General features: G+C 49.3%; 419 protein-coding genes, 1 tRNA gene, 2 pseudogenes and 3 riboswitches (1 of these 425 cut by a window edge). Of the genes and pseudogenes, 332 read left to right on the top strand and 90 right to left on the bottom strand.

Going from position 1 to position 461373, the window contains the following annotated elements; genetic code table 11:
- Positions 1-45: 45 nt before the first annotated feature.
- On the bottom strand, positions 46-1461 hold the full coding sequence (locus tag MKX74_RS21130) for a zinc-ribbon domain-containing protein (RefSeq protein WP_341179750.1): 1416 nt from the start codon (positions 1459-1461) through the stop codon (positions 46-48).
- A gap of 452 nt (positions 1462-1913) precedes the next feature.
- On the opposite strand from MKX74_RS21130, the gene MKX74_RS21125 reads away from it, so the two are divergent.
- The 24 genes from MKX74_RS21125 to crcB (MKX74_RS21010) all read left to right on the top strand — a co-directional run bounded on the left by MKX74_RS21125 (position 1914) and on the right by crcB (MKX74_RS21010) (position 34171).
- Positions 1914-2141: a DUF1858 domain-containing protein gene (locus MKX74_RS21125; protein WP_341179749.1), complete on the top strand. Its 228-nt coding sequence runs from the start codon at positions 1914-1916 to the stop codon at positions 2139-2141.
- Positions 2142-2155: 14 nt separating this feature from the next.
- Positions 2156-3460, top strand: coding sequence for a DUF438 domain-containing protein (locus tag MKX74_RS21120; protein ID WP_341179748.1), 1305 nt, complete (start codon positions 2156-2158; stop codon positions 3458-3460).
- A 355-nt stretch (positions 3461-3815) separates the two neighbouring features.
- Entirely contained in the window at positions 3816-5114 is a 1299-nt protein-coding gene (locus MKX74_RS21115; protein WP_341179747.1) for an NCS2 family permease, read from the top strand.
- Between the two features lie 239 nt (positions 5115-5353).
- Positions 5354-6007, top strand: a complete 654-nt coding sequence (locus MKX74_RS21110) for a TetR/AcrR family transcriptional regulator (protein ID WP_341179746.1) — start codon at positions 5354-5356, stop codon at positions 6005-6007.
- On the top strand, positions 6007-6936 hold the full coding sequence (locus MKX74_RS21105) for an alpha/beta fold hydrolase (protein WP_341179745.1): 930 nt from the start codon (positions 6007-6009) through the stop codon (positions 6934-6936). Before MKX74_RS21110 ends, MKX74_RS21105 begins: the two co-directional genes overlap by 1 nt.
- Before the next feature lie 222 nt (positions 6937-7158).
- Entirely contained in the window at positions 7159-9336 is a 2178-nt protein-coding gene (locus tag MKX74_RS21100; protein WP_341179744.1) for a HelD family protein, read from the top strand.
- Positions 9337-9647: 311 nt separating this feature from the next.
- Positions 9648-10661, top strand: coding sequence for a LacI family DNA-binding transcriptional regulator (locus MKX74_RS21095; protein WP_341179743.1), 1014 nt, complete (start codon positions 9648-9650; stop codon positions 10659-10661).
- A gap of 360 nt (positions 10662-11021) precedes the next feature.
- Positions 11022-12077 carry a 5-dehydro-2-deoxygluconokinase gene (iolC, locus tag MKX74_RS21090; protein WP_341179742.1) on the top strand — a complete coding sequence of 352 codons (1056 nt, stop codon included), beginning with the start codon at positions 11022-11024 and terminating at the stop codon, positions 12075-12077.
- 38 nt (positions 12078-12115) lie between these two features.
- Positions 12116-13576 (top strand): CoA-acylating methylmalonate-semialdehyde dehydrogenase, encoded by a 1461-nt coding sequence (locus MKX74_RS21085; protein WP_341179741.1) that lies wholly within the window; start codon positions 12116-12118, stop codon positions 13574-13576.
- A gap of 98 nt (positions 13577-13674) precedes the next feature.
- Positions 13675-15657 carry a 3D-(3,5/4)-trihydroxycyclohexane-1,2-dione acylhydrolase (decyclizing) gene (iolD, locus tag MKX74_RS21080; RefSeq protein ID WP_341180631.1) on the top strand — a complete coding sequence of 661 codons (1983 nt, stop codon included), beginning with the start codon at positions 13675-13677 and terminating at the stop codon, positions 15655-15657.
- Between the two features lie 285 nt (positions 15658-15942).
- On the top strand, positions 15943-16839 hold the full coding sequence (gene iolE, locus MKX74_RS21075) for a myo-inosose-2 dehydratase (RefSeq protein WP_133569289.1): 897 nt from the start codon (positions 15943-15945) through the stop codon (positions 16837-16839).
- A gap of 39 nt (positions 16840-16878) precedes the next feature.
- Positions 16879-18015, top strand: coding sequence for a glycoside hydrolase family 88/105 protein (locus MKX74_RS21070; RefSeq protein WP_341180630.1), 1137 nt, complete (start codon positions 16879-16881; stop codon positions 18013-18015).
- Positions 18016-18091: 76 nt separating this feature from the next.
- Positions 18092-19132, top strand: coding sequence for an inositol 2-dehydrogenase (gene iolG, locus MKX74_RS21065; RefSeq protein ID WP_018887784.1), 1041 nt, complete (start codon positions 18092-18094; stop codon positions 19130-19132).
- Positions 19133-19190: 58 nt separating this feature from the next.
- Complete coding sequence (iolB, locus tag MKX74_RS21060) at positions 19191-20015, top strand: 5-deoxy-glucuronate isomerase (RefSeq protein ID WP_341179740.1); 825 nt, start codon at positions 19191-19193, stop codon at positions 20013-20015.
- A 356-nt stretch (positions 20016-20371) separates the two neighbouring features.
- Entirely contained in the window at positions 20372-22654 is a 2283-nt protein-coding gene (locus tag MKX74_RS21055; RefSeq protein ID WP_341179739.1) for a helix-turn-helix domain-containing protein, read from the top strand.
- Positions 22655-23040: 386 nt separating this feature from the next.
- Positions 23041-24642: an extracellular solute-binding protein gene (locus MKX74_RS21050; protein WP_018887787.1), complete on the top strand. Its 1602-nt coding sequence runs from the start codon at positions 23041-23043 to the stop codon at positions 24640-24642.
- 89 nt (positions 24643-24731) lie between these two features.
- The gene (locus MKX74_RS21045) at positions 24732-25625 is read left to right on the top strand and encodes an ABC transporter permease (RefSeq protein ID WP_018887788.1); all 894 of its coding nucleotides are present in this window, start codon (positions 24732-24734) and stop codon (positions 25623-25625) included.
- A 73-nt stretch (positions 25626-25698) separates the two neighbouring features.
- Complete coding sequence (locus tag MKX74_RS21040; RefSeq protein ID WP_018887789.1) at positions 25699-26571, top strand: carbohydrate ABC transporter permease; 873 nt, start codon at positions 25699-25701, stop codon at positions 26569-26571.
- A 282-nt stretch (positions 26572-26853) separates the two neighbouring features.
- Positions 26854-27819, top strand: a complete 966-nt coding sequence (locus MKX74_RS21035; protein ID WP_341180629.1) for a sugar phosphate isomerase/epimerase family protein — start codon at positions 26854-26856, stop codon at positions 27817-27819.
- Positions 27820-27860: 41 nt separating this feature from the next.
- Positions 27861-29723, top strand: coding sequence for a hypothetical protein (locus MKX74_RS21030; RefSeq protein WP_341179738.1), 1863 nt, complete (start codon positions 27861-27863; stop codon positions 29721-29723).
- A 561-nt stretch (positions 29724-30284) separates the two neighbouring features.
- The gene (ggt, locus tag MKX74_RS21025) at positions 30285-31868 is read left to right on the top strand and encodes a gamma-glutamyltransferase (RefSeq protein ID WP_341179737.1); all 1584 of its coding nucleotides are present in this window, start codon (positions 30285-30287) and stop codon (positions 31866-31868) included.
- Between the two features lie 180 nt (positions 31869-32048).
- The gene (locus tag MKX74_RS21020; RefSeq protein ID WP_341180628.1) at positions 32049-33365 is read left to right on the top strand and encodes a replication-associated recombination protein A; all 1317 of its coding nucleotides are present in this window, start codon (positions 32049-32051) and stop codon (positions 33363-33365) included.
- Between the two features lie 15 nt (positions 33366-33380).
- Complete coding sequence (gene crcB, locus MKX74_RS21015) at positions 33381-33803, top strand: fluoride efflux transporter CrcB (RefSeq protein ID WP_341179736.1); 423 nt, start codon at positions 33381-33383, stop codon at positions 33801-33803.
- Positions 33803-34171: a fluoride efflux transporter CrcB gene (gene crcB, locus MKX74_RS21010; RefSeq protein WP_341180627.1), complete on the top strand. Its 369-nt coding sequence runs from the start codon at positions 33803-33805 to the stop codon at positions 34169-34171. Before crcB (MKX74_RS21015) ends, crcB (MKX74_RS21010) begins: the two co-directional genes overlap by 1 nt.
- Positions 34172-34363: 192 nt before the next feature.
- On the opposite strand, the gene MKX74_RS21005 is transcribed toward crcB (MKX74_RS21010), so the two are convergent.
- The 5 genes from MKX74_RS21005 to mnmA form a co-directional block, all read right to left on the bottom strand.
- Positions 34364-35110: a GntR family transcriptional regulator gene (locus MKX74_RS21005; protein ID WP_341179735.1), complete on the bottom strand. Its 747-nt coding sequence runs from the start codon at positions 35108-35110 to the stop codon at positions 34364-34366.
- A 125-nt stretch (positions 35111-35235) separates the two neighbouring features.
- On the bottom strand, positions 35236-36108 hold the full coding sequence (locus MKX74_RS21000; protein ID WP_341179734.1) for a carbohydrate ABC transporter permease: 873 nt from the start codon (positions 36106-36108) through the stop codon (positions 35236-35238).
- Positions 36109-36137: 29 nt separating this feature from the next.
- Complete coding sequence (locus MKX74_RS20995; protein WP_341179733.1) at positions 36138-37385, bottom strand: extracellular solute-binding protein; 1248 nt, start codon at positions 37383-37385, stop codon at positions 36138-36140.
- A gap of 14 nt (positions 37386-37399) precedes the next feature.
- Complete coding sequence (locus MKX74_RS20990; RefSeq protein ID WP_154659328.1) at positions 37400-38161, bottom strand: carbohydrate ABC transporter permease; 762 nt, start codon at positions 38159-38161, stop codon at positions 37400-37402.
- Positions 38162-38572: 411 nt separating this feature from the next.
- Positions 38573-39694, bottom strand: a complete 1122-nt coding sequence (mnmA, locus tag MKX74_RS20985) for a tRNA 2-thiouridine(34) synthase MnmA (RefSeq protein ID WP_341179732.1) — start codon at positions 39692-39694, stop codon at positions 38573-38575.
- Positions 39695-40025: 331 nt separating this feature from the next.
- Between mnmA and MKX74_RS20980 the strand changes: the two genes are divergently transcribed.
- Complete coding sequence (locus MKX74_RS20980) at positions 40026-41150, top strand: NADH-dependent flavin oxidoreductase (protein ID WP_341179731.1); 1125 nt, start codon at positions 40026-40028, stop codon at positions 41148-41150.
- Between the two features lie 534 nt (positions 41151-41684).
- On the opposite strand, the gene fabF is transcribed toward MKX74_RS20980, so the two are convergent.
- The gene (gene fabF, locus MKX74_RS20975; protein ID WP_341179730.1) at positions 41685-42935 is read right to left on the bottom strand and encodes a beta-ketoacyl-ACP synthase II; all 1251 of its coding nucleotides are present in this window, start codon (positions 42933-42935) and stop codon (positions 41685-41687) included.
- Between the two features lie 132 nt (positions 42936-43067).
- On the opposite strand from fabF, the gene MKX74_RS20970 reads away from it, so the two are divergent.
- A complete protein-coding gene (locus MKX74_RS20970) occupies positions 43068-43907 on the top strand; it encodes a helix-turn-helix transcriptional regulator (protein ID WP_341179729.1) in 840 nt (279 codons plus the stop codon).
- Positions 43908-44052: 145 nt separating this feature from the next.
- Positions 44053-44472, top strand: a complete 420-nt coding sequence (gene cymR, locus MKX74_RS20965; protein WP_018884755.1) for a cysteine metabolism transcriptional regulator CymR — start codon at positions 44053-44055, stop codon at positions 44470-44472.
- A gap of 94 nt (positions 44473-44566) precedes the next feature.
- Here the strand turns inward: cymR and MKX74_RS20960 are convergent, their stop codons facing one another.
- The 3 genes from MKX74_RS20960 to MKX74_RS20950 all read right to left on the bottom strand — a co-directional run bounded on the left by MKX74_RS20960 (position 44567) and on the right by MKX74_RS20950 (position 46932).
- Positions 44567-45790, bottom strand: coding sequence for a tyrosine-type recombinase/integrase (locus MKX74_RS20960; RefSeq protein WP_341179728.1), 1224 nt, complete (start codon positions 45788-45790; stop codon positions 44567-44569).
- A gap of 88 nt (positions 45791-45878) precedes the next feature.
- Positions 45879-46364 (bottom strand): ImmA/IrrE family metallo-endopeptidase, encoded by a 486-nt coding sequence (locus MKX74_RS20955; RefSeq protein WP_341179727.1) that lies wholly within the window; start codon positions 46362-46364, stop codon positions 45879-45881.
- 1 nt (position 46365) lies between these two features.
- On the bottom strand, positions 46366-46932 hold the full coding sequence (locus MKX74_RS20950) for a helix-turn-helix domain-containing protein (protein WP_341179726.1): 567 nt from the start codon (positions 46930-46932) through the stop codon (positions 46366-46368).
- A gap of 262 nt (positions 46933-47194) precedes the next feature.
- Between MKX74_RS20950 and MKX74_RS20945 the strand changes: the two genes are divergently transcribed.
- The 3 genes from MKX74_RS20945 (at position 47195) to MKX74_RS20935 (ending at position 47926) form a co-directional block, all read left to right on the top strand.
- Positions 47195-47392 (top strand): helix-turn-helix domain-containing protein, encoded by a 198-nt coding sequence (locus tag MKX74_RS20945; protein ID WP_341179725.1) that lies wholly within the window; start codon positions 47195-47197, stop codon positions 47390-47392.
- 100 nt (positions 47393-47492) lie between these two features.
- The gene (locus MKX74_RS20940; protein WP_341179724.1) at positions 47493-47693 is read left to right on the top strand and encodes a helix-turn-helix domain-containing protein; all 201 of its coding nucleotides are present in this window, start codon (positions 47493-47495) and stop codon (positions 47691-47693) included.
- A gap of 35 nt (positions 47694-47728) precedes the next feature.
- Positions 47729-47926 (top strand): hypothetical protein, encoded by a 198-nt coding sequence (locus MKX74_RS20935; RefSeq protein ID WP_341179723.1) that lies wholly within the window; start codon positions 47729-47731, stop codon positions 47924-47926.
- Here the strand turns inward: MKX74_RS20935 and MKX74_RS20930 are convergent.
- On the bottom strand, positions 47904-48149 hold the full coding sequence (locus tag MKX74_RS20930) for a hypothetical protein (RefSeq protein WP_341179722.1): 246 nt from the start codon (positions 48147-48149) through the stop codon (positions 47904-47906). The two genes, MKX74_RS20935 and MKX74_RS20930, sit on opposite strands and share 23 nt — an antisense overlap.
- A gap of 83 nt (positions 48150-48232) precedes the next feature.
- Here MKX74_RS20930 and MKX74_RS20925 point away from each other — a divergent pair, with 83 nt between their 5' ends.
- The 11 genes from MKX74_RS20925 to MKX74_RS20875 all read left to right on the top strand — a co-directional run bounded on the left by MKX74_RS20925 (position 48233) and on the right by MKX74_RS20875 (position 54545).
- Positions 48233-48976, top strand: a complete 744-nt coding sequence (locus tag MKX74_RS20925) for a phage antirepressor KilAC domain-containing protein (protein WP_341179721.1) — start codon at positions 48233-48235, stop codon at positions 48974-48976.
- Positions 48977-49126: 150 nt separating this feature from the next.
- A complete protein-coding gene (locus MKX74_RS20920) occupies positions 49127-49537 on the top strand; it encodes a hypothetical protein (RefSeq protein ID WP_341179720.1) in 411 nt (136 codons plus the stop codon).
- Complete coding sequence (locus MKX74_RS20915) at positions 49482-49838, top strand: hypothetical protein (RefSeq protein ID WP_341179719.1); 357 nt, start codon at positions 49482-49484, stop codon at positions 49836-49838. Before MKX74_RS20920 ends, MKX74_RS20915 begins: the two co-directional genes overlap by 56 nt.
- An 84-nt stretch (positions 49839-49922) precedes the next feature.
- Entirely contained in the window at positions 49923-50324 is a 402-nt protein-coding gene (locus MKX74_RS20910; RefSeq protein WP_341179718.1) for a hypothetical protein, read from the top strand.
- Entirely contained in the window at positions 50321-50734 is a 414-nt protein-coding gene (locus tag MKX74_RS20905; RefSeq protein WP_341179717.1) for a hypothetical protein, read from the top strand. Before MKX74_RS20910 ends, MKX74_RS20905 begins: the two co-directional genes overlap by 4 nt.
- Before the next feature lie 32 nt (positions 50735-50766).
- Positions 50767-51768, top strand: coding sequence for a hypothetical protein (locus tag MKX74_RS20900; protein ID WP_341179716.1), 1002 nt, complete (start codon positions 50767-50769; stop codon positions 51766-51768).
- A 116-nt stretch (positions 51769-51884) separates the two neighbouring features.
- On the top strand, positions 51885-52154 hold the full coding sequence (locus MKX74_RS20895) for a hypothetical protein (RefSeq protein ID WP_133570040.1): 270 nt from the start codon (positions 51885-51887) through the stop codon (positions 52152-52154).
- Positions 52155-52170: 16 nt separating this feature from the next.
- Complete coding sequence (locus MKX74_RS20890; RefSeq protein WP_341179715.1) at positions 52171-52341, top strand: hypothetical protein; 171 nt, start codon at positions 52171-52173, stop codon at positions 52339-52341.
- A 43-nt stretch (positions 52342-52384) separates the two neighbouring features.
- Positions 52385-53605, top strand: a complete 1221-nt coding sequence (locus MKX74_RS20885; protein ID WP_341179714.1) for a DNA-methyltransferase — start codon at positions 52385-52387, stop codon at positions 53603-53605.
- Between the two features lie 44 nt (positions 53606-53649).
- Positions 53650-53805, top strand: coding sequence for a hypothetical protein (locus tag MKX74_RS20880; protein ID WP_341179713.1), 156 nt, complete (start codon positions 53650-53652; stop codon positions 53803-53805).
- 359 nt (positions 53806-54164) lie between these two features.
- The gene (locus tag MKX74_RS20875) at positions 54165-54545 is read left to right on the top strand and encodes a hypothetical protein (RefSeq protein ID WP_341179712.1); all 381 of its coding nucleotides are present in this window, start codon (positions 54165-54167) and stop codon (positions 54543-54545) included.
- A gap of 107 nt (positions 54546-54652) precedes the next feature.
- Here the strand turns inward: MKX74_RS20875 and MKX74_RS20870 are convergent, their stop codons facing one another.
- Positions 54653-55750 (bottom strand): DUF4062 domain-containing protein, encoded by a 1098-nt coding sequence (locus MKX74_RS20870; protein ID WP_341179711.1) that lies wholly within the window; start codon positions 55748-55750, stop codon positions 54653-54655.
- 551 nt (positions 55751-56301) lie between these two features.
- On the opposite strand from MKX74_RS20870, the gene MKX74_RS20865 reads away from it, so the two are divergent.
- From MKX74_RS20865 to MKX74_RS20680, 38 genes are all read left to right on the top strand, one after another.
- Positions 56302-56667 (top strand): hypothetical protein, encoded by a 366-nt coding sequence (locus MKX74_RS20865; RefSeq protein WP_341179710.1) that lies wholly within the window; start codon positions 56302-56304, stop codon positions 56665-56667.
- 39 nt (positions 56668-56706) lie between these two features.
- Positions 56707-56782 (top strand) — tRNA-Pro (locus MKX74_RS20860).
- Between the two features lie 113 nt (positions 56783-56895).
- Entirely contained in the window at positions 56896-57528 is a 633-nt protein-coding gene (locus MKX74_RS20855) for a copper amine oxidase N-terminal domain-containing protein (RefSeq protein ID WP_341179709.1), read from the top strand.
- A gap of 101 nt (positions 57529-57629) precedes the next feature.
- Complete coding sequence (locus MKX74_RS20850; RefSeq protein WP_341180626.1) at positions 57630-58133, top strand: terminase small subunit; 504 nt, start codon at positions 57630-57632, stop codon at positions 58131-58133.
- A complete protein-coding gene (locus tag MKX74_RS20845; RefSeq protein WP_341179708.1) occupies positions 58130-59371 on the top strand; it encodes a PBSX family phage terminase large subunit in 1242 nt (413 codons plus the stop codon). The genes MKX74_RS20850 and MKX74_RS20845 overlap by 4 nt, the downstream gene beginning before the upstream one ends.
- A gap of 15 nt (positions 59372-59386) precedes the next feature.
- A complete protein-coding gene (locus MKX74_RS20840) occupies positions 59387-60823 on the top strand; it encodes a phage portal protein (protein WP_341179707.1) in 1437 nt (478 codons plus the stop codon).
- Positions 60820-62556: a minor capsid protein gene (locus tag MKX74_RS20835; protein WP_341179706.1), complete on the top strand. Its 1737-nt coding sequence runs from the start codon at positions 60820-60822 to the stop codon at positions 62554-62556. The genes MKX74_RS20840 and MKX74_RS20835 overlap by 4 nt, the downstream gene beginning before the upstream one ends.
- Positions 62553-62714: a hypothetical protein gene (locus MKX74_RS20830; protein WP_341179705.1), complete on the top strand. Its 162-nt coding sequence runs from the start codon at positions 62553-62555 to the stop codon at positions 62712-62714. Before MKX74_RS20835 ends, MKX74_RS20830 begins: the two co-directional genes overlap by 4 nt.
- Positions 62715-62765: 51 nt before the next feature.
- Positions 62766-63044, top strand: a complete 279-nt coding sequence (locus tag MKX74_RS20825) for a hypothetical protein (protein WP_341179704.1) — start codon at positions 62766-62768, stop codon at positions 63042-63044.
- Positions 63041-63244 (top strand): hypothetical protein, encoded by a 204-nt coding sequence (locus tag MKX74_RS20820; protein WP_341179703.1) that lies wholly within the window; start codon positions 63041-63043, stop codon positions 63242-63244. Before MKX74_RS20825 ends, MKX74_RS20820 begins: the two co-directional genes overlap by 4 nt.
- Before the next feature lie 111 nt (positions 63245-63355).
- The gene (locus MKX74_RS20815) at positions 63356-63979 is read left to right on the top strand and encodes a phage scaffolding protein (RefSeq protein WP_341179702.1); all 624 of its coding nucleotides are present in this window, start codon (positions 63356-63358) and stop codon (positions 63977-63979) included.
- 15 nt (positions 63980-63994) lie between these two features.
- Entirely contained in the window at positions 63995-64315 is a 321-nt protein-coding gene (locus tag MKX74_RS20810) for a hypothetical protein (protein ID WP_341179701.1), read from the top strand.
- 26 nt (positions 64316-64341) lie between these two features.
- Complete coding sequence (locus MKX74_RS20805) at positions 64342-65361, top strand: major capsid protein (protein ID WP_341179700.1); 1020 nt, start codon at positions 64342-64344, stop codon at positions 65359-65361.
- A gap of 14 nt (positions 65362-65375) precedes the next feature.
- Positions 65376-65657 (top strand): hypothetical protein, encoded by a 282-nt coding sequence (locus tag MKX74_RS20800; protein ID WP_133569330.1) that lies wholly within the window; start codon positions 65376-65378, stop codon positions 65655-65657.
- 10 nt (positions 65658-65667) lie between these two features.
- Positions 65668-66039, top strand: coding sequence for a hypothetical protein (locus MKX74_RS20795; RefSeq protein WP_133569331.1), 372 nt, complete (start codon positions 65668-65670; stop codon positions 66037-66039).
- Entirely contained in the window at positions 66036-66410 is a 375-nt protein-coding gene (locus MKX74_RS20790) for an ABC transporter ATP-binding protein (protein WP_133569332.1), read from the top strand. Before MKX74_RS20795 ends, MKX74_RS20790 begins: the two co-directional genes overlap by 4 nt.
- Entirely contained in the window at positions 66410-66847 is a 438-nt protein-coding gene (locus MKX74_RS20785; protein WP_341179699.1) for an HK97 gp10 family phage protein, read from the top strand. The genes MKX74_RS20790 and MKX74_RS20785 overlap by 1 nt, the downstream gene beginning before the upstream one ends.
- 4 nt (positions 66848-66851) lie before the next feature.
- On the top strand, positions 66852-67277 hold the full coding sequence (locus MKX74_RS20780) for a phage tail terminator family protein (RefSeq protein WP_341179698.1): 426 nt from the start codon (positions 66852-66854) through the stop codon (positions 67275-67277).
- Positions 67274-67471, top strand: a complete 198-nt coding sequence (locus MKX74_RS20775) for a hypothetical protein (RefSeq protein WP_341179697.1) — start codon at positions 67274-67276, stop codon at positions 67469-67471. The genes MKX74_RS20780 and MKX74_RS20775 overlap by 4 nt, the downstream gene beginning before the upstream one ends.
- A complete protein-coding gene (locus MKX74_RS20770) occupies positions 67471-68790 on the top strand; it encodes a phage tail sheath family protein (protein WP_341179696.1) in 1320 nt (439 codons plus the stop codon). Before MKX74_RS20775 ends, MKX74_RS20770 begins: the two co-directional genes overlap by 1 nt.
- A gap of 17 nt (positions 68791-68807) precedes the next feature.
- The gene (locus MKX74_RS20765; protein WP_341179695.1) at positions 68808-69272 is read left to right on the top strand and encodes a phage tail tube protein; all 465 of its coding nucleotides are present in this window, start codon (positions 68808-68810) and stop codon (positions 69270-69272) included.
- A gap of 28 nt (positions 69273-69300) precedes the next feature.
- Positions 69301-69711: a phage tail assembly chaperone gene (locus tag MKX74_RS20760; protein WP_341179694.1), complete on the top strand. Its 411-nt coding sequence runs from the start codon at positions 69301-69303 to the stop codon at positions 69709-69711.
- A gap of 240 nt (positions 69712-69951) precedes the next feature.
- Positions 69952-70476, top strand: a complete 525-nt coding sequence (locus tag MKX74_RS20755; RefSeq protein WP_341179693.1) for a hypothetical protein — start codon at positions 69952-69954, stop codon at positions 70474-70476.
- A 65-nt stretch (positions 70477-70541) separates the two neighbouring features.
- Positions 70542-73154, top strand: coding sequence for a phage tail tape measure protein (locus MKX74_RS20750; protein ID WP_341179692.1), 2613 nt, complete (start codon positions 70542-70544; stop codon positions 73152-73154).
- The gene (locus MKX74_RS20745; protein WP_341179691.1) at positions 73147-73821 is read left to right on the top strand and encodes a LysM peptidoglycan-binding domain-containing protein; all 675 of its coding nucleotides are present in this window, start codon (positions 73147-73149) and stop codon (positions 73819-73821) included. The genes MKX74_RS20750 and MKX74_RS20745 overlap by 8 nt, the downstream gene beginning before the upstream one ends.
- A 16-nt stretch (positions 73822-73837) precedes the next feature.
- Positions 73838-74803 carry an XkdQ/YqbQ family protein gene (locus MKX74_RS20740; RefSeq protein ID WP_341179690.1) on the top strand — a complete coding sequence of 322 codons (966 nt, stop codon included), beginning with the start codon at positions 73838-73840 and terminating at the stop codon, positions 74801-74803.
- Complete coding sequence (locus MKX74_RS20735) at positions 74804-75055, top strand: DUF2577 family protein (RefSeq protein ID WP_341179689.1); 252 nt, start codon at positions 74804-74806, stop codon at positions 75053-75055.
- Positions 75052-75468: a DUF2634 domain-containing protein gene (locus tag MKX74_RS20730; RefSeq protein WP_341179688.1), complete on the top strand. Its 417-nt coding sequence runs from the start codon at positions 75052-75054 to the stop codon at positions 75466-75468. Before MKX74_RS20735 ends, MKX74_RS20730 begins: the two co-directional genes overlap by 4 nt.
- Positions 75446-76537 (top strand): baseplate J/gp47 family protein, encoded by a 1092-nt coding sequence (locus MKX74_RS20725; protein WP_341179687.1) that lies wholly within the window; start codon positions 75446-75448, stop codon positions 76535-76537. Before MKX74_RS20730 ends, MKX74_RS20725 begins: the two co-directional genes overlap by 23 nt.
- On the top strand, positions 76530-77111 hold the full coding sequence (locus MKX74_RS20720) for a putative phage tail protein (RefSeq protein WP_341179686.1): 582 nt from the start codon (positions 76530-76532) through the stop codon (positions 77109-77111). Before MKX74_RS20725 ends, MKX74_RS20720 begins: the two co-directional genes overlap by 8 nt.
- Positions 77108-77389 (top strand): ketopantoate hydroxymethyltransferase, encoded by a 282-nt coding sequence (locus tag MKX74_RS20715; RefSeq protein ID WP_133569347.1) that lies wholly within the window; start codon positions 77108-77110, stop codon positions 77387-77389. The genes MKX74_RS20720 and MKX74_RS20715 overlap by 4 nt, the downstream gene beginning before the upstream one ends.
- 1 nt (position 77390) lies before the next feature.
- Positions 77391-78905 (top strand): pyocin knob domain-containing protein, encoded by a 1515-nt coding sequence (locus tag MKX74_RS20710; RefSeq protein ID WP_341179685.1) that lies wholly within the window; start codon positions 77391-77393, stop codon positions 78903-78905.
- An 80-nt stretch (positions 78906-78985) separates the two neighbouring features.
- On the top strand, positions 78986-79369 hold the full coding sequence (locus tag MKX74_RS20705) for a hypothetical protein (RefSeq protein ID WP_341179684.1): 384 nt from the start codon (positions 78986-78988) through the stop codon (positions 79367-79369).
- Between the two features lie 3 nt (positions 79370-79372).
- The gene (locus MKX74_RS20700) at positions 79373-79600 is read left to right on the top strand and encodes a hypothetical protein (RefSeq protein ID WP_341179683.1); all 228 of its coding nucleotides are present in this window, start codon (positions 79373-79375) and stop codon (positions 79598-79600) included.
- Positions 79597-80304, top strand: coding sequence for a M23 family metallopeptidase (locus tag MKX74_RS20695; RefSeq protein WP_341179682.1), 708 nt, complete (start codon positions 79597-79599; stop codon positions 80302-80304). The genes MKX74_RS20700 and MKX74_RS20695 overlap by 4 nt, the downstream gene beginning before the upstream one ends.
- Before the next feature lie 897 nt (positions 80305-81201).
- Positions 81202-81825 (top strand): hypothetical protein, encoded by a 624-nt coding sequence (locus MKX74_RS20690; protein WP_341179681.1) that lies wholly within the window; start codon positions 81202-81204, stop codon positions 81823-81825.
- A gap of 17 nt (positions 81826-81842) precedes the next feature.
- Complete coding sequence (locus MKX74_RS20685) at positions 81843-82061, top strand: hypothetical protein (protein ID WP_341179680.1); 219 nt, start codon at positions 81843-81845, stop codon at positions 82059-82061.
- A 124-nt stretch (positions 82062-82185) separates the two neighbouring features.
- Complete coding sequence (locus MKX74_RS20680) at positions 82186-82599, top strand: hypothetical protein (RefSeq protein ID WP_341179679.1); 414 nt, start codon at positions 82186-82188, stop codon at positions 82597-82599.
- Between the two features lie 111 nt (positions 82600-82710).
- Here the strand turns inward: MKX74_RS20680 and MKX74_RS20675 are convergent, their stop codons facing one another.
- Positions 82711-83133, bottom strand: a complete 423-nt coding sequence (locus tag MKX74_RS20675) for a type II toxin-antitoxin system HicB family antitoxin (protein ID WP_341179678.1) — start codon at positions 83131-83133, stop codon at positions 82711-82713.
- Between the two features lie 39 nt (positions 83134-83172).
- Positions 83173-83361: a type II toxin-antitoxin system HicA family toxin gene (locus MKX74_RS20670; protein WP_341179677.1), complete on the bottom strand. Its 189-nt coding sequence runs from the start codon at positions 83359-83361 to the stop codon at positions 83173-83175.
- Positions 83362-83553: 192 nt separating this feature from the next.
- Between MKX74_RS20670 and MKX74_RS20665 the strand changes: the two genes are divergently transcribed.
- From MKX74_RS20665 to MKX74_RS20530, 28 genes and pseudogenes are all read left to right on the top strand, one after another.
- The gene (locus MKX74_RS20665; protein WP_341179676.1) at positions 83554-83889 is read left to right on the top strand and encodes a YolD-like family protein; all 336 of its coding nucleotides are present in this window, start codon (positions 83554-83556) and stop codon (positions 83887-83889) included.
- A 451-nt stretch (positions 83890-84340) separates the two neighbouring features.
- The gene (locus MKX74_RS20660) at positions 84341-84691 is read left to right on the top strand and encodes a hypothetical protein (RefSeq protein ID WP_133569361.1); all 351 of its coding nucleotides are present in this window, start codon (positions 84341-84343) and stop codon (positions 84689-84691) included.
- A 365-nt stretch (positions 84692-85056) separates the two neighbouring features.
- Positions 85057-86013 (top strand): IS30 family transposase, encoded by a 957-nt coding sequence (locus MKX74_RS20655; protein WP_028591466.1) that lies wholly within the window; start codon positions 85057-85059, stop codon positions 86011-86013.
- 243 nt (positions 86014-86256) lie between these two features.
- Entirely contained in the window at positions 86257-86568 is a 312-nt protein-coding gene (locus tag MKX74_RS20650) for a hypothetical protein (RefSeq protein WP_341179675.1), read from the top strand.
- A 185-nt stretch (positions 86569-86753) separates the two neighbouring features.
- Positions 86754-87809, top strand: coding sequence for a fibronectin type III domain-containing protein (locus MKX74_RS20645; RefSeq protein WP_341179674.1), 1056 nt, complete (start codon positions 86754-86756; stop codon positions 87807-87809).
- Between the two features lie 465 nt (positions 87810-88274).
- A complete protein-coding gene (locus MKX74_RS20640; protein ID WP_341179673.1) occupies positions 88275-89945 on the top strand; it encodes a response regulator in 1671 nt (556 codons plus the stop codon).
- Positions 89942-91771 (top strand): cache domain-containing sensor histidine kinase, encoded by a 1830-nt coding sequence (locus MKX74_RS20635; protein ID WP_341179672.1) that lies wholly within the window; start codon positions 89942-89944, stop codon positions 91769-91771. Before MKX74_RS20640 ends, MKX74_RS20635 begins: the two co-directional genes overlap by 4 nt.
- Positions 91768-93243 (top strand): substrate-binding domain-containing protein, encoded by a 1476-nt coding sequence (locus tag MKX74_RS20630; RefSeq protein ID WP_341179671.1) that lies wholly within the window; start codon positions 91768-91770, stop codon positions 93241-93243. The genes MKX74_RS20635 and MKX74_RS20630 overlap by 4 nt, the downstream gene beginning before the upstream one ends.
- 123 nt (positions 93244-93366) lie before the next feature.
- A complete protein-coding gene (locus tag MKX74_RS20625) occupies positions 93367-94437 on the top strand; it encodes a galactose ABC transporter substrate-binding protein (RefSeq protein ID WP_341179670.1) in 1071 nt (356 codons plus the stop codon).
- 73 nt (positions 94438-94510) lie between these two features.
- The gene (locus MKX74_RS20620) at positions 94511-96028 is read left to right on the top strand and encodes a sugar ABC transporter ATP-binding protein (RefSeq protein ID WP_018884738.1); all 1518 of its coding nucleotides are present in this window, start codon (positions 94511-94513) and stop codon (positions 96026-96028) included.
- Positions 96029-96048: 20 nt separating this feature from the next.
- A complete protein-coding gene (gene mglC, locus MKX74_RS20615) occupies positions 96049-97068 on the top strand; it encodes a galactose/methyl galactoside ABC transporter permease MglC (protein ID WP_018884737.1) in 1020 nt (339 codons plus the stop codon).
- 211 nt (positions 97069-97279) lie between these two features.
- Positions 97280-97762: a hypothetical protein gene (locus tag MKX74_RS20610; RefSeq protein ID WP_341179669.1), complete on the top strand. Its 483-nt coding sequence runs from the start codon at positions 97280-97282 to the stop codon at positions 97760-97762.
- A gap of 61 nt (positions 97763-97823) precedes the next feature.
- Positions 97824-98195 (top strand): annotated as a pseudogene (locus tag MKX74_RS20605) (DUF2262 domain-containing protein); the annotation flags it as partial.
- 197 nt (positions 98196-98392) lie between these two features.
- A complete protein-coding gene (locus MKX74_RS20600) occupies positions 98393-99544 on the top strand; it encodes a cysteine desulfurase family protein (RefSeq protein WP_341179668.1) in 1152 nt (383 codons plus the stop codon).
- A 22-nt stretch (positions 99545-99566) separates the two neighbouring features.
- A pseudogene (locus MKX74_RS20595) lies at positions 99567-100090 on the top strand (PRC-barrel domain-containing protein).
- An 11-nt stretch (positions 100091-100101) separates the two neighbouring features.
- The gene (locus tag MKX74_RS20590; protein ID WP_018884733.1) at positions 100102-100311 is read left to right on the top strand and encodes a hypothetical protein; all 210 of its coding nucleotides are present in this window, start codon (positions 100102-100104) and stop codon (positions 100309-100311) included.
- 254 nt (positions 100312-100565) lie between these two features.
- Positions 100566-101108 carry a flavoprotein gene (locus tag MKX74_RS20585; protein ID WP_018884732.1) on the top strand — a complete coding sequence of 181 codons (543 nt, stop codon included), beginning with the start codon at positions 100566-100568 and terminating at the stop codon, positions 101106-101108.
- 128 nt (positions 101109-101236) lie between these two features.
- Positions 101237-102265, top strand: coding sequence for an AI-2E family transporter (locus MKX74_RS20580; RefSeq protein ID WP_404821475.1), 1029 nt, complete (start codon positions 101237-101239; stop codon positions 102263-102265).
- 504 nt (positions 102266-102769) lie between these two features.
- Complete coding sequence (gene alaS / locus MKX74_RS20575) at positions 102770-105394, top strand: alanine--tRNA ligase (RefSeq protein WP_341179667.1); 2625 nt, start codon at positions 102770-102772, stop codon at positions 105392-105394.
- A gap of 131 nt (positions 105395-105525) precedes the next feature.
- Positions 105526-105786 carry an IreB family regulatory phosphoprotein gene (locus tag MKX74_RS20570; RefSeq protein ID WP_018884729.1) on the top strand — a complete coding sequence of 87 codons (261 nt, stop codon included), beginning with the start codon at positions 105526-105528 and terminating at the stop codon, positions 105784-105786.
- Positions 105787-105796: 10 nt separating this feature from the next.
- On the top strand, positions 105797-106213 hold the full coding sequence (gene ruvX, locus MKX74_RS20565; protein ID WP_018884728.1) for a Holliday junction resolvase RuvX: 417 nt from the start codon (positions 105797-105799) through the stop codon (positions 106211-106213).
- A gap of 13 nt (positions 106214-106226) precedes the next feature.
- The gene (locus MKX74_RS20560; protein ID WP_018884727.1) at positions 106227-106529 is read left to right on the top strand and encodes a DUF1292 domain-containing protein; all 303 of its coding nucleotides are present in this window, start codon (positions 106227-106229) and stop codon (positions 106527-106529) included.
- Positions 106526-106825: a DUF1292 domain-containing protein gene (locus MKX74_RS20555; protein ID WP_025681088.1), complete on the top strand. Its 300-nt coding sequence runs from the start codon at positions 106526-106528 to the stop codon at positions 106823-106825. The genes MKX74_RS20560 and MKX74_RS20555 overlap by 4 nt, the downstream gene beginning before the upstream one ends.
- Positions 106826-106927: 102 nt before the next feature.
- Positions 106928-107977: an endolytic transglycosylase MltG gene (gene mltG / locus MKX74_RS20550; protein ID WP_341180625.1), complete on the top strand. Its 1050-nt coding sequence runs from the start codon at positions 106928-106930 to the stop codon at positions 107975-107977.
- A 12-nt stretch (positions 107978-107989) separates the two neighbouring features.
- Positions 107990-108922, top strand: a complete 933-nt coding sequence (locus MKX74_RS20545; protein ID WP_341179666.1) for a peptidase U32 family protein — start codon at positions 107990-107992, stop codon at positions 108920-108922.
- Between the two features lie 28 nt (positions 108923-108950).
- Positions 108951-110279, top strand: a complete 1329-nt coding sequence (locus tag MKX74_RS20540; protein WP_018884723.1) for a peptidase U32 family protein — start codon at positions 108951-108953, stop codon at positions 110277-110279.
- A gap of 386 nt (positions 110280-110665) precedes the next feature.
- Positions 110666-112975 (top strand): methyl-accepting chemotaxis protein, encoded by a 2310-nt coding sequence (locus MKX74_RS20535; RefSeq protein WP_028590006.1) that lies wholly within the window; start codon positions 110666-110668, stop codon positions 112973-112975.
- A gap of 332 nt (positions 112976-113307) precedes the next feature.
- Positions 113308-115206, top strand: coding sequence for a peptidoglycan D,D-transpeptidase FtsI family protein (locus MKX74_RS20530; protein WP_341179665.1), 1899 nt, complete (start codon positions 113308-113310; stop codon positions 115204-115206).
- Here the strand turns inward: MKX74_RS20530 and MKX74_RS20525 are convergent.
- A complete protein-coding gene (locus MKX74_RS20525) occupies positions 115183-116316 on the bottom strand; it encodes an AI-2E family transporter (protein WP_341179664.1) in 1134 nt (377 codons plus the stop codon). The genes MKX74_RS20530 and MKX74_RS20525 overlap by 24 nt on opposite strands.
- 358 nt (positions 116317-116674) lie before the next feature.
- On the opposite strand from MKX74_RS20525, the gene MKX74_RS20520 reads away from it, so the two are divergent.
- Positions 116675-118135 carry a polysaccharide deacetylase family protein gene (locus tag MKX74_RS20520; RefSeq protein WP_341179663.1) on the top strand — a complete coding sequence of 487 codons (1461 nt, stop codon included), beginning with the start codon at positions 116675-116677 and terminating at the stop codon, positions 118133-118135.
- Between the two features lie 134 nt (positions 118136-118269).
- Here MKX74_RS20520 and ilvD read toward each other — a convergent pair whose 3' ends face one another.
- The 3 genes from ilvD to MKX74_RS20505 all read right to left on the bottom strand — a co-directional run bounded on the left by ilvD (position 118270) and on the right by MKX74_RS20505 (position 121645).
- Positions 118270-119958, bottom strand: coding sequence for a dihydroxy-acid dehydratase (ilvD, locus tag MKX74_RS20515; RefSeq protein WP_018884718.1), 1689 nt, complete (start codon positions 119956-119958; stop codon positions 118270-118272).
- 232 nt (positions 119959-120190) lie between these two features.
- Positions 120191-120439, bottom strand: a complete 249-nt coding sequence (locus tag MKX74_RS20510) for a KGG domain-containing protein (protein ID WP_028590008.1) — start codon at positions 120437-120439, stop codon at positions 120191-120193.
- Positions 120440-120604: 165 nt separating this feature from the next.
- Complete coding sequence (locus MKX74_RS20505) at positions 120605-121645, bottom strand: acyltransferase family protein (RefSeq protein ID WP_341179662.1); 1041 nt, start codon at positions 121643-121645, stop codon at positions 120605-120607.
- Between the two features lie 392 nt (positions 121646-122037).
- On the opposite strand from MKX74_RS20505, the gene MKX74_RS20500 reads away from it, so the two are divergent.
- The 5 genes from MKX74_RS20500 to mgrA all read left to right on the top strand — a co-directional run bounded on the left by MKX74_RS20500 (position 122038) and on the right by mgrA (position 126369).
- Complete coding sequence (locus tag MKX74_RS20500; RefSeq protein ID WP_018884715.1) at positions 122038-122706, top strand: bifunctional 2-keto-4-hydroxyglutarate aldolase/2-keto-3-deoxy-6-phosphogluconate aldolase; 669 nt, start codon at positions 122038-122040, stop codon at positions 122704-122706.
- 148 nt (positions 122707-122854) lie between these two features.
- Entirely contained in the window at positions 122855-123649 is a 795-nt protein-coding gene (locus tag MKX74_RS20495; protein ID WP_341179661.1) for an alpha/beta fold hydrolase, read from the top strand.
- A gap of 42 nt (positions 123650-123691) precedes the next feature.
- On the top strand, positions 123692-124468 hold the full coding sequence (locus MKX74_RS20490; protein ID WP_341179660.1) for an HAD family hydrolase: 777 nt from the start codon (positions 123692-123694) through the stop codon (positions 124466-124468).
- A gap of 55 nt (positions 124469-124523) precedes the next feature.
- Positions 124524-125264 carry an NAD-dependent protein deacylase gene (locus tag MKX74_RS20485; protein ID WP_341179659.1) on the top strand — a complete coding sequence of 247 codons (741 nt, stop codon included), beginning with the start codon at positions 124524-124526 and terminating at the stop codon, positions 125262-125264.
- A gap of 88 nt (positions 125265-125352) precedes the next feature.
- Entirely contained in the window at positions 125353-126369 is a 1017-nt protein-coding gene (gene mgrA, locus MKX74_RS20480) for an L-glyceraldehyde 3-phosphate reductase (protein WP_341179658.1), read from the top strand.
- 243 nt (positions 126370-126612) lie between these two features.
- Here mgrA and MKX74_RS20475 read toward each other — a convergent pair whose 3' ends face one another.
- The gene (locus MKX74_RS20475; protein WP_341179657.1) at positions 126613-127473 is read right to left on the bottom strand and encodes an AraC family transcriptional regulator; all 861 of its coding nucleotides are present in this window, start codon (positions 127471-127473) and stop codon (positions 126613-126615) included.
- A gap of 389 nt (positions 127474-127862) precedes the next feature.
- Here MKX74_RS20475 and galE point away from each other — a divergent pair, with 389 nt between their 5' ends.
- The 9 genes from galE (at position 127863) to ptsP (ending at position 138804) form a co-directional block, all read left to right on the top strand.
- Complete coding sequence (gene galE, locus MKX74_RS20470) at positions 127863-128849, top strand: UDP-glucose 4-epimerase GalE (protein WP_028590016.1); 987 nt, start codon at positions 127863-127865, stop codon at positions 128847-128849.
- A gap of 29 nt (positions 128850-128878) precedes the next feature.
- Positions 128879-130486, top strand: coding sequence for a UDP-glucose--hexose-1-phosphate uridylyltransferase (locus MKX74_RS20465; protein ID WP_341179656.1), 1608 nt, complete (start codon positions 128879-128881; stop codon positions 130484-130486).
- A 341-nt stretch (positions 130487-130827) separates the two neighbouring features.
- Positions 130828-131991 carry an iron-containing alcohol dehydrogenase gene (locus tag MKX74_RS20460; protein ID WP_341179655.1) on the top strand — a complete coding sequence of 388 codons (1164 nt, stop codon included), beginning with the start codon at positions 130828-130830 and terminating at the stop codon, positions 131989-131991.
- Between the two features lie 364 nt (positions 131992-132355).
- Positions 132356-132874 (top strand): protease, encoded by a 519-nt coding sequence (locus MKX74_RS20455; protein WP_341180624.1) that lies wholly within the window; start codon positions 132356-132358, stop codon positions 132872-132874.
- Between the two features lie 48 nt (positions 132875-132922).
- On the top strand, positions 132923-134485 hold the full coding sequence (locus MKX74_RS20450; RefSeq protein ID WP_051091127.1) for a flotillin family protein: 1563 nt from the start codon (positions 132923-132925) through the stop codon (positions 134483-134485).
- 212 nt (positions 134486-134697) lie between these two features.
- Entirely contained in the window at positions 134698-135555 is an 858-nt protein-coding gene (gene glcT, locus MKX74_RS20445) for a glucose PTS transporter transcription antiterminator GlcT (protein ID WP_025681320.1), read from the top strand.
- A 277-nt stretch (positions 135556-135832) separates the two neighbouring features.
- Positions 135833-136657 (top strand): glucose PTS transporter subunit IIA, encoded by an 825-nt coding sequence (locus MKX74_RS20440; RefSeq protein ID WP_341179654.1) that lies wholly within the window; start codon positions 135833-135835, stop codon positions 136655-136657.
- 166 nt (positions 136658-136823) lie between these two features.
- The gene (locus MKX74_RS20435) at positions 136824-137099 is read left to right on the top strand and encodes an HPr family phosphocarrier protein (RefSeq protein WP_025681322.1); all 276 of its coding nucleotides are present in this window, start codon (positions 136824-136826) and stop codon (positions 137097-137099) included.
- Positions 137092-138804, top strand: coding sequence for a phosphoenolpyruvate--protein phosphotransferase (gene ptsP, locus MKX74_RS20430; RefSeq protein WP_341179653.1), 1713 nt, complete (start codon positions 137092-137094; stop codon positions 138802-138804). The genes MKX74_RS20435 and ptsP overlap by 8 nt, the downstream gene beginning before the upstream one ends.
- 296 nt (positions 138805-139100) lie before the next feature.
- On the opposite strand, the gene gcvPB is transcribed toward ptsP, so the two are convergent.
- Genes gcvPB through gcvT form a run of 3 tightly spaced genes read right to left on the bottom strand, consistent with a single transcriptional unit; the run spans position 139101 to position 143059 of the window.
- On the bottom strand, positions 139101-140567 hold the full coding sequence (gcvPB, locus tag MKX74_RS20425; RefSeq protein WP_341179652.1) for an aminomethyl-transferring glycine dehydrogenase subunit GcvPB: 1467 nt from the start codon (positions 140565-140567) through the stop codon (positions 139101-139103).
- Entirely contained in the window at positions 140564-141919 is a 1356-nt protein-coding gene (gene gcvPA, locus MKX74_RS20420; RefSeq protein WP_341179651.1) for an aminomethyl-transferring glycine dehydrogenase subunit GcvPA, read from the bottom strand. The genes gcvPB and gcvPA overlap by 4 nt, the downstream gene beginning before the upstream one ends.
- 39 nt (positions 141920-141958) lie before the next feature.
- On the bottom strand, positions 141959-143059 hold the full coding sequence (gcvT, locus tag MKX74_RS20415) for a glycine cleavage system aminomethyltransferase GcvT (protein WP_341179650.1): 1101 nt from the start codon (positions 143057-143059) through the stop codon (positions 141959-141961).
- Between the two features lie 133 nt (positions 143060-143192).
- Positions 143193-143277, bottom strand: a riboswitch (glycine riboswitch).
- Between the two features lie 3 nt (positions 143278-143280).
- Positions 143281-143441, bottom strand: a riboswitch (glycine riboswitch).
- Positions 143442-143806: 365 nt separating this feature from the next.
- Between gcvT and gcvH the strand changes: the two genes are divergently transcribed.
- The 5 genes from gcvH (at position 143807) to MKX74_RS20390 (ending at position 150100) form a co-directional block, all read left to right on the top strand.
- Positions 143807-144199: a glycine cleavage system protein GcvH gene (gene gcvH / locus MKX74_RS20410; RefSeq protein WP_025681325.1), complete on the top strand. Its 393-nt coding sequence runs from the start codon at positions 143807-143809 to the stop codon at positions 144197-144199.
- 770 nt (positions 144200-144969) lie between these two features.
- A complete protein-coding gene (locus MKX74_RS20405) occupies positions 144970-146433 on the top strand; it encodes a PTS mannitol transporter subunit IICB (protein ID WP_341179649.1) in 1464 nt (487 codons plus the stop codon).
- Positions 146434-146442: 9 nt separating this feature from the next.
- Entirely contained in the window at positions 146443-148521 is a 2079-nt protein-coding gene (locus MKX74_RS20400) for a BglG family transcription antiterminator (protein WP_341179648.1), read from the top strand.
- A complete protein-coding gene (locus MKX74_RS20395; protein ID WP_341179647.1) occupies positions 148518-148952 on the top strand; it encodes a PTS sugar transporter subunit IIA in 435 nt (144 codons plus the stop codon). The genes MKX74_RS20400 and MKX74_RS20395 overlap by 4 nt, the downstream gene beginning before the upstream one ends.
- Positions 148949-150100 carry a mannitol-1-phosphate 5-dehydrogenase gene (locus MKX74_RS20390; protein WP_341179646.1) on the top strand — a complete coding sequence of 384 codons (1152 nt, stop codon included), beginning with the start codon at positions 148949-148951 and terminating at the stop codon, positions 150098-150100. The genes MKX74_RS20395 and MKX74_RS20390 overlap by 4 nt, the downstream gene beginning before the upstream one ends.
- A 468-nt stretch (positions 150101-150568) precedes the next feature.
- Here the strand turns inward: MKX74_RS20390 and MKX74_RS20385 are convergent, their stop codons facing one another.
- A complete protein-coding gene (locus MKX74_RS20385) occupies positions 150569-151297 on the bottom strand; it encodes a hypothetical protein (RefSeq protein WP_341179645.1) in 729 nt (242 codons plus the stop codon).
- An 819-nt stretch (positions 151298-152116) separates the two neighbouring features.
- On the opposite strand from MKX74_RS20385, the gene MKX74_RS20380 reads away from it, so the two are divergent.
- The 6 genes from MKX74_RS20380 to MKX74_RS20355 all read left to right on the top strand — a co-directional run bounded on the left by MKX74_RS20380 (position 152117) and on the right by MKX74_RS20355 (position 159281).
- Complete coding sequence (locus tag MKX74_RS20380; protein WP_341179644.1) at positions 152117-152758, top strand: hypothetical protein; 642 nt, start codon at positions 152117-152119, stop codon at positions 152756-152758.
- A gap of 158 nt (positions 152759-152916) precedes the next feature.
- Positions 152917-155427: a type I pullulanase gene (gene pulA, locus MKX74_RS20375; RefSeq protein WP_341179643.1), complete on the top strand. Its 2511-nt coding sequence runs from the start codon at positions 152917-152919 to the stop codon at positions 155425-155427.
- A gap of 73 nt (positions 155428-155500) precedes the next feature.
- Positions 155501-155974, top strand: a complete 474-nt coding sequence (locus tag MKX74_RS20370) for a GNAT family N-acetyltransferase (RefSeq protein WP_341179642.1) — start codon at positions 155501-155503, stop codon at positions 155972-155974.
- A gap of 221 nt (positions 155975-156195) precedes the next feature.
- Positions 156196-156828 (top strand): 50S ribosomal protein L25, encoded by a 633-nt coding sequence (locus MKX74_RS20365; protein WP_028590033.1) that lies wholly within the window; start codon positions 156196-156198, stop codon positions 156826-156828.
- Positions 156829-157058: 230 nt separating this feature from the next.
- Positions 157059-157571: a peptide-methionine (S)-S-oxide reductase MsrA gene (msrA, locus tag MKX74_RS20360; RefSeq protein WP_341180623.1), complete on the top strand. Its 513-nt coding sequence runs from the start codon at positions 157059-157061 to the stop codon at positions 157569-157571.
- Between the two features lie 222 nt (positions 157572-157793).
- Positions 157794-159281 carry a CAP domain-containing protein gene (locus MKX74_RS20355; protein WP_341179641.1) on the top strand — a complete coding sequence of 496 codons (1488 nt, stop codon included), beginning with the start codon at positions 157794-157796 and terminating at the stop codon, positions 159279-159281.
- Between the two features lie 501 nt (positions 159282-159782).
- On the opposite strand, the gene MKX74_RS20350 is transcribed toward MKX74_RS20355, so the two are convergent.
- The gene (locus MKX74_RS20350; RefSeq protein ID WP_341179640.1) at positions 159783-160139 is read right to left on the bottom strand and encodes a DUF1304 domain-containing protein; all 357 of its coding nucleotides are present in this window, start codon (positions 160137-160139) and stop codon (positions 159783-159785) included.
- 299 nt (positions 160140-160438) lie between these two features.
- On the opposite strand from MKX74_RS20350, the gene MKX74_RS20345 reads away from it, so the two are divergent.
- From MKX74_RS20345 to MKX74_RS20285, 13 genes are all read left to right on the top strand, one after another.
- On the top strand, positions 160439-161362 hold the full coding sequence (locus MKX74_RS20345) for a proline dehydrogenase family protein (RefSeq protein WP_341180622.1): 924 nt from the start codon (positions 160439-160441) through the stop codon (positions 161360-161362).
- Positions 161363-161376: 14 nt separating this feature from the next.
- Positions 161377-162567, top strand: a complete 1191-nt coding sequence (locus MKX74_RS20340; protein WP_341179639.1) for an ornithine--oxo-acid transaminase — start codon at positions 161377-161379, stop codon at positions 162565-162567.
- A 147-nt stretch (positions 162568-162714) separates the two neighbouring features.
- Positions 162715-164262, top strand: a complete 1548-nt coding sequence (gene pruA, locus MKX74_RS20335; protein WP_341179638.1) for an L-glutamate gamma-semialdehyde dehydrogenase — start codon at positions 162715-162717, stop codon at positions 164260-164262.
- A gap of 219 nt (positions 164263-164481) precedes the next feature.
- Entirely contained in the window at positions 164482-165456 is a 975-nt protein-coding gene (locus tag MKX74_RS20330) for an ABC transporter permease (RefSeq protein WP_341179637.1), read from the top strand.
- Between the two features lie 88 nt (positions 165457-165544).
- Positions 165545-166378 (top strand): ABC transporter permease, encoded by an 834-nt coding sequence (locus tag MKX74_RS20325; protein WP_341179636.1) that lies wholly within the window; start codon positions 165545-165547, stop codon positions 166376-166378.
- A gap of 25 nt (positions 166379-166403) precedes the next feature.
- Positions 166404-167375 (top strand): ABC transporter ATP-binding protein, encoded by a 972-nt coding sequence (locus tag MKX74_RS20320; protein WP_341179635.1) that lies wholly within the window; start codon positions 166404-166406, stop codon positions 167373-167375.
- A complete protein-coding gene (locus MKX74_RS20315) occupies positions 167365-168231 on the top strand; it encodes an ABC transporter ATP-binding protein (protein ID WP_341179634.1) in 867 nt (288 codons plus the stop codon). Before MKX74_RS20320 ends, MKX74_RS20315 begins: the two co-directional genes overlap by 11 nt.
- 129 nt (positions 168232-168360) lie before the next feature.
- Positions 168361-169962 (top strand): ABC transporter substrate-binding protein, encoded by a 1602-nt coding sequence (locus MKX74_RS20310; RefSeq protein ID WP_341179633.1) that lies wholly within the window; start codon positions 168361-168363, stop codon positions 169960-169962.
- 14 nt (positions 169963-169976) lie between these two features.
- Positions 169977-171401: a M14 family zinc carboxypeptidase gene (locus MKX74_RS20305; protein ID WP_341179632.1), complete on the top strand. Its 1425-nt coding sequence runs from the start codon at positions 169977-169979 to the stop codon at positions 171399-171401.
- 251 nt (positions 171402-171652) lie between these two features.
- Positions 171653-173311 (top strand): sensor histidine kinase, encoded by a 1659-nt coding sequence (locus MKX74_RS20300; RefSeq protein ID WP_341179631.1) that lies wholly within the window; start codon positions 171653-171655, stop codon positions 173309-173311.
- Positions 173308-174078: a LytR/AlgR family response regulator transcription factor gene (locus MKX74_RS20295; protein WP_341179630.1), complete on the top strand. Its 771-nt coding sequence runs from the start codon at positions 173308-173310 to the stop codon at positions 174076-174078. Before MKX74_RS20300 ends, MKX74_RS20295 begins: the two co-directional genes overlap by 4 nt.
- Positions 174079-174309: 231 nt before the next feature.
- Positions 174310-175557, top strand: a complete 1248-nt coding sequence (locus MKX74_RS20290) for an L-lactate MFS transporter (protein ID WP_341179629.1) — start codon at positions 174310-174312, stop codon at positions 175555-175557.
- A 511-nt stretch (positions 175558-176068) separates the two neighbouring features.
- Complete coding sequence (locus MKX74_RS20285) at positions 176069-176974, top strand: serine/threonine protein kinase (protein ID WP_341179628.1); 906 nt, start codon at positions 176069-176071, stop codon at positions 176972-176974.
- Positions 176975-177183: 209 nt separating this feature from the next.
- Here the strand turns inward: MKX74_RS20285 and MKX74_RS20280 are convergent, their stop codons facing one another.
- Positions 177184-179262, bottom strand: coding sequence for a vWA domain-containing protein (locus tag MKX74_RS20280; RefSeq protein WP_341179627.1), 2079 nt, complete (start codon positions 179260-179262; stop codon positions 177184-177186).
- Between the two features lie 504 nt (positions 179263-179766).
- Here MKX74_RS20280 and MKX74_RS20275 point away from each other — a divergent pair.
- From MKX74_RS20275 to MKX74_RS20185, 19 genes are all read left to right on the top strand, one after another.
- Positions 179767-181935 (top strand): transcriptional regulator, encoded by a 2169-nt coding sequence (locus MKX74_RS20275; RefSeq protein ID WP_341179626.1) that lies wholly within the window; start codon positions 179767-179769, stop codon positions 181933-181935.
- A 116-nt stretch (positions 181936-182051) separates the two neighbouring features.
- Entirely contained in the window at positions 182052-182477 is a 426-nt protein-coding gene (locus MKX74_RS20270; protein WP_018884669.1) for a hypothetical protein, read from the top strand.
- Positions 182478-182585: 108 nt separating this feature from the next.
- Positions 182586-183014, top strand: a complete 429-nt coding sequence (locus MKX74_RS20265; RefSeq protein WP_028590052.1) for a J domain-containing protein — start codon at positions 182586-182588, stop codon at positions 183012-183014.
- 149 nt (positions 183015-183163) lie between these two features.
- Positions 183164-183706 carry an FHA domain-containing protein gene (locus MKX74_RS20260; RefSeq protein ID WP_341179625.1) on the top strand — a complete coding sequence of 181 codons (543 nt, stop codon included), beginning with the start codon at positions 183164-183166 and terminating at the stop codon, positions 183704-183706.
- A gap of 36 nt (positions 183707-183742) precedes the next feature.
- Entirely contained in the window at positions 183743-184267 is a 525-nt protein-coding gene (locus MKX74_RS20255) for an FHA domain-containing protein (protein WP_025680709.1), read from the top strand.
- A 12-nt stretch (positions 184268-184279) separates the two neighbouring features.
- Positions 184280-185143 carry a PP2C family protein-serine/threonine phosphatase gene (locus MKX74_RS20250; RefSeq protein WP_051289737.1) on the top strand — a complete coding sequence of 288 codons (864 nt, stop codon included), beginning with the start codon at positions 184280-184282 and terminating at the stop codon, positions 185141-185143.
- 109 nt (positions 185144-185252) lie between these two features.
- Positions 185253-187028: a PP2C family protein-serine/threonine phosphatase gene (locus tag MKX74_RS20245; RefSeq protein ID WP_341179624.1), complete on the top strand. Its 1776-nt coding sequence runs from the start codon at positions 185253-185255 to the stop codon at positions 187026-187028.
- Positions 187029-187085: 57 nt separating this feature from the next.
- Positions 187086-188537 (top strand): normocyte-binding protein, encoded by a 1452-nt coding sequence (locus MKX74_RS20240; RefSeq protein WP_341179623.1) that lies wholly within the window; start codon positions 187086-187088, stop codon positions 188535-188537.
- Complete coding sequence (locus tag MKX74_RS20235) at positions 188534-189223, top strand: iron-dependent peroxidase (protein ID WP_341179622.1); 690 nt, start codon at positions 188534-188536, stop codon at positions 189221-189223. The genes MKX74_RS20240 and MKX74_RS20235 overlap by 4 nt, the downstream gene beginning before the upstream one ends.
- Positions 189224-189269: 46 nt before the next feature.
- Positions 189270-191909 (top strand): molecular chaperone, encoded by a 2640-nt coding sequence (locus MKX74_RS20230; RefSeq protein ID WP_341180621.1) that lies wholly within the window; start codon positions 189270-189272, stop codon positions 191907-191909.
- A gap of 157 nt (positions 191910-192066) precedes the next feature.
- The gene (locus MKX74_RS20225; protein WP_133569413.1) at positions 192067-192639 is read left to right on the top strand and encodes a hypothetical protein; all 573 of its coding nucleotides are present in this window, start codon (positions 192067-192069) and stop codon (positions 192637-192639) included.
- A gap of 42 nt (positions 192640-192681) precedes the next feature.
- Complete coding sequence (locus MKX74_RS20220) at positions 192682-193560, top strand: DNA and RNA helicase (protein ID WP_341179621.1); 879 nt, start codon at positions 192682-192684, stop codon at positions 193558-193560.
- 243 nt (positions 193561-193803) lie between these two features.
- Complete coding sequence (locus tag MKX74_RS20215) at positions 193804-194523, top strand: hypothetical protein (protein ID WP_028590060.1); 720 nt, start codon at positions 193804-193806, stop codon at positions 194521-194523.
- Entirely contained in the window at positions 194516-195934 is a 1419-nt protein-coding gene (locus tag MKX74_RS20210) for a hypothetical protein (protein WP_028590061.1), read from the top strand. The genes MKX74_RS20215 and MKX74_RS20210 overlap by 8 nt, the downstream gene beginning before the upstream one ends.
- A complete protein-coding gene (locus MKX74_RS20205) occupies positions 195931-196665 on the top strand; it encodes a hypothetical protein (RefSeq protein ID WP_341179620.1) in 735 nt (244 codons plus the stop codon). The genes MKX74_RS20210 and MKX74_RS20205 overlap by 4 nt, the downstream gene beginning before the upstream one ends.
- Entirely contained in the window at positions 196647-197186 is a 540-nt protein-coding gene (locus MKX74_RS20200; protein ID WP_028590062.1) for a hypothetical protein, read from the top strand. Before MKX74_RS20205 ends, MKX74_RS20200 begins: the two co-directional genes overlap by 19 nt.
- A 378-nt stretch (positions 197187-197564) precedes the next feature.
- Positions 197565-197966, top strand: a complete 402-nt coding sequence (locus MKX74_RS20195) for a DUF4280 domain-containing protein (RefSeq protein WP_341179619.1) — start codon at positions 197565-197567, stop codon at positions 197964-197966.
- Positions 197967-197986: 20 nt separating this feature from the next.
- Complete coding sequence (locus tag MKX74_RS20190; RefSeq protein WP_341179618.1) at positions 197987-200905, top strand: hypothetical protein; 2919 nt, start codon at positions 197987-197989, stop codon at positions 200903-200905.
- 49 nt (positions 200906-200954) lie between these two features.
- A complete protein-coding gene (locus MKX74_RS20185) occupies positions 200955-201407 on the top strand; it encodes a hypothetical protein (protein WP_341179617.1) in 453 nt (150 codons plus the stop codon).
- A 133-nt stretch (positions 201408-201540) separates the two neighbouring features.
- On the opposite strand, the gene nfi is transcribed toward MKX74_RS20185, so the two are convergent.
- The gene (gene nfi, locus MKX74_RS20180) at positions 201541-202176 is read right to left on the bottom strand and encodes a deoxyribonuclease V (RefSeq protein ID WP_051091134.1); all 636 of its coding nucleotides are present in this window, start codon (positions 202174-202176) and stop codon (positions 201541-201543) included.
- Positions 202177-202656: 480 nt separating this feature from the next.
- On the opposite strand from nfi, the gene MKX74_RS20175 reads away from it, so the two are divergent.
- The 5 genes from MKX74_RS20175 to MKX74_RS20155 all read left to right on the top strand — a co-directional run bounded on the left by MKX74_RS20175 (position 202657) and on the right by MKX74_RS20155 (position 208233).
- Positions 202657-203133: an SUKH-3 domain-containing protein gene (locus MKX74_RS20175; protein WP_018885058.1), complete on the top strand. Its 477-nt coding sequence runs from the start codon at positions 202657-202659 to the stop codon at positions 203131-203133.
- Between the two features lie 629 nt (positions 203134-203762).
- Entirely contained in the window at positions 203763-204884 is a 1122-nt protein-coding gene (locus tag MKX74_RS20170) for a glycosyltransferase (RefSeq protein WP_018885057.1), read from the top strand.
- A gap of 29 nt (positions 204885-204913) precedes the next feature.
- Positions 204914-206152 carry a transporter gene (locus tag MKX74_RS20165; RefSeq protein ID WP_341179616.1) on the top strand — a complete coding sequence of 413 codons (1239 nt, stop codon included), beginning with the start codon at positions 204914-204916 and terminating at the stop codon, positions 206150-206152.
- On the top strand, positions 206136-207362 hold the full coding sequence (locus MKX74_RS20160; protein WP_341179615.1) for a glycosyltransferase family 4 protein: 1227 nt from the start codon (positions 206136-206138) through the stop codon (positions 207360-207362). The genes MKX74_RS20165 and MKX74_RS20160 overlap by 17 nt, the downstream gene beginning before the upstream one ends.
- Complete coding sequence (locus MKX74_RS20155) at positions 207322-208233, top strand: glycosyltransferase family A protein (protein WP_341179614.1); 912 nt, start codon at positions 207322-207324, stop codon at positions 208231-208233. Before MKX74_RS20160 ends, MKX74_RS20155 begins: the two co-directional genes overlap by 41 nt.
- Here MKX74_RS20155 and MKX74_RS20150 read toward each other — a convergent pair.
- Positions 208201-208905, bottom strand: a complete 705-nt coding sequence (locus MKX74_RS20150) for a response regulator (protein ID WP_341179613.1) — start codon at positions 208903-208905, stop codon at positions 208201-208203. The genes MKX74_RS20155 and MKX74_RS20150 overlap by 33 nt on opposite strands.
- Positions 208906-208950: 45 nt before the next feature.
- Between MKX74_RS20150 and MKX74_RS20145 the strand changes: the two genes are divergently transcribed.
- The 3 genes from MKX74_RS20145 to MKX74_RS20135 are packed head-to-tail and all read left to right on the top strand — an operon-like array spanning position 208951 to position 215611.
- The gene (locus MKX74_RS20145) at positions 208951-209400 is read left to right on the top strand and encodes a hypothetical protein (RefSeq protein WP_341179612.1); all 450 of its coding nucleotides are present in this window, start codon (positions 208951-208953) and stop codon (positions 209398-209400) included.
- Positions 209397-211130 carry a sensor histidine kinase gene (locus tag MKX74_RS20140; protein WP_341179611.1) on the top strand — a complete coding sequence of 578 codons (1734 nt, stop codon included), beginning with the start codon at positions 209397-209399 and terminating at the stop codon, positions 211128-211130. Before MKX74_RS20145 ends, MKX74_RS20140 begins: the two co-directional genes overlap by 4 nt.
- Positions 211131-211186: 56 nt before the next feature.
- A complete protein-coding gene (locus MKX74_RS20135; protein WP_341179610.1) occupies positions 211187-215611 on the top strand; it encodes a hypothetical protein in 4425 nt (1474 codons plus the stop codon).
- 10 nt (positions 215612-215621) lie between these two features.
- Here MKX74_RS20135 and MKX74_RS20130 read toward each other — a convergent pair whose 3' ends face one another.
- The gene (locus MKX74_RS20130; RefSeq protein WP_018885049.1) at positions 215622-216314 is read right to left on the bottom strand and encodes a response regulator transcription factor; all 693 of its coding nucleotides are present in this window, start codon (positions 216312-216314) and stop codon (positions 215622-215624) included.
- Positions 216315-216472: 158 nt separating this feature from the next.
- On the opposite strand from MKX74_RS20130, the gene MKX74_RS20125 reads away from it, so the two are divergent.
- From MKX74_RS20125 to MKX74_RS20105, 5 genes are all read left to right on the top strand, one after another.
- Positions 216473-217816: a sugar phosphate nucleotidyltransferase gene (locus MKX74_RS20125; RefSeq protein WP_341180620.1), complete on the top strand. Its 1344-nt coding sequence runs from the start codon at positions 216473-216475 to the stop codon at positions 217814-217816.
- A gap of 203 nt (positions 217817-218019) precedes the next feature.
- Positions 218020-218727 carry a hypothetical protein gene (locus MKX74_RS20120; RefSeq protein WP_341179609.1) on the top strand — a complete coding sequence of 236 codons (708 nt, stop codon included), beginning with the start codon at positions 218020-218022 and terminating at the stop codon, positions 218725-218727.
- A 267-nt stretch (positions 218728-218994) separates the two neighbouring features.
- Positions 218995-221967, top strand: a complete 2973-nt coding sequence (locus tag MKX74_RS20115; protein ID WP_341179608.1) for an S-layer homology domain-containing protein — start codon at positions 218995-218997, stop codon at positions 221965-221967.
- Positions 221968-222159: 192 nt separating this feature from the next.
- The gene (locus MKX74_RS20110; protein ID WP_341179607.1) at positions 222160-222741 is read left to right on the top strand and encodes a LysE family translocator; all 582 of its coding nucleotides are present in this window, start codon (positions 222160-222162) and stop codon (positions 222739-222741) included.
- Between the two features lie 20 nt (positions 222742-222761).
- Positions 222762-223538, top strand: a complete 777-nt coding sequence (locus tag MKX74_RS20105; RefSeq protein ID WP_341179606.1) for an AraC family transcriptional regulator — start codon at positions 222762-222764, stop codon at positions 223536-223538.
- Positions 223539-223631: 93 nt separating this feature from the next.
- On the opposite strand, the gene MKX74_RS20100 is transcribed toward MKX74_RS20105, so the two are convergent.
- The 5 genes from MKX74_RS20100 to MKX74_RS20080 all read right to left on the bottom strand — a co-directional run bounded on the left by MKX74_RS20100 (position 223632) and on the right by MKX74_RS20080 (position 228303).
- Positions 223632-224408 (bottom strand): hypothetical protein, encoded by a 777-nt coding sequence (locus MKX74_RS20100; RefSeq protein ID WP_341179605.1) that lies wholly within the window; start codon positions 224406-224408, stop codon positions 223632-223634.
- Between the two features lie 7 nt (positions 224409-224415).
- Positions 224416-225564 (bottom strand): NAD(P)/FAD-dependent oxidoreductase, encoded by a 1149-nt coding sequence (locus MKX74_RS20095; RefSeq protein ID WP_341179604.1) that lies wholly within the window; start codon positions 225562-225564, stop codon positions 224416-224418.
- 93 nt (positions 225565-225657) lie between these two features.
- The gene (locus MKX74_RS20090; RefSeq protein WP_341179603.1) at positions 225658-226380 is read right to left on the bottom strand and encodes a methyltransferase domain-containing protein; all 723 of its coding nucleotides are present in this window, start codon (positions 226378-226380) and stop codon (positions 225658-225660) included.
- Positions 226367-227527, bottom strand: a complete 1161-nt coding sequence (locus MKX74_RS20085) for a type III polyketide synthase (RefSeq protein ID WP_341179602.1) — start codon at positions 227525-227527, stop codon at positions 226367-226369. The genes MKX74_RS20090 and MKX74_RS20085 overlap by 14 nt, the downstream gene beginning before the upstream one ends.
- Before the next feature lie 329 nt (positions 227528-227856).
- Entirely contained in the window at positions 227857-228303 is a 447-nt protein-coding gene (locus MKX74_RS20080) for an Lrp/AsnC family transcriptional regulator (protein WP_018885039.1), read from the bottom strand.
- 231 nt (positions 228304-228534) lie between these two features.
- On the opposite strand from MKX74_RS20080, the gene MKX74_RS20075 reads away from it, so the two are divergent.
- The 20 genes from MKX74_RS20075 to MKX74_RS19980 all read left to right on the top strand — a co-directional run bounded on the left by MKX74_RS20075 (position 228535) and on the right by MKX74_RS19980 (position 254213).
- Entirely contained in the window at positions 228535-229194 is a 660-nt protein-coding gene (locus tag MKX74_RS20075; RefSeq protein WP_154659017.1) for a YitT family protein, read from the top strand.
- Positions 229195-229591: 397 nt separating this feature from the next.
- Positions 229592-230383 (top strand): sulfite exporter TauE/SafE family protein, encoded by a 792-nt coding sequence (locus MKX74_RS20070; RefSeq protein WP_341179601.1) that lies wholly within the window; start codon positions 229592-229594, stop codon positions 230381-230383.
- Between the two features lie 59 nt (positions 230384-230442).
- A riboswitch (SAM riboswitch) is annotated at positions 230443-230546 on the top strand.
- 206 nt (positions 230547-230752) lie between these two features.
- Complete coding sequence (mmuP, locus tag MKX74_RS20065; protein WP_341179600.1) at positions 230753-232150, top strand: S-methylmethionine permease; 1398 nt, start codon at positions 230753-230755, stop codon at positions 232148-232150.
- A 67-nt stretch (positions 232151-232217) separates the two neighbouring features.
- Complete coding sequence (gene mmuM / locus MKX74_RS20060) at positions 232218-233156, top strand: homocysteine S-methyltransferase (RefSeq protein WP_341180619.1); 939 nt, start codon at positions 232218-232220, stop codon at positions 233154-233156.
- A 399-nt stretch (positions 233157-233555) separates the two neighbouring features.
- A complete protein-coding gene (locus MKX74_RS20055; protein WP_341179599.1) occupies positions 233556-234785 on the top strand; it encodes a trans-sulfuration enzyme family protein in 1230 nt (409 codons plus the stop codon).
- Positions 234786-234938: 153 nt separating this feature from the next.
- A complete protein-coding gene (locus MKX74_RS20050; RefSeq protein WP_341179598.1) occupies positions 234939-235685 on the top strand; it encodes a FadR/GntR family transcriptional regulator in 747 nt (248 codons plus the stop codon).
- The gene (locus MKX74_RS20045) at positions 235686-236897 is read left to right on the top strand and encodes a M20 metallopeptidase family protein (protein WP_341179597.1); all 1212 of its coding nucleotides are present in this window, start codon (positions 235686-235688) and stop codon (positions 236895-236897) included.
- Complete coding sequence (locus MKX74_RS20040) at positions 236894-238456, top strand: ABC transporter substrate-binding protein (RefSeq protein WP_018885031.1); 1563 nt, start codon at positions 236894-236896, stop codon at positions 238454-238456. Before MKX74_RS20045 ends, MKX74_RS20040 begins: the two co-directional genes overlap by 4 nt.
- Positions 238457-238551: 95 nt before the next feature.
- Positions 238552-239469, top strand: coding sequence for an ABC transporter permease (locus MKX74_RS20035; protein WP_018885030.1), 918 nt, complete (start codon positions 238552-238554; stop codon positions 239467-239469).
- Between the two features lie 16 nt (positions 239470-239485).
- Entirely contained in the window at positions 239486-240406 is a 921-nt protein-coding gene (locus MKX74_RS20030) for an ABC transporter permease (protein ID WP_341179596.1), read from the top strand.
- Between the two features lie 30 nt (positions 240407-240436).
- Entirely contained in the window at positions 240437-243199 is a 2763-nt protein-coding gene (locus MKX74_RS20025; RefSeq protein ID WP_341179595.1) for a S9 family peptidase, read from the top strand.
- A 546-nt stretch (positions 243200-243745) separates the two neighbouring features.
- On the top strand, positions 243746-244291 hold the full coding sequence (locus tag MKX74_RS20020; protein ID WP_341179594.1) for a GNAT family N-acetyltransferase: 546 nt from the start codon (positions 243746-243748) through the stop codon (positions 244289-244291).
- A gap of 276 nt (positions 244292-244567) precedes the next feature.
- Positions 244568-244693: a hypothetical protein gene (locus tag MKX74_RS20015; RefSeq protein ID WP_341179593.1), complete on the top strand. Its 126-nt coding sequence runs from the start codon at positions 244568-244570 to the stop codon at positions 244691-244693.
- A 262-nt stretch (positions 244694-244955) separates the two neighbouring features.
- Entirely contained in the window at positions 244956-245516 is a 561-nt protein-coding gene (locus tag MKX74_RS20010; RefSeq protein ID WP_341179592.1) for an RDD family protein, read from the top strand.
- Positions 245517-245589: 73 nt separating this feature from the next.
- A complete protein-coding gene (locus MKX74_RS20005; RefSeq protein ID WP_341179591.1) occupies positions 245590-246180 on the top strand; it encodes an RDD family protein in 591 nt (196 codons plus the stop codon).
- Between the two features lie 260 nt (positions 246181-246440).
- Positions 246441-248141 carry a molecular chaperone HscC gene (locus MKX74_RS20000; protein ID WP_025680757.1) on the top strand — a complete coding sequence of 567 codons (1701 nt, stop codon included), beginning with the start codon at positions 246441-246443 and terminating at the stop codon, positions 248139-248141.
- Positions 248142-248152: 11 nt separating this feature from the next.
- Positions 248153-250363, top strand: coding sequence for a tetratricopeptide repeat protein (locus MKX74_RS19995; RefSeq protein ID WP_341179590.1), 2211 nt, complete (start codon positions 248153-248155; stop codon positions 250361-250363).
- An 80-nt stretch (positions 250364-250443) separates the two neighbouring features.
- On the top strand, positions 250444-251025 hold the full coding sequence (locus tag MKX74_RS19990; RefSeq protein ID WP_018885022.1) for a DUF1266 domain-containing protein: 582 nt from the start codon (positions 250444-250446) through the stop codon (positions 251023-251025).
- 37 nt (positions 251026-251062) lie between these two features.
- Positions 251063-253528, top strand: coding sequence for a tetratricopeptide repeat protein (locus MKX74_RS19985; RefSeq protein ID WP_341179589.1), 2466 nt, complete (start codon positions 251063-251065; stop codon positions 253526-253528).
- A 31-nt stretch (positions 253529-253559) separates the two neighbouring features.
- Positions 253560-254213: a DUF1266 domain-containing protein gene (locus tag MKX74_RS19980; RefSeq protein WP_341179588.1), complete on the top strand. Its 654-nt coding sequence runs from the start codon at positions 253560-253562 to the stop codon at positions 254211-254213.
- 158 nt (positions 254214-254371) lie between these two features.
- Here the strand turns inward: MKX74_RS19980 and tlp are convergent, their stop codons facing one another.
- Positions 254372-254593 carry a small acid-soluble spore protein Tlp gene (tlp, locus tag MKX74_RS19975; RefSeq protein WP_341179587.1) on the bottom strand — a complete coding sequence of 74 codons (222 nt, stop codon included), beginning with the start codon at positions 254591-254593 and terminating at the stop codon, positions 254372-254374.
- A 194-nt stretch (positions 254594-254787) separates the two neighbouring features.
- Here tlp and MKX74_RS19970 point away from each other — a divergent pair, with 194 nt between their 5' ends.
- Complete coding sequence (locus MKX74_RS19970; protein WP_036632975.1) at positions 254788-255618, top strand: aldo/keto reductase; 831 nt, start codon at positions 254788-254790, stop codon at positions 255616-255618.
- A 277-nt stretch (positions 255619-255895) separates the two neighbouring features.
- Here MKX74_RS19970 and MKX74_RS19965 read toward each other — a convergent pair whose 3' ends face one another.
- On the bottom strand, positions 255896-256153 hold the full coding sequence (locus MKX74_RS19965) for a hypothetical protein (RefSeq protein WP_018885017.1): 258 nt from the start codon (positions 256151-256153) through the stop codon (positions 255896-255898).
- Positions 256154-256335: 182 nt separating this feature from the next.
- Here MKX74_RS19965 and MKX74_RS19960 point away from each other — a divergent pair, with 182 nt between their 5' ends.
- The 3 genes from MKX74_RS19960 (at position 256336) to MKX74_RS19950 (ending at position 258093) form a co-directional block, all read left to right on the top strand.
- Entirely contained in the window at positions 256336-257106 is a 771-nt protein-coding gene (locus tag MKX74_RS19960) for an RNA polymerase sigma factor (RefSeq protein ID WP_341179586.1), read from the top strand.
- A 14-nt stretch (positions 257107-257120) separates the two neighbouring features.
- The gene (gene clpP, locus MKX74_RS19955) at positions 257121-257702 is read left to right on the top strand and encodes an ATP-dependent Clp endopeptidase proteolytic subunit ClpP (RefSeq protein ID WP_018885015.1); all 582 of its coding nucleotides are present in this window, start codon (positions 257121-257123) and stop codon (positions 257700-257702) included.
- Positions 257703-257895: 193 nt separating this feature from the next.
- Positions 257896-258093: a hypothetical protein gene (locus MKX74_RS19950; protein WP_018885014.1), complete on the top strand. Its 198-nt coding sequence runs from the start codon at positions 257896-257898 to the stop codon at positions 258091-258093.
- Between the two features lie 202 nt (positions 258094-258295).
- Here MKX74_RS19950 and MKX74_RS19945 read toward each other — a convergent pair whose 3' ends face one another.
- Entirely contained in the window at positions 258296-259315 is a 1020-nt protein-coding gene (locus MKX74_RS19945) for an LLM class flavin-dependent oxidoreductase (protein ID WP_341179585.1), read from the bottom strand.
- Positions 259316-259362: 47 nt separating this feature from the next.
- Positions 259363-260322 carry an acetylxylan esterase gene (locus MKX74_RS19940; protein WP_341179584.1) on the bottom strand — a complete coding sequence of 320 codons (960 nt, stop codon included), beginning with the start codon at positions 260320-260322 and terminating at the stop codon, positions 259363-259365.
- Between the two features lie 231 nt (positions 260323-260553).
- Between MKX74_RS19940 and MKX74_RS19935 the strand changes: the two genes are divergently transcribed.
- On the top strand, positions 260554-261312 hold the full coding sequence (locus MKX74_RS19935) for an S-layer homology domain-containing protein (protein WP_341179583.1): 759 nt from the start codon (positions 260554-260556) through the stop codon (positions 261310-261312).
- 233 nt (positions 261313-261545) lie between these two features.
- On the opposite strand, the gene MKX74_RS19930 is transcribed toward MKX74_RS19935, so the two are convergent.
- Positions 261546-263159: an alkaline phosphatase gene (locus tag MKX74_RS19930; protein ID WP_341180618.1), complete on the bottom strand. Its 1614-nt coding sequence runs from the start codon at positions 263157-263159 to the stop codon at positions 261546-261548.
- A 385-nt stretch (positions 263160-263544) separates the two neighbouring features.
- Between MKX74_RS19930 and MKX74_RS19925 the strand changes: the two genes are divergently transcribed.
- On the top strand, positions 263545-263802 hold the full coding sequence (locus tag MKX74_RS19925; protein ID WP_018885009.1) for a GlsB/YeaQ/YmgE family stress response membrane protein: 258 nt from the start codon (positions 263545-263547) through the stop codon (positions 263800-263802).
- Between the two features lie 140 nt (positions 263803-263942).
- On the opposite strand, the gene MKX74_RS19920 is transcribed toward MKX74_RS19925, so the two are convergent.
- A complete protein-coding gene (locus MKX74_RS19920) occupies positions 263943-265253 on the bottom strand; it encodes an MFS transporter (RefSeq protein WP_445667286.1) in 1311 nt (436 codons plus the stop codon).
- Between the two features lie 215 nt (positions 265254-265468).
- Between MKX74_RS19920 and deoB the strand changes: the two genes are divergently transcribed.
- From deoB to MKX74_RS19885, 7 genes are all read left to right on the top strand, one after another.
- Positions 265469-266650 carry a phosphopentomutase gene (deoB, locus tag MKX74_RS19915; RefSeq protein ID WP_341179582.1) on the top strand — a complete coding sequence of 394 codons (1182 nt, stop codon included), beginning with the start codon at positions 265469-265471 and terminating at the stop codon, positions 266648-266650.
- Between the two features lie 177 nt (positions 266651-266827).
- The gene (gene deoD / locus MKX74_RS19910; RefSeq protein ID WP_018885006.1) at positions 266828-267535 is read left to right on the top strand and encodes a purine-nucleoside phosphorylase; all 708 of its coding nucleotides are present in this window, start codon (positions 266828-266830) and stop codon (positions 267533-267535) included.
- 57 nt (positions 267536-267592) lie between these two features.
- Complete coding sequence (locus MKX74_RS19905; RefSeq protein ID WP_341179581.1) at positions 267593-268894, top strand: pyrimidine-nucleoside phosphorylase; 1302 nt, start codon at positions 267593-267595, stop codon at positions 268892-268894.
- Positions 268895-269309: 415 nt separating this feature from the next.
- A complete protein-coding gene (locus tag MKX74_RS19900; protein ID WP_018885004.1) occupies positions 269310-270149 on the top strand; it encodes an amino acid ABC transporter substrate-binding protein in 840 nt (279 codons plus the stop codon).
- 113 nt (positions 270150-270262) lie between these two features.
- On the top strand, positions 270263-270946 hold the full coding sequence (locus tag MKX74_RS19895; protein ID WP_341179580.1) for an amino acid ABC transporter permease: 684 nt from the start codon (positions 270263-270265) through the stop codon (positions 270944-270946).
- Positions 270943-271722, top strand: coding sequence for an amino acid ABC transporter ATP-binding protein (locus tag MKX74_RS19890; protein WP_341179579.1), 780 nt, complete (start codon positions 270943-270945; stop codon positions 271720-271722). Before MKX74_RS19895 ends, MKX74_RS19890 begins: the two co-directional genes overlap by 4 nt.
- 477 nt (positions 271723-272199) lie before the next feature.
- Positions 272200-273087, top strand: a complete 888-nt coding sequence (locus tag MKX74_RS19885; protein ID WP_341179578.1) for an AraC family transcriptional regulator — start codon at positions 272200-272202, stop codon at positions 273085-273087.
- Positions 273088-273138: 51 nt separating this feature from the next.
- Here MKX74_RS19885 and lpdD read toward each other — a convergent pair whose 3' ends face one another.
- The 3 genes from lpdD to MKX74_RS19870 all read right to left on the bottom strand — a co-directional run bounded on the left by lpdD (position 273139) and on the right by MKX74_RS19870 (position 276708).
- The gene (gene lpdD, locus MKX74_RS19880) at positions 273139-273486 is read right to left on the bottom strand and encodes a prenylated flavin chaperone LpdD (protein WP_018885000.1); all 348 of its coding nucleotides are present in this window, start codon (positions 273484-273486) and stop codon (positions 273139-273141) included.
- A gap of 294 nt (positions 273487-273780) precedes the next feature.
- Positions 273781-275097, bottom strand: coding sequence for an AAA family ATPase (locus tag MKX74_RS19875; protein ID WP_341179577.1), 1317 nt, complete (start codon positions 275095-275097; stop codon positions 273781-273783).
- 99 nt (positions 275098-275196) lie between these two features.
- Positions 275197-276708: an RtcB family protein gene (locus MKX74_RS19870; protein ID WP_341179576.1), complete on the bottom strand. Its 1512-nt coding sequence runs from the start codon at positions 276706-276708 to the stop codon at positions 275197-275199.
- 523 nt (positions 276709-277231) lie between these two features.
- On the opposite strand from MKX74_RS19870, the gene MKX74_RS19865 reads away from it, so the two are divergent.
- Together MKX74_RS19865 and MKX74_RS19860 are read left to right on the top strand one after the other, a co-directional pair.
- Positions 277232-278170, top strand: a complete 939-nt coding sequence (locus tag MKX74_RS19865) for an aldo/keto reductase (protein WP_341179575.1) — start codon at positions 277232-277234, stop codon at positions 278168-278170.
- Positions 278171-279167: 997 nt separating this feature from the next.
- The gene (locus tag MKX74_RS19860; protein ID WP_341180616.1) at positions 279168-284459 is read left to right on the top strand and encodes a S8 family serine peptidase; all 5292 of its coding nucleotides are present in this window, start codon (positions 279168-279170) and stop codon (positions 284457-284459) included.
- A gap of 134 nt (positions 284460-284593) precedes the next feature.
- On the opposite strand, the gene MKX74_RS19855 is transcribed toward MKX74_RS19860, so the two are convergent.
- The 7 genes from MKX74_RS19855 to MKX74_RS19825 form a co-directional block, all read right to left on the bottom strand.
- On the bottom strand, positions 284594-285430 hold the full coding sequence (locus MKX74_RS19855; protein ID WP_018884995.1) for an RnfABCDGE type electron transport complex subunit D: 837 nt from the start codon (positions 285428-285430) through the stop codon (positions 284594-284596).
- A complete protein-coding gene (locus MKX74_RS19850) occupies positions 285411-286334 on the bottom strand; it encodes a YqaJ viral recombinase family nuclease (RefSeq protein WP_341179574.1) in 924 nt (307 codons plus the stop codon). Before MKX74_RS19850 ends, MKX74_RS19855 begins: the two co-directional genes overlap by 20 nt.
- 28 nt (positions 286335-286362) lie before the next feature.
- Positions 286363-287304, bottom strand: a complete 942-nt coding sequence (locus MKX74_RS19845; RefSeq protein ID WP_341179573.1) for a hypothetical protein — start codon at positions 287302-287304, stop codon at positions 286363-286365.
- Between the two features lie 46 nt (positions 287305-287350).
- Positions 287351-287539: a hypothetical protein gene (locus MKX74_RS19840; RefSeq protein ID WP_025680302.1), complete on the bottom strand. Its 189-nt coding sequence runs from the start codon at positions 287537-287539 to the stop codon at positions 287351-287353.
- Positions 287540-287587: 48 nt separating this feature from the next.
- Positions 287588-289159 (bottom strand): M2 family metallopeptidase, encoded by a 1572-nt coding sequence (locus MKX74_RS19835; protein WP_341179572.1) that lies wholly within the window; start codon positions 289157-289159, stop codon positions 287588-287590.
- 73 nt (positions 289160-289232) lie between these two features.
- Positions 289233-290573 (bottom strand): aminotransferase family protein, encoded by a 1341-nt coding sequence (locus MKX74_RS19830; protein ID WP_341179571.1) that lies wholly within the window; start codon positions 290571-290573, stop codon positions 289233-289235.
- Between the two features lie 52 nt (positions 290574-290625).
- Positions 290626-291534 carry a glycosyltransferase family 2 protein gene (locus MKX74_RS19825; RefSeq protein ID WP_341179570.1) on the bottom strand — a complete coding sequence of 303 codons (909 nt, stop codon included), beginning with the start codon at positions 291532-291534 and terminating at the stop codon, positions 290626-290628.
- Between the two features lie 230 nt (positions 291535-291764).
- Between MKX74_RS19825 and MKX74_RS19820 the strand changes: the two genes are divergently transcribed.
- The 3 genes from MKX74_RS19820 (at position 291765) to MKX74_RS19810 (ending at position 294296) form a co-directional block, all read left to right on the top strand.
- Positions 291765-292112, top strand: coding sequence for a VOC family protein (locus MKX74_RS19820; RefSeq protein ID WP_018884988.1), 348 nt, complete (start codon positions 291765-291767; stop codon positions 292110-292112).
- Between the two features lie 18 nt (positions 292113-292130).
- On the top strand, positions 292131-292997 hold the full coding sequence (locus MKX74_RS19815) for a phytanoyl-CoA dioxygenase family protein (protein WP_341179569.1): 867 nt from the start codon (positions 292131-292133) through the stop codon (positions 292995-292997).
- A 123-nt stretch (positions 292998-293120) separates the two neighbouring features.
- A complete protein-coding gene (locus MKX74_RS19810; RefSeq protein WP_341179568.1) occupies positions 293121-294296 on the top strand; it encodes an aminoacyl--tRNA ligase-related protein in 1176 nt (391 codons plus the stop codon).
- Between the two features lie 99 nt (positions 294297-294395).
- Here MKX74_RS19810 and MKX74_RS19805 read toward each other — a convergent pair whose 3' ends face one another.
- Positions 294396-294746, bottom strand: coding sequence for a VOC family protein (locus tag MKX74_RS19805; RefSeq protein ID WP_341179567.1), 351 nt, complete (start codon positions 294744-294746; stop codon positions 294396-294398).
- Positions 294747-295013: 267 nt separating this feature from the next.
- On the opposite strand from MKX74_RS19805, the gene MKX74_RS19800 reads away from it, so the two are divergent.
- The 13 genes from MKX74_RS19800 (at position 295014) to MKX74_RS19740 (ending at position 305625) form a co-directional block, all read left to right on the top strand.
- The gene (locus MKX74_RS19800; RefSeq protein ID WP_341179566.1) at positions 295014-296009 is read left to right on the top strand and encodes an ABC transporter ATP-binding protein; all 996 of its coding nucleotides are present in this window, start codon (positions 295014-295016) and stop codon (positions 296007-296009) included.
- Positions 295993-296802 (top strand): ABC transporter permease, encoded by an 810-nt coding sequence (locus MKX74_RS19795; protein WP_341179565.1) that lies wholly within the window; start codon positions 295993-295995, stop codon positions 296800-296802. Before MKX74_RS19800 ends, MKX74_RS19795 begins: the two co-directional genes overlap by 17 nt.
- A gap of 3 nt (positions 296803-296805) precedes the next feature.
- Positions 296806-297591 (top strand): ABC transporter permease, encoded by a 786-nt coding sequence (locus MKX74_RS19790; RefSeq protein WP_341179564.1) that lies wholly within the window; start codon positions 296806-296808, stop codon positions 297589-297591.
- Positions 297592-297864: 273 nt separating this feature from the next.
- On the top strand, positions 297865-298527 hold the full coding sequence (locus MKX74_RS19785) for a helix-turn-helix transcriptional regulator (RefSeq protein WP_018884981.1): 663 nt from the start codon (positions 297865-297867) through the stop codon (positions 298525-298527).
- A gap of 53 nt (positions 298528-298580) precedes the next feature.
- Positions 298581-299456 carry an RnfABCDGE type electron transport complex subunit D gene (locus MKX74_RS19780; RefSeq protein ID WP_018884980.1) on the top strand — a complete coding sequence of 292 codons (876 nt, stop codon included), beginning with the start codon at positions 298581-298583 and terminating at the stop codon, positions 299454-299456.
- Positions 299453-300043, top strand: a complete 591-nt coding sequence (locus tag MKX74_RS19775) for a hypothetical protein (protein WP_341179563.1) — start codon at positions 299453-299455, stop codon at positions 300041-300043. The genes MKX74_RS19780 and MKX74_RS19775 overlap by 4 nt, the downstream gene beginning before the upstream one ends.
- Positions 300021-301013 (top strand): hypothetical protein, encoded by a 993-nt coding sequence (locus tag MKX74_RS19770; RefSeq protein WP_341179562.1) that lies wholly within the window; start codon positions 300021-300023, stop codon positions 301011-301013. Before MKX74_RS19775 ends, MKX74_RS19770 begins: the two co-directional genes overlap by 23 nt.
- Before the next feature lie 158 nt (positions 301014-301171).
- A complete protein-coding gene (locus tag MKX74_RS19765; RefSeq protein ID WP_341179561.1) occupies positions 301172-302017 on the top strand; it encodes a sugar phosphate isomerase/epimerase family protein in 846 nt (281 codons plus the stop codon).
- Positions 302001-302378 carry an HAD hydrolase family protein gene (locus tag MKX74_RS19760; RefSeq protein WP_341179560.1) on the top strand — a complete coding sequence of 126 codons (378 nt, stop codon included), beginning with the start codon at positions 302001-302003 and terminating at the stop codon, positions 302376-302378. The genes MKX74_RS19765 and MKX74_RS19760 overlap by 17 nt, the downstream gene beginning before the upstream one ends.
- Positions 302375-303115, top strand: coding sequence for a glycosyltransferase family 2 protein (locus MKX74_RS19755; RefSeq protein ID WP_341179559.1), 741 nt, complete (start codon positions 302375-302377; stop codon positions 303113-303115). The genes MKX74_RS19760 and MKX74_RS19755 overlap by 4 nt, the downstream gene beginning before the upstream one ends.
- Positions 303112-304314, top strand: coding sequence for a glycosyltransferase (locus MKX74_RS19750; protein WP_341179558.1), 1203 nt, complete (start codon positions 303112-303114; stop codon positions 304312-304314). The genes MKX74_RS19755 and MKX74_RS19750 overlap by 4 nt, the downstream gene beginning before the upstream one ends.
- 33 nt (positions 304315-304347) lie before the next feature.
- A complete protein-coding gene (locus MKX74_RS19745; RefSeq protein WP_018884973.1) occupies positions 304348-304596 on the top strand; it encodes an acyl carrier protein in 249 nt (82 codons plus the stop codon).
- A 15-nt stretch (positions 304597-304611) separates the two neighbouring features.
- Positions 304612-305625, top strand: a complete 1014-nt coding sequence (locus tag MKX74_RS19740) for an NAD-dependent epimerase/dehydratase family protein (RefSeq protein WP_341179557.1) — start codon at positions 304612-304614, stop codon at positions 305623-305625.
- Between the two features lie 134 nt (positions 305626-305759).
- Here MKX74_RS19740 and MKX74_RS19735 read toward each other — a convergent pair whose 3' ends face one another.
- From MKX74_RS19735 to MKX74_RS19725, 3 genes are read right to left on the bottom strand one after another with little or no spacing between them, the layout of a single operon-like run.
- Positions 305760-306293 carry a chorismate--pyruvate lyase family protein gene (locus MKX74_RS19735; protein WP_341179556.1) on the bottom strand — a complete coding sequence of 178 codons (534 nt, stop codon included), beginning with the start codon at positions 306291-306293 and terminating at the stop codon, positions 305760-305762.
- Positions 306290-307351 carry a hypothetical protein gene (locus MKX74_RS19730; protein ID WP_341179555.1) on the bottom strand — a complete coding sequence of 354 codons (1062 nt, stop codon included), beginning with the start codon at positions 307349-307351 and terminating at the stop codon, positions 306290-306292. Before MKX74_RS19730 ends, MKX74_RS19735 begins: the two co-directional genes overlap by 4 nt.
- Positions 307352-307391: 40 nt before the next feature.
- A complete protein-coding gene (locus MKX74_RS19725; protein ID WP_341179554.1) occupies positions 307392-308318 on the bottom strand; it encodes a 3-oxoacyl-[acyl-carrier-protein] synthase III C-terminal domain-containing protein in 927 nt (308 codons plus the stop codon).
- A 294-nt stretch (positions 308319-308612) separates the two neighbouring features.
- On the opposite strand from MKX74_RS19725, the gene MKX74_RS19720 reads away from it, so the two are divergent.
- The 12 genes from MKX74_RS19720 to MKX74_RS19665 all read left to right on the top strand — a co-directional run bounded on the left by MKX74_RS19720 (position 308613) and on the right by MKX74_RS19665 (position 318937).
- Entirely contained in the window at positions 308613-310253 is a 1641-nt protein-coding gene (locus MKX74_RS19720) for a class I adenylate-forming enzyme family protein (RefSeq protein WP_341179553.1), read from the top strand.
- The gene (locus tag MKX74_RS19715) at positions 310213-310581 is read left to right on the top strand and encodes a hypothetical protein (protein WP_341179552.1); all 369 of its coding nucleotides are present in this window, start codon (positions 310213-310215) and stop codon (positions 310579-310581) included. Before MKX74_RS19720 ends, MKX74_RS19715 begins: the two co-directional genes overlap by 41 nt.
- Positions 310582-310583: 2 nt before the next feature.
- Positions 310584-311552 carry a 3-oxoacyl-[acyl-carrier-protein] synthase III C-terminal domain-containing protein gene (locus MKX74_RS19710; RefSeq protein ID WP_341179551.1) on the top strand — a complete coding sequence of 323 codons (969 nt, stop codon included), beginning with the start codon at positions 310584-310586 and terminating at the stop codon, positions 311550-311552.
- 114 nt (positions 311553-311666) lie between these two features.
- Positions 311667-312740, top strand: coding sequence for a hypothetical protein (locus tag MKX74_RS19705; protein ID WP_341179550.1), 1074 nt, complete (start codon positions 311667-311669; stop codon positions 312738-312740).
- A gap of 20 nt (positions 312741-312760) precedes the next feature.
- Positions 312761-313549: a helix-turn-helix domain-containing protein gene (locus tag MKX74_RS19700; protein WP_341179549.1), complete on the top strand. Its 789-nt coding sequence runs from the start codon at positions 312761-312763 to the stop codon at positions 313547-313549.
- 1 nt (position 313550) lies between these two features.
- Positions 313551-314372 (top strand): phytanoyl-CoA dioxygenase family protein, encoded by an 822-nt coding sequence (locus MKX74_RS19695; RefSeq protein ID WP_341179548.1) that lies wholly within the window; start codon positions 313551-313553, stop codon positions 314370-314372.
- Positions 314363-314770, top strand: a complete 408-nt coding sequence (acpS, locus tag MKX74_RS19690) for a holo-ACP synthase (protein ID WP_341179547.1) — start codon at positions 314363-314365, stop codon at positions 314768-314770. Before MKX74_RS19695 ends, acpS begins: the two co-directional genes overlap by 10 nt.
- Positions 314767-315870: a hypothetical protein gene (locus MKX74_RS19685; RefSeq protein ID WP_341179546.1), complete on the top strand. Its 1104-nt coding sequence runs from the start codon at positions 314767-314769 to the stop codon at positions 315868-315870. The genes acpS and MKX74_RS19685 overlap by 4 nt, the downstream gene beginning before the upstream one ends.
- Entirely contained in the window at positions 315863-316111 is a 249-nt protein-coding gene (locus MKX74_RS19680; RefSeq protein WP_133569502.1) for a phosphopantetheine-binding protein, read from the top strand. Before MKX74_RS19685 ends, MKX74_RS19680 begins: the two co-directional genes overlap by 8 nt.
- Before the next feature lie 124 nt (positions 316112-316235).
- On the top strand, positions 316236-316757 hold the full coding sequence (locus tag MKX74_RS19675; RefSeq protein ID WP_018884959.1) for a hypothetical protein: 522 nt from the start codon (positions 316236-316238) through the stop codon (positions 316755-316757).
- 99 nt (positions 316758-316856) lie between these two features.
- On the top strand, positions 316857-318035 hold the full coding sequence (locus MKX74_RS19670) for an NAD(P)/FAD-dependent oxidoreductase (protein WP_341179545.1): 1179 nt from the start codon (positions 316857-316859) through the stop codon (positions 318033-318035).
- Positions 318032-318937 (top strand): SRPBCC domain-containing protein, encoded by a 906-nt coding sequence (locus MKX74_RS19665; RefSeq protein ID WP_341179544.1) that lies wholly within the window; start codon positions 318032-318034, stop codon positions 318935-318937. The genes MKX74_RS19670 and MKX74_RS19665 overlap by 4 nt, the downstream gene beginning before the upstream one ends.
- 47 nt (positions 318938-318984) lie before the next feature.
- On the opposite strand, the gene MKX74_RS19660 is transcribed toward MKX74_RS19665, so the two are convergent.
- A complete protein-coding gene (locus MKX74_RS19660) occupies positions 318985-319872 on the bottom strand; it encodes a PDZ domain-containing protein (RefSeq protein WP_341179543.1) in 888 nt (295 codons plus the stop codon).
- Positions 319873-320082: 210 nt separating this feature from the next.
- Between MKX74_RS19660 and MKX74_RS19655 the strand changes: the two genes are divergently transcribed.
- From MKX74_RS19655 to MKX74_RS19500, 32 genes are all read left to right on the top strand, one after another.
- Positions 320083-320322 (top strand): acyl carrier protein, encoded by a 240-nt coding sequence (locus MKX74_RS19655; RefSeq protein WP_018884955.1) that lies wholly within the window; start codon positions 320083-320085, stop codon positions 320320-320322.
- Positions 320294-320779: a FabA-like domain protein gene (locus tag MKX74_RS19650; protein ID WP_341179542.1), complete on the top strand. Its 486-nt coding sequence runs from the start codon at positions 320294-320296 to the stop codon at positions 320777-320779. The genes MKX74_RS19655 and MKX74_RS19650 overlap by 29 nt, the downstream gene beginning before the upstream one ends.
- Complete coding sequence (locus MKX74_RS19645) at positions 320776-321222, top strand: hypothetical protein (RefSeq protein ID WP_018884953.1); 447 nt, start codon at positions 320776-320778, stop codon at positions 321220-321222. The genes MKX74_RS19650 and MKX74_RS19645 overlap by 4 nt, the downstream gene beginning before the upstream one ends.
- Complete coding sequence (locus MKX74_RS19640; RefSeq protein WP_341179541.1) at positions 321191-322000, top strand: alpha/beta hydrolase; 810 nt, start codon at positions 321191-321193, stop codon at positions 321998-322000. Before MKX74_RS19645 ends, MKX74_RS19640 begins: the two co-directional genes overlap by 32 nt.
- A 55-nt stretch (positions 322001-322055) precedes the next feature.
- Positions 322056-322997, top strand: a complete 942-nt coding sequence (locus tag MKX74_RS19635) for an alpha/beta fold hydrolase (protein WP_341179540.1) — start codon at positions 322056-322058, stop codon at positions 322995-322997.
- 10 nt (positions 322998-323007) lie between these two features.
- Positions 323008-323988 carry a hypothetical protein gene (locus tag MKX74_RS19630; RefSeq protein ID WP_341179539.1) on the top strand — a complete coding sequence of 327 codons (981 nt, stop codon included), beginning with the start codon at positions 323008-323010 and terminating at the stop codon, positions 323986-323988.
- Positions 323985-325106: an aminopeptidase gene (locus MKX74_RS19625; protein ID WP_341179538.1), complete on the top strand. Its 1122-nt coding sequence runs from the start codon at positions 323985-323987 to the stop codon at positions 325104-325106. The genes MKX74_RS19630 and MKX74_RS19625 overlap by 4 nt, the downstream gene beginning before the upstream one ends.
- A 2-nt stretch (positions 325107-325108) precedes the next feature.
- The gene (locus MKX74_RS19620; protein ID WP_341179537.1) at positions 325109-326341 is read left to right on the top strand and encodes a glycosyltransferase; all 1233 of its coding nucleotides are present in this window, start codon (positions 325109-325111) and stop codon (positions 326339-326341) included.
- A 5-nt stretch (positions 326342-326346) separates the two neighbouring features.
- Positions 326347-326598, top strand: a complete 252-nt coding sequence (locus tag MKX74_RS19615) for a phosphopantetheine-binding protein (RefSeq protein ID WP_018884947.1) — start codon at positions 326347-326349, stop codon at positions 326596-326598.
- A gap of 17 nt (positions 326599-326615) precedes the next feature.
- Positions 326616-327566, top strand: a complete 951-nt coding sequence (locus MKX74_RS19610) for a 3-oxoacyl-[acyl-carrier-protein] synthase III C-terminal domain-containing protein (RefSeq protein ID WP_341179536.1) — start codon at positions 326616-326618, stop codon at positions 327564-327566.
- Positions 327514-328608 carry a hypothetical protein gene (locus tag MKX74_RS19605; protein ID WP_341179535.1) on the top strand — a complete coding sequence of 365 codons (1095 nt, stop codon included), beginning with the start codon at positions 327514-327516 and terminating at the stop codon, positions 328606-328608. The genes MKX74_RS19610 and MKX74_RS19605 overlap by 53 nt, the downstream gene beginning before the upstream one ends.
- Positions 328609-328636: 28 nt before the next feature.
- Entirely contained in the window at positions 328637-330106 is a 1470-nt protein-coding gene (locus MKX74_RS19600; protein WP_341179534.1) for a preATP grasp domain-containing protein, read from the top strand.
- A gap of 53 nt (positions 330107-330159) precedes the next feature.
- Positions 330160-331473, top strand: coding sequence for a diaminopimelate decarboxylase (locus MKX74_RS19595; RefSeq protein WP_341179533.1), 1314 nt, complete (start codon positions 330160-330162; stop codon positions 331471-331473).
- A gap of 120 nt (positions 331474-331593) precedes the next feature.
- Complete coding sequence (locus MKX74_RS19590; protein WP_025680064.1) at positions 331594-332160, top strand: FAD-dependent oxidoreductase; 567 nt, start codon at positions 331594-331596, stop codon at positions 332158-332160.
- A gap of 14 nt (positions 332161-332174) precedes the next feature.
- Entirely contained in the window at positions 332175-333011 is an 837-nt protein-coding gene (locus MKX74_RS19585; protein WP_341179532.1) for a phytanoyl-CoA dioxygenase family protein, read from the top strand.
- 2 nt (positions 333012-333013) lie between these two features.
- Complete coding sequence (locus tag MKX74_RS19580) at positions 333014-334516, top strand: class I adenylate-forming enzyme family protein (protein ID WP_341179531.1); 1503 nt, start codon at positions 333014-333016, stop codon at positions 334514-334516.
- Positions 334513-335274 (top strand): SAM-dependent methyltransferase, encoded by a 762-nt coding sequence (locus MKX74_RS19575; protein WP_341179530.1) that lies wholly within the window; start codon positions 334513-334515, stop codon positions 335272-335274. Before MKX74_RS19580 ends, MKX74_RS19575 begins: the two co-directional genes overlap by 4 nt.
- Entirely contained in the window at positions 335267-335617 is a 351-nt protein-coding gene (locus tag MKX74_RS19570; RefSeq protein WP_341179529.1) for a cupin domain-containing protein, read from the top strand. Before MKX74_RS19575 ends, MKX74_RS19570 begins: the two co-directional genes overlap by 8 nt.
- Positions 335618-335622: 5 nt before the next feature.
- Positions 335623-336711 (top strand): class I SAM-dependent methyltransferase, encoded by a 1089-nt coding sequence (locus tag MKX74_RS19565; RefSeq protein ID WP_341179528.1) that lies wholly within the window; start codon positions 335623-335625, stop codon positions 336709-336711.
- Positions 336712-336937: 226 nt separating this feature from the next.
- Positions 336938-337612, top strand: coding sequence for a helix-turn-helix domain-containing protein (locus MKX74_RS19560; RefSeq protein WP_133569524.1), 675 nt, complete (start codon positions 336938-336940; stop codon positions 337610-337612).
- Between the two features lie 141 nt (positions 337613-337753).
- Entirely contained in the window at positions 337754-338704 is a 951-nt protein-coding gene (locus MKX74_RS19555; RefSeq protein WP_341179527.1) for a hypothetical protein, read from the top strand.
- Between the two features lie 26 nt (positions 338705-338730).
- Positions 338731-339936, top strand: a complete 1206-nt coding sequence (locus MKX74_RS19550) for a beta-ketoacyl-[acyl-carrier-protein] synthase family protein (RefSeq protein WP_341179526.1) — start codon at positions 338731-338733, stop codon at positions 339934-339936.
- Complete coding sequence (locus tag MKX74_RS19545) at positions 339933-340802, top strand: beta-ketoacyl synthase N-terminal-like domain-containing protein (RefSeq protein WP_341179525.1); 870 nt, start codon at positions 339933-339935, stop codon at positions 340800-340802. The genes MKX74_RS19550 and MKX74_RS19545 overlap by 4 nt, the downstream gene beginning before the upstream one ends.
- Complete coding sequence (locus MKX74_RS19540; RefSeq protein WP_025676722.1) at positions 340762-342051, top strand: beta-ketoacyl synthase N-terminal-like domain-containing protein; 1290 nt, start codon at positions 340762-340764, stop codon at positions 342049-342051. The genes MKX74_RS19545 and MKX74_RS19540 overlap by 41 nt, the downstream gene beginning before the upstream one ends.
- Positions 342052-342060: 9 nt before the next feature.
- The gene (gene fabG / locus MKX74_RS19535; RefSeq protein WP_341179524.1) at positions 342061-342816 is read left to right on the top strand and encodes a 3-oxoacyl-ACP reductase FabG; all 756 of its coding nucleotides are present in this window, start codon (positions 342061-342063) and stop codon (positions 342814-342816) included.
- 17 nt (positions 342817-342833) lie between these two features.
- Positions 342834-343091 carry an acyl carrier protein gene (locus MKX74_RS19530; protein WP_018884930.1) on the top strand — a complete coding sequence of 86 codons (258 nt, stop codon included), beginning with the start codon at positions 342834-342836 and terminating at the stop codon, positions 343089-343091.
- Between the two features lies 1 nt (position 343092).
- Complete coding sequence (locus tag MKX74_RS19525; RefSeq protein ID WP_341179523.1) at positions 343093-344079, top strand: DUF1702 family protein; 987 nt, start codon at positions 343093-343095, stop codon at positions 344077-344079.
- A gap of 130 nt (positions 344080-344209) precedes the next feature.
- A complete protein-coding gene (locus tag MKX74_RS19520) occupies positions 344210-346021 on the top strand; it encodes a CRTAC1 family protein (protein ID WP_341179522.1) in 1812 nt (603 codons plus the stop codon).
- On the top strand, positions 346018-347013 hold the full coding sequence (locus tag MKX74_RS19515; protein ID WP_341179521.1) for a Gfo/Idh/MocA family protein: 996 nt from the start codon (positions 346018-346020) through the stop codon (positions 347011-347013). The genes MKX74_RS19520 and MKX74_RS19515 overlap by 4 nt, the downstream gene beginning before the upstream one ends.
- 176 nt (positions 347014-347189) lie before the next feature.
- Positions 347190-347900, top strand: coding sequence for an RNA polymerase sigma factor (locus MKX74_RS19510; protein WP_341179520.1), 711 nt, complete (start codon positions 347190-347192; stop codon positions 347898-347900).
- Positions 347901-348022: 122 nt separating this feature from the next.
- A complete protein-coding gene (locus MKX74_RS19505; protein WP_341179519.1) occupies positions 348023-348403 on the top strand; it encodes a VOC family protein in 381 nt (126 codons plus the stop codon).
- A 32-nt stretch (positions 348404-348435) separates the two neighbouring features.
- The gene (locus tag MKX74_RS19500; protein ID WP_341179518.1) at positions 348436-348954 is read left to right on the top strand and encodes a GyrI-like domain-containing protein; all 519 of its coding nucleotides are present in this window, start codon (positions 348436-348438) and stop codon (positions 348952-348954) included.
- Between the two features lie 151 nt (positions 348955-349105).
- On the opposite strand, the gene fabV is transcribed toward MKX74_RS19500, so the two are convergent.
- Complete coding sequence (fabV, locus tag MKX74_RS19495; RefSeq protein WP_341179517.1) at positions 349106-350302, bottom strand: enoyl-ACP reductase FabV; 1197 nt, start codon at positions 350300-350302, stop codon at positions 349106-349108.
- 958 nt (positions 350303-351260) lie between these two features.
- Between fabV and MKX74_RS19490 the strand changes: the two genes are divergently transcribed.
- Positions 351261-352328: an ABC transporter ATP-binding protein gene (locus tag MKX74_RS19490; protein ID WP_026281112.1), complete on the top strand. Its 1068-nt coding sequence runs from the start codon at positions 351261-351263 to the stop codon at positions 352326-352328.
- Between the two features lie 378 nt (positions 352329-352706).
- Positions 352707-353576 carry a sugar phosphate isomerase/epimerase family protein gene (locus MKX74_RS19485; protein WP_341179516.1) on the top strand — a complete coding sequence of 290 codons (870 nt, stop codon included), beginning with the start codon at positions 352707-352709 and terminating at the stop codon, positions 353574-353576.
- A 17-nt stretch (positions 353577-353593) separates the two neighbouring features.
- Here MKX74_RS19485 and MKX74_RS19480 read toward each other — a convergent pair whose 3' ends face one another.
- Positions 353594-354463 carry a sugar phosphate isomerase/epimerase family protein gene (locus MKX74_RS19480; protein ID WP_341179515.1) on the bottom strand — a complete coding sequence of 290 codons (870 nt, stop codon included), beginning with the start codon at positions 354461-354463 and terminating at the stop codon, positions 353594-353596.
- On the bottom strand, positions 354460-355518 hold the full coding sequence (locus MKX74_RS19475; protein ID WP_341179514.1) for a Gfo/Idh/MocA family protein: 1059 nt from the start codon (positions 355516-355518) through the stop codon (positions 354460-354462). The genes MKX74_RS19480 and MKX74_RS19475 overlap by 4 nt, the downstream gene beginning before the upstream one ends.
- A gap of 168 nt (positions 355519-355686) precedes the next feature.
- Between MKX74_RS19475 and MKX74_RS19470 the strand changes: the two genes are divergently transcribed.
- Positions 355687-356547, top strand: a complete 861-nt coding sequence (locus tag MKX74_RS19470; protein WP_341180615.1) for a helix-turn-helix transcriptional regulator — start codon at positions 355687-355689, stop codon at positions 356545-356547.
- A gap of 501 nt (positions 356548-357048) precedes the next feature.
- On the opposite strand, the gene MKX74_RS19465 is transcribed toward MKX74_RS19470, so the two are convergent.
- Complete coding sequence (locus tag MKX74_RS19465; RefSeq protein ID WP_341179513.1) at positions 357049-357960, bottom strand: SDR family oxidoreductase; 912 nt, start codon at positions 357958-357960, stop codon at positions 357049-357051.
- A 95-nt stretch (positions 357961-358055) separates the two neighbouring features.
- On the opposite strand from MKX74_RS19465, the gene MKX74_RS19460 reads away from it, so the two are divergent.
- The 5 genes from MKX74_RS19460 (at position 358056) to MKX74_RS19440 (ending at position 363944) form a co-directional block, all read left to right on the top strand.
- Entirely contained in the window at positions 358056-359090 is a 1035-nt protein-coding gene (locus tag MKX74_RS19460; RefSeq protein WP_341179512.1) for a helix-turn-helix transcriptional regulator, read from the top strand.
- A gap of 125 nt (positions 359091-359215) precedes the next feature.
- Positions 359216-359986 carry a type I 3-dehydroquinate dehydratase gene (gene aroD, locus MKX74_RS19455; protein WP_341179511.1) on the top strand — a complete coding sequence of 257 codons (771 nt, stop codon included), beginning with the start codon at positions 359216-359218 and terminating at the stop codon, positions 359984-359986.
- 328 nt (positions 359987-360314) lie between these two features.
- The gene (thrC, locus tag MKX74_RS19450; RefSeq protein WP_341179510.1) at positions 360315-361715 is read left to right on the top strand and encodes a threonine synthase; all 1401 of its coding nucleotides are present in this window, start codon (positions 360315-360317) and stop codon (positions 361713-361715) included.
- A gap of 244 nt (positions 361716-361959) precedes the next feature.
- Positions 361960-363261, top strand: coding sequence for a helix-turn-helix domain-containing protein (locus MKX74_RS19445; protein WP_341179509.1), 1302 nt, complete (start codon positions 361960-361962; stop codon positions 363259-363261).
- Between the two features lie 263 nt (positions 363262-363524).
- A complete protein-coding gene (locus MKX74_RS19440; protein WP_018884912.1) occupies positions 363525-363944 on the top strand; it encodes a hypothetical protein in 420 nt (139 codons plus the stop codon).
- A gap of 253 nt (positions 363945-364197) precedes the next feature.
- Here the strand turns inward: MKX74_RS19440 and MKX74_RS19435 are convergent, their stop codons facing one another.
- From MKX74_RS19435 to MKX74_RS19425, 3 genes are all read right to left on the bottom strand, one after another.
- Positions 364198-364647, bottom strand: a complete 450-nt coding sequence (locus MKX74_RS19435; RefSeq protein ID WP_341179508.1) for an AraC family transcriptional regulator — start codon at positions 364645-364647, stop codon at positions 364198-364200.
- A 300-nt stretch (positions 364648-364947) separates the two neighbouring features.
- A complete protein-coding gene (locus MKX74_RS19430; protein ID WP_018884910.1) occupies positions 364948-365271 on the bottom strand; it encodes a DUF3817 domain-containing protein in 324 nt (107 codons plus the stop codon).
- Positions 365272-365612: 341 nt separating this feature from the next.
- Entirely contained in the window at positions 365613-367343 is a 1731-nt protein-coding gene (locus MKX74_RS19425) for an ABC transporter ATP-binding protein (RefSeq protein ID WP_341179507.1), read from the bottom strand.
- A gap of 165 nt (positions 367344-367508) precedes the next feature.
- On the opposite strand from MKX74_RS19425, the gene MKX74_RS19420 reads away from it, so the two are divergent.
- The 3 genes from MKX74_RS19420 (at position 367509) to MKX74_RS19410 (ending at position 372598) form a co-directional block, all read left to right on the top strand.
- Positions 367509-368951: an ABC transporter permease gene (locus MKX74_RS19420; protein ID WP_341179506.1), complete on the top strand. Its 1443-nt coding sequence runs from the start codon at positions 367509-367511 to the stop codon at positions 368949-368951.
- A 26-nt stretch (positions 368952-368977) separates the two neighbouring features.
- On the top strand, positions 368978-370489 hold the full coding sequence (locus tag MKX74_RS19415) for an ABC transporter permease (RefSeq protein WP_341180614.1): 1512 nt from the start codon (positions 368978-368980) through the stop codon (positions 370487-370489).
- 288 nt (positions 370490-370777) lie between these two features.
- Entirely contained in the window at positions 370778-372598 is a 1821-nt protein-coding gene (locus tag MKX74_RS19410) for an ABC transporter substrate-binding protein (protein WP_341179505.1), read from the top strand.
- Between the two features lie 280 nt (positions 372599-372878).
- On the opposite strand, the gene MKX74_RS19405 is transcribed toward MKX74_RS19410, so the two are convergent.
- The 3 genes from MKX74_RS19405 to MKX74_RS19395 form a co-directional block, all read right to left on the bottom strand.
- Positions 372879-374105, bottom strand: a complete 1227-nt coding sequence (locus MKX74_RS19405) for a mannitol-1-phosphate 5-dehydrogenase (RefSeq protein WP_341179504.1) — start codon at positions 374103-374105, stop codon at positions 372879-372881.
- Positions 374106-374256: 151 nt separating this feature from the next.
- Entirely contained in the window at positions 374257-374937 is a 681-nt protein-coding gene (locus MKX74_RS19400) for an HAD family hydrolase (protein WP_341179503.1), read from the bottom strand.
- 743 nt (positions 374938-375680) lie between these two features.
- The gene (locus MKX74_RS19395; RefSeq protein ID WP_028590146.1) at positions 375681-376658 is read right to left on the bottom strand and encodes an iron-hydroxamate ABC transporter substrate-binding protein; all 978 of its coding nucleotides are present in this window, start codon (positions 376656-376658) and stop codon (positions 375681-375683) included.
- Between the two features lie 472 nt (positions 376659-377130).
- Here MKX74_RS19395 and MKX74_RS19390 point away from each other — a divergent pair, with 472 nt between their 5' ends.
- From MKX74_RS19390 to MKX74_RS19370, 5 genes are all read left to right on the top strand, one after another.
- Complete coding sequence (locus tag MKX74_RS19390) at positions 377131-378933, top strand: cache domain-containing sensor histidine kinase (protein ID WP_341179502.1); 1803 nt, start codon at positions 377131-377133, stop codon at positions 378931-378933.
- A gap of 114 nt (positions 378934-379047) precedes the next feature.
- Entirely contained in the window at positions 379048-380133 is a 1086-nt protein-coding gene (locus MKX74_RS19385; protein ID WP_341179501.1) for a response regulator, read from the top strand.
- A gap of 144 nt (positions 380134-380277) precedes the next feature.
- Positions 380278-381570 (top strand): ABC transporter substrate-binding protein, encoded by a 1293-nt coding sequence (locus tag MKX74_RS19380; RefSeq protein WP_341179500.1) that lies wholly within the window; start codon positions 380278-380280, stop codon positions 381568-381570.
- 21 nt (positions 381571-381591) lie between these two features.
- The gene (locus MKX74_RS19375; protein ID WP_341179499.1) at positions 381592-382476 is read left to right on the top strand and encodes a carbohydrate ABC transporter permease; all 885 of its coding nucleotides are present in this window, start codon (positions 381592-381594) and stop codon (positions 382474-382476) included.
- Complete coding sequence (locus MKX74_RS19370) at positions 382473-383300, top strand: carbohydrate ABC transporter permease (RefSeq protein ID WP_018884898.1); 828 nt, start codon at positions 382473-382475, stop codon at positions 383298-383300. The genes MKX74_RS19375 and MKX74_RS19370 overlap by 4 nt, the downstream gene beginning before the upstream one ends.
- Positions 383301-383601: 301 nt before the next feature.
- Here the strand turns inward: MKX74_RS19370 and bluB are convergent, their stop codons facing one another.
- Together bluB and MKX74_RS19360 are read right to left on the bottom strand one after the other, a co-directional pair.
- Positions 383602-384261 (bottom strand): 5,6-dimethylbenzimidazole synthase, encoded by a 660-nt coding sequence (gene bluB / locus MKX74_RS19365; protein ID WP_341179498.1) that lies wholly within the window; start codon positions 384259-384261, stop codon positions 383602-383604.
- Between the two features lie 151 nt (positions 384262-384412).
- The gene (locus MKX74_RS19360; RefSeq protein ID WP_018884896.1) at positions 384413-384592 is read right to left on the bottom strand and encodes a hypothetical protein; all 180 of its coding nucleotides are present in this window, start codon (positions 384590-384592) and stop codon (positions 384413-384415) included.
- A 395-nt stretch (positions 384593-384987) separates the two neighbouring features.
- On the opposite strand from MKX74_RS19360, the gene MKX74_RS19355 reads away from it, so the two are divergent.
- The 4 genes from MKX74_RS19355 to MKX74_RS19340 all read left to right on the top strand — a co-directional run bounded on the left by MKX74_RS19355 (position 384988) and on the right by MKX74_RS19340 (position 388164).
- Positions 384988-385569, top strand: coding sequence for a bifunctional transcriptional activator/DNA repair enzyme AdaA (locus MKX74_RS19355; protein ID WP_018884895.1), 582 nt, complete (start codon positions 384988-384990; stop codon positions 385567-385569).
- Positions 385541-386497: a DNA-3-methyladenine glycosylase family protein gene (locus MKX74_RS19350; protein ID WP_341179497.1), complete on the top strand. Its 957-nt coding sequence runs from the start codon at positions 385541-385543 to the stop codon at positions 386495-386497. Before MKX74_RS19355 ends, MKX74_RS19350 begins: the two co-directional genes overlap by 29 nt.
- Positions 386481-386990, top strand: coding sequence for a methylated-DNA--[protein]-cysteine S-methyltransferase (locus tag MKX74_RS19345; protein WP_341179496.1), 510 nt, complete (start codon positions 386481-386483; stop codon positions 386988-386990). Before MKX74_RS19350 ends, MKX74_RS19345 begins: the two co-directional genes overlap by 17 nt.
- Positions 386991-387123: 133 nt before the next feature.
- Positions 387124-388164: an NAD(P)/FAD-dependent oxidoreductase gene (locus MKX74_RS19340; protein WP_341179495.1), complete on the top strand. Its 1041-nt coding sequence runs from the start codon at positions 387124-387126 to the stop codon at positions 388162-388164.
- 198 nt (positions 388165-388362) lie between these two features.
- On the opposite strand, the gene MKX74_RS19335 is transcribed toward MKX74_RS19340, so the two are convergent.
- The 7 genes from MKX74_RS19335 to MKX74_RS19305 all read right to left on the bottom strand — a co-directional run bounded on the left by MKX74_RS19335 (position 388363) and on the right by MKX74_RS19305 (position 397078).
- Positions 388363-388842 (bottom strand): hypothetical protein, encoded by a 480-nt coding sequence (locus MKX74_RS19335; protein WP_018884891.1) that lies wholly within the window; start codon positions 388840-388842, stop codon positions 388363-388365.
- Complete coding sequence (locus MKX74_RS19330) at positions 388835-389668, bottom strand: hypothetical protein (RefSeq protein ID WP_018884890.1); 834 nt, start codon at positions 389666-389668, stop codon at positions 388835-388837. Before MKX74_RS19330 ends, MKX74_RS19335 begins: the two co-directional genes overlap by 8 nt.
- 89 nt (positions 389669-389757) lie before the next feature.
- Positions 389758-390837: a WXG100 family type VII secretion target gene (locus tag MKX74_RS19325; RefSeq protein ID WP_018884889.1), complete on the bottom strand. Its 1080-nt coding sequence runs from the start codon at positions 390835-390837 to the stop codon at positions 389758-389760.
- Positions 390838-391110: 273 nt separating this feature from the next.
- On the bottom strand, positions 391111-391482 hold the full coding sequence (locus MKX74_RS19320) for a hypothetical protein (RefSeq protein ID WP_018884888.1): 372 nt from the start codon (positions 391480-391482) through the stop codon (positions 391111-391113).
- Between the two features lie 393 nt (positions 391483-391875).
- Entirely contained in the window at positions 391876-393681 is a 1806-nt protein-coding gene (locus MKX74_RS19315; protein WP_341179494.1) for a hypothetical protein, read from the bottom strand.
- Positions 393682-394025: 344 nt separating this feature from the next.
- Positions 394026-395561 (bottom strand): pectate lyase family protein, encoded by a 1536-nt coding sequence (locus tag MKX74_RS19310; protein ID WP_341179493.1) that lies wholly within the window; start codon positions 395559-395561, stop codon positions 394026-394028.
- Between the two features lie 410 nt (positions 395562-395971).
- A complete protein-coding gene (locus tag MKX74_RS19305; RefSeq protein WP_341179492.1) occupies positions 395972-397078 on the bottom strand; it encodes a metallophosphoesterase in 1107 nt (368 codons plus the stop codon).
- Between the two features lie 310 nt (positions 397079-397388).
- Between MKX74_RS19305 and MKX74_RS19300 the strand changes: the two genes are divergently transcribed.
- A complete protein-coding gene (locus MKX74_RS19300) occupies positions 397389-398447 on the top strand; it encodes a leucine-rich repeat domain-containing protein (protein ID WP_341179491.1) in 1059 nt (352 codons plus the stop codon).
- A gap of 89 nt (positions 398448-398536) precedes the next feature.
- On the opposite strand, the gene MKX74_RS19295 is transcribed toward MKX74_RS19300, so the two are convergent.
- Genes MKX74_RS19295 through MKX74_RS19285 form a run of 3 tightly spaced genes read right to left on the bottom strand, consistent with a single transcriptional unit; the run spans position 398537 to position 400952 of the window.
- Positions 398537-399265 (bottom strand): ABC transporter permease, encoded by a 729-nt coding sequence (locus tag MKX74_RS19295; RefSeq protein ID WP_341179490.1) that lies wholly within the window; start codon positions 399263-399265, stop codon positions 398537-398539.
- Positions 399266-399279: 14 nt separating this feature from the next.
- Positions 399280-400038 (bottom strand): ABC transporter permease, encoded by a 759-nt coding sequence (locus tag MKX74_RS19290; protein ID WP_341179489.1) that lies wholly within the window; start codon positions 400036-400038, stop codon positions 399280-399282.
- Positions 400032-400952 carry an ABC transporter ATP-binding protein gene (locus MKX74_RS19285; RefSeq protein ID WP_341179488.1) on the bottom strand — a complete coding sequence of 307 codons (921 nt, stop codon included), beginning with the start codon at positions 400950-400952 and terminating at the stop codon, positions 400032-400034. Before MKX74_RS19285 ends, MKX74_RS19290 begins: the two co-directional genes overlap by 7 nt.
- Positions 400953-401124: 172 nt before the next feature.
- Here MKX74_RS19285 and MKX74_RS19280 point away from each other — a divergent pair, with 172 nt between their 5' ends.
- A complete protein-coding gene (locus tag MKX74_RS19280; RefSeq protein ID WP_341179487.1) occupies positions 401125-401853 on the top strand; it encodes a response regulator transcription factor in 729 nt (242 codons plus the stop codon).
- Between the two features lie 78 nt (positions 401854-401931).
- A complete protein-coding gene (locus MKX74_RS19275; RefSeq protein ID WP_341179486.1) occupies positions 401932-403353 on the top strand; it encodes a sensor histidine kinase in 1422 nt (473 codons plus the stop codon).
- A 100-nt stretch (positions 403354-403453) separates the two neighbouring features.
- Here the strand turns inward: MKX74_RS19275 and MKX74_RS19270 are convergent, their stop codons facing one another.
- Positions 403454-404014 carry a GNAT family N-acetyltransferase gene (locus MKX74_RS19270; RefSeq protein WP_025676650.1) on the bottom strand — a complete coding sequence of 187 codons (561 nt, stop codon included), beginning with the start codon at positions 404012-404014 and terminating at the stop codon, positions 403454-403456.
- 200 nt (positions 404015-404214) lie between these two features.
- Here MKX74_RS19270 and MKX74_RS19265 point away from each other — a divergent pair, with 200 nt between their 5' ends.
- Positions 404215-404385 (top strand): hypothetical protein, encoded by a 171-nt coding sequence (locus MKX74_RS19265; RefSeq protein ID WP_018884878.1) that lies wholly within the window; start codon positions 404215-404217, stop codon positions 404383-404385.
- A 112-nt stretch (positions 404386-404497) separates the two neighbouring features.
- On the opposite strand, the gene MKX74_RS19260 is transcribed toward MKX74_RS19265, so the two are convergent.
- Complete coding sequence (locus MKX74_RS19260) at positions 404498-406246, bottom strand: methyl-accepting chemotaxis protein (protein ID WP_341179485.1); 1749 nt, start codon at positions 406244-406246, stop codon at positions 404498-404500.
- A 298-nt stretch (positions 406247-406544) separates the two neighbouring features.
- On the opposite strand from MKX74_RS19260, the gene MKX74_RS19255 reads away from it, so the two are divergent.
- From MKX74_RS19255 to MKX74_RS19245, 3 genes are all read left to right on the top strand, one after another.
- Positions 406545-406889 carry a GNAT family N-acetyltransferase gene (locus tag MKX74_RS19255; protein ID WP_341179484.1) on the top strand — a complete coding sequence of 115 codons (345 nt, stop codon included), beginning with the start codon at positions 406545-406547 and terminating at the stop codon, positions 406887-406889.
- A gap of 241 nt (positions 406890-407130) precedes the next feature.
- Positions 407131-407949 carry an endonuclease/exonuclease/phosphatase family protein gene (locus tag MKX74_RS19250; protein ID WP_341179483.1) on the top strand — a complete coding sequence of 273 codons (819 nt, stop codon included), beginning with the start codon at positions 407131-407133 and terminating at the stop codon, positions 407947-407949.
- Between the two features lie 297 nt (positions 407950-408246).
- Positions 408247-409758 carry an MDR family MFS transporter gene (locus tag MKX74_RS19245; protein WP_341179482.1) on the top strand — a complete coding sequence of 504 codons (1512 nt, stop codon included), beginning with the start codon at positions 408247-408249 and terminating at the stop codon, positions 409756-409758.
- Positions 409759-409858: 100 nt separating this feature from the next.
- Here MKX74_RS19245 and MKX74_RS19240 read toward each other — a convergent pair whose 3' ends face one another.
- Positions 409859-410494, bottom strand: coding sequence for a YfbR-like 5'-deoxynucleotidase (locus MKX74_RS19240; protein WP_028591261.1), 636 nt, complete (start codon positions 410492-410494; stop codon positions 409859-409861).
- Positions 410495-410653: 159 nt separating this feature from the next.
- On the opposite strand from MKX74_RS19240, the gene MKX74_RS19235 reads away from it, so the two are divergent.
- From MKX74_RS19235 to MKX74_RS19160, 16 genes are all read left to right on the top strand, one after another.
- Positions 410654-410914, top strand: coding sequence for a hypothetical protein (locus MKX74_RS19235; protein WP_156897678.1), 261 nt, complete (start codon positions 410654-410656; stop codon positions 410912-410914).
- Positions 410915-411033: 119 nt separating this feature from the next.
- Positions 411034-412617, top strand: coding sequence for a protein adenylyltransferase SelO (locus MKX74_RS19230; protein ID WP_341179481.1), 1584 nt, complete (start codon positions 411034-411036; stop codon positions 412615-412617).
- A gap of 44 nt (positions 412618-412661) precedes the next feature.
- Positions 412662-413060: a hypothetical protein gene (locus MKX74_RS19225; protein ID WP_341179480.1), complete on the top strand. Its 399-nt coding sequence runs from the start codon at positions 412662-412664 to the stop codon at positions 413058-413060.
- Positions 413061-413311: 251 nt separating this feature from the next.
- Entirely contained in the window at positions 413312-414919 is a 1608-nt protein-coding gene (locus tag MKX74_RS19220; protein WP_341179479.1) for a DUF1593 domain-containing protein, read from the top strand.
- Between the two features lie 140 nt (positions 414920-415059).
- Positions 415060-415761, top strand: a complete 702-nt coding sequence (locus MKX74_RS19215; RefSeq protein ID WP_341179478.1) for a YceI family protein — start codon at positions 415060-415062, stop codon at positions 415759-415761.
- 554 nt (positions 415762-416315) lie between these two features.
- Positions 416316-418085 carry a carboxylesterase/lipase family protein gene (locus MKX74_RS19210; protein ID WP_341179477.1) on the top strand — a complete coding sequence of 590 codons (1770 nt, stop codon included), beginning with the start codon at positions 416316-416318 and terminating at the stop codon, positions 418083-418085.
- Positions 418086-418286: 201 nt separating this feature from the next.
- Positions 418287-418913: a hypothetical protein gene (locus MKX74_RS19205; RefSeq protein WP_341179476.1), complete on the top strand. Its 627-nt coding sequence runs from the start codon at positions 418287-418289 to the stop codon at positions 418911-418913.
- On the top strand, positions 418904-419488 hold the full coding sequence (locus MKX74_RS19200) for a hypothetical protein (protein WP_341179475.1): 585 nt from the start codon (positions 418904-418906) through the stop codon (positions 419486-419488). The genes MKX74_RS19205 and MKX74_RS19200 overlap by 10 nt, the downstream gene beginning before the upstream one ends.
- A gap of 23 nt (positions 419489-419511) precedes the next feature.
- Entirely contained in the window at positions 419512-419889 is a 378-nt protein-coding gene (locus MKX74_RS19195; RefSeq protein WP_341179474.1) for a DUF4280 domain-containing protein, read from the top strand.
- Between the two features lie 28 nt (positions 419890-419917).
- Positions 419918-422659, top strand: coding sequence for an NlpC/P60 family protein (locus MKX74_RS19190; RefSeq protein WP_341179473.1), 2742 nt, complete (start codon positions 419918-419920; stop codon positions 422657-422659).
- A 28-nt stretch (positions 422660-422687) separates the two neighbouring features.
- Positions 422688-423731 carry a hypothetical protein gene (locus tag MKX74_RS19185; RefSeq protein WP_341179472.1) on the top strand — a complete coding sequence of 348 codons (1044 nt, stop codon included), beginning with the start codon at positions 422688-422690 and terminating at the stop codon, positions 423729-423731.
- 31 nt (positions 423732-423762) lie between these two features.
- A complete protein-coding gene (locus tag MKX74_RS19180) occupies positions 423763-425262 on the top strand; it encodes an NADase-type glycan-binding domain-containing protein (protein WP_341179471.1) in 1500 nt (499 codons plus the stop codon).
- Positions 425263-425295: 33 nt separating this feature from the next.
- Positions 425296-426591 carry an N-acetylmuramidase domain-containing protein gene (locus tag MKX74_RS19175; protein ID WP_341179470.1) on the top strand — a complete coding sequence of 432 codons (1296 nt, stop codon included), beginning with the start codon at positions 425296-425298 and terminating at the stop codon, positions 426589-426591.
- Positions 426592-426622: 31 nt separating this feature from the next.
- Positions 426623-427198 (top strand): hypothetical protein, encoded by a 576-nt coding sequence (locus MKX74_RS19170; RefSeq protein ID WP_341179469.1) that lies wholly within the window; start codon positions 426623-426625, stop codon positions 427196-427198.
- Positions 427199-427266: 68 nt separating this feature from the next.
- Entirely contained in the window at positions 427267-428652 is a 1386-nt protein-coding gene (locus tag MKX74_RS19165) for a contractile injection system protein, VgrG/Pvc8 family (RefSeq protein WP_341179468.1), read from the top strand.
- A 23-nt stretch (positions 428653-428675) separates the two neighbouring features.
- Positions 428676-428825 carry a hypothetical protein gene (locus MKX74_RS19160; RefSeq protein ID WP_341179467.1) on the top strand — a complete coding sequence of 50 codons (150 nt, stop codon included), beginning with the start codon at positions 428676-428678 and terminating at the stop codon, positions 428823-428825.
- 130 nt (positions 428826-428955) lie between these two features.
- Here the strand turns inward: MKX74_RS19160 and MKX74_RS19155 are convergent, their stop codons facing one another.
- Positions 428956-430887 carry an AraC family transcriptional regulator gene (locus tag MKX74_RS19155; RefSeq protein ID WP_341179466.1) on the bottom strand — a complete coding sequence of 644 codons (1932 nt, stop codon included), beginning with the start codon at positions 430885-430887 and terminating at the stop codon, positions 428956-428958.
- A 170-nt stretch (positions 430888-431057) separates the two neighbouring features.
- Between MKX74_RS19155 and MKX74_RS19150 the strand changes: the two genes are divergently transcribed.
- Positions 431058-431999, top strand: coding sequence for an ADP-ribosylglycohydrolase family protein (locus MKX74_RS19150; protein ID WP_341179465.1), 942 nt, complete (start codon positions 431058-431060; stop codon positions 431997-431999).
- A 320-nt stretch (positions 432000-432319) separates the two neighbouring features.
- Here the strand turns inward: MKX74_RS19150 and MKX74_RS19145 are convergent, their stop codons facing one another.
- Positions 432320-433639, bottom strand: a complete 1320-nt coding sequence (locus MKX74_RS19145; protein WP_341180613.1) for an MFS transporter — start codon at positions 433637-433639, stop codon at positions 432320-432322.
- 248 nt (positions 433640-433887) lie between these two features.
- Between MKX74_RS19145 and MKX74_RS19140 the strand changes: the two genes are divergently transcribed.
- The 3 genes from MKX74_RS19140 to yaaA are packed head-to-tail and all read left to right on the top strand — an operon-like array spanning position 433888 to position 437285.
- Positions 433888-435660 carry a methyl-accepting chemotaxis protein gene (locus tag MKX74_RS19140; protein ID WP_341179464.1) on the top strand — a complete coding sequence of 591 codons (1773 nt, stop codon included), beginning with the start codon at positions 433888-433890 and terminating at the stop codon, positions 435658-435660.
- 39 nt (positions 435661-435699) lie between these two features.
- Entirely contained in the window at positions 435700-436476 is a 777-nt protein-coding gene (locus MKX74_RS19135; protein WP_341179463.1) for a hypothetical protein, read from the top strand.
- A 56-nt stretch (positions 436477-436532) separates the two neighbouring features.
- Positions 436533-437285 carry a peroxide stress protein YaaA gene (yaaA, locus tag MKX74_RS19130; RefSeq protein WP_341179462.1) on the top strand — a complete coding sequence of 251 codons (753 nt, stop codon included), beginning with the start codon at positions 436533-436535 and terminating at the stop codon, positions 437283-437285.
- A gap of 279 nt (positions 437286-437564) precedes the next feature.
- Here the strand turns inward: yaaA and MKX74_RS19125 are convergent, their stop codons facing one another.
- Complete coding sequence (locus MKX74_RS19125) at positions 437565-438974, bottom strand: prolyl oligopeptidase family serine peptidase (RefSeq protein ID WP_341179461.1); 1410 nt, start codon at positions 438972-438974, stop codon at positions 437565-437567.
- Positions 438975-439213: 239 nt separating this feature from the next.
- The gene (locus tag MKX74_RS19120; RefSeq protein WP_341179460.1) at positions 439214-440266 is read right to left on the bottom strand and encodes a 2,3-butanediol dehydrogenase; all 1053 of its coding nucleotides are present in this window, start codon (positions 440264-440266) and stop codon (positions 439214-439216) included.
- A gap of 318 nt (positions 440267-440584) precedes the next feature.
- Between MKX74_RS19120 and MKX74_RS19115 the strand changes: the two genes are divergently transcribed.
- The 8 genes from MKX74_RS19115 to MKX74_RS19080 all read left to right on the top strand — a co-directional run bounded on the left by MKX74_RS19115 (position 440585) and on the right by MKX74_RS19080 (position 449103).
- Positions 440585-441616, top strand: a complete 1032-nt coding sequence (locus MKX74_RS19115; RefSeq protein WP_025676611.1) for a LacI family DNA-binding transcriptional regulator — start codon at positions 440585-440587, stop codon at positions 441614-441616.
- A gap of 351 nt (positions 441617-441967) precedes the next feature.
- Entirely contained in the window at positions 441968-442465 is a 498-nt protein-coding gene (locus tag MKX74_RS19110) for a hypothetical protein (RefSeq protein ID WP_341179459.1), read from the top strand.
- 575 nt (positions 442466-443040) lie between these two features.
- Positions 443041-444801 (top strand): sensor histidine kinase, encoded by a 1761-nt coding sequence (locus MKX74_RS19105; protein ID WP_341179458.1) that lies wholly within the window; start codon positions 443041-443043, stop codon positions 444799-444801.
- Positions 444750-445172 carry a sensor histidine kinase gene (locus MKX74_RS19100; protein WP_341179457.1) on the top strand — a complete coding sequence of 141 codons (423 nt, stop codon included), beginning with the start codon at positions 444750-444752 and terminating at the stop codon, positions 445170-445172. The genes MKX74_RS19105 and MKX74_RS19100 overlap by 52 nt, the downstream gene beginning before the upstream one ends.
- Positions 445159-445884, top strand: coding sequence for a response regulator transcription factor (locus MKX74_RS19095; protein ID WP_341179456.1), 726 nt, complete (start codon positions 445159-445161; stop codon positions 445882-445884). The genes MKX74_RS19100 and MKX74_RS19095 overlap by 14 nt, the downstream gene beginning before the upstream one ends.
- Before the next feature lie 151 nt (positions 445885-446035).
- Entirely contained in the window at positions 446036-446875 is an 840-nt protein-coding gene (locus MKX74_RS19090; RefSeq protein WP_341179455.1) for a (2Fe-2S)-binding protein, read from the top strand.
- A gap of 416 nt (positions 446876-447291) precedes the next feature.
- Entirely contained in the window at positions 447292-447912 is a 621-nt protein-coding gene (locus MKX74_RS19085) for an SMI1/KNR4 family protein (protein WP_341179454.1), read from the top strand.
- A 39-nt stretch (positions 447913-447951) separates the two neighbouring features.
- Positions 447952-449103 (top strand): immunity 26/phosphotriesterase HocA family protein, encoded by a 1152-nt coding sequence (locus tag MKX74_RS19080; protein ID WP_341179453.1) that lies wholly within the window; start codon positions 447952-447954, stop codon positions 449101-449103.
- Positions 449104-449371: 268 nt separating this feature from the next.
- Here the strand turns inward: MKX74_RS19080 and MKX74_RS19075 are convergent, their stop codons facing one another.
- Both MKX74_RS19075 and MKX74_RS19070 read right to left on the bottom strand, forming a co-directional pair.
- On the bottom strand, positions 449372-451462 hold the full coding sequence (locus MKX74_RS19075; protein WP_341179452.1) for a TerD family protein: 2091 nt from the start codon (positions 451460-451462) through the stop codon (positions 449372-449374).
- 361 nt (positions 451463-451823) lie between these two features.
- The gene (locus tag MKX74_RS19070) at positions 451824-452318 is read right to left on the bottom strand and encodes a MarR family winged helix-turn-helix transcriptional regulator (RefSeq protein WP_341179451.1); all 495 of its coding nucleotides are present in this window, start codon (positions 452316-452318) and stop codon (positions 451824-451826) included.
- A 106-nt stretch (positions 452319-452424) separates the two neighbouring features.
- Here MKX74_RS19070 and MKX74_RS19065 point away from each other — a divergent pair, with 106 nt between their 5' ends.
- Positions 452425-453006: an NAD(P)H-dependent oxidoreductase gene (locus MKX74_RS19065; protein WP_025680925.1), complete on the top strand. Its 582-nt coding sequence runs from the start codon at positions 452425-452427 to the stop codon at positions 453004-453006.
- A 258-nt stretch (positions 453007-453264) separates the two neighbouring features.
- Here the strand turns inward: MKX74_RS19065 and MKX74_RS19060 are convergent, their stop codons facing one another.
- The 4 genes from MKX74_RS19060 to MKX74_RS19045 all read right to left on the bottom strand — a co-directional run bounded on the left by MKX74_RS19060 (position 453265) and on the right by MKX74_RS19045 (position 456315).
- On the bottom strand, positions 453265-454044 hold the full coding sequence (locus MKX74_RS19060; RefSeq protein ID WP_341179450.1) for a sporulation protein: 780 nt from the start codon (positions 454042-454044) through the stop codon (positions 453265-453267).
- 149 nt (positions 454045-454193) lie between these two features.
- Complete coding sequence (locus MKX74_RS19055) at positions 454194-454763, bottom strand: DUF1697 domain-containing protein (protein WP_341180612.1); 570 nt, start codon at positions 454761-454763, stop codon at positions 454194-454196.
- 58 nt (positions 454764-454821) lie between these two features.
- The gene (locus MKX74_RS19050) at positions 454822-455496 is read right to left on the bottom strand and encodes a hypothetical protein (RefSeq protein WP_341179449.1); all 675 of its coding nucleotides are present in this window, start codon (positions 455494-455496) and stop codon (positions 454822-454824) included.
- Positions 455497-455577: 81 nt separating this feature from the next.
- The gene (locus tag MKX74_RS19045) at positions 455578-456315 is read right to left on the bottom strand and encodes a cyclase family protein (protein WP_341179448.1); all 738 of its coding nucleotides are present in this window, start codon (positions 456313-456315) and stop codon (positions 455578-455580) included.
- A gap of 208 nt (positions 456316-456523) precedes the next feature.
- On the opposite strand from MKX74_RS19045, the gene MKX74_RS19040 reads away from it, so the two are divergent.
- A complete protein-coding gene (locus MKX74_RS19040) occupies positions 456524-457909 on the top strand; it encodes an SMI1/KNR4 family protein (protein ID WP_341179447.1) in 1386 nt (461 codons plus the stop codon).
- An 83-nt stretch (positions 457910-457992) separates the two neighbouring features.
- A complete protein-coding gene (locus MKX74_RS19035) occupies positions 457993-460305 on the top strand; it encodes a hypothetical protein (RefSeq protein WP_341179446.1) in 2313 nt (770 codons plus the stop codon).
- A 241-nt stretch (positions 460306-460546) separates the two neighbouring features.
- Here the strand turns inward: MKX74_RS19035 and MKX74_RS19030 are convergent, their stop codons facing one another.
- Positions 460547-460957, bottom strand: a complete 411-nt coding sequence (locus MKX74_RS19030; RefSeq protein ID WP_341179445.1) for a DUF3592 domain-containing protein — start codon at positions 460955-460957, stop codon at positions 460547-460549.
- 400 nt (positions 460958-461357) lie between these two features.
- On the opposite strand from MKX74_RS19030, the gene MKX74_RS19025 reads away from it, so the two are divergent.
- On the top strand, positions 461358-461373 hold the 5' portion of the coding sequence (locus tag MKX74_RS19025) for a CueP family metal-binding protein (protein WP_341179444.1). It continues 530 nt past the right edge of the window; the window shows 16 of its 546 coding nt (coding positions 1-16); its start codon is at positions 461358-461360; its stop codon lies off the right edge, out of view.

The following is a 461373-nucleotide window of genomic DNA, read 5'->3' as shown; positions in this document are numbered from 1 at the left end:
TTGTGTCTGCTGGGAAAGAATATTCGCTTTATTGGGGTAAACATGTTATTCCTGAATAGAGGTGACGATGCCATCATCCAAGTAAATGAAACGGTAGCCAGAGTAATTCGAATAAACCCATTGCTCGCTCACACCGAAGCTAGTCGTCGTCCTATTGATGTCTGAAGGCTCTCCCCAACTGGATTCTCGTACTTCCGGAGCGGTCATGCCGATGGCAGGAGCCAGCAATTTTTTGGCGGTGGGAAGCGTGGTTGAGGAGCTTAATTTATTAAAAACGGTTAAGTCTGTCTCTCCGTCAACCGTTCTGTATTGATGTAAACTCCCATTTTTAATGACAAATGTTGAGGCAGCATTATTTTTTACAGTATTCCCCTCAATGATAACCTTCCAATCATACACATGTTGCTTGTATGTGCCTGGCCAGGTGACAGTATATATAGTTAATCCTGAGAATATCACTTGTTGGCCTGAGCCATATTGCCATGTACCTTGGAAAGGCTCTAATAGTCCGATCTCCTTTAAATATTTCTTCGTATCCTTGTAATTGTCATCTCCGATGCTAGTCAACCTAGCTTTGGCTTCGGTCAGGTCCCCTTCTTTGAAAAGTCGGATACCTTCTAAATATTGTGCTTCATGAAGGAGTGTACCAGTGTCCCTATGCTCTTTAATTTCTTGAAGTAAGGGTAGGGCTTTTGCAGAATTATTACCCGAAATCAGATATTTTCCATACTGATATTTAGCTTCGATGAGCTGCTGCTTACTATCTTCATAATCTCCACTTCTTTCAAATGCCTCGATTGCCTTTGCATACTCCGAGTTGTTCAGGGATACAAGCCCCTCTAGATAGTCCATTTGAAGCCTAGCTTCCGGAATATGCTTATAAAGCTCCAAATCAGTGATAATCTCCTTAACCTGCGAATAGTCTTTGTTCTTGATGAGCTGCGTTGCGTACAGATAATTGCTTTTTGCTAATAACACTGCCGAATCCTTATAGTCTCCTAAATCCTTGAACTCCTCTATGGCTTGCTCATAATTACCGCTGCTCATCAGAGATGCGGCATGCGTGTATTTTTGCTGTGAGAGGTATGACGTTACAATACCAGAGATTACGATTAGAGCAGCAGTAGCGACCAAGATCATAGCTATCAGTTTCTTTTTTGATCGAGGGGTCTTACTTGGCACAGCGTGACGATTTGTCCCCTCATTAGACTTTGCTGATTCTTTAGAAGCATTTACGGGCTTGGTATGTGTATCTGAAGGGTGGATCAAATCCTCAGGTGTAGACTCCACCGGTATAACAGATTCAACCTTCACTACATCAGTAATACTCTCCTTTGAACCCACAGGCTCGGGAGGTGCTTTGAGCTCGGGGATTGATATTTCTGCCCCACAATGATGGCAAAAACGACTACTTTTAATGATGGTTTTTCCACAGCTATTACAGAACCTAATCTTCTCCATCCTGACTGTATGTATTAGAAAATTGTGTAATACAAAATAACAGTTCATATATCGGTCTTTTTCTTTATTATTTGAATACTACTTGGATTCGAGCGCAAATCATCCTTCTTTAGTAAATGATTGCTAAAAAAGATAGCATTACATTGCAAGCTTGTCAGCATAGAAAATACACAGAGAAGCTACTAGAGGATATTCGAACAGGCCTCCTTATGTCTAACCTCCGCATGTCCAAGCCTTATATTCTTGTGAAACCGACAGTTTAGTGCAAATTGTGATTTCTAAAAACTTGTGATTGTAATCACAATCGACCTTATCACCGTATGTTAAGTTGTTAGTGAGAAATGTTCTCAACGAATGCAAGCCATCAAGCAATTAATTCAAGTCACAAAAGACAGTCAAAGTTAAACCCTATATCGACTGCCGTAATACGGTAGCTAGCCAGGAGTGATGAGATGGGTCGTACGTTAAGCATGAATGAGCCAATATTGCACCTTGTGGAGCGTTATCCTGAAGTGAAGGACATCATGATGGAACTGGGCTTTCGTGATATCGCCATTCCAGGCATGCTGCAGACGGCAGGTCGTTACATGACCTTGAACAAAGGTATGAGGCTGAAAAAGATGGATGTAGATACGGTTCGGCAAGCCTTTGCCATGCAAGGCTTTGCACTTGAAGAATAGAGGGGCGAGCGAAGATGAGTGAACTGATTAATAATCGTGAAATGATGGGAAAAGAACGGTCGGAGCGTCAGGAGCTGCTGAAGGAGATTATCAAGGAACTGCATGCTGGTAAAAGTGTCGAGGAGGTCAAGGCTCGCTTCGAGGAGGCGGTCGGTGATGTGACGGTGGCGGAGATTTCCGAGCTGGAACACGCCTTGATGACGGAGGAGGGCATTCCTGTATCCGAGGTGCAACGCCTTTGCTCTGTGCATACAGCGATCTTCAAGGGATCGATCCAGGACATTCACCGGTCTGAGAAGCCTGAAGAGCAGCCAGGTCACCCGGTACACACCTTCAAGCTGGAAAATCGCGAAATTGAGAAGCTGGTTAATTTCCAGATTGAGCTGCACAAGGACAAGTTCGCCAGACAGGATAGTGACGAGATCAGATACAAGCTGCTGGAGGATCTCAATCTGCTGCTGGACATCGACAAGCACTATAGCCGCAAGGAGAATCTGCTCTTCCCTTACCTGGAGCGCTACGGAATTTTTGGGCCAACAAAGGTGATGTGGGGAATTGATGACGGCATTCGGGCGATGATCAAGGGTGCCAAAGCGATGCTGACGAACTATACGGGCAATCAACAAGAGGTAGTGGACACGCTGGAGCAAGCGATCCGTGAGGTCAACGAGATGATTTTCAAGGAAGAGAACATCTTGCTCCCGATGGCTCTCGGCAAGCTGACTGAGGATGAATGGGTCAAGATTGCCCATGAAAGCCCGGAAATTGGCTTTTGCCTGACAGCCCCAGAGCAGGAATGGGTTCCTCACAGAGCGGCGGAGCCGGAAGGGTCCCAAGCAGACTCTGACGGTACACACGCACAGACAGCTACGGAGCAAGCTGGCACAGCACAGACTGAAGGTGCGACTCCACAGGGCTTCATCCGCTTTGAGACAGGAATTTTATCCATGCAGCAGCTGGAGCTGATCATGAATCATCTGCCAGTGGATCTAACCTTTATTGATGAGAATGATGTTGTTCGCTACTTCTCTCATGGTAAGGAACGGATCTTCGCCCGTACAAAAGCCGTAATTGGCCGTACAGTGCAAAATTGTCATCCACCACAAAGCGTACATGTCGTGGAGAAACTACTGGAGGACTTCAAAGCCGGGAAGAAGGATGCCGAGGATTTCTGGATTACAATGAAGGACAAATTCATCCTGATTCGCTACTTCGCTGTCCGTGATGCAGATGGTCGTTATCTGGGGACATTGGAATTTACGCAGAACGTTGCGCCAATTCGTGCCTTGGAAGGACAGAAACGAATTTTGTCCGAATAGTATTGTTTAAATAATATTGTCTACATCGTATTGTCTGAATAGTGTGGTAATGGACAGGACATAACTGGACTAATAACAGGATACCATCCAAGCTAGCCGCATCAGAAACGAACTAAATAAGAATTCAATCCAGAATAACGGAACTCTGCTCAAATGGTAGAGGTCCGTTGTTTTGTGATTTTGGAATGATTGGATTCAGTCGGAGGTCGGGCGTGGAGTGGTCTTTGGAGGGGGCTTGAAAAGGGATCTGAAACTATTGTGAAAGCCTTGTGAAAGGTGCGAAAGGAGTGTATGATGGGTAATGTTTGCTTTTTATCATGACATCTTATGTTAACGATTTGGAGGCTGCACGTTTATGAACCGAGGGATGTTTTCCCGTACGCTTGGCTTCACACCCGAGCACCAATGGAAGAAGGAAATTACGGCGGGGCTGCTGTCTTACTTCTCCGTAGTCTATATTATTCTGGTCAATGCAACGATTCTGTCCGATGCGGGCATGCCCTTGCAGGGTGCTATGCTGGCGACATTGCTTACTTCGGTGGCAGGCTGTCTGCTGATGGCCTTTGGTGGTAAATCTCCGATTATTGTGGTGCCCGGGATGGGGATCAATGCGTTCTTCACCTATACACTTGTTCACTCCATGAAGCTGAGCTGGCAGGAAGCGCTGACGGTCGTATCCATCACGGGTGTGCTGTTCGCGATCGTGGCGTTCACTTCCCTATATCGCAAGATTAGCGAGGCGATTCCTCATAATCTCCAGCACGGCATTACTGTTGGGATCGGGCTGTTCCTGACCTTCATTGGTCTGCAAAAGAGCGGGATCGTGATTGCTCATCAGACGACCTTTGTTGCTATTGGACATTTTAGTGATCCTGGGGTTATTACCGCTTGTGTGACGTTGATTCTGGCCTTGATTTTGTTTATTCGAAATGTGCAAGGCGGGCTACTGATCAGCATGCTGGTAGGTACGGGGCTGGCGTATTTGCTGGGCGCGGTGCACCCACAGGCTGCTGTGAAGAGTGAGGAGACTGTGCGGCAATATGGTGAGCTCTTCGCGAACTTTACAGCTTCAGGCTTCGTTACGATCGCGTTCTGGATCGCCGTCTTCCTGCTACTGCTCATCGTGGTCTTTGAGAACATTGGCCTTGTTGCGGGTCAGACCGCGATGATTGGCAAGCCGGAGGCATTCAAAGGCAGTCTGCGTGCGCTGGCCATCAGTAATATTTTTGCTGGACTGTTCGGTACAAGCCCTACCGTGGCCGCGGCGGAATCCACTGCCGGGATTGCGGCAGGAGGTCGAACAGGTGTTACGCCACTCGTGACAGCGATCATGTTTGGTCTGACCTTCTTCTTCATTCCGCTGCTGACATACATTCCAGATAGTGCGATTGCTCCTGTGCTGATTATTATCGGTGGCTTGATGGTGCAGAATGTGAAGGAAATGAACTTTGCGGATTTTGCAGACGCATTTCCAGCTTTCCTGATCATGGTCATGATTCCGTTCACCTACAGCATTGTGGATGGAATGGCATTTGGCTTCATCGCATACCCCTTGGCGAAGCTTGCAGCGGGAAAAGGTAAAGAAGTGCCACTCGTGCTGTATGTCATTGCTATCCTGTTCCTTGCCAATTTCGTGCTGCATGCAGTAGTCTGAACGCAACCGGATCATTTGAGAAGTCTCTGAACCTTAGTCGTATGGGTTCGGAGGCTTTTTTGTATTATCAGGTAGTCAGTGGTTTTTGTTTATCACAACTCATTAATAATATATTTAGACACAATTTGATATAAGCTGTGCTAGTAATCAAGAAAGATTAAAAAAGAATTGATATTTATATGCTTTTGCTTTAAATTGAATAAAAACATACCGATTGAATGTTTTTGGGGAGGGATAATTTGAGGAAGAAGTATACAGCAAAGGAAGTCAGAAACTTAATACTAGACACTGCTTCTGTTTTATTTATTGAGAAAGGGTATGAGCAGACTTCGATCAGTGAAATTGTTGCCGGATTGGATGGACTTACTCGCGGTGCGATTTACCATCATTTTGATTCCAAATATCAGATTATTGTAGGAATCGCAAAAAGGTTTATACCGGATCAGGATTTATTAGATTCTATTGATGAACGAGAGGATTTAAGTGGCCTAGAAAAAATTCAAAATATTTTACTTGAAGCGATGTTTAATGAGGATATTACCCAATCGACAGCAGCTTCATTAGCCTTACTAAACGATCCCACTTTTAGCTCGATTTATAACACACAAATATGCGAAATTCTGGCTCCTAAAATAGTAAAGTACATTCATGCAGGTAATGAGGATGGATCTATTAAGGTAGCATATCCAGAACAAATGGCTGAAATCATTATTTTATTAACAAGTACCTGGTTCATCCAAGCATTATTCCCAAATACAATGGAGACGTTTTTTGAAAAATTAAAAGCTGCTCAGTATGTGTTAAAGGAAAGTGGAGTAAACGTTATAAGTGATGAAGTCTTCTCAACGATTGTCAAAGAACTAACAGGTGCTACTACAAAAAGGAGCAAGTAATGAAAAAAACATTGAAAATTACGGGGATTATTTTACTATCCATACTAATCATTATTGTCTTGTTTTTTGCAGGAGTGTTTATTAACAATAAAATTCAACTAAGTCGTGAAGAAAAGAAGATAGCTTCTTACGGCGAAACTGTTGCTATAGATGGAGAAAACATGAACTTCCAGATCTCCGGGACAGGTGAAAAGACAATCGTTTTATTACCGGGCTATATGACAGCTGCACCGATCATTGATTTCAAGCAACTGATTAGTGAGTTAGAACAAAACTATCGAGTTATTGCGATAGAACCCTTTGGATATGGTCTAAGTGATGATACGGATAAGGAAAGATCTGTTGAAAATATAACCGACGAAATACATGAGGTGTTGGTTAAGCAGGGAATCAAAAAGTATACGATGATGGGCCATTCAATTACGGGGGTCTACTCTCTTGAGTATATTAAAAAATATCCTAATGAGGTTGAAGCCTTTATAGGAATTGATAGCAGCCTTCCTTCACAAGGGGGAGCCGATGATAATATAGCGGGGGCCATTGAGCTTTTAAGTAAATCGGGACTGTATCGTGTACTCTCAAATATGAACACCGACATGCTGAAGATTCCAGATGTGGGAGATAAATTAGCCGAGCAATATAAATATTTGTCTCTAAAAAATATAGGATCAAAAGCAACAATGAATGAAGGCAAATCCATGCTGGAGAATTTTAATAAAACGGCTGAGATACAGTACCCTAAAAGTCTGCCCGTTATGTATTTCTTGGCAACAGAAAGCATGGATTCTAATGATAACTGGTTGAGGATTCATCAAGATATGGTTAAAAATAGTGACAAATCAGCTATTCAAATCATAGAGGGAGGACACTATTTACATCATACTAAATCAAAGGAATTAGCTGAGCTTACGGCATCTTTTTTAGAATGATAATGTATTAAAACCACTGGACAGTCAAAAGCTCTTGCCGAAAAAATGATGTAGCACCAAAAGGAATTGATTGGTTGTTCTTATGGGGAACTGCGGGGTTCTGGAAAGCGGGTTCATGTTGGGCTTCTTATAGCTTTCGTTGGAGGAATGTGGTATATTGGTAATCCTTTTGTGTTGTCAGCGATTGACCATAAGAGAATATTCTTAGGAGGTAACTGAAACATGTCACAAAGCTTTCAAAGTGCCTATCAAGAAGAAGTTGATCGACTGAAGCGGACCATGGAGACAGTGGACCAGCAGCTGGAACGACTGCGAGGGATACCGATCTATACAGGTCATGACTTCACGGAGCAGGTTCTTGAGGCCCAGCGTGAAGAACGACGAGTTGCCCTGACGAAGAGCTCTAAGGAGCCTTATTTTGGGCGGCTGGATTTTGAAGAATCGGGAACGGATAGCCGAAAGCCGCTCTACATCGGTAAGGTCGGTGTGGATCGGGAAGAGGTAGGGGATCATCCGTTGGTCATTGACTGGCGTGCGCCAGTAGCCAGCTTGTTCTACTCCTTTACTGGGGGGGAGGGCCCGGCCACTTATGAAGCTCCGGAGGGTCTGATTGAAGGGTTGGTATACCTGAAGCGGAACGTGGTTATTCGCCAGCGAATGCTGGAGAGAATTGCGGATACCTTCAACCGGGATAGTGACCAACCAGCGGTGTCCGATGAATTTCTCGTATACCGACTTGGGGAGAACAAGGACAACAAGCTTCGTGATATCGTCTCCACAATCCAGGCGGAGCAGGACCAGATTATTCGGGCGCAGCGGGATACAGCCTTGATTATTCAAGGTGTAGCGGGCTCGGGTAAGACGACCGTGGCCTTGCATCGGCTTGCTTTCTTGCTGTATCAGTACAAGGAGCAGGTTGCGGCTGAGCGTATGATCATTTTTGCCCCCAACCATATGTTTTTGGACTATATTTCGGATGTGCTGCCTGAACTGGGTGTTGGAGATATTCAGCAGAGCACGTTCACGGATTGGGCGGTCCAGCTACTTGAGATTGAGCTTCCGATTGCAAATGCAAGTGAGACGTTGAATCTCTGGTTCGAGGAGCCGAATAACCGTCCGAAGCTTAGTGATGAGGTGCCAGGACGCTACAAGGGATCGATCCGATTCATGACTTTGCTGAAGGAATGGCTATCCGGGCTGGAGAGTGACGCTGTACCAGAGGCAGACTTCATACCGTGGGATGGGGCCGTGCTGACCAGATCCGAGATTGAGCGCTGGTTCAGCGAGGAATATAGACATTATCCTCTTGCGAAGCGCAAGGAGCGCGTCATGGCACGGATTCATCGCTGGATTGAGATGGAGCTGAAGCAGCTGAAATCGGAAGCCCTGCGCAAGGAATGTAAGAAGAAGGCAGCCACGCGCGAGAAGGCCTATGCCAAAAAATGGCCACAATATGAGCCGCTAACGATGTACAAGCAGCTATTTAAGACTGTCAAGGGAGGGAGTGTCCCTGACGAGATCCATGCTCAGCTTCCACGCTCGATCGTGAAGCAGACGGCTACGGATTTGAAGCAGAATATCATCCGTGAGGAGGATCTGCCTGCGTTGGTGTACATCCATGCGTTAATTCATGATATTGATGGCGGACAGCGGTTCGACCATATCGTCATTGATGAAGCACAGGATTTCTCTCCATTTCATGTTGCCTTGTTGGATTTGTTCGTCAAAGGACACTCCTTCACGATCTTGGGAGACCTGTCCCAAGGCATTCATGAGTATCGCGGCGTCCACGCCTGGGATGAGATGAGCAGTCTCTTTCCTGCTGAGCATCATGCTTATTATGCACTGACACGCAGTTATCGTTCGACTATGGAGATCATAGATTATGCGAACATTATTCTGGAGCGTGGTGTGAAGAGCGGTATTACTGCGATCCCGGTGTTTCGTAGTGGTGATCCGGTCCGTGTCATTGCTCACCCGACGCAGAAGCGCAGTACGGATCTGGAACGTGCGTTGCGACATTTGACCGGGAAGGATTACCGCACCGTTGCCATTCTGACACGTACATTAAGCGAGGCTGTTGAATTGCATGCGGAGCTTGCCAAGCAGGGCTGGGAGCTGAATCTTATTGACGGCAGCAAAAAGCAGTACACAGGCGGTCACTCGGTCCTTCCGGTCTATCTCTCGAAGGGGCTGGAATTCGACGCGGTCGTTGTTGCCGATGCGGATACAGAGCATTATCTGAGCAATGCCGGAGATGCAAAGCTACTGTATGTAGGCTGTACGCGGGCATTGCATGAGCTCTGGCTGCTCCATAGCGGGGCTCTGCCGGATTATGCCCAAGCTGCTGATCTGACAGATAGCGAGAACATGGTTCTGGAGGGCTGGCCTGAAGACTAGTTGAGCACGTGGGAATGACCAGGCTCGGTTGATATCCGTAAGATAGAACACTATATTGGTGACTGGAGCCGACTCCGTTGTCACTATGGCAAAGACAGGCTGCAATCTCCGTAGTGAGCGCCTGTCTTTGCCATATCCAGATATATTACTTATAATAGCGTCAAATCACTAATTCAGAAAAAGATTAGAAGAAATATAGAAAAGCACGGAAGAAGTAAGGAAGAGGCTCGGTAGAAGCACGGTAGAGGCACGGAAGAAGCAAAGAAGGAGTAATACAAAGCTGTTATTTTAAGCAAAGGTGAACATAAATAATGAACAAACCAACCATTTACGATGTAGCTAGAGAAGCAGGTGTCTCGATTGCTACCGTCTCCAAGGTGCTGAATCATAACGGTCGTATCAGTGACAAGACACGGCAGAAGGTGACGCGCATCATGGAGCAATTGAACTATCAGCCGAGTATGGTGGCTTCCGCGCTTACGAGTCAGCGAACAGGCACAATTGGCCTGATGATTCCGGACATTGCCAATCCCTTCTTCGCAGAAGCAGCCCGTCATTTCGAGGATCATGCCCAGCAAGCGGGCAATGATCTGGTGATCTGTAGTACCGATCGTGATGATACGAAGGCGGAGCGATATATCTCGTCTTTGCTGCGCAAGCGTGTAGACGGGCTGATCATCGCCTCGCACACAGGTCCGCCGGAGCGGGTAGCCCGTCTGCTGACCGACCGAATTCCGACGGTACTGTTCTCTGCGGATATTCGTTCGCTAGCCTGTAACAGCGTCACCATTGATGATTATCAGGGGGGCTATGAGGCCACGAAATATCTGTTGTCACTTGGGCACCGCCGGCTAGGGATTATTTCGGACAGCCTGTCTGGTAGCCGTTTGCGGGAGCAAGGCTTCATAGAGGCATTAACCGAAGCGGGACTGCAGCCAGATGAGTCTGAATGCATGATCCAGACCTCTGCCACGCTGGAGAATGGTCGGACTGCGGCACGCACGATGTTATCCATTCCTACAGATAGACGGCCAACTGCCATATTTGCCTGCAACGATCTGTTGGCCATCGGCGTACTGCAGGAGGCCAGCTACGTCGGGCTGGATGTTCCCCGGGATTTGTCTGTCGTTGGCTTCGATAATACATTGCTGGCAGATATTTGCCATCCCTCTCTCACCAGTATCGCTCAACCCCTGCGTGATATGACCAGACAATCCATGCAGCAGCTAATGGACTGCATCGCTGATCCCGATGCTGCTAAGGATAAGGTGCTGATTCAGCCAGAGCTCGTTATTCGTCAATCCACAGGTCCCGCTCCCGATTAATTTGACTGTTCTCCGGGAGAAAGGGACCTTTTTCCTCATGCGCTACTACGCACTATTTTTCACTTGCAGGATTCTAAAAAATGTAATTGATAAGCGCTTACATCTCTACTATAATAGTTTTTACAGTTAGGTTAAGCGCTTAACCTAAGGTGTTAACCAAAATCTTTAGCAAGAGCATGGCTCTGACCCTGACCTTGATCCTGACCCTGGCTACCAAATTCAAGCTATTAGCAAGGTAGTTAACCAAGATATTGTGCAAGAAATTTACTTGGGAGAAATATATTATGAGTCTGGTCTACTTCCACATGTCACGTGATTCTTTAAGTAGCTAGTTGATTCTACCTTCAAGGAGGAAGCGCTATGAATGGAGAGGTATTACTTCACAATGGGCAGCCTGCATTTGATCCGGTACGACCGCTTGCTTTTGATGCTGCACGCCCGATAGACCTGGTATCCGTAGGCCGTCTCTGCATTGATCTGAATGCCAATGAGACAGGATGTCCCATGGAGGATACGATGACTTTTACGAAATATGTAGGAGGCTCCCCGGCGAACATTGCGATCGGCGCGGCAAGGCTAGGCTTGAAGAGTGGATTTATCGGCAAAATTGCTTCCGACCCGATGGGCCGCTTCATCCGGAGCTATCTGCAAGCGAACCACGTGGATGACAGTCAGGTTGTAGATGATCATACGGGAGCCGTAACTGGATTAGCCTTCACCGAAATCAAGAGCCCGCAGGAGTGTAGCATTTTGATGTATCGTGACAATGTTGCTGATCTGCTGCTGACTACGGCGGATATCTCCGAGGACTACATTCGCCAGACCAAAGCTTTGCTCATATCCGGAACCGCGCTCGCGAAGAGCCCATCCAGGGAAGCGGTATTTCTGGCACTTGAGCTGGCAGTCAAGCATGAAGTTACAGTGTTCTTTGATCTTGACTATCGCCCCTACACCTGGAAGTCGGATGCGGAGACTGCCATGTACTACAATCTAGCTGCCGAGAAATGCGACTGCATCATTGGTACACGGGAGGAATTCGATAGGATGGAGCAGTTGTTCAATGAAGCGGCATCGGATGATAAGGTGACAGCCGAACGCTGGTTCGGGCATCGGGCGAGGCTGGTCGTCATCAAGCATGGTGGCAGTGGCTCCATCGCTTACACGTCAGATGGACAGTCACACCGTAGCGGGATCTTCCGCACGAAGGTACTGAAGACATTCGGAGCTGGTGACTCCTATGCGTCAGCCTTCATTTACGGACTCATGACAGGCGAGACAGTTGGAGAGGCCATGAAGCGTGGCAGTGCATCAGCCTCAATCGTCATTTCACGGCATAGCTGCTCGGATGCCATGCCTACGCTGGAAGAGCTGAACACTTTTCTGCAGGAGAATGAGGAGATAACAGAGCTGGTGTGATCCTATATAACCAATACACGAACCGGAGGAGAGAGGACATGGAGAAGCAGGGAGTAGAGGTGCTCAGGAATTATATCAATGGACAATGGGTGCAAGCAGAGGCATCGCAGACCGAAACCATATTCAACCCCGCTACCGGAGAAGTACTGGGAGAAGTGCCCTTATCTACGCGGGAGGAGCTGGATCGCGCCGTAGCAGCAGCGAAGGAAGCATTCACAGGCTGGTCCAGCACACCGGTGCCACGTCGCGCTCGCATCATGTTCAAGTACCAGCAGCTACTGGTAGAGCATTGGGAGGAGCTGGCCCGGCTGATTACGCTGGAGAATGGTAAAAGCTACAACGAAGCCTATGGTGAGGTACAGCGCGGGATTGAATGTGTGGAATTCGCTGCCGGAGCCCCGACATTAATGATGGGCAGACAGCTGCCGGACATTGCTACAGGTATTGAATCCGGAATGTACCGGTATCCAGTAGGCGTCGTGGGGGGAATTACCCCGTTTAATTTCCCGATGATGGTACCCTGCTGGATGTTCCCGCTTGCGATCGCTTGTGGCAATACCTTCGTGCTGAAGCCCTCTGAGCGTACTCCGCTGCTGGCAGCAAGACTTGTAGAGCTGCTGGAGGAAGCGGGCTTGCCTGCAGGGGTATTCAATCTCATCAACGGGGCAAAGGATGTCGTGAATGGCCTGCTGGAGCACCCGGATGTGAAGGCGATTTCCTTCGTCGGCTCGCAGCCTGTAGCTGAGTATGTGTATCAAAAAGGCACATCTCATGCGAAGCGTGTACAGGCGCTTGGCGGAGCCAAAAATCACTCCATCGTCCTGCAGGATGCAGATCTGGAAGCGACGGCTACCCAGATCGTCAACGCAGCCTTCGGTTCGGCTGGTGAGCGTTGTATGGCGTGCTCCGTCGTGACGGTGCAGGAGGAAGTGGCCGACAAGCTGCTGGAGTTACTGCTGCAGGCCTGTGACAATATGACGATTGGCAACGGTCTGCATGAGGACACCTTCCTCGGCCCGGTAATTCGCCAAAGCCATAAAGACAGAACCCTCTCCTATATTGAGCAAGGTGTAGCAGAAGGAGCGAGATTGCTGCGCGATGGGCGCAAGGATCAGGCCGTGGCAGGGGACGGATATTTTGTCGGCCCAACGATTTTTGACGAGGTTACGCAACAGATGAAGATTTGGCAGGAAGAGGTGTTTGCTCCTGTACTGTCGATCATCCGGGTCAAAGGCTTAGAGGAGGCCGTGGATATTTCCAATGCCTCACGCTTTGCGAACGGGGCGTGTATCTTCACGAATGACGGCGGCAAGGTTCGTTATTTTCGTGAGAATATAGAGGCTGGTATGCTGGGTGTGAACGTGGGTGTTCCCGCACCGATGGCCTTCTTCCCGTTCTCTGGCTGGAAGGACTCCTTCTACGGCGACCTCCATGCAAATGGCACGGATGGCGTGGAATTCTATACTCGCAAGAAGATGGTTACGGCTCGCTGGCAGTAAGATGAAGCAGTGTTAGATGGCCATTGATAGCTTGATAGCCTGATGGATTGCTGGCTAGGAATCACTTAATGCAAATTCGGATGAAAGGCGGTAGTTCCTTGGATACGATTCGATTGACAACAGCGCAGGCATTGGTCAGATTTTTGAACAACCAATATGTTGAGACGGATCAGGGACATACACAGACGAATGAAGCTGCTCAGCAGCATGCTGCGCATGAGGACGGGGCCGAACGCTTTGTAAAAGGAGTGTTCACTGTGTTTGGCCACGGCAATGTGCTGGGACTCGGTCAGGCACTGGAGAGCGCCCCGGGAGACCTGACGGTCTACCAGGGAAGGAATGAGCAGGGAATGGTGCATGCCGCCGTGGCCTTTGCCAAGCAGAGTCGACGCCGTCAGATTATGGCCTGTACAGCCTCGGTCGGTCCGGGCTCCGCGAACATGGTGACGGCGGCGGCTACAGCTACCGCGAATCAGATTCCCGTGCTGTTGCTACCTGGGGACACCTTCGCGACTAGACAGCCCGATCCGGTGCTTCAGCAGATGGAGCATACCCATAGTCTGGCTATATCCGTTAATGATGCGTTCAAGGCGGTCAGTAAATATTGGGACCGTGTCTCGCGTCCGGAGCAGCTTATGTCAGCCATGCTGAATGCGATGCGAGTGCTGACAGACCCGGCTGATACCGGTGCAGTGACCATTGCACTACCGCAGGATGTACAGGGTGAAGCCTGGGATTTCCCGGTGGAGTTCTTCCGTAAACGAGTACACCGAATTGAGCGACGACAGCCGCATCCGCGTGACATCCTCGCTGCTGCCGAATTGATATCGACGAAGCACAAGCCCCTGATTATCTGCGGTGGAGGGGTACGGTACTCCAATGCAGGTCAGGAGCTGAAAGACTTTGCTGAGGCCTTCGACATTCCGTTCGGTGAGACGCAAGCCGGAAAAAGTGCGGTAGAGAGCAGTCATGCGTATAACCTTGGTGGTATAGGCGTGACAGGGAATGCTGCTGCTAATACGTTGGCAGCCGAAGCGGATCTGATTATCGGAGTGGGCACACGCTTCACGGATTTCACTACGGGCTCGAAGAGTCTGTTCCGTCATCCAGAAGTAGAATTCCTTACGATCAATGCCTCGGCATTCCATGCCTCGAAGCTGGATGCGCTGCCTGTTGTTAGTGATGCAGCAGAAGGGCTTCGTGCCCTGAAGACGGTACTGGAGGTGCAGAGCTATCGCTCGGGTTACGGAGAAGAAATTGCCAAGGCGAAGGCTGAATGGCAGCAAGAACGGCAGCGACTTGCCAGCACAGATTATTCGTCGGGCAGCTTCGTACCTGAAGTGGCTGGTCATCTGGATCACGAGCTTGTGGAATATGCAGAGGCACTAGGTACGACATTGACACAGACCTGCGTGCTGGCTGTAGTGAATGAACAAATCCCGCAGGATGCGATCGTTATTGGCGCGGCAGGAAGTCTGCCTGGGGATATGCAGCGCATGTGGGAGGCGACCATAGCGGATACGTATCACATGGAATATGGCTTCTCCTGTATGGGCTATGAGATTGCCGGGGCATTGGGAATCAAGCTGGCACAGCCGGATCGAGAGGTCTATGCGCTGGTGGGCGACGGCAGCTATCAGATGCTGCATTCGGAGCTGGTGACGAGTCTGCAGGAACGCCGCAAAATCAATATTGTGCTCTTGGATAATGCAGGCTTTGGCTGCATCAACAATTTGCAAATGGAGAACGGGATGGGGAGCATAGGCACCGAGTTCCGTTACCGCAGTGACAGTGGCAAGCTGAATGGTAGCGTCATGGCAATTGATTATGCGACTAGTGCTGCGGGCTACGGTGCAGTAACCTATCGGGTTACCAGCATAAGTGAACTGGAGGCAGCTCTTGCAGATGCGCGTAAGCAGACCGTATCCACGCTCCTTGATATCAAGGTGCTGCCGAAGACCATGACACACGGCTATGGAGCATGGTGGCATGTCGGTACAGCTGCTGAATCCGATAGCAAGGCAATCCAGGATGCCCATTCTCGACGAGAGGAAGGTCTGAAGCAGGCACGCCGTTACTAAAGCCTCGTTCGAATTTAATGTCGGTAGAATGACCTCGTGAGCATCATCATTAGTGGAAAGCGGGGAAGTCTTAGAGAAACGAGGTGCTCGTCTTTAAACTTGCGGTTCTACTAATCATCTTAGATCAAAGAACAGCAAGCTTAACAACGGTCGGCAGGGCTCTCCGCTTGCAGCGGCTTATACGCAAATTTAATTTGACCTCGCTAATGCAATAACGGATCTGATTTTAGGTGGAATAGTCTGCTCAGGCAAGCTCACCCTATAATATAGAAGGGACAGAAGACGATGTTCAAAGCACATGCAGTCAAGCTGGCGATTGCTCCAATCGCCTGGACGAATGATGATATGCCGGAGCTTGGTGGAGAACATACCTTTGAGCAATGTATCAGCGAGATGGCGCTTGCTGGGTATCAGGGCAGTGAGGTCGGCAACAAGTATCCACGTGATCCGGCCATCCTGCGCCGTGCTCTGGAGCTCCGCAAGCTGGAGATTGCCAGTGCCTGGTTCAGCAGCTATCTGACAACTCACCCCTTTGAGGAGACAGCCGAGGCGTTCAAGGCACATCGTGATTTCTTACATGCTATGGGGGCCAAGGTCATCGTCGTATCTGAACAAGGTGGCAGTATACAGGGGCAGATAGAGACACCCTTGTTCGCGAATAAGCCTGTTTTTACAGATGCGGAATGGGTGTTGCTGACAGAAGGACTGGGACGTCTTGGTAGACTGGCACGTGAAAAGGACATGACAATTGTGTATCATCATCATATGGGCACCGGCGTTCAGACAGGGACGGAAATCTCACGGCTGATGGAGATGACTGATCCCCAGGAGGTATCGCTGTTGTTCGATACAGGCCATCTGGCTTTCTCGGGAGAAGATCCGTTGGACATTTTGCGGCGCCATCTGGGGCGCATTCGGCATGTACATTTGAAGGATATACGACCGAATGTGGTGGAGCGTGTGAAGCAGGACGGACTAAGCTTCCTGCAGGCAGTCAAGGCAGGGGCTTTCACGGTACCTGGCGATGGTTGCATTACCTTTCCACCGATCTTCGCGGCACTCGCCGCTTCGGAGTATGCAGGCTGGTTCGTCGTAGAAGCAGAGCAGGACCCGGCACTCGCCGATCCGCTCGAATATGCACAGAAGGCACGGGCATTCATCCGGGAGCACAGTGGTTTGTAAGCGGTAACAATATTGTGCAGGAAGAATACTAGCAAAGTGATGGTGAGACGGATGATGGCGAAGGAGAAGAACACGTTGGAACGAAGTGAACTGATCGACAAGCTGAATCGGGTCATGCAAAAGTTAATGAATCTGGAGCGGCCTAACAATGAGGATGAGCTACAGCAGCTGGGATCGGACGCAGCACGGCGCGGCTATTTTGCCCGCGATTTCGGGATGGAGGAATGGGACTGGCCACAAGGCGTAGGTCTATATGGCCTGAACAAGATTGGGCAGTATTTTGAGGATGACCGATTTGCTGCCTATGCGCTGCCTTGGATGGAGAAGCATTTCGCCCAAGGCTTGCCAGGTCGCAATATTAATACGACTGCCCCTCTGCTCTCTCTGATGGATCTGGATCAGGCGGAGCAGCTAAGCAAGGAATGGATAGCCTGGCTAATACAGGAGCTCCCGCGAACCGAGGAGGATGGCTATCAGCATGTGACCTCTGGTGCAACAGCTCACGATGTGACACTCCATGAGAACGAACTCTGGATCGACACACTCTTCATGGCTGTTCTGTTCACGGCGAAGATGGGGGTGAAGTATGACAATGCAGCCTGGAGACAAGAGTCACTTCATCAATTGCTTCTTCACATTAAATATTTGTACGACAAGAACACAGGCTTGTTCTATCATGGATGGCACTTCACCGGGCGACATAATTTCAGTGAAGCCTTCTGGTGCCGTGGTAACAGCTGGTTCGCACTCGGATTGCCAGAGTATATAGAACTCATGCAGCCATATTTGGATGAAGGGGTGCTGAAATACCTGCAACAGACGCTGCGTTCCCAGATGGATGCTCTGCTTGCTCTACAGCATGAGGATGGGTTATGGCATACGCTACTCGATGATCCAGACAGCTATACCGAGACCTCGGGCTCGGCTGCAATTGCTGCGGGACTGCTGTACAGTGTGCGCAAGGGACTATTGCCTGCCTCCTATGCAGATCAAGCTGTGAAGGCCGTTAGAGCCGTATTGGCACGGATTCGCGAGGATGGTACCGTGGAAGGAGTATCTGGAGGTACCGGGATCGGGAAGAAGAAGGAGGATTACAAGGATATTATCCTTGGGCCGATGGCATATGGTCAGGCTTTGACGATTGTGCTGCTGGGTGAAGCGTTATATTGCTGTTGAAGCACCGTGCGAACTGCTGATGTCATGATATTGTGCCTATAGTGGTTGGCGATACATCGGGGAGGTTAATGGAGCGATGACGAGTAGAATCGGAGTAGGTATCATTGGTGCTGGGCGAATTGGCAGGCTGCATGCAGATCATTTGTTACGTTTGCCAGCATTTTCTTTGAAAGCGATTGCGGAGGCGTGGATCACAGAGGAATTGCAGACATGGGCAGAGGCCAGAGGGATTCAGGAGTTGCATCGCGATGGTGATGTATTGTTGAATGATCCCGACATTGCGGCCATCTTTATTTGTACGCCCACCGATACACATGCAGAATGGATCAAGAAGGCAGCCAGAGCAGGCAAGCATATCTTTTGTGAAAAGCCGATCAGTCTCTCCCATACAGAGAGTGCGGAGGCATTACGGATTGCAGCGGAGGCTGGAGTGAAGCTACAGGTAGGCTTCAATCGCCGCATGGACCCGAGCTTTCGTCGATTGAAGCAGCTGGTGGATGCCGGAGAGCTGGGCCAGCCGCATGTACTCAAGATTACGTCACGTGATCCCCAGCCACCAAGCGAGGCCTATGTCAGCTCATCAGGGGGGATGTTCATGGATATGACGATCCATGATTTTGATATGGCACGTTATATCATGGGTGAGGAAGTGACTGAGGTGTATGTGCGCGGTGCGAACCTCATTGATCCTATGTTCGCGCGCCACGGTGATGTGGACACTGCGATCATTACACTTACTTTTGCCAATGGAAGCATCGGTGTGATTGATAACAGTCGTCAGGCTGTATATGGCTATGATCAGCGTGTGGAGGTGTTCGGCTCTCAGGGAGCCGCAGCAGCAGACAATTGTCGCCCGACTACGGTGGAGCTGTCAACGGCTGCCTCCGTCATACGTGATCAGCCGCTGCATTTCTTCCTGGAGCGCTATCAGCAGGCCTATATTGATGAGGTTATGGCTTTTGCCGATGCCATCCTGCATGACCAGTCCATCATATGCTCAGGTCTGGATGGCATTCAGGCGGAGCGGATCGCAGCGGCGGCCAAGGAATCACATCGTCTGGGCCTTCCTGTGAAGCTGCCTGTGCTTGATCTTGCAGCAGCGCCTCCGATGTCTTGACGGAGAAGGATATCTACACCAACCAACCTACACCAACCAACCGAGGAGGATCATGCACATGTCACGATTGATGGTTAAGGCTACGGAGCCGAATCAGGATGGACGTATTCTGGCTGTAAGCCCAGAGAGCGCTGGTTGGCAATATGTCGGCTTTGAAGTATACCAGTTGCAGATTGGTGCGAGCCTGTCGCGGATGACAGAGGGACATGAAGCCTGTCTTGTATTGTTATCTGGCATAGCTGATATACAGGCGGCAGGTAGAACATTTGAGGCTATCGGCAAGCGTATGTCCGTATTCGAAGGTATCCCTCCATACTCCGTCTATGTACCAGCAGGAGCCAGCTATGAGATCATAGCGCATACCCCTGTAGAGCTAGCCGTATGTCTTGCTCCTGCCAAAGGCAAATACGAAGCGAGACTGATTACTCCCGCCGACACAGGGGTGGAGGAACGCGGTAGCGGAAGCATGTCACGGCAGGTCGTAAATATCCTTCCAGAGCAGAAAGAGGCTGAGAGCCTGCTGGTCGTTGAGGTGTATACACGAGGCGGGAACTGGTCCAGCTACCCGCCGCACAAGCATGATCGTGACAACCTGCCACAGGAGTCCTATCTGGAGGAGACCTACTATCACCGGATAAATCCAGCCCAGGGCTTCATCGTGCAGCGGGTATATAACGATGACAGGACACTGGATGAGACGATGGCTGTGACGGATGGTAGTGTTGTTCTGGTGCCAGAGGGATATCACCCGGTGTCTGCTCCGCCAGGCTATGATTCCTATTATCTCAATGTCATGGCTGGTCCGACACGGACATGGGTGTTCCATAATGATCCGGCTCATGAATGGTTATTCGCGGCTCCGGTGAAGAAGGACCAAAGCTAGCTTAGCGGAGATATCTAGCCGGATTGATGTTCGTTACCGATATCACCGTATCGCAACTCCAAGTCAAACAACAAGAGGCCACATTAGGCTAAATTAGGCTGCATGGGGTTGCATTACGCAGAAGCACTTGAAGCAATGATCTGAAGACGCCCTGGTCATCCTGTAGGGGCGTCTTTTGCTGGTCTTGCACGAGTAAAAGCAGTGATCCGAGTTGTTACGCGACTGCCTGTGTCCTGTGGGCTTATGGTATACTATAGCCATACTAATTGAACCTACAAGACGGAACAGCGTTACACACGAGTCCAGCCCCAAAGGCATGTCGAACAGAGGAAAAGCAGACCCGCAACCGACTTGCAATGACGGCGAGGAGTGAGGAGTGGTATCTATTGTCTCGTACCTGGTACAACCGATTATTGGTATCATATTTCCCTATTTTTTTGCTTACGGTGACTATACTCATTTTTATCGCTTTTGTGTTCGTTAATGATATTTCTAGATCCGAGACCAAGAAGGCAGATCGAATTTCCTCCAGTTATTTAGTGGATAGCGTGGATCGCACGATTCGGGATATTGAATTGTCGGTGCTGGAGGCAGTAGAGGGAAACCAAGCCTACAAGCGGTATTTCAACCGTAATGTACGCTCAGGCCGAGAGGCTGAATATGCCATTGCGCAGAGCTTGCGTGAAATGACGAACTCCTCCTCCTACATCCAATCCATTTATTTATATGACAAGAAAAATGAAAGCGTTTTAACATCGAGCGGTTTGAGAGATGTTGAGACCTTCTCCGATAAGGTATGGATTGACCGTATTCTATCCGGATCACTCGCCCCAGGCTGGCAGCCTGTTCGCGAATTTAATCCGGGCTTTGTGCAGCGCACGCCTGTGCGGGTATTGACGGTGAACAAAGAGATGCCGCTGCCCTTCGGTACCGATGGTGTGCTGGTGATTAATGTGAAGATGAGCAGTATTGAGCAGAGTATCGACAGCATGGTCAATGGCCAACTGTCATTTATGACCATTCTCGATCGTGAAGGCCAGCTCGTGTATCACGCACATGCAGATCAGGCGGGAGCAGCAAGTGGACAAAAGCTGAATACCTTGAAGCTGGATCGACTGGGCTGGACTCTTGTAAGCGGTATAAAGGCGGGGAATCTATTTGGCTGGGTGTCAGTGATCTCCTACCTATGGGTGGTTATTGCGATTGCGACGGTAGTGATCGCCATTATCTACATCGTCTACATCACACGTCGCAATTACAAGCCGATCCAGATTATTATGAACCGGATCGAGGCGCATCAGATTCGAACCATGGAGCAATCCGGCTCCCGTATGGATGAGATGAAGCTGATTGATGGTGTACTGGAGAATCTGATCAACCATATGATGGACTATGACAAAAAGAGCAGGGAGAATCTGCTGTTACAGCGGAGCAAGCTATTCCATGATCTGCTACGTGGCGAACGGTTGGAGCAGGCCGCTGAGCGGCTGCGAGAGATATCGCCACTCACGGATATGGATGAGCAACCCAGTTTTGCTGTCGTGGTCAGTGAAATCAATCGTTATGAGCAGGTATTCCAGGATAAGTACAGCCGAGGGGATCAGAATACGCTGAAGTTCGCACTGATGAACGTTCTGCAGGAGCTCTCTCGCAATGCGAGGCTGCAATGCTGGGCGGAGTGGGTCAGCGCGGACCAGATTGCGATTATCTTCATGTCCTCCGACAGCAGTATTGACATGACAAAGCAGCTTCGCACGGTTGCGGAGGAATGCCGTACCTGGGTGGAGCAGAATCTTCGCATCTCGCTCAGCTTCGGGGTGGGTCCGCTTGCCGAAGGCATTGGTTTCATTAGGGAATCCTATATGGCAGCGGAAGCCGTGCTTCACCGCAAGCTGTTGATGAACGGTGATGTCATTCTGGCTGAAAGCAGCGATACACATCAGCAGTTGCTAGAGACGTATACGTATTTACAAATGATTGCGGAGTTCGTCAAGCGCTTCCGTATGTCTAGCGGTCAGTGGCGAGAGCAGCTGGAGGAGATTTTCGCGGCGTTCGAGCGTAATCTGCTGTCAGATGAGGATATTCGCTCCTTCATGCAAGCATTGCTGCAAATGCTGAGCCGGGAAGTAGCCGTGATGTCCGAGCAACTCCAGGAGGAGCTGTCTGAAGAGAACAACAGTGAACGGCTGAAGCGTGTGGAGGCAGCAGAGACTTTGGCCGATGTCAAAAGTCTGCTGTTCGATGAACTGACAGACCTGTTCCGCATCTATGTATCCGTCAGTGAGACGAAGAGCTACAAAGCGATGGTTAACGAGATGAAGAGCTACATTGAGGAGCAGTTCGCTAATCCAGACCTGTCTCTGAAGCATCTGAGCGACCGATTCCAAGTCTCTGGCAAGCATGCGAGCTATTTGTTCAAGACCGAATTCAATATGAAATTTGTGGACTTCGTGACCACACTGCGGATGAAGGAGGCCGAGAAGCTTCTCCTGAATACAGACCAAGCCCTGCAGGATATTGCCATACAGGTAGGGTATGCGAATGCGATCAGCTTTGGGCGCGTGTTCAAACGAATTATAGGTATGACGCCAGGGGATTACCGGCGTTCGAAACGGGATGCTCCGATGGCCGATTCGTGAAATGTCGGTATAAAGACGTTTATTTTTGATGCATATTGGGTCAATATTGAGGCGCATGTTATGCAGGCACACTCCATTAGGAGGGAGAGCCAGCAGGCATGCGTCTTGTTGCGTAATTGTCCGAAATAACTGGATATGAAAGCGGTTTATTGACATCCGATTTCAGTTTGTTATCACCGAGAATGGTTGGTGTAACGAAGTCACTGCAAGCCGTGTCTAATCCTATAGCAGAGCAAGCTGAACCTTAATTACCTTGTCATAAACCATAGATCGGATGAATGCCTCAGTCCTTGTTCCGAAACAGGTTTATTGTCAATGAAAGTGTCTATGTGGAATACTCAGAGCAAGCTTCGATCATTCACGCAAAGGCAAAGGAGATGACACGAATGACACTGAAAGCAACCAAAGGGAGTCTGAAGAAATGGGTAGGATTGGCACTTACCATGGTCATGGGAGTGTCCTTGCTGGCAGGCTGCTCATCCGCTTCCAATGAAGGTGCGGGCGATGGCAACGCTTCGAATGGAGAACGCGTCACCTTGAAAGTAGAAATATTTGATCGCGGTAACAGTCCTTCGCCCCACACGATTACCAATAACTATTTATCGAAGCTGGTGCAGGAACGATTCGGTGATCCGAACAACATTGATGTACAGTTTGTACCGATTCAGCGCTCCGAGGAAGTTACGAAGCTGAACGTTCTGATGGCCAGTAATACCGATGTTCCCGACATTGTTTTTGTATACGATTCCAGTGTCTTCTACCGTTATGCCCAGCAGGGGGGGCTGACAGATGTCGGAGAGCTGCTGGATCAACATGGACCTAATCTCAAGAAATTCCTTGGCGAAGATACGCTGAAGTTCGGACAGGTTGAGGGTCAGCAATTCGCTATTCCGGGCAAACGTGCCATTACAGGCCGTTATAGCTCTTATATTCGTCAGGACTGGCTGGATAAGGTGGGATTGCCGGCTCCAACGACGACAGAAGAGCTATACACAACTTTGAAAGCGTTTAAAGACAAAGACCCAGGTCAGCTTGGCAGCCGAAATATACCTATGGGCATGACATTGGCACCAGCTCAGTTCGAGCCTCTGATTTTCTCATTCATCAAGCCAATAAACGGTGATTATGCTTACCCTCAGCGCTATGAGCTGCCATTGCATGACGGCTTCAAGGATTCCTTGAAGTTCATGAACAAGCTCTACAATGAAGGGCTGATGAGCAAGGACTTCAGTCTGGATGAAGACAAGACACAACTGGCTAAGGACATTCAGAATGGCAATACAGGCTTCTGGTCAGAGGATGTGGATGCCATGTTCTACGCGGAAGGAACGATTGATAACTTGACCAAAAATGTGGCGGATAGCAAGGTGCTCCCTATCGATGCTTACACAAATCCGAATGTAGACAACAAGCATATCAAGTCCCGCTATGCCTCCAATGGCTTGTATATCATGATTCCAAAGAGCAGCAAACGTGCTGTGGAAGCTATCAAGTACCTGGACTGGATGGCGTCAGACAACAATCTCATCGACATCTACAGTGGTGTTGAGGGCGAAAATTATGACATGGTGGACGGGATCCCAGTTGTAAAAGCGGATGCATCCCAGGAGGCCATTGACCGTCTGTTCAATGCAGGTGATCTCGCAATCATCTCCAACGGCAAAAATATCGGAGATCAGGCCACGAATGAAAAAGCATGGATTATGGGCTTCCCTGAACGTAATCAGGAGCTGTTGAGACAATCTATTGATATTGCAAACACGGATACAGTAGGTCCTCTTGTCTTCGACAAGCCGATTCAGGCGGAGCTGAAGTACAGTACTGCGCTTAAGGATAAGGTCAACGTCATTATTGTCAAAGCAACGATGGCTAAGCCTGAGCAATTTGAAGAGGTATATGAGCGTGAAATGAGTGATTATATGGCTCTGGGCGGTGCAGATCTGAAGAAGGAGCTTGATGAGGCCGTTCAGGGGCTATCCACAAAATAAAAGAGAGTGCTGTATCCATACAGAGGAGCGTGTGCCGTCAGCCATCGTGGGGCGGCACCACGTGTCTTCGCAGATAGGAGGAGAACGGTGTGACATACTTTAGACGGTATTGGCAATTGTACGCGCTGCTGTCGCTGCCCTTGATTTACTTTCTGATTTTCCGTTATGGACCGATGTATGGTGTGCAGATTGCCTTCAAGGATTTTAATCTGTTTCAGGGGATTAATGGCAGTGAGTGGATCGGTTTGGATGCCTTCCGTGAGGTCTTCGCCATGCGGGACTTCTATACGACTTTGCGTAATACATTTATGCTGAATTTTCTTGATCTGCTGGTGTCGTTCCCGGCTCCTATTATCTTGGCGATCATGCTATATGAAATCCGTTTTAAATGGTTCAAGAGCGTGTCGCAGACGATTCTGTACATTCCCCACTTCATTTCCTGGGTGATCATCGGCGGGATTGTGTATCAATTGTTCGGTAATCAGTCCGGTATGGTGAACGGTGTGCTGGAGAGCATAGGACTCCATTCGATTCCTTTCTTGACGGAGAAGAATCCATGGCTTGTGACCTATCTGTTCACAGGTGTCTGGCAAAGTGCGGGATGGGGAACCATTCTGTATCTGGCAGCACTGACCGGTGTCAACAAGGAGCTGTTCGAAGCGGCTGAGGTCGATGGAGCAACACGGATGAAGAAAATCTGGCATATTACGTTGCCAAGCATCAAGCCTACCATTGTAACTCTCTTGATATTAAATCTGGGTAAAATGGTCAGCATCGGCTTTGATCGTCCTTATATTATCGGTAATACGGCTGTACGAGAATACTCAGATGTACTTAGTACCTTCGTGTACCGGGTCGGTCTGGAATCAGGGCAATACACGCTGGCTACGGTTGTAGGCCTGTTCCAGGCTGTGGTAGGGCTAATATTTGTACTTGGCTCTAACTATATTTCGAAAAAGGCGACCGGAGAGGGGATCTTGTAAAACACAGTAGGCAAGTGAGGTCAACAGGTCTATCGACAAATATGCAAAGCATGAGTAAAGGAGTTGTGCGCGTATGAGTGAACGTACCTCTAACCGGATTTTTGATATCGTCAACATTACCTTTGTAGCCTTGTTCGTCTTGTTCTGTCTGGCTCCCTTCCTGCACACCATTGCCATCTCATTCAGCTCCAACCGGGCGATTACCTCGGGTGAGGTGAGGCTGCTTCCCAGGGATTTTAATTGGGATGCCTACGTAAAGGTGTTCTCTGATCAATCCATGATCTATTCGCTGGGATACACGGTAGTTCTGACAATCGTTACCACGGTGCTATGTATGGTGTTCACGATTGCTGCCGGGTATCCGTTAACTAAGAAAAAGCTGAAGGGCCGCAAGCTCTTCATGTACGTCATCATTATAACGATGTTCTTCAGCGGCGGTATCATTCCTGAATATCTACTGATTCGTGACCTGCATATGCTCAATACAGTGTGGTCTTTGATTTTGCCGGGGCTCGTCAGTCCCTTTAATCTAATCATTCTGATCTCCTTCTTCAATAGCATTCCCGAAAGTCTGGAGGAGTCTGCGGAGATTGATGGCAGCTCGCATTTCTACACACTGTTGAAAATTATCCTGCCGCTGTCCATGCCGGTAATGGCTACACTTGCGCTGTTCTATGCTGTTGGCCGCTGGAACGGCTTCCAGGATTCACTTATGTACATTAACGAGCCTCAGTTGTACCCGCTCCAGCTTAAGCTGTTCCAGATGGTACAGAACAACATGGTCAGCGAGCTGACGCAAATGGAGGGTGCGAACAGAACGAGGTTACCAGCAGAAAGCCTTAAGGCGGCTACCGTGGTATTCGCAACCGTGCCCATTCTGCTCGTCTATCCATGGCTGCAAAGATATTTTGTCAGCGGGGCCATGCTGGGTGCGGTCAAAGGCTGAGTTACAGGAACATACCGTAGTCAAAACAGACTCAAAGACATAGTAATGGGCATATCTCCTTAGGCAAAGCCTTGTATGCTGGGTCAATGACTCCTACAATGAGACATAAACAATTGGCTGAAACTGAGTCTAAGCTAGTGACAAGGCGTTCAAGCATAGTCAGAAGAAAGTAGCTGAGCGCCTCTAGAAAGCAATGTATATAGAACGAAAAAGGAAGCGAAGCGCATGCAGGATAAGCTAAGTACCACAAATGCAATCACTGAGCAAGGTACTAATGCAGGTATGAGTCCTGCTAAGGACCAAGGCTGGCTAGACAAAGGGGAATTCTCATTCTCCACCTGCTGGAATATCAAGCGTCATCCTGTTGGCTCAGACATGATTCGTGAGATAGCCGAACTTGGTTTTCGCCGAATCGAGCTTAATTACAATGTTACCAGAGACATGCTGACGACCATTGAACCAATGATTGAGCGTGGGGAGATCGGCATTTCCAGTGTGCATAATACCTTTCCACATGTAGCTGACCCGGACTATGGGACCGATTCTGAATTGCTTGGCTTTCAGGATGAGGACCGACGTAAGCGGGCCATCGATCTGCTCATAGGCTCAGCTGAGTATGCTCACCGTTATGGTGGCGAAGCCGTCGTCGTGCATCCAGGTGAGGTACCCATTCCGGTGAATGTCAGCCAGGAGCTGGCGCAGCTGTATAACGAGAAGGGCAAGGATTCCACGGCTTATCGGCTCAAATGGGAGGAGTTCCTGGAGCAGCGAGAAGCTCTTAGCTCTGGTTATGTACAGACGATCATTCACAGTCTCGATGAGGTATGTAGTCGAGTTGCGGCCAAAGGATGGAACGTGCGCTTTGGTATTGAGACCCGCTCCAGACCACAGCAGATTCCAACGTTGGCTGAGGCCAAGACGATCATTCAAGCTCTGAAGGGGGCTCAGGTAGGCATCTGGTACGATACTGGGCATGCCATTATGATGGACCGCCTTGGTCTGTACGATAGCGTAAGTGAGATGGAGGGACTGATGGACGACATCGTGGGTGTCCACATCCACGAGACGCTCGGTCTGTCCGACCATTGGTGTCCATACATCCACAGTCAGGATATGAACTTCTATGACGCTTATTTACCGATGATACAGCGGTCTCAAGTGAAGGTGTATGAGCTGAAGGCTGCTTGTACACCGGAAGATATTCATGAAAGTCATCGCTTGCTGGTCGCCAAGCTGGAGAGGCTATAAGCATACTTGCGCAGCAAATGTAGCTTGGGAGGGAAGCGTATATGTACAAGCAACTGGTGATCAGCAATGACAAAGCGGTTGAGAGAGGAATAACCCGGCAGGTGTTGGATCCTGAGAGCCGTTACTATGGTGGAACGATTGATCCGGCGACGGGAGTGGCCTGGGTTAATCACACCACTGGAACACCAACCGAGATGTGCTACTGGGGAGCAGCGCTGGTTAACCCGGATTCAGCATATTACCGGGATGCAGAGCTGCTGAAGCGGCTGTGCCTGGCCAGCGAGTATGTACTGCGTGCCCAGCATGAGGATGGCTCCATCTCTCCTGGTTGGACCAATTATCATTCCCCGCCGGATACAGCCTTTGTCGTCGTGGGATATGCCCAGCTATATCAGCTCCTGCTGCAAGAGGAATGGGAGGATATGCAGCCTGTAACGAATAATATGAGACTCTTCCTGGAGCGGACCATACCTGTCCTCCTGACTGGAGGCTGCCATACTCCGAATCATCGCTGGGTGCTCTGTGCAGCGCTTGGATTCCTGTATCAGCTGTTCGGGTGGAAGGAGGCAGCTCAGCGTGCGGAGCAGTGGTTGGCTGAAGGAATGGATATTACACCTGACGGGGAATGGACGGAACGAAGCAATGGCATTTACAGTGCCGTCAGTGATATCATGCTTATTCATGCTGCACGTTTGCTGGATCGTCCTGACCTGATGGAGCCCGTAAGGCTCAACCTTCGGATGATGGTGTACTTGGTTCATCCGAGTGGTGAGATCGTTACGGATTACTCAGGCCGTCAGGATCTGGGGCATATGCATAATCTGGCGCCTTACTATTTGCCGTATGCGATCTTGGCGAGGCTCGACAGTGATCCACTATTCGCCGGGATGGCTGAATGGGCAGGGCAATCACTGAGAGATCCTGGCGTAAGCTCCGTCAATGCGCTCGTACGTCTACTGCTGGAACCGGAACTACAGGAAGCTGGCGGTACAAGGGAGGAGTTAAATGTAGCTGACGCAAAGATTGACGGCCAAGGCATGGAGGATAAGGCAGAGATAGAAGGTACGGAGGATAAGGCAGGGGCAGAAGGCACGGCTGCAACTGTTCAAAATGGAAGGGCGCTACTGCCTACTCAATATGATATTGTGCTGAATGAATGGTTCAAGCGAGCTGACTATCTGGAACAGATGGATGCAGTTGGGCATCACGGACATATCTATCATAGCCGGCTTCACACGGATTTTGGCGCACCTGTAGCGCGGTTCCGGGATGGTGTAACGAGCGTAACCGTAATGACGGAGGTTCCCTCATTCTTTGCGCTTCGGCATGGAGAAGTGCGCTTGCTGGCTGTACAGCTAGCATCCTATTTCAATCCTGGCTATGTCCCTATGCAGCAGTTGGACCGTATAGCTGAAGGCTATCGTCTGGTTGGGCAGCAGAAGAAGGGATATTATGGTCCAGTTTCTGCCGAGCTATTGCCAGATACATCACATACATCTATCAGTCCATGGTATTTGCTGCCGCATCAGAGCCGCCAGCTTACGCATGAACAGACATTCAAGGTCGAGGCCAAGACGCAGCGAACGGAGACAGGCTGGATATTGCACGTGGCGGCATGTGAGCCTCAGGAGGTCATGGTGCAGCTGTCGTTCGTATTTGGTGATGAGGGTCATCTGTCTGGGGGAGAACTGCACCAGACCGCGGAGGGGCATTACTTGTGGAAGGGCGGCACACTTCGCTATTCATGTGGGGATGACTGGATCGAGCTCTGCGGCGGCGAGCTTGGTCATCTGGCTACGACAGTGCGTGAGGCCAAGCTGCCTGAGCAATGCAAGGTGGTGCTGGTCAACCTTATGACACCATTCGAGAAGACAGTTGAAATCAAGCTCTCTCCATCGCTGTAGGCTGGCTTGGATAAGGCGCCCTAACTAGTCACCAAGGGCTAAGTTATGGAGCTTAAGAATATGACTCTTTACTCACATTAGTTATGATCAAATTCCTAGGCATATATAATTTCGGTGCTAGATAGATCAGTTCATGGTGGCATGACGTATATGGTGGATGGACAACTATTGGCAGACCTCAGAAATACCCGCTAGCCTAGTGGCTGAGCGGGTATCTTTTTGCTTATTTATCTATAAGCTTATTTATTTATTTATTTATTTTCAATGCACCAATGTATCTGTACATCTATATATACCTATGTATAACGCATCTACACATCAATGCACAAATGATCAATGCAATAATGTATCAATGCAATAATGTATCTTTGGGTATCTGTCGCAGACAATACACTTTCTATTCCGCATAGAAGTGGATGAATAGTAGTTGTCGCTCACAAATGTTCGGCGAATGGTTAGTCACGGATCCCAAAGTTCTCAGAATATATTTACACCAGATGTATTTGTGCTTACAACAGTAAGAAGAATGTAGACGGAGTAGTGAGGGAGGATGTGGGACTTATGAAAACAGCACCTATAATAGGCACGCAGACAATGGTGGTCAGTCCACATTACCTGGCAAGCGCAGCTGGTGCACGCATATTGGAGCAAGGGGGCAACGCTTTTGATGCCGCAGTGGCGGTAAGTGCTTGTCTTGCGGTAGTGTATCCGCACATGACGAGTGTCGGTGGGGACGCCTTTTGGCTCACTTATAGCACCCACGAGGGCCGTGTTCGGGCGTACAATGCCAGTGGCCGCTCAGGCGGGCAGGTCTCTGCTGCCTGCTTCAGTGGTGAAGCGGCTATTCCTCAGCGGGGCGCACGCAGTGCCCTAACGGTTCCCGGGATGGTTGATGGCTGGGATGCCGTGTTGCGCGAATATGGCTCCATGACATTATTAGAGGTGCTGCAGCCTGCGATCCAGTATGCTACGGAGGGGTTTCCGTTATCGCCAGACCAGCATAACCATACGAGAGAGCGAATGGAGGTGCTGCAGTCACAGCCACAGACGGCTGCGATCTATCTTCCAGGGGGCAAGGTACCTTCGATCGGTAGTCGCTTTGTGCAGTCAGCGTTGGGAAGCAGTCTACAGCAGATTGCAGAGCAGGGACGGGATGCCTTCTATACAGGTTCCATTGGACAGGACATTGTGCGCTCGCTGGCAGAGCAGGGTGGAATGTTGACATTAGAAGATTTTACGGCACATGCAGGAGAATGGGTGGAGCCCTTGCGTGGAAGCTATCGTGGGCTGGATATTTATCAGGCTCCTCCTAACTCACAGGGCTTTGCGGGAATTATGGCACTTCAAATTCTGGAGAATGTTGAGCTTGGGCACATTCCACATGGCTCCTATGAGTACTATCATCTGCTGGTAGAAGCGCTCAAGCTGAGCTTTCAGGATCGCAACCGCTATTTGACTGATCCCGACTTTGCTGCAATTCCACTGGAGCGATTACTCTCTAAGATGTATGCGATGGAGCTGGCGTCCTCGATTGATATGGAGCGTGCCTTGTCTATGGATAGTCAACCTGTAGGCAGTGATACAGCCTATGCGGCAGTCGTCGATGCAGAAGGAAATGCTGTCTCCTTCATTCAAAGTCTGTATTTCGAATTTGGATCGGCGGTAGTTGGCGGAAATACCGGAATTCTGCTCCAAAACCGCGGCTCCTTCTTCTCGCTGGATAACACGCATGTGAACAGATTGGAGCCGAATAAACGAACGTTTCATACACTCATGCCTGCTATGGCCTGTCGTCAGGGACGGCCTTATATTCTGTACGGTACACAAGGCGGAGAAGGCCAGCCGCAGACGCAGACAGCGCTCCTGACCCGTATCGTGGATTATGGTCTGGACCCGCAGACAGCGATAGATGCACCACGCTGGGTATGGGGCAGAACATGGGGGGAAGCAACGCAGGAGCTGAGGCTGGAAGGTCGCATATCTGCGGATGTGGCGCATCGTCTGCAACAGGCTGGGCATAGCGTCCGAATGATGGAGGATTACGCTGGAGCAGCTGGGCATGCGCATGCGATTGTCATTGATGAGCATGGCTTCCGGCTTGGAGGAACAGATCCTCGTTGTGACGGCGCAGCTATAGGGTGGTAAGGAAGACTTTCGCGAATACAGTTTTTCTTCTGGGATCGTCATCAATAGCTTTTTTCATAAGATAATAGAATTTATATATCGTACAGCTAGGACAGCTTCTTCCTATGGAATGAGGCAGGACGTTTCAACGGGAGCGGGGTGTGGTATGATGAAGGGAATCAGGTAAGGAAGTGATGAATGATGGATTTATTCTCTTATCAACAGGATGCTCAGCCACAGGGGCGCTTGCTCGCTGATCGGATGCGGCCAGAGCAGCTTGATGAATATATCGGGCAAGAGCATATTATTGGGCCAGGCAAGCTGCTGCGCAGGGCGATTGAGGCCGATCAGGTGTCGTCGATTCTGCTGTACGGTCCTCCAGGCTGCGGGAAGACAACGCTGGCTCACATCATATCGCGGCATACACAAGGACAATTCGTGCGGCTCAATGCTGTCGATGCCTCTGTGAAGGATGTACGTGAGGTAATTGAGCAGGCGCACAGCAACAAAGCGTTGTACGGAACCAAGACAATCCTGTTCCTGGACGAGGTTCATCGCTTCAACAGCTCCCGTCAGGATGCACTGCTACCAGCTGTGGAGAAAGGAACGATCACCTTCATAGGCGCAACTACCGAGAACCCGTTTCATTATGTAAACGGGGCCTTGATGAGCCGTTCTACACTGTTCCAGCTGGAGTCGCTGAACAAGGAGCATTCCTTGCTGGCGATGAGACGAGCCTTGCTGGATCAGGACAAGGGGCTGGGCTTCATGCAGCTTAGCACGGACGAGGAGGCCCTTGTGCACATTGCTACCATGGCGAATGGGGATATCAGGCGAGCACTGAATGCGCTAGAGCTGGCAGCGATGACCACTCCACCAGAGCAGGATGGTACGGTTCATATTACACTTGCAGTGGCGGAGGAATCCATTCGTCGCCCGATTGTGAGGGCAGATGAGTCGACGCAGTACGATGTACTGTCTGCTTTTCACAAAAGTATTCGCGGCTCCAGTGACGCAGCTCTATTCTGGTTCTTGTACGCCGTCGAAAAGCTGGGCATGGACCCAATGACGTTCATACGGCGTCTGATTGCGGCCAGCAGTGAGGATATCGGGCTCGCGAACCCGCAGGCGATGGTACAGGCGGTCAGTGCACTGGATGCCTATCGAAACAACGGGTGGCCCGAGGCCAAGCTGAACATTGCACAAGCCATCCTGTTCGCCGTCGAAAGTCCAAAGTCGAATGCCGTCTATACGGCTATTTCCAATGCCATGAGTGCCATGGACGAGGTCAGATCAGCCGAGGTACCGCTTCACCTACGTGATACGCACTATAAAGGTGCTGAGAAGCTGGGGCATCAGGGGTATCAATACCCGCATAATTATCCAAATCATTATGTGAAGCAGCAATATCTGCCCGACTCGCTTGCTGGTAGGAGCTTCTACGCCGCGACAGAACAGGGAAATGAGAATAAAATCAAGCAAAACCAGCAGTGGCGCCGTGGCCAGGACCAATCCTAGAGGAGTGTCGAACGAATGAAGGATATAGTGTATCTGGGGATGGGTGGCTGGTTAGGAGCCTGGGCGCGTTATGGACTACAGTTGGCTATTCCACAGCCAGAGAACGGGTTCCCGGCAGCGGTACTGACGATTAATCTTGTGGGCTGCCTGTTCCTCGGCTGGTTCTTCACGGTAGCCCTGCGTTCCTCCAGAATCACTCCCCGAGTAAGATTGATGATTGGAACTGGGTTCACCGGAGCCTTTACGACCTTTTCTACCTTCGCGGTGGATATCCTTCATCTCTTCATGCTTGGACAAATTATAGAGCCACTAGTATATATGCTAACCAGTCTGGTCGGAGGGATAGTGCTGGCCTGGTTTGGTATTCGCCTAGGTATGTACATGAATAAACGGCTGATGCTGCGTGATGGCTCCTCCAGAAAAGGAGAGGGCGTATGATGCTGCTGTGGATCGGCCTGGGAGGCGTTGTGGGGGCAATTTGCCGTTACCGCCTTGGATTATGGGCGGGTAGCCGCTGGGGAACGTCATTTCCCTGGGGAACCTTCCTCATTAATATCAGTGGCTCTGCTCTGCTGGGAATGCTATTCATGCTGCATGAGACTGCTGCGTTGTCGTCGGTTCTGTGGGGGCTACTCGGTATTGGCTTTTGCGGAGCATATACGACATTTTCTACGTTCGGCTATGAGACTATACAGCTGCTAGATAAAGGACAGTACGCGCGTGCAGTCCTCTATGTGATCGGTTCGACAGTGCTGGCTGTAGCTACCGCCGGATTGGGCATGCTATGCATGTGGAGCCTGAGCTGAATCGAAAGAAAAGCTGTAGCGGAGAAGTAGTTTGAATGACGCTACGAAACAGTATTTTCAGCTGGCTGCGCTCCAAGGAATACTGCCAAAACTACGCCCCTTATCCCATTCATATGCAGGATAAAGGGCGTAAGCATGTGCTAGATAACGATGTTGCCCAGGATATTGATACCCGGATACAGATTTTCCTATTCATTTACGTTCCCTGCGGACCCAGAACTGGAAGACGTCACTTCTTAGATAATCAAAGGAATATAGCACTTCCCGATTCTGCTGGTCATAGTGCAATTGTTTCATGAGAAGAACCGGTGTTTCCTCCTGATGATTCTGCAATCGCACCGCATGTTTGTCCTTTTTGGAAGGAACCACGAGTTCTGTATCAGCTCTCGCAATATAAATTTTGCACTGTTCCTCCAAAAAGTTAAACAAGGAACCAGAGAAGTCTATTTGTTCAAAAGCACCTACTACCAGATCCTTAGGCATGATGTTAATCGAATAGGCAACAGCTTCTCCGTCTGCATACCGAACTCTCTCCATCTTCACAACCCGTGAGCCCTCTTCAATGTTCAGCGCATCAGCCCATTCCTTGGTGCATTCCACTTCTCCGATCATTTCCTTACGATCCGTTTCAGTTAATCCCTCTAGCTTGATCATCGTTCCAATGCTCTGAAGAAACTCGAGACGACTAGGGATACTTGGCAGTGGTTTGATTACAAAGGTACCTACCCCATGTCTTACGAGTAGCTTTCCATCTTGCTCCAATAGCTTGATTGCTGCGCGAAGCGTCTCTCTGCTGACACCGAAATGCTTGGCCAGTTCATACTCGGAAGGAATTTTTTGTCCTACATTCCATATATTACTTTCAATCATCGTTTCCAGCTCATGCTTGATATGTTGATAGCCTCCCAATGAATCAACCTCATCTCCTGTAGTTTTCACTTAGAATTGGAGCGGACTGATCATTTAATCCGCTCCGTTGAACGTGTTCTGACACCGTAACATGCAGCATGACCTCTTTCAATAGGTACATGACACAGAATGGGCAGTACAGCGCCAGATCTACTTTATGAAGCTCCTCCCATCGAACGCTTGATGTAGAACAAGGAGAACACCAGCACCAGCATGACCATGATTACCGATGCTGCTGCTCCGTACCCAATCTGCAGATTGTACACGCCTTGCTTGTAAATGTACTGTGTAATTGTTGTCGTAGAATTGGCTGGCCCGCCACCGGTTAAGATATTGACTTTATCAAATAACCGGAACGTATCTATCGTCCGTAGCAGTATGACCATGAACAAGGTAGGCATAATATTCGGTAGTGTAATATGAATGAAAATCCGCAGCTTGCCTGCACCGTCTACTTTTGCAGCCTCAAATTGTGAACGTGGAACCGACTGTAGACCTGCATATAACAATAGGAAGGCAAACGGTGTCCATTGCCAAATATCAATGAATAAAATGGCATTGAAGGCAATGTTAATGTCCATCAGGAAGTTAAACGGCCCGGCACCGAACCAGTGGAGCAGATGGTTAACAATACCGTTATGATTGCTGAGCATCATTTGCCAGATTAATGCCACTGTAACCGGTGGTAGCAAAGATGGGATTAGCATTGTAATCCGCAGCACCTTTTGTCCGCGTCTCATGCTCTCAATAAGTACAGCGATTCCAAGGCCCAAAGCCGTTTCAATAGAAACGGCCAGGATCATGAATTTAATAGTATTCCAGACGGCTTGGAGGAACTGTTCATCCTGAAGGATCTTGATGTAATTGCTGAATCCAATGAACTGCTTGTCATCGGTTGCCAGGTAATAATAATCGGTGAAGCTGTTGGTAACGGTAAAGATAAACGGAAACACGGTCACGCCAATCAATAACAATGTTACGGGTGCCAGCATCGCCCATTGAAAGCCTTGTTTACTAGCCAAGTTCATTCCACTCCTTTAATTTTGAATGAACCCACTTATTGCATGATGTCATTCATCGCCTTGTTGGCATCCGCCAGTGCTTTATCCACTGTTTTTGTGCCGGCAATAGCTGCGGACAATTCAGCGCCGAGTGCCTCTTCGACTTGAGACCATTTTGCTGTTCTTGGTCTGGCTACCGAGTTTTGCAACGCCTCTAGCATGACAGGGAAGTGCTTATACTTTGCGGCAAGCTCAGCATCCTGATAGACACTCTTCCGAGTAGGTACGCCACCATGCTCAACCATTTGTTTTTGCGTGTCGCTACTCGTGATAAAGGTCAAGAATTCAGCAGCAAGCTCCGGGTTGTGGGAGTTCGCAGTTACACCCATCATCCAGTTACCAATCATACCTGTGGATACGGATTGAGCATCAGATGATGCTTTGGCCGGGATCGCAGCATAGTTTGCGCTTGCTGTCTCGCCTTTGATGAACCATGATGGCCAGCCTAGTGCCATGGCAGCACGACCTTCCGAGACGGAGCCAACGATGTCAGTATTTTCAAAGTTCTCACCCACAGCAAGCAGCCCAATGTACGTTTCTAATGCTTGTCTACCAGCCTCGGAGTCGATTTGTGCCTTCCAGTTATCATCGAAGATCTGACCGCCATACGCCCAGAACAGAGGCAAGAAATCAGACACAATCGGATTTCCTTGTTGACCACGGATCACGTAGCCTGTAGTCCCATCCTTAGCATGGATGGCTTTGGCCATCTCAAGCACATCCGCCCAGTTCGTCGGAACGTCGTAATTATGGCTAGCGAGCAGCTCTTGGTTGTAGAAGAATAGTTGTACGTTACCCGAGAAAGGTAAGGCATACAGATCACCAGTAGCATAGGGAGACTTGCCGAGCGCAAGAGAGGACTCCTCAAAGTCAGCATCTTCCTGGATTCCGAGGTCAGACAGCTTGGCAAAGATACCTGCTTCACTGAATTGAGGCATCCATGGATCGTCTGCCATGATCAGGTCATATGCTCCATTGCTATTTTTGGCATCGAGTGATATTTTCTGCTTCAAATCTGCCGATTCCAGTCCGATAATATCAACCTTCACATTGTGCGTGGCCTCGAACGATTCTTTTACTGCATTCATCGCATCGACATGGGAGCCACCTCTGGCAGCGACAACTAGTTTTTCTGCTCCCTGGCTCGGACTTTGCCCCATAGCCGGCTCTTGAGATTGACATCCGGTGAATATCACCGCCGTTGTTAACAACGTACTCAGCATATACGACATTTTTTTTCTCATTTTTATCTCATCTCCTATTCTTTAACTGCACCAGCAGTTAAGCCGCTAATTAAATGTTTTTGTAAGAAGATCGCAGTCAGCAGGACAGGCAGCACAGACACTAGGCCGCCACCTGCAACCTTACCCCATTCTGTTAGTTCCTGTTCACTGTTCAGCGTGGCGAGCTTGAGCGGAATCGTGAAGCTGTCAGGACTCTGGATGAAGATGACGCTGTATAGGTATTCATTCCATGAAGCCATGAAGGATAAAATCGTCACGGCAGCAATGCCTGGTAACACAAGCGGTAGCATCACTTTGTAAAAAATCTCAAATTCAGATGCACCATCAATCCGCGCACTTTCCTCAATTTCCCCCGGCACGCCGTAGAAGAATGCCATCATAAACCAAATGACGAGTGGCATGTTCATCAGGACATGTGCGATAATAATCGGAATTTTCGTATTCAATAATCCTGCATCGTTCATCATGATGTATAGAGGAAGTGCAAAAGTAATCGGCGGCAGGACTCGAACCAGTAAGATCCATACCATGAGGGAACTTTTGAAAAGTTTATAACTGCTTCTGAAGGTTCTCCGTCCAAGCACATACGCACAGGACAATCCAAAAGCGAGCACAATTAGCAAAGAGCTGACAGTGATCACAAAGCTATTGAGCAATGGTTGTATATAGTGGTCTTCCTTAAAAATGCTAAAAATGTGTTCTAAGGTTACTGATCTTGGAAATAGAGATACTTCTGTGAATAAATCTGAAGATTGTTGAGTAGCAATGACGAGCATCCAATAGATCGGAAACAGCGTCCATAGAAGTAGAATTATGAAAATTCCATATTTTAGACTTGCGCTTAATCTATTCAATCGGTTCTCCTTCCCCTCATTTGTCTAGACGTCTATACGACTACTATAAATTTGAATTATTTGCTGAATATCATCGAAATATTAAGCAGTGTTAATTCAAGGGAGGAATGCTCGGAGAAATATTGAGATTTCTCACCAACCTGTCTGATTGCACGGAAATAAGAGCTTGGATAATGAAGTGAGGGAAGAGCAGGAAGCAAAAAAAAGACCATCCCTGTGAAGGGATAGGTCTACTTTTTGTTTTGCAAGTGGTTGTTGCGGCATTTCTGCACAGTATTGGCTACAGACTATCTTGTGGAAAATAATCCTAATATGTGCAGGAGCTTATCGGCGTTAGACAGTCTGCTCTTGCAGCTTCTCGACTTTATCGATCGTGCCGCCGCCAAGACATACTTCGCCATCGTAGAACACAACGGCTTGTCCAGGTGTAATGGCTTTTTGCTGTACATCAAATGCGACATGCACCGTGCCATCCTCACGCCAGGTCAGGGTTACACCTTGATCCGGCTGACGATATCTGAATTTGGCGGTACAGCGGAGCGGCTGTTCTGGAATAGCGGCTTCACCAGCAATCCAGTTCACGCCAGTAGCAGTCAGTCCTGTGGAGTATAGACTCGGGTGCTTATCGCCTTGTACAACATAGAGAATGTTCTTCGTCAGATCCTTGTCAGCCACGAACCACGGTTCGCCGTTGCCAGATCCGCCAATGCCAAGCCCCTGACGTTGCCCGAGCGTATAGTACATTAAGCCATCATGACGGCCTTTAACCTCGCCTGTAACAATATCCACCATATCTCCGCTTTGTGCCGGTAGATAATGACTCAGGAATTGCTTGAAATCACGTTCTCCAATGAAGCAGACGCCTGTGCTGTCTTTCTTCTTGGCTGTATACAGTCCCGCTTCCTCCGCGATTCTGCGAACCTCCGGCTTAGGCAGGTGCCCGATGGGGAACATGGCCTTCGACAGCTGCTGCTGACTCAGTGCATTCAGGAAGTAGGTCTGATCCTTGTTATTGTCCACACCGCGCATCAGCGTATAGGTGCCGTTCTCTTCAATAACACGTGCGTAATGACCTGTAGCTACATAATCTGCGCCAAGATCCAGTGCCTTGTTGAGAAACTCTCCGAACTTGATCTCACGGTTGCACATGACATCCGGGTTCGGCGTGCGGCCTGCCTTGTATTCATCGAGAAAATAAGAGAATACTTTATCGTAATACTCCTTCTCGAAATTGACCGTATAGTAAGGGATATCAATCTGCTCGCAGACTCGGCGTACATCCTCCGCGTCCTCTTCGGCCGTGCAGTGACCGAATTCATCCGTGTCATCCCAGTTCTTCATGAAGATGCCGATTACGTCATATCCCTGCTGCTTCAGCAGTAGCGCGGTGACCGAAGAGTCAACGCCTCCAGACATGCCGACGACGACACGGGTATCCTGATTGGCTTTTGCCATCGTTATCACCCAGACTTTCTATATTTAGTATAACTTGATACAAGCAACTCACCGCATTTTCAGTAGAAAAAAGGGAGTCCGAGACAGCCATAAGACACGTTGTCCTGCAGTTGCAGGATATATTGTAACATACAGAGCATCATATTACGATGCTTAGCGTAACGCTCTTTTTGCCTGCTGGTTGGTATTGGCGGACTCTTTGAGTGCCTATGAATGAACAGTCGATTTGCACGATTAGGAATTTAGATATATACTCATTATAACGCCTAAAATTATATTGTCCAAAATATAATTATGAAATCTATCTATCATTGATCCAGGAGGAATACCCATGAATTCAAAATACGCTTCATTCTTCGAATCTGTCTCACTCCCTAATGGTACTAAACTGAACAACCGCCTTGTGCTCGCTCCGATGACGACGATGTCGGCCAATCCCGATGGAACTGTATCTGATGCAGAGCTTGCATACTATGAACGTCGAACAGGCGGCGTGGGAATGGCTATTACAGCAACCACTTATGTCACACCGAACGGAATTGGCTTCCCTGGTCAGTTCGCTGCCTATGATGACAGCTTCGTTCCTGGCCTGACACGTCTGGCTGAGACCATCAAGAAGCAAGGCTCGCATGGTATTCTGCAAATATTCCATGCAGGTAGACAGACACCAGAGCAGCTAAGTCCTACTGGAGAAATTGTTGCTCCAAGCGCTGTGGCAAGCGAACGTCCTGACTCGGCTGTGCCAAGAGAGCTGACAGATGAGGAGATTCTAAGCATTATTCATGACTTTGGTGAGACGACTCGTCGTGCCATTGAAGCTGGATTTGATGGTGTCGAGATTCATGGTGCGAATGGATATCTACTGCAGCAGTTCTTCTCACCGCACTCCAATCGTCGTGAGGATCGTTGGGGAGGAAGTCTTGAGAAGCGCCTGAGATTCCCGCTCGCGGTTATTGATGAGGTGCAGAAGGTTGTTGCGAAGTATGCGAAGCAGCCATTTACCATCGGATATCGCTTCTCCCCGGAGGAGCCAGAAACTCCAGGAATAACTATGACCGAGACGTATGCATTGATTGATGCGCTCAAGGACAAAAATCTGGATTACTTGCATGTATCGTTGAACGAATTCTGGTCGAAGCCACGACGCGGTGAGGCAGACACACGTGCTCGCATCGAGTACATTCTGGACCGTGTGGATGGCAAGCTTCCGGTTATTGGTGTGGGCTCTATCTATACAGCGGATGATGCAGCAGCAGCGCTCAACACAGGCGTTCCATTGCTAGCGATCGGACGTGAGCTGATTATCGAGCCGGATTGGGTCGAGAAAATCGAAAGCGGGCGCGAAGAGGATATTGAGACGGTTATTACGAAATCAAGCCAAGAGCGTCTGGTTGTTCCTGATGGGTTGTGGAATGCTATTATCCATACGCCAGGCTGGTTCCCGGTAGAAGATTAATCCTACTGCCGTGCCGATGCTTACAGATGCCACTTGTTCAGTAGAACGGGGGGATTTGGATCTGAAAGGCAGGATAAGCGGAAAGAATAAGGTAATAATTCGATAAGAACACGGTAAGTAAATATTATGAAGAATAGTTTGAAAGTGAAAACGATAGAGGAAGGCAAGCGCATGATGCGCTTGCCTTTTCTTGTTGCCCGAGGTGTGGCCTAGGGCAAGCAGCTATCGTAATTGTTACTCATTATGTTCAGTGTACAGAAGTGTCTAATTTGTCTTGGTTATCAGTGGCGTCTCTAGCGTCCCACCGAGTCAAAGGTCCCCAAGGTCTTCAACATCCCCACCAGTTCGTGTGATTCCTGCAGCTTAAATGTCACCAGAGTCTAATGCTCTACGCGTGACTGGTATTACTTGGAATAAATTTCATGGACAGTGAGTTGAACAGCGACGTGAACAGGATGTGAATAGTGAGATGAAAGAGATTCAAGAAATTCTTTTGGGTTCATCTGATTTTCTGGATTTACTGAATTTCTGGATTTATAGGATCTCATCTTCCTCGTATCTCTGGATCACAATAACAGCGTTATGTCCACCGAAGCCGAAGGAATTGGACATACCGATCCGAAGCTTAGCCTGTCTTGCTTTATGGGGAACGTAGTCCAGATCACAGGCGGGGTCAGGCGAATGCAAATTGATGGTCGGCGGAATGATTCCCTCTTGCAGCGATTTGAGTAGGGCAATGGCTTCCACGCCACCCGAAGCACCCAGCATGTGCCCTGTCATGGATTTGTTGGCTGTCACAGGCACGTGGTAAGCGTGATCTCCGAATACATGCTTAATGGCCGCTGTCTCGGAGCGGTCCCCAATGACTGTACTGGTTGCATGTGCGCTGATGACATCGATCTCGTTAGGGGACAGTCCTGCCACATTGAGTGCCAGCTGCATGGCACGGGCCGCGCCATTACCATCCTCCGGGGTAGCTACCATGTGATAGGCATCTGAGCTCGCTCCGTATCCGATAATTTCACCCAGAATCCGCGCCCCACGGGCTAACGCATGCGTCAGGGACTCCATAATGACAATCCCTGCACCCTCAGCCATGACGAATCCATCACGTTCATTATCAAATGGCCGACTTGCCTGTTCAGGAGCATGGTTACAAGTGGACAAAGCTGTGGCATTCGCGAAGCTGGACAATGAAATTTCGGCAATAGCCGCTTCAGAGCCTCCAGCTATTATGAGGTCGGAACGACCAGCCTGAATGTTGAAAAATGCCTCACCAATCGCCGTATTCCCGATGGAGCAAGCCGTGACAGGAGCCAGCGTTGGGCCGAGTGCTCCATATTTCATGCTGATCAGAGCTGCAGCCATATTGGGGATCATCATGGGGACGAGCATCGGGCTTACCCGTTCCGGTCCACGGGAGGCCAGCTTCTCGCTCTGCCCCATCAAGGTCTGGATTCCCCCAATACCGGAGCCAACATACACGCCCATCCGCTCCCGATCCAGCTTGTCGAGATCAAGTTCGGCCTGTTGTATGGCCTGGTCTGCGGCAGCCAATGCAAAATGGCAGAAACGATCCATACGACGAGCCTCCTTGGCTCCCAACAGGGTCTCTGGATCAAAATTCGGAACAAGTCCCGCAATCTGCACCTTATGCCTAGCGGTGTCGAATGTATCAATATGCCGGATTCCCGACTGTCCTTGAGTTAGATGCGACCAAAAGGTCTCTATATCATTTCCGAGAGGGGAAATTACACCCATCCCTGTAATTACGACTCTTTCCATATCTAAATACCTCCTTCGATCTTTTAAACAGTGAGCTTAAGGACTATAATGACAGTTAAGATATCCTATTACCAGAGAGTGATTATCCTAGTATAAATACTGCTATTATGAACACAGGAAGGAGCGCAGAGCATGAATTCTCAGGTAAGACTACAGGCATTATCAACATTTCTTAAAGGAAAAAGAGCCAGCATTTCTCCAGAATCGGCCGGATTTCCTTCGGGTATACGTAGACGAACCCCAGGCTTGCGGCGGGAGGAGGTAGCTCAGTTGGCAGGGGTCAGCACCACCTGGTATACCTGGTTGGAGCAGGGACGGGACATTCAGGTCTCTCACTCTGTGCTGGAATGTGTGGCTAACGCACTGCAGCTCAATGGGGATGAACGCAGATACTTATACTCGTTAGCATTTGAAGGAGGTGGGGAGGGCTATTCTGCCGCGCAGGAAATGGCTCAGCTCAGCCCATCGTTGCAGAAAATCATTACTGAGCTCCAATATTGCCCGGTAATTGTCTCGGATCGCAAATGTAACATTGTAGGCTGGAACCGAGCCGCCGAATATGTGTTTTTGGACTTCAACCGCATCCCTATTGAGGAACGCAACATGATCCGTCTGCTTTTCACACGCCGGGAGTTTCGCCGCTTGGCAGTGAACTGGGAGCAATTCTCCAGTGGCTTTCTGGCAATGTTCCGGACCTACTATGGTCAATACGTGGAGGATGCGTGGTATGATCAGTTCCTGGAGGAGATGAGACAGACCCATCCGGAATTCAATCGTATGTGGGAGCAGAGTCAGGTAAGCTATGCCCCGGAGGTGCATCTGGAATTTCGCCACGCCAAGGCTGGGAAAATGGTGTATGAGCTTACGTCGTTGAAGGTGTATGGACCGGATGATCTGCGTTGCAGTATTTATACACCGGCTGCCGAGACTACGACAGAGACAAAATTGCGACAACTCATGATTGAGGAGTAGCGTAGTTGTGAAGAATGGTTACCATATTAGCATCAAATATGTTACGATGGATGGAGTGTTATGTTCGGATCATGGCAATCAGGACCTGTTGTGTCCTATATACCATGCATCTCTATAAGAATACATTGACAAATGAGGTGGCACCTTGAAGATATCAACTAAAGGTAGGTATGGTCTAACCATTATGATGGAGCTTGCCATCAAATTCGGCGAAGGTCCTACATCATTGAAAAGTATAGCTGAGAAAAACCAGCTGTCCGAGCACTATCTGGAGCAACTGATCGCTCCATTGCGCAATGCAGGGCTGGTTAAGAGTATTCGTGGCGCTTATGGCGGCTACATTCTGTCTGGAGACCCTGGCGATATTACGGCAGGAGATATCATCCGCGTACTGGAGGGACCGATCTCTCCCGTGGACTTCACGGAAGAGGATGATCCTGCAAAACGTGATCTGTGGCTGCGTATCCGCGATAGCATTGCAGAAGTGCTGGACTCCACGACGCTGAAGGATCTGATATCCTTCCAGGAGCAGGAGAAGGCTGATAATTACATGTTTTACATCTAACAAAGAGCTAGTTATGTAGCTGGATTGCCTTATGTGGCAAGGGTTTTCGAGTTTAGAGGTTAGTGTGAGTTACCCGCAAATTACCCGCAACCGCCTAATTGTTGATGGCCCATTCAAAGTCATCAGCAATTTTCATTTGGCGGTTCTTTGTTACGTGCAGATAAATCAGCTCAGTAACTTTTGAATTACTCTTATGTCCTATTCGTGCCTGAATCTCTGGCAAACCAACCCGCGGATTCGAGGCTAGTAGTGACACATGAGTATGACGTAAGCTGTGAGGCGTAAGATTTTCAGGTAATTCGCCATCTTTGAGTACCTTACGCATAATTTTACCTAAACTCGTTACTGGAAAGGGGTATCCTGGCAATGTGGGACACCAGAAAACAAAGTTGTCCTTTGGATTGAACGCTTTAGCTGATAGACGTTCATTCTTTTGCCATTTCTTGAGTGTTTTAAGAGCCTTTTCGACTGTCTCCCCGAAACTCACTACACGCTCACTTTGTTCATTTTTCGGGGGGATGAAGGAGTATTGGATAACACTTGAGCCGTAAATTTGCTTGTTAATATCAATTGTTCTGTTTTCAAAATCAATGTCTTCCCATTGAAGCCCGGCTGCTTCACTGACTCGCAGGCCAGTATATGTGAGTACAACGAATACAGCCCACATGTTGGTAGTCAGCATAAACCTAGCAACTTGAAGAAACTTTTTTAACTCGTCCTTCTCAAGAAATTTGGGGAGGACTTGTCTTTTTTCACCGATTTTACGCGCTGTTCTTTTCTCCCTAGGTATTACGGCATCTGCAGTCGGATCAGATTCGATAAGGTCTTTACGTTTAGCATGTTCAAACATAAGGGATGCCGCAGTATGAACACTGGTAATGGTGCTTCGACTCATTCCATCCTCTTTTAGCTTGTAAAGGAAATCCTGATACAGACTTGCTGTCACCTCTTTGAGCGCAAACCCACCAAACTCCTTCAGTAAGACACTTAGTCCATACTCGCGATTTTTTATAGTGTTTTTCGCAGGCTCTCTCTCAGTAATATAGGCTTTAAGCCACGTCTTACTCCAAACACTCACTGTTAAGGCCTCAGTGTACTTTAATTTCTTTTGTATTCTCTTTGCTTCGATGAGGATGCCAAAATCAACCGCTTCTTGTACTGTGTCAAACCTGGGGGATTCTGTTTCCTTACTGCTTTTTTTCTCAACACCATCTACTATTTTTGTGGTAGGGATGTAGTAACGATAAGAAAATTTGCCGTTACGTTCTCTAATATTTGGTGGTAAATCTCCTTTAGAATTGTTCCTTTTCTTTTTCACAGTGCATCTCCTTTCTTATGGAATATAAAGAACATATGTTCTGTTTATGGGTATATTTAAACAGCCTCGCGACTGGAAAGCGCAAAGTTTAATTCGCTTCTTCAATCCCTGAAAATAATTCAAAAACACCTAAAGGGTCAAAAAGTATAATATGTCGTTCATCAGCTCTTACAGATTGGCCGTACTTCTCTGTATATCGGTTAATGGCGGCCTGTAAAAACTCTTCAGTTACTCCTAAATATTCGGCCAGATCGTAACGACCGGAGATGCGTGCATAGTGGGCTTGTACAATGCGATCCAAGGGAATCATGCACTGATAAGCCCATTGCCTGGCGCGAAGCTCCTGCTTGCGGTTACGTACATCTCTTTGGTCAAGGATATCGCCTGAACTGGTGTGATGGTGACCAAGCTCTTCAGCAAGTATGCATGCCTTACAAACAGTGTCGGAAGTGTACTTGTTGACCCATATAATACCGTCTGAGTATAATCCTTTATTTCTGTGCAGCATTGGCATCTCGTAAACTTCTATGCTTTGTTTATGAGCTTCGTCAAGAAGATTCTCGTATGTCGACATATCAATTGCCCTTTCGTTTAGACCTCACGAATTCTTTGAATCGTTCTATTTCAGCGAGTTCATCTTCGTTCCATTCCTCTCCTTCATGGTGAGCTGCAACAGTTTGGATTCCTTGGATAGAGGGGGACAGTTTAGTATTTGAGTTTTTTTTGTCCGTTTCGTAGCCTGCGGCCTCAATTAGATCCGAACGGGTTACTATAGCTTCGTAAGGGTTATACATGGCTAGCCTATCCACAAACTCAAAATTTGGTTGATTAGTACAAGCCCCTATTAAAAAACCATCAAGTATATCGGCATCAACCCCACTAGCTTTTGCAACCTCTTCAACTTCCTTCGAACCTACTATAATTCTTACGAATCCTTCGAATCTCGAAAGTTCAAATCCGTAAAGCACTCGTTCAATTGATACATTGAAGTAATCAGCTACCTTTTGCATCTTATCAATAGAAGGTGAATTTTTGTCCCAGTTATAGATGGCGCCGTTCCCAAAACCTAACCCTTTCTCGAGCTTTGGTATGGAGGTATTAGCTTCTTTGCATAAAACCCTAATATTTTCGACTATGCTCATATCAATTCTCCCTTTAGAAATTTAAACTAAAATATTCGGGAAAACTGTTGACTACCCTAAAATATTCGGGTATATTTATCTCAACAGCTTAATGTATAGCTAAAAAGGCAATAAAAACCAGAGGTCACTTGACCACATTTAAAAATCGTTCCCCAACGAAGTTTATTTGGTTATGCCTTCTTCATTGATATTAGAATATTTTCTGTCTGGTGTCAAGAATTAAGCTGATTTTTTACAAACTCTTACAAAGGAGGGGTATCGAATGCCACATTACACAAAGTTCGGGGCTGAGGCACGGAAGATTATGCTTCAACGCAATATCAAACTGAAGGACCTGGCAGAAGAGCTAGGTGTGTCTGTCACGTACGTGTCTGAAATCCTCAAAGGAACTCGTTCTGGTGAAAAGCAAAAACCGCTTATCGCTAAGATGTTGGGAATGGAAAGCGAGGTAGCGAAATGAATCAACTAACTGTGATCAATCACAATGGCGGGCTCACTGAAATCTACTTCGCAATTGTTAAGGAAATGGCTGTCTCTAATCGCATTGAGGTAGATGCCTCATGACAACATCAGCCGATTTAAGGCCAACGCTGGATGTAATAGACGCTGCGGAATACCTTAATGTCAGTAAGTACACAGTAATCAACCGAATCAAGGAAGGGAAATTGAAAGCCTATAAGCAAGGACGAGGCTGGAGAATTAAAAGCGAATGGTTGCTTGAATATGAACAGCAGTTGATAGAAAAAGAGGTCGCTATATGAACTTAGTATACATCGACAAAGGAAGGAGGGATCGTATGAGCTCACAAGAGGAAAAAACCACCGCTGCAACGGTGGTATCGAAAGAGTCTTTGCAAGGAAAGGGTAACTCAGAAACAGCTATTGAGCTGTTTCAGTTAATTGATGATCGTGATTTTGTTTCAGTGCGAGAAATTTGCAACATCGTATTTTCAATTGCGCTGCACAAAGACGCTAAGAGGATTCGGGAAGAGTAAGTCCGATAATCAAATCTTCAAATCCAGAATTTTTCATCCGAACCAATGTAACTAGCTTTTCTTTCTCAAGCATTTCCATCCATGCGACGACCAAATTCGTGTTATCGACACCACGAACTAAACAAACGTCGAAAACATCTGTCATTGGCACGATATAACCGTAATTTTTGGTGTTTTTCAATGGCAATCCAGCAAGCAAGGCAAGCAGTTTATCTTTATTCAAACAATCACCTCCCATCTGTTACATGAAGTATGGACAACCTTCATCATAGCAGGGAGAGGAAATTATTAGAAGGGAATGATTATATGACTCAATTGGTCACGATCCACGGAGTGCGTGGTTACATCGACGATAAAGGAACAGCCCAATTAAACCTTGAGGATGTGGCGCGTGGTCTTGGCTTCACTGAAACCAAAGGTAATTACATCAGATGGCAAAGGGTAGAAACATATCTTTCTGAATTCGGATTCTCCACTAGTGGAGAAAAGCCAGACTACATTCCTGAAAATATCTTCTATCGCCTAGCAATGAAAGCCAAGAACGCTGCCGCAGAAGAATTCCAAGCTAAGGTAGCAGACGATATTCTACCATCCATACGCCGTACAGGGATGTATGCAACAACTGAACTACTGGACAACCCTGATCTACTGATCGAAGCTGCTACACGCCTAAAGCAAGAGCGTGAAGAAAAGCGTCTGCTGCAAGCACAGATTGAACAGGACAAGCCCAAGGTGCTATTCGCGGATGCAGTGTCCGCCAGTAAGACGAGCATACTTGTTGGGGAGCTAGCAAAGATCCTAAAGCAAAACGGGGTCCAGATGGGCCAGAAGCGGTTGTTTTCCTGGTTGCGAGACAACGGGTTCTTGATCCGGAGGAACGGAACTGACTACAACATGCCGACTCAACGCTCAATGGAAATGGGGCTGTTCGAGATCAAAGAGACCAGCATTACTCATTCAGACGGTCACATCACAATCAATAAGACACCAAAGATCACAGGCAAGGGGCAAGTGTACTTTATCAATAAATTCAAAGTGGAGGCGGTATAGGCATGACTCCTGAAAGATCAGAACAGCGGAGAGCGGCTTGGAAGAGACTGAATGATCTATGCCGGATGCGGCAGCAACTTCAAACGGATTACTTCGATGACGCGATTCAGGAGCTGGAAACAGAGCTCCGCAAGAAAGGAGGGACAAGCCTTGTACATGAGAGTAGTACCGATCATAGACCGCCTGGGACAGAGAAGTTACGTAAAGGCACCGGGGGCCACATATTTCGAGGCCGCATACACCGCCATAGACCAGCTTAGTACAGGTGAGAGAATTGCAACGGATTTGCTGGAGCTGAGTGAGCAAGAGATTCAGGTATTGGACAAGCAGGCACAATGTCACAAACTCCGCGAAGACATGCGGCCACTAATTGAGAAAAAGTATAAGCTGCTTAACCTGCATCGAAGCACACACACGGTGACGGACCAGCTAAACAGGATATCAACCAAGATATTTAGGCTGGAGCGGGAGATCCGCAAAACAGGACTGATAGGAGGGATAGGAGATGGACAAGCAGGCAGAGAGCCGGAGACTTCGGCGGGAGCTGCTACAGATGTATAACATGAAACTGGAGCTCATTAAGGCGAAAAAGTCCGTGAAGGAATTACAGGAGAAAATAGATAACCTTGCTGTCAGAGTGGCGAGATTCGAGGATTACATGTCCAAGAACCTCATGTACCGTGCAATAGACATGCAGATAGAACTTGAAGCAAATCCAGTGATTGGCTGCTGCACAAGATGTGGGAAGCAGATCACTAAGGAGAACAAGTATCAGATTAGAAACGAAGAAGGCCTTTTCGATAACCGATACTGCCGCGATCAATGGCGGAAAGCAAAGGCAACGAAAAAGGCCGTAGGCTAATCGTGTTGGTCGCACGATTTGGTTTAAACAATTCAACGGAATTATAGCATAAGTTAAAAATTTTGCAAACAGGGGTCCGTGATTATGGACATTGGCGAGATCAAGCAATACATCATTGATATTCAGCGATACAGGGACACAGCGGCGTCATTTACTGATGATTCGCCGGGTGCTCTTATCCGAAAAATAGAGCTTTTCACCAAAGCACTAATGCTTATAGGCCGCGTGTCTTCTTGGATGGATGGAGAATACAAGCGTAAATACGCAGCGCGTAAACAAGCCTATGCAATGGCAAAAGTAGCGGCTCCAAAGGGCGAAAAGGAGACGAAACCCGAGCTGGACATCATTAAACATCGTGAGGAAGAGACAACGGCATTTGAGCGGAAGCAGCTTTGGAGGAATGAATTCGAATCACTAAAGGAGCACATCCATGAACTCAGGCTCCGTCTGAGAGTGGACATGCATATAGGGGATGGTGGCGAATGATCTACGGTTTTAACCCTGCTCCCAAGCCAGCTCATAAGCGCAATCGGAAGAAGAAGGGAAATCACACGGCCATAACCGCTGCTGTGAGGGAGGAAGTGGATCGGCGCGCATCCGAACATTTGGGATATCTGACATGTGAGCGGTGCGGCCGGAGCCGTCCTGCTATGTGGTTTGAAAAAGCCCACCTAATCAACGCTAGCCAATATGGAAGCGGATCAGAGCCTTGGAACATAGCGAATCTTTGCGGCCCAAGGAGTGAAACAGGAACATGTCATCAATGGGTGGATGACACAGCAGCCGGGCGAGATTGGAAGCTGCAGAAAAGGAATGAACTTATTCAGTATTATTTCCACGGACGCAAACTGGACATGTGGGGTACGTCCAGCGGACATCCAGCGGACGTCCATTAAAAAAACGCGTTGCCGGGAGGGAGGTCACAGATTTGGCATGGATTGAAAGTCACCAAGGCACTGATAGGCATCCTAAAACACGTAAGCTTTGCCGCAAACTGGGGATCTCTACCCCGGCAGCTGTCGGTCACTTGCACATGTTTTGGTGGTGGGCAATGGACTTTGCTCAGGATGGTGACATAAGCAAATACGGGCCCGATGACATTGCAGATGCAGTGGAATGGCCTGGAGAGTCAGAACAACTTTTTGATGCTCTTATAGACGTAGGATTCATAGACAAAACCGAGACGGGGCACGCGATTCACGACTGGTATGCATATGCTGGACGGTTGATAGACACCCGAAAAAAGGATGCTGCTAGAAAGAAGAAGTCACGTGATGAAATGAGGGCGGCTGCTCAAAAGTCCGAAGGAAGTCCAGCGGACATCCAAAGGACAGGTGAAGGACGGCGGTCGGAGTCCACCCGTGACCTTAACCCTAACCTAAACCATAACCAATATAAAGATAAAGAGTTATGTCCCGAATCGCCTCCGGCAGTTCAGGACGTTCCCCCTCCATCAAGTGATGATGATAAAGGGAAAAAGGAACTCAAATACGGACCAGACAACACGTACTACAAGATGGCACTTTACTTCAAGGGGAAAATTGATGAAATGGCGGCAAGGGAAGGCTTGGAGCATCTAACCAAGCGAACCAACCTCCAGAAATGGTCGGATGACTTCCGTAAGCTGGTGGAGCTTGACAAGCAGTCTGACAAAGACCTTTTACGTGAGGTAATGGATTGGGTTGTGACGAATGACTTCTGGCGCATCAATGTAATGAGTGCAGATAAGTTCAGGGACAAGTTCCCTAAGCTTGTCATGGAGATGCGGAAGGCCAAGCGTCCAGGTAAGGGCAAGGGGAACACGGGCAGCAGCGGCAAGCAGCCAATAGAGATTGTGCAGGTTCAGCCTGCAGACCAGCATGAGGCATCAGAAGAAGAACTACAGAAGCTGCTGGAGCTGGCAGAGCAAATGAAAGCAGGCACGCCATGATAGTAGTTTGCTTGGAGTGTGCTGCAGACATGATCGAGACAGATCAAGACAAGTATAAATGTCCCCTGTGCGGATTTGGGGCAGAGCAACTAGTGATAGATGGGAGGCAAGAGAGTATGCCAGATGTTCGCGGATGGCTGACGGCAGCGGAGGCCAAGGCAACAGGAAAACCCGTATACGTGCCTGATGAGTCGGGGAATAGCGGGACATGGAACAATGGTCCAATGCCGACCGGAGGGCTGCTACTTGGTCATACAAGATGCTTACAGCTCCTTTGCCCGGTAAAGCCCGGAGAGCAGCCAGCCGCATACATGTATGTAGCCAGGGCAGCGGCTCCGTATCGGTACGCACCTTTCTACTTCCGGACGAAAGATGAAATCAAATGAATTGGAGGTCATAGTGGTGGGAACATCCATACCAAGACGCGAGAACGAACTAAGTGGACCGGGGCAGGGCGAAGTGATTTCATACCGGATGAAATCGGAGGAAGCAGCCAGGATCATCGGCAAGCCTATACCGAGAGACCATAGCAAGCCTATTGAGTTAGTGAGAAAGGGCAAATCCAAGAGATAAAGGAGGGAGACAGCATAACCCCCTCCAGAAAGGACGGATACAGATGATACTACACGGCAACTGCATCGAGGTTATGCCAACGTTGGCGGCAGGATCATTTAATACCTGCGTGACCTTGCCGCCGTATTGGGGCCTACGTGATTACGGACTAGAGCCCTCCTATTGGCCGGAGGTAACATACACGCCTATGCCGGGACTGCTGCCCATAACGGTGCCAGAGTGGACCGGGTGTCTAGGGCTGGAGCCTACGCCGGAAATGTTTGTAGCTCATATGGTCCTGGTATTCAGGGGAGTGTGGCGGCTGCTGCGGAATGACGGTACGGCGTGGGTCAACTTCGGGGATAGTTACGCCAGCTCCGGTACAAAACGTGACGAAGGGCTTAATGAGCGCTGGCATGGCAAGCATTACCTATCAGACAAGCAGGCCGAATCTGATAGACAGCGACCGAAACGCAGCCAGCCTGCAGCATTGAAGCCAAAGGACCTCATAGGGATACCGTGGCGAGTAGCGTTTGCGCTCCAAGGAGACGGCTGGTATCTCCGCATGGATAACATATGGGCCAAGCCTAACCCCATGCCTGAGAGCGTAGGAGACAGGACGACAAAGGCCCATGAGTATGTGTTTTTGCTCAGTAAGTCCGAGCGGTACTACTACGACAAGGATGCAATCAAAGAGCATATGGCGGAATCAAGCATTGCTCGGCTGTCTCAGGATATCGAGGGACAGCGTGGCAGTGATCGGGCGAACGGCGGAGCTAAGACAAACGGACGCATGAAGGCGGTAGGCAAGTCATACAGTTTTGCCCGGAAAGTCAACGAGGGAGATGTTCCTGGACAGCCCAAGCAGCACAGGGAGGACAGGAAGGACAGGAAGTATTACGGGTCCCGGAATAAGCGGTCAGTGTGGCAGATTGATGACCCCCTTTCTGTTTGGAGATGGTTGTATCACCGATTGGGTGACGAAGCGTATGTTCTTTTCGCGGATTACATGTCAGAGCGGAATGAAAAGAGCTCAGTCTGGACAGTGGCCACAGCACAATTCAGCGAAGCTCACTTTGCTGTAATGCCTAAAAAAATAGCCGAGATTGGAATATTGGCAGGAGCTCCGGTGGGTGGATATGTATTTGACCCATTCGGGGGATCCGGAACGACACTTGAGGTTGCTTTAGAAAATAACCGAGAATGCACAATTATCGAGATGGGCAGTCAGTACGTAGATATAGCGCAGTGCAGGACAGCTATTGTGCAACCAACGCTGCTTTAGAGGGGATATAACACATCCACTACCACACAAAGGAGCGATGAAGCGTGAGCAAAGATATCAAGTTCTGGCGTTACTATTTCCCATCAATTGACGGCGTGGAGGGATGGGGCATCATCACAATTGATTCAACGGGGGTTTTCTCGGCGGTGACGGGCGGCAAGCCGTTTTTGATGACGATGACGATAACTACTCAGGATTGAGGCTTAATAGCTCTTACCTTATAACTAGGAGATATTTTATGGAGTATAAAAGAGAAGGGATTGAAAGGGCGGACAAGTTAGTTTCCAACATATCGTTCTGTATCATCACTCGCTCCACTATATTGACTACTATAGTGACTATCCTAGTGATTTGCGGGGTGATCTTGTTTGAAGGTTTCAGCAATTAAGGTTGGGAAGGAATATGTGCTCGGCAGAGGTAGAGTTAGGAGAGTTGAAGATATCCGGGACGGGAAAGTATACTGGACAACCGCTAAGGGATCAAGTGGGGAATGCAAAATCCTTACATTTGCTAATAATGCTTTGGCCCAAGCGGTCCAGAAGTGAAAAAGGGGGCTACAATGCAAATGGAACTGTTCCCGAGAGCAAACAAATCAGATATGCATGCTACCCGTATTCTCTTGAACCGATACGCACGCATGAGGAAAGCGGCGGATATCCTCGGCAATCGGGCTGATCTAACCGAGAAAGAAAAGCTGGTCCTTGACGAATACCGACAGAAGGCGGATGCCGTTGAAATGGCTGTTAAGATGATAATGGATGATAACGTCCGGCGGGTAATTGAATTTCGGTTTATCCGTGGAAATGCCCGTTGGGGAACAGTTAGCCGCTTCAGTGAGATAACAGACCGATCGGTCGATAGACGAATCACGCGCGGTGTTGAGTCGATAGCCGAGACTCTTAAGTTAATAGGTATATTAAATAAAAATAATTATTTGTAGCTGAGTTCGTAGATGCAGAGAAAAATAAAAAAACAAGAAACCACTTAATGAAGTGGTTTCTGTAAGATGTAACTTTTTTAATTGTTAAGCATTGTGGTTAAATTCATCTATTCTATGGAAGATGCTTTACTTGGTTTCCTTCTTCTTTTTTGTGGTGCAGTTGCCTTAGCGACCTTGATTATGTCTGAAGAATCTGTTTCTTCTTTACCCGAGGAGGCTTCTGATTCTGTTTTTTCCTTATTTATTTTATATAGTTCAATTTCCTTTAGAAAATCAAAACCAAGTTTCGACGTCTGGATTTTTTCATATTTAGCACCTGCAACTTTGACTTTCTCTATGAGATTGAATGTCATCAGCTGAGGGGCAAGGTGGTAGTATAGGTACCTATCAATATCTCTCATGCCTATCTGATTAGTGATTCCCGTGGCATAGTTATCTTTATATGAATAAAAGAGAACAAGAATATTATAGTTTTTTCCACCTTGGCTTCCCTCAGTTGAAAATTCTTTTGGGTAAAGTATTTCTATTTTTCTAAGTGTGTCTCGTAACTGTAAAAAAGTTAATCCATCGTAAGTTTTAATTTTTTGTTTTTGTGTTAACTGCTTTTGGAGTTCACTTATTTCTTGTTTTAATTTGGAGTTTTCAGTAGTCAGTGCAACTGTTTCTTTGGCGACCTCTAATACGTCAGGAAGTTCACTCCCTCGTACCCATCCCATCAAGTCATCACGCAAAAGATATTCACTCATTTTCTGAAAAATCGCTAGCTCAATATCTCTCTCATCACTGAAAATTTTACAAATTCTTCCCATGACTTCTTTTCTAAATTCTCGATATAACTGGGGATTATCTTTTTCCATCATATTAGTGCCTTCATTCCGAACTTTATCCTCTAATGCCTGTTCCGATATAACCACTGCAAATCTTGGTTTCTCTACTTCTCCCGCGTATTGATACTCCCAATGAGTATAACTTTTCCCCGATGAGGGATCTATTGAACCATATCTTCCACCAAGAATAAGTAAATAAACATCTGACTCATCAATCCATTTTTTGATGATTTCTTTTTGAGTTTCATCACCCGCAGAAAACAACTCCATTCCAGCTGGTATATGACCAGATGTCAATATGGATTGGACTGCTGATTGCCTCTCTTTCTTCAAATCTTCAAAAGTAGAAGAGACAAAAACTTGCAGTTTCCTTCTCATAACAAAGCCTCCTGAATATATTATGTACTAGCAGCTTATCATAAACTCCAACAATTTCCTCTATAATTCTTCAAAATTTGCGTCTGTGCTATGTCTGTATAGCGTCTGCATGACGTCTGTAGTTCACCCTTACAGTAGGAACATAGGGAATAAAACTTCCCGGGTGTTCCTACTGCCCCTTATCGCTGTAGGACTCGTCTACGTCGAATCAGTGTTGAAGCTTGTCACGGAACAGAGCGTGAGAGCGGAGCTGTAGCACATGTTGCATCAGTTGCGGCGGCGTGGAAGCGGGGTACAGAGGTAAGATAACTCTGGGGTCGCTCCTCCCGGGCGGCACACAAATACGGGAACTCAATTGCTAGGAAATTTCATGATGTATAGGTGAGTCCTCCATTTGCGGAGGGCTCTTTTTGCTGTATGCAGTGTAATGATATTAAACTCTACACATCTACAAATTAAAAAAATGTAACTATTTTTCAAGGTAAATATTGTATTATTAGCATAACATTTGATGATTACTTAAAAATAAACTATTTTGGAGGCGCCTATTTATGAAGAAGGCAATCGTAGTATGCAGTATATCCGCCGCACTACTGTCAAGTGTATCCCTACCTACAACTTCATCCGCGAATCCTGCTGATCCTATTAACCAGAAAGCAACCGGGGCTATCTCAACAAATGATATTTCGTGGACAGTTAAGTTAAGAGTAGGAGAGACATACCAGTTGCCGTACTATAGCGGAACCAAGTATTATCCGTTCCCAAATGGAGGAAAACCATATTTCAGTGTAAGTAGCACAGGACTTGTGACAATATTAGAAAGACCATCCCCAGCGGAATGGAAACCTATTGGCGCTGTTGGGATTGTGGTAAATGGGAGAGATTTAGGTGAGATCAGCATTATAATTATAGATTAGCAATCAACAAAGCATCCTTCGGGGTGCTTTTTATATTGCACAGGTGTAGGGAAGTTTGGCCGTTCCCACTGCCCTTGGAAGGCAGAGACCGCAGGTTCAAATCCTGATGCCGGTATTATTCATAACCTTAAGTCTTAGCCGCTTCCTAGTGAGGCGGTTATTTTATTTGCAGGAAGATTATCCCTCATATAGAATATAATCAATACTTGTGTAAGGGGGAGATCTGAGATGAAGAAAATATCATTTGTAACGCTTATTGTAATAATGGTGTTTGCCATAATGCCTGTGTCGGCATCTGCATTTATGGGGAAAAGAGATGTTGTGGTAGACGGTTTCGCTTTATCTGGAGGGGCAATTAATAAGAATAGTACTACTTTTGTCCCGTTTCGAGAATTATTTACTGAATTAGGGCTAACAGTAGGGTATGATTCGAAGAGCAAAAAAGTAACAGGCACTAAGGGGGGACTTCATGTAACTTTCACTATAGGGAGCAAAAAAACAAACATAAACGGAGTAGATAAAATACTTCAAGTTGCACCATTCAGTTCAAACGGAAAGGTTTATGTACCCTTACGTGTCGTATCGGAAGCGACAGACAGTACAGTTGTATATCTAAAGGACATAGACGTTGTGCTGGTAAACAGCCCATCTTTTGAGGGGACGAACTTTAGCTCTCAAAGAGGATCGTTAGTGATCACCAAAGAAGGGGAATTAGCTAAAACTAATTATTTAGTACTGATAGATTTTCTCAGTTTCTCAAAGGAAGAAGAGATAGTTTTTGAAAAAGATATCTCAAATGGGAATGCCAGTGACTATAAAGTAACATTGACACCAGACGCGGTATTTGAATTAGCGGATTAAAGAGGTGCTATGAGAGTCAAAGATAAAGACAGAAAATGATCTAAATTCAAGCCACTCAATTGAGTGGCTCTTTATATTCTCTAGAAAGGAGCTGATCTGTGATGGCATTGACGGCCAAACAGCAGAAATTTGCAGATGAATACCTGATAGACCTCAATGCCACACAGGCGGCTATCAGGGCAGGCTATAGCCCTAAGACAGCGGCTGAGATAGGTTGCGAGAATCTAACAAAACCTAATATTCGCGCATATATAGACGAACGTATGGCCGTATTATCCCGAAGAACAGGCGTCAACCAAGAAAGGATTATCCGCGAACTGGCCCGTGTTGCTTTTCTGGATCCTACGAAGTTGGTCGATATGGACAGTGCGGCGCTGAAGGAAGACACCAGCGATGATGACCGTGCAGCTATAGCTTCAGTCAAAGTGAAGACGATGAAGGGCGACGTTGACATGGTCGAGCGCGAGGTGAAGTTTGCCGATAAGCTGAAGGCGCTGGAGCTGCTTGGCAAGCGCTTCGGTATGTGGATTGATAAGCAGCAGATAGACGTTCAGGGGGCCGTCCAGATCGTGGATGATATTCCGAAGGGGCCTAACAGCTCATGACTGCGCTCAGTTCGCTGATAGCACCAAGCTTCTACGGCGTGCACCATGCGCTGAAGGAGGACCAGTACACTCACTATTGGCTTAAGGGTGGCCGGGGTAGCACAAAATCGTCCTTTATCAGCCTGGAAATCATCCTGGGAATCATGAGGGATCCGAACGCGAATGGCGTAGCCTTACGCAAGGTCAAAGAGAACCTACGTGAGAGTGTCTATGAGCAGCTGCTATGGGCCATTGAAGCACTAGGGGTATCCCATCTTTGGCATGACAGTGTCAGCCCTATGAGTCTGACGTATACACCCACAGGGCAAAAGATCATATTCCGGGGTGCCGATAAGCCTAAAAAGGTGAAGTCAAGTAAGCTGCGTCACGGATACATCAAGTATGTTTGGTATGAAGAGGTAGACGAGTTTGACGGCATGGAAGCTGTTCGGACTATCAATCAGACGTTTCTACGCGGCGGCGAGACATTCACCGTATTCTACAGTTATAATCCACCGCAAAGTCAGCGAAACTGGGTGAATGCTGAGGTAACAGAACAGCGTTCGGATCGACTGGTACACCATAGCACCTATGAGACTGTTCCTCGGCAATGGCTGGGTGAACAGTTTTTTGTTGAGGCTGAGCATCTGAAGAGTACCAAGTTCGCCAAATATGAGCATGAATATCTGGGCAAAGTGACGGGGACCGGCGGGGAGATATTCACGAATCTCACATTCAGGGAGATCACTGACGAAGAGATCCGTATCTTTGACCAGATTCGTCGCGGTGTTGACTTTGGCTTTGCGAAGGACCCCGCACATTACGGGACTATGCATTATGACAAGACCCGCCAGCGGCTGTATATCTTCCACGAACTGCATAAGATGCAGCTAAGCAATCGGACTCTAGCTGATCACATCAAGTCAGAGAACCCGAATAATGGGATGGTGACTGCTGATTCTGCTGAGCCAAAGTCCATTTCTGAAATCAAAGGGTATGGCGTTCGGATTAAAGGGGCCAAGAAGGGTCCCGATTCCGTGGAGTACGGCATTAAGTTCCTGCAGGATCTGATTGAGATTATCATTGACCCGGTACGCTGCCCGAACACCAAGCGGGAATTCTACGGGTACGAGTTGGAGCCTGACGGCAATGGTGGCTTCAAGGCAGGCTACCCAGACAAGGACAATCACAGTATTGATATGACGCGTTATGCACTGGAGGACGACATGTCAAGAGGCGGCGTGTCCTTCAGAAAATAGGAGAGGAGGAAGCACATGAGCACACTACAGGAGATTCTGGATAACCTGGATGCCAATGCACCGATGTCATTGCAGGAGATCATCCGGGAGGAAGTAAGTACCTGGATGGCGTCCGATGAACGCAATCGGATGCTGGAAGGCAAGCGGTACTACCGTGTTAAGAATGACATCCTGGATCGCCGACGTCAGACAATTGGCGATGATGGCCGTCTGATGGATGTGCATAATCTGGCCGATAATCGGATTCCACACGGATTCGTCCGTAAGCTGGTTGATCAGAAGACCGGCTATCTGTTGGCTAGGCCGTTCGTAGTTAAGACGGAGGACAAGGCATACCAGAATGAGCTGGATAGCTATTTTGGCAAGAGCTTCAGACGTATGTTGAAGAATATCGGCAAGGACGCTATTAACTGTGGGATAGGCTGGCTGCAGGTCTACTACGATGAGGCAGGAGAACTGTCGTTTATGAGGCTGCCGCCAGAGGAGTGTATACCGATCTGGCGGGACGCAGCTCATACGGAGCTAGCAGCGTTCATTCGTGTATATGAGGTCGAGACCTATGTAGTCAAGACGAAGCGAGTGATACGCCGCATACAGTGGTGGGACATGGACGGCATGAAGCTATTCGAAGAAGACGGGCAGCTGAAGCTGATCGAAGAGACGGCCCACTTTTCCTATGTAGAGGGTGAAGAGGTCAAGCCGATGACCTGGGATCGCCTTCCGTTCATTTGTTGGAAATACAATGACGAAGAGCAACCGCTGCTGGATTTGATTAAGCAGCAGGTGAATGACTATGACCGTAGGAAGTCGGATAACTCGAATAACTTGGAGGATCTTCCGAACAGCACCTATGTGGTCAGTAACTTTAGTGGTACTGGTGCCGGTGAATTCCGGAAGAATATCGCGCTGTATCGTGTAGCATTTGTGGACGGTGAGGGTGATGTCAAGACCATCTCGCTGCAGATTGACACTGAAGCCTACAAGAACCATATGGACGAGCTCCGGCAGAATATCTATGAATTCGGCAGAGGTGTGGATACCCAGCGCCAGGAGATCGGCAACGCGTCCGGCATAGCGTTGAAATTCCTGTATGCCGACTTGGACATGGACATGAATGACATGGAAGCCGAATTCCAGGCTGCACTGGAGCAGCTTTTGTGGTTTATTGATACGCATATTGCAAACAGCGACGGTGCTGACTATTCCGACAAAGAGGTCGGGTTCATTTTTAATCGCGACATCGTCATTAACGAAACCGAGGCAGTCACGAACGCTAAGAATAGCGTTGGTGTCATCAGTAATCGAACCATAGTGGCCAACCATCCATGGACGACGAATACGGATGATGAGCTCAAGCAGATCGAGGCTGAGAAGGTAACTGCTGCAGAGGCATTTGCTTCATATGGGGGCATGCCACCCAGCGAACCTGTAAAGAGCGGTGACGATGAATGAAGTCGGAGGAATACTGGTCCAAGCGGATGGAATCGCTCAACGAGGCTGAGCTGAAGAAGGGCGAGGAGTACATTAAGGCACAGAATGCTGAGTATGACAAGGCTATGGCTCGGATCAAACGGGAAACAGAAGCCTGGTATGGGCGCCTTGCTAAGAATAATGATATCAGCATGGCCGAAGCTCGTAAACTTCTAACCGCGAATGAGCTGAAGGAATTCCACTGGAGCGTTGACGACTATATAAAAGCTGGTCGAGAAAATGCCATAGATCAGCGCTGGCTGAAGGAATTGGAGAATGCCAGTGCCAAGGTGCACATTTCCCGTCTGGAGGAGTTGCAGACCAAGATCAAGCAAGAGGTTGAGCTGCTGACAGCTCGTCAAGTAAAGGGTACGACTGCCGTCCTCAGTGATATATACGAGGATGGGTATTACAGAGGTATTTATGAGGTACAGCGTGGAACAGGAAAGGGTATTCCCTTCGCACAGTTGGACGTCAAGCAGCTAGACAAGGTGTTGTCCAAGCCGTGGACCCCAGACGGACGTAACTTTTCGGCTCGAATATGGGGTGATAGGGATAAGCTACTAGCAGAGCTAGAGACAACGCTGACGCAGAACCTGATCCGAGGTGAGCAGTCTGATAGTGCAATCTCAGCATTTGCTGATCGCATGGGCGTAAGTAAGCGTAATGCAGAGCGGCTGATACTGACGGAGGCTGCTTATTTCAGCGGTCAATCCCGTATGGATGGTTATAAGACCCAAGGAGTCAAAAGTTATAGATTCGTGGCAACGCTGGACAGTCGAACATCTGATAAATGCCAAAGTATGGACGGTCAAGTTATACCGATCAGCGAGGCCAAGCCAGGCACTAACTATCCCCCGCTGCATGCGTATTGCCGATCTACGACAATACCTGAATTCGATGATGACGAGGAAGAGGCTGAGGAACAGCTCCAGGAGCGTGCAGCACGGGGGACTGATGGTAAGACCTATAGAGTGCCTGCTAACATCTCCTATAAGGAGTGGGCCGCTAGGCGTGTGCCTAAGACTGAAGCTCCTGAACGGCGTGTTCCGGTGAAGGATCCTGAATTCGCGGAAATTGTTATTCCTGGTACACCAGGCACTCCTATACCGCAGCGTCGAACTGATCAGCTGCCAGTGACTGTGCCAGAACCAATTTCACCGCCTGCAGTCAGAACGGTGACTCCACCAGAGCCCGATTTTGAAGAAATTGATATGCCTGCTTCACCGCAACAGGGAGTGCCAGTACCGCCGAAGCTCACACAGACTGAAGAGGCGGCAGTGAACCGCTATATTGGCGGTGAATCGTATACACTAAACGAGAAGCTGCGGGAAGGCAAAGCACTCAACAGTGATGAAATGCAGTGGGTTCAGCAGTTAGACAATGCGCTCAGCAAGGTTCCGCGATTCGTTGGTGATCTTACACGCTCTGTGTATTTGGCTTCATCAGCTGATATAGAGGAATTCATGCGGGACATTGCCCCTGGAGCCGTGATACAATATCCTCAGTATTTATCGACAACAGCAGGGGCCATGTATAACCCGCAAGCTCAGATCAACTACTACATTTTAGATGCAGCTATGGGTGCTGATCTGAGAACCTATAATCCTGGTGAGCTCGAGGTATTGTATGGTAGGGATTACCCCTTTGAGGTCGTCAGCATTGAGGTAATCGAAGGCACGTACCATATCCTACTAAGGGAGCTGAGGAAATGAGCAAGGATAAAACTTACACGGATCCACGTTGGAACGACCCAGCGAAGCCGAAGGTAATCGGTCATCGGGAAGTGTCTGATAAAGAGCAGAAGGAAGGCAGCGAACAATTACGAGAGCATCTGAAGAAAATCGGTGTTCTAAAAAATAACAGGGAATGAAGCACTCACGCAAATAGCGAGGGTGCTTTTTTATATCCAAAAGGAGGCATCATGTCACAACGATATGTGAAAAAGGTATACGTTGACGTAATCGAATTTACGAATACGCCTGATAATCACAAGGCAATCATTGACTTTGCTGGTCTGCCGATCAGTGTAGAGTACACCAGCGAGGGCATACAATTACGGGTCATCCGGGGTGCTTACAGTGTCTTGGTAGCAAAGCTTGGTGAATGCATCGTCAAAGAGAGTGACGGCACGCTGAAGATATGTACCCGCGAGGTATTAGAGGCCGAGTATGAACTGGTGGAGGAGGGTCAAACCAATTGATTAAAACAGTAACTACGACAGAGCGTTATGAGGATGGAAATCTGGTTGAGCGTGTTGTGGAAGAAACGATAGAGGACAAACCTGCTAATAGCACATCCTTTTATGTTAGCTTTTCGCTTCCTGATAATATTGATGTGACTCGGATATCCGAGCAGATCGTCCGCGCACTGGATGAAGTGGTTAAACCCAAAGGCAATTAGGAGTTCTGCCCTGTCGAACGGCATAAAACTAGGCGTACTCACAGCCGGAGTATAGCGGCTGGCTCCCGTAGCTGGAGAGCAGCTATAAAAATCTATGGAGGCTGATGATAAATGGATTGGTTACGTGAATTGTTGAAGAAACAAGGGTTGGATGATGCGAAGATCGACGCTATTGTTGGTGAAGCAGGCAAGGAGCTTCCGAAACACTTTGTTCCGAAGTCACAGTACAACGATGCGTCAGAGGCGAAGAAGCAGGCTGAGCAGGATCGTGATAAAGTATCCAGTCAGCTTGAGGAGCTGAAGAAATCTGCAGGCGACAATCAGGCGCTGAAGGATCAAATTACAAAGCTGCAAGGCGAGAACAAAACAGCAAAAGATGAGTACGACGCTAAGGTCAAGGACCTGCAACTGACTACAGCCATTAAACTGGCATTGACTGGCCAGGCTCACGACTTGGATATCGTTGCAGGGCTGCTGGATAAAACGAAGATCGAACTGGACGACACCGGAACCGTAAAAGGTGGGTTGGATGACCAGGTAAAAGCCCTGCGCGAAAGCAGAGGCTTTTTGTTTGTTCCAGAAGACGGTAATAAGCCAAGATTCAAGGGAGCCAAACCGCCAGAAGGTGGAGACCCAGGCGGCAACGGTGGAGAAGCAAGTACTGGTGCTGGTTTTGCACAAGCGGCAAATGAGAGCGGAAAAGCCCCCGCAGCCGCGCTAAATCCTTGGGGCTAAGGAAGGAGTATCTATATGCCATATGTGAAAAGAGAAATAGTAACGCAGGTTAATTTCTTGGCCAGCGCTGATTATACGGCGTTTACGTACCAGGTTGACGACACGGACGTAACGCCGGATACCAAGGGCCGGAAAATCGTGAAAGCAGGTACCGTATACCCAGCTAATGACGCTACGGCTATTGGCCTGCTGATGAACGATGTGGATGTTACGACAGGACCACAGCCGGGCTCTGTGCTTGTGGATGCATGGGTATTGGAGCAACGCTTGCCAGCAACGCCAGCTGCGGATGCCAAGACAGCCATGAAGGGCATCAAATTTAAAAAGGTCGTGTAATCGACTAAGAGGGAGGATATTCAACTATGAACGTATTGGAATTGTTTACACTGAAGGAGATTCTGAACTACCTGAAAAACAGACAGTACCCTGCACTCCTGGGAGAGACACTGTTCCCGGAGATCAAACGCCAATCCTTGGAGTTTGACGCTATTGTCGGTGCTAATCGCATCCCGGTAATTGCCAGCATTCACGCCTTTGATACTGAATCGGAAATTGGTAGCCGAGAAGCTGGCAAGATGGCTTTGGAGCTGGCGCTGATCAAGCGTAAGCTGCGTATGGGTGAGAAAGAAATTATCGCTCTGGAGAGCCCACGTAATGCGGCTGAACAGGAATATCTGATGAGTCAGGTATACAACGATATTGATGTGCTGATTGCTGGAGTGAGAGCACGTGTTGAAGCAATGCGTATGGAGGTGCTGGCAAACGGTACTGTGACGCTGGATGAGAATAACCTGTCTGCGACGATTGATTACGGCGTTCCTTCTGCCCACAAGCTGGTTCTGAGTGGCACGGACCTCTGGTCTGATCCGGCATCTGATCCTATTGAAATTCTTGCAGAGATGGCGGCAGCTCTGGACGAGAAGCCGACGCGTGCGCTCACCTCTACTAAGGTACTTAGTGCTGTGGTGAAGCATCCAAAGGTAGTGGGAGCCTTGTATGGGGTCAACGGCAGCAGCCGTATGGCCAGTCGTGCAGAACTGAACAGTTACCTACAACAGCTTGAACTGCCGCAGATCGCAGTCTACGATGGCAAGTACAAGAAGCAGGAAGCGAACGGCACGTACACCACTAAACGATACTTCCCTGAAAATAAGATTGCGCTGTTTGGTCCTGAGATGCTGGGTAATACGATCTACGGTCCAACGGCTGAAGAAGTTCGCCTGACTCGTGATCCTTCCATCCGGACGGAGACGATCGGTAATGTATTGGCGATGGTTTATGAGGAAGGCACCGACCCAGTGAGCACATACACCAAGGCCGTAGCAACTGCGTTACCAAGCTTCCCAGAGGCAGACAACGTCTTCCAGGCTCAAGTATTGTAAAGGGGTGATTGACTGTGAAGGTTGAGGTAAAGGGAATTCAGATACGTCACAACGGGACGCTCTACGAAAAGGGAGCGTCTTTTTCATTGCCATCAAACCAGTATGAGCGCATTAAAGCGCACGTTATTGTGCTGGATGAAGAAGACGAGCCCGCAGCAGATCCAGATAAGGACATTGACGAAATGACGGTGCCTGAGTTGAAGACGTATGCTGTAAGGCTGAACATTGATCTGGGCGACGCGTCTAAAAAGGACGATATCCTGGAGAAAATCAAGGAGGCCATTGCGGCCAAGTAAGGAGGCCGTTATGAAGCTTGATGAAGAGGTATTTGAGTTGATTCGACGCAGGCTGCAGCTCCTTCCAGACAATACGGGATTGGATAGCACCATAGAGATGTACATGGATGAGATTAAGCAGCGCATCACCAATTACACACGACAGCGGACGATTCCGGCAGGGCTCAAATATACCTGGGTGAACATGGTCATTGATCTGCTGAAGGTTCGTGATTTTGCTTTGCCAGAGGTGGCCGCTTTGCTGGGTGAAGGAGCTATCGAAACCAAGATAGGCGACACATCAGTGAAGCTGGGCAGCACGGGGAGCGTAGCAGTTGACGCAATAGTGACTGCCTATGCTCCTGAGTTACGCCGTTATCGGAGAATGGGGTGGCAGGGATGATTAACTATTCCCGATATCGCGCTGCACTGGAGCTCACATATGAGGATTCCTGCACAGTATACCATTACCAGAGTGCAAAGGATCCTATCAGCAAGGAAACCAAGCAGACGGCGGTCATGAAGTATGAGGCATTGCCTTGTCGGTTGTCTCAGACTGGACTGGGCAAAGACGGGCAGACGTTGGCCCAGAATGATATCCAGTATGACGGCAAGCTGTTCCTGAGTCCTGACGTATCCATACAGCAGGGTGACATGTTCTTAGTGACGCGGAAGGCGCGTCCCGATGAGCCTGTACGCTTCGTAGCTGGTGAGCCATTCCCTCCGTATCCAACGCATCAGGAAATTAACCTGACGCGCAAGGAGTGGGCTTAATGGCTGGCCTGGGTAGCTTTGACTTTTCCGAATTCAAGCAATTTGGTGCTGACCTCAAAGCTATGGAACGTGCTTGGCCACAGTTTCTGAGAGAGTGCACAGAGGAATTGGCTAATCGGTTACTAGCAAAGGCCGTACTGCGGACACCTGTCCGAGATGGTGAATTACGGCGAGGCTGGACCATTAGCCAGATCAATATGACGTCTGCAGGCGCCGAAATTGAGGTGTTTAATTCGGTGCTATACGCAGCCTATGTGGAGTATGGCCACAGGCAGACTATAGGCAGGTTCGTTCCCACAATCGGCAAGCGGCTAACGGTTGGGTGGGTTGAAGGTCAATTCATGCTGACTCTATCCACGGAGGATCTGGAGCGCGAGTTGCCAGTCATCGTAGAGCGTCGCCTGGAACGATTTATTACGAAACACCTGGGGAGGTGATGCGGTGGAAATCACATTTAATGCAGCGAGGTACGCTGTGCATGCTGCTCTGGATGCCGTATTCCCCGACATCCCTATATCGGGCGAGGAGATCAAGCAGGACCTTGATCCACCTCGCTTTTTTGTACGTCTGCTGGAGCCTGCACATACAAGGGAGTTGGGGCGGCGGCATCGTCGAGATCATCCGTTTGTGATCCGATATTTTGCTCCTGAGCGGAGCAATGAGGATATGTACGACATGGGCGAGCAGTTGACGAGTGCGCTGGCGTGGATCGACATCAACGGCAGGAAGTACCCAGGGAAGAATATTAATTTTCAGATTATTGATGAAGTGCTGCACTTCATGGTGACATATAGCCTGCTTGTAATGGAGCAGGTAACGATTGATCCGAAAATGCAGCATCTTGAACAGGAGGGAAGTCTGAAATGAGTGAGGTTAAGGCAGATAAGGCCGTTAGCGCCAAGAAGGAGACGGCATATAGCAAAACACAGCTGCTAGCATCTAAACGCTTTGAGCGGGTGGATAAAGACGTATTAGCAGCCATCCTGAATGATGATTCGAAATATACGGTCGCTGAAGCACGTAAGCTGCTGCAGGCGTTCCGAGCGAAGGAGGTTAGATAATGGCTGGAGGAACATGGGTTACACAGAATAAAAAGCTGCCAGGCGTGTATATCAACATCGAGACGGCACCGGCTCCGCTTGGTGCGCTTGGGGATCGGGGGATTGTGAGTTTACCGCTTGCTCTGAGCTGGGGACCATCCAAGCAACTGATTGCCATTGATGCCGGGGCTGATGTATCTGACGTGCTTGGATACGATATCACCGACCCTAAGCTGATCTTGATTAAAGAAGCCCTCAAGAACGCTCGGCGGGTGCTGCTGTACCGATTAAACACTGGAAGCAAGGCGACGGTAACCATCGGTGATCTGATCGTCACAGCCCTTTATGGTGGCGAGAGAGGGAACGACATCACTATCGTGATTGAAGCCAATGTGGATGATGACACGAAGTTTGATGTTGTTACGCTACTGGCTGGGTCTGAGGTAGACCGACAGACCGTTGCTGCAATCGGTGAGCTGGCCGCTAGCAATTGGGTAACCTTCAGCGGCACTGGAACTCTGACGGAAACTGCAGGGGCCCCGCTTGCAGGTGGTATTGATGGGACGATAGCCAATGGTGACCACACTGATTACCTGACAGCAATTGAGGTCCAAAACTTCAATACGATTGGGTTTACTCACACTGACCTTACGCTGAAATCGGTGTACGTAGCCTTTGCTGATCGCCTGAGGGATGCTGAAGGCAAGTACATTCAGGTCGTGCTGTCCGAGTACCCGAACGCTGACACAGAAGGCGTGATCAGTGTTAAAAACGGGGTCGTCCTTGCAGACGGCACAACACTGACAGCAGCACAGACTGTGGCATGGGTAGCAGGAGCTACAGCTGGGGCAAATGTCAATGAGTCACTGACATATAAGGCATATCAGGATGCTGCGGACGTCACAGTTCGATATACCCGGTCGCAGCTTGAAGCTGCTGTAGATGCGGGTGAGTTTGTATTTACGACTCGGCCAGACGGGACTGTTATTGTGCTATATGACATCAATACATTGACCAGCTTTACGCCGAAACGAGGCAAAATCTTGAGGAAAAATCGTGTTATTCGTGTTCTGGATGCAATCGGAAACGACTACCAGAGTATATTCGCTAAATATTACATTGGGAAAGTTACCAATAACGCGAATGGTAGAAATATCTACAAAAACGAGTGTGTCAATTACATGAATAATTTGCAAAATATCGAGGCTGTTCAAAACTTTGATCCGCAGACAGACATTACTGTTAGCCAAGGAGCTGACTCAGACGCTGTTTTAGTAGAGCAAGCCGTACAGCCAACAGACAGCGGTGAAAAATTCTACTTTAAAATCACCGTCAGATAAGGAAGGGGGAATCTTAAATGTTCATGAGTGTTGAAGACGCGATCAGCGGAAAGATGGCAACAGCCCACGCAACAATCGAAGGTGAGGTACATGAGCTTTTCTATGCAAAAACTGGAGAAGCTACAGTTGAGAAAAACAAAGTAGACGTCCCGATCCTTGGCAAGACTAACACCCCTCAACGGGGGGCAGGATGGTCGGGTAGCGGAACATTAACCGTGTATTATGTATCTTCGGTTTTCCGCAAATTGATGATTCGGTACATTAAGACAGGCCAGGATTTTTGGTTCGATCTGATGATCGTGAATGAGCAACCAGGGTCAGCAACAGGTAAGCAGACCGTAATTGTCAAGGAGTGCAACTTAGATTCCTTGCTGATTGCGAAGTTTGACGCCACGACTGACGATATGCTTGATGAAGAACTACCCTTTACGTTCGGCGATGTTGATATGCCAGATGAATTTAATACTATTACAGGAGCCTAATCGGCCCTTACTCTAGGAGGATAAAATCATGAGTTTGCAGGAATTTCTGAATGCTAACCCAGTGGACGGTGGTATCACTGATGAGGTAGTTGTTTCGCATCGTTTCGTAGGGAAGGATAAGAAGCCACTTCCATTTACAATTAAGGCCATGACAGATGCGGATTTTAACGATTTACGCAAAGCATGCATGACGATCAAAAAGGGCCGCAAGGTGGAATTCGATGCACAGAAGTTCAACTTGCAGATGGTTATTCGGAATACCGTGAATCCTAATTTTCGGGATGCGGAGAGCTTGAAAAAGCTCGGCTGTAATAGCGCTGAAGAATACGTGCAGAAAGTCTTGCTTGCTGGTGAGGTAGCCACCTTGTCTGCCAAGATTAATGCCCTCAGCGGATTTGATATTGAAATGGAAGATCTAGTTGAAGAGGCAAAAAACTAATAAAGGAGGACTCGGACGCAGGTTATGCGTACTATGTCCTCCACCAACTAAAAAAATGGCCGAGTGAATTCTTAGCGTTGCCGATCCGGGAGAAAGCTTTTGTGATTGCCGCTATCAATGAAAAAGTGGAGAAGGAAAAACGGGAACAGAACAAGCCCAAGCCTAAAGGGAGGGAAAAATAACCCTGATAGATATTTCCTGTGGTAGAATGTAGGAAAATCGGGTCGGGAGGTGCGGCAGTTGGGTTTGTTCTCTGGGAATAATATTCGAAAAGAGTTTTCGAAAATGGTGAATGGCTACAATTCGATTTTTTCGGTTCATGGATACTTTCAACAGACTGGTTTGCCTGTAGAGAAGCAGGGTCTTTTAGGTTTGGTGCTACAAGATGATAGAGTAATAATTCTTAATGCAGAACATGAATTCATCCTGAAAATTGATCAAATCAAAGTAGTTGAATTCAGGTCTGAAAGAGAAACTGAAAGAGAGCTTCGGACAAGTGCAGCAAGTAGTATCATCGGAGGGGTTGTTTTAGGTCCCGTTGGGCTTCTCGTTGGATCACAGCCCAAAAATAAAAAAATAAAAGACATAATAATCAGCAGCCTGACTTTTTCATACGTTAACTCCAAGGATGAAACCTCTACTATTGAGATTTTATACAAGACAACAGGAGATAGCATTCCAGGAGACATGAATAAATTATCCAACATGATTAATGAGGTAATCCTGAAAGACAGGAAACCTTCGACCAGAATTGTTGAATTATAGTATTTTTATAATGTAGAAGTCATCCTTGTGATGGCTTCTATTTTTGTTGGGAAGGAGGTAGTCTTATGCCTACTATTGCAACCCATTTAAGGATGATGGACAGATTCAGTGCTCCACTGAGGCGAACCAACAATCAAGTACAGACCGCAATCACAAGCATGGAGCGCTTTCGCCGATTAGTAGAGCGGCCAGGGAGAAACATTGATGTAAAAGTACATGTAGATGATTCGCAAGCAATAAGCGCCGCATCTCGTATACGTAACCAGATATCTTCTCATCTTAGTGGGATCGAGGCAACTGTCCAACTAAGGGTAAATGGTCAACTCTCAGGGGCGATGGGGAGCCTTGACACTTCAATGGACCGTTTGCGTGTTGAGGTAAACCGCTTAACACAAGCGTTACAGAATGGAGGGGGTCCTGGTCCTGGCACAGGTGGTGATGATTCTGGAGGTTTCATTTTTGGAGGAGCCGGAAAACTGATGGGCCTTGCTTTGGGTGCAATTGGTGGAGCTGCGCTAATCAACGGTACTGTGGGAGGAGCTGCACGGCAGGAGCAGATGCAAGGTAGCCTACAGGCTCAGACTGAAGCGGATCCCGCACAGGCTACAGCGATGCTTCAGGGAGTCAACAGCATATACGCCGCTGGTTGGGGTGAATCCCTTGCTGGCATCAGCAGTGACGTAGCAACGGTCAGGCAGAACCTTAACGGCTTATCTCAAAGTGCAACCACAGCATTTACACAATCTGCTTATGCTGTACAACAAGTATCCAGGGGACAGACGGAAATAGGTGAGCTGTCAAAAGTCACGCGTACACTCATGGGCAATTTTAAGGACCTGGGCGAAACGCAGGCACTTGATCTCATTACGACGGGATTCCAGCGCGGAGGGAACTACGCAAACGACATGTTGGATACGGTAAATGAGTATGCAGTACATTTTGCAGGACTTGGCATGACTGCTGAACAAATGGTTGCTACGCTGTTAGCTGGGGGTCAGAGCTCGTGGAATTTGGACAAGGTAGGGGATGCGGTAAAAGAAAGTTTCATCCGTATGCAAGACCTATCTGAGGGCAGCTCAGGAGCGTTCAAGGCATTAGGTTTAGATGCTAATCAAATGGCTGCTAATATCGCTGCAGGTGGCGATAAGGCAAACCAAGCATTCCAGGCAACTCTCCTTGCCCTTGGAAACTTGGGCAGCGATTTGGATCGCAACACGATTGGCGTACAGCTCTTCGGGACCCAGTGGGAAGACTTGGAGGACAAAGTAATACTTGCGATGCAAGCAGGCCAGGCGGGACTTGAGGGATTTGAAGGAGCTACAGCCCGAGCAGCTGAAGCGTTACAAAAAAATCTCGTGTTTCAGGCTGAACAGTTGAAACGGAATTTTGTTTTAGCCCTAGCTGGAACTGGAGGAGCTGCGGCTGAGGCGATAGCGCCGCTAATCGCTAGATTAAATGAAGCATTTGAGACAGGTAAATTCCAGTCATTCTTCAATTCTCTTGCAACAGGACTGGATATCATATCCCAGCTCACTGGAGCGGCTATGACTCTTGGAGGAGTTATCATAGAGAATTGGCCAATCATCGGACCTATTGTATGGGGGATTGTTGGTGCTCTAGCAGCGTGGAAAGCAGAAATGGTGGTTGTTAATACACTATCATCTATTAGTGCCACTAGAGAAGCAGTAAGAGGTGCTGCAACAATGTTAGCCACTGGAGCCACAATTGCAGCAACAGCTGCACAGTGGGGGCTCAATGCTGCCTTAATGGCTAGTCCTATAACATGGATCATACTTGCTATCGTGGCCCTGATCGCGCTGTTTTATCTTGTGATCGGAGCCATCAACAAGTGGTCAGGCACATCACTATCCGCGACGGGTATGATCGTTGGAGCACTGGCCGTTGCTGGAGCTTTCATAGCCAATTTGTTCATTGGTCTATTGCAGATCGTATTCGGCGTCATCGAATACTGGTATGGCTGGTTTCAGGCTATCGCCAACTTCCTGGGGAATGTGTTCGACGATCCAATAGGGGCTGTAATCAAATTGTTTGGCGATTTGGCTGATAATGTCCTGGGCGTGCTGGAGCGTATCGCACAAGCAATGGATACGATTTTCGGCAGCAATATGGCGGCTACTGTGGCTGGCTGGCGAGGTGATCTATCCTCCATGACGACTATGGCCGTGAATAAGTACGGTAACGGCAAGTACGAAGAAAAGTTCAATGACTTGGATATCGACAGCATCATTGGGGACCTGGGCAGATTTGACTACGGAAAGTCATGGGATACTGGGTACAATTGGGGCGATGGTGTAGGTGCAGACAGCGAAGGATCTGCCGCTAACACTGCAGCAAAGGCAGCGGCTAAAGAGGCATCTGGCGGGTCAGGGGCTGCATTTGGTACAGGCAACAGTAAGCTGAACAGTATTGACAAGGTCGGCGAGGTCGGAAAGATCAAAGATACTGTGGATGTCTCCAGCGAGGATCTGAAGACGCTGAGAGAGCTGGCTGAAATGAAGAATATTCAAAACTTCGTAACTCTTCAGCCATCCATTCAGTTTACTGGTGCCAATAACTACAACAGCGGTTACGACATGGATACGATCATTGGCCGCATTGACGACTACCTGCAAACAGAACTGGCTTCTAATGCATCGGGGGTGTATGGTGTTGGCTGAGTATGCGATATACCTAAGCTACAATAACCAGGAGGAAGGGTTTCAACTTCCTATCGTTCCGGGGAAAATCGAGATTAACGCCGGAGGGAAAGGTGAGACTTTCGACGTTTCCAAGCTGGGTGAAATTAATGTAATCAAGGACCCAGCACTGAAGGAATATAGCTTCGAAAGCTTCTTCCCTGCGAGTCCGATGCCGTTTACGAGTGGCACTGTGTTTGAACCATCGTTTTACAGAGATTTATTAGAGAAGTGGATGGGGACCAAACGCCCTATCCGCTTTATTTTTGTTGGATCGACTTTTGAGATTAACACGCCAGCCAGTATCGAGCAATTCGATTGGTCCGAACAAAATGGCACGGTGGGTGACATATTTTTCTCACTGAAGCTGAAGGAGTACAAATTTTACTCGGCGCAGAAAGTCGTCGTGCAGCAGACCACCGCAACACCTACAGGTAGCACTACCGCAGTCGCTAAGAAAAAGGCGCGGCCCGACAACAGGAATAAGCCGAAGACATACACCATCAAGACCGGAGATACGTTGATCGGCGTTTCCCGCAAGGTACTGGGGGACGACTCAAAGTGGAGATCCATCCAGACAGCCAACGGCCTTACGGATGTGCAGCTAAAAGCATTGCCTGTTGGGAAGGTGCTCAAAATTCCAGTATAGAAAGGAGGAAGCGCCTATGGAGCTCCTGCTGGATAACAAAAATGGCCGTGTATGGGATGTGTCCCAGATCGTTGCAGATGCGACTTGGACAACCAAGCGTATTGGAGCTGCCTCATCGTTAGAATTTACGATGATCAAAGGCGGGATCTACCAAGACCCGTCTTTTGCTATAAACAATGGGGATGTTGTCCAGGTGACAGACGGAGATTGGAACATCTTCTACGGCTACGTATTCGAAATATCGGAGTCCAGGGACGAGAGTGTGTCAGTGAAATGTTACGATCAGATCCGCTACCTAATGGGCAATGACACTTATGTATTTGCAGGTGCCAAGGCCAACGAGGTCGTGAAGCGGATTGCTGCCGATTACGGGCTGAAGACTGGAACACTCCAGGACACAGGATACGTCATCCCTTCGTTGATACAAGACAATAAAAAGCTGCTCGATACGATCTGGATGGCTCTTGACCTGACGCTAATCCATTCCGGACGGAATTTCATTTTCTTTGACGACTTCGGGAAGCTCATGGTGCAGAATCTATCTGACCTGAAGGTAGATGTAGGCATTGGTGACGATAGCCTGATGTCAGATTATCAGTACACAAGGTCTATTGATTCCGATACCTACACGAAAATAAAGATTGTCCAAAGCAACAAGAAGACAGGTAAACGGGATGTCTACATCGCTCAGGACAGTGCCAATACAGCCCGATGGGGCCAGCTACAGTTGTACCAGGTGGCTGACGAGAAGCAGAACGCTGCTCAGATTAACCAATTGTTAAGTCAGCTGGCCCAGCTCAAAAACCGTGAGACACGCAGCCTGTCCCTTGATGCTATAGGCGCTCCTGGTATTCGAGCCGGTTCTTATGTCCCGGTTGTAATTGAGGAGCTCGGCTTGAGTCAGTATTTTTCTGTAGATGAGTGTTCCCACTCATTCGAGGGGGCGCTACACACAATGAAGTTGAAACTGGTGGTGACCTAAATGTCTCTTTCCGACACACTTAAGATGTTAAGCAAGACTACGAATGATGCAGGGAGCCCGGCAGGCGTGTATTACGGTACGGTAACCGCTTCGGATCCACTGGCCATTATGGTCGATCAGAAGTTACCTTTGCCCAAGGAAGCCTTGGTGCTTCTCAAGGGATCGAGCTACAAAGTAGGAGATTATGTCGTATTGCTACGCTTCCAAGGAGGTAATCAGTACCTTGTGCTGGGGGAGGTCGAGACCGAATGATTCCTGTAGGTGCACTTCTTAATGAGGAACAGATTACGGAGCAGCAGCAGCCAAGCTACACCTATCATGTCGATTTTGCAAATAAACGAATAGGCACTTACGTTGACGGTCTGGAGGCAGTGAAGCAGGCCGTCATTTTGATATTGTCTACGGATCGCTTTCAGTACTTCGTTTACAGCACGGATTACGGTATGGAGCGGATCCCATTTGTAGGAGCTTCCCAGGCTGTTGTCAGGTCCGAGCTGCGCAGATGCGTGACAGAAGCGTTACTTCAGGACGACCGCATATCTGATGTGCGAGACTTTCAGATATCGTTCAGCGGTGACGAGGTGCTGGCCACTTTTACCGTGGTTACGGAATTCGGTAATTTCGAGCAGGAGGTGAAAATGAATGTACGAGGATCGCACCTTTGATAACATCATGACCGAGATGCTTGCCACTGTTGATGATAAATACGATAAGCGCGAGGGGAGTATTATCTATAACGCTTTGGCTCCAGCCGCGAAGAAGCTGGCTGAAGTGTTTTATGAGCTCAGCATTGACGTGAATCTTTATTATGCAGATACAGCCACGGGCAGCTTTCTATCACGCCGCACAGGTGAGTATGGCGTTAATCGTCAGCAAGCAACTAAGGCAGTTCGCAAGGGCACGTTTTACGGTTCAGGTGACGCGCTTATTGATATTCCGCTACAGACCAGGTACGCATTGAGCAATTCTAGCAACGAGGCTACCTATGTTGCAGTGCAGCAGATATCTACGGGGGTATATCGCTTGGAGTGTGAAACGCCTGGGATCATCGGCAATCAGGAGTTTGGGCAGCTCATCCCGGTCACCTATGTATCTGGTTTGGTTCGTGCTGAGCTGTCTGATGTGCTTGTACCTGGCGAGGAAGCTGAAGCTGATGAAGTGCTGCGCACCCGATACTATGCGGAGATGAACGAACCGGCTTTCGGTGGAAACGTAGCGGACTATGAACAGAAGATCAACAAGATACCGGGAGTCGGTGCAACGAAAGTCTACCCGGTATGGCAAGGAGGCGGCACTGTCAAGTGTACAATCATCGCATCTGACTTCAATGCGCCCTCAGCGGCGCTTGTGGATGATGTACAGACCATCATTGATCCGATAGTAAATAGCGGTGAAGGAATGGGGCTTGCTCCGATTGATCACACGGTCACCATTGTGGGAGTATCGGAAGTCACGATAAACATATCGTCGACTATTACACTGGAAGGCGGATCCTCTATCGGTTCCGTGCAATCTGACGTGGAGGCTACCCTATCAGACTATTTGCTGTCGCTTCGAGAGACATGGGCAGACTCCACTACAATCGTTGTGAGAACAGCACAGATCGACGCTAGGATACTAGACATCAAAGGCATTGCAGATATAGCAAATACTCAGATCAATGGCATGGCGGGTAATTTGACGCTTACGAGTGACCAGATTCCGGTCATGGGGACGGTGGTACTCAATGAATGAGTTAATCAGGGCATTGCCACCTGAGCTTCAGGAGATTGAAGAGTTTCAGGTTATAACGGAAGCGGAGCTGCCGCAGATGCAGAAGCTCACAGACATGGTAGACCAAATACGGAATAACCAATTCATCCTGACGTCAGATGTACAGGCCACTAAACGCCGTGAGCAAAAACTTGGAATACAAGCAGATCCCACGACTGAATCACTAGATTTTCGGAAGATACGTCTGATCAACCGTATGAGCACTAAACCGCCTTTTACTGTTCGGTACCTGCAGCAGCAACTGGATAACCTAGTGGGCGAAGGCTTGACCATTGTCTCAGTGGATTATGCGAATCGGGTGCTTACGATTACTGCGAATATTGACAACGCACCTATTTTTAACGAGGTCGAACGCACTGTGTCAGTGGTCAAGCCCGCCAATATGGTTTACCAGCAGCAGACATCCATTGAAGACGCCATTGGGATAAATGAGAGGATGTCCTACCGAGCATTGACTCGACGCACCAAATTAGGATCATGGGGTATTGGTACAATTCCATTCGCAGATCAGGGGCCGGAGGTGATCGTTAAATGATTTCATCAACATTATTAGCTGATCTTGCAGAAGTCGTGAATGGCAAGATTGCTAAAGTTGTGCTTAATGATGCCGTGGAGCTGCCTGATTTTGCAATCAAGCGTGTGGACGGATCCACTGTTGCCATGCAATACATTATCCCGGTATCAAGCGTATCGTTGGTTACTAATATCAAGTTGAAGACCAGCACGGACGAGATGCTTACAGATAACAATGTCCACGTCCCTATCGCTTCGGATACCCTGCTGCTGCACACATTGTCCATAAAGGAGGTATAACATGCCCTACAACGGCAAAACAGACTGGCAATACGATGATACGGTCACCGAAACTGATCTAAACCGTATCGAGCAGGGCATTGAAGATGCCTATACCGCAATTGATAACATCCACATTGAAGATGGATCGTTAACCCAGAAAGGGATCGTGCAGCTTACGAACGATACGGAAAGCACTTCGCAGACACTTGTGCCTACGGCAGCTGCCCTATCGGACGCGTTGCAGCAGGCCAAAGATTATGCCGATAATGAGATCGGGGCAATTCCCGGCGCGTCTACTGTTGCAGCTGGTATAGTACAGCTTTATAACGGCGTAAATAGCACGTCTCAGACGATGGCTGCAACCGCGAATTCCGTTAAATTTGCTTATGACTTGGCGAATAGTGGTTTTGTTCCTCGTGGTGCGGCTCCTAACGATTTTAATAGCGCTGCAACTGTAAACGGATCATACACTTATGCCAACGGAGGTTCTCTTAATGCACCCGGAGGTATCACAGGTGCTCAATTGTACGGTGTTTTACAGGTTGCGGTTGCTGGGTCATATGTCACCCAAAGGTATACAGCCGTGGTTACCGGAGAGATTTGGGAACGTAGTCGCACTGAATCTACATGGGCCCCTTGGAGACAAGTTATGACATCCTTTGGCGGTAGAATGACAGGTTCTTTGTCCGTAGATGCGGGAACTCTTGGTACGACAGCAGGTAGTCAGTCAGACACGGCTTATTTTGGGACTAACACAGGTAATGCGACAGGGCTTTTTGTCCGACAGACCCGTGTAACGAACGGCAATAACTGGACATCATCTGCTACTGACTTGCAACGCCGGACCGACTCGACGGACCAAGCGGTTCTAAGGTTTGAAGGCGACGACGTGAAATTCCAGAATGCTGACGGAAGTTGGACATCGTTACGCAGTTTAAAGCAACTCTCCAGTGATCAAAAGACCAAATGGGCTAGCGCGATCACTGGAAAAGGCGGTACAGCTAGCTCAAGCATGACCTCAGATCAGCTCTATGCTGCGACAATGGCATTAGTTCCGCGTGAAATTTATGCGGATCAGTCGTACGATGTCAACTTTTACGATGGTTCCCAAGAGATGCGGCGCACTTTAGTAACTCTTCCAGCGGGACTATCGAAGATCATCTTCACAGCACCGGACACGGCTAGCTGCCGGTCAGGGGTGAGTCCAAATTCCACGAGCAACCAAAACGCGAATATTGCGTCTCAACTCCTGCTCGTGGATGCTGCCGGCAATTATGTTGATGTATGCACCTACGCGCTCAACGGCACGCTGACTCCAGGATTTAAATACAGATCGAACCTAAGTTTTATTTATGACGCAATAGCCAGGACTGTTCGAGTGGTCGAGGACACAGGGGGACGGACTGTAAATCTACCTGTCGCATTCAATACAGCAGGCGCGCTATCCATACAATCAAGATTTTATTGGGCTAATTCCTCAATGGGGCAAATCGGTATGTCAGCGAGGATAGTGGGTACATTCAACTGTATGTAATTCGTAAGCGCAGCCTAATAGGTTAGCGGTATTTTTGTGCCCTCTCGTTGGGGGCTTCTTATATTGAAGGGGGAAGCAGAATGACAACTACACCAGAAGGGGTGAGAGAAGTGCCTGAAACGGATTACAGCTTTGTAACGGAGATCCGCGTGCAGCTGGCCCGGATTGAAGAGACTTTAAAACCTTTATCGGCCTTGGCGGCATCGCTAGATAATGTAAGGGATACAGCGCGGGAAGCCTTGCGACTCGCTCAGCAGGCTAATCAGAAGATTGAGCAGTTAGAACCAGCCAAGGACACAGCAGATGAGGCCCTGCGTAACGCCAATGCTGCGTTGAAGACTTTAAGCAGCCAGGCTGATGATCAGAAGTGGTTCAGACGGACGTTTTATGGATCGGTAATTACAGCGGTGGCGGGGGCCGTGGCAACTGCTGTATGGGCGGCGATTAAGTTAGGGGGTGTCTAGACCGTGGAGAATGATATCTTGACGCTGGCGGCTCTGGTAGCGGCCTATGTGGGAGTCGCAAAGGGATTCGGTCTAAAAAAACAGTGGACTAACGTAGCGGCTGTGCTGATTGCAGCCGTTTTTGTTTTGGTCCCGGATTGGATACAGACCTATTTAATACAGGTATCTGTTATCGGCCTCAGTGCGACCGGCGCATATCAATTTGCTAAGAAGGGCGATGAAAAACAATGAGCAATCCATTTAAAGAGTATCGGCTAACATCACCATTTGGCCCGAGGATGCACCCGGTTGACCATGTCCCACGTTTCCATCGTGGCGTGGATCTGGTGCTTGAGCCTAAGGACAGCTACGGCCCGATTAAAGCATTCACTTCAGGTGAGGTCCTGCATGCCAAGATGGGGGCCACGGGTTCAGGATTCGGGAATATGGGGAACGTGGTTGCTGTGCAGGATGACAAGGGTTACCTGCATGTGTACGCGCATTTGTCTAGTATAGCGGTCAAGGTTGGGCAGCAGGTAGACCAAGGACAGGTCATTGGACGCCAGGGCAGCACAGGCAAGTCCACGGGGCCGCACCTGCACTACGAGATCCGTAAGGCTGCTTCGCCGTCTTATGGATATACAGCCACTGAGGCGGGTGTAGTGGAACCTACGAAGTATTTACAAGACTACTACGGGCAACAGCCCAACAAGGAGGATATACCAATGACAGCAGAAGAACGGAAGTTATTTGATACGTTACAGGCGACAGTGAAGCAGCAGGCCACAGCGATTGCCAAGCTGGAGCAGCAAAATTCCATGTCTGGGATCCCTGCATGGGCAAAAGATGCATGTGTAGCTGCCAAAAAGGCAGGTATTGTCGATACGACATCAGGTCGTAGCTATGATTTTTATAGTTTGCTGACTGTGATTCATAGGTCGAAAATCATTCAATAAACTTTCTGATTCTGTGGAAGTCCAAAACACTTTGTTAGGTGTAAGCCTAGCAGGTGTTTTGGATATATCTATATGTCGGAAAATTTCATAGTGTTTGAAAATGCTACCAACCTCTTATAATCAATTGCGCCAAAAAAAATATTATACTCTCTCTTTTCGCTGTAATTAGTTGTCTTTTTAGAGTTTTTCCACCCTGCATTATGATTAACATCACATTACTAAAACACCATGTATAGATACAATGAAACAACTAAATAACAATGTGTTGTGAATCAACGGAACTCCTATTTTGAAGTTATGAGCTTCTTCGGGATTTCTGTACGAAGGCGTCAAATTAATAGATATACAAATCACAAGGAGGAGACCAGATGAAGAGCAAAAAAAATAACTCTCGAAGTTGTCGAGAGCCAACAAAATAAAAAAAAGCATAATTGTGCGGGTCACTACAATACCGACACACAGAAAACTATTCAGCGGTATTGTAGCACAAGCAACCATCTCTCGGCAACAACAACAAATATAGAGGAGATGGTTTTGAATGGAAAGCAAACCGAATCATAAATTAGTATGGAATGAAAGAACGGGTAGTTATGGTATCTGGAGAACTTGGAGGAAGCACCCCAAGTCTCAAAAGATAATGTGGGCAAGGAATTACGGTAAGAGAGCATGGTTCATTCCAGTTGATGAATTGGAAAACCGTGCATGATCAATAGTATGGAATTACAATCCCTCCAGTGATCCGAGAGATTGTAACCCCACCAACTGCTAGATGGTGGGGTTTTCTTTTATTTCTAAGCAACTAAATTGGTAAGAAAGTAATGGTTCTTATTGACTACTTGTTATAGGGAGGGGTACTATCATATTTAGAAAAAAATAGAATTGCAGGTGATATCTTTTTTGAGCCATATTTCACGCGACGGTCTAACGCTCAAAGTTATTGAGATAAGGACCAATTTAGAATCAAAGGAAGAGAACATAAATAAATACTTGAGAAAATGCTCAAAAATAGAGAGCAAACTTATGCAGGAAGACATTTCTCCTCAAGAGCTTTTAAAACTACAGTACAAGATCATTCATTTAGAAAGAAGAATAAATGATACCGATGGAAGCTATGGTCGAAGGTTAATAAAAACATTTATACTGCTAGTCTTTTTATATGGTATTACGGTGCTTGGTCTGAAAAATGTTAACAGTGATCTGATAAACTCTGAATTTATTAATCTCCTATTATTTATGACAATTGGAGCAATCGGTGCTATAACATATATTCTTGTGGGTATGTATAATAAAACAGGCAACGAAGGATACAGGATGGTCCTAGCAATTCTGTTTCCCGTGGTATTTATTTGTATTTTTAATTATAACACTGATGGAATCTTAGGTTTTCAAGGTATAAATTTTATCTTTTTCGTATGTGGATTCAGTACTAATGTTTTCTTATTATTTCTTAATAAAGTTGTTGATACTGCTAAAGATGCTCTTGGTATCGATAAAACTGAAAATCAAGACAAGTCGGATTAATTATATAGGGGGATTCAATGTTTAAAGTGTTAAAAGCCGATAATGATTTCCTTGCAGCAGCCCTATCCCAATCGCGGGTATACGTAGTCAACATCCTTAGCGATCAAATGATGGAGATCGTTGACTACGGTGGTCAGGTGGAGAAGTATACACCTGAGTCGATCAAGATTAACGGCTCGTATTTTTTTAGGGATCAATATGAGTTTAGAACCGACATTAAGAGCTCCGCTGGCTAGGGCGGTTAGATTAGTTCTGATAACCTAAGAGAAACGAAATGTGTTGCTTGCTCAGACAATACATCCATTCGCTTCTCTTTTTTATTTCATAAGATACGCCATAACTATTAAAGGAGTTGTTTAGATGGCTTCAATAATTGATTATGGATCTACCTATATTAGCACAAATACTTTTCCTGGCATCTTAGTTAGAGGTAGTAGAGAAATTGCAACAACAAACGTGTATATTAATCCACAAAACCCGGCTTCTTATTCTGCAAGGGTTGAGTTGAAGGCTAGTATTGGATTTTATGCAAGCCATTTTTTAAATAAGCAACCTGCCAATATCTATATTCTAAGATTTGGTATACCGATATATAGTGCAGCAATTAGCTTACAACCAAAACCCGAAAGTCAGATCGCAACTGTAATAGCAATAGAAGGTGCAGTTCCTGGTTTGCAGCATTACCAACTTGTTGTGGAGACATTTGCGAGTTCAGATACGGAGGTTTTTGTGAGAGGACCAATTGCTTTTTCAGCTACAGTAATAGGCATATAAAGATTGAAAAACTAATTTGACCCACTAACCTATACTGGTCGGTGGGTCAAATTGGTTTTACTTTATTATTTTTATCTTGATGCGAGTCAATATTAGGTCATTGAATTGCCATCAATAGCGTTGCTTATCAATACCCAAACTTCGCTTCAGTCCCTCATGCAATACCTGACTAAAATTGAGGTGTTGTTCTTCAGCTGCATCATTCAGCCACTTAGGCACTGTGAGCGTCTTTTTCACGGCTTTGGATTCCATTGCATCACGAACAGTCGGCATATACACCATTACTTCAAAAGCAGCTTCTCCAACTTCAGCTTGAGACAGGATAACGTCTAAACTTGATGGTGAAGGAATAGTGTCCCCGTCCTGCTCCATTACATAGATGAAGCCTTCTAGAGCTTCACGCGCTGCGGCATTTGCTTCTTCTGCTGTATCGCCGGAAGTAAAGCATCCAGGCAGATCAGGGAAGCGAACGGATACGCCTTCTTTGTCCTTATCGAGTAGTGCCCAAAAGCGATACACATCTTTATTACTCATTTATATATTTAACCTCCTTGAGGGGAGGGGCTGGAGCCCCTACAACCCTGCTGTTTTTAGGATACTTGCCTGCGTCTTAGGAGGAAAGCTTTTTCTAGGATGTGGTACGGTTATTTTGCCGGGCTTCTTCGGATGTTTGAAGTAATGATGACTGCCATGTACTCCTATTATGTACCATCCGTCCTCTTCGAGCATCTTGATAATTTCTCTCGAATTGTATGCCTTCATCTCAACCCTCCTTACACTTCTTATTATACACGTATTAATTATACGTGTCAACGTGTGAATAACACGTATTGTTCGAATCCGCATAGTTATGTAGCGGGGCTGGTGAAGTAAGGATTTTCTTTTATTTTTCATTGATACCGGAATATATGTTCGCATACAATAAGATCAACTATCAACCACAGGAGGCGTACCATGTCTAAGAAGCTTCAGGGGAACGGACTGTTCGACAGTTCACGATTCATGCTGCCAGAACATAGCGAACGTATCAGAAGACACTACATAGAAGAGCAGCGGAAGGAAAAGCCGATCCTAGATGACCAGGAAGTACAGTTGATCGAGCAGGCGCTGGTTGATTCCTATAATCATCGGCAGCCGGTTACGCTGAAGCTGTTTGGTCCTTTTGAAGATGTTGAGATAACGGGTGTTGTGACTGCATTAAACAGCAGCCGGAGAGAGGTAAAGCTGCTAGATGAGGTTGGAGAGTATCAGTGGGTAGAGCTAGGTGAAATTCTTGCAGCATATGAATAGAGCAGTAAGGGTAAACTCCCTTACTGCTCTATTTAGATAATTATGTTCATTTAGTGCCTAAAAAGTTACCCGTAAATTACCCGCAAAATGCTTTGTAGATCGTTATTTTTTCTTGTAGATGTAACTAGAAGTAAATCCTCGAAAACCCTGTAACCATGCGGCTTTAGCTGGCTTTAACTAGCTTCTTGTAGATGACCCCATTTACATGTTTTATATTTAGTTTTTCGTAAAATAGAAGCAGGGATAAATCCTTTATTTCAAGGGCTTATCCCTGCTTTTTTATTGCTATGTATAAATAAATCAAAAGAAGAATCACTAAAAACCACGTTTAATTTAATACAAAGTTCACCAAAAATACATAAAAATAAATAAAAAATGAATATATTATTTAATTTAGTAATTATAAGGTATATAATAGAAAAGTATTCCAAATATGAAAGGGTGATAGAAGTTGAAGAAAAAAATATTGGTTGGACTTTTGTCTGCGGCTGCATGCTTCTCTTTGGGATCAACCCCATTTGCCGATACTGCTGCAGCTGCAAGTGCAGGTCCTCAAATTACTTCATCAGTGGACTCGCGTGTAATTACTCCAAGTTCTACTTATCACAGCTATCTTACTCTTAGTGTAGGCGAATCCAGAAATCTATCAGGCTCTGGTTTTTGGATCGCTAGTGCTCCACCCTATGATCAAATCTACTTAAATAGTCAGGGGCTAGTGATTGGACTTAAGCCTGGTGTAGTTACAGTAATGGCTGATCTTCCTGGAGGGGATAAGATTGCCTACTATATTACTGTTAAATAAATTGTATTAAATCAACAAATTTTGACTTCGTTAAGCCTGCAGGCTGACTCCGATAGGAGTAGTCTGCGGGCTTTTTTTATGTAACTCGATCGACTGAGCACCACTTTCCTTGGTATGACACGAAGTCATTTAGTTTACACGACAAATGACCTATATAATGAAGGATGATTGGCATGCTAATCCAAAAATTGAGAATAATTTCAATTGTCACAGAATAAAGAGAGAAATAAGAAATTAAAAAATCAAAAAGACGGATTGTAATATGAAGTGCGACACCTACTGGAAATAAATATACCAAAGAGCCCATGGCCGGATTCGTGTAGAATGAAGGTTCCTACACCACATTCACACAAGGAGAATCCACCATGAGCTACACACATCTTAGCATAATCGAGCGAAGCAAGCTAGAAATCCTCCACCAGCAGGGGAAAAGTACCAGAGCGATTGCCAAGGAACTTGGCAGACATCATGCCACCATTGGCCGTGAACTCCGCCGAAATGCAGCAGAACACCCGTACTGCGCGGAGAACTCGCAAGAGGGCTATGTCCAGCGCCGTAAGGCGTCAGTTTCCGGAGGTAAGTGGAATCTAGAACTGGCGAGTCGCATCGAAGAAAAGCTTCAGGCGACCTGGTCTCCGGAGCAAACCGTAGAGCGATTGCGTCAGGAGGGTCAAGCGATGGTATGTTTTAAAACGATCTATCGCTGGCTGTATACAGGCCGTTTGGTAAAAGGCGTGCTTACGGTTTTACGGCACAAAGGTAAACGGCAGAGACCTGCAGAGACACGCGGCAAGTTCGCTGTGGGTAAGGCCATCTCTCAGCGTCCGAAAGTGGTTCGTTCCCGGGAGACCTTCGGCCATTGGGAGCTCGATACAGTCGTCTCAGGCCGTGGGAAAAGCAAGGGCTGCTTGGCCACGTTTATCGAACGCAAAACCCGCTTGTACACCGCCATTCGGATGCCAGACCGTACCGCGTTGTCCATGGAGATTGCCTTTGGTGTAGCGGCCTCACAGTATCCTACCCATGCATTTCAAACCGCTACCGCAGACCGTGGCAAGGAGTTTGCCTGTTACGCCAGCTTGGAAGCTACTCATGGCGTACAGGTGTATTTCGCAGATCCGTATTCCTCCTGGCAACGCGGCTCGAATGAGAATGCCAACGGCCTCTTGCGAGAGTTTTTCCCCAAGGGGACCGATTTCGCGCAAATCACGGATGAAGCTCTGGAAAACGCTCTGCACTTGATCAACCAAAGACCACGTAAATGTCTGGACTGGAGGACCGCTCACGAATCCTTTTCAGAGGAACTGTCGCACTTGGCTTGACAATCCGTCAAAAAAATAAAAATTAATATAAGGGGTTTGTAATATAAAAATGAAAATTGTTTTAGTTTAAAGGTTGCCACTTATGAAGAAGAGTCTATTAATGAGGTTTTAGTGTCGGTTTTTCTGATGGCGCCTGGGCAACAGAAGGGAATCGGCTCTTTGCCTTGTGAATAATTTTCCTGTGACTGTATAGGCTATCTGTTATCAATGGAAGAATGCCCAATTGGAGGGAGGAATTGTACGATGAGCAGATCCACGAGCAAATCCACGGAAAAGCGAAATCAGCAATCGTTAACAGGCCATCTGATGGCTGACGTGAAGTGCCCCCCTCAGAATAGACATTGGAAAAAACCACTGGGTTTAACCGATGAAATTCTAGGGGGTGTATTTTTTATGAGACAACAGTTTAAAACGTACTCCATGGCATTAAAAATGGAAGCTATTCGTCTTCATATCGAAGAGAAATGGACGTATCGCGGAATTATGGAAGAAATACACTCTAGAGTCGATAAAGATCAACGGCTCGTACTTTTTTTGGATCAATATGAGTTTTGAACAGACATTAAGAGCTGTCATGTAAGAAAGTGGAATATATATTTTAGGTTTGTATAAAATGCAATAAAAAAATAAATATGCAAAATTATAGTATTTATTTATAGATCAGCAAGTATATGTTTAGACACTCGAAATGGGATGTTGTACTTTGTTATTGATAAATACATAACGAGGGGGAACATTTAATGGAGTACGTTGGGAAAAAGAATTTTTCTATGGTAATAGCCATAATTTTATTTTTTGGATTTGCAGTCACAAGTACACATGCAGCATCAGTAGGGGAGCAGTTAACTGCTCCTGAAGATGGTTGGAAGAGATTTGATGACACAGACAGTCAAATAGCTTATGTAGGTAAATGGTCAACTTATAAAAACACTAATTATTACCTACGCTCAGGTAAACTAACAAATACAAAAAATTCATATGCAAAATTTAAATTTTATGGTACAAAAATGAGAATTTTGGGTTCTGCCTACTACGATGAAAGCCCATCCATTAACATTAATGTAGATGGGGTTGATTATTCCTACAGTTTGTACCTAGCACGTGGCGCTACTTACCAGATGATAGCATTTGAGCTTTTGGATTTGCCTCTTGGGACGCATACTGTAACTATAACTAATACAGATGGTAAGTATACAAATATTGATGCTATTGACGTGGACAATACTGGCTATCTAGTAGACTTAAATACCCCAAGTGAGTTGAATGTGTCAACTAATAATGGACAAGTGACTTTAAACTGGGATCAGGTTGAAAATGCTGAGAGCTACACAGTGTACTATGGAACTGAGTCAGGTAAGTATACAGAAACTGTATCTGTTACAAAGGACGTATATAGAAACTACGTTGTTCCAGGTTTGACCGATGGGACTACATATTACTTTGTTGTAACTGCCACAGTGAGTGGTGTGGAATCTAAGCGATCAAATGAAGTCTCAGCAACTCCGAATGGAGGCGAACAGCCTAATCCAGAACCCGAGGAACCAACAGAACCAGAGCAACCATCCGGCAACAGAGCCATCATGGTAGTCACCATGACAACCGGATTGCAGAAGGAATTCGACCTGAGTATGAAGGAAGTTAATGCATTCATCTCCTGGTACGAAGCTAAACAAGCAGGATCCGGAAAAGCTTCATTTGCCATTGATAAGCATGATAATAACAAAGGCCCATTCAGCAGCCGTAAGGATTACATTCTGTATGATCGTGTGCTGACCTTTGAGGTAAGTGGGTACTAAAAGATAACCTTACCTAGCTTCATTGGTCATAGTCGCGTCAAGTAGACAATGAAAAAAGAGATTCTATCAAGCAGCGACTATTTCCCAGAATTCAATCGAGGAGAGGTCGCCGAGAATTTACGGTTTAAGACATTACGGAAGCAAACGGATGTTTTTTGATCAGCAAACGGACGTTTCTAGCGAATCATGGAATGATGGAAGCCACGGCTTCCAGAATCCTGATTTCAAAGGCTCCAAATGACTCCAAGATTCCTTTCAAAGATCCCTTCCAGAGGCTCCCTCCTAAGACTCCTATACAGAGGGGTCTTTTTTGTTGTTGAATCCGTATCCATGTTTTTTACACAGGAAAAAGTAAGCGGTTACAATAATTCGAATCTATTGTATAGTAATGTCCGGGCACTTCACACATATGATTTTGGAGCAGGCGCTGCTCATTCATTTTAGAGGTAAGGGAGGCATATCCCCATGTATCGGGTATTGCTGGTAGATGACGAAGAGGATGTAAGAGAAGGACTTGTGCTGGAGATTGATTGGGAGGCATTGGGCCTTCGAATTGTGGGACTTGCCGAGAATGGAAGGGAAGCCTTGGAGCTAGCAGAGCGGGTGGAACCCGATATTGTAATTACGGATATCAGCATGCCCTTCATGAACGGTCTGGAGTTGGCCCACGAGCTGCGTAGGCACAATCCACTCATTAAGCTAGTCATATTGACGGGATACGATGAATTTGATTATGCCCGGCAAGCAGTATCCCTTAGCGTAGACGAATATCTGCTGAAGCCTTTCTCAGCAGGACATCTGACGGAACTATTGACTCGTCTACGTTCACAGATGGCTGCGGATGTAGCAGAAAGGGAGAATTTACGAAAGCTGAAAGAGTACTATCACAATAGCCTTCCACTGCTACAATCAAATTTTCTGGCCTCCTTGTTATATAGACAGCGATCAGAGGACTACGTACACGATAAAGCAAGGCAACTGGACCTTGACCTCACAGGCTTCAGATACAGCATTTCTGTATTGACATTACATAAGAACGAGACGGATAGGAGGTCTGGACAAACGGGAGAGGAAGCCGACGATACAGCTATCGTGCTATGGAAGGATGCAGAGCTTAAGCAATTCGCTGCCCTGAATATTGCGAGTGAGGTGTGGAATGAATTCGGTGCAGGCTATGTATTCTGGCATCAGGATATGATCGTATTGCTGTTCATTGATCGGGACGGCCTTAATGAGCGTGAGCTGGAGCGTCAGGAAGCGCTTGATCGTGTGCTGCGCAGCATGAATCATTATTTACGGCTGGCAGTTACGATTGGTGCAGGCTCGCTCGTCGATTCCCTGGGTCTGCTGACGCATTCTTATACGGATGCGATGCTGGCCCTGGATTATCGTCTGGTACCTGGTACCGATCGACTGATCTACATTGATGAGGTCGAGCGACGAGCAGGCGGGCAGCTGCGGTTTGATGAATTGAAGCAGCAAATGCTGACCCGCTGCCTGAAGGCAGGCACCGAGGACGAGCTGGAAGAGGCTCTGGATACGATCTTCGCCGAAGTAACCCGCCAGCATGGTAGCCATGATATACAGCTTTATCTCATTGAAGTTGTTACGACCGTATGGAAAGCCACCCTGTCCTCGGGTGAGGAGCTGGAGGAATTGTTCGGGGCAGGTTTCCAGGTCTACGCAGAGCTGCTCAAGCTGGCTGGATTGGAGGAGGCCAAGCGCAGACTGCGCGATATCTGTCAGTTGGTGCAGAGGCGGATCGCCTCCGGTCGCCAGCATGCTTACCGGGATATGATCGACCAGGCTTTGCAGTACACCAAGGCGCATTACAGAGACCCGGAATTGTCCATTCAAAAGGTATGCAGCCATCTCCATATCAGTCAGGGGTACTTTTGCAGCATTTTCAAGAAAGAAGTTCAGCTGACCTTCCTGCAATATTTGATGCAGCTACGGATGGAGGAGGCGAAGCGCCTGCTCCGCTCGACGGGGCTGAAGTCCTTCGAGATTGCTTCGGAGGTGGGCTTTGCGGAGCCGAATTATTTTAGCTTTTGCTTCAAAAAGCAAGTTGGCGTCTCCCCCAAGGAATACCGCAAGCAGGCAGAACGGGCGGAAGGCGAGGAGCGTCATATATGAAGCGCTGGTTAGGAGACAGAGGGGCATTGCTACTGCGATCTATCAACCGCCGATTCTCCGATCCGGTACAATTCATAGGTGCGAAAAGCATCGGTACGATTATTACGAGATCATTCTCCGCATTCATGGTCATCGTGCTAACTGTAACGTCGATGCTGCTGTATAACCAGTTCACACGGGCTGCCGAGCGCAGCGCAGAGCTTGCAACCCGGCAGATAGTAGATCAGGTCAGCTACAATCTGGAGGACTACGTCCGGGGCATGTCCCACGTGTATCGTGCGATTGAGGAGCATATGCTGGCGGACGGTGACTGGCAGGGGCAACAGGTAGATAAGCAACTGGACACCCTCTTAAGTAGTCGTGAGGATATCATATCCATCACCTTGCTGGATCAGGAGGGGAAATTGCTCAAAAATCGACCAGCTGGCGAATTGAGAAGCAGTGCGCATATTACCCAACAGGGCTGGTTCCAGTCCGCGCTGCGTGTGCCTGATCACCTGAGCTTCTCGCTGCCGCATATTCAGAATATGTATGCAGGCTCATATCCGTGGGTAGTCTCGATGAGCAAAGGCATAACCGTCCGGCGAAATGGTCAGGATGAGCAGGTGATTTTACTGGTAGATATCAACTTCAAGCAGATCGACGAGCTCAGTCGTCGTGTAAGCCTAGGTCAGCGTGGCTACGTGTACATTATTGATGAGAGTGCAGGCAATATCGTCTATCATCCGCAGCAGCAGCTCATGTACATGGGGCTGAAGCGGGAAAATATCGAGCAAGCGCTGGTTGCTACGGGCACTTATGAGGATACAGCGGAAGGGCAGCAGCGCTTGAATGCTGTCAAATCCGTCGCCAATATCGGCTGGAAAATTGTTGGGGTCGCCTACAAGGAGGAGATCATGACGACCCGTCACGAGGTAACAGCTTATTTGTTGCGCATGTTGGTCGTGGTTCTGGTGCTGGTCATTATCATTTCGATATTGCTATCCACGACGTTAACGAGGCCGATCCGTCGAATGGAACGCCGGATGAAGACCGTAGAGCAGGGAGACTTCAATGTAGAGCTGCCGATGACGGGACCGCTGGAGGTGCAGCAGCTGTCCAGACGTTTCAATCTTATGGTCAGTCAGATTCGGACGCTGATGGATGAGATTATTCGGGAGCAGGAGCAGAAGCGCCAATTGGAGCTGGCAGCATTACAGGCACAGATTAACCCCCATTTTTTGTACAATACGCTGAATTCGGTTGTACGGATGGTTGGCATGAGTCGTAACGAGGAAGTAATCACGATGATTACCTCGCTTTCCAAGCTCTTCCGCCTAAGCTTAAGCCAAGGACGTACTATCATTACCGTTCGCGAAGAGCTGGAGCATGTCTATCATTATTTGACGATTCAGCAGATGCGCTTCAAGCAGAAGTTCCAATTCCACATAGATGCCGAGGAGCAGACATTGGATTGCACCACACTGAAGCTGATTCTACAACCATTGGTAGAGAACGCGATTGTACACGGTATTGAGGGATTGGGCGATGAGGGCTTCATCCAAATACGTACGTACACCAATGAGCAATTGCTATATATCGAGGTTAGTGATAATGGCATGGGTATGTCTGAGGAGCAGATGAAGCGGTTATTCACCGGTAAGCCTGTGGTTAAGAGCGGAGCCGGTTCAGGTGTGGCGGTTCGGAATGTTCATGATCGGATTCGCCTGGTGTATGGCGAAGGTTACGGCTTGACATTTGACAGCGAATTGGAGGAAGGGACAGTCGTGACCATCCGACTCCCCGTCAGACCCGTCCACGACGTAGGAGAGGAGCATTCTCAATGAAAGGGATCATCCGTCGCGAAAACGATTGTACAACGAGAGGGAATGTAGATAGTAGGCTCAGGTTCAATTGGGTACGGGTGCCATTATTCATTATGTTGGGTCTGCTGCTGACTAGCTGTAGCTATTCATCTAGCGATGCTGAGCCACATGTCTATCGTATTGCACTCATTACCCCGGCAGGGAGTAAAAGTGTATCCGATGCGGTACAGTTCGGAGCCGAATCTGCTGCCAGGGAGCTGGGGGCAGAGCTGATTACGGTGGAAATGACCACGGCCGCAAGGGACTCTTCACAAGAACATGGTGCGATGGTAGAGGCCAGCAATACGAAGGAAACTGCTAATTCCGATAGTGCCACGACAACACTCTATACGAAGCCCATCATTGCATTCGATGCTGCCCACTCACAAGCCAAAGTTGATGAGCAATCGGCTCAAGCTGCAGCAGTGGCCCATGCTCTGGAGTTGGGTGCCACGGCAATCATTTTGAATCCGGAAAGCGATCGTGGATTGGAGCAAGCCATTCGCGAGGTAGCTGCCATTACAGGACAGAAGGGCAAGACGATTCCGGTTATATCACTGAATGCTCAACATGTGCAAGGAGTTACCAGCAGTATTTCGATGGATCATCATGCAGCTGGTCGTCAGGCTGGGCAAGCCATGGGGGAGCTGCTAGAGGGTAGGGGAAGGGTGCTGTTACTTGGCATTACTCAGGATACGGCTCGGGTCGCGGATCAAACCAATCCTAAGCAAATGACTCAACAAACGAATCAGAATACAGGCCGGAATACAGATCGAGACGCAAATCAAATTACAGATCAGAAAACAGATCATGACGCAGGTCAAAATGCAGGTCAAAATGCAGGTCAAAATGCAGGTCAAAATGCAGGTCAAAATGCAGGTCAAAATGCAGGTCAAAATGCAGGTCAAAACACTTATCCGGGCTTGAGTATAGATAGCTATGCTCTCGCTGAGCGTGAGCAAGGAGTACGGGAGATCCTCCAGCAGCAGTATCCACAGCTGCAAGTCGAGTCTCAGTTGGCTTGTCAGGATGAGGCGTCGTGCCAGCTGCATATTGAGCAATGGCTTCATGCTCAATGCGCCAAGCCGGATCAACAGACGAATGCCAATTCACCAGCAGAGCCTGCTAGGTCCATTGGGATGATCGCTCTGGATGAGTCGGCGAGCATTATTGCTGCACGGAGTGTTGCCGAGCAATGCAGTTCCCACAACGGCATTCCGATCGTAGGGTTCGGGAGTGAACGTGAGCAACTGGAGCAGCTACAGGAGGGAATTATACGCCGTCTGGTCGTTCACAATGGCTTCAGTGCAGGCTATCTTGGCGTTCAACAAGCGACAGCGTATCTGAATGGTGAGCAGGTACAGCCACAGATTACGCTGGAGACGAGAGTGGTCAGCACCGAGAATATGTTCTGGATGGATAACCAGAAGCTGTTATTTCCCTTTGTTCAATGACAGGTCCACCAATAAATGAAGATTTTTATATAACAGATGAAGATATTGTATTCGAAAATACTGAAAACCCTTTCATAATAAAGACATCGGCATTGCCGAATGAATCAGGGGAGGTCATTATACATGAAGAAAACATGGACCATGCTTGCGATGACAGGATTGATGCTGGTTACTGCAGCTTGCGGCGGAGGTGCTGGCAGTACGACTACCGGGAACAGCGGCGGTACAGATACAGCAGCGCAAAACACATCCTCGGGCACAGAACTGCCCAAAGTCGGGGTAGCCATCTATAAATTCGACGATACGTTCATGACTGGAGTCCGAAATGCGATGAAGGCTGCTGCTGAGGGCAAGGCTGAGCTGGATATTGTCGATAGCCAGAATGCCCAGCCGACCCAGAACGAGAAGGTCGATTTGTTTATTTCTAAAAAGTACAATGCCATGGCCGTGAATCCTGTGGATCGCACAGCAGCCGGGGTTATTATTGACAAGGCCAAGGCAGCTAACGTGCCTGTCGTGTTCCTGAACCGGGAGCCGGTAGCTGAGGATATGAACAAATGGGATAAGGTCTATTATGTTGGAGCAAAAGCTGAGGAATCCGGTACCATTTCCGGCCAACTAATCGTCGACTACTGGAAGGCACATCCTGAGGCTGACAAGAATGGGGACGGCAAGCTTCAATATGTCATGCTGAAGGGCGAGCCAGGTCATCAGGATGCGGAGCTACGCACCAAATATTCCGTGCAGGCGATCGAGGATGCAGGAATTGAAGTCGAAGCATTGGCTGTAGATACCGCGATGTGGGACCGCGTCAAAGGGCAGGAGAAAATGCAGGCATTCCTGGCCTCACACGGTGACAAGATTGAAGCCGTACTCGCGAACAATGACGACATGGCTCTGGGGGCTATTGAGGCGCTGAAGGCAGCTGGATATTTCCAGGGTGACAAGAGCATTCCTGTCGTAGGTGTGGATGCCACTGCACCAGCTATTCAGGCTTTGCAGGACGGTACGATGCTCGGTACGGTGCTTAACGATGCCAAGAATCAAGGGGCAGCTACGGTAGCTATTGCTGAGGCTCTGGCTAAGGGCGAGACGCCTACGAAGGACAACACTGGCTTCGATATTACGGATGGGAAGTACGTATGGATCGCCTATAAGAAAATAACCAAGGACAATATCGCAGACGCCCAATAACCGCGAAGAGAGGGGGAGCCGTGAAGTCACGGCACCCTTCTCCGCAAGGGAAGCGGAAGGGGAGATACACAATATGGAATCACCGTATTTGCTGGAGATGAACGGCATCTCCAAGGCTTTTCCCGGTGTGCAGGCGCTGAGTCAGGTTACGCTGAAGGTCCGACCAGGAACCGTACATGCTCTTATGGGTGAGAACGGTGCGGGAAAGTCCACGTTGATGAAATGCCTGTTCGGGATCTATCGACCGGATGAAGGCGAGATCAAGCTAAATGGGCAAGTGGTGGACATTCCGAATTCTAGTACAGCGCTGGCGCAGGGCATATCCATGATTCATCAGGAGCTGCATCCCGTACCCCATCGTCCAGTGATGGAGAATATATGGCTCGGGCGCTTTCCTATGATGGGTATAGGTCCGTTCAAGCTGGTGGATGAGAAGCGGATGGCTGAGGATACAAAGGGGCTGTTCGCAGATTTGGGCTTGGACATCGACCCCAAGGCGCTTACGAGAACGCTCTCCGTGTCCAAAATCCAGTCGATTGAGATCGCGAAGGCCGTATCCTTCCGCTCCAAGGTCATCGTCATGGACGAACCGACCTCTTCATTAACAGGTAAAGAAGTGGAGCAGCTGTTCACCATCATCCGGGAGCTTCGCAGTCGCGGGGTATCCATTATCTACATCTCCCACAAAATGGAGGAGATACTGACGATCTCCGATGAGGTGACGATCATGCGGGATGGCGCATTGGTTGGAACCTGGGCTGCAGCCGAGCTTACGACGGACCTGATCATTACACGTATGGTGGGCCGTGATCTGAATGAGCGTTTTCCAGAAAAGACGCATGTGCCTGGTGAAGTCATAATGAAAGCGGAAGGGCTGACGGCTATGCAGCCGAACTCTTTTCGGGATGTGTCCTTTGAGCTCCGTAAGGGAGAGATTCTAGGCGTCGGAGGGCTGGTAGGCGCACAGCGAACAGAACTGATCGAAGCCTTGTTCGGATTGCGGGCGCTGGCTGCTGGCAAGATCCACATCAATGGTCGTGTAGCGAGGATCTCTTCACCTGCTGCCGCCAAGCGGCATAATATGGCGCTTCTGACGGAGGAACGTCGGGTAACAGGGATTTTTCCAGTGCTATCGGTCTATGAGAATACGATTATTGCGAATCTTGGACGCTACAGGAATCGCCTGGGCCTGTTGAACGAGAGGAGAGGACGAGAGGAGGCAGCCGAGCAGACGCAGAAGCTTCGCACGAAGACACCATCGGTGAATACATTAATTCGCAACCTGTCTGGTGGCAATCAGCAAAAGGTGCTGCTGGCCCGTTGGCTGCTTACCGATCCAGATATATTGCTGCTGGATGAACCCACTCGTGGCATTGATGTCGGGGCGAAGTTCGAGATTTATACCATCATTACAGAGCTGGCCCGTCAGGGCAAAAGTATCATCATGATCAGCTCCGAAATGCCTGAGCTGCTGGGGATGTCGGATCGCATCATGGTTATGAGTGAGGGCAGGCTCACAGGAATTGTGGAAGGCGCCGAGGCTACGGAGCAGCATATCATGCGGCTGGCAGCGCAGCAGCGCATGGCTTAAGCTTAGCGGGAGGAATAGAAATGAATACACGTGTGATGACACAGGTACGGCAATATATGATGCAGCGCGCCATCTTTATGGTGTTGATCCTGTTGGTAATCGGGATTGCCATTGCAGACCCCAATTTTTTGGCCTTTTCTACATTACGAGATATTCTACAGCAGTCTTCTACTAGAGCCATTATTGCACTTGGTGCCGCTTTTATTCTGGTCACAGGTGGGGTAGACCTGTCTGCCGGTCGGGTCGTAGGGCTGACCGCAGTTATCTCGGCCTCCATGCTCCAGATAGATACCTATGCCAATCGTTTCTTCCCTGATCTTCCCCAGCTATGGGTAGGGTTACCGATTGTGATCGGGATTATTGCAGGACTGCTCGTAGGCCTGGTCAACGGAATTATTGTTGCAAAATTAAATGTTCCACCTTTCATAGCCACTCTGGGAACTATGGTAGCCGTATATGGTCTGAACTCCATCTATTTTGACATGGAGCCCAACCAGTCCCAGCCGATTGGTGGGTTAAGACCTGACTTTACAACGATAGGCTCAGGCTATATTGATCTGGGTGGGGGCTACTCCATTCCATACATTGTGCTCATTGCGATTGCTGTAGCCGTGATATGCTGGGTAATTTTTAACAAGACAAGACTTGGCAAGAATATGTATGCCATCGGCGGCAATATTCAGGCTGCCCATGTATCCGGTATTCACGTTGCCCGCAATCTGATCGCACTCTATGCCATTGCTGGTGCATTGTATGGACTGGGTGGAGTGCTGGAGGCTGCTCGTACGGGAGGGGCTACCAACAACTATGGTAACATGTATGAGCTTGATGCGATCGCGGCCTGTGTGGTGGGCGGCGTATCGACTGCGGGCGGTATCGGTACTGTACCTGGTGTAATGGCCGGGGTGCTGATCTTTGGCGTCATTAACTACGGCTTGACCTTTATCGGCGTCAGTCCATACTGGCAGTTGATTATCAAAGGACTCATTATTGTAGCCGCGGTTGCTTTCGATATTCGCAAATATATGGCGAAGAAGTAATTGAGTCTGCACAACTATTAGGTCTGGACGACTTTAATGTTTTAACTATCATGCTCTGATTCAACAAAGCTGGTCAAACTTGATCAGCTTTTTTCTGCTTGAATTTGAGAGTGAATTTGAGATTACGGTTCAGATTGCGGTTCTAATGTAAACGGAAATCATCTTGAAACCGATGATAGAACAGTATGTTAAAATTAAGAGGTGAAGAAAAATGAAAAATTGTTATGTTGTTATCATTTGTGTAATAGGGTTATTGCTATCAGGATGTAATAGTAGAGTTGAATTACAGGAAGCAGCAGCTTCAACAGCTTCAGATAAGTTAGAACTGTCAAAACAGACAGAGGGTGCTTCTGATCATTCTGAGTCAATTAAAGAAGTGACTTCTCCCGAGGAAGCTGAAAGCGAAGTAGGAAAAGATGAGAAAGATTCATCCTCGACCTTAACTCTAGAAACTGAAAAAAAGCGTTCATTTCGAAATGTAGATTGGGGAATGAGCCAGCAGGAAGTAAGAGAGGCAGAAGGAGCAATACTCTTATTTGAAGATGAGAAGGAATTGGTGTATCAGGATAAGATTAACGGTCTTCTCACAAAGCTTACATATAAATTTAATCCTGATGGGTTGTTAATTAGTAGCAGATATTCTTTTGATATGAAAAGTAATGGACATATTTTAACAATGACGTATCTCAACTGACTGATAAACTTTAACTTCAGAACTAACTCGATCTTGCAGTGCCGAAGAGTCATCTTATACTGGTGATACTGAGTGGCAGGGCAATCGTATACATATCTTGCTCCATGCAGAAGATAAGGGAGAAGCGGAGTCTATGCTTCCAGCTGTGGAGCAGCTGCTGGACAATCTGAACACGTTGGATGAGCAAGCGCGTCAATCATTAGCTGTTGAGCTACTGGACATCTGGAATGAGCATTGGCTTGATGAATATCTCGAAGAAGAGCCTTACACAACTGCTCAATTTGCCTCTCACCTGAAGCTGCGCGAGCTTGAATGGGAGCAGGAGCAGCAAGTATGTATTATTCCAATGCTGCTGGTCTCTCCTTCAGCGTCAAGTACCATATCGAGCAGGGATTTCAATCTCATCAGATTGGATGATCTAACAGGGCTGTAATAGCATACATTAAGCCGGGCAGGATTCATTATGAATTCCTGCCCGGTTATTGTAATTATTACAGGATATTTTCTTGCTTTTTTTCATAGTTGCTTATATAGTGAAGGCACAGAATGGATTACAATTCCAGTCGGAGTGCATGCATATCATTGCAGCTTCCTTCAAATAACTGAATTTATAACGGGGTGGCATATATAATGAAGCGTATTTATTTGGACCATGCCGCATCGACCCCGATGCATCCAGAGGTAGCGCAGACCATGATGGGAATCATGACCGGCCAATTTGGCAATCCCTCCAGCATTCATGCTTTTGGGCGGTCAGCCAAGCGTACAGTAGGTGATGCACGGGATGTCGTTGCGGCTTCTTTGGGGTGCATGCCAGAGGAATTGGTATTTACTGGCGGAGGCACTGAGAGTGATAACCTGGCTATATTTGGGGCAGCTGAGGCCCAGAATCAAAAGTCTGGCCATATCATTACAACATCCATCGAGCATCACGCTGTGCTACATAGCTGCGAGGAATTGGAGCGGAAGGGCTACGAGGTGACTTATCTGCCTGTGGATCACACGGGACGTATACGTATCTCAGATCTAGAAGCAGCAATTCGCCCAGATACCTTCTTGATTACCATGATGTATGGGAACAACGAGACAGGAACACTTCAGCCGATTGTGGAGGCAGGAGAGCTGGCCCGCTCCAGAGGGATTCTACTGCACGTAGATGCTGTACAAGCCTTCGGAGCAGTACAGATTCGTTGTCACGAGCTGCCTGTTGACCTACTCAGTGTATCTGCACACAAGATCAATGGCCCGCAGGGAATGGGAGCTCTGTACATCCGGCGTGGTGTCTCACTTCAACCGCAGTCCTATGGGGGGCTGCAGGAGAAGAAGAGACGAGCAGGTACTGAGAATATGGCAGGAATCGCAGGCTTTGCAGCTGCAGCCCGACTGGCATCCGAGGGCCTCACTCTACGTAGGGAGCATGATCTGTATTTGCGCCAGATGTTCTTGAATCGATTGGAGGAACGTTTGGGCCAGGGAGCTTTCGTTGTGAATGGTAATCAGGAATATTGCTTACCTCATATCGTAAATATCAGCTTCCCGGGGTATAGCACGGAGACACTACTAATGAATTTGGACATGGAGGGGATTGCCGCAGCAAGTGGGTCGGCTTGTACCTCAGGATCACTTGAGGTATCCCATGTGCTGGAGGCGATGCAGCTTCCTGAAGAAGTATTGAAATCAGCGATTCGTTTTAGCTTTGGGTTGGGTAATACTATGGAGGAAATCGAGTACACAGCCGAAAAAATTGCAACCATTCTGACTCGGCTGCGTAATAGGCATTAGGGATGAGGAGGCCCTGTATATTATGAAGCTTCAAGAAATGATTGGACTAGCCGTATTCGATCTAGAGAGCGGCAGTCGCATAGGTACGATCCACGACTTCCTGCTGACAGCAGACTGGAAGATCGAGGGGATCGAGCTTGAAGACAAGGGCCTATTCACCACACATCTAAAGGTCGTTCATTGGGACGATATTGTTGCCTGCGGTGAGGATGCCGTAATGATCCGTAATCAACAGGCCATCCGCAAGCTGGAAGCCGACCATATACAGCATACATTCCTGAATGGCAGCAGCAAGCTGAGATCCCTGTCGGTGCTGACAGAGCAAGGCTCCTTGCTGGGCCAAATTACAGATGTTTATTTTGACCAGAAAATGGGCAATACAATAAGAAGGCTGGAAATCAGCGACGGCTTTGTAACTGATGTAATTGAAGGAAGAAAATGGTTGCCTGTCACTGAAGAGATGTCCATCGGTAAGCATGCCGTTATGGTCCCTCCCCTCAGTGAAGAGCGCCTGGATTAAAAGCGACACATTCTGTTAATGGATAGGGTGAGTATACATGAGATGTCCAAATTGTAATTCGAGGGATATCGGTAAAATCGGATCTCATCAGTTTTACTGCTGGGGGTGCTACATTGAGCTGACTGTCAACGGCGAGAAGATGTCCGTGTATCAGGTAGAGGAAGACGGAACGCTCAGTTCGCTGGACGATCTGTTCTTTGGCGAAGAGATCGCACAGCAATTCCCGGAAGCACATGCATCGTCTTAAACGGATGCTGAATTGTTATTCGTGACTGCAAATTAAATATGATGTCTGTATGTGACCGCTCTCGATTTTTTCGTCGAGAGCGGTCTTTTACATGAATTTGTGATTACGTTCACAAAAGTGTCGAACTATTCGACTTCAAAAGCCAATTTTCTCCGATATTCTCGCTGGTTAGAGGCGATCATCAGGTTTATACTGTGAGCTATATTACCAACACCATTTTCTTATATATCTCTCAATGAAATAAGGTGAATGATATGCTTAAGGGAAAGGTTATTTTATGTGGGGTGTGTGGAGGAATTGCTGCATATAAGACTGTAGAGCTGGTTAGTAGATTGAAATATTGTGGAGCAGAGGTCCATGTGATAATGACTGCTAATGCTACCAGGTTTGTTACACCTTTAACTTTCCAGAGCATCTCACGAAATCCAGTCTCAATAGACATGTTTGAAGCTAAGCAGGAGAGTAGCTTTCAGCATTTGGACCTTGCGGCACGAAGTGATCTTCTGATTATTGCGCCAGCAACTGCCAATATGATTAGCAAGGCAGCTAATGGCATCGCAGATGATCTGCTCAGTACGTCAATTTTAGCGTTTCACAATAAGATATTGATCATTCCTTCCATGAACTCCTCTATGTATGGCACCGAAATCGTACAAGAGAACATTCACAGACTTCAAAAGCGGGGGTATCTGCTCCTGGAGCCTGAACGTGGTTCGATGGCAAATGGCACAACGGGGATTGGAAGATTTCCGCACACGGAAAAGCTAATTGAAAGAATACAGCTTGAACTAATTTAGATGCGAGCTCCCTTAATCAGGGTTAAAGCCTCCTCTTCCCGCATATACTGTCATCGACAGAGCAAGTCCGAAAGAGGTGGACAAGGGGATTGGAATCTTACCTGAAAAATAAATGGTTTCGGTATGGCATGATGGTGCTGCTGGGGCTTGTTATTTTATATTTCTTGTGGCTACTGCTTCCGTTGTTTCGTACAACCTATGGCTTTCTGAAGAAAATAATAGCCCCCTTCGCCCTCGCCATGATCATATCCTACGTTCTCAATCCCGTGGTCAGTATGCTCAGCGGTCGCAAGGTTCCGCGAAGCGTGGCAGTTCTGCTCATTTATGCTGTCTTCCTCACCTCGATTGGTGTGGTGCTGATGAATGTGATTCCGATGTTCATTGAGCAGCTTGATGAGCTGAATGAGCATTTGCCAGAGATTACGATGCATGCACAGGGATTCATGACCAATCTGGATGGCAGTATGCTGCCACTTGGGGTTCGCGACGGGATGAATCAGTGGTTCTTCCAAATGGAGGATCGGCTCACGACGGGCATCTCGGCGTTCATGGACAATATCGGGGGGATGATTAATGCGTTACTGAATGTGTTCATTCTTCCGTTTCTCATATTTTATATCCTGAAGGACTTCGATGTGTTCGAGCGCACGATTGTCTCGTTCCTGCCTGGAGCCCATCGTAAAGAGATTGTCCATGTGCTGAAGGAGATCGATACAGCGCTTGGCAACTACATTCGTGGCCAATTCGCCGTCTGCATTATCGTTGGAATGCTAGCTTACATCGGCTATATGGTCGTAGGTATGCCCTATGCACTGCTCTTGGCGAGTGTGGTGGCGGTATTCAACATTGTTCCTTATCTGGGTCCCTTTCTGGGAGCGGCTCCCGCCATCATTATGGCCTCTACTGTGTCGATGAAGATGGTCATCTATGTGGTCATCGTCAATGTGCTGTGCCAGATGCTGGAGAGCAATGTGGTATCTCCTCAGGTCGTAGGTCGATCCTTGCACCTACATCCGCTGGCGATTATTTTTGCGTTGCTTGTCGGTGGAGAACTCGCGGGGATTGTTGGCTTGATCCTTGCTGTTCCTGTGCTGGCTATTCTGAAGGTCATCGTGCAGCATGTATTCGCTTACTACATCCGTCGGAAGACGGTGTAGCATCCTTTGTGAAAAGTGGTTGTAACGCGCATTGACACTGCGATTTCGGATGGATATACTAGACAATGTATCATTTTGTGTAATTACTCCTTCTGTAATTGCACCAACTTGTATTTACATTAATGTTTTCCCAAAGCTTGCGCTGGGAGCAGTAAGCGTTCCAGCTTGACTGGGCTGTCTAATAAATAACACGTTGATGAAATCAAGTACGTCGTTTTACCCTCCACAGCGAGCAGGCTCCTTCGGGAATTCCCGATGGGTGGAAGAGCCTGTGCGGCGTGACGACGGAAAGCTCATTTCGGAGTGCGGCTCATCCCCGCCGGGAGGCTCCCGTTATCAGCTGATCAAAGGCGATCGTTCATGCTTACCGGCATGGTCGATAACCAGGGTGGTACCGCGATGAATTCGTCCCTGAAGTATGGAGGGGCGTTTTTTTGTATTTTCACATCTATTTTTGATTCAGCACGAACCAATCATCTTAATTCTGATAGTGGAGGCATGAACATGAAAGCCAGTGAAATCCGTTCCAAATGGCTCGAGTTTTTTGCAGAAAAAGGACACCATATTGAACCAAGCGCATCGCTAGTTCCTCACAATGATCCATCGCTGCTGTGGATTAATGCGGGCATGGCACCATTGAAGCCATACTTCGACGGTCGTGTGAAGCCGGATAATCCGCGTATTGCGAACTCGCAGAAATGTATTCGTACCAATGATATTGAGAATGTCGGCAAGACACGCAGACACCATACATTCTTTGAAATGCTGGGCAACTTCTCCATTGGTGACTATTTCAAGGAAGAGGTTGTGACCTGGGCATGGGAGTTCCTGACCTCACCGCAATGGATCGGCTTTGATCCAGAGCGTCTGTCGGTTACGGTATATCCTGAGGATGAAGAGGCGTACAAGCTGTGGAACGAGAAGGTTGGTCTCCCAGCCGAGCGTATCATCAAGCTGGAGGACAATTTCTGGGATATCGGTGAGGGTCCTTGTGGTCCATGTACCGAAATCTTCTATGATCGTGGTGAAGCCTACGGTAGCGATATGTCCGATCCCGAGATGTATCCTGGCGGCGAGAACGAACGCTACCTGGAGGTATGGAACCTCGTATTTTCACAGTTCAATCATAACAAGGATGGCAGCTATACGCCGCTTCCGAATAAGAATATTGATACAGGTGCCGGGCTGGAGCGTTTTGCATCCATCCTGCAGGACGTGAACTCTAACTTTGATACGGACCTGTTCCAGCCTATTATTCAGAAAGCAGCGTCTATTGCCAATGTGACATACAACGAGCATGTGGATACGGATGTAGCCCTGAAGGTGATTGCGGATCATATCCGTACCGTAGCATTTGCTGTGGGAGATGGCGTGCTTCCTTCTAATGAAGGTCGAGGCTATGTCATCCGCAGACTGCTCCGCCGGGCTGTCCGTTACGGAAAAATGCTGGGCATGGAGCGTCCATTCATGTATGAGCTGGTCGAGACAGTAGGCGACATCATGGGCGTATACTACCCGGAAGTAGTAGAGAAGCGCGAATTCATCGTCAAGGTTATCAAGACGGAGGAGGAGCGTTTCCATGAGACGCTTAGCGACGGTCTGGCCATCCTGGCAGAGATCAGTGCTGCAGCGACCAGCAACGGTCTGAAGACCATCAGTGGTGCTGATGCATTTAAGCTGTATGACACGTATGGCTTCCCGTTCGATCTGACAGAGGACTATGCGAGCGAGCATGGACTTGGCGTGGACCGTGAGGGCTTCGATCAGGCCATGCAGGAACAGCGTGAACGGGCGCGTGTTGCCCGTAAGGACAGCGGAAGCATGAAGGTACAGGGCGGAGCATTGTCCGAATTGACGGTTAAAAGTGAATTTGTTGGGTATCATGATTTGGTGACCGAATCCAAGGTTGTTGCGATTATCCATGAGGATGCTCTCGTCGATCAGCTGCATGAAGGACAGACTGCACAGATTGTACTGGATGTAACGCCATTCTATGCTGAGAGCGGCGGTCAGGTAAGTGACCGTGGTGTCCTGCGTGGTGGCACGGTTACGGCGCGAGTGGAAGGATTGAGCAAGGCACCTCAAGGACAGCATGTCCATCAGATCGTGGTGGAGGCTGGCGAGCTTCGTGTGGGTGACTCCGTTCGGGCTGAGGTGAATAGTCAGGCGCGTCAGGATATCGAGAAAAACCATACGGCCACGCATTTGCTGCACAAAGCGCTCAAGGAAGTATTAGGCGAGCATGTCAATCAGGCAGGCTCTCTGGTAGAGGCCTCCCGTCTGCGCTTTGACTTCTCTCACTTCGGTAGCATTACTGCGGAAGAGCTAGCAGATATTGAACGTCGGGTGAATAACCACATCTGGGCTCAGGAATCCGTGAGTATTGACCTGAAGCCGATTGACGAAGCTAAAGCCATGGGAGCTATGGCACTGTTCGGCGAGAAGTATGGGGACATCGTAAGGGTAGTCAAGGTTGGCGAATACAGCATTGAGCTATGTGGTGGATGTCATGTGAGCAATACATCGCAGATCGGCCTGTTCAAGCTGCTTGGCGAGAGCGGTATTGGATCAGGTGTGAGAAGAATTGAAGCCGTAACGGGTCGTAATGCGTATGCATATATGGAAGAACAGCTGGAACTGCTCAAAGCCTCAGCCAGCCTGCTCAAATCCAACATTGCAGATGTGCCTAAGCGAATCGAAGGTCTTCATCAGCAAATGAAAGAGCTGAGCCGTGAGAACGAGTCCCTGCAAGGCAAGCTGAGTGCGATTGAGGCTGGTCAATTGACGGATAAAGTCGTGCAGGCAGGCAATACAACACTGCTAGCTGTACGAGTGGAAGCCACGAATATGGACGCATTGCGTGCTATTGCAGATGAGCTGAAAGGCAAGCTGCCGGAGGCAGTGCTCGTACTCGGTGCAGTAATGGAAGACAAGGTGAACTTTGTCGTATCCGTGCCGAAGGAGCAGGTCCAGGCAGGACTTCATGCAGGCAAGCTGGTCAAGGAGATTGCTTCAGTCTGCGGCGGCGGCGGCGGCGGCCGACCAGACATGGCTCAAGCGGGCGGCAAGGATGTATCCAAGCTGGATGAAGCTTTGAAGCGTGCCGTAGAGCTGGTGTCCCAAGGCTAAGTGAAGAATTTTTGCCCTAAATAATGGATTTCCAATTCCTTTATTTCCTTACGGGGCGCTGATTATGGTATGATAGAGAAGAAAAGCTGGACATAACATGTACACATGTTTTGTGGAAGCGAGGTGTCAACATGGACTCTATGGATAAGACGGTCAAGTTTAATGTCAAAGGGGACGAGGAAGAAGCGTCTTCCCAGGAAATTTTGTTGACAGTATACGACGCACTGGTGGAGAAGGAGTACAATCCAATCAACCAGATCGTCGGCTACCTGTTATCCGGGGACCCCGCTTACATTCCCCGTCATAACAATGCAAGAAGTCTGGTTCGCAAGAAAGAACGCGATGAGTTGATTGAAGAATTAGTCCGTTCCTATCTGGCCAACCATCGTTAAGGGAGACTGGATGAGATTACTGGGACTGGATTACGGTGACCGCAGAATCGGTGTCGCACTAAGCGATGCGTTCGGCTGGACCGCTCAAGGTTTGGAAGTTATTGAAAGGCGCAAGGATGCAGGTGAGTTTGCCAGAATCGAAGCCCTCGTCAAGGAGCATGAGGTGGAGCAGATTGTATTGGGTCTTCCCAAGAACATGAATGGAACCATCGGTCCCAGAGGAGAGCTGGCAATGGCGTTCGCTGAGCATTTGCGCGAAGTATTGAACATCCCCGTTCACCTTTGGGATGAGAGGCTCACTACCGTTTCTGCCGAGCGTGCATTGATTGATGCTGATGTAAGCCGGAAGAAGCGCAAGCAGGTTGTGGACAAAATGGCGGCATGCTTGATCTTGCAAAATTATTTGGATGCTAACAGTACAAGGTGAGGGGGATTTCGCAATGGCTGATAACCGAGTGGAATTGGAAGAAGAGCAACCGGAAATTATCTACATCGCTGATGAAGATGGCAACGAAGAGGAATTCGAGGTCATTATGAAATTCGAGGTAGATGGCTCCGACGCCAAGTATATGATGGTTGCACCAGTCGAGCCTGAAGAGGATGAGACCGATGTATATGCGTTCCGCTATGAAGAAGAGGGAGACGATATCAAGCTATTTGTCATCCAGGATGACGCCGAATGGGAGATCGTCGAAGAAACTTTTAATACATTTGTAGAAGAGGAAGAGGATGCTGACGCATGACATCCTACTCTCGTGAAGATATTCAGTGGCTGTCTCGACTTCAGGAATCCTTCGGCTCTGACATCGAGCTGGAGGATGAACAGGGGAAGAGTGTCATGTATCAGCTAGTAGCGGAATTCCAGGTACAGGGTCAAGGCTATGTCGTGATCCAGGCACCGAATGCATCTGCAGAGGATTATGAGTTATTGCGTGTTCAATATAACGGTGATGGGGAGCCTGAACTCACAACCATTGAGGATGATGAGGAATGGGAAGACATTGCCGAGCTATACGACGAAGTAACCTTGCCGGAGTAAGCTTGACGGCCAGAAGAAGCTTGACCAATTGTAAAGCCTGTTGAGATGAACCTGAAAGGGCGGACCAGTCCGCTCTTTTTGGCTGTGAAGGGGTTGGGATTGTTGAAGCGTAAATCTAGACCGGCATTGCTCTTCCTGCTCTTGCTTGTTCTATTAGCGGGAGGAGCTGCGTGGTATCTGTGGCAAATGATGCAGCCTGTGCAAGCAAAGTCCGAGCCTGTTGCTTTTACCATAGAACAAGGGATGAGCTCCTCTAGGATTGCTGACCTGCTGGAGGAGAAAGGTCTTATTCGGAATGCTCTCGTTTTTAAAGGATATGTGAGATGGAATAATGTCGGGAGCGGCTTCCAGGCGGGGAATTACGCGGTTACACCTGGGGCCGATTTTGATGCAATTATAACGAAGTTATCCTCAGGAGACGTTGAGAAGGAAGAAATGCTGCGTTTTACCATTCCTGAGGGCTATACAGTAATCCAGATCGCTGATCGACTTCAGGAAGCAGGAATTGCGGACAAGGAAGAGTTCCTCAAGCTGGCCAATGATGCAGCTGCCTTCGAGCTCCCACTGGCCGATTCGATTCCGCGGAATGATAAGCTGAGATATCAACTGGAGGGCTACCTGTTCCCTGAGACTTATGAGGTGAAGAAGGACAGTACAGTAAAGGATATTGTTACAGTAATGCTGCAGCAGACCCAGAAGGAGCTGGACTCCATCACCGATCTGGAGGCACAACTGCAGGAACGCGGCGAATCCTTACATGAGCTGATGACGGTCGCTTCCCTGATTGAGCGTGAGGTTGTGGTGGATGAAGAGCGTCCGATGGTAGCCAGCGTTATCTATAATCGGCTGAAGAAAGGGCAAAGGCTTGAGATTGATGCCACGGTGCAATATATGCTGGACAAGCAGAAGGAGCGGCTTCTGTTCAAGGATCTGGAGGTAGATACCCCGTACAATACGTATATGTATGACGGACTACCGCCAGGACCGATCTCGAGCCCGAGTCTAAGCGCCGTAGAAGCTGCGCTGGAGCCAGCCAATACGGATTATTTCTACTATGTGACAAAGAAGGATGGTACGCAGGGGCATTTGTTCGGGCGTACGTATCAGGAACATTTACGCAATATCGAAGCTAGCAAAAATGTGACACAATAGGAGTTGTACAATATGCAAAAAAAACCGGAACTGCTTGTTACGGCAGCTACACCGCAGGAGGCACGGCAGCTTCTGGAGGCAGGAGCAGATGCCCTGCTGATCGGGGATGACCGCTTTGGTATGCGCCTGCCGGGTAGCTTTACGCTGGAGCAAATCAAGGAGACCGTTGATGAGGCGCACAAGCGTAACGGGAAAGTCTACGTATCTATGAGCAACTTGATGACCAACGATCTGCTGCAGTCGATCCCGACATATATCGAGAAGCTTGCGGAGTACGGCGTGGATGCGATCGAATTCAATGACCCCTCTGTGCTGGCAGCTGCGAGAGAGCATGCTCCGAATATTCGTTTGTTCTGGAATGCCGAGATGACCTCGACGAACTATGCCACAGCTAACTACTGGGGCGAGAAGGGAGCTTCTCGCGTCGTACTGGCACGTGAGCTAAATATGGATGAGATTACAGGGATGATTCCTCATCTACAGATCGAGGCCCAGGTGCAGGTGCATGGGATGACGAACATTTATCATTCCAAGCGTAGTCTGGTGGCTAGCTACATGAAGCATCAGAATCGTCCAGTGGATGGTAATCTGGGAATGGATCGCGGGTTGTTCCTGATCGAGACGGATGAGCGCCCTGATCAGAAGTTCCCTATCTATGAGGATGTCAACGGAACGCATATCATGAGCTCGGATGACATCTGTATTATCGAGGATCTGCATATTATGATGGAAGCCGGCGTGCACAGCTTCAAGATCGAAGGCCTTATGAAGTCGCTCGCTTATAACTGTGCTGCAGTCAAGGCTTATCGTCAGGCCATAGATGCCTATGCTGCTGATGCTGACAGCTACACGTTCGATGAGAGCTGGCTGGATGAAGTAAGGCGATTGCAGGACCCGGAGCGGGAGCTGTCCTTCGGATTTTTCTATAAAGAGCAGGTTTATTAATTGAAAATAAAAAGGGGTGGACAACACGATGGCAACCTTAACGAAGCCTAAATACGCAGGAAAGAGAAACCGTCTTGATAAACCGGAGCTTCTGGCACCGGCAGGGAATCTGGAGAAGCTAAAATTTGCGATTCATTATGGAGCAGACGCTGTCTATATCGGAGGTCAGCATTATGGCCTGCGCTCGAATGCGGATAATTTCAGCTTTGAAGAAATGCGTGAGGGTGTGGAATTTGCACGAAAGTATGGGGCCAAGGTGTTTGTGGCCACCAACATTTATGCACATAATGAAGATATCGAAGGAATTAAGGAATATTTGCAGAACCTGCATGACGCGGGAATCTCTGCGATTATTGCGGCTGATCCGGCGATCATTGATGTAGCTCGCAAGTTCGTACCTGGACTGGAAGTCCATCTTAGCACTCAGCAATCCACGTTGAACTGGCAAGCTGTGAAGTTCTGGAAGGATCAGGGGCTACCACGGGTTGTGCTCGGACGTGAGACTAGTATGGAAGAGATTCAGGAGATCAAGAAGCATGTCGACATCGAAATAGAATCCTTTATTCACGGTGCCATGTGTTCCTCGTTCTCCGGACGTTGTGTCCTGTCCAATCATTTTACGGATCGTGATTCCAATCGTGGGGGCTGCTGTCAGTCTTGCCGCTGGAAGTATGATCTGTTCGAGGACGCTCGTCCAGAGGGTACGTGGATCTCTGAGGAGGAAGCACGGGATAGCCGAGTCCTTCAGAACTTCCGTCTTGGCGAGACGCAGCTGCCGCTGTTCGAGGAGAAGGATAATGCCTTCACTATGGGCTCCAAGGATTTGTGCATGATTGATCATATTCCGGATCTGATTGATGTGGGTGTGGACAGCTTTAAGATCGAAGGACGTATGAAGTCCATACACTATGTAGCAACTGTGGTGAATGTCTACCGTCAAGCGATTGATTCGTATATGGCGGACCCTGATAACTACGTACTCAAGCCAGAATGGGTTGAAGAGATTAACAAAGCAGCTAATCGTCCGCTGAATACTGGATTTTTCTATGACACACCTGATCATGAGGATCATATCTATGAGCCTGAGGAGAAGGCGGTACCTTACGATTTTGCTGGACTCGTATTGGACTATGATGCAGCAACTGGTATGGCTACTGTTCAGCAACGGAATCACTTCAAGCCTGGACATGAGATCGAGTTCTTTGGGCCTAACGGTACCTTCTTCAAGCAAAAGGTTGGACAAATCTGGGACGAAGAAGGCAATGAGCTTGACGCTGCCCGTCATCCACTTCAGCCGATTCGAATGAAGGTGGACCAGCCTGTATCTTATTTTGATATGATGCGTAAGAAAAAATAGTATAAATCGCCAGTTATAAGACAATTATCCTATAACAGTGCTGCTTAAGACCCTCTTTGAATAAGAGGGTCTTATTCATGAATAGGAAAAAAGTTTTAAGAAATTTATTAGTGGGACGTAAAAAGTGTTAACATCCGACCATAATATTACGATATATATTAAGAGTAGCTTTTTACATAATGCCCCAAAACTATGTTTGAATGCATGTTGCAGCTGGCAATTGACTATGGTCAAGCCTCTCAAGCAAGACCTTTGTGCATAATCCGGCATGTGCTTATTTAGCGTGCGGCCAAAAATAGGAAGGGGGACGTGTATTATTCAGGCAAGCTGTGAAAGAGGAAAATGTTGTAAGGAGAGAAATATAACACATTCGGCAGGTGAGAGAAATGGGTTTTAAACGTCAGAACAAGCAGGGCAACAAAAACCAAAAGTTTCAAGACACCAATGCACCACAGAACATCCAAAAAGCTGTAGAGGGCTCATCTAAGCCATGGGAATCTACAAAAGCAAAGCTTGGACAAGCTGCAGGCAAGCTGTCTCCTCTATTCAAGAAACAGTTGGCCAAGCTACCGAGCAAGAAAGGTAACAGTCAGGGTACGCAAGGGAGTGCGAACGGTGGGGGCAATGGTCGTCAACCGCGCGGGATGAAAACGTTTACTGTCAAAGGTATGGGAGCAATGATACGCAAGGCAAATCCAGTCAAGTCGGTCGGGATGAAGCTGTTTGCTATCTTTTTCGTTGCTATTATGTTCTTCGTAATCTGTCTGGGCGTAATGTCGTATATGACAGCTCGCGGTGTCATTGAGAAAAATGCAGCGGATGCATATCAACAAACGATCTCGCAGACAGCAGACAAGCTGGATATTATTCTTGAGCGACTGCTGGATACCTCGACACAGGTATTTTTCGACTCGGAGATGTCTGATTTGCTCAAGAAAATATCGGACCCGAACCAAACTTCATTTGATGTCTTCGTAAATACAGACACGATCAACAAGAAACTCGCTAATATCGCTTTTACGAACAAAGCGATTGAGAGCCTATATCTGTACCCTGAGGACAAGAGTAAGAATCCGATGGGAACCGGAAATCGAGTTGAGGTTCGTGAAGAAGCGTGGTTCGATGAGGTGCTGCAAAACAAGGGAGCACGCTGGATTCCTACGGATAGTGAGGGCAAAACCTTCAGACTGGTCAGAACTATGAACGACGTAAGTGGTGTTGGTGGTACTTACGTGCTCGTCATGGACTTGAAGACAAGTATTCTGGAGGAGCAATTGAGTGGTCTCTCCCTGGGTGCAGGAGGCCGAGTCGATCTCGTAGCCTCAGACGGGGCAGTCGTAGCGTCTACGTTGGACAATATGGCTGGGGGAGAAGTGAAGCTCGACTACGTAAAGGATTATACAGAGCCGCAAGGAACAAAGAATCTCAATCTGAATATCGGCGATCAGCAAGTAAACACACTGACGGTCTATACGACTTTAGGGAGCTCACAGTGGATACTGAATGGACAAGTACCTGTGAAGGAACTGGTAGTTGACGCCAGAAGTATTCTGATTACGACCTGGATATTTGCTATTGTCGCTGCTGCGCTAGCTGTAGTGATCGGTCTGGTCATGATTCGGATGATTGCTCGTCCATTGTCCAATCTGACAGAGCTGATGCTTCAGGGAGCGAAGGGTGACTTGCGTGTACGCACGAAGCATCATTCACAGGATGAGATCGGTCAGCTGTCAGCCAGCTTCAACGAAATGATGGAGCAAATAACGCTCCTGGCGCAGCTTACCAACAATTCTGCACAGGATGTTCTGGGAACAGCCTCTGAGCTTAGTGATGCATCCAGAAAGACCGCTGTCTCGGCCCGTGAGATCGCTGTAGCGACAGAAGAGATTGCGAATGGGGCTACCAGCCTGGCAACTGAAGCGGAGAAAGGAAATGCGTTAACGGAGAATATTTCCCGTCAGATGGAGCTCGTCATCGACTCAAACAAAGAGATGGGAGATGCTGCCCGTCACGTAGAGCGTTCAAGCGAAGAGGGTACCAAGCAGCTAGAGCAGCTGATGAGCAAGACACGTGTGACCGAGGAAACAACCAAGGCATTGGTAGCGAAGGTAGATCGTCTGAAGGAGACGACAGCTTCGGTATTCAAGGTATTTGATGTGCTACAGAATATTACGAAGCAGACGAATATTCTATCCTTGAATGCTACGATTGAAGCAGCGCGTGCCGGGGTAGCCGGAAGAGGCTTTATGGTCGTAGCAGACGAGATTCGGCAATTGGCTGACCAATCTCGCCAGTCCATTATTATGGCAGGGGACATTGTCGATAACATTGTGTCTGAAATGAACGAAACGGTAGCTGCATTGTCTGAAGTCTATCCATTGTTCCGGGAACAAATGGGCGCCGTTAAGGAGACAACAGAAATCTTCAATTCTGTACAGCAGCAAATGGGTGATTTCGTAGAACGTCTTAATTCTGTAACGGGCTCGATTCAGGAGTTGAATCAGTCACAGAGCGTATTGTCTGATGCCATGAGCAATGTAAGTGCTGTTGCCGAGCAATCCTCCGCAACCTCAGAGGAAGTAGCTTCCCTGAGCAGTGAGCAGGAGAACGTGGGCAATCAGCTCGTAACCTTGTCTGGTAAGCTGGAGAATGTATCCAACAACCTCAAGGAGACGCTTTCGAAGTTCATCGTTTAGCCTGAGCAAGTACAGATTAGTGTATATATTTTACAGCGATGCCCCCTTGTCGATCTGGCAAGGGGGCATTTTTGCGTTCAGAAGATCGGATGCTTGCCGAAGGCCATCTTCAGAGCTTTGACGTTCAATCTACGGCGTATCCTCGTTCGAAAGAACAATAAGCTTAACATGGCCACCAGGGCACCTCATAGCAGCTGATTTATACTTACACTTGATTGGGCAAGGTGATATTTGGCGAGCGGTCTTAGCTTTACAGGAATAAGCTGGATGGTGTCTGCTTTCCAAGGGCATACTATCTTCCACATCCAGGGGATCGGCAAGGAGGACCCACCATGGCGGGACAGAGAGCACCGGCGCAGCGGGAAAATAGAGCTTGCTGCATCCAAGGAACACCGGATTCACATTGTACACAGCACTCACATCACTCACAGCATTCACAGCATACAGGGCACAAACAAAGCAAACAGTATCTACAAAATACACAGCGTAGACAGCGAATCCGAGCGCTCATGATCTTCTTTGGTAGCCTTCTCATGCTGATCATAGCCAGATTGGGCTGGCTGCAGGCGGGCTTTTACATCGGGCAGAATGTTCTGTCATCTAAGACTATAGGCGAGTTGTCAGTTTTACAACGTCAGGAAGGGGTTGTGGTGGATGATGGCCGAGGGCATATAGAGGATCGCAATGGTCATCCCTTGACGGGAGAACGCATCTGGGTACCGGTGTTATTTCCGAGAGGCTATGAGCGGCTGAGCGAAGGAGAACTAGAGACACTCGCTTCGATATTGAAGATCAGGGTCACTAAACTGCGACAGCAATGGGAGACGCTGGAGTCCCCGTTTATCTGGAGAGATGCAGTGAACCAACCGTTAGCTCTGCAATCTGCGCAGCTCCATAAGCTTCGTGGAATTCACAGCGATGCTGTAGAGGTGCTTCCGTATGTGAGAAGATATGCCAATTCAGCTACAGGACGCCAGTGGCTGGGATACGTCTATGATCCTGGCAAGAAGACATCCCTTGCAATAGGGGCATCGGGTCTGGAGAAAGCATTCGAGCCGCTGCTCAAGAGCCGTGGGAAGACGGTCATGCTGCACTTGGTTGATCCGGTGCGTGCAACACTTCCGGGCTCCGCGCTTCGTATGATTAAGCCAGATAATCCCTATTATCCTTTGCGGCTACAGACCACGATTGATCTGCCCATACAGGAGAAGATTGAGGGGCTGCTGGAGCAGTCGAGGATGGGGGAAGGAGCGGTAGTCGTACTGGACGTAGAGAATGCGGATATTGTAGCTATGGTATCCAGTCCCTTTTATAATCCAAATGATATCCACCCGAAGCAGGGACAGTGGGTTAATCATGCGACACAAGCAACAGCTCCGGGCTCAGTATTCAAGATTGTGACGGCTGCTGCTGCCCTGGAGGCGAATCAGACTTCTGAGGATGAGGTCTTCGAGTGTAAGGGGGACTTTGGTAAATATGGGCTTTCCTGTCCTGTCCCCGGAGGTCACGGAAGACTGAGCCTGCGTGAGGGCTTTGCCCGTTCCTGCAATACAGTGTTTGCACACCTCGCTGAGCGGGTAAGTTCAGAAGATATCCTAACTATGGCCAGACATCTAGGACTTGGTCAAGCGGTCGGATGGCAGGCAAACGGAATACCTGGGATATCGACCGTGCAGCCACTGGCGCATGAGCATGGGGGACGCATTTATGCATCTGGCGCAGACCTGGAGGATGAAGGGATACGGGTCCAGACAGCTATTGGTCAAAGGGACGTCATAATCACCCCGTTACAGGCGGCGAATGTGGTAGTAACCTTGCTGCATGAAGGCCAGGTCCTCTCCCCACGTCTGGTCAGTCGGGTCAAGTATCGTGACGGAAGTGTGCTCAAGGAGCTTGGGCCACATGCGATGCCAGCTACGCCGGGCAGGTTGCGACCAGAGACAGCTCGCCAGCTGTTGGCGTGGATGCGGGATACCGTGAATGAAGGGACAGGCCGCTCTCTACGATCAGCTAGTTGGCATCTGGCAGGTAAGTCAGGCACTGCGCAGACAGGACAAGGCCGCAACCATCAATGGTTTGTTGGTTACGGCCCAGTAGAGCATCCTAAGTATGCAGTTGCAGTCTTAGTAAAGAATAGACCGGAGAATGTCGGCAATCACGCAACACGACTGTTCGGTCAGGTGATGGACTTGCTGGCCCGATCTTCATCAGCTGCTAGTCGGACCTCCTGAAGGCGGACCAGAAAAGGGAGATTCCTCGAATTCATCCTTAGGTAGATGAATCCAGCGTTGAAGGTAGCCCTGCTGCATGAGCTCCTTGATCAGGATTAACAGAATTGGTGACATGATCAGTCCTGAGACACCGAAGATTGACAAGGAAATAATCATGAATGACAGCATGAGATAGGCGGATGTCACACCGATGGAGTTGCCCGCAATTTTAGGCTCGGCCAGTTGACGCACCAGCATCGTAATAACCAGCAGTACGATCAATCCAATACCGAGTCCAGTCTGCCCTACAATCAGCAGGTAGATAGCCCAAGGCAACAGAATTACAGGTACACCAAGCAGTGGCAAAAGATCAAATAGAGCACATAAGATAGCTATATAGAAGGCATTTCCTGTCCCCAGAATGAGCAATCCGGTAAAAATGAGCGCAAATGTAATGGAGACAAGTAGAAATTGGGCACGCAGATACGAGAAAATGGCCTTGATGACGTGATTTTTGAAGAAATCAAAGGCTGTTTTCAAGGTTTGCGGTGTCTTTTTCCGGGCAATAACCTTCCATAAATCAATCTCGACACTCAAAAAGAATGCTAAAATAACAGCAACGGCAAAATTGGCTATAAAGGTAGAGGATGAGCCTACAAATCCAATCAGCCAGCGAAGAAAGCTCGCCCCCCATGTGCCAAGCATGCTGGTGATCGTCTCGAAGTATTCATTCAGACGCTCTGTCAAGCTTGGAGGCAATGACGTGATCTGACTCTGTACAAATACGCTGGATTGACGGAATGCATCCTGAATCAGCGTTGTATAGCGCGGAATGTCATCAGCCAGCTTCATGGATTGTACCGCCAGAATGACACCTAACCCGAGAAAGACCCCGATGAGCACAGCAGCGAACAGCAGCACGGAAATTGCTGAAGCGAAAGCTTTGCGCATTCCCCGGCGATGCAGGAATTGAGCCAGCGGTTCAATGCAAGCGAAGACGATGAAGGATAGAAATACGGGAGCAGCCAAATGGTATAACTTACTGAACAGTAACATGATAAGATAGACAGTGAGGACAATTAATGCGATGTCAAATATGGTGCGCCAGTATTTTTTGTATAACGGTAGCATGATTCCGTCTCCTTTTCTCAATCAATTGATGAGCCTATAGTAGCACCCTGCTCATAGTTAATCATGTGTGCATTTGTATCATACATCTAAATCATTTTTCAAAATACACTATATGGGGCAACATAAATCCTCTATAGGTTATCATGATTCTTCTAAACTATGTAGTATATCTAGTGATTTATCCAGTACCACGGGACATCTGAAAGGGTTCAAAATACTGAACTGTGTACATATACGATGATATTTGGAGAATGGTTCCCAAATTTGAGCATGATCCAGCATCACCGACCTGTGTTATGTATGTTCATGTTCATATGCTTAGAGAAAGCCAAGACAAAACGGAAAAGTGGGGATATTCATGCTGCAGAACTTACTGTTGTTGATATTGTACATTTCTTCTTTGTATGCATTTATTCCACTGGTCATTAGCCGATTGTTCGGGTTCAGGGTACTACGTAGAGGGAAAATACAGGATTCGTTCGCATTAACCTTCGATGATGGGCCGCATCCAGTCTACACCCCACAGCTATTGGACCTGCTTCGACGCTATAAGGTGAAGGCGACCTTCTTTGTCGTCGGTATGCATGCCAAGGAGCATCCGGAGATATTGCGAAGAATGCACCAGGAAGGGCATTTGATTGGTATTCATAATTATGAGCACAGGGCGAATTGGTTAATGCGACCCAAGACGGTGCGTAGACAGATTGAGTGGACGGAGCAGATTATTAATCAGGTTACTGGACAGCCGGTCATGTATTATAGACCTCCATGGGGAGTGGTTAACCTGTTTGATTTCTCCCCTTCAGCTGGAAAAAGAATCGTGCTCTGGTCTTCAATGTTCTATGATTGGAGATTCCGACTCGGTGCTGATCGGCTTGCCGAACGTATGCTGAGGAAGCTGCGAGGAGGAGAGATTATGCTGCTGCATGATCGAGGGACCACCTTTGGGGCTGACCCGCAGGCACCAGAGAATATGCTGCTAGCTGTCGAGACGCTGCTGGAGGAAGCCGCGCACCGGGGGATGAAGGGAATTAGAATTGATGAGATGGAGGAGGCTGAAGCAGTCATGGGTAAGGAGAAGAAGCGACAGAGCGATGCAGGTTGGCTAAAAAGAAGCATACTTCGCCTATGGTTCCAATATGAGAAGCTGTTCCACAGTCTCTTCCATCTCCAGCCAGCTTCGAAGGACACTCCTTTACTGCATTACAGACAGCGCTCCTATCAGGGAGAAGAGATCAAGCTAGGCGATGGTTCTATGTTAAGCAAGGGGGACAGTGTGTTGGAGCTGCATTTTGACAATCGTAGATTGTATGAGATCGGCGCTAGCGCAAAATCCACACTCCACATTGCTATTCAGATGATTCGCGGTGTAGAGCAGCAGCTTCCCGCTCTGGCAACCCGGATTGCCGAGGAGCCGGGTCTTACAAATGTAAAGGCACTGTATGGTGTAAGCATGATTAATAGGGGAGCCGAGAAGCTGGGCTTCATCGTGGAGGAATTACCAAAAGGGCTATTTGCTACAGCTTCGCGCTGGTACCTGGCTTTGCTGCTGTTGGTCATTCACCCTGCTGGACAGAGACGCTTCAGGAAGGGAGAGCTTCGTGGAGAGCAACAGAGATCAGGCGGTGAAATTGCGGCAAGAGCGACCTTGGTCCCCAAGAGAATCGTTATGCCGGTCAGTATCCTGAAGAGTCGATATGGTGGCACAACCAACCGCCTATCCAAGTCAGCAGAAGCGGGGGCAGACTATGACAATGAGATCTTGGACATGGAATCGGCAACTGCTGCCCAAGTGAACAGCACAGGCACCACGGCCTAACACGACTTCACGGGGCTAATTTAGTAGAATACAAGTAACCAAGTAAGACAAAAAAGCTGTTTCGAGGCTAGATAAGCCCGAAACAGCTTTTGTTGTATGCTATAGTGCTTTTTGTTCATGCTAAGGTGCTATGATTAGATTTTCATGATTCCGCCATTGCTCGCATTTGTAACAAGCTTGGAGTATCGGGCGAGATAACCAGTCTTCACCTTTGGCTCGAAGCCTTTCCAGTTGGCACGACGACGATCGAATTCCTCATCACTGATCTCCAACTGGATGGTGCGGTTGTTCAGATCCAGCTCAATGAAATCTCCGTCCTCGACGAAGGCAATCGGTCCACCCTCAGCGGCCTCTGGTGAGATATGACCGATCGAGATACCGCGGGATGCCCCTGAGAAGCGGCCATCCGTAATCAGTCCTACCTTGGCCCCCAGACCCATACCTACGATTTGGGAGGTTGGTGCCAGCATTTCCGGCATACCTGGTCCACCCTTAGGTCCTTCATAACGGATAACCACGACGTGGCCTTCCTTCACATGACCGTTAGCGATTCCGTACAGCGCATCGTCTTGGGAATCGAAGCAGATCGCAGGTCCACGGTGATAGCCGCCAACGGATGGATCAACTGCTCCCACCTTGATAATGGAGCCCTGTGGAGCCAGATTGCCGAAGAGCACAGCCAGTCCACCACGCTCAGAATGAGGGTTGTCCAGCCTATGAATAACGTTCGTATCCAGAATCTCTTGGCCTTCCACATTCTCACGTAACGTCTTGCCAGTCACGGTAATACAGTCCGCGTGCAGCGCTCCTGGCTTCTTGAGTAGTTCGTTCAGAACCGCGCTTACGCCGCCTGCATTGTGTACATCCTCGATGTGATAGTCAGAGGCAGGAGCCAGCTTGGACAGATGTGGTACTCGGTTAGCCACTTCGTTGATGCGCTCAATTGGATAATCTACTTCAGCTTCATGTGCCAAAGCCAGTGTATGCAGTACAGTGTTCGTGGAACCGCCCATCGCCATATCCAATGCGAAGGCATTGTCAATCGCTTCCTTCGTTACGATGTCACGCGGCTTGAGATCAATCTTGATCAGTTCCATCAGTTGCTTCGCAGACTGACGAACGAACTCTTTACGTTCCTCAGCGACTGCCAGGATAGTACCGTTGCCCGGCAGAGCCAGTCCCAGTGCTTCAGCAAGACAGTTCATGGAATTCGCTGTGAACATCCCTGAACAGGAACCGCAGGTTGGACAGCCAAATTGCTCAAGCTCCAGCAAGCTTTGATCATCAATCTTACCTGCCTGATAAGCACCTACACCCTCGAATACGGAGGTCAGGGAGATCGAGCGACCGTTCTTGTCCTTACCGGCCTTCATTGGTCCACCGCTGACGAATACCGTCGGAATGTTGACGCGAAGCGCACCCATCATCATGCCTGGCGTGATCTTGTCACAGTTAGGGATACATACCATTCCGTCGAACCAGTGAGCCGAGACGACAGTCTCCAGGGAATCGGCAATAATCTCACGGCTTGGGAGAGAGTAACGCATGCCGATATGGCCCATAGCAATTCCGTCATCAACACCGATGGTATTGAACTCGAACGGGACTCCGCCTGCTTCGCGAATCGCTTCTTTAACGATCTTACCGAATTCCTGAAGGTGTACGTGTCCAGGAACGATATCGATATAGGAGTTGCACACGGCAATAAATGGTTTGCCAAAATCCTCTTCCTTAACTCCTGCTGCGCGCAGCAAGCTCCGGTGTGGTGCACGATCAAAGCCTTTTTTGATCATGTCAGAGCGCATTTTTTTGTTTGCTGTCATGCTGACTTATCCTCCCAATCGGTGTATATTTTAGCGCTGTTGAGCGCTAATGAACGTTTATGTTTTCTAAAGAGTCTATCACATCTAGTCAGCTTTTGCTATATGGGCCTTGCTGGAGGATACACAAAAAAACCGGCTCACACAGAAGCCGGCTACTGCCAGAAATAATGGGGACTTCAACGGACATGTCAACTGGATATGCCCCAGTGACGTGCATAAATGGAGATGAGGATTACTTTTTGCCGCCCTTGCGACCGATTTCCTGATAAAATTCCCGATCCCGGGACTCAGCAGTGGCTTCTCCACCCTTGCGGCCAATCTCTTGATAGAACTCCGTGGTATGCGTCTCTGCTGTCGTCACGCCGCCTTTACGGCCGATTCCCTGGTAGAAAGCCCGACTGTGCTTTTTGGAGGTGGCTTGCCCGCCAAGCCTTCCGGCCTCGGCCCTAGTCATCTTGCCTTTGTCTGAGGGGGGTGCCATAACAAATCACTCCTTGGGACAAGTTTGTTGTACGCACCCTGTACTTACCACTTCCCTTGCGACATGAAACAAGGAGAAAAGATGCCTGGGGCAAGTCACGATAGTTCCCAGATGATATGTGAGACATGAATATTCAGGCTTGTTCATTCTTTATCTAATTTGTTTTCACGCCTTTCTTGGCTGGCGCAGGCTTGGCTTCATGTAGCGCAATAACCAATCTGTCCGAGGCTCTACAATGGCGTGCGATAGTGTTCTCACCGTCGGAAGCGTCAGCAGGGCAGTCGCTCCGCAAGCCGTAACGATGAGCAGTAATGCCTCATAGGGAAGTGTAATGTAGCTATAGATCCCTGAGATCACAGCCGCCCGGATCACAAAGCCATGCAGCAGGAAGACATAGAGAGTCCGTCTGCCCATATCCGTCCAGAAGCCAGCAGCTAGTGGAACGAATCCGAGGAAAACGACAGAGGCAGCAATCTGTAGCAGGTAGATACCGATACGGAACAGACCAGCATACCAATCGGTGTGACCCAGCTGTAGGTAGGTCATGCTTCCGTATAACCAGCCCGCGGGGAGTACTTGAGCGATCAAGCCTGATACCGATAGTAGCATGCAGGATAGCACAATAGCCGTCACTCTTGCCTTGCGGTTCCACCATGCGGCTAGCTTCTCGTAAGAGAAGTGATAGCCAATGACGAAGAATGGCATGAATACGAAAGTCCGGCTCAGGCTCAGCCAAATTCCGTCCACCGGAAGGTATCCGATCATAATACCAAGTCCGAAGGCAACAGCGAGCTGTGAAGTCACAGACAGCCGAATAAGGAGCATCATCAGTAGCCGCCAACAAATATGACTAGCCAGGAACCACAGCAGCAAGTAAGGTGCAAAGAATGAATGGTGAATGCCAGGTACATGGAAGAACAGGGCATCAAGAGAGGAATAGAGCGTCTGAAATATCAAATACTGCAGTCCAATTTGTAATAGTACCTTGCGACCGCCCGAACCGAGCAGATTAAATTTGGAAAAATATCCTGTGACAAATACAAACAGTGGAATGTGGAACATAAATATCCACGTGTACACCTCTTGGGCTATTGGCATGTCAGCAAGCAGCGGCTCAAGAGCATTTCCAATAAATACACAAAAAATCAGCAGCAACCGCAGGTCGATCAGCACGGTGTCACCGCGCGAGGTGTCATGTACAGTCATTCGGTATTCCCCCATCAATACATAATGAAAAGTAATTATGAAATCATCTTTTTATACTTTCAAAATACGCTAGCCAAAGGAATTGGATAGTGATTTTTTTCACAATAGAAAACGTTCTCAGATCCCATATTTGTGTCAAAACGTTGACACGTTTGATGGCTCCAGATTTGACCTGCCCCTATACCAATGGTACCCTAACGAAAGCTGGACATCTTCCTTTGGAGGTATGAAACACCTTTGCAATGAAGGCTTTCTGGCAAGTTAGCGTTCCTGATCCAAGCTATCTTCCTATATAATTGAACCCAAGAGTCTAACCTAGCGTGAATAGGATCAGCTGTATAGGCTGTGGGATGTCCTGAATACAATCAAACAAGTGCTAAGGAGAATAAGTAATGAAAAAAATTCAACTTGTGCAAAAAATAGTCGACTGCGGTGTAGTTGCTGTGCTGCGGGGTGATTCCAGCGATCAGGTCGTGCAAATGGCTGAGCAGGCTATCGCGGGTGGAATCAAGGCGATTGAAATTACTTTGACAGTTCCGGGAGCTTTGCGTGCGATCGAATCCCTTAGCAGAATCTATAGCTGGAACGCAGAGCATGAGGATCGGTTCGCTATCATTGGGGCGGGTACGGTACTGGAGCCACACTCTGCTAGAGCTGCCATTATGGCAGGGGCTGAATTCGTGGTGTCTCCATCGCTGAATCCGGAGACGATCCGATTGTGCAATCTCTATCGTGTGCCTATCTTGCCAGGGGTTATGACCTTGGCAGAGGTTCAGCAAGCGCTGGAGTGGGGCGTGGATATTGTAAAGCTCTTCCCGGGCAGTGTGTATGAACCATCCATTATCAAGACAATGAAGGGACCCATGCCACAGGCGAATTTCATGCCAACGGGTGGTGTCTCCGTCGCTAATCTTGGGGACTGGATTCGAGGTGGAGCTGTGGCTGTAGGTATCGGTTCAGATCTGACGGCCGAGGCTACCCAATCAGGAGATATGAAGCGGGTACGTTCCAAGGCAGAGCAGTACATGAAGGCTTACCGGGAGGCTAAGGCTAGACGGTAGTAGAATGGGCTGGACTGTGAGCATGAGGTGGTCCGGCCTTTGCAAGACGACATTAGACTCCGAAGCTGCGATTATGGTGGCGTTGGAGTTTTGTATTTCGCTAGACAATTTCGAAAAGGTGGTTCGCATGAGAAGACGAAGTAGAGGTATGAGTGTATACAGTGCGAGACAACCTCGCCGAATGGTATGGAAGGTGCTTCTGATCGTACTGCTCCTGTTGGTAGCTATCGTTGGCTGGGGCGCTTGGAAGGTGTTGACACCCTACAAGGCAGACGAGGTGGCTCTGACAGCTATCAGCAGTGCAGCAGAGGCTCAAGTAAAGGTGACCGAGACGGAGCAGTGGATTGATTTCATGCCAGAAGAGGGAGCGGGCAAGGGTACAGGGGTTATTTTCTACCCAGGCGGACTGGTAGACCCGAAGAGCTATGCACCGTTAGCGAAGTCTCTCGCGGAGCAAGGGCATCATACGGTCATTGTGAAAATGCAGTTCAACCTTGCTTTTACGGAGCCTGACGCGGCGAATGCTGTCCTGGCTGCCTATCCTGACGAATCCTTCGTGATCGGGGGCCACTCATTAGGCGGAGCCATGGCGGCCCGGTATGCAGCGACTCATTCCGGTCAGATTCAAGGGTTGTTCCTTCTGGCGTCTTATGCGGACAGCAAGGCAGATCTGCATACGACCTCCCTTCCAGTGCTATCCATTCTGGGTACACAGGATCAGGTGATCAATAGGGAGAAATATCAGAGTGGACGAGCTAATCTGCCTGATAGTACGTTGTACTACACCGTAGAAGGCGGGAATCACGCTCAATATGGAAGCTATGGCCCGCAAAAGGGGGATGGCGTGGCTACGATTACCGCAGAAGAGCAGGAAAGCCGCACAGCACAGGTTATGATGGACTGGTTAACTGCGACTGTCGATGTTGATGCATCCTCAAAATAAGACTTGTCTAATACCTATGTCCACTCTAAGGAGAAGATTGGAATGGCTGAGTTGCTTGTAAAAGGAAGACGACATCCCTGCAGAGCCGTCCTGTTCGATAAGGATGGCACGCTGCTGGACTTCTGGCAAATGTGGGGACCTTGGACTCGTACGCTGCTGGAGATGCTTGAGCAAGAGCTTCAAGGGCTGAAGGGCAGCTTTACAGGCTCGAAGCACCGGGTACTTGGTACAACTCATAATGCGGATGGTGAGCCGATGGGCTATGACCGCAGTGGTCCACTGGCCATGGGATCGATTGAGGAGACAACCGCTGTTCTGGCTTGGCAGCTGTATGCAGCTGGTAAGCCTTGGAATGAGGCGGTGCTGCGTGTACATGAGTTGGCCTCAGTGGCGACCCAGGAAATCCGGCAACAGAGGCCAGCAAGTCTGCCGGCAGGCTTGTTGAGTTTGCTGCAACAGTGTCACCAAGCCGGGGTTGTCATGGGAGTGGTTACGGCGGATGGAACGAAGGAAGCGGAGGAGCATCTCCATTGGCTGGGAATCCATTCTTATTTTGCGACAGTGGTAGGCTATGACCAGGTCGTACATAGTAAGCCTGATCCTGCCATGATGCTTCATGCCTGCGCCCAACTCCGGGTCAGTCCGTCTGAGACCGTACTGATCGGGGATACGAATGGAGACATGCAGATGGGCAGACTTGCTGGAGCGGCGTTGAAGATTGGCTATGCTGCAGAGTCGGAGACAGCCACATATCTGCTGGATGCAGATGAAATCATTCACAGCTATGATGAGATTATAGTACGGCAGGGTTTTGTGTAATGAATTATAGGGTTGCATGTTATTCTATGGAGACAATTAATGAGGTGATGCTGGTATGGACAAAAAACAGACACTAGCTTCATGGATTACAGACAGCAGCAAAATCGTATTTTTTGGTGGGGCAGGAACGTCCACGGAGAGTGGAATTCCGGATTTTCGGTCAGCCGCAGGACTGTATCGAAATGAAGAGAAGCTGCCTTACCCACCGGAGGTTATGCTAAGCAAGACCTTTTTCCTCGAACACCCGAACGTCTTCTTTGACTTTTATCGTCGCAAGATGCTGCATCCGAATGCTAAGCCTAATGGTTGTCATGAACTGCTGGCCAGGCTAGAAGCTGAAGGCAGGCTGTCCGCGGTTATCACGCAGAATATTGATGGTCTGCATCAAAAGGCTGGCAGCCAGCGTGTGCTGGAGCTTCATGGGTCTGTGCATCGCAATTACTGTATGAACTGCTCACGCTTTTATTCCCTTGCGGAGATTATGGACAGTGAGAGCACCGTGCCTGTCTGTCCGCATGACGGAGCCATGATCAAGCCTGATGTGGTGTTATATGAAGAGGAATTGAACCACAAGACTTTATCAGATGCAGTGGAGGCTATAGCAGAGGCTGATTTACTGTTAATTGGCGGCACGTCGCTGACCGTTCATCCGGCTGCTTCCTTAATTACTTATTTTCAAGGAGAACGCACGGTATTGTTGAATGCGGACCCGACTCCGTATGACCATCGGGCGGACCTGTTGTTAACCGAACCGATCGGACAGATTATGCATGAGGTTGGAAGGTTGGTAGTGTAATCGTTTTCTTGTAAAAAAGTTGTCAAGGGCGTATGATGTTCCCTAGGAAAGAAAACACAATCATGAGTGGAGAGAGGCGGGGATAGCAATGGTTTATTTAGCTGGTGAAGATCGTTATGAACATATGAAATATAATCGTACAGGCAAATCCGGCCTGAAGCTCCCGGCTATTTCTCTGGGACTATGGCATAACTTTGGTGGCATCAACAACGCCGAGAATGGTCGGAATATGTTGACAAGAGCGTTTGATCTGGGGATTACCCATTTTGATTTGGCAAATAATTATGGTCCTCCTGCAGGATCTGCTGAGCAATTGTTCGGACAGGTTCTGGCAAGTGACCTTAAGGCATATCGCGATGAGATGGTCATCTCTACCAAAGCAGGGTACTATATGTGGCCTGGACCGTATGGTGAATGGGGTTCTCGCAAATATCTGGTCTCAAGTCTGGATCAGAGTCTGAAGCGTATGGGACTTGATTATGTGGATATTTTCTACTCCCATCGCTTTGATCCGGATACTCCGCTTGAGGAGACGATGATGGCGCTGGATCATATTGTCCGTTCCGGGAAGGCCCTATACGTAGGTATTTCCAGCTATAGTGCCGAGCAGACTGCCGAGGCGGCTCGCATCTTGAAAGAGCTCGGAACACCACTCCTCATCCATCAACCGAAGTATTCCTTACTGGACCGTTGGATTGAAGAAGGTTTGCAGGACGTGCTTGATGAGAACGGAGTGGGCAGTATCGCATTTTGTCCGTTGGCGCAAGGACTGCTTACCAATAAATATCTGAATGGCATCCCGGATGATTCTCGCGCTGCAGGCGCTTCACAGTTCCTGAGCTCCAATAATATAACACCAGAGATGCTGCGCAAGGTGAGAGCCTTGAACCAGATGGCGGGTGCAAGAGGTCAGAGTCTGGCTCAATTCGCTCTTGCCTGGGTACTTCGTGAGGGACGTGTAACCTCTGCGCTCATAGGTGCCAGTCGTCCTGAACAGATTGAAGAGAACGTGGCAGCACTCTCTAATCTGGATTTCTCGACAGAAGAGCTGGAACGGATCGATTCCATTCTGCACTCCTCCGGCCAAGAGGGCTCCAAGTCTTAATTAGAAGTGGTAAGCTCTAAGCGTACCTGTTACAACGTAGTCACGAGTTCGTGATCGACACTACAATCGTTATGGCTACTAGAGTTCGAGTTACTCTAGACCTAATCACTTAATCACTTTCATTAGAGCCACTATAGATGAATAGCAGAGTCATTATAGATGAATAGCTCAATTAGCCCGCTTGGATGTCCAAGCGGGCCAGCTTTATGTATTCGTAGCGTGGCCCCAGCTCAGCTCGCACACTCAGGAGGAGCCTGCAAGAATCGAGCGCCGATATTCGCTCGGCGATTGCCCATACAGTCTGCTGAATTGTCTGGAGAAATATAGGGCATCCTGCATTCCAACGGAGGCCGCTACTTGTTCGATGGAGAGTCCGGGCCGTTCCCGGAGCAGCTGCCGGGATTTGTCTATACGAAGCTTCAGCAGATAAGTCACTGGCGATACGCCCGTTTCCTGCTTGAATATGCGGGATAGATAAGCACGGTTGTATCCCAGGCCTGTAGCCATATCCTCAATCGACACGGGATGGGCATATTGGGTACCCATGTATTGAATCATCTGCCGGACTGTAGAGCGAAGGTGTGATTCAGGTCCTGCTAACGGCAGCTCCTCGGCCAAGTGGTCCATGGCTTCCGCCATGATTAAATGAAGATACCCGATCGCTGCGGGATGCGAGCTGCTCTTGCGCGTGTTGAAGCCCTGCTGCATGCTCTTAATCCATTCAGGAATACAGCTATGTTCGGCAGCCCGGAATACAGTCGCTCCAGTGGTAAAGCCTGCTTGATGAACCAAGGCGTGAGAGGCGCTGCCCGTGAAGGCTGCCCATCTGTATTTCCAAGGCTCCTCCTGATTGGAAGCGTAGCTGACGAGCTGCTCAGGATGGATCAGGAAGCAGTCGTGAGTCTGCAAGGAATAGCTTTGCTGCTCTGTGCGAAATACCCCTTGACCGGATTCAACGAAATGAAGCAGATAATAATCGTAGAGCTTGGGACCGAGCGAGTGCCCAGGATGGGTCTGGCTCTCCCCGGCAAATAGCACATGGAGTCTGCTCTGATCATAATAGACCGGGTTAGAGGCTATAGCGTACGAGTAATCTGCGGACATGGGCGGGTACCACTCCTTGCTTTTACATGTTCATAAAATGGAGTTGAAGCTGTGGGTCGCAATTCTCTTGAATTGTGTGTGTACGCTTCATGTTGTAGTATAAACTGTGAAGTCACATTTATCCATATGGATAACACATCAATACATTACATATCGTCTGTGTGTTCTATATACTGATCAGTGTAAGGGGCATGCCCGAAGTAACATTCTGAATGATAGCCGAGGCTTGGATTCATCAATGAAATGATCTTTTTAGCATGGCATTCATCACATGTCATGTATGGTACACTGGAGCGCAAGTGCTCATCCTTTGTTGCCGTTGTTGTTTTGAAACAAACTCTTATACATGTGATATTCATGCAGTAACTAATAGAAAGGGGATTTGTAAAATGGCTATTTTGGTAACTGGTGGAGCGGGTTATATTGGTTCTCATACGGTGGCAGCATTGCTTGAGAAGGGTGAAGAGGTTGTAGTCGTTGATAATCTGCAGACAGGACACAAGGAATCGCTTCTTGGTGGTAAGCTGTATGAAGGCGATCTGCGTGACAAGGAGCTCCTGACGACTGTGTTTGCGGAGAATCAGATTGATGCGGTTATTCACTTTGCAGCAAATTCCCTGGTAGGCGAAAGTATGAAGGACCCAGCTAAATACTATGATAATAACGTATTTGGCACATTGTGCCTGCTGGAAGCAATGAGTGCAGCCAAGGTATCCAGAATTGTCTTCTCCTCTACAGCAGCTACCTATGGTGAGCCGGAAAAGGTACCTATTGAAGAGACTGACCGTACGGAGCCTACCAACGTTTATGGCGAGACCAAGCTGATGATGGAGCGCATGATGTCCTGGTTCGACAAAGTGCTGGGCATTAAATATGTATCCCTGCGCTACTTCAATGCGGCAGGCGCTCATGTGAGCGGCAAGATCGGCGAGGACCACCGTCCTGAGAGTCATCTGATTCCATTGGTACTGCAGACAGCCTTGAAGCAGCGTCCACATATCTCTGTCTTCGGTGATGACTACCCCACACCGGATGGAACATGTATTCGTGACTACATCCACGTGAGTGATCTGGCTGATGCACATTTGCGCGCAGTCGGTTATCTGCGCGAGGGCAACGACAGCAATGTATTTAACCTCGGTAACGGTCAAGGCTTCTCCGTCAAGGAAGTGATTGAGACTGCGAAGCAGGTGACTGGCCTTGATATTCCAGTAGTCATGGAGGCGCGTCGTGCAGGTGATCCTGCGATTCTGGTTGCTTCCTCGAATAAAGCACGGACCGTGCTCGGCTGGAATCCTAGCCGCACCGAGCTTGCTGATATTATCAGCGGAGCCTGGAGCTGGCATCAGTCCCATCCTGACGGCTACGGCGAGTAATATACCGCAAGAATCAAAGGAGGCCCATCATGGCGAAGGGAACACAAGCATCACCAGACACGGAGCTTACTGCCGGAGCGCAAAGCGCGCTTCAGGCTATTGATAGACTGACAGGCTTTGCTCTGAAGCAAGGACTGATTGAAGAGACGGATTACGATTATAGCCGTAATCTGCTGCTGGAGCAGTTTGGCTTCTCCGAGCCTTATGCTGGTCATGAGGAACTAGATATCCCGGACAGTCCGCAGTCGATGCTGGATGTATTGATTGATTATGGTTACGAGCTGGGGTTAATTCCTGAGAATACAGATACGTATCGTGATTTGCTGGATGCGAAGATTATGGGCCAATTGATGGCTCGTCCATCGGATGTCATTCGTGCCTTTAGACAGACACAGACAGAGCAGGGGATTGAGGCGGCAACGAATCAATTTTACAAGCTATCCATTGACTCCAACTATATCCGCATGGACCGGGTCAATAAGAATGTATATTGGAAGCAGCCTACGGATTACGGAGACATGGAGATTACCATCAATCTCTCGAAGCCGGAGAAGAGCCCGAAGGAGATTGCCATGGCGAAGCTGCTTCCGCCTCCTGTCTATCCTAAATGTCAGCTCTGCCGGGAGAATGTGGGTTATGCAGGTCGCGTGAATCACCCTGCCCGTCAGAATCTGCGCGTCATTCCACTTAAGCTGATCGAGGAGCCGTGGTTGTTCCAGTACTCTCCATATGTGTACTACAACGAGCACTGTATCATTTTCCATCATGATCATGTGCCAATGAAGCTTACAAAGGATACGCTGCGCCGTCTGCTGGCGTTCACGACGGACTTCCCGCATTACTTTATCGGCTCGAATGCAGACCTGCCGATTGTAGGTGGCTCGATCTTGACGCATGACCATTTCCAGGGGGGCAAGCATACCTTCCCGATTCAGCTGGCTCAGCGTGAAGCCGTATATCGCAGTGACGCATTCCCTGAGGTGCAGGCCGCAACGGTTAAATGGCCAATGTCGGTCGTTCGTCTAAGCTCTAACAATCCTGAGCAGCTGTTAGAGGCAGGTAATGCGCTCTATGAAGCGTGGAAGCAATACAGCGATGCTGAAGTAGATATTCTGTCCTTCTCCGATGAGAATGGTGAGCAAGTGCCGCACAATACGGTCACACCAATTGTACGCCGTGGTGAGAATGGTGAATATGAAATGGATCTGGTGCTGCGTAACAACCGTACCAATGAGCAGTATCCGGAAGGGATCTTCCACCCTCATCGTGAGATGCACCATCTGAAGAAAGAAAACATTGGACTGATCGAGGTCATGGGTCTTGCGATCCTGCCGGGCCGTCTTAAGGAAGAACTGGATGGCATTGCAGACTTGTTGGGCAGCAGTGCTCCGCTGGAGCCGGCAATTCAGGAGGATGAGACCCATCCGCTCAACAAGCATGCCGAGTGGATCGGGTCACTGATTGAACGTCATGGTAGCAGCCTTGATAAGGATCAGGCTGTTGAGATCATCCAGAATGAGGTTGGGCTGAAGTTCAGCGAAATTCTGGAGCATGCGGGCGTATTCAAACGGGATGCTCAGGGTCAGAAGGCCTTTGCAGCCTTCCTGAATAGCCTTGGATACCGCGAGCAAGTGTGATTGTCTGATGTGATAATTGGTAATCCATATATCAAGTTATACACGAAGGGCAAGCTTTGCTGCAGAAGCAGTGAGCTTGCTCTTTGTGTTGTTCATTTATACAGTGCAATCTATTGAATATTCCTGATTGCTGTACTTCTAAAAAAGCATACCAATACTTCGTCATTAAATCGTGCGCAATATACTGAGATTTGTTATTTTGTGTCTAAAAGCGTTATAATGTAGGAGTGCGTGGCATGAACGCTGGTTAAGAACAAACCAAGAAGTAGAACCAAGAAGTAGAACCAAGAAGTAGAACCAAGAAGTGAAATTAAGAAATGAATCGGAGGCGAACATCCACGATGAGAGCATTTGAATTCCATAATCCTACTCGTCTTATTTTTGGTCAAGGCAAGCTTGAAGTATTAACTCGGGAAATTCCAAAGTACGGTAAGCGCGTACTGCTGGTCTACGGTGGTGGTAGCATCAAGCGCAGCGGTCTCTATGAAGAAGTCATTGGCTTCCTCAAGCAAGCTGAGGTGGAAATTACAGAGCTCGCAGGTGTCGAGCCCAATCCGCGTCTGGCTACGGTACATAAGGGTGTCGAGCTGTGCAAGCAGCATGACGTTGACTTCATCCTTGCTGTAGGTGGAGGCAGTGTGCTGGATTGTACGAAGGCAATCGCGGTTGGTGCGAAGTATGATGGCGATATGTGGGATTTCGTTGAGCGTAAGGCTGTACCGACGGCAGCACTTCCATACGGAACTGTGCTGACGATGGCCGCAACGGGTTCTGAGATGAACTCAGGTTCAGTGATCACTAACGAAGTTACTCAGGAGAAGCTAGGTTGGGGTAGCCCACTGGTATACCCTGCGTTCTCTATTTTGGATCCGACGTACACCTTCTCTTTGCCTAGAGATCAGACAGTATACGGTATGGTGGACATGATGTCACACGTCCTTGAGCACTACTTCCACTTGGATACGAACACCCCGGTACAATTGGGTTGGTGTGAGACCATTCTGCGTGCTGTTATTGAGGCAGCGCCGAAGCTGGTAGATGATCTCGACAATTACGAGCTGCGTGAGACGGTTATGTTCTGTGGTACCATGGCACTGAACGGATTCCTGAATATGGGGCTGGCTGGTGACTGGGCAACGCACAATATTGAGCATGCTGTATCTGCTGTGTACGACATTCCGCATGGTGGTGGTCTGGCCATTCTGTTCCCGAACTGGATGAAGCACAATATCGACGTGAAGCCTGAGCGTTTCGCACGTATGGCTGTTCAAGTGTTCAATGTGAATGCTGAGGGCAAATCTGAGCGTCAGGTAGCTGAAGAAGGCATTGAAGCGCTGCGCAGCTTCTGGAGCTCGATTGGTGCGCCAAGTCGTCTGGCAGACTACGATATTACGGACAAGGACATTGAACTGATGGCAGACAAAGCGATGCGCTTTGGACCATTCGGCAACTTCAAGAAACTGCAGCGTGAGGATGTAGTCAGCATCTATCAAGCTTCGTTGTAGTATACTTACACTTCATATTTACAATGCGTACTGTGTTCTACTACTCGCCCAATGGCAGCTGGAACGAGTAGCAGCTTAACAAAGTAGCCTTGTAGGAACTGGCGGTCTTGGATAAGACTGCCGGTTTTTTTGTCGTTCATTGAGAAGGTAGAGTGGATATGAGTCGTAAAGTCATAGACGTAATATTACATTTTAGGTAAGATATATAGATGATGAAGCGACAGAATGAGTATTTCATATTCAGGGATTCAGAGGATTAGCTGGGTAATAATTCGAACTTTAGGAAAATATCTGAAACTTAGCATTGGCAACATACGTATGTATTGATATAAGATCAGCGACGGACAAAGGAGGTCTGGTTATGCTGGAAACGGTCTTCTGGGGATTCTTGATCGGCGGAGCGCTCTTTACAATTGTAAGTGTATTGATTGGCGATGTGCTAGGTAGCTGGCTTGATGGCGTATTCGATCTGGCTGGTATTGATTGGCTCAATCCTGTAGTACTGGCAGGAGCGGCTACGACATTTGGCGGAGCCGGTATTTTACTAAGCAAATACACGAACCTGGGGAGTACAGCCGTCTTGGTTGCAGCCCTGTTGATTGCTTTCCTGGTTGCTGTGGTGGTGTTCCTTGCATTTGTGAAGCCCATGATGAACAGTGAAGTATCTACTGGCTTTTCCATGAAGGAGCTGGGCGGGAAGATTGGAGAGATTACGATTCCTGTGCCCGCCAAGGGCTTCGGAGAGGTCATGGTGAAGCTGGGGGCGGCAAATACGATTCATACAGCATCAAGCTTCGAGCATAAGCCGCTTGCTGCAGGTACCCGCGTAGTGGTCATAGAAGTCACTGATGGTGTGTTGGTAGTCTCTGATCTTAATGTGTAAGACGAATACATAGGGGAGAGGATGAAGAACATGCAGGATTTGATTAACATGGATGTAATACTTATTCCCGGTATTGTAGTAGCTGTGATTGTGGTTATGGGTATTGCGTTCTGGGCCCGTTATAAGACGGTTGGCCCGGATGAGGCGATGATCGTAACGGGGTCCTTTCTGGGAAACAAGAATATCTCTGAGGACGATTCGGGTCGGAAAATCAAGATTGTGCGTGGTGGCGGTGCGTTCATTTGGCCAATCTTTCAGCAATCCGAATTCATTTCCTTGCTGTCACACAAGCTCGATGTGACGACTCCTGAAGTATATACGGAGCAAGGGGTTCCTGTTATTGCAGACGGAGTTGCTATTATCAAGGTGGGCAGTTCCATAGAGGATGTGGCTACTGCTGCTGAACAGTTCATCGGCAAGCCGCTTGAGGCGCTGAGAAGCGAAGCTCAGGAAGTGCTTGAAGGTCATCTGCGTGCGATATTGGGTACGATGACTGTAGAAGAGGTATATCGTAATCGTGATCGGTTTGCCCAAGAGGTACAGGGCGTCGCTGCACGTGATTTGAAGAAAATGGGACTGCAAATTGTCTCGTTCACAATCAAGGATGTACGTGATAAGCATGGCTACCTGGATGCGCTCGGTAAACCGCGGATTGCAGCAGTCAAACGTGATGCAGAGATTGCAGAAGCTGAGGCTGTTCGGGATGCGCGTATTCAGAAGGCGCGGGCTGAGCAAGAGGGTCAAAAGGCTGAGCTGTTGCGGGATACCAACATTGCTGAGGCTGAGAAGGATAAGGAACTGAAGGTCGCTGCGTTTAAGAAGGATCAGGATACGGCGAAGGCCGAAGCGGATCAGGCCTATCATATTCAAGAGGCGCGTGCCAAGCAGACCGTGGTCGAGGAGCAAATGAAGGTCGAGCTCGTGCGCAAGGAGCGGGAGATCGACATTCAGGGCAAGGAAATTCAAGTGCGCGAGAAGCAGTATGATGCTGAGGTGAAGAAGAAGGCTGAAGCAGACCGTTACGCGGTCGAGCAAGCTGCCGAAGCGGATAAGGCGCGTAAAATGCGGGAAGCTGATGCGGTACAGTACTCCATTGAGACACAAGCCAAGGCTACAGCCGAGCAAAAACGGCTCGAAGGTCAGGCGGTCGCGGATGCTGAGCTTGCCAAAGGTACTGCTGATGCGGAAGTTATCCGACTGCGTGGTCTGGCTGAAGCCGAAGCGAAGGAAAAGCTTGCCGAGGCCTTCCAGAAGTTCGGAGAGGCTGCCGTGCTCGATATCATTGTCAAAATGCTGCCTGAACTGGCTGGCAAAATTGCAGAGCCAATCGCCTCTATTGAGAAGCTGACCGTCGTTGATACAGGCAAGGGAGATGGCGCTGGAGCTGCCAGAGTGAGCAATTATGTTACGGAACTGATGTCCACGGCCCCAGAGATGCTGAAGAGCGTATCCGGAATTGATGTGGAGAGTCTGATCCATGGACTTACCAAAGGTAAAACGGGTACACCTGCATTCACGGTGCCGACTGATGGAGCAGCATCGACGGTAACAGCAGTGCCTGCTACCGAGCAAGCTCCGTCAGAGTCAGGGAAGCGTCGAATTGAAGAGTAGTCTTAGTCGGTCTAAGGACTAATTCATAATTTGATATGAATTTGGCGACAGCCCCCTGCAAAGGACTTTCCTTCTGCCAGGCGGGCTGTCCGTTGTTCCTGACGTAATCAGGGGCCTGCGAGATGTACCTCTATTGACCTCTACTGAAAATTTTGTTACCTTAAGCGAGACACCCTGTAAGTGCGAGAGTTGGAGCAAAAGAGGTGCGGATGGTGAGCAGCCTACAAGTGGTCAAGGTATTAAACAACAATGTTATTATTGGCGTGCGTCCTGATAATCAGGAGGTCGTCGTTATCGGGAAGGGAATTGGCTTCAATCGAAAGTCCAATGACCATATATCGTTGGAATCGGTGGAGAAGATGTTCATTCTCACCAACCAAGAGGAACAGGAGCAGTACAAGCAGCTTATTCCTCAGGTCGACGAGCGACTGATTGAGATCATCGGTGAGGTTATTCACCATATCGAAGGTCAGGTTCGCGTGCCTTTGAATGAACATATTCATATTGCCATTACGGATCATATTGCATTCGCCTTGAAGCGCAAGGAGCAGGGTATCATTATTCATAATCCCTTTCTATACGAGACCAGAGAGATCTATCCCGAGGAGTATCGAATGGCGGAATATGCAATTCATTTGATACGTGATCGTCTTGGAATCGATTTGGGACAGGATGAAATTGGCTTTGTAGCTTTGCATATATACAGTGCGATGACGAATCAACATATTTCTCAGGTGCGTGAGCATTCAGCGTTGATTACGGATCTAGTGACGATTGTAGAGGATGCATTGGAATATAATATTCCTGTTGATTCCTTGGATTACTCACGCCTGTTAACCCATCTGCGCTTCGTGATCGAGCGTGTCCGGCGTGGGGAAGCGGTGGAGCAAATGCACAAGCTGGATAAGCTGATGAGCTCGGAGTATCCTGAAATGTACACGCTTGCCTGGAAGCTGACGAAGATTATGGAGAAGCGGCTGGGATTGCCTGTATATGCTGCGGAAGTGAGCTATTTAACTATGCATTTACAGCGTTTACAACAGCGCAAGGAGCAAGAGTACTCTGGTTAAAGATCTCACCAAGCACAAGAGAGACATCGGGTTGCAAACTCTGAAGGCTTCGTGCTATAATTAGCCTTGTTCTTAGATTTATTGAATGTGCATGAATAATTGCATAACGATACGTGTTACTGATTCGATCAGGCATGAGTTGATTAAAGTATGATTGGATATAGCTATAATGGGAAAGATACATTCCAAAGGCTATAACTGTCACTTTGTTAACTGATGCCTTTTTTGCGCCGTTGTGCAACTGTTCTCGCAACACGACTAGGAGGAAAGCTCGTTGATGTTCCACAAGCGTTTCGGAAATTCACGGCCTCATATCCCGGAGAACTTATCCGAAGAAGCTATGGAAGCACTTCCGGGAGCATTGCTGGAAGCCTTTGGGGGACCGGCTAACATTGAGCATCTGGATTGCTGTATCACACGGCTGCGAGTTGAAGTCAAGGACGCATCTGTCGTACACTATGTTAAGCTGGAGGGACTGGGTGCTGCTGGCATCCAGATTATAGGGAACCATTTTCAGGTGGTGTACGGTCTTGTATCGGAGCTCCTGAAATCCCGTATGCAGGACATCATGGCTGGACGTCAGCCTGAGCCACTACAAGGACATTTGCATTCTATGCAGCAGGATCGGCAGCTTCTACATGAGATTGTCGTGATGCCCATGCAGGGTGAACTGCTGAACCTTGATCAAGTACCTGATCCTGTATTTTCCAACCGAATGACAGGGGATGGATTTGGGGTGATACCTCATAGTGGACTTGTCGTATCTCCGGTATATGGACGGATTGCTAACGTCTTTCCGACGCAGCATGCTGTTACCATCTTATCAGATGGTGGAAAAGAGGTACTCGTTCATATAGGTGTTGGTACCGTCAAGCTACGTGGTCAGGGCTTTGAGCTTCTCGTTGAGGAGGATGAGCTGGTGGCGGCAGGACAGCCGATTATCCAGTTCGATCTGGACGTTATTCGTGAGCAAGCAAGATCCAGCGTATCCTCTGTAATCTTCATGAATCTGCCGGAAGAGGTAGCCGTGATGCTGAACAAATCCGGTGAGCTTGTCGCTGGTGAGGAAGATATTGTTACGTTCACTTGGAAAACGCGTTAAGCGCGTTAAGTAGGTATTAAGTAGGTTAATAACATTGTGAAAACATGCCCGTTCGAGCAGAGCTCTTATAGAGCTGCTACTTTCGGCGGTGCAGTTTCTATATAAGGCCATTCATAGCCTAATGATTAACTCCATAATATATTTTAAAAAAGGCGGGAAGATGATTATGCAAAAAACATTCAAAATTACGGACGAAGACGGTATCCATGCACGCCCAGCAACAGCTCTGGTGAACACAGCTAACAAATTCAGTGGTGCTGAATCCTTTGCTGAAGCTAACGGCAAAAAAGTAACTCTGAAATCCATTCTGGGTGTATTGTCCCTTGGTCTTGAGCAAGGCGACACCATCAACATCATCTGTGAGGGCGCTGAAGCTGCAGCAGCTCTGCAAGCTTTGGAAGATGTAATGGTTAAGGAAGGGCTGGGCGAAGTTCATGCATAAGATTTCAGGGATTGCGGCCTCTGCAGGCATCGCAATTGCCAAGGCGTTTATCTTGGAGCACCCTGATTACTCTGTAGAGAAGCGCACAGTAACCGATGCACCGGCGGAGATCGCCAAGCTGGATGCTGCGCTGGCAGCATCCCGTACCGAACTGGAAGCGATCAAGGAGAAGACGCTGCAGGAGCTGGGCGAGAAGAAGGCTGAGATTTTCGCGTCTCACCTGCTTATTCTCGAAGATCCTGAGCTGATTGATCCGGTCAAAGCAAAAATTAGCGATGAGATGGTCAATGCAGAGCATGCACTCAATGAGACAGCTAACCAGTTCATCTCAATGTTTGAGAACATGAAGAGTGCATATCTGCAAGAGCGTGCCGCTGACATGCGTGACGTGACGAAGCGTGTGCTGAATCACCTGCTGGGCGTGAAGTTCATGAGCCCTGCCGAGATTCGTGAAGAGACAATTGTACTTGCTGAGGATCTGACTCCTTCGGATACAGCACAATTGAACCGCGAATTCGTCAAAGGCTTTGCTACCAATATCGGTGGCAGAACCTCTCACTCCGCAATCATGGCTCGCTCGCTGGAGATTCCAGCGGTTGTAGGGACGAAGAGCATCATGTCCGAAGCCAAGCATGGTGATGTGATCATCGTTGACGGCCTGGACGGAGATGTGTTCATTAATCCTTCGGATGAAGTGATTGCTGAATATCGTGCGAAGCAACAGGCTTATGATGTACAGCGTGATGAATGGCGTAAGCTGCGTGATCAACCAACCGTTACAACAGATGGTGTCCATGTGGAGCTTGCTGCGAACATTGGTACACCGAACGATGTAGCGGGGGTTATCGACAACGGTGGTGAGGCTGTTGGTCTGTATCGTACAGAATTCCTGTACATGGGCCGCGACAAGCTACCATCCGAGGATGTACAGTTCAATGCTTACAAGGCTGTACTTGAAAGAATGGAAGGCAAACCTGTAGTTGTGCGTACACTTGATATCGGTGGAGACAAGGAGCTTCCTTACCTGGATCTGCCGAAGGAAATGAACCCGTTCCTGGGCTTCCGTGCGGTACGTCTCTGCTTGGATCGTCAAGACATCTTCAGAACACAGCTGCGTGCATTGCTGCGTGCGAGCGTATACGGCAATCTGCGTGTCATGTTCCCGATGATTGCTACACTGGATGAATTCCGTGAAGCGAAGGCTCTGCTTCTTGAAGAGAAGGCTAAGCTGGTGGCTGAAGGAACTGAAGTATCTGAGGATATCCAGATCGGAATCATGGTCGAAATTCCTTCGACGGCTGTACTGGCAGACCAGTTCGCCAAAGAAGTGGACTTCTTCAGTATCGGTACCAACGATCTGATCCAATATACAATGGCTGCAGACCGTATGAACGAACGTGTCTCTTACCTGTATCAGCCATACAACCCGGCGATCCTTCGTCTGGTGAAAATGGTCATTGACGCAGCACATCGCGAAGGCAAATGGGCTGGTATGTGTGGCGAGATGGCAGGCGATGCTACAGCAATTCCATTGCTGGTGGGCCTCGGCCTTGACGAGTTCAGCATGAGTGCTACTTCCATTCTGCCTGCTCGCAGTCAGATCTCCAAGCTGTCTCGTGCAGAGATGGAGAAGCTGGCGGCAGAAGCGCTGAATATGCAGACAGCTGAGCAAGTCGTGAAGCTGGTACAAGGTATTCAAGCATAAGCTCGCTACTTGGCAAGCTTTAGCATCCGTTTTTTTTGAAAGGTCTGTAATTTTGTCTTTTTCCAACATCTAACCTTTCGCCGATAAGGCAGCCGGTATCCTAGGATACCGGCTTTTTTACGTTCACACCCAAAACATGAAAATAAAACATCCATCAACAGGCCCTTGATAGGCCTGCTGATGGATGAGGGAGAAGAACTCTGCAATGCTTGGGCATTGCAATGATAATAATTAGGGTTGTCGACAGACCTTTACGCTTGCAGCGCCTCTATGGTGGGATTTAAGCTGCCGAAGACCTAACTACACGCACAATTCAGTACAGGCTTCCGCGCAGCAGTAGTCTCGTCCAGACGGGTGACAGTCGTTGTATATGGAGCATTCAGCACGAGCTCAGGATTCTCCTCTGCTTCCTTGGCGATGTGAATCATCGTGTCAATGAACGCGTCTAGTGTCTCCTTGCTCTCTGTCTCGGTGGGTTCAATCATGATGCATTCCTCGACATTCAGCGGGAAGTATACGGTTGGCGGGTGATACCCAAAATCAAGCAATCGCTTCGCAACATCCAGAGTGCGGACGCCATATTGCTTGAGGCCTTTGCCAGACATGACGAACTCATGCTTGCAGATGCCTGGATAAGGAAGCTCGAAATAAGGAGCTAACCGATGCATCATATAATTGGCGTTCAGCACGGCGCATTCGGATACGTTGCGCAGACCAGATGGACCATAGGTACGAATGTAGGCATAGGCCCGTACTAGGATGCCAAAATTACCATAGTAGGCTTTGACACGTCCAATGGAGGAGTCTGCTTGTGTATCCCAACGATAGCTGCCCTGCTCATCCTTCACAACCAGTGGCTTGGGAAGGAAAGGGACGAGGAGTTGCTTTACACCTACCGGACCTGCACCGGGTCCACCTCCGCCGTGTGGTGTGCTCATCGTCTTGTGCAGGTTGAGGTGGACTACATCAAATCCCATGTCTCCAGGTCTAGTAATACCCATAATGGCATTGGAGTTGGCACCGTCGTAATAAAGCAGTCCACCTGCTTCATGTACAATGTCAGCAATGTCTGTTATCTGCGTCTCGAACAAGCCGAGTGTATTCGGATTGGTCAGCATCAGCGCCGCCGTATCTGTACCTACTGCCGTGCGGAGTGCATCAAGATCTACCAGTCCTTCGGCAGTAGACGGGATCGTCACCGTCTCGAAGCCCGCAACCGTAGCGCTGGCTGGATTGGTACCGTGCGACGAGTCCGGTACGATCACTTTGGTACGCTGCTCTCCCCGGCTCTCATGGTAGGCGCGAATCATCATCAGTCCCGTCCATTCTCCATGTGCTCCCGCAGCTGGCTGCAACGTCACCGCATCCATCCCAGTCAGACCAGCCAGATCCTGCTGGAGAGTGTAGAGGAGTTCCATAGCTCCCTGAATGCTCTCTTCAGGCTGGTACGGGTGAATCTTGGCTAGTCCTGCATAACGGGCGACATCCTCATTCACCTTCGGATTGTATTTCATCGTACAGGAGCCAAGCGGATAGAATCCGTTATCCACTCCGAAATTGCGGTGGGATAGCTCGGTATAATGCCGAATGACATCCACCTCAAATACCTCAGGCAACGCTGCGGGCTCGCTACGCAAGGCAAAATCAGGCAAAAGCTCAGCAACCGATTGCTGGGGGACATCACATTCCGGTAGGGAGTATGCGACACGGCCCGAACGGCTTCGTTCGAAAATAAGCGGCATATCTTGTTCAGGTCGGTTCATAACAATCCCTCCAACGTGCTAGCAAATTGGTCAATCTCTTCTTTGGTCCGCTGCTCTGTCACTGCAATCAGCATACAGTCTTTGTATTCCGCATAGGCTTTTCCGAGATCATACCCGCCGATGAAGCCAGCGGATAACAGACTGGACTGCAGCTTGGTCATGTCGGTGCCTTCTGGAAGTCGGATGCTAAATTCATTAAAGGTAGAAGAAGTAAAGGCAGGCTCAATGCCCGGGATTGAGGTCAAGCGTTCCAGTGCATATCTGCTCTTATGAAGATTCAGAGTTGCGACGTCCGCCATACCCTGTCTGCCCATTACGGACATATAGACGGAGGCAGAAAGAGCAAGCAGCGCCTGATTTGAGCAAATATTGGAGGTTGCCTTCTCCCGCCGAATATGCTGCTCTCTCGCCTGAAGGGTTAATACGAAGCCACGTTTGCCGTTGCGATCCGTAGTCTGGCCTACGATCCGCCCGGGAATTCGGCGCATATGCGCCTGGGAGACAGCGAAGTAACCGCATGTCGGTCCGCCGAGGGAGGTCGAGATACCCAGTGGCTGCGCATCTCCAACGACAATATCGGCACCAAGCTTGCCTGGAGCCTCCAGCAGTCCGAGTGATATCGGATTGGAGCTGACCACGAGCAGTCCCTTATACGTATGAATCAGATCAGCTATAGCACGTACATTCTCAACAGCTCCGAAGAAATTCGGATTTTGCACGAGTACAGCTGCGGTCTCCTCATTCACTGCTGCTGCAAGGGCCTCAGCATCCGTCACGCCATTCTTGCAGCCGACCTCCACGATGTCGAGATTCAGACCATGTGCATAGGTAGCCAGCACCTCACGTGCCTCGGGATGAATGGCACGCGAGACGACAAGACGCTTGCGCCGTGTGGCCCCGGCAGCCAGCGAGCCAGCTTCGGCCAACGCTGTGGCACCGTCGTACATACTGGCATTGGCCACAGCCATGCCTGTGAGCTCGCAGATGTAGGACTGGAACTCGAAAATCGCCTGTAGCTCACCTTGGCTGATTTCCGGTTGATAGGGGGTGTATGCTGTATAGAACTCAGAGCGGGAAATGATGTGATTGATAACAGATGGAATGTGATGCTCATAGATGCCTGCTCCAAGAAAGCTGATATGGGAATCTGTATGGGCATTTCGATCTGCCAGACCAGCCATGTGGCGAGTCAGTGCGCGTTCGTCCAGACGGGAGGAGACAGGTAGTTCTCCTCTGAACCGGATGTTTTCCGGAATATCTTTGAACAGATCCTCGATGTTCTCCGCCCCAACGGTGCGCAGCATCTCGGCCTGATCTTGCTCGGTCATCGGTAAATAACGGTGCGGTTTCATGCAGCAACAGGCTCCTTCCAGATTCACTTTGTAGTGGGATTAGTGGCTTCGCTTGTAGAATGGTGCAGGAACAACCTCGGCCTTGAGGAGCTTGCCGCGAATCTCAATCTCCAGCGGAGTGCCTACAGCTGTGTATCGACTATCAATGAGGGCCAATCCAAGGTTACGCTTCAACGTCGGGGATTGGGTTCCTGTAGTAATCTCGCCGATCTGTACTCCCTCAGCGAATACAGGATAGTGCGGACGAGGGATGCCGCGGTCAATCATCTCTACACCCACAAGCTTGCGTGGAACGCCGTTTTCCTTTTGTGCGAGCAGAGCGTCTCGCCCGACAAAGTCGCCTTTATCCCATTTCACAAAGTATCCTAGACCCGCCTCCAGTGGTGAAATGCTGGAAGACAGCTCCTGACCGTAGAGTGCCAGCTTGGCTTCAAAGCGCAGTGTATCCCGCGCCCCGAGACCTGCCGGTAACAGACCGTGAGACTCACCTGCTGTTAGCAATGCCTTCCAGACTCCCGGAGCCTCCTGAATGGGAAGATACAGCTCGAATCCGTCTTCACCTGTGTAGCCTGTTCGGGATACCAAGGCTTTATGTCCAGCTACCTCAACGTCCTCGGTGAAACGAAAGGACTGAAGACTGGCAGGCTCCAGTGTGCTGATGGAAGCAAGAATATCTGCAGCAGCTGGTCCCTGAAGCGCCAAGAGCGCGGTGTCATCGGAGACATTATGCATACTGACCTTTCCGGTAAGATGCTTTTGTAGCCATTCCCAGTCTTTGTCGATGTTGGAGGCATTCACAACCAGCATATAGCGTCCCTCTCCACGCTTGTAAATCAGCAGATCATCTACAACTCCGCCATCGGGATAGCAGAGCAGCGTATATTGGGCCTGACCGTTCTCTAGTCGGCTTACATCGTTGGTCGTCATCTGCTGAAGAAATTGCTCGGCATCTGCTCCCTCCACGGTGAACTCACCCATATGCGAGACATCGAACAGTCCAGCCTGTTGCCTTACCGCCTCATGTTCCTTCACAATTCCGCTGAATTGGACTGGTAGCTCCCAGCCTCCAAAATCAATACATCGTACACCTGGTAGCTCGCCATACAATGGGAACAGCGAGGTTTGCTTTAATTTGCCCATGGTCTGTCACCTCATCATCATGATTCGTACTACATTTCCTAAGCGTCTCATGTTGTTCCAGGTCATGCAAAAAAGGACAGCCCAAAAAATGCGCCACGGAGCCATACTGCTACCGTGATCCATCATTCTTTGGCTCTGTCCTTGATACCTGAGAGTTACCCCATGCGAGCACAGGTTTCCCCTTGGGTGACCCACCGTGTGGTGGATTCTCTCCAGAGTTGCGTCCGGTAAAGGTCCTTTTGCCTGAGAGATTCACAGACGGTGCTGCTTACTCCTTCGGCGCTACCTGTGGTCCTGCGACAATGGCTCAGCCTGACCTGATCGAAATACACTAGCTAATGCCAGATATTCGATCATTGATAATCTCTCCCTATACCTTCATCCGCATCGTTCGTCACGTTGTTATGATTTTGTGTATTGCTACAGGTTCGTGTATGCTGTACCTATATAACCATTAATACGCGATTCATAGATGTATGTCAACAAAATTATCATATTCTATGAAATTAATCACATTCATGGCTGATCCTTCCTGATCTTCGCGCCGAATCACTAGCGGGAGGACAAAGTTCTTTATAACTTCAGACATTTTTGTGAGCTATATTGACACCATATTCAACCTTGGCGTAATCTTATCGTGTAATAGCTGATACTGGATAATGAATGATAAATCGATGCTGCATGGATGAATTAAACGCTGCATAGACCTTGAAATGACCAACGATCATTAGGAAATGAGGATGAAGCATGAGCGAGGTAAGAGATAACTATCTGTACAGTGAAGAGCATGAATGGGTGCGCAAGACGGATGCAGGCACATTGCTCGTTGGCATCTCCGATTTTGCACAGCATCAATTGGGTGATATCGTGTTCGTTGAGCTACCTGAAGAAGGAAGCGTAGTTACTGCTGGGGAAGGCATTGGTACGATCGAATCTGTCAAGACGGTATCTGACTTGTTCGCACCTGTGAGTGGAACGATTGTGAAAGTGAATGGTGCCTTGGAGGCATCTCCTGAGCTGGTTAATTCCTCACCTTATGAGGAGGGCTGGATGATAGAGATTGAGTTGGATGATAGCGCGGAGGAGGCTTTAGCCAAGCTTCTGAGCCCTGAGGCCTATACAAGCCATGTAGCAGATTGAGGTTAACCACTATTCGCTTTCATGTAGTTTCATGAGAGTTGCTTGAGAAATATGCGACTTTGGAGAGCATGGATTAGCTTAAGTGACTATGTCCGATTTTGTTGGCTAGTGTCATATTAGGGTTACTTATATGTTATATTTAAGTCGTGTTTGAGTTGCCTAAGTATGATTATTGAGTCCTTATATCTATCCCTATAACAATAAGTCGCAATTTACAACTGCTTGAACCTTGCGCGTGTGAACCTTGCGGAAATCGTGTGATTGAGCTAGAACAAGCACTAATATTTTGACCAGATTAAATGTGAGTAAAGACCCGCTGCAAGCGGGACCCTGTCGACCACTAAACGCCATACCAAGCGTGCTGATTACCCTTCGAAGGAAGGTTGTCAGCACGCTTTTTTGCGATGTGCAAAATTTGTCGTTTGTCTCAAATGAGCTGCTTGTGAAAAGGGCATACTTTCAGTCAGATAGGTACTGCTCCCTACAGGCTGATATCCGGAAGTTATGCTCTTTGATTTTGAAAATGAAATCGGCTCAAGCTTAATCGATCCTTATGTATCAAGCTTTGTGCTCCAAATTTAAATGATGTCATCAAGGTTCATGACGACAGTTGGTTTTCATTTGATTGTAGAAGATACCGTTTTCATCTACCATGAATTTAAGAAGTTAAGCATTTAGCTTTTTATTTCATTCATCTGGCACGACGTAATACCTAGTTCAAAGGTCATGATGTTGGAGCACAGATTTTACTTTTTGAGGAGGGTATCAATATGAGTTCAGTGGACGCAAAGTCCCAAAAAAGCGGAGGCATCCGAGTAGGGGTACAGAAGTTCGGCCGTTTCTTGAGCGGTATGGTAATGCCGAATATGGGAGCCTTTATTGCCTGGGGTCTGATTACGGCCTTGTTCATCCCGACAGGATGGATTCCGAATGAGGAGCTTGGCAAGCTTGTAGGTCCAATGATTACTTACTTGCTCCCATTATTGATCGGTTACACCGGTGGTACCATGGTGCATGGTCAGCGTGGTGGTGTAGTCGGTGCAATCATGACCATGGGTGTCATTGTAGGGGCAGACATTCCAATGTTCCTCGGCGCAATGGCAGCTGGTCCATTTGGTGCTTGGGTCATCAAGCAATTTGATAAGGCTGTAGATGGGAAGATCAAGTCTGGTTTTGAGATGTTGGTTAACAACTTCTCGGCAGGTATTATTGGTGGTCTGCTGGCATTGGCAGCGCACGTAGCGATTGGGCCTGTCATTCAGGCCATCAGTCAGTTCTTGTCTGCGGGTGTAGCAATCCTGATGAATGCAGGGCTTCTGCCACTGGTCAATCTGTTGATCGAGCCAGGTAAGGTTCTGTTCCTTAACAACGCAATCAACCACGGTATTCTCACGCCACTGGCTACAGAGCAAGCAAGTCAGTTGGGTAAATCCGTGCTGTTTATGCTCGAATCCAATCCAGGTCCTGGTCTGGGAATTCTGCTGGCTTACTGCTTGTTTGGCCGCGGAACTGCGAAATCCTCAGCACCCGGTGCGGTTATCATCCACTTCTTCGGCGGGATTCATGAGATCTACTTCCCTTACATTCTGATGAAGCCGATCCTGATCATCGCTGCAATGGCTGGTGGTATCGCAGGTACAGCTACATTCATGATGACAGGTGCTGGTCTTGTAGCGGCCCCGTCTCCAGGTAGTATCTTCGCTTACTTCCTGATGACGCCAAAAGGCGGATATCTGCCAATGCTGGCTGGTGTAGCTGTAGCTGCAATCGTGTCCTTCCTAGTTGCAGCGGTTCTGCTGAAGACAGGTAAGCAAAAGGAAGAGGATCTGGAAGCAGCTTCTGCAAAAATGAAGGAAATGAAGAACCAAGGCAAATCCGACAATAAGATTGTTGCAAATGACAACAAAGAAGCAGATCGTGCAGCAGGCATCGCTGCTGACAACATGAAGGCCGAAGTGAACAAGATTGTGTTCTCCTGTGATGCAGGTATGGGCTCTAGTGCGATGGGTGCATCGATTTTGCGGAAAAAAATGAAAGAAGCTGGCGTCGATGTAGTCGTGACGAATACAGCGATCAGTGAGATTCCACAGGATGCGGATATCGTCATTACGCAGCAGACGCTGACAGATCGTGCGAAGACGGTTGCACCGAATGCTGAGCATATCTCGATTGATAACTTCTTGAAGAGCCCCGAGTATGAGGCACTGGTGGAGCGCCTCAAATCCGGTTCCTGATGAGAAGCGATGAATATAACCAAGAGACAACGTGAAATTCTGGAGTTCCTGCTGCAACAGACAAAAGAAGTAACGGCTGGAGATATTGCAGCCCGTATCAATGTCAGCACAAGAACAATTCTTCGAGAACTTAGCGCAGTCGAGAAAAAGCTCGTATCCCACGGGATCGAGCTCAAAAAGAAATCCGGGGTCGGTATCTATCTAGATGCCGATCCCTCGCGGCTTTCTCAGCTCAGGCAACAATTGTTCCAGGTGGAGTCTGTGGAGTGGACGCCGGAGGAGCGAAAGATCTATGCATTATGCGTGCTGCTGGACGATCCGGAGCCGATTAAGCTACTGTCAATCGCTTCGGACCTCAAGGTAACCGTGGTCACGGTCAGTCATGACCTGGATGAATTGCAGTCCTGGATCGAGAAGCGAGGGCTTACGCTTGTGCGCAGACGCGGATACGGAGTCGAGATTACAGGCAAAGAATCCGATATCCGGCGGGCCATGGCGGAGCTAGCTCTCGAGCATCTGGATGAATCGGATCTGTTCAGTCCAGACCAGATGGGGCAGGAATCTCCGGCGATGGAGAAGCTCATGGAGATCATCGGGCGCGAGCACCTTCTTACGGTAGAGAATGCACTATGGCAGCCGCATAGCCCGTGGCTCGACAGTATGGTCGAGAGCAAATATATGGAGCTGTTGATCCAGCTATCCGTCTCCATTGCCCGCATTCGAAAGGGCTGCCGGGTAGAGACACTGGAACTGAAGATCAAGCAGGAGCATGAGGCTGAAGAGGAACGAGTTCGTTCTGCAATGGTCGAACGCATGAGTACAGAGCTATCGGAGGCGCTGGGAGTGGAGCTGTCCGAGACGGAGCGAAAGTATTTCAAGCAGCTGTTCCGATTTGCAGAGAATGACTCGACGCGCTTGCTGCCGCTGGACGATCTGGAGGTGCTGGAGATCGTTGGAGAGCTGATCCGGCGCGTGGAGATATTGACGGATACGCATTACAGCGAAGACCGGCTACTGCGTGAGGGATTAATTGCCCATGCTGAACCAGTGATTAAACGCCTGAAGGAAGGGAATGCCATCCGCAATCCTCTCCTTCAACAGATCAGGCGGGATTATGAGGAGCTATTCGAGGCCGTGAAGGAAGCGGCTGTTGGAATGACAGATGTGCTGCTACCGGATGAGGAGATCGGATTTCTGGTCATGCATTTCGGTGCTTCGGCGGAGCGGCTGCGTCAGCTGCAAAGGGATGTAAGAGCAATTGTGGTATGCACAAGCGGTATTGGCTCATCGCGGCTGCTTGCGACTCGGCTGGGCAAGGAGCTGCCACAAATTCGCATTATTGACCGCGCTTCATGGTACGAGGCGGCCCGGATTCCTAAGGAGGACTACGATCTGATCATCTCAACCGTGGATCTTCCTCTGGAGCCAGACCGATATCTCAAGATCAGCCCGCTCCTCACGCAGGAGGAGAGCGATCGACTGCGACATTTTATACAGCATATTACGCTCAGTAAGGAAAATGGCAAGCCTAAGGCAGCAGCGGAGCCTACTCAAGGATTGGGATGGTTAATGGGGCTACGTGACAGTCTACAGGAAATCGTAAGAATCATTGAGGACTTTCAGATCTATCCGGTGGATAACCGGAACTTGGCGTTGAGGGAACTCATGCAACAGCTGTGTACCTCCGAGGTGGGGAGGGGAACCGTTCGTAATCCAGACGCTGTCGCAGAGCTTCTGCTGGAGCGTGAACGGCACGGAAGTCAGGTAATTCCTGATACGCCGTTAGCCCTCTTCCACACTCGAAGTCCGGATGTACAGCGGCCTACTCTTGCACTGTATCATCTGGAGGAGCCATTGCTGCTGGATGAGGCGCGTGATCCGGTTACGCAGATCTTGCTGATGCTGGGTCCGCGCGAGCTACCCAAGGAGAGCCTGGAGGTACTGAGCGAGATCAGCGCATTATTACTACAAGAAGAATTAATCATGCTGCTGGAGAAGGGAAGCCGGGAAGAGATCTCATCGTATTTATCTGATCGCCTGGCCGAATTCTTCCGCAGCAAACTAGAGACAGGGAGGACCATACTATGAGCATTATGACAACAGATAAGGTGAAAATGAACGCTACGGCGCCTGACAAATACGAGGCGATCCGCATGGCAGGACAGATCCTGCTTGATGCGGGACATATTTCGGCAGAGTACATCGACAAAATGCTGGAGCGTGAGGAGATTGTCTCCACTTATGTAGGCAACGGGCTTGCCATCCCTCACGGCACGAAGGAATCCAAGTCCTTCATTCATTCAACAGGTATTTCCATTATTCAATTTCCACAAGGCGTTGATTTTGGTGAAGAGAAAGCTTATATGGTGATCGGGATTGCCGCCCAAGGTGGAGAGCATATGGAGATTCTGACCGGAATTGCCGTTGTCTGCTCCGACGATGAGAATATGAACAAGCTGCGCTCTGCAAGTACACCGGAAGAGATCATTGCGCTCTTCGAGAGTGAGATGGAGCTATGAAGGCCGTCCATTTTGGTGCCGGTAATATCGGCCGTGGCTTCATTGGCCTGTTGCTGTCCCGAGCGGGCTATGAGGTCATCTTCTCAGACGTCAATGATACGCTTGTCTCTGCGCTTAGCAGTCGTCATGAATATACAGTGGAACTGGCTAATGATGCGAAGGATACAGAGCAAGTCACTAACGTAACAGCCATCAGTGGAAAGAATGCTCAGGATGTAGCTGCAGCGGTAGCTGGAGCAGACATCGTGACGACGGCGGTGGGCGTTAATATCCTCAAAGCGATTGCGCCTGGCATTGCCCAAGGCATCTCACAGCGCTTGAATGCTGGAGCGCAGCCACTGCACATTATCGCTTGCGAGAATGCGATTGGTGGCAGTCAGCAGCTGAAGGAGCATGTGTACGCCTTGCTGGATGAGGAGACACGCACCAAGGCTGAGGGTGTCATCTTCTTCCCGAATGCAGCGGTGGATCGGATTGTTCCGATTCAGCATCATGAGGACCCGCTATACGTGCAGGTTGAGCCTTTTTATGAGTGGGTGGTTGATCGTTCGCAAATGTCGCCAGACCATGCAGAGATTGGTGGCGTACATTATGTAGACAATCTGGAGCCTTACATTGAACGCAAGCTGTTCACCGTGAATACCGGGCATTGCGTAGCAGCCTATCTGGGCTATGCGGCAGGCTTCTCAACCATTCAGGAAGCCATCGCGGATGAACAGGTACTCGCGTCTGTGAAGGGTGCGCTGGAGGAGACTGGTGCGGTACTGGTGAAGCGATTTGGCTTGGATCAGGCAGAGCACGACAAGTATATCCTTAAAAATCTGGAGCGATTCCGTAACCCGAACTTGACCGATGAAGTATCGCGTGTCGGCCGTTCGCCACTACGCAAGCTGTCACCGAATGATCGTCTGGTGCGCCCTGCGCTTCAAGCTTATGAATACGGTATTCATCCGAAGCATCTCTTGCAAGGAATGGCAGCGGCCTGCATCTTCCAGAATGACGAGGACCCGGAAGTAGCAGAGCTGCAAGCAGTTATTCAGAACGAGGGTATTGCAGCCGCCATTACGCGCTACACAGGCATTGGTGCGGATCATCCTCTGCATCAGCAGATCGTGGCGGAATATGAGCAATTGAAGCGCACCAATTAATTTCAAATCGTTCAACGTCTGGTTAGGTTGTCAATACAGTGTATTCCTTTCCGTAAAATGAAAGGGCGAGATGACTTGACCAAATTATTCATCATAGCCGATCATGTCCAGTGATCGGTTTTTCTTTGCTTTTTCCTGGTAGTACCTTATTGAGTAGCTTCATCCAGAATCATGGATTGCATCAAAACTTTGAGATTATGAATCCACCGTCTTCTGGCTTTTGCCATTTCGGTTGTTTGGCGATATTTTTATCTTTTAGTGGCCATATCAAAATACACCCCCTAGGATTTCATCGGATAAACCAGAAGTTTATTCCAATTTCCATTCTAAGGGGTGCATTTTACATATGAATATCGGATTCAGGTTGCTTAAAATTGCTTTTTAATAACTGACTACTTGAGACAGATTCACAATATGTTACTTCTTGAAACTTTCCACACCCACCCTCTTACCATTGTCTGAATTTTTTTAGATATCACTACGCTTAATAGTGGTTCCGTCATCAAAAATGATTTGATCCATTTCAAATTCAACCTTAATTTTATCTATTGGTGTATCTCTCAACTCAATATCTTCGTCCATAAACTGATTCACTTCAAAAGAGCCATCATATGTAGTTGAGGAATCGGCTAAGAGTTGTTCATCGTACTTAAGGTTAAGTGATTTAATTTTATTGCCAAACATGTCTTTGAAGGTGATAACACCCTGAAAACCTTTAACAGATCTTTTAGAGGTATTCTCAAAATTCAGGGTCATTTTAACGATATCACTAAAAATCCATTTATCAATATCTTCATAAGTTACACTTTTCTTGATTAAGTCTACTTTCACTGATTCGTCTAAAAGTTTTGTTTTTTCTTGTTTTTCCCTCTCTGCTTCTTCCTGTTTTCTTCTGAGTTCTTCCTCTTTCTTTTTTTCTTCTTCCTGAATCTTTCGCTGTCTCTCTTTTTCGTCAGTAATGATTTGACCCACTGTTTTAGATGATAGGTCTGTATTTTGACTATTGGCATACTCAACGGCTGTACTATATAGTTTTTTCTCTTCTTGTGTTAGTTCGTTGGTGCTGCTTATATCCTCAGAGAGAGACTCCGAATATAGTTCTTCTTTTACTGGTACCCCGCAGGCTGTTAACAACAGAAGCATCAGTACAATCGGTAGAGTGAATTTCACAAGGGCAAACTTGTAACCCTCTTTCATAACTACACAACCTTTCGAATAGATGTACAATCAACGATCACAATAAAGTTAAGTCATTATTATCTCATGCCTCTACCCAATCAAATCTGTCGGTACAAGAGACGTGACTAAGCTGGATGTACCATTGTTCCCCCTAATGTAGCTTTAAATATTTCCCTGTCTCCGTTTAAAGGTTACTCTACATACTCACAAGCAGTTGAGTCAGTAGGCATTGAATAAGCAGTCATAAGCAGGTATTTTTAATTAAATTATCTAATATTATCAGTTACTTTTTTACTGCTGTTATATTTTCATCTGCCGTCACCCAAATATCTTCTTATAGTAAATTTTACCCAATATATAAAACTATAATATATGATACGAATTGACTATGTACAGGGAAAAATTGCCTATAGTCGTCAAACAAACTGTGTTTGACGCTAAGCGAGTGAGAGCACGCTCTCTGACCATCATGACATATGTGCACCGATTACAGCATGTCTATGAACAAAGACACGTTGGTTCTCACGGAGATCTTTCCCTCGGTGAGTTTTTTATCCGTCCCCGATTCACATACACTTCGAAAGGCACTTTTAGACTATGATTTTCATCAATATTGTCACCTATGCTAATTCGAATAAGACGGTACTGACAGACTGAAGGAAATTGGACTCTTGCCGTGACTAATTCTAGGGGTGTTCCTGATTTGATATAGTTTGCTCAGATAATTGAGGGCATGGAACGGTGAAATGTGCTGAAAATAACAATATAGACACTTCATATTTTGGAATTATGCCATAATGAACGGTATAATATGGAGAATTATAGGAGGGGTCCTTATTGTTACAGCAATGGTATGATAAAATAATACGAAATCTGGCAGCGCCCTACATAGTATTGTATGCACTCTTTCGATTCCTGAATGTATCCTGGATGTGGCCGGTGCTCGATACGGTATCTACTGTGCTGTACATAGCTTTGTGTACGGCCTGGATGTGGCGGGTAAGAAAGAATACAGTGCGGCGTGTGCCACAGCTATGGCTTGCTCTGATCTACTTGATGCTGCTGCTTGGGGTCATATCCTACCCATGGATGGTGCTGCCTTGGATTCTACTGTATCCACTATTGAGAAAGACCACTGAGCATCGCTTGAAGAAGCTGGGTGCAGGGCTGGTGTATGGGGTATTTGTACTTATGATGGTTCTGGTACTGCTCGTCCATCTCCTGGCCTCGGTCATGGTATCTATTCAGGATGTTGCTGAAGCAGCATCCCCCGACGGCATTCACCTGGTTACGGTGACGCAGGTGGATCAAGGGGCACTTGGGGTCGACTTCAAGACAACATTGGGTACGAGAATACTGTATGTGTTCCGCCAATCGAGAGTGATCTCCAACGAGGATTACTATGGGGGCAAGGTGTGGTGGGAGGATCATGACAGCTTCCATGTGGAGGAACGAACCTACCGTCTGTCCGAGCTGTGATGGGCTGGTGCTGAGGAGTTCGGTATAGTCCATGCATAAGTTGATGATAGGGTAATGTGTAAATACGGACTTACAGCTCGGTAGACGAGTAGCCGCTTGAAGGATTATACACGGAATTTGTTCTTTTTAATGTAGACAATTTTCTTGGTGGTGATACGATGACAAGCAATTTCTCTCTGGCTACGGCCTATACAGACCGTATGCTGGGTCTATCCTATACAAGACAGATGAGCCATTTTAGCCTGTGGGCACCGACGGCAGATCAGGTCAAGCTCGTCATCTATGCGAATGCAGGAAGCTATGATGAAGAGGGGCAGGTAAGACAGGATGAGGGTGGCCTGGAATGGTCCATGCATCGACATGATGATGGTGTGTGGGAGGCTTGCGTTGCTGGGGATTGGGCTGGCCATTACTACATGTATAAGCTAACCTTCGGCAAGCATGATATTCGTTATGCCGCTGACCCTTATGGGCGGGCGGTCACGGCGAATGGACAGCGATCTGCTGTACTGGACCTGCGCTCTACCGACCCTGCTGGCTGGTCTGAGGATCGACGTCCTGACTGTGCACATCCTACAGATGCTGTTATTTATGAGCTGCATGTCCGGGATTTCTCGGCTGATCCGGATGCGGACTTTGAAGGGGATCGTGGTCGGTTTTCCGCTTTTACAAGGACAGGTCTATGCAATAAGGATGGAGAGGCCATTGGCCTGGATCACTTGAAGGATTTGGGTATTACTCATGTACATCTGCTTCCGATAGCCGATTGCCATACCATTGATGAACTGGCGGACCCTGCCCATTCTCCGCAATATAACTGGGGGTATGATCCCCAGCATTACAATGTGCCAGAGGGCTCTTATGCTAGCGACCCGCGTAATCCAGCTGTACGAATCAGAGAGTTCAAGGAGCTCGTGCTGGCTCTGCACAGGGCAGGGATCGGTGTCATATTGGATGTGGTCTACAACCATACGTATGCTTTGGAGGAAGGTCCCTTCGAGCCGATCGTACCGGGTTATTATTATCGTCAAAACCAGCATGGTGAATGGTCTAACGGCTCTGGTGTCGGTAACGAAGTGGCCAGTGAGCGTCCAATGGTACGCCGATATATCAAGGATTCGCTTCGCTACTGGGCAGAAGAGTATCATGTTGACGGCTTCCGCTTCGATCTGCTGGGGCTGATAGACACTCCGACCGTGGCAGAGCTGACCAAAGAGCTGAGGGAAGAAGTCTACGCGGGGATGCTGATCTATGGAGAGCCATGGACAGGCGGGGAATCACCACTTCAGGAAAAGACCTTGAAGGGGAGCCAGCGAGGCAAGGGTTTTGCGGTATTCAACGATCATTTTCGGGGAGCGATCAAGGGAGATAGTGATGGAGAAGGGTCCGGCTTTGCTACAGGTGCATGGGATAGAGAAGGCGAGATTATGCAAGGAGTTCGGGGAGCGATCTATGACTTTACGAAGGCTCCTTCCGAATCCATCAATTATGTCACAGCTCATGATAATTTGAATCTGTGGGACAAGATTATTACGGTGCGGCAGCTGCGCGGGCACTGTGCCTTCCCGGATTGGGATCAGGGTGAGCCGAGAGATGGCCGCTCTGCTGAGGAAGCCGTTCGGGATGCGGACCCTTATGCACTACTGGATCAGAACCAACTGATGGAGGATGAGACAGTGCGTCGCTCTTTACTCTCGAATGGCATTGTCTTGACCTCACAGGGCATCCCCTTCATACATGCAGGGGATGAAATACTGCGCTCCAAGTACGGTGATCATAACAGCTATCGCAGCGGGGATGCCGTTAATTGTATTCGCTGGACCCATAAGACGCGTTTTCGTGCTGTCTTTGACTACTATGCAGGTCTGATCCTGCTTCGGCGCAGTCATCCGGCATTTCGATTGCAGTCAGCGGAGCTGGTGGAGCAGCATCTGGAGACGCTGCGTGAGAGCGATCATACCGTGGCCTACCGGTTGCACAGCTACGCTGGTGGGGATACGTGGCGAAATATTGTGGTCATCTATAACGGGTCGGATCGTGAGCAGACCATGTTCCTGCCGGAAGATTCGGAATGCTGGCATATTGTTGTGAATGAGCGGCAGGCGGGCACAGACACTTTGGGCATCGTATGTGGTGATCGTGTTACGGTGCCGCGTTGGTCGATCATGGTGCTTCATGATGCGATGCCTTCTACGGATCCTGTCACCGTCGAGGAACAGGAAGGCCAAGTGCAAGTTGCCTTGTCGGCAGAAGTCCGTGTTGCTGACCCCGTTACGATAGAAGATAGAGGGCAGGATTGTCATTCCATGCTGCACCCATCTGAGAATCCACACCTCGATCTAGACCCATGCTCGCACTCGTCACCCCACCCCTATCGAACAATAACTTTGTACTACGAGCGTCCTGATCAGTCTTATGAAGGCTGGAATGTCTGGGTGTGGGGAACCGGGCTGCAGGATGGGCAGATCTCGCTGGAGAGGATCGAAGACGGGCGGGCAGTGGCCCATATCCGAGTAGCTCCTCATGTGCGCAGAGTCGGTTACATTCTCAGACTGAAGCAGTGGGAGGCCAAGGATATCGAGATGGATCGTTACATTGATATCCGGCCCGATGAGCAGCATATGCAGGTGCTTGTTCGTAGTGGTATCGTACGAGAGACCGCAGTGTAATATGGGTCATAAACGGATTGTAGAATGCTAAGAACAGTCTTCGAAAGCTGTTGTAGAGGAGCGAGGTTACAGGATGAACGTGTCTTACTTGGCAGTGCAGGCAACCATTCATGATCTGGATGACCTGGTGCCATTATTCGATCATTATCGTAGTTTCTATCACCAGCCTTCGGACGTGAAGGCAGCACGAGAATTTTTGCTGGCGAGGCTGGAGCATGCGCAATCGGTGATCTACATTGCCAGAGATTCGGCTACTAGTCAAGCAGTAGGCTTCGTGCAGCTCTATCCCAGCTTTTCTTCTATTTCTATGAAGAGAGTATGGGTGCTAAATGATCTGTATGTACGGGAGGACCGTCGCCGCCAAGGTGTCGCAGAGCTGCTACTGGAGCAGGCTAGAGGCTTCGCGGTGAAGACAGGCGCCAAAGGAATTGAGCTATCCACTGCTCCAGACAATGCAACAGCCCAAGCGCTGTATCATAAGCAAGGGTATATAAAGGACGATGAATTCATACACTATTTTCTAGACCTGACCCAAAAGTCGCACTAGTGCGGCTTTTTTTCGTTAAGTAGGGACTGACAAAAGCGTTCTTTCACCTCGTAAAACAATATTTTTAGGCGAATAAGGGGTCAATTTTTGAAAAAAGGGTAAGTATACTTATGGCTTGTCATGCTTATAATGCTAGCAGGCTTGCTTATAATAGCTACTATGCTGTCTTGTTACAGGATGGCGATGATCCATGTAAGGGATACCTAAGGAGGTTCAATACCATGGCTAATCAAGGAAAGAGCAATCAACTGACGGCAGAGAACAGAACGGAGACTAAAGGAGCAGCATTACGCCAGTTAAGATTGAGCGGTCGCGTTCCGGCAGTGGTGTATGGTTCAGAGATGGACGGAACACCGGTTAGTGTCGATGCCAAGGATTTCAGCAAGATCATGCGTACAGGTCGTACGGAGATGTTCGATCTGGAGCTAGGTGGCAAGAAAATTCCCGTATTGATTAAGGATTATCAGGAGCAGGATGGAAGATTCCTTCATGCTGATTTCTTGAAAATATCTAAAAATAAACCAATTCGCGTAAAGGTAGCGATCGACTTCCAAGGTACTGCAGCAGGCACCAAGACCGGTGGAATATTGCAGGTACAGGAGACAGAGATCGAGATCGAGGCACTGCCAGCGGATCTTCCGTCCGCAATTGAAGTGGACATCTCGGGTCTCGATATTGGTGACAAGCTGAGCGTGGGCGATATCAAGCTGCCTGACAAGGTTACCTTGATGGCAGATGAAGCCGGGGTAATCGCTTCAGTAATCGTACCGCGCATTGCCGAGACGGAGGAAGAGTCTGAGCCTGAAGCTTCGGCAGAAGGCACTGAAGCTGAAGCGAAGCAGTCAGAAGAATAATGACTTTCCATCGCTTAAGCTCTATTGTGTAAAGGCAGGCCGGCCAGGGAGATGCTCCTTGACTGGCCTGTCTTTGTGCTATGAATGAGAACGGTCATGCTTGGAATTATGGATGGAATCCGCTTATAATGATGAAGCCGAACGGTACAATGATGAAGCCAAATGGTACAATGGTGTCCAAGCAGAATAAATACCATATCAAGTTGGAAGTGAAGGAGATCGATCGTATGATACAAAAGGCAACCTTTGCCGGCGGATGCTTCTGGTGCATGGTAACTCCATTTGATGAGCTGCCGGGCATTCATGGGATCTTGTCTGGATATATGGGAGGCACTACCGATAACCCTACATATGAGGAAGTAAAGACAGGAACGACAGGCCATCTTGAGGTCGTAGAGATTACTTATGATGATGAAGTTTTTCCATATTCGAAGCTGTTGGAGCTGTATTGGGTACAGATTGATCCGACGGACGCAGAGGGGCAATTTCATGATCGGGGAAGTCAGTATCGTACAGCCATATTTGTGCACAATGAAGAGCAGCGCGTGCTTGCCGAGCAATCCAAACAGGAGCTTGCGGCTAGCGGTCGCTTCGATCAGCCGATTGTGACAGAGATCCGGTCAGCGGAGATCTTCTACCCTGCAGAGGATTACCATCAGGATTATCATAAGAAAAATCCGAAGCATTACAAAGAAGACCGAGAGAAGTCAGGCCGTGATTCGTTCATTCAGAATCATTGGTAATCTGTAGTCAACCTATTAAAACACAGTGCTATCTACTCAGGATGCAGCTGTGTTTTTTTGCATGTCAGAGCTTGCTCAGAGCTTTGAGCGTGATGTGAAGCAGTATGTAGGATCATGTGAAGCAGCACCCAAGCAAATAAAATTTAAAGATAATATAACAAATTTTCCCTTAAATGTCGATATACACTGAGTATTGACATAATGAAGGGAGATTTGAATTACATGGTTCGACTCAAAACAACATTTCGTCTATTGCTAGGGCTGCCGCTGGTCGGTATGCTGCTTCTGCTCTGGAACTCTTCAGTGGCACAAGCCAGCTCAGTAGACAGCCTGCTGCCCGAGCGCAGCAAGCAAGAGATTATCCAGCAGTGGAATTTATGGATGGATGATAATGTGTCTGGTCCTTTGTATACAGAGGAGCCTTCCACACGTTATCCTTTCGTTGCAGGTGCTGTTAACGAGCGTTACTTGGAGCAAGCGTTGAATGCATCCAATTTCTATCGTTTTCTTACAGGGCTACCAAGTGATCTTGTGCTTGATTCAGCTCTGAACCGTCAAGCCCAGCATGGAGCTGTTCTTGTCTCTACTGCTGATTTCCTGACCCATTTTCCTCCGCAGCCAGAAGGCATGACTAAGGAATTTTTCGATCTGGGTGCCAAATCAGCTTCGACTTCCAATCTGTATGCTTCTTACAGCTCTAGCAGAAATCTTGCAGTGGAAAGCGTGCATGCCTACATGGATGATTCCGACTCCAGCAATATCGCTAATCTTGGCCATCGTCGGTGGGTGTTAAATCCGCAACTGAAACGGGTTGGATTCGGCATTGCGTCGCTGATTAGACCAAACAACTCGTACGCAAGCCATTACAGTAGCATGCAGGTATTGGATACCAGCCGTTCCGAAAGGGTTAATTACAATTACAGCTTGTATCCGAATAAAGGGGCTTTTCCTATTGAAGCCTTCAATGGTAATCAAGCCTGGTCTGTACAATTGAACCCGGATGTCTTTGCGAAGCCGTCCAATAACAGTGTACAAGTAGAGATCGTTCGTTCCTCGGATCAACGCACCTGGGTCTTGGGAGCACAGCATCAGAATGGAACGGGTCAAGGGAAGGCTTTCTTTAACGTGAGCCCCGATGGGTACGGCTCTGGTTATGGAGTTATTTTCCGTCCGGATGGAATCAAGTCCCTGAAGGATGGAGATAAGTTCAATATTCGTATTACTGGCTTGAAGAAGAAGAACGGTTCGTCCGCAGAAATCGCGTATCAGACTCGTTTCTTCTCAGTTGAGAATGGTAGTCCGGACCCTGGAGAGGAACAGCCTCCGGGAGAAGAGCAGCCACCAGGAGAAGAGCAGCCTCCGGGTGAAGAACCTCCAGGTGAAGAACAACCACCGGGCGAGGAGCAGCCAGGAGATCATCTGCCGAATCCACTGGTTCAGGTGGAGTATACAGGAGACCATACCTTGAAGATCAGAGGTACAATCACTAAGTATGCCAATGAGACATTCACCCTGCGCATTCACGGTGCTGCCCCTGAGGAGCCGTTCATTCAGACGACACGTGTTAAGCTGGATCAACAGGGCCGCTTCAGTCTGACGGTTCCTAATCTGGGTGCTCCTGAGCTCAATGTGTACCTGTCTGTTAGCGATCAATTGACATATCTGCTTAATATGACGAGCAATTCTGACGTTACGTATTCGTTCGAATAAGTATTGCTTGAATAAGTATTTGCTTAATACGGATCAGACGTTATATCGTATCTACGAATAAATATAATTTACAACAATAGCCATGGAAGCTCTAAGCGCTTGCCATGGCTATTGTTGTTCATGTGAAGTCTGTTAATTCAACGGATATCAGGATTCAATCTGAAAAGGACGAGATATCTGTTGACAGATATCCCAAGACAAGATAAAATCCTTCTAAACAGGTTGGAATTATAGGTATAACAAGTCTAAGGTATTTAAGGTAAAGGAGAGGGATTGGATGAACTGGCTTGTTCATTTTTTTGAATGGTGGGGCTCCACAGTATGGTCTAAGCAACATGAGGAGCTGGATCATAATGCATATCTTTGCTATGATCTGCTAGGTCACTCGTTTCATTAATCTCTTTCACGTCATTAAATTTCATACTAGTCTTGTATCAATTACACAGGCGTCAGACCAGCTACCAGGCTGTAGATCTGACGCCTGTTTTATTGTCTAGGGCTTTAGGTGAGCCAGACCAACAGCAATGTAATCAGTGCAGGAATTGCCTGTACGAACAGAATGGACCGCTTGGAGGTCAAGCCTCCGAACAAGCCGGCCACAAGCACACAAAGCAAGAAGAAGACCTGAATCTGCTGTCCAGTACTAGCTACCGGATGAGCCAGCCCCCATATCAGACCTGCCGCGAGAAAAGCATTATATACCCCTTGATTGGCAGCAAGCGTCTTGGTCTGCGCTGCGAACTCTGGAGTCGTTGCGAAGGCCTTGCGTGCCCGTGGTGTCGTCCAGAAGAAGGTCTCTAACAGAAATATGTACACATGAAGCGCTGCAACAAGGCCTACGAATATAGCTCCCAACATACAATGATTCCTCCTATTCTTATTAAGCTTACAACATGAATCTAATAATCCTTAAGGATTGCTAACAAATGGATTGCTACCAACTCATCTTGTATATATTACTCTCAACTTATATTGAATACAAGCATTAAGCTCCACAATAAATCCATGCAGCAATGACAAATAACAGAAGGCTGACAAGCCTGGTCTGCAATAAATCGGCATGAAGCCTCATATGCTGTAAGGCATAGGATATCGCAATCCGGTGATGGGCTGACACCAGTTGACAGATGGATGAACAGATGAGGAGAAGAGGTGATCTGGAGAGCATGCTGCGCAATACGCTGCTATATTTGTCCAGAAGTGAAAGAGCCAACCGTTTAGCCAGAAGTCATGGACTGCGGCTAGGGGCAGATCGTTTTGTCGCAGGAGAGACATTGGAGGATGCTTTACAGAAGGTGTGGGAATTGAATGAACAGGGGATACTGGCGACCCTGGACCATCTGGGAGAGTTCGTGGCGAGTGAGGAAGAAGCAACAGCAGCCGCTGCGGAGGCAATCCGGAGCATCCAGGCTATTGCCGGGACGGGAGTGCAGGCCAATCTATCCGTCAAATTAACACAGCTGGGGCTTGAGCTGCCGGGAGAGGTCTGCATCGCGCACATGAGGAGGATTGTCGGAGAGGCGAAGCGCTGCGGGGGCTTTGTACGCATTGATATGGAGGACTATGCACATAACGAAGCTACTCTCGCCATATTCGAGCAGCTATACGAAGCGTACGGAGGAGCTCATGTCGGACTGGTGCTACAGGCATATCTTCGCAAAACGGCTGAAGATATGGAACGATTGTCCCGGCTTGCCCCGAATTACAGGCTGGTCAAGGGAGCCTATAAGGAGGCTGCAGAAGTCGCTTACCCTGATAAGCAGGAGGTGGATGATCAATTTAAGCGGATTATTCGCCTGCAACTGGATCAAGGGCATTATGCCGCAGTGGCTACTCATGATGAAAGAATTCTGGAGTATGTTCGCACCTATGTCCACGAGCAAGGGATCTCTAACCAAGCTTTTGAATTTCAAATGTTATATGGTATTCGTCCGCAATTACAGCAGCAGTTGGCTGCAGAAGGATACAAGGTTCGAGTATATGTACCTTATGGAACCGAATGGTATGGGTATTTTATGCGCCGAATGGCCGAGCGGCCGGAAAATCTGACGTTTGTGCTCAAGTCGATATTCAGGCGTTGAAAGGAGTGGGTGGCATGGGGCGGGCAAGACAGATTATGGAGCAGACAGAGCAGCTTGGAGCACATAATTATCACCCTCTGCCCATCGTCATAGCGAAGGCCGAAGGGGTATGGGTCGAGGACCCGGATGGTCGGCGCTACATGGATATGCTAAGCGGCTATTCAGCACTGAACCAGGGTCATCGGCATCCACGGATCATTGAGGCACTGAAGCAGCAGGCGGAGCGTGTGACACTCACCTCACGTGCTTTCTACAACGAGCCGCTTGCAGAGCTGCTTGCTAAGCTGACAGCCTACACGGGCAAGGAAATGATTTTACCCATGAACACGGGTGTGGAGGCTGTTGAGACAGCGATCAAGGCAGCTAGACGTTGGGGGTATCGGACGAAGGGCATAGCGGATCAACAAGCAGAGATTATTGTATGTCATGGGAATTTTCATGGCAGGACATTGACGGCAACCTCTCTATCCTCGGAAGCAGCTTATCGTCAGGATTTCGGCCCGTTCATACCGGGCTTCAAACTCATCCCTTATGGAGATGCACGGGCTCTGGAGCAGGCAATCACGCCTAATACAGCTGCTTTTTTGATGGAGCCCATTCAGGGAGAGGCAGGGATCATCATTCCACCGCAGGGCTACTTGCAGCAAGTTCGCAAGCTCTGTACCGAGCATGGGGTTCTGTGGCTGGCAGATGAGATTCAGACGGGCTTCGGACGTACTGGCAAGCGTTTTGCCTGTGATTGGGAGCAGGTCGAGCCTGATGTGTACATGTTAGGAAAAGCGCTGGGAGGCGGCGTGCTCCCTGTCTCGGCGGTAGCAGCGAATCGGGACATTCTGGAGGTATTCGAGCCAGGCTCCCATGGTTCTACGTTCGGTGGGAATCCACTGGCGAGTGCCGTAGCTGTGGCTGCACTGCAGGTCATTGAAGATGAACAGCTCGCTGATCGCTCGTTGCGGTTGGGAGAGCTGCTGCTGAAGCGGTTAAGACAGATCCAGCATCCTGAGCTGGTTGAGGTACGTGGTCGTGGGCTATTCATCGCAGTGGAGACCAAGGGGCCTGCAAGACCTTATTGTGAGCGACTTCAGCAGACAGGTCTGCTGTGTAAGGAAACGCATGAACGGGTCATTCGTCTGGCTCCTCCGCTAGTGATTACGGAGGCGGAGCTGGACTTCGCAGCCAATCGTGTGGAGCAATTATTTAGGTAGGAAGAAGCCCGGAAGTCAAGGGCTGTATAAGCAGAAATCCTGCTGGCAAAAAGCCGATTGTTCGAGCAGGAATGCAGGTATGCTCGTAGGTAACGGGGGCCTGCTATCATTTTGTAATCCATATTCATGGAAAGGTGGTTATAAGCAATGATCCCCTATCGCCCAGAACCCTTCACGGATTTCACGCTATCCGCACAACACATGGCCCTCGAAGAAGCCGTCAGGCTGGCACGAACAGACATAGGTCAGGTCTATCCGCTGATCGTGGGGGGCAGGCGCATTGAGACAGAGACCTTCGATTCGCTTAATCCTTCCCGTTCGGCAGAAATCGTAGGCCGTGTCTCCAAGGCTGATGCAGGACTAGCGGAGGAGGCGCTTCAGCATGCAGCTGTAGTATTCGAATCCTGGTCCCGTGTGTCTGTGGAGCAACGGGCTCGACTGCTGCTGAAAGCCGCGGCAGCTCTGCGTCGTCGCAAGCATGAGTTCACAGCCTGGTTAATGCTGGAGGCGGGCAAGACCCGTGCCGAAGCCGATGCGGATACTGCGGAAGCCATTGATTTCATGGAGTACTATGCACGGCAGGCATTGGACATGAATGCGTGGGCTACGGCGAGATTGATCCCGTATTCTGGTGAGGATAACGAGCTACAGTATATTCCGCTTGGTGTAGGCGTAGTAATCTCACCATGGAATTTCCCGCTGGCAATTATGGCTGGCATGACGATGGCTGCCGTCGTGACGGGTAATACGGTCGTGTTGAAGCCTGCCAGCGCGACGCCAGTAGTCGCCTATAAGTTCGTGGAGCTGCTTGAGGAGGTGGGCATGCCGTCAGGGGTCGTGCAGTATCTCCCCGGAAGTGGCGCGGAGATTGGTGATCTGCTGGTATCTCATCCTTTGACTCGCTTCATCTCTTTTACAGGCTCCAGAGAGGTGGGGCTACGGATATTCGAGCAATCCGCCCGGATAGGGTCAGGGCAAAAATGGCTGAAGCGGTTCGTGGGCGAGTTGGGTGGCAAGGATGCGATTATCGTGGATGACTCAGCTGACCTGGAGGCTGCCGCACGTGCAATTGTGGCCTCGGCCTTTGGCTTCTCGGGTCAGAAGTGCTCCGCTTGCTCACGGGCCATCGTACATGCTGACGTGTATGATGTGGTGCTAGCACGCTGTACGGAGCTTACACTGGCCCTTCAGGTAGGAGATGCTCTGGACGCTAGCAGCTCGCTGGGGCCTGTTATTGATGCTGCGGCCTATAACAGCATACTAAAGTATATTGAGCAGGGACATATGGAGGGAAGGCTCGTTGCAGGTGGGGGCAAGGCCGGGGAGGGTGGTTATTTTGTAGAGCCTACGATCTTTGCCGACGTACCTCCGACTGCTGCGCTGATGCAGGAGGAAATCTTCGGACCGGTATTAGCCTTTAGCAAGGTAGATAGCTTCATACAAGCCCTTGAGGTTGCTAATGGGACAGATTATGGACTGACTGGGGCCGTATTCTCCCGTGATCGCGACCATCTGGAGCTGGCACGCAGGCAGTTCCATGTGGGGAATCTATACTTTAATCGCAAATGTACAGGGGCGCTGGTCGGCGTACACCCTTTCGGCGGCTTCAACATGTCAGGTACAGATTCCAAAGCGGGTGGACCCGATTATTTACTGCAGTTCACCCAGCTTAAGCTGGTATCCGAACTATTATAGGGATGTAAAAAAGTATTGCGTCTACTCGGGTGTGTAGAGTAACCGAGAATGGACGCTTGCCTTTCTGCAAGTGCATATCTTCATACAATGAAATCTCCGGCAGCCCACAATGTCGGGGATTTCGCTATGCACAGAAAAGGCTGCTGCAGACGACCCTCGCAAGGGCTGCGCACTGAACCTTGTCGTTATATCCATTTCGGATCGTAAGGAGGAGAACACTTGGTTACCTATGTATCAAGAAGGCTGGCGACTGGAGCGCTGGTTGTGGTCGCTGCCATCGTATTGAATTTTATGCTGACCTACTTGGCTCCTGGAGACCCCATCCGTATCTTGTCCGGAAAGGATAACCCATCACCGCAAGCCGAAGCAGCTCTTCGCGACAAATATGGATTGGATCAGCCCATGACGACACAACTGGCATATTATGCCGGCAATCTGCTACAAGGTGACCTTGGGGAATCTATGCTTAGCGGGAGGCCTGTAGCTGAGATGATTCGTGAACGTGTGGGACCAACGCTGCTGCTGACACTTACTACAGTGATATGCTCGCTCATAATCGGTACTGTCCTCGGCATGTATTGTGCGCGTAGGTCAGGCTCAAGACAGGATTCTGTCATTCTTGCCTTAACGTATGTATTCGATGCTATCCCCACATTTTGGTTAGGCATGATGAGTATTCTATTGTTCGCATCCACACTGCAATGGCTACCAACGGCTGGAATGGTGGATATGCGGAGCGAGCATGAGGGATTCACATATGTCTTGGATGTATTACGTCATTTATGCTTACCTGCCTTGACCCTGATTTTAGGTAATGTGCCGTATTTCTTTAGGATTGCCCGTGCTTCCGCTCTTCAGGTCATGACCGAAGATTATGTCCTCATGCTGCGTGCAACAGGGATGAAGGAGAGTCGGATTTTTCGCAAATATGTATTGCGGAATGCTCTTCTTCCTACTATTCATCTCTTTGGGATGAGTCTGGCCTTCATTGTTACAGGAGTAGCTATGGTGGAAATCGTTTTTTCTTGGCCAGGTATGGGAAGCTTCATGATGAACGCCATTTCACGCAGGGATTATCCGTTGCTGATGGGCTTATATTTGATATTGTCCATATCGGTCGCCGTCTCCATGCTGCTGATGGATATCGTAAGCGCGTGGATTGATCCCAGAATACGTTACAGTCAATCCATATGAAGAATGAAGGAGGGAAGCATGACATGCGGGCTGTATGAACTGCATTGCTGCCTCTCAGCGAAGTGGACAAGCTGGATCTCCACAGGGTTTGCATCGCAGAGTACTGTTGCAATTTCGTCGTATACTGCAGCTTCGACTGGGGCTGATGGGTCTGAGCATCATTCTGTGCATGGCAGCAGGTGCGCCATGGCTGGCCACACATGATCCATTTGCTCTAGCTGATGAACTGATCGCTCCCCCGGGACGTGAGCATTGGATGGGTACAGACGGACTAGGACGGGATATCTTCAGTATGCTTTTGTATGGCGCACGAACCTCATTACTGATTGGGCTAGTGGCGGCATCCGTCTCTGCTGTAATCGGGACCGTCGTTGGAGGGCTAGCAGGCTATTACGGAGGAAGGATCGACATCGTGCTGTCGGAGCTGAACAATCTGGTTCTGATGCTTCCAACCTTCTTCCTCGTGTTGATCGTGGTTGCGATGTTTGGTGGAAGTATGGTCCATCTGATGCTCGTTATCGGTCTCACTAGCTGGGCCAGCAATGCACGGATCATGAGGGCGCAGACCCTGTCGCTAAGAGAGCGAACCTTCGTGTTGAGCCTGATAGCCATTGGGAAGAGCCGTGCTGCCATTCTCTTCAGACATATTCTACCCAACGCTATAGCTCCTGTCCTGGTCAATACCACCACAAATATTTCTGTAGCCATCGTTATGGAATCGAGCCTGAGCTTTCTGGGGCTAGGGGATGCTGGCGCCATAAGCTGGGGACGGATGGTGTATAGCGGACAGGCCTATTTGACTACAGGCTGGTGGATTTCAATAGCTCCAGGTCTGATGATCATGCTGACAGTCTTATCCTTCTATCTGATCGGAGATGGTCTTCAGCGGCTGCTAAATCCGAGACAGGAGAGCAGGCAGTGAGGTGCAAGATGGGGGAGGGGATGAGGTGACATTGCTGCAGCTAAAGGATGTGTACGTGTCCTATCACATGGGTACCAGGGCAAGTACTGCTGTGGAGCAGGTCTCGCTCAAGCTGGACGAACAGGATTCCATCGGAATCGTGGGAGAATCAGGTTCAGGCAAAACAACATTAGCCATGGCCGTGCTGCGTTTACTACCACAAAAATCCACGGAAGTAGAAGGAGATATACGGTTCCAAGGAATGGATCTTCTTAGAATGTCTGAGGAGCAGCTGGCTCGTATCCGTTGGAAGGAGATCGCTGTTGTGCCCCAGCAATCCATGAATGTGCTTAGCCCGGTGCATCGCATTGGATGGCAAATGTCAGATATTCTACGGCAGCATGAACCCGGGTTGAGCCAAAAACAGCTCAATGCCAACATCATGGATTTACTGAGTCTGGTACGGCTGTCCAGCTCAGTCTATTACCAATATCCCTACGAGCTATCTGGAGGGATGCTACAGCGTGTCTCCATTGCACTTGGTCTTATGCACAGACCGAAGCTGCTCATTATGGATGAAGCCACTACGGCGCTGGATGCAATCACGCAGGAGTATATTCTGCAGATGCTATTGCAAATGGAGCGGGCGCACGGAATATCCCGAATGATGATAACTCATGACATGTCGGTCGTGGCGACATCCTGCAACAACGTAGCTGTGATGTATGCTGGACGGCTTGTGGAATACGGATCTGTGACCGAGGTGCTTCAGAGACCCCTTCATCCGTATACACAGGATTTGATAAATTCACTGGCTTTCGCTCACGGCATAGACGAAGAGTGTACTCCACGTCCAATGCAAGGGGCTATGCCTGAAATACTGACTGACATGGATTCATCACCTCGTGGCTGCGTATATGCTGGACGCTGTTCGTATGTAACTTCCACATGTCTAGAATATCAGCCGAAGGACCGGTGGTATTCCAGCACAAGGCGGGTGGCTTGTCATGGAATATAACGAGGCGACATTACAAGAATCAGATCGACGAGTCATTTTACAGGCATTTCACATCACGAAGGTTTTCCGATTACGCAATAAGAATAGTCTGCTATCGTGGGTGGGTGGAGGAAGCAGGGAGAGCATGAAGAAGCTGCTATGGAAGAAGGCTTTGGAAGGGGTTAGCTTCTCGCTGTACGAGGGAGAGATTCTTGCCTTGATCGGGGAGAGTGGGAGTGGCAAGTCTACACTTGCCAAGCTACTGGCTAGACTTGATCATCCCAGCGCGGGCTGGACTGAGCTGGGAGGTGAACCCGTACCGGTCGTCTATCGCAGAGATCGACTGTCGTTCCGACGCCGGGTACAGCTGATTTTCCAAAATCCATTTGATACCTTCGATCCGCGGCTTAACATAGCTGCTATTCTGCTAGATGCTCTAAGGCTTCACCAAATCGGTGCCAGTGATGACGAAAGGCTTCATCAATGTATTGACCATATGAAACGATATGGATTTAACCCTGCTCATGAGTATATATACCGTTATCCCCATGAGTTATCTGGCGGTCAGCTACAGCGTATCTCCATTTTACGCTCTATGCTGCTTCAGCCGCAGGTGCTGCTTGCAGATGAGCCATTCTCCATGCTCGATGTATCCATCCGGGCGGATATGATGCGAATGCTTGTGAACCTTGTCCGCAGTCAGCAGATGAGTATGATCTTCATTAGTCATGATATCCGAGCTGCCCGCTGGCTGGCTGATCGCGTGGGAGTCATGAGCCAAGGCCGGATCGTGGAGATCGGCTCTACCAAAGAGGTGTTTGAGACGCCGAAGCATCCCTATACGCAAGCGCTGCTGTCTGCCGCTGGAATTGGATGAGCTTGAGCCGACAGATGGAGCAGGAGCATACGATCATGTGACGATGCGACCGCTGTACTGCAACTTTTTCAGGATTGATAGCCTTGAATGGCTCTATGTAAAGCTAATAAAAGGAGTGAGGTCTTGAGGATGGGAGCATTGACGATTCGCAATTGGCTGGTAATTGGCATGCTTGTGCTTGTGACAGGCTGCAGTAGTGGGGGCCAAAATGATGAAGCTGGTGAAGTTAGACAAGATGAAAAGTTAGCTGGACCAGGCCGTAGTAACACCGTGGTTGTTGGGATGCCGGGAGAGCCACAGACGTTCAATCCAGATGCGCGTCCAGATGACTATTTCTATGCTCCTGCTCAAAATATCTACAGCCGTCTTATTAAATTAAATAATAATCAAGAAATCATTCCTGATCTGGCCAGGTCATGGACGGTATCTAAGGATGGCAAAGAGATCACTTTCGAGCTGCAGGAGGGAGTCGTCTGGCATGATGGACAGCCGTTCACCTCGCAGGATGTGAAATTTACGCTGGACTCGATTATGGAGCAAAAAGGTGCAGCGGTTGACAATCTGAGCAGCCTTCAATCGGTCCGTACACCAGACCCACACACAGCTATACTCACCCTGAAGCATCCAGATGCAACCTTCCTCGGCTATCTGGCGTGGTATGCTACATTCATTATGCCTGAGCATATCTATCAGGGCGAGCAATGGGATTCAGGCACCCGTATTTCTCCTATCGGTACAGGGCCGTTCAAATTCAAGGAATATACGCCAGGAGTCAAGCTGATTCTGGAGCGCAATGAGCAATATTTTGGTCAAATTCCGTCCGTTGACCGTCTGGTATTCTCCATTATGCCTGATCCTAATACTATGGTACAGGCGTTCTACAACGGTGAGCTAGATATATTCGGTACAGATCCGCCCATCACGGAAGTCACACGCATGGAGGAACGCGGGGATATTAACATTACCAAGAAAGTCTTCCCTTCCAGGTATTATCTCGTCTTCAATACGGCAAAGCCTCCGTTTGACCAGCCAGAGGTCCGTCGAGCTATAGCTTACGCCCTGAATAACGAGGAGATTGTTAACAAAGCAATGAAAGGACAAGGGCAGGCATCGAGTTCCTTCCTGTCACCTGTGTATGCATGGGCGCTGAGTGAGCAGTATAAGCTCCCAGAGTACGATCCGGCAAAAGCACGTCAAATGCTGGAGCAGGCAGGTCTGAAGCCGGATGCGGAAGGCAATTACTTAACAATTAGCTTTAAGCTGTTTCAGGACGGGACATTTTCGGATATGGCGACGGTTATTAAGGATCAGCTTCAGCAGGCAGGCATTCATGTTCAGATCGAGGTGAAGGAGTATGCTGCCTGGCAGGAGGAAGTGGTTCAAGGCCGCAATTATGATATGAGTATGCTGGGAGGCTATCAAGGTCCGGATGTAGGGGCCATTGCCAATCGTGTCAGCACCAGTGGCTCGAACAATATTATGGGATATAGCAATGCAAAATTGGATGAGGCACTCCAACAGGCGGCATTGCTCACTGCTCCAACGGCACGCAAAGTTCATTACGAAGAGGTACAGAGGATATTGTCTGACGATATGCCGATCTATCCAGTCTCGGAGTGGATAAGCATGAATCCGGTACATGAATACGTCAAGGGAGATCCAGCTTCTGCAGAGGCAGTAGGATATACAGGGTTCAGTGAATACAACTATGTGCGCATGATACAAGATTAAAGGAGACGGACCGTATGGTGGATATGAAGCGGATTCTGGAAGGTGTACCTGATTATCAGGCCTTTATGACGGTGGATGAGCTGGACGCGAGTACCCGTAGGTTAGCTGAGGAATACCCAGATGTGGTCAAGGTTTTCGAGGCGGGCGTGTCAAGACAAGGTCATCCCATTCTCGGTTTGTGCATTGGGAACGGCGGACTGAATGCATTATGCTTCGCATGCCCTCATCCTAATGAACCCATTGGGGCCATGAGCATAGAATATTTTTCACGTCTGCTGGCAGAGGATCAAGAGCTGCGGGAGGAACTGGGGTATACGTGGTACATGATCAAATGCATTGATCCTGATGGGACAAGATTGAATGAAGGCTGGTTCAAGGGGCCCTTCAATCTGTACAATTACATGCGCCATTATTTCCGCCCAGTCGGCACCGAGCAGGTGGAATGGACCTTTCCGGTGAAGCATAAGGCTCTGGAGTTTGACAGCCCGTTGCCTGAGACAGAGGTGCTCATGAGACTTATAGAGGAAACAAAGCCCAAATTCATGTATTCCTTGCACAATACAGGCTTTGGGGGCGCTTATTGGTATTTGTCTGAGCCTATGCCGTCTATATACGAAGCTTTGTACGGGGCTACTCGCAGACAGCAGGTACCCATTAGTATGGGGGAGCCCGAATCGCCCTCGGTTATCGAGTATGCCCCTGCGATTTATCATCATTTAAGTGCCGGACAGGCCTACGATTATCTGGAGCAATATGGCGGCAATCCTGCGGCGTTTGATTGTGGAACGAGCAGCGCAGATTACGTTCTGATGCGAACAGGAGATTGTGTGACGCTCCTAACAGAGCTGCCTTATTTTTTTGATCCACGGATAGAAAATGTGAAAGATAGCGAGGTCACAAGGGTTGAGGCCATCCGACAGCATGTTGAACAGAGTCAGAGGGAGCAGCAGAACCTGGAGGATATTCTAAAGAATGTACGTCGATTGCTTCAGAGACACAATCCATTCGCGAAGCTGGTGGAGCAAATATTGCTGCAGGGTGGGCAAGACGGTGCGGCCAAGCTGAAATGGGCTGAGAATCTCCCGGATGCCTATCGTCCCGCGACGGTATCACAGCTGTTCACTAACCTTGAGGTGGCCTCCTTTTATTACGGGCTTGCTCTCGGTCTGGTTATTCGTGCCTGTGAATTCGAGCTAGAGCACCTATCTCGTGGCCCCTTAGAATCTTGTGCAGATGAGGCAGCTCTTCGGGCACTAACGACAGCGAGGCAGAAGGGGCTGGAGAAGCTATGTGAGCTGAGCGAGCAGCTGGAGCAAGCTATGGATTACACAGTCATTCCGATTCAAAAGCTGGTTCGCATTCAGATTGAATGCGGTCTGATTGTATCAGCAGAGGTACGGCATAAGCATGAAGGTTGGAGTACCCAAGAGGATAAGTAATTAATAACATATCGTCAGAAGCTCTTCACAGTGAGCAAATACCGAATATACTCTAAGGATAATACTAGAATATGTAGAAGGATCTCACTTTTAAACAAAAGTCATCATATTAGCATAGCTATAAAGCATAACTAAAATAGGCTGGTCCCTAGCGTTCAGTTCATGCTATGCTTGAGTACAGAAGAAGCCCGTTCCCGACACTACTGGTCAGGGACGGGTTATTAATTGTTGATCCGGGAGGCATCCTTGTAGTGAATGATACATTGGAAATGCTGCTGAAATTGTTCGAGCGGGCCGCACTGCTGCTCATTTGCTTGTTCTTCCTGACCCGTATTCCGCGATTCAAGGAGACCCTGCAACGGGACAAGCATTCGCCTGGGGAGCTTGCGATTCTGACGGCTATCTTTTGCGCGTTCGCCTTGTTCGGTACCTATTCAGGCATTGAAGTAGAAGGCTCGCTCGTGAATGTCAGAATTATTGCAATCATGTCGGGTGGTATTTTGTTCGGTCCTTGGGTGGGAATCATGACTGGACTTGTCTCTGGAGTGCATCGTTACTTGATTGATATTGGAGGAGTGACCTCGATCCCCTGTCTGATTACGAGTATCATGGCCGGGCTGGTATCTGGTGTCATTAATCGACGTGTCCCCAAAGAACGACGCTGGATTGCAGGGATCGCAGTAGGGATGGTCTGTGAGGGGCTCACTATGCTGCTGATCCTGATGATGGCAGAGCCTTATTCATTAGGTATGGACATTGTGTCCAGAATTAGTCTGCCGATGATTATCGGTCAGGTCAGTGTGGGCTTCATCGTGCTCCTCGTGCAGAGTGTGGAGGGGGAGAAGGAGATGATCGCGGCGAGACAAGCCAAGCTTGCTCTGGATATCGCGAATAAGACACTTCCGTATTTCCGGTCCATCAACAGTGAGTCACTGCGAACCATCTGCAGTATCATTAAGCGGGACATCATGGCTGATGCAGTGGCCATCACCGATGCCCATAATGTATTGGCTTATGTAGGCTTCGGAGAGGAGCGCTACCAGAATGGTCATCAGATCGGCAGCGACGTGACCAAAGCAGTCATTCGCAGTGGTCAGATCGCTATCCATAATCATATTGCCGACGATCAGACTCCGCAAATCCAATCGTTGCTGGTCATTCCGCTGCAGGAACGAGGAGAAGTGACGGGCACACTCAAAATTTACTACAAGAAGGCTTACCGTATCACTTATCCGCTGCAGACGATGGCTGTGGGTCTGTCCCAGATCATCTCGACCTTGATGGAGGTATCTCGTGTGGAGCAGATCAAGGCGGAGGCGAACAGAGCGGAGCTGAAGGCACTGCAGACAAAGATCAATCCTCATTTCCTGTTCAATGCGCTCAATGCCATCGCTGCGACGACTCGTACGAGGCCAGACAAGGCCCGTGAGCTCATTATTAATTTGTCTGGATTCTTGCGCTATAATCTGGAGCTGACGGATGAGCGCATTGACATTCAGGTTGCGTTGCAGCAGGTCAAGGATTATGTAGAGATTGAGAAGGCTCGCTTCAGCAGGCTGGAGGTTGAGTACGACCTGGATGAGGTGCATGTCCAGATCCCGAGTCTGCTTATTCAGCCGCTCGTGGAGAATGCCATCAATCACGGGATTCTGAAGAACAGAGGACCAGGATCTGTGAAAATATCCGTCAAGGAGCATGAGAATCATGTGCGCATCAGTGTTCAAGATACAGGAATCGGCATCCCAGAGGAGGTCATCACCAACCTCTATCAGGAGCAGGTGCCTACACAGCAGATTGGACTGTACAATGTGCATCAGCGGGTGAAGCTCATGTATGGGGAAGGACTTGCCATTCGACGTCTATCGCCTGGTACCGAGATTTATTTTGACATTCCAAAGGAGAATTCATGAGAGCGATTATTGTAGAGGACGAGAGACCAGCCCGCGAGGAGCTGGAATACCTGATCAAGACGCACAGCAGTCTGGAGATAACTGCCTGTCTAGAGGATGGGCTTGATGTATTGAAATACCTGCAGGATCATGACATCGACGCCATATTTCTTGACATCAACATCCCCTTCCTCGATGGAATGCTGCTGGCAAGCCATATCAGCAAATTCGCGAAGAAGCCCTATATCATTTTTACTACTGCATATAAAGAGCATGCGGCTCAAGCCTTCGAGCTGGAGGCCTTCGACTATATTCTGAAGCCTTATGATGAGAAGCGAATCGCAGCGATGCTGGCTCGACTGGAGAGTACCTATGCACGTGACCATGCCCTCTTGCCTGAATCCACAGCCGAGGCGGCTCCGAAAGGAACGGCTCAACCTGAGAAGGGCGGAATGGCATCTGCCCGCATGAATCTGTGGAAGAATGAGAACATCATTGTGACGGACATTGATGATATCTATTATGCAGTCGCTAGCGAGAAGGTCACGCTTGTCTACACCCGGAACGAGGAATTTACAATGCCGATGAGCATTTCCGAGTTTCATGGACGATTGCCACAGGGAGTCTTTTTTCGCTGCCATCGCTCCTATACCGTGAATCTATCCAAAATCCGCGAGATCGTACCCTGGTTCAATCATACCTATCTGCTACGACTGACAGATCTGAAGGCAGAAATTCCGGTGAGTCGTAGCAAGGCGAAGGAGTTCCGGCAGTTGATGCAGCTCTGAGTGCATTTCATTCCTGATTTGTGGCATTTCATGCATCAGACAGTCGTAGCTCTTGCTTCAGCGTTATACTGCGGAGGTAAGAGGAATTCGGATACGTGATGATGTATCATCCAGGATAAGCGATGATTGACGAGATTTTCACGGGAAATGATACCGCATTCAGCAGTCATGCAATCAGGGATGGAAGCATTCCTCTTACGAACCGAATTTTGTCGGAAAGAGGAGATGGCTATGACATCCAAGCAAGACAAACGCTGGTTGATAATACTTGGGACGATTATTGTGCAGATGGGTCTGGGCACTATTTATACGTGGAGCCTGTTCAATCAACCGCTCGCTGACCAATTCGGCTGGGAGCTCAGCTCCGTGGCCATTACATTTTCCATTACGAGCTTTGCCTTGGCGTTCGCAACGCTGTTCGCTGGCAAGCTTCAGGAGCGTTGGGGACTGTCACGTCTGATTCTCACGGCAGGACTGGTGCTTGGTGCCGGACTTATGCTTAGCTCGCAGGTGTCCTCACTGCTCGGCTTGTACCTGCTGGCAGGAGTAGTCGTAGGCTATGCCGATGGAACCGCGTATATCACGACCTTATCGAATCTCATCAAATGGTTCCCGGATCGCAAGGGACTCATCTCAGGAGTATCGGTGGGGGCCTATGGCACAGGAAGTCTGTTATTCAAATATATTAACGGAGCCCTGCTACAGCAGGTGGGACCTTCGCAGGCCTTCTTGTTCTGGGGGCTGATCGTGACGGTGATGATTGCAGGCGGTTCATTCCTTATTCGCGAAGCTGCTGTGGCGCCCGCAGCTGCTCCGGGTCAAGCCGCGGTCGGTCGGAATTATACGGTTAAGGAAATGCTGCAGACGAAGCAGGCTTATCTACTGTTCATCATCTTCTTCACAGCCTGCATGAGCGGCCTGTATCTCATTGGTGTCGTGAAGGACATCGGTGTCAGTCTGGCGGGTCTGGATGTGGCGACTGCCGCAAATGCTGTAGCTATGGTAGCTATTTTTAATACCTCAGGTCGCATTATTCTGGGGGCATTATCTGATAAGGTTGGTCGTATGAAGGTAATCGCAGGTACGTTACTCGTTACCGCCATTAGTGTAGGGGTTCTGAGTACCGTACAACTGAATTTCGGACTGTTCTTCGGCTGCGTGGCGGCTATCGCCTTCTGCTTTGGTGGTAATATTACCGTCTTTCCAGCTATCGTGGCAGATTTCTTCGGTCTGAAGCACCAGAGCAAGAATTATGGCATCGTGTATCAGGGCTTCGGACTTGGCGCACTAACGGGATCTTTTCTGGCAGCCTGGCTGGGTGGCTTCGTGCCTACCTTCACAGTAATTGCAGTACTATGCGTGATATCCTTCGTCATTGCCCTATTTTTACAGCCCCCAGGTCAGCGAATACAGCCTAAGGAGAGCCGGGGAAAATCTGGAGCCCTGCGCCGGATGAGACCCGATACGAAGCTGGGATAAGACAACTAGAGATAGAACAAGCGACAAGAGTAATATGTAGATATATAGATAGAGAACATAACAAGTATGTCGAATGAGCGGAAGTGTGGAAATTCAGGTGCTGCTCCCGGAGGCTTTAAGCCCGAGGGTGTAGCTTTTTTGTATACTAGTGGAGGTTGAGGCACAAGCTGTCATCATGCTGCAGACTTCACCCCCACTAAAAAATTCAGCTTAAACTGCCGAAAAAGAATAAGGATAAATGGTTCCATTTTGCACCCAATTGTACCAACTGTAAATTATTGATATGGCATTGCGTTTATTGATGAAGCGGAGTTAGCTGTACCGCTCGGGTTGTAGACCCTCTACACAGTCTTGCACTTGATGTAACTCTGATTACGGATAGCTGCGCGATTGTCAGATAATATTGCTTAGCGCTGTTATTTTTCCTCTTGACTTCCCGGAAGCTGGATGAAAGAATTTGAGGTAACATCAACGGAGGTCAACATCAAATCGCCAAGCGGGAGGACGTGGAATGAATCTGGAGTTGGAAGGGAATGCACTTCCCCGAAATACAAAGCTTCGTCATACATATCAAATTCGCTCGGTGCTGTCAGTCAGTGAGTTGTCGATCATTTATACAGCTAGAAGGCTGAAGGATCGGGAGAAGGTCATTGTCAAAGAATTCTATCCGAACGCTCTGGCTGTTCGAAGTCAGGACAAGCGTACGGTCAGCTGTCCCTCACTGCTGCTGAAGCCGAAATATGCTGAGTTTCTGCAGCACTTCCTGCAGGAGCCTGAAATTCTGCATAGCCTGGAGCATCCGGGAGTTGTCCAATACATCGACCATTTTGAGGAGAACGGTACGGCCTATTGTGTCATGGAATACTGCCCGGGTCATACACTGGATGAATTGATTCGTCTGCAAGGCAAGCAAGCTGATGGAGCCTTCCTGTACAACACCTTGCTGCCGTTAATTGATGCGCTGGACTACGTTCATTCCCAAGGCATCATTCACCGTGACATCAAGCCAGGGAATATTATGGTTCGTGAAGATGGTCAGGTGAAGCTGCTGGACTTCGGCTCGGCTGCTCGCTATGAGCGCAAGGAGCATCCGATCTTCACCTCAGCAGGCTTCTCGCCATTGGAGTTCTATTCGAATCGTTCCCGTCAAGGGCCAGTATCGGACATATACAGTCTGGCTGCCACGATGTATTACTGCTGCAATGGCTCGCCGCCGCCAGATGTCCCTGGTCGGCTGTTCAAGGACAAGCTGGAGCCTATGCGAATGGGCGTGTCCCCACTGCCCTTCGTCATCCGGCGTGGCCTACGTCTGCAAGCAGATAAGCGCTTTCGTTCCCTTCGATGGTTCAAGGCGGCGCTGCGTGCTGAATATCTGCTGCATAGAGGTAGTCCGCGACGTCTGATTTTTCGGGGCTGACCCAAAAAGTATGAAATGGCTGCTGGGGTCAGCCTTATTTTTACATAGGATATACTTAGACTTTCTGCCGCTTTTCCACAATCAGTCCGTCCTCTCCACTGTGCTACAAATGACTAAAAACGCAGAGCAGCGATTCTCCAATAACGGGGAATCGCTGCTCTGTTGACATTTTACGCTTTGTCCCTTGCAATTCGCCCTGCTAGAGCAGGTTATCCTGTCTGAATCAGGATTCCATCAGTATATACATTGGTATTGGGCTTGATAGCCTTATAACGCAACTCAATCTCGGTGGCGCCATCCTCGAAGGTAATATAAAGCTTGTCATTGTATAACAGGACGAGCTTCTTGTTGCGCGCGATTAAGGCCTTGCCATGCTGGACAGCACAGCGAGTATCGTGCTTAAAGATCAGCGAGCCGTCCTTGCCTGCTGTGAAGGTAATACGGGCCGCTTCAGGCAGCGGTTCATGTACATCCAGCAATCGGAACAGCTCCTGCAGCGTCACGGTACGTCCAGGGAAGGAGGTAAGCGGCCAAGATTTGACCGGAATTTCAATTCCACTGGCCGTTGTCAAAAAGTAACCTTCGAGCCTACCGGCGAACTGCGGCTTGGGCCGCAAAAATATATACAGGGCCACTGCAGCAGCAGCTGCAAGGGCTGCAATGATGCTAATCAGCTGTATCGTTGCATACTCGGACTTAACGTGCAATTGAAGAACCGCTGTCGTCGCAGCCCCCTCCGTGTCTGTTGCCGTAATCTCAATGCGGTCTCGACCCGTAGCTGCGAGCAGCAGCGCTGTGCCCGAGATAGACGGCTTTAGCGACGAGCTCTCGCCGGAAGCTGCCAGCGTATACGTTAAGCTATCCTGATTCGCATCCTGAAAATACTCCGATAGCTCAACACGCGCCAAGCCGTCCTGCGTCGTCACAGAAGCATTCAGTTGATCCGCCGCGACTGGAGCTGTATTAACGGCAGTGACTTGATGAATCGTGCTATGTCTGTACAATTGCGGGCTATCCAGTTGAATCTGCCACGTATATTCGCCTGAACGAGGAAATGTATAATCCACTGAGAAGCCCTTGTTCGCAAGTGTCATAGGAATTCGCTCGCTTGTTGGGGCAGCATCCGATGCAGTCGTATTTGTAATGATTAACTCTGCTTGGGCTGCTTTGTAGAGCGCTTCATCCTCCAGCCTTTGCCCCTCCTGATTCAATATATCCAGAGAAAAGGTCGTGGGAGCTCCTTTCAACAGCTCGTTATCGCTATTGCCGCTAGTCCCAGTAACATTAGTGCCCGTACTCTTCACATAGGCATTGGCCTCGAGGAGATAGTTCCCCAGCAGGTTGATTTTGATCAGATCACCACGCTGACCGCGAACCTTGAGACTGAGCTGACCTGGCTTGGGGCGTTCAATCTTCAGAATGGTATAGCGATCAGACAGGTAGCGCCGGATGTTATCCGAACTGGCATACAACTGTGCTTCTCCCACCGGATGCTCAGAGAGCAGGATGAGATTGGCCTCCTCCATACTGGAATCCGGGATATTGACCGTAATTTCCTGTAATGCTCCTGTGGCTGTAATTCCCGCTATAGGAACAAGCTTGGAGCGAATTTGGTCGGCGAAGATGTGATTAAATATCTCAGGCAGATCATCCGCGCTGCTTGTAATAAATGACTTGCCGCCTGTCTCAGTAGCGATGCGTTCCAACTCCTCACGGTTAACGGTTCCCGTATGGTTAAGTCCAATCGTGTAGATGGGATATTGGTTACGCTGCGCTGAATCAATAACGGAGCTGACATCCTTGGCCGAGGCCGCCTTGGTTCGTGGTCCTGAGCTCGGCCCGAAGTCTGTCTCTCCGTCAGAGAGGAGAATCAGAAACGGCTGTCGGCCGTTTTGCGTGCCAGACACAAGTAGCTCGGCCCCCTTTTTCAAGCCAAGTCCAATATCGGTGTAACCTGAGCGATTGAGAGTTGCGATCTCCTGCTGCAATTGATTTTTACGTGAGGTCACGGCAATGGAGGTGAGAGGTCTAGAAGCTACAATCCGGTGATTGTAGGCAACAAAGCCCACTCGGGTGCGATCCGCATCACTCATGTCCATGAACATATTGATCACCTCAGAGGCGATCTCGTCATGATCCGTTTCACGCATGGAATAGCTGGTATCCAGTACGAATACAGCATCATAACCGGAGGAGACAGTATCTGCGTGAGTCTCTTGTGGCCATAAAATCATGCTGCCTGAGAAAAAATAAAAAAACAGTAAAATAGTCACAAACCTCTTTTTCATATTTGTAAACTCTCCTTCCTGTAGAATAAAACCCCATGTACTCCTAAATTACTCAAAAACCCTTATGGACAAAGGAATCTAAAAATAGTAAGTAATTAATTGCTGTGAGAATTACTATATTCTATTCCAAAATAATCCTTTAGTAAGAACAATAGATAACTATCGGCAAATTGTTCCATAAAATGTAGGTGCATCAATAGATTCAGTTCTAATTAACTAGTGGATGTTCGTAATTAGGTAGTGAAATGAGTATTTCTACCCTGTTTCAAGAAGAAAACGCTGAAATTGACAAAAAAATAGGTCTTCCGTTATATTACATTTCACACGAGGAAGAAACTGGAATAGAAGGAATAGTAGGTTTTACTTACTAGTTTTAAGGACCTTCGGCCAGCTTTTCTATGAAATCACAGAGAGGGGAGGAGGCATGAAGGCGCAAGACAGGCCGCAAGTCAGGTCCTGCCTATTAGGACCTGTGGGTAGGTCCAGCCAGATTGCCGACTGCTTATGGAGATTATCTATCAAACGAACCGAACGATGCTATTCGAGGAGATTAATCCAGAGAAGCTGGATTTGATTACGATCGTCGGGGATGTAAAGGGCATTGACAGCTTAAGTGATGACAAGATTAAAGAAATTAACGAGCACCTCCTGGTCCGTAGCTTTGATGAATTTTTGGACAAGTTCTCGCCGACGGTATACTCATTTTTTAATGCTGCCAATCAGAAGGTTGTGTATACGCTTAAAAAGCCGGAGGGTATTGACGAGGATAGCATCTCGGAGATTCGGGTCAATCAGAGTAATGATTTCCTGAAAATGCTGTTCACGCTGATTGATACGAAACGTAGTCAGGGCATTACGAACGTAGATTTCAAGTTCGAGAATCTGCTCGATATGATCTCCCCGAAAAAGGTCATGGATGATATCCGCCAGGTACGCAAGGAGATCCATTATCTGTACGGACAATATGAGCAGTTGGACGATGGCGACCCGAAGAAGCTGGATATGGGCGATAAGCTGAACGGCATGTTCGAGGAAGCCAGTCAGAATTACAACAATGTCATGGCTATGCTTCCGCTGGCCATTGAGGATATCAAGACCCGGCTGCTCCTTGGGGGAGCGCAGGAGGACAATAGCGGTGAAGCCATTCAGATTGGTGTCCTGACCATTGGTGAGGGCGGCGAGCTGAAGATCGTGGAAGCGCCGAAGGCAGACAGCACGGAGCTGATGCTGCTGGATGAGAACGGAACTAACGGATTGACTGAGGTATTCGCAGATGACTACAGCTCGATTACCGAGACGCCATCCGACTATGTGAAGGATCTGGTCGTGCGCACTTTTGTACCGTTACCAGCGGTGCAGAACAAGGTCGATACGGCTATCGAGGTACAGAATTACAATACGTACCTGGAGTTCTACAAGAACGCCAAGGATGATTTTGTCAAAGCCGTTAAGCCATTGGTAGAGAAGATTCTCGGTGTGAAAATGTTCTTCGACCAATATGCAACCAAGAACAAAGGGATGCTCCCTACCATGCTTATCGCGAATAACAAGCCAGATATGCTGGTCAAGAGCAGCAATATTCCGCGTCTGGAGACCTATCTGAATACCGTTAACTCCAAGAATGATTTCTCCGACACGATCTGGTTCGGTATTGTACCTTCGATCGAGATGGAATCGATCGGCAAGGTGAAGGTATCTCGTGAGCGCTTCAAGGGTAATGAGAAGGTCGTCAAGACCGGAGGCTACTCGATGGAGACGCTGTCGATGCTGATGCAGGTCGTTCAGGAATACAAAATTCAGATGTTCTTCAACTTCGAGTCGGGTGAAGACACTACGTTCAACAGCATGGCCACCTCGGGCATCGAACGCTACATTGATAAGTGCGCCCCGCTGGTCCGTCGGGAATACAGTGAGTTCGCCATTCCGTGTGTACCGAACTTCACGATTATTCCGAAGGATAAATCGGGGGTCATCATTGATAGCAAAATGATGCAGACGGATACAGGCGTCACCCTGTCCAAGGAGAAAGAGGACATTCTGAAGCTGTGGATTGAAGGCGTCTATGTCGGTGCTGCCTATGTGGCTGCAGGTCTTGTCGCTGCTTATCAGTGTCCGGAGTATCTGCGAGAATCCTTCAGAACCGTGAACAAGAACTTCCCTGGCGTTCGCTTCGATATTGAAGCAGGAGACAACAGTCTGCGTACCGTAACGACCATGGCGAAGGAGATCACAGGCTTCACGAACAGCATTAAGGATGCGATCAACCGCAAGAACTTTGGCTTCGTATTCTCCTCGGAGAATGCTCAACTGCAGGATAAGGATATCCGTCGTATTACGGTCTATAAGGCCAGAAGCATGGCGCTGTCCGAGGACGGCTTCGATTCTCTCTACAAAACACTGGTCAGCACGTATATAGAGCGGATTCTGCGCTATCAGACCGGTGATTTCAAGCATGAGAATATCGTCCGCTTCTTCAGCAACAATCCAAGTAGTCAGAAGAGCAAGTGGCTGTCGAACCGCGGTTCGGTGAACTCGATCATTCAGGACGGAGACGATATGAGCTTCGTGATTGATGAGAAGAGCAATCTATGCCACATCGACCTGGTCTTCAACGGTAACGTGAAGAACCTGGAGGTCATGATTACGAAGGGGACCAGCGCTGTTAGAGCATGATCCGTACCTTAACCAAGGTGTTAAAGGCAATGCTATCACGGCTTGCCTTTATACATAAATCGAGCGGTCCTTCCGCTCACATCCATTTAACGAAGAGAATCAAGGAGGCCAAACACATGGGATTCAGATTGAAGGTTGAAGGTCAAGAAACAATTGAGCTGGGCTTGGACAACATCAAGACCGTTGTCTATGACACAGACACACCAGATGATTCCAATGCCCGTTCCACAGATGTCGGCTCTACGCTGCGCATCAGCGGCAAGATCATCACAGCTACAGACGGTGACAGTGCAGACGATACGATGAAGCTGGCCTTGTGGTCGCTCGTTCCTGCCGAGAAGGCGGATTGCTACCGTAAAGCTACGCTGGAAGTCATCGCTGCGGACCAAGTGGTTCGTAAAATCTACTTCCCGAATGCATTCGTTGTAGATTACAACGAAAGCTTCGGAGATGAAGAGGGTGTAGGTACCTTCTCGTTGTACATCAAACAGAAGAAGGACAAAACCGAGCTGGCAACCATTGACGGCGGTTATCCGGTATAAGCAAGCTCAGCCGGAAGGCGATAACATGAGAGGCCGCAAGGCCTCTCATGTTGTATTGCCGAGTATACAGCATGATGACCAATGACAGAGAGGGAGTAGACAATTCATATGGACAATTACTATGAGCTGCTCGGTGTCAGCCGGGGTGCTTCGGCGGCGGAGATCAAGAAGGCCTACCGTCAGTTGGCCAAGCGCTATCATCCGGATACCAATCAGGGAAGCCCGGAAGCGGCACGCAGGTTCAAGCAGATACACGAAGCCTATGAGGCCCTGCGTGACGAAGCATCGCGGCAGGCATACGATGCCAAGCTCAAGGGTAGCCCACACCAGGAGCGTGAGGAGAAGGCGGGCGTGAAGTCGGATAGTCGTGCGAAGGCGCCGGATTTCAACCCTGGAAATACGCAGGTGGATTTTGAACGCTTCTTCGGCTTTAATCCGAAGACGGGCGAGGGTACTCCAGGTAAGAAGGCTCCCAAGAAGGAAGCGAACCCGATGGATGTGTCCGACCTGTTCAACCGCTATTTTGGCAAACGATAGCAGGCGGTGTCTGATCCTGATGCAAGGTTAATATCCATAGCATCGGGCAGATGGTATAGCAATAGTGTAGCAACTGAAGCGACGTTGAAGCAGCAGAGGGACTTACGGGAAGCTGCCGACGAGCACAGTAGAGATGGAGGAAGCAATCAGTGCAAGCAAGCAGGAGCAGATGGATTATAGGACTGGATATCGCTGTGTTCGTACTGCTGGCAGCTGTAACGTTTTATACCTTTTTCAGATCAGGCTATGTTGGTCTTAAGATCGGGGTGGCTACCGGTGCCATACTCTGCACGCTGGTCTATCTCGTAGGTAGTATGGTTACAGTAGTACCTGCCCCCAAGCCCGAGAAGCGGGTAGTCTCCAAGCTCGTACAGTTGGACGATGAGGGGGAGCCCGTCAAGGAGTGGTATATCCAGGGCGAGACCGCATTATTGATCGGAAAGATACACGCCAGCAGCGAAGTGGATATTGATCTGTCAGACAGTGAGTATGCCTCGCTGATCAGCAGTGAGCATGCCGTATTAAACCGGGTGGGTGAGAAATGGTTCGTTGAGGATACCGATTCGGCAAACGGTACAGGACTACGCGAGGCAAACAGCAGTCTGACAGATAAGCTGGAGAGTGGAGAGCCACGGCCAATCCACCCTGGAGATCTGCTGTTCATCGCGAATACCCGCTTGTTGATCAAGTAAACACATATCTGAGATAGACAGGAGCAGGATACGAAGATGAGTTTGACAAGATGCCCCAATGGACACATGTTCAGCACACGAAAGCATGGAACCACGTGCCCTTACTGCAATTCGGTGGTGAATCAGGCACCCCCAGCCGAGCCATTGCGCCAAAATCAGGGTGCCCCTGGTGGAGAAGACAAGACGATGCCGTATCTTGGCGAGACGGTGGGCATTCACCCGGTCACAGGCTGGCTGGTATGCATAGAAGGTGCTCAGATCGGTCAGGATTACCGGATTATGGCTGAGAAGAATTTCATTGGCCGGGCTGAGGAAATGCACATCCGCGTCATTGGTGACAATACCATTTCCCGCAAAAATCATGCCGTGATCGTCTACGATCCCAAGAAACGCAATTTCTACCTGCTGCCGGGAGATTCCTCGGGGCTGGCTTATCACAACAACGAAGCGGTCTACTCTCCGGCCGAGCTAGCCGCCTATGATGTCATTCAGCTTGGGCGAAGCAAATTCATATTCATTCCGCTCTGCGGCCCTCATTTTGAATGGGAGAACAACAATTAGGACGGAAGTGAGATCGTGCAGGAATTGCAGGGATTAAGTCCATATACCGTGGTTCTGATTGCAGGCGTGCTGATTCTGGTACTGCTGCTGCTGCGCTGGAGCATAGCGCGAAGCAGGCCGAAGCAGACGCCTCCAGTCGAGGAGAGTGGCGTACAGATCGGGAATGGTCAGACAATCGGCAGTCGGAGTGAGCAGGACGATTACTTTGCCAGCATGACCACCCCGGTAGGCACGCTGGCGCTTGTCGCTGATGGAATCAGCGGCATGGCGAATGGCCGAATGTCGAGCACGCTCGCGGTGACCACATTCATGAAAGAATACGCCAAGGTGACAAGACCGGAGGAGATCATAACCTATCTTGATCGGACTGCAGGGGTCGTGAATCGCAATATCTTGCAGCAGCTGAATGGTCAAGGGGGGGGCACAACGCTTGCCGTCGTGGTACTGGTCGAGAACAAGCTGTATTACGGTGCAGTGGGTGACAGCATGATTACCATTTACCGGAACGGGGAGTTCGTACCTGTCAATTCCAAGCATACAGCTGAGGTGCTGCTGGAAGAGAAGGTGCTGGCTGGACAGATGACGGCTGAGGAAGCAAAGGACAGCCCGGTCCGTTACCATCTCATCAACTATTTGGGGTATGAGGGATTCAGCAGTATGGAGATTGCGGATACACCGCTTGAGCTCCTTCCAGGTGATCATGTGCTGGTATGCAGCGATGGCATTCATGAAGCGTTAACGGAAATTGAGCTAGAGACAATTATGCGTAAGGGACTGCCACCGCAGGACAGCGCGGAGCAGATCATTGAGGCTGTACACCGCAAGGGGCTGAAGCATCAAGATAATGCTACGGTCATTCTGCTAAGTGGTGGGTGAAGAGACAGCTAGGTGAGCATTTTGCATCGATTCGACTGGGGGCTCCAATCCATTCTCATGGATGCTCGCTTCAGATGATGCAATGCTGAGCTGAAAGACGGAGGTATACATGCGCAAGGAGAACAGTGATTTTCAGACCGCCTTCGTATCCGAGGCTGGCTCATATCTGGATAACCGAGATTATTTTGCCTATATCGAGCTGGATGATATGGCCTGCTACGTGCTGGCTGATGGACTTGACTCGGATCAGGAGCTGCGAAGCGCCGAGATGGCAGTCAAGACGATGCTGGAGAACTTCATGGAGAAGCCCTCCATGTCAAGGCGGCGTATGGCTCGTGCTCTGCAGGAGGCTCAGGAATGGCTGCAATTCGAGAGCAGGAGAGTTCGATTGAAGACGAGTCTGCTGATGATTGTTACCAATTACAACAAAATGGTCTACGTCTCCTGCGGTCATGTGCGATTGTACCATTTTCGTGCAGGACGCTTGAATTTTCGCAGTAAGGATCATAGTCTGGCCCAGTCGATGGCTGATGATGGACGCATCCCGGAGGAAGCGACCAGCACGCATGAGGAGCGTGGCAATCTGCTGGAATATGTGGGTAAGCCGGGGCGGATTCACGGCACCTTCTCCAAGAAGTCACAGCTAGCTGACGGGGATGTGCTTCTGTTAGCTACACCAGGGATGTGGGAGGGCGTAGAACTGGCAGAAATGCTGGGAGCGCTTGAGCAATCAAAGGATGCGACAGAAATGACCGACACGCTGGAGGAGGTACTGCTGAGCAAACAGCAGCGGGTGGTCAACAACTATACAGCGGCAGCGATCTACGTTAATAAAATATTTCAGGAAAAGAAACGGGATGTGCGTAAGCTGATCAAACGAATTGCCATTGCGCTCGTCGTCCTCTTGCTCCTGGGTGGTGGTGCTACATATATGGCGATCAGACAGGCTGCGCAGAAAGCCCAGGCACTGGAGGATATGGTTGAGTCTGCTCTTCAGGGTGATGAATACGCTCGCAACGGCGATTATTTGAAGGCAGTCAAATCCTATAGTGAAGCCCGAAATGCGGCGATCAAGATTAATGACAAGGTACACAGAAATCTGTATGGCAAAGAGCAGAAGGTCTCGCAGACGCTGGTGGACGGAGATGAATATGCAGCAGATGGGGATTTCGAGAAGGCCAAGTCGAGCTATGAAAAAGCCTTGAAGGATTCGGCCCTGTATCCACCATTTCAAGGCGAGGACATTCAAAAGAAGATTGACCAGTTGGATGGCTTCGCCAAGGTAGCAGCGCTGCAGAAGGAAGCCGACCTGAAATTCCAGGGCGGCAGCTATCAGGAGGCACTTGAGCTATACCAGCAAGCGAATCTTGCAGCTACGGAGACGGAGTATACGGCGGCGCAGAAGGAGTTGCAGACGAAGCTCGCCGATACGGAGGGTAAGCTGAAGGCAATCAATCAGGAGGTCAAGGAGATCCAGGCGGGCAAGCTGGAGGCCAGGGCCGAGCGGCTGTTGAAGTCCGAGGACTATGCAGGAGCGGTGGATGCCTACGCGAAGGCGCAGGAAATCTATCAGGAGATTGGCAAGCTGGAAAGTGTGCTGGCGATGGAGCGCAGTATTGCCAAGGCCGAGGACAAGGCCAGTGCTGCAAGTCAGGCCATGTCTATGGATGCAGGAGTTGGACTCGATGTAGCGGCAAGTCCGGGTGCCGGGTCACAGGACTTGGGAGCACAGGCTGCATCTGCTGCCAGTAACGGACCTGCTCAAACGGGAACGGGTCAGACGTCCGGGGCTCAGAATGAGTCGGGCGATTCTGGAACCACGGGTACCGGGGAAACAGGTGGCAAGCAGGCAGCTTCGGACAATCAAGCTGCTGTGGATAATTAGTCATCTGCAGAGGCGAAGCGCCTGTACAATCTTTAATTACGAAAGGAGGCCTATCGGGTGAAGGAGCTGGTACAGGAGCGACTTGGCAAGATGGAGGATTTGGAGCAGCGTCGTCTGCTCAAGGATATGATGAGTGGCGTATTCCTGCATCTCGTGGAGTATCAGGAGGAGATGATTCGCAAGCTGGAGGAGCGAGTCTTCGAGGAATTGGAGAATACGGAGGAGAAATTCGATGTCCATGTATCACTTAGCTCCCGCGAAGACTACGATCCGATTCACGAATTCCTCTATCCGGTGCTTCCTGCAGATGCAGAGCCGCGGCAGCTAGACATTAGCGGTGTGGCCTCCGTCGTGCGGGAAGGCGGCGAGCTACGTCTATTCAGTGTATTTCTGGAGTTGGAGACCGAACGGATTCAGGAGCTGCTGGACAGTAATGTGACGTTTGAAGGAACGCTGATCACGGATGAGGGGCGTTACCCCCTCGCCATCAAGCTGAAGCGCAATGTGGATTATGTGACAGAGATCGAGAACCTGTACCATATCTTCCTGCAAAACGGGATCCCCTGGAAGACCATTCATCACCCTTATGCCTACAAATTTGTGGATTGCATACTGATTGGCGGAGAAGGAGAGCCCTCTCCCCATGAGGAGATTCGGGAGATTCTCGTCTCGCTGGGAGACTACGAACCGTATAAACGGCTTGACCTCATTCCATTGTGGAATATTGAGCGCCTGGAGCTGAAGAATACGGGGTTTCCGGTTCCAGCCATGGATCGGGTGAACTTTGAGCATGTGCTGTCCTTGCGTAAGACGGGTACAGAGCATGGCTATCTGATTCATGCGGCGGCGGAGGATATCCGTTATGTGAAAAGATCAGCAGAGGAGCTGACGATTGTCACACCTCTCGAAAAATCCGGCCTGTGGAAGGTGTTGAAGGTCACCAAGCCGATGACTGCGCGCCTCAGCAGGTACACCTACCCGATGGTCTCGAACAAGCGGCAGGACAGCTTCATCGGACGCTATGCCAGCAAGCAGGCCGTATCGGTGCGAGCGAAGGCCGAGATTGCACGCATCGTGAACTCGTTCGAGGCTGCCCAAGGCTTGAGTCTGACAGGGGTGCGAATCCTTCCACCAGAGCGGATAGCTACGGGAAGATTCGTGTCAGAGTCCAGCAATAATAGCACGGGCTACAGGTCTGTGAATGCTTCAGCAGACCATGGAGGCTCTATGGACGACAGTATAGTCAGCCAAGGCATTCGGAGTGTTGATATGGGCAACGCCCAACATGAGGAAGGGCATCGTGGCTTGACACGTACCTACGCGTTGAACCCGTTCATGAGTGATAATGTGCGTTCCGAGCAAGGCAAGCAGGTGATGATGCTCAGCTTCCAGCGGAGCGAGGCAGCGCTCAGTGTGCCTTATTATCTACTGTCAGATCTGATGAGCTTCCTCGTATCTGAGGTTCAGATGCATTTTCCCGAATACAAGTGCGAAGGGGAATGGACGTGAATTACATCTGGGATGTGCTGCTCAAGGCAAGGAAGGAGCAGATGGACGACAGTCGGCTGCGCTTTGTGCCAGCGGTCAGCTTTTCTCCTTATATGGAGCTGAGTCTAGAGGATCTGAATGCGACCGTACCGGAGCAGGTCGTAGAGATTAATCCGTATTATCGATTCTACGCGATATTTCGTGATTTATTCCCTGCTGACGATGCAGGCTATGCGGAGCTTCGGGAGACGCTGTTCGATGTCGTAATTCATTTTCTGGCTGAGGCAGATCTGATGCAGGGTATGAATCGGCGTGAGTATCATATCCGGTTCGTGCGCCGTGATCTGTTGAACGGTATTTTCGGCGAGCGGATTCAGCAGCATTATGCGCAATTGGATGACCATGAGCAGGATGCAATAGCCGAAGGCTTGCTGCGACTGTACGAGACAGGAGAGGCTGTCCACTTACTGAAGCAGACCCTGCGCCGGATCTTTCCACGCTCCATTATCTATGCTCATTGCCACGACCGGGATGAGCTACTGATCTATATCGGTCAGGAGGAGAATATTTCGAATCGCACCAAGGTGGAGCTGCTGCTGGATTTATTTCTGCCTGCGCGATTTGACCTGCGCATCTATTGGAGCCATCATTTCGGCATTGTCGGTGAGGATGACACGATGAAGCAGGATGCGATTTCTTTGTACTGATTAGCTGGAGAGTAAGGCAAGCAGGAGAGAAAGGACTTGTGACATGATGAACGGACCATATACATATCGCCTCCACCATACAAAGGAACCTGAACAGGTCCGCCCTGCCGTCAAATATACAAGTGCGGAATTGGAGCAAATGACAAGCTTCCAGCTACGGAGCATTTGTGAGAAGGAGCGTCTGGTGGAGGGCCTTGCAAAACGTCTGTCTAGAGACGAGCTAATCCGGATGATTCTCAGATTCCGCAATGCGGAGGAGCGTCTCTATATCACTCGTCACCAACCCGGTGGGTTCGAGCGACTGGAGACGGTCCTGCGCAAATACGGCAATGCCAGTCAACAGCCTAGCGAGGGAATCAGAGTACCGGCGAAGATCACTTTATATGAAGGGGTCACACTGGGACGACTGGATCAGGTTCGGATCGAATCCGAGCTGCCTTGGCTTGGTGAATCCAATGTGCTGCTGACCAATGCGACAGGCGAGCTCTGCGGTATTCTTAATCTGGTAAAGGATCAGCAGCGCAACGGTGTGTACTATCTGGAGCGGGATAGCGACGCGGAGCTGCGGCGTACAGCGAACCAGAACTATAGCCTCTGGTTCCTGCGCAGGCAGGATTCAGAGTATATGTACAGGGCCTATTACGATAACAGGCCACTACTGCCTCTTAATCTGCACGGTGTACGCGTCCCTGTTGCAGAGCTATCCATTCGTGGCACGGAGGCAACGGATGCGATTCTCGCTATTGACTTCGGAACCAGTAATACGACGGCAGGCGCTTACCTGGATCATTCGTATGTATCCAATCCCTCTGCTGCCCGTGTCAAGCTGAATGCCATTAATTATGTAGTCTTTCCCGGACGTGGTGGGAAGGATGGTGCATGGATTGAGGTGCTACCAACAGCAGTCAGAGTCGCCGATTGCTCGAATCCAGAGCATATTGTATATGAATTCGGCGAAGAAGCGTTGCGCTCCGGCGGTGTGTCAGGCAGCAAAGCAACCGTAATACGGGGCATCAAGCGCTGGGTGAATGATTACGAGAAGATCGAGGAACTGATGGATGCTGAAGGCAATACGGCAACGGCCCCCCGCAGCGAGATTCTGGCATCATTCGTCCGCTATGTGGTTGCCGCCGCTGAGCAGCAATTCAAATGCCGATTCAGGCATCTTCATTTCACGACACCCGTGAAGCTTAAGCCCCAATTCATCACGATGTTTACAGACATCCTGCCGGATTATCATATTGAAGCCGAGGATGCGTTGGATGAAGGGCTGGCGGTGCTATATAACACGCTTGCCGAGCAGATGGATAAGGGAACCTTTGCCGATGGTGCAGAATATCAGGCGCTTGTGCTGGATTGCGGGGGTGGAACGACGGATATGTCCTCCTGTCGCTTCCGTATCGAAGACGGCAGAATCGCCTACAAGCTTGATATTCACACGACCTATGAGAATGGGGATACGAATTTTGGCGGTAACAATCTGACCTATCGGATTATGCAGTTCATCAAGATTGTGATCGCAGGCTATTACGCGACAGAGACGAGGCTGCCGGATACGGATATTGATCAGCTCATCGGAATACCGTCGGGTGATCTGTATCGCTATGTAGACGAGTATGGTGTGGAGGCAGTGTATGCGAATCTGGAGGCACGCTACCAGGAGGCAGAAGCGATTGTGCCTACGGCCTTCAAGCATTACGAGCATGCGACGCGGGAGGAGTACCAGCGTGTGCTTGGGAATTTCCACTTGCTATGGAGTGCGGCCGAGAATATGAAACGGGAGTTCTTCCTGCGGACCGGGGTGCTGCGTAGCCGCTTCGAATCAGAGCACATTGCGTCACGAGAGACCGATCTGAACATCTCGGTGATGGAGGGCTGGCTGGTCTCGGTGCTGGAAAATGGGCGCTTCCGGGATGAGTATGGTCTGCCAGATGTCGTGTTCAACATTCGGGAGATCCAGCAGCTGGTGAAGGCAGATATTTATAATATCGTACGCAAGTTCCTGGACGAATTCTATATGACGGGACGGTTGCAGCATTACTCGATTATCAAGCTGACAGGCCAATCCTGCCGGATTGATGTCTTTCGTGAAGCGCTGAAGGAGTTCGTGCCTGGACGCAGCATCGAATTCAGGCAGCGTGCCGAGGATTCCAGTCAGGTACCTGAGCTGAAGATGGCCTGCCTTCGCGGAGCTATTCGATATCTGAATGCGAAGAAGATGGGGATGATCGAGCCTCGCATTACGAATCATGTACCAGTCATTCCCTACACGGTGTCCGCTTGGGCTCATACTGGTCAGGAGAAGCCGCTTATTACGGGTCTTGAGGGCCATCGTGTCCGTGGCTCCATTTCCAGACCATCCCATGTCGGAGAGGTAGAGTTCTTCCTGACCTCCAGCGGTGGAGCGCTGCGACAGCGCCACGTGTACCGGGAACGTAAGCAGGAATATCGTCCTCTTCCTTATGAGGAGATCGCCCGTCAATACGGAGAGGATATTCCACAGGATGAGACGGATACGATCCGCAACGGGGAGACGAAGTATTTTGTATTCGCAGGCGGCAGCAGTTGGGGCTTCTACGTGGTGCCTGTGGCTCGCATTCAGGATCAGCTGCATCTTGGAGTGCAGCAGTTCTGTCCGTTTGAGAATGATCTGTCGGAGCTGGACTTTTTTGACGGTACGAAGTAGCAGCTTCCGTCAACATATATAGGCCCAAGATGGAAAAGGAGCTAGCGGATAGATCATGTGGGTCTGTATTTAACGAATCAATATTAAGTGGATCAGCACTAAGTGGATCGGTGTAAGCGGAACAGAACATGTGAACTAAGAAGGAGGGATTATGTTGTTGGCATTACAACGCATCTTTTTACGCTCTTTTATGAGATATATGCATAAGAGCTTTCATCAGCCTGCCCCACGAGGGCAGAACGGGGAGCTGATTTTGCGTAGGAACTGGCTATGGCGCGCATTTTTGTTGATCGGCTTGATCGCATTTTTGTTCCTGGAGTTTGCAGGATTACCTTGGTTGACGGCAGAGATGACCAGCACTGAGGATCAACAAATCATGAAATATCTCAACTATTTGATCTATTACGGCCTTGCGTTGATATGTGTACAGCTGCTGCTCAATCTGACCAGCAAGACGATTATCAATGAATCCAGTGTGACCGTGCAGCGCCTGTTCCAGAGTAGAACGGTAATGTTCGAGGACATAACAGAAGTGGCGTATGCTCGGATGTTCGGCGGACAGCTAGTATTGAGTGAAGGTACTAGCAGCTTGAAAATCCCGATTGAAATGACAGGCATTATGGAGGCAGTGGACATGCTCCGTCGCAAGCTTCCTCAGGAGCAGACGCAGAAGCTTGGTGACATCGTGGATCAGAAAATGAAGATCTATGAGCAGGTATTGGCTGCATAAAGCGACATTGTTAAGCTAGGCCACTGGAAAGGAGGGAACAGCATGCTGGTGAATAAGTCGCCACGCTTTGAGAAGGGGCGAATTCTCAAGACCGAGATGCTGGAGAATCTGCGGGATTACCCGCGCCGCTTCCTCGACATTCGCTATGAGGAATATTCGGATGGCATCATCGCAGGTATGAAGGTATCTGTTGAGCACGATCATTTGATAATCGGTCGGGGGATTGTTAAGCATGATGGACATTTATATCTGCTGGAGCAGGCCTATGAGCTGCCATATGCTGCAGCGAATGGCTTGTCAATCCTCAAGATACGCTTTCACGCGCAGCAAGCACAGCATGATTTCGTGACTCGTGAGGCCGAGATTATACTGACGAAAGGTGCGGAGGAAGCAGACGGAGAGAGTGGCAGAAGTCAGAGCCGGGACCCGGTCAGGGAGCTGGAAAATGTGAATTTCCCGCGTAATCTAACGTCAGAGCCTGGTACCACATCAATTGCCAATGAGATAGAGCTAGGACGGTTCAAGCTAAAGGAAGGGGCCGCACTACGCTCGGATTACCAGGACTTCGCAGACATGGCGACTGAATTCAACACCTGGAGTGCAATCCGCGCTCCTTATGCTGCCTGGGAGCAGCCCACCTTACGACCGGAGATAACGAGTTGCTTCGCCACGGAACTGCTGCGTTGTCGATCGGCTGAAGCGCTGGATACCTCCTTCGCGCTGCTCTGCCTGAATAGTGAGCGGGTACAGCGAGAGGCATTGCTCCAATATCTCTGCAGTCGTGGCGGGGAATACCGGGATTATACGAACGGGGAGATGCATCGGCAGCTGGTATTGATTTTACAGGAGGTATCCCGAGGTGGGCGAGGTCAGGTGCGTTGGTCCGGGCAAAGTGGGGGCAATCGGATGATTGTGGATTAATCTAGGACCTGTACGCAAACGCCTCAGTCGACTACATGGGCTAGCAAACCTGTACAAATAGCGAAAGCGGAGAGCAAAAGAAGTCCTAGAGAAGCGAAGCGTTCGCCTTTAAGCCTGATTTCCAACCTTTACATCTCTTCCAATACGGAAATCGGACTTAACAGCGATCGTAAGGACTCTTTTGCTCGGAGCGGACCTAGCACACTCTAGTTCAAGCAGATGAAGTTAGAGGAGGAGACGACCGTGAAATTCAAGGATGAAGAGATTTTGGCCATGATGCAGGAGCTGGAGAAGCAGACAGAACCGAGAAGCATTGAGCAAGGGACCATACGAATCGGAAATGAGGAATACAAGTTCGCGGAACGGGCATTCTTCGACGAGGCCTTGTGGGTGCTGGTTCCCGACAGCTTTCAGCCGATGCCGCTATCCATGCAAAAGCTGAAATATCCATACGAGCAACGTCCCGAGATCGTTCTGACGAATCCGACGGGCACTGTCAATCTTACCTTCAATCGTGTGGATCAGCAGCTGCAAAATGAGTGGGTCGAGAAGCTGACGAGTGGAATGAAGAATATGCTGCGGAAAATGAGTCCGGCCAATGTCTTCTACGAGCAGAAAGTGGAGGATGTGCGTGGCAAAAAAATCGGTTATTTCGATTTCAAAAGCCCCGGTATGGACGAGGCACTTTATCAGTTAATGTTCTATCTGGAGCTATCCGGGGAGACGCTGATGGGCAGCTTCAATTGTTCATATCGTCAGCATAAGGATTGGCGAGAGATTGCTGTGCAGATCGTACGCTCCATACGGACATCGGATTCGGAAGAAGCCGGGGATGAGACCGAGGACGGAGCCGGGAACGGGAGAAATCGCGACAGCAAGGACATACATAAGGCCAACAACGTAACGAAGGATGGGATGGATAGCAGGAACAATAGCCAGGCAAAGGAGGGGAATTATGAGTAAAACGCAGACCATTTATACGAGCGCCGATCTGCTGGTACAGCCCTATGCGTTCGAGCATGTGCTGGATCTGGAGCTGAACAAGCAACCAGGGGAGCATGCGACCTTGCGCATTCGTGGCGTCATATCCGAGAAGAATCTGGATCAGTATGTGGAACGAGCAGATGAAGATGAACGGATCGAGGTGCGCCTGAAGGATGAAGATACCAACGTTCCTTTATTTCAGGGGATGGTTACGGACATTTCCGTGCGAGTGGTGAACGGGGTACGGGAACTGAGCATCGAAGCCGTCAGCGCCACCTTCCGTATGGACATCGAGAAGCGTCGTCGTTCATTTCAGAACACGGGGCAGTCGTATAGCCAACTCTTCACGCATATCACATCGGCCTACGACGGAGCCGAGGTCGTAGATACGGCTTCGGGCGGAGCGGCGGTCGGTGAACTGGTCGTGCAATATCTGGAGACAGACTGGGCATTTATCAAACGAGTAGCCTCTCGTCTGCATGCGCCTCTGCTTCCCATCTCCATGCAGCCAGGCCTGAAATATGTTATCGGGATTCCTGATCTCGGAGCGCCAGTTCAGCTAGACGAACACAATTACCGGATTCAGAAAAATCTGGAGCAATATAAAATACTGTCGAGCAACGGTGTGAACGGGTATCAGGAGAACAATGCCCTGAGCTATGAAGTGATGAGCCATGCTGTACTGGAGCTGGGGAGCGCGGTCGTATTTCGTCAGCGTCAGCTCTATGTGGCCGAGGTTCGCACTCATTTGGAGGGCCAACTGGTGGTCAGCCGTTATGTGCTGCGGGATGCAGAGGGGCTGAAGTGTCGCACAAGCTATGCCTTTGGGCTGTCCGGGGTATCCCTGTTCGGTAAGGTCAAGCAAGTGGCCAAGGATCAGGTGCAAATTAGCCTGGATATTGATCAGGGTTCCTCGGCAGCAGGAGCGATGTGGTTCCCTTATTCAACGGTCTATTCCTCCCCGGACGGAAGTGGCTGGTACGTCATGCCCGAGATTGGCGACCAGGTGCGGCTGTACTTCCCGGATGAGGTAGAGCAGCACGCCTTCGTGGCCAGCTCGGTGGACCTCTCTTCCTCCGATCCGGTCAAACGGGGCGATCCTTCCGTGAAGAGTATCAGTACAAAATACGGAAAACAACTCGTTTTCACGCCTGGTGCCGTGGAGGTCATTAGTAATGACAAGCTGCTGATGCGTCTGACGGACGAGGGCGGGATAGAGATTATTAGTGATAAGAAGATCGTTCTCAAGGCTGAGGAAGACATCGAGCTGACGAGTGGCACCAAGATCTACATGGAAGGGATGAGTGGCATCCAGTTCAAGCAGGGCGGCGCAGAGCTGAACATTATGGATGACGTGAAGTTGAGCGGAGGTAAGGTGTATATCGAATGAAGACGATGGATCGGGAGACAGTACTGGAGGCATTCCTGCAGGAGCATGTGCTGGAGCGCTGGGTGGATGACATACCCCAAATTGAAGAGAACTTTTTTGCACAGCAAGAGGAGATTGAGGCATCATTGCTGGCTGCTGTGGCAGCGGTCTGTGAGCAAGCCACTGCTTTGCAGCAGGAAGGGCGTAAGGGGAGAATTCGCTATCTCTATATTTCTTGGCTGCGCACCCGTCTAATGGGCGGAGAAGGAGTATATCGTCTGGATGCCTATGATGGGCACTGGCTGCTGGATCGAGTAGAGTGTTCGACCTCGTGGTCCGCAGACTTTGTGTTCCAGCCACTGCTGCACCGAATGGAGCGCTGGGAGCAGACGATCAAGGGCTATGCCCGCCGGATGACTGTCATGGACCTGGAGCAGATCGGTCAGATTGAGGCGGTGAAATATCACCATCTAGCCGTGTCCTTCCTGCAGAGCATGGCTCCGCTTCTGGTTCACAGTGAGGCTTTGCAGAAGTTGGACAAGGAGCCAGGCTTCACGATCTTTGCGGGTGAATACCGGGATGAAAGCGAGCCGCTATGCCGCTGGGTGCTGGAAGACGAGCTTGATCCAGAAGGAACGGAGCAAGGTGAGAAGCAATCAGTGAAGACAGTGGACGGCAAGAGGAGCATCAATCAAGCGGAGAGGGCAGATGCTGACAAGGAGGAGCGAGGCACATGGATTATTTCCTCCTGAAGCAGGACCCACGCTATACCGATGTTCCAGTACTGGAGAACATCACGGACAAGGTAGATCTGTGGAATCTGTCGCAGCTTGAGCCTGCTCACTTGGGATCAAGACCGCTCATGCTGAAGATGAAGTCAGGCAAGAACAGTACTTTTCTTGATCTGCTGGAAAGTGCCTTGCCGCTGATGTCTGAGCGTCTGATGCGCATGCTGCAGGCCTATGGTCGAGACACGGTGTTCAAGCCTGTTGCGCTGATCGATATGGAGCAGCAGGTGATGAAGAATTACGTCGTGCCTTTCCTGCCCTACGTGGATGCTCTGCACTCATCCAGTGAGTGGAACATGGACCAAACGGTATTGCGGCAAATTGTGTTGCAAGAGGAAGCGGTTCGAGACTATCCTATCTTTCGCATCCAGGAAGGACGCCAGCAGCGGCTTATCGTGCGTCTGGATGTGGCGGAGAGTATGTTGCGGCGGGATTTTACCGGGCTTACTCTTACGCCCTTACAAGTGGAGTCACTTGAGGCATAGCAGGATGTATGCGGTGAGGATACTGGCTTAAGGCGTGCATAGGAAGCAAAAGACGGATTGGGGACTGCTTTTGCTGAACGTAGATGGCGCTAGTACTTGACCAGACCAAATGTGAGTATAAAGCCGCTGCAAGCGGGGAGCCCTGTCGACTGCTGTTAAGCTTGCTGTTCTTTGAATGGGATAACAAGCGGATGAACAGCAAGCTTAAAGGCAGACACTTCGTTTCTCTAGGTCTTCCCCGCTCTCCGCTACGACTACGCTCTTGAGAGCATTAGACATCAAATCAGATTCGATCAAAGAACTATTAATCGGGATATTCAAGATGACAGCATGTGAAACGCTCTAGCTAAAGCTGGCCGAGAGGTCTTAGAAAGGAGCATGAATCGGATGGGGGAAAGCCAATATTACATTGTTCGCGGAGCCTGTATGGCGTGTGAGTATGGAAGTCACAAGCGCAAGCTGAATCTGCCTGTAAGTCACGGAGCCTTTGTGAAGGATCGGCCCATGATGAATGAGGATGACTACGGTCCTGAGCATATTTCCTACTTCGGGATCTGTGGTAATCCGGACAATCCAAGCACGGAGACGATCTATCTCGTGTCGGAAGAGGGGCAGCAAATATCGGGCAAGCCGTGCAAGCCGATCTTTCCGGAGAAATGGAACAATACCAAGGAAACAACGCGGGTGGAGGGGAAGCCAGCGCTGACCAGTGAATCCTACCAGCAGTGCATGTATATGGGCTACGTCGGATTCATGACGACTGGACAAGAAGATGAGTAGGGGAACGGAGGTGGAGCACCATGATAGGATATGAGCACATCCGGGTACAGTCGCCATATCCCCTACAGCACCTAGAGCATGTACATATCCAGTGGAAGACCGGGGAGCATGGGCGCATACGCCTGACAGGGACAAGCCCAGACAGCGAGCAGGTATCCGCAGCACTGCAGGCGGCTGCCGACGATACGTTATATGTGTATGCGCAGCAAGGGGAACAGGAGCTGAGCCTGTTCAAAGGCTTGGTGCAACGGGTTGAGGTCACGCACCGTCAGGGGATCTATACACTCACCATCGAGGGCGTGAGTGCTTCGTATGCGCTGGATGTCGAGAAGCGCAAACGGACTTTTCCAGAGGAGCAGCAGACGTATAGCGCCTTGATCGGGAAAGTGCTGCAGGCTTATCCGGGCAGTGATATGATCTATCACACCGGAGGCGGCGAGGCAGTCGGGGAGCCGATATTGCAATATGAAGAGACGGATTGGGAGCTGTTGCAACGTCTGGCGAGCCGCTTACAGGCTGTCGTCGTCTGTGATATATTGGAAGCAGTGAGTCCCAAGCTGCACTTCGGCATGCCAGAGGGAGCATCACGGGAGCTACCACAGGACGTGTCCTACACGGCACGCAAGAATCTTAAAGCCTATCATCTGGCAGGTGGCTTGTCCTCCGGGCTGCATGATACGGATTTCTTTGAATACGAGCTTACCACCTCGGAGCGGTATGCGCTGGGAGAGCAGGTAGAATTCCGGCAGCAGCCGTTCGTCATTCGTGAGCTGCGAGCGGAACTGGAGCAGGGTGATTTACATTTTCATTATGTGCTGGCCCGACCGGATGGAATTCGCCAAGCGACGTTGAGGAATCCACTTCTGCGGGGCATTTCGCTGGAGGGCGAGGTGCTGGCAGTTCGCGGCGAAGAGGTCCAGCTGCGCCTGGAGATTGATAAGGATGATGGCTTGGCGGAGCCGCATTGGTATCCGTTCGCTCCGCCGACGGGGAGTGCGATGTACTGTCTGCCACAGGTCGGAACGAAGGCAAGTCTGTATTACCCGGATGCAACGGGCTCCGGTGCGCTGATTGTGGGGACGGTACGCAAGAATGGCGGTGAATCTGCCAAGACAAGCGACACCAATACGCGATACTTCGGGACCGAGCATGGTAGTGAGCTGAAGCTGGCGCCGAGCCATGTGAACCTGCAAAAGGACCCGGAGGGTGCGATGCTCGTCAGTCTGAACGACGAGACGGGGATTGAGATTACCAGTCCTGGCAAGCTGACGATGACCGCCGAGTTGGAGCTGGAGCTCTATACGCCGCAGCAGATCATTCTGGGCAGTGAAAGCCAGATCTTGGTCTACCGCGGAGAGAGCGAAGCAGGGCTGGTGGTGGAGAGCGAGTACCACCTGCTGGGCGAGAAGGTGTGGGCTGACGGCAGCGACCGGACGAGCTATCCGCCGTTCGACGATGAGCCTGAGCTTGGCGAAGAGCCGGAGCCGGACCCGCCGTTCAACTGGGGCAAGCTGGTGAAGAATGTGCTGGTTGGCTTAGCAGTCGTCGTGGCTGTCGCAGCTGTGGCGGCACTGACCGTCGCAACACTGGGAGCGGGCCCCATCCTGATCGGAGCAGTAGCCAGTGGTGCATTGATTGGGGGCGCTATGGGCGTCGGGATGATGGCCGTATCGGATATAGCCCGGGGCGAGGTTAGCGACATGAAAGACTATGCGTTGACCGGGCTAAAGGACAGCTTCATCGGAGCGGTAAGTGGTGCGATCTTCGGACCGGGTGCTGCCGTCGGAACGGCATTTGCCCGTAAGATGGGTATGGCTGGAGCAGAAGGCGCCTTCACGAGCATTATGGACCAACTGCTGCGCGGGGAGAAGATTAACTGGAAGACCGTAGCGATGGATGCCGGGATTGGCATGTTCACCTTAGGAGCACTGGACAACAAGTATGCCAAGCAGTTAGGCGGCTTTATTGGGAAGATTGGCAATAAGATCAGCCCAGCTTCCATTAAGTCCGGGATCTCGAAAGGTATGGATAAAGCGGCAGCAGGATACCAGAAGGCGCTGGAGAAGCTCAGCGAGGCAGGCAGTGTGCTTGGGAAGAAGATGAAGGATCTGGGCAAGCATGTTGTTGATTTTGGTGAAGCCTTAAACAAAGACCTGAACATTTTGGCTAAAAATGCAAAGGATTTTGCTCAAGGAGTACAGAACGGTTTCCAAGGATTTTCAGATACGCTTTTAAATCGTCGATATGCAACTGAAAATGGGCTTGAGATCCCGCACGTAAATGTTTCTAATTCATCTAGAACGCCAGACTTGGAGATTACACCTGAGAGACAGCGCCAGATCGATGCGCTTAAGAATGGTGAATATTCGGGGACATCAGGAAATAAAGGGACTGAAGGGACAGGGGGAATTAGTTCATACGATAAAAAGCGTAGTGTGGAGGATATTAAAAAGGAACTTACTGAAGATACCTCTAATCGTGCTAGAGAAATATTGGAAAGTGGCACTTCTAAAAAAGAAATGGGGCCATGCTTATCTGGTATACACGATCCATTAACGAATACAACTTTTTTTGGACAGAACTTCAAAAATAATGCAACTATGAGACAAGAATATCAAAAATGGATAGATAATGATGCGGACCCCATTATAAAGAATCTAGTTAAAGAGTATGAGTTAAAGATCGCTAGTGGGGAGATTAAACTTTCTGAGGTTGCTGATACTCGATTAGCCGCTCATTCAGAAATAAGAGCATTAGATCAAGTATTAAAAGCAAGAAGAGAAGCGAACCTTCCTGTTAATGACTCAACTATTTCGGAACTTTTTTTGCATAATATTGATTTATATAAATCAGATGGAGTGGGTAACATTGTAACAAAAATCCGTTGTGAAAACTGTCGCTATTTAACAGATGGAATTAATACCGTGGGCCATAACTAGTTCATCTTGATATATTTCTTAATAAAGACAAATATTGGGAGGTGGTTGTATGAAAAAAGTGAATTTTAGTGATCTTTTTACCGAAGATGATATTCATACGGGGGAATATATTTTTTTTCATGATGAGAACAAAACAGTACCGTTTAATGGAACAGTAGTAGACTATCACAATGGAGTTCTTGTTTGGGAATTTGAGGTGGAAGATGGGTTTAAGACTGGTATTGAGAGGGTTTACTATCCCACAGGTGAGTTACAGGAATTTAATGAGACTGATCATAATACGATTAATGGTATAGCTAAAGAGTTTTATAAGAATGGTCAGTTAAGATCACAAAGTGTTGTCATTAGGAATGTCTATATAAGCACAGTAAATTATAATGAAGCTGGAGATATTGCAGAAACATGGGAAATTAGTGAGGAAAATACGGGTTATAATGTTGTTCGTGATAGAATACCGGAATATAGAAGCCGATATAAGTTAGAGCCTCATCAGACAACATAGTTCATAGAACTAGCTAATAACTAAGATTTACTTTGATGTGGAATAAGGACAATAATCATTATTGTGCGTAATATAAGTAACGGGAGAAGATGGGCGAAGTTTGACCATCTTCTCTTTATTATCTAAGAAAACTTCAACTAAGTAACATACTTTTTTTCACTAACTGGTCAGCAAGCCGAGTCGTTTCGGGCAACCGATATTTTGGCGATAGCTTGAGTATCCAATGACATGCAGTGATTAGGGATATCCGATGGCCGATAGAAACATAGATAGGATTAATATTATTCTGTGTTCTTAATACATTACCAATGATCTCATGATTATCGATTAATGGCGACTGGGCTCCCCTATGTAGTTCGGGTTCTTCATAACTGCCTAACAGCTTAGTTTTCCCACATCCAATTGTAGGTATATCATAAAGAATCCCTAAATGACAGGCTAAACCAAACCGTCTAGGGTGGGCAAGACCTTGTCCATCACAAACAACTAGCTGAGGGGTGGTCTTTATCTTTTCAAATGCTTTAATAATTGGAGGAAGTTCTCTGAATGAAAACAATCCAGGGATATATGGAAATTGAACTGTATCTTCAATAACAACTGACTCTACCAATTTTAATGTCTCTGTTTCTAAAATGACAATCGCTGCTATTAACTTATCATTGGTCTTGCTGTAAGCGACGTCTACTCCCGCAACATAGTGTATTTGATTGAAAGAATCTTCTTTAATAACTTTCTTGGCCAATTCCTGCTGTATATTAATGGCTTCCATTTCACATATATTCCAACGATGGTGTTCAAATGCCTTCACTTTTAATTCCTCCAAATGCTAATTAGTAACATAATTATTATAACAAGTATTTCGCTGTGATTCATTCCAGCGCTTTTTTAAGGTTATGGGAAATCTTAAGATAGCTTGATAGCTTCTAATAAGGAATTACTTAATTCTGTTACTGGGTGTGAGTGGTCAAACAAAGCGAGTACCACCTGCTGGGCGAGGTTAGCGATATGAGTTACACGCCAAACCGTCTTATGCTAAAGAGCTATAATTTAGAGTATCTGCATAAGTCAACTTATACAAAAGTGCTTCTGAAAAAAATGCACAGGAAATTTATCGTTTTAAGGAATCATGTGATAATTGCGAATTATTGTATGCGCCAACAGCTAGAATAGTAGAATTTGATGGAACAGTAGATGACCTATATAACTATAATGCAAATGAGAATTAGTAAAAAAAAGGAGATTTGGTTTTATGTTTAAAAGTGAGTCGATTAGAAACTTATTTATGCAGAACGGCTGGTTTGAAGGAAGAAAAGTTGACGTAACTCCTTTCTTGAGTTTTTATAAAGAACTTGATATTCATCCATGTAGTATAGCTTTGAATATCTTAAAGGAATTTGGGGGCTTGGTTGTGAAGACCCCGTCAAAAGTAGTCAAATCTGGTTGCTTGACCACCTTGGTTATTAATCCCTCTTATGGGGGAATTGAACTTGAGGAATTATTCGAGTTTGAAAACTTGATCAATCAGAAGCTAACCACTCTAGGGGCATTTCCTAGAAGTGAGATTGAAATTCTAGTTTCCGAGTCAGGTGAATTTTATTTTGCTGGTAATAGCGAGTTTTTATATTTTACACTTATCAGTAATGACTTTTATGAAATGTTAGAAATGTACTTTAGTAAAAAGTTTCTTGATGGTATTGAATTTCCTAATCTATACACAGAAGAATAGATTATGGGACTATCTAAAAAGAGAGAATCATTAAATCTAATTTAAAATGAACGTATTCCGTTTAAATTCTCCAAGGGCCCCCCAAGCTGATTCGGAGCTTTTTTAATGCCTCTCCCACATCATAATTCCTCTCCATGCTACAAAATCCAACATGAAAATATTCCGCGTACATAACCAAGAAAAATCCTCACTCCTCTATATTTTAGTTCTTTGGAACTATATTAATAGCCAAAAAAACTCCAATTATATAGTTCTGTTGAACTGATTTCGAATACTCTCCCTTTCTAAAATGTGAAATACTTTATATTTTTCTACTCCCCACATAGTACAAGCCATGTCAGCTATTTTGTTAAGAAAATATGAAGTTATGCCAAGGAAGCTTCACGACTTCACACAAACATTCTTAAAAGTCGAATTGTAAAATGAAGCTAGGCACCTGCTTAATATGCACTAAGGGCCTAGTTCAAGAGAAGGGTAGTCATAGCTATGGAGTAGGTATGAGCTACTAGAGGGAGTGGTAGAATTCTGTCTTATCGTGGCAATTCATTTGCCAACGGTATAAGCATGAACACTACCTTTGACGAACAATCAACACTATAGTAATTCGGAGGAAAAAGGAGAGGTTATGTGTGCAGGGACCTATAGCCATTTTCAGCGATAACAACAGGGCTATTGATTATCCCAACGTAGTTTATTTCTATGAATATGTTAAATGCGAGAGCCCAGATGAAGCTACGGCGTATGAGAATGCATCCTGTTGTCTGATCGACTACAGAGAGCCAGAGGAAGCTGTGCGGGTCTCGAATGAGATTCGCAGTAGATTTCCAGAAATGCCACTGTTAATCGTAACCGATGTAACGGCTACCTTCAGTGACCAGCACATGGTTCAGATTACCGGATTCGGTCGTTTGCGCTTGTTATTCTGGCAACCTAACGACAACGAGAAGATGCTGTCCGAGATCCAAAGCCTGCTCTACCCGGAGTATTCGGGAAAGGGACAGCATATTGCCTTCATTCTGTCGGTGTATAACGAGGAGCAACGTTTTGTGCATGTTAAGACCTTTGCCGAGCGGTTGCAGGCTTTTATACGCAGTCAGATTGTGGAAGGCTCCATTTATCTCATTGATGATGGCAGCCACGATGAGACCAATACGTTGATCCGGGCGCTAAAGTCATCTACGGACTTGTCCGTCAACCGGATCAATCCGAACTTCAGTCCACTGCTTCAGACCCGGGAGTTGGATCGCAATACGCGCAAGGCAGGTACTTATCTGGAAGGAATGCGCTCGATCGGCGCGGATTACTACGTCTTCGTGGATGCAGATGACTCTTTCTTTATTGAGGACATCGCCAGAATCATCAACGTGGTTAGGCAGGGCTACTACGATGTTGTAATTGGAACCAAGGATATGACAGCCGAGAATCGCTCTCTATTACGCTCCGTGGTCAGCTTTGGCAAACGTACGATCTCCCGGCCGTTTCTGCCAGCAGGTGTGATTGATTCCCAGACAGGACTCAAAGTCATGAGCTCCGTGGCTGTGAAGCGGATGTTCCCGTATCTGAAAGAGCATCTAGGGCTCGCGCTGGATCTGCAAATGATGTATATTGCCAAGCGCCTGCAGCTGCGTGTATTGCAATTACCTGTGAAATGTATTGACCGGGACGGATCGCACATCGACGTGCTGAAGGATTCGCTTCGTTTCCTGCGCTCGATGATTGATATCTGGCGTCTCGATCGGCGGGTGAGATGACCACGTTACACAAGCGATTGCGTCCATTAATGTTTCCTATTTTCAACGTATTGCTGAACGGCTTCAACTTCTTCTTCCACATTGCTGCGAGCTGGTACCTTACCGGACAAGCCTATGGCCAGGCAAATGCACTGTTAGCGCTGTTTGCTCTGCTGTCTGTTCTGGGATTATCGCTACAACTGATGATCGCCAAGCTGGTATCCAAAGGAGGCCCGGACGAGTCGCCGCGTCATCTGCTGCTAGGGACACTGTTACTAAAGGCTCCTTTGCTGCTCACGGTGCTGTCCATGGCTCTGCTAGTGCTGGTTCATCCAGTGCTGCGTTCGGTATTAGGCGTCGAATCCCTTCCAATGTTCATGCTGTATAGCTTGGTTGGGCTTCATATTCTGGTCAGCTCCTGTCGGGGAAGCCTGCAGGGCAGGGAACGTATGCTGTCTCTTAATGTGAATTACTATATTGAGGTATTCGGCAAGCTTAGCCTGTTTTTTGTGCTGGTTGCATGGGGTCTGAAGCTGGAAGCACTGCTGCTAGCCAGCTGTGGGGGGATGCTATTGTCACTGCTTCACGGATGGTTCGTCTCGTCTAGAAGCGTATCCTTCAGCGGTAACAACAGGGGCCGTATCTCTACCGGGCTGTGGAGAGCACTAGGTCAGGATTTCACGGATAGCCTCATGACCAATCTGTTTATCTTGTTTTGCATTTCCATCGATATGCTGTACGTGCAGCATTTCTTTCCTGAGCAGGCCAGCAATTATGCGATTGCGCTCAAGTATAGCCAATTGGTGTATTACGTCTCATACAGTCTGATCGCAGCATTTATTCCGAAGCTTGGCGCGCAGGGTCATGACCGTCAAGCTGTTGCCAAGCTATTAGCCATTTATGCAGGTTTAATGGTTGCAGCAGCTATTTGTGTATTTGTAGGCACAACCTATGTCTTCCCGTGGTCCATACCGTTGTTATTCGGACCTTCGTATCAAGCGGCGGAGGTATTTATGCCATGGGGCGGATGGGTATACTGGCTGTTCTCCATCATATTGTTCTTCGTCCACATGCATGTATTGCTGGGTAGACGCAAATTTATGATTGGCTTATTAGCAGGAGTTGCCGTGCTACTGAGTGCTTTTCATATGGTTCACAGAGAGCCTTTGGATTTCTTGCTGTCGCAATTGGTGGTCTATGGCGCCATGGCCCTCTACTTCGTGGTGGATGCCTATTTCTATTTATCCAAAATCAAGATCAGGGGGTCGCTTCATGAGTACAATATGTGAGCAGGACGACATCACCGTCGTTCTACTATTATCCTGGCGTGATATTCGTTCACCTAAAAGCGGGGGAGCGGAAATATTTACGCATGAAATGCTCAAACGTTCACGGCAAGCTCGTGTTCGCTTTATCCATTTTTCGCCCCAATACGAGGGGTTGCCTGAGGAAGAAACCATCGACGGCGTAACCTATATTCGCAAAGGAAATATAGCGAGCGTCATTGTTCATGCCATGCGCTATTATCGTCGTCATCGCACAGCGATTGATTATGTCGTGAATCAGGCGAATACTCACCAATTCTTTACCCGATTCTGGGTGGAGTCCTCCAAGCGTATCTTCTTTATCCATCAGCTAACGAGAGAAATCTGGTTCGAGAATGCCAAATTCCCGTTACATGTGGTTGGTTATCTCTTGGAGCCCTTGATGCTTAAGCTGGCCCGGAAGGATCGTACACTTACAGTCTCTCCCTCTACGCGGTATGACCTGCTGAAGCTGGGGTTCCACCCGGATCAGGTGCACCTGTTGCCGGAGGGGATTGAATTTGAGCACTGGGGACGTGACCAATTTCTGACCAAGGAGCCGAATCCCACCTTTATGTATGCTGGACGATTTGTGAAGTATAAAGGGATTGACCTGGCCGTTGAAGCCTTTGGCAGACTTAAGAAGAACTATCCGAATGCTGTACTCTGGATTGTTGGCAAAACAAACAAAGCCTATGTAGAGGAACAGTTAGTGCCGATTATGAAGCAATATGGATTGACTTATGGAGAGCCAGATGAGCAGGGGCAGCCGCAAGCCGATGTTACCTTCTTCGGATTCGTATCTGCCGAGCTTAAGCTGGAGCTGATGAGTCGTGCCCATGCGCTGGTATTTCCATCCTTGCGTGAGGGCTGGGGGCTGACCATTACCGAGGCGGCAGCTGTCGGGACTCCAAGCATTGTGAGCAATTCGCCTGGACTAGTAGATGCTACGGATTTCGGAAAGAGCGGATATCTATGCTTCCATGGTGATGTGCGCGGACTATCTGAGCAAATGGAACGAGCGGCGAAGGGTGGCGAAGAATACTTGGCCATTCGTGAGCGGGCGTACCAGTATGCTTTGAAGTTTCATTTTGATCATACGGCAGTCGCATTGGACAAGCTGCTGGAACAATGGATAGAGGAGGCGGAACAGAGTGGACAAAGCGGTCATTCTCTTCTCCACGTACAACAATGAACGGAACATAGAACCATGCCTGCGAAGCTGTATGGGGCAAAATTACAAGGATCTGCACATCGTGATTGCCGATGACGGCTCAGAAGATCGAACGGTGGAGGTCATTCACACGCTGGCTGCGGGGAGCTCAGTGCCTGTTACGGTATTAGAGCTTCCTCATGGAGAGCGCGGAGTCGCACGAGTGAGGGCGGTCGAGGAGGCCCGGCAATTGGGCGCCGACTACATACTTGTACTCGATTCGGATATGATTTTGGCGGAGAATTTGATTCAGCAGGGCGTGGAGTATTTTGACGATCACCAGGATACCGGTGCACTAGTCATTCCTGAGGAGGCGTACACCGAGGCAGATAACTTCTTCTCGAAGGTAAAGGTCTTTGAGCGCAATGTAATTAATAATGCAGGAGAGACCTTGGGAAAACGCTCCATAGAGGCGGCACGCTTCTGGCGGATGAGCTCCTATGAATCGACAGGTGGGTTCAATGCGGAGCAGATTGCTTTCGAGGAGATCCAGCCGACACTGCGTTATCTGGAGGCCGGTGGAGTTATTCGCCGTGCAGTATTTACACGAATCTATCATGACGAGAAAAAGGTATATCTGAAGGATGTATTACGCAAAAAGGCCTATTATTTCTCGGTGATGGATCGGACGATGTCATCGGAGGAGGGCGGATGGCGAAAGGCACTGGAACGCTGGTACTTCTTCCGTCCAGTGCTGTATACGTGGGGGAATGTTAAGCGTTATGTTCGTCATCCGTTATTGACAGCAGGCATGCTGTGGATGTACGTCTGCCTGACTGTAATAGGGGGCGCCGCCGTCTTAAGAGGCGGCAGCCGTAGCTCAAGCGATCTCGCTAAGGCGGATAAGGCGTAGGGAAAGATGTCCTACATTCAGCGTATCTACGGTGTAAAGGTCTGGATCGGACGATTCCAGTTCGTCATGTGGTATGAAGAGTGAATGAGCGCTTAGCTGTAGCCCTTCACCGTCAGGATCACGAAGTGAGCTGCCTACAGGATACAGATCTGCAAGTGCCGCGTGTGCAGCCATTACGGTATGCCGATCATTCAGCAGCACATAAGGCCGATAAGGTGCATTAAGAATGCTGTCCAGAAATACCGATAAATTGGAAGCGAGGTTCTGATCCGCATACATGTTGCTGCGATTAAGGCGAGCCTGACTCAGCGCTTCATCCAGTATCTTCTTGAGAGTATCGTCATCCAGCTCTAGCGGCTTGGTCAAAAAACGGAACACGCCAACTTGATTAATCGCTGCCAAAATGGACTGCGTATGTAAGTGACCTGACAAAATAATCCGTACGATATGTGGATAATCTTCCTTGATCATACGAAGAAATTTAAGCCCGTCCAGACCTGGCATAAGCAGATCGGATACTACTACGTCTATCGGTTGTTCCTTCAGCACCTGTAGTGCTTCCTTAGGTGTATTCGCGGTATGCATGATGAATGCTTCTTGCATCAATGTCCGTTCGAGAAGGGACAGAACCATAGGGCTGTCGTCCACAAACAGAATGTTTTGGGGTGTCATAAGAAATACGCAACTCCAATCACAAAGCAAGGAATGAGGTACTACATGTATAATATCAGCGTTTTGGCATTTTTGAAAGACGCCAATACAGAACGGGCGCTCCGTCAGTTCTGTGAACGATTCGATTCTGCGGAGCAGAAGCTGTGGGAGAAGGGCATGCTCCTGCTGCACCAATACCACGCTGCCGGGCATGCGAGTATGACACTGACCGTCTCCAGCACCCTTCAGCATATGGATGATCGCCATGAGATCTACATCATTGATCTGCGTGAGTTCAGCGAAGAGGAGCTGGATCGAACTTATATTGGGAAAACCTGTGAACTGATCTTACTGACGGATGGGGAGACAGAGACGGCTGCACGCTTTGCCGCACTCCAGCGCAGAACTCCCCGGCTGCTATGCGCGCGACTGCCACTCGTCAGCTACGAATTGGAATGCTTGATTCAAGCGGTTCTGATCCGACTCGAACAAAATGGAAAGGACAAGGGAGCATGAAGCAATGGATTTTATTAAAGCCGGGCTGGCAGAAGGCGATTACGTATCTGATCGTACTGTGTGTAACGGTCATCCTGGCTGTCGTGCTCCAATGGCTGGTCATGCGGCAATTCAGCAATCACTTGACGGACATACAAAGCGAGCGACTTCAGTATGAAGTACAAGAGCTGTCTGCCAATATAACGGAGCGATATGCCGCTTGGGAGAGTGAATTGAAGGAGCTGTCGGCAAGTCTGGGCGCAGATGTGCTGAACCAGGGAGATCGTCAATATTCCGAGGGATGGAAACGCCAAACAGGGATCTTCTACGTGCTGGACGAGCAGTATCGTGTCATTGCTGGACAGAACAATCCCGAGATGACAGGTGCGGTGCGGCAGATTCAGTGGCTGCAGAACGGCTGTGCAGTAAGTCCTTTTGTAACGGAGGATCATCAGCCTGTTCAGTATATGGTTTGCAGAATTCCAGGAGCCGAGACGGGTGGATTCATGGTGCGCACGATTGATGCCGTCATGCTTAGTGGAATTATTAGAAGCAAGCCGGTCCATCAGCATGAGGTCTTATTTTACAATAATCAATTTAAGGTTGTGGCCTCTCGGACTGAATCCGAGATCAACCGCACGGATATTACGGACGTCACCCGAAGACTTCTGGAGGGCAATACAGGCGTCATTGAGGTAGACCAGAAGAGCTACGGCATAAGCTTCAGCCGCATTGGAGAAGAGGCGCTGTACATTTCGGTGGAGGATATCAGCCAGGAGATTCCTGAACGGATCGCTTCCTTTCGCACACAGCTATGGATGGTGCTAGCCGTACTGCTTCTGTTGCTCTGGGCCCTGCTTGTCCAGTTCCGTAACCGAACGGTGAAGGATGCCATCGTAAATAATCAGGTACGCGATCAGCGGCGTGATGAGGATGTTAGGCAGCAGCAGGACACGTACTATTTGCCGCTAATGCAAAATATCGAGCAGCGGCTGCAGGTGCTTCAGGAGCAGACGGCTCAGCTGACGGGTGGAGATGACTTGAAGCTGCTAGGCTTCTATCATGATTTGGCCAATCGCTTTGAAGCCTCCTCCAGTCAAGGAAAGGGAGCCACCCATGAGGAGGTCGAGTATTTCCGGGAGATCAATGATACCTTCATTCAGGGGCGACTCCGACAGGAATCCAACTTGGGTGAGCTACTCACGGAGGTTCGCACCCTGCGCGAAGACCTGCAGGAGAAGATGAATGATCATAGCGGAATTAGCTTCACAGACCTGAATGAGGTGCTGACCGAGTCGCTGAAATGGGCGAAACGAACGTTGAACATGGAGGATATCCAGGTGGTCCTGCGCCAGGAGCCTGTTCCATCCATTGCGGCCCAAGCACCGCTGTTGTATAAGACGATTCAGGGACTGCTGGAAAATGCAGTGCAAGCGATGGAGAAAAAAATCGAGCAGACAGAGGGTCAGGACAAAAGTCGAGCAGGTCTGCGAGCGAGGCGTAAAGCACAGATGCTCAAGGTCAGCTCGCGGCTGGAGGAGGGAGAAATCATGATTATCATCGAGGATACGGGCGGTGGTATTAATGATAAGATGCGCTGGAACTATTTCCAGCCGGATTATTCCCAAAATCCACAAGAGCAAGCATTCAGTCTATATAACATGGATGCATATCTGAAGACGATCGGCGCACGTCTGAAGCTGCGCAATACAGATCAAGGCTTGCAGGCAGTTATCCGCTTGCGACGTTAAGTACGGAAGCTCAAAGCCGACAGAATCGTGTGAATTTCAAGAGAGGGGGCAGAGGCATGAGAAAATGGATATTTCGTTTCCGCTATGATCTGGCGGCTATGGTGTTGATGCTAATCGCCATAGTTGCTTATCTTGCCCCCATCTATGAGCCAGGACAAATTGTGTTCAGTGATATTGCCTTTGGAGCCACCTCTCATCGCTATCTGGAGGAAATCATGGGGGTATGGAACGAGCGTTGGTCCACCTCCACCTTGTTCAATGCCCCCCGTATCCTGTATATTTTGCCGTTCTATGGGCTGTCCTTGTTATTTGATGAGAGCGGGCCGATACTACTGAAATCCTTCATCACGGGCTTACTTTTTACATCAGCATTTTCGATGTATGCCTTTGCCAAGCGTCTCGTGAGCGTATACTACTCACCCAGCTTCACGAAGACCCGCATATTTGCTATTATGATCGGCGCATTGTTTTATGCGCTGAATCCCTGGGTTATTTTCCGCATCCAGCACATTTATCTGCTCTGTGGGTATAGCTTGTTTCCGTTAATGCTGCGCTTCTTTTTTAGTGCGTTTGATCCTAAATTTCAAATTCAGCTCATTGCTAACTATAATCCACACAAGCTGTACCAACGAAACTGGATTGATCTGTTTCTGCTGGCTGCGGTATTCACGGTCAGTGCAGCTGCCATTCACTATTTCTTCTTCGGGATGATCTATCTGGGCTTGTTCGTGATGCTGTTGTTGATCAAGCTGACCTGGACGTACCGTAAAGCCGGACGAGCTTACATACAGGCGCTATACGGCAATTTTATACGCAAGGGCCTCATTTTTGGTGTGTTCTTTGGCCTGCTTAGCTTCTATTGGTTGTCCCTCTACGTGGGCAGCATCCTTATGAATGCCCAGGCTTCCCAGCACAATATCAATGTGGTAGATACGTTGTCCTTATTCAGCCGGAACAGCGGTCTATCGAATGTAGCTTACTTATTAAGCTATTGGTGGCCGATGTTCTCCTTCTCCTTACTGCCTGCCGTATTTTATATTGGCGGAGGATTTTTGTTACTGCTAATCGGCTACGCTATGATGACCAGATCGCATAAGAATCCGATCATATTGATCTTCTCACTGCTTACGATCTTGTTCATGATTGCAGCGACCGGAACGACGTTCCCGTCGATTGCGAAGTGGTTTGTTATTCTGGTCACCAAGACACCCGTGATCGGCTCAGTATTCCGTGATCCTAACAAATTCATTGGACTGCTGGCGTTGAACTTTGGGGTATTGCTGACCTTTGGTGTGATTCAGTTCATGGAGTGGTTCGGCTCATCACCTTTGCAGCGTACCTATAAGAGGCTGGCAGTGGTCATTGTCGTGGTATGTCTCGGTGTGTATGTGGCTCCCTTACGTACCCAGTTCATTGAGGGCTACTACAAACCGGTTCAAGTTCCACAGGAATACAGCCAGATGGCTGACAAGCTGACAGACCCGGAGCGCTTTGACAGCAAGGCATTGTATTTCCCGATTGCCGACAATATGATCCAGAGCTACAACGGAGTAGCCACGCCAAGCTGGAATAAAGGGAAGACGGCTAACGAAAAAGCAACTGGAGATTTTCAGGTGTATTCTTCCCCCAAAAACACAATTTTCCATCATGAAGGGAACGACCCCGGAATCACCTATTATCTGAATTTCCTGCAATATGTTATGGATCATGGTCTAAGCTCCCGCCTCGGTAACCTGTTTTCAGCCTTTGGGATCAACCAGCTAGTCTATCATGACGAATATGTGGGGCAGGAGAAGCGACAGGATTTTCACCTGTCTCAGCTACAGGCTCAGAGCGGAGTGAAGAATACCTACAGCAATGATATTTTCTCTATATTTAATCTGGACCAGGCACCTCCATATATGAACATTCTACGGAGTAAAATTGTGACCCCGTACGGGTTCAGTCGACTGGAGAGCTATAGCCATCTACCAGGCTTTGATTTCAGTCGCTTCGGTGTCTTGTTCAGTGCATTAAAGCCAGAGCTGAACACCATCCAGATGGTAGGCAAGGACGACTACGTGGAAGCCATGTCCTTTAATGATCTCCTGCTATCCCAGCTTCCTGCGGAATATTACCTGCGTCCTTTTGATGCGATCGAGGATGGCAATGCTTTTTTGAAATGGTCCAAGACCTTTACCTCGACAGGGGAGTGGCTGTGGTACTTATCGTCGCAGAACATCAAGAACTTTCCATTTGATATGGAGTTGGATGCGGGAGTTGCCGTCACCTTTGCTACCCAGAAGCTGGATGTGGCTCCTTATCAGATGAACAGTATTGAAGGGAAGACCGTTCTGGATTTTGACTCCATGCTGCGAACGGAGACCTTCTTCAAGCCTGATAATCCACAGTTGTTCAGTGTACAAGCTAATCCTCGTGAGGAATTAAATGATGTACCGACGCTGCAGGGCGAGATCATGAAGGGGGACCCGAGCAATATATGGCAGGTGGCCAGATCGGGCTTGCTGGAGGCCGAGGAGAATAATCCGTATCAGTTCAACATTACGGTCTCTGGTCGCGGGACGAACAAGATGCACGTGAAGATGAGGTTTTATGATAAGGATATGCGTGAGCTGGGGGTCAGCTATGTGGTTGCACCCTCGGAGGGATATGATTTTGATAGTGTCAAATTTTATGGAGAGTACGTATCGCCGCCCGGCAGCTATTGGATGCGTATGGATCTGCTGACACTCCAACGTCCTCAGCAAAAAAACTACTGGTGGATTCATGATATCCAGCTGCGAGATTTGGGGCAATACAGCAAGCCTAACTCGTTCACCATGCACAAGAAGCTGGATCAGCAGCAGAGCTCACGTGTGTATGCCAGAGTGCTGATGAACAGAGCTGGCGGGAAGCTGCAGGTTACATTACCGGATGGAGTAGTTGATATTGGTACTCATGATGAAGGCTTGAACCAATTCCAATGGGTAGACCTGGGAGAGCATACCTTCCCCGAGGGGGATTCTTCAATTACGGTGTATAATCTGCAAGGCTTTAATGCCGTTAACCAATTTGCGATTGTACCTGTGGACCAGCTGGATATTCTGTCGTTTCCAGTAGAGCAGGCATTGAAGCGTGGCAAGCTCTTCTTCACTCTGGAGGCCGAGAATGATTTTGAGCTGCAGGGGAATGTACAGACACAGCGAGCGCTGCCACGGCTCAGTATGGGACGAGGAATCAGCTTCCAGAAGGGAGCCTTGAGCAGGGACGTGGAGGTCGTCAAATCAGGAACATACTCCACAGCCATCTTGGCCGATTTGCCCTCAGGCTATCAAGGCGAGCTGACGATGGAATGGATGAATAAGGAGACAGGTGAGCTTCTGACCCGAAAGATTCACACGGATGAGTCGTATAGGCGCTTACCGGCTACCTCTGCATCAGAGCTGCAGGTGATGGAGACTGTGCCTTATCAGGATGGCTTCTCGAAGCAGATCATAGAGGTGCCCGGTGTCTTGAGTAATTATGGACGAATTGAATTCAAGGATCTATTTTTCCCTAAGGGGCAGTACCGCTTGTCTCTAAAGCTGGATAGCCAGGTCCCAGCCTTGAGCACCTTTGCAGATATTCACCGCATGGCGGGGCAGGAAGTGAAGTTGATGCCGGGGGGAGATACAGAGGAAGCTGTAGCAACGAATGTAGGCTGTGTACCGGATTTCCGTCCGGGTCAAACAGAGCTGTCTTTGAAGGATAAGGAGTTGTCTATCCGCTATGCAGCAAGCTATTCCTGTGACTGGAACATTTATGCATCTCATAAAATGGAGGTGAAGCCTCTTCAAGAGTATTCCGTTCAGTTAGATGCGCGGTCAGAGCAAATTGGCAGTCGGCATATGAAGATCATTTTCCTGAATCAGGAATCTCAGATTCTCCAGACCTCATACATCGACGAGGTAGAGGAGCGGGATAAGGAGCAATGGAACCATTATGATCAGATTGTGACGGCCCCTAAGGGAGCCACTTATATGCAATTTCAAATTTTGGCGAATGTAGACAAGAAGCAATCCGGATTATTTCAAATGAAAAATTATTCTATCATTCCTTATCAAGCGATGATTACCGTAGATCAATTCACCCTGTTTGAGGGGAGCGATCTGGATACCTTTCTTGTAGCTCCTAATGCTACCGAGAGCATTCAGACCAGTCGATGGAGTGCCATGGAGTACGGCTTCACCCTCTATAACCCGACGCATCAGGAGGTACTGATCCGTGCAACCCAGTCCCCCAACCCCCTGTGGGAGTTCAGGTTGGAGGGGGAGCAGCAGCGAGCCCGTTTGTCTGTGAATGGGGTGACAAGCGGTTTTCTGACGAACGGTAGCGGCAAAGGTGAGGTGGTCATCATTCTGGCCTCCGCCTACCGATTTGGCTGGATCCTGTTCTTCATCGGGCTACTGGGTGGAGTAGCATGTGTGCTTCCTTATCGTTACTGGAGAAAGCGCAAGCGATGATGGTCGGGACCTAGAGCTCATATTTGTAGCCTCTACCCCAGACCGTACGAATGTGCTGCGGATTTTTTGGGTCACACTCGATCTTTTTGCGAAGGCTGGAAATGTGCACATCAATGGTGCGATCCAGGTAGGCTCTTTCTCCCCCTTTGATGCGGTCCATGAGCTCGCTGCGGGTATAAACCTTGCCCGGATTGCTGGACATCTCTTTTATAATGTCAAATTCGATCTGAGTCACTCCGATTTCCTGGTCATCGACGATCAGACTATGGCGGTAATCGTTCACCCAGACTCTTAGCTTTTTGTGCTTGGGGATTACCGTCTGCGCTTCATTCAGACTGCTGCCAGATCGGCGCAGCAAGGCTCTGATGCGGGCATGTAGCTCTATCAGACTGAAGGGCTTGCATAGATAGTCATCGGCTCCGTCATCCAGAGCCTTGATCCTGATGTTCAATAGATTGTTACTAGAGATGATAAGTATAGGAACCATGGAGCATTGGCGAATCTCGCTAATCAACGAGGACTCGGCCTGTCCAGAGAACATCAGATCGGTCACGATGATATCCGGCTTAAAACGCATCAGGGCAGGAAGAGCTAGCTTGTAGTCAAAAATCAGATCGGTATGATACCCTTCCTCCTGAAGATGGAGGGCGATCATATCTGCCAAATTTTTTTGATCTTCTATGATGAGTATTCTAGTAGGCATGACTAACATCTCCTGTGTGCACAAGTTGAAATACGTTGCACAACCATGTCACTGTTGCGCTGCTTCATACTTATGTATTCGGCAAAAATGTTAAATATAAATAGCTTCGCATAAGTAAAAATGATCCAATTATGGGAAAGGTGGTTTCGTCTTTGCGAATGATCTTGTTATCTGGAGGCTCGGGCAAGCGGCTGTGGCCTTTATCCAATGTGAACCGTCCGAAGCAGTTTCTATCTATATTACGTCATCAAGAACGACCGGAAAGCATGCTCCAAAGAATATGGCGCCAGCTGGAAGAAGCGGGTTTGGCTGCCTCAGCTTATTTCTCAACCAGTGGGACCCAGGCTGAGCTCATTCGAAGGCAAATTGGTGGAGAGGTAGTCGTCATAGAAGAGCCTGCTCAACGTGATACCTTTCCAGCAATAACGCTTGCTGCGACCTATCTGCATGATGTAGCTGGTGCCTCGCGTGACGAGATCGTATGTGTCATGCCAGTGGATGGCTATGCGGGCGATGATTTTTTTGAGCATCTGCGCAGGCTTCCTTCCGTGCTGGAGCAATCCGGGAGCGATCTTGCATTAATGGGTGCTGTTCCGACCGAGCCGTCGGATAAATATGGATATATTATGCCCGTGGCGAATGCTGGCCCTAATCAAGCCTTCTATCATGTAAGCTCGTTTGTTGAAAAGCCAGATCTCATCCGCTCAGAGGCTTTAATTCGTGATGGGGCGCTATGGAATTGTGGTGTATTTTCGTTCCGACTTGGCTTTTTACTGGATATACTGCAACAGAAGAAATTACCCACGGATTACACATCTATTTCGACAAATTATGCAGAAATTCCAAAAACTAGCTTTGATATTGCGGTTGTGGAGCAGACACGTCAGATCTCGGTGCTTCCATTTACAGGAGAGTGGCGTGATTTGGGGACCTGGGATTCGATGGTACGGGAGATGAGCTCTGAGCTTAGCGGACCTGGATTTATTTCAGAGGCTTCATTTGATTCACATATTATTAATGAATTGGACATTCCAGTAAGCATCTGGAACGTTCCTGGGATTATTGTCGTGGCGGGACCGGATGGCGTATTGGTGACAGATCGACAATCTTCTACAGGCATTAAGGATATGGTGGCGGAGATTGAAATCGGCCCTCGATTTGAAGAACGCTTCTGGGGTAAACAAACGGTATTATCTCATCAGAAGGCGGCAGATGGGTTACAGACGCTGACCAAACGTGTTGTTATAGCAGAGGGTAGAGGGATCAGCTATCATGATCACCAATTCCGAAAGGAGATCTGGACCATCGTCTCAGGAACAGGCAGCGTCTGTATAAATGATGTGACACAACGCGTCAGTCCTGGTGAGCTGATCGTTGTAGAGCCTGGGGTAAAGCATTCCATTATGGCGATTGAGGGGGACTTGGAATTCATTGAGTCGCAGATCGGACATATCGTGTCAGAGACAGATATTTGCAGATATGAATTTGCACATCAGGATTAAATCCATTTTTGTCAACAATAGGACTCATATATTGATTCAAAGGACTGAAAGTGGACATAGAGGAGAAGAGAGAACTATTTTTTTGCGCATGCCTTTCTTCTAAATTTTAACTGTCAGTAAAATTAGTGAATCGCTATAATGCATTGTATAATGCGTCTTAATCGAATTATGCAAATGGTTACGCAGGAGAAGGAGAAGGTATAATGCTGAAGAAATGGCCATTACTATTCCTAATGGGGATAATCGTATTAGCGTCTGCAGGCTGGACCAGCGGTGTAGCACATGCAGGCTATTATTACGAATACACTTGGGATAAGTACAAGGGGACTGAGCTCAGGACGTTCAAGCTGACACCTGTGCCTGGAAGAGAAGGCGTCATGGAGCGGACAAAGTCTCTTGCTGCTATTAGCAAAAGCGCGAATGTATATGGGGGCTTCAACGGCTTCCTGACAGGGAGCAACACGGGAGTGGCAGTTAAGAGTGTAACGGATGGCGTGTATACATATTCAATTACGGATTCTGTATATCATACAGAGCCGCTAATCGTAGATTACGCTAGCCCAACCAACGAAGGTCATACCGGGTGGAACGGAACGGAGTCTATCCAGATTTTTATGAAGGGATCTGAGGCGGCAGCTCTGGCAGAGCAGTTTTATGAGGGGACCTCAACGGATGGACGCTATCATTTTAATACAGATGAGGTCTATCTAATTCACTTCTGGCCTAGCACGGGACAGTCAACTTCGATTGGGATGACGGCTGAAGCACTCGTGGAGGAAGGCACGGCTACATTGATTAACCGAGTATGGGTTGGTCAAGTCAAAGACAGAGATCCTGCGGCTTTCCCCCAAAATGGGATTTTAGAAGATCACTATTATATCTATAAGGGATCTGAAATTAAAAAAGACTAAAGTCGTGCGGAAATATCTGCAGGTCAGAACGAAATAACAAACGAAATAACATTTGTATTCTTCGAACCACTTGAGGAAACAGGTGTTATTTCTTCTTTTTTACACTCCATATTCAATTCTGGAGAAAAGATTCCGATAACTCAAGTATATACAGTGTGGTGTATGGAAGTTATGAAAATCCGTTCTAACCCAAGAGAATCATTACTATGGAGACTCATGCAGAGCAGCTTAGTGCGAACTCGTAAGGAGGTGCAATGATTCCCAATAATGAGTAATGAAAAAAAGTTGAAAGAAATGAAGCATTACATGGCTGGGTTACTGGCTGTCTGGCTGCTCTGTATACATAGTGCAACTATTTATGCCGACAGGTCCTTTAACGATATCGAGCATTCCTACGCAGCGGATGCCATTGAGACGATGGCTGCGCAAGGATATGTTACGGGCTATGAGGATGGGAGCTTTCGACCTTTATATTTTATTTCGCGTCAGGAATTTGCCAGCATTTTTGCCAAGACCCTGCAGCGAACATCGAATAACAGCAACGCAGCTTCTTTTCGTGATGTATCCCTCTGGGCTCTGCCTTATGTACAGGCATTGCAGGAAGAGCGTATTACGAAAGGAATAAGTGAACAATTATTTGGTGCCAGGCAGAATTTGACTCGTCAGGATATGGTCGTTTGGTATGCCAGGTATTTTGGCGTCTCTGAAGATACCCAAATGACCAGTATTCCAAGCTTCGTGGATCAATCGGAAATATCAGATTATGCACGAACTAGCGTATGGTTGATGGAGCGTTTGGAATTAATAGAGGGCGATACGAGTAGCTACTTCCATCCGAAGCAATATGTGACTAGGCAGGATGCCACATTGGTCGCTTATCGGATCTGGCTAGGTGGGGATAAGGTGAAGGATCGTGCCCAGCGCTTACGAGCAGGGGATGAGGCTGAAACGACGGATCAGCCTAACAATCCATCGGAGCCGGACACTGGGGCCACCAATGTCAAGCCTCTGAATCCGGACACCGGGAGGTCCAAGGATCGTGACTCTAGGCCAGTGACACCAAGGCCGCCGGTAACACCACCGGGTCCAGATCCAGGACCCCCGGTGACGCCACCGGGTCCAGATCCAGATCCACCGGTAACACCACCGGGTCCAGATCCAGGACCCCCGGTGACGCCGCCGGGTCCAGATCCAGATCCACCGGTGACGCCGCCGGGTCCAGATCCAGATCCACCGGTAACACCACCGGGTTCAGATCCAGGGCCACCGGTGACACCACCGGGTCCAGATCCAGGGCCACCGGATGATGATGGGGATTTTGTTGTGGATGAGGTTGTCATTAAGGCACCTGAGCTGGTGAATGACACGAATACGTATCCTTCGTATCAGCTGTCATTTGAGCTCTACAATAATGGACAATTGGTCAGCATTCCCCCTGACAGTGTCACCAGTGTTACCTACACATTTAGTGATACATTAGGCGTGTTCGATCATCAGGGCAGAATAGCACATGCCAATCATATTCCGTCAGCAGGTAGCGCTATTCCTGTAGAGATGCGTCTAACCATCGCCCAACCTTATCAGGTGCTGGTAGCCCAGACCCATCTGATTGTGAAGGAGAAGGAGCCTTTACCCGAGCCTCCGAATGTAATCAGGTCGGTATATTTAGATACGTATACCATTGCGGAGGCTGCTAACCTAGATCCTGCTGCCTGGGGGATGTCCTTCGTCTTTCATAATGCTCAAGGAGAGGTTATAGACCCTGGCTCGTTACCATCTGATTTGAAGATTCGGATAGAGGAATCTACGGGCGTGTTTGATGAGAATGGGAAAATCGCCAATCTACATCTCATTCCCCCAGTGAACTCGGTCATTCCGTTCAAAATCAAGGTGGATTCAGCCTCCCAGGGGGTAAGTCTCATAGCGGATGGGGAATTAGCGGTAGTACCTGGAGCAAGCCAAAAGCAGTATTTTGCTGTTTCCATTATGCTACAGGGTAGCGCGACAACGGTAGCACAGATCGAACAAACCCGTCAACTGCTGGCGGATCGCTTTGGTCCCAACATTAAAGTGACATGGGCTATGGAGAATGGCTTTGTGTTTGTAGATGCCAATCGACCACAGCTTAGCAAGGTGTTGGAGTATGTAGATCAATTCGACGATGAAGTCGGAATTCTGGACGGGTATCCGAACAATCTATACGAGCTTCCTATCTGGGAAATGCGTATGGGTGAATGGCTGTACATGTATCGGTATAATGCACTCAATAATCTGCATCAGTCCGGGACAATGGGATCGCCATCCGTGTTCGAAAGCATGGACACGGACCAATATCGCAAATATCTGCCAAGATCTCTGACCAGCTTCACAGTCAATCCCGAACAGACCCAATGGCTTAAGGATAACTACAGAATTACTTCTGCCATGGGATGGTCAGCTACACAATATAATGTGAACGGGATGTACGGTGAGGGCTCGCCTTTGATGCCGTACTGGTCCCATGAGAAAAATCCTATGGTTCCTGCACAAGGGATTGGCGATATTAGCGGTACCGTATTTATGAACTCCATCACGATTGATCCCATTGGTTCAAGGTATACAAGTGATTCTTCACGCTGGACGCTTCATCCAGGTGATCCTTACGTGACAGAAACGGATGCAGCACCACAACTGTATATAGCACAGCAATATCTGGATAATCCTTATCAGCGTCTGAATACGTTGAATTACATGTCCATTATTCTTGATATTCATTCGCTAGCGAACAACAACAATATGGCTCAGATTTGGCAAAACTTCGTGCAGCACTTCCCGGCTGACCGCGAGATTGAAATCGTGGGTGTGGATGGGCTCAAACAGGCTTACACCTCATTAGCCGGATCGAATAATAGCCAAACGGAGTTTACTCTTATGTTTAGAGGCTCCGGCATTCAAGCGGCTATGGATTCCAATCATTCCCCGGCGAATCTGCGTTACTTGTGGACTGAAAATGCTTCACAGCGGATCATTTTATCCAAGGAGGATGGGGACACGGCGTGGACGATTATTGATTTTACAGATTATACCCGCAGTCCCGTTCCTGTTACACCGTATAACCTGGATAAAGATGAGGATATAAGCTATGTTACGGGGAGAAATTTCAAGCTACAGCCTACAGCGCCATTAACAGCCGAAGAAATTCAGCGTATCAAGGAACGTTTGCGGGACATCTACTTTGCTGAAGATGTGAATTATCAATAAGCTTACGGGCTACTTACAGTAGACCCTAGTAAGGATAGACAAGAATCGAGAGCGAATTGCTGTCGGTTCTTGTTTTTTTGCATTGTTTTTTGTATGAAGCTCTATGAGCAAGAAGCCTATGCTGCAATAATGTACTATAGCCAGTTCTTCGCTTGGCGTAAGATTCGGGTAACATCATAACCGGAGGGTACCATGAATCTTATTTCCTTTATAATCTATTGTATAGTCGTCACTTTCACCCCAGGACCGAGCAACATTGTGATTCTATCCTCAGCCAGACATTATGGGGCAGGTAGAACCATGAATTATGTATGGGGAGCTACGTTGGCCTTTGGCCTCCTGCTTGCTAGCTCGGCGGGGCTAAGTCATTTGCTCCGCGAGAGTCTTCCATATCTATTGGATGGCATGCGTATTGTAGGAAGTATCTATATGGTGTATCTGGCTTATCTCGTCTATAAAATGGGCAATGTCGAAGGAGGCTCAGGAGCGCGCCCCGGGTTTTTTACCGGATTTGTCATGCAATTTGTGAATCCTAAGGTCATTCTGTTCACGTTCACCGTGTTACCTGGATATGTCCTGCCTTACTATGATTCGGTGATCGCCTTGAGCCTGTTCGTGCTGCTTGTTACGGTAATCGGCTTCATGGCCTATACCAGCTGGGCTGTATTCGGGGCTCTGCTAAGACGGATGCTGAATCGACATCTCAAGCTTCTGAACGTGGTAATGGCTGTTTTTCTAGTCTATTCGGCTATTATGGTATCAGGTCTTATCTAGCAGTGGAGGTATACATCAACATGGAAATGTTCAAATACAAAAAATCCGCAGATATTCTCTCGCTGTCTGCCAGCTTTACTGATTTTACCTATAAAAAGCATGCACACGAGGAATACGCCGTTGGCGTCACGCTACGGGGAATTCAGCAGTATCATCTGGACGGCCATTATCAGGCTTCGCATAGAAGTGGAGTCATGCTGTTCAACCGTGAGCAGTATCACGATGGCAGCTCCTTCGATCGGGAGGGCATTGATTATGTCATGCTGTACATCCACCCTGAATTGTGCTCTGAAATTCTGGGGGCCAAGGAGCTCCGCTTCAGCACACCTATCGTCTATGATATCCGTCTGGCACGTCATATTCTCAACCTGAACCGAGCGATCCATAGCGGTAGAGAAGAATCGCTAGTTAGTGACCTGACGTATCGTCTATTGCATACGCTGTCTGGAGTCGATGGAGAAGCAGTATGGAATCGGGCCAAGGATACGATGTTCGTAAGCCGCGTGAAGGACATGATGCATGCCAATATACATGATGTACTGCATTTGGAGACGGTTAGTCAGGAGTTCGGGATGTCCAAATATCAATTTATCCGCGAGTTCAGGTCGCAGACGGGAATATCCCCCTATCAATTCTTTCTGAACATCAAGGTGGAATATGCCAGGCAGCTCATTGAACGCTCCAGGGATGTATATACTGCTGTGGCAGGCTGTGGATTCGTGGATCTCACCCATATGAACAAGCATTTTAAACGGATGTTCGGCGTCACAGCCTATGAATATAGCATGCAGCTATAATAATACGAAGTCTGAACACCATGCATGCGTGAATCAGCATCAGGAAAACAAATGAAGTTAAAGCGCAGCTAATCGTTATGATTCATCTTCATTTTATCGACGTTGTTCTATTCGAACTGTAACGTCACGGGTTACATGCTGTTCTTCCTCGAACCAGGATTGCACCGCTTCATAGGATGGACTTGATAATGAAGCGATCTCGGCTTTGAATTGCTCGTTGTCGACCCATTCATACGATCGTACCGGCCAAGTTGCTTCTTCCATCAGTTCTTCAGCATCTTTGGTCAGCACAGGTGAAAGGAACTCCCAGCGCTTAAGGTCAACGGCAAATATGCGATGGCGTGTGACCAGCCCGCCTTCGTGATCAGCGTAACGAAGCAGCAATTGCTCTTGATTGGGGGACAGCTGAGTATCCTGGAAGATACCGTCTGGCATCGGAAGAGTACGAACTCCATCGCTGCTGATGCTGATGAGTAGCGTGGAGCAGGCCTTGTTGCCACAATTATACTTGAGTAGCGCGAAGGTTCCGGTGGACGGAATACCCAGATCAAGGTTAACGAGCGTAGAGCGACTCCATTCCGTCCATGGGTTCTGTTGCTCTGACAAATATTCCTCATAGATAGGCAGATCATGAATATCAATAGACAAGCTGGCACCATCCGGTGTATGCAGCTCCAATGCTCGCGGAGCCGAAGCTACATTTGATGCTGAAGGTACTGAGGATAACGGTGCACCTGCGTACGTCTGTTCTTGTGTCTTACGGTTAGCGTTCGTGTCTTGGCCATGCGGCACTGGAGTAACCTCTCCTGCACAGGCCCCGATCAAGGCTGCAAGCAGCAGGCACAGGCAGGAGATCATAAGCTTTCTCATGTTCTGATTACCTCTTATTCGTGACGGCTCCAACCCGATATCCTTTTTCACTCAGCCGGGTAGCTTTGACGATATGAGTCGCCAAGCTGGGGAAAAGGCGGACAAGGCCTGGATAGAGTCGATTCATGGGGGCAAAAGCTAATTTCTGCATATGGCGTGCTCTTCTTAGCAGCGCGGAGAATTCCAGTTCGGCTTCCTTGGTGTAGCCCTGCTGCCATTCCATAACATTAACAGTACCACGCAGATAAGCTTCGGTCCAGTGTGCACATAGCAGGGCAGAACGTAGCGCGATGGACATTCCATCCCCGCTAAGAGGCGGAATCATCATCAGTGCATCCCCGACGTGCGGAAAGTCTGACCAAGGCTGTGGTTGCACAGAGACGCGGAGAGGGGCCACAGAGACCTGAGTACCGTTGATCGGTACTCCTTGGGCAAGCCGGTCTGCCAGTGAGGCATTACCTTGTGCGGCAGCTGACAGAATGTCTGGCACAGATGTACCGCTTCCTCGAACAGCCTGCAGTGGCAGCAATGCAGCAACATTGACCCGCCCTTCCTCAATTGGAGATATCCCTACATAGCCGCCTCCGTTGAAATATAGCTCCACCCGATCAGGAATATCTATTCCACTGTAATGGGATTTCACTCCTACATAGACGGTTGAATCCCGGAAGGAATCGGAGCCAGAGCAGTTCTTAGGCTGCTTGGTCCCATACGCGCCTATGACTGCCTTTGCCTCATATCGAACCTCCTCGGGGCCTTGTCTGACGGTCACCTCATATCGCTGAGGACCCAACCTGCGAATATTCTGGACCGTCCCTGTTACGATCTCTGCTCCGGCAGCAGACAGCTGTGCGTGCAGAAGGCGGTCCAGATGGTAACGGCTGATCCCGATGGCCTTACCTGGTAAAGGCGCTTCGATCTTTCCGCCGTCTGGCAAAATGATTCTGGCATGACTCATGTGGCTTGGCCCGGGGGCGTGAGCATGGATGTGTACATCCAGATAATCGAGCATTTCTCGTGCTTCTGGTGACAGGAATTCTCCACACGTCTTATGGCGGGGAAACTGTGCACGATCCAGAACCAAGGTCTGAAATCCCTGACGTGCAAGCTGTAGCGCACAGCTGCTCCCCGCGATACCAGCACCTATTACAATCACTTCTCTGTACAACATCCGCTTGCTCACCTGCCTTTCCAATGGTATATGCATTTGTGAACGGTCAGCCGCTAGCCTACAAAATACGATTGCATGTCATTTCCGCATGTGTGCAGGAATGACGACAGAGTACCGAAATAGGGGACGCCACTCGTAGCTCATCGTTTCATGCTGGAGCTGTCTTTGCAGCTTTTCCCAATCCTCAGCTCGGAAGCCTTTCGCTACCGACAGTGGACCATCATGGCGAATAAAACGGTTTCTCGATAGGATACGGGTCGTCAGCCAGACTGCTGTGTAGGCTATCGGATGCCGATGAATGTCGTTAATAACAACCCCGTAGCGGGACACCCTCAGCATATGAGCTACCATTGCCAGGAGCTGTTCACCGTCAAAATGATGAATGAACTGTGAGCCTGTTACGATATCCGCAGCCCCGTCCTCAAGCTCGCGTAGGTCAGCTTGGCGTACTGTAATGCGCGGTTCCTCCCGAAATAACATCCGTGCTTCCCCGCAGGCCTCGGCTGTAAGGTCCACCAGTGTAATTTTTAGCATAATATGATGTCGATCAGCCCACTGCAGTAGCTTGTGATTGACATCACCGGAGCCGGCTCCTACATCCAGAATACTGAGTCTTGGAGGGCGGCCTACGGCATTCCACAGCTTCTGTACACCGACGAGAGTGGGGCCAGGGGCTGCAAAAATACGATTCAGCCTTCTCAAATGACGCAGGGCCTCATGTAGCTCCTCACCCCCCAGTGAGAAATCATCCATCAGCTCCTCTTCCTGAGCCCGAACAGACAAGCTTCTAAAGAACGGCATGATCTGGCTCCCGTATAGATGGCGTGCTGCTGGGCACATACGTGAAACGCATCAGCTCAGCTGTTAAGCCCGGACCAAAGGCCATCGCAACGCCAGAGGTTGCATTCTGCTGCAAAGACTTCAACTCATCACGCATGGCCTGCAGCACGAACATAATCGTGGCTGAGGACAGATTGCCAGCAGTTCTCAGAATCTCCCGACTGAACTTGGTCTGGGCTGCAGTCAGTTGGAGGACATCCTCTACCGCATCCACGATACCTCGTCCTCCCGGATGAATGGCCCACAGCTCAGGCAGGGAATCGCCTTGCAGCAAATTCTGCAGCTCATTCTCCAGATAAGCAGCGAGCAGCTTCGGAATACGTGGAGAGAGGTACAAGTCAAAGCCCGTATTCCCCACCTCCCAGGTCATATCTGAGGTTGAATCTGGCAGCAGGACAGCGTAACCGCTCCCTAGCTCCAGATAATGCTCATGGCGATCACTTGGCGCACCGATGATGCAAGAGGCTGCACCGTCACCAAAGAAGGAAGCAGCGAACAGAGCCTCCCGATTCAGAGCAGGCTGGAAATGAAGGGTGCACAGCTCAACACATACAACCATGACACGAGATTCGGGGTATCCCTGAACGACATCCCTAGCCATCTGAATGGCTTTCAGCCCAGCTGCACAGCCCTGAAACATTAGAGGTAGACGATTGACACGTGCTGACAGTCCCAGTTCACGGATCAGCATCACATCGAGCCCAGGCAGATATTGTCCGGTACAGCTGACGGTAATGAGGTGTGTGATCTCAGCGGCTTGATGTCCAGCGTCTGCAAGGGCTTTTACGGCTGCTTCCATCGCAAGTGGTAGTGCGGACTGCTGATATTTTTGCATGCGCTCTGCAGTGGTCGGGACCTGAGACGAATCCTCGGCAGGCAGATAACGACAATGTTGGGCTTCGCCCAGATAGCTGGCATCACAGGTATATCGGGTCTCTACGCCACAGCTTCTGAAGATTCGTCTTGCGAATCGGGCCAGATCAGGACGGTCGTGCAGACTGGAGGCAATTAATTGTGCAATATCCGACTGGGGCACAATATGGGCTGGCAGGGCTGTGCCTAATCCAAGAATGGCTGTAGCAGGTTTTTCGCTGCTCATAACGGTCATAGGGGACCTCCTCATGGACAAAAAATGATGAAGAGCGCGCAGTCAAGACTATGAAGTCATGGGCTACACGGCTTCAAATAAGCATGTTCCATATTTACCCTCAAGTGTTCTGCGGGAATCTGATCCGTAATGAAAAGGCGCTGTGTCATCACAATAGGCTGGGTGGAGTGTGATGTATTCCATATCCATATGTAGTGCGAGTCCGATGGAGTTAGAACAAAGGAAGCCCTGAGCTAAGTTTGGGCAAGCAAGAGGGAGGGGAGGGGGATGCAGGAGCGGCAGTGGGCAGAGCTGACGTGATCTGCTGACGCTCGCTGCACCGGTGAGCGTTATTCGGCGGGTGCTTCAGGCAGAATGGCGCGGTGCGGAACAGGGGAGGTTAACACGATGGAGGTGTTGACATAGCTGTAGTTCATAAGACGGTCCACCAGTTGACGTAGCTCGTCCATTCCATGCACGGCTGCCTTGATGATATAACCGATATGACCTGTAACCCGATGGCACTCGATCACATCCTTTTCCGTGGCGACCATGCTCTCCCATTCTACTGGGGACACCTTCAGGTCACTGATCTGAATGATGAGCAATATTCCTCGCCCAACAGCAGCAGGGGATACCTTCGCCGTGAAGCCTTCAATGACACCTCTTTCCTGCAGCCGATGCAGCCGCTCTGTCACACTTGGCCGACTTAGTGCCATTTGCTTGGATAGCTCACTGACTGTCATGCGTCCATCCTCCTGAAGTAATCTCAAAAGCTGCATATCGATGTGATCCATGTGTTAGCTCCTTCAATATGAAATTATGTAAAGTGAAAAACGTACATTTTACCAGGTGAACCTCGCAAAATTCATGCTATTTAGCATGTGTTTTGCTTATTTCGTATTATATCATGTAAATATGCAAATTGAACGGCGTGGTCAGCAAATATAAATAGAGAGCTGCATACGTAACAATGGCAACGGCCAACTGATGGCATACAGCAATCCAATGGGGACTGTTGTGTTCATATGAGGAGTGAAGGATGGAAGATGAAGCTGGATGTGAAAAAATATTTGTACTTGGTATTAGGCTGTGTGCTGGTGAGTGCGGGACTGGTTCTGTTAAGACATTCCCATGTTATGACGGGGGGAACAGCGGGGCTGTCGCTGACGATTAGCTATATCCTGAATGCACCGTTTTCCTGGGTGTTCTTCTTGATCAATCTCCCGTTCTATGGTTTCGCTATCGTTAGAATGGGCTGGAACTTTACCTTGCATACGGTGCTTTCGGTCACGCTGGTGACGCTGCTGTCAGGACTCGACAAATTCCTTCCCGTATTTGAGCTGCCTGTATTCGTCGGCACCGTGGCTGGCAGTATACTATGTGGTCTGGGGCTCTCCGTGCTGTTTATGAATCGGACTTCACTAGGTGGAGTAAGCATTTTTGCTCTCTATATGCAGCAAAAGCGGAACTGGAATCCGGGTGTGATCAATGGGGTGCTGGATACAACGATTGTACTCCTCGGTCTCTATTCTGTAGGGCTGCTAGAGGGAATTCTCTCCGTTCTGTCGGTAGTGATCGTGTCCGCTATTATTAGCTATTTCAAGAAGAATTTCAAGCCGACCACGGCCCCGAAACATCAGCAGCAAGCAGTGCCCTATCGTGGAGGGCGCGAAGCGGAGGCTTGAGGATCGGGTCAAAGGATTATTAACCGTGGCTTAGTGATTAAATATTACTGATTAAAGGATTGCTTTGGCTTCATTACAATGAATAGGCATAGAGAATCGGGCAGCCGATCCTTTATGCCTATTCGTCTGTTCGTTGTGGCAGGGTTGGTGTCAACAGTGACATTTGCTAGAATGATATCAGACTAATTTTGGGTACGCGGTAGCCACGTTAGCTGTGTTAGCTGCGTATAGCTGTACAGCAGAATCGTATTAGACTGACATATCATCCAGTGTTCCATCCAGCGCGTAATCAAGCATGTAATCAAGCATGTGACACGGCAAGGAAGCGTAGCCTTTCGGGTGGCTGGTTATATTATAGAAGCTGCAGGAGAAAGCAGAGGAAAAAGGAGAATCATCAATGGAGAATCTTGTACTGTTTCTAATCGGCATGCTCGCTGCAATTAGCGGAGCTATCGCTGGTCTTGGTGGTGGATTTATTATCGTGCCTGTACTGGCATTCATGTATACGCTGCCTGTATATAATATTTCAGGTACAGCGATGGCGGTGCTGCTCGTGAGTGCGATCTCAAGCACCATCTCTTATGCCAGGCAGAAGCGAATTGATTATCGCAGCGGACTGATCTTTTCCATTGCCATGATCCCTGGCTCAATTCTTGGGGCATGGACTACGAGCGTAGTAGCCAGTCGCGTGTTTTTCATAGCTCTGGGTCTCTTTTTACTGCTGATGGCTGTTATGATTAATTTTAGACCGACCAGTAGTCGAGGAGGCTTTCTGAAGCCTACCACCTCCAGAATATTTGTGGATGCTACCGGACTTGAGCACAGCTATTCCTTCAACATCACCTTTGGATCTGTCGTTGCTTTTTTTGTCGGCTTTCTCTCCAGCCTGTTCGGTATTGGGGGAGGCTCCGTCATGGTGCCGACGATGATTTTGTTTCTGGCTTTTCCGGCTCATATTGCAACAGCGACGTCCATGTTCACGATTCTGTTGTCTTCTCTGGTCGGTACGGTCTCGCATGCTGTATTGGGACATGTATTGTGGGGAACCTTCGTCTGGCTGGCGATTGGGGCCTTGCTGGGAGGTCAGATTGGCGCACGGATCGCTTCCAGAATTCCGGCCAAGCTGATCATTCGGGTGTTGTCTATTTGTCTATTCATTGTAGCGATCCGTTTGATGTTCAAGGGATAGGATGAAGAAAAAAGTTGACACTGCACGTTATGCCCGCTATATTAAAATACAAATTCTTGAACTTATCCAGAGAGGTGGAGGGACTGGCCCGATTAAGCCTCAGCAACAGATCCTTATGATACTGTGCTAATTCCAGCAGACACAAGAGTCTGATAGATAGGAGCGGTTGTGTTAGGGAAATTAATGGCGCACTCCTGTTTTAGGAGTGCTTTTTTGCGTGCTTAGACTATACGCGGCCCCCCTTGGAAAAAGGATATGAAGAATTGGGGCATCTCTCACAGCGATCGGAGAATGGTTCTGACTACGTAGTGAACTCGTGCAATAGTATGTAATTCAAATTTACAGATAGATAGACGAAGGGGCGACACAATGAACACGGATAGACCAACTACAGGTAGCTTTCAACGCAAAATGCAGGCGCGGCATGTGGTCATGCTCTCACTTGGCGGCGTCATTGGTACGGGGCTATTTCTTAGCTCAGGCTACACGATTCAGCAGGCAGGTCCCTTGGGCACGATTCTATCCTACCTGATCGGTGCGCTGGTCGTATATCTCGTCATGCTCTGTCTAGGCGAGCTGGCGGTGCATATGCCAGAGACCGGAGCTTTCCACAGCTATGCCTCTCGATATATAGGACCAGCTACGGGCTACACGGTGGCTTGGCTGTACTGGCTTACATGGACCGTGGCGCTTGGCTCGGAATTCACAGCGGCCGGCTTACTGATGCAGCGCTGGTTCCCTGAGGTCAGTGTCTGGATCTGGAGCGGGATATTTGCGTTACTAATTTTTCTTATGAATGCCCTGACAGTCAAAATATTCGCGGAATCTGAATTCTGGTTCTCCTCCGTGAAGGTGCTGACCATCGTACTTTTTATCGTAATTGGTGGTGCAGCGGTAGTAGGGATTGTACCCATGGCAGACTCTTCGTCAGCACCGTGGTTCGGTAATATTACAGCCTCTGGCTGGTTCCCGAACGGAGCTACTGCCATCCTGATGACGATGCTGGCTGTGAATTTTGCGTTCTCAGGCACGGAATTGATCGGTATTGCAGCCGGGGAGACAGCTGATCCGCACAAGACCATTCCAAAGGCGATGCATACTACGCTATGGCGGCTTGTCATTTTCTTCATTGGTACGATTATCATTCTGTCGGCACTGCTCCCCATGGATGATGCAGGTGTGCTGGAGAGTCCCTTCGTAGCCGTAATGGAGCGCGTAGGTGTTCCTTATGCCGCAGATATTATGAACTTTGTCATCCTGACAGCCATACTATCTGCTGCGAACTCAGGCCTCTATGCTTCGGCACGAATGCTGTGGTCGCTGGCTGACAAGCAGACGATCTCTCCCTGGTTCGCCAGATTAACCGCTCGCGGTGTGCCGCTCAATGCCATGATCTTCAGTATGCTGGGCGGAGGGCTCGCATTGCTGTCCAGCATCATAGCACCAGATACCGTATACATTACCCTCGTGTCCATCTCAGGTCTTGCCGTCGTTGCGGTCTGGATGAGCATCAGTGCTTCTCAGTTCATGTTCCGCAGAGCCTATCTTCGTGAAGGAAGAGCGCTTCAAGACCTGGCGTATCGTACCCCTTGGTACCCGGTAGTACCGATTCTATCTTTCTTGCTCTGTCTGGCATCCTGCATTGGGATCGCATTTGACCCTACCCAGCGGATTGCGCTATATTGCGGAGTTCCATTCATAGCGATCTGCTATGGCGTATATTATGTGCAGCATCGCACGAAGAGGAGAGGACAAGCTAATGACTAATCGTAATCTCGTTGATAACACTAGTACGCAAGCTCAATTGAATTCGGTTGAACCGAATCCGTTTAAAATGAATCCGATTGAAGCCATTCTAAGCCGGTATCCTGTAATTATTCTGGATGGCGCCTTAGCTACGGAGTTGGAGCAGCATGGCTGTAACCTGGATGATCCACTATGGTCTGCCAGAGTATTATTAGAGCAGCCTGAGATCATATATCAGGTACACGCTGAATACTTTCGCGCTGGCGCTGATTGTGCGATTACCTCAAGCTATCAAGCGAGTATCGAGGGCTTCCGTCAAAGAGGGCTCACGGAGGAGGACTCGCTTGCACTGATCAAGAAGACGGTTGAGCTGGCTCGACAAGCGAGGGACGATGTGTGGGCTGAGCTTGATACCGATGCGAAGCACCGCCCCTTCCCATTGGTAGCCGGCTCTGTAGGGCCTTATGGTGCCTTTCTCGCAGATGGCTCTGAATATGTTGGGCATTATCAGGTGTCTGATCAGACGTTAGCTGAATTTCATCGTCCGCGGATGGCTGCATTACTGGAGGCAGGGGCAGATGTATTGGCTTTTGAGACCATTCCTTCCTTGCAGGAAGCGCAGGTTCTCATACAGCTATTGAAGGAATTTCCTGGTGCCTATGCATGGTTGTCCTTCTCACTCCAAGACGGCACAGCGATCAGTGAGGGCACTTCCCTAACGGATTGTGCGAGACTGATGGCGGACGAGCCACAGCTGGTTGCCATAGGCCTGAACTGTGCTCCGATGGAGGTGGTGACGGAAGCTGTGACACTGTTAAAGCAATCAAGCGACAAGCCAGTCATCATTTATCCGAATTCGGGTGAGACCTATGATGCAACGACCAAGACATGGAGTGGGCATGGTAGCTGTGGCAGTATGACCGAGGCTTCCGAAGCGTGGGTAGCTGCCGGGGCGCAGCTAGTTGGTGGCTGCTGCCGGACAACTCCCCTTCAGATCAGCAATCTGGCGAAGAAGTGGCGGACGTAGCGATATGATGATATGAACCAGCATGTTATATGAGATAGCCTTACATGAGTTAGCCTTGCATAAGATAGTCCTTCGTGCTCTCGTCGTACCAGAAATGGACGAGTCAGTACGAAGGATATTTTTTATGCGCAGGAGCTATTCAAGAGCTTTGACGACGGGAATGTAGACGGCCAGTGGGGGAAGGACTATGATGCATGCACCAAGTATTCGCGTATAGATGTCTGTACGACTTGCGAGTCCATTCTTGTCCCCCGATAAAAATGTTTTCTCGCTTTTGACGTTAATATTGTTGACGTGAAAACAGGGCAGATATATAGTATTTAAAAAGTTTGAAATGGTTCATAATGTATACCTTTATAAATATAGAATACAGAATTGCAGAAAATGGAGAGATTATAGATGGATAAAAAGTGGAGATTCGACACCGCAGCGGTTCATGTGGGGCAACAGCCTGATGGCAAGACCAGGGCGGTATCCCAGCCTATTGTGCCAGCTGTAGCATATGCTTTTCCTGATACGGATACAGCTGCTGCTGTAGTTGCAGGACAAGCCGAGGGGACCTACTACGGGCGGTACGGCAATCCGACTACGCGTACATTGGAGGAGAAAATAGCATATCTGGAGAAGGGCGAGGATGCTATCGGGCTCAGCAGCGGGATGGCTGCCATCTCTTCTGCTCTGCTTGCTTTTTTGCAGCAGGGAGATCATGTGGTGGTGACCAAGGATATCTATGGGGGGACCTATAATTTCGTCACACAGATGGGACCACGCTTTGGGATCAGCTATGATTTTGTGGACTGTACCGATCTCGCTCGGATCGAAGCTTCTATCAGACCTAATACAAAAGCAATTTATGTCGAGACGCCTTCCAATCCGCTGCTGACGGTACTGGATCTGCGTAGTATTGCTGATCTTGCCCGTACGAAGGGGATTCCAGTCATTGTGGACAATACCTTCCTGACGCCATGCCTGCAGCGCCCATTGGAGCTTGGAGCCGATGTGGTTGTGCACAGTGCGACCAAGTATCTCAACGGTCACGGAGATGTAGTGGCAGGCTTTGTTGTAGGTAGGGCAGAGGTCATTGATTTTATACGGAAAAGAATTGCTGGGGATCTTGGTCAGAACCTCAATGCCTGGGAGTCCTTTCTGATTCTTAGGGGCCTCAAAACCTTGGGTTTGCGTGTGCGTACCCATTGCACGAATGCCCGCATCGTAGCGGAATTTCTGGATTCGCATCCTGGAATCATCGCGCTGCATTACCCTGGACTACCAAGCCATCCCCAGCATGAACTGGCTATGTCCCAGATGGATGACATGGGAGGTATCGTATCCTTTGAAGTAGCTGGAGGGATGGAGGCAGCCAAGTGCTTCATGAACAGTCTGGAGCTGGCGATGATCTCCTTCAGTCTGGGTGATCCGGAGACGCTCGTGCAGCATCCGGCAAGTATGACGCATTGCTCGATTCCGCAGGAGGAACGGCAGAAGTTCGGTATCACGGATGGTCTGATTCGCTTGTCCGTCGGCTTGGAAGACCCAATGGATATCGTGGCTGATCTGGAGCAGGCATTGGAGCAGGTGAAGCAGCAGGGGCTGCTATCCAGGCCTGCTGTGAAGGAAGAAGTTAATTGAGGAAGAGCAAGATATTCGTATTTATACGTGCTATTCAATAAAATAATCAAAAAATATACAAAAAAACTATTGCATATAAGTTTAGTCGGAATTATATTATGAGTATAAGCCTAATGGTATAAGGTCTAGACATTATACGATCGGAGTGTTTACATGCTTAACCAGCTGCCATTCCAATTTGAGAAAGTATCCTCCATCAAGGTGAGTGAATTCATTCGAGAGCAACTGGAGGAAGCGATCATTCTCAAGGAGATCATGAGTGAGGAGCAGCTTCCATCCGAACGTGAGCTGGCGGAGATATTCAATGCAAGCCGCATCACGGTTCGAGAAGCACTGGCTGTGCTGGAGGCGAAAGGGCTCATCGAGAAGCGGGTTGGAGCCAAGGGCGGTACCTTCGTCCTGCCGATTACCGGCAATGCCCACAGGCGGACGATCGCTGAGATAAAGAGGGATTGGGAGCACATGCTCCAGGTGTTCGAATATAGAACCATCGTGGAGCCTGAGGGCGCTTTTCTGGCCGCTGAGCGGATCACCGCAGGCGAGCTGCAACAGCTGGAGGATTACATCCAGCAGAGCATCGAACCAGACTGTACCCGCGAGTGGTTCCGGGCGCTCGATGTCAAGTTCCATCTTGCAATTGCAAAAGCCTCAGGCAATTCCTATCTGGAATCAGCGGTTCGCCAGATCCGTACCCAGATTAATCCTGCACTCGACTTGATGCCTTACAATGAGCAGATTCGTTCGATTAATTATGGGGTCCATTCTGAAATTCTTGAAGCGCTGAAGGCGCATGACCCTGAGCGGTCACGGGAGCGAATGAAGAACCATATCAAGTTCTCGGCAGAAGCAATCTATGCGAGATTGATCGCCAAGGAATCTCAGGAAGGAGAGGAACATTAGATGGTACATACGCAATTGTTGGAGCTTGGGCAATCACTCCAGTCACGCCTTACGACGTGGCGAAGAGATTTCCACCAGCATCCAGAGATCGGATATGAGGAGGTGCGAACCTCGGCTATCGTCGCTGAGCATTTGGAGCGTCTCGGGCTGGAAGTGACCCGTAATGTAGGACAGACAGGGGTTGTTGGACTACTACGAGGAGAGAGTGACGGACCGACGATTGCCCTACGGGCTGATATGGACGCGCTGCCGATCCAGGATCAGAAAGCGGCTGCGTACAGCTCCCAAACGGAGGGCAAAGCGCATTTGTGCGGGCACGATGCCCATACCTCCATGCTGATGGGTGCGGCTGAGTTGCTCACGGGATTGGGCAGACCGAAATCCGGCAACATTAAGTTCATATTCCAACCAGCAGAGGAAGGTCTGGCCGGTGCTCGTGCCATGATACAGGATGGCGCTCTACAGAATCCGCAGGTCGATGCAATTGCAGGTCTACATGTGACACCAGGCATGGATACAGGCACCGTTGGTGTAACCAAAGGAGTAGCCTTTGCCTCGGCAGATCCCTTGGTTATCCGGATATTTGGCAAAGGAGGGCATGCTGCACGGCCGCATGAAGGGATTGATGCGATAGCCGTATCGGCTCAGGTCATTACGGCGCTGCAAAATGTCGCCAGTCGTATGGTAGATCCGCTGGAGCCTGTCGTTGTGACCATCGGCAAGATTACCGGGGGTTACATGGGGACAGCCATTGCTCCAGAGGTCGAGATGATCGGTACGGTGCGTACCCTGTCACCAGGGCTACGTGCGAAGATGCCTGAGCTGATTGAGCAGGTGGTCAGCGGTGTCTGTGCTTCATTTGGAGCAGGACACGAGGTTGTCTATGGGGATGGCTACCCGCCTGTCGTCAATGATGACGGAATGGTGGATTTCCTTACAGATACGATCAACGGTCTGGACTGGGCCAAGGGCTGGAGCAGTATCAAGCCGTCTACTGGCGGTGAGGATTTTGCTTTTTATGGAGAACAGATTCCGGGAGTATTCTTCCGTCTTGGCTCCGGCAATGATGAGGAACGGACTCGTTATCCGCTTCATCATCCCATGTTCGATCTCGACGAATCGGTCATGCCTTACGGCGTCGGCCTGTTGTCAGCTGTTGCACTAGAGTTTTTGGCAAGACATACCACACCTCAGAAGGAGCGTGCAAAATGAAAAAGAGACAATGGGCTAGCTTATGGTTAACAGTATTGGCATTGGTGGTCGTCCTGAGCGCTTGCGGCGGTCAAACGACAAGCCCTGCTACAGATTCAGCAGCGACGGATTCGGGCAGTAGCGAGACAAGCAAGACGCTGACGATTGCTACTTCAACGGACATTGAGAGCTTCGATCCGCACAACAATAACAACACAGCTAGTGAAGCGGTACTGGTTAACGTTTTTGATTATTTGGTGAAGAACGACAGCGAGCAGAAGAAGGTACCGGGGCTTGCTGAATCCTGGGAGCAAGTGGATGACACTACATGGCGCTTCAAGCTGCGTCAAGGCGTAACCTTCCACAATGGTGATCCGTTCACTTCTGCAGACGTGAAATTCACAATTGAGCGTGTAGCCAAAGACAGCGCTTTGAAGCAGAACAGCTACTTCAAAAATATCGTTGAGGTCAAGGCTGTAGATGAGTACACCGTAGATATCATCACAGACGGACCGGACCCGATCATGCTGAACCGTCTGTCCAAGATGGGTGCAGGCATTTTGCCAGCTAAATATATTGAAGAAAAAGGTATGGATGAATTTCTGAAGCAGCCAGTGGGTACAGGCCCATACAAGTTCAGCAAATGGAACAAGGATGACCGTGTCGAGCTGGTGAAGAATGAGAATTACTTTGGCGATGCGCCTAAATGGGATAGTGTAGTCTTCCGTGTCATTCCTGAAGCATCCACTCGTGTATCTGAATTGCTGGCAGGCGGCGTAGATGTAGCGGCAGGCATTCCGTCCACCGACGTAGCTCGCATTGAAGCCGAAGCAGACAAGAAGATTGTCAAAGCGCCAATCCAACGTGTACTGCAGTTGATCTTCCGCCAGACCGAAGGAAGCATTACAGCAGATCCTAAAGTACGCGAAGCCATTGAACTGGCAATCGACAAGCAAGGCCTGGTAGACAGCATTGCTGGTGGAGCAGGTATTGTGACCCGTACTTCCGTGACACCAGGTAACTTCGGAGCGGACCCTTCGCTCTACAAGACAACACAGTATGATCAGGATAAAGCACGTGCGCTACTGAAGGAAGCAGGCTATGCCGAAGGACAAGCTGAGATGACGATCTCTGTATCTACGGTATACAAGGAGCAAGCTGAGGTTGTAGCAGCTATGCTGGAGCAGGTTGGCTTCAAGATCAATCTGGATGTATTGGAACCAAGTGCTTTCAGTGAGCGTTACAGCTCCAAGTCCTTCAAGGAAATCTTCATGATCGGAATCGGTAACTCCCTGTTCGATGCTTCCAATAACTACAACCGTTATATGCTGGAGGAAGCGAAGGGTGAGTCGGATTACAACAACCCTGAGGTAGAGAAGTTGCTGCAATCTGCACTGGTGAATATGGACCCTGCTGCTCGTGAGAAAGAGTACCAGCAAGTACAACAAATTTTCTCTGAAGAGCGTCCAGCAGTCTATTTGTACCAAATGGAAGGTGTGTACGGTACGAACTCCAAAGTGAACTACCAGCCGCGTGTGGATGAAATGTTCTATGCGGACGAGATTACACCTGCACAATAATGGCTGACATTACAATTGCATGAATGGCTGGAACCGGGACATTCCTGTTCCGGCCGTTCCTTTTTTTCTTATGAGGATAGGAGGTGAACCGGTCTTTGGGGAGATATATTGTAAAATCACTGCTACAGGTCATTCCGGTTCTGCTGATCGTATCCCTGATCGTCTTCGTTCTGGTGAGGGTAACAGGTGATCCGGTTGCCTTGATGCTGCCAGAGACAGCTACGGCTGAGGATCGGGCGGTGCTCACTCAGGCGCTGGGACTGGATCAGCCGTTGCATGTGCAGTATGTCAAATTTCTAGGAGATGCCCTGCAGGGGGACTTCGGACAATCCTTCCGTTATGGTGAGCCTGCTCTTCGCCTGGTGCTGGAGCGTCTGCCAGCCAGCTTTGAGCTTGCGGCGGCGGCGATGGTGCTGGCGGTGATCATGGCAATTCCATTAGGTATTATCTCAGCCGTGAAACGCAACACCTATACGGATTTGTTGATCTCTACTCTGTCGGTTATCGGTAAGGCGATGCCAAATTTCTGGGTCGGGATTATGCTGATTTTATTGCTTTCCGTCATGTGGGGCGTCTTGCCTGTATCTGGCAGGGGTGGCGTATCTCATCTGATTTTGCCCGCGTTCACGCTTGGATTCGGATTGGCTGCGCAGATGACGCGACTTCTACGGTCCAGCATGCTCGAAATTCTGAATCAGGATTATATCCGTATGGCCCGCAGCAAGGGGCTGTCGAACTTCGTGATTATCATGAGACATGCCTTTCGCAATGGACTGGTTCCACTGGTTACCATTATCAGTCTGCAATTCACAAGCTTAATTGGCGGCACGCTGATTACGGAGACCGTATTCTCTTGGCCCGGTCTCGGACAACTGCTGGTCGTCGCAGTGAACACGCATGATATGGCGATTGTACAGGCCGCAGTCTTTGTGATTGCCCTGATTGTTGTTCTGACGAATATTTTGACCGATGTGATCTATCGCTTGCTGGATCCACGGATCAAATTCAACTAGAGAAAGGTGGAGTACGATGGCAGCTAATGAATTTACCCGCCTAACCTCGCTGCCGGAAGCTCCTGCAGCTCACCAGCCTGTAAGGGGGTACAGTGTCTGGAAGCAGCTGTGGTCGAGCAAGACGGGGATGCTGGGAGCATGTCTGGTATTTGTGGTCACGCTGCTGGCCCTGTTCGCTCCGCTGCTGACCCAATACGCCCCGGCCGCAGTAGATCCCTTGAATCGGCTCAAGCCTCCAGCCTGGTTGGATGGCGGCTCTGCAGAGCATTGGCTAGGAACAGATAATCTGGGACGGGATATGTGGAGCCGAATTGTATATGGAGCCAGAGTATCGCTAATCGTCGGAGTGGGTGCCGTACTTGTCTCCGGTGCCATCGGAGCTGTGCTGGGGCTGCTATCCGGCTTTTATGGAAAATGGCTGGATGCCTTGATTATGCGTGTCGGTGATGCTTTTCTTGCTATTCCGACGATTCTGTTCATGCTGGTAGTCATGGCGATCGTCGGACCGGGCATTACGACGCTCATCTTCGTCATCGGCGTAACGAACTGGGTGTCGTATACACGGATCGTACGCAGTGAAGTGCTTGGTGTTAAGGAGCTGGACTATGTTCTCGCGGCAAAGGCCATGGGAGCGAATAACTTTCGGCTGATCTTGCGGCATATTATGCCGAACATCCTGTCTTCCTTCATTGTCATCTCTGGAATGAACGTGGCGACGACCATCATTATGGAAGCCTCACTCAGCTTTCTCGGCCTTGGTATCAAGCCTCCGGATGTATCCTGGGGTGGTATGCTTAGCGATGGTCGGCAATACGTAGCTACAAGCTGGTGGGTGGCAACCTTTCCAGGTATCGCTATTACGGTAACGGTGCTGGGGGTTATTTTCCTGGGTGATTGGCTGCGTGATCTGCTTGACCCGCGTATGGTCAAAGAATAAAAGCTGCAATAACAGGAAGGAGTGGCAGGAATGAAGAAGCGCCCCATCATGCCGGAGGATCTTTACGGCTATCGTTGGCCAAGCCAGCCGACGGTTGCTGCAGACGGCAGCATTGCCTATATCGAGCAGACGGTGGACAGAGAAAATAATGCCTACGCGACGAATATTCGTCTCATTGATGCGAAGGGTCATGATCAACCGTTGACTGAAGGCGGAAAAGATTCTTCCCCTGCCTGGTCGCCTGATAGTACGAGGCTTGCTTTTCTACGGACGGAAGCAGGAGGAAAAGGTCTGTGGACCCTGACAGTAGATGCATCGGAGGGGCTCAGCACCACTGAACCGACATTACTGATTACACCAGACCATAACATTCAGCAATTCATATGGTCTCCTGACGGAAAGTATCTGGCTTTCACACGTAAGGTCGGCTCAGGTCCGGCAGTGACTGCGGAGACAGCTGCTGCTCATGTTAAATCTGCTCAGAGCCCATCTGATCAGGGTCAATCCAGTCAGAGCCAATCCCATCCGATTCCATCCGAGCTGAGTCGATCCAACCAGCAAGAGTCTGTGCATAATGGAGCTGTACAGCTTGATTCGCCAAAAACCGGAACAGGTCCGCTGCTTGGTAAAGTATACGATCGTACTACACCAAGAGCCGAGGGGAGTGGCTGGTGGGACGGAAAATACACCCATTTGTTCATCTATGAGCTTGAGAGCGGTGAAGTAAAACGGCTTACCTATGGAGCCTGGAATGCAACTGCGCCAGTCTGGTCACCTGATAGTTATAAGCTCGCTTTCGTGTCGAAGCAAGTGGAAGACACCACACTGGATGCGGATTTGCAGTATTTTACAGATATTTATGAGACTAACCTTGATGGGGAGCAGCCTCGCAAGATAACCGTATCCGAGCTGCTTATTGAGCAGATTGCCTATGCAGGTGACGGGACGCAACTGACACTGCTTGCAAGTGACCGACTCTACGGCAGCGGCAGTCATCTGCGGCTATATCTTGTGCCCGTCGCTGGCGGCAGACCGGAGCTGCTGGCACCAGAACTGGATATGCAGCTTGGTAATGCGGCATTAAGTGATATGAAGTCTGCTGCGCCTTCCCGCGCACCGCAGATGGATCCTGCAAGTAAGGACCTTGCCGTCTATGTACCGGGGACCCATGAAGGAACTGTCGACATTTATCGTATTGATAGGGATGGAGTTGTTCGTTCTGTAACCGGGTCCGGGGAGAAGGATATTTACCAATACACCCTATCACCGGACGGGACGCAACTGATCACAGCTGCACTGACAGACAAGCTGCCTGCGGAGCTCTACCGGACAGACCTGCATTCAGGTAAAGTAGAGCGACTGACACGGCTGAATGATGATTATTTTGCCGAATTGGAGGTCATTACTCCAGAACGCTTTAGCTTCACAGCCACGGATGGCTTGACCATTCAGGGCTGGATCATGTGGCCGGAGCAGCCAACTGAGGCAGTAGCGACATCTGAAAATGCCGGGATACACGGGAAGGTTCCATTAGTCTTGCAGATTCATGGTGGTCCACATGCGATGTACACGGGAACGTTCAGTCATGAATTACAGACACTGGCGGCTCAAGGCTATGCCGTACTGTGGGTGAATCCGCGTGGTAGCATGGGCTACGGGCAGGAATTTGCACGAGCCTGTCGCGGAGATGTATGCGGGGGCGATTATCGGGATTTGATGGAAGCCGTCGATGCTGCCCTTGAGCGCTATCATTTCTTGGATGCGGATCGGTTGGGCGTTGGTGGCGGCAGTTATGGTGGAGTCATGACTAACTGGATTGTGTCGCAGACGAATCGATTCCGGGCGGCTGTGAGTCATCGGTCCATTTCGAACTGGATTACGCTGTATGGTACAAGTGACATTGGTATTTCCTATGTCGAGGGAGTCGTTGGGGGTAATCCTATTGATGACCTGGAGATGCTCTGGTCCAGATCCCCATTGGCGCATGTCCGAAATATCCGAACTCCACTACTGCTACTGCACGGTGAAGCAGACCTGCGTACACCGATTGCTCAGGCTGATGAGCTTTATACGGCGCTCAAGCGTCATGGCCGGACGACAAGACTCGTACGCTTCCCAGGGTGCAATCATTCGATGCTCAAGAGCGGCAAGCCATCGCTGCGCGTAGATAATTTTAACCATGTCAATGCTTGGTTCGCACGCTATCTGAATGACGACCCGAATAGTGTAGTAAGTAATAGTGATCATATTAGTAATCGCGGAACGAATGCTGCTACGACAAACGAGATAGATACCGGTGTAGGCCATCCATCCAATTCTGAGCGTGTACGTCTTTCTATTCCGGTAGGGCTGCTGATGGAGAACATGCTGTCTAGCGGCGAGCCGGTGGAGGTGATCGTTGCTGCTCTTCGTAGCCGTAAACTGGATTCCTTGCTGTCCAAGGTGAAGGAGCCAGGAATGGATGTGCTTGAACGTCTTCAGACAGCGGAGGAGCTGAAAGAGGATTGGGAGCGAGCTCTACGCGAGGGCTACGAGTTCAAGTTCCTTCATATCAATGGTGTCAAACGATTGCTTGATTTTCGCTTTGGGCGGAAGGCAGAACGAGACTATATTCAGGATGAGAACTCCCTACGTCAGCTGTGGCTTCATCCGCAAGAGCTGAACACGCTCCAGGTTATGCTTCAGCGGCAATGGCAAGTGGTTGAGGAAGAGCATGAAGCGTCGATCCAGGATGGAATCTCTAATGATGATCCTCGGGTATGTGTAACCATCAAGCTAAAAGTCTCCAACTAATGATGCAATAGCAGTATCAGTATCAGTAGCAGAGGTATAAGTACCTGTTTCAAATGGCTTCGTCCGTGTCATGGGCGAGGCCATTTGTCGTAACAGGGTAGGCGCATGGGCGACACATGAACCACACATGAACTACACACGAACTACACATGAACGCATAGTCATTACAAATCGACTACAAATCGACTACTATGGATGAGCACAGTTGATACTTGCATTATATGTGATATGTGATATGTGAGATGTAGGACTCGGATCTAGAAAACAAGTATGTAACGCATAAGACACGTAAGTATAAGATACGTATATACAAGACACATATATACAAGACACAAGACACAAGACACAAGACACAAGACACAAGACACAAGACACAAGACACAAGACACAAGATACAAGACACATATATGGCAGCCTTGCCCATGCGTCTTATTGAATATTCCGAATGAATGATAGATTTATTGAATGAGATATGTTACAGGCCTTATGATATAATTTTTATAATTTCCATATGTTAACTTGGCATAGGTGAGAGGAGGAAGAGATATGGCAACCACTTTAGTCATTGAGCCTGCGCTAAAGGAGGATTATCCGGCTGTTATCGATGTACTCGTTGCAGGTTATATGCAGTATCAGGAGACATATGAGCAGAAAGAGGCATGGGAGCAATACCTCAAAGAGATCAGAGAATCGGTCCATAATCCAGAGATTAAGGAGCTGTGGGTGGCCAAAATCGAGAATCGCATCATTGGAACCGTCCAGCTATTTGAGACGGCAGCGAAGGCTTACGAAGGATTCGAGTCGCCGATACCTTATCCATTCATCCGCCTGCTTGCTGTGCATCCCGACTGGAGGGGGCATGGTGTAGCTCGTGCCTTACTTCAGCAATGCGTTCAATCCTCCCACGTGTGGAAGCAGCCCTACGTATATCTATATACAGGTGAGCGGATGGTTCAGGCCATCGGCCTGTACGAGAAGTTTGGCTTTGTGAAGGATGATTTCTACAGCTTCCTTAACAATGGACATCAGGTGCTATGCTACCGCTACGAGATTGAAGAGGAGCACGCTGTAGCTTCTGTTAAGCAGAGTTAATGATTAAGCATTGCCTAGTATGAACATTTAGCGGAGTATGAATCATAGTTCCGACCATGACCCATGTTAGCCCAGAGCTTACATGACCAATTCTAGCCCTGAGCTGCATAGTAAAATACTAACCAAACAATATGATTCTCTGCTTAGTACATGCAACACAATTGTATGCAGCTGGATCTACAGGTAAAGGCACCATTAATTCCGATATTATGGAGAATGGTGCCTGTTTTTTTGTAGCAAATGCACTATATTGATTTTTAGAATATTCCACCAGTTGTGGACAAGAACGTAGTGATGAAGCAATTGGAGGCTGCACAGATGGGTGCATTACGTATGGGCGATTCGTCGCTGTCTCCCCAACCGGAGCCAGCTTCACCTTCCATCGCTTTAAGAAAAGATTAAGTCAATTCAGGCAGGCATTGTAAGATTGTGGCTGCTTTCGTGTACGGGGAGCATGGCAAATAATCTATAGGCAAGGGTAGCCTGATTCCAATGATTGGATAAAGCTACCTTTTCTTTTTGTGCTAAATCTACTATATTAGTCAATGTGACAGATTTCGCCAGTAAGTCGGTATGGACCTGACATCAAGGTGAAGGTGTTTGAAGCGTTTCTCATGTGGTTGTACAGAACGGTGGCCCGTATTGAATGCCGGAGGTAATTGAAATGTATGCAGGATTTTGGAAACGGCTAGGAGCCTATGTGATAGACTTCATCATCATATATTTTGGAGGCACTGTGGCGGTGTTAGGATTCATGCTTGTCCTGAGCCCTTTGTTTCTAGGGATGATAGGCCTTATTGTTGCATCATTAGAAAAGCTAGGATCAACAGAGTCTGATATGATTGGCGTCTTTATGATGGTCATACTTATTTTACTATCCTCTGTGGCGAATGTCGCCTCGGTATGGCTGTATTATGTCCTGATGGAGTCGTCCAAGGTGCAGGGGACGGTAGGGAAAATGGCCTTGGGCATCGTGGTGGTGGATGCAGAAATGAAGCCAGTTAGCTTTGGCCAAGCCAGCGCCCGCTTCTGGAGTCAGTTCGTGTCTTTACTTACCTTAGGGATCGGATACATTATGGCAGGCTTCACTACGCGTAAGCAGGCGCTTCATGATATGATCGCCCATACGTACGTAGTGAACAAGAATGTACTGGCGTATGCCAAGCAGATGGAGGCTTCTTCATCAATGGAAGTATCTCCTGGAGGCTCGGAGCATCTGGACTAATGGGGCTCTTTTACGGTGCTATGGCTCTATGCTGATAACACGACTACATCATTGAATGCTGGAGGTACGAGCAATGCATGCAGGTTTTTGGAAACGACTAGGAGCTTATGTTATTGATTCTTTTATTATTGGTACTGCAGGTTCTATACTTGGCATGATTATTTCAATTATACTTATTCCGCTGTCGATTATACCCGTAGGGCTAGCTATGGCTATTGATGGTGAAGACCCCGGGGCTGTAAGTGCGCTCCTGGTTTTTTTCAGTATGATGCTCCCTTTTCTTGCTGCGCTTCCATTAAGCTTAGGGGTGTGGCTCTATTACGCCTTGATGGAGTCGTCTAAGGTTCAAGGAACCGTAGGGAAAATGGCGCTGGGGATTGTAGTTGTAGATGAAGCGATGAATCCGCTGACCTTTGGCCAGGCTAGTGTTCGCTATTGGTGTCGACTGGTTACAGTGGCAACGCTGGGAGTCGGGCATATTATGGCAGGCTTCACTCAGCACAAGCAAGCGCTTCATGATATGATCGCTCGCACCTATGTAGTGAACAAGAATGTATTGGACTATACGAAGAAAATGCAACAAATGGAGGCCACTCAAGCAGGGGAGCCGAATATGGGAATGGCGCCAATGCCAACTTACCCAGATCCCGGTTCTTTCCGTTAATGCGAAGATAGGATAAATTGTTCAGAACGGTTATTTACGAAGAGCCCTCGCATCAGTATGAGCTGAACTGCGGGGCTTTTTTGCGTTGATTGAGAAGCTGTCGTCATGTGGATTGCTGATTCATACAGGACCTATAGATGCAGATATGCTTACATAATTACGTAGAGGCAGTATAGTAGAATCCGAACTTTATACTCTAGAGTAGTCTTATTCCAATGCTGTAAAATTATATGATTCAACTAGAGAAAAGGTGATATGGTATGACAATGATAGGTATTGATTTGGGTACCACGAATAGTCTTGTGGCCTATTGGACCGAGGAGGGGCCGAAGATCATCCCGAACGCCTTGGGTGAGCGGTTAACCCCTTCAGTGGTGAGCGTAGATAACAATGGAGAGATTCTGGTCGGCACCATTGCCAAGGAGCGATTGATTACTCATCCGCATGTGACGGTCTCTACCTTTAAGCGCTATATGGGGACTGAGAAACGTTACAAGCTGGGAAGTCACTCTTTCTCACCCGAAGAGCTGTCCTCGTTCATACTTCAATCCCTCAAAGCTGATGCCGAAGCCTTTCTTGGACAGCAAGTACATGAAGCGGTGATTAGTGTCCCCGCCTATTTTAACGATAGCCAGCGCAAAGCGACCATGCGGGCTGCCGAATTTGCAGGCCTGAAGGTAGAACGGCTAATAAGTGAGCCAACCGCTGCAGCGATCTCATATGGACTGCATATGCGGGATTCCGATACTACCTTCCTCGTATTCGACCTCGGGGGAGGGACTTTTGATGTCTCCATTCTGGAGTTCTTTGATGGCGTCATGGAAGTGAAGTCCATCGCAGGTGATAACTATCTGGGCGGTGAGGACTTTACGCAGCTATTGGTGTCCTATTTTGTAGAGAAGGTCGGTATTGATTATCAGGAGATGGACGAGAAAGGACGAACGGCCCTCTTCAAGCAGGCGGAGCTATGCAAGCGGGGGATCAGCAGTGGAACAGCCGGGGAGATGAGCTTCCTGCACGCCGGTCAGGAGTATCAGATTAGTGTCAGTCGGACGGATTTCGACAAGATCGTGTCTCAATTGATTCTGCGCCTGCGACATCCATTGGAACGTGCGCTTCGCGATGCCTCCCTCACACCGGATGATCTGGATGCGGTCATCATGATCGGTGGAGCGACACGGATGCCGACTGTTCGTTCAGTCGTGAGCAAGATGTTCGGCAAGCTTCCTTATACTCAGATCAACCCTGATGAAGCCGTAGCTATGGGGGCTGCCATACAGGTAGCACTCAAGGAACGTAATGAGATGCTGAAGGAAGTAATTCTTACAGATGTGTGCCCGTTCACACTCGGTATTGACACGACGAAGCGAATGAAGGGGGATCACCTGGATCACGGACATTTCTCACCGATCATTGAGCGTAATACAGCTATTCCAGTCAGTCGTGTAGAGACCTATGTCACGTTGCATGATCAGCAGAAGGAAATCGAGATCAGCATCTATCAAGGCGAGAGCCGCCGGGTCGAGAATAACATCAAAATTGGCGAAATGACTGTCGGAGTACCCACGGACAAGGCAGGCGAGCAGGCGATTGATGTACGCTTCACCTATGATATCAACGGTATTCTGGAGGTCGAAGTCACTACGGTCAGCACAGGCAAGGTGAAGAAGCTTGTTATCGAGAAGAATCCTGGACATATGACTCCTGAGGAGATTGAGGAGCGTCTCAAGCTACTCAAGGACATCAAGATTCATCCGCGGGATCGGGCGGAGAATCGTCTGCTGCTGGCGCGTGGAGAGCGCTTGTACGAGGAGGCTCTGGGAGAGAAGCGTGGTGAGATTGCTTTCCTGATGGAGCAGTTCGAAGCGTTGATTCATACGCAAAATGATGCAGAGATCAAAAAGGCGGCAGCGACACTCAAGAAACAGCTCGATCATCTTGAGCGTTGGATGGATTTCTAGTGTATCTTCTTGTGAGTATATGGAGACTGCTCGGTATTGAATCGACAACGGATGTGCGTGCAATCAAGCGGGCATACGCCGGCAAGTTGAAGCAGACGCATCCGGAGGATGACCCGGAAGAGTATCAGCGATTGCGAGAAGCCTACGATCGTGCAATCAAGGTAGCAAAATGGAGTATGCAGCCTGAGGAAGCAGCGGACGCCTCTAGGACAGTAAGCATGGACGCAGCCAGCTCGGACACGGAGTCTAAGTCTACTGCTCCCAAGCATACAGGGATGAGCATCGACGATGGTATTGTACCTGTGGTCAGTGCTCTGGAGAGCAGCTCGGCAGAGGCTTTTTTGCAGAGAATGCAAGAAATCTATACAGATTTTGCCGAGCGCATTAACCCTGAAATATGGGCTGAATGGCTGAATTCCGATATCTTGTGGAGCGACTCCGTGTATGCCGAATTGTCAGAGCAGGTAATGGACTTCTTCAACGAGCATTACTTTTTGCCTCTACCCGTCTGGCGCCTGCTGGATCATGCTTTTGGGTGGAAGGATGCGATGCTTACTTCACCGGATGAATTCCAGGCACGCTATTCCCAAATTAGCAGATATGGCTTTGAGCAGACGTACAACACGGAACAGGGCTATTCTTTATTGTTGCCAGTTCCATGGGAAGAGCGAGAGGCATATCTCAGACTTCGAGAAGAAATCTATATCTTGCTGGGGCAGCTAACGAGAATTCGTGAAACGCAGGTGAAAAGGTACTTATATATTAAGGAAAGCGAATATATAGCACAGTTCAACAGGCTCAGCACAGAAGCTGAGACCTTGCTTCAGCAGGCTGAAGAGTATCATATGAGTGACCCGGATTTACAACGGATGCAGATTCAGTTCTATCTCTTGAAGAATGAGCAAGATGCTGTCTTGTTCTATTGTGAGCGGTACCTCACGGGGTGCCCCGATGATGTGGAGATCTTGTTAACCCAGGCGCATAGTCTGCTGAAGCTTGAACGAGTCGCAGAGGCGGAGTCCGTGCTAGAGAGGCTACTTTCTGAAGCTGTAGCCTTAAATGCCACAGGTATTCAATCCACAGCACAAGAATTACAGTTACAGGTCAAACTGGAAGAAGCGCGAGATCTGTATACGAGGATAGTTCCACAGATGCATCTGAAGCTGTTCTTGCAGCGGATGGAGGACATCTATAATGTATTTTCGGATCGTGTTTGTCCAGAGGTATGGTCCGAATGGCTGCAGTCCGACATGATGTGGGATGCATCTCAACAGGAGGAATTGGCTGAGCGGGTGCTCAGTTTCTTTAACAAGCATTACTTTTTGCCTCCATCTGTCTGGCGGCTGCTTGATCAGGGCTTTGACTGGTCCACGAGGCAGGAACTGAATCCCGATGAATTCAAGGAGCGTTACCCTAAGCTCGTTGAAGCTGTTTTTCATCCTGGCTACCAAACTGAGCTTGGATATAGTCAATTGACCCGTGTTCCTGCAGATCAGGTAGACAAGTATTTATTTATTCGGGAAAGTGCTTATCGCGCTTGGCTTAATGGACAGCAAGTCCAGGCCAAACAGAAGCTGGAACAGGCTGAGCGAATTTTTGCCGATGATCCAGATCGATTGCGTTTACAGGTGCAGTTCCTATGGCTCAAAGGAGAAGAAGAGGCTGCGCTTACTTATAGCATTAGGTACTTGCGGCTTTGCCCAGAAGATGTGGATGGTGTGCTTATTCGTGCACGCATGCTGTTGAAGCTGGAACGAATAGGAGAAGCAGAGCAAGTGCTTAAAGAGTTGCTTCTCAAGCTTCCAGATCAGCCTGACGGAATCTACTTGCTCGGCCAGTGTAAGCTGCTCCAACACAGCTTCGAGGAGGCCCGTCAGGCATTTGAGGAGGCCTATAGGCTGAATCATAAGGATATAGATGCCTTGATGGCCATTCGTGAAGCTAAAAGGGGCTTGGTTAAGCAAGGTGGGTGGCTGCATAGAGCGACCTTGAAGAGGAAGCTGTATGGCACGCTGAAGCACCAGTTTGTAATGTTGTTGATCAGTCTGGTCTACAAGACATTGCCCGTCTTTGCTGGTGTGCTTGTGCTGGGGTTCATGATCTATTGGCTGAGAGAGCACACAGTAGTCACCCGAGTGCTCCTGTTGATCTGGCTCTTCATGTGCGTTAGTTGGTTGAAGCGATGCTATTATTGCTGGAAGGGCTTCAGATACAGCCTATAGTGACGGGGTGAATTCATTTGATTGTAGACATTAAACATGGCTCCAGATCACTGGCGGCATGCAGCGAGGCTCTTGTTGGTATGTTCGATTTTAGTATTATGGGCTACTATCACCAGCAGAATCCCATGCAGCTAATATCAAGTAAACGGGAGCTGCTTCGAGAATTTGGAGCGATGGGAATTGCGGATACTGTCAGCATACAACGTCATATAGAGGGATGTTTCCAATCCGGGATACGGCAAGAATATCAACAGATGTATATGCGACTCGCTTGTATGCCGCGGCAGCAGCAAGAGGGATATATGGAGCGGGTTCCTCCAATGTCAACAGAGTTCTACAGATTAGAAATAGTCCTTAAAATGCTGCATCGCATGCCTAGTGGAGGCATATCCGCCTATGATTATATTCGAGGTATATATGTAGCCTACGGGGGCCACAGACTAGGCTGGCTGACACGGGAGCAAAGAGAGGCCTATTGTATCAAAGCTATGACCGCGATTCGGACCGATTACACGAATTGGCGCGATGTGATTTTGGCCTTTACGATTGGATATGCATTTGATAAGGCACAGGAAAAGAGGGTCTTGGGGTATTATCCACCTCATGTTCACTTGCTCACCTCCCGGTATAGCCTGATTCACAACATGAGCTTGTGGGCGTAAGCCTGCAAATAATCATCTGGAGAGGTGGAGATATAGGATGTACATATGGGAGCTGCTAGGCATAGAGCCAACCTCGGATGTCCGAGCAGTCAAGCGGGCTTATGCCGGCAAGTTGAAGCAGACACATCCTGAGGACGATCCGGAAGGGTACCAACGGTTGCGTGAAGCCTATGATCGTGCTGTGAAGGAAGCGAAATGGCGTCAGCAACATGGAATTGAAGATGACGATGATGACGATGAGATCGAAGATGACGTAAACGGTGATGCGGAAAAGAGAGACCCAGAAGACCTAGAAGACCTAGAAGACCCAGTGTATGCGGATGATTCAGGTGAATCTGCGACAGTTGGAACTACTGCCGATGATGAAACATCATCGGTATCTGAGCAGGATCATCTGGAGGGCATCTCATCCACACATGAGATTGCTGGCGAAGGATCTGGCCCGGACCCAGATTCCCAATCAGAGCCGGAGCCTCAGCCTCGGACGGTACCGCGATTCGCAGGGCCACATCAAGAGATTGAAGAGGTATCGCAGTCGGAGGCGGATGCTGAGGATCATAGCGAAGATTACACAGTTCCTCGGCTTATGCAGACTGCTCAGCATGACTATACGAGTGAAGATGCGGACGCTGAATTGGTCGTTCCTCGCTTGATCCGCCACGTCTATGTTTCTCCTGAACCTAATGGTGGGGATGCAGAGGATACTGCTCAAGCAGACGAGGGCTATGACGGATATCAGGAGCGTGTACCGGATGCGTCAGTTGCTGATGCATACATGCATCAAGAACCGATTCAGGATGAAGAGGCATACGATGAGCATGACAGACGGGAGCGCGCTGATGATCTCAGGAGTTACAGTCCCATTGCTCATACCCTGGAGGCGGACGTTGATGAGAACGTAGAGTCAGACAATATAGACACTGTTGAAGCCTTCATGGAGCATCTGGAGGACATCTATTACACGATGGCAGAGCGTGTGCGGGTAGAGAATTGGGCAGCACTGCTTAGTGCGGATGTCATGTGGAACGCAAGTATTCAGGAGGAGCTATCTGAAGAGGTACTTGATTTTATGGAGGAGCATTATTTCGTGCCGCCTTCGGTGTGGGGCATGCTGGATCAGGCATTCGGCTGGAAGGAAAAAATGCTGATTGACCCGGATATATTTGCCGAGCAGTACACGAATGTACGGCTCTATGCCTTCCATCCCATGTATGAGACTGATCTCGGATACTCCTATGTAGCGGCGCTTGAAGATGAGCTGGCGGAGCAGTATTTGGAGCTGAGAGAGGAGGCGTACCACGCTCTTCGTTTCGGTCGCAGAGCTCAAGCTGGTATCAAGCTAGAGGAGGCTGAAGCCATCCTGAGTGCGGACCCAGATTTGCTGCGTCTGCGCATTCGGTTCGCTCAGATATCAGGTCAGGAGGAAGAAATACTGGAATACTGCACGAGATATTTGCAGCTTGATCCTACTGAGGAGGAGATTGCGCTTATTCGTGCACGCATATGGATTAGGCTGGGACAAGCAGCAGAGGCAGAAGTGGTTGTAACGGATATACTTCGTCGAAATTCCGATCATAGGGAAGCACTGAATCTACTAGGCCAATGCCAGCAGCAGACCGGACGATATCCTGCGGCTCGCGAGACGTATCAAAGGCTGATGGAGCTTGATCCAGAGGATCTGGAGGCGTGCTTCTCCTATCATGAAGTGAATAAGGCCATGGCGCAGCAAGCTCCATGGTGGAGAAGAAGGTCTGCCCGGCGTAGTCTGGGCTACACAGACTCCATTCCACGGCTTATGTTTTTCCTGTTTGCATCCGTTCGAAATAATGCTACCAGGCTTATCGGCATCGGAATCCTGGCCTTTCTGTTCTCTATCTCCTTTCATGCGGATACCGGTGTGTCTGTATTGAAATACCTCTCTTCTCTACAGAATACTCCGGGTACGGAGAAGGAGTATAGAGAGGTGATCAGTGTCGCAGAGCTGGAACATTCGTCTGGTGCTCCACTCGTCCGAATGACACTTCAGGATGTACGAAAGCTCGACGATCTATATATCGTGACCACAGACAATGGAGCAACACAGTATATGGATCAGACAGACCTGAAGAAGCAAAGGCAATCTGCTGCGCAAGCGGACCGAATTGTGATAGGTGCACTAGGAAAGCATGCGATTCCCGTTCGGCTGAGCACTCAGCAGGCAGAGTCGATTGTGTCAGGTACCAGCTTTACAGTGGAAGGACAAGTCGTCCCGCTGACGACCGGTGCCCTCAGGTTCGAGCTGGATAAGTGGAGCTATCATACAGAGAATAATAATTATTTCAAGAGTCATCCACTGGCTGATATGTACCTGGAGGGTGATGCCCTTGCCGAGGCGCAGGCAGCAGAACGTGGACATCCAAGCGCGGTAAGCTGGCTGTTCGGTATCCTTCTCTTCTTGTTCATCACTTCCATGTTGATGGAGGTCTATCGGCGCTGGAAGCAATATAGATATAAGACTATTTAAAAGGAAAATCTTACAAAGGAGCGAATGTGCGATGAATGTAAAGCTCCAGTACGGTTCCCGATTGGCAGAGGCCTGTAGTCGGGCTCTTGTGGGAATGTGTTCAGTCCATCCCGACGGAGATTATTATCACCAGAGTCCAGAGCGGATGTTCGTAAGTAAAAACGAGCTCAAGGAGCACATGGAAGAGCAATGGGAAGTTACAAATGCGGAGCAGCTAAAGGCGCATATTGAATGGCGTCTTCGAGAGGGATTCCGTCACCAGTTCGAAGAGAACTACTTGAGGATCGCCTGTGTGCCCGAAGCATCCAGAGCAGAGTACATTCGTGATCTGCACGAGGGGGCTCTGGAGCGCTACAGATTCGAGATGATCAGTCGATTCATGAACCGGATGCCGCCAGCGGGCATTGCGGCCCATGATTATATCTTTTCCCTATATTATGTATATGCAGGTCATAAGCTGAAGTGGCTGACAGATGAGGAGAAGAAGCAATACTCGCTTCGTATTCTGCAAGCCCTACAGGCAGTGTACACCAATTGGCGTGATGTGGTGACAGGCTTTTTTGTAGGGGTTGCATTCATGGATAAAGGGGTCTATAGCAGAATGTTCGACAAATACAGTCTGATTGTCGTGAAGCTGTTGACATCCCGCCGCAGCCCTTTTCGGAAAATTAGTCTTTGGTCGTAAATGTCCACCAATGTGATACAAATTGGAAAGCCCGGGTCTGCTGCATATTCTGCATCAGGCCCGGTCTTCGTAATTCAGGTCAACGTAGTTCAAGTCAACTGTTAAAGAAGAATAGAAGTGGTCGGCCAGAGCTCTTCATTGCCAGCTATTTAGAGACGTTACTTGCTGTTTCTGGCTTCATCCTTGACCTCAGCTCTGGAGCTGCGAATGCTGGCTTCCCGCCGCTGGTTCTTCTCGTTGATTTGTGTGTATTCCTGAGCATCCATCTCGTCAGCGTGCTCATCCAGATATTGCTCTGCCTCATGTAGATTCTGGATTGTATGCTGGATGTTTTGCTGGAGATGCTGCACATTATCGGCGCGATTATCCGGTTTGGCCATGGTAGTTCCCCTCCTTGTGACAATTTGGTGCGTCTAGGCACCTTATTCAGTGTCTCAAATAGGGCAATGGTCTATGCATTTAGGAATGATAAGGAAGATGCTTGTGTATGGTTGGATGCTCCCTGCTTGAGTTGCCAAGAGCTAACCAAAATATGTATACTAATAACGTGAAAAAATCTGGAGGTGGATGCTTTATGGTGAACAGTCTACAGGACACTACTACTTTACATAATGGTGTGGAGATGCCCCGTCTAGGTCTTGGGGTATGGAAGGTACAGGATGGCAACGAGGTCGTACATGCTGTGAAATCAGCTATTAAGGCGGGTTATAAGAGCATTGATACGGCTGCTGTCTACAAGAATGAAGAAGGCGTTGGACAGGCTATCCGTGAGTCTGGGGCTCCGCGAGACAGTTTATTTATTACAACTAAGGTATGGAACTCCGACCAGGGCTATGAGACGACATTGGCTGCCTTTGATGAAAGTCTGAGCAAGCTTCAGCTGGATTATGCGGATCTTTATCTCATACACTGGCCTGTGGGCGGGAAGTACAAGGAGACTTGGAGAGCAATCGAGAAACTGTATAAGGATGGTCGTGTGCGTGCGATTGGAGTGAGTAATTTCCATCAGCACCACTTGGAGGATCTGCTGGCTGATGCCGAGATTGCTCCAATGGTGAACCAGATCGAGCTTCATCCCCTGCTGTCGCAGGAGCCGTTAAGAGCATACTGTGCTTCCAAGAATATCAAGGTAGAAGCCTGGTCCCCACTCGGCAACGGAAGACTGCTGACGAACGAACTGGTTCAGGAGATTGCTGGTAAATATAACAAGAGTGTCGCGCAGGTTATTTTGCGCTGGGATCTCCAGCATGATATTATCACCATTCCAAAATCCATTAATGAATCACGGATTATCGAGAATGCGGATATTTTTGATTTTGAGCTGTCTGCCGAGGATATGCAGAAGATCGATAGCCTGAACCGTAATGAGCGGTTTGGCTCCGACCCGGACAACTTTAATTTCTAAATTAAGAAAGCATCATTCTAATAAAAAAATCGTGGATCTTCGTACTTTTACAGACGACAGACCGCGTTTAGTTGAAGTTTTCCTGTGATAATCGAGTTGTTCAGCTCTGCTGAAAACTTATAAATTCAACTATCTTAAGAAAGTGTCTCAGCCGCCGATAGGGTGGTGAGACACTTTTTTTTGGTGCTGTCGATGGATAGGGCCAAGCTTAACCTTCTGTATATGTGACCTTGATCGCGGACAGCTTTAGTTGAACACTATGAGATATTGCTGTACATTATTGTACGATGAAGAAGATCGCAGCGCCCAAGAAGATAAGGCCGTAGATCAATTGCCTTTTTCCGGTTGACTTATAGCGGTTACGCATGCGTTCCAGGAATTGTTCAACCGATTCCTCTTCCTTCTTCTGTTTATGTACGACATCCATGTTGATTTTGTTCGAATCAAATGGCTTACGCGCACTATAGATGGCAGCTCCTCCGATCAGGAAGGACAGGGCCGATACGATTAGCAGGACGATACTGACAGCTGGCATGGTGGCAACTCTCCTCTCTGGTGAACTCATCCTATTATGTCATAGTCTTGACGGTCGGGCTATATCAGCCTGCATTAGGGAGGGAATTTTTCGACATGCGTATCCTTTCAGGCTACTCATACGTCTACCCAATGTATATACGTAATGACAATAAAGGACTAAACAAAGGGGGGCCCCGATTCATGGCCTTTGTGACATCCGAATCCGTAATTCCATACCAACTGCCGACACCAATTGCATGGGAAGAGCTAATTCCCGTACTTCGTAAATATTGCTTGTCACTGACTGGCTCGATGTGGGATGCCGAAGATTTGGTGCAGTCCGCTTGTCTGCAGCTATTGAGGCAGAATGATAATCAGGCTGTAAGCGTTCGGAATCCCGAAGCGTATTTGATTCGGACCGCACGTAACCTGTGGCTGGATCAGCTGCGCAGCAGTGAGACGATAAGAAAGCTGCAAGATAAGCTGCAGGGAATGGCGTTGCCACTTGAAGAGGGACAGCAGCTAGGGCTTGAGATCGAGCATGCGTTGCAGTGTCTGCTTCGCTGGCTGTCTCCGCTTCAGCGGACGGTATTTCTGCTTCGTGAGGTATGGAGCTTCAGGACACCGGAGACTGCCGAGCTACTAAATATGACGGAGGGAGCAGTCAAGGCTGCATTGAGCCGAGCGAGAAACGCACTGGAGCAGCATAAGCGGTCGAATCCTTATGGTGCCGAGGTTATGGGGAGTGCGCAGGAGGCTATGCTGCTGAAGCAATACTTGGCTGCCTTTCGGACAGGGGACACGCGACGGCTGGTAGAGCTTGGGTTACAGGATGGAATGGACCCGATGGCTGTGGCTGGACAGGTGCTGGAGCAACGTGCTGCTGTAAGATCTTCTATCCGATATGCAAGAGCGGCAAGTGTGCAGGCAAATAAGGTTAGTGGTAGTCCCAGAGCAAGGTGTGCGGCGTAGAACAGGAGTCTATTATGAATGCAATTCCGTATGTTGTTGAGCAGACCAGCCGTGGCGAACGCAGCTATGATATCTATTCCCGGCTGTTGAAGGACAGAATCATTATGGTATCCGGTGAGATTGAGGATCATATGGCGAATGTGATCGTGGCACAGCTGCTGCACTTGGCGGCTGAGGACGCCGAGAAGGATATTCATATGTATATCAACTGTCCCGGCGGTTCAGTGTCGGCTGGCTTCGCCATCTATGATACGATGCAGTTCATCAAGCCGGATGTATCTACGATCTGTACGGGGATGGCTGCCAGCTTTGGAGCGATTCTGCTGATTGGTGGAGCCAAAGGCAAGCGTATGGCGTTACCGAACAGCGAGGTTATGATCCACCAGCCGCTTGGCGGAGCGAAGGGCCAGGCATCCGATATTCGTATTTATGCGGATCGTCTGTTGAAGAGCAGAATTAAGCTGAATGGGTTGCTGGCAGAGCTTACGGGTCAGTCTATAGAACGGGTAGAAAAGGACACAGATCGTGATCATTTTATGTCGGCTGAGGAAGCGCTGGAATATGGGCTGATTGACCAAATTATTAGCCGTAGATAGCTGTCACAAATATGTAAAAATGTGCAATTTGCCCGTGAGACAGGGTCTCGCGGGCAATTCACTTGTTACGAGCGGATTGTAGCGGATGAATCGTATTGTAAATCAGCTGCAACGGGAGTATAATTCGTATCGGTTCAGGTCGTGTGTACTAGCACATGGAGACCTGAAATATAAACAAGTGAGGTTATTACAAATGAAAACATGCTGCAAGATCGAAGTACAAGACGACAGTCTGGTCATTGATCTCTCAGAGAACACGAATGCGTCCATGGAAGCGCTGCTTGGCGATATTGAAAGCTGCGGGGGTGATGTTAATCCCTGGATTACGCTGATGGACAAAGTCACTGCTCATGAAGAGGAAGAAGATCGGGAAGAAGCGGTTGTACGCTGATATTCCAGCAGACCTTATACAACATTCCAGTTATTGATCCAGCAATGTACTTTGCAATTATTTTCGTATAATACGCTCTATTCAATTCTTTTCATATGCTAAAAATCACAAAGCAAGCCGGCCTTTCACGGAGAATCTCCTGATGGGTACGGCTTGCTTTGATTTATTATGATAAAGTTGCCATGTCGTCTGTACTGTGCGCTTACATATCAGACGGTAACTCGAAAGCCTCTGCAAGCAGACGGTAGGAACGGATACGACTCTCGAAATCGTGAACGGAGGTCACGATCAGCAGCTCATCGGTCTGATATTGTTCAGCAATACGAATGAGTCGCTCTTTGACCTGTTCAGGAGTACCCACTACCCGCCAGCCACGCGATTGGCGAATCCGCTCGTGATCCCAATCCGTATAAGGATAGGCTGCTGCTGTATCTACGGATGGAAGCGAGCCGAGTTCCCTTCCATTCTGCAGACCAAGGAAGAACAGATCCGAGCTTGAAGCCAACCGCTCTGCTTCTTCTTCTGTATCGGCGCAGACCACCGCTACGGCAGCCATAGAATGAGGACGTTCCTCAAGCACGGATGGCTCATAATGATCATGATAATAGGCTGTGCTCTCGACACCGCCAGGAGTCCCGAAGAATTGAGCAAAAGCAAAGGATACACCCATGCGGGCTGCGAGCCTTGCACTGTCACCACTGGAGCCGAGTAGCCACATCTGTGGCATAGACGGTACAGAAGGAGAAGCCAGAAGACCCGGGAATCGGTGATCTGAGCCATGCGATTCCTGAAAATATCCGATCAGATCGAGGATCTGTTCGGGATAGCGATCAATACGCTGCATACTGCTGCCCTCCTGCAGGGCGCGGGTTGCCAGCGGTAGACCACCAGGAGCACGGCCCAGGCCAAGGTCGATCCGACCCGGATGTAATGCTTCAAGTAGCCTGAAGTTCTCCGCTACCTTATAAGCACTATAATGGGGCAGCATGATCCCTCCCGAGCCCACTCGAATTCGGCTGGTCTGCGCAGCGAGATGTGCGATCAGGACCTCGGGGCTGGAATGGGCCAGGGCTCTCATGGAATGATGCTCAGATACCCAGTAGCGGCTGTAACCGAGACGATCCGCCTCTTGCGCCAAGGCTGTAGTCTGGGCGAGTGCTTCGGGAGCGGTACCTCCCTCCAATATATGAGATTGGTCTAAAATACCAAGCTTAGTAAGCATATGATTAATCACCTCTATAGCAAATATATCATACACAATTTATTTGGTCAAAATGATAACTTTAGATGCTCCATGATGTACTCTGCACTTTTTCGCTGCTGATAAGCCTCCACGGCATGTCCTGTAAAGGGATAGATTTCGAGTTGCTTAGCAGATGAAATCCGGTTATACACGGGGAATATTGTCTCTGGCATACAGACGGTATCCTTCAGCCCAACAGATATCATGGTAGGAATGCGAATCCGCTCTGCCAGATGGAGGAGATCAAAATAGCTCAGTGTTCGCAGCACCTGTTCATAATGCTGGGGAAAGCGATGTACGAACTCCGCAGCCTCTGCCAGCGAGCTGTTCGAATGCAGGATGCCGAAGTCTATGTGGCACATATTCGGAATATTGGCCACACATACTTGCACATGCTCACTTAGCGCGCTGGTGATCAGAGCCAAGCCACCGCCTTGACTTACACCACAGACAGCAATGCTGCCAGTATCAATATCAGGCTGATTTGCGGCCCAATGAATTGCTGCCAATGCATCCAGTGTAATCGCGTGATAATAAGAGCACTTCGGTTCCAGGATGCCTTGGGTTAGCCAGCCTTTGACTGTCCCGTAGCCAACATTCATATGATTACCCGTTTCACCACCTTGTCCCCGTACATCTACTGCCATAACAGCCACCCCCAGCATCAGCCAGGAAGCATATTGCTCAGGGTAGCCTTTGCCACCGGTATAGCCGTGAAAAAACACCACACAAGGGAGCTTGTGTCCTTCCATACCCGCGGGACGAATATACCATGCGTGCAAGGGAGTGTCGTCCGAGCCCGTGTAGATAACCTGCTGTACCTTCATGCCTGTAAAAGGAGTATTCACCTCAATAACACTAGCCTTTTCCGGTTCAAAGCCAACCTGTGCGAGGGAATCACGCCAGAAATCCTCCAGATCCGAGGGGGCTGCCGTATTGGGGGCGTAGTTATACAGTTCTTGTATTCTTTTCTCGATCGTATTCATGCTTCGGATTCCTCCCTTGAGAAAGCAAGATATTAGCCCAGGTACACAGAATTTCGAAATATGATGTTCACAATGTGCCCCAGGCAAAGGTTACTAGCTACATGATAGCAGAAGATCAGAAATTCTCTCCTGCGTAACTTGCAACATATTCATTCTCTCGTGCGTCGGTAAGTTTAGAAAAAAGAAAATTCTTCTTGTTATATACCCAATATGATCCTAGGAGTGGAAAGTATGAAAAAGAATAAAACTCAGCGCAAAAACCATTTTCTCCCGTTAAGTGCAGCGGTCTCTGCCCTGTCTGTAGCAGTAGCTCTTGTAGTCCCATCGTTGGCATCTGCTGCTTCCTTTACCGACATTGATGCGACACCAGGGAAGGAGAAAATCGTGGCATTGCATGATCAAGGTCTCATTCATGGCTTCTCGGCTGCGGAATTCCGCCCTGATGCCGAATTGAATAGCGCACAAGGTATTCAGATGCTAACAAGTGGACTGGGCCTTAGCTTGGCGGCAATCAGCTTTGAGAAGGGACCATTTGCCGAAGATGTGTTTGACCACGTTAAGGATGGCGTATGGTACACGAATGCCTATCTGTCAGCGCATTATAATGGTGTGGAGCTGCCTAAGGATATTCAGCCCTCCAGCGTGCTGACACGTGAAGAATTTACTTTTTACCTGATTCAAGCTATTGAGGGCACAGGACAAGTACCGTTGATTAATATTGTACCGAAGCCGATCAAGGATGAGGCGGATATGGACATTATGCATCAAGGAGCGATTCAGCGTTCATTGATATGGAATATCGCTTCCTTGGATGATACAGGGGCCTTCCATCCACAGCGTGCCATTACAAGAGCTGAGGCGGCTGTGATGGTGTACAATGCTGCAGAGGTTCTGAAGCGGTATTCCGAAGCTCCGGCTATACCGACAGATACGCCTGCTGAACCTGCAGAAGCTCCAGCAGCGCCAGCAGTAGAAGAAGTTCAGGAGTAATTTCGATGCTGTCTCAGGATTGTGATCAGCAATCTCAGCAGCATGAGTAGCCATCGTAAAATGAGAAATACGAGCGACAATCGTAACATTAGCTATTCGATGCATTAGACTTCCAAAAGAATGGCAGCAACAGATAAGGCCAGCCAGCAGTGCTTCTCCGGATAGGAGTGAACTGCTGGCTGGCCTTTATCTAATCTTTTAATGTGCTGTGATGGGAACGAAGTGCTGTGTTCTTATTTTATCAGATCGATAGCTTGTTGGGATGCGTATACACTAATGCCGTTATACACGATAACCCCTTCAAGCTGTACAGATTGCCCGTTCAGTGAGGCTACGCTAGTGTGGAAAGGAAGCTCCAGCTTATCGCTGCCCTTCGTTACGATCAGCTTACTGTCCTCAATACTGGTCTTGGCTCCTTTGGAAGCAAAGGCTTGCTCAGCATTTACGAACAGACGAGTCGTTGTTGCGTTCAGGTCCAAGCCCAACACGCTAGCCATATACTTAGCGACATCTGTATTCTCGATGACACCAGTCGGACGGTTGTTATCTGGTGAGTAAGTGTACAGAACTACATCGCCGCCAGTATGGCCACCTGTTGTCCAGCCGATATTAGCTCTTTCGCTGATAATAGGTCCTACAGCATAATTCATGCTGCCAGCCTTGGCATCTTTGATGGTCTGGATTTCTTCAGCGCTCAGGTCCGTAATGCCGAGATAAGTAGCAGCTGCTTCCTCAATGTTGCTGCGATCGGCGTTCAGCTTGGATTCAAAGCCTTCACCGGTAACCTTTGCGTTTTTGAGAGGAGTGATGAAGGAAGCCAGTGGCTCCTTGTCATAGGTGCTGGTAGTTGCCTTGCTGCCGATGGTAAGGCCGCCGTTGCCATGATCCGTAACTGCGATAACCGCAGTAGAGTGGTCCTTTTTGGCAAATTGAACGGCTGTGTTCACCGCTTCATCGAATGCAAGAACATCGCTGATCACACCGACTGGATCGTTAGCATGTGCTGCCCAGTCTACCTTACTGCCCTCTACCATCAGGAAGAAGCCTTTGTCGTTCTGTGAGAGGACATCAATAGCCTTACTAGTCATGTCGCTCAGGCTTGGTTGCTTCGCAGGATCGCGATCCATCTCATAGGCCAGAGCCTTGCCTCCGAACATACCCCAGATTTTATCCGAGGAAGAAGCCTTGAGCTGTTCAGGTGTTGTTACATATTCGTAGCCACGTTCCTTGATCGTGCTGAGCAGATCATTACCGTCCTTACGTCCTTCAGGAGTAAGATAATTGCTGCCACTGCCCAGGACGACATCCATATCGTTGTAGACCTGCTGCATGCTCAGTGCATCATAATTGGAGCGGTCGGGATAATGGGCAGAGAAATCTGCTGGTGTAGCGTGCATGAACTCGGATGTTGCGATAATGCCAGTGGATTTGCCTGCCAGTCTGGCTGCCTCCAGTACCGAGGCTACAGGCTTGCGCTTGTCATTCTCCGCGATAGCGGCCTGACCCGGCATCGTGGCTTCATCAGGAAGCACGCCTACGAATCCGGTATGGGATTTGTGGCCAGTTGCAAATGCCGTACCTGCAGGTGCGGAATCTGCGATTGGAGCATCAGCGGAGTAGGTACGCACCAATCCGCTCGCGAGCTCATCAAGGGCCAGATCAGAGCCTTTGTACCAGCGAGCAAGCGTCGTTGCATCATTGGCCATGCCATCCGGAATAAGGATAATGACATTCTTGATTGGCGTTGCTGCGGCTACTTCAGCCTGAGGTAAAACTGCGGTACTGGTCGATAGCACACTGGTCGCTATTAAGGTCGCGATGGTCCCCTTTTTAAAACGTTTCCACATAGTCTGCTTCAAGTGCTACATCCTCCTTAAACAAGTCTAAGGAGTAGTCTACGGGTAAATTGTTAACCAAATATTAATTAATATGTGTAGTTGTATCAAAATTTACCAATATGGAAATGTTGACAAAGCGCATGTTACCTCAGTTGAGAGTACACACTAGGATTGAAAGTAACCTTTTAAACATTCAATTGACAGATAACCACATCCATTGATAGTTGTTGAGAGCTGGTTGTCTGGAGTAGGGAAGAGGTTGGCAGCCGTTGTGAAATGCCAAGGCTCAAATTGGACTTTGCAGCATCTATGTAATTTCAAGTGTTCAAAACCAAAAGGGTTGGTTAATAATACAACACAGCGATATAACAAATTCAAAACGAGGTGAGAAATCATGAGTTGGTTATGGGCATTAATCGTAGGTGGTATTATTGGATGGTTGGCAGGTTTGATCGTAGGAAGAGATATTCCGGGCGGCGTCATCGGAAATATTATCGCGGGCTTCATCGGAGGATGGCTCGGAAGCGTGCTTCTTGGAGAATGGGGACCGGCCATGGGAGGATTCTACATCGTTCCAGCATTAATCGGGGCCATCATTCTGGTAGCTCTTGCAAGTCTGGTGTTCCGTTCTATGGGACGAAGTCGCGGCTAGATCGCTGTAATGTAGATGTGAAGTATAAGTGTGGCTTCTGGTTACTTTAGGAGGCTCAACGATACAGTTGATTGTGATTAGCAAAAATGTCCTGAGCTTATGCCCGGGACATTTTTTGTTTCATTCTTCGGACCAAGACACTAGTCAAAACGCCGAATCTGTGGGACACACAGCACTAGTATGATAAGCAACATGCCTATGGAGGCAAAGATCTGTATAGCAGCGATACCGCCAATGTGATCCGCCAAGCCGCCTACGGCAAGATAACCAATAGGGAGTAAAGCAAACGATCCGAGCATGTCGAGACTGGCTACGCGACCGAAGGCTTCAGGAGGTACCAGCTCCTGAAGGCTGATTTCCCATATGATCATGAACATCATGAGCCCGAAGCCTTCCAGCATCATAATGAAGATCATGCCGGGAATCCATGAGACATAAGCCAGCAGCAGGAGTGCAATTCCGGAGAGCAAAGCGCCACAATAAGCGATAATGCCCCGATGTCTCCATTCTTTTCTGGCTCCATACAGAATAGCTCCGATAATTGCACCTGCCCCGGAACCTGCCATGGCAAGACCATACATTGAGGGGCTATACCCATGATGGATCTTGAACAACCATGGAATAAGCACAGTAATAATGCCGGTATAGCAGATGTTCAGAAACGAAAAGGTAAGAATCGTGATCCACAGCCAAGGAATTCGCTTCAGAACAGCAATCCCTTCAAGAAATTCTTGAAGGAATGAGGCACCAGAAGGAGCTGAAGTTGCCGAAGTTGCTAAGGTTCTCTCTTGCGAAGTCCCGATCCGCTTGCTTAATACCTGTGCCAGAAGCCAAAAGCAAATGAACGACACAAGATACATCAAGGAATCAAGCGCGAAGCCGACGCCGGGTGAGCTTACAGAGACGATGAACCCTCCAAGCGGAGGACCCAGCAGGCGTACGGCCTGAATGCTAATCTGCGTTAAGGCATTGGCGGCATTGCGAATGTCAGGTGTAAATACCTGCGCCCGCAAAGCAGAGAACGCTGGGTTGAATATACCGTCGAGCAGACCGTACACCGCTAGTCCAGCAAATAGGATATAGAGATTCATTTGTCCAGTAAGCACCGTCACCGCTGCTCCCAGCATCAGCAGAAATCGCGACCCATTCGTGAACAGAATTAGCCGAGTGCGATCCATTCGGTCAACGATCCAGCCAGAGAAGGGTAGGACCAGCACATTGGGCAGCATATATGTTGTCATCGCCAGCCCCATAATGGTGGAGGAGCCTGTAATGGAATAGACAACAAATGGAAGAATAATCAGAGTAATCGTACTACCGAGGACTGCAATCCATTGTCCGAGCCAGAGCAGGGTAAAAGCACGGCTATGCCGAATAGGCTGAAAAAAACGCATCCACGGCGAGTGCTCGACTGAGCTTGCCAAAGTGGATGCCTGAATATCTGACTGCATGATGAAGGCTCCTTTGTGCATTGAACTGCTCATTTTGGAAGAAAATGAGTTGGTAAAAGCTGTGTTCTATGTATAACACTTGATTATAAGCGAGCAAGACAATACTGTAAATGAGTAAATCTATGGTACACGCCTACACGATTGGCCCAGAAAAGGATATACTGTAGTTATATGAAGAAGGCGGATGCCTTCATCTAAAGATAGGAGCCGTTGATATGAGCACATTTAAAAGAATACATCTAGTCGTTATGGACTCTGTTGGTATCGGAGAAGCGCCGGATGCGGCAGATTTTGGAGATTTCGGGGTGGATACCCTCGGTCATATTGCAAGCGCGCGCGGCGGTCTGCACATGCCTAATATGGCAGCTCTTGGCCTGTCCAATATTCGTGAGATTGAGGGCGTGCCTGTAGCAGAGAAGCCGCTGGCCTATTATGGCAAAATGCAAGAGGCATCACTGGGCAAGGATACGATGACAGGACACTGGGAGATCATGGGGCTGTATATTGATACGCCGTTCCGGGTATTCGAGAATGGATTTCCGCAGGAGTTGATCTCACAAATCGAGCAAAAAACAGGCCGTAAGGTCATCGGCAATAAGCCTGCTAGTGGTACGGAGATTATCGACGAGCTCGGCGAGGAGCATGTAAAGACAGGAGCGCTCATCGTCTATACATCGGCTGACTCCGTTCTGCAAATTGCCGCTCATGAGGATGTTGTACCGCTGAAGGAGCTGTACGAGATCTGCGAATACTGCCGTGAGATTACACTGGATGATCCGTACATGCTGGGACGCATCATTGCCAGACCGTTCGTGGGCGAGCCAGGCAGCTTCAAGCGTACACCGAATCGGCATGACTATGCCTTGAAGCCATTCGGTCGCACGGTCATGAATGAGTTGAAGGATGAAGGACTTGAAGTCATCGCAATCGGGAAGATCAATGACATCTATGATGGCGAGGGTGTGACGCGTTCGATTCGTACAGAGTCCAACATGGACGGTATGGACAAGCTGGTACAGGTGCTGGAGGAGTCATTTACAGGGATTAGCTTCCTGAATCTGGTCGATTTCGACGCGCTCTATGGACATCGTCGTGACCCGCAAGGCTATGGAGATGCGCTAGAGCAATATGACGGCCGCTTGCCTGAGGTATTCGAGCGTATGACGGATGACGATCTGCTGATCATTACAGCTGATCACGGGAACGATCCTACCTATAAAGGAACAGATCATACGCGTGAATATGTACCTTTACTCGTGTATTCTCCACGCTTTACGGACGGTGAAGGAGCCTTGCCACTGCGCCAGACTTTTGCCGATATCGGTGCCACGATTGCAGAGAATTTTGGAGTGAAGCTGCCTGAGCATGGCTCCAGCTTTTTGGGCGCCTTGAAATAGCAGTCTAGGGTCGAGAATGACCAGCTTAACAGCGGTAGACAGAGTTCCCCGCTTGCAGCAGCTCTATGCTCACATGTAATCTGGTAAATTCACTAGTACCACCTATATAGATTGAACCTGTAAAATAGTATCACATTTAATAATTAGGCTACAGCTATTCTGAGGGGGATTAATTTCATGAGTGTTCACATTGCAGCTAAACCAGGAGATATTGCGGAGACGATTCTCCTGCCAGGAGACCCGCTTCGTGCTAAATATATCGCAGAGACCTATTTGCAGGATGTAACCTGCTATAACGAGGTGCGCGGAATGCTGGGCTTCACAGGTACATATCAAGGCAAGCGTATTTCTGTACAGGGCTCTGGCATGGGGATTCCGTCTATCAGCATTTATGCCAATGAACTGATCACCGAGTATGGTGTGAAGAATCTGATTCGTGTCGGCACGTGTGGCGGGATGCAGGAGCATGTTCGGGTCCGTGACGTCATTCTGGCACAGGCGTCCTGTACGGATTCCAGCATGAACCGTCATGTATTCGGCGGTTATGATTATTCACCTATCGCCAGCTTCCCGTTGCTGAAGGCAGCTTATGATCGCGGCACAGCCAAAGGTCTGAAGCTGCATGTGGGCAATATCTTCAGCTCTGACATGTTCTACCGCGATGATAAATCGGTCGTGGAGAAGCTGATGCAGTACGGCATTCTTGGTGTGGAAATGGAGACGACTGCGCTATATACTTTGGCTGCGAGACATGGTGTGCAGGCACTGACCATTCTGACCGTCAGCGATCACCTGATCACAGGTGAAGAGACGACATCAGAGGAGCGCCAGACGACCTTCAACGAGATGATGGAAGTGGCGCTGGATACGGCGATCTCTTTATAAGGAATATAGAGCAGGCCTGAGTAGGCTTACTTCAATCACGACTAGGAGAATCAGACAATGAGAATGGTCGATATTATTGCAAAAAAGCGGGACGGCAAGGAGCTGACTGCTGAGGAAATTCAATTTTTCATTCAAGGGTACACCAATGGGGACATCCCGGATTATCAGGCCAGCGCACTCGCGATGGCGATCTTCTTCCAGGATATGAATGGACGCGAGCGTGCAGATTTGACGATGGCGATGGTGCATTCGGGCGAGACGATTGATTTGTCAGCAATTGACGGTATTAAGGTTGATAAGCACTCTACAGGTGGTGTTGGTGATACGACGACGCTGGTGCTTGCTCCTCTGGTAGCAGCACTGGATATTCCGGTCGCCAAGATGTCTGGACGAGGACTCGGGCATACGGGAGGAACGATTGACAAGCTGGAGGCAATCGAGGGCTTCCATGTTGAAATCTCCAAGGAGGAGTTCGTCAAGCTGGTCAACGAGCACAAGATTGCAGTAATCGGTCAGAGTGGCAACCTGACTCCAGCGGACAAGAAGCTGTATGCACTCCGTGATGTCACGGGAACCGTCAACTCCATTCCATTGATCGCCAGTTCCATCATGAGCAAGAAGATTGCAGCAGGCTCCGATGCAATCGTACTGGATGTCAAGACAGGTGCAGGTGCCTTCATGAAGACGGTCGAGGAGGCCAAGGAGCTGGCCCAGGCTATGGTAAGCATCGGGAATAGTGTAGGCCGCAAGACGATGGCTGTGATCTCGGATATGAGCCAGCCTCTCGGTTACGCTATTGGCAATGCGCTGGAGGTTCGCGAGGCGATTGACACTTTGCAGGGCAAGGGACCTGCCGATCTGGAGGAGCTGTGTCTGGCTCTGGGAAGCCAGATGGTCTATTTGGCAGGCAAGGCAACGTCGCTGGAGGAAGCCGAGGAGAAGCTGCGTGTGGTTATGCGCAGTGGCAAGGCTTTGGATAAATTCAAGGAATTCATCCGCAATCAAGGCGGCAATGAACAGGTGGTGGATCGTCCTGAGCTGCTGCCACAAGCAGCCTATCAGATCGAAGTACCAGCTGATCAGGATGGCGTCGTCGCTGCTATAACCGCAGATGAGATTGGTACTGCGGCCATGAAGCTTGGAGCCGGACGGGCGACCAAGGAATCAGATATTGATCTGGCTGTAGGTCTCATGCTGAACAAGAAGATCGGGGATACGGTGCGTAAAGGTGAGTCGCTCGTCACGATTCACGCTAACCGCGAAGAGGTCGATGAGGTCATTCGTATGATTCGGGAGCACATTCAGATTGCTGATCACGCGGTAGCGCCGCAGCTTGTGTACGATGTAGTAACAGGCTAAATGAATGTGACATCACATCATAGTCGGATTACCGAGCAAACAAAGATGACGAGTTCGCAAAGTTAACAAGTAAACAAAACTCTTGTAATCAAGAAAGCGTTCCGAGTCCTTTCAAGGCTCAGGAACGTTTTTTTGTGCTGGTACGTGGGCCTACGATGAAAGTGAATAATCTATTTCTCTCAGGAAAAGCTATTGTAGCTTAGGGATTTCTCAAGGCTACTGACCGCTCCTGAAGTAGAGATTGTATAGAATGTTTTAAAATACATTAAATTCATCGGAATTATTATATTTTTTAATTGACGCTTTACCGTAACATGGTGTAGTATTCAATTGCTGCCTCGTTAATCGTCAGATTGGTTGATTAATGCAAGGGGTTCACAGCGGTATACTTTATAGAGAAAAGAGTGAAGTAGATATGAAAAGGGTACATTTCTTAGCGGTAACATGGGTTATTCTCTTGCTGGTGCTGGCAGCATGCGGAAATAGCACGGGTCAGACTACGGATACAGCAGGCAGCAATAACGGAGCTGCTAGCAATCAGGAGACAGCCCAGTCAGCGTTGGAAGCTGTCAAGGCAAGTGGCAAGCTGCGGATCGGTACGGAAGGTACCTATGCACCCTTTACATTCCGTGATGGGTCAGGCCAACTGACAGGCTTTGATGTAGAGATCGCTCGTGAAGTCAGCAAGCGTCTGGGTGTAGAGCCTGAATTCGTCGAGACTCAGTGGGACGGAATGTTCGCAGGCCTGGATGCCAAGCGATTCGATGTGGTGTTCAATCAGGTGTCTATCAATGATGAGCGCCAAGCCAAGTATGATTTCTCCGATCCTTATATTGTCTCCAAAGCGGTGCTGATCGTGAGTGAGGACAATAACGAGATTAAGCAATTCGCTGATCTGAAAGGCAAGAAGGCTGCTCAATCTCTGACGAGCAACCTGACTGAGATTGCGAAGAGCAATGGTGCAGAGATCGTAGCAACAGAGGGCTTCAATCAGGCAATCGACCTATTAACCTCCAAGCGTGTAGATGCGACAGTGAACGACGGTTTATCCTTCCTTGATCTGAAGGTGCAGCGTCCAGATGTGCCATTGAAGGCTGTAGATGAAGTAGAGGAAGCTTCCGAGAGTGCAGCTTTGTTCAATAAGGGCAATGACGACCTAATAGAGGCAGTGAACAAGGCCTTGGCCGATATGAAGAGTGACGGGACCTACCTGACCATCTCCGAGAAATACTTCGGTACGGATGTATCCAAATAAACTGAATAATAAAAATAAGATAGTGCTGTCAATACACTGTGACAACGTGTGACATCATTAAGCATTGCAACCTCTTGACAAAGATGAATATTATTCAAAGGATGTCATGAAAGATGGACAATCGCGATATTCAAATTCTAATGGATTCCTTCTGGCCCCTGCTAAAAGCAGGGGTTGCTTTTACACTGCCACTCGCTATACTATCCTTTGCATTTGGCTTGGTATTGGCGCTGTTGACAGCACTCGCTCGCCTGTCGGGCGTAAGCATTCTCATAGCAATCGCTCGATTCTATGTATGGATCATACGCGGTACACCGCTCCTGGTGCAGCTCTATATTATTTTCTATGGCTTACCAACGGTAGGTATCGTACTGGACCCATTCATTGCCGCACTGATCGGCTTTAGTCTAAGTGTGGGAGCGTACAATTCGGAGGTCATCCGTGCGGCGATTCAGTCCGTGCATCATGGTCAATGGGAGGCAGCAGAGTCACTTGGGATGACCCGAACGCAGGCGCTGCGACGTATTATTTTGCCACAGGCAGCAAGGGTGTCGGTTCCTCCGCTTGGAAACTCCTTTATCAGTCTCGTGAAGGATACATCGCTGGCGGCAGGTATCGCTTATCTGGAGATGTTCCGTGTATCCCAGCAGATCGCTGCAACCACTTATGAGGCGTTATTGGTCTATTCAGAAGCAGCCGTTATTTATTTATTGTTCAGTACAGTACTTTCGGCACTTCAGAACTATGTTGAGAAGCGTGTAGGTCGCCATGCCAACCGGGTGGGAGGAACTTCATGATTACCATTCATAATTTACACAAATCCTTCGGCTCGCTGGAGGTCCTAAAGGGAGTAGATCTTTCCCTGGAGAAAGGCAAGGTACTTGTCATCATTGGCCCTTCGGGTTCTGGCAAGACGACGTTGCTGCGCTGCTTCAATCTGTTGGAAATGCCTGACCAGGGAACGCTAGAGCTAGGTGGGTTATCTCTACATTTTGAACGAGGCTCGAAGGTAAGCAAGAAGGATATGCTCGCGCTTCGCAAGAAATCAGGCATGGTATTTCAATCCTATAACTTGTTCCCGCATATGACGGTGCTGCAAAATGTAATGGAGGCGCAGGTTACGGTACAGAAGAAGGGCAAGAAGGAGGCACGTAAGCGTGCCCTTGGGCTGCTAGAGAAGGTAGGACTGTCGGATAAGGCCGACGTGTACCCACACCAGCTCTCTGGCGGACAGCAGCAACGGATCGGTATTGCCCGGGCAATGGCCGTAGACCCCGAGGTGCTCCTGTTCGATGAGCCAACCTCTGCGCTTGATCCAGAATTGGTAGGCGAGGTGCTCAAAGTCATGAAGGAGCTCGCTGCTGAGGGACGGACGATGGTTATCGTAACGCATGAGATGAAGTTCGCTGCGGATGTGGCTGATCACGTAATCTTCATGGATGGTGGTGTCATCGTAGAGCAAGGGCCGCCTGCTCAAGTGCTGAGAAACCCTGTCAGTCCAAGAGCTGTTCAGTTCCTGGGCAGGCTGCGTGGGGAAGAAGCTGTTGAGATGGCTATGTCAGATGGAAAGTAACAGCGCCCTGAGCCCGAACCGTGTATTGATTAAATAACGATACAATCTGGATCTTGTCAGTGGATATTGTATCGTTTGCTATAGCCCCGAGTAGTGCCTGCAAAATCCGTAAAACCGTACTGCCAATACGGCCTGTATTGCCAGTAGTACCTGTGATTAGATGACGATAGACTAACTTTTTCGGTTAGCTTCCTCATGCTGGTGACAGGTTTTTTTGCGTTGTATTTGCGATGCTGCAGGGGGCATATATTTGAGCACAATAAATCAAAACTTGCAACTTCATACCTAGTAGAATGGAAGGAAACAGAGAGAATAGAGGGAATAAAAGGAGTAGAGCTATGAAGGGGAGAAAGACCAAGTAAGAACAGGTAAGAACAGGTAAGAACAAGTAAGAACAAGTAAGAACAAGTAAGAACAAGTAAGAACAAGTAAGAACAAGTAAGAGTATACCGGTTGTTGATTAAGGAGGAGTCAGATATGGAGTATTATCGTCTTATGCAAAAGGCAGTGGTATTCATGGAGGAGCACTTGAAGGAGGATTTGAAGGTGAAGGAAATAGCCGCAACGACAGGCTTTTCTCCCTTTCATTTTCAACGATTATTTCAGGCCATTACCGGGTTCTCTATTCAGGAATACATACGGAAGCGCCGAATGACAATGGCTGCCGGAGAGCTGGTACATACCGAGCGTGGAATATTGAGCATTGCGCTTGAGGTGCAGTATCAATCCCAGGAGGCTTTTACCCGTGCATTCGAGCAGTACTGGGGGATTACTCCAGGACAATTCCGCCGGAAACAGGACCCATGGAACGGACGAGGGCAGCAGCCTATTGATTTCCTGAATTATCGAACACACACGAAGGAGGACATAGCTATGAACAAGCCTGTCATACGTGAGCTGGACGCAATTCCGATCCTGGGCGTCGAATACCGAACAACGCTGCTGGAGGAGCAATACTATCAAGATATCCCTGATTTTTATCGACAATTCGGCGAGGAAGGCCACTTTATGCGCATACCAGAGAAAGCAGCCCCTGATTTCAGCTATGGCATTGCATGTCATTTTGAAGATGAAGGGACCTTCTCCTTCGTAGTTGGAGAACAGACAAGTCAGCTGCTGCCTGCACCGGACGATGGGGACTGGATCAGTATGGAGCTACCAGCTGGCTTGTATGCCGAATTTACGGTAGATGGACCGGCAGCCATGGCCCAGGACATTCGAAGATATATTTATGGAGTATGGTTACCGAATTCGAACTACTCCAGAAGAGAAGGACCCGATTTCGAGATTACAGATGTGCGGCAATCGCGTTTTCCGGATCGTATGCGAATGAAGATCTGTCTTCCCGTGCAGGCATGCGATTAATATACGTGTACATTCCAGTATGTGCTGTGGAATACGGTGGTGACTGTGTAGCTAGGAGGACTGTTTCAGGAGCTGGATGAGCTCGTCCCCAAGCTGGATGCCCAGCTCCGTTAGCTGTGTGATCTCTTCCTTCGTAATCTGCTCCAGATGGGCACCGCAGCAGATGGCAAAATTCCCGCGGAACTGCCTTCGCAGACGCACAGCAATCTCCTCTGTAATATAAAATTCCTTGTGCGTCTGCAGCTGAACGGTACGAATCGGCTCCAGACGTGCACCTGCTGTAATTGTGCCCAGATGAGGGCGATCCCCGCCACTGATGCATACTACAATATCCTCACCCATGTGGATCGCATCCAATGTCAGATGTATTCTTCCCATGGAACGCTCTAGGTGTATCATGTGAACTCTCCTTTATCCTTTTTCGTTAGTTATTCTACCTTATTGCATTTAGAGACAGTGTGCTGTGATCAATACGGGTTAGTATCCATACTAATTGCTGGTTCTCAGCTTTTGGTATGAGCTTGTTTCTCCACAGTCTGTCGTCTATGTTATGTCATCTGTTGTACATGATACGCCAAGACCCCTCCTGCAATACAGAGGGGTTTTGGGTCGTTCTTACACGATCTCGGCTGGCCTTATACCTGTTGAAATATCAACAGCTTCGAAGTATCCCTTTATCAAGCTGATTACTGCTTAAAAGAATCCCATACGATGGTCATCCGGGCGAGCCATCCAGTCTTGCTTGCGCTCCTTATCGAGCTCTCCCTTGATGCCTTGTATGATACGCAAGAGGTCCGTCTGTCCTTGCTCATGCCATTCCAGTGCTGCCGTGACATACAGCTCGCCAAGCTGAGCGAGCGAGAGACCATCGGCCAGCTTGGCAGCCTTCTGGACCTCCTCCGTCGCCACGAACGCTCCGATGCCGCGCAATTCCATGAACTTCCTGCGCAGTTCTTCATCCGGTAGGGCCACCTCATAGGCACGATCAAAACGACCTGCCCGGTTCATCAGTCCCGGATCAATCTTCTCAGGATAGTTAGTCGTTCCGATCAGGAAGATGCCTTCCTTGGACGTCGCTCCATCAAGCGTGTTCAGGAAGAAGGAGCGAGAATGCTGCGGCATGGAATCAATATCCTCAATGACGAGCACCATCGGCGCCAGACGCGAGGCTGCTTCAAATACCTCCTTGATGGAGCCGCTGTCGGTGTGCTCCGTGATCTGCCAATAGGCCACTGGGCCGTTCACGGTACCAGCAATGGATTTAACGAGTGTAGTCTTGCCGTTACCCGGGCGTCCGTAGAGCAGAATTCCCCGTTTGTATGGAATATTGTAGGTCCGGTAGAAGGTCCGATCCGCCTCGAAGAACTGATCCAACGAACGGAAGATTTCCTGCTTGATGGCAGGGTCCATGATGACTTCCTCGCGGCTGACCGCTCTTGTGACGGGCTCACTCTTACGATTGATTCCATGAGTTGTGTCCGTAAAGACCGTGACTCGATTCATATTCTGACGGCGTTCCCGTGCCCGGACATTACTGAGAAAATCAAGCAGCTGCTGATCTCCGATGGAGAACACGAAATCCTCTTTATAGATGCCATGCTCCCGGAAAAATGGAACCCTTGCCAATGCCACTCCCCATTCGGGATATGCGAATACATTGTTATGGATGGACAGGTGAACGCCATAATCCGGCATCTCTCCCTCATCATCATACTTGAGAGTGCGCTCCTCAAGGCGATCATAGATGCGTGCTACATGCTCTACCTCTGGATTGTTTTTGCACACATCCTCCTCCAGCAGGTTCCAATATTCCATATTCGGATCGTTACTGGCATACAGCTCGTAGGCAACTCCATATTTCTGAAATAGAATGGTGCTGATTCCGTCAATCAGACGGGCATAATCGGCATAGCCAGTGATGCGTCCGTCCGTGTCACCATCAAATCGGTAGACCACTGGAGTAGGAGCTTGCTGCCCCGAACGGGAGGAAGCCCCTCTGCTTTCCTTCATACTATTTTCCCGATGCTCGTCGGTGGTCTGACATTCACTATGAGGTAACCTTGCATCTATTCTCGTATCTATAATTGTAGTCTGTTGCTTCATATACTCTTATTTGGCTCCTTTCACTGCGACCAATGGTTTGCATTTGGCGACTACCCGGGCGAGTCCCGCCCCGGTCACACTGTCAATGATGTCATCTACATTTTTGTAGGCTTGCGGTGATTCGTCAATGATTGATTCCAGCGAGCGCTGGTTCACGATCACTTCATCCTCGGTTCCCACTCCAAGTGCGGCGGCAAAATCCTCGACACGTACGAGTCGCTTAGTAGCACTTCGTGATCGAACCCGGCCAGCTCCGTGACAGATGGAGTGGAAGTTGTCTGCGCCCTCAGGCTGTCCAAGCATAATATAGGAGGACGTACCCATCGAACCAGGTATAAGTGCAGGGTGTCCGGTCTCCAGATAAGGCTTGGGATTGGCGGGATGTCCGGCTGGAAGGGCGCGCGTCGCACCTTTACGATGGACAAAGACATCACCATACTGCTCGTGCTGCTCGTTCCAGGCATAGTTGTGCATGAGGTCGTACAGCGTCTTGAATTCACATTTTGGTCCGAATACGTCCCGGAATGCCTCACGAATGGAGTAGGCAATCAGATGACGATTGACGACGGCATAGTTCAACGCAGAGTACAGCATGTCAACATAATGCTGCCCTTCCGGGTGGTCCAGCGGAATGAATTTGAGATTCGGATCAGCTGTACCGATGCCAAGACGCTGCATGGCCTTGGCAATCGCTGCTGAGCTTGTCTGGCTGACGGCGCTGCCCCAGGCGCGTGAGCCGGAATGAATCATGACGACGATCTGTCCATCGAACATGCCCCAGGCTTCAGCAATATGGCGCTGCTCCTCGGCGATCTCCAGCGCTTGCACCTCAGCAAAATGATTGCCTCCACCAAGAGTTCCGAGCTGGCGGTGTGCCCGGTGCCAGGTCATATCCTGGATTGTGTTCAGCACCTCTTCATCAAAATTGAATTTGCTGGATTCCACATGGGTCAAGGAAGTGGATTTCTTGGGTGTATAGCTATCTGGAATGTACTTGTTCGGCAGGCCGTGAAGACCCTTGCGCACGATATGCTCCAATCGTATATCCGAATAGTGTCCACGTTGGTTGGCCTCCATCGGCAAGTACTTCTCGATCGTCTTCACCAGCTTGCGTCGTAGCTTAACGTCCTTGAGATCATCCCGATGCAGTGGTGTCAGATGGACACGCATGCCACAGCCAATGTCACTGCCGACGATGGAGGGAGAGACATATCCATCCATCATATTCCATACCGCTGTTGTACCAATGCAAGTACCGACACCCACATGTACGTCCGGAGTATAGCTCATATGCGTAATGTTCGGAATTTGCAGATTGTTGTTGGCCATCTCGAATACTTTATAGTCCAGGGAGGAGAAGAGCTGCTGGCTTGCATAAACGGTCAAATCACCAGAAGGAAGCTTGACTTCGTGTCTGTAGGCCCCGCCCTCAGCCTGAAATAGATTCGGTTCATTCGTGGAAGTATTAGGTTTCGATGCTGGAATGCTATGTTTTGATGCTTGTTTGTTGGTATCCATATAGGTTGAAAATCCTTTCTATGCTTCCAGCCTCCGGCCGCAGGGCCCAGAGGCCTGCTCGTTATAATAAATAGACGCAAAAAAGCCATAGACATATTGTCTATGGCTTCTGCGCAAGTCCAAGCTCCGACAGTCCGCCATTCAAGCAGAAGGCGCGTCGAAGCAATGTCACAGATACTCGAAGTCAGCCATTCCGAATCAGGTCCGGCTGCCATCGATTATGTCGTCCGTAAGAGGCCGACTAGACAATGATGTTCAATCATTTGCATGTATTGTACGTCTGTTAGCAAGTGTCTTGTATGCAAGTTATAGACTGCGGTCATGTTCATCGGCCTCCCTTTTCAAAAGTTAAATCTTATGTTAATGGCAATCTGTGGAAGATGTCAACCCTTTTTTGAAAAAGTCTGAAAGTGTAGCAGGATAATCCGTAATTTGGTTGCTGGTAGAGTTGGGGGTATAATAGAGTAGTGTTGATAGGTTAGTCACTGAGGATAAATCTCTAACTTGAAGGAGTGAAGTTCAGATGACAGAGAAGAAACATCAGCTTGGAAAAAGTGGACTGCAGGTTCTACCGATCGGGCTGGGCGCCAACGCTGTAGGCGGTCACAATCTGTTCGAGGGCTTACAGGATGAGACGGGCAGAAATATTGTGCGAACAGCGCTCTCACAAGGTGTCGATTTCCTGGATACGGCCTATATATATGGTCCCGAACGCTCGGAAGAGCTGATCGGAGAGGTGCTGAAGGAGCAAGGAGGACGTGATCGTGTCGTCATTGCAACCAAGGGTGCTCATAAGCCAGCAGAAGGGGACATGGCCATCGACAATTCTCCAGCGTTCCTGAGGCAGTCTGTAGAGGACAGTCTACGACGATTGCAGACGGATTATATTGATCTTTATTACATTCATTTTCCAGATGAGCATACACCGAAGGACGAAGCGGTGGGGGAGTTGAAGCGTCTGAAGGATGAGGGCAAAATTCGGGCGATTGGCGTGTCGAATTTCTCCATTGAGCAGCTACGGGAAGCGAACAAGGAGGGCCATGTGGATGTGCTTCAGTCCCATTACAATCTACTGCATCGAGATGCGGAGCATGATTTGCTGCCTTATACCCGCGAGCATGGAATCTCATTCGTGCCGTATTTTCCACTTGCGGCCGGCCTGCTAGGAGGCAAGTATAGACTTGGGGATACATTCACGGATATTCGCAAGAATAACCCTCTATTCCAAGGGGAGGCTTTTGCACGCAATCTGGCTAAGGTGGATCAGGTTCGTGCCATTGCTAAGGCCAAAGACGCAGAGGTAGCTCATGTCATATTGGCTTGGTATTTGACAGTTGAGGGTATTGATGCTCTGATTCCAGGAGCCAAGCGCCCCGATCAGGTGCTGTCGAATCTGAAGACGTTGAAGGTAGAGCTAACTGCTGATGAGATTAAGCAGATTGACACTATTTTTGCGACCTAAAGCGACCTACAGCAACCTAAATTGTTCCCTAAAAGTCTATTCAAATTAGTCCATACAAGCCAGATGACGAACCAAGCATTCGTTGTCTGGCTTTTTTGTTGCTCGCTGTCACGGCGTATATGACATGATGATTCAGTTTTTGCGCAAATATGCAATAGGTCTCGAATACTGGGCCTGCTCTTATCTTAAAATGCAAATGAAATGAATATAAAGGATTATTTTGAAATTATTTGAATAAAACTCTTGTGCACTTTCTTGTTCGACATTATAATACTTGTAAAATTGTTAATCTATCCCAAGATATAGAAGAATTAGAACGCCTACACGCTTATCTACTAGAGTTGGCATTGTAAGATAAGATCAACCCGCATATCAGTTAGATACTCCTACCTATCCGTTCCGTCTCAATCATCTTTCACACTCATACCTGCTTCAGCATCCCAGAATGGTTCTATTCCTGTTCACATCAACGACAATGTCAGTTATTTCTGATGAAGGGCTTCTAGTGATCCCCTGCTCAGCTATATCTCACGACATTAAACCTAGTAAACCTATCATAACAGTGTAATATTTTAAGGTTTACTTACTCTTCTCCAGTTATTGCATTCTCATTGCGTCTGTATTTCAGCTATTTTTTTTGGTAGCACTGCTAGGGGACTTTAATTTTGTTCTTGCGAGAAGTGTTTAGTAGTCAATGACTGTAGGGAGGTGATGCTTTAACGACAGACAGAAGCTTGGAGCAAGAAGTTTGACCCGGTGATACGCGAGTTCAGCGTGAATGACAGATACATATACCCCTGCGTACATCCGGCGCAGCCGACGGAAGGGATACCTTTGAATCAGCATTAGAATCAGCGTTAGAAAACAGCTTGGAATCTATTGGAACCTATATGGAATCTATATGGACTTTATGAGGTTTGCAGTAATCACTAAATATAAGGGAGTGGAGAGAGTGAACAAGTCAGCCGCCGCTTTGCGAAAGCATGTAGCACTACTAATGGTTGTCCTACTTACCGTGACATTGTATCAGCCTGCCTTTGCCGGAGCATCCGACAAGATTGAGCTGAAATCTAGCTCGGCGCCCGCCGCATCCAGTCGCATTGATGCCAAGCTAAGCAAGCAATTTGATCAAGGGGAGTATGTCACCTATCTCGTCAAAATGAAGGAACAGGTAGATACACAGTCGGTTGCCCGGAATAGCCTGCAACAGGCCACCTTACAGAAATTAACGCCATCTGCAGTCAAGATGTCAGTTCGCAGCAATGTCATCAGCTCATTGCGGAATACGGCTTCGCGGACACAGTATGAGCTGGAGCAATATCTGGAGCAGGAGCTTGAAAAGGGGGAGGTCAAGGAGTATAAGAGCTACTTCATCGTCAATGCCCTTGCAATCACAAGCACCAAGGAAGTAATGGAGAATATCGCACAGCTTCCGGAGGTAGAGAAGCTACTGCCGAATGAGACGCGTTATCTCGATCGGGCTCCGCAAGCTACAGCTGCCAAGCCTGTACAGGCAGTGGATCATGCTACTCCGGCTGCATCGAAGACAGATCCGGTAGCAGTCGAGGCAGCTTCAGCAACGACGAAGGCAGAGGCTGTGAAGGATAAGGCCTCTCAAGGTGCAGCTTCAGCTGTTGAGCAGAAGTCAGCGAATGAACAAGGGGCAGCAGGAGCACTTGCTCCAGCCAAAGAGGCAGCGACAGATGCAGCCGTTCAGGACGGAGGCAAAAGCGCTGTAACAGACAAGCTGCCTGACGGCACAGTCAAGCATGCTGTGGACCCCTCAACGCTATGGTGGAACATTAAATATGTCAATGCCCCAGAGGTATGGGAGCGTGGAATTGACGGTACCGGAATCGTCGTTGCCAACCTGGATTCCGGCGTCGACTATACACATCCTGCTCTGCGCAGCAAATGGCGCGGGATTGATGCCCAGGGCAATATCGTCAATCCTGAGCTGAGCTGGTATGACCCTCATAGCGGCTCCAGATTGCCACAGGATACGGATGGTCATGGCACACATACGATGGGTACAATGGTTGGCTCGGAACCAAACGGTACCAATTACATCGGGGTTGCCCCGGGAGCCAAATGGATGGCTGTACGAATCTTTAACCCGGAGACGACAGATGCGATTATTCTGGATGGCGGTCAGTGGCTGCTGGCTCCAGTAGACGCTGAAGGGAATCTGCATCCTGAGCTGGCCCCGGATGTCGTGAACAACTCCTGGGGAGGCGGCGCAGGTATGGATGAGTGGTTCAGACCTGTCGTCCAGGCATGGCGGGATGCCCAGATTTTCCCTGAGTTCTCGGCTGGAAATACTCGCGCTACCAACCCGGGTGGACCCGGATCGGTAGCGAATCCTGCGAACTATCCTGAATCCATCGCTACAGGTGCAACGGATATCAACGGTAACTTAGCGAGCTTCTCCCTGCTGGGGCCATCTCCGTATGGAGAGATCAAACCTGAAGTATCCGCTCCAGGTGTAAATATTCGCTCCTCTGTCCCTGGGGGTGGTTATGAGAATCAGGATTGGGATGGTACATCAATGGCTGGACCGCATACGACTGCGATTGCGGCTCTGCTGCTGCAAGCCAATCATTCACTTACGGTCGATCAATTGGAACAGATCATCATAGATACAGCCGTACCAAGAACGGATAGTCAATATCCACAGGTACCGAATAACGGCTATGGTCATGGGATTGTCAATGCCAGAGATGCTGTCAACTCTGTGCTGGAGGGAATGGGTAGTGTATCCGGTAGAGTAGTTACCGGAGGTGATGATCTGGAGGAGCCTGTGCTGGAGCATACACCACTAGAGGTTGTCTTTAAGGGGACTGATGCTCTATTGACGGCCAAGGTGACAGATAACGTCTCGGTGCTGTCTGTCGAAGGCTTTGTAAGAGAAGCTGGCTCGTCACATTGGCTGTACCTTCCTTTTGAACGGATTTCGGGCAATAGCACAGATGGAGTATACACAGCGTCCATACCTTCGTTCATTCTGAATGAAGGAGAGATTGAGTACTACCTTCGTGTAAATGATTATGGAAATAACAGCGTAACCAGCGAAGTGTACACGGTGACGGTATCCAGTGGCGTGAAGCCTGGATATACGCAGGATTTTGAGACGGATCGAATCGGCTTCACTAGTGGTGGGACCGGAAATACATGGGCTTGGGGAGAGCCGGTAAGCGGCCCTGGATCAGCTTATTCGGGCAGCAAGGTATTCGCTAGCAACCTGAGCGGTACTTATGCTGCTGGTGCGAATTCCTTCCTGCTTGCACCTCCGATTGATCTGCGTGACAGTGCGAAGGGAGCTCTCGTGTCATTCCAGCACTGGTACGATTTTGAGAACAACTTTGACTATGGCAAAGTGCTTGTAGCCGCTGAGGAGAATGACTTCGCCTTCGAGCCTGTGCTGACCTTTACGGGTACTAGTGGCGACTGGCGCAAGCAGTATGTAGATTTGACGCCTTATGCGGGACAGCAGGTACAGCTGATGTTCACTCTTACCAGTGATAATACGACCCAAAAAGCTGGCTGGTATATTGACGACTTCGCTGTAGAGAGACTGGACGACATTGCACCGGGTGCGCCTCAGGATCTACGAGCGTCTGTTAATTTTACCGGTCAGGTAAGTCTGAACTGGACTGCCCCTCAAGACGAGGATGTGAAGGAATATACGGTGTTCCGGGCGACCTATGAAGCTACTGACTACGCGGCGATCGGAACGACAACAGGGCTGACCTTTAATGATGTCATTACGGTCACAGGCTCGACGTATTATACGGTTGCAGCGAAGGATTACAGTGGAAATGTAGGTGAACGGTCCAACGTTGCGGTAGTTGAGTTTCGTCTCCCTGAAGTGATTTATAGTGATAATTTTGATTCCGGCTCTGACAATGGCTGGACACATGGTGGAACAAAGGATGAGTGGGAGCGCGGTGTTCCTGTAGCACCAGGTCCAGTAGAAGCGGTATCACCGCCTAATGTATGGGGTACGGATCTGGACGGTACCTACGAGAGTAGTGCCAACTTCTGGTTAGCCTCCCCAGTCATTGATTTGACTGATCGTGAGCATGCTACGTTGTCCTTCTCGCATTGGTTCGAGATCGAGGGAGGATACGATTATGGGTATGTCGAGATTTCTCGTAATGGAGGAGATACATGGTCAGAGCTGGGCAAATTCTCGCACAATACGCTCGGCAAGAAATGGACACCTGTCGATTATAGCCTGGATGCATACACCGGTGAGGAAGTCATCGTTCGTTTCCGTCTACAGTCCGACGGTAGTGTGGTGAAGACGGGCTGGTACATTGATAATTTCCGGATCGTAGATATGGCTCTGCCAAGTGTGGCGAAGACGCGTGACATTGTGCTGGAGCTGAGCTCTGACAAAGAGAAGCAAGAGAAGAACGAGGTTCCTTACAAAATTACCATTACGGGCAAGGAAGATTTCTCCACCAAAACGCCAGTGAGCACAGAAGGAGACAAAGGAGAGATTGGACTGGAGAGCCTTCCAGCCAGCGCGACGGTTACAGTAGTCGAGACCGGACGCTCCGTGAAGACAGATCCGGCTACTGGGCGCTACACGCTCCATCATACGGCTGGAGAATATACGCTGAAGGCAGAGGCCTACGGCTATTATCCACAGACTCGCAAGGTCAACATTACTGACGGTACAGAGACGAGAGCTACCTTTAACCTGGAGGCTATTCCTCAAGGTACCCTTGAAGGTGTGGTGACAGATGAGCGCAGCGGTCAACCGATCGTCGGTGCCAGAGTTGTGGTGCTGGAGGATGCAGCTGCTCCTGTGGTGACTACGGATCAAGCAGGTCGCTTTACACTGCAATTACTTGAGGGTAACTATACGCTGTCCTTGGCGGCACAGGATTATTATGCTGACACGGTCTCGGTTACAGTCTCGGGTAATGATACCGAGGAAGTATCCATTGCACTGAAGCCGTTTATCGGCTTCCCGGGTGAGATTGCGTATGATGACGGTACACCAGAGAATGCACGTGCCTTCAATGCTGGAGGCAATGCTTGGGCTGTACGCATGACTCCCGCATCGGAGCATGCTCAGGTGACAGGCGCTGCCATCCGGTTCTGGAATACAGAATGGCCGCAGCCAGGTGGTACTGCCTTCCAGTATGCGGTATATGATGCTTCTGGTGAAGGTGGAGCACCGGGAAGGCTGCTGGCAGGTCCATTTGATGCAACAGCCTTGCGGAATAACGAATGGACACGCTTGGAGCTTGAGGAGCCCGTAACGGTAGAGGGCGACTTCTACATTGTCTACATTCAGACACCAGCAGGAACGGCAGCTCCGGGTCTGGCGACAGACGAGAGTAGCCCGAATGCACTCCGCAGTTGGCAGCGTGCCAGCGGAACCTGGAGTCTCTCACCTGTGGAGGAAGGCAACTACATGATACGTGCGCTCGTGCGCTATCCGGTCAATGCGCCGGTCATCGTAACTCCAGCCACGGATACTTATACAGCTGAGGAGGCATTGACAGTCACGGGGACATCTCCGGCCGATGGAGCTGAGCTGCAGCTCTTCAACGGTGAGGAATTGGTCGGCACTACGACAGTTGAGAACCAGCAATTCAGTCTGCCAATTACGCTGCAAGCGGGTGATAATGCACTGAGCGTGCAGGCTCTGGTAGACGGCAAGCTTACGGATCGTTCCGCACCAGTGCATGTCATTCTGGATCAAGCAGCACCAGTGCTGGAGGTCACGGCGCCTGTGGATGGTACACGTACGAATGCCGGGGATCTACGGGTGACGGGTACAGTCCATGACGACTACCTGCACACTTTGACCATTAACGGCGCGGAGGTACAGGTGGAGGAGGACGGAAGCTTCAGTCATCGCTTGCTGATTGAAGAAGGGCAGAATCAGATTATCGTTACAGCACGGGATCTGGCTGGCAACGAGACTAGCGTTACCCGTACAGTCCATCTGGAGCAAGCCCTGCCAGAGATTCGCAATGTGACGCCGACAGAGGATGTGCGGATTACACCTGGGGAAGCCCTGCGTGTGACCTTTGATAGTGATCCGGGGCTGCAGGCTTCCTTCCGGATTGAGGTACCGCTGGTCTCCAGCAGCGCACGGAATGAAATCTCATTCTTCGAGGCTGCTCCAGGACGATATGAAGCCTACTACAATACGCCGAATACACTTCGTCTCTCGGGTGGTGTTATCGTCATTCGGATACGTGATGCAGCCGGAAATGAAGTTGAAATCGAGACGCCAGGCAAGCTGTATGTTAATCCGATCTGATCTAGAATACTGTCCGTTACTCAGTAGATAATCATCAAGATAAAGGCCCCAAGCGTTGTACCATCGAGGTACTGGCTTGGGGCCTTTTGGCTTGAGATTTTTTACGCTTGCTTGTATGGAACAAATCTATGATTCTATGGCTGTAGACTCTGTCGTTGGATTTTGGACATCCAGAGACGGTGCGGAACGACTACGAGCAGACAGACCAGGAACAGAGCATAGAATTGAGGGTTGGGAATTCGCTGAATTCGAAAGAAAGCATCAATCGCAGCTACAGCAAAGGCAAAAATAATTCGCCCCCTCCGGGTGGAGGGTGAAGATTTGGGATCAGTGATCATGAAGAAGCAGAACAATTGCAGGGATGCGCCCATCAAGGGCCCCAGCGCAGCATAGAGTGGAGCACCGAAGAAGTAATGACGCATGAGCCCGAACAGGGCGAAGCTCCCCAAAAAAGTAAGCACAGAGTCCAGACGGTTAGCCAAATAACATACAATAAGTCCTAGCAGCATGATGAAGAGCATGATTCCGAAGCCGTTGGTCCACTGCTTGGGTGTGCTGACTGCAAATTGTGGGAGCGCTATTAGCATGATGACCATAGCGAGATTGTTGGGGTTAAATATCTGCCCCCCCTTCAAGCGAATCAGGTACTTGAGTGAAATTGCCAAAAATGAGGTCAAGGCATATGCCCACATCACGTGGGAGCTAAGCAACAGGCTGACACCGATACCTGTAATGATCCCGCTGATGGGAAAGGCCCAATGCTTTTTGAACACTCTGTACAAGAGCAGCTCTGTGAGGGTGGATACCAGGACTGCAGCCAGAAGATCATCCCAGCGTTGAAAAAAGCCGAGATACACCTGGCCAGCTATAGCGAACGTGGATAGAAATAGTAGTATGAAATACCGCGGATCGATTTTGTAGTCAGACCAGGCTACCGTAACTCGCACTCGATCAATGCTTTCGTTCCTCATATGAACCTCCATCATCGGTTAGATTAGACAATTTGAAGCGCCGATACGGACTTTGCCGTCCTGAGCGCGGATAGATTGCTTTCCACTCCAGTAAATATCTGTCGGTAACGCCCTCCTCAGCGGAGCCAAGCATTCCTTTTATGCGATTTTCGGCTTCTGTTTTGCTGCGAAGAGCCGCCTTCTCCATGGATTCGGCACACCGATATACATCGGCCCAATGATCCGCTTCCTCTTGCAGACGAAGTGGGCTGGGGCTCACATGATCCGCTGGATAGAGCTGCTTGAGGAGCTCGGTGGAGCCGGGCGTTCCGTCCCATGCAGGCTGAATGCCCGGAAGCACATGCTGATACCAGAATTGTTCTTCCTTGGCAATGATCCTCGCAATCCACCGTTGGTCACGCTCTACTCGTATACTTCTGAATTGCTGTCCGCCAATCAGTAGGGCAATCCACCAGTGGTCTGCTCCAGTAACAGCCATCAGATGCTGACACTGAATCAGAATATGTTCCGGGACGCGATCCTCCCAGTCACCTTTGGCGTATTCTCGAACCGTCTTGCAGAGCAGACCTGTGTGCTGCCCGACAATCCAGCGATCGATATTCGCCAGCATGAATTCATGCTCTGGGTGTCGAAAGATCGCTTTCTTACGAATGAGTCGCCAGCCGTGTTCCTCTGCAAAGAGAGCAGCAGCCGTTCCTTTCAGCATGCGGCCCAGCTTCATCGGAAGTGTATCGGGCGTGTGTGGCAGTTCACGAATCTTGTCAAGGTAAACATGGACGCTACAGCGCCACGGATGCTTGCCGCATACGGCTGCCGCTTCACTGGAGCCGATGCCTTGCCTCCTCCAATCAAGCCATTCCGAATGACTAAGCTGGTCGGTTCTTACCAATATTGTTTTGGACATAGCTTCTCCCTTCGTACCGCAGATTCGGTCAACGGTGCATGAGGACGTCATGCAGCAGCGCAGTACCTGTCGCGTACAAGGCCAGCTGCCGCTTCGAGTCTTCCTGATGTAGGGGAAGCATGGATAGATACAAGAGACACTCAATGCACCGGATGCTTTCTAATATATGGGCATGTCTGCTGTCCCATTCGCGGCGCAACTGCTCCCGAAGCTGTTGGTGTGGGATGTCCAGATGCAGGTCGTATGAAGCTGTGATCAGACGGTACATACCCCTGACGAGGTAATCATAGCCGCTGAGACTATGGCGCAGCTTGGCTAGATCATAGCGCTGGTCTCCGCTGATTCCAGCTTGACCGAAGCGGCCTCGCGGATCGATCAACAGCATCTTGCGTGTACTTGGTGCATAGAGTACATTGCTGAAGCACAGATCGCCATGCAGCAAGGCTGGCTGGGGGCTTGTGCAGAGACGACGTAGATCTGGACGACCTTCCTCCAGCAGACGGATGGGGCAGGACAGCAGTCTTCCGTTGAGCCGGAAGCTGCCTGCAGCGTACACCTGCTGTGCCCAGGAACATCCCTCAAGAAAAGCTTGAAGACGCTCATGGGTCTTGTGAATATACATATCCTCCATGTCTTCTGCAGTGACTATAGCGCTGTGGCTTCTGAATACGAGGAGCAGCTCATCCAGTTGCTCCCACACCTGATTCCATTGCAGGGGGGATAGGCGCTTATGCACCCACAGGTCGGCAAGTGTAGGCAGTCCAACATAGGCCAATCTGAGGAACGGCTCTTCCTGCAATCCATGCTCCAGCACTTCTGGTACGAGGTGCTGATACTCAGATGGAAGCTGCAAGTACCAGTTGATCTCATCGCGCAGCTTGTCCTGATCTGTGCTGGTCTTAAGGATGGAATGTGTGCCAGAATCGTAACGGACTGCATTAAAAAAGCGTGAGCGCATCAGATCGGGCATGCTGGTCTCCTTTCATATTGGGATGTGCTTGCATGTATTCATGCTATTATTCGTTCTGTTCTGGTGTAGTGGCTTCAGTCTTCACCCTGTCGATACGATGAAAGAGATCTGTTCGCTCTGGGCTGACTTTGAGGGAGGGCTTGAAGTTCTGATCATTCAGCGAGGGCTTCAGTCTACGATAATAATCCAGCTCATCCGCTGGCAAATAATAGGTGCGTACTTCACTGTTCAGCATGGGGTTCATCCTTTCTTCTATAGCATGGTAATAGACCTTTAACCTAACCTAGCGTAACTCCTGAATCAGGCTGCTCGGGTCTAGTTGTGCACCTGGCAGTAGCTCCTTCCAAGGGACAGATGCTCCTGGAGAGAAGACCTGTTGTCTTAGCTGTCGAAGAGCATTCTCCTCGTACCAGTGCCCATGCTGCTTCAGCAGCTCCTGCTGAAGCTGAGATGCAGCGATTTCTCCCAAAAGATAGGTATAGTATTGGGTTGGTAACGTGGTGAGATGAGCCTTTGCTGCCCAGAACGGATAATTCCACTCGGCTGGTCTGCGAATCTGTTGAATCTCTTCCACGGTATCCCACCACAGACGGTTCAAGTCTTGCTCTGGCCGCTCATATAGCTGCTGCTCGAACTGTACCAGCGTCATTGTCCAATAGAGTCGAATCAGCAATTCATCACGGTGTGCTGCCTTTAGTTCGTCTACTGCCAAGCCTGGACAATCTGATTCAGCGGTGGTATGAAGCTGCATATCCTGTAACCATGAGGCATCCCAAGCCAGGCGCTCGAATAGGAGCGCTGCAGCCTCGCTCAGGCATGGATGAGCAGGCTGTCTCAACAGAAAAGGAAGCTTACGATCAATAGACTGCTCGTATGCCGCATGACCAAGTTCATGAAGTAGAAGCGATAATCCCCTTTGATTCATGGATAGATGGCAGGATATGCGAATGTCGCCCGCACGATCAAGATGAAGACAGAGATTGGCTGCGGGCTTACCAGAACGGAGCTGAATATCGGATTGCTGCATTATGGAAGACAGGTTCAGTCCTCTCCCGTCGAACCAGGAGCCCATTCGAAGTCCCACATGCTCATCCATGGACAGCTTCAAGCTGTCTGGTGTTCCAGTGGTCTGGACGAAGGGATGAGCATAATGCCAGGAATGGAGGTGCTCCGACTGCAGCTGATACGTTTCACTCAAGCGCTCGTCGAGCCGGCTTTTGGCAGCAAGATAAGTCTGGTCCAGCCCGTTTCTTAATCTACGGATCAATTCACCTGGCAGTGCAGGATCTGTATACTGTAGCTTCAGCTTCATTTCATAGTAGTTCGCGTAACCCTGAGCTTTTGCGGCTTCATTACGAAGCTTGACAAGTCGAATCAGGCCAGGAGCCACCTGGTCCCCTACCTTCATGGCGGCGTACCATACCTTTTTACGTAAATATCCATCCTTCAATGAACGCAATAGCCTACCTACGGCCTGCTCATCCATCTTCATTCCGTACAGCTCTGCTCGAAAGGAGCTGAGCTTGTAGTACAGCTCTCCCCATAAGGAACTGATCTGCCTAAGCCGCTCTGAGTCTCCGCGCCATTCTGCAGATTCCTGCGCTAGCCAGTGTAGCTGTGAGCTCAGCATGGAGCTCCGAGGCTTGAGCAGCAGCTTCTTCAATTGTTTTTGAAGCTCAGGTGCGGCAAGATAGCTCTGGTAGTCTTGCTCGTGCTTCTCGTATTGACGGGTCCATGCCCGCTGTCCTGTTGTGACAGTCATCCACAGGGACTCCATCATCGTATGGTACCGTGGAGTCAGCTCTGCATTTGCCGTTTCAAGAAATTGCTCTGCTGTGATTCTTGATCGAACCAAGGCCTGGTTCACCTCCTTTTTCGTAGAATGTTCTGAATGCTACCTAGTGAAGTAGGGCTCATGAGCATTCTACTCACAGGGCGCGGGTAGCGGCGGTGACGCCAAGTACCAGCTGTTCGGCTTCGGCTTCTGTCAGTGTCAGGGGTGGAAGCAGTGATAGTACGTTATTGAAATAGTTGCCGAGAATGCCCTCCTTGCGGAGATTCGAAGTCAGCCGCATGCCAAGAGAGAAGTCAGCAGGTGCTTTTGTCTGGTGGTCCGTAACATATTCAATTCCGATCATCATGCCCGCTCCCCTAATCTCACCGACATGGGGATGATCCGCGAGATGGAGTCGCAGCTGCTCCAGAATCCATGCTCCCCGTTCTCTGGCATTCAGAACAACCTGCTCCTTCTCCATAATGTCCAGCACAGCAAGGGCTGCTGCGCACCCGACGGGATGCCCACTCTGCGTAGAACCATGCAGGAATATACCTCCTTGCCCGAACAGTCGCTGCTCCAGCTGAGGGGATATCAGGGTAGCGCCCATCGGAAAATAGCCTCCCGTTAACCCTTTGGACAGCACCAACAGATCAGGAATGAGACCGATCTTCTGTGAGGATGTCCAGTACCCGGTTCGTCCCAGTCCCGTGCCGACCTCGTCCATAATGACCAGGATACCGTGCTTTGTAGCAATATCCCTTACAGCGGTCAGGTAAGCGGAAGGGATCGGGACGATTCCATTAACCCCCTGGACTTCTTCCAGCAGAATGGCCGCAATCTCATCCGGGCCTTCCTCGAATATGGCTTCCTCCAATTGGTCCAGACAATAACGGATAATCCAGTCGCTGCTCCCCTCTAGTGGCGGACGGTATAGATTGGGAGCCGGTACGCTGACGCATCCGCTAAGGCCGGGACCAAAAGCGGCTCCAATCCCCAGATGCGTCACAGACCCGGAGCCGAAGGTGGTTCCGTGGTAACCCCCTTCAAGGGAGATGAACTTCGTGCGCTTGGGCTGCCCGTCGGCGATGAAGTATTGTCTGGCGAGCCTCATGGCTGCCTCCACTGCACCTGAGCCATCAGTGGAATAAAATACCTTGGTATGGTGGCCCCCACAGACTTCTAACAGTCGACTAGCAAGCTGCTGTTCCAGACCATGCCGCTGCGCACAGGTAGAAGAGAAGCTTAACGTCTTGTATTGGGCCAGAATGGCTTCACAGACCTCGGGACGTGATAGCCCTACAGAGGGGACAGCAGTGGTTGCGTACAAATAGGCTTGGTCATCCTCGTCATATACCCATGCCCCCTGACCGCGTCGCAATTGAAGATAGCTATCCTCGAAGCGGTGGCCTTCCGAAGAGCTGTGCTCAGGCATATACGTAAATGGGTGCAAAACAGGGTAGACATCCCTGCTGCTGGCAGTATTCTGATTCATCTATGAACTCCTCTCGATCAGCAGCCTTGTAGCTGCCTCTTTCTGTGTTCATTCAAAAATTAGTGATTCGTACATATTGATCCGGAGCGACAAGCCGCTCATCCTCCTCGGGTAAAGCCCTTGCCATTGCTTCTAATCCCCGAAGACTAAGCTCCCCCGTCATATAGCTGAGGAAGCCAGCAATTTCTGGCTGTGGATGCTTGCGGACGAAGAGTGCATGACTACGCTTCATGTATTGCTCATATCCCTTGGTGTCCCGCGGATGAGCGAGATGTACATTTACAGCTTCTTGGGCATAACGGAATTCGGCGCCAGTACGATATGCGCGGTATCCGAGCTCCATATGCTCGAAGCCCCATGCATTAAATTCCTCATCGAATCCGCCACTTCGTGCAAGCACATCCTTATGTATGGACATGTTGCCGCTGAGTGTGGCTACCCATGGGATAGCTGAGCGAGTGCGTCCCTCAAGGTCAAAGAGGCCATATACGAGTTGGCAATATTGCGGGATTCGGTCTCGCTGCTCATGTGTGAGCTGCTGAAGCAGAATGTCCCGCTTGCGCTCTGGCTGCGACAGATACAGCTCTCGCACCTGTCCGATGACAATCTGATTCTGCCCGTCCGAGTGAGCCCTGTAGTGAGCCCCAAGGAAGTCCGGACGTGGAACACGGTCTGCATCACAGAACACAGCGATGCTGACTTCGCTGTCCAATTGGCAGAGCCCCTCATTGCGAGCTGCAGCACGACCACGATGAGGGATTCTTACATAGGTGATATTTAATCTGTCTCGATAGGAATCGACTACGGCCTCGATCGGCTCGGTGGAGCCATCGTCGACGATGATGATCTCGCAATCTCGAAATTGGGGAGCCTGACGACTGAATCCCCAGAGTGTAATGGATAAGGGATAGGCTTGATTATGGACAGGTATAATGACGCTGATCGCGTTAGTGCTGCTCATGGTATCACCTCCTCCTGGGCAGTCATGTGCCTTGTGTAAGGGCATCATACCGTTTCGGCTTTCGCACGCACTCGGCTTTTATAGGGAAGGCCATGTGGGAAGTGGGAGCAACATCGGCCTGAACGGGCAGGCAGCAGGCGATGTGCCAACAATCGCAGAGAGGCTGGGGAGTGGACAGAGTATAGTTGGAGCCAGGCTGTGAATTTATAACGCATATCGGGGGTGCTAAGATGGAGAAAGCTTTTTTGGAACGAATAGATACCGTTTTCCTGCGTGTTCCAAATCTGGAGCAGACGCTGGCATGGTATTTGGAGCATTTCGGATTCAGTGTCAAATGGCGAACAGATGTCATTGCGACTTTACAGGTCGGTGGGACGACTCCAATTACACTGGTGCAGCAGGATACGGTTGCCGAAGAATATCCCCTCTTTAACTTCTATACGGAGGATATTGAGGATGCACATGCGCGAATGACGTCAGCAGGGATACGAACGACGCCTATTCGGGATTACGGGACAGTACAGCTGTTTGATTTTTGGGATGAGGATGGGCATGTATCGAATGTATGCCACTATTAAGACTGAGGAGGCTTAAGGATGACAGTGTACGTTACGCAGGAGCAACGGGATTTCTTTACAGAGAATGGCTATCTTGTAGTAAAGCGAGTGTATCGGCAGGAACAGCTCACACGACTGTGTGAGGAGTACGCGGCGATCTGGCTTCAATTGCTGGCCTCGGGGCAGGTGAAGCAGCAGGCCCATGATCCCTTTGCCAGTCTGTATCCCAATCGGCTGCGGGACTTTCATCAGGATAATGAGGGCATTCGTGACTTCATGATGGAGCCATCCGCTATCGGAGTGCTCAAGGAACTGATCGGCGAGGAGCCGATTGCCGTCCAGTCAGGCTTCTACTACAAGCCGCCCGGGACAAGGGGGCTTGGGTATCATCAGGATAATTACCATATCGGAGTCAGTCCGGACACGTCTTACGCAATATGGGTCAGCATTGATGGAGCAGATCCGGAGAACGGCAGCCTGCTCTTCGTTCCGGGAACGCACCGCCTTGAGCTGGCATCGGCCGAGGTTGTGGCAGGCAGTACGAATGCGTATAGCAGTGAGATATTGCGGGTACCTGAGGGATATAAGGCGATTCAGATTGAAACGGAGCCAGGGGATATCGTTATTTTTACAGGCAATACGTATCATGGATCGACCAAGAACAAGAGCCGCTATCGGTATCGACGCTCCTTTGTTACCCATTTTGCCCCACAGAGCACCGACAAGGTAACACTGAACTATAGCCATCTGGTGGATACCCGTGGCTCTAGGGTCCGGCGTAGGTTGAATACCCGCTCCAAGATTATGGAGACGCAGCCCTCAGTCTTTCATTATCATGACACGCCTTACTATGATCAGTTCATTCATAAGAAGCAGCAGCCGCATTCACAGCCTGACAAAGGATAACTGCACAGGGGAACAAGCGGGACAGAGCGGTAGAGGAAGAACTACGGAGGATCAGCAGAGTGAGGTCAGACGGAACAAATATCACGAGCGATACCAGTATTAGACCAATCAGGGGGAGAGGCCATGAAGCTCACGTATCCGCTAAAGAGCAGCAGGGAATGTATGAAGGCTGCCGAGATTGCAGACACGGTTTATTTTTTATCTGAGAATATAACAGATGTACAAGTAAGCGAGCACGCGCTTGAAGTCAGCTACAGTGGGGATCGTTGGGACCAGGTTCGGGAGGATGTTGAAGCGTATGTAGCTGACAATCTAAAGACCCGGCTCAAGCATCGAACTGTGCTGCGGGATAACCGGGAACAGCAAGCAGCAGGCATCACCCCAGACTCACAGACCCGCTCGGCTCAACGCCAACCTTCGACTTCAACTAAGAAGGAAACGGCGACAATGAGCGAGTCTGGTGGACTGGTGCTGAAGCATGATGAGGCGCTCCTTGAACGGGCGCTGGACCAGCTGTTCTACGATCTGGCTCTTCGCCTTGGCTCAGAGCTGCGCAGATATCCATCCTTTCTGAACCTCCCGCAAATGATGCGCAGCGGCTATGCCTATCACTATCCACAGAATGTATATGCTCTGTCCGAAATCCCGCATGAGCGGGCTGTCCTTGAGGAGTACCGCCAGCTGACAGAGAGCAGGAGCTCTACTGTAGAGCTCTTCGGGCACAGCAACCTGTATTTACAGCCCTGTCTGTGCTTCCATCTGTACGATGAGTTGGCGGAGACGGGCCATATCCCCGAGGGGCTGGAGGTCTATTCAGCGGAAGGGCGCTGCTATCGGCATGAGCACCGTGCACGGGTGAAGGCTTTTCGGGGGCGGGAGTTCCGCATGAGAGAGATTATGTTCGTAGGTGAGCCCTCACAAGTGACGGCTATGAGAGAGACCATTGTTGAGCATGTGTGGGAGTTATTCAACGAATTGGGGTTAAAGGGATATCTGGAGACGGCTACGGACCCCTTCTTCTACCAAGAGGATAGTATTATGAAGTTCTACCAGCAGTCCGGTGCTTTGAAATACGAGCTGCGTGCAGCCCCGGACGGAGCTTCGGATACGGCGATCGCATCCTTTAATTTGTGCGGTGATGTGCTGTGTGGTGCTTATCATATTCAGCCTACTCATGGCGAGCTTCATTCAGGCTGCGTAGGGCTGGGCATCGACCGCTGGCTTCAGGCACTCCTCTATGTACATGGTAGAGAGGTACAGAGCTGGCCTGCGGATGTCCGTAAGCGACTTTTTCCATAGAGCGTTATTAAGCGCTATCAAGATAGTCTGGACATGAAGCACAACAGGCATCCTGTCTCCATTCGGGAAAGGATGCCTTTTTGCTGTACCGTTCAGTTCTCAGAAGGAGCAGACGTTCAACAATCGACCATTCAGATCCCGGAAGTCGAAGGTGCTCATGCTGCCATAATCTCTGATCGGGCCCACTTGAATGCCGCGACTGCTCAAATGCTGATGTGCAATCTGAATATCCGCTGTGAAGAAGTTAAAGATCGGATGCTCCTCCTCCAGCACGGATGCATCAATTAGCGTTACTGGCGTTGTCTCACCTGTGGTCAGGGCACAAGCTCCGTCGGCCTGAAAAACAGGCTTCAATCCGAGCTTATGCTTATACCAATCAATTGCTTTCCTAAAATCCTCCACTACGACAAAAACGGTGTCCACGCGTTCGAACAAGGGCTGTTGGTTCAAGACGTTTCCTCCTTAGCATTCATATCTTTCACCTGTGTGTATTCACTGGTCATGCAGTAATGTGGGCTCGTGCTGTTCCTATGCCTCACCCTGCAACAGGTCGTTTGATGTCAGGTCGGACAAGGCGCAGTGTACTGGATACATTGTAGTGGAGGGCAGGAGGGGGGGCTTGGCTTTTGTTGTCCTTCGATCCCACGCCTGAAGCCGATTGTACGTAGAAAGCCTGTGCTACGATGGCAGAGCGGATAACCTACAAGGAGGGAAGCTATGCAACTGGCAGTGGAAGCAAAAGGTCTAAGCAAATCTTACAAAATACCAGTCAAGCGAGAAGGTCTGCGAGGAGCACTGAAGGGAATGGTCAAGCCTTCCTACCGGATTACACAGGCAGTGAAGGAGCTGGATCTCCGCATTGAGGAGGGAGAGCTTGTAGGCTTCATTGGACCTAATGGTGCTGGTAAGACCACAGTGCTCAAAATGTGCTCTGGCATTCTGACACCTACCTCAGGGGAGATTCATGTGCTAGGGCATATGCCTTCTCGACGCCGGGCGGACTATCTACGACAGATCAGTTTTGTCATGGGTCAGAGAAATCAGCTATGGTGGGATATTCCAGCCGTTGATTCCTTTACGCTGAACCGTGACATCTATGACATTCCTGAACGAAGCTTCCGAGAGCGGATTGAAGAGCTTGCCTCTGGGCTTGATGTGATGCATTTGCTGAACGTGCCTGTGCGCAATCTGTCACTGGGAGAACGAATGAAGATGGAGATTATCGGAGCATTGCTGCATCAGCCCCGCATGGTATTCATGGATGAACCGACCATCGGTCTGGATCTGACCTCACAGCGCAGTCTGAGGGCATTCATCAAACGATACAATCAGGTATCGAACACGACGATTATGCTGACAAGTCACTACATGGCGGATATTGTCTCGTTGTGTCAGCGGATCATTGTCATCCATGAAGGAAGGATTATCTATGATGGAGACCTGGCAACAGTACAACGGCGAATGGGAACGAAGCAATGGGTCAAGGCAAGGTTCGCCGTTCCGCCCGATCGTGCCTGGCTGGAGCTTCATACCGACAATCCAGAGCAGCAGGATGGGCTGTATATTTTCAGAGTTGAGCGTCAGGAAGTGCCTTCATTTCTGACTGCACTCGGTCAATGGCAACCACAGGAGATCAATGTGGAGGACCCGCCAGTAGAGGATGCTATCGAACAGCTGTATGCAGGGGAGTCATGCCATGAAGCCATGGATTAAATATGTTACCGTGAGCAGACTTGCGATTCAGGAATCCATGATGTACCGCCTGGATTTTATCGTATCTGGTGTCATGAACCTCTATACACTGGTAATCCCCTTGGCCATGTGGGTGACCATCCTAGCAGGTGGCTCGGAGATTGGCGGCTACAGCCTGCGTGCCATGGTGACCTATCTGATCTTCGTCGCAGTGCTGCGAAATATCGTTCTGGCGGAAGGCTTCCATTACCAGCTGGCCGATGATATTGAGAATGGTCGCCTGCATCAGCATCTGCATAAGCCACTTCATTATTTCGTGTACATGTTACACATGCATGCAGGTCGGCGAGCTGTACATCTGTTGTTTCTGGCGCTTCCCGCAGCAGCAGCCATGGTTGGTCTAATCTATGCAGACTATATCACTGCAGAGGGGCTTGCCCGTCATGCCATCTATGTAGTATTGAGCATGGTGCTGGGAACAGGTATCAGCTTTCTAATTTTTTTCTGTATGGGCCTGCTTTCCTTTTGGGTAAGGGGCTATCATGTCATTTTTATTTTTTTCGGAAATATGTTCTGGTTCCTGAGTGGTATGTGGTTCCCGCCGGATGTATTTGCATCGCTGAGCTGGCTGCTCCAGCTGCTGCCTTTCCCATATCAAGTCTCATTCACAGCGAATATTCTGTCTGAGCGTCTGACGACGGAGGCCATCTTGGAGGGCTTGATGTATCAGGCAGGCTGGATTGTGCTGCTGGGAAGCGCAGCCTGGGCCATGTGGCGGTTGGGATTGCGCTCATACCAGGCTGAGGGGGGATAACTCATGCGGTATGCCAAAATTTATCGAAGCTATCTGCGGATCTCACTGATTCGGGAGATGAGGTCACCTGCTCAGCTACTATTGTGGAGCATGGGAATGACTGTGAATTTCGGATTGTTCGTCTACTTCTACTACACGATGTACAGTCAGGTGCAATCCATCGCAGGCTGGTCCAAATATGAAATGATGTTTTTTCGTGGCTTCTCCGAGATGTTCTTTACTATCTTTCTTATGCTCACCGTGAACAGTCTTCAGTCACTGCCACGCAAGATTGTGACTGGAGAGCTGGATTTCCTGCTGCTCAAGCCTGTGGATTCGCAATTTTCTATCTCCCTGTCGGAGCCGAATCTTGGCTTTGGGCTGAATCTCCTGACAGGGGCCATCGTGGCCGGCTACAGCTGGGTGCACATGGAGGCTACCGTCGATTGGTGGAGGTTGGGATTGGCACTAATCTATACTTTGCTTGGTCTTGGCCTGCTGTATTCCATGTGCATGGTGATTGTCACCATCGCCATCTGGGCGAAGCGTGCGCAGTTCGTCAGTCAGGTGTTTTTCTCGCTATTTGGATTTTTGTTTGTTCCGGCTTCCTTTTTCGGGGGGGTGCCACGTGCGATCTTCTCTTATATGCTGCCTGTGCTGTTTGTGTTCACCGTTCCGGTGAGCTGGCTGCTGGACAAGGCTACCTGGGGCATGGCTTTTGCCGCCGCCGTGTTATCACTGGGGTGGTTCTGGATCAGTCGTGTGTTCTGGAGACGGTCCGTTCAATTCTACACCAGCTCTGGCTCCTAAGGGTCGTTTTTTGGGAGGAGTATGTGCTCATGGGATATTGCTCCTTTCATGGTAAGCCCTATTGTAGAGATACAAAAGCGGGTCTGCTCTGGTTACCCAGTGATAAAAAACCAAGTAAGCAGAACATGTTAAATTCCCTCTGTGATAAATTTATAATTACAACATTTTGCATATTTCGACTTTTATTTATTTGAAAGTATGGTTTTAAGGCGATGACGTGCCAGTCGAACATGCGAAATGATCATTATCTATCATCATAGGGGGTATTTGCCAATGGATTTGCTGGTTTTATTCGTAACCACATCATCATCCGGCAAGAATCATCAATGTCTGGAGCAGTTATCCCAATCCGCCAACCTGGTCATTATTCGGACAATAGAGGAGGCGGCTACTGCTGTCAGGCACTATCGGAGCAAGTTAAATGTGTTTTTGACCCTAGAGGAATCTTTCTCGGACCAATGGCCGCTTCATCAGCTTATCACCTATGGGGCATCCGTGTTCTTCAGCAGTCTCAACGATCATCATATCCGCATGATCAATGAGTGGCTTCGCCTCGCGAAGAGCACACCGGATCGTTCACAAGAACATGCTTCATTCCACCGATCTCTCGATTTCATTCATCAAAATTTGTTCGACAGCTCCTTGTCGCTAGATGCAGTATCCTCGCACATTCATGTAAGCAAGCAATACTACTCCAAAAAATTTCAATTATTCGCTGGTATCGGCTTTAAGGACTACATCATTAACAAACGGCTTGACAAAGCCAAGCACATGCTAATGCGGGGGGAGGCCGTTACCCATGTCTGCTTTGAAGTGGGATATACCGATCTAACGCATTTTACGCGAATCTTCAAGAAAAGAGTGGGTGTCAGCCCTTCGCAGTATCGCCGGACCCGATCCGAGCAACGGAAGTTCATGCCGTTGTACGGGAATTGAGATATGAGATATAAGATAGAAGGCTGATTGAGTCCATGTGAAGGAGAGACGATATGTCTTTTAAATTTCCATTTTATTATCAAAGAGGTCCCTTCAAGCCAGTTCAGCCCGGTGAACCTGCACACAACATCGTGTTCTGGAAGGATGCTCGCTATTACGTGCTACTCTTCTTGTTCAGCTTTGCTTTTGCAGGTCAGAAATTTCTTGGCTTTCATCAGCGCTGGGACAGCCTTATCGTGTCTGTCTGTACGACGATGCTGGTAGAGCTCATCATGGTTCGGATATTGTACAAAAAATGGTCTTTTCCACTCAGCGCTCTTATATCGGGCATCGGAATTGGCCTACTGCTTAGCTCGTATACGCTGTGGCCCTACGCCCTGGCCGCAGTGCTGGTAATCGTCTGTAAGCATGCTCTGCGACTTGGCGGCAGTCATATCTTCAATCCCAACAATATCGCTCTAGTCATCGTGCTGACCTTCATTCCACAATACGTGGTCAGCACACCCAAGCAGTGGACGAATTCATGGGATGTGATGGCCTTCATTTTGATTCTGGGCTTCATTGCGGCAGCCATGGCCAAGCGTCTGGATACAGTGGTGGCATTCGTCAGCAGCTTTGCCTTCTTCGCGCTGCTTCGTCATACGCTATTTGGTGAACCTATGTACTATGCCTTTGGTCCGTTGGTCGGTGCCTCCTTTCAATTGTTCGCCTTCTTCATGATTACCGACCCGAAGACGACGCCGCAAGCTCGCTGGGCCCGGATTACGGCAGCCTTGCTGATCGCATTGGTGGACGCTGTTCTGCGAGTTCAGGGAGTTACCAATTCTCCATTTTATGCAGCTTTTGTCGTCACGATCTGCTTCGGTCTTCCTTACCGCTGGCTTATGCTCCGACGGAGTAACACCTTGAAGGGGGAGGTCACGGGATGATGGTCTATTATGAGCTACTGGAGCTTAGTGAGCATTTTAATAATCAGGGCTTCACCACCTATGAACAACGCACAGAAGGTCGCCTGACCATTGCCTCTAATTCCTTTGCAGCGGAGCTTGTTCAATTTGGCGGAATCCATGTCGTGAATAACGTACCATTCCGGCTTGCTTCAGGAGAGACAGGTGACAATATGGAGATGGACCATCAGCGAATTGTGCTTCCCGTAACAACAGACAAAATGTCGTGTATTCATGTGCTTGGTGTGTCTGAAAATGCAGACCTGTACGAGGTGGTTCAATTTTTCAGGAATGGTCGACTCATACATGAAGGGAAGCTGGCTTTGTCCGATCTGATATCGGTCGAGCCGGCCTTTCATGATATGCTCGCCTTTACTATGCCATACATGCATACACAGACTGGCAAATATACACGCATCCAGCCGAGCATGTGGCATTGTGCCCTTAAGCTGCCCTCAGACGGAGAAGCGCCAGACTGCATGGTGCTGAGTGAGAATTTGTTCATGCATATCTTTGCGATGACAGCCGAGTTCAGGAGGGATACTGATGGATTACTTGCCCTACCATAGCAATTATCATAGCTGCACCAATATTATTATCACAGCCATGCTTAAGCGCCTGGGCGTGAATACCGAGTTGATCTGGTCACAGGCGGGCATGGTTTATTGGCCGGAAAAGGATGGCTTGTCCATCATGGAGCCTTACTATCTGCCCATTGCTGAGCAGCTCCGCCACTATCATGGTGTACAGTGGGTGGAGAGTACTGCCGAGAGCGGGGAAATCTTATGCGAGCAAGTGGATGAGATCCTTCGTACGGGGGTAACTGTCGGCGTCATTGCTGATGTATATGAATTATCTTATTTGCCTGTGCTGAAGGGACAGATTCACGATATGCACATGCTGGAGGTGATTCGTGATGCGGGAGAGCATTATGAGATCTGCGATCACTACTATCGCTATGTTGGACGGATCGCCAAGAAAGACCTGATTCGGGCAACGAATAGCTACCGGACGCTGTACCAGAATTATCAGGAACTGTTCTGCTTTTACATCACTAGAGGAGAGAAGGTCGAGCAGGCAGAGCAGGACTTCAATTACTACACCCCGATTCTGATGAATGCCATGGTGATGAATGGCGATACGTCTGCAATTCCGGTCAAAGAGCGGGCGTCCTATGGGCTCGACACCTTCCTTGTTTTTCGCGGAGAGCTGGAGCAGCATGCTGAGCTTGTCAGCAAGGACTGGCTCAATCTGATGTACAAAATGATCCGGGAAATGTCTTACAGTCGCTATCATTATCATGTCTTCTTGAATCTTTGTGGTCTGCGAGAAGTGGCAGAGACAGTCCTGGAAAGTTCTCAACAATGGATGGTGCTCGGTAATCTGGTAGCCAGAGGTCTGCTCCGGGAGGAGATGCGTCCGTTGGTTCCCAGGATGAATATACGGCTCGAGCGCATTGCTGGCCATGAGGAACAAAGCCTAGGCATGATGAATGATTGGATAGTCCGGCATCCTGACCGTGTACTTAAGCTGGCCTGACCCGGCGGTTGTGGCTAAGAGCTCACCTGAGTGCACTATGTGCCCCAAAGTGCCTTGGCGCTCACCAGAGTGCAGCAAAAGCCGAGTATACAGGATTACAGAATTTTTAAGATAGATGCAAGCAAGAGGCTATTCTGATGCGGATATAAGGAGGGAGGATGCTGGGAATAAGATGGGCATATCAGGTAGGAATGTGGAAGGATCAAGTGGAGGAGGCGCTTCACTGGGCAGGACAGACTCCCATAAAAGCTGTAGAGATCGGTGGTTCCCAGCTAGAAGTCTATGAACAGCATCCGGACAAGCTGCGAGCGATAGCACAGAGGAACCAGGTGGACATTGTCGCCGTCTACGAATTTGGCCATTTCGATCTGTGGAACCGCCGTCGGGGCTTGTATCTGTTTCATGAGCAGCGTGCACGTCTGATGCAGCAGGCAGGGATTCCAGCCGTCGTGCTTGGACCCGGACTGCAAATGGTGCGACAGCGATTACCAGAGGATGAGCGTAGAATGCAGCAGGTAATGAGCGAAATCATAGAGCGCTACAGCCAATACGGCATTCATACATCAATTCATCCGCATTGGGGGCACTGTATCTTCCGAGAGGAGGAAATTGCACGACTCATGGAGAGTACTGACGTACGCGTGCAGCTTGTGCTGGATACGCTTCACACGGCGGAAGGGGACATGAGTATGCAGAGCTTGCTGGACAGATATGGTGGGCGGGTATCAGCGATACATTTCAAGGATTATAGTCATGTGGATGTGAAGGACACGGGTCTCCAGCGCCAGCGCTCGAGCCGGAGAACCAAAGATGAGGCGCTCGGACAGGGGCAGGGAGAGTTGCATAAATTATGGGGATATTTGTGCGATCAAGGATGCGCTATACAGGTCGTGCTGGAGTCGCCTGATGCGTCGCCATGCCCGAAGACAGCCATGAACGATATGCTGATTTATGCGCTACGGCGCGGCTGGATAAAGGAGGAATCTCATGAGGATCGTCATTGATCTGGATGGCACCATATGCAGTCTGAAGCGGGAGGGGCAGAGCTATGAGGATGTGGTACCACTGCCAGGTGCGGTTGCTGCCTTACGTCGCATGAAGGCCGAGGGCCATGAGGTCATTATCTATACGGCTCGTAATATGCGCACTAGGGAAGGGAACACAGGCAAAGTGGTAGCCTCGATCGGCAAGCTCACGCTGGATTGGCTGGAGCGTTATGGCATTCCCTATGACGAGATCGTGTTCGGCAAGCCTTACGGCCATATTTATATTGACGATCTGGGCTGGGGCTTCTCGGGCTGGGAGGCTGCCGAGGTTCAGCTTGCGGCGTGTAGGGACAGGCTAGCGGGTAGGGATATCACATGAATATTGTTATCCCCATGGCTGGTGCAGGCTCCAGATTTACGAGCAAGGGCTTGACTCAGCCGAAGATGCTGCTAGAGGCAGCAGGAAGGCCGATGCTGTACTGGGCGCTGGATAGCCTGGAGCCTTATGTGAATCTGTCGGGTACGATCTTTGTCTGCCTGAATGAGCATCTGGAGCATTACCCACTGGCTGAGCTGATCAGAGCTTACGTTCCTGATGCAGTCCTAGTGGGCATTGATGATGTTCGTAACGGTCAGGCGTTGACTGTCCTGGAGGCGGCGCCTTACATGCAATTAACAGAACCACTGCTGATCTATAATTGCGATACGTATACCCGGCTGGGCTCAGACAGCTTCCGCTTGGCTGGTGAGGCTGATGGTGTCATATCGGTATTCCCTTCCAGCTCTCCGGCATACAGCTATGTGAGAGTGCAAGCTGACGGCTATGTAGCCGAGGTGAGGGAAAAAGAGGTGATTTCTGCCTATGCCAGCACGGGCTTGTATCAATTCGAACGTGCGGAGGACTTCGTGCAAGCTGCTGGAGAGGCTGCTGCCCGATGGACGCCGGAAGCGGGTGAGTGCTATGTGGCCCCGCTCTATAATCAATTGATGGCGAAGGGCTATCGTTACCGTATAGCCAGGGCGACGGGATGTTATCCACTGGGTACCCCTCAGCAGCTTGAGGAGTTCGCTCGACATGCTCATCAATGGACCGGGAAGGGGAGGAAGCAGCTTTGACTAGTATATTCTTTGGCTTAAGCGGCGGACTTGGTCCAATCGTTCGAAATGCTCCAGCCGCTGAGAGGTTCAAGGAGCAAGGGGCTCGCGTCAGCATGTCCATTTATGGCGAAGGGAGCATGGCATGGGTCAGGCGTCTGGGCTATGAATTGCTCGTTGATGATGATCCGCTCATGCCAGCAGAGGACAGTCTTCTTCTACCCCAGCCGACAATCTACAATGTGGACCATTATTTTGCCCAGATGGGGCTACTGGATGAAGCCTTTACAGAGTCGTGGATTCGGCATCGCATTCAAATGCTGGAGCAGGAGCGACCTGATCTGGTTATTGCCGATATGAGCCTTCACACGCTACTCGCGGCTAGGGCTCTTGGCATTCCGTCCATATCAATGGTTCAGTCCTGCTACCATCCTGATGGCAAGCCGATGTGGTATTGGGGGCGAGCTCCACGTAATCTCCCTCGTGTTACACCTGTGCTGAACAGGGTTCTTGTTCGTCTTGGCATCGCGCCCGTTCAGCGCATTGAGGAGTGCTTCAGGGGGGATGTGGATATCGTGCCAGGCATCCCTGAGCTGGATCGAATCTATAACAACACCGTACGTTATGCAGGACCGCTCTCCTATCCGCTTCATCCGTCCATTCGACCGCATTGGGCCGGGCAGCATGAGCTCTCCATTCTGGTCTATCCGGGCAGGATGGAGGACTCGGCCGGCGTGTCTGGTCGGCGCGTGCTGGAGATGGTCCTGCAAGCATTTGGGGGACAGCCAGTAACTGTCGTCATTGCCAGCGCGGAGCTAACAACAGAGCAGGCCGCCGATTGGCCGGATAATATATGGCTGGTACCCGCACTGCCTGATGAGCAGGTCGCTGATTTCGATCTATTCATTCACCATGGTGGCCATGGTAGCTGTATGGCCGCACTTACGTACGGTGTGCCGTCGCTCATCTTGCCAACGCATACTGAGCGCGAATTCAACGCGCGGGCCGTTCATAAGCTGGGGGCTGGAGAGTATGTCTGGCCTGGTGCCCTGACGGCTTCACATCTGTATCACTTATCCATCTATATGCTGGAGGATGAGTATGCCTGTAAGGCTCGTGAGCTAGCCAGGGAGATTAGTTACCGAGGCTATCAGGGAGCTGAGCTAATATACAGCCTTGGCACACAGCTCATGGAGAGCCGTCGACGAATGACTTTTTAGCAACGGAGTTCATCCGGAAGGGGAGATTTTGTTATGGCTATAGTGATGGAACAGGTAAAAGAACTGCTGGGAACGAAGCTGGATATCCAGCCCTCCGATATTCAGGATACAGATCGACTTTTTGAGACACTGGGCATTGATTCGGTCGCTGTCATTACGCTGCTGCTTGATCTGGAGCGGGTATGCCATGTTGCTTTTGATATGGAGGAGCTGTCCCCAGAGCATCTCGCTACAGTAGGCAGTCTGAGTACCTACATTGAGCAATTGCAGGCGGATGCCTGATCTGGCAGAACGGAGATGAAGCGAATGAAGCTATTGATATTGGGGGGAACAGTCTTCGTAGGCTACCATCTGGTACGCTCTGCGCTGGAGGCTGGTCATGAAGTTACGTTGTTCAATCGTGGACAAAGCAATCCGAATGTCTGGAAGGAAGTAGAGCACATTCAAGGGGATCGGGAGCATGACCTGGGACGGCTACACGGTAGAAAATGGGATGCAGTCCTTGATACGTGCGGTTATTTGCCTCGTCAGGTTCAGAGCTCGGCGGAGCAGCTGGCAGAAAGTACGGAGCACTATACCTTTATCTCCAGTATTTCTGTATATCGTGACTTTACACAGCTTCATACTGGAGAGGATGCCCCGGTGACCCCTCTTCCAGAGCAGGATTCCGAGAATGTCCGCAAGTATTATGGAGCCTTGAAGGCGGCCAGTGAATCGGCGATCAGTCGAATCATGGGAGAGCGGGCATTGCATGTTCGAGCTGGTCTGATCGTGGGGCCGCAGGACCCTACACGTCGATTCGTGTATTGGCCTATGCGGGTTCGACAGGGGGGACAGGTACTAGCTCCAGGCTCACCTGCTGCCAGACAGCAATTCATAGATGTAAGGGATCTGGCCGATTGGGTCATTCGAATGGCTGAGCAGCGGAGAGGCGGAGTGTACAACGCTGTAGGACCTGAGCGACCGTGGAAGATGGATGAGATAATTGATGCATGTATGCGAGTTACCGGGGTGCATCCCGATCTCACCTGGGTTGCGGATGAATTCCTGTATGAGCGGAATATAGGGGCATGGAGTGAGATGCCTCTATGGTTCCCGCAGCAGGGAGATTTTGCTGCATTCAGGCATTACATGGAGGTGGATAATCGTCGGGCGATGGCTGCCGGACTTAGCTTCAGATCGCTGGAGGATACCTTAAGCAGTGCACTGCACTGGGCAGATCTCTCAGGCGCTGAGCTACAGGATGGTGTCGTACTTGATCCGGCTAAGGAGAAGGAACTGCTTGCTGAGTGGCACCGGCTTAACCAATAGCTCTTATATGTATCTAATGGAACTACAGTAATATGCGCGACAAGAAACTCCTAAGCTCTGTAATAGCTGCTTAGGAGTTTTTGGGGTTACCTCTGGCAGATGATGCTGTTGCCTTTGATGTAGATCTGCTGCCCTCAAGGATTCATCATACTGGCTGGAACTGGTACGTAAGCAGGATGAAAGGTCTCATGAATATACATGGCAGGCCCTTCGTTCGTATGGATTACGTAATGCTTGAAGAGAGCATGACTGTGTTCGTCATTCTCCCCCCATATCCGCACCCCCCATCCCAGCTGCTGCCGGTAGGTGAGACTGCCGCTGCCAGTAAGAGCCCGCCCAATCGGAATATTCCGACCATGGAGCTGCCCCAGCAGCGTCTGGATACGATCCAAGCGCGCAACGACATGATTATGCGATACCCAGCTTCCTTCCGGTGTAGCCAAGCGGGAGATGCGGTTCAGCAGCTCGCCTGGTTCAGCAAGCTTCAGAAGCTGTCGAATGTGCTCGCTCAGCTGGTGGGCAGGGACAGACGATTGCTGTAGTACTTGAACTCCTAGCTCGGTATTCAGCAGAGCTTCAAGCAGTGTGGTTGTGGAGCCGTCACTGCGCAGTAGCATCCGTAGGCAAGCCTCCAGATTCGTTCTCGGGCAAGGCTCTAATCGTGTCATTTCCTCATCAACTCCTCTGTTCGCTCCAGCAGGATGAATCCCAGGTGAGAAAAGGGGCCTGCTTGAAGTATCAGTATTCGGGTACCGGATGTGCATGGGTTGTTCTCGCTTAGCTCCTGCAGACTGATTAGGCTATCCGAACCGTGCAGATTGTGAGCCGACTCACGCTGCCGGGTGTAGATTGGACATGGAAGCAGTTGACTTAGGGAGTCCAGAAAATCAGTATTCAGATGCTGAACGATGGCATAGCTCAAGGAATGATCACAGGATGCGTGTTCCTGGGAACATTCAAGCAGGAATGCTGTTAGCTCCGATTTGCATTGCTCCAGTAGAAGCTCTTGCTGCTGGCTATGCTCAGCTTCAGACCAGCTATAAGGATCAGGTGAAGATAGCGGACGACTGTAATGGCGACTGCGAATAATCCTCCATTCCCCGCTTACGGGAGACAGGATGCATGCCGCAGCGGCATCGCCCAAAGGGAAAGATGATGATTTAGTCACAGGAAAGGAGCGGGTTTCTTTGGCAGCGGTCACAAAAAGCACAGGTCCTGCTCGCTTGTCCCCCCCTGGATCAGCCAGCCAATCCAACAGCTCCAGCGTCCCTGACAGTGTACTTGAGCCGCAATGAGAGAGGGCGAATGGCAATAGCCCTTTTAGCCCCAGTGTCTTCTTGAAGTACAGGGCGGGTGTCAGCTGATAGTCTGGCTCAGCCGTCTCCGGGCAATAGATGAGATGCTGAAGGGGCATCCGGACGCTATTGTTTCTTCTCAGCAGTTCGTTAATTGCAGTAGCAGCCAAAGCGAATGCAGGTACGTCCAGATTCGTTGCTTGAGCTGTGGATGCTAAGCAGCTGTCTGTACCAACGGATCGTTTTGAAATAGAGCAATCAAGAGCAGCACCCCTTCGTTCAGTTACCTCTTGGTTGTATTCCTGCCACATCATGGGCAAATAGTGCTGCATCATCCATTCATAACCTCTGGCATAGCCAAGGGCCTCGATATCTGATGCTTCGAGCGTGGACGTGATACAAGTTGGTGACGATAGGTACCATCCTGACATGGATTCGTCTCCTTTCGGTTCAGTGCACACTTACACTTCTCTAGTGGCGAAAGATCGTACAGCCGAATGTGCTGCCCATCCCTACCGTCAGAGTCGCGAACCAATCCCCTGGCCTCAGCCGTTGTTGTTGCTGGGCGACCTCAATATTCAACAGCGGATCAGCATTGTGGGCATGTCCAACCAACGGCAGGGTGGGGTAGAAGAACATGCTCGCAGGTAACCCACTAGCGAGGGCCACTTGCTCCCAGACAACACAGTTTATATTGGACGGGATTACAAGAGACAGCTCGTGTGGTGCAATGTTTGCTTCTGCCAGTGCTGTATGTAGCACCTTCACCAGTCCGAGAATGAAGGTGTTCTGGAACCATTCATACTCATGCTCCGGTGCCAGCATGCTGTGATACAGGGTGGCATCTGAGCGAAGAACAGAGGCTATGATCTTGTTCCTGCGTCCTGGGTAGGTTATCAGACCGGCGGCAGCCGCATCCGCAGATATTGTGCTGTTTCGCAGATAGCGACTATGAGGAAGAATCATTTTATCCGCAGCCAGCAATAGTACGGATCTATGAAGATGACGGCAAGCGTTCGCCGCGATGCGAAGAAGCAGGTCTATGGAGGCGCAATTCATCTGTGAAACAAAGCGGACCGGAACATGCTCCAATCCCCATCTGGTCTGTAACTGTCCAAAGGCGTCGTAGTGATCCGGTGTAAAGGCTGGGAAGGTAGAGGTGCATAGCAGCAGCCCGATTCGATGCTCATCCTCGCTAACAGACTGCAACAGCCTATCAGCGGCGGTTGCTGCCATGTCATGTACTCGCAGCGTCTGTTCGACAGCAATGCAATCAAGTCCGTGGCCATCCGGCAGCTCTGCTAGCCTCTGCGTATCCACTCCTAGCTCTGTAGCATGTCTGCTCAGACTAGGACGCCATGCCGGAATATAGCTCGATACATAATCTAGGCCAGGCATAGCCGTGCTCTCCTCTCTATTTCTATCATTAATCACCTCGACCGAATATGAGCTGAGTTGAATGATTTAACGACCCAACATTTATTTGATCTGGGCAAAGGCAAAGTACGGTCCTCTGATCAGCTCATTTCTTAACATAACGAACCCCATAACCCAAGTACATGAATCAGACGTGCATACTTCGTTAATCCCGTCGTCAATCATTAGGATTCGACCACTTCCAACAAAAGCCGAGATGCCATAGTTAACTGATAACTATAATGAATGCACACCATGCGTGAAAGGAGGATTACGATGGGCCGCATTGCCAATCTTCTGCGAGATTGCTTGCCTCACCGGACCGTGATTACAGATGGGGACCGAAGTGTGACTTATGGCGAGCTGCTTGCTTTTTTGAAGGAGGCTACCTTCCCTTCCATGCTTGAAGCTGGGGAAAGGAACTGTCCTAATGTAGGGCTTGTCATGGATCAATCACTGGAATCCATTCTGCTACTACTTAAGCTGCTGGAGGACCAACGATCGGTGCTGCTAGTAGATGCCATGCAGACGCCTGAGGAAGTGGAGCGTGTGGCAGAGACCAGTGGGGTATCGAGGTGGGTAGTTCCAGCGTTATGGGTGAGTTCTTTTCACGAGTCATTGAAGGCTTCGGCAATGGACTGTGGGCAGATATGGACGTATTCGTCTGGGGAGAAAGTTGACTACCAGCACGAGGGAAGACACAAGCTCGACCACAATCACAATCAAGAACTGGTGTTCCTCCAACCTTATCGGTCAATCCCGCTGGAAGCTTGTACAGATTCATCATTCAGCGCGCGCTCTTGTGCTATTAATGACCGGGGCGAGTTGTCGGGGGCAGTTGTTGAAGCTGCTGGCTCAATACATGAGAGTGAACGATTGTATCTTCTCAGTTCGGGTACGACAGGCTTTCCCAAGGTAGCTTGTCTGAACCTCAAGACGATCATTCAAGAGGGGGAGAAGTACAATAGCTGGTTCGGCTATGATCAGGTCGACACCATTGTGGCAACAGTTCCCTTAAATCATTTATACGGCTTGAGTGGTGGCTTGTTCGCGGCACTGATTGGAGGCATAACCTTGAGTGTGTGCAGACAGCCGACACCGCGAAGGGCAGCAGCCCAGCTCCAGAATGGTGGGCGCACCATTCTTCTCGGCGTTCCTTCGTTCTATAGGCTGCTAATCGCAGCACAGCAGCTTGATCGGCAAGCGCTTGCTTCGCTGCAATTCGGCATTTCCGCCGGAGGACCGCTGTCGGCTGCTGAAGCGGAGCAATTTGAGAGTAAATTCGGACAGCGGGTACTGCGACTATACGGGAGCACCGAGACTGGAGCGGTGGCGGCAGAGCATTTGTTAACACGAGGGCGTCCACAAGCCTGCGGCATGCTACTTCCGGGAGTCAAAGCCCGTGTATCTGCGGAAGGAAGACTTGAGGTATGCGGAGAGGGAATTTTCGCTGGGTATATCGAGTATGGGGCAAAGCTTGTACCTCCAGTAATGATGGATGACTACTATATAACAGAGGATTACGCCTCGCTAATCGGTCAGGAACTGATGATTACAGGTCGGCGCAGCAAGCACATCAATGTTGCGGGTCGCAAAATTAATCCGCTGGAGATCGAGCATGCCTTGCAGCAAATGGAAGGCGTAGTCAGCGTGAAGGTGACCGGCGCTCCTGACAAGCTCCAGGGTGAGATTATCAGGGCCTGGCTCGTGACGTCTGCGATGTTAACCCAAGCAGATGTGCGCAAATACCTGAAAGGGAAAGTTGCCCCCTATAAGGTGCCACATGACATTCGAATCACGGATCGTCTCCCGGGTTGGAAGACGGCTTATGCAAGCGAGGATGTCAATGAGACAGGTCGAGAGGAGGAAAGCAGGCATGAGCCTGGAAACGCGAGACAAGGAGGACATCAGGCGTAGCGTGCATAGGGCATTGCTAGAGAGGGAACAGAACGATGCAGACCAAGGACACTTTGGACAGCAGAACCTGACTGTCGAATTCCGCAGTATCAATGAAGCTGAGAGCTCTCGCGTTACGAATGGGGATTCGCAGGAGCTGTCACAGGAAAATTCACAGGATATATCACAGGAGCTGGACATGTCCTCTGTCGCTTTTATCAGCTTCATGATCACGTTGGAAAATGAATGGAAGGTCGAGCTCGATCCAGACAAAATCTGGGGAGATGATTCTCGTACATTAGAACGACTTGTGGATTACATTCATACTTCAGCATGCCATGGGTGCTGAACATGCTGAAGAAACAGCGGATGACGGCTATGGCCATTCAGCTATACCTTCCTGAGTTCACTGCATCAGTGACTGAGCTAGCGGCCACTGCCCGGGAAATAGGAATGGAGTTCTCGGTAGAGCGCGAGAGAAGACTCCAAGATGAATACGGCTTCAAGAAAGTTCCTCTGGAAGCAGAGGGGATGCGCCTGACAGACATGATCTCAAAGGTATGCACTCCTTTATTGCGCTGGGCCATGGCTACTGGTCGAAGAGTGGATAGGATCTTGTTGGTCCGTACACTCGATTCGTATTGGCAGGACGAGCACCCACTGCGGGAGGTACGAATTCAGGGGGCTGTAGGGGTTCCGATTCATTCGCTCTCACAGCACAATTGTGCTTCGGTACACGTGGGCTTAATGACAGCAGAAGCCCTGTTATCTAGTGGAGCAGCAGATGGAATCATGATGATTACTGCGGATAAGGCTTACCATCCGTCTCTACGGCAGCTTCCACATTCCTTACTCGGCGATGCAGCAGCAGCAGCCTACCTAAGTAACTCTCCGGGAGAGCATGAGCTATTGGCGATCAACTGCCGCGTCAATCCATCCATATATGCGGGCTATCGTTCGCCTGTCCATGAACTTGCCTGGGAGGAGACGACGTATCTGTTCCGCATCCGGCAGCTCATTCGGGATACCTTGCGAAGTGCAGGGATGAGTATTCGGGAGCTGCGGATGATTATTGGCAACAATGTCAATCGATCCACCTGGCGCCACCTGGCCAGCATGATGGGGGAAGAAGAGGAACTGTGGTATACCGACACGATCGCCCAGTTCGGACATCTCCATTGCTCGGATATCTGGTTCAACATCCAGCATGCGATTCAGGCTGGAAGACTGCGGGAGGGCGACTATTATCTTACCGTCTCGGTGGGTCTGGGAAGTCTGGGCTGCTCCATTCATCAGTACAGTGGCAGCCGAACCGGATAAGGCCATGTCCATGTATCGGACAAGCTCTTACAGGTCCGATAAGGCATGGTTCTGATCGCCATACGGTGTGTGACAGGCTTGGAGCATATATGAGCCCTTCAGAAAGGAGAAGCCATGAACATCTATCTGTCATCCCCCACAATACAGCAGGAGGAGATTACGGTCTCGGAGCAGGCTGTTCTATCGCAGCAGGCTTCTGCTCCTGATGGCTATATCTGCGCACTGTTGCATAGCGAACAAATACCGTCTCCGGCAGTGCCTGCTTCAGACGGATTTAGATATAGCCAATCAAAGGATTCAAGTGTATTTCCTGGTTCTAGTACATCGCCCAGCTCAACGGTCCGGATAGGTACTCAACTGCTGGCAGCGCTGCATACTTCGAATACAGGTGTGCATCCCCAGCCGGATTACCTATGCTATGCACATCAAAGTTCAGCTATAGACCCTGGGGAGTTGCCTGTCCTGCATATGCTTCATGGGTCTGGGTTGAAGCATTGCTTTCCGCTTGCTCTTGGTCAGCAAGGTAGTATAGCTACCGTCGGGGCGATCGAGCTATTAATCTCCTTGCTGCATACGGGCAAAAGTCGACGGAGCATTTTGCTGGCAGCCGATGCCGCCTGGGACTCGCTACGCTCTATACACGCTCCAACCCTGTATCCATATGGCGGTATGGGGGCGGCTTGTATACTCTCGGGGGGGCCTGATCGTTATCGACTCTACCAAGTGAGCTATGACTTGGGATCAATGGCGACAGCTGCTCCCCATCATTGGTCATCTGCAGATTACGACCATGTTGCTGCTGAGACGGGTCGCTGTATGTTACGGCTAGCTACCAGCCCTCTGAGTCAGGGACAGGCTGACTGCCATGATGAAGGGGATTTTGTCAGTAAAGGGCGGGTCTGCTGGATACTATTTCATCATATTTCGGATTCCCTGCTCCTGTGGCTGGAGAGCGAAATAAAGGGCGATTTGAATAGTGAATCAAGATGCTCTTCGCTGTATGGAGCTACGACGATTCATGTATACCGCAGAAATATGCACCCGCAGCTGAATTTACAATGCTCCGATCCTCTGGTATCGCTGTATGAACTGGAGCAGAGCGGCGCACTGAGAGCTGGAGATCGAATACGGCTCATTTTTGCTTCGCTTGACTTCGGTGCCGCGATGCTTGAATTGAGCTGTGAATAAAGGTCAAGGAGGTATGACAGATGCTTGCTTTTGTATGCTCGGTTCATCACTATGCACAGCTGTACGAGTGGGCGAACGAGCAGGGACATTCCGTGCTTCATACAGAGTCCATGAGGGAATTTGTCTCTCAGAGCACAGAAGAACTCGGACTAAGTCGACTGTTCTGGCTTGTGGAACAGCCTGATGATCAAGAGTATGAGGCTGCCCGATACCTATGTCTGAATCATCCGGAGCTAACCGTGTGGTGCATCACGGAGGATGTAGATCAGTACATTAGCCAAGAGCTGGCGGCATTGGGTCCGCAAGTTGTGGTGTACACCGAAGTTGACTTGATTAGTTATGAGAGGCAAACAGAAGATGCTTCTGATGCTACGCGCAATAGAACGATTCTGCTGCTGGAGGGGGTGTTCTATGACCAGGATTTGTGCAGCATCAATAATTATGGCGTGTTACACCCTTTACCTGAAAGAGAGCGCGCCCTACTGCATTTCCTGTTGGAAAGGCGTGGGCGGTTCGTAACCACCGAGGAGCTTGTCCATGGACTGTGGGACGAATATGCCAGTCCAGATCTGCTCCGCCAATATGTGTACAGGCTGCGACGTAAATTGCAGACTCCTGTCGCGCCGAATGGGTCACTGCTGCATTGCCGTGGGGCGGGCTATCTGCTCCTGCCACTTCCTGACGTCAGGAGTCATGACGTCCTGCTGCAGCTGCAGATGAGATGTCTTAAAGGTCAGAGCAGAGCAAAAGCAAGCGCTGCTGGCGGTGCAATGCATGCATCATATCAATTGGGATGGAGGACGGTATAACATGAGCGATCAAGTAACACCGAAGCAAAAATCGTTTTATGAGGATTGGGGGTATACGGTACTGCGTGGCGTGCTTTCGCAAGAGCAGGTGAAGCGGGTCAATCACAGCTTTCATCAGGTGTGGATTGATCTGCTGCGCAGTGGAGAGATCGTGCAGGATGCCGGCAATCCCGTCGAAAGTCTGTTTCCCCGTCTACGTGACAATCATCTGACGAGATCAGATATTGCAGAGCTGCTACTGAGCGATGCTATATTCGATATTGCATCTACGTTGCTGGCTGAGGAAGCACTAGCGATCTCTAGCAGCTATTATTTCAAGGCTCCTGGCACTCGTGGACTCCCCATGCATCAGGATAATTACAGTGTAGGTGCAGCACCCGGCACGACCTGCTCGATCTGGGTATCGCTGGGGCACAGCAACGAGGCAAATGGAGGTGTCTATGTCGTACCTGGCTCACACAAGCTAGGCTTGCTGAAGCCGGAGCTTGCCGAATCGAGCTTATCAGAATATGGGGAGAAGCTGGAGCTTCCCCAAGGCTACGAGAAGCTTCAGCTTGAGCTTTTTCCTGGTGATGCGGTGGCCTTTCATGGGAATCTGGTACATGGATCAGGTGAGAATCGTGAGAAGAGTCGGTTTCGTCATGCGCATGTAACGCATTTCACCGGGGTAAGCGCCAGAAGCGTCAATATTAACCACAATACGCTGATGAACCGTCAAGGTGAGCGTGTTCGTCGTCGCCTCAATACAGCGCCGAAGCTGAAGAACGATACGCTCAAGGGAACCGAATGGAGCGGAATTGGAGGAAGTCCGCCATGGAAATAATCTGTGGCATCGGTATGGATATCCAGAGCATCCGGGAGCTGGAGAAGACGATGGAGCGAGGTGGCGAGCACTTCCTTGCCAAGGTGTTCACGGCGCATGAGATCGAATATTGCCGTCGCCACGCCGCACCTGTCCAGCATTTTGCAGCACGCTGGGCAGTGAAGGAGGCGTTCTTCAAGGCTGCTGGTGAGATAATCACCCGAAAATACCAGTTTCATGATGTCGAGCTTCGCCATGAGAGCTCAGGAAGACCTTATATCCAATTGTACGGGGATGCGGCTTGTGAGCTTGAGCAGCACGGAGTGGGGCTATGGACTTCACTATCGCACTCCGGGGAATATGCAGCAGCCCAAGTCATCGCTGTAGCACAGCAGAATCTGGGAAGTGCACGTTCATGAGCGGCCAAGTGAAGCAACTACCCGTGAATGCGAATCCGGGCTTCGAGAGTGAATGCTATCACAATTTACGGCTGAGTGCGGTACTGGCTGAACAAGCATGGCGATCTTGGGGATTGAGCCATTTCGTGAATCTCATCGTCAGAGGTAGGCCAGAGGGGCAAATGCCGATGGTACGGTTCGAGGAGCATCTGGAGGTATACAGCGGTGTGCTTGATGAGCATAGGCTTGCTGGGGGGCATGCTTCCCGTGCAGGTGCTATCCATACGGACCGAGAGACCCACATCACGGCGATTCGTAAGGCTATTGATGAAGGACAGTACGTCATTATTTACCTGGATTGGTCTCGGGTACCCTGCTCCAGCTACTACCGGCAGGGAAGAGCACTAGTTCATGATGCCTTGATCTACGGGTACGACGATACAGCCCAGGTCTTCGATGTACTGGCCTTCGAGGTAGATGGCCGCTCCTACGCACCTGTCCGTATCAGCTATGCTATCTGTGAGCAGGAACTGGAGGGGGTAATCCGCGAGCATTCAGAATCTCAGCTCTGGTTCACGCACTATGGGTTTCCTTTGTCAAGCTTTTGGGTCTGGCCAGCCGCTCGCGCAACGGGTGTGCAGCGGCTCGATACACGCGCTATTTATTTTGCATTGGATCGAGGCAGAATTCAGGCCGCTGCTCTTGCTCCAGATGCGTACGCCAGCGGTTATTATGTCAACTTGTATCTCTCTATGTTCTTCAGCAGTCTTGCAGACGGAGGTAGAGTTGATCCGCGTGAGAATGACTTCTGGAATATTATGATTCACAAGATGACCCAGCATAAGCGCTGGATGCTGCTGCGGATCGAAGCCATGGAACAGCTGGCGGACAGCCCGCTGCTGCAGCATGCCAAGCGTTATTATACACAAGCCAGACGAGTCATGAAGGAGATCAGGGCGGAATCCCTGAAGGTCCAGCGGCAGCCGGATTCATCCAGATATGAGCAGCTGGCTGGATTGTTCCGTACCTTGTATGAACAAGAGAAGCGAGCAGTCCCACTGCTAATGGAGCACCTGGTACGTATGCAATCTACGAGAAACGGAGGGGATCAAGATGAATGAAGAGATGCTGCGAGCCCAGGTTATTGAGTGTGTAGCAGAGAATTTGTCCGCAACGGTGGAGATTGAAGAGACGACCGATTTATTTCAGATCGGGATTAATTCGCTAACATTCATACGGGTGGTGGCTTCACTAGAGGAAGTCTTTGATATTGAGCTGGATGATGAACTGATATTGCTTAATAACTTTCGAACGGTGGAGTCCATCTGCCGGTTGCTGCGAGGCTACGTAGAGCTGTCCTGAGGCCACCCCAACAAAACCAGATTTTTGCTCCAGTCAAAGCAGAGTGATCGAGCGTGATTCATGCGATGATAAGGATGTCCCCGGGAGACACACCAGAAAAACTAAACCTTGGAGGTAAGAACCCATGAAGCTGATGTCTACAAAATCCATGAACATGACGCTTGAAAATTCCAACAGCAAAACATACCTGGAGCTGCTGGATGGCCGTACAGAGGAGCTACATTTCCAACAAGCTGCTCCGACACAATTCACAGTGAATGATTCGGAGTTCAGTCTGAAATCAGGCATCAAGGTAGAGCTTGAGATTAAAAACGTGAACCTGGTTGCTACATCCAAGACGATCTGGCCGGGAGCAACAATCAGCGTAACGGGCGGACTTGAAGGACAAGGCGAGACTATGAAGGCCAGCGCAACGATTCCTTTCAACCGCACCATGGCTGATGGTGTTCAAGGAGAGTCCTTCCTGTACTGGGTGCTTGAGACACCAGAAGGCAAGTTCCACAACAAGAAGCCAATCCACATGATCGGAGTTCTGAAGGGCTTGCCTCCAAAAGATGCCACATTCTACTCTGAGAGCGTAATTCCGCTGTATGATGAGCAGGACAACCAAGTCGGCACCATCTACGGATGCCTTCAGTCCAACTGATTCCGTATCTCTTCAGCAAGGAGGGCCATCTTCGATGGCCCTTTCGTCTGCAATCTGCCCTGTGCTGCTGGTCAAGCCAGAGGCTGGAAGGAGGAAGCTATGTACGAAGCAATTATTGTCGGAGCACGGGTAGCTGGAGCCGCAGTAGCCTTGTTATTGGCCCGTAAAGGACATCGGGTGCTCCTACTGGATAAATATACTGAGCCTGGTCCCGTCCTCTCCTCTCATATCATAGGTGAGATTGATATCTATGAGAGGCTTGGGATTTCGGGGCGTATGGATGACAGCGGTATCCCTCCCATGACTCGGATGCGTGTGGATCTGGAAGGAAGAATATTGGAATCAGACATTCTGGTCACCCCGCGCTCATTATGTATCCGTAGAGAGCTGCTCGATCGGTGGCTGCTGGATGAGGCTGTGAGCCATCCGCTGGTTACCTTTCGTCCGCGAACTAAAGTCATCGGCCCTGTTATGGATAAGGCTGGAGCCGTGACTGGGGTGAACGTTGAGAATGATGCAGGGCGTCGCGAGGTTGTCCATGGTCGGGTCGTAATCGGTGCCGATGGAAGGCAATCGACATTAGCCTCCGCACTGAAGCCACTCACTCGCTTCCTATCTGATGAACACCACCCGGGTGTGTATTATGGCTATCTGTCGGGTGTGGCTCCGCTTCCGATCCCAGCTGTTGAATGGTACTGGAGCGGACGTGACATTATTCTGTGCAGCCCTATGGATGAGGGTAGACACTGTATTGCTCTGATGACGCATGATGCCATATTTCGCTCCGGCGAAGGCAGTCTGAGTGAGCGATTCATGAAGAGGCTGGGCTCAATCCGCACACTGGTTCCCCGGCTGAAGGAAGCAGCATTGTCAGCTCAGGTTCGAGGAGCAGCGCAACTGCCTAGCTATGTCCGTCAGGCTTATGGACCGGGATGGGCATTGGTGGGGGATGCAGGAGCTCACCTTCACCCGATATCTGGAATTGGTATTGATAATGCTGTCTGTACGGCCGAAATGCTGGCTGAAGAGCTGCATCTCTACTTTCAGGGGGAGAAGACGTGGCTGGAGGCCATGACTGACTATGAATCGCGCAGGGACGAGCGCATTGTCCCTCAGTATCACGCTTGCCTCAAGACTCTGGCACGCACCGAGAAGTCCGTCGCACAGGAGCAGTTGGATTCTATGGATATGCTGTGCACCTTTCCAGGACTTGTGCGTGAGCTTGCCACACGGGGAAAAGACGTATACAACATCTTAACAGAGGAGAGATCATCATGATTCCATGTGCATCAGATCGGAGTATTAACATCATTTATCTGGAAGCTCCATTGGAGCGGGTGTGGTGGTCTGTGGCCACTCCTTCTGGCTCAAATACGTACCTGACCTATTACAGCAGCACGACTGGCGAGGACGGGGCCCCTAAGCTGGGTGACCGCTATCAGTTGAATTATGGAGACATCATGAATGATACGGAGGTTATCCACTGCGAGGCACCCCATCATATTGTATTCGCAGATACCTACGAATCCATGGACCCGGACGGTGAAACGGTACGCTATGAGGTATCCACCTCCTATACGCTGGTGCAGGAGGGACCCTTCGTGAAGCTTGTACTGGAGGTGCGCGGATTTACTGACAGCACTGCGGGCCAGTGGCTTCGTGAGTGCCTGGAGATGGGATGGCGACGTTCGCTGATGAATCTCAAGTCTGTGCTGGAGTTGGGGTTGGATTTGCGGGTCGAAATGTTCAGCTATCCTCGGGTGGGAGTAGCGAACTGTACGGTGACAGAGGAGCTGTCACAAGAGACGGGAGTTGCCCCGGAGGCAGGGAATTATCTGCTGACTGTTTTTCCGAATAGTCCGATGGATCAGGCAGGTCTGCGCACCGGTGATGTAGTTACAGCGATTGATGGCGTGGCTACACCGGACTATCCTGCATTTGTAAGAACCATATCTACGTACTATGGACGTCAGGCAGAGCCAAGTATTGAATACATCCGTGATGGAGCTGTACATCAGACTCCTGTGCGCCTGTCGCTGGATGACACCTTTACGGGGCTGGTGGATATCGAGGAGACCTCCTGGGAAGAAATTCGTCGTAAAAGGGAAGCGTTGGCCCAACAGAGGTCTGGCTCAGGCGCATTATGGAAAAGGCACAAAGCCGATCCCTCTCATCCATGACTGGGTGAGAATGGACCGGCTCAGCTTCGGTCCCCTAAGCTCCGTGCTTAAGGGGCCGCTGGTCTGTTCGATATCCGTTTACCTTCCGTCACTTGCTGAACTGTCTCCTCCGTAGGCTCTACCAGCCCTGTAAGCAGCTTGTCCAGAGAGAGAGTAGCCTTGGTGGAGCCACGCTTGCCATCCCTGTAATAATCGATCTGTACAGGAGACTTCGTTGAGACCTCTTGAGCAGCTCCATATTTCCCGAGCGCACGTACAAGCTCACCATACGTTGACACCGCTTGGCCGTCAATGGCTACAATAATGTCACCCGTCTGCAGGCCTGCTTGTTCGGCTGGGCTTCCAGGAAAGACCTCCATAATGTAATTCCCACCCATGCCAACAGGAAGGGACTGTGCCTCTAGCTGCTCAGGCTCCGCTGTGTAATTGCAAATCCCAAGCCGAGGATATCCGAAAATGCTGTAGCGCAGGTCAAGGCCCAGTTCCAGCATCAGCTTAAGATTGAACAGGGATTGTCTCCAGCCGAACACGCTGCAGTCCCGAATCCACCTCATCAGCTCGTTTTGTTGCCAGGCACCCTGAATTTCTGTAGTCACCGTTGTAATCCCCTCTTTTTCCTCCAATCGGAAGGCGGTCACGGTCTCATATTCAATGAAGGAATCATCCGCAAGCAGAGAACGGAATCGATCCTTCTGCCGGAATAGTCGGTAAGTCTCATTGTCCAGACATACCGCATCATTGACCATATCTCCAATCACAATACGTATGTCATCACCCACATCAATGAAATCAGATGAAGCCTGTACCTCATCTGTCAGATAGGTGTTCATGCCGGTGGGGGTTGCCAGATACCACCACACCGCCTCAGCTGGGGCTTCGATATGCATCGTAACTGTCAGGATGGATTCATCATTGTGATGAAGTTTTGTGCTCATCCTTATCCTCACACTCCTTTTGTATCCATTATGGGTGCTGGGCTTCATTGATCACTCGGCTTTGGGATTTGAGTTCAGACATGGGAAGCCGAGTCGGTGAATAGGGTCAGCTTCTATAATGTGAACTGATTCGACATTACGAACTATTGAAGCAACGCAATGTTGCAGCAGAGTGACCAGGAAGGTCCAGAAAGCAGGTGAGAGGCAAAAATGGAAGCAGGGCAAAGGATAATTCGGCTGCTGAGCAGCGAGGGCTGTGGCGTTCTGCCGCCCGAGGACATTACGTTGGAGCATCGGTTATATGATCTGGGGTTCGATTCTCTTCGCTATATGGAGCTGGTCGTGCTGCTTGAAGAGGAGTTTGGCATGGAGGTGCCTGATTCCCTGTTGGATGTGGATGCCATGACCACTGTGGCTACACTTGCTGCTGAGGTTGGGCGGCATGCATGATTCCAAGATGATCGAGATTCGTGAAAGATCCGCCCTCGTGAACATGCTCCCCCACCAGCCGCCGTTCCGATTTGTGGATCACGTAACAGATTATGCGGCAGGCAAGGAATTGAAAGCGAGCTTCTATCCAGAGCCGCTCCGTGAGGTGCTCGGAGATCAACAGCATCCCCCAGCTTCCGTATTGATTGAGGGGCTGGCGCAGACAGCAGTCATCTTTGTCCAATTGGAGACGGATCCGTTACAGCCGCATGAAATTCCATTGCTGGGCAAGGTAGAGGCCAGTATTGATGGTCGAGTGGACTGGAATGCAGTGATTAGCTACAAGGTCACGCCTATTCGCCTGGGACGCTCCCAAGCAGCATTGCACGGTGAAGTCTGGGCGAACGGTGAACGAGCTATTTGCGCAACACTGTATGTCGCGATCTCGGGTCGTGAGGAAAAAGGGGTGATAGCTTGAACGCTGAAGCTCAGCTGTCCTATCGCAAGCCATGGGTCATGGTGGACGGTATTGATCAGTTACAACCGCCTGCTCGCATTGTTACCCGCAAGCATATTAGCAGCAGCGATTTTTATTTGCAGGGACATTTTCCCGCCTACAGTATTTATCCAGGCATGCTCATGGTGGAGGGATTGTGTCAGTCGGCAGAGCTGCTGCTGAGTGAGGGGCAAGGGCTTTCAACCTTGCGGGATTGGAGTGTGCTTAAGGCTCGCTTCCTGAATCGCGTAATGCCTGGAGATACGGTCACATATACCGTTAGCGTGGCACATCGCATGCAGGACAGGATTGTGCTGCGGGGGATTGGTGACGTATCCGGCGTGAAGGTGATTCAGGCAGAACTAGTGGCGGCCGAGGGAGGAGGAACGTGGAATGAAGGAGCTATATGTGGAGCTGGAGGATAAGGGCGGACGCATGGCAGGAATTCTTCATTTGCCCCCACAAGGAGAAGGGCCATATCCAGCAGTCATCTACTGCCCTGGTAAAAACGGGGAGCGCTATGAGGTGCATCGACTGGCTGTGAAGCTGGCACGTCGATTGTCGGAGCTGGGAATAGCCATGCTGCGCTTTGACTATATCGGTCTGGGACTGAGCGACGGGCATTATTATCAGATGACGACATCGAGCAAGCTCTCGAACGTCTCGCAGGCCTATAGCTATATGGCAGAACACCCGGAGATCGACAGTACACGATTAGCCTTTCTGGGCTTCAGTGACGGAGCGAAGATCGCTTTGCTGGCTGCGAACCAGACCTCGGTCCAGCATATTGTGCTCTGGAGTCCCCTATTTCATGAATTTGGCGGGAATTATCCCAATGGACGACACCCGCGCTTTGTTCGTCACCCTGAAGCCAGCGATGTCCTGGTAATGCCCTGGGCCGGGCTGTGGATTTCGATGGATTTTTACAGGGATCTAGCGACCTATGATGCAGAGGCGGAGATCCGCAAGTATGCTGGGGAATCCATCCTCATCTATGGTGAGGAGGACCCGCTGATTCAGGAGGAGTTCGAGCAGATGCAGCGCACTGACTTGGGGTCTGTACCGATCTATAGCGGTGATGCGCGGCACGTCGTCCATGCTGTACGAGAGGGAGGGCATCTGTTCACCTCCGTGGTGCTGGAGCAGCAGTTGATGAGGCTGACAAGTGATTGGCTGATGCAAAAGCTCGGTGTTGTGGTCTGAAGTATACCAGTGGACAAGAACAAGACGAAGCTCAGCTTCTAAGGAGGTGATGTACATGTGGAGACAGGTTCGTTTTGGGCAGAAGCTGGAGCTTGCCGGACTGATTCAGGAGCCCGATTCTCGTTCTACACGGGCGTTAGTCATGACGCTGCCGGGCTTGGGGCAGGCGATGAGCGAGAAAAATTACATGTTCTCGGGGCTTCGTAAGAAGCTGACGGGCCAGGGGTACCGCATCGTACAGTTCGATTATCGTGGACATGGGGATAGTGCAGGCGAGCTAGGTGACACGAGCATCTCCACCATGACGGAGGATGCACTTCAGGTGCTACAAGAAATGGTCCCTACACAGGCAGCAGGGGCGGGATCACAGGTGCCAATCATCTTGGTCGGACATGCCCTTGGCGCCGTAGTGGCTATGAGGACTGCTAAAGCGTGGCATAGGCAGACGAGGACTAAGTGTCGAGTCATACTGCTGTCGCCACCGATTGCAGCACTTCCACAGTCATCCAGCTTGTTCGAGAGCAATGTGCTCCGGCAGTTGAAGAAGGAAGGGAATCTTGATTCCCAGCAGCTCGTCCCCGGCTATGACTACTACACGCTCAGTGATTTTCGAATGGATCAGGTGGAGTATGTGTCTGCGCTCGGTGCCCATCTGTTGTACCTGCATGGTCAGCGTCTGGGCTGGGACATGCTGCAGGAGCTTGATGCCATTCAGCCTGAACTGTGGCAGCAGCATGAGGCTAATGAACCGCTGCATGTCATCTGCGGAGAGCAGGATACACAGGCTGTGGGGGCAGTCAGTGCGTTGCCAGGAGCTGTGCTGCATGAGCTGCAGGGGGTTCGTTACTATTACCAGCACCCTGCGGCCATGGACCAGGTGTTAGCGATCATTGAACAGCTGGTACGTAAGATGGCTATTGAAGGCATGAAGGAGCCCGATCCCTGCTATCGGCTATGCAACCGATGCCGCTGTAGCCAGCTTCATATCCAACCTTGAGGGGGAAGCCATGAATTCGATTCCATTTGTACAGTACTTGGCAGAGCGTGGCCGCTTGGACTGGAGAATTCCAGACGAATATGGCTGCAGCGAGCGCAATCTCGATTGTCGCCAGCTCTGTGCGCTAGAGGTGATGAAATGGAAAGGGGAGAAGAATCCTGTCTCGATATTTTTGGATCCATTTAATGCTGTTTCCGATCGATTGATGCTACGCAGAGCTGAACCGGTGCTCCATCATCCGTGGAAGTTAACCGCCTTTCCTGCTTTACAGGATGATAAGCTGCAGCATCTAGTTCGCTCTATTTTCGAGATAGAGGGCTATTGTTTGCTCTATTACAAGGCGGTCAATGTGCCGTTCTCGGCTTATCATGGCAAACATGATGTCATTCATTGGCTGCTACTTGCTGATTTGACCGATACGCAGGTGACTGTTATTGATGATACCGGCCTGCCGCCTTATTTTGATGGTTACCAAGCTGTAATCCCGAATCATATTTTCTTCCCGGCCCTCCAAGCAAGCGGTCATGCAGGAGCAGCTATCCTCCGTCACCAGGAAGAGCCAGCGACAGACTTGGGCTTGGAATGGTTCCCCAAGCTCGCAGCGCAATCAGCAACGCAAATGCTTCAGGATGGTGGGCTAGACAGCATTGCCCACTTCGCAGATGCGTTGGAGCAAGCTGAGCGGGCTGAGCTGTTGGAGTCTCTGGAGCAGCTGGAATTCGATGTGCATTATTTCAGGAAGCTTCGAGTGCTGTGGGATACAGCCGTCGAGCAAAAAAATATACCTGAACGCTACCTGAAGCCTGAATGGACCAGCGCGCTGAAGGAAGCATGCAATCAATGGTCTTATGCAGTCGGCGTACTTATGAAATGGAAAAGACAGCCGGAGCGTGACTACCGCCAGCGACTGGTCGGATACATTCATGATGCACTGGCTGCCGAAGAACGGCTGGCCCAGGAGCTTAAGCAACTATCGGAGGTGAGTGCTTGAGTAGCGCTGTCTTGAGCCATATGGCTCGTCACATCATGGAGAACGCACTTGCGCTGTGTAAGGGAGAACGTGTGCTGATCGAGGTGATTGGTGAAGCGCAGGAGCTGACCGAGGCGCTTATTCACGCCGCCTATGAGATCGGGGCCGAGCCCTTTGTCAGTTACATGCCAGTACGCTTGCTCAAGCGAATTATATATGAGAGCACACCCGAGCAGCTGGAGTTCTGGAAAGACACCGATCTGCGAAGATTGCAATCCATGGATGCTTATATCGGGCTGAAATCAGAAGCTAATATGTATGAGATGAGTGATATTCCTGTAGATCGATATGAACGGTATGTGCAGGGATACTTGCAGCCGCTTCAGTATGCGATGGCTGATAAAGGACGCTGGATGCTGCTGCGCAATCCAACACCCGGCATGGCTCAGCTGGCCAAGATGAGCGAGGATGAATGCCAACAGATTTATTACAAGGCATGTGGTCTCAATTACACGCGTCTGTCTGAGTTGAGTGCCCCGCTTGCTGCACGGTTAGAACAAGCGGATCGGGTACAGATTACCGGGCCGGGGACAGACCTTACCTTCTCTATACGCGGAATGGGAAGATTCATTGGAGCGGGACAGTACAACCTGCCTGATGGCGAGCTATTCACTGCGCCCATTCTCGACTCCGCTGAGGGGATCATTTCGTTCAACCTCCCAGCTACGTATATGGGCATCGTTTTTGAACAGGTGAAGCTGGAGTTTCAGCAGGGAATAGTCACGAAGGCGACCTGTGCAGGCCTGCGCACCTCGGAGCGATTACAATCCCTCCTTCATTCGGATGCAGGTGCATCACGAATCGGTGAATTCGGCATGGGGCTAAATCCGCATATTCGCACAGCTATGGGAAATGTACTCTTCGATGAGAAGATGGCAGGCAGCCTCCACCTGGCGCTGGGACAGGCTTATCCGATGGCAGATAACGGGAACCATTCGTCGATTCACTGGGACCTTGTGCTCTCACAGGCCGCCAAAGACGGTGGAGGAGAGCTGTATCTTGATGGTGAATTGATTCGTCGGGACGGGCTGTTCGTGCCGAAGGATCTGCAGCCGCTGGATCAGTGGCAGGGAGGCTGACGATGGCACGTATTATGATTGTCAGCCAGTGGCTCCTTGGTCATCTGATCCCTGTGCTTGGATTAGGCGCTGAGCTGTATAGCCGGGGGCATTCCGTGACCGTTGTGGCACCTCTTCATTACCAATCCGTCATCAAGCGGGCAGGTCTGCGCTTCGTGGAGGTACGTCACGGCAAATATCCGCAGAAGTTCATAACGGAGACCTTGCTGGAGCTACAGGAGGTCTTGTCTGAGGAGACATTCGAGCTGATGATCTGCGACTCCGGGTTATGTGCCCCTGCATATCTGGCAGAGAAAAGGCAGATTCCATGGGTCAGCTACATGACTGGAATTTTCTGGCCTGACGAGCTGATGCCCGGAGTGCCGCGTGTACATGAGCGAATGATGCGGATGTTCCGAAGTGCTGCTGATGAGGCACGGGCACGAATCGGTCTGTCTCCTCTTCAGGAGAAGGCGCGAACACGAGGTGATCTGGCAGGGCTGTCGCCATATCTTCATTTGATGATGATCGTGCGGGAGCTTATCCCTGTGCCTAATGCCATGCCTGATCCCTCTGTATTCGTAGGTCCCTGCTCGTTAGTTGCGACGGAGGAGGATACTAACAATAAAGGTGCTAACAAGGATACTAACAAGGACTCTAACAAGGACTCGATTCCTGAGACATGGGGAGAGATACGCCCAAGTCAGGAGAAAAGCCATTGTCCCACAATAGTCGTCTGCACTACATCGGCAGATCGTGACGGGTACAGGGAGATTACCGAGCGCTATGTGGAGGAGGCTATCCGAGTTTGTGAAGCGAGAACCTGTCAGCTGATTGTATCGGAAGACAAACCTTATGGGGGAGAGAAGGTTCTGCCTGGGCATATCAGCTGGGTGGAGGGGGTTCCAAGTCATGATGTACTGTTCCGGTCAGCTGATCTGATTATTACGCATGGAGGATGCGGTACCTTACAAAAGGCCATTCACCATCGGGTGCCAATCATTGTCATTCCTTTGGGCACTGATCACCTGTCCTCAGCCGTTCGCTGCCAGGAGCTTGGGATTGGTGAACTGCTGGAGCCCGATAGCATCGAAGGAGGGCTGGAGCCTCTAATGGATATCTTGCTTGGCAATCCAGAGGTGAAGGAACGAATGCAGAAGCTGTCTGCGAAGGCTGATTGTATCCAGGCAAACCGCAACGGAGCGGATGAAGTGGAGCGTCTGTTGCAACAATTTTATATCAATGGGAAGAGGTGAGATTCATGCTGGAGATGGATACATTGCTGAACGTGGTACGTCAGATTAGCAATCAGACCGAGGTAACTGCTGATTCTGCTTTTACAGAGCTAGGTATGGATTCGACCAATCTGGTCGAGGTGCTGATTGAATTGGAGATGATCCTCGATATGGATATCCTGGATGCGAATCTGAATTTTTATGAAATGGAAAAGGTATCTCATATGTTCGATTATGTCCTCTCGATCCAGACGGCGCAGACCCCGGATTCTCCATGAAACCTGGTGGGCTCTCTGTGAACGGTGCGACCGTATTTGTCCCGGAGCATAGGCATTCATTGGAGGAACTGCAGGACGAGCTGTCACTCAGTTCAGCCGAGGTGCTCAGACTCCGGGAGAATGGGATCGACTCTGCTCCCTCCGCTGCGGGCTTATCTGGTCCGGAGATGCTGGATGGTGTCTTGGGCAGACTGCTGGAGCGGGAGCGGGTTGACCCTGAACAAGTACGTTACCTGCTGCTGCCGTACATTTATTACGCTTTTCCTCATTCAGAGGACGTGCTCGGGAATCTACGTAGGAAATACGGTCTAAAGCGTGCGCTCTGCTTCTCGCTCCGGGATCAGCTATGCTCCGGGTATCTGCTTGCCTTGTATGCTGCAGCACGGTGGATGGAGCAGGAGGAGGCAGAGACGTCTGCCATCATCCTTGCATCGGAGAAATGCATCCTGTCCGATCAGCGCTATGGAGGCGGCCACATTCTTACTGGAGATGCTGCAGCGGCAGTGCTGCTCTCGAAGTCTCCTTCTGGAGATCGTCTGCTTGCCGTCAATAGCTCGACTGATATCCGTACACTACAGCTCGGTAAGCTGAAGACGCGGCAGGATGAAGTGCCCAACTATTTCTATTTTGTGAATCTGGCGAAAATGATCAAGCGAACGCTCCGGGAGGCAGGAATTTCCTTCTCTCAGCTGCGTCTGATTATTCCCAATAATGTTACACCCGAGCTGTGGTCTTACATGGCCCGTCTGCTGCGTGTGGATACCACGAAATTTTATACCGAGGGTATACAATCGTCAGGACACCTGAACACCTGCGATCTTCCGGTGAACTACACTCGGATTGTGCTGGAGCAGCGAGTGCAGCCGGGAGAATATTACGCGATGCTTAGTCTCGGCAATGGAGGGGTGATCGGCTGTGCAATTTTTCAAAAAGGCGAATGTCTTCCTGTCCTGGCCAGCTGTATGTAGAGACTACGGGCATGTGCGTCCTCTTCAATCCATTGAGCATCGGCTATATAGACATGTAATTCAGTCCTTCAGCGGTGATCCGACTGTTGTGGCTGAGGGTGTGGGAATGAGCTACTCGATTAGTGACACATGTCAGTCACCACATCAGAAGGAGGGGAAATTAGGGCTTCCACCAGCATCTCAGTTAGAAGGCCAGCCTGAGCTCCATTCGAGTGTCCAGTCAGAAATTCAATCAGGAGTCCAGTCAAGAGTTCAATCCAGGCAAGCTGGAGAAACGACGTACACCGAATGTCCCGAACAGGCCAGCCTTCAACTCAGGCTGGAGCCCTGCGAATATGCAGCTGAACTGTTCGCCAGCCTCGGTAGACGAGAGTATGCTGAAGAGCTACAGCCTGAATATCTGGTATGCTGCTATGATTCATACCCGCTGACGGATAAGATTAATGCCGCATTGTATATGCAGAAGCTATTACATTTGAATGAATCACTTACCTTCTCCATAGCAGATATCGGTTCACTAAGTCCTGTGATGGCCATTCATTGGGCTGCTTCGACCCATGCCGTCGTATGGATGGTCTGCATGGAGCAGCTGGGCTTACATGAGCTTGAATATGTGCCTTCTGGGGAATTCCCGATGGCTGATGCAATCGCTGCCTGCCGAATCTCCCCGGAGCAAGGAGACTGGAGAGTTGTTGGTTACGCCTGTATGCAGCCTGATCAGACGGAGCCAAGGGTCAGTGGATCAGTTCTGGGAAGACGTACCGTAGATTTTGTGCTGGATGTGCTTCACCGCCTCGATATTCCAGTGGAGGAGTGCGCGTTATTGACTCAGGCTGTGAGCGAGCAGTACGTCTGTGAGCTGGAGGCCCACATGGACTACGTCATTACAGGGATCGAGGAAGTGAACCTGGGTACAGCAGGATCATTGTATGCCCTCGATACACTTCGCTCGGCGGCAACAACATTGCGATATGCTGTGCTTCATATGGCTGACCCTGCGCGAGGATTGGGATGCATCGTTCTGGAGATGACAGCTGATTGAACAAGACGTCAGAAAGCGAGGGATGCTCGTGGGCAGACTGCGAGATCAGCTTGGAGAATCGATAGGATTGGAAGAGAACGGAAGGCTTGTATGGTTGGGTAATTTCGAGGTTGAGCGGTTCTGGCGAACGGAGGGGCTGCTCTCGCTACCCTTGCTGTCTACGCATTCAGCTGGGAGTGAGTCACTGATCAACAGTCTGAGTGAGCTCGCGTTATGGCTTGCTGATCCCCATGACTTGGTGTTGCTACATCGGAGACCAGACCCTGATTTTATCCAATATATGAAGCAGCTTGGCTGGTCGGTACCACAGTTCATCACGATTGATGGTGTTCCGTCTTTGCCACTCACAGACTCGTTACTGGCAGACGAGCAGGTATGCGCTCAGATTCGGCAATGGGCAACACAGCAGCGAACTACAGAGGGCCAGGCTAGCGTCTCTCTTATGCCGCATGGTGCTTCGCCCTCAGAGGAACGTCTTGCACATCGCAGTGATCTACGGCTGGCGGCTCCCGAATCGGAGGTCGTGCAGAAGGTCAATAGCAAGATCTATTCCAGGCGGATCTGCGCGGAGCTCGGCATTCGGCAGCCGCAAGGCAGCATAGCCCATACGCTCACGGAGCTGGAGCAGGCTGCCCATGAGTTGCGTTCATTGTGGAAGTCTGGTCCTCTCGTAGTGAAGGACGCGATGGGTGTATCCGGCAAAGGGATCATCGTACTGGAGGATGAGCAGCGCTTCGAGCAGATTATGAGACTTCTGCGAAGGTCAGCCGAGCGTGATGGACATGAACGTATTGAATTTGTAATCGAGCAATGGCTCCCTAAGCAATGTGATCTGAATGCGACCTTCACCATAGATCCTCAGGGAAATATGCGCTGGGGAACACTACTTCGGGCCTTGGTTCAACAAGGAGTTCACCAGGGGCATCAGTACCCGCACGGTATTTCTGCGGAACTGGACGCGGTCATGCGCGATACGGGAGAGCGGATTGGAAGCAGGCTGGCAGCTGACAGCTACTTTGGTCCGGTAGGAATTGATGCCATGATCAGCAAGGAAGGCACGATCTATCCCTGTCTTGAGATCAATGCAAGGCTGAATATGTCATCCTATCATGTCGGGCTATTGGACAAGCTGCTGAGCGAACGAGCTGACTATGCCTTGATCAGCCAGATTCATTTTCGAAGAGAGCGTACCTTCAGCTTCGCAGAGCTTCAACAAGCGCTGGAGCCCATTCTTTATACACTAGAGCGTCGACTAGGCATTGTAGTATGTGCATTTGCACCAGCCTGTGCGGATTCAGTGCGGACAATGGATGCTGGTGAGGCGCAAAAAGATAGCAAGTACGCGTACCCGGGTGTGGGCAAGAGAAAAGTGGACCAACAGGGACAAGGGAGGCTATACATCATGAGTATAGGCTCATCCACGGAGCAATGCAGCTCTTATATCCAACGCTGTAAGGAGCTCTTGGAGGAAATCCCCGGCATTCAATGCCGTAACTGAAAGGGAGTGATGACAAAATGGGACAACTGGCTTCGGAGGAGGACAGGAGTGGCATGAAGCATCATATACCAGAAGGCAAGTCGGACTTGCTGGCATGTGCGGAGACCTTTGGTACTCCGCTATATGTCTACGATACACAGGTGATTAATGAACGGATCAGGATGCTTCTGGATAGTCTGCATCCGTCTGTCCGACTGATGTACTCGCTGAAGGCGAACCCCAATCCAACGCTGGTGAGTCACATTCATCGACAAGGACTGGGGCTCGAGATCTGCTCCGCCGGAGAGCTGGAGACGGCTCTTGCAGCGGGTGCTACTCCTGATCAGATGATGTATGTAGGACCAGGTAAATCTTTGGGTGAGCTGGAGCGTATTTTGGACATAGGAATTCACTATATCATTGTTGAGTCACTTCAAGAGCTTCAAATACTGGAGCGACTTGCGGCAGAAAGGGAGCTCAGGGTGGGTGTGGGGCTGAGATTTAATCCACAGACCGCTATCCATGGTGCACGGTTGAAGATGGGCGGGACGGCTCGACAATTCGGCATAGATGAGACGCAGCTGGATGAAGCCGTTACCATGATTGCATTGTCGGAGCATCTCCGTCTATCCGGTATACACGCCTATTATGGTACCCGAATACTGAGCGCGCAGACACTGGCAGCGAATCTGTCATATGTGCTTGATTTTGCAGAACGATTCATGGTTGCTCATGCTCTGGAACTGGATTATGTAGGTGTGGGTGGTGGCTTCGGTGTGCCTTATTACGAAAATGAACAACCACTGGACCTGAAGGAATTCAGATCCAGAACCTACGGCCTGATAGATGCTTTCCGCTCACGTTATCCTGTTATCGAATTACTGGCGGAATCGGGTCGATTTCTGATGGCGGAGGCCGGGAGCTATCTGTCCAGCGTGAGATATACGAAGGAATCGCAGGGCAAGCAATTTGCCATTACCGATGGTGGGACGAATCATCACGCAGCAGCAGGAGGAGCAGGTAGCTTGCTTCGGCGGCATTTCCCCGTCTATGCCTGGGCACGGAATATGGCAGCAGACGAGGTGCCCGTAACCATCACAGGTCCTTTGTGTACGCCAGCTGATCTGCTGGCTGAGGATGTCATGCTGCCTCCACTACAGCCTGGAGACGTTATAGCCGTGCTGAATTCGGGAGCCTACGGGCTTACGATGAGCCCGGTTCTGTTCCTGAGCCACGGGATTCCCCGCGAGGTGCTGCTGCATGAAGGGGATGCCATCCTCATACGGGATCGGGATGAATGGTCCCTTCCTCGGATCAGGCTATTGCCACATCGTGAAGTGAGGACGTGTGTACCGGATGAAGATGGTCAGGAGCATACAAGCGAGTAAAGCCGAATAGGACGCCAACGATCGTCGAGAGCGTATGGGTTCGTACGAATTATGATATAGACATCAGACGGGATGCACGGAGATGAACAGGAGTGCATAGCCGTAGGAAGGAGGAGGACAGTGGAGACAGTACAAGCAGATATTGTTATTATCGGGGCCGGGCCTGCGGGAGCGAGCGCGGCGAATTTCATGGCACGTGCTGGTCAACGCACGATATTGCTCGACAACAGCCAGAGTGGTACCCATCATGCCTGGGTTGCCAACCATTATGGCATTATCGGCATGACAGGATATGACCTGTTCGAGACAGGAAAGCTGCAAGCACAGCGTAGCGGAGCTCAGTTGGAGGTAGCTGCTGTTGAAGCGCTGGAGGCAACGGGTGACGGCTTCATCATCCGCACCGAGCAGTCAGCCTATTGCGCTCCACGCGTGCTGCTGGCGACAGGAAAGGCTTATCAGCTTGCGGAGCACGCAGGAGTCGAACTGGTATCTGATAACAACGGAAATATGATAGTTAACACAGATGCCGAAGGACGAACCAATGTACCAGGAATTCGGGCAGCGGGGGTATGTACAGGCCTTAGTATGCATGTATCCGTTACCTCCGGGCACGGGGCCCATGTGGCAGTCACCTGGCTAGGTGATATTACCGGTCGTTCCTATCAGGACCACGATAACATGTGCTGAAGAGGTGATTAATAATGAGTCAGGCTATGACATTAAGCGAGGAGCAGAAGTCTTTTTTTGAACAAGAGGGCTATCTGGTGATCAAGGGACTATACTCACCTGAAGAAGTGAACGTACTCAATGAGCTCTACCATAAAATCTGGCTTCGGCTTATGGCCGGGGGGCATATTCAGCAAGCGCCCAATCGTCCGCTGAATAGTCTGTATCCTCGTTTGCGGGATTATCACAAAGACCATGAGGGAATCACTCGCTTTATCCTGAAGCCAGAAGCCATGGAGGCATTGGAGAGTCTGACTGGCGAGGAGATGCTTGCGTGTCAGACAAGCTATTATTTCAAGGCTCCAGGGGCAAGCGGGCTACCGCTTCATCAGGACAACTACAGTATTGGTGCCTATCCAGACACGACCTATGCGGTCTGGGTGAGCCTGGACCGCTCAGAGGAGAGCAATGGTGGCCTACATGTCGTGCCGGGTTCACATCGACTGGAGATCATTTCACCAGCAAATGTGCCGAAGACGGTGAATGCATATGGACTGCGTCTGGATCTCCCAGAGGGCTACAGCATTCGGCAGGTGGAGAATGAGCCGGGAGATGTCGTAATCTTCAACGGCAATATTCTGCATGGCTCCTCCCATAACGAGTCGGAGGACTTGTTCCGACGAGCGATCGTTACTCATTTTGCCCGGAGCAGTGTGGAGAAGATTACATTGAATTACAGCAATCTGGTGAACAAGCATGGCGTAAAGGTTCGGAGACGACTGAACTCAGACCCGCGAGTCGTGGAGACAAAGGAGACCCTCTTTGAATTTCGGGATGCCAAATTCTACGACCAGATTATTCATAGAGAATAGGCATGAAGCAGTCTACGTGGGATGTGAAAGCGTATTTAGCTATTCTGGCGCGACATGGTGACAGGACATGCTTCATACATGAGGGGGGGCGTGCCACCAGCTATAGGCAGCTTCTGGATGCTGTGGAATGGAACGCTGCAGCTTTGCGCAAGGCTGGCTGTGCTTCACAAGGGGGGGACAGCAATCATGCTAGTGTGGCGTTCGACGTCTGGCTTGGCTGGAGGGCGGTTCCATTGCTGCTGGCCATTTTTCTGGAGGGCTTAACGGCAGTTCCTGTTGATTTCGTGCGTAGTCCAGCGCAATGCCGCAGAATTCTTGGCAGTGTTCGCCCTGCGTTATATTTGCGTGATGAGCAGTTGGACGAGCAGGGTAAGCTACTCCTGCCGGTGTCAAGCCATTTCGGTAACAAGCATGGCTACTATGACTTGCAGCATGCAGATAGCAGTCTCGCAGCAGGGATCGCTATGCTGCTGTTCACTTCAGGCACAGGTGGACAGCCGAAAGGTGTAATGCTGAGCTATCGGAATATAGGGGGCAATCTTGCTGGTGTTTTGGATTATTTCAGACTGGGCCCAGAGGATCGCCTCGTCATGGTGCGTTCCCTGGCCCATGCTTCGGCGATTACTGGCGAGCTATTACCGGCATTGTATCATGGCAGCTCCATCCTACTGCGCGCCCATGAACGAGGCCCACTCGCCATTGTCAGGTCGGTACAGGAGCATGACGGGACGATTCTGTGTACGACACCATCCGTAGCTGCTGCTCTGGCTGGAAGAGCATCCCGATATGATACAGATACATTGCGGCGCATTGTGCTTAGCGGTGAGCTGTTGCTGCCAGCTCATGTAGACAGAATCAGGAGAGGCTTTCCAGAGGCTACGCTGAGTAATGCGTATGGACTGACGGAGGCTTCGCCAAGGGTGAGCTGCCTGCTGGACATCGCACAGTCTGAGTCACTGGCTTGCGTCGGCAAGCCGATCACGGGAGTTCAGATCCGGATTGAGCCGCCTGAGAATACTGTGACAGCCGCAAGCATGGGGGCGAACACGGGAGTGCTATGGGTATCTGGTCCAGGGGTTATGGCTGGTTATTTAGATGATAAGGAAGCGACCGACATCCGTCTCAGAGACGGATGGTTATGTACACAGGATCTGGCCTCTTGGCAGGATGGGGAGCTTCATGTGTATGGAAGGGCAGATGATATGCTGATCCGCTCGGGGATGAACGTGCATCCGGCTGAGGTTGAGTCGTGGCTGACAGGTATTGAAGGGATTTTGGAGGCTATGGTATTCGGGACTTCGACTCCACAAGGAACCCGGATTGTGGCTTGGGTGGTGGCGGAGCCTGGCATGGAGGCCAAGGAGATTTATCGGCTGCTGCTGCGTGGGGAAAGAGACGAGCGGCTGTGGCCTGACGAGCTGGAGCTGAAGAGTGAGCTGCCCAAGACGCCTTCTGGCAAGATAAGACGACCAGCTCGTCCATTCATTCAGGAAAGAGAGGTATGACATTGAGGGAACGCGAGCATTGGAATGCTTTTTTTGGTGAGGATTATGTCAGGTTCTCAGAGGTTATTCTGTCACCAGAGCGTACAGCCTTTGAGGCACAGCGCATTGTAGAGCTTTTGCAGCTCCCGCCGGGTGCAGCCATACTCGATCTTGGCTGTGGTCAAGGTAGATTAAGCATTGAGCTGGCTCGAAGAGGCTACCGGGTTACAGGGATTGATGCCTCAAAGGAGCTGCTTGAAGTAGCACGCAGGCGAACCGCTGAAGCACATCAGAAGGTAACCTATCTGGAGACGGACATGCGAGATCTGGATTTTACAGCGACCTTCGATGCGGTCATTAATGTAGGTACAGCCTATGGCTACATTGATGATGAGGCAGGGGATCAACTGATTCTGAGCAAAGTCTACACAGCGCTCAAGTCAGAGGGAGTATTTCTGCAGGAGACGGAGAACCGTGATTACAAGCTACAGGGTCTAAGAAATACATGGAACCACATGAATGGACGTCCGGTCTTCTCTGAACGAATCTTTAATCCTGTGAATGGACGCTGGCGTGAGCATATCTTCTGGTATGAAGGCGATCAGCAGCGCAGCTCCTTGCTGGAGCTACGTCTTTATAGCGCGACGGAATTGATTCGAATGATACGTACAGCAGGTTTGAATGTAGAGCAGGTCTATGGAGGATTCGATGCATCGGAGCTGACGGTGAACAGCCCACGGCTGGTTATTCTATCCCGAAAGGAGCGGGGACATGTCTAAGGAGCATACCATTATTCCAACGGCAGAGCGGCAATGGCATGAGGGAATCTACGAAAATACGGAGATGTGCTATCTGTGGGAGGAGGCTTCCTCCGAGCGACGTGCTTTTTTGCTCAAAATGAAGCCAGGCAGTGTTATACCGATGCATGATCATCCTCAGCGTGAAATCGCAATATTGCTTGAGGGAGATATGATCATGGATGATGGCCAAGTGATGTATGCGGGAGATTTTCTGACGGCGGGGCATGGTGAGCCCCACGAGGTAACGACCAAGACTGGCTGCATTATGTTCTTGTACATTGACTATGATGTAGAGACGAGACAGATTGTGAGCCGGGAATGAGCAGCATGATGATTACGAATGACAGTCGTACTTTATTTAACGATGTATATCATGCAGCCTATGATTTTGTCACCAGCTATACTGCCGGTCGGATTCGCGAGGAGTTAGAGCATGTAGGCCTACACGACACAGACACATTTTCCAGGGAGCAGGCCGAGCAGCAGCTTCGTTGTCTGGATTCATATCGGTCACTTGTGCACTGGGCTCTTGCCTTTCTGGTTCAGGAGGGACACTTGGTACGGGAGGGCGCAGAGCTCTATCGTTGGACCGCAGGCCGCCCATCAGGTCTCGACCTTCGGGAGCGGGACGTGCAGGCTCTGAATCTTCATATACAGCCGTCACTGACGATGATTGATTATGTGGCCTACCACTGGCTAGCCATATTGAACGGTGAGTCTCAGGTGATGCAGGTTATGTTTGGCGCGCAGGGCACCTCCCTGTGGGAAAGCTACTTCAATAATGCTCATGATCTGTACTCGGTCCACAATCAATGGGCAGCCGAATCCTTGGCAGACTGCATTCTTCCTGGTCATTCTCCGAAGATTCTTGAGCTCGGAGCGGGATACGGGTCTGCAGCAAGAGCCTTGGTCGAGGAGCTTCGTTTACGTCATCAGACCATTGCTGGCTACGTGCTTACAGATGTGAGCCCGCTGCTCGCAGGGAAGGCCAGACGGCTTCTAGCCCCCGAATTTCCCGAGATTCCATTCAGCTCTCGCAAGCTCGACATGAATCGTTTCTCCCCTGCAGATGAGGACTCATATGATTTCATCTACGCAGTCAATACCGTGCATTGCGGTAGCCCCCTATCGACTGTGCTTGGTCATCTGCGTGAGCTGCTGACAGACAAGGGTCAGCTCATCATTTCCGAGTGTGTAAGGGCAGATTATGATGTGCTGCTGCATCAGGAATTTTTGTTCTCGCTACTGCCGGGCTTCTATAAGATTACCGGAATGAGGGAGGGGACCCCTTGCTTCGGATTCCGTACTGCAGCGGATTGGGGAAGCCTGCTGATGGAGGCGGGGTACGCTCAAGTCAATGTTGAAGTGAACAGTGGTACGGCCATACGTGGTGCGATAATTACAGCACAAAAATAATGTCTACGCAGACAAAAGCACAGAAAATGACTCATTAGCAAACAGGGACACCCAACGTGGTGTCTTTTTTTTTCGACAAAATCTCCAGTATTCCTACGTAATTCCAATTGATGAAAATGGGAAAAAGCCGATTTATGGGTAAAAAAAGCCGAGTTACCTTGAGTGGAAAAATCTATCATTAAATTACTGGTACAACCACTATAAACACGGCAGGAGGGGAAGTTCTTTGGTTGTTGTATGGGATGTGGAGCAGTGTTCGGAAAGTAGCCAGATGATCGGCGCAGAACTGAATCAGTCTTGGGAGAATATACCGGTAAGGTATGCTGGATCGTGGGAGGATGCCAGTCGTATGGCAGAGGGTGGCGAGGCAGGGGCGCTGCTGGTGGTAAGCTCGGGGGATAGCTGGCCGCCAGGATTCCACTGGTCTAGTCTTCCTTCCCATCTGCCCAAGTTTCTGATCTCACAGGCAGACAAGCAGGCTCGATTCATCATCCAGCTATTGATGTATTATTTGGCCTCACTCCCCGGTTCGCAGGCTACAGAAGCAGAAGCGGGAGCCAAAGCTGATGATATCGACTGGAACAAATCCATCAACTATATTCAGGAAAATCTGGACAATAACGATCTGACCCTGGAAGAGGTCGCCAGACAGAACTATGTTTGCAAGTGGCACTTTTCCAAAATGTTCAAAAGAAAAATGGGCCTCACCTTCCGTGAATTTCTGATCAATGAGCGTATTAAGCTGGCTAAGGAAATGCTGATGACCGACCAGTCTGTAACAGATGTGTGCTATGCGGTGGGCTATGGAGATCTGACCCATTTTGGCCGTATGTTCCAAAAGAAGGTAGGCATGCCTCCCTCCCGCTTCAAACGAATGTACTGGAAGGCCGATCGGACATAGAGTACGGACGAGGCATTCCATACAAGCATGAACGGCATTCTTGCAGACAGGGATCGGAGCTGTACTCACGTAGGAATATTCCAGCATCTTCGTGTCCTGCGGGAAGGCTGCACATGACTCTATCCAATTGAGGAGTATTGTATGAAAAAAATAACAATATCCATCGTAATTGTGCTGATTCTGCTACTGGCAGGCGGCTACTGGTGGTGGACAAAGCCATATGATCTGCCTGCGATCTCTTCAGAAGCCTCGTGGGAATCCTTTCAGCTGGATTTTGCCAAGGAGACGCAATCTTACACGACAGCTCAACAGGATACAGTGGAGAGACCACAACTTCCGCTGCAAAGTGTGGAGGAGGCTGACCAGCTCTTTGCTTATGCTCTTACTGCATCTCGTAACAAGCAGTTGGAGCAATCGGAGATTGTGCGATATCTGAAAGAGGCGGTTGCCTATGATCCATCGAATGCTGCTTACTCCACTGCATTGCGACTGGAACTGATGGACACGGAGCGTAGCGAAGAATTCGTATCCTTCGTCGAGGGACTCAACGCTCAGGATGTGCCGCAGCTTGAAATCCAAAAATCTATGGCCATCATTGACAGGCTCCAGGACCCTTCAATCGGAACAGCAGTGCTGGGACAACGTTCATATGTTGCCATCGAAATACTCGATCGTGTGCTGGAGCGCAATCCGTATGACTGGATGGCTCACTATGCCCGGGGAATCAACAATCTCTATTGGCCTGTAGGGCTGCAGCGAATCGATCTGTCCATTCAGGACTTGTCCTTCTGTGTGGCTGTGGCGCGTCAATATGAGGGTCGTTCGCCGGAGTTGTGGACGAGAGCTTATCTTGCATTGGGTGATGCTTTGGTCAAGAAGGGGCAGATTACAGAAGGTATCAAAATCTGGGAGGAAGGGTACGAGCAGTATCCTGAAAATGAAGAGCTGCGCAATCGTGTAGAAGCAGGTGAGGATCAGGCTGAGGTGATTGTGTCGGCAGAACGGGGAATGGAGCAATTCGAGCGCCCTGCCCCGGATATGACGAATCTGAATGTGATCTGGGAGCAAGCCGAATCAGTGGGGACTCGCTAGGAAATGCATGCAAAGGTGGATGGTTCATGGATGAAGTAATGATTACAGGAATCGGCACACATACCTCGATCGGGCGTGATACGAGTGAGCTATGGGAGTCGTTGTTGGCGGGGAAGTGTGGTACGGAGCCACTCACCTTGTTCGATGTCAGCTCACATACGAATAAGATGGCTTGTCAGATCCGCCATTTACCTGCCCCCGAGCAGCAGAGCCTGCTCGATGGGGGTGGAAGAACTATTGGCATTTTTATGCCAGCGATAGAGGAAGCTCTACGTTCAGCAGGCCTAAGCATTGCAGACCTGTCTCGTTATCGTGTAGGTCTGTGCGTAGGTACAACGATGGGCGAGATTGAGCCGTTGGAGCAGGCTCTTCGAGGTGCGAATCCAGCAGTCCAAGGTGGACCGAGCCGGATTGCCGCTCATACCGCGGCGAAGCTGGGGCTTCAAGGACCGCTATGGACGTTCACAAATGCTTGTTCAGCCGGGAATTTTGCCATTGCCAAGAGCATGGATGAGTTAAGGTTCGGCCGGGCTGACATTATGATTGCAGGTGGAGTGGATTCGCTGTCGTGGGTGGCCTTTACGGGATTCTCCAGTCTGCGGGCGATGTCACCAGACTGCTGTCGTCCCTTTGACGTGAATCGCCAAGGGCTGATTCTCGGTGAGGGAGCCGGGGTGCTGGTGCTCGAAACGCGAGCGCATGCCCAGAAGCGTGGAGCTTCACAGAGGGCGCAGCTTCTGGGCTATGGACTGGGCTGCGACGCGCATCATATTACACAGCCTGATCCTGAGGCGAAAGGGGCCGTTCGGGCGATGCGGCAGGCGATGAGCGCTGCTGGTGTTCTTCCGTACGAGGTCACGCATGTCAGTGCTCATGGAACAGGTACGATGGCTAATGACCGAATGGAAGCCAAAGCGATTATGGAGGTGTTCATGGATAAGAATCGGGACGAACGGCTCACGGTCAATTCCATCAAAGGCCATCTTGGACATACGCTTGGGGCTGCCAGTGCCATCGAAGCTGTCATGTGTGTGAAGACCATAGAGACCAGCGCATTTCCACCAACAGCCAATACCGAGCACATCGATCCCATCTGCATACATGAGCAATTAACTATTAACAGGCAGGTACAGGAGGGACGTGTGGGCATTGTCATGTCCAATTCCTACGCGTTCGGAGGTATTAATTCTTCGATCGTGCTAGCTGCTCCCGAAAGGAGAACGACAGGATGAGCAATTCCGGCAAAAGCAGCTGCACGGAGCTACTAATGCTGAGCAGCGGGGCGGTGACCCCGGCGGGAGCCGGTACACGATTAGCCCAGCCATGGCTCAGGAGAGCCATGAACAATCCTACGCTGTCCCCACGGCTTGAACGAATTCCTGCTGAGGTGACTGCGATCAGACTGCCAGGAGTCCGGAAGTGGGGACGCCCCTCACGAATGGCTTATTTGGCTGTGGCGGAAGCCCTGAAGGGGATTGAGCTTGAATGTCCAGAACGAACGGGAATGATTATTGGTGGGGAGTATACGAATCTTGAGGCCATTCTTCAGCTCGATGAGGATGCAGCCTCGTTCGGAGTCAACGGCACCAATCCAGCTATTTTTCCAGAGACGGTTCTGAATGTCATAGGCGGGCACCTTGCGGCCCAGTTCGGCATTACAGGTGTCAATGTTACGGTGTCTAGCGGATCACGTACCGGGGTGCAGGCTTTTCAATATGCGGCAGATTTACTGCGGCTGAACATGGTAGACAGGATTGTCGTCTGTATCGTACACGTGCATATTCCTGACAAGCTGACTGATTATGTAGAACCCCCACAGGCTTCTGGCGAGTATGCTGCTGCCTTCCTGCTGCAGGCCCTTCCAGCTGAACGCAGCTGGAGAGATATGGCTAAGGAGACAGACATCGACGAGCTTCTCCTCGTACCGCGTTCGGGAGATCTGATGCTCTGTATGGCTGCAGAGGCTGAACAATTACGTGAGAACAATCGCCCATTTGGGATGAAATCAGAGCTTGAGGATCATCAGGTCAGGCTGGCTTATGCGGAGGGAGGTGGCCATGTTGTCCAACTCGTTGCACCCATCTCAGGCTTGGCCTGAGGCGGTCATTACAGGAACGGGCCTGCTAGCCTCAAGCGGCAGCACAGAGGAAGAGGTGTGGCAAGCGCTTCTGAGGGGAGACACACAGGCAGGGAGAAGAATCTATGCTACGGCTGGAATCGGTGATGAACTGGCGTATCCAGTCTATGGCATAGAGCAGGAACGATTACAAGCCCTGCTGCTGCCATCCGAGCACGCCGCGCTTGAGCGGTGGGGACTCGCAGAGGATGCCGATGTCCAAATGCTGATCGCCGTTATTCGTCAGGCGCTGGTGCATGCCGGGTTAGCAGCTGGGACCGACTCGCTTGCGTGGCCGAGGCCCTGCCGGGTGTCGTTAGTCATCGGACATGAGAATTTGGGAGTCACATCCTTGGCTGATCGTCTGCTAGGACAGACGGATACAACTCCTGCCTTTTCCAAGCTACAGCAATCGTTCTTTCATCTGCAGACCTTTCCGTACCTGTTCTATATCGCCCAATTGTTCGGGGTCGATGGCATGGCTTATACAGTCAATAATGCGTGTGCATCAGGGCTATATGCGCTAGAGCTAGGTCGCAAGCTGCTGCTCTCGGGCGACACGGATGTAGTCATTGTAGCTTGCTCGGATTATGCACATGTCACTGAATATCTGTGGCTTGATGAGAAGGGGGCTCTCTCACCGTCCGGAGCTCTTCGCCCGTTCGATACGAAGCGGGACGGGTCCGTGCTTGGTGATGGAGCAGGCGCACTGATCCTGGAGACAGCTGAGCATGCCAGACTACGTGGGGCGCTTCCGCTGTGCAGCTATACAGGAGGCTGTTTTGCGCAGGATTCATGGAGCATGACGCTGCCTGATGTTAGCAGACATACCTATGCGTCTGTTATTGAAGGGGCCGTGAGAAAGGGGAAAAGGGAGACGGTGGATCTGCTCATTCCGCATGGTTCCGGCAGCCGACTCTGGGATCGATACGAGGCTGCAGAAATCACCCTGGCCATGGACAGACTGGAACGAGACGTTCCCCTGATAGCAGCCTTTAAAGGAGGGCTGGGGCACACGCTGGGTGCCAGTGCGATGATGGAGCTGCTGCTTGGCATTCGTTGTCTGCGAGAGCAACTGGTACCTGCTACCGCACACTGTGAAATCGTCGATCCCAAGTTGGGAATGCCTGTTGTGCAGAGAGTCCTGCAGACACCACTGCAATCCATCATCAAGGCAGTGCCTGCTTATGGAGGTTTCCACGCTGCCTGCAGGCTGGAGCGATGGAGTTAGGAGGATGATATGAAGCAAGAGCAGAGCTTACAGATACGGAATTTCAAGGGCAGGACAGCATTTGTAACAGGGGGATCAAAGGGGATCGGAGCAGCTATTGTCCGCATGCTAGTCTCAGCAGGGGCACAGGTAGTATTCACTTATTCAAGTAATGCCGAGGCTGCGGAGTCCTTAATCGAGCAATGCGGCGGGCTGGAGAATGCAAGAGCAATTCGGGCCAATTTTACAGATTCGACGAACTGTGCAGCACTCCTGGAGGAGCTTCGGGGCTTGGAGCTGGATTACCTTGTTAACAATGCGGGCATGATTCGGGACGCTCCGCTTTACACGATGCCGCAGCAGAGCTGGCAGGATGTATTGGAGGTAAATCTGGGCGCTCTTTTTCCGGTCGTGCAGGCAGCCTTGCCTTCATTGACCCGCAAGCAGGGCAGTATCGTGAACGTGGCCTCGGTGTCGGGCTTAAGCGGTACAGCAGGGCAGACCAATTATTCGGCTGCGAAAGCCGGGGTCATCGGGTTCGGCAAGGCACTCGCCCGCGAAGCCGGTCCGCTGGGGGTACGAGTCAACACCGTAGCACCTGGCTACGTCGACACCGGAATGGTAGGTGATCTGACTGATCGCCGCAGAAAGGGAGTAACGCGCGGCATACCGCTTCGCCGCTTCGCGCAGCCAGAGGAGATAGCCCGGGTGGTGCTCTTCCTGTTGTCTGACGAGGCTTCTTATGTGACGGGTGCTGTACTCAGCGTAGATGGAGGACTTTACTAATCCAAGGAGGAATAGGCATGAATCAATCAGAGGAGAAGTTGAGGAGCAGACTGTACGAGCTGGCGCAAGACGTGAGCGGAGAAGGCGATCTCGGGCTGACGCCTGCCGAATACTTCGCGACTCCGCTCGGGGAGCTAGGGATCGATTCCTTATCAGCACTGGAGCTGTCAGTGTATCTGGAGAGAGAATTTGGCGCCCGAATTGAAGAAGATGAACTAAGCAGCATCCGAACGCTCGAAGACATTGTCGCTTTGGCCCAGTCCAAGGGGGTATGAGATGCGTGTGCAATGGCTGCGCCGGAATTACGGGGCTGTAGCGCGACGAATTCCGCTGCTGGAGACGGGGACGCCCCGTTTTGTAGATCGGTTCTCCACCATTCTGGGAGCCTTTCTGGAAGGCTACAACACCGTACTTGAAGAGGCGGAGCTGGACCCCGAACGTGTACGTACTCGGTTGGATGAACGGTTCAATGACTTTTACCGGGGCTTTGCCTATGAGGGCATGGGGATGGGGTTAGGTGCCCGCAGCCTGTTTCGCTTCAGAGAATTACGAGCCTTTGAGCATAATGCTGCCCAGGTGTCCAGCGCTTATCTTTACCAATACTACGTCGGATTGGGCTGGTGGCTGCTGACTCGCTACGGATATCGGGCTCAGGCTTATGAGCGTATGCTGGGGAGTCTTGATCCTCTGCATGGCCCGATCATCTTTGACGGAGTTGGCTTCCGAACGGGAATGGAGCGCTTCGCATCGAAGCCGCAGACGATCGCCCGCTTCGCTCGGTTTGGACCCGTTGGCGAGACCGTATGCTATCAAGGCCTGGGACGCTGGTTATGGTTCCAATGCGAATTCAACCCCATGAAGCTAATGCAGCAAGTGGATAAGCTACCCTCCGAGCATCAAGCCGATGCCATGAGTGGAGCAGGACTGGCGGCAGCCTACAGCATGTTCGACGACATGGAATGGACCTGCGCTCTGTCTGCTTACATCCCTGAAGAGCTGCGAGCAGGCTTTGTTCAGGGGCTATCCTTCGGCTGGGAGGCGCGTAGGCTCCAGACGCCAGACTTCGAGCATAGGGTAGCTGCTCTGACGGCCTCCTCACAGGCACAGATAACCGAGGCGATTCGGCTGGTGCATGAAGTGAAGGCGAGCGTTGAGGATAGGATTCAACAGCGGAGCTTGGCAGGAGAGAACCCCTATGTGCACTGGATTCAAGGAGTAAGAAGTAAGCTGAGCTCAGTTTCGAATGGACAAGGAGCACTTTAATACCGTGCTTATTTCGAACTAGCACTGGTTCATAGTCAAGTGTAGCAAGCGATTTAATATTGAACGATTCAAAAAGCCCAAGTGCTCAATGCAGCCTCACACGAGCAAATTGAGCCAAAGGAGGATCATTGTGCGGAGAACTTTCACGATGTCATGTGTGTGGATCATGTTGGCGGGTGCAGCTTTAAGCGGCTGCGCGGCTGGTGGGTCCCAAGTAGCCGAATATGGCTTCAGCTATGAGGATGTCACGAAGCAGGCAGGGATCGACTTCAAGCATGAGAAGGCTGTATTCGACTCCAAGGTCGAGCATGTGATGCCCTGGCTGGCATCGACAGGAGCGGGAGTGGCTGTCGAGGATTATGATGGCGATGGTCTGATGGATATTTATTTTACCAGCTCCGCCCGTGGCAGCAAGAACGCCCTTTATCGCAATAACGGCGATGGTACCTTTACGGATGTAGCCGAGGAACTGGGTGTTGCTGACGTCAATCAGACTGGGGTATCGGAGACCGTGTTATGGCTGGATTATGATAACAGTGGTTATCCCAGCTTGCTAATCGGCAAATGGGGGGGACCTGTCCAGCTATTCCGCAACAATGGAGACGGTACCTTCACGGATGTATCCGAGGAGAGTGGAGTCAGCAACATTATGGGCAATTTTGCCAAAGTTATCTCGCTGGACTATAACCGGGATGGGTATCTGGATGTCTATCTCGGTGGTTACTTTCATGAAGACCATGATCTGTTCAACCTGACCACCACCAAGATTATGCATAATGATTTCGAAAAAGCACGTAACGGCGGGACGAACATCATGCTGCGCAACAACGGGGACGGCACCTTTACAGATGTAACGGAGGAGACAGGTACTGGTGATACGGGCTGGACGCTAGCTGCCGGGGCTGCAGACCTGAATAACGATGGTTGGCCTGATATCTATAACGCTAATGATTTTGGTCCAGATGTGCTGTATCTCAACCGCGAAGGAAAGGATTTCGAACGTATTATTCAAAAGCGGGGAATCGGCGATGACACTTACAAAGGGATGAATGCAGATTTCGCAGACGTCTTCCACGACGGTAATCAGGCTGTCTATGTATCCAATGTAAGCAAGTCCCGTTATATTCTGGAGGGCAACCAGCTGTGGCAGGCCAATGCTGACGGCAAATTCGTGGATCGTGCAGAGGAAATGGGCATCAATCTCGCAGGCTTCTCTTGGGGAGCACGATTCCTGGATGCCGATAACAGTGGGAATTTCAGCCTGATGGTGACCAATGGCTTCATCTCGGATAGCACCAAGCGTGACTACTGGTTCGACCTTGGAACCCTTGCGACTACGCCTGGTACGATTGTAGAGGATACGAAAAATTGGCCGCCATTCAAAGACAAGAGCCTGTCGGGCTATGAGAAAAAGCTTCTGTTCTGGAATAATGGCACGACGATGAAGGACGTCGCTCAGGATGTGGGCATTACCTTTGATCTGGATAGCCGTGGCGTTGCTGTCGTAGATCTATGGAATCGCGGAACGCTCGATATGGTATTTGCCAATCAGGGTGCGGAGCAGAAGCTCTACAAGAGTCATAATGAGACGGGGAATCACTGGATCAAGCTGGATCTGGAGGGTACCTTCCCGAGCAATCGGGATGCTGTAGGAGCGAAAGCTATCTTTGAAATTGGAGGCATCCGTACTGCCATTGAACGAGATGGTGGCAATTCTCACGGAGCTCAGAGTGATCCGAGAATTCATTTTGGCCTAGGTGCTCACACCAAGGTGGACAAGCTCACTATTCAATGGCCAAGTGGCCGAGTACAAGAGCTGGAGAATGTGGAGGCCAATCAGATTCTGAAGCTGACAGAGCCGGATACTCCTATGGAGGATACGCTACAGCCCCGCGCCACGAATTCAGATCCAAGCCATGGAGAGGAGAATACAGGCCAATGAGTGAGCAATTACGCATTGGGATCATCGGGTGTGGCAGAATTGCTGTTACCCGGCATATTCCTGAGCTGCTCGCCCACCCACGGGCTGTCCTCACGGCATTGTGTGATACGCGCAAAGCAAGGGCTGCGGAGCTTGCTGAGCGATATGGTGTGACAGGTGTCTATGATACTGCTGAGGAGATGCTTCGGTCTGCTGCCTTGGACGCGGTTATCATCTGCACCCCGAATTGGCTGCATGCAGCAGATGCGGTGCATGCATTGCGCAGGGGACTGCATGTGTTCGTGGAGAAGCCGATGGCTGTAAGTCTGGAGCAGTGCCAGCTCATGATTGAGGAGGCCGAACGTGCAGGCAAGGTGCTGGCGATCGGACATAATCAGAGGCTGCACCCGGTATTTCGAAGAGCCAAGGATTGGCTGGATAGCGGCCGGATCGGCAAGGTCACACAAGTGATGACTCAATTTCAGCATGGCGGGCCAGAGCTGTGGAGCGTAGATGGCAGTGAGAGCTGGTTCCTGAATGGCAGTGAGACAGGACTTGGTGTGCTCGGGGATCTCGGCATTCATCGTCTGGATATGCTGCGCTGGATGCTGGCAGATGAGATTACAAAGGTGCATGCCTTGACCTCAAGCGTAAGGGGCATATCAGGAGTGAATGACAGTGCGGCATTGGTGCTGCAGACTGCGGCAGGAGTGCTGGGCACCGTACAGGTTAGCTGGAACAATCCGCTACAGGAGCACAGGACTGTTTTTTATGGAACGAAAGGCACGTTGTTGTTCGGGGAGACAATGGATTCGATTACGATATCGGATATGGACGGCAGTGTTGTAACAGAGACGGTCGCGCTCCCTCTCCGGAAGGACGGGGGCATGGAGTCGGGCATGGTAGACGACTTCATTCACAGTATTCTGGAGGATAGAAAGCCTGCTGTTAGCGGACAGGAAGCGTATCAGAGCATGAAGGTATTGTTTGAGGCGTTATCTGTAGGCCAGTAATCTGGCGAAGGAAGATTCGACTTAGGCAGGGGCTCCGTACGGGAGTCCTTGCTTTTTTAGCTACATAGACTTTGTGAATGTATATACATACTTGTAAGTAGAGGAAAACTATGGTAAATGATCATTAGAAGGAAAAATTCGAACCCAGTCATAGGATGGATCGGAGGGGGCAGAGCATGAGTCGGACGGAAGAATGGATGGCAACCTACCATGAGCATATCCGAAGGTATAGCCTCTCTGTTACTGGAGGGAGTGGCGACGCCGAGGATGTGTATCAGGAGACGGCACTCCGCCTCTTGCGGGCACTCAAGCAGGACAGCAGCAGAGCTGTTACGAAAGCCTTCATTTACCGGATTACCAAAAGTGTGTGGATTGATATGTGCCGCAAGCGCAAGCTGAAGGAGGTATCGCTGCACATGTTGCCTGAGCATCAGCTTCAGGGAGCACAGATGGCTGATGGCATGGAACTGCTGGAGACGTTGGAGCTGCTTGCCAGTCGCTTGTCTCCCCGTTATCTGGTGGTGCTGCTCCTCATGGATGTATTTCATTTCACGGCAAAGGAGACTGCTGGACTAATCGGAGGTACCGAAGGGGCAGTGCATATTACCCGCAGCCGCGCCAGACATAAAATTCAGATGTTGCAAGCCCGCGCGTGTCAGGGAAATCTGGATGTTGCGCCCATATCGAAGGCTACGCTGTTGGAGCGGGATGCTTTCCAAACTATTGTTGAAGGCTTCCGACGGCGAGATGCACAGCAAATTGTTAATGCATTTTTACAGATATCCTCGCAGGACAGCTTCCTCAGACAGATGCGGGTGGGGGCTTATCGACTATCATTCGCCTTCGAGGACCCTGACGGGAATGTATGTATGGTCTCATCCAGATAAAAAAAATATAAAACAGGTGTATATTTTTCGTGTATACCTACGTTAATTCATCGCACCCGTATTTAACGGGGTATAATCGGCAGGAGCCGAGTATTTTCGTCGAAAGAGAGGTGAGGTTTGGCGTGGCAGAACGTAGAGCACTAGTAACGAGAATTGATACCATCTTCATCCCGGTGACGGACCTCAAGCGATCAGCTGAATGGTATGAGCAATTGCTGGATTTGGATCGGGTCTACGTGACACCAGATACCAACTATATCGGCTTTCGATTCAAGGAAGCTGGTCCGCAAGCGACAGCTCTTACGTTGTTCCGGTCAGAGACAATCCCGCAGTGCAAGCACGCTGCATTCAATTTGTTCACGTCGGATGTAGAGGAAGCCCATCGGATTTTCCAGGAGAAGCAAGTGAAGGTAACCGAGGTGCACGATGAGGCTGGCATGCAGTTCTTTGATTTTTGGGATCTGGACGGCAATTGGGCACAGTTGATTTCATTTCCGGAGTAATGCACAAGACATTTGGATAGGAGGAGATTCATTTGATCACAAGCGAAGATGTAGAGATCAAGAAGCTGGAGGGCTTCAAGGCGGCTGTACTGACCGTGGAGGCCCCCTTCGCCAAGCTGGGACATGAGGTTCGTAGACAGTGGAAGCGTATTGAGGCCGTGCTACCTGACGAACACCCCCTGCGCCTCGATGCTGAGATCGGATATGTATTTTCTCCGCAGTGGAACACGGATGAGGGTGACGGTACGATGAAAATTAAGGTCGGTGTCAAGGTGTCTCATGATACTTCCTTCCCGGATGCTGTAGAGCTTCTGGAGGTACCCACCCGTGAGTATGTAATTCTTCGGTTCGAGGGAGATCGTGAGCGCCTGAACACGATCTATCAGGATTTATTCGCCTGGATTGCCGGCAGTGGCTATAAGGCTATATCGGAAGAGGGAGTATACTGGATTGAGGCCAATCGCTTGCAGCCTGTAAATCCTTTCGACATTGCACCAGAGGAAATAGATAGCTTTGACTATGATATCTGCATTGCTGTTGAGCCCGCTTGATCGTTGTTGGTACCTTGCTAACTGCAAGACCAAAAAGGATGCCCCGAAGTCGTACAAGCGGGGCATCCTTTTGTTGTAGTCATGATAATGCCAGCTGGCATGGCCAAGAGCCTGCATGAACCTAGCATCATCGGATATTCATGATATATTTTTATTTATTGATAACATTTGCAACGGTTACTTCAGGATCAACCTCGGCCTCATAATCTATACCATCGATCTCGAAGCCGAACAGTCGGAAGAATTCACGGCGATAGCCTTCCAGATCAGTCTTGTCATAGATGTTGTCTGTATCCACTGTGGCCCAGAGCTGTGCTACCTCTTCCTGGACATCAGCGCGCAGCTCCAATTCATCAATTCGGATGCGTCCCTTCTCATCGACCGGAGTTCCGTCTGCAGCATACAGGCGATCTGCGAATAGACGATACATTTGCTCGATACAGCCCTCATGAATCCCCTTCTCCTTCATTACACGATACAGTGCGGAGATGTAGAGAGGAACGACTGGAATCGCCGAGCTGGATTGAGTAACCAGTGCCTTACAGACAGCAACATAGGCGCGTCCACCAATAGAAGAGAGCTTGTTGGTCATTGTAAGAGCTGTAGCTTCCAGATGGTCCTTGGCTCTGCCGATAGTTCCGTCGCGGTAAATCGGCTTCGTAATCTCCGAACCAATGTATGAATAGGCAATGGTAGTGGCGTTGTCTGCGAGCACTCCAGCTTCGAGCAAGCGGTTAACCCAGTCCTGCCAATCCTCACCGCCCATGACAAATACAGTATCCTCAACCTCTTGCTCCGAAGCGGGCTCCAAAGTAACCTGGCTTACTTCTCCGGTATGGAAATTAACCGTTTTGTTCGTGTAGGTCCCATTGAGTGTCTTCAGTACGGAAGTCTTGGTCTCGCCTGTAGCTGGATGGGTACGGCGAGCTGTAGCTACACTGTATACCACCAGATCAACCTGGCCCAGCTCACGACGAATCAGTTCAATCGTTTCAGCCTTCAGCTCAGCTGAGAAGGCATCTCCTGTAATACTGTAGGATTTGAGGCCAGCTTCCTGAGCTGCCTCTTCAAAGGCAGCCGAATTGTACCAGCCAGCAGACGCTGTGCGCCCCTTGCCTGCGGAGCTTTCACGATAGACGCCAATTGTATTTGCATTAGCCCCGAAGGCCGCTACAATGCGTGAGGACAGTCCATAGCCTGCAGAAGCTCCGATGACCAATACATTTTTCGGTCCGCTAATGGCTGGCTGGGATTGTACATATTGTACCTGCTCGCGTACTTGCTGAGCACATCCGACTGGATGAGCCGTTGTGCAGATAAAACCTCTGGTTCTTGGTTTAATAATCATGTGTATTCATTACCTCTCTTCAGATCCGAAAATTGTACAAGCGAAAGCGTGAAGTCTGATTCACAATCTCTTTCTAAACCATCATTGTATTCTTAGATGTACTATCCTATTTTAACGATTTTTTTGAAAAACGAAAACCTTGTGTCTCCATTCAACCGGATTTAGTCATTATTTGGTTGGTGAGCACATGATGGAGCTGTTATTTCTGAATGTGTTTTTAAGTGTTAATAAACATGACGTGAATATGTTACATGTCAAAGATTGTTTTGACGTTCATAGGGATTATTGTATAGAATGTAAGAGATCGTGCAATGTATCAGATAGGTATCATCACCTAATATTTGGTTTATTTGCAGTTGTGCGACTGTCAATCCGTTGTTTTTATTATTTTTTATCCACTGTTTAATTCTTGACGTCAGGTCAGAGAGTGGGTAGAATAAATTAAATAATTGTGCAAGTTGTGTCTATATAACTGTGAGCAGCATGCACAAGCATCAGTGGAGCTGAGTCATCTTGTAATCGCAAGAAAAACAACTGCTTAGGGCGGTCTATCTTCTTACGCAAGTACGTCGATTGATGTTTTTCTTTAGATTATACAACCTAACAGCTTTAGCAGAGCTGGTCATTGTATAATCGCAAGAAAAACAACTGCTTAAGGCGGTCTATCCTCTACGCAAGTACGTCGATTGATGTTTTTCTTTAGATTATATAACCTAACAGCTTTAGCGGAGCTGGTCATTGTATAATCGCAAGAAAAACATCCGCTTAAAGCGGTCTATCTTCTACGCAAGTACGTCGATTGATGTTTTTCTTTAGATTATACAACCTAACAGCTTTAGCGAAGCTGGTCATTTGTATAATCGCAAGAAAAACAACTGCTTAAAGTGGTCTATCTTCTTACGCAAGTACGTCGATTGATGTTTTTCTTATTAAATAATGAATGTGAGTGATATAACATATGAGTCGTCTTTTGGAAGTTAAGGATTTAGCTATATCATTTAAGACTCGTGGCGGCGAGCTGCAGGCGATCCGCGGAGTCAGCTTTTACGTGAACAAAGGGGAGACACTTGCGATCGTAGGTGAATCCGGTTCAGGCAAGAGCGTTACCTCACAGGCCATCATGAAGCTAATCCCTGAGCCACAAGGAATGTACAAGCGTGGACAGATTATGTTTGACGGTCAGGAAATCATTAAGAAGAATGACAAGCAGATGCAGAGCATTCGTGGTAATGAGATCGGCATGATCTTCCAGGATCCGATGACCTCTCTGAACCCGACAATCAAGGTAGGTAAGCAGATTACAGAGGTGCTGTTCAAGCACAAAAAAATGAATAAAGAAGCAGCGCGCAAGCGGGCCATTGAGCTGCTTGATCTGGTAGGTATTCCATTGCCAGAGCAGCGCTTCAATCAATATCCGCATGAATTCAGTGGCGGGATGCGTCAGCGCGTCGTTATTGCAATGGCACTGGCTGCTGACCCTAAGCTGCTGATTGCGGACGAGCCAACAACGGCTCTTGACGTTACAATCCAAGCTCAGATTCTGGAACTGATGAAGGATCTGCAGAAGAAGATTGGGACAGCCATTATTTTCATTACCCATGATCTTGGCGTCGTAGCGAAAATGGCAGACCGCGTAGCTGTTATGTACGCTGGTCAGATTGTCGAGACCGGAACAGTACAGGAGATTTTCTACGATCCGCGTCATCCATATACATGGGGATTGCTTGCATCCATGCCGCACCTAGACAGCAGAGGCACCAAGCTGACTGCGATTCCAGGTACGCCACCAGACTTGTTACATCCTCCTAAAGGTGATGCATTTGCGCTGAGAAGCTCCTATGCTATGAATATTGACTTTGAGAAGGAGCCTCCTTTGTTCAAGGTATCGGATACACATTACGTGAAGTCCTGGCTGCTTCATCCGATGTCTCCAGCGGTAGAGCCGCCAGAAGTCGTGAAGACTAAGCGCCGTGATCTGGAGCAGAATTATGCTGAGCCTGTCATGGTAGATGCTTACGAGCTGTAAGACAAACGGATCATGATGTAAGGTCAGACTGCTGGGGATAGCAGCTCCTGACGGCATTGTATCTACAGAATGCGTTTTGTTGAAATAATTGAATAGCAACAGCGGCCTATGAGCTCATAAGGTTGCTGTGTCTCGGGTGGTGTACTGTCATAACGACGGTGCACCACCTTTTTTTTCATTTTTTGCTATCCGTATATATGTAATCATACATGTAATGATCTCATCGTTTGCAGATGCAAGCGAGCTTTGTGCCGGACATGAGTAGGAAAATGAACAACGAAAAGTTAAAATAGAATATAGTTCCATCGCGATTCACATTCACTTGTTGACATGAAGGCTATATGGCTAATCATATTCTGAACAGGGAGCGTGAGGACAATGGCAGCATTTGCTAACAAAATAGGAGTCATCTCGGACAGCTTCGGTCTAGGGGTGTATCAGGATTTGCTTGAAGCCCGGAAGCTAGGAGCGGAGGGAGTTCAGATCTGGGCAACCCAAGGGGAAATGGACCCCGTACAGATGACAACGGACCGGCGCAAGGAACTGCGCCAATATGCTGCAGGGCTTGGCCTGGATATCTCTGCATTATGCGCCGATTATGGGGGCTGGGGCTTTCGACATGCTGCGGACAATCCGCGCCGAATTGAGCAATCCAAGCGGGTCATGGAGCTGGCGCTTGACCTGGATTGCCGGATCGTGACGACCCATATTGGCATTATTCCCAAAGACACGAATCATGATGAATATAAAGTGCTTCAGGAGGCATGCAATGAGCTGGGACGCGCAGCTTCGGATCTTGGGGGATATTTTGCGATTGAGACAGGACCCGAGCCTGCCGACCGATTGAAGCAGTTCCTGGATTCATTGAACACACCTGGTGTTGCGGTGAATTTTGATCCGGCCAATATGGTGATGGTGACGGGCGATGATCCCGTCCAAGGCGTATATAGCTTGAGAGATTATATTGTTCATACACATGTGAAGGACGGTATTCGAATAAGGGAAGTTGATCCTTATGAGGTATATGGGGAGTTAAGTCATGATCAGATCGCGACAATGGCTGAGACAGGAGCTGGCTTCCGGGAGGTTCCGCTGGGGGAGGGGACGGTTGATTTTGCAGCCTATTTTGCAGCCTTGCAGGCGATTGGATATACCGGATATTTGACGATTGAGCGGGAAGCAGGACAGCAGCCGCATATCGAGCTTGAGGCTGCCATCCGTTTCGTTCGCCGCTATCGCGGTGTCTAACTACACGCGCCCCTCGCCTATACCTCATTCCAGATCCGGCGAACGTTGGCCATGCCGATCCTGGAGCCTGTGCGACAATCCTCCATCCCTTCGAATTCGAGGGACAGATAGCCGTCATAGCCTGATTGCTTAATAGAGCGCAGCACCTCTCGCAGATCCAGATCTCCATGTCCGGCAATAGCCCCTCTCAGATAATTGCCGCCAGTGGTTCGGAACCAGCCTTCTCCAGGGCCGTCTGGTGAATCTGCATGAGCAGGACGAAGATAGAAATCCTTGATGTGAATCATAGATGCATAGGGAAGATTATTGCGCACAGCAACCACCGGGTTCTCGTCGGCACACATGAAATTGCCAATATCCAGTGTTGTCTTGTAATTGGGTTCCTCCACCGCTTCGACCAGTGCCTGGACACGATCACTATGCTGAATGAAGTATCCGTGATTCTCTACACTTGTAGTGATTCCGAAGGCAGCAGCATAGCGTGCTACCGTGCGGCAAGCGTGGGCCAGGCGGTCGAGCTGCCTGTTAAAATGTCCAATAGAGACATCCTTACTGGAGGCCACATCATGTCTCATAAGCTTGACACCCAGACGAGCGGCGATATCCACTTGGCTCTTGACACGCTCAATTTCCGCCTCGTAAGCGTCATCATGGTCTGTCAGGAAATTGGCTCCGATCGCATAGTTGGATATCTCCAGCCCGGCGGCAAGCGCTTGAGAGCGAATCCGATCAATTAGTTCGGGTTGCTCTGTCAGATCGAAGCCGAGGGGCACAATTTCGATATGCTCACTTCCGAGCTCAGCTGCGTAATCAATGAAGCCGACGATGTCCATTTCACCCTTGCGCAGTGCGTTATACAGGCTATAGCTGCTTAATCCAAGCTTCACAGATGTACCTCCTTTCCAAGCTGGGCAGATGTGTAGACGGCATTAAGAATTTTCGTAATCGCCACACCATCCTCAACAGGACTAAGTGGCTCCTTGCCTGATTGGATGCATTCGATGAAGTGCGCAATTTCATTCGCAAATGCGGTGTCCACCTGGAAAGTCGCACTATCTGTCTGTGGATGAATATTTAGAATCGTGTTATTTTTCTCGGAGACCATCACCAGCTGAGGATCAATCTCCAGCCCCCCTTGATCTCCATATAGCTTGACTGAGCTTTCGTTACGCTGTGCATGGAGTGAGAAGCTAACATCGACGAATAGAGACGCGCCGTTCTCGAATCGGATTAAGGCATTGGCCATATCCTCAACGTTGTTCTTACTAGCGTCATAGTCTGCAGCCTGGTAACGGGAGAGGTTCGCGATATGTGCGCGATTGCCTAAGCGGTAATAGGTGTTGCCGCTGACGGATACGGCTCTGGGGCGGCCCATCATATACCAGCATAGATCAATGACATGCACGCCAATATCAATCAGGGGGCCTCCGCCCGAGCGATCTACATCACTGAACCAACCGCCGGGATTCCCCAATCTGCGAATGGTTGATGCCTTGGCATAGTACAGTTCTCCGAATTCTCCAGCCTCGACGAACGAACGGAGCATTTGAACATTGGGATCATAGCGTCGGACGAAGCCAACCTGCAAAATGTTGCCGGAGCTGCGAACTGCCTCCTGTATACGAATAGCCTCATCAACGGTGCGGCATAGCGGCTTCTCGATGAGTACATGCTTGCCCGCCTCTAGTGCGGCGATGCTAATCTCGGCGTGGGTGCTGTTCCAGGTGCAAATACTGACGGCATCTATAGCGCTGTCAGCCAGCAACTCCCGGTAGTCAGTATAAGCCTTCGTAGCGCCGTTCGCCGTGGCTGCTTGCTCCGCTCGTGCTTTGTTGTTATCGCAAATGGCCTCGATGACGACGTCCGGATGATTACGGTAGGGTCGAAGATGGAAGTCGGATATACTTCCTGCTCCAATGACACCGATATGTACTTTTTTCAATGGAACCAGCTCCTTTCGGTATGCTTGTTGCTTCAAATGTAGACATAAACGATGTACAACTCCATGAGGATTGACTTCATTGTAGCGGGAGAGCATTCTCTAGGCTATGTAGCCGTGTGCTGTTTATTTGAATAATTGTGCGCTTCAGGAGGGATGGACGTGAGCAGAATGACAGCGTTACGAGAAGAAATGGATATGCCAGATCCCCATTTTCCAGCCAAGCTTAATTCACTGCGTTACGATACCAAAGGACAGGTTATATTCCAGCACCACTGGCATGCCCATCTGGAGCTGCAATATTTTGTATCAGGGGAAGCGGTTATTGAATGTAATGGGGTACCTCTGCGTGTAAAAAGCGGGGATCTTGTCGTGCTAAATAGCAATGATCTGCATATGGGTGTCTGCCAATCCGACGAGCTGGCATACCATGTGCTCATTGTGGATATTGCGCTGCTGCATAGCCTGTCGCCAGACGCCATTGAGACCAAATACATAGCCCCGATCGCCCGGAACCAGATTCTGTTCCAGAACCGGATTGAGCGTGATGCCAATCTGAACCGATGCATGGATGCCATGATTGGGGAGTTCAGAGAGCAGGAGCCGGGCTATGAGCTGTCGATCAAGTCGTCCTTGTATCGCCTGCTGACCTTGTTGGTTCGTAGCTATGTCACCGAGTGTAGTCAGCTCCCGCAGCATGAGACTCGAACGAGGAATCTGCAGCGCTTCGCTCCGGTATTCGACTATATTGACGGGCATTTGGATCAGGAGCTTACGGCCAGCGAGCTCGCTGACCTGATCGGGCTGAGCCGTTATCATTTCAGTCGCCTGTTCAGCAGCCTGACGGGCAGGACGATCTCGGAGTACATCAATCAGCTTCGCATCAATAGATCCGAGCAGCTGCTACGTCATTCCAATATGACGGTCTCCGAGATTGCCTGGGCCATTGGCTTCAAGGATGTGTCCTACTTCAGCAGGACCTTCAAGAAGTACAAATCGCTGTCCCCCTCTGAGCTTAGGACAGAGCGTTAGCTTTACATTACACACTACACACTACACACACACTACACACTACACACTACACACTACACACTACACACTACACACTACACACTACACACTACACACTACACACTACACACTACACACTACACACTACACACTACACACTACACACTACACACTACACACTACACACTACACACTACACACTACACACTACACACTACACACTACACACTACACACTACACACTACATACTTCACACCAAACATCATATTCCCAGACCTCTTAGTACCTTGACCAGATTTGAACAGATCCAATGTGAGTGTAGTTGCTGCAAGCGGGGAGCACTGTGGGTCCCTGTTAAGCTTGCTGTTCTTTGGAACGAAATTGAAAAAGCGGATGAACAGCAAGCTTAAGGTCGGCAACTGTCGTTTCTCTAGGCTCCCCCGCTGTCCGCTAATTAGGATCTCTCCAAATCATTCACACCTGAAATCAGATTCGATAAGGTACTGTTCGCCAATGCCTGCCTAGCGGTAGCCTTCAGTCTGAGCAGGCTTTCCTGCCTCCTGCACCTCCACCAGATAACGGAAGCAATCGGGTCTGGACCCGTCCCTATCAGTGAATCCGTATACTTGGGCTAACTGGCCGCTGGACAACGAATGCCCATTCCAGCGAGCCTTGTTGTCATCCGAGGCAAGGGCTGCTACGGCGCGACCTACATAGAACGGCGTCTCAGATATGGCAAAATGAGGCTCCTGCTCCGTCGCATCCTCCCAGTTCGACTCAGTGACGCCAAAATGCTCCAGCATCATCTCGGATCGCATCCAGCCTGGTGTCAGTGAGACAGCTGTGCAAGCATGCGGCTTCAGATCATGACTTAGCCCCCATGCCATCCGGCTTACAGCCGTCTTGGCCAGATCGTAGAAGAGCGACAGACGATAGTGTGATTGGTTGTATTCGGCGGTACCGTCCGTCATTTCCACGACCAGACCTCCTGCATGGCGGATTAACAATGGCAAGGCATAGTGGCTTGTAATCAAATGGGTATCAAGTGCAAGACGCAGCAGACGCAGCCCGTTGTCCAGTGAATGCTCCCAGACCGGGACGTTCCAGTCTGTGAGCAGCTCACCACCCCAAATATCGTTCACGAGGATATCCAGTCGGCCTTGCTCCTGCTCAATGCGGGTGATCAGAGCCTTCACCTGCTCTGGCTGTAGATGATCGACCTGCACGGGGATGCCAATCCCTCCAGCCTCGTTCACCAGCTCTGCCGTGTCCTCGATGGTCTCGGGCCGATTGTATTCCGAAATCTGCGTACGCGTCGTGCGGCCAGTGACGTATACCGTGGCTCCGGCTGCACCTAGCTCGACGGCTATGCCTCTTCCGGCACCACGAGTACCTCCGGCTACTAAAGCTACTTTTCCTTGTAATGGTTGCATGTGTTCCAGCTCCTTTCGTTGTCTTACCGTTCACTTTACACTATAATGATGTCATCTATTGTCATATATAATACGAATCACCAAGGAGGGAGCTTATGAGAGCCGATCGGCTGCTTGCGCTGCTTCTACTGCTACAGACTCATGGCAAGCTGACGACCCGTGAACTGGCAGAGCGTCTGGAGGTATCCAGTCGTACAGTCATACGTGATCTGGAGGCGTTAAGTGTGGCGGGTCTACCCGTCTATTCGGAGCGCGGGCCGGATGGAGGCTGGCGGCTGATGGAGGATTTCCGCAGTCGATTAGGAATGATGAGGCTGCATGAGATCAAGTCCTTGTTCATCGTTCCTTCCGATACAATTATGAGACAACTAGGATTACCTGCTCGGGAGGATGAAGTCCGCGCCAAGCTGCTGCATGCCCTTCCTTCACCGATGAAGCGTGAGGCCGAGCAGTTCCTGGACAAAATCTATATCGACACAGGCACCTGGGCACCTGCTGTGGAGAGTAAGGAGCAGGCTGAGCGGTTCGCACTTGTGTATGAGGCAGTATGGCAGGAGCTTCAGCTACAAATGGAATACGAGAAAGCCGACGGCAGTCGTATCCAGCGTAGCGTGGCTCCACTCGGGCTGGTCGCCAAGGGGAATACATGGTATTTGGTAGCAAGCTCCGGGACAGATCAACTGCGCAGCTATAGATTGTCGCGAATGTTGTCTGTTCAGATCACCTCTGATGCCATCGTTCGTCCAGCAGAATTTTCCTTGCGTGCATACTGGCACCAGAGCAAGAATGAGTTCGTACAGGGCATTCCTGTCTATGAGGCCGACGTGCTGGCACATCGCTCTATTCTGGGGCGTCTTACCTTTACAGGGAAATTCGTCAAGCATATACATCTTCATGAAGAGCGTAGTGGAGAGAGATTAACAGATGAGAATTTCTGGACTCGTGTGAGTCTTCATTTCAATGATGAAGAGGAGATTGTGGAATACGTCATGGGCTTTGGTGAGCGGATGAAGCTGCTACAGCCAGAGCATTTAATAGATACCATTGCTGAGCGCGCCCAGGCAATTCTGAAGCTGTATGGCTCTTCCAAAATTATTAGTCAGGAGCAGCAGGCAACGCAGAGTACGTAATACCGAGCTTACACGCTGTGTCGGTGGGCCATAGGAGACTTGTTCATATTGCTTTCCAAATGGTGAACCCACCATAATCGTAATACCATATCCACATCCACATCAGGAAGAAGGAGTAGGTCATTTTGGCAAACACACTAACCATCAAGGGCATAACCATTGGCACGGGCATCCCGAAAATCTGTGTCTCCATGGTAGGCGCTAATCTGGAGCGACTGAAGGAGGAAGCAGCGGAGCTGCGGCTTCTGAGTCCCGACCTTGTCGAGTGGCGGGTGGATTTCTATGAGCAGGTAGAGGACATAGATCGTGTCAGAGAAGCCTTGGCGACCATTCGAGCCCTGTTGCCAGACATCCCACTCGTGTTCACCTTTCGCAGCGCGAAGGAGGGTGGGGAGAAGGAGGTAAGCTCTTCCTATTATGTACAGCTGAATCAGGCGATTGCACAATCCGGTCAAGCGGATCTGATCGATGTCGAGCTGTTCCGTGCGGAGCAGGATGTCCGACTGTTGGTAGATACGGCGCATGCACATCAGGTGCATGTGATCATGTCCAATCATGATTTTCACAAGACCCCAGCCAAGGATGAACTGGTAGGGCGCCTGCGGAAAATGCAGGAGCTTGGTGCTGATCTGCCCAAGATCGCCGTCATGCCAACCTCCACAGCGGATGTGATTACTCTGCTGGATGCTACCAACACGATGAAGGAGCAGTACGCGGATCGTCCGATCATTACGATGTCGATGGCGGCAAACGGGGTGATCAGCCGGTTATCTGGTGAGCTATTTGGCTCGTCGGTCACCTTTGGCGCAGCCAAGCAAGCTTCTGCTCCAGGACAGGTGGCTATCTCAGAGCTGCGTACGATGCTGACCATGTTCCATCAGCAGCTGGTGAAATAGCAATGAAGTAAGGATATGCATGGTCTCCTGAACAAGATGAATCTCTGAGTCGCAAGCTACGGCTCAGGGATTTTTTGTGTAGTCTAGGGTCTTGAGGGATGAGGTGATGGTCTTGCTTCTGCCTTCGGCACGATGTGAGTTCGCAGAAATTTCGCAGAAATAGAAGAGGACGTCACAGCATACCATGTGAATTTGTCTCTCCATGGAGGAATATAGTTCTTGTGCTGTGGACTTTCTTATTCTATAATATCAGAAAGTATGTAGAGTAACGTTGACTTCACTGGTCTTAAGTAGCGAGATTTAATTAGCAATGGGGGATGCTTTGTTTATGGAATATATAAGTACAAGAGGACAGGTAACAGGTAAAGGCTTTATCGAGACCGTACTGATGGGCTTGGCGGATGACGGGGGTCTGATGCTGCCGGCACAGATTCCGACGGTAACCGCCGCTACGTTGGAACAATGGAAGACGCTGAGCTATGAGGAGCTATTCCTGGAAATTTTCGCTTTGTATATCAATGATGAGATTCCGCGTGAGGACCTCAGAGAGCTGGTGCGTCGCAGCTATTCCAGCTTCCGTACACCAGAGGTGACTCCGGTGCATAAGGTGCACGACTCTTTGTATATTCTGGAGCTGTTCCACGGCCCTACCTTCGCATTCAAGGATGTAGCACTACAGTTCATGGGTGAGTTCTACTCCTACGTATCCAAGAAGCAGGGGCAGATCATTCACATTCTGGGTGCGACCTCCGGGGACACCGGTGCCGCCGCCATTCAGGGTGTACGTGGTAAGGAAGGCATCAAGATCTGTATCCTGCATCCGCATCAGAAGGTAAGTAAGGTGCAGGAGCTGCAGATGACGACAGTACAGGACGAGAATGTATTGAATCTGTCGGTTAAGGGCAACTTTGACGACTGCCAGGGCGTGATCAAGGAGCTGTTCGCTGACCTTGATTTCAAGAGTCAGTACCATCTGCGGGCTATTAATTCCATTAATTTTGTACGCATTCTGGCACAGACGGTGTATTATTTCTACGCTTATCTGCACATTGAGCAGAGCGGTCCGTCTTCTAAGGTGAACATCAGTGTGCCTTCTGGCAACTTCGGCAATATCTTCTCTGGCTTCCTGGCCAAGAAGATGGGGCTGCCGGTGAACAAGCTGATCATTGCCACGAATGAGAATAACATTCTGGAGCGCTTCGTGAAGACTGGCGAATATCGTCCGGGTGGCTTCAAGAGCACATATAGTCCTTCTATGGATATTCAGGTGGCCAGCAACTTCGAGCGCTATCTGTATTATTTGCTGGATGAGGATGCTGCACAGGTATCTCACTATATGGCACAACTGAAGGAGCAGGGGGCTATCGTCATCCGTCCTGAGGATCTTGCGAAGGTTCAGGCTGATTTTGCAGCTTATGGTACCAGCAATGAGCAATGCCTGGAGATCATCAAGTCGTACCAATCCGAGTATGACTACCTGCTGGACCCACATACGGCCTGTGGTATTGCTGCGTATGAGGCGAATCAGGAGCCAGACGAGGTCACGATCACCTTTGCTACGGCTCATCCTGCCAAGTTCAACGAAGCCATCGAACTAACGGGAATTGAGCAGCAATTCCCAGAGCCGATTGCTCGCTTGTCCTCCATGCCTCAATATCAGGTTGTAGTAGATAATGACAAGGCTGAGATTGTGCATCAGCTAGAAGCCTTCTATACGCTGAAGGGCTAATGCTGTTACTCCGACACGTTGGGTGGGAGATATGAAACCTATCCATCGAGTTCATGAAGAAGCTGTTCTCACGGCCAATGCTGGCTGCTGGGGGCAGCTTTTTTTTAGGATGTGACATGAAAAGTGAGCCCAAGCGATTTATAATAAAGCGGAGAATACCACAGTGAGATGTCAATGGCGAAGCAAGAACACCCAAGCAGCGAAGCGCTTGATTAGGCTTGTCAGGAGGAGGAGACAGACACACATGCTGAAGGAACGAGTAGAATACTTATGCAAACGAAGAGGGATTACCCGCAAGGAACTGGTGGACGGGCTGGTTACACAGGCGCATTTTGCTAATATTTTGGCAGACCGCTATCCATTACCAGAGGATTTGGCGGAGCAGCTGGCTCCAAGGCTGAATGTGCCAATGGATCATCTGACAGAGGCAGCACGAGCCGACGAATCCGTCCTGGTTCAGGCGGAAGACATCTTCCAACAGCTATCCCAGACAGCCTCCTTCGTGCCAGAGAGCTACGTGCACGAGCTGCCGGATCGAGCCCCTGCCCTGACGATCGAGCTGACCACGGCCCTTATGAAGGCTGTCTACTATCAGCAATTAAATGATCTGGCAGCCTATGAATATATACATAGCTCGTATCTGAACTTTTACCTGGATAAGTATGGCCGCCCGGATGAAGTAAGCGTGCCAGGACCGCTCCAGAAAGCATTATTGTTCTATAAAATACAGCATTATCGTTCGAAAGGTCACTATCATGATGTATTGCACCATGTAGAGAAGCTATTGAGCAAGGTGGAGCCAGGGACAGAGATATGGCTGACTACACAAAATATGAAAATGGAAGCATATGTATCCCTCAAGCAATTTGAGCAGGCCAAGCATGTGTTCGATGAAACGCTGCGACGGGTATACGATGACCGCTTATTCCACAGACTGTCAGGTCTGTATGTAGCCTATAGTGGATATTGCTATGCTGTAGGCTGGCTGAAGGAAGCTTTGTCTGCCTTGAGTATGGCTGAGGCTCATCTGGTCTATGCTCCCAATGCTGGTGAAGTGATGCTCTCGATCATGAACAACCGCATTATTATGGAGACGATGGCAGGAAAATATGACAAGGCACTAGAGGATATTGCGCGGCTGCAGTCAATGGTGGAGAAGGAGCCAGAGGAGACGAGGCAGCTTCTTAGGCCCACGCTTACGATCTACCGTTGTGAGCTGGCATTAGCCCGCAAGCATTGGCCTATATTGTCAGCCGAGGTGGAGGAGCTGGGACAGCTGCCGTTGAGCCGAGATCAGCACATGACGCTGCTGTTTTACCAGAGTCAATTAGCTCTATCTCACGGAGCCAATGAACAGTTCATGGAACAGGCCCTTGCGTGTCTGGAATACTATGAAGAGACGCAGCAGGAGCTTCGACTGGAGCAACTCTATGAAGCGCTTGCGGCCATATCTGAGGAGGGGCGAAAATATAAGGAAGCCGCTACCTACTATCGCAAGCTGGTGTATTTGCTTAGAAGACACAGCGCGCCTGGAAGCATGGACTAGACTTACCAATCGCACGAATCAATTGTACGAAGTCACAAAACTCTACTCCTAATTGGGGTGTATAGATCCCGGAAGTGACACTTTTATTGCGCTTATATCGTTATTTTCCCAAATATCGAACTCGAAGATCCCTGTGAAGCAGGGATTTTTGCTGTTTTATTGGATGTCCCGAGATGTATTGTGGTGAGGCTGCGCGGGTGTTTATACTTGAATTAAGCCAGAAACATAGCTAAACGCTATAACTAATGAAAAGAGGTGCAGCCATGCTAGGATGGTTCGGGAAAAAGAAAAAGAATGAAGATGCTCTGCAGCATGCCGACCGCGTCATGAATACAGGATTAACAGGGCTGATGATGAAGGGCTTCGTATCGAAGGAGCATCGGGATGCGATCAATCAAGGCCTTAATTCAGCCAAGGATGCTCAGCTTGCTGCTCACGGTGGCCTGCCGCTAGCCGCTACTGCGAAGGTGTTACGTGTTACTGATACCGGTAAGCTGATTAACTTTGATCCGGTGGTCATTCTGGAGCTCAGTGTGACGGAGACAGGTGGCAGTTGCTATAACAAGACGATGGAGACCTTGGTATCCAAGCTCCAGATTCCTCGGGCAGGCGATACTGTAGGGCTTGCGTCCAATCCTGCCAAGCCTTCCGAGTTCCTCTATATGGGGCTGATCGCAGGCTAATCGGTCTGCAGCCAAGGTCTTGAGTATGAATTCAATGCATGTAACAATGGGTAGTCGATTTAATTCGGACCCGTTAATAGGGCTGGTAAGCAAAGTCTCGAACGAGTAGCAAAACTATAAATACCGTTGTACAAAATAGCGAACAGGTGAGCAACAACCTCGGCCTCTAACCTGTTCGCGCTACCTTTTTTATAGAAATCCAATGGCCTTGTACATTCTTCCTTCAATAAAAAAGATGATATTCAGGTCAGTTCTATTGAATAGGAACTAAAATCTCGCACAAGTGATTATCAATCCTTTGTAGAGTATATCTTTCAATAATGGGCTGTTCTCTGATGGATAGATTATTTTTCTTGATTTCATAAAAAATGCTGTCCCAAAATTGACTGATGGCTTCCTTAGAATGGTCAAGCAAGAACACAGCGTATTTTCCTCCAGGAAGATTACCAGCCTGTGCCGGTTGTTCCACATTAAAGTCTTTATCTACAACCACACAAACATCATACCGACATTCCTCTTTAGGAGTAACCTTAGGGTTATCCTGTGGTATGCCTAGAATCGCAGCTTGGTTCAATACACCATTCAACTGTGCCCAATGCTTGAAAGATTCCATTAATTCTTTGTTTTGCTCCCCACCATACGTTCCAACGCTTCGGAAATAGGCAACTCTTGATTCAGTTAATTCTTCAATGGTAATTTTCATCGTATAATCCCCCTCCTTTCCAGGATAAGGTAATATGATATAAAATAATTATCAAGCCAGTTTTAAAAAGAAATTATTAACTATAATTAATCAGTCTATAATTTCCTTTATGTACTCAACACTCTAAATGAAAAGAGCACCTCAATGCGCGAATGAATTCATTCGTCCATCGAGGTGCTCTTTTACTTAATCACGCTATTGCTATTGTTCTAAAGTTCATTGCTCTAAAGTTCATTGCTCTAAAGTTCATTTCTATTGCTCTAAAGTTCATTGCTCTGGGCTTACTGCTTCAGCGTAATATTAGTGTGCTTCAGCTTGCTTGGTGCTTGCCTGATTGTGATCCCGGTGAAGCTTGCGATCGTATACAAATGGACCAAAGGGCAGCAGGGATGCGAGCACGCCCAGAAAGGATTGCCACAGTGTAATTTTGCGTACGACCAGTGCGAACAAGATGGCTGCAAGGTACATCACGAATAGAATACCGTGGATCATCCCCGTCCAGCTGACCATTTGCGGCAGATCCAATCCATATTTGAGCGGCATAGCAATAAATACAAGCAGCAGATAGGATATAGCTTCAAAAATACCTACAACACGAAGAATCGGTAGTGCACGACCAGTCAATTCAGGCAGCCCCTTTCAGCATCTTACACCCTTCCTGAAATGCAATGCACTTGAGAGAGGATATGTAAAATGACCGTACATGATTATGGTGGGATCATATACGACGAGAATGTTATTTTTTTATAATATATCCTATAGAAAGTGCCTTGAGATCACTGGAAAGTTACGAAAATTTGAATATTTTAAATTCATATAATTATTTATACATATCATTAAATTTGTTTGCAAGGAATTGAAGATATTACCGTCATGCTATACTTTTTCACAGCCTTTTCATAGGGTTCGTTATCGTGATTCGTTATCCCCATAGCGCTCTTGAAAGTCATCAGTAAACTGTACTTTTATTGCGGAATAGCTACCCAGTGGCCCTTGGATACCTCCACCAGCTCTGAACGATCCAGTTGGTAGTTGTCAGGCGTGCGCGCTTCTTCTGGTGCCAGACGCTTCTTGGCAGCTTCTCTGACAGGATCAGGAATCGGTACAGCGGCCAGTAATGACTTCGTATACTCATGCTGTGGATTGGTATACAGCTCTTCACTCTCTGCCAGCTCTACAATTTTGCCCATGTACATGACAGCGACCCGATCGCTGATGTGCTTGACCATGGACAAATCATGAGCAATGAACAGATAGGTCAGACCGAGGCGCTGCTGCAGCTCCTCCATCAGCTTGACGATCTGAGACTGTATGGAGACGTCAAGTGCGGATAGCGGCTCATCGCAGACAATGAACTGCGGCTCTACTGCCAACGCCCTTGCAATTCCGATCCGCTGGCGTTGACCGCCCGAGAATTCATGTGGATAACGCAGGGCATGCCGGGGCTCAAGGCCGACCATATCCAATAGCTCCTCTACCCGCTTGCGCCGTTCCTGCTTGCTGTCGGACAGACCCTGCACATCCATTGATTCTCCGATAATATCCAGCACGTTCAATCGTGGATTCAGCGAAGCATAGGGGTCCTGGAAGATCATCTGCATATGCCGGCGCATCGCCTTCATATCCTTTCGTGAGAAGCGATTAATTGCCATCCCCTGGTACAGGATATCTCCGCCTGTCGGCTCATGCAGGCGCAGGATTGAACGTCCCGTCGTAGACTTGCCACTTCCGGATTCTCCTACGACCCCAAGTGTCTCACCGCGCTGAATATGAAAGCTGATGTCATCAACCGCGCGGAGCACCTTGCCTTTGCCCAGATTGAAATGCTGCTTGAGGGACTTCACCTCCAGCAGTGGACGCTCATCCCGGGAAATCACTGTGGATGCAGGCTTGGGCTTCTTGGGCTCGTCCAGCCGGGGCAATGCGTTCAGCAGCTTCTGTGTATAAGGGTGACGCGGATTCGCGAAGATCTCAGTTGTCGTGCCTGTCTCGACAATCTCCCCTTGTTTCATAACAGCAACGCGGTCGCACACGCCTGCGACGACACCCAGATCATGGGTAATCAGAATGATGGCTGTACCAAACTGCTGCTGCATATGCTTCATCAGATTCAGAATCTGCGCCTGAATTGTCACATCGAGTGCGGTCGTCGGCTCATCAGCAATGAGCAGGGAAGGACGACAGGCCAGCGCGATCGCAATCATCACTCGCTGTCGCATCCCGCCGGAGAATTCATGTGGATATTGGTTGAATCGTACTTCACTATCGCGTATGCCTACAGATTGCAGCATTTGCAGAGCTTGTGCCCGTGCCTCCTGATGGGATAGCTTTTGATGCTTCTGAAGGCTCTCCATAATTTGCTGCCCGATTCTCATCGTCGGGTTCAGCGAGGTCATCGGGTCCTGGAAGATCATACCGATCTCCTTGCCACGGATTCGCTCCATTTCTGGCTGGGTCAGCTCCGCCAGATTTTGACTGTTAAAAAGAATTTCTCCGTTCTTCAGGTAGGAGGGAGGTGAAGGAAGCAGACGCATGATTGAGCGTGCAGTTACACTTTTTCCACTACCGGATTCGCCGACGATGCCGAGCGTTTCTCCTTTGTTCAACGTGAAGCTGACGTTACGCACAGCCTCGAATTCATCGCCTCTTGTCTGGAAAGATATACTTAAATTGTTCACTTCTAATAACGGGGTCATCTCACTCACCTGCACCATGTCGAATTATATGAACTTGGGAAATTTTATGCTTGACTTCACCACAATATGGACTAATAATTAAGTATACTAATATACTCGGAATTGTCAATTTGAGTTCTGCTATGAATGGACTTTCAAGCAATCTTGGAGAGGATTTGTCGTTCTATGGAATTATCGGGAGCAGTTCAACACAGTTTACTAGGTCGCAATATAAGTGAAGCTTTTGGCAAAATGCTGCATAGCCCCTTGTATAAAGGAGCCGTATTCCTGCTTGGTGCTCCAGTTCATCTCTATGCTGGCATAGTGCATCTGGGACGTAAAAGGAATCATCCCTTCTTTGCAGTTGAGCAGGAGACGAGGCGTGAGCTACTAGAGGCAGGTATCCGTGATCGGCTGCTTGCTGAATTCAAGGAACAGCTGCAATTGAAGGAGCAGTTCTTTCAGCGGACTACAGATGAGGCAGTGCTCGCCAAGGAGGCAGCACAGCTGGCTGATGAACGAATCGAGGCATTGGTCCGGGAGCAGGCTGCCCGAAGGATGGAGGAGCAGGGCGAGGAGAAGCCGACTTATGCGGCTACGTTTCAGTCGCTGCTGACACGCCCATTGTTCTGCATTTTGTCTTTCCTGCCAGGCCTGCTGATGTATGGCCTTCTTTTTATGTATAGCAATCCTTATCTGAAATACATGCTAGAGCGGCTATTCATGACATTATTCGTTATCTTCGGTGTATCTGTGCTCGTATTTACGATCCTGTACCTGTCCCCGTTCAACCCGGCGGCGAATATTCTGGGTGTGACGGCGACGCCAGAGCAGATCGCTAATTTTAATGCGGTGTATGGACTTGATCAGCCTTATTGGGTACAGCTATGGAACTATCTGCGTGGTATTGCCATGTTTGACCTGGGTAAATCCTTCGCCGGTAATGAAGAGATTGCTTCAGCGATTGCTCGCAAATTCCCGGTGACGCTCGTATTATCAGTGCTATCGTTAGTGCTGGCCGTCGTGATCGCCTTGCCAATCGGGATTTTGTCGGCGACGAGACCGAATACGCTGCTGGATTATTCCTTTATGCTGATAGCATTGATTGGCCTGTCGATTCCTAACTTCTGGCAGGGGTTGATCTTCATTCTGAACTTCTCCATTAAGCTCCAGTGGCTTCCGCCGACCTATAATCCACAGAACTGGCTATCCATGATTATGCCGGTAGCGGTGCTGGGTACAGGGCTAACAGCAGCTGTAGCAAGGATGACCCGATCGTCGACGCTGGAGGTCATTCACGAGGACTACATGCTGACGGCCAAAGCCAAAGGACTCACAGAACGACAGGTCATCTGGCGTCATGGAGTTCGCAATGCGATTATCCCAATCATCACGGTGATCGGCCTGCAATTCGGAGCCATGATGGGCGGGGCGGCCGTGACGGAGAAGGTATTCAACATTAGCGGCTTGGGCAGCTATATTGTGGATAAGCAGTTCATACCCGATATTCCGGGTATTATGGGCGGTGTCGTATATATAGCCATTACGATCTCCATTATTAATGCAATCATTGACATTTCTTATGCCTTCTTCGATCCGCGAATTCGTTCCCGGATGAAACAATATTGATAAAGCAGGTGACTTCATTGGCTGATATGCTCCACATTTCCAAGCACAGAGCAGCCATCGCACTTCAATCCTCGTCAGAGTATCAGCAAGCCAGTCTAGCTGGGATATGCTCGCTCGTCGTGACCGTGATCTGGTTGTTAGGCAGTTATGATTTTGCAGATGGACAGCTGCGTCCTTTTGTTCTCATTGCTGGCATCGTATATGGTGTGTTCACGCTCCTACAGGCAGGTCTTACGCTTCTGCTCCGCAGAAGCCTGCTTCGTGAGGGACGTATTTCTTCAAGACTACGCCTGCTGGGGTACGTGCAATTGCTGAGCTTGCTTACAGGCAATATCTTTATCTTTCTCGCCGCCTGTCAATTGATTAAGAAGGAACGAGTGCCGGAGTACACGATAGGAATCTACATGCTACTTACACAGCTGGCTGTCATTGCCGTATCCGGATTGAATGTGTTCAAGCCATACGTGGCAGATACCTTTATTACAGGCATGCTGGTTCTGATCATCGTGGCGGTGTTCTATCTCGCAGCCGTGCTACTGATTGCCCTCGCAGTGAAGAGGGATCATATCCCGGGCTGGATGATGTGGCTGGCAATTCCCTTGATGGCAACAGCCGTAACAGGCAATCTCTTTGCTCTCGTACTGGGGCTGTCGTTAATCTCCAGAATTCGTAGACAGGCCACTCATACAGTAGGGAGCTGGGAGCGGATCAGTGAGCATCTAACGGGAAATACCACCTCCATGCTTGGTGCATTTTTCGTTATTTTTCTGTTCAACATCTCGATAGGCAGCTTCTTCACCTTTGATTACGGCATGGCGATCGAAAATAATTACAGTGCGATTCTGCAGCAGCCGTCCCTGGCTTATCCACTAGGTACCGATAATTTCGGGCGCTGTCTGTTCTCTCGTATTATCTTCGGTGCGCGCATCTCATTGATCGTCGGTGTGATCTCGACACTCATACCGCTGTTGCTCGGTGGTATACTTGGTGCCGTTTCTGGCTATTTCGGACGCTACACAGACCATATCATCATGCGTGCATTGGATATTCTGTATGCGGTGCCGGGCATTCTGCTGGCGATTGCTATTATTGCAGCCTTCGGTGCGAATACGGTGAATCTGATTGTAGCCTTGAGTGTGGGAGCCATCCCCACCTATGCTCGGACTATGAGAGCTAATGTGCTCCAGGTATCTACATTTGAGTTTGTCGATGCTGCCCGGGCTTTTGGCTCAGGACATTTGAAGATTATTTTCAAGCATATCGTACCGAATTCCATGGCTCCGATGATCGTCAAATCAACGCTGACCATCGGTAGTGCTGTCATTGCCACGAGCAGTCTGAGTTACCTGGGTCTTGGCGTAGAACCGCATATTCCCGAATGGGGGAACATTCTGAAGCTCGGCAGTACGTATCTGGAGAGTCATTCCTACCTGGCCATCTATCCGGGGCTGGCGATTATTGCGCTTGTACTATCATTCAACTTCCTCGGGGATGGTCTGCGCGATGCGCTTGACCCACGTATGGAGCAGTCCTCGTAGACAGTTCAATGTGAAATTCGAGCAAAGCGTGCATCACAGCCATCGGTGGGTTGTTCTGACCGCTTAGGTATCGTATGTGAAGGTGATTGGATCAAGCCATGTTGAAGTAAACGTCTGTTTGGAAAATGGCAGTACAAGAGGGAGTTCAGTTAGCGGTAGCGTGCAATATTCGGCCTTCAAGAGGGCTGCATAAAGTACCGCCGCTTGTCAATGAAATTATACCTAGCAAAATGATAGGGATAATGGTAATATAAAAAACAGGAACACACACATAGGGGGAGTTCAACCATGAAGTTGAGACATGTAATATCGCTACTACTCGTATTCGCTATAGTACTTAGTGGTTGCAGCGTAGCTACCAAATCAGAGGTTGCAGGTAACACCGAGTCCCAGGCGGAAGAGACTGCTACTAATACAAATGGTGTAGAGATTGAATTGCTGGCACAGACGGCCAGTGAATCTGATGTAAATATTATCCGTGATCAGTTGACCAAGAACGGCTTCAATGTGAAGCTGAATCTGCAGCCAGACTACGGCGGCTTCACAGCCCAGAAGGACGCTGGTAACTATGATATTGCGCTGTCCAGCTGGACGACGGTAACGGGTAACCCGGATTATGCGGTCCGTTCCCTGTTCAAGACAGGCGGCGATTACAGCATTTTGGCAGATTCGGACGTTGATGCATTGGTTGATGAAGCTTCCACGCAGACACCAGAGCAATATACAGAGACTTATAAGAAGCTTGAGCAGCGTCTGGTGTTCGACAAGGCTTACATAGCTCCATTGTACATTTCGTTGAAGAGCCAAGCGATCAACAAGGATATCCTGCAGCCGGAATCGGTGCATTTGTCCAAATCTCGTGCACTGGCCTGGGAGCATATCACCTTTGCCGATAGCAGTAAGAATGCCAAAGACCCGCTGGTTATTACCCAGACCGCGTCCACATTGACTTCTCTGGACCCGATCAAAGGGAATGATGGCTCCATCAATACGATTAATACGAACATGTACGTTCGTCTGATCAACCTGACAGATGACGACAAGATTACTTCCGATGGTTCGCTGTCCCGCAATTTTACGATTGCTGATGGGAACTCCGAGTATTACTTCATTTTGCGCGATGATATTAACTTTGCCAAAGTGACAGATAAGAAAGCCGTAGATACCGGCGAGCGTGTCGGTGCAGATGATGTAGTATTCTCTCTGAACAGAGCGAAGAACAAGGATTCTGTACCGGATCACCGTACGTTCTCACTGCATGAGCACATTAAGGATGTAGAGGTAGTAACCGATGTAGCAGCGCTGGATGCTGTGAAGAGCAATGATGGCGGCAGCGTGCGTGAAGCTCTGGAGAAGGGCTTGGATAGTCGTATTACGCAGCTCGTAGCGGATAAAAAGCAAGCCAACAATGCTGAGGGTAAATACCAGGTCGTGAAGCTGACTACGACAGAGCCATTCCCACAGGTGCTGAACTATCTCGGTCACCAATCAGCTGGTATTGTATCCAAGAAGCAGGTAGAGAGCATCAACACATATGACGTGGCTTCCTTCGATGTCAATAAGGATATCCCTTATGGAGATCAGAACACCGTGACCGAGGGCGACAAATACAACAACACACTGTATGCAAGCGGACCGTACATCCTGACCTTCAAGAACGATTACGAAGCTGTATTCCAGAAGAACCCTGGCTACATGAAGGGAACCGAGAATGAGCCTAAAATCTCTGACATCTCGCTGCGCTTCATTGCCGATGCAGATAGTGCTCTGTCAGCCCTTCGTAGCGGTGAAATTTACTACTACTATAATGTTCCTGAGACGAAGTACAATGTGGTCAAAGGGGACAGCAAGCTGGTGCTGAACACCATTCCGAGCAACGCTGTAGCTTATCTGTTATTCAATACGAAAGGTAGAGCTGTGTCGGACAGTGAGGATCTGAGAAAAGCTGTGCTGTACTCCATCAATCAGGATGAGATTCAGCAATTCTACGAAGGCAACAAGCTGAAGGCTGTATCCACACTGAGCCCACTTGTAGAGACAGGCAATGAGCTGAAGGCAGATCCAGCCAAGGTCAAGGAGCTGCTGGCAAGCTACAATAGCTCCAAGTAAACGAACAACTTGAAAGACAACATAAGGTTAGGTACATTCGCCGAATTTGCAGATGATACCTACCAGATGAGCTGCAAGTTGAATAACTAGACCGATAAATGATATCGGTACGAACTCATTCGTTCATATTGAAATAACATATCAGCCCTTTCGAATTCCTTGCGGGGAACACGAAAGGGCTGATTGTCTTATCAGTTCAATATAGTCTCAAGCACAGCTTAAGCTCTTAGATGTTAGTCGTTGATTCATTCATGGCAACCAGGCGTGGTATACGGCCAGGTTACTTGCCCGATACGGCAGGGGGAAGCCATGCACTGATCATTGCTTCAAAGCCGGTACGAGCCATATGTGGATATTTCATGCATAGCCGCTGGTACTCCTTGCAGATATCTGGATGCAGCGGATGGCAACTGGAAAGACCTAGCAGCTCAGTTACTGTGGACTTGATGCCTTGTGCACGGATATGCTCCTGGATTCGTACAGCCTCTGGGTCCTCCGCAGTGTCGAACATGAGGGCTGAGGCTATAGCAGAGACGATCGCGCCGGTAGGAAGTCCCAAGGCATGGGCATCGAGTGCGGGCCTGAGCAGGCGCTCATGGGGAGAGAGCTTCCGCAGTGGTGATCTACCAATTCGCTCGATTTTATCCGTGAAGTTGGCGTTAGAGAAGCGACGTAGAATTTTAAGGATGTAACGCTCGTGAATCTCCGGATCAAAATGATGCTTGCTCACCAGCAGTGCTCCAGTCTCCTGAAGTACAGCACGTACCCGCTCACGGATGGATGGATTGCCCATCGCTTCCTGAATGGTAGTACAGCCTTCCAGATAAGCGAAGTAAGCTGCACAGCAATGGCCTGTATTGACGGTGAAGAGCTTCCGTTCCAGGTAGGGGTCGAGTGTCTTCACATATCGTACGCCTTCAATTCGCGGTAAGCCTTGAATGGCATCAATATCATGAATGACCCATTCACTGAAGGGCTCTACCATAATTTGTAGCGGATCTGCATGCTTCTGAACAGGAACGATTCGGTCAATTAACGTATTTGGGTACGCCATGAGGGACTTCAGCTGCTCAGCTGAAGCTGGTCTTAGATGACGAAGAATATATTGCTTCAACTGATCGCTTGCCTTGAGACCATTCTCGCAGGCAATAATCTGTACAGGTACGGCGTCACGGCGATGCTTCAATCTGAACTCCAGCCCTTTGGCTATCGACTCTGCAATATCTTTGAGGGCAGACATACCAACTGCGGTCGTGATGATATCGGCCTCGGCTATGGCCCGTGCCACCTCTTGCGTATGGCTAATGCTGATAGCCGTCACATTATGAACCATGAAGCTATCACGGTCGTCATTCGCGAGCGTGACCCGGTACTTGCCACGCTGCTGCAGCTGAGAGACCTGCTTCTGATTGCGTGCCACAAAACAAACATCATATCCGGATTGGGTCAGCATAGGAGCTACGAGTCCCCTGCCGATATTTCCCGCTCCAAAGTGAACTGCTTTCATAGATAGGGTTCCTCCTTCAGCTTGCTAATGCTAGCCTGACAGGGGAGAGGGACAGGATATGCTCGAATAGCGTCTCCACTGTTTCCGAGTCCTGCTCCACCGCAGGCTGTATGGAAATAGTGTCTGTCGCGCGAAAGTCGCGTGAAGCTTATTAGGCGAGTATGTTGGAGCTATTCGCAAATACACGGGAAATGACATGCTCGAAATCGAGGGAGCTTAAGCTGTCTGTCTTGTAATGCGGAGCGTCGAATACAAGGAAGTTTGTAATTTCGTTAGGGATGACTACACAATGCATACCAGCTGCAGCCGCGGCTCGCGATCCATTCGGCGAATCCTCGATTGCTACGGTCTCGCTAGGTGTCAGCTCAAGGCAAGCAAGGGCCTGTTCGTACAGCTCAGGGTCAGGCTTCACATTCGCGACATGATCGGCGGTACGTATGCATTCGAAATAGTGCTTAATACCAAGATGGTCCAAATGCTTCTCGACCCATGCTGTAGATGAGCTCGTTGCCAATCCAAGACGCAATCCAGCTTCCTTCGCAGAATCCAGATAATGCTGGATGCCAGGTCTGATCTGCTCCAGCTCCATCAGCTCAGCGTGTCTTGCCTGTACGAGTGTGCGGAATTCGTCCTTATCAATGGGCAAATTCAGGTCAGTCATCAGATACTCGTAAGGATTGAAGCTGTTCAGGCTTGTGCCGATGCAGGTAGAGTACTGCTCCAGGGTAAGAACAACTCCATGCTCCTGGTAAGCCTCACGAAAAGCGGTGTACCAAGCTGTCTCCGTATCGATAATCGTTCCGTCAAAATCAAAAATCATTCCTCTGATCAAGTTCAACCATCTCCTCTTCAAGCAGTTAGTTAGCAAATCTCACACGTTTCACCTCTCATAAGCTCCAAGTCGAGCTTTTCTGGAAGTGAATGGGGTGAAATCATCGCTGTTTGCTATAAAAACCGTAACATAGCCTTCCAAATGGTTCAAGTTTGTCAGGGAATATAACGTATATATTAAGCGCTTACAAGAGGTTGTTTTTTACATTTTTCAAGTTGTTTTTGTGGCTGCTAAAGCTATCATTTAAGACTCAATGCGATATTTTAGGAAAACGCTACATTGTAAGCTGTTCAAGGGTTTGTGAGTTTTAGTGGTGTAATGGGACAAGATGGCAAGAGCTTAATTTGGTCAGGGGGTTGTTGCCTCATTTTAAAAAAATATTTTTTTTGAAATTATAATTGCTCTGACAGGGCGATTAATCTCAGAAATAGATGATTTTCGCTCAATACGAATTAGTTTTTTCCAGCTGCAAGTAAGATGTGAATCGGAGGGAATGGGGAGTGATACTGGGGTGGTCTGTAGCAAGCGAAAAGGAGAAGCTATAGAGAGTTAAAGGAAGTACCAAAGTACCAGAATATATGTACCAGAATATTAAACCAGAGTATAGCCGTAAAGCTTGCTGCTCTTCTACTGTGCATGACAGGTCAAAGAACAACAAGCTTAATGGCGTTGACAGTCCCACGTTGAAGTGGCTCTATACTTGCATTTGATACGGTTAAATTACCAGATTATTTGGAGCTGCCTTACTTGCTGCCTTCAATCAGCATGTCCACGAACAAGTCGATCTGTGCCATGACGGCAATCGGGTCATAGCGATAAAAGGTGTCAAAATCATTGATGAATAGACGATTATTCTTCGCCGCATCAAGGTTTTTCCATACAGGAGAATCTTTCAACTTATCCAACGCGTCACTGTTATTCTCAGGATTATAGAACGTCAAGAACATATAGTCTGCAGCATAATCAGGCAGCATCTCCATGGAGAGCTGTACAGTCTGATCCTGTCCGGCCATCTTATCTGGCATTTTGAGTCCAAGCGCATTGTAGACAGTCTGCCCGCCTCGACCTGCATTATCGTTGAATATCCACAGATCTCCCTTGTCAGTCAGTTCATAGAGTCCAACCGTTGTATTTTCATCCACGATTCCTTTGATCCGCTCGCGCCCCTCAGCAGCCTTCTTATCAAATTCGGCTAGGAATTCCTTAGCTTTGTCAGGCTGTCCCATGAGATCACCGAAGAGCGCAACGGTTTCCTGAATATTCTTCGTAGTTCCGTATGGAATATGTACCGTTGGTGCAATTTTCGACAAAGCTTCATAGCTCTCATCGTACATTACGACGATCAGGTCTGGCTGGAGCTCAAGTACCTTTTCCACGTTAATAGGCGCACCGACATCCTGAGCCGCTGAGAGCTTGTCTTTTATAAAAGGACTGTCGAAGGCGAGTGGCTCTGCGCCAATGACGTTACCTCCAACGGACAGCAGCTCGCCTGCATAGTAGTCTGTGACAATACGCTGCGGGTGCTGTGGAATCTCGACAGGTCCTTTGTCCGTATCGAAGGTACGCGTGGCTCCTTCAGTAGTGGATGCTGTCGTGGGTGAAGCTTCAGGTGTAGCCGCAGTAGGTGTGGTGCTCGCACCACCACCGCTGCAAGCGGACAGCATGATCGTACAGACAAAAATCAACATGAATAGCGGTAACAGATAGCGATTGTGATTCATATAAGCCTCCTAAAATAAGAATACCGATAAGTTAGTACCTTTTCACAGAACAACCAGCTTAACAGCGGTCGACAGGTCTCCCTACTTGAAGCGACTATCTCCTCACAGTTGATCTGGTCAAATTACTAGCATTCCTACACAGAATGTACCTATGCAGAGTACGATGCCTCAAATGGGGTAAATGATATTGCGAATCATTATCAATAATAAAATGTATCAAAGCCCTCTATCTCTGTCAATCATTTAGTGCAATAGCGGCGCCATTTCATGAGATTCTATCATCCTCTCGCATCGGTCCATATAGATTAATATTGTCCAATAGCAGGCCACTCAATTTTCCAACGCCAAAAAGAGAAGTGACAGTTATAATGTAAGCGTACACATAAAAATAATAGCTTTTTAACTAAAATATTAACTAGGTATCCATTAAGTCATTCGCAGTGCAATCAAGATGAGATGGGAGTGAGAGGTGATGAGGTTATGGCGCGGCAAGCTGGGCATTCCCTTTCGGCACAGTATACGAAGTCGACTTCTGATGTCCATGATTCTGGTAGCGGTTATTCCCATTGCAATCCTGACCATTGTAGCTACTGAGAACAATCGCAGATCAATGGAAATGGAGATTATCGGAACGAACCTGTCCAATATGAAATGGACCGCCTCCTACCTGGATGAGCAATTCGCAGATTGGAATCAGCTCATCTATTCCATGCTAATCAATCCATATCTAGATGGCTACCTGAGAGCCTCCGAGGAAGCAGACTTATCCAGAAAATTCGCGGCTCAACGAGATATTACCGATTCTCTCACGAATATGTACTACTCCGCCGGAAATCAGGTGCTTGGTGTTAGGCTCTATGCCAAAGACACTCGCCATCTGTTCGTAGTGAATGCCTCCACCAGCTCGATGCGAACTCCAGCCGTGCTTCCGGATATATACAGCATTTTGCTAGAGCAGCACAAGGATGTTCTTATTCGTACCGACCCGCAGGACGCTGGGCGCTTTCAGCTCATTCGCAGCATTAATCGATTCGAGAACAAGGAGAAGCTGGGGGCAATCTCACTGGATATTCGCTGGGATGCTGTGGACAAGACACTGGAGCTGCTGGGGCGTCAAAATGAAATGACCGTACTCATTACCGACGCCGATGGACACATATTATATCGCTCACGCGGCGAGGCCTCGATACCTCAAGGGCTAGCAAGCAGTCTTATTACTGAGCCTGAAGATGGATATAGGAAGGAGGGGGAGAATTACGTATTCTACAGCGCAATAGAATCGACTGGGCTTAGAATTGTATCTCTGATTCCTGGCAGCGTAATTAACCAGAGCGCCTGGACAACCATGCGATCAGGACTGCTGGTAGGCACTCTCGCAGCGACGCTTGCGGTAGTGGTAGCGGCATTTCTGGCTTGGCGAACGGCAACTCCCATTGTCACATTGGCACGTTCCTTGCGAGATTTGGACCCCATTCATGGCAATACAGGACCAGGTAGTACACGCACGGATGAGATCGGTATGCTGGAGCGGAGACTATATCAGATGTCCCGTCGAATCAAAGAGCAGGTCCGCAAGGAATACGTTATGCGTCTTGAGAAAAATACAGCTGAGCTAAAAGCGCTGCAGTCCCAGATTAATCCCCATTTTCTGCAGAATACGCTACAACTGATCGGAAGCATGCTGTTTGCCAAGCAGCCGCAGGAGAGCTATGAGATTGTCAGATCACTTAGTGATATGTTCCGATATGTGATTCGCGAGCCGGAGGATCTGACAAATCTCGGTGCAGAACTCAAGCATTTGGGCAATTATATGAAGATTCAGCAGCAGCGCTTCGCTCATCAGCTGCATTATACGGTGAGCATAGACGAGGAAGAGCTCAAGGCCGCTATTCCCAAGCTTAGCCTGCAGCCAATGGTTGAGAATGCTTTCTTTCATGGCTTAGAGCCTAGGCAAGGTACCTGGGAGCTGGAGATTAAGGCGTACAAAGAGGAAAGCAAGCTTACGATAGCAATCCGCGATAATGGTGTTGGTATGAGCGCAGACAGACTGAATGAGGTGCGTATGCGCCTTGAGCAGCAGGATGGACAATTGTGGCGTCAGGGCAGCCGAATAGGGCTGCATAATGTGGCTGCACGCATTCGGCTGCATTTTGGTGAGGAGTATGGAATCTCCATGGAGAGTAGCGCTGGTCAGGGCACGACAGTATACCTTCATATTCCTGCCCATCAGCATTTGGACTCTTGGTCTACCAGAAAGGGAACTTCATATGGATAATCACAATCTACCTACGTTCTCTGTGTGATCTGTATGGAACAGATTCATTTGGTTCAACAGAGCTGCGTGTTCGGTATGTGACAAGCTTGTACATTTTGTTGTGGAGGTGGCTGGATGATCAAGGTATTAATCGTCGATGATGAGAGTTGGAACCGTGAGCTGTTCCGCAGCCTGGGACAATGGGAAGCTCTTGAGATGGAGGTGGTCGGAGAAGCCGCTGATGGAGAGGAGGCGCTGAGACAAATTGAGGCTATGCGGCCGCATATCGTCATTACAGATATGAGAATGCCAGCCATGGATGGCGTTCAGCTCATGGGCCTTATCCGGGAACGGTATGCTGACACTAAAGTGATCGTCGTTAGTGGTTATGATGATTTTGAATATGCACGACAAGCGATCAAGCATCGTGCTGTGGATTATTTGCTGAAGCCGATCGACCCGCAGGAGTTGAATCATGTATTGAACAAATGTAGAGAGGACATTCGGCAGACCCTAGTCCGAACGGTGGGACTGAACTATGACTCCAGAGTCACGGCACTGCTGCTTCCTTATAAGCGATTGTTCCACACGGGCTTCAAGCACTGGGACGAGGAGGGGCTGCTAGCTGTATTCCGCCAGCTTCACGATGAATTAGCAGCCAGCACTGCACTCACGCCCGACTCCCTGAAGCAGGTCATCTACGAGCTAAGGCTGGAGCTGGAGGAGCTATGCCAAGCTAACGAGGTGGAATGTGAGGCGGAGATCCGCGAGCTACGTGAGGGTGCGGAGCTTCAAGTTCAGGGCGAGCTGGAGGCAGCAGCTTTGCTGGATGCTGTGCACAGGCAACTGTGCAAGGCTTATCTGAAGGCGTTACGTCTGTTGCAGGAGCAGCGACGGATGAGATTCAGACTGAATCTGGATGAGGTGCAGGGCTATATTGATGAGCATTTTGCCAAGACTATTTCGCTGGAAGGAATTGCACAAGCTTTCCATGTTAGCAAGGAGTACCTGAGTAAAATGTTCAAGCAGAGATTCGATTGCACAGTGAATGACTATATTATTCGGCAGCGCATGAATAAGGCTCGCAAATGGTTGGCTGATGAGGATATGCCGATCAAGGCCGTAGCAGAAATGGTGGGTTATGAGGATGTGACTTACTTTTATCGTGTCTTCAAGAAGCATTTCGGTATTGCTCCTGGTGAGATGAGGCGTAATGGATAAAGCCTGATTAATAAAGCCTAATTAATAATATCCAATCCAAGAGAACAATACTGTCCAATTTCAAGGAATCCCCTAGCGGCTATAATGAAAGCGTAACCAAAACGCAAAAGACATCACAATGAAAAGCTTAGGGAGGTCATCAAGATGAGAAAACTTTGGACCGGAATGCTGTGTACGATTCTGACAGCAGGCTTACTCGCAGGGTGCGGCTCGACGGGAACGGACAGTACGGATACATCCAGCCAGGGCGGGGATGGTGTGAAGAACGTAACTCTCAAAATGTTCGTTGCCCAGCCACGTTTCAAGGAGCAGTACGATAGCTATATTGCCAAATTCGTCGCCAAGCAGAAGGCTGAAAACAATGTAAATGTAGATGTTCAGTTGGAGATGCCTACAGCCGATAATGCGGCACAGATCCTGAAGACTCGACTGGCTTCTAATGATGGGCCTGATATTTTCGCACTGCATGCCGTGAATGAGTCTCCTTCCTTCTATAAAGCAGGCTATCTGGAGGATCTGTCAGATCAGCCATTCGCCTCCAAGCTACTTGACAATGTCAAGCCGTCAGTAACCAGTGTAGATGGGAAGATCATTGCCCTTCCTTTGGAAACGCTGTCATGGGGATACCTCTATAATAAGAAAATTTTCGAGGAACAAGGCTTAACCCCACCGCAGACCCTCTCCGAAATGAAAGAGGTGATTGCGAAGCTGAAGGCTAGCAACATCACTCCATTTGAGCTGTCGTACAAGGAGGCTTGGGTTCCTCAGCTCATACTGCCGTTGGCTGTAGGTGGGATGGTGAAGACAGAGAATCCTGATTTTGTAGATCGGATGGGCAAGGATGAGGGCTCATTTGCCGAAATGAAGACCGCAATCTTCGATGTGTTCGATCTGATTAATGCAAATGGAACAGCGAAGGCTACTGAAGCTAGCGCCGATGACGGTGCCGCCTCCTTCGCCGCAGGCAAAACGGCAATGTGGCTGCAAGGTCCATGGTACGCCGAGACGATTCTCAAATCCAATCCCAATCTTCAGATTGGCGTAGCCCCACTGCCACTGAACGATAATCCGGACGCAACGCTGATTAACCTGAGTGCATCGACATCGCTGGCTGTCTCCTCTGCGAGCAAGAATAAAGAGCTGGCCAAGGAATTCCTGAATTTTATGCTAGATGACAAGGAGTCTAATTCCTTCTTCGAATCCGTGAAGTTCAATCCAGTTGCTACGATTCACACCTATAAGAACTTCCCTTGGGTGGACGAAGCAACAGCTTATGTGAAGGAAGGCAAATCTGTGCAGGACCCTACGATTCCGCAAGCCGTGAAGGATGAAGCCGGAAAAGCACTCCAGTCCTACTATGCTGGACAGATTAATCAGGACGATGTAATTAGCGCATTGGACAAAGCTTGGAAATCCTTTAACAAGGTGAACCGTTAATCGTGAGAAGGAGGGATTTGTGTGACTGGAGGTAGCTATCGCCGTTTACTCTCCTTGCTCGCTTTCGTGGCGCCTGCATTTGTAATCTATGCCTTATTCCTGCTCATTCCTACGCTGGGAGGCATGTACTACAGCTTTACGGATTGGAACGGACTGAATCAGAATTATTCATTTATTGGCCTGGAGAACTTCACGGAGGCACTGCGCGAGGACCCCGATTTCGTCAATTCACTATGGTTCACTCTGAAATATGTACTGTTCATGGTCGTGCTTCAGAATGCTTTTGCACTGCTGCTGGCGACATTGATCGAGACGAGAACTCGCTCGAAAGGATTTTTTCGCACCATCTTCTTCATGCCGAATATGATCAGTGTTATTATCAGTGCCTTCATGTGGACCTTTATCTTCTCGCAAGTGCTGCCACAGCTGGCGGAGAAGACAGGACTGGCACTGCTTGATCAGCTATGGATCGGTGACCCGGGTGTATCCTTCTACTCGATCCTCATTGTCTCGCTCTGGAATGGTGTAGGCTATATGATGATTATCTATCTGGCGGCATTGCAGGGTGTACCGCAAAGTATCAAGGAAGCAGCGCTGATTGACGGTGCGACACCGCTGCAGAGCTTCCGTCATGTTACGATGCCGCTGATCTCTCATGCTGTTACGATCTGCTTCTTCCTGACGCTCAATGGTGCCTTTAAGGTATTCGAGGTCGTGTATGGGTTGACAGGCGGTGGACCAGGACGCAGCACGCAGGTCATTACGATGAACATTTATGAGGAGGCCTTCTCCAACAACTTCAGATATGGTTATGCAAGTGCCAAGTCTGTCATCTTGTTCGTAATAGTATTAATTATTACCTTCATCCAGATTGGTGCTATGAAGAAGCGGGAGGTGGAGGCATGAAGGCTCGCAGACTGTCTTCCATACTGATCAGCGTATTCCTGAGTGTGGGGGCTGTGGTCTCTTTCTTCCCGGTCTATATGGCGATTATTAACTCGTTTAAGACTCAGGGAGAGATGTTCGCCTCCTTTACTTCTCTACCTACAACATTGAATTTTGATAATTACATTCAAGCCTTCGAACGAATTCAACTGGTGCAGAGCACAATCAATTCGACGGTGGTATCGGTACTAGGCATTGGGGGAATTATCCTGTGCTCCTCCTTGGCGGGCTATAAGCTGTCACGAACACCGGGAAAATTAAGCGCTTTTATCTTCTCGCTGTTCGTCGCATCCATGCTCGTACCGTTTCACTCCATGATGATCCCGTTGACTCGTATGGCCAAGACGTTGAATGTTAGCGGTAGCACCTACGGACTGGCACTGATCTATATCGGACTGGGCGTGAATATGGCGATCTTCCTGTATCATGGCTTCGTCAAGTCGATTCCTCGTGAACTGGAAGAGGCGGCTGTGATTGATGGCTGTAATCAGCTGCAGACCTTCTTCCGCGTCATTTTCCCGCTGCTGCTGCCTATCTCGGTCACGATCGCCATACTGGACTTTCTGTGGATATGGAATGACTTTCTGCTACCTTTGCTCATGTTGACTGATTCCAATGACTACACCTTGATCCTATCTACTAATGCGTTATTTGGAGAGTACACTAAGGAATGGTCGCTTATTCTGGCGGCGCTTGTCTTGACGGCGATTCCCGTAATTGTCATCTATTCCTTCTTCCAGAAATTCATTATGCATGGCATTGCTGAGGGAGCGATAAAGGGTTAATTCAAGCTTCAAGCTTTAAGGTATAAGCTTTAAGTACAGGCTCCAAGGTTAAGCTCAATCTCCAATCTCCAATCTCTGGACCTAGTCTCGTCAACTGTGATCAGCTATGGAGTGGAATTTACGCAAAAGGTTTGGCCACACAACAAAGACCAGTCATGGACTTCCGTGACTGGTCTTGTTGTAATTATGTACATTTAAATTTCTGTGCTCACTGTAAACGTAGAAGTGTCTAGCTTCCATATATCCAATATCCTGAAGCGCTCAGCGACTTAGCGTACTAGCGGGTTGAGCAGGATGCTGATTATATCAGGTCTTCTGCTTGACCTTGACCCCATGTGTCATGGAAAATCAGTCCTTGCAGATCCCTTCTACTCGCCCAGTTGGACAACTCTAGAATCGGCTTGGAGGGATAGTGGTCTGTATATCCGATAGACAAGAGGGCAACAGGCTCAATGTGGGGTGGAATGCTCAGGATGTCTCTAACGTCGTTCTTCTTGTAGAAGCTTACCCAGCCAAGAGCCAAGCCTTCCACACAGGCTGCCAGCCACATGTTCTGGATCGCGCAAGCGGTGGACAGCAGATCCGTCTCGGGTATGGAATTCCGGCCCAGCACATGAGACCCGCCTCGTGTAGGATCGGAGGTCACGCAGATGGTCAGTGGTGCCTGCATAAGACCTTCCACTTTCAGATTCAGAAATTCTTCCTTCCGATCCTCTTCATAATGAATGGCCAATGCTCTGCGTTCCTTGTCCGCTGCCCAGGCGAGACGAGCTTTGACAGCTTCGTTAGTGATGACTATAAAATTCCAGGGCTGCATAAATCCAACCGATGGGCCGTGATGAGCAGCATTTAATATGCGGCTAATTGCCTCTGGGGGGATAGGCTTATCCACGAATGTTCGTATATCTCTTCGGGTATAGATGACCTTGTATAATGCTTCCTTTTCTTGTTCACTGAACATACTGAATCAGCTCCTGTGGCAAAAGTGATTGGAAATCGTCCATGAACCTGATTATACTAATCCAATCCGCCCTTTATGGGAAGCCTGATCATGGACATGGCACTATTTAATTATGCTCTTATTTAAGATAGAAAAGGCTGCGCTGTACGGGTCATTGCTTGAAGGTGTGCTCTGTATTCTTCCGCCGCTTACGGCTGCGCAGCCAGCGCTGAAGTGGATTCTCCTGCTTGCGCTGCCGTAGCTCCTCCTTCAGACCTGTAATCAGCAACTCGGATCGCTCCTTGTCCTGCCTTCCGGTATTACGCAGCTGTCTAATAAATTGGTCATCCATCTCATCATCATCTCCATATGATTATCGGATAAAGAATATCGGCGTGCATGTCAGCGTGAGGACTCAATCAGACATAAAATTGCTATCCGACTTCAATTCGACTTACAACTCAATAACAATACATGCTCCGCATATCTCTTGGTAACAGAACGCGATAGCCTCTGCAACGCTTACCGATCTCTATTCTGGAATCGGATGTAGTTTTTTAGTATATTATATAGAACACACGTTCCTTTATCAAGTTAATCATGGAAGAGCTAGGAAGATGGATGGCAGCCATCGTGAGCATGAGGTGTCTAGACCATAAGAGCAAGAATGAGGACACACGCGGACCTCATCCCTGCTAGAATATACACATCAGATGGATCAATCATCACACAAAGAGGAGGGGGACCATGGGAGAGGCTGTACTGTCATTTGAGGAGATGTGGGAGCGAATTATGGCTTGTGACCGTCATTATGATGGCATCTTTTATACGGCAGTGAAGACTACCAGAATATACTGCCGTCCCTCCTGTCGCTCCAGAAAGCCCAAGAAAATGAATGTGGAGTTCTACCCGAATATGCAGCAGGCAGAGCAAGCAGGCTATCGTGCATGCAAACGATGTCAGCCTGATCAGGCGGATTCACCAAGCGTTACTCTTGTCCGCCAAGCCTCTGCATTTCTGATACAGAACTACAAGCGGAGGCTCCTGCTGGAGGATGTAGCCGCACATGTTGGCGTGAGCCCTTTTTATCTGGACAGGGTGTTCAAGCTAGAGACGGACGAGACACCAAGGACATTTCTGGAGCAGATACGAATAGATAAGGCGGCTTATCTGCTAAGGCATACGCAGCGCTCCAATCTGGAGATTGGCTACGATTGCGGTTTTCAGAGCACATCGCATTTTTACAAGGCATTTCGTCGTCTGAAGCATTGCTCACCAGGCGAATACAGGAGGAATTCTAATGAGTGTAACCCAAGCCTCATGGATTGATAGACAGGAATATATCGAGATTATACCGCCGCTGGATTTCAGCTATAGCGAATGCCTTGTATTCTTAAGTCGATCGGACGAAGAGATTATGCATACCATACAGGGGGAATGCATCTATAAGGCACTCCCCTTGTCAGAGCGGTTAGGACCTGGTAAAGCAGACAGTATACTGCTACTGAAGATTACTTACTCGGGCGCCCGCACACTTCATATAACGTTCCCAGAGCAGGAGCCGAGCGCTGTTGAGCGGGCACTAGCCGCGCAGTATGTCATGGATTGGTTCGATCTGGACAAGGATCTGACGGCGTATTATCAATTGTGCACCAACGATCCGCTGCTGGCCCCATTGGTTGCGCGTTATAGCGGATTGAGAGTTATTGGCATTCCGGAGCTGTTCGAGGCCTTGGTGTGGGCAGTGGCTGGTCAACAGATTCACCTAGGACTTGCTTATAGAATGAAGCGGAATCTGGTGCAGCAGTATGGAAGAGCTATCCACTTCAATGATAAGCAGTGCTGGTTATTCCCGGAGCCAGCGGAGATTGCCGCTCTGGAGCCGGAGGATCTGCGTCCGCTGAAGTTCACGACCCGCAAGGCCGAATATATTATCGGAATTGCCCGGGAGCTCGCAGAAGGCTCATTGTCCAAAACGGAGCTGCTACAGCTTGGCCCACAGCAGGCACGTGATAGGTTGCTGGCGATCCGGGGTGTAGGTGCATGGACAGCAGATTATGTGCGAATGAAATGTCTGCGTGATCCTTCGGCCTTCCCCATAGCGGATGCAGGACTGCATCAGGCCATGAAAGCCCAGTTGAACCTACCGCATAAGCCTGAAATGGTTGAGCTTGAGGCATGGGGCGCCCGCTGGACAGGCTGGCAGGCCTACGCTACATTTTACCTTTGGAGGTCACTATATGATGAACGTGGATAAGCTGTATTACGAATCAACGCTCGGTGTTATTGAGATTCAAGGTACAGAGGAGGCGGTGCTCTCCATTATGTTCGTTGATGATCCTGCGTCGATAGATATGATGAGCGGGTTAGAGGGAGCGCCAGGAGCACTGCAATTATGCGCGATCCAGCTTGATGAATATTTTAAGGGGCAGCGGCAAGTCTTTACTGTTCCCTATAGGGTGCAAGGGACGGGATTTCAGCAAAAGGTGTGGACAGCGCTGGGTACAGTTGGCTACGCGGAGACATGCTCCTATCAGGACATTGCCGGTCAGATCGGCAACACCAAGGCGAACCGTGCTGTTGGCCACGCGAATGGCAAGAATCGGCTGAGCATTATCATTCCCTGTCATCGGGTTATCGGCTCGAACCGTAAGCTAACAGGCTATGCTGGAGGATTGTGGCGCAAGGAATGGCTCCTGCGGCATGAGCAGTCCTTTGCCTATGCTGATAATACGGTTCGTGCCAAATAGGTGCATTTTGCCAGAGCTGCCGCATCCAATAATTGACGAATGGACCAAATACCCTATATGATGTTCATAACAATGATAATAATTATCAATATCAACTGGATTGAACAATTGCTCAGGGGAGGACTCTTTCATCATGACGGAGAATCTGGAATTATATGATCTGACCATTATTGGCGGCGGCCCTGCGGGGATGTACGCGGCTTTTTATAGCGGAATGAGAGATATGAAGACCAAGCTGCTGGAGGCTCAGGAGGAATTGGGTGGACGGATGCTCATTTACAAGGAGAAGATGATATGGGATGTGGGTGGTGTACCGCCGATCCTCTGCAATGATCTTATAGGACAAATGCGTCAGCAGGCGGAGACCTTTGAGCCGACGGTTGTGCTTGGACAGCATGTTAAGCATCTGGAGCGCTGTGAAGACGGGACCTATATTCTCGTCACAGAAGCAGGGGAACGGCATTGGACCAAGACGATTATTCTGGCAATCGGACGTGGAATTCTGAAGCTGGCTAAGCTGGAGCTGGACGGGGCGGAGCGGTATGAAGTGACGAATCTGCATTATACAGTGGAAGAGCTGGAAGGCTTTCGTGGTAAAAAGGTGCTGATCTCGGGCGGTGGCAATTCGGCTGTAGATTGGGCCAACGAACTGGAGCCCATTGCAGAGCAGGTCACTGTAGTCCATCGTCGTGACGAATTCGGCGGTCATGAGAAGCAGGTGGCTCGTATGAAGAATTCCTCGGTAGCCGTGCTTACTCCCTATGAGGTGACCCAGTTAAGCAGTTCAGATGGTCAGTCAATTGATCAGGTCCATATTGAGCACAAAGAATTCGGCGATCAGACAAGCCTGCAGGTAGATGCCGTGATCGTCAATCATGGTCTAGCCTCCGACTTCAGTGGCATTCGAGATTGGGGGCTGAACATGGATGATTGGTTCCTGTACGTGGACGCCAAGCTGCATACGAATCTGCCTGGGATTTTCGGAGCAGGTGACTTTGCTGTCTACGATAGCAAGGTTAATCTCATTGCGGGAGCTATCACCGATGCTGTACTGGCTGTCAACAGCGCCAAGCTGTTCATCGACCCGGAGGCCCCAAAGAAGGCTTATGTATCCTCGCATAATGAGCGCTTCAAGGAGAAGAATAGATTGCTGGGTGTCATAGAGGAAGACTGAATTACATAAGACAAGACGTGCCCGCAAGTCTGGAATAAAGTCCAGCTGCGGGCATGTGTGTGTATGGTTCAGGAAATGAGCGTAATGTGAATGGCCTATGTGTAAGATTTAGATGCAGAACCCATGTGAGAGGGAGAGGTGCATAGCTAAAGTGAAAGCTACGGTCTAAGCTACTGTGTGAGCACGAGTGCAATCCGATTATTTCTTGCTTTTCTGCTTGTTGCGTGAGATCAGTGAGCGCAGTAGCTTGATGCTGCTGGCGAATTCCTCATCATTCAGCATGTAATACGTGCTGACCTCCCACTTGCTCCCATCCTTCAAATGAAAAATATAAGCGGGAAACCTCGGTAGCATCCATTTTTGGAAGGACGCTCCTCTGTAATCGAGTCTGGCTACAGCATTCCAGGGGACTGAGCGTACACCATCTGTGATCTGATGCTCATCATATATGAGCAGACGGGTATCCTTACGTAACCATTTGCTGGCCGATGCGACAAGATAGCCGCCAAAGAACGGAATGCCCAGCATCGCTGAGCTAATGCAGAAGAAAATCTGGATCTTGGATATTTCACGATCCCAAAATACAATCAGCACAAGTAATATACAGACAACCACGAATAGCATACTGCCCATCATTTTCCAAAATGCTAGCGATTTGCGATAGCTGATATTATCCATGAAGCTCTGTTTTCTGCCGGAATGGCTCGGTGAAATCAGCGATCAGCGCCCTCCACTCCGGCTCCGTGACGCTCTCGATGCGGAGTGCTGGAGGTGCCTGCATGTCAGGCTCGGTGTTGCGTACCACCCAGATATCATTGCTTCCTTGCAGAAGGAAGAGTAGCCCTGTGACGGTTGGTCCATCTGTATCGGAATCATCATAGATCATCCGGCTCAGATTATCGAGACTGTTCCCATTGTTGTGAAAGTCCTTATGCCAATTCAATAGCACCTGCTCACCCTGCTCGCCAACATTCCAATCGGAGGTCAGCTTCATTGTAAATCCAGGGGACGTTAGCTGTTCCCATTGTGCTTCGGTAAGACTCACGCCTCGGTGATCGGATCTGAAGGCAAGAGGGCGGAGCCCAAACACTTCATTAATCTGGCCATACCACTCATCAGGAGAGGACCACCGGAAGAAGTGCAGCTCATTGTTGCTGGATACATGATAGAGGTATTTACCCTCTTGCTCATGAAGTGTCAAAGTATGTTCCTTCGTCTGATTGTCTCGATGTCCTCGCAGCATGCTCCGGCTCTGGGCCATATGAGCGAGCATCCCGACGATTTCAGGATCGAATTCGATCTGCTGCTCTTCCTCATTCAGGTCTGCGATGAAGCCCTTGGACATCAAGCTGTGTGTAGCTGCCTGAAAGAGCAGTTCCCAGCGGTCCTCGCTCAGGTCACCATAGTAGGATTTGAGGAGGCCTGAAGCCATGTCCTCTGCGCCAAGCGCAGTTAACATGAACCCTAATTCCTCCAGTGTGAGTACAACGGTTGGATTCTCCATGTCATTCTCCTTCATACATTTTCGTATTATTTAAACAGGTAAATTGTCGCCAATTGTATATCAAATGTGTGGTTAGAGCTGCCTTAGCACTATTTGAACAGCTTGCTGGCCCAGCGAATGCCACTTTCCGCTAGTTTCGCTGCCTTGCCGCCCAAATAGCTGCCAACTGTGCCTCCGACGTAGGAGCCTACAGCAGCACCGATGGGGCCACCGATAGCAGCGCCAATGCTGCCGCCGACAACCGCACCACCATAGGTAGAGACGGTCTTAATCGCTACATTCGAAGCGGACACGGCAACATCAGTACCTGTGATGGTGCCATTTTTTATTTTGCCAGCGAGGTTAATGCCCTCACCGACAATATTCATGGTCGCATTGATCGGATACAGCTTCTTGGCGATCATGCCGGGTATTTTTTTGGTAGCGATCCCGTAGCGTCCTTTCTCGACCCCCACGATGACATTGCGCGTCCATTGCTTGAAGCTGTTCGCCTTGCTGAAGCCAAGCCCCAGCTTGCCGACTTGTAGCTTGCCTGCGAGTCGGTCGAAGCCCTTCAGTCCCTTCATGATCAAGCCAGGTTTGGCGAATTGGCGATTCAATGTTCTTCCAAGGTTGGCCATGAACGGATTATTACCCTTGCCCTTAACCCAGGCAGCATTATGAATGACAGTACGTGTCGGATTTTTGAGGCTTGTCTTGAAGTGGACAGTTTTGCTCAGAACCAGGGAGGTAGCTAGCCCGGAGTAGATAGCTGTTCCCCAGAAGGATAGATTGCCGCGCACCGCATTCAGATCCGAAGCCCCCTGAATTGTGCGGTCCACAGCATCGGGACCGGATGGAGCAGCATTACCACTTCCTGGATTCGGAGCATTCCCGGCCTGAGCGCCAATCCCTGCCCCCTGCTCGGCATCAGTCTCGCTGAACTTGACAGCGATGGAATGCAACTGGGTGCTGACCGAGGCCACAGTCTGAGTGAAGGATGACATTTGAGATTGTGCTCTTTGGAAATCGTGGTAAAATCGCTCCTGCGTTGCTCCTGCCCAGCCGCTCTCTAGCATCTGAATATGCTGGGAAAGACGTCCGCAGATTTCAGCCCCCATCTCACGGGCCTGCGCAAATTGCTTGGAGACCTCCTCCAGACGCTCGGGGGGGACCATAATTTTCGTCATGTTCTGCACCTCTTGTAGACTGGAATGTAAACAACATATGAATATTTTAAGGGAACTCTATCAGCGTTGGCAAAACCTAGCGACCAATTTTGGCCAAAATTAAGCCGTAGGTATGAAATAAGAGCATATGTATGGGGATAAGGTCGGATATATAGTACCTGTTCATATATACCCATAGAACTGTAGAATTAACCGGAATGCTGTGTCATGTATTCGAAAAAAGAACGGCCCCAAAGGGAGCCGTTAAGAAGGATGTTATCTGAGGAATGATAGTCAGATCAGACGGTAGCCAGAAGGCAAATCGCCACTACTGCGAATATTCCGTATCTGGGTAAGTGTAAGTCGCTGGTTGGTGGCAATCAGAGATTCCACATCATTGCCGTTGATATAGTCCTCTAGGTCGCTGATGCTGTGGTTGCCACGCAGCACGCGGAAGTTGCCTCTGAAGCGGGTTCTCGTGAACAGTACAAGAGTAGCATTGCTGTTGGTCGAGAAGAAGCGCAGGCTCTCAATTCCGTCCAGGATCGCATCCGTATTCCGAATGCCAAGATTACCTGTGTATACTCTGCTACGCCCTCTGTAATTCTCATCCTCATACACCGTAAGGCGAGGGTAAGTCTGTGAAGCATGAACTAGTTTTCTCATGTGATCATTCCTCCTTCACAGCCATACTATGTGAGCTTTCCAGCTTTGCATGGATGAAGGTCCTATCAGAATGACCTATTTTATATGAAAATAGTGTTATCCGTTGCTAGATACTAGAAAAAGAGAGAACCTTGAGAAGGGATGGCACTGAAAAACGGTAACAAAATAAGTAAGAAAGGCTGGTGAGCCTATGGTTCCGTATTTCAAACAAAAACAATTCATTCTGAAAGCCATTTTTGTAAATGTGAACGAATGATGAAGTTAGCAGCAGCTAAATGAGCTTAGAAGTGAGGCCCTGACCATTACGTAAAGGCACAAAAGTCGTTGTTCTATTGCTCAAGGCAACAAAACAACGACTTTTTCACAGCGGGGCTTGTTATCAGACAATATATTTTAGTAGTTAGGCCATGGATATTCTCCTGGGTCCGAAGGGTTCTCGTTATCACCTGGGTCCGAAGGGTTCTCATGGTCACCTGGGTCCGAAGGGTTCTCGTTATCACCTGGGTCCGAAGGGTTCTCATGGTCACCTGGGTCCGAAGGGTTCTCATGGTCACCTGGGTCCGAAGGGTTCTCATGGTCACCTGGGTCCGAAGGGTTCTCATGGTCACCTGGGTCCGAAGGGTTCTCATGGTCACCTGGGTCCGAAGGGTTCTCATGGTCACCTGGGTCCGAAGGGTTCTCATGGTCACCTGGGTCCGAAGGGTTCTCATGGTCACCTGGGTCCGAAGGGTTCTCATGGTCACCTGGGTCCGAAGGGTTCTCATGGTCACCTGGGTCCGAAGGGTTCTCATGGTCACCTGGGTCCGAAGGGTTCTCATGGTCACCTGGGTCCGAAGGGTTCTCATGATCACCTGGGTCCGAAGGGTTCTCATGATCACCTGGGTCCGAAGGGTTCTCATGATCACCTGGGTCCGAAGGGTTCTCATTGTCTCCTGGAGTAGAAGGGTTCTCGTTATCACCTGGGTCCGAAGGGTTCTCATTATCTCCTGGAGTAGAAGGGTCTCCATCGTTTCCTGGGACAGTCGATGATGTATTTGTACCTTGGAAATCCCAACGGTGAGTCGCACCTGACCCCATAAATTTATCAACAATAATGGAGCCATCAATGTTGGACGAGCCGCTTAATGTCGCGCCCGTAGCTAGGATTGTACCTTGAAATTCTCTATGAAGGTGGATTTTACCTGTGTAGCCTGATTCATTCGTTGAATCTGTGAAATTCCACAGCAAATTGGCATCTGAAAAATCAACTGCAGCGTGGTTGTAACGATCGCCAACGCCCTCATAGCTTAAAATCACTTTCTTAGCGAAATTGTATTCGGTATAACCTTTCAGATCCAAGTTGATGATTATAATAGTTCCTGGCTTCAAGCCAATGATTCTCAAATCTCCTGCGTTTCCTGACAATTCAGCTGCACTAACATTTAAGATAATATTATTGTTCTGTGCGATCACATTAGAAAGATCCAGTGTGTAACTGTCCCCGTATTTATTTAATACAGCCTGTCTAGCATTCACATCTTCAGCCAGGCTTCTTGAGATGCCGGCTAATTTGAAGAATTCACTTTCAAAGTCAATGTATGCTGAGTTTTTATCCTGATAAGCATTCGTTGCATGATCTAATTTCATTCCATTTAAGCCGATAGCATTGTTATTGTCCATCAGGCTTAATTCCGCTGTGCTTCCAACTACGAATTTGTTTGGACGGGCTGATACGATGGAAGATGGACTAATGTTACTTGAGAAGTTTTGAATATAGCTGATATCCATTATACTATCCCATTCAGAATTGCCCCGGATATTTGTTCCGAAGTTGGAGTTACCATTCTTCAGATCTTTAATAGCTACGTTACCGTTTGTATGTGTTAATAGGGAAGCTTCATTAGCAAAAATATGAAAATTTTGTGCAATGCCTAAGAGATTGCTTTCTACATTTGCATTAACACTCTTTTTAATATCTTCTAGTACATTCCCAGATCCGTCGTAAATAAGCTTATCTTTTCTGACACTTTCAGATTTGATTGAGGGAATATCTTTTTCACCGCTTGGTAAGATAGCTTTATTGGATTCTTGTGAGATAGTAGATCCATTGATCGAGATGGGAGCTACCGAGGCTGCTTGAGCCTGGTCTAGACTAGAGGTGTTCGTTAGCGCGGCCAATATAAGTGCGGCTGCAGACGTCCTGTATAAATGGTTCTTCATAATTCTGATTCTCCTTTGACTTAGTAAATGGTTGTTATCATAATTTTAATACCCTTATTCTGTCATGAAAAATAATAAGATACAAGTGTATATTTTCCTTATTTAATAACGAACTGAATTATTTTTTGACAGGACCATGACAAACAAGACATATGAGGAAACTAATACATACTTGATCCAAGAACGATGCTAGAAAGAAATCAGGACATAAAGAAGATAAAGCAAATCCGGGCTAACAACGCCCGGATTTGGATGGCCTAGGTGAGAGGTTCGTCCAACTTGTGTCCGGGTAAAGTGTGAAGGTGCTTATACATAGGTAGCAACAACGCAAAGATCAGCAACAATTATTTAGTTCCTAACCACTGCGATCCTTTCCAGTTCAGCTTGCCTGCACCAGCACCGCTGGAGCTGATCAATCGGGATTTCAGCTTGGAAGGATCGTCAGGTGTATAGCTGTAAGGCAGCTTGCTGAAGCCTGTCCAAGAAAATTTGATGGCATTTGCTGGCTCTGGAGAGAGCGGACTCTTAGAATCTTCACTGCCTCCGCGGAAGGTAACACCATCCATGGTGTAGATGGTATCTAGTACCTGAATTTTACCCGTGTAGTTGCTCTTCTTGGCATCCTTCTGATTGTTTCGCACAGGTGATGAGACATCATTAATGACGGATTTCTCTACGAGCACAGAGCCACCTTCAGTAGAGATTGCGCCGTTGCTCGTTACACCGAAGTGGAAGCCTTTATCGGCAAGAGTCTTATTAATCTTCGAGGTAATCAGTTTTTTGGCTTGCCATGCATTGCCGTTATCCATCACGATATTGTAGGCGTGAACGTTGCCACCGCGCAGACGAGGCATGCGATCCTGAACATCCTTGTAGTAGTTATGGTGTAGCGTCACTTGTAGATCCTTGTTGTCGCTTGCGAACTCATTAGCACCAATCAGATGGCCTTTCTTTTGGCTGGCAGCAACTGCAGCAATATCCTTCGTGCTCAGACCTTGGGATCTAAGCAGGTTGTACATCGGATATTTGGAGCGGTTGGCCTCCAGTTCTTTGATTTGTTGGTTCACCCAGCTATTCGAGTTCCCATTATCCCCGAGGAAGGCGGACCAGGAGATCGTTACACCTGTGCTGCCCTTCTTTACATCGACTAGTCCATCGTATACCTTATTAAAGGTACAGTGATCGATCCAGATTTTATGGCTTTCCTCAATGTTGATATAGTCCCAATCGTTGCGGTCATAGTCGCCTTTGGTTGCTTCATCCCACTCCCACAGCTCGTCGAACTCCAGATTGCGGATAATTACGTTCTGGCTCCGCTTCAACGTGAAGCCCGCATGCTTGATCTTGGCTCCATTGGAGGAGAAGATGGTCAATCCATTAAATCCGTCAATGCTGATTTTGCTTACACCGGTCTTCTTCAGCACAGGATGTGTGAGCGGAGTGGCGTATTGGGCAAAAGGGTTATTCTTGGCAGCAGAAGGAATCTCATTCCATCCCAGATCGAGATCATTCATGATCTCGACAACTTTATATCCTGAACCTTTCTTAAGTGCTTTAGCCAGATCCGTTGCATTGTATACTTTGATGTATTTGGAATTGCTCTCGGCAATGACACCTCCACCAGTGGTGCCCGCTGCGAATCCGGCTACTCCATATTCACTGCTGCTGACAGCAGCCAGGGAAGTAAGCAACATGTCCTCCGTCAGGGCAGGAATCTCTCCGTAGGTTGCATCAATGACGGAACTGGAGAATTGGTCTGTGTTCACAGTCTCCACCTCAAGCTCCGATGCGTTGGTCAAGCTAGTGCTGCCAAGTGACAGTACCAAAGCAAGTGTAGTAGCTGCACAAGCCAGCTTTTTAATTTTGTTACTCCAAATCATTTCTTTACCTCCACAAAGTGTATTATTTTCACAAATTATGTATCGGATTGTTTTTTTGTAATATTTATAGTGCTAAAGTTTCAAGTTTTTGGGTTATAAAACGGGCAGTATGCAGTTTGTGGTTGGGCATGATGAATGAGGAAAATATGATTTCATGCATGAATTAATCAAAAAGGATGATCAACCTTAACTGATGAAAGGAAGTGTGCTCAGGAATTAGCGGCGCATAATCCTTCTTTCGTTTTCATGAGTATGCAGAAAAGGATTGTAACTAAAGTAGCAGGCAACAAAAAAAGCCGTTGCATCTTGAACTTAAGAGTGCATCGGCTTTTGAAATTGTAAGTGTGGTCGTGTTCTTAGACCAAAATACGATGGGGAGGGACTGCGAATCAAGTTATAGCTGTGTATGTTCAAGGCTGCCTAAAGCTCAACTGAAGCTGCACAAGCTCTGACCTGCTCCCTGTCCGAATTGGGGGTCCCCAGAAGCCGTAGCCAGAAGAGACAATGGAGTGAAAAGAATTTTTCTGCAAATATCCCCAGTCATTCTCATATATTGCCCCAGTGATGAGATGAAATGGAGCGATCTGTCCGCGGTGCGTGTGACCAGAGAGCATGACGTCAACCCCTTGCTGCCCAGCAATATCCAGGTCATAGGGCTGATGGTCCAGTAACAGTACAGGCTGAGTGAGATCCACGCCAGCGATCAGCTCAGACAGCTCTGCCCGATCATCATCGGTACGATCCTTGCGCCCGATCAGCGTCAGATTATTTCCGATCTGTATGGACTTGTCGTGCAGCACCTGAATGTGGCTTTCCTCTAGTGATTCGATCAGCTCCTGCGTAGAGTTCTTATCCTTGTCGTGGTTGCCCAGTACAGCATATACGCCAAGAGGTGCCTTCACCTCTGCTATAATCTTGTCAATGCCTTTATTCAAATACGCGCTTAAGTCGTCATCTATAATATCTCCTGCATAAAGGACAAGGTCAGGCTGGAGCGCCTGAATCTCCTCGACCATTTTGCGAGCATGTGCAGCTCCGGATAGACCACCATAGTGCATGTCTGACACCATGACAATATTGAGATCATCCAGGTCGCCCGCAGGTTTATCCAGCTGTATTTCATAATTACGGACGACAGGACTGTATGCATTGAACGAGCCATAACTCATAAGTCCAAGGAAGATAACTAAAGTAGCGGCACCTGCCCACTTGTGCAGCTTATGATGGCGCAGGCGGGTTAGACGGATCAGCCACAGGCTCAGATGCACGATGGGGAGGAGTATAATCAGTAAAGAGAAGGCTGCCATCCAGTAGGAGCCAATCACGCTCAGGAATGCAGCGTTGCCAAACAATCTGCCCAGAATGAAGGAAGAGGCGAGAAAGATAATGGCAATGATGTACAGGATTCTGAATCTGGCAGATACGACAGGCTTCATCCAGCTCCAGCCGCTCCAGCCTATGTAAAATACTAATAAAGCGTAGACTAACAGCATAGCAATTCCGATAAATGCGAACATGTATGTGACAGACCTCCATGCACTTGCCCCTAAGACAAGCTGTTTTTCATGTGTTGTGTAGTAGATGTACAAATACTCTATTTATTTATTCCGATCTCAACTCTCTTTAGCCTCCTGCCAGATTCGTGTCTATACTTATAGTATAACTGCTAGGAGCATCAAAATAAAAATTAGTCGTAACTATACTAGATACAGGCAATAGAGAGGCGTATATGCTGTATTTTGAACTTGGGCATCATTTGGAATTGTGGCATAATAAGGAATCTATGGTGCGAGCTAATTCAATTCATTTTGGAGGAATCTTATTAATATGTATACCGATCCGAAGGGAAATGCTTATAAGGAGCTTATTAAATATGCGATCCAGCGTACACCGCAGTTCATGCTAGGAGTGGGGGGATATTCAACCTTTAGCGGAGATGATTATCATAATATACAGCCCCCGCCCCCAGAGCTACTGGATAGGCTTCAGCCCTATCTATTGGACGTGCGGCGGGTTACACACGAGGAGGTAATGGCAGCTATTGAAAATGGGGAAGAGGGATCCCTATTGGACCACGGTATGAGTGGAGCAGGAGAATTCTATTACTATCGTTGCTGTGAGGCTTCAGGTCAAATCCTGGCAGAAGCGGTACACGGGCTCTATGATTGGTGCTCGCCGCTTCCAGAGGATCTGACCTTTCTGAACGAGGATGGTACGCTCTTCCTGGGCTCGGTTGCCCATGAACGAATGGGAGTTCTGAATGTAGAGTACAGCGAGAGAAGAGAACTTATGTCGCGAATACAGGGCCTGTTCCTGAGGCTACCGGAACACAAGGAATTCGATCGCTATCTGGATGATGCTATCCGGCACCAGACCGACTGGCTGGAGATTCAGGGATATGGACTTACCGAGCTGCCAGTCCGTATTCGTGAACTGCAGCAGTTGAAGTATTTGTCGGTCTTTGAACAGGATCTCGACAAGCTGCCCCCGGCCTTATTTGAACTGACAGGTCTGGAGAGGCTTAGTATCATGTCCGCCGAGCTAGTCGAGATTCCGAGGGAGATAGGGAGCCTTAAGCAATTAAGGAAACTCAGAATCTATGGCGGCAGCTCGGATCGCCCTACTCCGGGCTGGCGTCCCAGACCAAAGGAGGAGCTGCCATTACGAAGTCTTCCTGCCGAGATTGGAGAGCTTAGCAGATTGGAATATCTGGACATCGCCTATAGCGGCATTCGTGAGCTGCCACCAGAGCTGGAGAAATTGCAGAATCTGAAGTATCTGTCTGTTCATTCGAGTCTGATGGAGAAGGAGCCAGACTTCCTCGGGCGAATGAAGTCACTGGAGCATGTATCCATCTCCACGAATCCTCTTGGGATAGGCGATTAATACCATCGCATAGCACCAAGCAACTGTTGCCTCAATAGGGACGTAGGACGTAGAGCCAGCTTCAGCCTCAAGGCAGAACATAAAAGCGATCAGCCCACGTCCCCCCGTCCTAGACGTCGGATTGCCAAGGTACTTAGAGCAGCAATGTAGAGAATGCACATCGTGTAAAATCCTAGCATAGTGCCGGTGGCTAATGCTTCCTGATTCAACGCTCCCATCCCAATCGTAAGCAGGGAGTGAGGAAATAACAGCCCTAGCTTGAGCACATACAAGCCCAAGCCTATGATGCATGCGGATAGCCCAATACCTATGGGCACAGCAAAGCTGCGAATACGCATGGATAACGCCAGTTGCATACTTCCGATCGCCATTCCTGCCACCCATCCCCGGAATATCCAGCTGGGCCATTCAGCGGGCATCCCGGGTGGAAGTCCGATCCATCTTCCCCCGGCATAATACAGGATAAGGAATAGCAACTGGACATATCCGAGGAATAGAGCAAGCATCAACAGCTTGGCAAGCCAAATGGACGCTCGACGGATTGGGGCGCTCAGCAGCAGCTTCCAGTTCTCATTGCTGTGCTCCAGTCTTCCCAGATAGGAGGCCCCGATGGCAATGAGTATAGGAAAGAAGAATTCACCGTAAAACAATCCCACCTGAGACCAGAGACTGTACCATTCGTGCTGCAGTACGCCTTGGTTCAGCATGAAGTTTGCGCAGCCGATCAATACGCTCACCAGTGGCAGAGCCGAGAGAAGTATCCATATTCCTGAGCGTCGCTGCTTCATCCATTCTGCGGTAATACAGCGCAGTAGCATGATTCTATCGCCTCCTATTTATATTGCCTGGATAAATGTATGTGGCCGGCTGTGTATAGCAATGCTGTACCAAGCAGCAGTCCAATGATTGTGGGTAAAGTATCTGGAACATGCCGGATGATGAATTGCAGCTGCTCGTCTACGTAGCTGCTGGTTACCGGGCTAAGGACGGTGTAATACGACCAGATCCACAGAGAACGAACCGACGCTGGGAATAATTCGGCAGTCATTCCTAGGCAAGCACCCAGCATGCCGAGACAGAGAGCCCATGCTTGATTACGGACGACTAAGGACACCCATTGCTGAAGGGCGAGTACAGTCGCCGTGGTCAGCACGGTTCCACAGAAAAAACGAAGCAGCAGCACACCTGGGACAGGCTCATAGCTGTCGATCACCCACCCATAGAGGAGCATCGCACTGCTTTGCAGTATACATATCCCCAGCATGATGCTGCAGAGGCAGAGGTATTTCGCAGCATATAGCTGCCCTGGACGAATGGCCGAACTTAGTAGTAGCTTCCAGGTATCGCCCTTGTGCTCCATATCACATATCCTGGAGGCCATGATGGCTGAGAGCAGCGGCAGGAGCAGACTGTTCATGGAGGCTACCAGCAGAATCAGGGAGGCCCATACATCAACCTGTGGATTCCGTGACATAGACATGCTAATGGCGGAGAAGGCCCAGCCTACTTCAATGATGAGCATACCGATGCCGAAGAGAAGAACCCCTCGACGTCGTAGCTTGAAAAATTCGACCCTCAGCAGCATTAGCATATCGACTGCCCCTTTCCGGTCCATTCCAGGAAAATATGCTCCAGCGATTTCTTGCGTTCCTCAATCCTCAGCACATCAATCTGAGCATGGACCAGATAGCGCACAATCTGGGAAATCTCGTCATCGCTCAGTAGCCCCAGAATCAGACCGCGCCCTTGATCATCTGTGAGGGTATTCATTCCGTGCGTATGTAGCAGCCTCCGCGCAGCGGCATCGTTACGGGTGCGTAGGAGAATATCAGGTCTGCTGCGCTCCTGAAGCGCCGCTACGCTTCCTTGAAAGATAAGAGAGCCATGATGAATGATGCCGACGGAGGTCGCCAGCTGTTCAATCTCACTCAGCAAGTGACTGGATATAAGAATCGTCATTCCATAGCGCGAGGCTAGAATCTGGATCAGTTCACGCATTTCCTGCATCCCAGCCGGGTCCAGTCCATTCGTAGGCTCGTCTAGAATCAATAAGCGAGGTGAGCCTACGAGAGCCATAGCGATGGCTAACCGTTGCTTCATGCCAAGCGAATAGTGCCCCGCCTTTTTGTGCTGCTGACGATCCAGCCTGACCAATTGTAGTGCATCCTTCACTTCCTGATCGGAGCCATGTCGTAGCTGCTGAACGACCTTCATATTTTCCAGTCCAGTAAGATGGCTGTAATAGGAGGGGGATTCAATCAATGAACCGATTCGGCGAAGGATGGATTGGCGTTGTCGGGCCAGATCCTGTCCGAAAATATGTACCTCTCCTGCTGTAGGTCGTGTCAGTCCGAGCAGCATTTTCAAGGTCGTCGATTTGCCAGCCCCGTTCGGTCCCAAAAATCCGTAAATCTCGCCTTCTCTAATCTCTAGGTTCAATTGGTCCACCACGGTTGTGCGGCCGTATTGCTTGGTCAGCTTTCGTGTTGACACAATAAGACTCATCGGTGCTTCCTCCTGTCCTTGTTGGTCTCTAAGAAGATGGTTCAAGTGTAGCTGACGGCCCTGACAGGAGCCTGAGCACAACCTTACGTCAATCTTAAATGTCGGCGAAGAAGCTGCTATAAGCTGTACGGACCACAAAAAATCGGTATGATGTAATACAGGTGATCAATATATGAATGAGTTACAGCAAAAAAAATTGCTGATCGTGGACGATGAGCCGGACATCCGAGGGATGATAGAGAGCTTTCTGCGCAAGGATGGCTTTGCACGAATTTATCACGCCCAGAACTGTACAGCTGCTTTAGAAATGGTTCAGCGGATGAAGCCGGATCTGGTAATTCTGGATGTCATGCTTCCAGATGGTGATGGCTTTTCGCTGCTTACGGCAATTCGTCAGATGTCCAATGTCCCGGTACTATTTCTGTCGGCCAGGGGAGAGGATGAGGACCGATTGCTGGGTCTGGGTCTGGGTGCCGATGATTATATAGTCAAGCCCTTCTTGCCGCGTGAGTTGCTGCTTCGCTTGAAGGCTGTTCTCCGTAGGGTCTACGCTCCGCCAGTTCGGGAGCAACGTCCTGTATTTCAATTGGGAGAGAGAATGGTCAATCTGGAGAGTGGCACAATTCGGGTGCTCCAACAGGAATATGCACTGACAGCCAAGGAATTGTTGCTGTTATCAGCGTTCTATGAGCAGCGCAATCGAATCGTAACGAATGATGCCCTTTGTCAAGCAGCGTGGGGGGACGACTATTATGGCTATGAAAATACATTGATGGTCCATATTCGCCGTATTCGGGAGAAGATCGAGCCGCTTCCCTCAAGTCCACAGTATCTTCTGACCGTGAGAGGTCTCGGATACAAATTGCTAGTGCAGGACGGGGCTGTAGAAGATGTGCGTTGACTACAACAAGGATCAAGCCGTTTCAAATTGTGAGCATGACGCTGACAAGCAGACAAGGACTAGGGGGGAGGAGCCGGAGTGGAAAGCACCGTCAGGATCCTGAGACGCTTCATAAGCTCGACAGTACTCATCTCCATCTTGCTGCTGCTGCTCAATGGAATCGTACTTGTCGTATGGTTCAGTAAGGGAATGAGTACAGAGTTGGCACCTGCAACACTCGTGCGACAGGTGTCTGAGCAACTGCAGCCTGGAGCTGAGGGCTACGCACTCGGGCCAGCAGCTAGCGAGCTGCTGTCTGAGCAGCATGTATGGGCCATGCTGGTGCTGGAGGATGGCAGTATCGGCTGGAGCTATCAATTACCGGATGATCTGCAGCGGGCCTATTCATTGACCGATGTGGCCAAGTGGTCGCGAGGCTATTTGCAGGAATATCCCGTATTCTCCTGGGAGCATCCTGGTGGACTAGTCGTAATAGGCTATCCCGGGAACAGTCTCGCCAAATACCAGTACATTCTTCCCGTCAGCTGGGTGGAGGGTCTGATCAGTAAGCTTGGACTCATTCTTGCAGGTAACATGCTGCTCGCTGTGCTGCTCTCCTTATGGATCGGCTCCCGCCTGATTCAGTCGATTCGTCCACTAACAGAAGGGATTCAGGCGCTAGCTGAGGATCGGGAGGTACGTCTGGAGACCAAAGGAATATTAGCTGATCTGGCGGAACGGATTAATCACGTCTCCCGGCTGTTGCGGCACAAGAAGGACGCCATCCAGAGTCGTGATGCGGCGCGCTCGAACTGGGTAGCAGGCATTTCTCATGATATTCGAACACCGCTGTCCATGATTCTTGGGCACGCCAGTGATCTGGAGGAGAACGAGGCCTTACCTCACGAGCAGCAGAGGCAGGCAGAGATCATTAGACAGCAGGCGGTCCATCTTCGGGAGCTGGTGCAGGACCTGAATCTGGTCTCGAAGCTTGAATACGAGATGCAGCCCTTGAATAGACAGCCACTACGTCTCTCTCGCATTGCAAGGCGTGTGGCGACAGAGCTGATCAATAATGGTCTTGACGGGAAATATACTGTGGACCTGGAGGTAGCAAATGAAGGAGTTCAGGTGCTGGGAGATGAGAGGTTACTGCTGCGGGCAATTACCAACCTCGTTCACAATAGTGTTCGCCATAATCCTGAAGGCTGTCATATAACCATTGCAGTGTTAATGATGAACAGTACTGATGTAGCATCCGATGCGATAGGCACCATGTGCTGCTGTAGGGTATCTGATGATGGGCAAGGTATTGAAGCGCGCCGAATTCCCTGGCTGCTGCAATTACCGTTCTCCAGGTATAACAAATCGCAGGCACACCGTGAGCATGGGTTAGGGCTGCCGATGGCGGCGCAGATTGCCAAGGCTCACCAAGGGAGACTTGTCCTGGAGAACGAGGAAGGAGGGGGACTTCGAGCTATACTGATGCTCCCGTGCTGGGAGGATCAGGACAATCTGTAGTCCAAGCTATTACAGAGTCAATAGTAGTGGGTGATACTTTGATTCGATTTATCCTGAGTCGGGTATCTGAATTGCTGACTTAGTTGTACTTATATTAAGCCTACTTATCTGGAGTCTGCTGCTGTGCTTCCCATTCGGATCTCAGCATACCCATTAGGATACGGTCATATCGCTGTCCATCCCGGTACACGGCAGAACGTACACACCCTTCCTGCTGGAAGCCAGCCTTCTCGTAGGCGCGAATAGCTTTGGCATTATACGAGATGACGTCCAAGCCTACCCGATCAAGGTTCAATTCATAAAAAGCATATCTAAGAATCAAGTGAAGTGCTTCTGTGCCATAGCCTTGATTGCGGTGCTTGGACAGTCCAATCCCAATGGCGAGCTGCCCTGTACGATTGTTCCATTCGATACTGTGAATAACAACGAAGCCTATCAGCTCATCCTCTGTCCGGGTTCTCAAGCGGAAATAGACCTCGCGATCTTTGGAATCCTGTTCTCCCTCCAATTGTCTCTCTGAATAGGGGATAGCCGCTTCCGTATCGACATGACGCAAATATTCCGGGTCCTCATTCCAGGTTAGCATGGTCTGAATATCATCGGCTCGGGCAGTGGTTAGCTTCAGCTTCGGGCCCATAAATAAATTGTCTGTAGTTAACATAAGTAAGTCTCCTCATAGCTGGGAATGTGGCAAAACAAAACGATAATGAAGTCGCATAAAAATAATGAAGTCGAATGAAATTGGGTATAACGATTTGTGGGCAGATTGTGAATCTACTCTACCTGCATATTTTATTATGATTATCAAGGGTTGGCAATAATTGTATTATCTATTAAGCTTGGAGAGAAAGGAGAGATTATATGAATGTTAGTGCTGGCTTCGGTATCATTTCCTTGATCAGTATTATTTTTACCCTTGTCTTCGGAGGTCTGGGCATATACGCGCTGATTCTGTTTATTCAGCTTGCTCAACGTGGAATCAGAGCGCTCGATATCTACATTCGTGATAAAGAGAACGGTCTGAAATTGTAGTGTGGTCCTGCAATGGGAGAGTTCGAGCCCTATGAAAATAGCCTTAACCCGAATGAAGGGATAAGGCTATTTGAAGTTAGTAGCTTGTTAGTAGCTGAGCCTATAGCTAGCCTTATAGCTTGAACTTGCTGACCTGCATTTGCAGTTCCTCGGCGACACTGGACAGAGAGCCTGCAAGAGCAGTGATCTCCTCCATGGATGCCAGCTGCTGCTGGGTTGCTGCCGAGATGCTGTGCACATTCTCTTCCGAGCTCTTGGCGATCCCGGCTACCTGATCGACATTACGAACGACCTCGTCAGTACTGGCGGACATCTGCTCAGAGCTGGCAGAGACCTCTTCAATCTCGCTGGCTACTTTGTTGACAGCCGCAGAAATCTGTCCGAAGGCTTGTCCCGCTTCGTTAATCACCTGAATTCCGGATTCGGCTTCCTGGCTGTTCGATTGCACAGCCTGCACAGCCTTATGAGTGTCATTCTGAATTAACTGTACGAGTGCTGTGATCTTCTGGGATGAGGCGGCAGCTTCCTCAGCCAGCTTGCGAACTTCATTCGCGACGACAGCAAAGCCACGTCCATGTTCTCCGGCTCTAGCCGCTTCAATTGTAGCGTTCAGAGCAAGCAGATTGGTCTGACCTGCAATGTTATTAATCACTTCCGTGATCGAACCAATCTCGGCGGAACGTACCCCTAGCCCAGTCACCAGCTCATTAAGAGAGGTGATAGAGTCGCGGATTGTTCTCATTTGATCTACAGCATGAGTAATAATTTCATTTCCGTTAGTAGATTGTGTAGCGGCATCGACAGCAGCCACAGATACGCTTTGCGCCAATTGAGCGATTTGATCGGTTCCGATCGACATTTCACCCATCGCCTGGGAAGAACGCTCAGCAACATTCGTTTGTTCAGAAGCGCTCAGCGACATTTCCTCGACTTGCTCTGTAATTTGTTGAGAAGCCCTTGAGTTCTGCTCGGCACTAGCCAGAAGCTCCTCGGAAGAGGCTGTAATCTGGGTCGTTGTATCCGTGACGGATTGAATCATGAGTCTGAGGTTGCTAGTCATCTCATTGAAAGAGCTTGCAAGAACCCCTAATTCATCACGGTTACGCAATACGATCGGTTCATTGGTCAGATCGCCGTTGGCTACCATTTGAGCAGCATTGTTGATCAACTGAATCGGTCTGGAAATAAGGATCGAGATCATAATGGCAAGGCCGACTGCCAGAATAGACACAATAATGGTGGCTATAAGGATAGCCTGATAGGCAAAGTTGGTCAGTTCTGAGGATGATGTCGTGATCTTCTTGGAGTTCGTAGCCCCTAATTCGACTAGCTGAACTAGGGAATCATTAGCTGTGTACCAAGCTGGATATATTCTTTCGTGGATCTCCAGCGCTTCCTCGTTTTGATTGTTTTTGGATAATTCAAGGAATTTAGGTAGTTCTGCTTTGTAGGCACTAAAATTAGAGGTGTAAGCTTCGAAAAGCTTGGTAATTTCGGGATCAGCTCCCTCAATTAGCGCAGCTAATTGCTTACTGCTCTCATCAAGCCTGGACAGCACAGCACTCAGCGTCTGATCGGTCTGTGCGATATCGTCGGCATCCGTCTGAATAGCCAGCGTCAAGGCCAGTCGATCCACGTCAGAGATATCGCCGTTCATATTTCCCAGCAGCGCGACTAGAGGCATCCATTTCTCGTCGATTTGTGTGGAATTGTCGTCCATTTGATTGATCTGCATGAGTGAATTCACACTAACTCCGGCGAGCAGTACAACGACCAGCATAAAACCGGTTATTAACTTCATGCGGATACTGTATTTCACTTTGGACTGTCCTTCTTTTTTTGGTAAAGCTTTGCTTGTCATAGTCTCCACTCCTTGGACGATTAACAGTACTGTACAGAATATATATATCGACAGAAAATTTGTAGTTTTGTATAGTTTCATGTCGGAAATAATCTAAAATTTATATAAATAATAAAATCGGTGCGCTTAACAAGGAGTTAATGAAAGTGTTGCATCGGATGATTTTAGTGTTGAACGTGCTCAGCACCATGATGTTGAAGCAATAGCTACTGTATATAATTCCAACCAGGATTTTCTGAACACCCACTTAGGGCGAAGTCAGATCAGCGAAAAGTGGGTAGCTGCAGAGCTTGCAGCTATGAAGGAAGCCGGGTTCGATTCCTATGTCATCAGAACTACTTCATCAGCTCTCGTCATGGGGGTACTGGACATCAGTCTGAACATAGAGGAGTCATATCTGTCTTTGCTCATGCTGCATGAGGATTTCAGGGGACAGAAGCTGGGATATCAGCTATACAGTGTGATAGAGGAATATGTGAGATCGACAGGAAGTAGAAGGATAAGGATTGATGTGGTGAAGGAGGATGGTGGAGCAGTGTATTCCTTCTGGGAACAACAGGGCTTCATGGGAGTAGAGCAGATTGATATGACATGGGGAGACAAGCAGCTAGTAGCTACAAGGATGATCAAGCAGCTTACTTGAGCTAGCTAATCTAAAAGTTCTGTACTACAGGTTCTGTATTACAGGCTCTGTACTACATACATGTTCTGTACTGCAAATTCTGTATTACAGGATGTACTAGGGATTGTAGGCCAAGCTTTTCATGGATTATCGTAACTTCGGAGCGGATATGCTGAGATATACGCTTCTGATATAAGGGTGTGTGTTATACTTGTACGATATGAATATAGATGATTCACACCCAAAGGATAGGTGAGACGGCTTGAAGTTATTGACACTGAACACGCACTCCTGGCTTGAAGAGGATCAATTGGCCAAGATTACTTACATGGCTGATTTCATTAACGAGCATGAATTCGATGTGATTGCATTCCAAGAGGTCAATCAAATGAAGACAGAGACAGTTGTTCCGTTGGAGCAGCTAGGGAAATTCGTGGTAACAGATTCCTCTATGCCCATAAGAGCGAATAATTATGCATATCTTGTACAGCAGCAGCTCAAAGCTGATTATTACTGGACATGGGCCCCAGTGCACACAGGTAAGCTCCGCTATGATGAGGGATTGGCGTTCCTTAGTCGGACACCTATTGGTGAGACTTTCTGTGAGCATGTGTCTGGCATAACGGTATATAACAATTACAAGACCCGCAAAATACTTGGCGCCAGCACGACAATTGAAGGTGCCCACACCTGGATTGTGAATGGACATCTGGGATGGTGGCATGATGAGGAAGAGCCGTTCCGCCCTCAATGGGATCGGGTAGAGGCTATTTTACGAAATTATACAGGGGACGCCATGTTCCTTATGGGTGACTTTAACAATGTAGCTGAACTCTCAGGTGAGGGCTATGACTACATGATGTCCAAAGGCTGGTGTGACTTGTATACTGCCGCTGAGATCAAGGATGCAGGAGCTACAGTTACGAAATCTATTGGTGGTTGGGAGGGCAATACGCAGGATCTACGCATTGATTATATTTTCTCGCGCGAGGCGCGTAAAGTGAAGTCCTCCACAGTCGTCATGAACGGAATCCGTGGTGAGGTGGTCTCCGACCATTTCGGAGTTGCGGTGGAACTGTAGCTATATTGCTTGGTGCTGATGGAAGTGGGAAGTGGATGAGCTTTCGATGAATAGCAGCCAGGGTGTAAGGCTTGAATGATGTTGCATTTGAGCCTTATGCCCTTGTTGTGTTTGTCGTTGTTTCATTTGCCTGCCGTCATGTTCATAAGTTCATTGAATTTTGTCTATACTGCCTGAAGAGGATTATGAAGCTTGACTATGGTGTAATAAGTAATCAGTGACATAGTAGACCGGGTTCAATATAATGGATACCTGAAATGTAATAGAGTCAAAATTGAAGGAAAAGGCTGGTGTGCAATGATTGAACAGCATAGAAAGTGGGTCGTAGCGAGCTTGCTGCTAGGTATTCTGATGGCCGCTATGGATAATACGATTGTAGCGACAGCCATGGGTACTATCGTGGCCGATCTTGGTGGACTTAGCCAATTCATCTGGGTTACGTCGGCTTATATGGTAGCCACGATGGCTGGGATGCCAATTTTCGGCAAGCTCTCGGATATGTACGGTCGCAAGCGCTTTTTTGTTTTTGGCTTAATCGTGTTTCTTGTTGGGTCGGTGCTGTGCGGATTCGCCCAGTCGATGACACAGCTCAGTCTGTTTCGGGCGATTCAGGGGATTGGTGGCGGTGCGCTCATGCCGATTGCCTTCACGATTATATTCGATATTTTCCCGCCAGAGCAGCGCGGAAAGATGACAGGTCTCATTGGAGCTGTATTTGGCTTGTCCAGTGTGCTCGGTCCATTGCTTGGTGCCTATATTACAGATACGATCAGTTGGCATTGGATTTTTTATGTTAATGTCCCGATTGGATTGCTGTCATTGGCTTTGGTGATACCCTTTTATCGAGAATCAACTTCACAGCATAAGCAGCAGATTGACTGGATCGGTGCCATCACACTGGTCATTGCTGTTGTAAGTCTGATGTTCGCGCTGGAACTGGGTGGCGGTACATACGATTGGAATTCTCCCGTGATCATTGGGTTGTTCGCTATCTTCCTACTGTTTGCTATAATCTTCTTCCTGGCTGAACGTAGAGCATCGGACCCGATTCTCCCGTTTTGGTTATTCAAGCGGCCGCTCTTTGCTTCGGCTCAAGCACTGGCATTTCTATATGGGGGGACCTTCATTATCCTGACGGTCTATATCCCACTGTTCGTGCAGGCTGTGTATGGTGGATCGGCGACCAATGCAGGCTTTATTCTCACCCCAATGATGCTGGGCTCTGTGGCGGGGAGTTCGATCGGGGGAATATTTCAGACGAAAACTACGTTCCGTCGTCTTATGACCATTTCAGTGGTAGCCTTTTTCGCTGGGATGCTCCTGCTCGCTTTCATGTCGCCAGAGACCTCGCGTGGTGCATTGACGTTGTATATGGCTCTTACGGGGTTCGGGGTGGGCTTCTCATTCTCGCTGCTCCCAACAGCCTCTGCTCATCAACTGGAGCCGCGCTATCGCGGAACTGCCAATTCTACGAATTCGTTCTTGCGTTCGCTCGGAATGACGCTCGGAGTTACGATCTTCGGAACAATTCAGGGGAGCGTGCTGACCAAGCGAATTACGGAGGCATTTGCAGGCCAGGGTGGAGCGGATATGGCGCAATTCGGAGATTTGCGTCAGGTGTTCCAGCCTGAGGTGCGTGCGCAGATTCCACCACAGGTGCTTCGCGTCATCGTGGAGGCTATGTCCGAATCCATTACGTATGTATTCCTGCTCGCTCTTGTGCCTATTGCATTGGCTGCAATAGCTGTAATATTTATGGGTAAAGCAAGTGTTGGTGGAGAAGGAAGCAGAGAAGGTAACGGTTCGTAGTATAGCTCATTGATTAGTGGTATGGTTACCAAGACATGTGGATTGTTAAATAAGGGATTAGAGATGAGGGGCTTGGCTTGCACGCCAAAAAGCCCCTCAGTCAAGGCTGATGGGCGAGGGCTTCTTCAGTAATCTGCTTGATATCAATGGGAGACAGCATGCCCTCGTGTACCAGATCGGGCAGGATATGCTCCAGAAAGTAGTCTACACAATGCAGTTCAATGCTTTTGATTTTGATAATGGCTTGGCGGTACATCACGATGAATTCCTTCTCCGTGTTGCCACGTTGCAGCTCCGCGAATGCTTCATAGACCTGATCAAGCTTATCAGCTACCTCCAGAATTCGACCCTCTACCGAGCTGTCCTTTCCTTCTCGCAGCTGTCTGCGGAAGATCGCCTTGAATTCCTCAGGAATATTCTCATCGATAAAATGTTCAATCATGCCCTCTTCAACCTGCTGTAGCAGAGAACGAAGCTCCATGGAATAATGCTTCACAGGGGTCTTGATATCCCCGATAAAAATCTCACCATAGTCGTGGCTGCTGGTAATCTCGTAGAGCTTCTTCCAGTCCACACTCACCCCGTGCTGCTCTTCGATGTCAGCCAGTGTCTTCGCATACTGTACCACCTTCCAGGAGTGTGCGGACACGCTATGCTCCTCGAATTTGAATTTGCCAGGACAGCGAATAATTCGTTCCAAGTCATTGAGGGACCTGAAGTACGTATGAATGCCCATTGGGTATACCATCCTTTAATTTTCTTTTTGTTGCAGATAAGGTACACCCTATCTTAGACTGTTTTTGTTAGCGCAGCATTAACGGAGCATTTAATAGAACACAAAATGCAGTTCAACTGTATACATATCACAGTTTACAAACGAGAATGGAGGAGAAATATGAGCTTGCGTGCGGAGTTGGACTATCGTATGGGTGCAGTTGCGGTCCAGGTAGCGGATATTCGAGAGGTTGAATTAATAGAATTGGTAAGGCGGATTCAGGAATTTGAGCCTTATGGTGAGGAAGCAGTGGATTACTATTTGGAGCTGTTACAGCGCAATGTATTGATGCCAGACGTATCGAATTTGATCTACATGGAGGATTTATCACCCAGTGAGGTGGTAGCCACAGCACTGGCTTATCGTCCAATCCTGCTGTAGAACACGCTCAGGCAGGAAGTGAATGTGTTGTCTTGGTTGAGGTAGGGTACAATAAGGAGCGATTAGCAGTGCTTGTTCTTATTTGCAAGAGTCCATTGTTAGTATAGAAGGAGGCTCCCATGACAGAGAAGAAGACAGAAGCGAGTGTTGGTTGGAATTGGCATGATAGCTATGGCAAGCTGCCCGAGCTAATGTATACCAGACAGGCACCGACCCCAGTACGTGCCCCGGAGCTATTCGTGCTGAACGAAAGCTATGCCGCTACCCTTGGTCTAGAGCCGGCTGCGTTGCGAAGTGAGGAAGCGGTTCGGACCTTGGCAGGTAACGAGGTGCCCGCTGGCACAGCTCCACTTGCTCAGGCCTACGCAGGGCATCAATTTGGTCATTTCAACAGACTAGGTGATGGGCGGGCGTTGCTGCTGGGGGAGCATAAGACTCCTGCGGGGCAACAACTTGATATTCAGCTCAAAGGCTCGGGACGAACGCCATATTCCCGGGGAGGGGATGGTCGCGCCGCCTTGGGGCCGATGCTGCGGGAATATATTATTAGCGAAGCTATGCATGGCCTAGGTATTCCGACCACCCGCAGTCTGGCTGTTGTGACCACTGGCGAGACGATTCTGCGTGAGCAGGAGCTGCCCGGTGCGATCCTGACGCGAGTCGCAGCTAGTCATGTCAGGGTCGGTACATTTCAATATGCAGCCGCTTGGGGTGATGTGGAGGATCTGAGAGCACTGGCTGATTATACATGGCTGCGACACTATTCGAATGTGTTACCAGTGGAAGGTCAGCCCCGTTATCTCGCACTCTTGCGGCAGGTGATCCAGCGGCAAGCGGCTCTGATTGCACAATGGCAGCTGGTTGGTTTTATCCACGGGGTTATGAACACGGATAATATGACCTTAAGCGGAGAAACGATTGATTATGGTCCATGTGCCTTCATGGATCAATTTGATCCTGCGACTGTATTCAGCTCCATTGATCAGCAAGGACGGTATGCTTATGGCAATCAGCCGGATATTGCTCTCTGGAATCTGGCCAGGTTAGCTGAGGCGCTGCTGCCTTTGCTTCATGAGGATGAGGAAGAGGGAATCAAAATAGCTCAGGAGGCATTGGCAGAGTTCCCGGACTTGTATCAGGCGCACTGGCTGCGAGGTATGCGGGCCAAGCTGGGAATATTCGCTCCTCAATCGGTTGTTGAGACAGCAGCTGAGTATGGACAACAGACTGCTACCGGGAACGTCACTGGGCAGGATGAGCCGAAGCATGATGGACACGTCGATGATGAGCACAAGGAGGCGGATGAGCAGTTGATATTTGATCTGCTGCAGCTCATGCATAAGCATCACGCAGATTATACCAACACCTTCCGCGCATTAACACTGGAGCAGCCAGTAGAGGCTGCACTCGCTGAGGCAGCAGAATACGTGTCATGGTATGCACGCTGGCAGAGCAGACTTGCGATGCAGCAGCAGACACGTGAACAATCGCTTAAGCTCATGCGCTCCAGTAATCCTGCGGTCATTCCCCGCAATCATCGCGTGGAGGAGGCGCTTGCGGCCGCGATGAAGGGGGATCATGGCGTTATGGAACGACTGCTGGATGTGCTGGCGAAGCCATACGCCTATTCAACAGCGCAGGAGGAATATACCGCAGGGCCGCCTGATTCAATGTGCAATTATCGGACCTTCTGCGGCACGTGACGTGGTGAGGGCGGTCAGGCTGTAACAGACCTGGAGGGATTCACATGACTGGATCATCAGAGGCTGAACGGAATCACATCTGGCGATTCCGTTACCAAGGGCCACGTAATGGTACTGGTTATACGTTCTGCCCCTTGCGGGGAGGATTAGCGGTAGAGAATGCTGAACAAATATTTATTTATGATGAGGATTTTACTGAACCCATTCAGATCATTAAGCGGCAATACCCGCTGGATGAAGAGTATGCGGGGGAAGGCTATGAAGCTTTTGACGCTTGCTGGGATAATCCGATTCCTGCGGACGTCTGGTTTCGCATTTTTGAGGAGCTGGAATCTCTTCATCCCGATGATCCCGAAGCCCAGAGCTTCATACGTACCTTTATAGATTGGGCTAGGGCAGCACTACAGCATGCGGATGGAATCGAAATTGTTGGGAATTTATAAACCAAGCTTGAAGAGGAGTGTATCTCTTTCAAACTTGGAATACTTATAATTAAACCGTTTACATTCCTGAGAGGGTGTGCTATATTGTCCACTAAAGGATTGTAACTGTGTATGCAGGCAAAACCTGAGAATAAGCTTGTCCACTTAAGTGGCAGCTTTATTTTCAGGTTTTTTTGTCTTCATGCAACAATGAAGGAATACATGGAAATAATCCTTATAGCATCCAGAATCGAAGAAAAGAGGTAGAGCGAATGAGGAAGAATACATGGTGGAATATGCTGGCTGTGAGTACAGTACTGACAGTTGGCTTGAGTGCATGTGCAGGTACACCGGGGCAGGCCAATCAGCAGGTACCGCAGCCGCCACAGCAGGAGACAACGCAGCAGCAATCCCAGAAAGCGAGAACAGTCATTACGACAGATGGTGAAGTCGATGATATGAACTCGGTGATTCGCTTTTTGTTATATTCCAATGAGATGGATCTAGCCGGAATCGTGCTGACTAGCTCGGTGTACCACTATGCCGGAGACAAGGAGGCAGGCATTGAGCCGTTCCGCTGGACAGGAACGAAGTGGCTGTACGATATGCTGGATGCTTACGGGGAAATCTATCCGAATCTGTCCAAGCATGCAGACGGCTACCCTGAGCCTGAGACGCTCAAGAGTATGACGAAAATCGGCAATATCTCCGACAAAGGCGAAATGACCAAGGAGACGGAGGGCTCTGAGTTCCTGAAGGATCTGTTCTTGGACGATGACTCCAGAGATCTGTACGTTCAGACTTGGGGAGGTACGAATACTACGGCTAGAGCACTGAAATCCATCGAAGAGAAGTACAAGGATACTCCAGAGTGGGATCAGATTAGACAAAAGGTCAGCAATAAAGTAGTCCTCTACATTATTCTCGATCAAGATGACAGCTATAATGAATATATTGCCAAGAATTGGCCGGATATTCGCATCATCAATGACCAGTCCAACTTCTGGCACTTCGCCTATGCGTGGAAGCTTCATCCCGATGAAGTGAACAGCAAGCTGCAGGGAGACTGGATGTTCCCGAATATCAAAGATGGACACGGCAAGCTACTGGGTATGTATGCTTTGATGGGTGATGGCAACATCATTGAAGGCGAGCTTGATGAGGAGCAGCGCGGAGCAGAGGCCTATCTTAAGAATAATCCAGAGTACAAGCGTTATGATTTCATTTCCGAGGGCGATTCTCCTTCCTTCTTCTATCTGATTGACAACGGGCTGCGCAGCATGGAAGATCCAAGCTACGGAGGCTGGGGAGGACGTTTTGGTACAGTGAGCGATAAGCTGTATAGAAATAACGTACTGGATTACGATATCTTTACGAAGAAATATGAAGCAGAGTATTCGCTGATGCGCTGGTTCGATGATATTCAGGATGACTTTGCGGCTCGTGCCGATTGGGCGATTACACCGGAGTATGAGAATGCTAACCATAATCCGAAGCTGACCATTAAGGAAGGACTGGATCTCACGGCAGCACCGGCTGAGAAGGTTACTTTGACGGCTGAGGGCAGTGATCCGGATGGCGATACATTGACATACAAATGGTGGAGATATTTCGAGGCGGACACCTATCAGGATAGTGAGGTGACGACGAAGGCTGAGCCTGTGGTGATGGGCGGCTTACAATTAAGCCTGGCTCGTGAGCTCGGTCCTGATGAGAAGACGGATACGATTGCGCTGGAAGGCAGCGATACGCAGAAAGTAAGCCTTACCGTCCCTGCCAATGCGGAGTCGGGTGATACCATTCATATCATTGCAGAGGTGCAAGATAACGGGGAGCATCCGTTGAAGCACTATCAGCGTGTGATTATCACCGTAAAATAAAATCGGATATTAGCACATTCACCGTATTTTGACATCTTCCTGACACAAACATTTGCTACAATCTGCTCATGTCCTAAAATTTGATATCTCAATATCATGATATGACTAGGATGAGGAGATTACGTGAAGGGGAGAATTCCATGAAAAACAATAAAAAATGGATTATAGGTATTGGAGCAGTCGTCATTATCGGTGGAGGTATCATCGGTTATAACGTCATGAATCGATCGCTGGGCAACAATGTAGAGATTCAATCTGTAGTTCCGGCTCAATCGCAGCCGACATCAACGGAAGCAGCCTCTGGAAGCACAGCAGTACAAGCTGATCAGATCAATGGGGATTGGAACATTGCCGAGGGCTCCAAGGTGTACTGGTCAGTAACGACTTCCCGGGAGACGGTTAACTTTGAGGATGCTGCGGTTACAGGAAAGTGGACGTTGAACGTGAATGATCCTTCTGCCAGCACGGGTGAGGGCACCGTAGATCTGAGCGTACTCAGCTCTGGTAATGAGCAGCGGGACGAGCATGTGAAGGCGGCGGACTTCCTGGACATCAGCCAATATCCTGAAGCGACCTTCAAGGCGACCTCCTTCTCGGAGCTGCCACAAGAGTGGACTGAAGGTACCGCGGTACCATTTGAAATGAATGGCGTATTGACTGTGAAGGGCGTAGATAAGGACGTCGTGTTCCAAAGTCAGGCCGTGTACAATGAAGGCAAGCTGATGCTGTCTGGTACAACGAAGGTTACGTTCTCTGACTTCGGACTGACGAACCCTCATAATGTTGTGCTTGAGACCGAGAATGAGTTCACGGTTCAGCTTGAGCTTATCCTTACTAAATAAATGCGTGCTAGAGGGGATGACCTTCCATTCAGGAAGGGACGTCCCCCCTTTTTGTAAGTTCTGATATTTATCAGACTATTGGATGAATATCATCAGTGTTTATGTAAATTAGTAACCGGATATTACTGAGAAAAACGTTTTAATATATCCTAAATATACCAATAAAAGAAAAGTATCAAGCATCGGAGCAACGGTGAGCAAATCGTGCTAATAAGCCAGCAGAATAAGCCTGACGACGAAGATGACTATCTCTGTTGAGCTTGTATATTTATGATTGCAAACGTTTTATTAATATGTTAACATGAAATTAATAAAAGGATTGTAACCGCTTAATGGCGGGCAAAACCCTGTATAAATGAATGGAATAGGACTTATTTTAACTGTATATTTTTACAATATATGTGTTATTAAATTCGATCAGGATTGTTACGTTTATGGCAAAACCTGAATTGAGCTGAAGATCTGTAGCGTTGACGTGATGGCTATGGAGGTTCACTTAATTCAGGTTTTTTTATATATTCACACAAAACATTGCAGCGAGGGGAAATCACTTGATGAAGAGCAAAAAGACAAAAGCGTTGTTGAAACGTACAGCAGTAGTAGCTACAGTATTCGGTCTGGTGGCAGGATCAATTCCAGCACACACTGGTTTGACTGCCGTAACGAATGCAGCGGATGCAGGTGTATACAAGCTTCAGAATGCAGGCTTCCAAAATAATACGCTCCAACAGACCCAATATGGTCTGATTGATGGGGTTACCAATGATGTATATAGCACAATGGGTTGGCTTGGAGTACCGTATGCTGCACCTCCAGTAGGTGAGCTGCGCTGGAAAGCACCGCGTGAGCCAGAAGCATGGACAGGTATTCGTGCAGCCAAGACGTTTGCCTCGAACAGTCTGCAGCTTTCCGGTCAGAAAACCGTGGGTAGCGAGGATTCTCTCTACCTGAATATTTGGCGCCCAGACACGAAAGAGACGAACCTGCCCGTTATGGTATTCTTCCATGGCGGTGCTAATATGACTGGCTCCGGTAAGGATTTTCAAGGGGAAAAGCTGGCTCGCAGCACCAACAGCATTATTATCACCGTGAACTACAGACTGGGAGCTCTGGGCTTCTTCAAGAATAGCCAGCTCGCTACGGGCAATGCTCTCGACGACTCGGGCAACTACGGCTTACTCGATATGTTCCGCGCATTGGAGTGGGTGCAGGACAACATTGAAGGCTTCGGCGGTAACAAGAATAACGTCACACTAGCTGGGCAATCTGCCGGAGCACGGGACGTACTGGCGGCACTGATTTCTCCGCTGGGTAAAGGTCTGTACCACAAGGCTATCGCGTTCAGTGGCGGTCTGACCACAGCAGCTCCAGAGGATGGAGAGCGCAAATCCAAGGAAGTACTCGCACAGCTGGCGCTTGAGGATGGCAAAGCGAACTCTCTGGATAATGCCAAGGCATGGATTAGCAAGCTGTCCTCCAGCCAAATGGATGCGTACGTTCGCTCCCTCTCGGCTGATCGTCTTGTCAAAGCATTCGGTAGCACAGCGATTCGTATGGAGCCGTTCCCGCATCTGTTCCGTGACGGTACCGTAATTCCAAAGGAAGGCTTTGATGCTCTGGATCAAGGCAACTATAATAAGGTTCCTGTATTGCTGGGCAGCCTAGAGACAGAATTCTCCGGATTTGCCTTCGGGGATCCGAACTTCGCTCCTTCAATTAATGACGGAACCCTGTTCACCGATTCTACTAAGGGGGCACAATATGCAGCTGCTCTCAAGTATGGTAGCGAGATGTATGCTGGCTTCAATGCCGAGCGTGTGGCAGAGCGTCTGACGGCTGTAGAGGGTCAACCTTCGGTATATGCATATCGCTTCGCATGGGGAGCCAAAGAGGGCCTGATTTCTGACCGTCTCCATACGCTGCTGGGTGCTCCGCACGGGGCTGATCTGGACTTCTACACAGGTCGTGCTGACGGAATCGCGTCCTACTTCCCACAAGGATACTTCACTGAGGACAATCTCCAAGGACGTCTGGAGCTGTCGGCTGTGATGAATTCCTACTTGAAGCAATTCCTGTACACAGGTAATCCGGGCACGGGTGCTGCAGGTGATCTTGAGGCATGGACACCATGGACTGCTGAGGATGGCAAGGAACGCATCATGAAATTTGACGGTGACAAAGAACAAGCGATCTTCGGTATGTCAGAGGATTACAATGGTGACAAGGAAGCTGTGCTGGAGAAAATGAAGAAGGAGCTTCCTGAGGATACCTACAAGCTGTTGACAGAAGATGTACTGAAGGGACGTTTCTTCTGGGATTATTAATTTAGCTGAGGCAGCTGCGTAGCCTGCAGCTCAGGCGAACCGAATAGCTTATTACAACAAACGACATTCTCTTAATAGAGGGTGTCGTTTTTTTGTATATGCTGGGGGTTACATGAATATGCATAGACTATCATAAAAATGGGCTTATCCTATCATTGTAGGATTTTTCGTTTCCTATATACTAGGAAAAAAGGGGGATTTATGAATAGAGCAGAAGCCATGGATCATTTCCGCGAACATTACATAGATGTACATATGAAGTACTATATTCATAAATTGGAAGAGGAGTATCGCAACCAGTTTCAGGAAAGGTCTGCTGAATTTGTCGAATCTTTTCGGCGCATATGCAAGTTGGCCAAGGCTGAACAAGACCAAGGAACCAAGGGAGCGATCGGTTATATTACCTTTTCCATGAGACGAACCTATCTGCTGCATCGACAATACGATTATGTGGTGCAGGCATTTGACCGGAATTGGTACTTTGATGCCAAGCCATGTGAAGATCGCTATGATGCCGGGTGGGTATGGACCTGCTGGCATGAGCTTGGCGAACAGCTAGAGTCCCGTCGCAAGCTGTATATGGATCGCCTTCTCCAACCGGAGGTAGAGCAGGTTCACTGGGCTTGTATTCCTGATTTTCATGAATATGTAATGAGGCTAGGCGCCGAATGTATAGGACAGGCTGTGAAGCTTCCTGAATTCGCAGAGCTGGAGCTGGAAGAGGAACTTGAGATTAGAATTGGCGAGTACAAAGGAATCAGTAAGGTGATTTACTCGATCTGTGAAGAATCCCTTCTGAAGGAAGAAGAACTGATGGATTGGTTCTAAAAGACTGGCAGACAGGTGGAATTCATGAGATGGAGATCGAGTACTATCGTGTAGTACAGGATGAGCGGTTCACGGAGGTTGCCTATCCGCTCAATCTGACCAAGGCACAGCTGCTGAATCACATCACAATTGCACAGGAGCAGGATCTATCCTCACTTCAGTTTTATGTTGATGGACAGGCTGATTTTCTGGATTGGCTGGATGATCCATATTACATGTTATCAGATGAGCTCAAGTGTATCTGGGAGCAGTATCAGCCCAGCCTGGAATGGCGGCAAGTAGTCCTTGCTGATCAGCATACCAGGACACAGCGATTGTGTTGGCTTATGGCATGCACTGAGGTTATTAATGCGCTGTCCCCGCTCAGTGAGTGGAATAAGGATGGTACGTTGAAAAAGATGGTGCTGGATGAAAGAAAGCTTCGTGGTCATAAGGTATGCCGGGTTCAAGGAGCTGGTGCTCCGGAGGTCATCGTAGATCTGGATGTGGCAGAATGCATGCTTCGATTCCCCTTGAAGGGGATACGGTTGCAGCGGCTTCAAATCGAGCAGGATGTCTTGGCTGGCAAGGATTAATATAGCAAGGGTGTGTATAGGAGATGAATGATCGTTATATCGTAGATGGAGCTTCAGTCCGTTGCAGCTATGGGAGCGCAACAGGTGTATTTCGAGCCGGAGCAGGGCGGCAGGTGTTCATTCACTCCAAAGCGCAGGGAAGTATTCGGGATTGTGAGCCGGGAATACATATACCCGCATTCGGCATGTGCAGCAGCAAGCATAATCCAGATGTGATTGCTGCCAGTCAGGGGCAGTTGGACCGCCTGATACCGCAGCCCTGCAGACCATCGGTCTCGATGGCTTGGTTGAATGGGAAGAACAACGTTATGGTGGATCATTCTCCAGCGCTACTGAGCTGCTCTACGAATATGTGCATGTGGTGTGGAGTGATTTCATTTGATACAGATGGCCAGGAATGAACTCCTTGGATGGAAAGGGTGAAGGCTGATGGGGCTGCTGTCAGGGCAGGCACTTACCTATGAAAATATTAAAATCAAGGCTCCTTATCCTATTGTCAGGTTGCTGGAACTCGATCTGATCCACCAGGTTAATGACCATGGCAGACTGCAACTGACCGCTGTCATTTCGGACGACGATGAGCAAGGCTACGACAAGCTGATGTATGAGGATGAGCCTGTCGAGGTCTATGAAATGGACGGAAGTCAAGTAGTAGCATGCTTCTTCAAGGGATTGATCACCGAGCTGACCGTCAAGTCGGTCAATGGAGTCTACTCCATGTCTCTGAGCGCGGCCTCTCATACGATTCTGCTGGACAGACAGCCAATGAGTCGCAGCTATCAGGAGCCAGGGATGACGTATTACAAGCTGTTTCGTGACCGGGTTGACGCCTACCCTCACGGTGACTTTATTGATCTGATGGATGCTGAACGACCGTTGGGTGCCTTTACCCTACAGTATCAGGAGAGCGATTGGTTGTTTTTACAGCGAATGGCATCCAGGCTAGGAACCGGATTAATTCCTGAAGTAACCTCCGATGCGCCACGCTTCTGGCTGGGCACATCCAGGGGACAAGTGAAGGGTAGACTTGAGGGGGCTAACTACACTATACGTAGAAGCACGGTAGCTCCGGGCAGTCGTAACAAGAATCAAATCAATACATATTACGAGGTTGAGGATTCCGCTCGTTATGCTCCAGGGGACATGGTGATATTCAAGAATCAGGAGTGGAGCATACACCGTGCAACAGGCACAATAGCCAAGGGTCTTCTGACATTTGTGTACGAGCTAGTCCCTGAAGCAGGGCTATCCTATGAGAAGATGTATCATCCAACGCTCTGCGGAACAGCTATTGAAGGAATAGTTATTGACAGGGCCAATGAGTCTGTTCGATTGCATTTCAATATAGATGCCGAGCCTCCGACAGGCAGTACGTGGTTCCCCTACCCAACGATGTATACCGCGAATGGAGTGGGCTGGCAGTGTGTGGCAGAGCTCGGTGACACGGTGCAGCTATACTTTCCCTCTGCCAATGAGAGTGAGGCCTATGTTATCCAAGCGCTCCGTAAGAAGGGGCTTACGGGGGATGAGATCCAGCAGCCTGAGCGCAAACTCTTCCATACTCGGTCCGGTAAAAAAGCCAAATTCGATGAGAAGGAGCTGGCTTTGTCGTCTCAGAAGGATAAGCTTCTCATTCGTCTGAATCCAGCCACCGGCATGCATGTATATAGTAGATATGACATGAGCTTCACGGCAGATGTTGATCTGGTCCTGCATGGTAAGAAGGTTGAGGTTATGGCAACCAAGGGGCTGAATTTGTCTAGTAAAACAAGCTATCTGAAGGCAGACGAGGAATTCCATTTGAAGGCATCGAAGCTGTTGACGGCTCAGGTGCCACCCGAAGAGCTGAAGGCATATGAGTCCTTAATGAAGGAACTGCAGGGCAAGAAGTATCCGTCCTGGGCGCAGGAGCTATTGCTTAAATACAAGGCAGAATACTATAAGGCTATAGCAGCTGGAGATCAGAAAGGGGCCAAAGCGGCGGCGGCCAAAGCGAAGCAGGTGCGTGAGCAGCTTGCGGCGATTGATGCCATGCCGGATTGGGCCAGAGCACAAATGCATGAATATACGGCCCAGTGGTGGGAGGCTCATGCAGCCGGTGACAAGGCGCGGCAAAATAAAATCCATGCTCTGGCGAACAAGCTGCGAGATCATGTACTTATCAACGATCTCATCAGGGGCAGTACAGCCATGTCGTATAAGGATGCCAATCGTCTGGCAGAGTTGTCCGCCCTGTATGCAGATGCGGCTCACAAGCTTACGGTGGCTGACAAGGCAGCGCTGGCGAAGGAGGCTGCTGAGCTGCGGAAGAAGTACGGCATCGGCAATCTGCAGGCTCGTGAGAACCTCAATAAGCTGGGTCGTAAATTTCCAGACAGCTTCCCCTATAAGCTACCACTGGGAGACGAATGGGATGCGGATCTTAATGCAGCATTATACGACTTTGCTAAGAAGTATGGTCTTGCCGGGAAGGGCTACAGCCGTGAGGTTCTGGAGGTATACCTGTATCAGGTAGCTAATGGTATTCTTCCGTGGCCGAAGGTGACTGCTACCAAGCCTGTGAGCAAGCCCGTAATCGAGGTGCCCGCGAAGCCGGATAAAGCTCCTGATAAGCCGAAGGAAGAACAGCCGAAGCCAGCTCCTTCCAATAGCACCGCAGAAGAGAAGAGAAAGGCTATTGTAGAACTGGCCAAAAAATTTGAAGGCAGGATACCGTATTGCATGGATACCAAGATAACTACAATGCTGCTGGATGTGAATAACCCGCCACCATATATGGATTGCTCTGACTTCACATCCTCCGTGTATTTGACGGTGTTGAATGTCAATATTGGGTCAAACACGAAGGTGCAGATCAAACGTGGGGCGAAAGTTGACCATAGTAAATTAAGGTCTGGGGGAGACGTTAGCAGCTTAAAGCTTGGGGATCTCATTCTGTTCGATTGGGGTGGAGACGGCCCTCCTGATCATGTTGGTATTTATATTGGGAATGGAGAGGTCATCCATGAATCAGGAAGTAATACGAATCCTAAAAATATTGATCGAAACAATAAGAAAAAAAATGTCCGGATTAATAAATTAACAGCCACTTGGACAAATAATCGTAAAATGTGCAGCTATGTAAATGCTGTCAGAAGAATTATCCAGGATGATGGCTCAATAAAAAATTAGCTGTAATTCGAGTTGAAAGCGGTGCAGTATGAATTTTATAAAAAAATTATCTGTTTTATTGTTTGCCTTATTCTTATCAGCTTGCGCTTCTCCTGTAACAAATACGGATATAGTGGCTCAGCCAGAAACGACTGTAGCTATAGAAAAAACAACAGTAGCCCCCGTGGAAAATGTAACTGATTGGCTGCTAAGTGTGACATTGGGTGGAGGCCCTGGCGAGGATGAGATGTTCTTGACCAGATTGGATGATTCTACTGGCGAATCTTATATTTCGGTTCAGGAATTAGTCAATGAATTACAGACGGATGAAGAGCGTCAGGACAGTCAAGACTCCTACCTGTCGATGGGAAAGCTGAACAGGGATGGAAGTAGATTGGCTGTGTATCGTTGGTGGGATGGCGAGGAGCAATCTGACGTGGAGATCTACGACCTTCGGGAAGGGAAAAAAGTGAAAGGATTTGAGATGCCAGGAGACTTGCTCGATATTTCTGCTGATTTGACTCACTATCTCTATGAGCAGGGGGAACAGTTGTATGTTTATGATGCAGTAACAAGTCAAATATTGTGGAGTGGACCGAAGGATACAGAGAACATAGATGAAACTACAGCTAAAGATCTCAATCAGTTGGCCAAAATTTCGCCAGACACAAGTACGTTAATCTTTCCTCATCATCAAGGTGGAATGGTGCTTATGGATATTAAGAGCGGCCAATCCAAGCGTATACTCCAAGATCAGATGATTAGTAGTATGGTTCAATGGAACAGTTTAGATCAACTTGTCTATTTGACTGATACTAATGAAGAGACCTATGAAAGGGATATATATTTGCTAGATACGGTGACGGAACAAAGTAAAAGAATTGGAACAGCAGATGATGAATTTACTCTGTCCCCGGATATTACGAAAATGATCATTATTAATGAAGCATTGGTAAAGGTATTTCTGGTAGATCTGCAAAATGGTCAGAAGAAAGATATCAGTAGTACCGTAAACGGTCATGGGAACTGGGTATATCCTCAACAGTGGATTGAGAGCAATGTGGATTATCTAAAATATCGAGCAGTGCAATAACTGCTAACAGGTAGATTTTGGGGTGCTACGCATGATCCAAGGAACATGTTCTAATGGGAGAGTTCGGACCGTCAAGCTGCTAAGTCTTACCTTCATGTTGGTACTTCTATGCGCGTGTACAAGCAAGGAACGAGCTAGCTCTGAATCCATAGCTGCACAAGCTGAGCAGACTCTATCTTCCAATATCGTTGAACAGACTATTAGTCATAATAAAAATGGCACCAACAATCCAGATGTGTCAATTCAACAGGGCACTCCTTGGCTATTGATGTATGGTGAAAATGATAGTGAGAGCCTGGATCAGCTAGTTAACCTGACGGATCCGACTGGAAGCAGCTATGTACGGATAGAGGACATAATCAGGAGCTTACATGCGAAGGACGGGGCAGAGTACCCATGGTATGAGCTATATCTCGGAGGAATATCGACAGATGGTAGCCGTATTGCCCTAGTTCGTCAATCGCATGAGCTAGATCACCAGCAGGTTGGATTATACGATCTAGGCACAGCAGAGAAGCTACTGGAGGTTGATGTGCCCAATCAATACATTCAATTCTCACCTAATCTGGAGAGCTGCGTGTACGAATTGGATAATAAGCTGTATGTATATCGCCTTCAGGATCAGACGTTGCAGGAGCTGAAGTCTCCTACTGATCAAGGACAATTTGAAGAAGGCGCTATCTACGGAGTGGTGTACTCACCAGACAGCCGTAGGCTGGCTATACAAACAGGTGGTTCACTGTTCATTGCTAATTTGCGGGATTATGCTGTGAGTCAGTATGAGCATGTGGTAACTACAGGTTTGGAGCTGAAGCAGTGGCTCAGCAAGGATCAATTGTTATATGCGGGGACTAATGACAATGAGCTAATTATGGTAGACATGACAACGGGTAAATCCAAGCGTGTCGGTCAGCCCCCAGTGGATTCCATTGAAGCCCCCCTCATGACTTGGGATGGTGAGAAGCTCTTGCTTGCTGAGGAATCTGGCCCGATCGTGGAATGGGACTGGAAAAGTAATAATATTGTTCGTTACCAGGCTGTATTGAACAGAATCGGCTATACTCTGAGACCGGTACAAAGGATCGAGAGTAGGACTGATTTTACACCATATCGGACAAGTATTCCTGTAGAAGAGATCACAGCTTCATCAACGTTGCCTGATCAATCAGGAAATAACTATAACCCAGCTAATCTTATAGATGGAAACGCCAATACGGCGTGGTGCGAGGGTGTTGCTGGCGATGGAGTAGGGGAATGGGTAAAGCTGGACTTCGGTCAGCCTCAAGTGGTGAATGGAATTGAAATCTTGAATGGGTTAACCAAATCGAAAGCGTCTTATCTCGCTAATAATAGATTCAAGCGAGTACAATTGGAGTTCTCCGAGGGGCAACGTCTTGTAATGAATAGTGATGCGTTAAAGTATGAGCTGGACGAACCCGTACAGACCTCGTGGATCAAGCTGACCATTCTCGAAGTAGAATCTGGCACAGCATATCCTGATACATGCATTTCCGAAGTAAGGGTGTTCTGATAGATACTGTTCAGGAGAGAGGTGAAGCAGGGCATGAAATGGAAAGAGCCTACCTTTGGTGCGACACCTATGCTAAAGGCATTAACTGCCGCCAGTGCTCGTAAGAAGGCCAAGTCCTTCGACCTGGTGGCGGAGCAGAAGAAGCAAAAGCTGACCTATCCCGATTGGGCTCAGGACTGGATGAGGAAGTATAAGGAGGCTTGGTATATTGCCAAGGCTAACGGCGATGAGGTAGGGATGCGCAAAGCGCAAAAGCTGGCCGAAGGCCTCCGCTCGAAGCTACGGGAAATGGCCAATATGCCGAAGTGGGCACAGGAACAGATGAAGAAGCAGACCCTGCTCTGGATGGAGGGGCAGGCTACGGGTAACATCCGGCAAATGAAGGCAGCCGAGCAAGCAGGAAAGGGCATTCGTGAGAAGCTGGATCTGATTCGTACCATTGCGAAAACGTCCAAGGCTGATGCGGACAAGCTGAATGAGCTGACGGCTAAATGGTATGCCGCTCATGATCATGGTCTCGTAGACGGCAAAGATCTCAGCAAGGATCCTAAGGCTATAAAAGCAGCGAAGGATAAATACAGCCAGGAGGCACAGGCGATTATTGGGAAATATCAAAAGCCAGTCGCACCGGTGGAGGATAAACCGAGTAAAGATGACACACCTAAAGTTACCCCACCTAAAGTTACCCCGACTGTTCCTGAGCAAGGGGATAAAAGTTCATTTGGATCTGTAAGTGCCTTTAAAGCTAAATATGGAGATTTAATGAATCAGTTAGGCAAGGAATTATCTGTTGATCCCAATTTACTTGGAGCAGTAGTTCTTGTGGAATCAGGAGGATCAGGCTTTGTAAATGGAAAATTAAAGATTAGATTTGAAGTGCATCACTTTGTGGATTCTCCTACTTCACAATTTACATATGGGAGCCCCAAGTATAAAGGGCATAAATATAGAAAAAGCTCCAGTGAAAATTGGAAGAGTGTACATGAGAATCAAACAAGTGAATACGCCGCTCTTGATCTTGCCAAGTCTCAAAATGAAGAGAGAGCATATAAGTCGATAAGTATGGGTTTGTGCCAGATTTTAGGGAGTAATTATAAAGCAACTGGTTACAGTAGTGCCAAAGAAATGTTTATGAAATTTAGTACAGGTAATGAAGAACAAATTAAGGGATTTGTGAATTTTTTGAAAAACGATGGTAACGGAAATAAAATTAAATATCTTCAAAAGGAGGATTTAAGAAGTTTTGTTTCATCATATAACGGTCCTGGTAAGGTTGATGACTACACTGAAAAATTAAAAAAGAATACTAAGCTTTACAAGAACTCTTAATGATCTGAGGAAGTTTAGAGTGGATGGGATTATGAATAAGAACCTTATCATTTTTATATTGAGTGTTCTATGCCTAATAAATGGTCATTACAACATAAGTGTTGGAAATACTGAGCTTAAATCCAGTCTAATTGGAAACAAACTGGACTCAAATCAGTACTTTATTGAACGTGAATATCCAATATATATAGAAGGGAAGGGGCAGTTGACGTTTGGAGCTGTTGTAGGAAAAAAAGATGATAAACGAAAATATCAATTTTTCCTTTTGGATAGACAAAAGAAGGTTACTTATACATTCCCAACTTTTTACGGGAGTGTGAATTGGAACGGTGGTGATGGAATACAAGATGTTGTGATTAAAGACCTTAACCATGATGGTTTAAATGATATTATTGTTATCGCCTATCATAATACTGGAGCAGGGGGGCCAGATGGAGTCGAGCCATTTCCTGTTGCTGGGTTGTATTTTCAAAACACTGATCAGACCTTTTCAACAAACTATGAATTGGATGAAGCAATAAATGAAGCTGGATATAACAAAACAGTTGAGGATATCATCCGATATATGGAGAATTATCCATTGCAAGCAGAAGATACTGTGAACTAGCCAGAGAATCATGAAGTATATATGCAGCGCTGCTACGTGGCAGTCATCGTTCGAAGGGGGATCATCCTATGGGTATACCAATCATCTATCTTAATGGCAGCGCCTTGCCCTTGAAAAATCCAAAAATCAAGCTGGTTCAACGGATCAATAATCATGCGAAAATGTATCTTACAGCGGTGCTGACAGGAGAAGAGCCAGAAAAATATGTGGAAGCGATGGATACAGGTGCAGGTCTGATGCTGTCTTATCAGGAGGATGATGACAAGCGAACGTTACTGTTCAAGGGTCTCATCAGTCAGGTGCGCATTAAAATGGTGGCGGATGTAGCTCATCTTGTGGCAGAGGCTGTATCCTATACCATCAAGCTTGATGAGGAGAAGCGCAGCAGGTCTTTTCAGAATAAGAATATGCCCTACAAGGCTGTACTGGATAAAATCTTGGCCAGATACAAGGAAGCTAACTGCACACATCCTCTACGGGACGAGACAATTCAAAACTTCACTTTACAGTATGAGGAGACGGACTGGGAGTTCTTGAAGCGTATGGCTTCTCGTTTTGGCTGGGGGCTGATTCCTGATCCACTGACGAGCAAGCAACAGTTTTACTTCGGTCTGCCTGACGGTACGCAGAAGGGCAAGCTGAGCTCATACAATTATTCGGTTACCAGAAAAGCTGAGCCTAACGATTCCAATCTGCTGTATTACAAGGTGCAGACGAAAGGAATGAGCGGGCAGCGTCTGAGTATCGGCGACGAGACCCAGTTCAGAAATATGACGCTGTGGGTACTGCAATCCTCGACTATGATTCGCCATAGTGCCATCTGGCATGAATATGTCCTTACCACGAAGGAAGGAATGCAGCAGGAACTGATTCTCAATGAGAGCATCCGGGGAATGACATTGAAATCCAAGGTCATTGGACTGGAGCAGGATCATGTGAAGGTCTTTTTCTACGAAATAGATAAGGACAAGCCAGCTGTAGCTGAGACACACGCTTTTCCATATGCAACCTTCTATACCTCTGAGGGGAATACAGGATGGTACTGCATGCCTGAATTGTACGATTTTGTAGATGTATATTTCCCGAGCAATAAAGAGCATGAGGCGATCATAACCCACTCCATTCGTAGACGCTCCAAGGGCGGCGATTTTATCAAAGACCCAGCAGTCAAGCTATTCATGACAAAATATCGTAAAGCTATTATTTTCGATCAGCACGAAATTCTGATTACGGGTCAGGATGATGAAGTAGTGATTCGTTTGCTGGATGATCACGGTATCGAGCTGCGCAGTACCAAAGATATTCGTGTTAAGGCGGATGGTACCCTTTCCCTCAAGGCAGGAAATACCGTACAGATTACGGCCAAGGACGCGATTGGGCTTAAATGTAAAACCAGTCTGCTGGAGATGGATGGGAATGTATCCATAACCGGGGCGAAGGTCAACATCCAATAATGCATGGCATAGGAGAAATGAGAATGGCTAAGGTAACTACAGGGGCAGTTGTTCAGGAGAAGCCCCGCACGCGCGAGGATATGATCCAGGAATGGAAGCGGAAGATTGCTAATGGAGAGTATCCGTACATTATTGTAACGGAAGCTATAAACACAGCCAGACAAGAGTCTTAACATTTTCATTATGCTTTATTCATTGATAATGCTTTATTTATTGATCCAATAAGAAAATGGAAAAGCAAAGAGCTGCCTTCAATCAACTATGTGATGAATGGCAGCTCTCTTCAGCTATAGCCTAGGTTGTTTATTCCATCTTCTCGTTTACCAGCTTAATGAGCTCATCAACAGCTTCTTCAACCAGATAGGGACCGTAGTTCCACTTGTTACGACTGACATTAATAATACGATCATTGTTCACAGCGGGGATCGTCTGATAGAGCGGTTGCTCGAACAGATCCAGCATGGCCGGTAATTCATCATCATTCATCTGCGTGAAGAAGTAATCACTGTTGCTGCCAGCCAGTTCCTCCATTGATAGGGCATCGCCACCATCAGCATATTGCTCGAACTGTGAAGGCATCTGGAAGCCGAAGTCCTCATAGACGAGCTTGCCAAGTGTACCGCCTTTGCCGCCAAGCAGGAATTCACCCTTGTACAGAATAAAGGTAATGGCTGTCGCCCCTTCTGGCAGGTTGACTTTGATATTGTCGCGGATGCCCTGCAGCTTGGTCTCGAATTTGGTGATCCAGGCGTCCGCTTCAGCCTTGCGGTTCATGACCTCGCCTATGTCTCCAAGAATGTTGATTACATCGGGATCACCGCCCCAGGATACAGCGACGGTAGGGGCAATGACCTGATACTTATCATATGTAGCCTGATCAAAGTATTCGGGTAAAATAATGATGTCTGGCTCTAGTGCCGAGATGGCTTCCAGGTTACCAAGTCCCTCTCCAATGCTCTCTACACCAGCCATATCCTCAGGATACAAGTCCAATACTGCTTGGTCTACAGCAACTGGCTTAAGACCCAGCGGCAGCAGATAGCCACCGTAGGTAATCACCACAGCACGTTTGGGCTCTACAGGAATCTCTATCTCCCGATTCAAGGCATCCTTGTAGACTCTGGTCGATTGCGCAGCAGTTTCCGTAGCGCCAGCGTCACCCGTCTGCGCAGCATTCCCCTGCGACTGCTGTGCTTGTGGCTCGGTAGCTCCACAGGCCGCCAAAATCAGGGATAGACTAAAGAGTAGCAGCATTGCTGCAAAGGTCGGCTTAAGACCTGATTTCATGTCATTCACACTCCATGCTTCATGTTGAGAATCATTATCACTTATAACACTATAGCGGTCTGATCCGCTCGAAGCAATGAACGATTTGAACCTCATTTCAGGACGAATTGAACCTTGCAGAGACAACTGCTTCATTTTGAACTGAGCAGGAGTGACCTCATTCATCTTTTTAAATAGACGACTGAAGTAATACATATCCTTATAGCCGACACGATCAGCCACATCCCGGATGGGGAGGTCACTGTGAGTAAGCCAATGCTTGGCCTGCTGAATGCGAGTACGTGCAAGATACTCCATGGGACTGCAGCCGTATCTGCGCTTGAACACTCGTGCCACATAATGTGTACTATAATGCATCGCTTGAGACAACTGGTCCATGGACAGCTGTTGCTGGTAATTGTGCTGAATAAATTGGGCCACCTGCACAGCCAGGTCAGGCTTCTGGGCAGGGAGTGGAGATAGCTCTCGTTGATGGTAAAGCTCGTAAATATATTGATACAGCAGCCCTTTCACTTGCAATTTATCCAGCTCTCGTCCACTCCTCCAGCATTCGAGCATACGTTCCAGCAAAGGAAGAAGACGCAGGGGATGGACAGCTGTGAAAGCATATATTTCAGAGAAAGGCTCCGATTCAGCTGCGCTGCTCTCCTGAAGCTGATTGGGATCGGGCAACGACTTGTACATAATCATGTAATAGTCCAACGGTTCATTTAAACACTGGATGCTTAGTGATTCTCCTTTGCCAGTGTGGATCGCATGATGATGAACTTGGTGAATCTCCAGACCGCTCAAGGAAATGAATCCTGCCCCTTGATTCACATAGATGAAGGAGCTTGCAGGTAACCGATAGGAACGAAGCTCTTCGTCTTTTTTCATCCGGATATGACGGATATCCAGCAGTATGAGCGGCGTCTCGTTCCAGATTTGAATTTGTTTAGACCATTTCACGACATCCTACACCTCAAGTTGCTTGACATGAATGTAATTATAATAAGCATTTGGCATAAACCTAATGAATGTGCCCTGCCTACAAAAAAGCTTATGTATGGTCTATTTTATAGTATATTTAACAGAAGTGAACTAGATAGGATAGAATGTCGATTTTCAGAAAGGAATGAATGTACATGACTCAATATACAGTGAATCGGAATCGTCATCATGGGTGCCTGTTCGGTCTTGCGGTAGGGGATGCATTAGGCACCACTGTGGAGTTCAGCAGCCCGGGCACTTTTCCGCCTGTGGAGGATATGGTTGGTGGAGGTGTGTTTGACCTGAAGCCAGGTCAATGGACAGACGATACCTCCATGGCGCTATGTCTGGGGGAAAGTCTGGTCAGATGTGGTGGCTTCGATGCAGGGGACCAGATGCGCAGATATGTGAATTGGTACAGGACCGGTTATATGAGCAGTACTGGAATTTGTTTTGATATCGGAAATGCGACTCGTACTGCGCTGGAGCGCTTCGAGCATACTGGCGAGGCATATAGTGGTCTGACAGACCCTATGACGGCTGGAAATGGCTCTATTATGCGACTGGCACCGGTGGCCATGGCTTATGCCCATCAGCCTGTACAGGCCATACGCTATGCCGAGCAGAGCTCATTAACGACACACGGTGCGGTTGAAAGTGTACAAGCGTGCGCCGTGCTGGCTGCAATGCTGGTGTCCGGTATGCAGGGAGCAGACAAACAGACGATGCTAGCGTCCACGACATGGCGAGACTGGCTTGGGGAGAAGGAGCTGTCTCCCGGACTACAGGACGTCATTGATGGTTCGTATCAGCACAGGGAGCCGCCAGAGATCAAAGGGACCGGATATGTCATTCGCTCGCTGGAGGCTGCTTTGTGGGCATTTGATCGTACAAGCTCATTTGCGGAAGGGGCACTACTCGCTGTGAATCTTGGAGATGATGCGGACACGACCGGAGCAGTATATGGTCAACTGGCTGGCGCTTACTATGGTTATGATCAGATCCCGGAGCACTGGCTTGCACGGCTTGCTATGAAGGATGAGCTACAGCAGCTTACAGACAGGTTATGGGGGATGATTGGCCAAGAATAGGCTAGCATTCTATTACAAGCTCAGGTGATATCAAAAAAAAGCGAAACGCAGGCTGTTCAGGTCCAGGCGTTTCGCTTTTTTTAATGAATTTGCCACTGCGATGCTGTAGCAGTATCCTGAGCAGCAATCTGCTACAGCTTGTAGGATGGCTGGCAGATGCTGGCCTAAGGGCACAAGCGTGCTGTTCATAGCTTTCCAATTTTGTCTGAAAGAACATCAAACTTAACAATAGTCGACAGGGCTCCCGCTTGCAGCGACTCTATACTCATGCTCGATCTGGTCAAGGTACCAGGAGCTAGAAGGACTATCATCTATGTCCCTTAATGATTGGACACGGCCTTTGTTACTGACGCTGCAGCCTTGCTATGCCAGAAGGCAATACCGAAGGAGACGAGAGCGACGATCAGAAGGATGCCATACACATAGCTGTAGGCCTCTGCAGATGGCAGATAGCTCTTGCTGTGCAGCAGCAGACCACAGAAGGCTACGGACATGGAGCCGCCGAAAAATTGAATCAACTGCAATAAGCCCATTCCGGAGCCCACCAGCTCCCGAGGCAGCAACCGGGCAGCTTCATTATTGACGGAAGCCATCGTGGCCGAGAACGCAGGGGAGAAGATGAGATACCCTACGGTCACGATCAGCGCCGAAGCATGGATTTCCAGCATGAACAGCAGCAGGACAACGCTTAGAAGCACATGTCCGATTAGCAGGAAGCGTATTCCCCCGCGACTGTCAATCCAGCGGCCGACGAAGCGGGCACAGCCAGCAGATAGCAATGCACCAGGAGCAATCAGCAGTCCGATCATGAGTGAGCTGCGGTGGAAGACGTTGGCAAGCACTAAAGGCATCAGGAACAGGTTGCCCAGATTCAGAATCAGGATACCGAAGCCGATGAGCAGCAGTCTTGTATAGCCAAGCACCGCAAAGAGCCGGGGATGAATAAATGTATGATTCGCCCGACGTATATAAATGGCGTGCACGATGAGCGACACGACTCCGACGTTTAACCACAGCAGGGATTGTGTCGTGATGGCCACGAGCAGCGAAGCAGCATTGATGACAGTCAGCATGGCGCCAATAATATCGAAGGAGCTGCCAGCGGAAGACTGTTCCTGGGGCAAAAAGTACAAGAGCACAGGCAGAGCAGCGAGAACAAGCACAGTAACCGCGAACAGCCCGTTCCAGCCCCAATATTCGCTAATCAGACCACCGACGATCGGTCCCAGGCCGAAAGCCATGGCTCCAGCTGATGAGATCATGGCGATGGCAGCACCTCTACGCTGGGCTGGCACATACCGACTGGCAATGACTAGCCCTAGCCCCGCCATCACTCCGGCACCGGCGGATTGCAGAATGCGGGTAGCCAGCAATATGGCGAAGGAATGCGCAAATAATCCAAGCACAGAGGCTAATCCCAAGGTCAGCAGACCTGTCGCGACCAGCTTGCGCAGCGGGAAGCGATCCGTCAAGCGACTATAGATTACAGTGGAGAGGGCATAACCGATCGAGTAGCTGGAAATGACCCAGGCACCGAGATCAGCCGTAATATCGAGATCTTGTATAATGGCAGGCAAGGATACGTTGAACATCGTTGTATTCATGACGACAATGAACAGACAGCAGGTCCAGAGGGGCATTACAATTTTGTCTTTCATACTACCATTCCTATCTTTTGAAAATGACGTGAATTACGAATTTCATACTATTTAAATTGTACTCCTTAAAAATTTATATAGCAATATTGCCATATCATTATCCAATACTTTGCATGAATTATGCAGTGAGAAACACTGATAAGTCATTATCATATGTAGAGCAAGCCCCCAATAACCGATATATAACAAGATAGGTTATTTCATTTACAGATAAATGGGGGAACTTGGAAATGAAAAAAGGAAGCACGAATGGAGCCAGTAGCTCCAAGACAAGGTTAAATATCAGGATCAGCACGGCAATGTTGATGATGGTCATTATTGGCCTGGTTGGTTTGTTAGCGTTAACATTCGTGGGCTTATCAGGAATGAATGAGATGAAAAAGGATTCGGGCACGCTCTACAATGACCGTTTTCAGCACCAGACAGTGATTCTTCAGCTCAAGGCAGACTTCTACAACATGAGAGCGAACTATACGAAGGTTCTCGACAATCCGCAATATACGGATAAACAGTACGAGCAGGTGCAGAAGGGCAAGGGCAGTGTAAGCAATAACCTGAACAGCTTCGGGCAAATGAATCTGGACAACGAAGAGCAGGGGATGTATGACCGATTGCAGGCTGCAATAGATACATACTATCAGGATATTGAAGGTATTATGGCAGTCAAGAAGGATACGGGAACCTATGATAATGAGGAACGGGGACGCATTAACTCGTCCAGTACAGCCATAGTTGAACAGATTACGAAAATATCCGATTACAACAACGAGCAATCAGCGCTGCTGTATGGGGAGGCTCAGGAAGAAATAACGAAGAACAGGAATCTGCTCGTTGCAGTCATGACGGGGGTTGTTCTCATGCTCGCTGCGATTTCCTTCCTGGTCATTCGTAGAACCAAGCGTCAGATGAAGATAATTACCGAATACTGTGGTCAGATTATCCAAAAGGACATGACAGCCTCGCTTGATCCCAGACTGCTTCAGGGAAACAACGAGATTGCCGTTATTTCCCGTGCTATCAAGGAGATGACAAGCAATACAACCGGGGTCATTACTGGTATTGTACGTGAGTCTCGTCATATTAGTGGGCTCAGTGATCAGACGAATCATAATATTGCTGCGCTCAATGAACAGATTCGTGATGTCTCGGCTACAGTAGAGCAGCTATCTGCCACGATGCAGGAGACCAGTGCTTATGCGCAAAATATGAATGACTCTGCAGAGCAAGTAAAGAGCGCGATTGAGTCCATCGCCAGCCGCTCTCATGAGAGCGCAGAGACGGCACAGAGTACAAGTCAGAGGGCCGAGGCTTTGCAGCGTGAAGCCGGTGAATCCAGCCAGCAAGCGAAAGAAGTGTACCAGACGGCGAGCCAGAAAATGGCTGAAGCTCTTCAGCAGGCTAAGGCCGTCGAACAGATTCGTATGCTCTCGCAGTCGATTCTGGAGATTACTGCACAGACGAATCTGCTTGCCTTGAATGCATCTATTGAGGCGTCTCGCGCAGGAGAGGCAGGTCGAGGCTTTGCCGTCGTTGCGAATGAGATTCGCAAGCTTGCTGATAGCTCCAGACACGCAGTGGACCAGATTCAGAGCGTTACACATGAGGTTGTACGATCGGTGGAGTACTTGTCCACTAGCGCTGAGGAGTTGCTGGAATTCATGAAGCATCAGGTAGGACGGGATTACCAGCTGCTGGAGGACACGGCTGGCCAATATCTCCGGGATACGGTGGAGTATACCCATACTGTACAGGAGCTTAATCTTACCTCCCAGCAGGTCCGGGATACAGTAGAGTCCATGGTGAGAGCCATCCATGAAATTGCAACAGCCAGCGAGCAATCTGCAGTATCTACTCAGCATATCGCCGAAAATATGGTAGTATCAAGCGAGAAGTCCTCCCAGGTTACTGAGCAGTCTGATCAGGTGAAGAACAGTGCGGTACAGCTCAATTCACTGATCGCAGACTACAAGATTCATGGTGAAGGTGATCGTACTATTAAATAGCTACATCCGAATGAAGTATGACGTAAAGGAGATCTATGATTGAAGGCTACGTATGTTGATTATCTGAAATATAACCTTTTATTGCGAACACTACCGCTGATTATTTTGGTTACCTTGTATTTCATTATGCTTAAGGACCATTTTGCTCGAATATTCGATATGTTTATCCTGATTCTGGAGGTAGAGGACGAATTGCCTTCAGCAATGGATTGGACACCGCTGGGAGATTTGTTACTGGTGTTCGTGATAGCTGTCTTGTTCGGTATCGTTTGGACCTTCTTGCGGTCGGGGCTTTACTTTATGCCTGCTCTAGCCGTTCAGGGAAGCATGAAGCTCTCGTCGATTATGCGCGTAGGGACACGGAAGTTCCTGTGGGTATATGTACTTGTGATGATTGGTGGTGCCAGTGGGGGGACTGTATTAAATCTCCTGGCTCAAGTGGCGCTTTGGATTCCCATCCTGGGATGGATCATTTATGCTGTCGTCTCGGCGTACTGTATGGCGCTGGTTGAAATCATCTCTTATTATTACTTGTCATACAATCTGCTCCACGGCCATTCCACATTGGCCAGGCCTGGTGATCGATTGCAGGAGGTGCTAGGTACAAAGGCTAATCGTAATCTGTATCTGTTGGCCCTGGCGCTAGCAGGATCGTCTCTGGTGCTCCTCAATATATTAGTGGTACCCATTATTCAGATGAAGATTGCAGAGATGATCAGCCATAACAAGACGAATGATTCAGACGTGCCCGCTATAGGAGGGCTGACTCCAATGTCAGGGCTAGCCAATGGAAGTAGCATACACTGGCAGAAGTAGCGGACTTGTCATAAGGAATAACAGATGCAACTGTATTTGAGGGAAGGATTGGCAAGATGAGAATCATAATATCGCCCGCCAAAAAGATGAAGGTAGATACGGATAACATGCCTTACCGCGGGTTGCCTCAATTTATGGAGGAGTCGGAGCACCTACTAAATTTGCTTCAAAAACTTACGTACGATGAACTCAAAACGTTGTGGAAGTGCAACGATGCTATCGCTGCGCTGAATGTCGGGCGGATCCAGCATATGAATTTGAAGGGCAATTTGACGCCGGCCATCTATGCCTATGAGGGCATCCAGTATCAATACATGGCCCCGGGCGTTTTTGAAAATGAAGAGTTGGATTACCTTCAGCGACATTTGCGGATTTTATCCGGATTGTATGGGATGTTGAGCCCTTTTGACGGGGTGGCTCCGTACCGTTTGGAGATGCAGGCAAGGCTCGGAGGTCCCGGCTTCAGCTCTCTCTATCAATTTTGGGGCAGAAAGCTCGCAGATCGGCTCCTTTCCGAAAGCAGCTGCGTTCTGAATTTGGCTTCCAAGGAATATAGCAAATGCATTTCTCCTTTTTTGAGCAAAGAGGTTCGGTTTATCACATGTATTTTTGGGCAGCAGATAGACGGAAAGGTTATTGAGAAGGGAACTCAGGTCAAGATGGCCAGGGGCGAAATGGTACGTTTTATGGCGGAACGGCAGATTGAAGCCGTAGAGGGCATTCGAAGCTTTGACCGGTTAAACTATGGTTTTTCAGAGGAGTTGTCCGACGAGCGCACTTATGTTTTCATACAGACACTGGAAAAATGAGGCGAAAAACTACCTACATCCTTACTTTGAGCTGTACCGCTACGGCTGTAACCTTCATTGGACTTAGAAAAAGCTAATGATCGGCAGACGTTAAAAAATGTTGTGGATGTTTTCATGATCAGTCTGCCCAATTCAGTATATCTTGCACATAGTTGTATTTTTGGGGACAGTATACCTGTCCCCTTTTTGTATGCGATCCAAAGAATGGCATTACAAAGCCTATCTTGGAGAGATTCTTTGCCTTTGCTTGTGGAGATAGGTGCCAGCCACGGGTGAGGACTATTTACGCTGGGCTGCGAGCCATTCCATCAGGGTGACAGCCTTGCCATTGACGATCACAGGCGTGCCATCAAAATCCTTGGTGCTATCGTTATTCAATACGTAAATCCAGGACCAGTGTGCATTGTATTCATACGGCTGTACGCTTCCCCCCGCCAAAGCGTACTCATTCCGGATATCTGTGACCTTGTCAAAGTAAGAATAATGAACATGAGGTGCTCCGGCTGCTACGAGGCGTTTATAGGTTGCCGTGGTATTTTTAGCTGTGTTGACGACCTGATCCTGTCCAGCAGCCGTGAACCAGATCGGTGTTTGCTTCAGCTTCGCGATGTCCTCATCACTTAACCAGGCATCCAGGTAAGCTTCGGCTACAGGGTAGGCTGCCGCAAAATAATCAGGGTCTGCAAGCAGTAGATTCAGGGTCATAAAGCCACCATTGGAGCCTCCACCAAGATAGATGCGACTTGTATCGATCGTATTCTTGTTGTCCTCAACATATTGCTTAATCAAAGCTAGCAGGGCGTTGGTGTACATGCTGCTGCCATCCTTGGTATATTGCCCACTACCGTCATTCATCCACATGGTTGGCGTCTGTGGGACCAGAACCTCGGCGCCGCCAAAATACCCCTGAATCGGCTCTTCAGCTAAAGCAGTTACCTCATTGGCCAGCACAGAAATGCGTGGGTCCGTACCACCCTCTCCAGCGCCGTGAAGCCAGATAATCAGGGGCCGCTTTTGTGCGATGCCTTCAGGCTTGTAGGACGCATAGGTGAGGGTAATATCTCCATGCTGCGCATCTGTGTAGTTGAATTTTCCACTAGTATCAAATTCATCGACTGTTTGCTCAACTACAGTATAAGGATTGTGTTTGGTTGTAGTCAGGTTAGTAACTTCACTGCCTTCTGTATTTTTCAAGGGCTGCTGCTGGATAATGGTATATTGATAATTAGCATATTTATTATGTGTGGCAGACAGATCATAATAAATCGGGCTGGTAGTAGGATCATCAGGCCGCACAGCCATTTCAATCGTGATGTAATTACCTGCTTCCTGCTCAGACGCGTTCCCTTGCTCGTCAGAGAGATAGATCTGCTCGATTCGTCGACTGCTGCTGTCGAAGGCTTCATAGCTGATTCCTGTTTGCAGATTCAACTGTGGGTACGTTCGTTCAACGAGTACCTTAAAGCTATCCTTCTCAATCGAACTCGCGAGTACTTCTGTATGGATGCTCAGGATGACCTTATAGATACCGGGTCCTCCGTCATACACTTTGGTCAGCAGCTTATAGGATGGGATAGATGATTCGGCATAAGAAATGTTAGCGCTTACAAATAAAGAGGTCAAACTACCTGATAATACAGTCAAAGCCAGAAGTCCTGTGGCAAAACGTCGTGTATGTCTCTTAGTCATGCTCATTCCTCCTACTGTGTAATAATTTCATTAAGAAGCTAATATTATGTAAGCGTATCAAAGCAGGATCTTTTTGACAAGGATTTCTATCATAGAAAAAAGGCAGGTAGAAAGACTCGTTACTCTACCTGCCAATTATATAGGGGCTTGCATGCACAGTGCGGCTTTCATGTCCATAGAGGCATACTTTTTATTGTACTTGTACTTGAAGTCGATTGCCTCTCGTTTGAAAAAAAAGCTTACAGATTCGGAGATACGAGGATTTTTACCTGACTCTTTTCCTTCATCAGAGTCTCGAAGCCTTCGGATACTACATCCTGCAAGGCAATTCGTTTGGTAATGAGCTTCTCCGCAGAGAAATACCCTTGCTCCATCAGACTGATGACCGCTGGGAATACGTCGCGATAGCCGATGATGCCGGCAATGTTGCGCTCCTGCATGACGATCAGATTCGGGTGAATCGGTGCTTCCTTCTCGAAAATGCTGACGATCATGATTTGACCGCTCAGCTTCGTGGACTGAATCGCTTGAGTCAGCACGACGGGAACGCCAGTGACCTCGTAGGAGACATCTGCGCCACCGTTTGTTAGACGACGAATATCGTCTACGACATCTCCCTCAGCAGGATTCAGTCCGACAGCTCCCAGCTCTTCGGCTTTGGCTCTACGTTCAGGAGATAATTCGACGGCGTAGATCTCAGATGCACCGGAAGCTTTCAGTGCTTCAATTACTAGCAGTCCGATCGGCCCTGCACCGAATACAACTGCACGATCTCCTACCTTGAACTGGCTTTGACGGACGGCATATAGTGCTACAGCCGATGGCTCAACTAATGCACCTTGCTCGAACGATACGCTGTCTGGAATCTTGTGCACCATATGCTCGTCAGCCGCCACATACTCGGAGAAGCCGCCACCACCACCTGCCAGACCGAGGAAGCCCATTTTCTCGCATAGGTTGTATTTGCCTTGCTTGCAGGCGACACATTGACCACAGGCATAGATCGGCTCGACGACGACACGATCCCCAGCCTTGAACCTGCTTACTCCTTCCCCGACCTCTACAATCTGTCCAGAGAACTCATGACCCATTACGATCGGAGCCTGCTCCTGTGTCAACGGGTGAGGTGCATCCTTCGGAATGAAGATGGGACCAGCAGCATATTCGTGCAGATCACTACCGCAGATTCCGCACCATTCCACTTTAATTTTGACTTTTCCCTTTAGCGCGGTTGGCTCCTCAATCTGTTCCATCCGGACATCCTTTACTCCGTGCCATCTCAATGCTTGCATGAAAGTCATCTCCCTATCTAGGTGTATAATTTCATAAATATTAAATTAGAAAAATTTTATAGGAAACGTTTCCTACACAAGGATGTCACAATTTATATAAAGTGTCAATCGTTTTAGGAGTGGAGAATTCACATTTTAGACACATCGAATGAAAAATACAATGCTTAAACACACGTATTTACTAGCGGAATTTAATTTATTCCATATCGTTGTTGGAGCGACGGATGAAGAGCGATCAGAATTCATGATATACTAATTGAAAAGTGTGAAAATTTCCGTGATAGCAGGAAACGATTCCGAGTGGAGAGGGTAGTAGCCATGGCCAGTAGAAAAAAAGTGACGATTGAGGATGTGGCAAAGCATGCGGGAGTCGGTATTGCGACAGTATCCAGAGCGCTTAACAATAGCACTGGCATAAGTGCCAAGACGAAAGCCCATATTTTGCAGGTGGTAGCGGAGATGGGCTTCGTGCCCAATACATCGGCGCAAAGCTTGAAGATTCGTCAGACCCGCCAGATTGCGCTTGCGGTGCCGGATATCCGTAATGCCATTATTCCCGACATCGCTTGGGCGGTGGAGCAGGCTGCCAAGCAGCATGACTACCGGGTCGTGCAGATAAATACCCTTGGGAATGCCAGACTGGAGCTAGAGGTGCTGCGAGATATCAAGAAGCTGCATGTCGATGGATTGGTCATTATGCCGCTGGCTTATCCGAAGACGATCGAGAGTATGATTAATCAGACGAGCATTCCGGTATCCGTGATCAATTATAGCAAGCTGCTCAGTCCTGAGCTGAAGGCGGATGTCGTCGGTCTGGCGCGGCAGGAAGGACGGCTGGTCATGGAGCATCTACTCCAGATCGGCAGGACCCGCATTGCCTATGCCGGAGCGCCAAAGGACAAGATTGAGGAGCGTTACCGGGCCTACGAGCAGTCATTGGCGCATGTGGACACGTCTTTGGTCTACTTTGGAGAGGACTTCACCTTCGAGACCGGACGGCAGGCTGCTAATTATTTCTATAATCTGAAGCTCATGCCGGATGCCATCTACGCCGTAAATGACATGGTAGCCATCGGTATTGTGAACCGCTTTAAGGAACTGGGTGTGCGTGTTCCTGAGGATGTGGCGGTGGTCGGCATTGATAATAATCTGTGGGCGACCGTCACGTCTCCACAGATCAGCTCGGTATCCATCATGGGCAGCGAGGTGGGACGCCTTGCTACAGAGCTGCTGCTCAAGCGTATTCAGTCCCCGGAGCCTGCCGAGTATGAGCGGGTGGAATTCGAGCCACGGCTGATTGTTCGAGAGTCGAGTGTGGCTATGAAGCAATACTCGCGAGGGGAAAGGTAGCAATACATCCTGTAGCATCAGGAACGCCTCTGAAGTGTCTCTGAAGTGTCTCTGGAATGTCTCTGGAATGTCTCTGGAATGTCTCAAGGAAAGGTTTCCTTTATAGCCTTCTTCAAGGTAAGCCATCTGCAGGCGGATATAGATACTACGCTACAAGTCTTTACGTTTGATCATGCGCCAGTGCCTCCTGGTGTCACATTGTACGTAAGGACATCGTAAAGCAGACCTGAGACTCAGTTACAGAAAAATCCAGCCATGATACACTAGGATGGATTATTTTTTTACAGTAAAAAGGTCACACAATATAACAGACGAGAAAAAAATGCAATGGGTATAGGGGGCAGTATTTCCATGAAACAAAAGATGAGCAGAATGCTTGGTGGAGCGGGCCTGGTGGCAATGTGCACGCTTGTAGCCGCTTGTGGGGAGTCTCCCAGTCCTTCTCAGATCGAGTACGATAGGCTTGAGCAGCGTGTAGCAGAGCTGGAGCAACGACTGGCTGAGCGTGATCAGAAGATTACAGAGCTTACGGAAGAATTGAAGGAGCAGGACATCGCGAGCGCCGTGATAGAGGGAGCAGATACTGAAAGCACAGAGTCCGGCAAAAATGGTCCGTTGGATCAGGGGGACGGCGTTCGGATTACATTGGGGCAGTATCAACAGGTCGAGATTGGTATGACCTATGAGGAGGTCGCCGCGATCATGGGCGGTGATGGCAATGCGATCAGCGAGTCCTCGACTATGGCTGTGTACTCCTATTTTGGTACCGGGGGGATCGGTGCGAATGCTGTGTTCACATTTCAGAATGGCAAGCTGCTAACCAAAGCCCAGTCGGGTCTAGATGGATAAGCTCACGGCTTTTCATTAGGGCTTGTGCATCGGGCTTCACAAGTAGGCTTGGGAATATGGGTAGTAAGCTCTTTGTTCAATCACAGTTACCAGTTAGTAGGCAACTCCACAGCTCCTTACACAGCCGTATCTGGCTGATGGAAGGGGCATTTTCAAATTACGGAATCATACAAGGGCTCAAGACTTCGCAGCGACTTATTCAAAAAAGTGCTAATACGATCTTTACAACCTCCTGATATAATAGCGATGTGTTCTAAAAAATACGGCTGAAGCTAGCTCATAGCGGATATAGTCAGTCGACGGCAGTTATGGGGGATCGCTTTGGCATGCTAGATGAACTAACAATGCAGGATACAGACAAAGGCAAGGGCGAGTCCTTGGGTATATTTTATGACCCATCTTGTGCCTCATCTTGTAAACCGTCTTTTGAATTATTCTATACAATACAACGCTCTTCTAGGGAAGTGTTAGTCTCTGACAAGAAGATCGCCAGTCCGTCGCGGACGATCCTAGAATATTGCAGACTCCTCTGCAAGAAAGCCCGTAAAGCAGCGCTAGTTGCATACTTAGCGATATTGTTCGTCATCCTCCTATGCATGCTGCCCCAAGGCTCAGCCTGGTGGGGACTATCTACCGCTTCTGCCGAGCCTGTCCTCGGACAGGTGAAGGCTGGCACTACAGATCTATCGAACTGGAATGGAGAGCAGCAGCCTACGCTGGAATTGAACGGAGAGTGGGAATTTTATTGGGAGGCTTTACTGGAGCCAAAGGATTTCCAAAGTCCTTCGCTCCCGCAGCCTGCCTTGGCATCTGTTCCACAGCCTTGGACAGCTTACAAGCTGGGGACCGGGCATCTGCCCAATGAGGGATATGCTACGTACCGGCTTCGTTTTCTGGCTCCAGAGCAGTTGGTGCGCGAGCATCAGATGCTGGGCATTTACCCCAAGAGCATTGCCTCAGCTTATCGCTTATGGGTGAATGGCGAGCTGAAGGGCGGCAATGGAATCGTCGGAACGAGCCATGCCACAATGCAGCCAGCAAGCTACCCGAAGACCTTCTACTTTGAGCCAGTGGAGGGCTGGAATGAGATTGTTATTCAGGTCTCCAACTTTTCGCAGCGTAATGCAGGAATATGGCAGGAGATGGAGATAGGGATGGCTGAGGGGATATCCTGGCTACGTATATATCGTGTCGCTGCCCAGATGTTCATTGTAGGAATATTCTGTGTGATGTCGCTATACTATCTGCTGGTCTATCTGAATCGGAGACAGGAGTTCTCCGCGCTGCTATTCAGCTTGCTATGTATAGCTGTAGGCGTACGAACAGTCGTGCTTGGCGAGACTACGGCCCCGTATCTGCTACCATCCTTACCATGGGAGTGGGCCGTGAAGGCCGAGTACATCTCAATATCCATGACCGGCTTGATTGTGGTGCTGTTCATACATAGAGAGTATCCGGCGGAATCTCACGCCCGTGCACCTCAGATGACCGCGATTGTGATGCTTGGCTGTACACTATTGTTTTTGCTGTTGCCTGCACGCGTGTATACTTACTGGCTCGTTATCTATATTTGGGGCGCGCTGTTCCCGATTCTGCTGTACACGACATATGTGTATGCCCGCTCGGTATTTAGCCGCCGCAAGGGATCATTTATGAATGCAATGGGCTTCCTGATCTTCATGATCTTCGCCCTGAACGATATGCTGTTCTATTCGGGCTTGCTGGCGACGGATGACCTGCTGTCCATGGGGCTGCTGGCTTTTCTGTTAACTCAGGCACTCAATCTGTCTTACCGTTTCTCTAGTGCGCTGCAGGCGAAGGAGGAGCTGTCTGCACAGCTGCTGGAGACGAATCACTCGCTGGAGCGCACTGTGGAGGAGCGGACGCAATCCTTGCTGCAGAGTAACAGCCATCTGCAGGAGGCCAATCGGAAGATGGCGGATATTGAGCAGTTCCGGGTGCGTCTACTGGCTAATATTTCGCACGAGCTAAGTACGCCGATTACTTCGATTAAGGGCTTCGCGAAGGCATTGCGAGACGGAATTATTACCCAGGATGCTCCCAAGTATGCTAATCGAATCTATGAGCGTTCCATTCTTCTGGAACAAATGATACTGGATCTGATTGAGCTAACGAAGCTGGAGACCAACCAGAGTAAGTTTCATATGCGGGAGGTTGAACTGTTTCCATTCATGAAAGACCTATTTGATAAATACGAATATGAGATTGCCGATCGAGGTATTCGGTATGAGCAGGTGCTGTCACCAGCTGGCTCATATTCGTCATGCTTCGCTCGCCTGGACCCGGTACGAATGAGCAGGTGCTGTCCAATCTAATATCCAATGCGCTACGCTTCACGGCTCCTCCGGGAGCCATCAGCCTTCACATCCATGTAGAGGAGTCTCAGGGGGCCAACAAGGAAGGAGCTGTGCTGATGGCCGTAATCCGAGTGCAAGATACCGGAATTGGAATCGATCCGTCCATGCATGAGCATATTTTTGAGCGCTTTGGCCAAGTGAAGGGACCCGGTGCAGCTATGGATAGCCAGCATACCGGATCTGGTCTGGGTCTGGCGATCTGCAAGGAGATCATCCATCATCATGAGGGGGATATCGGGGTAGACAGTAAGCCAGGAGCAGGCAGTGGATTTTATTTTAGGCTGCCTGTATGGATCAAGGAGGAGGGACCAAGACATGAATGCGATTGAGGAGCAACGCGATATTTTAATTGTAGAAGACGATGTGGATATCGCCGAATTAGTGTCCCTTTATTTGCATAATCAGGGCTTCACGACCCGTGTGGCCAGTAGCTTGGCTGAAGCAGTGGGGCTCCTGAATGGGTATAGACCTGCTTTGATCATCTGTGACATTATGCTTCCTGATGGCTCCGGTAAGGAGTGGATACAGACCCTCAAGCGAAATATGGATATTCAGGTCATCTTCTTGAGCAGTCTGAAGGAGAGCGAGGATATTATTTCAGGTCTGGAGCATGGTGATGACTATATTACCAAGCCGTTTGACCCCGATATTATGGTTGCACGGGTAAAGGCCCGGCTGAGAAGCTCACCTATGTCTGGGGGACCGCATGCTGCTGCCATGAGACGAATATGGAGCGATGGTCAACTGGAGCTGGACTTCATCCGAAATGAGGCAAGGCTTAATGGTAGGGAGCTCGTCCTGACAGCCAAAGAACTGCAGCTTTTACTCTACATGGCTGGTCATCCAGGTCTGGTGTTCAGTGTGGAGCAATTGTACGAGCAGGTGTGGGGGCTGGAGCATTGGAGTGATACCCGTACGGTCATGGTACATGTTCATCATCTGAGACGTAAGCTTGAGGAGTACGCAGACAGCCCCCATCGCTACATCGCAACTGTGCGTGGAATTGGATACAAGTTCCAAGGGAGCGATAGCTCTGATTAAGTACAGAGGTCACAGGATACCCATCATCTTTGTCCAGATAGTGAACGCTAAAGTCCATGTTCCCTGGCCCTGCTTTTTCTTATAATTTCATTGATAATCAATATCAATAGAGAAATGGTGAGGATTGGCTCGATCCGAAAGGAGAAGGATCATGAGGCTATGTGAGGACACGCGGCTTAGTAAAGAGTATGGGATTACCCTCCGTGCTGACATCAATCAATTGTCCCCGGACGAAGCTCTGCGAGCAATGGCGCATAATGACAAAGCTTTATACAGACTGACAGACCTGCTCGACCCCAGGCTGGTAGCAGACTACCTGGATCACTACACCCGCATTGCGCGGGCGGAGGATCGTCAAGTAGCTGCTGCATTTACTGCTGGCTGGGTCGGTGCCATTCCACTGGCATTGCAATATGGGTTATCTATATATAATACGGCTGCTGATTTCTCTCTTCCGAATCTATCGCTGCGTCTATGGGAGCATAATGGACGGGCTAGAGTGGATTTTGTGCTGGAGCGCTGGGATGAAACTGTGGGTCCGCTCGACGCCGAAGCAAGGCAGAACTGGCTCAGACAGCAATGGATGGACCTCTATAAAGGCCAGTTGGCACCCTTGCTGAAGCAGCTTGCCGAGGTGAGTGGCATTGCCGAGACACAGCTTTGGGGGCAATGGCCGAGCCGCTTCTATCGGGAGCAGCAGTGGCTGGCCGAGGAACTGGATGAGCCCGATCTGCGGGAACGGGTGAAGGGCGATTACCAGCTGCTGAGGGACGAGGCAGATGCACCTCAGGTTTTTGGCTGCCGCCGGAATCCATTTGCCGTTAAGATTGTTCATTTGGAGCCGCTGGTACCGAACCGGCTAACTGTGATGAAGAGCGCCTGCTGTCAATTTTATCGGGTGCAAGGACAGGATTATTGCTATACCTGCCCGCGTCTGACCCGGAAGCAGCGACAGCACAAATTCGAAGAATACTGCACGAAGCAGACATGACAGACAATAGCGTAACCAGCCTGTGAGACCCGCGATAAGAGATGCGATTGCAAACGTAAATCTGTAGTTTGTCGTTGCTTGAGAGCACTGCGGCATAAGAGCAATAGAGTGCTGTAGAACAAGAACGTAAGAAAATAAAATATGAAGCACATTCATGTCTTACATGCATGATGTTCAAGCCTCGGGTACCACCCGTCTAGGAGAGTGGGTCTAGGGGCTTATTGGCTTTGTAAGGTTTGCGAACGTTTAACTTGAACGAGGTAGTCCTTGGGGGCCCTAATCATGGAGGCTAGAAATCTGATAAACTATAAGTATTGTGGTTGTAACATGAAATTTTTTCGGTAAATTTATTGTTCGTGGTGGTATGTTCGTGATGGTATATAGCTAGAGTATTACATTGAGGATGGGTGAAGCAGATGTATAAAGAGCAGCTACAACGGATTAGCTCCAAGCTCCATCAGCTCAGACAAGCGGACACGGAGCTTGCTGTGTTCGGAGCCGATTGCCATGATTATGAGCTGGACCCTGTCAAGACACCTGAAGAAATTCGGCAATTGGAGTCCGACTGGAATGTAAGTCTCCCGGAGGATTACAAAGCCTTCTTGATGGAGATCGGTGCAGGCGGGGCTGGACCATATTATGGACTGGAGAAGCCTGAGGAAGGCATCTATGTAGATTTGGACTACAAGGATCTACCGAATGATATCTCGGGGGAATTTCCTTATACAGAGACCTGGAACCCGGAAGTGGATTGGTTCGAGGATGATGTAGATGAGGACGAGAGTGCGGCCAAGGATGAGGAGTACTTCAGTGATCGGCACTCTGCGGGAATGCTGCGTATCAGCAATTTTGGCTGCGGTGTAACGATGAACCTGATCGTGAATGGGAATTCCTATGGAGAGATTTGGGTAGATGACCGCGGGAATAGCGGCGGAATTTATCCTGATCAATATTTTGGTAATAAAGATAGGCTGAATTTTCTGGATTGGTATGAGCTGTGGCTAGATCAGTCATTGGCCAAGGTGACGCAACAATAATGATATACGTCAAGTTAGTGGCTAGGAAGGTGGTAGCGAATGGAAGCATGGCTGACGAATGAAATACGTCATTATGTTGGGCTGGAACCGCTGAAGGAGCATTGGGAGCAGGCGGAGCTACGCAAGGGCTTCTGGGTATGCTTCGATGGCGAAGTGATAAGAAAGCGAATCAGCGTAAGTAATGCTTCGTATACTGAGGCCGATGTTGAGATACTTACCCGAGAGCGCCAGTTTGTATTGCCCAAGACGGCTAGGGGCAAGGAGAAGAAGCTCAATTATACCAGCGTCAGCAGCTACAAGGCAGAGGGGGTTACCTTCTCGACAGGCATCAGTGAAAGAGATTCGACAAGCTATATTTCTGCTGTGAATAACAGGAATTCTGTAAGCTTGCCATTCTCCAATTACAAGCAATTGAAGGACAAGGATGAGATCGTAGCGTGGCTGAAGTGCCTGCCGGAGATTGTTCCTGGTGATTATGAACGCAAGCTGGAGCGACTCAAGTATATGAAGAATCAGCAGTATAAGGCAACTCCGGGCGATATTTTCCGGGTAGAGCTGGACCTGCATACCGATGGTTATGTACTTGTCATTGGAGATCTGCGCCGCATGCAAAAGGATAAGCTATTTGGCAAAGAGAGCATCTGGAACAGTGTGATGACCATGCCGCTTTTCGTACGGCCTTATCTATATAAGACCACGAGCCGGAACCCTTCCATGGAGGAGATTATTGCCGCTCCGTTATCGGAGCAGACATGGATCGTAATGGATGATCGATTCCTGCGCGGTGCTTATGAATACGTAGCTCATAAGACCTTGACAGAGGATGATGTGCTGTTCCCAATGGGATATGGACAGCAGGCCCGATTCACAGGGGAGGAGCAGCATTATGAGCTGACATGGGGGCTTGGCACGGTGTCCAAGCTGGCTGCGGAGACTGACTTCAAGTCGGGACTTCAATTTTTGAACCATGGCGTGTATGCAGGATTGCATTCGGATTTTTTTGGGGCTCCAGAGAAAAGGAGCTGGTCCCATGCGCTGGATAATGCCGTGTATCAGGTGGAGCGCGGCAGGGCTCTGGCGGAATATGGCTTCCCGGCAGAAACCTCCTATGACGAATTCAACAGTCGGACAGGTGGACTTACACGAGTGCAGTATTTGGACTATGTGGCCCGAACATACGGGAAGCGCTGAGTAGCAGGATTGAGCGATGAGATTGTACTCAAGTGATTGTACTCAAGTGATTGTACTCAAGTGATTGTACGAAGAAGGCTTATCAGTACATGAGTACCAAGGTAGTGCGAGTATAGCTGCTCAAGGTATTAGTATATGAGGACGTAGCTCCAAGAGGACATAACTCTATGGGGACATGAGTACATAATAAAAGGGCTGTTTCCTGTGCTGAGGCACTTGGGAGCAGCCCTTTACTTGTACTGGTGAGAATGGAGCAGATACCTATAAGCTAAGCGATATATTGAGCCATAATCGTCTCCAGATCGAAAGGGGTGATGCCGGAGTGAACAGAGAATACAAGGTCCGCTTCTTCCGGTGCAGCCACGAGCTGGCCGCGTGCCTCTGCATGAAGGAGGAAGAGATCGTACAGATTGGGCTTGCGTAAGTTCGCCATTGTATATCCAGTTAGAGCGAGGCCGGACAGATGCCCCTCCAGATTGTTGCGATGGCTTACATCCCTTGTGAACGTCAGATCACACCAGATGACTGTGCGCTCCACCAGATCGAGAATGACTGGAACCGCAATCTGTGTATCGGAGGTAATATCCACTTTGTCTAGCACCGTAGACGGCTCGAAGACCTCGCCTGAGCCTGGGCGCTTGCGCATCATCCAGCCTGCATAGCATTCTGGCAGATCGCAATACGGCTGGCTATTGAAGGAATGCAGAGAGGTAAGTACATATCTACCACCATTACCAATCACAGATTCGATGTCCAGATCGATGAATTCGCAGGCCCCGTTCGGAGCGGTAACGACATCACCGCTATGCGCAGCATTGAATTTCCGTGAGCTTAGATGTGTGTATGAAATATGATCCATGTAGTTCCAGTCTGTGTCGAATAGCGTTGCAGACAGGTCAATATCCACGCGGCCAGTCGGCTTGCCGTTCACGACGCCTTCCTTCCACCACAGGAAGAAGCGCACGGTATTTCCCTCGGGAAGGCTCACCCGGCTTCCGCGAACGAGTGTGCGCAGCGATTTACTGGCAGAGCGTTGGGAGAATGGCACCATATGCTGTCTTAATTGCTCATCAATGTAGACCTTGCCCAGTGATGGAAGCTCAGCGAAGCGATCCAGCAGGGCTTGACGGATGAGATGTATCAATGTAGCACATAGTGTGGTATCCAGCTTTGGCAGAAGATTGGGTACGGTGTAGGCCTTGGCGGTATTTCCTTTTGGAAAAAAGGTTCGCCATGCCCGTTCATCGTTGCGGTGCGTAAAATGCGTAATGAGCTGGAGCAGTGTAGGCGTCGATATCTGATCTATGACGTCACCAAATAGCTCGGTTACGAAATAGGGCTCCGGGTGTGTGCGCAGCAGGTGATCCAATCTACGCGCTAGCTCGCCTGGACGCTCCGCAAGCAGCAGCAGAGCATCATCGGTCTGTTGCCAGCGGAGTGCCAGTTCAACCTTGCTTCCGAAGGTAGCATACGGACGATTGTTACGCAACAGATCAAAGGCGGCGAAGCATTGCGGATAACGCTGCTTGTATTCAGATGGATGCAGGATCTCACCAAGTCGAATCCAAGGCTCCTTGTAGCGAAGCATATCCTCAGTGATGCTCAAGCATTGCTCCAGTAGCGCCAGCAACAAGCGTCGCTCACTACGCTTGAACTTGCGGAAGCGGGTATTCTGGGCGAGGCTGATATCTCCATCAGACAGGGCGACTGCAAGCCGCAATATGTCCGTAGCCGTCTTGAAGTAGGGAGCGATCTGCGCAGGACTCGCCTTACCGTGTCGGAGAAGCATAGCAACAACGAAGCTGGCATTTTCCTTGTGCGGAATATGAGCAGGCAAGAGTGAAGAGATATCCTCCGTGGAAGCGATGACTTGATCAATATCCTCCCGATCGGTAGCCGATATGGAGGTACCTGCCTGAATTAATTGACTGATGAGATATGGCAGATCTTCCTGATGTCCGAGCTCAATGACCTTCAGCTCTGGATGATCGATCAGGGTCGGGCGTGCAGTGCGTTCACGCTCAGGCATAGCCAGCCCGAAATAATGCATCAGATTATGCACGTATAGCTTGGCATAGCCCTCTTCAATGAGATCAGTCGGGAAGCGTGGGAACAACGGCGTGTAAGTAACATTAGCGCCGACCAGCGTCTTGAGTTGACGGACCAACTGCTTGTATTCCTTTACGAAAGCAGCTGGAGTCAGGGTAGAGAGCACCTTGATCAGGGCAGGGGAACATGTGAAGCCGAGTTGTTCTATATTCTTAAGTGCAGTTGCTATATAGGGAAGAGGAAGCTCGTGCCTTCCTGACTGTACAGCCCATTTTCGTTGTCTACGTAATAAAATATCGTTGTTATTCATAAATCATTATTAGCCTGTGAACCTCTTGCTAAGTCCTTGGGAACAGGGTCCTTGGGATGACTGAGAGCAGGGAGTCACGGCTGCCTCCTTTCGCTTGCATAACCTTTATAATAATCCCACATCAGGGAACCCGCATATCTATGGCCATATCAGTTGGATGAGAAGGAAGATATGCGATAGCCTGATGGGGAATGACCAGGAGAGCTGCTGCCCTATATCTTATCAATAGAGAGAAGGAAGGACGGCAATAGCCTGGAGCGAGGCGGGGCAACTGTAATCCGCAGAGCGAATCGTCGATGCAGCATCGTTCTCTTGGTACTCATTCTGCCGTATTCGGGAGGCTACGAACATGGCGAAAGTATTACGAACCCCAAAAATGTTCAGCTGAAGCTCCATCCGTAGGTGTAGAAGATGACAAGTTGACTGTCTTGAACACGGTCGCTTGCAGTAGCTGCATCGCTTCCGTAATCCGACCAAGCTCTGCTTCGCTCAAGCTTTCTAGCTGTGTACTGAGCTGTGCCTGCATACATGCAAATGCCTGTCCCATATATTGCTCGCCTGCTGGAGATAATCGAAAGTACTGCTTACGCCGATCAGAAGAATCGTTGAATTTTACACACAGCCCCTTATCCGTTAGCTTCTTGAGCTCACGACTTGTATTCGGCATGGATACATCCATACATGCGCTAATCTGGCTGGGTGATAACGGCTGATGAACCATCAAATATTCGATAATACGGTATTGCAGCGGTGTGATGCCCTCCATGGGGAACAGCTTGGTCCATTCGGTATGCACCTGATGCACCGAGGCTACGAAAGCCACCGTCTGTTGGAAAAGTACTTCTTTGGCGTTCATATAGTCACCTCAAGTTGTAAATTCATTTTCAAATGATAATTATCCATTGACAACCATTTGAATATTATGTTAGCTTATTATCAAATGATAACAAAGAAGGTGCCAAATGAAAACCCTGATTATCTACACTCACCCCAATCATCAAAGTCTGAACTATGCCTTCTTGCAGAAGACCGTTCAGGGACTGACGGAAAATGCACGTGCTGGCGAGATCAAGGTGCTTGATCTGTATGAGGAGGACTTCGACCCACGCTTGGTCTTTAATGAGCATAAGCGGAGACGAGATCTATATATGGACCCGGAGATGAAGGAGTATCGAGAGCAATTGTTGTGGGCAGATCAATATGTGTTCATCTATCCGATTTTCTGGGGACGTCCGCCTGCCATGCTGCTTGGTTACATAGATCGAATCATGTCGACGAACTTTGCCTATCGCAAATCTGGAGGGCTCATGCCAGAGGGATTGCTGAAGAATAAATCTGTCGTAGTCATTTCCACGATGGAGGGACCGACGAGATACCCGTTGCTGTGGCTGAATAATGCACACAAGGTATTGATGAAGCGAGCGTTGTTTCAGTATATCGGTATCAAGAAGGTGAAATTTTTCGAGTTTGGCTCGATGGAGAAAAAGAATGGTCAGCAGTCCAAGCGACTGGAGCAGATCTATCGCTACTTTAAGGCGATGTAGGCCATGCCAGTACAGATGTGAAGCTTGCAGCACTTGAGCAGTCACGACCAGTGGCAGTCATAACAAGTGTCCAGATGGATCATCCCCGGAGCTCGGTACAGTCTAATTGGTAATTGCTGCAGTTATAGAGCGGGATGCAAGACGAAGACAACGGGAGAGACCTATGTCCTCCCGTTGTGAATGTTAGGATATGTGATGAAAAACGGCTGTGGCAGCATCTTGCCTCGGCGAAGTCGATGTTGAAGCCGAAGCCAAAGCCTATACGTACGATCTGATCAGTCGCTGCAGCTCACTCGCGATGAACGGAGGGCCTTGCTCGATATCGCGGCTGCTAAAGTTGACTTTTACGAAATGCTCATCCGCATCCATTGCTTCTGCCAGCCAGCCGGATAACCCACGTGCCTTGCGATCAATTTGCAGCAGCAATTCAATGCCTTGCTCGTAAGGTGTGAAGAAGATCTCCAATTCATCCAGCTCGCTGCGGAATTGACTCGTAGGGACGAATTCAAATTCCTGCACGAAAGGCTGTCCCGAGCTGCTGTACTTTGGTGCGTACTCACAAGTTACCTCACGTAACCGGAAGCCCAAGTGATCCACGACAGCCGCCAGCACGGCGGCGGCATAAGGATGCGGACTAACATGCAGCATATCCCGATCCTTAGGGTCTACGGCATCCTTAATATCCATTCCGGTCTGAATCCAGACAGGCGTTCTGCCAAGTGTAGCAGGTGTATTCGCTGGAAGCTCGAATGAGACGGGGAACTCGTAGGTGCGCTCAGGCTCTACCAGCATGGGTCCCGTAAGCTGATGCTTGGATACGGTGGCCTCCACGTTGTATTTCTTGTCGTCCTGTTCTTTTATGTAGTTGGTCTTGACGAAGGCATAGATGGCGTCGACCTGCTGCTCGACCCGTCCTCCCTGAATACGTACGACCCCTGTGAGCGTGTCGCCTGGACGAACATGAGACTCGTGGAGCATCAAATCAACCTGGGCTGCTCCGATCCCAACACTGGCGAGCATTTTTTTGAACATGGACATTGTGTTAGCCTCCTTGATGATTTATTACACAATGATACGCCGTAAGAAAATTAGAGGTTTCAGTTTCGGAAGGCCATTTTGAAAAAAAATATATAAAACAAAGAAAAGAGAGCTGTATGGCTCCCTTTCTTTGTTTTATATCCCTATATTCAGTTCTCGTCTTCAGCAGGGTCCTGCTGAGCAGCAGCTTGCATGAGCTTGTATATTTGTCGTGTCGTGTTGACATTGCGTATGGTCATGGCGGCATACAAGCGAGTACCAACCAGCTTGTTCATGCCGCTGCGAGTCACCAGCTCGCGGGGGATCGATACCAGCACCGCTCCAGGTGTATAGAGGATGGTTGCCGTGTCGACCTTAAGCGGAAGCTGCTCCACCACTGAGCTGTCGTCTATCTCCTCCCATAAGAACAGAACGTCGCTCTTCATGGTGTCGCCATTGCTCCATTCGTCAGGGAGGGTGGTGATGATTCGCTCCATCTCTGACAGACTGCGAATCAACACAGGGATGGAGAGGCCAAAGTCAGCAGCGATGGTCTGTTCCAGCTGGACAGCAAGCTCAGTAGTAGGCAGCGGATCGGAAGCAAACACAATATTGCCAGAATTAATATAGGTGGTGACCTGCTTCATTCCGATCCGCTCAAAAGAACCCTTTAAGAGCTTCATATTGATTTTATTATGTCCACCGACATTAATTCCCCTTAATAAAGCAGCATAGATCATTTTCATGTGGCCACCTTTATTCGAATTCAATATGTTGCAGGCTGGATGACCGACAGGACTATTCACTTATGGATAAGTAATCCAGCAAATGATGGATCATCTCTTCCTCTAGTAAGAGACTCAATTTTTCCTTGATCAGCTTAACATAATCTGGCTTGACCTCGTAGGTGTCTTCATCCGTTATTTGTCCATCGAACGCCAGAGCAGCTTCAATCAGGATGGCTAGCGCTTGGAAAAAATCAGCGAGTGAACGGGCAAGCAGCTTCGCCTGACCACCTTCTATGGCTCCATACACGGGCGAGCCCGGGACAGAGGTATCGACGATGATGGGGTCACTGTTAGCGTTGGCTATGACGACGTGAGGCTCAGGCCAGTGCGGAGAAGTCACCAGTGTGTTCGGGTCTGCCGTGGTGATCCAGCGGTAGCCGAGCTGCTGACGGTATAGCTCCTCGGGCGCAGGAAAGTCCAAGAACGGACCATCACCGATCTCGATGGTTGCGTGCTTCATTCGTTTGGTGCCTTCCGCTGCAGGATCATTGATCTTGCAGTGTGTGTAGAAATCCGTCAGTTCGGGGGACATAGGAATCCTCTCATCGATCTGCGGCGTAGCTGGCTGCGTGTAGAAGCGTATTTCATTGCCAGGGAACAGGCCGTAGGCTTCATTGTATTGGTGATGCTGTGTGATGAAGGCAGTCAATGATTGCTGTAACGGCTGGCTCTGAAAGCTGTGCATGAGTAGTATCCTTTCTATGATAAGTTGAAGAATATAACTTGAAAAAATATAAGTTGAATGAACAACATTAATGCGTTGTGATTACGGTAAAATAGCGAAGGATCGAACAGGGAAGCCAGAGGCCTTGGCAGCCTTTGGTACGATGTTAAAGATGACAGCTCCCTTCGCAGGCAGACGATCCAGATTGGTGAGCAGCTCAACCTGATAGGCATCCTGCTCCAGCACATAGTACTCAGCGATGAGGGACCCGTTCTTGCTGACATCTATTGCAGAATCTGTATCAAAGGTCTCGTGCCCGACGGCTGTGATCTTTCGCTCGGTGAATAGAAAGCGCAGTGCATCCACAGACCAGCCTGGTGAATGGCTGTTGCCTTCGGCATCCTTGTTCTCGAAGGCTTCCTGACTTGGCCAGCGCTTGCTCCAGTCCGTCCGCAGTGCAACGAATGATCCCGGCTCAATGATACCATGCTGTGCTTCGAATTGCTCAATATGCTCGATACCCAGAGTGAAATCAGGGTCGGCAGCGGCTGCAGATGATTGGTCAATGACGATCAGAGGAAGCACCAGCTCCTTCAGCTCCAGTTCTTCCAGGTATCGCTTGCCTCGGACAAAATGAATCGGGGCATCCAGGTGGGTGCCGTACTGTCCAGGGAAGGTAAAGCTTTGGGCGAAGAAGCCCTGGTCATGGTCGAACAGGGTGGTGAATTGTGCCGCAGCAAAAGCGGGAAAGTGGGGAGAATCCGGGCCAAAGGTATGTGTCAGGTCGACCCATTCTTTTTGCTTCAGCCATTGCAACGTCTTGATCAGCTCATTAGACATCTAATCACCTCATATATTTTTGTTGGATTATAGAAAAAGGAATACTTTGGATAAAAGTTATAATTATCATAATACAGATGTGAATAATTATCATTAGTAATTTATATCAGAGCAGTTGCTTGAATATCCGCAATGAAAATTAGGTCTATAGTAAGATTATACGGTTAAGAGGAAGTTTAATATAATTAAGAGGAAAGGAGTGGAAAAAATGTTTAAAGAACAATTGGACCGAATTAGGCTTAAGCTTCCGCTTGCTGCGCAAGCAGACCGGGAACTCAAGGTGTTCGGAGCCAGTTCCCATCGCTATAAGTTAAATCCGCCACTCCACCGTGCACAACTGCAGGAGTTCGAGCAGGCACATGGGATTATCCTACCAGAGTCCTATGCTGCATTTCTGACAGACATTGGTAACGGAGGGGCAGGCCCATATTATGGAGTTCACCCTTTAGGTACCAACCAATCCATGGAGCTGGAACGGCTCCATAAGCCATCAGGAATTCAATCTACAAGTCTGCTGGATGGGATCATCGAGGATGCTAATTACACTGTGAAGGCTGACACGGATGAGATGAGCGATACCGAATATGATGAATACATAGCTGAAATGACACAAGGGTTGCTGAATATTGGTGAGCAGGGCTGCAGCTATGAGACTATGCTAGTCGTTACGGGAGAGCTTCGTGGCAAAGTAATCTATATGGATTTGGATAGTCACCAGACCTTCGTTACCTATGAAGAGAGCTTTCTGGACTGGTACGAGCGCTGGCTGGATGAGACTATAGCTCGTTACAACAGCTCCTGGTTCGGAACAACTCGTGGAGGCGACGACCGGGTGCTGATGCAGCTTTATGCGTCGACGATTAGCGACGATGTAAGGATGCAGGCTCTGAAGGGCATGTTCAAGCTGCCGGTCATTCATGATGACACGGCAGAATTTTTGCTGCGGCTATGTCAGGAGAGTACGGAAGAGATTCGCTACAATGCGCTACAGGTATTGGCGAAGTCGCGCTTTGCCGAGGCAGAGCCGGTCATCCGCAGGTGGCTGCAGGAGGTGGATCAAGCAGCCTGGCTGCCAGCTGTCCAGTGCATTCAATGGTCCATGCCGGAAGGGATGTATAGCTTTGAAAAGGAGCTGTTGGCGTTATTACCACAGATCGAAGACATCGAGACCTTTCGCTTTGCTGGCTATATACTGGATGCCGCGGGAACGGATATGCTACCCTCGGTGCTGTCTTTCTTCACTCATCCGGATAAGGACTTCCGGGTACAGTCATTATATCAGGCAGGGAAAAGCCCGGTACAGACCAAGTCCGAGTATGTTACGGATTTTATACGTGCACTAGGGGAACCCGAATCCTTTGTCCAGCTAACCGCTCTACAGGCACTTCATGGGGTGGTAGAAGTGGGTCTGCTAGAGGTGTACGAGGAATTGCTTGTGCAGCATCCTACGAATGAGGGTTATATTCGCTCCAATGTAACTCACCGACTGAAGGAGTTCCCGTTTGCTTCACTAGAGGAGCTGGAGCGGGAGGTTCCGGCTTCCTTGCATCAGGTCAGAGGTGTGCTGCGTAAGGAGCTGAACAGCAGGCTATAAGGCTTGACCAAAGGTGAACGTATGGTTTTTGTTCAAGATTCACCTGTGTGGGAACTGACAGGTGGATGAAAGGAGAGATACTAATGAATAGTAAGTTCAGTTTTGGACGCTTGTTCATGAACCTGATATTTCTATTCCCTGTAATTTTGCTAAGTATTTTTGTGTGGAATGATTACACGGATAAGATTGATAACCTTTATAAGAATTCCGAAGCAGAGGCATTCTATTATTTTGATGAAGGGCGCAAGGTAGTCGTACTGACAAATGAACCGGACCGAATCCGCATGCGGCTGCATATGTTCGATGGAGAGACGGGACAACGGCTGCAGGAGACCACGATCATGGCCAATGTCCATGAAGTGCTGGCTGTATCCTATCAGAAGGATCAATTGATTATTGTCACCTACGATGAGGGCAGGGACTTGCAACTGAATGTCATCCATCCATCTGGTGAAGTCAGTGAGTTGGCGATGTCCACCTTGCCAGTACCCAGCTATCTGACCTCTGGGGTCATGACGTGGCAGGACCGAATTCTTATTGCAGGTGAGACTTCTGGCGAAGAGCTGCTCATGGCTGAGGTGCATGAAGGGAAGCTGGCCAAAATCATGCTAAATCAGGTAGAGCAGCTGCCAGCTAGACCTGTGCGGGTAAGCCAAGTGAGCGGGACCTTCGATCAGGATGCGGCCATTCCATTATTTGAGGCTGACCTGATTGATGACAGGACGGCTTACATCAGCGGTATTCTGGATCAGAACGGGCTTCCGGCGGTGGGGCTAGAAGATGATAAGGCCTCTTATTTTGACGAAAGAGACCGAATCGCTGGAGAGCTTGCGAAGCAATTGGGTAGGGATAATACGAGACGGGTTCGGGTAGAAGACAGCTATCCAAAGCAAGCCCAATATTATAACGCATCCACTGATCAATGGGGGGGAGTTGTACCTACTCCACAGCCTGTATATCAAGCCAAGGTGTACGCGCTGAATGAAGAGGAGGAGCTCATCGTCGGTTCTTCTGCGAAGGACCCTCTTCAGGGTAAGGTCATCGGCTATGTGCTGCAGAGATCAACAGGCGAGTTCGCCGATGTGTCCCCACTAGTCGAGCAGCTTAGCTACAATGAGCTGAATGCTTCCACCCTGCAATTTTTCAAAGCTACTGGAAGCGGGCCTCTCTATTATGTAAATGATGAGAAGACTCTTGGGTTGATGCATATGGGACAGACGACGGCCCAGCAGCTAACCGCTGAACAGGCTCTACAGCTGTTGTATGCAGGCAAGGATACGATATCGTTGCAGAGCTTTTGGAGCTATGTGCTTGAAGGTGGGGCATTGGTGATCAATTGGGTGGTATGGATTGCAATCTCAGTCTTCACCGTGGGATTACTGGTACTCGTTCCCATTCTGGCGCAACGTAAGCAAGCGCGTGCAGTGGCACGTGGTGTCATGCGACAAGGAACGATTGTCAGCATGAAGGAGACAGGGCTGGAGGTCAATCATCAGCCGATGGTTGCCTTTCGAATCAGCTTTGAGGATGAGGGGCGGATGAAGGAGGTAGAGATCAAGAAGGTTATATCGTACCTGAACGAGGTACGTGTCGGTGATTCTGTCCTGATCAGCTATGATCGCAAGCGGAACCGTGCTGTATTTGCCACAGAAGGGGACATCCCGGCAGAGTCAGAGCGTCAGAATATAGACAACGCAATCCTTGAACGGATCGATAAATATGGCGAGGTCGGCCGAGGGCAAGCTTTATTGCTTCATTTCAGGGCCAATGATCGTCAATACGCTGTCCCTGTCGTGCAGCCTGTCGGATTCGAGTACCGAGTCGGAGAACGAGCGACGCTGGCTGTCATCGGTGGATTGATTCGAATGATCAGCTATGGTCAAGTAACCAGGCTGGAGGGCTCTGACATGGTAACGATGCAGGGAGAGATCATTCGGCTAGAGCGGTATCCGATGACGATTCAGAACCGTCAGCTCATGGTGATGGAAGTGAGCATGTCTGCTGGCGATACTGCCCATACTGCCCTTGGCGCAACTACTCAGAGAAACGGTCTGGGCGGATCGGGACAGCTTCGCAGGACGAACAGCATGTTCGTGCCCAAGGAGCTCTCGTTGCAAGAGGGTGCTGTGATACCTGTCAGCATGAGAAGAGAGGATTATACCCGGGAGCTGAGACTCTTGAATGGCAAGCAAGGCGCTGCAAGGGTTATAGATGTTCAATATGAGGGGACCTTAAGCGAGCGTCCGCTGGCCCATATCTCGGTGGAGCGAGGTGGTAGTGTCTATAAGATCTACCAATCCATTGAACCTGTATACGGCGTAGTGCCGGGTGATGAGCTATGGGTCGCCTATGATGAATATTCACGTGAAGCGATGATCCTGCAATATTCTACCTAATCACTTCTGCTAACGACTATGGCCCCGAGATCATTCAACCTGAAATCAGATTCGGTTAAAATACCGGGGCCGTTTGACGAAAAGAAAAAGTGCCTGATGCCGAGGACATAAGTCTTCGGATCAGGCACTTTTTAGCTAATTGCACCTTCACTGCATCCGCTCTGTGATGAGAGGTTCCTTTCATGTCCCCAAGTATCGAGAGCTATGCTTTAAGTAGACACACAGCTTAATGTACTATTCCTTATATCGAGCTCCAGGTAAAGGCGGCTGCAATCAATGCAAGAACTAATCCAGTCGCAAGGAAGGCATAGCCAATTCTTGCGAAGATAGTGCCATTCTGGGCAATAGTGTTGATGACCGCACGCCCTGGCTGCTCAGGATTATAGCGCACAGACACAGAAATTCCCGGCTTGAAGCCAGAGGGATGTTGAACGGAGGAGGTACATTCGTACTGTACGCCATTTACTTGATATTGGACGGTAGGATAGCGGTCGGGAACATCTTTGGCGAATTGCCCTTTCTTGATAATTACGCCGTTTGTGGACGGCCAGTGGCGTGCCTTGCTTTTGCGCATTACACCAATCAGTGCGAAGGCCAGTCCCATGAAGGCCCAGGCGAGCGCGAAAAATATGAGAAAGAGCCAGACTTTCAAATTAATCATCCTCCAAGTGCAGTGTATGAATTTAATATGTCTGTATTATTCTGTTCAAGCAGGCACGGATCAGGTGTTGTGTTGCACGGATTCATTGTATGCCTGATTCATCTGTATTCTGGTCTGTCTATTGCTCGGATAGATATCTGCAATGTTGTGACCATTATGTGGCAATAGTATACCATCTCTACTAGCAATAGGTCGAAATGTGAAGATCGAGTGACTTCCATGCCGAATTTCACGCATTCTTGTCTTTCTTTACTATAATGGATAGATATGTCGTATTCCTTCGTACTGTGCCACTTCTAGATACGGAGGAGAGAAGATCGTGTGCCGATATATACCATGCTCTCATCCCATGGGCATCAGATCAGAGATAAGGAACGAGGAGTTGAACTATATGAGAAAAGGAATTT

The sequence above is a fragment of the Paenibacillus sp. FSL K6-1230 genome, assembly GCF_038002385.1.
In the GTDB taxonomy this organism is placed as follows: domain Bacteria; phylum Bacillota; class Bacilli; order Paenibacillales; family Paenibacillaceae; genus Paenibacillus; species Paenibacillus massiliensis.
The sequence above is the reverse complement of the archived record's forward strand: the minus strand, read 5'-3'. Positions and strand labels throughout refer to the sequence as shown.

What these genes read in the sequence shown, in the direction of transcription:
- MKX74_RS21130 (WP_341179750.1), bottom strand. Translation starts at nt 1,461, where the DNA reads ATGGAGAAGATTAGGTTCTGTAATAGCTGTGGAAAAACCATCATTAAA.
- MKX74_RS21125 (WP_341179749.1), top strand. Translation starts at nt 1,914, where the DNA reads ATGGGTCGTACGTTAAGCATGAATGAGCCAATATTGCACCTTGTGGAG.
- MKX74_RS21120 (WP_341179748.1), top strand. Translation starts at nt 2,156, where the DNA reads ATGAGTGAACTGATTAATAATCGTGAAATGATGGGAAAAGAACGGTCG.
- MKX74_RS21115 (WP_341179747.1), top strand. Translation starts at nt 3,816, where the DNA reads ATGAACCGAGGGATGTTTTCCCGTACGCTTGGCTTCACACCCGAGCAC.
- MKX74_RS21105 (WP_341179745.1), top strand. Translation starts at nt 6,007, where the DNA reads ATGAAAAAAACATTGAAAATTACGGGGATTATTTTACTATCCATACTA.
- MKX74_RS21100 (WP_341179744.1), top strand. Translation starts at nt 7,159, where the DNA reads ATGTCACAAAGCTTTCAAAGTGCCTATCAAGAAGAAGTTGATCGACTG.
- MKX74_RS21095 (WP_341179743.1), top strand. Translation starts at nt 9,648, where the DNA reads ATGAACAAACCAACCATTTACGATGTAGCTAGAGAAGCAGGTGTCTCG.
- iolC (WP_341179742.1), top strand. Translation starts at nt 11,022, where the DNA reads ATGAATGGAGAGGTATTACTTCACAATGGGCAGCCTGCATTTGATCCG.
- MKX74_RS21085 (WP_341179741.1), top strand. Translation starts at nt 12,116, where the DNA reads ATGGAGAAGCAGGGAGTAGAGGTGCTCAGGAATTATATCAATGGACAA.
- iolE (WP_133569289.1), top strand. Translation starts at nt 15,943, where the DNA reads ATGTTCAAAGCACATGCAGTCAAGCTGGCGATTGCTCCAATCGCCTGG.
- MKX74_RS21070 (WP_341180630.1), top strand. Translation starts at nt 16,879, where the DNA reads ATGGTGAGACGGATGATGGCGAAGGAGAAGAACACGTTGGAACGAAGT.
- iolG (WP_018887784.1), top strand. Translation starts at nt 18,092, where the DNA reads ATGACGAGTAGAATCGGAGTAGGTATCATTGGTGCTGGGCGAATTGGC.
- iolB (WP_341179740.1), top strand. Translation starts at nt 19,191, where the DNA reads ATGTCACGATTGATGGTTAAGGCTACGGAGCCGAATCAGGATGGACGT.
- MKX74_RS21055 (WP_341179739.1), top strand. Translation starts at nt 20,372, where the DNA reads ATGACGGCGAGGAGTGAGGAGTGGTATCTATTGTCTCGTACCTGGTAC.
- MKX74_RS21050 (WP_018887787.1), top strand. Translation starts at nt 23,041, where the DNA reads ATGACACTGAAAGCAACCAAAGGGAGTCTGAAGAAATGGGTAGGATTG.
- MKX74_RS21040 (WP_018887789.1), top strand. Translation starts at nt 25,699, where the DNA reads ATGAGTGAACGTACCTCTAACCGGATTTTTGATATCGTCAACATTACC.
- MKX74_RS21035 (WP_341180629.1), top strand. Translation starts at nt 26,854, where the DNA reads ATGAGTCCTGCTAAGGACCAAGGCTGGCTAGACAAAGGGGAATTCTCA.
- MKX74_RS21030 (WP_341179738.1), top strand. Translation starts at nt 27,861, where the DNA reads ATGTACAAGCAACTGGTGATCAGCAATGACAAAGCGGTTGAGAGAGGA.
- ggt (WP_341179737.1), top strand. Translation starts at nt 30,285, where the DNA reads ATGAAAACAGCACCTATAATAGGCACGCAGACAATGGTGGTCAGTCCA.
- MKX74_RS21020 (WP_341180628.1), top strand. Translation starts at nt 32,049, where the DNA reads ATGGATTTATTCTCTTATCAACAGGATGCTCAGCCACAGGGGCGCTTG.
- crcB (WP_341179736.1), top strand. Translation starts at nt 33,381, where the DNA reads ATGAAGGATATAGTGTATCTGGGGATGGGTGGCTGGTTAGGAGCCTGG.
- crcB (WP_341180627.1), top strand. Translation starts at nt 33,803, where the DNA reads ATGCTGCTGTGGATCGGCCTGGGAGGCGTTGTGGGGGCAATTTGCCGT.
- MKX74_RS21000 (WP_341179734.1), bottom strand. Translation starts at nt 36,108, where the DNA reads ATGAACTTGGCTAGTAAACAAGGCTTTCAATGGGCGATGCTGGCACCC.
- MKX74_RS20995 (WP_341179733.1), bottom strand. Translation starts at nt 37,385, where the DNA reads ATGAGAAAAAAAATGTCGTATATGCTGAGTACGTTGTTAACAACGGCG.
- MKX74_RS20990 (WP_154659328.1), bottom strand. Translation starts at nt 38,161, where the DNA reads ATGCTCGTCATTGCTACTCAACAATCTTCAGATTTATTCACAGAAGTA.
- mnmA (WP_341179732.1), bottom strand. Translation starts at nt 39,694, where the DNA reads ATGGCAAAAGCCAATCAGGATACCCGTGTCGTCGTCGGCATGTCTGGA.
- MKX74_RS20980 (WP_341179731.1), top strand. Translation starts at nt 40,026, where the DNA reads ATGAATTCAAAATACGCTTCATTCTTCGAATCTGTCTCACTCCCTAAT.
- fabF (WP_341179730.1), bottom strand. Translation starts at nt 42,935, where the DNA reads ATGGAAAGAGTCGTAATTACAGGGATGGGTGTAATTTCCCCTCTCGGA.
- MKX74_RS20970 (WP_341179729.1), top strand. Translation starts at nt 43,068, where the DNA reads ATGAATTCTCAGGTAAGACTACAGGCATTATCAACATTTCTTAAAGGA.
- MKX74_RS20955 (WP_341179727.1), bottom strand. Translation starts at nt 46,364, where the DNA reads ATGTCGACATACGAGAATCTTCTTGACGAAGCTCATAAACAAAGCATA.
- MKX74_RS20950 (WP_341179726.1), bottom strand. Translation starts at nt 46,932, where the DNA reads ATGAGCATAGTCGAAAATATTAGGGTTTTATGCAAAGAAGCTAATACC.
- MKX74_RS20945 (WP_341179725.1), top strand. Translation starts at nt 47,195, where the DNA reads ATGCCACATTACACAAAGTTCGGGGCTGAGGCACGGAAGATTATGCTT.
- MKX74_RS20940 (WP_341179724.1), top strand. Translation starts at nt 47,493, where the DNA reads ATGACAACATCAGCCGATTTAAGGCCAACGCTGGATGTAATAGACGCT.
- MKX74_RS20935 (WP_341179723.1), top strand. Translation starts at nt 47,729, where the DNA reads ATGAGCTCACAAGAGGAAAAAACCACCGCTGCAACGGTGGTATCGAAA.
- MKX74_RS20925 (WP_341179721.1), top strand. Translation starts at nt 48,233, where the DNA reads ATGACTCAATTGGTCACGATCCACGGAGTGCGTGGTTACATCGACGAT.
- MKX74_RS20915 (WP_341179719.1), top strand. Translation starts at nt 49,482, where the DNA reads ATGGACAAGCAGGCAGAGAGCCGGAGACTTCGGCGGGAGCTGCTACAG.
- MKX74_RS20910 (WP_341179718.1), top strand. Translation starts at nt 49,923, where the DNA reads ATGGACATTGGCGAGATCAAGCAATACATCATTGATATTCAGCGATAC.
- MKX74_RS20905 (WP_341179717.1), top strand. Translation starts at nt 50,321, where the DNA reads ATGATCTACGGTTTTAACCCTGCTCCCAAGCCAGCTCATAAGCGCAAT.
- MKX74_RS20895 (WP_133570040.1), top strand. Translation starts at nt 51,885, where the DNA reads ATGCCAGATGTTCGCGGATGGCTGACGGCAGCGGAGGCCAAGGCAACA.
- MKX74_RS20885 (WP_341179714.1), top strand. Translation starts at nt 52,385, where the DNA reads ATGATACTACACGGCAACTGCATCGAGGTTATGCCAACGTTGGCGGCA.
- MKX74_RS20875 (WP_341179712.1), top strand. Translation starts at nt 54,165, where the DNA reads ATGCAAATGGAACTGTTCCCGAGAGCAAACAAATCAGATATGCATGCT.
- MKX74_RS20870 (WP_341179711.1), bottom strand. Translation starts at nt 55,750, where the DNA reads ATGAGAAGGAAACTGCAAGTTTTTGTCTCTTCTACTTTTGAAGATTTG.
- MKX74_RS20865 (WP_341179710.1), top strand. Translation starts at nt 56,302, where the DNA reads ATGAAGAAGGCAATCGTAGTATGCAGTATATCCGCCGCACTACTGTCA.
- MKX74_RS20855 (WP_341179709.1), top strand. Translation starts at nt 56,896, where the DNA reads ATGAAGAAAATATCATTTGTAACGCTTATTGTAATAATGGTGTTTGCC.
- MKX74_RS20850 (WP_341180626.1), top strand. Translation starts at nt 57,630, where the DNA reads ATGGCATTGACGGCCAAACAGCAGAAATTTGCAGATGAATACCTGATA.
- MKX74_RS20845 (WP_341179708.1), top strand. Translation starts at nt 58,130, where the DNA reads ATGACTGCGCTCAGTTCGCTGATAGCACCAAGCTTCTACGGCGTGCAC.
- MKX74_RS20840 (WP_341179707.1), top strand. Translation starts at nt 59,387, where the DNA reads ATGAGCACACTACAGGAGATTCTGGATAACCTGGATGCCAATGCACCG.
- MKX74_RS20835 (WP_341179706.1), top strand. Translation starts at nt 60,820, where the DNA reads ATGAAGTCGGAGGAATACTGGTCCAAGCGGATGGAATCGCTCAACGAG.
- MKX74_RS20830 (WP_341179705.1), top strand. Translation starts at nt 62,553, where the DNA reads ATGAGCAAGGATAAAACTTACACGGATCCACGTTGGAACGACCCAGCG.
- MKX74_RS20825 (WP_341179704.1), top strand. Translation starts at nt 62,766, where the DNA reads ATGTCACAACGATATGTGAAAAAGGTATACGTTGACGTAATCGAATTT.
- MKX74_RS20815 (WP_341179702.1), top strand. Translation starts at nt 63,356, where the DNA reads ATGGATTGGTTACGTGAATTGTTGAAGAAACAAGGGTTGGATGATGCG.
- MKX74_RS20810 (WP_341179701.1), top strand. Translation starts at nt 63,995, where the DNA reads ATGCCATATGTGAAAAGAGAAATAGTAACGCAGGTTAATTTCTTGGCC.
- MKX74_RS20805 (WP_341179700.1), top strand. Translation starts at nt 64,342, where the DNA reads ATGAACGTATTGGAATTGTTTACACTGAAGGAGATTCTGAACTACCTG.
- MKX74_RS20795 (WP_133569331.1), top strand. Translation starts at nt 65,668, where the DNA reads ATGAAGCTTGATGAAGAGGTATTTGAGTTGATTCGACGCAGGCTGCAG.
- MKX74_RS20790 (WP_133569332.1), top strand. Translation starts at nt 66,036, where the DNA reads ATGATTAACTATTCCCGATATCGCGCTGCACTGGAGCTCACATATGAG.
- MKX74_RS20785 (WP_341179699.1), top strand. Translation starts at nt 66,410, where the DNA reads ATGGCTGGCCTGGGTAGCTTTGACTTTTCCGAATTCAAGCAATTTGGT.
- MKX74_RS20775 (WP_341179697.1), top strand. Translation starts at nt 67,274, where the DNA reads ATGAGTGAGGTTAAGGCAGATAAGGCCGTTAGCGCCAAGAAGGAGACG.
- MKX74_RS20770 (WP_341179696.1), top strand. Translation starts at nt 67,471, where the DNA reads ATGGCTGGAGGAACATGGGTTACACAGAATAAAAAGCTGCCAGGCGTG.
- MKX74_RS20765 (WP_341179695.1), top strand. Translation starts at nt 68,808, where the DNA reads ATGTTCATGAGTGTTGAAGACGCGATCAGCGGAAAGATGGCAACAGCC.
- MKX74_RS20760 (WP_341179694.1), top strand. Translation starts at nt 69,301, where the DNA reads ATGAGTTTGCAGGAATTTCTGAATGCTAACCCAGTGGACGGTGGTATC.
- MKX74_RS20750 (WP_341179692.1), top strand. Translation starts at nt 70,542, where the DNA reads ATGCCTACTATTGCAACCCATTTAAGGATGATGGACAGATTCAGTGCT.
- MKX74_RS20740 (WP_341179690.1), top strand. Translation starts at nt 73,838, where the DNA reads ATGGAGCTCCTGCTGGATAACAAAAATGGCCGTGTATGGGATGTGTCC.
- MKX74_RS20735 (WP_341179689.1), top strand. Translation starts at nt 74,804, where the DNA reads ATGTCTCTTTCCGACACACTTAAGATGTTAAGCAAGACTACGAATGAT.
- MKX74_RS20730 (WP_341179688.1), top strand. Translation starts at nt 75,052, where the DNA reads ATGATTCCTGTAGGTGCACTTCTTAATGAGGAACAGATTACGGAGCAG.
- MKX74_RS20725 (WP_341179687.1), top strand. Translation starts at nt 75,446, where the DNA reads ATGTACGAGGATCGCACCTTTGATAACATCATGACCGAGATGCTTGCC.
- MKX74_RS20720 (WP_341179686.1), top strand. Translation starts at nt 76,530, where the DNA reads ATGAATGAGTTAATCAGGGCATTGCCACCTGAGCTTCAGGAGATTGAA.
- MKX74_RS20715 (WP_133569347.1), top strand. Translation starts at nt 77,108, where the DNA reads ATGATTTCATCAACATTATTAGCTGATCTTGCAGAAGTCGTGAATGGC.
- MKX74_RS20710 (WP_341179685.1), top strand. Translation starts at nt 77,391, where the DNA reads ATGCCCTACAACGGCAAAACAGACTGGCAATACGATGATACGGTCACC.
- MKX74_RS20705 (WP_341179684.1), top strand. Translation starts at nt 78,986, where the DNA reads ATGACAACTACACCAGAAGGGGTGAGAGAAGTGCCTGAAACGGATTAC.
- MKX74_RS20695 (WP_341179682.1), top strand. Translation starts at nt 79,597, where the DNA reads ATGAGCAATCCATTTAAAGAGTATCGGCTAACATCACCATTTGGCCCG.
- MKX74_RS20685 (WP_341179680.1), top strand. Translation starts at nt 81,843, where the DNA reads ATGTTTAAAGTGTTAAAAGCCGATAATGATTTCCTTGCAGCAGCCCTA.
- MKX74_RS20680 (WP_341179679.1), top strand. Translation starts at nt 82,186, where the DNA reads ATGGCTTCAATAATTGATTATGGATCTACCTATATTAGCACAAATACT.
- MKX74_RS20675 (WP_341179678.1), bottom strand. Translation starts at nt 83,133, where the DNA reads ATGAGTAATAAAGATGTGTATCGCTTTTGGGCACTACTCGATAAGGAC.
- MKX74_RS20670 (WP_341179677.1), bottom strand. Translation starts at nt 83,361, where the DNA reads ATGAAGGCATACAATTCGAGAGAAATTATCAAGATGCTCGAAGAGGAC.
- MKX74_RS20665 (WP_341179676.1), top strand. Translation starts at nt 83,554, where the DNA reads ATGTCTAAGAAGCTTCAGGGGAACGGACTGTTCGACAGTTCACGATTC.
- MKX74_RS20655 (WP_028591466.1), top strand. Translation starts at nt 85,057, where the DNA reads ATGAGCTACACACATCTTAGCATAATCGAGCGAAGCAAGCTAGAAATC.
- MKX74_RS20650 (WP_341179675.1), top strand. Translation starts at nt 86,257, where the DNA reads ATGAGCAGATCCACGAGCAAATCCACGGAAAAGCGAAATCAGCAATCG.
- MKX74_RS20645 (WP_341179674.1), top strand. Translation starts at nt 86,754, where the DNA reads ATGGAGTACGTTGGGAAAAAGAATTTTTCTATGGTAATAGCCATAATT.
- MKX74_RS20640 (WP_341179673.1), top strand. Translation starts at nt 88,275, where the DNA reads ATGTATCGGGTATTGCTGGTAGATGACGAAGAGGATGTAAGAGAAGGA.
- MKX74_RS20635 (WP_341179672.1), top strand. Translation starts at nt 89,942, where the DNA reads ATGAAGCGCTGGTTAGGAGACAGAGGGGCATTGCTACTGCGATCTATC.
- MKX74_RS20630 (WP_341179671.1), top strand. Translation starts at nt 91,768, where the DNA reads ATGAAAGGGATCATCCGTCGCGAAAACGATTGTACAACGAGAGGGAAT.
- MKX74_RS20625 (WP_341179670.1), top strand. Translation starts at nt 93,367, where the DNA reads ATGAAGAAAACATGGACCATGCTTGCGATGACAGGATTGATGCTGGTT.
- MKX74_RS20620 (WP_018884738.1), top strand. Translation starts at nt 94,511, where the DNA reads ATGGAATCACCGTATTTGCTGGAGATGAACGGCATCTCCAAGGCTTTT.
- mglC (WP_018884737.1), top strand. Translation starts at nt 96,049, where the DNA reads ATGAATACACGTGTGATGACACAGGTACGGCAATATATGATGCAGCGC.
- MKX74_RS20610 (WP_341179669.1), top strand. Translation starts at nt 97,280, where the DNA reads ATGAAAAATTGTTATGTTGTTATCATTTGTGTAATAGGGTTATTGCTA.
- MKX74_RS20600 (WP_341179668.1), top strand. Translation starts at nt 98,393, where the DNA reads ATGAAGCGTATTTATTTGGACCATGCCGCATCGACCCCGATGCATCCA.
- MKX74_RS20590 (WP_018884733.1), top strand. Translation starts at nt 100,102, where the DNA reads ATGAGATGTCCAAATTGTAATTCGAGGGATATCGGTAAAATCGGATCT.
- MKX74_RS20585 (WP_018884732.1), top strand. Translation starts at nt 100,566, where the DNA reads ATGCTTAAGGGAAAGGTTATTTTATGTGGGGTGTGTGGAGGAATTGCT.
- MKX74_RS20580 (WP_404821475.1), top strand. Translation starts at nt 101,237, where the DNA reads ATGATGGTGCTGCTGGGGCTTGTTATTTTATATTTCTTGTGGCTACTG.
- alaS (WP_341179667.1), top strand. Translation starts at nt 102,770, where the DNA reads ATGAAAGCCAGTGAAATCCGTTCCAAATGGCTCGAGTTTTTTGCAGAA.
- MKX74_RS20570 (WP_018884729.1), top strand. Translation starts at nt 105,526, where the DNA reads ATGGACTCTATGGATAAGACGGTCAAGTTTAATGTCAAAGGGGACGAG.
- ruvX (WP_018884728.1), top strand. Translation starts at nt 105,797, where the DNA reads ATGAGATTACTGGGACTGGATTACGGTGACCGCAGAATCGGTGTCGCA.
- MKX74_RS20560 (WP_018884727.1), top strand. Translation starts at nt 106,227, where the DNA reads ATGGCTGATAACCGAGTGGAATTGGAAGAAGAGCAACCGGAAATTATC.
- MKX74_RS20555 (WP_025681088.1), top strand. Translation starts at nt 106,526, where the DNA reads ATGACATCCTACTCTCGTGAAGATATTCAGTGGCTGTCTCGACTTCAG.
- MKX74_RS20545 (WP_341179666.1), top strand. Translation starts at nt 107,990, where the DNA reads ATGCAAAAAAAACCGGAACTGCTTGTTACGGCAGCTACACCGCAGGAG.
- MKX74_RS20540 (WP_018884723.1), top strand. Translation starts at nt 108,951, where the DNA reads ATGGCAACCTTAACGAAGCCTAAATACGCAGGAAAGAGAAACCGTCTT.
- MKX74_RS20535 (WP_028590006.1), top strand. Translation starts at nt 110,666, where the DNA reads ATGGGTTTTAAACGTCAGAACAAGCAGGGCAACAAAAACCAAAAGTTT.
- MKX74_RS20530 (WP_341179665.1), top strand. Translation starts at nt 113,308, where the DNA reads ATGGCGGGACAGAGAGCACCGGCGCAGCGGGAAAATAGAGCTTGCTGC.
- MKX74_RS20525 (WP_341179664.1), bottom strand. Translation starts at nt 116,316, where the DNA reads ATGCTACCGTTATACAAAAAATACTGGCGCACCATATTTGACATCGCA.
- MKX74_RS20520 (WP_341179663.1), top strand. Translation starts at nt 116,675, where the DNA reads ATGCTGCAGAACTTACTGTTGTTGATATTGTACATTTCTTCTTTGTAT.
- ilvD (WP_018884718.1), bottom strand. Translation starts at nt 119,958, where the DNA reads ATGACAGCAAACAAAAAAATGCGCTCTGACATGATCAAAAAAGGCTTT.
- MKX74_RS20510 (WP_028590008.1), bottom strand. Translation starts at nt 120,439, where the DNA reads ATGGCACCCCCCTCAGACAAAGGCAAGATGACTAGGGCCGAGGCCGGA.
- MKX74_RS20505 (WP_341179662.1), bottom strand. Translation starts at nt 121,645, where the DNA reads ATGACTGTACATGACACCTCGCGCGGTGACACCGTGCTGATCGACCTG.
- MKX74_RS20500 (WP_018884715.1), top strand. Translation starts at nt 122,038, where the DNA reads ATGAAAAAAATTCAACTTGTGCAAAAAATAGTCGACTGCGGTGTAGTT.
- MKX74_RS20495 (WP_341179661.1), top strand. Translation starts at nt 122,855, where the DNA reads ATGAGTGTATACAGTGCGAGACAACCTCGCCGAATGGTATGGAAGGTG.
- MKX74_RS20490 (WP_341179660.1), top strand. Translation starts at nt 123,692, where the DNA reads ATGGCTGAGTTGCTTGTAAAAGGAAGACGACATCCCTGCAGAGCCGTC.
- MKX74_RS20485 (WP_341179659.1), top strand. Translation starts at nt 124,524, where the DNA reads ATGGACAAAAAACAGACACTAGCTTCATGGATTACAGACAGCAGCAAA.
- mgrA (WP_341179658.1), top strand. Translation starts at nt 125,353, where the DNA reads ATGGTTTATTTAGCTGGTGAAGATCGTTATGAACATATGAAATATAAT.
- MKX74_RS20475 (WP_341179657.1), bottom strand. Translation starts at nt 127,473, where the DNA reads ATGTCCGCAGATTACTCGTACGCTATAGCCTCTAACCCGGTCTATTAT.
- galE (WP_028590016.1), top strand. Translation starts at nt 127,863, where the DNA reads ATGGCTATTTTGGTAACTGGTGGAGCGGGTTATATTGGTTCTCATACG.
- MKX74_RS20465 (WP_341179656.1), top strand. Translation starts at nt 128,879, where the DNA reads ATGGCGAAGGGAACACAAGCATCACCAGACACGGAGCTTACTGCCGGA.
- MKX74_RS20460 (WP_341179655.1), top strand. Translation starts at nt 130,828, where the DNA reads ATGAGAGCATTTGAATTCCATAATCCTACTCGTCTTATTTTTGGTCAA.
- MKX74_RS20450 (WP_051091127.1), top strand. Translation starts at nt 132,923, where the DNA reads ATGGATGTAATACTTATTCCCGGTATTGTAGTAGCTGTGATTGTGGTT.
- MKX74_RS20440 (WP_341179654.1), top strand. Translation starts at nt 135,833, where the DNA reads ATGTTCCACAAGCGTTTCGGAAATTCACGGCCTCATATCCCGGAGAAC.
- MKX74_RS20435 (WP_025681322.1), top strand. Translation starts at nt 136,824, where the DNA reads ATGCAAAAAACATTCAAAATTACGGACGAAGACGGTATCCATGCACGC.
- ptsP (WP_341179653.1), top strand. Translation starts at nt 137,092, where the DNA reads ATGCATAAGATTTCAGGGATTGCGGCCTCTGCAGGCATCGCAATTGCC.
- gcvPB (WP_341179652.1), bottom strand. Translation starts at nt 140,567, where the DNA reads ATGAACCGACCTGAACAAGATATGCCGCTTATTTTCGAACGAAGCCGT.
- gcvPA (WP_341179651.1), bottom strand. Translation starts at nt 141,919, where the DNA reads ATGAAACCGCACCGTTATTTACCGATGACCGAGCAAGATCAGGCCGAG.
- gcvT (WP_341179650.1), bottom strand. Translation starts at nt 143,059, where the DNA reads ATGGGCAAATTAAAGCAAACCTCGCTGTTCCCATTGTATGGCGAGCTA.
- gcvH (WP_025681325.1), top strand. Translation starts at nt 143,807, where the DNA reads ATGAGCGAGGTAAGAGATAACTATCTGTACAGTGAAGAGCATGAATGG.
- MKX74_RS20405 (WP_341179649.1), top strand. Translation starts at nt 144,970, where the DNA reads ATGAGTTCAGTGGACGCAAAGTCCCAAAAAAGCGGAGGCATCCGAGTA.
- MKX74_RS20400 (WP_341179648.1), top strand. Translation starts at nt 146,443, where the DNA reads ATGAATATAACCAAGAGACAACGTGAAATTCTGGAGTTCCTGCTGCAA.
- MKX74_RS20395 (WP_341179647.1), top strand. Translation starts at nt 148,518, where the DNA reads ATGAGCATTATGACAACAGATAAGGTGAAAATGAACGCTACGGCGCCT.
- MKX74_RS20390 (WP_341179646.1), top strand. Translation starts at nt 148,949, where the DNA reads ATGAAGGCCGTCCATTTTGGTGCCGGTAATATCGGCCGTGGCTTCATT.
- MKX74_RS20385 (WP_341179645.1), bottom strand. Translation starts at nt 151,297, where the DNA reads ATGAAAGAGGGTTACAAGTTTGCCCTTGTGAAATTCACTCTACCGATT.
- pulA (WP_341179643.1), top strand. Translation starts at nt 152,917, where the DNA reads ATGACAAGCAATTTCTCTCTGGCTACGGCCTATACAGACCGTATGCTG.
- MKX74_RS20370 (WP_341179642.1), top strand. Translation starts at nt 155,501, where the DNA reads ATGAACGTGTCTTACTTGGCAGTGCAGGCAACCATTCATGATCTGGAT.
- MKX74_RS20365 (WP_028590033.1), top strand. Translation starts at nt 156,196, where the DNA reads ATGGCTAATCAAGGAAAGAGCAATCAACTGACGGCAGAGAACAGAACG.
- MKX74_RS20355 (WP_341179641.1), top strand. Translation starts at nt 157,794, where the DNA reads ATGGTTCGACTCAAAACAACATTTCGTCTATTGCTAGGGCTGCCGCTG.
- MKX74_RS20350 (WP_341179640.1), bottom strand. Translation starts at nt 160,139, where the DNA reads ATGTTGGGAGCTATATTCGTAGGCCTTGTTGCAGCGCTTCATGTGTAC.
- MKX74_RS20340 (WP_341179639.1), top strand. Translation starts at nt 161,377, where the DNA reads ATGGGGCGGGCAAGACAGATTATGGAGCAGACAGAGCAGCTTGGAGCA.
- pruA (WP_341179638.1), top strand. Translation starts at nt 162,715, where the DNA reads ATGATCCCCTATCGCCCAGAACCCTTCACGGATTTCACGCTATCCGCA.
- MKX74_RS20315 (WP_341179634.1), top strand. Translation starts at nt 167,365, where the DNA reads ATGGAATATAACGAGGCGACATTACAAGAATCAGATCGACGAGTCATT.
- MKX74_RS20310 (WP_341179633.1), top strand. Translation starts at nt 168,361, where the DNA reads ATGGGAGCATTGACGATTCGCAATTGGCTGGTAATTGGCATGCTTGTG.
- MKX74_RS20305 (WP_341179632.1), top strand. Translation starts at nt 169,977, where the DNA reads ATGGTGGATATGAAGCGGATTCTGGAAGGTGTACCTGATTATCAGGCC.
- MKX74_RS20295 (WP_341179630.1), top strand. Translation starts at nt 173,308, where the DNA reads ATGAGAGCGATTATTGTAGAGGACGAGAGACCAGCCCGCGAGGAGCTG.
- MKX74_RS20290 (WP_341179629.1), top strand. Translation starts at nt 174,310, where the DNA reads ATGACATCCAAGCAAGACAAACGCTGGTTGATAATACTTGGGACGATT.
- MKX74_RS20285 (WP_341179628.1), top strand. Translation starts at nt 176,069, where the DNA reads ATGAATCTGGAGTTGGAAGGGAATGCACTTCCCCGAAATACAAAGCTT.
- MKX74_RS20280 (WP_341179627.1), bottom strand. Translation starts at nt 179,262, where the DNA reads ATGAAAAAGAGGTTTGTGACTATTTTACTGTTTTTTTATTTTTTCTCA.
- MKX74_RS20275 (WP_341179626.1), top strand. Translation starts at nt 179,767, where the DNA reads ATGGAGATTATCTATCAAACGAACCGAACGATGCTATTCGAGGAGATT.
- MKX74_RS20270 (WP_018884669.1), top strand. Translation starts at nt 182,052, where the DNA reads ATGGGATTCAGATTGAAGGTTGAAGGTCAAGAAACAATTGAGCTGGGC.
- MKX74_RS20265 (WP_028590052.1), top strand. Translation starts at nt 182,586, where the DNA reads ATGGACAATTACTATGAGCTGCTCGGTGTCAGCCGGGGTGCTTCGGCG.
- MKX74_RS20255 (WP_025680709.1), top strand. Translation starts at nt 183,743, where the DNA reads ATGAGTTTGACAAGATGCCCCAATGGACACATGTTCAGCACACGAAAG.
- MKX74_RS20245 (WP_341179624.1), top strand. Translation starts at nt 185,253, where the DNA reads ATGCGCAAGGAGAACAGTGATTTTCAGACCGCCTTCGTATCCGAGGCT.
- MKX74_RS20230 (WP_341180621.1), top strand. Translation starts at nt 189,270, where the DNA reads ATGAACGGACCATATACATATCGCCTCCACCATACAAAGGAACCTGAA.
- MKX74_RS20220 (WP_341179621.1), top strand. Translation starts at nt 192,682, where the DNA reads ATGCTGGTGAATAAGTCGCCACGCTTTGAGAAGGGGCGAATTCTCAAG.
- MKX74_RS20210 (WP_028590061.1), top strand. Translation starts at nt 194,516, where the DNA reads ATGAGTAAAACGCAGACCATTTATACGAGCGCCGATCTGCTGGTACAG.
- MKX74_RS20205 (WP_341179620.1), top strand. Translation starts at nt 195,931, where the DNA reads ATGAAGACGATGGATCGGGAGACAGTACTGGAGGCATTCCTGCAGGAG.
- MKX74_RS20200 (WP_028590062.1), top strand. Translation starts at nt 196,647, where the DNA reads ATGGATTATTTCCTCCTGAAGCAGGACCCACGCTATACCGATGTTCCA.
- MKX74_RS20195 (WP_341179619.1), top strand. Translation starts at nt 197,565, where the DNA reads ATGAATCGGATGGGGGAAAGCCAATATTACATTGTTCGCGGAGCCTGT.
- MKX74_RS20190 (WP_341179618.1), top strand. Translation starts at nt 197,987, where the DNA reads ATGATAGGATATGAGCACATCCGGGTACAGTCGCCATATCCCCTACAG.
- MKX74_RS20185 (WP_341179617.1), top strand. Translation starts at nt 200,955, where the DNA reads ATGAAAAAAGTGAATTTTAGTGATCTTTTTACCGAAGATGATATTCAT.
- nfi (WP_051091134.1), bottom strand. Translation starts at nt 202,176, where the DNA reads ATGGAAGCCATTAATATACAGCAGGAATTGGCCAAGAAAGTTATTAAA.
- MKX74_RS20175 (WP_018885058.1), top strand. Translation starts at nt 202,657, where the DNA reads ATGTTTAAAAGTGAGTCGATTAGAAACTTATTTATGCAGAACGGCTGG.
- MKX74_RS20165 (WP_341179616.1), top strand. Translation starts at nt 204,914, where the DNA reads ATGTTTCCTATTTTCAACGTATTGCTGAACGGCTTCAACTTCTTCTTC.
- MKX74_RS20160 (WP_341179615.1), top strand. Translation starts at nt 206,136, where the DNA reads ATGAGTACAATATGTGAGCAGGACGACATCACCGTCGTTCTACTATTA.
- MKX74_RS20150 (WP_341179613.1), bottom strand. Translation starts at nt 208,905, where the DNA reads ATGACACCCCAAAACATTCTGTTTGTGGACGACAGCCCTATGGTTCTG.
- MKX74_RS20145 (WP_341179612.1), top strand. Translation starts at nt 208,951, where the DNA reads ATGTATAATATCAGCGTTTTGGCATTTTTGAAAGACGCCAATACAGAA.
- MKX74_RS20140 (WP_341179611.1), top strand. Translation starts at nt 209,397, where the DNA reads ATGAAGCAATGGATTTTATTAAAGCCGGGCTGGCAGAAGGCGATTACG.
- MKX74_RS20135 (WP_341179610.1), top strand. Translation starts at nt 211,187, where the DNA reads ATGAGAAAATGGATATTTCGTTTCCGCTATGATCTGGCGGCTATGGTG.
- MKX74_RS20130 (WP_018885049.1), bottom strand. Translation starts at nt 216,314, where the DNA reads ATGCCTACTAGAATACTCATCATAGAAGATCAAAAAAATTTGGCAGAT.
- MKX74_RS20125 (WP_341180620.1), top strand. Translation starts at nt 216,473, where the DNA reads ATGATCTTGTTATCTGGAGGCTCGGGCAAGCGGCTGTGGCCTTTATCC.
- MKX74_RS20120 (WP_341179609.1), top strand. Translation starts at nt 218,020, where the DNA reads ATGCTGAAGAAATGGCCATTACTATTCCTAATGGGGATAATCGTATTA.
- MKX74_RS20115 (WP_341179608.1), top strand. Translation starts at nt 218,995, where the DNA reads ATGAGTAATGAAAAAAAGTTGAAAGAAATGAAGCATTACATGGCTGGG.
- MKX74_RS20110 (WP_341179607.1), top strand. Translation starts at nt 222,160, where the DNA reads ATGAATCTTATTTCCTTTATAATCTATTGTATAGTCGTCACTTTCACC.
- MKX74_RS20105 (WP_341179606.1), top strand. Translation starts at nt 222,762, where the DNA reads ATGGAAATGTTCAAATACAAAAAATCCGCAGATATTCTCTCGCTGTCT.
- MKX74_RS20100 (WP_341179605.1), bottom strand. Translation starts at nt 224,408, where the DNA reads ATGAGAAAGCTTATGATCTCCTGCCTGTGCCTGCTGCTTGCAGCCTTG.
- MKX74_RS20090 (WP_341179603.1), bottom strand. Translation starts at nt 226,380, where the DNA reads ATGCCGTTCTTTAGAAGCTTGTCTGTTCGGGCTCAGGAAGAGGAGCTG.
- MKX74_RS20085 (WP_341179602.1), bottom strand. Translation starts at nt 227,527, where the DNA reads ATGACCGTTATGAGCAGCGAAAAACCTGCTACAGCCATTCTTGGATTA.
- MKX74_RS20080 (WP_018885039.1), bottom strand. Translation starts at nt 228,303, where the DNA reads ATGGATCACATCGATATGCAGCTTTTGAGATTACTTCAGGAGGATGGA.
- MKX74_RS20075 (WP_154659017.1), top strand. Translation starts at nt 228,535, where the DNA reads ATGAGGAGTGAAGGATGGAAGATGAAGCTGGATGTGAAAAAATATTTG.
- MKX74_RS20070 (WP_341179601.1), top strand. Translation starts at nt 229,592, where the DNA reads ATGGAGAATCTTGTACTGTTTCTAATCGGCATGCTCGCTGCAATTAGC.
- mmuP (WP_341179600.1), top strand. Translation starts at nt 230,753, where the DNA reads ATGAACACGGATAGACCAACTACAGGTAGCTTTCAACGCAAAATGCAG.
- mmuM (WP_341180619.1), top strand. Translation starts at nt 232,218, where the DNA reads ATGAATCCGATTGAAGCCATTCTAAGCCGGTATCCTGTAATTATTCTG.
- MKX74_RS20055 (WP_341179599.1), top strand. Translation starts at nt 233,556, where the DNA reads ATGGATAAAAAGTGGAGATTCGACACCGCAGCGGTTCATGTGGGGCAA.
- MKX74_RS20050 (WP_341179598.1), top strand. Translation starts at nt 234,939, where the DNA reads ATGCTTAACCAGCTGCCATTCCAATTTGAGAAAGTATCCTCCATCAAG.
- MKX74_RS20045 (WP_341179597.1), top strand. Translation starts at nt 235,686, where the DNA reads ATGGTACATACGCAATTGTTGGAGCTTGGGCAATCACTCCAGTCACGC.
- MKX74_RS20040 (WP_018885031.1), top strand. Translation starts at nt 236,894, where the DNA reads ATGAAAAAGAGACAATGGGCTAGCTTATGGTTAACAGTATTGGCATTG.
- MKX74_RS20030 (WP_341179596.1), top strand. Translation starts at nt 239,486, where the DNA reads ATGGCAGCTAATGAATTTACCCGCCTAACCTCGCTGCCGGAAGCTCCT.
- MKX74_RS20025 (WP_341179595.1), top strand. Translation starts at nt 240,437, where the DNA reads ATGAAGAAGCGCCCCATCATGCCGGAGGATCTTTACGGCTATCGTTGG.
- MKX74_RS20020 (WP_341179594.1), top strand. Translation starts at nt 243,746, where the DNA reads ATGGCAACCACTTTAGTCATTGAGCCTGCGCTAAAGGAGGATTATCCG.
- MKX74_RS20010 (WP_341179592.1), top strand. Translation starts at nt 244,956, where the DNA reads ATGTATGCAGGATTTTGGAAACGGCTAGGAGCCTATGTGATAGACTTC.
- MKX74_RS20005 (WP_341179591.1), top strand. Translation starts at nt 245,590, where the DNA reads ATGCATGCAGGTTTTTGGAAACGACTAGGAGCTTATGTTATTGATTCT.
- MKX74_RS20000 (WP_025680757.1), top strand. Translation starts at nt 246,441, where the DNA reads ATGACAATGATAGGTATTGATTTGGGTACCACGAATAGTCTTGTGGCC.
- MKX74_RS19990 (WP_018885022.1), top strand. Translation starts at nt 250,444, where the DNA reads ATGTTCGATTTTAGTATTATGGGCTACTATCACCAGCAGAATCCCATG.
- MKX74_RS19985 (WP_341179589.1), top strand. Translation starts at nt 251,063, where the DNA reads ATGTACATATGGGAGCTGCTAGGCATAGAGCCAACCTCGGATGTCCGA.
- MKX74_RS19980 (WP_341179588.1), top strand. Translation starts at nt 253,560, where the DNA reads ATGAATGTAAAGCTCCAGTACGGTTCCCGATTGGCAGAGGCCTGTAGT.
- tlp (WP_341179587.1), bottom strand. Translation starts at nt 254,593, where the DNA reads ATGGCCAAACCGGATAATCGCGCCGATAATGTGCAGCATCTCCAGCAA.
- MKX74_RS19970 (WP_036632975.1), top strand. Translation starts at nt 254,788, where the DNA reads ATGGTGAACAGTCTACAGGACACTACTACTTTACATAATGGTGTGGAG.
- MKX74_RS19965 (WP_018885017.1), bottom strand. Translation starts at nt 256,153, where the DNA reads ATGCCAGCTGTCAGTATCGTCCTGCTAATCGTATCGGCCCTGTCCTTC.
- MKX74_RS19960 (WP_341179586.1), top strand. Translation starts at nt 256,336, where the DNA reads ATGGCCTTTGTGACATCCGAATCCGTAATTCCATACCAACTGCCGACA.
- clpP (WP_018885015.1), top strand. Translation starts at nt 257,121, where the DNA reads ATGAATGCAATTCCGTATGTTGTTGAGCAGACCAGCCGTGGCGAACGC.
- MKX74_RS19950 (WP_018885014.1), top strand. Translation starts at nt 257,896, where the DNA reads ATGAAAACATGCTGCAAGATCGAAGTACAAGACGACAGTCTGGTCATT.
- MKX74_RS19945 (WP_341179585.1), bottom strand. Translation starts at nt 259,315, where the DNA reads ATGCTTACTAAGCTTGGTATTTTAGACCAATCTCATATATTGGAGGGA.
- MKX74_RS19940 (WP_341179584.1), bottom strand. Translation starts at nt 260,322, where the DNA reads ATGAATACGATCGAGAAAAGAATACAAGAACTGTATAACTACGCCCCC.
- MKX74_RS19935 (WP_341179583.1), top strand. Translation starts at nt 260,554, where the DNA reads ATGAAAAAGAATAAAACTCAGCGCAAAAACCATTTTCTCCCGTTAAGT.
- MKX74_RS19930 (WP_341180618.1), bottom strand. Translation starts at nt 263,159, where the DNA reads ATGTGGAAACGTTTTAAAAAGGGGACCATCGCGACCTTAATAGCGACC.
- MKX74_RS19925 (WP_018885009.1), top strand. Translation starts at nt 263,545, where the DNA reads ATGAGTTGGTTATGGGCATTAATCGTAGGTGGTATTATTGGATGGTTG.
- MKX74_RS19920 (WP_445667286.1), bottom strand. Translation starts at nt 265,253, where the DNA reads ATGCAGTCAGATATTCAGGCATCCACTTTGGCAAGCTCAGTCGAGCAC.
- deoB (WP_341179582.1), top strand. Translation starts at nt 265,469, where the DNA reads ATGAGCACATTTAAAAGAATACATCTAGTCGTTATGGACTCTGTTGGT.
- deoD (WP_018885006.1), top strand. Translation starts at nt 266,828, where the DNA reads ATGAGTGTTCACATTGCAGCTAAACCAGGAGATATTGCGGAGACGATT.
- MKX74_RS19905 (WP_341179581.1), top strand. Translation starts at nt 267,593, where the DNA reads ATGAGAATGGTCGATATTATTGCAAAAAAGCGGGACGGCAAGGAGCTG.
- MKX74_RS19900 (WP_018885004.1), top strand. Translation starts at nt 269,310, where the DNA reads ATGAAAAGGGTACATTTCTTAGCGGTAACATGGGTTATTCTCTTGCTG.
- MKX74_RS19895 (WP_341179580.1), top strand. Translation starts at nt 270,263, where the DNA reads ATGGACAATCGCGATATTCAAATTCTAATGGATTCCTTCTGGCCCCTG.
- MKX74_RS19890 (WP_341179579.1), top strand. Translation starts at nt 270,943, where the DNA reads ATGATTACCATTCATAATTTACACAAATCCTTCGGCTCGCTGGAGGTC.
- MKX74_RS19885 (WP_341179578.1), top strand. Translation starts at nt 272,200, where the DNA reads ATGGAGTATTATCGTCTTATGCAAAAGGCAGTGGTATTCATGGAGGAG.
- lpdD (WP_018885000.1), bottom strand. Translation starts at nt 273,486, where the DNA reads ATGATACACCTAGAGCGTTCCATGGGAAGAATACATCTGACATTGGAT.
- MKX74_RS19875 (WP_341179577.1), bottom strand. Translation starts at nt 275,097, where the DNA reads ATGAAGGAAAGCAGAGGGGCTTCCTCCCGTTCGGGGCAGCAAGCTCCT.
- MKX74_RS19870 (WP_341179576.1), bottom strand. Translation starts at nt 276,708, where the DNA reads ATGGATACCAACAAACAAGCATCAAAACATAGCATTCCAGCATCGAAA.
- MKX74_RS19865 (WP_341179575.1), top strand. Translation starts at nt 277,232, where the DNA reads ATGACAGAGAAGAAACATCAGCTTGGAAAAAGTGGACTGCAGGTTCTA.
- MKX74_RS19860 (WP_341180616.1), top strand. Translation starts at nt 279,168, where the DNA reads ATGGTTGTCCTACTTACCGTGACATTGTATCAGCCTGCCTTTGCCGGA.
- MKX74_RS19855 (WP_018884995.1), bottom strand. Translation starts at nt 285,430, where the DNA reads ATGAGGAACGAAAGCATTGATCGAGTGCGAGTTACGGTAGCCTGGTCT.
- MKX74_RS19850 (WP_341179574.1), bottom strand. Translation starts at nt 286,334, where the DNA reads ATGTCCAAAACAATATTGGTAAGAACCGACCAGCTTAGTCATTCGGAA.
- MKX74_RS19845 (WP_341179573.1), bottom strand. Translation starts at nt 287,304, where the DNA reads ATGCCCGATCTGATGCGCTCACGCTTTTTTAATGCAGTCCGTTACGAT.
- MKX74_RS19840 (WP_025680302.1), bottom strand. Translation starts at nt 287,539, where the DNA reads ATGCTGAACAGTGAAGTACGCACCTATTATTTGCCAGCGGATGAGCTG.
- MKX74_RS19830 (WP_341179571.1), bottom strand. Translation starts at nt 290,573, where the DNA reads ATGAATCAGAATACTGCCAGCAGCAGGGATGTCTACCCTGTTTTGCAC.
- MKX74_RS19825 (WP_341179570.1), bottom strand. Translation starts at nt 291,534, where the DNA reads ATGAGCAGCACTAACGCGATCAGCGTCATTATACCTGTCCATAATCAA.
- MKX74_RS19820 (WP_018884988.1), top strand. Translation starts at nt 291,765, where the DNA reads ATGGAGAAAGCTTTTTTGGAACGAATAGATACCGTTTTCCTGCGTGTT.
- MKX74_RS19815 (WP_341179569.1), top strand. Translation starts at nt 292,131, where the DNA reads ATGACAGTGTACGTTACGCAGGAGCAACGGGATTTCTTTACAGAGAAT.
- MKX74_RS19810 (WP_341179568.1), top strand. Translation starts at nt 293,121, where the DNA reads ATGAAGCTCACGTATCCGCTAAAGAGCAGCAGGGAATGTATGAAGGCT.
- MKX74_RS19800 (WP_341179566.1), top strand. Translation starts at nt 295,014, where the DNA reads ATGCAACTGGCAGTGGAAGCAAAAGGTCTAAGCAAATCTTACAAAATA.
- MKX74_RS19795 (WP_341179565.1), top strand. Translation starts at nt 295,993, where the DNA reads ATGAAGCCATGGATTAAATATGTTACCGTGAGCAGACTTGCGATTCAG.
- MKX74_RS19790 (WP_341179564.1), top strand. Translation starts at nt 296,806, where the DNA reads ATGCGGTATGCCAAAATTTATCGAAGCTATCTGCGGATCTCACTGATT.
- MKX74_RS19785 (WP_018884981.1), top strand. Translation starts at nt 297,865, where the DNA reads ATGGATTTGCTGGTTTTATTCGTAACCACATCATCATCCGGCAAGAAT.
- MKX74_RS19780 (WP_018884980.1), top strand. Translation starts at nt 298,581, where the DNA reads ATGTCTTTTAAATTTCCATTTTATTATCAAAGAGGTCCCTTCAAGCCA.
- MKX74_RS19775 (WP_341179563.1), top strand. Translation starts at nt 299,453, where the DNA reads ATGATGGTCTATTATGAGCTACTGGAGCTTAGTGAGCATTTTAATAAT.
- MKX74_RS19770 (WP_341179562.1), top strand. Translation starts at nt 300,021, where the DNA reads ATGGATTACTTGCCCTACCATAGCAATTATCATAGCTGCACCAATATT.
- MKX74_RS19765 (WP_341179561.1), top strand. Translation starts at nt 301,172, where the DNA reads ATGCTGGGAATAAGATGGGCATATCAGGTAGGAATGTGGAAGGATCAA.
- MKX74_RS19760 (WP_341179560.1), top strand. Translation starts at nt 302,001, where the DNA reads ATGAGGATCGTCATTGATCTGGATGGCACCATATGCAGTCTGAAGCGG.
- MKX74_RS19755 (WP_341179559.1), top strand. Translation starts at nt 302,375, where the DNA reads ATGAATATTGTTATCCCCATGGCTGGTGCAGGCTCCAGATTTACGAGC.
- MKX74_RS19745 (WP_018884973.1), top strand. Translation starts at nt 304,348, where the DNA reads ATGGCTATAGTGATGGAACAGGTAAAAGAACTGCTGGGAACGAAGCTG.
- MKX74_RS19740 (WP_341179557.1), top strand. Translation starts at nt 304,612, where the DNA reads ATGAAGCGAATGAAGCTATTGATATTGGGGGGAACAGTCTTCGTAGGC.
- MKX74_RS19735 (WP_341179556.1), bottom strand. Translation starts at nt 306,293, where the DNA reads ATGACACGATTAGAGCCTTGCCCGAGAACGAATCTGGAGGCTTGCCTA.
- MKX74_RS19730 (WP_341179555.1), bottom strand. Translation starts at nt 307,351, where the DNA reads ATGTCAGGATGGTACCTATCGTCACCAACTTGTATCACGTCCACGCTC.
- MKX74_RS19725 (WP_341179554.1), bottom strand. Translation starts at nt 308,318, where the DNA reads ATGCCTGGCCTAGATTATGTATCGAGCTATATTCCGGCATGGCGTCCT.
- MKX74_RS19720 (WP_341179553.1), top strand. Translation starts at nt 308,613, where the DNA reads ATGGGCCGCATTGCCAATCTTCTGCGAGATTGCTTGCCTCACCGGACC.
- MKX74_RS19715 (WP_341179552.1), top strand. Translation starts at nt 310,213, where the DNA reads ATGAGCCTGGAAACGCGAGACAAGGAGGACATCAGGCGTAGCGTGCAT.
- MKX74_RS19710 (WP_341179551.1), top strand. Translation starts at nt 310,584, where the DNA reads ATGCTGAAGAAACAGCGGATGACGGCTATGGCCATTCAGCTATACCTT.
- MKX74_RS19705 (WP_341179550.1), top strand. Translation starts at nt 311,667, where the DNA reads ATGAACATCTATCTGTCATCCCCCACAATACAGCAGGAGGAGATTACG.
- MKX74_RS19700 (WP_341179549.1), top strand. Translation starts at nt 312,761, where the DNA reads ATGCTTGCTTTTGTATGCTCGGTTCATCACTATGCACAGCTGTACGAG.
- MKX74_RS19695 (WP_341179548.1), top strand. Translation starts at nt 313,551, where the DNA reads ATGAGCGATCAAGTAACACCGAAGCAAAAATCGTTTTATGAGGATTGG.
- acpS (WP_341179547.1), top strand. Translation starts at nt 314,363, where the DNA reads ATGGAAATAATCTGTGGCATCGGTATGGATATCCAGAGCATCCGGGAG.
- MKX74_RS19685 (WP_341179546.1), top strand. Translation starts at nt 314,767, where the DNA reads ATGAGCGGCCAAGTGAAGCAACTACCCGTGAATGCGAATCCGGGCTTC.
- MKX74_RS19680 (WP_133569502.1), top strand. Translation starts at nt 315,863, where the DNA reads ATGAATGAAGAGATGCTGCGAGCCCAGGTTATTGAGTGTGTAGCAGAG.
- MKX74_RS19675 (WP_018884959.1), top strand. Translation starts at nt 316,236, where the DNA reads ATGAAGCTGATGTCTACAAAATCCATGAACATGACGCTTGAAAATTCC.
- MKX74_RS19670 (WP_341179545.1), top strand. Translation starts at nt 316,857, where the DNA reads ATGTACGAAGCAATTATTGTCGGAGCACGGGTAGCTGGAGCCGCAGTA.
- MKX74_RS19665 (WP_341179544.1), top strand. Translation starts at nt 318,032, where the DNA reads ATGATTCCATGTGCATCAGATCGGAGTATTAACATCATTTATCTGGAA.
- MKX74_RS19660 (WP_341179543.1), bottom strand. Translation starts at nt 319,872, where the DNA reads ATGAGCACAAAACTTCATCACAATGATGAATCCATCCTGACAGTTACG.
- MKX74_RS19655 (WP_018884955.1), top strand. Translation starts at nt 320,083, where the DNA reads ATGGAAGCAGGGCAAAGGATAATTCGGCTGCTGAGCAGCGAGGGCTGT.
- MKX74_RS19640 (WP_341179541.1), top strand. Translation starts at nt 321,191, where the DNA reads ATGAAGGAGCTATATGTGGAGCTGGAGGATAAGGGCGGACGCATGGCA.
- MKX74_RS19635 (WP_341179540.1), top strand. Translation starts at nt 322,056, where the DNA reads ATGTGGAGACAGGTTCGTTTTGGGCAGAAGCTGGAGCTTGCCGGACTG.
- MKX74_RS19630 (WP_341179539.1), top strand. Translation starts at nt 323,008, where the DNA reads ATGAATTCGATTCCATTTGTACAGTACTTGGCAGAGCGTGGCCGCTTG.
- MKX74_RS19620 (WP_341179537.1), top strand. Translation starts at nt 325,109, where the DNA reads ATGGCACGTATTATGATTGTCAGCCAGTGGCTCCTTGGTCATCTGATC.
- MKX74_RS19615 (WP_018884947.1), top strand. Translation starts at nt 326,347, where the DNA reads ATGCTGGAGATGGATACATTGCTGAACGTGGTACGTCAGATTAGCAAT.
- MKX74_RS19595 (WP_341179533.1), top strand. Translation starts at nt 330,160, where the DNA reads ATGAAGCATCATATACCAGAAGGCAAGTCGGACTTGCTGGCATGTGCG.
- MKX74_RS19585 (WP_341179532.1), top strand. Translation starts at nt 332,175, where the DNA reads ATGAGTCAGGCTATGACATTAAGCGAGGAGCAGAAGTCTTTTTTTGAA.
- MKX74_RS19580 (WP_341179531.1), top strand. Translation starts at nt 333,014, where the DNA reads ATGAAGCAGTCTACGTGGGATGTGAAAGCGTATTTAGCTATTCTGGCG.
- MKX74_RS19575 (WP_341179530.1), top strand. Translation starts at nt 334,513, where the DNA reads ATGACATTGAGGGAACGCGAGCATTGGAATGCTTTTTTTGGTGAGGAT.
- MKX74_RS19570 (WP_341179529.1), top strand. Translation starts at nt 335,267, where the DNA reads ATGTCTAAGGAGCATACCATTATTCCAACGGCAGAGCGGCAATGGCAT.
- MKX74_RS19565 (WP_341179528.1), top strand. Translation starts at nt 335,623, where the DNA reads ATGATGATTACGAATGACAGTCGTACTTTATTTAACGATGTATATCAT.
- MKX74_RS19555 (WP_341179527.1), top strand. Translation starts at nt 337,754, where the DNA reads ATGAAAAAAATAACAATATCCATCGTAATTGTGCTGATTCTGCTACTG.
- MKX74_RS19550 (WP_341179526.1), top strand. Translation starts at nt 338,731, where the DNA reads ATGGATGAAGTAATGATTACAGGAATCGGCACACATACCTCGATCGGG.
- MKX74_RS19545 (WP_341179525.1), top strand. Translation starts at nt 339,933, where the DNA reads ATGAGCAATTCCGGCAAAAGCAGCTGCACGGAGCTACTAATGCTGAGC.
- MKX74_RS19540 (WP_025676722.1), top strand. Translation starts at nt 340,762, where the DNA reads ATGTTGTCCAACTCGTTGCACCCATCTCAGGCTTGGCCTGAGGCGGTC.
- fabG (WP_341179524.1), top strand. Translation starts at nt 342,061, where the DNA reads ATGAAGCAAGAGCAGAGCTTACAGATACGGAATTTCAAGGGCAGGACA.
- MKX74_RS19530 (WP_018884930.1), top strand. Translation starts at nt 342,834, where the DNA reads ATGAATCAATCAGAGGAGAAGTTGAGGAGCAGACTGTACGAGCTGGCG.
- MKX74_RS19525 (WP_341179523.1), top strand. Translation starts at nt 343,093, where the DNA reads ATGCGTGTGCAATGGCTGCGCCGGAATTACGGGGCTGTAGCGCGACGA.
- MKX74_RS19515 (WP_341179521.1), top strand. Translation starts at nt 346,018, where the DNA reads ATGAGTGAGCAATTACGCATTGGGATCATCGGGTGTGGCAGAATTGCT.
- MKX74_RS19510 (WP_341179520.1), top strand. Translation starts at nt 347,190, where the DNA reads ATGAGTCGGACGGAAGAATGGATGGCAACCTACCATGAGCATATCCGA.
- fabV (WP_341179517.1), bottom strand. Translation starts at nt 350,302, where the DNA reads ATGATTATTAAACCAAGAACCAGAGGTTTTATCTGCACAACGGCTCAT.
- MKX74_RS19490 (WP_026281112.1), top strand. Translation starts at nt 351,261, where the DNA reads ATGAGTCGTCTTTTGGAAGTTAAGGATTTAGCTATATCATTTAAGACT.
- MKX74_RS19485 (WP_341179516.1), top strand. Translation starts at nt 352,707, where the DNA reads ATGGCAGCATTTGCTAACAAAATAGGAGTCATCTCGGACAGCTTCGGT.
- MKX74_RS19470 (WP_341180615.1), top strand. Translation starts at nt 355,687, where the DNA reads ATGACAGCGTTACGAGAAGAAATGGATATGCCAGATCCCCATTTTCCA.
- MKX74_RS19465 (WP_341179513.1), bottom strand. Translation starts at nt 357,960, where the DNA reads ATGCAACCATTACAAGGAAAAGTAGCTTTAGTAGCCGGAGGTACTCGT.
- MKX74_RS19460 (WP_341179512.1), top strand. Translation starts at nt 358,056, where the DNA reads ATGAGAGCCGATCGGCTGCTTGCGCTGCTTCTACTGCTACAGACTCAT.
- thrC (WP_341179510.1), top strand. Translation starts at nt 360,315, where the DNA reads ATGGAATATATAAGTACAAGAGGACAGGTAACAGGTAAAGGCTTTATC.
- MKX74_RS19445 (WP_341179509.1), top strand. Translation starts at nt 361,960, where the DNA reads ATGCTGAAGGAACGAGTAGAATACTTATGCAAACGAAGAGGGATTACC.
- MKX74_RS19440 (WP_018884912.1), top strand. Translation starts at nt 363,525, where the DNA reads ATGCTAGGATGGTTCGGGAAAAAGAAAAAGAATGAAGATGCTCTGCAG.
- MKX74_RS19435 (WP_341179508.1), bottom strand. Translation starts at nt 364,647, where the DNA reads ATGAAAATTACCATTGAAGAATTAACTGAATCAAGAGTTGCCTATTTC.
- MKX74_RS19425 (WP_341179507.1), bottom strand. Translation starts at nt 367,343, where the DNA reads ATGACCCCGTTATTAGAAGTGAACAATTTAAGTATATCTTTCCAGACA.
- MKX74_RS19420 (WP_341179506.1), top strand. Translation starts at nt 367,509, where the DNA reads ATGGAATTATCGGGAGCAGTTCAACACAGTTTACTAGGTCGCAATATA.
- MKX74_RS19415 (WP_341180614.1), top strand. Translation starts at nt 368,978, where the DNA reads ATGCTCCACATTTCCAAGCACAGAGCAGCCATCGCACTTCAATCCTCG.
- MKX74_RS19410 (WP_341179505.1), top strand. Translation starts at nt 370,778, where the DNA reads ATGAAGTTGAGACATGTAATATCGCTACTACTCGTATTCGCTATAGTA.
- MKX74_RS19405 (WP_341179504.1), bottom strand. Translation starts at nt 374,105, where the DNA reads ATGAAAGCAGTTCACTTTGGAGCGGGAAATATCGGCAGGGGACTCGTA.
- MKX74_RS19395 (WP_028590146.1), bottom strand. Translation starts at nt 376,658, where the DNA reads ATGAATCACAATCGCTATCTGTTACCGCTATTCATGTTGATTTTTGTC.
- MKX74_RS19390 (WP_341179502.1), top strand. Translation starts at nt 377,131, where the DNA reads ATGAGGTTATGGCGCGGCAAGCTGGGCATTCCCTTTCGGCACAGTATA.
- MKX74_RS19385 (WP_341179501.1), top strand. Translation starts at nt 379,048, where the DNA reads ATGATCAAGGTATTAATCGTCGATGATGAGAGTTGGAACCGTGAGCTG.
- MKX74_RS19380 (WP_341179500.1), top strand. Translation starts at nt 380,278, where the DNA reads ATGAGAAAACTTTGGACCGGAATGCTGTGTACGATTCTGACAGCAGGC.
- MKX74_RS19370 (WP_018884898.1), top strand. Translation starts at nt 382,473, where the DNA reads ATGAAGGCTCGCAGACTGTCTTCCATACTGATCAGCGTATTCCTGAGT.
- bluB (WP_341179498.1), bottom strand. Translation starts at nt 384,261, where the DNA reads ATGTTCAGTGAACAAGAAAAGGAAGCATTATACAAGGTCATCTATACC.
- MKX74_RS19360 (WP_018884896.1), bottom strand. Translation starts at nt 384,592, where the DNA reads ATGGATGACCAATTTATTAGACAGCTGCGTAATACCGGAAGGCAGGAC.
- MKX74_RS19355 (WP_018884895.1), top strand. Translation starts at nt 384,988, where the DNA reads ATGGGAGAGGCTGTACTGTCATTTGAGGAGATGTGGGAGCGAATTATG.
- MKX74_RS19350 (WP_341179497.1), top strand. Translation starts at nt 385,541, where the DNA reads ATGAGTGTAACCCAAGCCTCATGGATTGATAGACAGGAATATATCGAG.
- MKX74_RS19345 (WP_341179496.1), top strand. Translation starts at nt 386,481, where the DNA reads ATGATGAACGTGGATAAGCTGTATTACGAATCAACGCTCGGTGTTATT.
- MKX74_RS19340 (WP_341179495.1), top strand. Translation starts at nt 387,124, where the DNA reads ATGACGGAGAATCTGGAATTATATGATCTGACCATTATTGGCGGCGGC.
- MKX74_RS19335 (WP_018884891.1), bottom strand. Translation starts at nt 388,842, where the DNA reads ATGGATAATATCAGCTATCGCAAATCGCTAGCATTTTGGAAAATGATG.
- MKX74_RS19330 (WP_018884890.1), bottom strand. Translation starts at nt 389,668, where the DNA reads ATGGAGAATCCAACCGTTGTACTCACACTGGAGGAATTAGGGTTCATG.
- MKX74_RS19325 (WP_018884889.1), bottom strand. Translation starts at nt 390,837, where the DNA reads ATGACGAAAATTATGGTCCCCCCCGAGCGTCTGGAGGAGGTCTCCAAG.
- MKX74_RS19320 (WP_018884888.1), bottom strand. Translation starts at nt 391,482, where the DNA reads ATGAGAAAACTAGTTCATGCTTCACAGACTTACCCTCGCCTTACGGTG.
- MKX74_RS19315 (WP_341179494.1), bottom strand. Translation starts at nt 393,681, where the DNA reads ATGAAGAACCATTTATACAGGACGTCTGCAGCCGCACTTATATTGGCC.
- MKX74_RS19310 (WP_341179493.1), bottom strand. Translation starts at nt 395,561, where the DNA reads ATGATTTGGAGTAACAAAATTAAAAAGCTGGCTTGTGCAGCTACTACA.
- MKX74_RS19305 (WP_341179492.1), bottom strand. Translation starts at nt 397,078, where the DNA reads ATGTTCGCATTTATCGGAATTGCTATGCTGTTAGTCTACGCTTTATTA.
- MKX74_RS19300 (WP_341179491.1), top strand. Translation starts at nt 397,389, where the DNA reads ATGTATACCGATCCGAAGGGAAATGCTTATAAGGAGCTTATTAAATAT.
- MKX74_RS19295 (WP_341179490.1), bottom strand. Translation starts at nt 399,265, where the DNA reads ATGCTACTGCGCTGTATTACCGCAGAATGGATGAAGCAGCGACGCTCA.
- MKX74_RS19290 (WP_341179489.1), bottom strand. Translation starts at nt 400,038, where the DNA reads ATGCTAATGCTGCTGAGGGTCGAATTTTTCAAGCTACGACGTCGAGGG.
- MKX74_RS19285 (WP_341179488.1), bottom strand. Translation starts at nt 400,952, where the DNA reads ATGAGTCTTATTGTGTCAACACGAAAGCTGACCAAGCAATACGGCCGC.
- MKX74_RS19280 (WP_341179487.1), top strand. Translation starts at nt 401,125, where the DNA reads ATGAATGAGTTACAGCAAAAAAAATTGCTGATCGTGGACGATGAGCCG.
- MKX74_RS19270 (WP_025676650.1), bottom strand. Translation starts at nt 404,014, where the DNA reads ATGTTAACTACAGACAATTTATTTATGGGCCCGAAGCTGAAGCTAACC.
- MKX74_RS19265 (WP_018884878.1), top strand. Translation starts at nt 404,215, where the DNA reads ATGAATGTTAGTGCTGGCTTCGGTATCATTTCCTTGATCAGTATTATT.
- MKX74_RS19260 (WP_341179485.1), bottom strand. Translation starts at nt 406,246, where the DNA reads ATGACAAGCAAAGCTTTACCAAAAAAAGAAGGACAGTCCAAAGTGAAA.
- MKX74_RS19255 (WP_341179484.1), top strand. Translation starts at nt 406,545, where the DNA reads ATGAAGGAAGCCGGGTTCGATTCCTATGTCATCAGAACTACTTCATCA.
- MKX74_RS19245 (WP_341179482.1), top strand. Translation starts at nt 408,247, where the DNA reads ATGATTGAACAGCATAGAAAGTGGGTCGTAGCGAGCTTGCTGCTAGGT.
- MKX74_RS19240 (WP_028591261.1), bottom strand. Translation starts at nt 410,494, where the DNA reads ATGGGCATTCATACGTACTTCAGGTCCCTCAATGACTTGGAACGAATT.
- MKX74_RS19235 (WP_156897678.1), top strand. Translation starts at nt 410,654, where the DNA reads ATGAGCTTGCGTGCGGAGTTGGACTATCGTATGGGTGCAGTTGCGGTC.
- MKX74_RS19230 (WP_341179481.1), top strand. Translation starts at nt 411,034, where the DNA reads ATGACAGAGAAGAAGACAGAAGCGAGTGTTGGTTGGAATTGGCATGAT.
- MKX74_RS19225 (WP_341179480.1), top strand. Translation starts at nt 412,662, where the DNA reads ATGACTGGATCATCAGAGGCTGAACGGAATCACATCTGGCGATTCCGT.
- MKX74_RS19220 (WP_341179479.1), top strand. Translation starts at nt 413,312, where the DNA reads ATGAGGAAGAATACATGGTGGAATATGCTGGCTGTGAGTACAGTACTG.
- MKX74_RS19215 (WP_341179478.1), top strand. Translation starts at nt 415,060, where the DNA reads ATGAAAAACAATAAAAAATGGATTATAGGTATTGGAGCAGTCGTCATT.
- MKX74_RS19210 (WP_341179477.1), top strand. Translation starts at nt 416,316, where the DNA reads ATGAAGAGCAAAAAGACAAAAGCGTTGTTGAAACGTACAGCAGTAGTA.
- MKX74_RS19205 (WP_341179476.1), top strand. Translation starts at nt 418,287, where the DNA reads ATGAATAGAGCAGAAGCCATGGATCATTTCCGCGAACATTACATAGAT.
- MKX74_RS19195 (WP_341179474.1), top strand. Translation starts at nt 419,512, where the DNA reads ATGAATGATCGTTATATCGTAGATGGAGCTTCAGTCCGTTGCAGCTAT.
- MKX74_RS19190 (WP_341179473.1), top strand. Translation starts at nt 419,918, where the DNA reads ATGGGGCTGCTGTCAGGGCAGGCACTTACCTATGAAAATATTAAAATC.
- MKX74_RS19185 (WP_341179472.1), top strand. Translation starts at nt 422,688, where the DNA reads ATGAATTTTATAAAAAAATTATCTGTTTTATTGTTTGCCTTATTCTTA.
- MKX74_RS19180 (WP_341179471.1), top strand. Translation starts at nt 423,763, where the DNA reads ATGATCCAAGGAACATGTTCTAATGGGAGAGTTCGGACCGTCAAGCTG.
- MKX74_RS19175 (WP_341179470.1), top strand. Translation starts at nt 425,296, where the DNA reads ATGAAATGGAAAGAGCCTACCTTTGGTGCGACACCTATGCTAAAGGCA.
- MKX74_RS19170 (WP_341179469.1), top strand. Translation starts at nt 426,623, where the DNA reads ATGAATAAGAACCTTATCATTTTTATATTGAGTGTTCTATGCCTAATA.
- MKX74_RS19165 (WP_341179468.1), top strand. Translation starts at nt 427,267, where the DNA reads ATGGGTATACCAATCATCTATCTTAATGGCAGCGCCTTGCCCTTGAAA.
- MKX74_RS19160 (WP_341179467.1), top strand. Translation starts at nt 428,676, where the DNA reads ATGGCTAAGGTAACTACAGGGGCAGTTGTTCAGGAGAAGCCCCGCACG.
- MKX74_RS19150 (WP_341179465.1), top strand. Translation starts at nt 431,058, where the DNA reads ATGTACATGACTCAATATACAGTGAATCGGAATCGTCATCATGGGTGC.
- MKX74_RS19145 (WP_341180613.1), bottom strand. Translation starts at nt 433,639, where the DNA reads ATGCCCCTCTGGACCTGCTGTCTGTTCATTGTCGTCATGAATACAACG.
- MKX74_RS19140 (WP_341179464.1), top strand. Translation starts at nt 433,888, where the DNA reads ATGAAAAAAGGAAGCACGAATGGAGCCAGTAGCTCCAAGACAAGGTTA.
- yaaA (WP_341179462.1), top strand. Translation starts at nt 436,533, where the DNA reads ATGAGAATCATAATATCGCCCGCCAAAAAGATGAAGGTAGATACGGAT.
- MKX74_RS19125 (WP_341179461.1), bottom strand. Translation starts at nt 438,974, where the DNA reads ATGACTAAGAGACATACACGACGTTTTGCCACAGGACTTCTGGCTTTG.
- MKX74_RS19120 (WP_341179460.1), bottom strand. Translation starts at nt 440,266, where the DNA reads ATGCAAGCATTGAGATGGCACGGAGTAAAGGATGTCCGGATGGAACAG.
- MKX74_RS19115 (WP_025676611.1), top strand. Translation starts at nt 440,585, where the DNA reads ATGGCCAGTAGAAAAAAAGTGACGATTGAGGATGTGGCAAAGCATGCG.
- MKX74_RS19110 (WP_341179459.1), top strand. Translation starts at nt 441,968, where the DNA reads ATGAAACAAAAGATGAGCAGAATGCTTGGTGGAGCGGGCCTGGTGGCA.
- MKX74_RS19100 (WP_341179457.1), top strand. Translation starts at nt 444,750, where the DNA reads ATGCTTCGCTCGCCTGGACCCGGTACGAATGAGCAGGTGCTGTCCAAT.
- MKX74_RS19095 (WP_341179456.1), top strand. Translation starts at nt 445,159, where the DNA reads ATGAATGCGATTGAGGAGCAACGCGATATTTTAATTGTAGAAGACGAT.
- MKX74_RS19090 (WP_341179455.1), top strand. Translation starts at nt 446,036, where the DNA reads ATGAGGCTATGTGAGGACACGCGGCTTAGTAAAGAGTATGGGATTACC.
- MKX74_RS19085 (WP_341179454.1), top strand. Translation starts at nt 447,292, where the DNA reads ATGTATAAAGAGCAGCTACAACGGATTAGCTCCAAGCTCCATCAGCTC.
- MKX74_RS19080 (WP_341179453.1), top strand. Translation starts at nt 447,952, where the DNA reads ATGGAAGCATGGCTGACGAATGAAATACGTCATTATGTTGGGCTGGAA.
- MKX74_RS19075 (WP_341179452.1), bottom strand. Translation starts at nt 451,462, where the DNA reads ATGAATAACAACGATATTTTATTACGTAGACAACGAAAATGGGCTGTA.
- MKX74_RS19070 (WP_341179451.1), bottom strand. Translation starts at nt 452,318, where the DNA reads ATGAACGCCAAAGAAGTACTTTTCCAACAGACGGTGGCTTTCGTAGCC.
- MKX74_RS19065 (WP_025680925.1), top strand. Translation starts at nt 452,425, where the DNA reads ATGAAAACCCTGATTATCTACACTCACCCCAATCATCAAAGTCTGAAC.
- MKX74_RS19060 (WP_341179450.1), bottom strand. Translation starts at nt 454,044, where the DNA reads ATGTCCATGTTCAAAAAAATGCTCGCCAGTGTTGGGATCGGAGCAGCC.
- MKX74_RS19055 (WP_341180612.1), bottom strand. Translation starts at nt 454,763, where the DNA reads ATGATCTATGCTGCTTTATTAAGGGGAATTAATGTCGGTGGACATAAT.
- MKX74_RS19050 (WP_341179449.1), bottom strand. Translation starts at nt 455,496, where the DNA reads ATGCACAGCTTTCAGAGCCAGCCGTTACAGCAATCATTGACTGCCTTC.
- MKX74_RS19045 (WP_341179448.1), bottom strand. Translation starts at nt 456,315, where the DNA reads ATGTCTAATGAGCTGATCAAGACGTTGCAATGGCTGAAGCAAAAAGAA.
- MKX74_RS19040 (WP_341179447.1), top strand. Translation starts at nt 456,524, where the DNA reads ATGTTTAAAGAACAATTGGACCGAATTAGGCTTAAGCTTCCGCTTGCT.
- MKX74_RS19035 (WP_341179446.1), top strand. Translation starts at nt 457,993, where the DNA reads ATGAATAGTAAGTTCAGTTTTGGACGCTTGTTCATGAACCTGATATTT.